Source organism: Staphylococcus sp. NRL 16/872 (assembly GCF_022815905.2).
GTDB lineage: Bacteria > Bacillota > Bacilli > Staphylococcales > Staphylococcaceae > Staphylococcus.
In genome coordinates this window covers 1,672,477-2,133,849 of sequence record NZ_CP119327.1, presented here as the reverse complement: position 1 = coordinate 2,133,849, position 461,373 = coordinate 1,672,477, and the positions used below count along the sequence as shown (strand labels likewise).

Below are 461,373 nucleotides of genomic sequence, written 5' to 3'. Positions count from 1 at the left end.
CAAGAGATGGTGGACTATCTGTATAGAAAGTTGACTGACCAAAAAGAAAAAGTAGTGGAACAACAACTTCATATACAAACAACGGAACAGTCGTTGACTGAATTTGTACATGATATTAAAACTCCAGTGACAGCAATGAAATTATTGATAGAACAAGAAGAAGACGTGGAACATAAAAAAGCATTATTGTATGAATGGGCGCGTATCAATGAATTATTAGATAAGCAACTTTATTTAACTCGTCTTGAATCAAAAAATAAAGATATGTATTTTGAATTCGTTTCTTTAAAAAGACTTATAATTGATGAAATCCAATTAACGCGTCATATTAGTCAAGCTAAAGGTATCGGATATGACTTGAATTTCGATATTACCCCGAAAGTTTATACAGATGTAAAATGGTGTCGTATGATGATGCGCCAAATTTTGTCCAATTCATTAAAATATTCTCAAAATCAAGACATTATGATTCGTGCGTTTATGCGTGATGATTATGTAGCCCTTGAAATTAAAGATTTCGGTAGAGGGATTAGTCATAAGGATCTGCCACGTATATTTGAACGAGGATTTACTTCTACAGCAAATCGCAATGAAACAACATCTTCTGGTATAGGATTGTATTTAGTTGATAGTGTGAAACAACAGCTAGGAATAGATGTTCAAGTAACATCCGTAGTGGGTGAAGGAACTACATTTGTGTTAACTTTTCCAAAACAAAATGAAATAACAGAACGTATGAGTCAAGTGACAACACTGTCATATTAAATAGAAGATTTGTTATTTTATATTCATTTCTATTAACATGGTAGAGGATATAATAAAACTGACTAAACAGGTACGAAATCTTCTGTGACGTTGGATTATAGAAGAGAACGAGGTGAATCATTCAATTGACAATATTAGAGGCGAAACAAGTAACAAAAACGTATGGTGTGAAACAAACGGCGCAAGCAGTATTAAAAGGAATTGATTTATCAATCGAAGCAGGTGAATTCGTCTCGATTATGGGACCGTCTGGATCTGGAAAGACTACGTTATTAAATGTATTAAGTTCGATTGATTATTTGACTCATGGCTCAGTTATTTTAGGAGATCAACATCTGGAAAAATTATCGAATAAAGCACTATCTGAAATTAGAAAAAAAGATATAGGTTTTATCTTTCAAGAATATAACTTATTACACACCTTAACAGTTAAAGAAAATATTATGTTACCTTTATCGGTTCAAAAACTGAGTAAACAAGAAATGAATGAACGTTATCAACGTATTACAAAAAATCTTAATATTTTTGATATTAGTGATAAGTATCCATCAGAAATATCAGGTGGGCAACGACAACGTACTTCAGCGGCACGTGCTTTTATTACCCATCCTAAGATTATATTTGCGGATGAGCCAACCGGCGCTTTAGACTCGAAAAATACAAGAGATTTATTGCAACGTTTTCAAACAATTAATGAATTATATAATGCAACGATAGTCATGGTAACGCATGATCCTTTAGCGGCAAGTTTCTCTAATCGTGTAGTTATGTTGAAAGATGGTCAAGTTTTTACGCAACTATATCAAGGTGAAGATGATAAGCAAACGTTCCATAAAGAAATTTTACGCGCACAAAGTATTTTAGGTGGCATGGTCTATGAGTTTTAGTCATATTATATGGAAGAATTTTAGACAAAATGTGACGCATTTCGCCATTTATCTCTTCTCACTCATTCTTAGTATTGTGCTATTTTTTAGTTTTATTACTATTAAATATGTTCATCATTTACATATTCATCAATCAATATCTATGGTTCGACAAGGCTCTCAAATTGGAAGTTATTTTCTATTCATTATTATTGTCGTCTTTATTATGTACACTAATATGTTGTTTATTAAGCGACGAAGTTATGAATTTGGGTTATTGCAAACGATTGGATTAGATAAAAAGCGGATTATTTACATGTTAATGTTAGAACAAATATTTATTTTTTTACTTACCGCTTTTCTAGGCATTGGCATTGGCATTTTAGGATCTAAAATCCTATTAATGATTGTGTTGAAAATTTTAGGTATACATACTTCAGTTTCAATTATTTTTAGTTGGCAAGCGATTGGACAAACACTATTAATTTTAGTCATGGCTTATGTTTTAATCATCATCCAAGCTTGGATATATTTGAGTAAATATCCTATCCAACGATTAATGAAAGTCCCTAGTAGTAAAGAAGAAAGCCGTGTAAATATTACTGTGGGTGAAATTATATTAGGCATATTAGGAATCGTGTTAATAGTTGTAGGTTATTATTTATCTACACGTTTTTTTGAATTGATAGACAATATACTATTACCTTTTATTATTTTATTTCTTACAGTTATTGGCGCTTATTTCTTTTTTAGAAGTACAGTGTCTCTTATATTAAAGATGATTAAACGTTTTAAAGGTGGAAATGTTACTGTGAATGATGTTATTTTTACATCGTCACTTATGTTTCACATCCGGAAGAATGCATTTTCGTTAACAGTTATGGCAGTCATTTCTGCTATTACCGTATCCGTTTTATGTTTTGCGGCTCTTAGTCGGAGTTCTTTAAATAATGAAGTACTTTTAGAATCACCCCATGAAGTGACATTAAAAAATGCAAAAGTAGCAAAGAACCTTGGAATTGAATTAGAACGCCATAATATTGCTTATAATTATGACTTTAAAGAAGTCGTTTATTCACAATTATATAAAGATCATTTGTTTGATGTGAGCCCTGGGAAACCCTATGCCGTAACTGTTACAAGTGACAAATATTTTTCTAATATTTCTTTAGGAAAAGGACAAGCCACTCTACTTATACCTAAAGGTGTAGTACATGGGTTGATGCAACATAGAGCGCATGGAACAGCAATTATAGGTACAAAGAAAAACCAAGTTAAAATTAAATTGAATAATGTAGTGAAAAAGATTTACTTTGAAGAAGATATAGATTTAGGCGGACCTACGTTAGTTCTTAACCATGAAGATTATGATTATCTAAAGGCACATACAAAAAGTAAGCATATTGTGTCGCAATATGGTTTCGATTTAAAACATAATAAAGATCTTCCTAAACTAGAACAAATAGTGAGTGATTTGAATAAAGATGTTCAAACACGAAGTCAAGTTGTGAGTGAAATCTCAAGCCTGACTGGTATTTTATTATTTGTCACATCTTTTTTAGGGATTACTTTCTTAATAGCAACAGGGTGCATTATTTACATTAAACAAATTGATGAAACTGAAGATGACTTAGAAAATTATTCAGTGTTACGTAAATTAGGTTTTACACAAAAAGATATGGCTAAAGGTTTAAAGTTAAAAGTAGCATTTAACTTTGGATTACCACTAATCATAGCTTTATTACATGCATACTTTGCTGCCTTAGTGTTTATGAAACTTATCGGTTTTGGTAATCAAAGACCTATTTTTGTAGTGATGATTATTTATACTGTAATTTATAGTATTTTTGCGATTATCGCATATAACCATTCCAAACGAACAATTAATCATTCTATTTAGAAAAATTGAGCTAATATTTTCTATTTGTAAAGAATTTGTAAATGTAATTGTAGATATGTAAATTTTGTGATATTTTCAAGTAGGGACAAATTCAGTATTAGGGTCTTACATTAATAAAAAGTAAAACATTATATTTACATAAATTTTACAAATAGTCAGAAATAGGCATTTGAAAGTTTTTATTGTAAATGTATCTGTATATTTAATTGTCTTACAAAGAATAAAAATTAACGATGTGGTTGGAAACAATCGCTAAATTGGAGGCTTTATAATGTTTACTAAGAAAAAGGATAAGTTCATGGTTCAATTAGAAGAAATGGTATTTAACTTGGATCGTGCAGCAGTTGAATTCGGAAAAATGGATTTCAATACGCATTTAGATTTAAAAGCTTATTCTGACAATATCAAAACATATGAGTCACATGGTGACGAACTTATGCATCAAGTGATTACAGATTTAAATCAAACATTTATTACACCAATCGAACGTGAAGATATCTTATCTTTATGTAACGCTATCGATGATGTACTTGATGCTATGGAAGTAACAGCTGGTATGTTTGAAATGTATTCAATTGAATATACTGATGAATACATGGCTGAATTTGTAGAAAATATCCAAAAAGCAGTAGCAGAAATGAAATTAGCTGTTGGATTATTAGTTGATAAAAAATTATCTCATATGCGTATTCATTCTATTAATATTAAAGAATTTGAAACAAACTGTGACGGTATCTTAAGACAATCAATTAAACACATTTTCAATAGTGAAACAGATCCAATCACATTAATTAAAATAAAAGATATTTATGAAAGCATGGAAAAAATAGCAGATAAATGTCAAGGCGTAGCAAATAATTTTGAAACGATTATTATGAAAAATAGCTAAGGGAGTTTTAATTTATGGATTATGTACTACTAATTGTCACTATAGCTATCGTTGCATTTTCATTAATCTTTGACTTTATCAACGGTTTCCATGATACAGCCAATGCGATTGCTACAGCAGTATCTACACGTGCACTAACACCAAGAACTGCGATTTTATTAGCAGCGATTATGAACTTCGTCGGTGCCTTAACTTTCACTGGCGTAGCTGGTACAATTACTAAAGATATTGTAGATCCGTTCAAATTGCATCATGGTTTAATTGTAGTATTAGCAGCAATTTTGGCAGCAATTGTATGGAACTTAGTGACTTGGCTCTATGGCATTCCTAGTTCTTCATCACATGCATTAATCGGTTCAATAGCAGGTGCTGCTATTGCCGCTGAAGGATTTGGAGCACTTCATTATCAAGGTTTTACTAAAATCATTATCGTATTAATTGTTTCACCAATTATTGCGTTCTGTGTTGGTTTCATTATGTACACTTTAGTAAAAATAATATTTAAGAATGCAAATTTAACACGAGCAAATCGCAATTTCCGTTTCTTCCAAGTATTTACTGCGGCATTACAATCATTTTCTCATGGTACAAATGATGCGCAAAAATCAATGGGTATTATTACATTAGCTTTAATCGTAGCAGGTATTCAAGATGGCTCAAATGTTGAACCTGAACTTTGGGTTAAAATAGCCTGTGCGACTGCGATGGGTCTTGGTACTGCCATTGGTGGTTGGAAGATTATCAAAACAGTGGGTGGAAACATCATGAAAATTCGCCCAGCTAATGGTGCAGCTGCTGACTTATCATCAGCATTAACGATCTTTGTAGCTTCATCATTACACTTCCCATTATCAACAACACACGTTGTATCTTCATCAATCCTTGGTGTAGGGGCTTCTAACCGTGCAAAAGGAGTAAAATGGAATACAGCACAACGAATGATTATCACTTGGATCATTACATTACCAATTTCTGCTTTATTAGCAGCAATTATTTTCTGGATAATGAGTATATTCTTATAAAAATCGATTCGAAATAGCTATAATGTAAAATTAAAAATCCTAGTATACTAAGCCATCTAAACAGATGAAAGTATACTAGGATTTTTTGTTTGTCTATAAATTTAAAAATTGTGTTATTTGAGAGGAAAAGCTTAGTATTAAAGTATTTAGATCAATAGTTCTAATGATTAAAACCAAAGAACGACGTTGCAAGATCTTGGCTTGATCCAGCCTCTTCTAGTAAATAAAAAAAGTTTTAAATATAAACGTGCCCCTCCATAACATTTAATTATGAAAGGGCTTTTTAATATAAAATTAGTGAATATAATTATAACTTGAAACTGCTGATGCAGGAATAATACGTGTATTTGTATTATAAGGTCCATTTAAATAGTTCATCTCAGAAACAAGAATGCTTCCATCTGCATTCACGCGTTCTACGTAAGCCACATGACCATAGTAACCAACAGTAGTTTGCATAATTGAACCAACTGTAGCCACATGGTTTACTGTATAACCTGCTTGTGCAGCGTTAGAAGCCCAATATTTTGCATCAGACCAATATGTACTAATAGGTAAACCAGCTTTTGCACGACGATCAAATACATACCATGTACATTGACCGGCTGTATATAAATTTTGATGACTATACTTAGGAGTAGTGTACTTTTTACTTCCATTGTTAGATGAAGAAGTTTTAGGAGCAATAGGAGTAGAAACTGTCTTATTGCCACTTGAAACTGTTTTACTACCACTAGGAATTTTTAACTGTTGATTTGGCTTAATTAAATATCCAGATAAATTATTTGCTTTCATTAAGGAATCTACTGAAACATTAAATTTATTAGCGATAAGATAAAGAGAATCACCTGATTTCACCGTATAAACTGATGATGAAGTAGGAGTAGTATTTGAACTTGGAGTAGAGGCATTTGAACCACCGATTGTAAGTACTTGTCCAGGAAAAATAATGTTATTAGAAATGTTATTATTTTTTTTAATACTATCTACTGAGATATTGTATTTTTGCGAGATGCTCCATAAAGATTCGCCAGATTGGACAGTATGTTGTGTCGATGCTTCAGCGTTATGATGAGAAAATAATGCGACGGCCCCAGATGTAACTGAAACTGCGAATGCTAACTTTTTCAAACTTGATATCCTCCTCGAGTCCTGTTATTTTTTTATAAATTAAATTTTGCTCTTAAATACTTATAAATTCATTCATATATCACGTACATATACTATCAAAAAATTTGACAAGTTTGGGCGTTGTTATTATCTTGTAATATTGTTAATATTTAACTGGTTTTTTGTAAAATCGTCTCACTCGTTGATACACATGAGCTCAAAGCTTATGAAATAATATATTAATTTTATAAAAGAAGAAAATTGTAACATTTCTTATGAATGAAACGCTTAATATTTACAAACAAAGAATATGTAAATGTGCAAGTTAGATTAATAGATAGATAATTTGACAGTTAATCTATAGATAACGAAAAAGATTAGAACTTTTAAATTCTAATTATTACAAGTTACAATTAACGGTGAGGTAGTAAATAAAATTTTAAAAGAGAGGTTAGAAATATGGCACAATCTTCAAATGCGTCTCAACAAGCTTCTTCGAAACATAAACAAAAACATCAAACTCATGATAATCAACGTTCGCATGCTTATTCTAAAGTTTGGATCTTTTTCGCATATTATTGGGTTATCTTTGGAATAGGTTGCTATTTTGGTCAATATTTACCAATGGAGTGGAGAAGACCATTATCTATTGCTTTATTTGTTATTGTGTTAGCAACTTTATTTATACAACGTGCACGTAAATATGGCTTAATCATTTCACATATTTATGCAATTATCGTCGGTTTATTATCTTATGCTACTTTTACAGCATATATGCAAAATTTAGGAACAGAAGTATTTTATAAGAATGTTTTACTAGCGATAGGAGCCTTTATCGTGTTTGGTATTTTAGGTTACTTTGTAATTAATGATGCTTCAAGTTTAGGGAAGTACTTATTTGTAGCTCTTATTGCACTCATTATTGGTGGTTTAATTGGGATGTTCATACATAATCCAATTTATCACACTGCTATCACAATTATTGGTTTAATTCTATTCTTGTTATATAACTTATACGACTTTAATAGATTGAAAAGAGGAAACTTTACGCCTCGAGAGATGGGCTTCAACCTCTTTATCAACTTATTAAATATTATTAAAGATGTGTTAAGCTTAGCAAATCGCTTTAAAAACTAAAATTTAGAAGATATAATATTTTATTATATGTTAGAGATGTTGACGGATTGTTTTCAATCATTTCAATTTTGTAGAGTAATCAATGAATACGACAAGTTACTTTATTTATTTGTAAGAATTGAAGGCAATTAACGTGACATCTTTTTTTGGCTTTTTGAATATCAATTTAATAAAAAATTAAACTTAATTTATAATTACATGCATTTTTGATTTAGTTTTAATGTTGTGGTAGATTTACATTCAAACAATAAATCAAGATAATTCGTAAAAATAAATCAATCAAAAGAGTAAAGCTATCATGAAAAGAAAGAGGTGAAGATATGTCCAGCGCCTATTTCCATTTATTAACAAAACGTGAATATAAGATGACGCGTTGCCAAGATGGAATTATTCTTCTTTTTCCAATAGAAGGTAAGTTAACAATAAAACATTTTACAAAGTTGATTACCATAGAAAATGAAATTTATATCATTAACAATTCAGATGTTTTTTCAATTAGAGAAAATGCTAAAACAATCATGATTTATATTTCAAGTGATTGGTTTAGAGAACAGGGATATAAGTTTTTCGATTATAAATATTCAACGAATTTAGTGAAATCGATGAACGCTATAAAACGTGCCATGTTACAAATTGCAGATAATTATATAAAAAATGCTCCAACATCAGAAGATACTCAGTCTATGGTAGATATCGTAAATGTGATGGGTAAGCAAGGGAGTATTGAAAAGAATATAGCGAATAATCAATATAACTTCTCTTATTATGGTGAATTGAGTGAAGTATTAGAGTATATCAATGAAAATATAACTGAAAAGCTAACTTTAAAAGGCATTTCTTCTCAATTGTTTACGTCGAAATCTAATCTATCTTCGCAGTTTAATCAAATGTTAAATATAGGCTTCAAAACATATGTCGACACTCTTAAAATAGCTAACTCTTTTGAATTATTATTAACCACTAATGACACCATTAGTTTAATTAGTGAAAAAGTTGGTTTTAGTAATGCTTCTAGCTACTCTAAAACATTTAAAAGTTATTTGGGTCTTACACCCAATGAATATCGTTCATGCAGTAAATATGAAAAATCAATTATGTTGGATTATGAAAATCAAATTGATGATAGTCTACATAATATTGAAAATATTATTAGATTAAAACAACAGTATTACAATCAAAAAATTGAACATAAAATATATGTTGATTCTAAAATTGATGTGAAAGTAAATCCTTATTATTTGGTGGTTCAAGTAAATAATATTGAAGAAATAAAACTACTATTTTTAGAAGATTTTGCAAAACCACTTTATCATAATGATTCTTCGTTAATGTTTTATCTGAGAGTAAATATGCGAGATGTTAAAGAAAAACTTACAGTTAGTGAGCGTCAACAACTTTTTGAATATATTATTAAAAATAATTTAAACGTCACTTTTAAGTTAGAAGATTTAGACTTAATTGATTTCTTAGAATCTAACTATGAAGATGTAATGAAGCATTTTATAACACATAATGTAGATATAAATAATAACCAACAGTTAGGATTAGTATTTGATTTAGAAGAGATTGATTTAAAGGCGATTTATCGTATTATTTTAAAAATTCAACACAAGACAAATCGATTTACATTTGGCCTAGAAATTAGCAAATTACTTAATGAACCTATACTTTTTAAAACATTAGAGTCGCAAATTAAAAGAATCAATTTTGAGTTTTTATACATTGATAATGCACAATTAAAAATGCCTTATTTACTTGAACAAAATAATCGATTACTAGTTAAAAATATTTTGCGCTTTCAGAATATAAGAGAAATTTTAAAACAAATTGATTTAGAAGAACAAAAAATTATATTTTTAAATTTTGAAAATCATAATTTTATCAATAATACTAATAATGATCTTAATAATAGTGCACCTCTTTTAGTAGAGACCATCCTTAAAACCGCTTGTTATTTTAACGGCATCGGTTTTAACTTTAAACAACATCCTCATTTATTTAATGCACTTCACTTATTTGATAAGGATGGATTCAAATCTATTCTTGGAACAATGATTAATCAAATTATCATGATGAGTAAACGTCCTAAATATATTAAAGATAATTATATTATCACTGAGGAAAAAGATTATTACACTGTTTTTGTATATGATTGGCGTGTTTCAGAAAGTGAATCACTCGATGTGAACTATGGTCGAACAGATATTTATATAGATTTTAATGAAGAGCAATTAAAACGAAAATATCTAGTTAAAATTCAAAAAATAGATGATTACCATGGAAATATTAATAATGTGATAGCACGTGATATTAGAGAAAAATATGATTGGTCAAATCCGTTTTTAAAAAGAATGGATCAATTGATGCATCCTGCATATAAAATTAGTGAACATAATTTTAAAAAAGAATCATTGAAAATAAAGTTAAATTACAATTCTTTATACATTATTAAAATTTTTAAAAACAAAAAGATAAAATAATAAAATATATCGCACAATAATATTTGAGTTTGTTGGTAAATTTAACAAAAATTTCAAAACAAATGAAAAGGACAGGCCTTCAAATTTAAAGGATAATATTAATTGAGTTGTCCGCTTATATTTGGAGGTGCAGAAAGCATTGAATAATGACAAATTGAATAAATTGCTAGAATTCTATAAACAATATAAAGCATTGTCAGAATATATAGATAAACAATATAAGTTGACATTAAATGATTTAGCTTTATTAAAATTAGCTCATGAATACACAAAGAAAGATCAAATCTTAATGCAATCATTCTTAAAAATTGCAATTGATGAGTTAGATTTAAGTAGAACTAAATTATTAGTTTCAATTCGCAGACTTATAGAAAAAGAAAGATTAAGTAAAGTACGTTCTACAGAAGATGAACGTAAGATTTTTATCTACATGGATAAAAAGAATATTGAAAAATTTAATGCTTTATTTGAAGATGTTGAAGAATTTTTAGATATTTAATTAAAGATATGAGAAATACTGACGGCCATGACGCTTTGTCAGTATTTTTTATTGTCAAAAAAGTAACGAAAAAGTTAATCGCGACATGATACGCCTACTTTAGACAACGTTAGAGTAATACTATATAATAAAGATTATTGAGTATGAAAGTGAGATGACATTATGGGACGTAAATGGAACAATATTAAAGAGAAAAAAGCCCAAAAAGATAAAAATACAAGTAGAATATATGCTAAATTCGGTAAAGAAATTTATGTAGCTGCAAAATCAGGTGAACCTGATCCAGAATCTAACCAAGCACTAAGATTAGTACTTGAAAGAGCTAAAACTTATTCTGTACCAAATCACATTATCGATAGAGCAATCGATAAAGCAAAAGGTGCTGGCGATGAGAACTACGATCACTTACGTTATGAAGGTTTCGGACCAAGTGGCTCAATGTTAATCGTTGACGCTTTAACAAATAACGTAAACCGTACTGCTTCAGATGTAAGAGCAGCATTCGGTAAAAACGGTGGAAACATGGGTGTATCAGGATCAGTAGCTTACATGTTCGACCATACTGCTACATTTGGTATTGAAGGCAAATCAGCAGACGATGTTCTTGAAGCGTTAATGGAACAAGACGTAGACGTAAGAGACGTTATAGAAGAAGGCGACTTAACGATTGTCTACGCTGAACCAGACCAATTTGCACAAGTACAAGACGCTTTACGTCAAACAGGCGTTGAAGATTTCAAGATTGCAGAATTTGAAATGTTACCACAAACAGATATTGAATTATCTGAAGATGATCAAGCAACATTTGAAAAATTAATCGACGCACTTGAAGATTTAGAAGACGTTCAAAACGTGTTCCATAACGTGGACTTAAAATAATGGATACCAATGCAGAATATTGGATAAACCATCTTAATCTTACACCACATCCAGAAGGTGGCTATTACAAAGAAACCATGCGAGAACGTATGAGTGATTCGGAAAGAGCGCCATATAGCAGTATTTATTTCCTACTGAACACAGGCGATATCTCACACTTCCATCGCATCGATGCTGATGAAGTATGGTATTATCACGCAGGCGCCCCTTTAACTATTCATATGATTACACCAGACGGCGATTATCAAACAGCACAATTAGGTCCGTTTTTGGAAAAGGGAAATGTGCTGCAACATCTCGTGCCAAAAGGTACCATCTTCGCCTCAAGTCTAACTGACACAGAAGGTTATAGCTTGGTAGGGTGTATGTGTCAGCCAGCATTTGAATTTAACCACTTCGAGTTATTCACTCAAGACGAGTTACATCATATGTACCCCGAACACAAAGAAATTATCCAGCGCTACGCTTTACCACACAAATAAGCTACACCGAGCACCCACCACTCATTTCATAAAATGAGTGGCAGGCGTCTCCGTGTAGCTTTCTTATGTTCAAAAGCTTATCTATATTTCCTTACACTCTATTTATAATTGTCCGACAACCCAAGAAAAATTTAGCAAACGGGAGTATTTTTATCAATTTCTCCTAAAATATAAATAGATGTAGTAAAATAAATATGAAAAATTTAATGATTATATGTGCGAATTACAAATACATACGACTTAAGATGACATCACTAGGTCAGTTTAATATAATAATGACAAGGAGTTGGTGGCTTTATGAAAATAAAATACATAGATAAACGTCACTGGCGTCGCCTTATAGAACGTGATTATATAGAGGTTAAGGTAAATAATAATAGATTTAAGGGTATTATTGGCTTGGTCACGATGCGAAAGGTTCGTGAACCTTTAGAGGTGACGGTAGTAGGCCAGAACATAGTTGTTGCTAAAGACAATTATCAATGGTTACAAATCTTGCCGGAGAAGAAACGTTATAGCATTACTGCAATGTTTGATGATAAAGGTCAACCGTTAGAATATTATTTTGATATTAATATTAAAAACATTACACAAAAAGGGAATGCCAGAACATTAGATTTATTTCTAGATGTTTTAGTTTTACCCTCTACAGGCGAATATGAACTCGTAGATGAAGATGATTTAATGTTGGCTTTAGAAAACGGACAAATTACTAAAAAACAATATCATGAAGCCTATATGATTGCGCATCAATTAATGATTGAAATCAGTGAGAACTTTTCAGAAGTTCATCAGCGTATTATGTATTGTTACAATAAGATGGTGAGTAAATTGAATAAACCAAACAAACCCAACCATCACAAGACGTATAAACATCATATTAAACAACATAAATCACATAAACCATATTCAAAATAGAATACATGGCGAGTATGTGGAGTTAATGTGAAGGTTTAAGAGTAATTCATATCTGTGGTTTAAATAATATAAAAGACTTCGCTATTAATTATCTTAACAGTCATAGCCATATTCGTGGATAAACAGAAGTAGGGGGAAGCTATGAAAATAGAAGATTACCGTTTATTAATTACATTGGATGAGACGAGAACGTTGCGCAAAGCTGCAGAAATTCTATATATTTCGCAACCAGCTGTGACACAGCGTTTAAAAGCCATTGAGCATTCATTTGGTGTAGATATATTTATTCGTACGAAAAAACAACTTATTACGACGACAGAGGGGGCAATGATTATCGAACATGCCCGGGACATGCTAAAACGCGAGAGATTGTTTTTTGATAAAATGCAAGCTCATATTGGCGAAGTTAACGGGACAATTTCGATTGGTTGTTCATCATTAATAGGACAAACTTTGTTGCCGGAAGTGCTTAGCTTATACAATTCACAATTTCCAAATGTAGAAATACAAGTCCAAGTCGGCTCAACTGAGCAGATTAAAGCGAATCATAGAGATTATCACGTCATGATTACACGTGGGAATAAAGTAATGAATTTGACAAATAGCCATCTCTTTGATGATGACCATTACTTTATTTATCCGAAAGAACGTCGTGATGATGTATCTAAACTACCATTTATAGAATTTCAAGCTGATCCAATTTATATTAGTCAGATTAAAGAGTGGTATAATGAAAACCTTGGTCAAGATTATCATGCTACTATTACAGTTGATCAAGTTGCGACATGCAAAGAAATGTTAGTAAGTGGTGTCGGTGTAACGATTTTACCTGAAATCATGATGAAAAATATCGATAAGAATTTATTTGAATTTGAAAAGGTTAACGTTGATTCACAACCACTTATTCGTTCAACTTATATGAGCTATGATAGTAGTATGTTACAGCTTCCACAAGTTGAATCATTTGTTACGCTCATGTTGAACTTTATTCGATAATAGTTTCGAAATATTGCAATTGATTCAAAGAACTGAGGTGTAGTTTATGTTTACAGCATTATTGCATATTAAAAACTATAAATTATTTGTTGTAAATATGATGTTATTAGGAATGGGAATTGCTATTACGGTTCCTTATTTTGTTCTATTTGCCACAAAAGAATTGGGAATGTCTACTAACCAATTCGGATTATTACTTGCTTTAGCAGCAGTCAGCCAATTTACGGTGAATTCTATCGTAGCGCGCTTTTCCGATACACATCAAGTAAACCGGAAAATATTGATTATAAGTGCGTTATTGATGGGAGCCATCAGTTTTTCGATTTATTTTTATATCCATAATGAATGGCTATTTATTATTGTATATGCCATTTTCCAAGGATTATTTGCACCTGCTATGCCTCAACTTTATGCATCTGCAAGAGAATCTATTAATGTTTCCTCGTCTAAAAATAACGCAAAATTTGCAAACACCGTGTTGCGTTCTATGTTCTCATTTGGATTTTTATTCGGTCCATTAATTGGCGCATATTTAATTCAATATTTGGGTTACGCTGGTCTGTTTGGTGGAACCGTCCTTATTCTTTTATTTACATTAGTACTTCAAGTTTTCTTCTATAAAGATTTGAACCTAAAGCCTCAAGAACAAGTGGGTGGTACGACAAATATTGAAAAAACGGCACCAAATATGTTGAAAGATAAAACGCTTTTTATTCCATTTATCGCTTTTATTTTATTACATATTGGCCAATGGATGTATACAATGAACATGCCTTTATTTGTGACGAATTATTTAAAAGAACAAGAAGGATATGTAGGAACATTAGCGAGTTTATGTGCTGGCTTAGAAGTACCGTTCATGGTTATTTTAGGTATTTTATCAGCGAAACTTGCAACACGTACATTATTGATTATCGGTGCGCTTAGTGGTGGTGCCTTTTACTTTAGTATCGGTGTATTTGAAAATATTTATATGATGATGGTTGGACAAATTTTCTTAGCGTTATTTTTAGCTATTCTTTTAGGTCTTGGTATTAGCTACTTCCAAGATATTTTACCTGATTTCCCAGGTTATGCGTCGACGCTATTTGCGAATGCAATGGTAATAGGCCAATTATTAGGAAATCTACTAGGTGGCGCCATGAGTCATTGGGTTGGCTTGGAAAATGTCTTTTTCGTTTCATCGACGTCTATTTTCTTAGGCATGATTTTAATATTATTTACTAAAGATCAAAAATATACAGAAGCGGATGTGAGAGTTAAATAATGGCATCAATACTATGGATTTTAATTATATTAGCGTTTATCATCGCTTTTATTGGATTAATTAAACCTATTATACCTTCTGTACTTGTATTATGGATTGGCTTTTTAATATATCAATTTGGATTTCATGATAGAGGATTATCGTGGATATTCTATGTAGCGATGATTATATTTACAATCTTTATTTTGTTATCAGATTTTTTAATGAACAAATATTTTGTAAAGCATTTTGGTGGTTCTAAGCTGGGTGAATATGTAGCGTTAATTGGCGTTATCGTAGGATGCTTTGTTTTCCCACCGTTTGGAATAATTATAGTGCCATTTGTAGCGGTGTTAATCGTTGAATTGCTACAAGACTTTAATTTTGGAAAAGCACTGAAAGCAAGTTTAGGATCAGTGATGGCTTTCTTAGCAAGTACAGTAGCACAAGCCATCATCATGGTTATTATGGTGATTTGGTTCTTTATTGATGTTTGGCTTGTAGGATAAGTTGAAATTGGTAATATAAAAGATATTCATAATAAAAGCCCATAAATGTGCATTAGCACTTATGGGCTTCTGTTATATCAATGCTCAATTTATAATACCGTATTTGAATCTTGGTTGACAAAATGATGTTCAATATAAAAAGCAATGGGTGTAATAATGATTGACATAATTATAAAAGCCCAATTGCTAATACGAATATAAGGTCCGAAATTTAAAAACGATTGTGGGATAAAGATAACGTAAAATAAAGCAATAATTAATAAAATAATGAGACAATAATTAAACAGCCATATCCAATGAGAATTATTAAAGCTCTGTAACTGGACTGTTTTAAATATTACGAGAATGAATAAAAATATAATAAATAGTCCAGCAATTACAGTGATAGGAAATGTATATAAATACACATCATTATTGTTCCCACCGATAAAGAAACCAATAAACCCTTTAAAGAAACAAAATATACCAATTAAGAACATAAAATTTCGAAAAATGTATTTAAAGATATTTTGAAATGTTTCATTAGGTAATGATTTAATTTCTTTCTTCGCATGGGCTTCTGGATTATGATTGAAATATTCTAAAGCCAATGTACCTTCTTGTTCAGCGACTAGTAGCTGTTTCAAAATACGATTAAGCATGAGCTCACTATCGTGCGGATTAACACGTAAATCAGCACGAACATACGTCATATAGTTTTCAAAAATTTCTCTATCTGTATTATTTAGGCGTAATGATTTAACATTATTTTCACGTGCTAACTTGGCAGTGGATTTCATTTTGCAATCTCCTTAACGTCTAAACTTTTTTAAATTTTAAAAATATAGATTAATATATGTTAAATATGGATAATCATATCATAGTTAAGTATAGATTATAATCTAAAAATAGAGGCTGAAGTTTATGCAAAAGTTAAAGATTGAAGATAAAAAGTGGATTGAAACGATTGCGCGACATCATGAGTATTATTTAGAACAACGTGAAGTAGATTATAATGCGACACGTATGTCTATTGCTTTACGACAAGAGATGATAGTTCGACGGCTTCAATATAGTGATGACGTCATATATGTAGAACATGATAGCAATGGATTACAATTAATCGCTTTTATTTGGGGACATTATGAGCGCAGCTTTGATACAGTAATAACAGAAATGTTATATACGAGTCCTCATTTTCGAGGAAAAGGCTATGCAACCCAATTAAAACGCACGTTAGAACGATGGGCTATTACTCAAGGTGCCTCATCGATAGAGGGCACGGTAGACGCTAAGAATGATGAAATGATTCATATTAATAAAGCGAGAGGGTACGAAGTTAGTCATCTTAAGATGCGAAAAGACTTGAGGTAATCCAATGAACAGATGTTTAATTCGTGTTAAAATAAAGTGTATTGATTTGTAGTTAAAGGAGACAAACATGAAGAAATGGTTAGTACTTTTGCTATCTGCAACACTCATGTTATCTGCATGTGGTAAGAGTGATGAAAGAACATCATTAGAAAATGATATTAAGCAGTTGAAAAAAGAAAATAATGATTTAAAGAATAAGAAAAAAAAGTTAGAAAAACAAAAAGAAAAGTTGAATAGTCAACGTCAAAAATTAGAAAAAGATGTGGACCATTCGGTCGCTACTGAATCAGCTAAAAAAGAAGATGATAGTAAAGAAAGCGATAGTTCGAATGATGCATCAAATGATTCAAATAAGAAATCTAACGACTCTTCAGAACCAGATTCATCTCAAGACGCTCAAAGTGGAGATTCATCTGAAACATCCACAAATGAGGATTCAAATTCGCAAAACGATAATAATGCGAATAGTTCAAATTACAACAGTAGCGATGAGATGAGCGATTCTACTCAAAATTCAACTACTGATAGTAACTCAACTGAATATAATAATGCTTCAAATGAACAAAATGCTTCAGATACTTCATCTCAAAATGATGAAACAATGTCAAACTAATGCGTTATTTTAATATAGCGTGAGAGATGTATCCAAGTTAAATAAAACGTTTGATTATAATAGAGGTAGGGTAAAAGTAATTCAAATGCCCACGCATTCAAAACGTACACAATATGTGCATATTGTATGAATTAATGATGAATATGTATTGATGAAATAATCATAATAAATAAATTTAAAATATTAATTTAGCAACAATTTTTAAATAAAATGATATTGGAGAGATGACTTATGCATGAACAAGATTTTCATATTTTAGAAGGTCGCGACATCACATTACCTGAATTAGGTCATGAGATTGAAAATATTACTGGCCGTACTATTGTAGATTCAACTGGTGAAATTAAACGCGTCGTGGCGCATTTACCAAACTTTGAATCAGATACTGATACGTTTGTCGCTACATTTAAATTAAATCATCGCAATGATTTTGTAGATGCTACATTTATCGCACCGAAAGATCAACGTGCACGATTAAAAGAAGTGCCGGTCCACGTTAAACTTATTAGTTATATTTCAAAAGCTTAATCAGAAGGTTTAATAAATGAAGTATACATAAAGTGTGTTATGGTCTTATCAACCATATCGCACTTTTTTAAAATTGTATTTTCTCTGTACGGGAGTGGTCGTAATGGTAGTTTATATTGAAACAGAAAGATTAAAATTACGCGATTGGGAGCAAGATGATTTATTACCTTTTCAGAAAATGAATGCTAATCCACAAGTAAGACGTTATTTCCCAAGCTTATTAAGTTATCGTCGGTCTGAATTAGACATTAAGAAAATGGAGGACATACTTAAGGAACAAGGCATCGGTTTATTCGCAGTTGAACTTAAAGAAACGGGAGAATGGCTAGGCTATATCGGTATAAATTATTTGCCTAAAGATAGCAAATATCCATTCGATGAATTACCACTTTATGAAATCGGATGGCGTCTTATTCCAGAAGTTTGGGGCAATGGCATTGCTACAGAAGGCGCTGAAGCAGTGCTTAAATTTGCAAAAGAAAAAGGAATTAAAGAGATATATAGCTTTACTGCTGAAGAGAATTTACCATCAAGAAAAGTAATGGAAAAAATTGGTATGACCTTTTATGATAACTTTGAATTACCAGAATTAAGTAAATACCATATGTTGAAACGACAAATTCGTTATTATAAAAAATTGACTTAATAAAATAGCCAAAAAAGCGACATTGAACAGGATATGTGGTATCTTTCCTCAATGTCGCTTAATTATTTATCTTATTGTTGCCTAATTAGTCGTATGTACGTACACCTAAAGGTTTATAGTTAAGTAAACCTTCAATTAATTCTTCTTTTGTATCATACAGAGGCGCCAAATCCTTATACTTTTTATCAATAAAGCCTTCACCAATCATATGAGCAATCAATTGTTGAAGTGGTTCAAAAAAGCCATTTAAATTGAAAATGCCGATAGGTTTTTGATGAATACCTATTTGCGCCCAACTATACATTTCGAAAAATTCTTCAAGCGAACCCGCACCCCCAGGCGCCATTACAAAAGCATCCGCTAATTCTGTCATTTTTTCTTTACGTTGATGCATAGAATCTACTAGAATCAATTCACTTACTTTTTGACTCGTAATTTCACGTTCATCTAACATTTTAGGCATAACACCAATCGCGTGCCCACCATGATCTAAGACACCATCTTGAATAGCGCCCATAATTCCTACTGAACCCGCACCAAACACCAACTCATAACCTTGTTCTGCCATATATTTTCCGAATTTATAAGCTTCTTCAACGTAAATAGGATCATTTCCCTTACTTGCACCACAATATACCGCAATACGTTTCATATTGTATCCTCCTTCAACTGTTGAATAACTTGATTAAATGCTAATCTAAATTGTTTCTTATCTTCTTTTGAAAATGGGGGAGGCCCTTTATGTCGACCACCCTGATTTCTAATAAGTGCGTTATTATAACGTTGTTGTAATAATATATCTATATTTTGGTTATTATATATATCTCCTTTATGATGCATCACCAATCGAACTTTAGATAATAGTAAACTAGCTAGCCCATAATCCTGCGTAATAACCACATCATTTGAGGTCGCTAGTTGAATGATTTTATAATCTACGGCATCAGGACCATCATCTATGTACAATGTCTTTACATGTTCAGGATAAACCTTATTTGAAAAGTGACTAAAACTTCGTAAAATCGTAACAAAAATGCCTGTCCCAGTAGTGAGTTCAATAACTGAGTCAACTACTGGACAAGCATCGCCATCAATAAATATTGTTGTCATAAAATTATGCATTAGTATAATCTTCTTGTTTATTTTGAGTTGTTACACTATCAGCTTCATAATCTTTAAGTTTTTTCATTTCTTTGACGCGTGCTTTTTCTTGTTGCTTTTGAAGTTTCTTCTCTTCTTTATGACGTTTATCAATACTTTTTTGAAGCTTTTTGTCTAATTTATTAACTTCTTTTTTATTTTCTTTTTCTAACTTTTCGCCTTTTTTCTCAGTTTCATCATCAAGTTTACCAGGTGTTAAGCCCACTTTTTCTTGATACTTTTGAGTTTTTTTCAAGTCTTTAACACGTTGCTTTTCATTTTTTTCACGTTCTTTGTCTTCTTCTTTACGACGTTGATCGATATTTTTTTGAAGCTTTTTATCCATTTTGTCAGCTTCTTTACGATTTTTCTTCGCTAATTTTTCGCCTTTTTTCTTAATGTAATTTGGATCATTTTCTTTCGCAATTTTTTTCAATTCACGTTTATTATCGAATTCTTGTTTTTTATCACCAAAATAATCTTTAACATCTGAAGCTTTATCAGCAATCGCATGAGAAGCATTTGACGTAGCGTGTGAAGCTTTTTGAACATCAGGATGAGACTTAATACGTTTACGTTCCACAACTAGTGGCACAAGGAAAATTGGTAATACATTAATCGTTGTTTTAATGATTGTTTTTTTGTCCATACTCGTTGCCTCCATTAATTTTACTATATCCCTTCAATACCCTATGATACATGAAAGTAAACGGGGGCACTAGTGGGAATACTTGCTGAAATACAAGCTTTTAATTTAAAAAAGAAGACAAGAAATTATTTTTAAAAAATAAATTTCTTGTCCTCGCATCTATTAAATATTAAATTTGTTTACCAATTCCGAACCCGAAATAAAGAATTGCGATAAAGATAACTAAGACAATTCGATAAATCGCAAACGGAATTAATTTAACTTTATTAATTAAGTGTAAGAATGTTTTGATTGCGATTAAACCAACAATGAATGCAGCTAAGAATCCGATTAAATAGAATGGAATATGTGCAAGTTCAATGTATTGAATGTTTTTAACTAATGATAATGCACTTGCTGCTAACATAATTGGTACAGCCATAATAAATGTGAAATCTGAAGCCGATTTATGGTCTAATTTCATAAGTACACCTGTTGAAATTGTAGAACCAGAACGACTGAAACCAGGCCACATTGCTACTGCTTGTGAAATACCAATGACGAATGCTTGAAGATAAGTAATTTGGTCCACAGTTTGTGGGTTCTTAACTTTAGTGCTAAATCTATCTGCTACAATCATGTAAATGGCACCAAGGAATAAACCAATCATAACAGTTGGAACACTGAATAGATGCTCTTCAATAAAGTCGTCGAATAAGACACCTAAAATACCTGCTGGAATCATCCCAACTAATACGTGTAATAAGTTCAAACGACGTGGTTTAGAACGGAATTCTTCATTAATAGAAGAATGTCTATATTTACCAATATGTAACATTTCGAAATAACGCTCACGGAAGACCCAAGCTGCCGCAAATACAGAACCTAATTGAATTACAACTTTGAAAGTGAAAGCTGAATGAGAACCTAGAAATTCAGTTGATTTTAACCACATATCATCGACAAGAATCATATGTCCCGTTGAAGATACTGGCGCAAACTCGGTTAAACCTTCAACGATACCTAGGATTAAAGCTTTGATAAACTCAATAATAATCATAAGTAACCTCTTTCTTTTATTGAAAAATTAAATTTTTGTAGTCTTAAAATATATTGTTGTCAAAATTCACTTTATTATAATATCATATTAAATTAAAGCTTTGCTAATGATATTAAAGTAGAACCCTATAATCACCATAAAAAATAGAAAGAGAAAGTAATTTATTAAAATGAAAGTGTGACGTTTAATTTGTCATTTTGCTACAAAATATTTTAAATACCCATTTAATAATTTATATTTAATGGCCTATTCACTACAACAGCCTAAAGTATGAAATGTGCATATATTTCATACTAAAAACCACATCATTTTATATTATTAATCATGTAGGTTGTCACTAATTTTTCGAATTTAATTAAATGATAAATAGGTAATAAGTTCTTATAATAGTAAATTAGGTGAAGTTAAAATGAAAAAACTAATGAATTTAGTCTTTATATATAAAACATTTCCATTTTTAATGGGAATAATCAGTTTGTTACTCGCTATTAGCGTAGTAATACAAAATATTAGTATTGCTGAATTTTTAAATCGCATGCTTTATCACCAGCATACCTCTATTTATTCATTATTATTACTGATTTTAGTCGTACTTATCTTAAGAGCCACTTTAAATACGATTAATTTACGTTTAGGAGATAGATTAGCAACTAAAGTAAAACATCAGCTTAGAGAACAAGTGTTATTCAAACAGTCATCATCTGTCGCTATTGGTACACAAATTAACATTCTGACAGAAACGATTGATGGCTTAGCACCATTTTTCAAAAGTTATTTACCCCAAGTCTTTAAATCAATGATGATACCATTCATTATTATCTTAGCCATGTGTTTTATTCATTTAAACACAGCGCTTATCATGATTGTGACAGCGCCGTTTATTCCACTATTTTATATTATTTTTGGACTGAAGACACGAGATGAATCCAAAGATCAAATGACACATCTTAACCAATTTAGCCAAAGATTTTTAAACGTAGCACAAGGCCTCATCACACTAAAGTTATTTAAACGAACGCAACACACAGAATCTCAAATTTATAAAGATAGCACACAATTTAGAGATTTAACGATGCGAATTCTACGTAGTGCTTTCCTCTCAGGCCTTATGCTCGAATTTATTAGCATGCTTGGCATCGGATTAGTAGCTCTAGAAGCGGCTTTGAGCCTCGTCGTCTTTCACCACATTAATTTTAAAATAGCCGCCATTGCGATTATCTTAGCGCCTGAATTTTACAATGCCATCAAAGATTTAGGCCAAGCGTTCCATACCGGCAAACAAAGTGAAGGTGCAAGCGATATCGTATTTGAATTTTTAGCTTCTGACAATGCAGAACCAAACAGCACCCCAGAAATCATACCTACACAAACGCCTCAAATAAAGATGACAGATGTACATTATCAATATCCTGACACCGGTACATTTGCTATCAAAGACGTTACATTAACGATTAATCAAGGCGAAAAAATCGCCATCGTAGGCCCAAGTGGGGCAGGTAAAACAACACTAGCGCGACTACTCACCCAATCGCTCAAACCGACGAATGGAAATGTGACATTTAACGATGATGTGTCGAATATAGGCATGCTAAGTCAACATCCATATCTTTTTTCAGCAACAATAAAAGAAAATGTTGCGATGTTTAAAGAAGTTGAAGATGAAGCGATTCTTGAAGTGTTAGAAAGGGTGGGACTTAAAGATAAAGTTCAAAGCTTAGCACAAGGCATTCATACGCCTATCGGGGAAGGTGGCGAAATGTTATCTGGAGGGCAAATGCGCCGTCTCGAATTATCGCGTGTGTTATTAACTAATCCAGATATCGTCGTCTTTGATGAGCCAACGACAGGTTTAGATTTAGACACTGAAAGAGTGATTCAACAAACCATTGCTCAATATTTCGAACATACAACAATGATTATAGTTGCGCATCGAACGTCTACGATTCGCCAAGCAACACGTCGTTTATTTATTGAAAATGGGCGACTTATAAAAGATGATCATGAGATTTCAGTTAGTTACTCAAAAGGTGGTGAGCAACGATGAAACCACGTATTCAATTTCGACCTGATAAAGATTTAATATTAGCGATATTAACAGGTATAGTAGGAAGTTTAGTAGCATTAGCCATGTTCTTTTTAAGTGGTTATATGGTCACTCACAGTGCACTAGGAGCACCATTATATGCATTGATGGTACTCGTTGTATCCGTAAAATTATTTGGTTTCTTACGTGCCATTGCCCGTTATGGAGAACGCTTATTATCACATCGCACAACATTTACAATGCTACGCGATGTGAGGGTACAATTATTACAGCACTTAATTCCACGTGTACCGAATATTTATCGTAAATATAAATCAAGTGACCTTATTTCTAAAATGATTAGTAAAGTAGAAGCACTTCAAAATATTTATTTACGCGTGTATTATCCGCCAATAGTGATCGGATTTACAGCAATCATTGCAGCTATAACGCTGATTTATTTTAGCGTTGCACATACGATTATTATTGTGATTAGTATGTTGTGTTCATTATGGATTGTGCCGTGGCTTAGTGCGAAACGTGCACGTACATTGAAACAACAAGTTGCACTTCAACAACAAGATACTTTAGCAAAGTTTTATGACTATAAAGAAGGTTATGAAGAATTAAATCGTTTTAATCAAACTGAAGCGTATCGTCAAAATGTGCTCGAATCATTGAATAAGTATGATAAGTTGCAAGCGAAGGAGGCGCGCTTCTTAACGTTGTATGATTATATATTAAATATACTTGCGATGTTAGCTCTATTTGTCAGTTTTGCATTTGGTGTAATACAAGTGGGGAACGGTCAGCTCAATGTTATCTATTTAACAAGTATCGTATTAATGGTATTGACGCTATTTGAACAAACCGTGCCTATGAGTAACTTTGCATATTATAAAGCTGATACCGATGAAGCCTTGGCTGATTTAAACGATGTCTTGTCATATCCAACTACTACATCATCATCTGATATTAACTCTAGAAATGGAAACGTATTTGAAGTTGAGGATTTAACTTTTAATTATCTCTATCAAGAGACGCCGGTATTAAATAATATTAATTTAACTGTCAATAAGGGAGAAAAAGTGGCTATTATCGGTCCGTCTGGTTCTGGTAAAAGTACTTTACTCCAAATTCTAAGTGGTTTATATGATATACCACGTGGTGACGTTAAACTTTATGGCCAGACAGTAACGGATATCACAGAAGAAACACGCTATAATGAACTTAATGTGTTATTGCAAACACAACAGCTATTTGATGGTACCATTCGTGAGAATTTATTCTCAGAGGAAAAAGATGAGACATTACTGCAAGCATTAGAACAAGTGAATCTTGGACATTTGAAATTAGATCAACATCTTACGCTTGATGGGCATACATTATCTGGAGGAGAAATTCAACGCTTAGCGCTTGCGCGCTTACTCTTAAAAAAAGTAGATGTGTGGATATTAGATGAACCAACAACAGCATTAGATGAAGAGAATACTGAAAATATGATGCGTTTGGTGAACCAATATTCGAAAACACTGGTAATTGCTACGCACGATATAGCGTTACTATCGCGTTTTGATAAAATTGTTGTGATGATTGATGGACAAGTGATTGAACAAGGCAGTTATGATGCACTAGTTGAAAGGGATAGTTATTTAAGTCGTTTGATCAAAGAAAATGATAAATAAAAAACGAGAAGTAGTTCTTTGATTTTAATCACTAGAACTACTTACTTAAGCGTATAGGTGCTTAGATTCATCAATAACCTTTATTTCTAGAGCATTAAACAACGTCATTTATTGTCTATATTTGGGATTTCTAACTTAAATATCAATTAAAACGAAAAAACTGAGATATCTATTATATTGAGATATCTCAGGTTTTTCGTTATTGATAAATATATATAATTGTTTCGAAATATATAACTTTAATTAGAGTTGTATTAGCATGTCATTTATTTGTTTTCAGTAAAGGCATCGATGACTTTGCCTAATAGACGATTAAGTTCTTTCACTTCATCAGTACTTAAAGAAGATGCGGTAGCAACTTTTTTAGATGCATCGCTTAATTCAGGTTTAATTTGTTCACTTTTTTCAGTAAGATGAATGAATACTTCACGTTGATCGACTTCAGAACGTTCACGTTTAATTAAATCAACGTGTTCCATTCTTTTTAATAAAGGTGATACTGTACCAGTATCTAAAGCGAGTTCTGTAACTACCTTTTTAACATTTACAGGAGATTCATCCCATAAAATACTTAACACTAAAAATTGTGGGTAAGTAAGGTTGTACTTTTTAAAGACTTTGTTTGAATAGTAGCGATTAACTTGTCTTTGTGCATTGTACAAACTAAAGCATAGTTGCTCTTTTAAATTATGTTGTTCAGACATTAAAGTTCTCCTCCAGACATTCCATCCGTCTCTCTATGTTTCGGATTAAATTTCGTCTATGTTGTGTAAAATATAACTTGCAACACACTTCGTTTCAATGCCATGCTAAAATTAAAGTATGCTTAAATTTTAGAAGATAATTCTATTTTAATCAAGTGTAATCTAAAGCATATACTTATATTATCAATTTCAAATATTTTTTAAATAGAAAAGAGTTTTAAAAATGATAAATAATAAAAATGAAAAAATATCTATTACAATTATTAGCGGCTTTTTAGGAAGTGGCAAAACTACATTCTTAAAGTATTATATAGACCAATTATTAAAAAAAGATGAGAAAGTTACTATTATAATGAATGAATTTGGGCAATTTGATGTCGATAGTTTATTAGTTGGAGAAGATGTGTCAGTTAAATCTTTAATTAATGGTTGCGTATGTTGTGATTTAAATAATGATTTAGTAAATCAATTGAATTTACTAGTTCGCCAAAAGGAAATGCAACACATAGTTATAGAAGCAACAGGTATTGCACACCCGTTAGAGATTTTTACTGCTTGCCAAGATCCAAGTATTATTAGAGATGTTCAAACGCCTCAAATTATTGGCCTAGTGGATGCGCAACGCTTTTCAAAAAAAGATAACTATACTGACTCGACTATAAGTTTAATGGAAGAACAAATTGCATATAGTGATGTGATTATACTTAATAAAACCGATTTAGTAGAAGAAGAAACACTGAAAAATAGTAAAGAAGAGTTAAGTCGTCTTAATTCCGAAGCGTTACTTATTAGTACAACGTATAGTCAGGTAAACGATGAGGAATTAAAAGGACATATGCAGCCCTCGTCAAAATCTCATCACCATACTCATCATTATCACATTCAATCGATGCAATATACCTTTACTTCTGCTATAGACCGTCAACTATTTTACCGATTTATTTTAAGATTACCTGACAATGTCTTGCGATTAAAAGGTTTTGTGAAATTTAGAGATTTACCTGAGGCGACGTACGAATTTCAATATTCCATGGGTTTACCAGATTATGGGGTGATTGATAAAAATGTACCATTAACAATTGTAATTATTGGAGAAGGATTAGACATCAATAGATTGCGAAATCAGTTAGAAATGATTCAGTTTACTTAAAGTAAGCCCCAGTGAATGTTAAGACTTTGTCACATGTAATATATATGAGGAATTTGGATTATGTCTTATAATGTAAAAAGGAGGGTTTATGCATGAATAATGAAGATAAACGTACAAAACAAATTCGTTTTGAATTTAAATGGATAACGATTCCATATGTCGTTTTTGCAATTATAATTTTATTACTGAACATATTTTATACTAATATAAAAGTAACAATGGCGTTATTTGGTCTTTTCTTTGCTTATAATCTAGGCATGTTATTTATCGCATTTATAAATAAGTTTAAACGAACACTGATTTTAACATTGATTTTAACGATTTTAAGTGCAGCAGTATTCTTTACATTATTATATGTTTTTGGATTAAATCGTGAAATTTTTGGATAATTAAATCGAGATAATGAAAACTTTGTGATGTACATCAAAGCATTGCAAAGTTTTTTATTTTCTTGAAAATGGGTAAAAACAATAGATACTAAATGAGGAGTGAAACGATGAATGTAGGAGTAATACTTAATAGGGTTTTTCGAACTCAAAATAATCCATTACTTGAATACATAAGTCAGCAACAGAATGATATAGATCAATGCTATTTAATTATTCCTCAGGAAATATTTGAGGAAAATGGCACTAAAATGAAACGTAATTTTTATTATGGTGTGTTGGAAAAATTTTTAACAGAATTAAAAAAGCGTGATATTGAACCATTCTTAATTGAATACAGCGAATTAGGGGATTTTTGCAAGGAGAAGCATATTGAAGAAGTGGTCATAGCAGGAGATATTATGAGTTATCATCAAGAAAGTTATGATATTCACCACTTAAAAAAAGTATTCAAAAAATATGATATTTCGGTGGTTACTTTACGAGCGAATCATTATTTTAAACCAAGTACGACAATGAACAAACAAGGCGCGCCTTATAAAGTGTTTACGAGCTTTTATAAAGCGCATCGTTCTAGTCTTCGTCAACACTCAGCTTACGACTACAATCTCAAAGATATTGCAAAGTTGTGTGCTAAGTTCCAACAAACACTAAAAAAAGTTCATTCAAATGATGGTTTATCTGAAGCACAAGCATTAAATCAATGGCATGGCTTTCTAGAAAATGATATTCAAAATTACGATTCAAATAGGGAGTATTTACCTGAAGTGTTAACAAGTCAATTAAGTATCGTATTAGCTTACGGACTAATTGATATTAAACAGATTATCACTGAGTTGCTTGAAAGTTATGAAGAAGATGAGAGCAATATTGAAAAGTTCATTCGAGAATTGATGTTCCGTGAATTTTATTATGTGTTAATGACACAATATCCCAACACGGCACATGAAGCTTTTAATGAAAAATATCGTGGGATCAAATGGTCATATAATAAAAATGATTTTAAGTGTTGGTATGAAGGGAAAACAGGTTTCCCAATTGTAGATGCAGCTATGGCTGAGTTAAATGAAACGGGCTATATGCATAATCGTATGCGTATGGTAGTATCACAATTCCTAACCAAAGATTTATTTATCGATTGGACATGGGGAGAAGATTATTTCAGAAAGAAACTTATTGATTTCGATTCAGCTTCAAATGTTCATGGTTGGCAGTGGTCTGCTTCTACAGGCACAGATGCTGCACCATACTTTAGAATGTTTAGCCCAACAAGACAAAGTGAGCGTTTCGATAAAGATGCATTGTACATTAAAAAATATATTCCGGAACTTGATGATATGTCAGCTAAATGGCTACATGAACCTCTTAAACATCAATCGCAACTTGAGAAAGAGGGGGTTAAATTAGGCGAGGACTATCCAGAACCTATCGTCGATCATAAAAGCGCCCGTGAATATGTAATGTCTACATTTAAAAATTTGTAAATAACTTAAATAAAATGCGAGTCCCATTGGAATTAAAATAGAACTCGCATTTTTCAACATATAAGTATTAATTTAAAACGAATATGCAGAGATAAACGGCTACATATTCTAAGAAAGTGATTAAATACATATATTTTAATCTAAGTTTTACGTGAAACGGTACTTCCCATCTAGGGTAGTGACGCTCATAATAAAAAACCTGTACTAAAAATAAACCGATACCTAATGGTAAAAGCATAAGTAATAAACTATTTTTCATACTGAAACCGATACGGTTAAAGAAATGCCCTATAACAAGTTGCAAAGCTACTATTATAATAAGGAGTAAAAAAATATTCATCATTTGGCTACACGCACTCCTTTTACAAATAAAATAATAACAGCTTGTAGTAATACCATTAATAGTACGAAAATAATTGTATGAATGTTTAACTCATTAAGCACTTGTTGAATAATAGTGAAAGGTCTAGTGATTAAATGCACGGTGTGAAATCGTAAAAAACGGCCCATATAAATGCCTAAACCATTCAAAAACATTAATACGATAATTAATGAACGATTAAACCATTTATTTGCAGTGAAATGAGATAAATTAATGAAAATTAACACCATACAATAAATTGCTAAAAAGACGCCTAAAAGTAAATAAGTGAAATAAATCCATTCCATTAAGTTTAAGCGTACATAAAAATCAAAAGTAAATTGGTTTAGATGTATTAAATCTGTCAGCATATAAAAGGTGTTAGGCACTAGCAATATAAAAATAAGTGCGAACACTATAAATAGAGGCCATTCAAATCTCTTTCTAGGTTTGAAGAGTCTTAAAAGTAAACACAATTCAAAAGGGATATAAGCTAAAAAAAGATTTAAACTCATAAAATTAAAAACTTGAGATTCAAATAATGACACAGTAAAAAGAATGATAAAGTATATCCTTGCAATATAACGCGCTAGCATATCATACACTACTTTCTTTGATATTAATAAAACGCTAAATTTGTTTAGTCAATTTTTAATAATAAACTTTCATAAAAATGTAATCAACTAATATACCTGTATATCGCATATTAATTTGAAATAATACTGAATTGAGAAAAGTAGTCATTTATCCATTTTAAGAAGCATTTTATATGCTGGGACATTACGGACGTAATAGATTTAACCCTGTTTCATTATCATGTGTACGATTAATATCCATAGTTGTCATTGTAATTACAATTTCAGCTGTAGCTGATACGATGGCTTTTGTTAAGTGTCCACTTAATGTTTGGAAATCGCGTGTGCCAAACGTTCCATGCAAATGGGCAAATGGCTGTTCATCGATATGCGAAATATTACCTAATAAACTTGTTAATTCTAATGCTTCATTTATTTCACGCGCTTCATATTCTTGCGTTTCTAAATTATAGAAATTTAAAGTTACATTATCGCAAGCACCGATGCCACTTACTGTTCCAAATTTCATTTCATGTTCTTCAGCAAATTGCGTTATTTTTTCTACAATATCTTCACCTTTATCTAATACTAAAAGAAATGTTTGCCCATCTTTTTGATATTTCATTGTTTTCACCTCAAATGAATAGTTGTTACTTTTATTATACCTGTTATAAGTTGAATTATTTAGAATTTACATTTTGCTATTGTAATATAGGAAGAGAATAGTATACAATGTTTCAATATTATGTAATTTTTAACTAAAAATATTAATGAAATTTTACGAAGATACATTCTTTGAAAAGAGGTGACAGCATGAAAAAACAATTATTTACATTATATTTCAACATTTTCTTAATCTTTGTAGGTATAGGACTCGTTATTCCAGTTTTACCGGTTTACTTGAAAGATTTAGGATTAAAAGGTAGTGATCTAGGGGTCTTAGTTGCAGTCTTTGCGCTATCACAAATGATTATCTCTCCATTTGGAGGAACTTTAGCAGATAAATTAGGTAAAAAGTTAATTATTTGTATTGGCCTTGTTTTATTTGCTATTTCAGAGTTTTTATTTGCAGCAGGTCATCATTTTTCAACATTAATTATTTCTAGAGTTTTAGGTGGTTTTAGCGCAGGTATGGTCATGCCAGGCGTGACCGGAATGATTGCTGATATTTCGCCAGCTAAAGACAAAGCTAAGAATTTTGGTTATATGTCTGCCATCATTAATTCAGGATTTATCCTTGGACCGGGAATAGGAGGCTTTCTAGCTGAATTTTCTCATCGCATGCCGTTTTATTTCGCAGGAACACTCGGCATTCTAGCATTTATCATGTCTTTAATATTAATTCATAATCCACGTAACGAATCGAATGATACGTTCCACAATTTTGAACCAGAAGTTCTGACTAAAATTAATTGGAAAGTGTTTATTACACCAATTATTTTGACACTTGTCTTAGCATTTGGCTTATCAGCGTTTGAAACCTTATTCTCATTATATACATCTGAAAAAGCAAACTATTCACCAGTGGATATTTCAATCGCTATTGTAGGTGGGGGTATTGCAGGTGCAGTATTCCAAGTATTCTTTTTCGATAAATTTATGAAATATATGACAGAATTAACATTTATTGTATGGTCACTATTATACTCAGCCATCGTCTTAGGACTGCTTATTCTGTCAAATAACTATTGGACAATTATGATCATTAGCTTTATTGTGTTTATCGGTTTCGATTTAATTCGTCCAGCACTTACAAATTATTACTCAAATATTGCAGGCAATCGACAAGGTTTCGCCGGTGGACTAAACTCCACCTTTACTAGTATGGGTAACTTTATAGGCCCTCTTGCAGCAGGCGCGCTATTCGATATAAATTTAGAATTTCCACTATATATGTCCATCATTGTAATGTTGCTCGGTATTCTTATTATTTTTATTGAAAAGGCATTGCAAACGAAACGCCGTGCTCGTAATACATCTAAATAAACCTACACAAAAGAGGTCTGGACAAAAAGCATGCTATGGGTACTGCTTAACGGCTTCCCAAAAGCAGGATTTTCGGCAAAGTCCGTCACAACTCGACAAAATTTGGAGAACAATTTTGCTCATCGTTCGGTTTTGCTCAAATCCTAAGCGCTTTTGTCCAGACCTCTTTATTGTTTTTTACATTTAAGTTGTTAATATGTAACAATATAAAGTCGTTAAGTAAAATAACTGTTACAAAGATTACAGTTATTTTAAATTGCAGTCTACATAATTATTTTTACCCATTTGTATGTTAAGATAAGAAAAAATTTAGAGAGAAATGTGGGTAAGGAGATGAACTTTAAAAACATACTATTAGGTATGGTAGCTATTATTTTATCAATTTGCTTAGCCTTTTTATTGTTTATCGCAACAAATCAAGATGCCTTAGCTAAAGTACATCACACGATTTCTTCATTTTCAAAAATGGGAAAAGTATCGGCAACGAAAGAGATATTAAATATTAATAGTAACCATACAGCAAAAGCATCGGAAAAAAATGCAGAAGAACAAAAAGCGGAGATTCGTTATAATCAACTACAACAGAACCAAACAAAGCCGAAACATATGTATTCAGCTGAAGAATGCAAAATTATGGCTGAGAATTATTCAATGCAACATTACGGGGAAACGATTCAATTGAATCAAACGGATGAAAACAATCAAGATGTTACGTTTACACTTCAATCAAACGATAGCAAACAACCAGACGAAATCGCCATTAACAAGATGGGTAAAATTGAACCAATAACAGCAACTAACAAGTGATAGCGCCTTTTCTATGAATAGAAAAGTGCGCTTTTTTTGTCAGACGGTAGACAAACCCTTTCACTCATCGTCGTCTTATGCATGCCTTAAAGCACCACTTCTTCTTTAGAAGTTAGTGGTAATTACACATGAGCTTTAGCTCAGGTGTTCCTTTAAAAAGTCCCGTCGTTATGCATTTCGCCTTGTCGATTGATAAGGGTTTTCTAGCAGTCGTTGTCTCCAAAAATATATTTTCAACGAGTTTTTTCATTTGTTTAATATATAGTAGAATAAGGATGAGTACTAACGAGGTGATAAAATGAAGCATAAGAAAACAAATGCTATGCGTATGCTGGATAGAGCAAAAGTTGACTATGAAGTAAGAACCTTTGAGGTTAGCGATGGTCATATGGATGGCAAGACAATTGCTCACATCGTGGGGGCTAATGTGGAAGATGTATATAAAACATTAGTATTGGAAAATGCAAACCATGATCATTTTGTCTTTGTTATTCCGGTAAATGAAACACTAGATTTAAAAGAAGCAGCACATGTAGTTAATGAGAAGAAACTCACTCTCATGCCGATGGAGAATTTAAAACAAGTGACGGGTTATATTCGTGGAGGTTGTTCGCCAATAGGCATGAAGCACTTATTTAAAACTACAATCGATCAATCGGCGCTAGAAAGAGACAAAATACATGTGAGTGGTGGTCAACGAGGCATTCAAATCGTTGTAAATATAAAAGATTTAATTGATATTACAAATGCTCAAACAGCTGATATACTTCAAAAATAATGAAATATAAACAGATATTGCTACAGAAAAATGAAGTACGCGATATCTGTTTTTTTATACTTTGTGAATGTTTTTGATTGTTTTTGATAAATTTTGATTGAAAAATGTAAGCGCACACATTATAATCTAAGTTGAAGAGGGGCGATGTAATGATTTCAGAAAAACGACATAACATAATACTACAAGAACTGAAGAAAAATGACTTTTTAACCCTTCAAGAATTGATTGATCGCACAGGTTGTAGTGCTTCAACAATAAGAAGAGATTTATCAAAATTGCAACAATTAGGTCGTCTTCAACGTGTTCATGGGGGAGCGATGCTTAATAGTCGGCGAAATAGTGAGCCAGTGCTTTCCGAAAAAATGTCTTTAAATCTAAAAGAAAAACGAGAGATTGGAAAAGTAGCTGCACAATTAATCCAAGATAACGATTGTATTTTTATTGATGCCGGTTCGTCCACAATTGAAATGATTCCTTTTATAAAAGCGAAAAACATTGTAGTGGTAACGAATGGTTTGCCACACGTAGAGAAACTTTTGAATCAAGGTATAAAAACGTTGATGATTGGTGGACAAGTTAAAGAAACTACACTTGCTACAGTAGGCGCTAGCGCTTTACATACTTTAGGTCGCTATTGTTTCGATAAGGCATTTTTAGGAATGAATGGGGTTGATCTAAACTATGGCTTTACTACTCCAGATGAAAAGGAAGCATTGATTAAAGAAAAGGCGATTGAACAAGCGACACAATCTTATATTTTACTTGATCAATCTAAATTAGATGAAGTTTATTTCGCGCATGTTCCAATAGGCAATCACAAAGTTGAATTAATCGTGTCTAAACTAGTAAAACTGCATAAGCACTACGCTAAATATAGAGATAAATATCAATTTTTAGGAGGAGAGTCATGATTTACACAGTAACGTTTAATCCATCCATCGACTACATTATGTTTACGAATGGTTTTGAACTTAAAGGTCTAAATAGAGCCAAAAAAACGTATAAGTTTGCTGGGGGCAAAGGCATAAATGTATCACGTGTGTTAAAGACACTTGGCGTTCAATCGACTGCTTTAGGCTTTGCTGGAGGCTTTCCAGGAGATTTTATCGCTAACACTTTAGAACAAAGTGATATTAACACAGATTTCATCAAAGTAGATGATGATACACGCATTAACGTTAAATTGAAATCTGGTGATGAAACAGAAATCAATGCGCCAGGTCCTAATGTGACGGATGAGCAATTCCAGGCATTGTTAACTCAGATTAAACAAACAACTTCAGAAGATACAGTGATCGTAGCTGGTAGCGTTCCGAAAAGTATTCCAAGTGATGCTTACGCACAAATTGCTAGCATTACGCAACAAACAGGCGCTAAATTAGTAGTCGATGCTGAAAAAGACTTAGTTAACACAGTATTAAAATATCAACCATTGTTTATTAAACCTAATAAAGATGAGTTGGAAGAAATGTTTAATATGACAGTCACTAGTGACGAAGATGTTGTGAAATATGGTAGAGAAATTTTAAAAGAAGGTGCGCAATCTGTCATCATTTCTTTAGGTGGCGATGGCGCTATCTACATTGATGATCAACGCAGTATTAAAGCACAAAATCCTAAAGGACAAGTCGTCAATACGGTGGGTTCTGGAGATAGTACAGTTGCTGGTATGGTCGCTGGACTTGAAACTGGCTTATCATTAGAAGATGCTTTTCAACAAGCAGTAGCTTCTGGGACAGCAACAGCATTTACAGAGGATTTAGCAACTATTGAGGATATAGAAAATATTAAATCACAAGTTACTGTTACAGTACTTGATGGGGAGTGAAATAGATGAGAATTACAGAATTACTAACTAAATCAACGATTACAATGGATTTATCAGCTACAGATAAAAATGGCGTTATCGATGAATTAGTTAATCAATTAGATAAAGCTGGCAAATTAAGTGATATTGCGCAATTTAAAGAAGCTATTCACAATCGTGAATCACAAAGTACAACTGGTATTGGTGAAGGTATTGCCATTCCACATGCTAAAGTGGCTGCCGTGAAATCTCCAGCAATTGCTTTTGGTAAATCTAAAACTGGTGTTGATTATCAAAGTTTAGATGGACAACCTGCACACTTATTCTTTATGATTGCTGCTCCAGAAGGTGGCGCACAAACACATTTAGATGCATTAGCTAAGTTATCTGGTATTTTAATGGATGATAAAGTGAGAGAAAACTTATTACACGCTAATTCTCCAGAAGAAGTACTTCAAATCATTGATAATGCAGATGATGAAGCGACTAAAGAAGAAGAAAAAGAGGCACAAGAACAAGAAGCGGCTACAGCTGGTGCGACAACTGCTGGCACTCCAACTCAAGATTCAAACGAACCATATGTACTTGCAGTAACAGCTTGTCCTACAGGTATCGCTCATACTTATATGGCTCGTGACGCTTTGAAAAAACAAGCTGATAAAATGGGAGTTAAAATTAAAGTTGAAACAAATGGTTCTGGTGGTATTAAAAACCATTTAACACAACAAGATATTGAAAGAGCAACAGGTGTAATTGTTGCAGCTGACGTACATGTTGAAACAGATCGTTTCGATGGTAAAAATGTTGTTGAAGTACCAGTTGCTGACGGTATTAAACGTCCAGAAGAATTAATTAATACTGCACTTGATACAAGTCGTAAACCTTTCGTAGCTCGTGGAGAAAGTTCAAAATCTAAAGCTGGTGAAAGTAACGAAAAGCAAAGTTTCGGTAAAGCATTTTACAAACACTTAATGAATGGTGTTTCAAATATGTTACCACTTGTTATCGCTGGTGGTATCTTAATGGCAATTGTGTTCATATTTGGAGCAACTTCATTTGATCCTAAGAAAGCCGATTATAATCCATTTGCTGAACAATTATGGAATATTGGTAAAAATAGTGCTTTCGCATTAATTATTCCTGTATTAGCTGGTTTCATCGCACGTAGTATTGCAGATAAACCAGGTTTCGCAGCTGGTTTAGTTGGCGGTATGTTAGCTAGTTCAGGTGGTTCAGGATTTATCGGTGGTATTATTGCAGGTTTCTTAGCAGGTTACTTAACTCAAGGTATTAAATATATTACTCGTGGTTTACCACAAGCTGTAGAAGGTTTAAAACCAACATTAATTTATCCATTATTAAGTGTAACAATCACTGGTTTATTAATGATTTATGTATTTAACCCTCCAGCAGCATGGTTAAATAACTTATTATTAAATGGCTTAAACAGCCTATCAAGTTCAAACATTATGTTACTTGGTTTAGTTATCGGTGCAATGATGGCTATCGATATGGGTGGTCCATTCAACAAAGCGGCATATGTATTCGCAACAGCTGCTTTAACTGAAGGTAACGCAGCACCAATTACAGCAGCTATGGTTGGTGGTATGATTCCACCATTAGCAATTGCGACAGCTATGGTCATTTTCAAACGTAAATTTACTAAAGAACAACGTGGTTCAATCATACCAAACTATGTAATGGGACTTTCATTCATCACAGAAGGTGCAATTCCATTCGCAGCAGCTGACCCATTACGTGTAATTCCATCAATGATGGTAGGTTCAGGTGTTGGTGGCGCTATCGCATTAGCATTAGGTTCAAGAATTAATGCGCCACACGGTGGTATCATCGTTATCGCAGCTACAGACTTTAGCCACATCGTACAAACATTAATTGCTTTAGTTGTAGGTACTTTAGTTTCAGCGTTTATGTATGGTATCTTAAAACCTAAATTAACACGCGATGAAATTAAAGCATCTGAATCTATGGATGAATAATATAGTTGATTAATCAGTCTCTTGCTCTTGAAAAATAGGGCAAGAGATTTTTATTTAAAATTAATGTTAAAACATGCAAAAATGGGTAGACATATGAGAGTATAGAATAGGAATATGCTAAATAGGTGGGAGTCTTTATACTTCCTTGACTATTATGCAATCTTAGTTTTAAATGATAAATTGTAATTTTTTAATTAAAAGGGTTACATTCAACTATTTGTAATTAATATATGATAAAATAAAAGTAATACATTTTTTCGGGGGGTGTCGCAATGGGAAGGTCTTAACATGTGCATATATTGTTATTAAGCAAGATACAATAAATCCGTGTTACTCATATGGGACACATATTATATGGAGGTGAATCCCTAGAAATAGGGAATTAATTGGAAACAGCGACCATAATTAACTTAGTAATATTTTTTCTATTAATTGCACTAACTACAGTATTTGTAGGTTCAGAATTTGCTTTAGTAAAAGTTCGTTCAACGCGAATTGAACAATTAGCTGAAGAAGGTAATGGTAGTGCAAAGATTGTTAAAAAAATGATTGCCAATTTAGACTATTATTTATCAGCATGTCAATTAGGTATTACAGTTACATCTTTAGGATTAGGTTGGTTAGGTGAACCAACATTTGAGAAATTGTTGCATCCGTTATTCGATTTACTTCATTTACCTGATGCATTAACAACAACAATTTCATTCGTTATCTCATTTATTGTTGTAACATACTTACATGTTGTTTTAGGTGAATTAGCGCCTAAATCTTTAGCTATTCAGCACACAGAGAAATTAGCATTAACTTATGCTAGACCTTTATATTATTTCGGAAATATCATGAAACCATTAATTTGGTTAATGAATGGTTCAGCTCGTGTCATTATTAGAATGTTGGGCGTAGATCCAGATGCTCAAACTGATGCGATGTCAGAAGAAGAAATAAAAATTATTATTAATAATAGTTATAATGGTGGGGAAATTAACCAGACAGAGCTTAACTATATGCAAAATATCTTTTCATTTGATGAAAGACATGCGAAAGATATCATGGTGCCACGTACACAATTAGTGACGTTAAATGAGCCATTTAACGTAGATGAATTATTAGAAACAATTAAAGAGCATCAATTTACACGTTATCCAATCACAGAAGATGGTGATAAAGACCATATTAAAGGGTTTATTAACGTGAAAGAATTCTTAACTGAATATGCATCAGGTAAGACAATTAAGATTGCGAATTATATTCATGAGTTACCAATGATTTCTGAAACAACACGTATAAGTGATGCTTTAGTGAGAATGCAACGTGAACATGTTCATATTAGTTTAATCATTGATGAATATGGTGGTACTGCTGGTATTTTAACGATGGAAGATATTCTTGAAGAAATTGTTGGTGAAATCAGAGATGAGTTTGACGATGATGAAGTGAATGATATCGTTAAACTTGAGGAAGATACGTACCAAATTAATGGCCGTGTGCTTTTAGATGATTTAAACGAACAGTTTGGTATTGAATTTGAAGATTCAGAAGATATCGATACAATTGGTGGTTGGTTACAAGCACATAATACTAATTTACAAGTAGAAGATCATATTGATACTGAATATGATCGTTGGATTATATCTGAAATGGATAATCATCAATTAGTTTGGGTTATTCTTAAATATCAATTTATTGAAACTAGACCAACGATTGATGATGAAGAAGATGAAGATAATCATGATCACAAACATAAACACAAAGAAGATTCAGAAGAATAAAACAAGTGACACTTGGGTACTGATACCTAAGTGTCTTTATTTTTTACATATTTCGAATAAAGTTATAATGATAAAAATGGTATTGAGGAGAAGGAAGAATGATTAACGATACACAAATTTTAGACAATGGATATCCAATGCCTAAAGTAGGCTTAGGCGTATATAAAGTGACAGATGAAGAAATGGAAACAGCGATTCAAACTGCGATAGAAGATGGTTATCGTGCTTTTGATACAGCTTATTTTTATGGAAATGAACAATCGCTTGGTAAAGCACTAAAAAATAGTGGTATTCCACGTGAAGATTTATTTATTACCTCTAAATTGTGGAATGATTATCAAGGTTATGAAAGTACGCTAGATCATTTTAATAAATCATTAGAGAATTTAGACGTGGAGTACCTAGATTTATATTTAATACATTGGCCATGTGAAAAAGATGATTTATATATTGAATCTTATAAGGCTTTAGAAAAACTATATGAAGAAGGTAAAGTAAAGGCGATTGGTGTTTGTAATTTTAAAGAACACCACCTAGAGAAATTGATGACAGCTACCGATATTGTGCCTCATGTAAATCAAATTGAATTACATCCTTATTTTAATCAACAAGATCTTCAAGACTTTTGTGATAAACATGATATTGTAGTTACGGCTTGGATGCCATTAATGCGTAATCGAGGGTTATTTGATGATCCAATTATTTCTAAATTAGCAGAACAATATGAAAAAACGCCTGCGCAAATTATATTAAGATGGCATTTAGCTCATAATCGTATTGTAATTCCGAAATCTAAGACACCTTCGCGCATACGTGAGAACCATGATATCTTTGATTTTAATTTGGAACTCACTGAGATTGCTGAAATAGACAATTTAAATAAAAATGCACGCCAAGGTAAAGACCCTGATGATGTTAATATTGGAGATTTGAAATAATACTATTTACTAAAACCTTTAATTTACAAATACATTTTTATTAATTTAATACAAATATTATCATTTCTTTGTTAATTACATAGTTTTAAGTAGAATATTTCTTAATTTTATTGATAAAATAATATTAAGAATGTAGAAAAGGATGTAATTGGATGAAAATCAGAGTCATTGTGCCTTGTTTTAATGAAGGTGAAGTCGTAGCGAAGACCTACGACAAATTGACTGAAATTTTGATGGAAGATAGTGTGGTTAAAGATTATAGCTATGACCTATTATTTATTGATGATGGAAGTAAAGATGATACCATTGATCACATCCAAAACTTAGCAACGATCGATAAACACGTAAAATATATTTCTTTCAGTCGGAATTTTGGCAAAGAATCAGCAATGATTGCTGGTTTTCAGCATAGTGTAGATTTTGATGCTGTAGTAATGATAGATGGGGACTTACAACATCCTCCAGAATTTATTCCTAAAATGATTGACGGTTATTTAGAAGGCTACGACCAAGTTATCGCTCAACGTGATCGAACGGGTGAAAATTTTGCTAGAAAATCAATGACGAAACTATACTATAAGTTGATTAATAGCTTTGTCGAGGATATCAAATTTATCGATGGCGTAGGTGACTTTAGGTTATTAAGTCAGCGTGCTGTTAGATCAATGGCTTCATTAAAAGAATATAATCGTTTTTCAAAAGGATTATTTGAGTGGATAGGTTATAATACTAAAATTTTTACCTATAAAAATGTGGAACGTGAAGCAGGACAATCAAAATGGACATTCACTAAATTATTGAATTATGGTATTGATGGATTAATCTCGTTCAATAACAAACCTCTAAGAGCTATGATTTATCTTGGATTGTTTGTATTTGGCATAAGTATTATATATATCCTTTATTTATTAATAGGCATTTTAGTAAATGGAATTAATAACCCTGGCTACTTTACAACAATTGCTGCAGTATTATTGTTAGGTGGTATTCAATTAATTTCAATAGGAATCGTGGGCGAATACATTGGCCGTATTTATTATGAAGTGAAACAACGACCTAAATATATTGTGCAAGCTTCTAATTTAAGACAAACGTTTGACAATAATGGCATTACTAAAACACCAGAGCGTGAAAAAGAAAACATTTATTAACATAAATACAAAAATGCTTGAAGAATTATCTGTATGTTCTTCAAGCATTTTTATATTTGTTTAGATGTTTTATGATTTGTTTGTAAGAATTTCAATTGCCATAAAATATACAAGCCAAATAACAAGTAAATAATGACAAACACATACCAAAATGGAGTTAATAGCGTGAGTAATACAATTGAAATAAGAATAATAACGTGACCAGTCATAATCGGATATTTAAATTTTCTTAGCAATTTAATATGTTCAAGTTCATTTGAATTAAATGTAGCTGAGAAGATAATAACAGCCCCGATAATAAAAATAGTGGGCGCGAGATAGGGTACTGACATGTATACTGAATGGTCACTTGTTCCGAATGTTATAAGTAAGGAGCAACTAATAATAATTGCAAATATAAGGGCAATAGATTTATATTCTTCAATGATGAAAGAATAGCCTTTGATTTTTAAATAATATTGGAGTCCTAACCAACATAAGAAAAACACAATTGAACATAACGCTATAAAATTAAACTTTTCAATGACAATAATATTAATAAAGCCGTTAATAATAATAGCAATTAAAACGGAACTGAAATTAAAATGTTTAAAACGATGTCTGTATAGGTCGAAACCCAAAATGCCAAGCACAATGGCAATATTAATTAATACATAAATAGTCATGTTGTACTCCTGTCACACTTACTTCATTTGAATATTATAGCAATTAAAACAAACTTAATCATTTCAAAACACTTAATAAATATTTACTTATAATTATACTATATTTAAACGCCTTTCTTATTACTCCATAGTAAAGTGTGCAATTGTGGTAAAACATAAACATGGTTCATATCATTACTTTGCATAACTGTTTCAACTAATGCTTCATAACGTTCTAATAATTTTTCGGTATGATTAGTGACATCATCATCTAAATAAGGGTTACCTACTTGCAAATAGAAAGGAATGGTAGGATAGCGATGATGAATCATTTTCGCAAAGTCATAATCTTTATCATCGAAAATGACAACTTTTAAATTTAACGACTCATGGACACATTGTTCAATCACGCTATCTAGAATATCTAGATTAGGCGTCATAGTAGAACTAGGTGGCTTTGGACTAATTGTTAAATCGTCAATTTGAGTCATCCACGGTTGGAACTTACTGCCTTGTGTTTCTAAAGCAGTATAAATATTTTTCTTTTCAAATAAATCAACTAAATCTTGAATACCTTTAATTAAAGCTGGGTTACCACCTGAAATAGTGACATGATCGAAATGGTCGCCCCCAACTTCACGTAATTGATCATAGATTTCTTCAGCAGTCATCAATTGAATGTCTTCTTTAGCACTCCCATCCCACGTAAAGGCTGAATCACACCAGCTACAACGATAATCACATCCTGCTGTGCGTACGAACATTGTTTTGCGTCCAATTACATGACCCTCACCTTGGATAGTAGGGCCGAATATCTCTAATACTGGAATTTTAGCTACCATTATTTAAACTCCTTAGGACGATAAACAACATAACTAGATGGCGTTTCACGTAAATACACTTGAACGCAACGAGGTTGATTATCGTAAGTTTGTAAATGTGATTCGACAATATCGTAAATTGTTTGTGCTACGATTTCAGTAGATGGGCTTTTATCTTTGAATTGTGGTAAATCATTTAATAAATAATGATCAAATTGATCGTGAATAAGTTTTTTTAAATCACTAAAATTAATTAAAAATCCGTTATAATCTAACGTATCGCCAGCAATTGTTAAATTAACAAAGTAAGTATGGCCATGGGTTCTCATACATTTGCCAGCATCTTCGCTTGGAATGAAATGCGCAGCTGAAAAATTAAAGTCTTTGTTTAATTCAAAACTGTAAGGATGATTTACTGTTGGATAAATTTGTTGAAACATGTTAATTAGCTCCTTTAGTTTCTAAATATTGTTCAAGACCACGTTGGCGTAATTTGCACGCTGGACATTCGCCACAGCCATCGCCAACAATGCCGTTGTAACAAGTTAATGTGTTATAGCGAACATAATCAAGTACACCTAATTCATCGCTAAGTTCCCATGTTTGTGCTTTATCTAACCACATTAATGGTGTATGAATAACAAAATCTTTATCCATTGAAAGACTTAATGTTACGTTCATAGATTTAATGAAACTATCACGACAGTCAGGATATCCAGAAAAGTCAGTTTCACATACGCCAGTGATAATATGTTTAGCATTAAGTTGATAGGCAAGCGCGCCAGCAAATGATAAAAATAATAAATTGCGTGCAGGCACGAAAGTATTTGGTATGCCACCTTCACCAGTTTCAATATCCATATCATGCTGTGTTAAAGCGTTTGGAGTTAATTGAGATAATAATGACATATCAAGAACGTGATGTTTTAACCCTTGTTCCTGTGCGATTTGTTTTGCGACTTCTATTTCCGTATCGTGACGTTGCCCGTAATTAAATGTGACTAATTCTACATCTTTGAAATGTTTTTTAGCGTAAAATAGACACGTTGTGCTATCTTGACCTCCGCTAAATACTACAATTGCTTTATCCTTATTTAAGGTTTGTTGCGTCATAATGATTCTCCTTTTGAAAAGATGATTTACAGTGGATTGCCGATAAATAACCTAGCATCTTTTTAAAGGCAAAGAAAAAAGCCTATCTCTATAAAAAAGATAGACTTGTGAAATATTAAAAATAAGTTGTTACAACTACTTATTATTTGTAAATTAAAAATATTTCTTTAAGTGTCTAGTTTTTTATAGAGGGTTTCAGCTAGGAACCTCTGTCGATTCTTTTTTTATACGCTAGTAAGATTAATATAATCAAACAGTAAAATCAAGTCATATTTCTAAATGAAAAAAAGGTAAGCCCTTACATTTTCGTGATTAAAGAATTTATAATAAAATTGAAGAATATATTTGTTGGAAAGTTGGAGTAATCTCAATGATAGTAATAATAGATAATAAAGATTCATTTACATATAATTTAATTGATTACATAAAAACTGAAACGGCATTGCCACTTCAAGTGTATGAAGTAGATGACGTGTCGTTAGAAAAGTTATCCCAATTACAAGTTGACGCATTAGTCATTTCACCGGGGCCCGGTAAGCCTAGTGATTATCCTATTTTAAAAGAAGTTATGCAACATTATGAAGGTGAAATTCCTATTTTAGGCGTATGTTTAGGTTTTCAATTTATATATGAGTATTACGGAGGTCATATTATTCATGGCACGAAACCAATACATGGTCACACGACTCGCTTGAATCATTCAGGTACTGGTATATTTAAAGATTTACCACAACGTTTTGAGGTCATGCGCTATCATTCTTTAATGGCTGATAAGAATACGTTACCTTCTGAGTTAAAGATAACTGCGCATAATGAAGAAGATATTTTAATGGCAATAGAACATATATCGTTACCTATTTATGCAGTCCAGTATCATCCAGAGTCTATTTTAAGTGAGTATGGACATGAACAATTACGTCACTTTTTATCGAAAGTAGGGTTGGTTAATGAATATCACGTTTAATTATCGTTATTATATCAATTCTGATGAGTATGAAACCCATCAATTAACCTTTAAAACATATGCAAACAAATCATTAGCCTATACATTAGATGAAGTCGGAGATGTTGTTCATTTTGCGGAAAAAGAACAAAAAAATGGACGTTATGTGGCTATCTATTTAACTTATGAAGCGGCAGCACACTTTAACATAAATATGGCGACACATCATCTTGAGCATGGAGATTTATATGCTGTAGCTTATAGTTTTGATGAAGAAGATGTTCAACCTCCTTCATTAGAAAATGTATATAACTATGTGCCGAAACATAATTTTACTTTTCAAGAAAGCGATGAACAAATGCGCTTTAAAATTCAACAAGTGCAAGCGGCGATTGTAGAAGGTGAGACGTATCAAGTAAACTATACGACACGCTTAACGAGTGATATCCATTATTCAATTTCTGAGTTATATACGTATTTAACTCAAACGAATAACGGAGGTTATACGGCTTTATTAGATACGGAAGACCTCCAAGTCGCTTCTATTTCTCCAGAGCTCTTTTTCCAAAAAGGAAAATTTAAAGGAGAAAACGATGTTATTGTGAGTAAACCGATGAAAGGGACGATGCCACGAAGTGCAGATGAAAAAGAGGATGAACTAAATTATAAAACACTACAGCAATCTCTTAAAGATCGTGCAGAAAATGTAATGATTGTAGATTTATTGCGCAATGATATTTCTAGAATTTCTGAAACAGGCACGATTAAAGTCTATAAGCCGTTTTTCATTGAAACGTATAAAACGGTGTATCAAATGACAAGTATGGTCACTGGACATTTAATTAACGAAATATCTCTGCACGACATCTTAAAAGCTCTCTTCCCTTGTGGTTCTATTACTGGTGCGCCGAAGCTCAATACTATGTCATACATCAAATCTTTAGAAATTGGACCACGCTCTATTTATTGCGGGTCAATTGGATTAATGATGCCAGAGGATAAAATGATATTTAACATTCCTATTCGAACATTAAAATATCGACAAGACAAAGTCATTTATGGTGTAGGTGCAGGGATTACGATAGATTCTGATCCAAAGAATGAAGTACAAGAATTTCGCGATAAAACGAAGATATTGGAGATGTTATAAATGAAATTATTTGAAACCATGCGTCTTGATAATGGTGAAATAAGACGATTTCAATATCATACTGTCCGTTTAGGACAAGCTTGTATTCGTTTAGAGTTTTCATTTTCACAGAGAAAATGGGAAGAATATGTTGAAACAATAAAATCAAAGTATCCTCAAGGTGTATTTCGTTTAAAAGTAGAAGTAGATAAAGCAGGGCAACTTTCACACGTTCTCAAACCCTTGACTGAAAAGAATAAATTTACAGCTAAATTGAAAGAAAGCGATGCAACGTGTTCAAAAGAATATGTAATCAATAAAACGACGGAACGCCAACATCTTGCCCACAATCATCATACTGATTTAATCTTGTTGTATAGTGAAACAGGTAAAATTTTAGAATTCGATATTGGTAACATCATGATTAAAGAAAATGGCCAATATTATACACCAAGTTATGAGGAAGACTTTCTATTAGGATGTATGCGCCAAAGTTTAATTGACGAACATAAGTTGTTCATTAAAGATTATAATAAAGATGAATTAATTAAAAAATTACAGTCCAATAAGGTTCAAATCTATCTTTTGAATAGTTTGCGAGAGGTTGCCGAGGTTTCTATTTATATATAGAATGTGAATGGAAGATGGTCTAAACAAAATTATAAAATTAAGTAACGGAGTAGGTTATGGTAGTAGTATGGCTTGTAATCATCATTGTGTTAAATATCTTGGGAAAATGGCTAGCAAATCGTTATATGCAACGACATGCTAGGGTTAAAGCACGTATTGTAGCAACAATTATTGTGATATTACAATGCCTATGTGTCTACTTTTTTATGAAATCACTTATTCCGTATGTCGTTGAATTTTTAAATATTTTTTATCATCATTAAATAGAATGGCAATAATAAAATATAGTAAGTATGAGGTGGAGTTATGAAAATTTATAGCCAAGGAGATCAAGCAATCGTTATAGCGATAGAAAAAGATGTATCACAAAATGTTACTAAAGATTTAATTGCTGTACGTCATCATTTATTAGAAAAAAATCTCCCATTTATTACTGAAATTGTTCCTACAGAGTCAGATATGATGATTTGTTATGATGCTAGAGATATGATCAAACATCATCATATTACTTCACCTTTTCAATATATGAAAGATCTAATTCAATCCATTCATGAAGAATTAACTATAACAGATATAAATGAAGATGAGAGTTTGTCTCATCATATTCCAATTATTTACGGCGAAGAATTTGGTCCGGATTTAGAGGGATTATTAAAATATTATAATATTACAAAAGAGGAATTCATCAAATTACATTCTGAACATCAATATTTTGTGTCGATGATGGGATATTTACCTGGATTTCCATATTTAACTGGAATGGATGAAACCTTATATGTCAATCATACTTGTGAAAAGAAAAAGTTAGTTAGGGCAGGATCGGTCATCAATGAAGGAAAAAAGTGTGGCATTGTTACAACAGATACATATAATGACTGGCTAGTTATAGGATATACGCCGACACATTTATTTAATCCTGAGAAAGAAAATTTCAATTTATTGAAATTAGGAGATAATGTGACTTTTCAACCAAAAGAACGTAAAGAAATAGAATTAGGAGATTTTAAATCATGTCAATCATAATAGAAAGAGCAGGATTATTTAGCAGCTTTCAAGATTTTGGACGTTATGGATATGAACATGCAGGTGTCATTCCTTGTGGAGCTCTAGATACGCTAGGTCACGAAATAGCGAATCGTCTTGTCGCAAATGATAAAAATGAAGCTACACTCGAAATGACACACGTTATGGCAAAAATTCGTTTTACTGAGCCTACTTTAATTGCACTAACAGGTAATAACTTTGAAGCGTATACTCAAAAAATGAAAATAAAGCCTTATAAATTATATTTGGTAGAAAAAGATGACGTCTTATCTTTCAAAGAAACGAATAAAACGTCTCGTGTCTATCTTGCCGTAGGAGGCGGCTTCAAATTAGATTCGTGGTTAGGTTCAACATCTACTGATTTGAAAGTAAATATTGGAGGATTCCGTGGTCGTACGCTTGAAAATGGCGATGAAATTGAAATGAAACGTCAATATACGGAGCGTCATCATAAACTATTTGAAAATTTAGCGGAAAAACATACGACAGATTGGGGCATCGATGGGTATGCTTTATCATTTAATTATATTTCAGATGTTTTCCATGTCGTTGCTAATAAGGGGACTGAAGATTTTGATGACGCAACAAAATCCAATTTCATTCACGGAGATTATAAAGTGACAAATAAATCCAATCGTGTTGGGATGTTACTTGATGGCAAAAAGATTAAAGCTTATTACGAAGATATGCCTGCACATCAACCTGTAAAAAAAGGCACTATACAAGTAAAACGTGATGGCACGCCGATTATTTTATTAAATGATCATTATACTATTGGAAGTTATCCTCAAATTGGGACTATCGCCAGTTATCATTTAACTAAGTTAGCACAAAAACCACAAGGAGCTCGATTGAAATTTCAATTTATAGACATTGAAACAGCTGAAAAAAATGTAGTGAAATTCAGCAATTGGATGAACCAATTATTCCATGGCATTGAGTTTCGTATGCAAATGGAAATGATAAAATAAAGTGAAGTTTATAGATTTGTTAAAAATACTAACTTTTGAAAGTGTATAAAGGTACTTTGTAGGTCCTTAGTCTGATTAATTTTGTATTGTAAGAAGTTATAATATAAAAATCAGTTTGAAAATTAAGTAGTTTAGGTTTTTATATGCGTATTGTGTTTTTTCTTGATAAATGAGTAAAAATACTATATATTTATATATTGAACTATGATGAATTATTACAGTAATATTACAAAGTTCATTATGCCTTAATAAATAATTAACAATTAATAGAATAGTGCCAAATATTGTTTGGGAATTAAGAAAGTTTAGTTACGCTTAATGGTTTAGCTGTTTAATCATTTTAGCTTAAAGAACAAATATTGCGCGTATTCTTCCAATAAAAAATTTAAAATGAATTCAAAAGCGAAACGAATTATGAGTACTTGCATTGCGAACATATTTGAGTGAGTGTTTAAGTCTTTAAATAGTCTTTAACATTTCTTCAAAGTTGAATAACTACAAACGGAGGAAACATTCATGAGTTTACACAAAAAGAAAATAAGTCTTTTTGCGTTTTTCTTACTAACTGTTTTTACAGTGACTTTAAAGACGTATTTTTCATACTATGTTGATTTTTCTTTGGGTGTTAAAGGACTAGTACAAAACTTAATACTACTGATGAATCCATATAGTCTAATTGCGCTTATTTTAAGTGTGTTCTTATTCTTTAAAGGCAAAAAGGCCTATTGGTTCATCTTTATCGGCGGCTTTTTATTAACATTTTTACTTTATGCAAACGTAGTTTATTTTAGATTCTTCTCAGACTTTTTAACATTTAGTACGCTCAATCAAGCAAGTAATGTTGAATCAATGGGAGGAGCAGTAGGGGCTTCGTTCAAATGGTATGACTTTGTCTATTTCTTAGACACTATTGCTTATCTCTTTATCCTTATCTTTAAAGGTAGTTGGTTAGATAAACGCGTATTTAGTAAAAAGTTTGTACCAGTTGTAATGGCTGCTTCTGTAGCATTATTTTTCTTAAACCTTGCATTTGCTGAAACAGACCGTCCTGAATTATTAACACGTACGTTTGACCACAAATATCTGGTTAAATATTTAGGGCCATACAACTTCACTGTGTACGATGGGGTTAAAACAATTCAGAATAACCAGCAAAAAGCGTTAGCTTCTGAAGATGATTTAACTAAAGTATTAAATTATACGAAACAAAAAAATACAGAGCCAAACCCAGAGTATTTCGGCGCGGCTAAAAAGAAAAATATTATTAAAATTCATTTAGAAAGTTTCCAAACTTTCTTAATCAATAAAAAAGTAAATGGTAAAGAAGTTACACCATTCTTAAATAAATTATCAACAGGTAATGAGGACTTTAGATACTATCCAAACTTCTTCCACCAAACTGGACAAGGTAAAACATCAGATGCTGAGTTTACAATGGATAATAGTCTGTACGGTTTACCACAGGGTTCTGCTTTTTCATTAAAAGGCGATAATACGTATGAATCTCTACCAGCGATATTAGATCAAAAACAAGGTTATACATCTAATGTAATGCATGGTGACTATAAAACATTCTGGAACCGTGACCAAATTTATAAACACTTTGGTATCGATAAATTCTATGATGCAACGTATTACGATATGTCAGATGAAAATATCGTTAACTTAGGTTTAAAAGATAAGCCATTCTTTAAAGCATCAGCTGATTACCAAGCTAAAATGAAAGAACCGTTTTATTCACACTTAATTACGTTAACTAACCATTATCCGTTTACGTTAGACCCTCAAGATGCAGATATTGATAAACCAAATACTGGTGATTCAACTGTTGACGGTTATATTCAAACTGCACATTATCTTGATCAAGCTTTAGAAGAATACGTTACAGATCTTAAGAAAAAAGGTCTATACGATGACTCAGTAATAATGATTTACGGGGACCACTATGGTATTTCTGAGAACCATAATAATGCAATGGAAAAATTATTAGGTGAGAAAATCACGCCAGCTAAATTTACTGACTTGAATCGTACTGGCTTCTGGTTGAAAATTCCTGGTAAATCTGGTGCTGTAGATAAAACATACGCTGGCCAAATGGATGTTATGCCAACTATCTTACATTTAGTAGGTATTGATAGTAAGAACTACTTAATGTTTGGTACAGATATGTTATCTAAAGATCATAATGAGGTTATTCCATTCCGTAATGGTGACTTTATTACTAAAGATTATAAATATGTTAATGGCAAGGTTTACTCTAATAAAGATAACGAACTGTTAACGACACCACCTAAAGATTTAGAGAAAAATAAGAAACAGGTTGAAAAAGATTTAGAAATGAGTGACAACGTATTAAACGGTGACTTATTCAGATTCTATAAAAATCCTGATTTCAAAAAAATAGAGCCATCTAAATATGAATATAAAACTGGACCGAAAGGGAACCAGAAATAATGCAAAAAAGCAGATTGAACGAGTCAACGTTCAATCTGCTTTTTTAATATATTCATTTATTAACAATTAACCTAATGCGACATCTAATATCATCATAATTGTAAATCCGACCATTAAACTTAACGTAGCTAAATCGGTATTATTACCAGATTGAGAGTCAGGTATAAGTTCTTCAACGACTACAAATATCATGGCACCTGCAGCAAACGCCAATGCATAAGGTAGTACGGGGGTGATAAATATAATGGTTGCTGCGCCTATTGTTGCGAAGATAGGTTCGACAATAGCGGAAGCTTGGCCATAATTAAAGGCTTTCAAACGAGAAGCGCCAGCTGCTCTAATAGGCATTGATAAAGCTGCACCTTCTGGTATATTTTGAATCCCTATACCAATTGCTAAACCTAAAGCACCGAAAAAGGTTGCTTCGCCATTACCTGTAGCTATACCTCCAAATGCAACCCCGATAGATAAACCTTCGGGAATATTATGTAATGTAATCGCTAAAACTAATAAAGCATTTTTGCTTAGAGAGGTTTTAACGCCTTCTCTATACTCACTATTGTCTCCAACCTTCTTATGAATATGAGGTATCACATAATCTAAACCACGTATAAATATCCCACCTAAAAGAAAACCAACAGCGGCTGGAAGCCAAGCAGGTAATGAAGCGTCTTTACCATAATCTATAGAAGGTTGTAAGAGAGACCAAAAACTTGCAGCAATCATAATACCAGCTGCAAATCCTTGCATAGAGGTTAAAATTTTATTGTTTACCGTTTTAAATATAAACACCGCAGCTGCCCCTAAAGCCGTTAATAACCAGGTAATAATACCAGCAATTAATGCTTGTAAATAAGGTGGCAAACTTTCAAAAAAGTCTATCATATCTCTTGTCTCCTTGTATCATTTACACTTAAAAAGGTGTATAATATATAGAACTGAATTAAGCTTATCAAAATTATTTTGAAATTTCGATATTTCGATACAAAAGGAAGTAGAAGCATGGAAGCGTATAAAATAGAGCATTTAAATAAGTCATATGCAGATAAAGTGATATTTGATGATTTAAATCTATCTATTTCTGAACATGAACGAATAGGATTAGTAGGGATTAATGGCACGGGAAAAAGCACATTACTCAAAGTCATCGGTGGCTTAGATGAAGATTATACTGCCGATATTACACATCCAAATCAATATCGTATTCGTTATTCTTCACAAAAGCACGATTTAGATGGAGATTTAACGGTTTTTCAAGCTGTATTAAGCTCAGATACAACCACATTACGTATTATTAAAGTGTATGAAGAAGCTGTAAATACATATACGCAACAACAAGATGATCGTCATTTTCAAAAAATGATGGAAGCTCAAGAAGCAATGGACCGTCATAACGCATGGGATTATAATGCTGAAATTAAGACAATTCTTTCTAAATTGGGAATTAATGATACTTCTAAAAAGGTAAGAGAACTTTCTGGTGGACAACAAAAACGCGTTGTTTTAGCTAAAACACTTATTGAACAACCCGATTTATTATTATTAGATGAACCGACAAACCATCTCGATTTTGAATCTATTAATTGGTTGATCAATTACGTGAAGCAATATCCACATACGGTTTTATTTGTAACGCATGATCGCTACTTTTTAAATGAAATTGCTTCAAGAATTGTTGAATTGGATAGAGGTAAGCTAAAATCATATCCTGGTAATTACGAAGATTACATCGCAATGAGAGCAGAAAATGAACTTATTGAACAAAAACAACAAGAAAAACAAAAATCATTGTACAAACAAGAGTTAGCATGGATGAGAGCAGGGGCTAAAGCAAGAACAACCAAACAACAAGCCCGTATCAATCGTTTCAATGATTTAGAGTCAGAAGTACAAGCGCATCATACGCAAGATAAAGGGCAATTAAATCTTGCTTATTCGAGATTAGGTAAACAAGTTTACGAATTTGAACATTTAACTAAGCGAATTAACGATAAAACGTTATTCGAAGATATTTCTGAAATCATTCAAAGTGGGCAACGAATTGGAATTGTAGGACCTAACGGAGCAGGTAAAACGACGTTGTTGAATATTTTAAGTGGAGATGACACTGACTATACAGGAACGTTGAAAATAGGTCAAACAGTTAAAGTCGCTTATTTTAAACAAACAGAAGAAACATTGGATAGAGATATACGCATGATTGATTACTTAAGAGAAGAAAGTGAAGTTGCTAAGGAAAAAGATGGCACTTCTATTTCTGTAACGCAATTGTTAGAACGATTTCTATTTCCTAGTTCAACACATGGTAAAAAGATTTATAAGTTATCAGGTGGAGAACAAAAGCGTTTATATTTACTAAGATTACTAGTACATCAACCTAACGTGTTATTACTTGATGAACCTACGAATGATTTAGATACTGAAACATTAACTATTCTCGAAGACTACATTAGTACGTTTGGTGGTTCAGTGATTACAGTAAGTCACGATCGATACTTCCTTAATAAAGTCGCTCAAGAATATTGGTATATTCATGACGGGAAAATGGAAAGAATTATTGGGAACTTTGAGGATTACGAAGCGTATAAAAAGGAACAAGATAAACTTCAAGCTCTTGAGAAACAAGAGCAACAGCCGAAGCCTAAAACGAATGTAAGAAAGAAAACAGGCTTATCATATAAAGAAAAACGTGAATATGAAATGCTGATGGAACGTATTGAAAAGACAGAAAATCGCTTAGAACAAATCGACGAAGAAATGATAGAAGCGAGCGCTGATTACGCTAAAATTAAAGAATTGAATGAAGAAAAAGAACAATTAGAAGTAATGTATGATACGGACATCATGAGATGGAGTGAACTTGAAGAAATAAAAGAGCAATAAGGGGAAAATTTGTATGGAAGCAACGTTATCGCATTATTTTGGATACGAAACCTTTAGACCAGGACAAAAAGAAATCATTACTAAAATAATGGATCACCGTAATGTATTAGGTGTCCTGCCTACAGGTGGGGGTAAATCTATTTGTTATCAAGTGCCTGGTCTAATGCTTGGGGGAACTACTATTGTTATCAGCCCATTAATTTCTTTGATGAAAGACCAAGTGGACCAATTAAAGGCGATGGGGATTAAAGCAGCTTATTTAAATAGTAGTTTAAGTAAAAAACAACAAAAAGAGATTGAAAATGAATTAATGACAGGTGACATTCAATTTTTATATGTTGCACCTGAACGTTTCGATAATGGTTATTTCTTAAACTTATTAAGTAAAATTAATATTCATTTAATTGCTTTTGACGAAGCACACTGTATTTCTAAGTGGGGACATGATTTTCGTCCTAGTTATCAAAGTGTAATCCAGAAAGTGTTTACCCTTCCTCAAAACTTCACAATCGTCGCTTTAACAGCGACAGCTACTGCAGAAGTACAACAGGATATTATGAAGAAACTTAATATTAGTAAATATGACGAAGTGAAGACAAGCACGAAACGTCGTAATCTCATTTTCAAAGTGAATCCAACCTATCAACGTCAGAAATTTGTGATTGATTATGTACAAAAACGCAAAGACCAAGCGGGTATTATTTATTGTTCAACGCGTAAGCAAGTAGAAGAATTGCAAGAAGCGCTAGATTCTGTAAAAGTAACTTCAGCGATTTATCATGCAGGTCTAACGAATAAAGAGCGAGAAGAAGCACAGAATGACTTTGTATATGATCGCGTGAAAGTGGTCATTGCTACTAATGCATTTGGTATGGGTATTGATAAATCTAATGTCAGATATGTCATTCATTATAATATGCCTGGCGACCTTGAATCTTATTATCAAGAAGCGGGACGTGCAGGGCGAGATGGTTTAGAAAGCGAATGCATTTTACTATTTAGTGAACGTGATAAAGGGCTACATGAATATTTTATTACCGTCTCTCAAGCCGATGATGATTATAAAGATAAAATGGGCGAAAAACTCACTAAAATGATTCAATATACTAAAACAAAAAAATGCTTAGAAGCTACCATTGTTCACTATTTTGAACCCAATGAGAAATTAGAAGAATGCGGACAATGTAGTAGTTGCATTCAACAAAATAAAACGTATGATATGACGCAAGAAGCTAAAATGATTATTAGCTGTGTCGCGCGTATGCGCCAACAAGAAAGTTATAGCGTCATTATCCAAGTATTGCGTGGAGAAATTACGGACTATATCAAATATAATGACTACGATAAATTAACAACACATGGTTTAATGAAAGATTATAAAACATCTGAATTAAGTCACTTAATTGATGAACTACGTTTTAAAGGATTCTTAAATGAATACGATGAGATTTTAACGTGTGATGAAAGTGTCAAACAATTGCTTAATAATGATGAAAAAGTTTATACAACGCCGTTTAAGCAAAAATCGAAAGAAAAAGTATATATCAATACGGTTGAAGGTGTAGACCGAGCGTTATACGGAGAATTAGTTGAAGTACGACGTCAATTAAGCGAAAAATTAGATATTGCACCTGTAAGTATCTTTTCAGATTATACGTTAGAAGAATTTGCGAAACGTAAGCCAGAATCAAAACAGGAAATGATTGCAATTGATGGCGTAGGTAGTTATAAACTCAAACATTATTGTCCTAAGTTCTTGGAAACGATTCAATCTTATAAAACAAGTATATAAATATGAATTAAGGTTTGAGCATTGTTAAGGTGCCAAACCTTTTTTATGTAGAGTTATTTTCAAAATTAAAAAAATCAATTATATATGAATTTAGTATTAAACATGTTTTAATAGGGAATAAGTAATGCAAAAAGTCTGTCTAGGCAGTATAAATGAAGGTGACGAAATGATTGAATTTAAAGACGTAACCAAGCGTTATGGGGGAAATGTTGCTGTAGATAATGTGAGTTTTAAAATAAATGAAGGTGAATTTTTTGTATTGATTGGGCCTTCAGGATGTGGTAAAACGACAACATTAAAAATGATTAATCGACTTATTCCATTAAGTGAAGGTTATATTTATTTTAAAGATAAACCTATTAGTGATTATCCTGTGTATGAAATGCGTTGGGATATAGGTTATGTGTTACAACAAATTGCCTTATTCCCACATATGACAATAAAAGAAAATATCGCTCAAGTACCACAAATGAAAAAATGGAAAGAAAATGATATTAATCAGCGTGTTGATGAATTATTAAACATGGTAGGATTAGAACCTGAAAAATATCGCGATCGCAAACCCGATGAACTTTCAGGTGGTCAGCGTCAAAGGGTGGGTGTAGTACGCGCTTTAGCAGCAGATCCACCTGTTATTTTAATGGATGAACCATTTAGTGCGTTAGATCCTATTAGTCGCGAGAAATTACAAGATGACTTAATTAAATTACAAACACAAATTAAGAAAACGATTGTCTTTGTCACACATGATATCGAAGAAGCGATGAAATTAGGCGATCGTATTTGCTTATTAAATAACGGACATGTTGAACAAATTGATACACCAGAAGGTTTTCAATCACATCCTAAAAACAAATTTGTTGAAGAATTTATGGGTCATCACTTACGTCAAGATAAAGGTGAATTGACACTAAAAGATTTAAACATAACTACACCTTTAACAGGAACAGGCGTGCAACATGACTTTCCAATGGTTAATAGTGACGTGAAATTACGTGATATTTATTCATCACTAGCCCAACATGAAGCAGTCATCGTTGAAGATGCTGATACCTCCACTCAGTCATTATTAAAACGTGAAGATATCTTTAAATATTTATCTGAAAATGATAAGGAGGCTAAAGCATGAATGAATTATTCGCGACGTTAAGTGACCGTAAAGGTGAATTACTTAGAACGATCATTGAACATATTCAAATTTCATTTATTGCGCTATTTATAGCTATCCTTATTGCTGTGCCACTTGGAATAGCTTTAACAAAGACGAAGCGCTTATCAGAAATTGTCATGAATATCGCTGCGGTGTTACAAACCATTCCCTCATTGGCGTTATTAGGATTAATGATACCTATCTTTGGTATTGGTAGAGTGCCCGCTATTATTGCATTAGTTGTTTATGCATTATTACCTATTTTAAGAAATACATATACTGGTATTCAAGAAGTAGACCCCTCACTTGTGGAAGCAGCTAAAGGGATTGGTATGAAGCCGGTGCGTCGCTTAACTAAAGTAGAATTACCAATCGCTATGCCAGTGATTATGGCCGGAATTCGTACAGCTATGGTATTAATCATTGGGACTGCGACACTTGCTGCGCTCATTGGTGCCGGTGGATTAGGGGATTTAATTTTATTAGGTATTGACCGCAATAACGCGTCACTTATTTTAATCGGTGCGATTCCTGCAGCCTTACTTGCGATTATTTTTGATTTAATTCTTCGTTTTATGGAGAAATTATCATATAAGAAATTGCTTATTACTATTGGCATTATCGTCTTAATACTCTTGCTAGTTATTGTTGTACCACTTTTCGGGAAAAAGGGCGATAACATTACGTTAGCGGGTAAATTAGGTTCTGAACCGTCTATTATTACAAATATGTACAAGATACTGATTGAAGATGAAACTGACGATACTGTCGATGTGAAAGATGGCATGGGTAAAACGTCATTCTTATTCAATGCGTTGAAATCAGATGATATTGATGGTTATTTAGAATTTACAGGAACTGTATTAGGTGAATTAACGAAAGAAGATCTTAAATCTAAAAAGGAAAATGCAGTGTATAATCAAGCGAAACAAAGTCTTGAGAAAAAATATGATATGACAATGTTGAAGCCAATGAAATATAACAACACGTATGCTTTAGCATTGAAGAAAGATTTCGCTGAGAAACATAATATTAAAACAATCGGTGATTTACAGAAAGTTGAAGGACAACTGAAACCAGGCTTTACGATGGAATTTAATGACCGTCCTGATGGCTATAAAGCCGTGGCAAAAGCATATGATTTAAACTTATCTAATATTAAAAAGATGGAGCCTAAACTGCGTTACACAGCCGTTGAAAAAGGCGATATTAACTTAATTGATGCGTACTCAACAGATGCTGAGTTAAAACAATATAATATGGTGGTGTTAAAAGATGATAAACACGTCTTCCCTCCATATCAAGGCGCACCATTATTTAAAGAAAAATTCTTGAAAGATCATCCAGAAATTAAAAAGCCGCTCAATAAATTAGCAGGTAAAATTTCAGATGAAGAAATGCAAGAAATGAATTATAAGGTAACTGTGAAAAATGAAGACCCTTATAAAGTAGCGAAGCAATACTTACAAAAAGAAGGATTAGTTAAGTAATAGTTAATTGAGGAATGAAACAAAAATCTGTTTTTAACGACTGATTTCACTGTTTCATTCCTTTTTTATAGTCATAAAATTATAAGTTAGATTGTAATCTTGCTCTATCTTCTTTACACTAGTGTTTAAATACAAACATATATAAATGTATTTACAAGGGGTGGGAAAATTGAATACAAAGAATTATTCAAGACAAGAAATTGTTGAAAGTGTGCCTCAAAAAGGATTTTTTGGGCATCCAAAAGGACTTAGTACGCTATTTTTTACAGAGTTTTGGGAGCGCTTTAGTTATTATGGCATGAAAGCCATTTTAGCTTTCTATTTGTACTATTCTGTTAGTAAAGGTGGCTTTGGCTTACCACAAGGTACAGCTTTACAAATTGTGTCTCTTTACGGCGCATTGATTTATATGTCAGGAACAATAGGGGGTTGGATAGCAGATAGAATTATCGGCACAAGACATGCGCTGTTCTACGGCGGCATCTTGATTATGTTCGGACATATTTTATTAACAATACCGGGTAATTTAACAGTCGTAATGATTGCTTTATTACTGCTAATTATCGGTACGGGATTATTAAAACCAAACATTTCTACAACAGTGGGAGAGTTGTATGATCATAATGATAAACGTCTAGACGCAGCTTTCACTATATTCTATATGGGAATTAACTTAGGTAGCTTTTTATCACCATTTGCGACAGGTTATTTACAAACACGATTTGGTTTCCACTTTGGCTTTGCAATAGCCGCAATTGGAATGTTTTTAGGCCTAGTTATCTATCTAATTACTAATAAAAAGAATTTAGGTCTTGCTGGGGTGAGTGTACCTAACCCATTGCGTAAAGAAGAAATTAAAAGATTATCTATTATTACTGCAATTTCAGTCGTAGCATTCGCTATAGTGTTACTTATCTTGCAATTAGTAGGACAGTTAAGTTTATCAAGTTTCAGTATTATCGTTACGTTAATCGGTGTTTTATTACCAATTGGTATTTTTATTTATATGTTGTCTAGTAATAAAACACGTAAGGAAGAACGTTCAAGAATATATAGTTACATACCATTATTTATTACATCTGTCGCTTTTTGGATGATTCAAGAGCAAGGGTCAACGATTTTAGCTAACTTTGCTGACCAAAAAACAGAATTAAGTTTAGGCAAGATAACACATGGTTTAATTGATTTCCATATACCTGCAGCTTGGTTCCAATCTATTAACCCAATTTTTATTATCTTTTTAGCACCCGTATTTGCGAATATATGGACTAAGCTAGGGAAACGTAATCCAAGTACAGTATATAAATTCGCAGCTGGCGCTATCTTTGCAGGTATCTCATATTTAGTAATGATTATTCCACTAAGCAGTGATGTGCATTTAATACATCCAATTTGGCTAGTGTTAAGTTTCTTCTTAATTTCTATTGGAGAGCTTTGTATTTCACCGGTAGGTTTATCTGTAACTTCGAAATTAGCACCTGCGAAATTTTCTGCTCAAATGATGGCGTTATGGATGTTAAGTAATGCGACTGCACAAAGTATTAACAGTCAAATCGTTGTGTTATTTAAGATGATTAGCGAGAAAGAATTTTTCTTATATTCAGGATTATTCACGTTAATGATTGGCGTTATTTTGATTGTAATTTCACCAATAGTTAAGAAAGCCATGGGTGACGTGAAATAATGTAGTTTTATCATTTTTTATTTTTGAAAAGGATGATTATGTGTTGGGCTTCCATTTTCAAAAAAGAAAAATGAGTTTTGTTATAAGATGAATTGAACCATATAGACGGTCAGAAAACCCTTGTCTACAGTCTGAATTAAATAGTGTATAATTTAAATAAATGTTTATATTTAAGACAAAGGAGTGGTTGTACATGAAACAACAATTGAATCAACTATCAGCATATCAACCGGGCTTGTCATCGCAAGCACTTAAAGAAAAACATGGTATTGAGGGTGAACTTTATAAGTTAGCCTCTAATGAGAACTTGTATGGGCCATCACCTAAAGTTAAAAAAGCAATCGAAAGTCATTTAGATGAATTATACTATTATCCTGAATCAGGATCTCCTACATTGCGTCAAGCGATTAGTAAGCATTTAAATGTAGATGCTTCAAGAATTCTATTTGGCGCAGGTTTAGATGAAGTAATATTAATGATTTCACGTGCAGTCCTAACACCAGGCGATAAAATTGTGACGAGTGAAGCAACCTTCGGTCAATATTATCACAATGCAATTGTCGAATCGGCTGAAGTAGTTCAAGTCCCGTTAAAGAATGGGGGCTTTGACTTAGAAGGTATTCTAAAAGAAATCAATGATGATACCGCGTTAGTATGGATATGTAATCCAAATAATCCAACAGGAACTTACTTTAATCATGATGAATTGGAACATTTCTTAGAACGTGTGCCTAGTCATGTACCTGTGCTTATTGATGAGGCTTATTTTGAATTTGTGACGGCGGAAGATTATCCTGACACATTAAAGTTACAAGAGCGTTTTGATAATGCGTTTTTATTAAGAACATTTTCAAAAGCTTATGGCTTAGCGGGATTACGTGTAGGATATGTAGTGGCGACTAATGAAGCTATTGAAAAGTGGAACATCATCCGTCCACCATTTAATGTGACGCGACTTTCAGAATATGCGGCTATTGCGGCATTAGAGGATCAAGCGTATTTGAAAGAAGTGACAGCTAAAAACGCGGTAGAACGCCAAAAATTCTATGAGATACCACAAAGTGAACATTTCTTACCAAGTCAAACTAACTTTATTTTTGTCGTTACGGATAAACCTCAAGCCTTGTATGAAGCATTGTTACAGGTTGGATGTATTACGCGCCCGTTCCCGACTGGGGTACGTATTACGATAGGTTTCCCTGAACAAAACGATAAAATGATTGAAGTATTGAAACATTTTGAGTATTAATAGCTTCCGATAATTTTTTGTAGTGAGAAGTGTGTATTGAGTGTCATTATTGTGAATTCTGTTCTGTCCTTAAGTTTTTTGCTATACTTTAACGGTATATAGGTAATGAATAAGGGAGAGATTACATGTCTAGGAAATCTATAGCAATTGATATGGATGAGGTATTGGCTGATACATTAGGCGCGATTATTGAAGCGGTTAATGTTAAAACAGAGTTAGGCATTACTGTGGAATCGTTAAATGGACAAAAATTAAAACATGTTATTCCTGAACATGATGGTTTAGTACGTGATATTCTACGTGCACCAAGTTTCTTTAGAAATTTACAAGTGATGCCACATGCGCAAGAAGTCGTTGAGAAATTGACGAAGAAGTACGATGTTTATATTGCAACTGCGGCAATGGATGTACCAACTTCATTTCATGATAAATATGAGTGGTTACTTGAATTCTTTCCATTCTTAGATCCACAACAGTTTGTATTCTGTGGCCGTAAGAATGTAGTGAAGACAGATTATTTAATAGATGATAACCCTCGACAACTACAAATATTCGAAGGTGAACCAATTATCTTTACTGCTTCTCATAATGTTAATGAAGACCGTTTTAAACGTGTAAATGGTTGGAAAGATGTTGAAGCATTTTTCCTAGGAGAAGAATAAAAAATAGCGATTAAGGTAAGTTGACAATGTAAATCATTGGCGTACCTTAATCGCTTTTTCATTTTTTAAATCATTTATTTATTTTCTTCTTCAGAGAAAGTAAGAATTTGAAGTGCTTGAGGCAATACTTCAATTTCAATAGGTGTTTTTAAGTTAATTTCTCCATCGATATCGACTTTCATCGCAGGCTCCGTTGATAAAGTGATACGAGAGCCAGGGAGATGGTCGATACCTTGCGTAATTTCATTCCAATTCATACTATCTCTTTTCTTAAAGACATCATTTAGGATACTAAAGCTTTGTTTATCGAAAATGAAGCTATTTACTTTCCCGTCTTGAGGAGAAAGGTCAGTAAGTGGAATACGTCCACCTCCAATATTAGGTCCATTGGCAATAACAAGCATAGAAGTATTGCCAGTATGTTCTTCTCCATCTACTGTTAACTTAAAGTCAAAGTGTTCAGGGTCCATTAATGTTTTAACCGTTGAACCAATATAGCTTAATTTACCAAAGATATCTTTACGACCTTCTTGAACATTTTCGGCATTTTGCACGATTAAGCCTAATCCGACAAAGTTCAATACATAAGTGCCATTCACTTTCATGACATCATATGTTTCAAGATGAGCATCAACTAATTGTTCACTCGCTTTTTCATGATCACCATCTAGATTTAACGTTTTAGTAAAATCATTAAATGTACCTCCAGGAATGACACCAATTGGAATATGAAGATTGTTAGACATCACGCCATTAACTAATTCATTAACAGTGCCATCACCACCTAATATAAAGGCTATATCAACATCACTACTATAAGATTGAGTTTTAATTTTCTCGCAATATTTAATTATATCGCCTTCATTTTCACTTAATTGAATGGATAAGTGTTTACATATTTTAGTTAGAGATTTAGTTACTTCTCCTAATCCTTCATAAATATCTTTTAGGCCACTATGTTCATGGTAGAATAGCACACCATGATTAAATTTTTGAGTCATATCAATGCCTACTTTCATATTTTAAGTTCAATTATACATTTATACCCCATTTTAGGTCTATTAATTATATTTTGAAAATATAATAGTTTGCATTTTGCTAAATTCGGGTTGATTATATAATAAGTTACATATAAATATCGTATTTTTAATAATAATTGTTATTTAATTAAAGGAGCATATATATGATTTATACAATCACCTCAATATTAAAATCAGATCACGGAGGTAGGACCAAATCTTTATTAAGTCGTATTAAATTTTTAGATGAAGAATTAAATATTACTAGTAAAATACTTACAACCAATTATAATGCCAATTATCAAGAAGTTTATCAAAAATTTTTAGAAGAAGGCAAAGTGACGGCGAATACCGAGTATGAAAATATTTATGATTGGCTCTCAGGTTATAAAGTGTTAAATACCGTAAAGTCAAAATTTTTAAAAAAAGAAAAAATTAATGAAACACCTTATGAAATTAAAGGACTAACTGCGAAAGTAGCAAAAGAAAGTAATATTATTAGATATTATGACGGCAAGACATATGTATTATATAGACGATTTTATCCAAATACGAAAATATTAGAATTTGAAGATTTTATGTCACCTATTAGTAAGCGTAAAATCGAGCGTTGGCAATATAACAAAAATGGTATTTTGCATAGGAAAATTTATTATTCACACACTAATTTCCATAGATTAGTTGAAGAATATTTTGATACGGAAGGAAATATCTATTGTAAAAAATTATTTGAAAATAATGACGAAAACAAATTAATTTATATTCAAACATATAAAAATAATAGACCGTTTATGACATTTTCAAGTGAGAAAAAATTGTTTGAGTATTATTTTGAACAAAGATTTAAAGAGAAAGATATAGTATTTTGTGATGCGAGATTACTTGATGCACCTTTACTAAAACAATCTAAGCCAACACATAATATTCTAGTCTTTCATAGTTCTCATTTAAATGGAAAAAATATTAAGGGATCTTATAAATATGCTTTAGAAAATTATGATGAAGTTTCAAAATATATCGTTCTTACACATCAACAAAAGGAAGATATTCAAAACGTTACTTCTATTGATTCTAAAAAGTTTGCGATTATTCCACATTTTATAAATAATGAACATTCTTTAAAGGAAAATATTCATAAAGAAGATCGATTTTTATTCATGGGAAGACTGAGCCCAGAAAAACAAATTGATCATATTATTAAAGCCTATAAGCAATTTCTAAATCAAGACTACAATACTGAATTACATATATTTGGACAGGACGAGCAAAACCAAAAAGAGATATTGGAGCAATTAATTAAGGAGTACAATTTAAGCGATAAGGTTAAAATTAAAGATCATACTAGCGAGCCTTTAATTGAATTTCAAAAGTCTAGAGCATCACTTTTAACAAGCAAATTCGAAGGATTTGGTTTATCAGTTATGGAAAGTATTGAGATGAATTGTCCAGTTATTTCTTATGATGTGAGATATGGACCAAGTGAAATTATTGAACATGGAAAAAATGGATATTTAGTAGAGGAAAACAATATAACAGAATTTGCGAATTATATGAAAAAAATTGTTGATGAACCATTAGAAAATGTCAAAACAAAACCAGAACTCACATACGGAGCTGCAATACAAAATTACAAACAATTATTCGAAGAAATAGAAAAATATAGATAAAGTTTTAATTAAATGAAAAAAGAAGCGTCTGAGACATAATTCCTAGAGAAATAGCCAGTAAATGAGTTTTAACAAATTCATTTACTGGCTTCTTTATTTACAATACTCCGTATTGTTGGCTCGCTTTCTTAGGGGACAGCTTCAGCCTGTAGTCTTCAGCTTGTCCTGTTCCCTCAAGAGTCTCGCCAAAATACTTTGTATTTATATGTAATTTTACACGGATACTAGAACGATGATTCCATTTTTAAATTCAATTCAAGAGACCTACGGTCATTTACCTGAATATATTGTAGCTGATGCAGGTTATGGTAGTGAATCAAATTATATGGCAATTATAGATGACTTTAATCGAACGCCACTCATAACATATGGAATGTTTATAAAAGATAAAACTAAAAAATATAAAAGTGACATCTTTAATACTCAAAATTGGGATTATGACGAAATTAATGACGAATTCATTTGTCCGAATAATAAACGACTAGGTTTTAAAAGATAGGCCTATCGTCATGATAAGTATGGTTTCAAGCGAGACTTCAAATTATATGAATGTGATGATTGTTCAGAATGTCCTCTGAAAAATCAATGTATGAACTTCAATTCAAAAACAAATAAAAAAATAATGAAGAATTATAACTGGGAATATTTTAAATCCCAAATTAACAAAAAGCTTTCAGAACCAGAAACAAAAAATATCTACAGTCAAAGAAAAATTGATGTGGAACCTGTTTTTGGATTTATGAAGGCTATTTTGGGTTTCACTCGGATGTCTGTCCGAGGACTCAATAAAGTCAAAAGAGATCTTGGTTTTGTGTTAATGGCACTTAATATAAGAAAAGTAGCAGCTCAACGAGCTGAAAATAATCAAAAAATTTATAAAAAAGACAATTTCTATATTATTTCAATAGAAATTGTCTTTTTTTCACTTATCCAAGAACTTTATATCCCGGTCTCTTCTTTTCTTTTGGTGTATTAGATTTTTAAAATAATTAATGAATACCTTTCATCGCTTTAGAAATCTTAGGGGTGAAGGCTAAAATAATAACTGTAATTACGATAGCTACCGTACCTAAAAAGATAAAATAATTCGTTTGGCCTAACGGTTTAATTAATTTAACTAATGTACCGTTAAGTGCTTGCGCTGAAGCATTTGTTAATAACCAAATACTCATCATTTGGGCGTTGAATGCTTTAGGTGCTAATTTTACAGCTGCACTATTACCAGTAGGTGATAAACATAATTCACCGACTACACATACGACATATGATAAAATGACCCAGTTTACTGAGAAGTGTGTATTGCCATAACTCATGCCAATAATTCCTATTAAAATGTATGAAAGCCCAGCTAATAATGTACCAATACCAAATTTAACTGGTAGGCTAGGTTGTTTTTTACCCATTTTCAACCAAATTGTTGAAATGACTGGGGCAAATAATAAGATGAAGAGTGGGTTAATTGATTGGAACCAAGCTTCGCCGAATTTAGTTGTCCAACCAAATAAATTCATTTGCATATCAGAACGTTCTAAACCATAAATGTTTAATACGTTAGAACCTTGTTCTTGGATTGCCCAGAATAACATACCTAAGATAAATAATGGAATGAACGCTTTAACACGAGAACGTTCTACATCTGTAACGTCTTTACTGCGAATCATTGTTGTGAAGTAGATGATAGGTAATGCGATACCAAGTACAAGTACTGTATTACTAATTAAATCGAATGTTAATGTTTGAGTAAAGTATGTAACTAATAATACGATGACGATGATTGCTACAACGCTACCAACGATTAAACCATATTTTCTTTTTTCTTCTGCTGAGAGTGGGTTAGTTGGTTTCATACCCACTGTGCCTAAATTTTTTCTATTGAAAAGCATGTACCATACTAAACCTAGTGCCATACCAATGGCTGCAATTAAGAATCCAGCATGGAAGTTTTTGATATCAATAAAATGTTGAAGTACGATAGGTGAAATTAACGCACCTAAGTTAACTGACATATAGAAGATTACAAAACCTGCATCCATACGTGTGTCATTTTCAGGATATAAACGACCAACGATATTTGAAATATTTGGTTTCATTAAACCTGAACCAATAATGATAAAGAACATTGAAGAGAATAAGCCAAACATTGCGAATGGTAAGCTTAAACAAATGTGTCCAATGATGATTAATACAGCACCAATCAATGTGGCACCACGTGTTCCTGTAAGTCTATCAGCGATCCATGCCCCAGGAATAGAAGACATATAAATAAGTGCGCCATAAACAGACATAATAGACATGGCAGTGGTTTGATCAATACCTAATCCACCATCTTTAAGCGCAAAATACATGTAGAAGATAAGCATAGCACGCATGCCATAGTAACTAAATCTCTCCCAAAATTCTACGAAGAAAAGTACGCCTAAACCTCGAGGGTGACCGAAAAATCCTTTCTGAGGTATTGTTTGAACAGCTTGTTCATGGGAAGTGTTTGTTGCCATAAATATCCCAATCCTTTCTTTCCCTTAATGACTGAAATCTCTCTAATAATACATAATAATAAAGATAGAATTTCTTAAAAGTTAAAATTTTTAGAATTTTCAGTCAATTAGTTGATCCTAAATAAAATATTAAGAATAAGTTTTCTCAACGTGAATAGTCTTACTCTTATGAAATTTTAAATGATATTAATAAAATACGCTTTAATTCTTTAATAGGCAATAGTAAATTTAAGAAAAATGTTTCAAAAATAAAAAAATCCACTAAATTTTCGAACAATTTAGTGGAAATGGTACAATGTTTTAACGATTATCTACTTTTTCAGGATACATATCGTGATTCATCAAACGATGCTCGGCCATTTTTTCATATTTTGAATTAGGACGACCATAATTCGTATATGGATCAATTGAAATACCACCACGTGGTGTGAATTTGCCCCATACTTCAATATAATGTGGATCCATTAATTCGATTAAATCATTCATAATAATGTTCATACAATCTTCATGAAAATCTCCGTGATTTCTAAAACTGAATAAATATAATTTTAATGATTTAGATTCAACCATTTTTACATTTGGAATATATGAGATGTAAATTGTAGCAAAATCGGGTTGCCCAGTGATAGGGCATAATGATGTAAATTCTGGACAATTGAATTTTACGAAATAATCTCGTCCTTGATGCTTGTTATCAAATGTTTCAAGCACCTCTGGTGTATAGTCAAATTCATATTTATTGTTTTGATTACCTAATAATGTAATGTCTTGTAATTCTTCTTTTTGACGTCCTTTAGTCAACTGACTCACTCCTTAGTATTAGTTTGTTGCTCTGGTAAAACATTTTGACGACGGGCTTTTTCAAACATATAGTAGCTAGCACCGATAATAATGACATAACCAATAACAGCGTAAAAGTCTGGTGTTTCTCCGAAAAGAATGAAACCGAATAATGCTGTAAAAATAATAGAAGCATAAGTGAAAATTGAAATATCTTTTGCAGGAGCGAAACTATATGCTAATGTTATTCCAATTTGACCAACTGCTGCTGAAAGGCCAGCACCTAAAAGGTAAAGCATTTGTATAGTCGTCATAGGTTCGAATGTTGCAATTGAAAATGGAATTAATACAACTACTGAAAACAGTGAAAAATAAAATACGATAGTATATGGAGCTTCTCTAGTGCTTAATGCACGAACACAAGTGTACGCAGATGCCGCGAATATACCTGAAAACAGTCCAGCTAATGACGTAATCATTGTAGATGAGAATTCTGGTTTTACAATAAATAACATACCAAAGATAGCTACAATCATTGCGATAATTTGATACTTACGAACCTTTTCATTTAGAAAAATCAAACTTAGTAATATCGTCCAAAAGGGGTTCAATTTCATTAAAGTATCAGCATCACTTAACACCATGTGATCAATAGCAAAGATATTTAATAAAACGCCAATCAGTCCTAAAGTAGAACGTAACATCAAGAGAGGTTGACTGCTTAACTTACCGAACATTGGCTGTTTATATTTAAAGATAAAAAATAACGGAATAAACATTGCTACGAAATTTCTAGCTAAAGATTTTTGAAAAACAGGTAAGTCTCCTGCCAGCCTAAAAAATACTGACATGAAACTAAAACCAACCGCAGAAATTAGAATAGCAATAATTCCTTTAACTTTTGGATTCAAGGTTTATCGCCTCATTTATTAAAAAATTAACGTATATATAGTAGCATAATTCATTTAGAATTGCATAAACACTTGCAAACAATAAAAGAGCATAATATAATTAAATACGAACATATGTTCTAAGTAATGGAAATTAGGTATTATTTTACTTCAAATTGTTATGTTTCATTCGTGTTTTTAACTTTAGCGATTGAGAAATTGTGTTGTATTGCGCAAAATTTGTTGTATATATAAAAGATTTGTTCTCAAGAACATTGATTATTCAATGTTTAATGTTATCGACAAAAAAGCAAGTGAAACCCCTCAAAAAGTGAAAATAAAATTTTTAATTGAATTTAAGTTCGGTGTGATGCACGTTTAACCGTTTTTCCGAACTTTTATTGCTAAATCATATCTTTTAATTAGGTACTCAATTCGGTATAATGAAACACAGAATATAGTATTGATTTTAAAAATTAGACACAACATGTTGTGTTTGGTGTGAATATAGGTGTTATACGAATTATTCATTTTAATAGAAATATCACTCTTATTTTTCGTTTTTTCTACCAAATCATTACTATTAATCCGTACGAGCGAAATAAAATCATTATAAATATGATGTAGTTTAAACACAACATATAGTGGTTAAATAGTGAAAGTCTGATAGACTATTAAATCATTAACTTAAAGTAAAAGTTGAACTCGTAAAATAAATTTTTTGTTGTTCAGATAAGTTTTTATACATTCAAGAAATTTTGAGCTTATCGACTTAGTGAGATAGAATGGAAAGACTGAAAGAAGTTATCTACAGTCTGAAGTTTTCTTATACATTTAAGAGAACTTCTTTTTAATTCATTATATAGATTGACGAAAGAGGGCGTTCCAATGAAAGTAGTTTATTTCTCCTTTTCTGGAAATGTACGACGATTTATCAAACGTAGTGAACTCACAGATGTAATGGAAATAACTAAAGAGAATTGTAAGGACAGTGTTGAAGAGCCTTATATTTTAGTTACTGGAACAATCGGATTTGGGGAAGTACCTCAAGAAGTACAGTCATTTTTAGAAGTAAATCATCACTATTTACGTGCCGTTGCAGCCAGTGGCAATCGTAATTGGGGACAGAACTTCGCCAAAGCAGGACACACGATTTCAGAATCGTATGATGTACCTCTGATAATGAAATTTGAAGTACAAGGCACGAATAAAGATGTTATTGAATTTAAAGATAAGGTGGGGCATTTCAATGAAAATTATGGACGAGAAAAAGTACAATCATATTGAGCTAAATAATGAAGTAACAAAACGTAAAGACAATGGTTTCTTTGATTTAGGAAAAGATCAAGAAGCATTAAAAGTATATTTAGAAGAAATTCACGATAAAACAATATACTTTGATAGTGAAATTGAGCGCTTGCATTATTTAGTAGACAATAATTTTTATTTTAATGTCTTCGAACAATATAGCGAAGAAGATTTAGTAGAAATTACTGAATTTGCTAAGTCAATTCATTTCGAGTTTGCTAGTTATATGTCAGCAAGCAAATTTTATAAAGACTATGCGCTTAAAACAAATGATAAATCTCAATTCTTAGAAGATTATAATCAACATGTTGCTATTGTTGCTTTATATTTAGCTGCAGGTAACAAACAACAAGCAAAACAATTCATTTTAGCGATGGTCGAACAGCGTTATCAACCTGCTACACCTACTTTCTTAAATGCAGGTCGTGCTCGTCGTGGTGAATTAGTTTCATGTTTCTTATTAGAAGTTGATGACAGTTTAAACTCAATTAACTTTATCGATTCAACTGCTAAACAATTAAGTAAAATTGGTGGTGGTGTAGCAATTAACTTATCTAAATTACGTGCGCGTGGTGAAGCAATTAAAGGTATTAAAGGTGTCGCTAAAGGCGTACTACCAGTCGCTAAAGCTTTAGAAGGTGGCTTTAGCTATGCTGACCAATTAGGTCAACGTCCGGGGGCAGGTGCAGTTTACTTAAACATCTTCCATTATGATGTTGAAGAATTCTTAGATACTAAAAAAGTAAATGCAGATGAAGATTTACGTTTATCTACAATTTCAACCGGATTAATCGTGCCATCAAAATTCTTTGATCTTGCTAAAGAAGGTAAAGACTTCTATATGTTTGCACCACATACTGTAAAACAAGAATATGGTGTAACGCTTGACGATATAGATTTAGAGAAATATTACGACGAAATGGTAGCTAACCCTAATATCGTTAAAAAGAAAAAAGACGCACGTGAAATGTTAAATATGATTGCTCAAACCCAATTACAATCAGGTTACCCATATTTAATGTTTAAAGACAATGCTAATAAAGTGCATGCTAATTCAAATATTGGCCAAATTAAGATGAGTAACTTATGTACGGAAATCTTCCAATTACAAGAAACTTCAGTGATCAATGATTATGGTATTGAAGATGAAATCAAACGCGATATTTCATGTAACTTAGGTTCATTAAATATTGTGAACGTAATGGAAACAGGTAAATTTAGAGATTCTGTACACACTGGTATGGATGCATTAACAGTAGTTAGCGATGAAGCAAATATCCAAAATGCGCCAGGCGTAAGAAAAGCTAATAGTGAATTACATTCAGTTGGCTTAGGTGTTATGAATTTACATGGTTATTTAGCTAAAAATAAAATTGGTTATGAATCTGAAGAAGCAAAAGATTTCGCCAACGTCTTCTTTATGATGATGAATTATTATTCTATAGAGCGTTCAATGGAAATAGCTAAAGAACGTGGAGAAGTATATCAAGATTTTGATAAATCAGATTATGCAAGTGGTAAATATTTCGATTTTTATACTAAAGAAGACATCACACCTAAATTTGATAAAGTAAAACGTTTATTTGAAGGGTTAGATATTCCTACTGTTTCAGATTGGAAAGCATTAAAAGAACAAGTGCAACAATATGGTTTATATCATGCATATCGACTTGCTATTGCACCAACACAAAGTATTTCATATGTTCAAAATGCTACAAGTTCTGTAATGCCAATCGTAGACCAAATTGAACGACGTACGTATGGTAATGCTGAAACGTTCTATCCAATGCCATTCTTATCACCAGAAACAATGTGGTATTATAAATCAGCATTTAATACAGACCAAATGAAATTAATCGATTTAATTGCGACGATTCAAACACACGTAGACCAAGGAATTTCAACAATCTTATATGTTAACTCTGAAATTTCAACACGTGAATTATCTAGATTATATGTTTACGCACATCATAAAGGTCTTAAATCTCTATACTACACTCGTAATAAATTATTAAGTGTAGAAGAATGTACAAGTTGTGCGATTTAATCAACAGATCAATCACTAGATACCGATAATATAGATAAAGAGGAGAAGGTATAAGTATCTCATTTTCTAAGAAAAATTATACCTTTTCCTCTTAAAAATGTAACTTAGCTATGTGATATAAAAGAGGAGGATTTATTAAATGAAGGCCGTCAATTGGAATACTCAAGAAGATATGACGAACATGTTTTGGCGTCAAAACATCTCACAAATGTGGGTGGAAACTGAATTTAAAGTATCAAAGGATATTGCAAGTTGGAAGACATTAACAGAAGATGAGAAAAATACATTCAAACGTGCGTTAGCAGGATTAACTGGCTTAGACACACATCAAGCAGATGATGGTATGCCATTAATTATGTTACACACAACAGACTTGCGTAAAAAAGCTGTATATTCATTTATGGCAATGATGGAACAAATTCACGCTAAAAGTTATTCGCATATCTTTACAACGTTACTTCCATCAAGTGAAACAAATTATTTATTAGATACTTGGGTAATTGAAGAGCCTCATTTAAAATATAAATCTGACAAAATTATCGACAATTATCATAAATTATGGGGTAAAGAAGCATCTATTTATGATCAATATATCGCAAGAGTTTCAAGTGTGTTCTTAGAAACGTTCTTATTCTACTCTGGTTTTTATTATCCTTTATATCTTGCTGGACAAGGTAAAATGACTACTTCTGGAGAAATTATTAGAAAAATCTTATTAGACGAATCTATTCATGGTGTTTTCACTGGGTTAGATGCTCAAAGTTTACGTAATGAACTTTCTGAGAATGAAAAACAAAGAGCCGATAAAGAAATGTATAAATTGTTAGAAGAGTTATATAATAATGAAGTATCTTACACTCACATGTTATATGATGATATCGGTTTAAGTGAAGATGTGCTTAACTATGTTCAATATAATGGGAATAAAGCTTTATCTAATCTTGGCTTTGATCCTTATTTTGAGGAAAAAGAATTCAACCCAATTATTGAAAATGCTTTAGATACATCAACTAAAAATCATGACTTCTTCTCAGTTAAAGGTGATGGCTACACATTAGCGTTAAATGTAGAAGCGTTGCAAGATGAAGATTTTATTTTTGATAATTAATAAGAATAATATGAAGCGATTTCGATTTTAATATATCGAAATCGTTTTTTTAGTGTGAAAAATTTTCTGTTAATGAACTAAAAAATAAGAAAAGCTATTGAAATTAAGTCAAATAATCTATAATATTGATAGTAATGATAATCATTATCATTGGAATAATGATTATAAATTTTATACATATCTAGCAAGGAGAATAGCTAATGAAATTTTTATTTAAGGGGTATGTTTTACTGATTTTATTAGTGATTTTAACTATTGTCTCCTTATTTGTAGGAGTGAGTCAGCTCTCTCTAACAGATATTTTCCATTTAAATGACGAACAAAGGAATATCTTGGTTTCAAGTCGAATTCCTCGAACAGTTAGTATCCTTCTTTCAGGAAGTTCACTTGCTTTAGCAGGATTAATTATGCAACAGATGATGCAAAATAAATTTGTAAGTCCTACGACTGCTGGAACGATGGAATGGGCAAAATTAGGTATTTTAATCTCACTTATCTTTTTTCCAAATGGCCACATTCTAATTAAATTATTATTCGCTGTTGCGTTAAGTTTAATCGGGACATTTTTATTTGTTCGATTAATTAACTTTATCCGTGTTAAAGAAGTCATTTTTGTTCCCCTATTAGGTATTATGATTGGCGGCATTGTTTCAAGTTTTACTACATTTATAGCTTTAAGAACAAATGCATTACAAAGTATTGGAAATTGGTTAACTGGTAACTTTGCGATTATTACGAGTGGCCGTTATGAGGTATTATATCTTACTGTGCCTTTACTTCTTCTAGCATTTATTTTTGCAAATCATTTTACAATCGCAGGTATGGGAAAAGACTTTAGTCATAATTTAGGTGTAAGTTATGAAAAAATCATTAATATCGCTTTATTTATTACTGCAACCTTAACAGCTTTAGTTGTTGTAACAGTAGGGACGTTACCATTTTTAGGATTAATTGTACCAAACATTATCTCTATTTATAGAGGTGATCATTTGAAAAACGCATTGCCACATACGCTTATGTTAGGTGCGATTTTTGTATTAATCTCCGATATTATTGGTAGGTTAATTGTTTATCCTTACGAAATTAACATCGGTTTAACTATTGGTGTATTTGGCACAATTATTTTCCTAATCTTACTAATGAAAGGTAGGAAAAATTATGCAAATTAGTTCTAACAAAAAAATAGTCATATTAACTGTTATAACGATTTGTATGGCAATTTTTTACTTATTAGTAGGTTTAGATTTTGATATCTTTGAATATCAGTTTCAAAGTCGTTTAAAAAAATTCATTTTAATCTTATTAGTCGGTGGAGCAATAGGAACATCCGTTGTTATATTCCAAGCTATTACGACCAATAGATTATTAACTCCTTCTATTATGGGGCTTGATTCAGTTTATTTATTTGTTAAAGTACTACCAGTATTTTTACTAAGTGAGCAAGCTACAATTGTTACCAATGTTTATTTGAATTTTTTAATTACTTTAATTGCTATGGTTTTATTTTCATTATTATTATTTCAAGGAATATTCAAACTTGGTAACTTTTCAGTTTATTTCATTTTATTAGTAGGGGTTATAATGGGAACTTTTTTCCGAAGTATTACAAGTTTCCTTCAACTCATAATGAACCCGGATTCTTTCCTAGCAGTTCAAAGTGCGATGTTTGCTAGTTTTGAAGCAGCTAATTCTAATTTGGTTGTTGTTTCAGGAATTTTATTAGTTATTTTAATTATTATAACTATTATACTTCGTCCGTATTTAGACGTTCTTTTATTAGGAAAAGCGCAAGCCATTAATTTAGGGGTTTCCTATGACAAGATGACACGTATCTTACTCATTATGGTGGCCTTACTCGTTTCTATATCTACTGCATTAATAGGTCCAGTAACTTTTCTTGGTTTATTAACAGTTAATTTAGCACATGAATTTATGAAAACGTATGAACATAAATACATTTTACCAACGACGATTTTGTTTAGTTGGATTAGTTTATTTATGGCGCAATGGGTAGTTGAAAATCTTTTCGAAGCTACGACAGAATTCAGTTTAATTGTGGACTTAGTCGGTGGTAGTTACTTCATTTACTTACTGGTTAAAAGGAGAAGTGCAAATTGATTCAAATTCAAAATTTAGATAAATCAATACAAAACAAACCTATTTTAAAAGACATTAACGTGGATATTAAAAAAGGAAGACTGACTTCTTTAATTGGACCTAATGGCGCTGGAAAAAGTACATTATTATCTGCAATTAGTCGCTTATTTGAGTATGAAAAAGGGACTATTACAGTTGAAGGTAAATCTGTCTTAGATTATAAGAATGACGATTTAGCTAAAAAGTTAAGTATTTTAAAACAAACGAATCATACTGAAATGAATATCACTGTTGAGCAATTAGTTAATTTCGGACGTTTTCCATACTCAAAAGGACGAATGAAAAAAGAAGATTATGAAAAAGTTGAGTATGCTTTAGATTTATTACAACTTAAAGAAATTAGAAATCGAAATATAAAAACATTATCCGGTGGCCAACGTCAACGTGCGTATATCGCTATGACAATTGCACAGGATACGGATTATATTTTACTTGATGAACCTTTAAATAATTTAGATATGAAGCATTCAGTGCAAATTATGCAGACGTTACGCGCATTATGTCGTGAATTAGATAAGACAATTATCATCGTATTACATGATATTAACTTTGCGTCTTGTTACTCAGACGATATCATCGCCCTTAAACAAGGAGAAATTGTTAAAGCAGATATTAAAGATAATGTGATACAATCAGCCATTTTAAAAGAATTATACGAAATGGATGTCCATATAGAAGAGATAAGAGGACAACGTATCTGTTTATATTATGACGAAGTGATATTCGACTAAATTTAATAGGTAAATTTAACCTCAAAATTTAAAGGGGTGATGCGATCGAAGACGTAAAATAGAGAGAAGTCTAGATGTAATTCAGTATTTAGGTTAAATTTTATTAAGGAGTCGTATATATAAATGAAAAAATCGGTCTTATTTTTATTATTATCAATCGTTTTAGTTTTATCAGCTTGTAGTAATGGCTCAAAAAGTAATGATTCAAATACTAAAAGTGAAAGTAATGACTCAAAAGAAACTGTAACAATTAAAAATAACTTTGAAGCAAGTGGTAAGGAACAAGATGGCAGTGATGCGAAAAAGGTATCTAACACTGTTAAAGTTCCTAAAAATCCTAAAAACGCAGTAGTACTAGATTATGGGGCATTAGATGTATTAAAAGAAATGGGTGTAGCAGATAAAGTAAAAGGCTTACCTAAAGGGGAAAATAATCAATCTTTACCTAAGTTTTTAGATGAGTTTAAAGACGATAAGTATTTAAATACTGGTAGTTTAAAAGAGGTTAATTTTGATAAAATTGCAGAGGCAAAACCTGAAGTTATCTTTATTTCCGGAAGAACTGCTAATCAAAAAAATCTAGATGAATTTAAAAAAGCTGCACCAAACGCTAAAATTGTTTACGTAGGTACAGAAGACAAAAATTTAGTTAATGATATGAAGAAAAATACAGAGAACTTAGGAAAAATCTATGATAAAGAAGATAAAGCTAAAAAAATTAATAAAGATTTAGATAAGAAAATCTCTGAAATGAAAGACAAAACTAAAGATTTTGATAAAAAAGTAATGTATTTATTAGTAAATGAAGGAGAATTATCTACATACGGTCCCAATGGACGTTTTGGTGATTTAGTATTTAATACATTAGGATTTAAACCTGCTGATAAAAACGTAAGCGATAGTCCTCATGGTCAAAACGTGAATAATGAATACATCACTAAACAAAATCCAGATGTAATTTTAGCAATGGACCGTGGTTCAGTTGTAGGTGGTAAATCAACAGCTAAACAAGTCTTAGGAAATAATGTTATTAAAGATGTTAAAGCTGTTAAAGATGATGAAGTATATGAATTAGATCCTAAATTATGGTACTTCGCTTCAGGTTCTTCAACAACAACAGTCAAACAAATTGAAGAATTAGAAAAAGTAGTCGATAAATAATACTCATTTATAGAGGTTCCGTCGTTAAAGACGGAGCCTCTTTTTATATATCATAAAATTAAAAATTATGTTTAAAAATAATATTGTCAAATGTTGAATAATAAAGTAATATAAATTTAATGATATTGATAATCATTATCATTAATATACATCGAAGGAGTTTGGCATCTATGAAGAAATCCATTTTATTTATATTATTGAGTATTGTCTTAGTGTTAACCGCATGTGGTAAAGGTTCTGACAACAAAAATAATGAAGCCAAAAAAGATACTGCGAGTGATACAGTAAAAATTGAAAATAATTATAGTTTACGTGGTGAGAAAAAAGATGGTGGTGACGCTAAAAAAATTAGCAATACTGTAGACGTACCTAAAAATCCTAAAAAAGCCATCGTTTTCGATTACGGAGCAGTGGATGTTTTAAAAGCATTTGGAGTTGAATCTCAAATTGTAGGCTTACCTAAAGGCGAGCAAAATAAAGCATTACCTAAATTCTTAGATGAATTTAAAGATGATAAATATGTGAATACTGGTAATTTAATGCAAATTAACTTTGATAAGGTAGCGACAGCTAAGCCGGATGTAATTTATATTTCTGGTAGAACAGCTACTCAAAAGAATTTAGACGAGCTTAAAAAAGCAGCACCTGATGCTAAAATCGTTTATGTAGGTTCAAGCGAGAAAAATTATCTTAAAGACATGAAACAGGTTACAACTAATTTAGGAAAAATTTATGATAAAGAAGACAAAGCGAAAGCCCTAAATGAAGAATTAGATAAAAAAATAGCTGATACAAAAGCGAAAACTGAAAAAGTAAATGAAAAAACAATGTATCTACTTGTTAATGAAGGTGAATTATCAACATTTGGTCCAGGTGGAAGATTTGGAGATTTAGTATTTGATACTTTAGGATTCAAACCTGCTGACAATCATGTTAAAGCAAGCCCACATGGTCAAAATATCAACAATGAATATATTACTTCTAAAAATCCAGGCATTATTTTAGCAATGGATAGAGGACAAGTAGTAAGCGGTAAATCAACTGCGAAACAAACACTTGCGAATGATGTGATTAAAGATGTAAAAGCAATTAAAGCTGGTAACGTTTTTGAATTAGATCCTAAATTATGGTACTTCAGTGCTGGATCAACATCTACAACTATAAAACAAATCGATGAATTAAATAAAGTATTAGACAAAGTAAAACAATAAAAGTATTAGGCTCAATAGTGCTAAGGAATTAGCGCTATTGAGCCTTATTGTCATAATTCAAAGTATAAATGATAATGGAATTTGCAACGTGTATTAAAATGGGCCTTACAATTTGGACAAACCTCAGTCATCATATAATCATGTATGGACAGTTCATGTTTACATACGCCACACATAATGGCCTTGGAATGAAATTCTTTTTCCGGCCATCGTTTAATGTCGTGAGATTCATGCTCATTATGACATTGGTAGCAAGGATAATATTTATCGCAACACTTAAATTTAATCGCTACGACATCTAGAAATGTATGAAAGTGCACACAACGTGTTTCTTCATCTACAAGTGAACCGTAAACATGAGGCATCATACATCGTCTCCTTACTTAAAAAATGAATTATTTAAATTATTCTTCTGGATGTTCGCCAATGATTCTTACTTCTCGGTGAAGTTCAACATCAAACTTTTCTTTTACAACTTTTTGAACATGATGAATTAAATCTTCGTAATCTGTAGCAGTACCATTATCTACGTTAACCATAAAGCCAGCATGTTTTTTGGATACTTCTACGCCACCAATACGATGGCCTTGTAAATTTGAATCTTGGATTAATTTTCCAGCAAAATGACCAGGTGGTCTTTGGAATACACTACCACATGAAGGATATTCAAGTGGCTGTTTAGATTCACGACGTTCAGTTAAATCATCCATGGTAGCTTGGATTTCATCTAATTTACCAGGAGCTAGGCTAAATGCGGCTTCAAGTACGACAAGATGTTGTTTTTGAACAATACTATTACGATAATCTAATTCTAATTCTTGAGTTGTAAGCTGTAATAAATCGCCATGTTCGTTTACACATAAAGCATAATCAATGCAATCTTTCACTTCGCCACCATAAGCGCCTGCGTTCATATAAACAGCACCACCGACTGAACCAGGAATACCACAAGCAAATTCTAAGCCAGTTAGCACGTGATCTCTTGCGGCGCGCGATACATCAATAATTGCAGCACCACTACCAGCGATAATCGCATTATCTGATACATTAATGTGGTTGAGTGATAATAAGCTAATTACTATTCCACGAATGCCACCTTCACGAATAATAATATTAGAACCATTACCTAGATAAGTTACAGGAATTTCTTTCTCTTGCGCATAACGCACAATTGTTTGAACTTGTTCATTTTTAGTAGGAGATAAATAAAAATCTGCATTACCTCCTGTTTCGGTATATGTATAACGTTTTAAAGGTTCATCAACTTTAATAATATCTTCAGGTATTATGGATTTTAAATCTTGTAAGATGTCGTCTTTGTTTAACATAAGTACATCCTTTCTTCTCTTCTGTACTATAATCTATTTCTTATTATAGCAATTTTAAACCTTATTTGCTAAAGGAGAGATGCTCCAGAGTGGCATATGGCGTTAGGATAATATTTTCAAGATTTTATAACTTTTTGTATAAATTTTCAAAGTATTTTTGTTTTTGATTTTCATAATTTCTTATATGATTAACATGTTGAATGATAGTTTTCTTCTTTTCTGAAAATTGAAGCGCCAAGTCCTCGTTTGAAGTGAGTGCCTCATCAACAGCTAAATATTGGTTGAATAAAGGTGTATTCATTTGGATGATATGAAGGCGTATTATTTGTTTTAAATCGATCATATTATTAAAGTGGGCCATCATTACCTTTTTCTTATATGGATGATGAAGACGATAAAACCCTACATAATTCAACCTTTTTTCATCTAAAGAGGTAATGTCATGTAAGTTATTCACGCCGACTAAAATATCTAATATCGGTTCCGTAGCATAATTAAAATGCTTTGTTCCACCAATATGTTGGGTAAACTGAACTGGAGAATCTAATAAATCAAAAAGTAATGTTTTAGTATTCTCATATAATGTTTCATAATATTGAGTAGTTTGATAGTCGACAAAAGGTTGAACAGTTGAATACATGTGAATCTCCTTCAAATGATTAATTATTTTACAAATTCTGGAATACTATAACACAAATAATTTTCAATATAAATAGCTTTAGGTATAATACGTGATGATAGGAGTGCAGATATGAAAAAAATAGCAATTCTTTCAATGATAGTAGTATGTAGTTTGATTCTATCGTCATGCGGCGTCCAACATAACTCGAATTTAAAGAGTTTTTCTCAGCATTTAGATAAAGTTGAAAATAAGAAAAAAGATGTTGAAACGGTGATGGATAAAATTCATTTAAAAAAATTGAACGAATTAAGCAAAACGGATACGACAGATAAAAATAAGAAAGAATTTAAAGCACTACAAAAAGATATTAATAACCATTTAATACCTACATTTAAAAACTATGAAAAAGCAGCTAAGCAACTACCTGCTAAAAATTCAGAAACTAAAGATTTAAAACAGAAGTATTTAAAAAATGTTAGCCAAGAAAGACAAAAGATGGATGATATAAAAGCGTTTGTTGATCTATGTAATCAATCGATAAGTGCAAATGAAAATATTTTAGATTACACGAAATTATTTGAAAAAAATCGTTCTCAAGTAGAAACAGCTATCCAAAAAGCAAATAATCAAGATGACGCCAATCAATTAACTAGTAAGATTGAAGATAATAACAAACAATTACAACAAACGGCACAAAAATATTTAGAAAATGGCAAGTTCGATTCGACAAAAGCGATTAAATCACATATGAAGCCTTTAATTGAAAAACAAATTACTGAACTTAATCGCACTAATATTACGGATACTAATGTGAATGATGCGCGTAAAAATGCTATTGAAATGTATTACAATCTTTTAAATTATTATGATACACGCGAAAAAACAATTAAAATTGAGAAAAAACTTTCTAAAATTAATGTCGAAAAGTTGCCAAAAACGGGTAAAGAATTAAATAAACAAAATAATGATTTTGCAAAAGATTTTAAGCGTGTAAAAGAGAAATAACATCGATGAATATGCGAATTTAGTGATTGTTAAGTTCAAAAATAGTTTAAATCTTATATTAAAATTTAAAAATTTTGGTTAACATTGAAGAATGAAATGTGTATAATTGTACCCATTGAGTAGTTTATAATGATTATAAATAGTTAGGAATATGGGCATAAATAATTTTAGAGGTGAATAGAATGGCTATAAAGCTGAGTTCGATTGACCAGTTTGAACAAGTACTAGAAGATAATAAATATGTATTTGTATTAAAACATAGTGATACTTGTCCAATCTCAGCAGATGCATTTGATCAATTTAATAAATTTTTATATGAAAGAGATATGGATGGCTATTATCTAGTTGTTCAAGAAGAAAGAAAGCTATCTGATTACATTGCTGACAAAACGAATGTAAAACACGAATCACCCCAAGCATTCTACTTTGTAGAAGGAAAAGCTAAATGGAATGCAAGCCATAGTGATATTAATGTGTCTTCGTTAGCTCAGGCTGAAGAATAATATAAATTAAAGTATAGGCTGGAACCATATGTTGTTCCAGCCTTAATTTATTGTTTTATTAGGAAAAATGAAGGCAACACATGTATAATGTGAAAGTGAAGTTAAAATAATAAAGTATATAATTTTTTTAAAAAAACAAGAGTGGTAAGAGGTGATTAAAGAATGAAAGTATTAGTAGCTATGGATGAGTTCAATGGTATTATTTCAAGTTACCAAGCGAATCGCTATGTAGAAGAAGCAGTAGCAAGCCAAATTGATAAAGCTGACGTGGTTCAAGTGCCATTATTTAATGGTCGCCATGAATTAATGGATTCTGTTTTCTTATGGCAATCCGGAACTAAGTATAGAGTAAATGTGCATGACGCTGATATGAATGAAGTAGAAGCGGTTTATGGGCAAACTGAAGATGGGTTAACGGTTATCGAGGGAAATTTATTCTTAAAAGGTAGTAAACCAGTTGAACAACGTTCAAGTTATGGTTTAGGAGAAGTCATTATGGATGCGTTAAAGAACGGCGCCGATAATATCGTTATCTCTCTTGGGGGCATTGATAGCTTTGATGGCGGTATCGGTATGTTACAAGCTTTAGGTGGTAAGTTTTATGATGATGAAAGTAATTTATTAGATGCACGTGAAGGTGCACGTATTATTAAATTTATTCGCCATATAGACTTATCAGGTATAACTACTGAATTCAGTAATGCTAAAATTCAAGTTATGTCAGATTTCTCAAGTAAGTTATATGGTAAGAATAGTGAGATTATGAAGACATTTGATACACAACATATCAGCTTTGAAGAAGCGAAAGATATAGATAACTTAATTTGGTATTTTAGTGAAATAGTTAAAAGTGAACTACGCGTAGCTTTAGGTCCTGTTGAACGTGGAGGTGCCGGTGGTGGTATTGCTGCTGTGTTAAGTGGGCTATATAATGCAAATATTTTAACTAGTCACGAATTAGTAGATCAAATTACGCATTTAGATGATTTGATTTCTCAGGCTGATTTGATTATTTTTGGTGAAGGCTTGAAAGAAGAAGATAATCTTTTAGAAACAACCACATTAAGAATCGCAGAGTTAACAGAAAAACATCAAAAACCTGCCATCGCAATTTGTGCAACGGATGACAAATTTGATGTGTTTGATAAACATCATGTGACAGCTATGTTTAATACGTTTGTAGAAATGCCTGAAAGTTATACTGATTTTAAAATGGGCATCCAAATTAGACATTATACAGTTCAAGCATTGCGACTATTAAAAATATCGTTAAATCAACTGTAGTTCTCTCAATATGTAATAAGGCAAACCTGAGTCGTCTGGGTTGAGATACCCATATCGAAAAGGTTTGCCTTTTAATTTGTTTACAAAATCTTATTTTTGATAGCTTTTTACTTCTTGAGCAATACCAATAATCACTTGTACTGCTTTTTCCATGACATCAATAGATGCATACTCGAAAGGACCATGGAAATTGCCACAACCAGTGAAGATATTAGGTGTTGGAAGTCCCATAAATGAAAGTTGTGAACCATCAGTACCACCACGAATCGGTTCAGTATTTGGTTCAATGTTTAAATCTGCGAACACTTTTTTAGGAATATTAATAATATAAGGGTGTGGTTGAATTTTTTCTGCCATATTATAATATTGATCTTCAATGTCCACTTTTACCGGGAAATCTTCATAGTGTGTGTTAATATCATCACGAATTTCTAGAAGTTTTTTCTTACGTAATTCAAACGCTTCTCTATCATGATCACGAATGATGTATTGCAATGTTGCTTTTTCGACATTACCTTCAAATTTCATTAAATGATAGAAACCTTCATAACCTTCAGTACGTTCAGGAACTTCACCAGCTGGTAATAAACTATGGAATTGATGACCTAATGAAAGGGCATTAACCATAATATTCTTAGCCGAACCAGGATGAACATTTACACCATGCGTCGTAATTTTAGCTTCTGCAGCGTTAAAACTTTCAAATTGAAGTTCGCCAAATTCACTACCATCCATTGTATAAGCGAAATCAGCATTAAAACGTTCTACATCAAATTTATGAGGACCACGACCAATTTCTTCATCTGGTGTAAATGCAATACGAATGCGTCCGTGTTTCACTTCTGGATGTTCTTGTAAATATTTTACGGCTTCCATAATTTCAACAACGCCAGCTTTATCATCAGCACCTAATAGCGACGTGCCATCTGTGATCATGAGAGTATGACCTTTAAGTTTTTTTAATTCAGGAAACGTTTCTTGGCTCAATACGCGATGAGTATCACCTAATTTAATAGGTTTACCATCATAAGATTCAACAATTTGTGGATTTACATTAGTTGCATTAAAATCAGGTGATGTATCCACATGAGCTAAGAAGCCTATTGTTGGTACGTCTTCTTCAATGTTACTTTCTAATGTGGCAAATAAATAACCATTGTCATCCATATCTGTAGATAATCCAAAACCTTCAAGTTCTTGTTTCAATAAACGTAATAAATCCCACTGTTTATCAGTTGAAGGTGTAGTATTTGAATCTGGATTTGATTGTGTATCGATTTTTACATATCGTGATAATCTGTCTATAATTTGTTCTTTCATAGCTAGACATCCCCTTAGACTCTATTATTCATATTGTAAATTTTCTTGTATGTTTTACCCTTGATTTTATCATAAAACTGTTTAATACGTGTATAAATGTAATAGAGGATTTCTGCTACTAAAATTCCAAAAGCAATTGAACCTGAAATAAGCGTTACTTCTAAAAAAGTATTAACAGCGTGTGTATAATCATTTGAAACTAAAAAACGTGTTGCTTCATATGCTGTTCCCCCAGGTACTAATGGAATAATCCCTGGAACGATAAATATAATCACAGGACGTTTGTATCGGCGACTCATGACGTGACTTAATAAACCTAATATTAAACTACCGAGGAAAGAGGCGCCCACTTTTCCTAAGTTCATATCTACAGTGTATTGATAAATTGTCCAAGCTACTGCGCCTACGAAACCACAGGCAAGCAGTAATCTTTTAGGCGCATTAAATATGATGGAGAAAAGACATGTAGAAATGAAACTAATTGTAAAATGAAACAAATAAAATAACATTTATTAACAGCCTTTCTTAAATAATTAATAGTACAATGGCCACTCCGGCGCCAATAGCAAATGACGTAAGGGCCGCTTCAACACCTCGAGACATGCCGGCAAGAAGTTCTCCTGCCATTAAATCACGAATAGCGTTACAAATTAAAATACCTGGAACTAGAGGCATAACGCTTGAGATGGTAATAATATTCTGATTAGTAGCTATTCCTAATTTAGTAAATGAAGCAGCGATGGTAATGACGACAACAGATGCTACAAACTCTGAAAAGAATTTAATTTGTATGAAACGTTGCATTAAACTGAAAGTTAAAAAAGCAGCGCCACCTGCGAGCGCAGCAATCCAGCAGTCAGATGCTACACCACCAAACATGAATAGGAAGAAACCACATGCTATTGCAGCCGCAAAAAAGTTTAATAAAAATGAATATTGCAATGAGGCATGTCTTAAATGAATAAGTTCAGACTTAGCTTCATCGATAGTTAATTCATTTCTTGAGATTTTCCGTGAGAGGCTATTTGTAAGCGCAATTTTCTCTAAATCTGTCGTACGTTCTCTAATTCGAATCAAACGCGTATTCGTTCGATCATTAAGTGAAAAAATAATAGCTGTAGAAGTTACGAAACTGTATGTATCATTTAAACCATAACTATGAGCGATACGATTCATAGTATCTTCTACACGATAGGTTTCAGCGCCAGCTTCTAGGAGAATTCTTCCAGCTATTAACACAACATCAATCACTTTATTTTCATCGATAATAGTGATTGAATCTGACATAAAGGGCACCTCCGTATAATTAGATAAATTCATATTATTTATTAGGACAATTTGAAGTGTACAACTTGAAGATGTAACTTGCAATAGTCCCGAGTTTAATCACATATTTTCTTAAAAGATTAATTACATTTGACATGAAAACGTCATTTTTCTAGAATACCCAAATAAAAACTGCCAATTACTATTTAGTTCAATCGACGGTAACACAGCGATATAGTAAATAGTATATTGACAGTCAATTTTGTTCTTATAATTTAATAATAGGATTGAACATTACTTGGTTACGACCTTCATTCTTAGCCACATGGACCATATCATCAGCATCTTTAAATACTTTACGTTGCGATTTATGATCTTCTTGAGATAAGTATCCCACACCAATCGATACCGAAAGTTTAATCACTTCTCTATTAGGTAAATGGAACGACGATTTTTCTACGCCTGTGCGAATGTTTTCAGCTAACTTAACGCTTTGATCTAGTGAATAATCACGAATGACTACTGAAAACTCTTCGCCACCATTACGGAATATTTTAAATTGTCTCGGCACATAATTTTTCAATAACTGTGACATTTGTTTTAAGACAGCATCTCCTGATTTATGTGAATAAGTGTCGTTCACATCTTTAAAGCCATCAATATCAATCAGAAGTAAGGCAAGACTTTCACTATTATCTTCAGCTAATTGCGAAGTTTTATTTAAATGTCTATCAAATTCTTTTACATTTCCTAAACCGGTAAGGTAATCGTATTTGTCTTCATTTTCATAACGTGTAACTAAAGAGAAGAAATGCCAAATATCAACAAATGTGATTGCAGAGGCTATTGTCAAGACAAATGAAATAGGAACTAATACAGCTACCTCTATTAAATCATATAGAGGACTAAAAATTGATAGAATAAATAAAATGATGATGCTAATTAAATTTAAAATGATTAAAGAAATAATATCGTTTTGTTTTAAAAATGGTCCTACTATACTTGAAATTAGTCCAATAACGATTAAAACGACACCGTATAATATAGAATTACCAAAGGTAAAGACATCTACTAAGGCAATAATGATTGCTGCAATAAGTGTGTAACCGATATTTGTATAGCGTCCAAGAAATAGTAATGGAACAAATGTTAAATGAATTAAATAACTGTGATGGAATGGGATAGGATAGGCGGCTAGTAATAAAGCTACTAGCGTCATTAAAACAGTGACATAGCCTTTTGAGAAGACCATGATCTTATTTTCGGAGTATTGTAACCGATGAAAAAGATAAATACCCGCAACCATGACCGCAATGTTATAAATGATTGCTTCAATCATATGGAAATCGACTCCTTTAATTTAACCATTAGTTATTGTAAGTGAAAACTTACCATTTGTCATCAAGAATTATCTTATATCGTTGGAAAATAATTGTATTAAATGGTCTTTCGTGTTCAAACAACAGATGAAGTGGTATGATAGAAAAAATAACTTATCTTTACAAAAAATTTACAATATTTATACCTAAAGTATAATATTTATGACTATTATTCTGGGAATATGGCTATTCTATAAATTATAGACTAAGTTTAAAAAATTAGGCTTGTCTAGAATCTAATATTTCCTACTATAGTCCAATATAAAAATAAAACATATACTGTTTAAAATAAGATGAATAAGAAAAATACAAATGCGAAAATTTAGAGGAAATTAATGAAGGTGAACTGATGTATACTTTACTACTCATTGCTGTAACGATGATCATCAGTCTGATACTAACACCTATCATAATTAAGGTCTCAACTAAATTGGGCTTAGTTGATCGACCTAATTATAGAAAAGTACATACAAAACCTGTCTCCGTCTTAGGTGGAACCGTAATTTTACTGTCTTTTCTTATCGGAATTTGGCTAGGCCATCCCATCGAACGAGAAGTAAAGCCTTTAGTTATAGGTGCCATTGTTATGTACTTAGTAGGTTTAATTGATGATATTTATGATTTAAAACCCATATTAAAGTTAATAGGACAAGTGATTGCTGCATCTATTGTTGTAGTTTACGGTATTACGATAGATTTTATTTCTTTCCCAATGGGACCAACGATTCACTTTGGTGTTTTAAGTATTCCAATTACAATCATTTGGATTGTGGCGATTACTAATGCAATTAATTTAATAGATGGTCTCGATGGCTTAGCTTCTGGCGTATCAGCTATAGGCTTAATTACAATCGCTTTTATTGCTATTCTACAAGCCAATATCTTTATTATTATGATATGTAGTGTGTTGATTGGTTCATTGTTAGGATTCTTATGCTTTAATTTTCATCCTGCCAAGATCTTCTTAGGAGATAGTGGCGCTTTAATGATTGGCTTTATAATAGGGTTCTTATCATTGCTTGGCTTTAAAAATATCACATTCATTTCACTCTTCTTCCCAATTGTTATATTAGCGGTGCCATTTATTGATACGTTATTTGCTATGATACGAAGAGTGCGAAACGGTCAACATATTATGCAAGCAGATAAATCTCATTTACATCATAAATTACTAGCACTTGGCTATTCTCATCGTCAAACAGTGTTACTCATTTATTCTATTGCGATTATGTTTAGTTTATCTAGTATTATTCTTTATTTATCTCAACCACTCGGCGTTATACTGATGTTTGTTCTAATTCTTATTACAATAGAATTGATTGTAGAATTTACAGGCTTGATTGATGATAATTACCGACCGATAATTAATTTTATTTCTAAGAAAAATGAAGAACATCATCACGCCCAAGATACAATTGAAAAAAAATAAAACCTTGTATAAGTCAAGTATGCTTTAGTAGTATCACTTAACATGTACAAGGTTTTTATACTTGAAACTAATTAATTGGTAGGGATATCAAATGGTAATTTTTTAGTTTCTTCTTCTTTGAGATTATAATTACCTGCTGTATTACGATTTAAAAATTCAATAAACGCTTCGTATTCAGTTTGAACCACATCGATATGATAGCTTACTTTATCAGTATAAGTAGTGTCTCTCAGCATATATGATGTTGAAGCGAGTTCGTATTCAAATTTACCAGTTAAATCGTAGCCAATCGTTACCACAGTAGGCACAGCATCTCGTAATTCTACGCGACCTATATCATAGATAACATCTCTTACTGCGCCACTATATGCACGGATGAGACCGCCACCGCCTAATTTAATGCCGCCAAAATAACGGGTCACTACTACGCATGCATTATGAACTTCAAGTTTCTTCAAAATTTCTAACATAGGCACACCAGCAGTTCCACTTGGTTCACCATCATCATTAGCTTTTTGAATATTCATTTGATCGCCAACTGTATAGGCGGAACAATTGTGTGTTGCTTCTTTATGAGTTTGTTTCACTTCATTAATAAACGCTTTCGCTTCATCCTCGGAAGACACGGGTTTAATATGCGCAATAAAGCGTGATTTATTGATTACATTTTCAATTGTATGTTCTTGTTTAATTGTTATAACATGGTCACTCAATCGTCACACCTCCATCTATTATTAATCATATGACTTTTATTATACACTCAAATTTTAGAATGGATAAATATCTGAATATGATTTTCTTTTTTAATTAAAATCACTTATAATAACGATGAGTATAATTGAGGAGGACTATTATGAAAATTGCAGTAATGGCAGATTCTACAGGGTATCTACCACAAGATATAATTAATCACTATCAGATACCTATTGCACCATTAAGTGTTGCATTTGATGATGGAGAGACTTTTACTGAAGGTGAACATGTTTCAATGCCCAAATTCTATGAAAAAATGGCCTCATCTAAAACTATCCCGACAACGAGCCAACCCGCAATTGGCGAATGGATTCAAAATTATGAACAATTAAGAGACAAAGGTTATACAGATATTATTGTTATCAACCTATCTAGTGGTATCAGTGGAAGTTATCAATCAGCTACACAAGCTGGAGAAATGGTCGAAGGCATCAATGTACATACGTTTGACACTAGACTAGCCGCAATGATTGAAGGTAGCTATGTGATATATGCGTTAGAATTAGTAGAAAAAGGTCATTCACCTGAAGAAATTATTGAAGCCTTAACAGAAGCACGTGAACATGCAGGTGCATTCTTATTTGTAGATGATTTAAAAAACTTACAAAAGAGTGGCCGTATTACTGGCGCACAAGCATGGGTAGGAACTTTATTAAAAATGAAACCAGTACTTCATTTTAAAGAAGACGGTAAAATTCATCCTTATGAAAAAGTTCGTACAAGAAAACGTGCCTTAAATGCATTAGAAGAAAATATCTTCAAGCAAATTGAAAATATGGAAGAAGTCACAGTATTTGTGATTAACGGCGATAAAACAGATGAAGGTCATACGTATTTACAACATCTGAAAGAAACATATCCTGACGTTAATATTCAATACTCTGAATTCGGTCCAGTAGTTGCCTCACATTTAGGATCTGGTGGTTTAGGTTTAGGTTACTTCCCTAAAAAAATTGAAATTAATTAAAAACTTACGTCTAAAGATAAGTTATGAGAGTATTCTCACACTTATCTTTAGACTTTTTTATTTTTTGAAAAAGGTGTGATGAATTATAAAATTTTATGGAAGATTAATATTCCCACATATAGCATTAAGCGATGAACGAGTGAAATTAACTACACCAGGGGTCCTCGAAACGAAAACGGGTCATCGTTGTATGCAATGTGGCAATGAAGATAAAACTTATTTCTGTCAGTACACTTCAGTCATTTTACAAAAAGAAATTATTTACTGTCGCCGTTGTATCCAATTAGGAAGAATGGACAATATAACAGATTACAGAATAACTGAAAGTGTGGGTCAAGTCTCAGAAGGCTATTATGATTTACCGTTCCAACTTTCCGAGCAACAAAGCTATGCTTCAACTCAAATTATTGAATCCATCAACCAGCGTGAGAATTTATTGTTATATGCGGTCACAGGCGCTGGTAAGACGGAAATGATGTTTGAAGGAATCAGTAGGGCGCGCAAATTAGGTTTGAATGTCGCGGTCATTTCGCCACGAGTCGATGTGGTGATTGAGATTAGTAAACGAATTAAAGAAGCATTTACTGACGAAGACATCGATGTGTTGCACCAATCTAGTCATCAACAATTTAATGCGCACTTTATCATTGCAACTGTGCATCAACTCTTTCGCTTTAAAAGTCATTTCGACGTCATCTTTATTGATGAAGTCGATGCATTCCCACTATCTATGGATCCTCAATTACAAGGTGCCATAGCACTTGCCTCTAAATCAAAACATAGCCACATATTTATGACGGCTACTCCTCCTAAATCTTTATTACACCAAATCCAAGCAGACCATGTTATAAAATTGCCTGTACGCTTTCACAGACATCCATTACCCGAACCAATATTTAGTTATTTCAAATTAAAGCCTACCCGTGCGCAATATAAACTAAAAAATTTATTATTAAAGCAGGTGAATGCGCAACGATTTACTTTAGTCTTCTTCAATAATATTGAACTGATGCTTAAAGCGTATGATTGTTATCATTATTTCTTCCCAGATTTAATATGTGTCTCAAGTGAAGACGCATTACGTTTTGACAAAGTCGAAGCATTGCGTCGAGGTGAACACACTATCGTATTTACTACCACCATTTTAGAAAGAGGATTTACGATGGCTCAATTAGATGTCATTGTGGTTAACGCTGATACTTTTGAAAAGGCAGCCCTAGTACAGATAGCAGGAAGAGCAGGGCGAAAACGAGAAGCACCTACTGGCACAGTATTATTTCTACATGAAGGGGTAAGTTTAGCAATGATCCAAGCCAAACGTGACATCAAACAAATGAATGAGTTAGGCAAAACGAGAGGGTGGATCAATGCATAGATGTATACAGTGTTTACAACCTATTCATGAAACATTGACTGTTTTCAATTTTTACCGACCGCGTGAACAGTTCTGTCAGTCCTGTCAAAAACAATGGGAGACAGTAACATTAGATTTAAACTCTCGTCGTTGTCCCAGATGTTTAAATAAGCAAACAACAGACAGTGACGTATGCCTAGATTGTCAATTTTTAGAAAAGACATTTACGTTAATGTCTCAATTATATTGCGACTATCAATATACAGGCGTTATGAAAGAAGTGATTCATAATTATAAATTTATGCGAGACTACTATTTAGCAAAAGTACTAGCGTCGAAACTTAAACCTCCTAAAACGTCTTATGATATGATTGTCCCCATCCCATCTCCATATGAACGCGATGCCGAACGTACTTTTAATCCAGTTACTACTGTATTAGACTACATGGGTGTGACCTATATCAACTTATTAAAAACAAAATTACGTCCTAAACAATCTCAATTAGGGAAAATAGCGCGTGCCCAAGCGTCTAATCCTTTTTACATTGAAAAGGAGATAGACATCACAAATAAAGAGATTTTACTCGTGGATGATATTTATACAACAGGTTTAACTGTGCATCATGCCGGAGAAATATTATGTGACAAAAATGTCAGAAAATTCAAAGTGTTTGCGTTTTCAAGATGAGGTAAACGTGGTATTATAATAGTAAGCATTACCAATACAAGAGGTTAAAGGAGAGATAGCTATGATTAGATTTGAAATTCATGGAGATAACCTCACTATTACAGATGCTATTCGCAACTATATTGAGGACAAAATTGGTAAACTTGAACGTTATTTTAACGATGTGCCTAATGCAGTAGCACATGTTAAAGTGAAAACGTATCAAAATTCAACAACTAAAATTGAAGTTACAATTCCATTGAAAAATGTAACATTAAGAGCAGAAGAACGACACGATGACTTATACGCTGGTATTGATTTAGTAACTGGCAAATTAGAACGTCAAGTTCGTAAATATAAAACACGTGTGAATCGCAAACAAAAAACTCGTGGTGAACAAGATGCTTTTGCGACTGAAGTGCCTGAAGCACCATCAGTTCAAGCTGCAGAAGTAGATGATAGTCAGGAGAACGATAATGAAATCGAAATTATCCGTTCTAAACAATTTAGCTTAAAACCAATGGATTCTGAAGAAGCGGTTTTACAAATGGATTTATTAGGTCATGATTTTTACATCTTTACAGATCGTGAAACAGAAGGTACTAGCATTGTTTACAAACGTAAAGATGGTAAATACGGATTGATTGAAACAACAGAATAATCACTATATAATGAGTGATACTTAAAGTTGAGAGCGTCCATATCCTATGGGCGCTCTTTAATATTTAATCATAGCGTTATTCGTGGACACTCTTAACATGCTATGCTAAGGTAAAGAGTAATGAGTTACTAATATTGAAAAAGATATAAGATATAAAAATTTAGTAGGGATAGTTAAAGTAATTTATAATAGTTGTACACAATTAAGCATAGTGCTTATATGAGTATATAAGTATAAATTTGAAAGTATAAATGATATGATAAATTGTTGTAGGCCTAACAGTTTTTAAGCTAAAGGAGCGGAAGTAATGGGATTTTTATCGAAAATTGTTGACGGCAATAAAAAAGAAACAAAACGTTTAGGGAAAATAGCTGATGAAGTACTCGCATTAGAGGAAGATATGGCTATTTTAACTGATGACGAAATTAAAGCTAAAACTAAACAATTTCAAGAAGAAGTACAAGAAATTGAAGATGTAAAAAAACAAAATGATTATTTAGATAAAATTTTACCACAAGCTTATGCACTCGTACGTGAAGGTGCAAAGCGTGTGTTTAAAATGACACCGTATAAAGTTCAAGTCATGGGTGGTATCGCTATTCATAAAGGTGATATTGCCGAAATGAGAACAGGGGAAGGTAAAACATTAACAGCTACAATGCCGACGTATTTAAATGCATTAGCTGGTCGTGGTGTTCACGTTATCACAGTTAATGAATATTTATCTAGTGTACAAAGTGAAGAAATGGCTGAACTATATGAGTTCTTAGGCTTAACAGTTGGTTTGAATTTAAATAGTAAATCAACCGTTGAAAAGCGTGAAGCCTATGCGCAAGATATTACCTATAGTACAAATAATGAATTAGGTTTCGACTATTTAAGAGATAACATGGTGAACTATGCCGAAGAGCGTGTTATGAGACCCCTTCATTTTGCTATCATTGATGAGGTTGACTCTATTTTAATTGATGAAGCAAGAACCCCATTAATCATCTCTGGTGAAGCTGAAAAATCAACATCTCTTTATACTCAAGCTAACGTTTTCGCTAAAATGTTAAAAGTTGAAGATGATTACAAGTATGATGAAAAAACGAAAGCAGTACACTTAACAGAACAAGGCGCTGATAAAGCAGAACGTATGTTTAAAATTGATAACTTATACGATGTGCAAAACGTTGAAATCATCAGTCATATCAATACAGCATTAAAAGCGCACGTGACTTTACAACGTGACGTGGACTACATGGTAGTCGATGGAGAAGTATTAATTGTAGACCAATTTACAGGTCGTACGATGCCTGGTCGTCGTTTCTCTGAAGGTTTACACCAAGCGATTGAAGCAAAAGAAGGCGTTAAAATTCAAAATGAATCAAAAACAATGGCGTCTATTACTTTCCAAAACTACTTCCGTATGTACAATAAATTAGCAGGTATGACAGGTACAGCGAAAACGGAAGAAGAAGAGTTCCGAAATATTTATAATATGACAGTAACGCAAATTCCTACCAATAAACCTGTTCAACGTGAAGATAAATCGGATTTAATCTACATTAGTCAAAAAGGTAAATTTGATGCCGTGGTGGAAGATGTAGTTGAAAAACATAAAAAAGGACAGCCTGTATTATTAGGTACAGTAGCGGTTGAAACAAGTGAATATATTTCAAACTTGCTAAAAAAACGTGGCGTTCGTCATGATGTCTTAAATGCTAAAAACCATGAACGTGAAGCTGAAATTGTAGCCAATGCAGGCCAAAAAGGTGCTGTAACGATTGCGACTAACATGGCTGGTCGTGGTACCGACATTAAACTAGGCGAAGGCGTAGAAGACATTGGTGGTCTTGCAGTTATTGGTACAGAACGTCATGAATCACGTCGTATTGATGATCAATTACGTGGTCGTTCTGGTCGTCAAGGTGATAAAGGGGACAGTCGTTTCTATTTATCACTACAAGATGAATTAATGGTACGTTTCGGTTCAGAAAGACTTCAAAAAATGATGAATCGTTTAGGGATGGATGATTCAACACCAATTGAATCTAAAATGGTGTCACGTGCTGTCGAATCAGCCCAAAAACGTGTCGAAGGTAATAACTTTGATGCGCGTAAACGTATCTTGGAATATGATGAAGTATTACGTAAACAACGTGAAATTATCTATAATGAACGTAATAATATTATTGATTCAGACAATAGTTCTGAATTAGTAATGGCAATGTTACGCTCAACGTTACAACGTGCTGTGAATTATCACATTAATGAAGAAGACGATAATCCGGATTACACACCATTTATTAACTATGTTAATGACGTATTCTTGCAAGAAGGCGACTTAACTGAAGAGGAAATCAAAGGTAAAGATTCAGAAGATATCTTTGATGTTGTATGGACTAAGATTGAAAAAGCTTATGAAAGTCAAAAAGAAAAAATTGGCGATCAAATGCCTGAGTTTGAACGTATGATTTTATTACGTTCAATTGATACGCATTGGACTGATCATATCGATACTATGGACCAATTGCGTCAAGGTATCCACTTACGTTCATATGCACAACAAAATCCGCTTCGTGATTATCAAAATGAAGGTCACGAATTATTCGATATGATGATGCAAAATATCGAAGAGGATACGTCTAAGTTTATTCTTAAATCAGTCATTCAAGTTGACGATGACATAGAACGTGAAAAAACGACTGACTTTGGTAATGCACAACATGTGTCAGCTGAAGACGGTAAAGAAAAAGCGAAAAAACAACCTGTTGTTAAAGGTGAAAAGATTGGTCGTAATGACCCTTGTCCATGTGGCAGTGGTAAGAAATACAAAAACTGTCACGGTAAAGACGAATAATAAAAGAATTGTTTTAGAAAATGGGATATGTGAAGGTATTCACGCTCCTGTTTTTTTATATAGTGGCAAGGTATAGTTATACTTCAACATAAGGCCTCATGACAGGGCTTCAATATCTTACCAGAGTAAATCGTATTGGCCTTTTCCAAAAAAATGACAAGTGCGAGAAATATCATGTATGATTAAGAAATGTATAGTAATGATTAATAGGAGAGATATGAATGGAATTATCTGAAATTAAACGTAATATTGATGAATATATGAATGATTTAGAACAAATTAGGGGGTCTCTTTGACTTAGAGAATAAAGAGACGAATATCCAAGAATATGAGGAAATGATGACGGAGCCCAATTTCTGGGATGATCAAAATAAGGCGCAAGAGATTATTGACAAAAATAATGCGTTGAAGGCTGTGGTGAATGGTTATCATGATTTGAATAATGAAGTTGAAGATATGACTGCGACTTGGGAATTGTTGCAAGAGGAATTTGATGAGGATATGAAAGATGACTTGGAACAAGAGGTCGTTGGTTTCAAGGAGAAAGTCGACCAATTTGAGTTGCAATTGTTATTAGATGGTCCTCATGATGCGAATAATGCGATTCTTGAATTGCACCCTGGCGCAGGTGGTACGGAGTCTCAAGACTGGGCGAGCATGTTACTACGTATGTATCAGCGTTATGGTGAGCAACAAGGTTTCAAAGTTGAAACAGTAGACTATTTACCGGGTGATGAAGCGGGTGTTAAGAGTGTCACGTTATTAATCAAAGGTCATAATGCATACGGTTATTTAAAAGCTGAAAAAGGCGTGCATCGATTAGTCAGAATTTCACCATTTGATTCATCAGGTCGACGTCATACGTCATTTGCTTCATGTGATGTCATTCCAGAATTTAATAATGATGAAATTGAGATTGAAATTAACCCGGATGATATTACGGTGGATACGTTTAGAGCCTCAGGTGCTGGTGGTCAGCACATTAACAAAACGGAATCTGCCATTCGAATTACGCACCATCCCACAGGTATTGTAGTAAATAACCAAAATGAACGTTCACAAATTAAAAACCGTGAAGCGGCGATGAAGATGTTGAAAGCCAAATTGTATCAATTAAAATTGGAAGAGCAAGAACGTGAAATGGCTGAAATTCGTGGTGAACAAAAAGAAATTGGCTGGGGAAGTCAAATTCGCTCATATGTCTTCCATCCATATTCAATGGTGAAAGATCATCGTACTAATGAAGAAACTGGTAAAGTAGATGCAGTGATGGACGGTGAAATCCAACCATTTATTGAAGCTTACCTAAGACAGTCAATGAATAGTAATGAAGAATAATGCAGTGAGTAGATTTTTATTGAATTAATTTGAAAATGAATGCTTTATGTGTAATTAGCAAATATATTTATTACTAAGATAGGCGTTTTTAATTAAATATGAAGTGTTATTTAACCTTTATATTACAACGGTTTAACATTACACTTTTCCAAAAAAATTTGTGCTACAGTATTGATGAACAAGAATACATTACTACAAAGGAATGACAACATGAGAAAAAAATCATTGACTGTAACACTAACATCTATCGCAGCGTTTGCTGGTATTAATGGCTTAGCTAGTGCACAACAAACACATGTAGTTGAGAAAACAACGTCAGTAGAAACATTAGCGCATCAATTTGCTACGACTGCTAGTGAAATCCAATCATTAAATCATATTCAATCAAGCGAAGTTCAACAAGGCACATCTTTAGTAGTTCCAGACAAAGATGTCGTTGAAGTAAAAGCTGGAGATACGTTAAATAAAATTGCTAAAGCACATCATATTTCTTTAGACGAGGTTTATGCACTTAATCCTGGTTTATCTACACTTATTCATCCAGGTGATTTAATTGCAGTAACTGAAAAAGGCGCTGCAAGTTTAGACAATAATGCACTTGACAATGCTAAACTTTATGCAATTGCTACAGCGTCTGAAGATCAAGCAATCAATACTACGCAACTTGCAAATTTATATGACCATGATTATCAAGGAAGTAACGCAGTAACATATAGCAAAGGTACTTATAACTATGGTGCGACTGCTAATGAAGTGCCATCAAGATATGCGACTAGCTACAACTATCATGTGAAAACAACAAGTGCACCTGTAATTTCAAATTATAACTATGGTACTGTAAGCAACCAAGGCAATCGTTATTACGTTGGTAATTGTACATATTATGCGTTTGACCGTCGTCAACAATTAGGTCGATCAGTTGGAAGTTTCTGGGGTAACGCAAGTAACTGGGCGAATTCAGCTAGAAATGCTGGATTAGCGGTTGATAACAGACCAGAAGTCGGTGCCATCTTCCAAACTAGCGCTGGTTACTACGGTCATGTAGGCGTAGTTGAACGCGTGAATAGCGATGGTTCAGTTTATGTATCTGAAATGAACTGGAATGGAAACTTTAATAATGTTACAAACCGAACTATTAAAAATACTTCAGGTTATAACTTTATCCATTAAGAGAAGTATCATATAAATTAATTAAAAGATGAGAAAGCACTGTACTGGCAAAGATTTAACTGCTAGTATAGTGCTTTTTATTTCATACAGTTTTATTAAATTCAAAATGCACATGTTTCCAATATTTAATATAGATTGATACTTTTCATCAAATTATTGATTGATATAATAAAAATAAGTATAATCTTTACTTAATAAAACATGGAGGTTTCGTAATATGGGTGTTCATCAATATTTTAAAAGACTTTCTGATTTAGAAAAATTAATCCGCTTACCAGGTAAATTTAAATATTTTGAGCATAATGTAGCAGCGCATTCCTTTAAAGTAACTAAAATTGCACAATACTTAGCAACTGTTGAAGAATATCATGGTAATACAATTGATTGGAAAAGTTTATACGAGAAAGCATTGAATCATGACTTTGCGGAAGTATTTACTGGAGATATTAAAACCCCTGTTAAATACGCTAGAACAGAGTTGAAAATGTTATTCTCTCAAGTTGAAGAAGAAATGGTGAACACATTTATTAACGAAGATATTCCAGAGGCGTATCAAGATATTTATCGCAAAAGACTTCAAGAAGGTAAAGATGATTCTTTGGAAGGACAAATTTTATCCGTTGCAGATAAAATTGATTTACTTTATGAGACGTTTGGAGAAATTCAAAAGCGTAACCCAGAGTCTTTATTCTTTGAAATTTATGAAAATAGTCTGGAAACGATTATTCAGTTTGATCACTTAAGTTCGGTGCAAGATTTTATAGACAATGTCATCCCGGAAATGTTAACTGAAAACTTTATACCAAAAGCTGAATTACGTGAAACAACAATGGCCATATTAAATCGTAGAAATGGGTGAATGAAATGATTTGGTATGCTTTAGCCGCTTTTTTTCCATGTGTATTAGTCGTATTATTTAGTGTGATTACGAGAAGTAAGTGGGTAGGCGTGATTGTAACACTTATTTTAATTGCAACGTCAATTTATAAAGGGTTCTTTCATAATGAATGGATTATCTTCATTGATGTGGTGTCTTTATTAGCAGGATACGTTATTATAGATAAGTTAGAATTTCATAAACATCAAGATTAATATTATATAAACAGATAAATTGAATTTAGAAATAAGTTGTTTTATATTAAATCTACATATAATAGAAGAAATTCATAAAAAAAGAGTGAATATCAAATCTTTAGATGAGGCCACGAGGTTAAAATTTTTTGACTTAAGTCTCATCTCTTTTTATATAACCGAATGATTAATAAAGGAAGATACAAACGTAAGCGAACAAACGTTTGTATTTTTATTTATATTTTTGCTAAAATAAATTTAAGTAAGAATACTTTTCAAAGAATAGGAAATAAGAGAAGTAAGCACAAATTGAGGAGGCGCTTGTAAGAATGGTGGAACATTATCCATTTAAATTAAATTCTGAGTTTGATCCACAAGGGGACCAACCTCAAGCAATTAAAAAGATTGTAGAAGGTGTTAATGAAGGTAAACGTCATCAAACTTTACTCGGTGCTACCGGTACTGGTAAAACGTTCACCATGAGTAATGTAATTAAAGAAGTGGGGAAACCGACTTTAATTATTGCCCATAATAAAACATTAGCTGGACAATTATATAGTGAATTTAAAGAGTTCTTCCCTGAGAACAGAGTGGAATATTTTGTAAGTTATTACGATTATTATCAACCTGAAGCTTATGTGCCTTCTACGGATACATTTATTGAGAAAGATGCGTCAATTAATGACGAAATTGACCAGTTACGTCACTCTGCTACAAGCGCATTATTTGAGCGTGATGATGTAATTATTATCGCCAGTGTAAGTTGCATCTATGGTTTAGGGAATCCAGAAGAATATAAAGATTTAGTAGTTAGTGTACGTGTAGGAATGGAAATGGATCGTAGTGAATTGCTTCGTAAATTAGTAGATGTACAATATTCTAGAAATGACATTGATTTCCAGCGTGGTACGTTTAGAGTACGTGGGGATGTCGTTGAAATTTTCCCAGCGTCTCGTGAAGAAATGTGTATACGCGTTGAATTCTTTGGCGATGAAATTGATCGTATTCGCGAAGTCAATTATTTAACAGGTGAAGTGATTCGCGAAAGAGAACACTTTGCTATTTTCCCGGCCTCTCACTTCGTTACCCGTGAAGAGAAAATGAAAATAGCTATCGAACGTATTGAAAAAGAATTAGAAGAACGCTTACAAGAATTAAGAGATGAGAATAAATTACTTGAGGCACAACGTTTAGAACAACGCACAAACTACGATTTAGAAATGATGCGTGAGATGGGCTTTTGTTCAGGTATTGAAAACTACTCTGTTCATTTAACATTAAGACCACCTGGTTCAACGCCATATACATTACTAGATTACTTTGGTGATGACTGGTTAGTAATGATAGATGAATCCCATGTTACCTTACCGCAAATTAGAGGGATGTTTAATGGTGACCAAGCGCGTAAAAAAGTGTTAGTAGATCATGGCTTTCGCTTACCTAGTGCAATGGATAACCGACCGCTTAAATTTGAAGAGTTTGAACAAAAAACGAAACAGTTAGTATATGTATCAGCTACACCAGGTCCATATGAACTTGAACACACTGATGAAATGGTGGAACAAATTATTCGTCCTACTGGCTTATTAGATCCTAAAATTGATGTACGCCCAACGAAAAATCAAATTGATGATTTATTAGGCGAAATTCAAGAAAGAATTGATAGAGATGAACGTGTATTAGTGACGACATTAACTAAAAAAATGAGTGAAGATTTAACAACATATATGAAAGAAGCGGGTATCAAAGTTAATTACTTACACTCAGAAATTAAAACACTAGAACGTATCGAAATCATTCGTGACTTACGTATGGGTACATATGATGTAGTTGTAGGTATTAACTTGCTAAGAGAAGGTATTGATATCCCTGAAGTATCATTAGTTGTTATTTTAGATGCTGATAAGGAAGGCTTCTTACGTTCTAACCGTTCATTAATTCAAACAATCGGTCGTGCTGCACGTAATGATAAAGGTGAAGTCATTATGTATGCCGACAAGATGACGGACTCAATGCAGTATGCCATCGACGAGACACAGCGTCGTCGTGAAATTCAAATGGCGCATAATGAAAAATATGGCATCACACCGAAAACAATTAATAAGAAAATTCATGATGTTATTAGTGCTACTGTGGATAATGATGAAACAAATGAAAAACAACAAACAGAAGTACCTAAGAAAATGACTAAGAAAGAACGTCAAAAAACGATTGAAAATATAGAGAAAGAAATGAAAAAAGCAGCGAAAGACTTAGACTTCGAAAGAGCAACAGAATTGAGAGATATGTTATTTGAATTAAAAGCAGAAGGGTGACAGATAAATGAAGGGACCAAGTATCGTAGTTAAAGGTGCAAGAGCACATAATTTAAAAAATATTGATATTGAACTTCCTAAAAATAAATTAATTGTTATGACAGGGTTATCTGGCTCAGGTAAATCATCACTTGCCTTTGACACGATTTACGCAGAAGGCCAACGTCGATATGTGGAATCTTTAAGTGCCTATGCACGCCAATTTTTAGGACAAATGGATAAACCAGACGTAGATACAATCGAAGGTTTATCTCCTGCTATTTCGATTGACCAAAAAACAACAAGTAAGAACCCACGTTCAACTGTGGCAACTGTAACTGAAATTTATGATTATATTCGTTTGCTTTATGCACGTGTAGGAAAAGCGTACTGTCCAAATCACGGTATTGAAATTGAATCACAAACTGTACAACAAATGGTAGATCGTATTTTAGAGCTTGAAGAACGTACTAAAATTCAAATTTTAGCGCCAGTGATTTCACATAGAAAAGGCAGTCACGAGAAATTAATTGAAGATATTGGTAAAAAAGGATATGTACGTTTACGTGTTGATGGTGAAATCGTGGATGTAAACGAAGTGCCAGAGTTAGATAAGAATAAAAATCATACAATTGAGGTTGTAGTGGACCGATTAGTTGTAAAAGATGGTATTGAAACGCGTTTAGCTGATTCAATTGAAACAGGTTTAGAATTAGCAGAAGGCAACATTACAGTAGACGTCATTGGTGGGGAAGACATTAAATTCTCTGAGAACCATGCATGCCCAATTTGTGGTTTCTCAATCGGTGAATTAGAGCCAAGAATGTTTAGTTTTAATAGTCCATTTGGGGCTTGCCCCACATGTGATGGGTTAGGTCAACGTTTAACAGTTGATGTTGACTTAGTTGTTCCAGACAAGAATAAAAGTTTAAATGAGGGTGCGATTGAACCTTGGGAACCAACAAGTTCTGATTTTTATCCAACATTATTAAAACGTGTTTGCGAAGTTTACAAAATTAATATGGATAAACCTTTTAAAAAATTAACAGATAGACAAAAAGATATATTAATGAATGGTTCTGGAGATAAACAAATAGAATTTTCATTCCATAGCCGAAATGGTGGCACACGTAATAGAACAATGAAATTCGAAGGCGTACTACCTAATATAAACCGTCGCTATCATGAATCCCCCTCAGAATATACACGAGAAGTAATGAGTAAATACATGACAGAATTGCCATGCGAAACGTGTCATGGTAAACGTTTGAGTAAAGAGGCTTTATCTGTTTATGTAGGTGGTTATAATATTGGAGAAGTTGTGGAATATTCCATTAATAATGCTTTACAATATTATGAAAATATTGAGTTATCAGAACAAGATAGAACAATAGCGAATCAAATTTTAAAAGAAATTATTTCTCGCTTATCGTTCTTAAATAACGTTGGTTTAGAATATTTAACCTTAAATCGTTCATCAGGTACTTTATCAGGTGGGGAAGCACAACGTATTCGTTTAGCTACTCAAATAGGTTCTCGTTTAACTGGTGTTCTTTATGTATTAGATGAACCTTCAATTGGTTTGCACCAACGTGATAATGACAGACTCATTGGTACGTTAAAAGAAATGCGCGATTTAGGTAATACGTTAATTGTTGTTGAACATGATGACGATACAATGAGAGCGGCAGATTATCTTGTAGACGTTGGTCCAGGAGCAGGTAATCATGGTGGTGAAATTGTTTCAAGTGGTACCCCAGCTAAAGTAATGAAAGATAAGAAGTCATTAACTGGTCAATATTTAAGTGGTAAGAAACGTATTGATGTACCTGAACATCGTCGTGAAATTACTGATAAAAAAATTAGTATCAAAGGCGCACGAAGTAATAACTTAAAAGGTGTGGATGTAGATATTCCATTGTCTGTTATGACGGTAGTTACAGGCGTATCTGGTTCAGGTAAAAGTTCACTCGTTAATGAAGTATTATATAAAGCTTTAGCGCAAAAGATTAATAAATCTAAAGTGAGACCAGGAGATTATGATGCAATTGAAGGCATCGATCAATTAGATAAAATTATCGATATCGATCAGTCTCCAATCGGTAGAACACCTCGATCTAATCCAGCAACCTATACAGGTGTATTTGACGATATTCGTGATGTCTTTGCGCAAACAAATGAAGCTAAAATTCGTGGATATCAAAAAGGACGTTTTAGTTTCAACGTAAAAGGTGGACGTTGTGAAGCTTGTAAAGGTGACGGTATTATTAAAATTGAAATGCACTTCTTACCAGATGTCTATGTACCTTGTGAAGTATGTGATGGTAAACGCTATAATCGTGAAACGTTAGAAGTCACATATAAAGGCAAGAATATTGCAGATGTATTAGAAATGACTGTAGAAGAAGCGACGTATTTCTTTGAAAATATTCCTAAAATACATCGTAAATTACAAACACTTGTAGATGTAGGTTTAGGCTACATCACCCTCGGTCAACAAGCGACTACACTTTCTGGTGGGGAAGCACAACGTGTTAAGTTAGCCTCAGAATTGCATAAACGTTCTACTGGTCGTTCAATATATATATTAGATGAACCAACAACTGGTTTGCATGTAGACGATATTAGTAGATTGTTGAAAGTGTTAAACCGACTTGTTGAAAATGGCGATACGGTTGTTATCATCGAACATAACTTAGACGTCATTAAAACCGCAGATCATATTATTGATTTAGGCCCTGAAGGTGGGGAAGGTGGCGGTACAATCGTTGCTACCGGTACCCCAGAAGAAATTGCGAAAGTAGAGTCATCTTATACTGGTAAATATTTGAAACCTGTACTGGAACGCGATTCAGTCGAATAAATTTGCAGATGAATTTACATCCTGAATAAAAACTAAATACACTAGTGGTCTTTCCTAAATAAAGTGGCAAAAGAGAAGAAATAATGAGAAAATATTGATTTCTTCGATGCTATTAATAGCACTTCTAAGCCTTTTAGTGGGAAAGACTTTTTTATTTTTAGAGATTGAAAAACAAATTCCCAGTTAAAGCTACATTTTTATATAAATAATGACATCATTTTTGATATGATAGTAGATGAATGAATTCAAGTGAAAAATTTGAGGTGAACTCATGTTAACGACAGAGAAATTAGTCAAATTATTAAATTTAGAACTTTTTACAGGGGAAAAAGGATTACATAAACATATTAAAAATACAGATATATCACGTCCTGGATTGGAAATGGCTGGGTATTTTTCACACTATGCGTCAGATAGAATCCAATTATTAGGAACGACTGAATTATCTTTTTATAATTTACTGCCAGATGAAGAACGACAAGGACGTATGCGTAAACTATGTCGCCCAGAAACACCGGCTATTATTGTGACAAGAGGATTAGAACCACCTCAAGAACTAATCGAAGCATCTCAAGAAATGGACACCCCGTTAATTGTTTCTAAAGATGCTACAACGAGTTTGATGAGTCGTTTAACTACGTTCTTAGAACATGAGCTAGCGCAAAGCACTTCATTGCACGGAGTATTAGTCGATGTATATGGAGTAGGTGTGTTAATAACTGGAGATTCAGGTATCGGTAAAAGTGAAACGGCATTAGAATTAGTGAAACGTGGACACCGTTTAGTAGCTGACGATAATGTTGAAATTCGCCAAATTACTAAAGGTGAACTTATTGGTACTCCCCCGAAATTAATAGAACATTTACTTGAAATTCGAGGTCTCGGTATTATCAATGTGATGACATTGTTTGGTGCAGGATCTATTTTGACGGAAAAACAAATTCGCTTAAATATAAATTTAGAAAATTGGAATAAAGATAAATTATATGATCGCGTTGGTTTAAACGAAGAAACATTACAAATTCTAGATACTGAGATCACTAAAAAAACAGTGCCCGTACGCCCGGGTAGAAACGTGGCCGTGATTATAGAAGTGGCAGCGATGAATTATCGTTTAAATATTATGGGTATTAACACGGCGGAAGAATTTAACCAACGCTTGAATGAAGAGATTTTAAGAAAAGGTAATCAAAGCAAGGAGAAATAAGATATGATGTTTAATTTGAATTATATTGATCCAACTGCTTTTCACTTAGGACCTTTATCTATTAAATGGTATGGGATCATTATCGCCGTAGGTATTCTTATTGGTTATTTTATCGCCCAAGAAAGTTTGAAACATGTTGGTTTACATAAAGATACATTAGTCGATGTCATTTTCTATAGTGCGATCTTTGGCTTTTTAGTTGCACGTATTTATTTTGTGATTTTCCAATGGCCTTACTATATGGAGAATCCGGGAGAAATACCTAAGATTTGGCATGGTGGTATCGCAATACACGGTGGTCTAATAGGTGGATTTATTACCGGGATAATTGTGTGTAAGATAAAGAATTTAAATCCATTTCAAATTGGGGATATCGTCGCACCGAGTATTATTTTAGCGCAAGGTATTGGTCGTTGGGGTAATTTTATGAACCATGAAGCACATGGTGGACCTGTGTCTAGAACATTCTTAGAACATTTACATATTCCAGAGTTTATTATTCGTAATATGTATATAGAAGGTGTTTATTATCATCCGACATTTTTATATGAATCAATATGGGATGTACTAGGATTTATTATTCTCATTACAATTAGAAGACATCTTCGCGTGGGAGAAACATTTGCCCTTTACTTAATATGGTATTCAATTGGACGTTTCTTTGTTGAAGGATTACGAACAGATAGTTTAATGTTAACGAGTCATATACGTGTCGCTCAATTAGTTTCTGCTATCTTAATTATTGCAGGTATTATTTTAATCGTTTATAGACGCATGAAATATAACCCTCCAATTTATAAAAAAGCAGGACCGTTAAATTGGTCTAATAATAAGGTGAATGTTAAATAATGCGACGCTTAACTAAGATTACAAGACAGGCGGTAAATCCATTATGGCGTATTTACCGCTTCGTAAGTTTCCCAAAGACATTTAGAAACACGTTAATTATTGAGGTGTGTCGTTACATACCCAATTTAAAGTTGAAACGATGGATATATATTCATTTTTTGAAAATGAATATCGGCAAACAGACCGCGATTGCATACAAAGTCATGCCAGATATTTTTCATCCTCAATTAATATCGATTGGCAATAATTGTGTAATTGGTTATAATACTACAATATTAACGCATGAAGTTTTAGTGGAAGAATATCGTTATGGCTCAGTAAATATTGGAGATCAAACTTTAATAGGGGCTAACACCACTATCTTGCCAGGTGTAAATATCGGTCATCATGTAATCGTGAAAGCCGGCACTATTGTTTCTAAAGATATCCCAGATAACACTGTGGCATATGGAAATCCGATGCACATACATTATAAATAAAAAGAGAGGTGACAAAGTATGGCACAAAACAACAATAACGTAATATCAATGGTATTTGATGAAGACTTCTATCGTAAAATGGCAGATCAAAAATTTAAACAACAAGATTTTAAAAAAGCAGCGGAGTACTATAAAAAAGTGCTTGATTTGTCACCAAATGATTTCGATATTAAATTAAACTATACGCAGTGTCTTACTAAAATGAATTTAGGTAGCCAAGCTGAGAAGCTTTTTTACGAGAATATTATTAAAAGAGACCATGTAGAAGAAAGCTATTACCAATTAAGTCAATTGAACATCGAACTTAATGAGCCAAACAAGGCCTTCTTGTTTGGTATTAATTATGTGATTTTGACTGAAGACAAAGCATTTAGATCGGAATTAGAACAAACATTTGAAGTTTCTTATATTAGTGAAGAAAAAATTGAATTAGAAGCGCAGTTATTTGCGACACAATTGTTATTCCAATATTTATTTTCACAAGGGCGCTTAGAAGAAGCGCGTGCATATATCTTGCAACAAGATGAAGAAATTCAAGAACATCGTGTCGTACGTAATTTATTAGCTATGTGTTATTTATATTTAAGTGAGTACGAAACGGCAAAAGAATTATTTGAAACCTTGTTAAGCGAAGATAATTCTGATGTACATGCATTATGCCATTATACCTTATTACTATATAACACTAATGAAACTGAAAAGTATCAAAAATATTTAAAGATTTTAAGTAAAGTCGTACCAATGAATGACGATGAAAGTTTCAAATTAGGTATTGTATTGAGCTATTTAAAACAATATGAAGCGTCTCAACAGCTTTTATTACCGTTATATAAAAAAGGTAAGTTTGCTTCTATACAAATGTTTAACGCTTTGAGTTTTAACTATTATTACCTTGGAAATAAAGAACAAAGTGAAGTATTCTGGGAAAAACTGCTACAAATTTCTAAAGTTGATGTGGGTTATGCGCCATGGGTGATTGAAGAAAGTAAACAAATATTCGATCAGAAAATTCAACCATTATTAATGGACGATGATAGTCACTATAGATTATATGGCGTGTTCTTATTGAACCAATTAAACGGTAAAGAAATTCTGATGACTGAAGAAATTTGGTCGGTCTTAGAAACAATGAATGATTATGAAAAACTGTATTTAACTTATCTAGTACAAGGCCTTCATTTAAATAAATTAGATTTTATTCATCGAGGTTTGCTTAAACTTTATAATATTAAGGATTTACGTCAAGATACAGAATTATTTATAAGCTGGATTGATAAAGGCGAAGGATTAATTGCGAATGAAGTCGATTTAAGTGAGGTCGATAGATACGTTGCAGCTCATGTTTATCTTTATCATCGTTACTATGAATCCCATAAAACTAAAAAAGAAATTATAGAATTATTTAATACCTCAAGATACAAATTAGATAACGCCATCAATCAATTATTGAGCATATAAATTTAAGAAACAACGATTATAATATATAATGCGCATGATAAGAAAAAGGTAGGAGGCATAAAAATGACTGAAGTAAACTATGATGTTGCAATTATCGGTGCTGGGCCCGCTGGCATGACAGCAGCAGTTTATGCATCACGTGCTAACTTAAGCACTGTTATGATTGAAAGAGGAATGCCGGGTGGACAAATGGCAAACACTGAAGAAGTGGAAAACTTCCCAGGCTTTGAAATGATTACTGGTCCGGATTTATCAACTAAAATGTTCGAACATGCGAAAAAATTTGGTGCTGAATATCAATATGGTGATATTAAATCAATTGAAGATAAAGGTGACTACAAAGTCATTAATTTAGGTAATAAAGAAGTCACAGCACACGCTGTAATTATTTCTACCGGTGCAGAATATAAAAAAATTGGTGTACCTGGTGAACAAGAACTAGGCGGCCGTGGCGTAAGTTACTGTGCAGTATGTGATGGCGCATTCTTTAAAAATAAAAACTTATTCGTAATTGGTGGCGGTGACTCTGCAGTTGAAGAAGGCGCGTTCTTAACTAAATTCGCAGATAAAGTTACAATTGTACACCGTAGAGACGAATTAAGAGCTCAAAAAATATTACAAGATCGTGCATTTAAAAATGATAAAATCGACTTTATTTGGAGCCATACACTTAAATCAATTAATGAAAAAGATGGTAAAGTAGGTTCTGTTACCCTAGTATCTACTAAAGATGCCTCAGAACAAACATTAGATGCTGACGGTGTATTTATCTATATTGGAATGAAACCTTTAACTGCGCCATTTAATAACTTAGGTATCACAAATGATACGGGTTATATCGTTACTAAAGATGATATGACAACATCAGTGCCAGGTATTTTTGCAGCTGGTGATGTAAGAGATAAAGGTCTTCGTCAAATTGTTACAGCTACAGGTGACGGTAGTATTGCTGCTCAAAGTGCAATCGATTATATTGAAGAATTAAAAGATAAAGCAGAAGCTTAAGTAAAGAATCAAGCTAGAATAATGCCTCTATGAACTTTTTTGATGGGCATTGTTCTAGCTTTTTTATTTTGAAAATAAAACCCAATAAACAAGTGGTGTCGTTAGTTACCTTCTCTAGAACATGTGATATTATGAAAGTGAATAAATATTTATGTGTACGTATAAGAAATAAATATAGACTAACTGGGCGGTGTTCATAATGATAAATCAAGTAGACAATGAAACAAGTGAAAAAATAAGTAAGAGTGAATTATTAGTAGTGACCGGATTATCAGGCGCTGGTAAATCTGTAGTCATTCAATGTCTAGAAGATATAGGCTTCTTCTGTGTAGACAATTTACCACCTATTTTATTACCAAAATTTGTAGAACTAATGGAACAGGGAAACCCATCATTACAAAAAGTAGCGATTGCTATTGATTTGCGAGGTAAAGAATTATTTGCTTCATTAGTAGAAGAAATTGATGCGATTAAAAGTCGTAATGATGTCATCGTCGACGTGATGTTTTTAGAAGCGGATACAGAGAAACTCATTTCAAGATATAAAGAATCTCGACGTGCTCATCCATTAAATGAAAACGGGCAAATGTCACTTATTGATGCTATTCTTGAAGAAAGACAATTACTATCTAGAATTCGTACTTTTGCAAATTATATAGTAGATACTACAGATTTAAAAACTAAAGAATTGAAAGAAAAAGTGAAAAAGAAATTTAAAGATGAAAGTTTCAAGTCATTTAGTATTAATGTGACAAGTTTTGGATTTAAACATGGTATTCAAATGGATGCTGATTTAGTATTTGATGTGCGTTTCTTGCCGAACCCATATTATGTAGAAGACTTAAGACCGATGACGGGGGAAGATGAGGCAGTTTATAATTATGTTATGAAATGGAAAGAAACAGAAATCTTTTTTGAAAAGTTAATGGACTTACTAAAATTCATGGTTCCAGGCTATAAAAAAGAAGGGAAAGCTCAGTTAGTTATTGCGATAGGTTGTACAGGTGGACAACATCGTTCAGTAGCGTTAGCTAAGCGTATTGGTCAAGAACTAGGAGACATTTTTGATTATAATGTTTATGTTCATCACAGAGATGCACATATTGAAAGTGGCGTGAAAAAATGAAACAGTTAAAAATCGTACTAATAGGTGGTGGGACTGGCCTATCAGTATTAGCTAGAGGGTTAAGAGAATATCCTATTGATATTACAGCCATCGTTACGGTAGCTGATGACGGGGGAAGCACTGGGAAGATTCGTAACGAAATGGATATTCCTGCGCCAGGAGATATTCGTAACGTGATTGCGGCACTTAGTGATGCCGAACCTATATTAGAAGAATTATTTCAATATCGCTTTGAAGAGCATCAAATTGAAGGACATTCACTTGGGAATCTTTTATTGGCTGCACTGACTAATATTAAAAATGACTTTGGTCATGCGGTTAAAGAATTAAGTAAAATCTTAAATATTAAAGGTAAAGTCATACCGTCTACAAATACTAATGTCATGTTAAATGCCATTTTAGAAGATGGAGAAGTCGTAAGAGGAGAATCTAAAATCCCTCAGAAGAATAAAAAAATTGAGCGTGTATATTTAGAACCGTCCAATGTTGAACCTATGGAAGAAGCGATTGATGCATTAGAAGAAGCGGATTTAATTGTACTAGGACCAGGTTCTCTATACACTAGCGTCATTTCCAATTTATGCGTCAAAGGAATGTCAGATGCTATTTTGAGTTCTAAAGCACCTAAACTTTATATTTCTAATATTATGACACAACCAGGAGAAACAAATCAGTATGATGTTTTAGATCATATTGAGGCTATTCACGATCATGCTGGCAAACAATTTATTGATTACGTGATTTGTAGCGATGAGAAATATGATGAACAAATTTTAAGGCATTATAAAAACCGCAATGCCCAACCAGTAGTGATGAACGAAGATGATTTAACAAAAAATAACATTAAAATTATTACATCTACAAACTTGGTAGAAGTGTATGATGACTATTTGGTGCGTCATAATACTAAAGTACTCGCTAAATTAATCTATGACTTAGCTCTTGAATTAACAAGTACAATTCAATTTAAACCTAAGAAATAATATATCGTTTTTACCCTTTAAAAATTATGATAAAATAGAGGACATGTGTGTATAATCGTTGAGTTACGATAACTTAATGAATTTTGGAATGTTAATTACATATATTTATGACAATGATTAGAAAGGAAGGTAAATGAGGCGATGAGTTTTGCATCAGACATGAAAAATGAATTAACCCGTATTGAAGTAGATGAAAGCAACGCAAAAGCGGAACTTAGCGCATTAATTCGTATGAATGGTGCCCTCAGTCTATCTAATCAACAATTTGTAATTAATGTTCAAACTGAAAATGCGACAACAGCACGTCGTATTTATTCATTAATTAAACGAATATTTAATGTTGAGATTGAAATATTAGTGCGTAAGAAGATGAAATTAAAGAAAAATAATATTTATATTTGTCGTACTAAAGTAAGAGCTAGAGAAATTCTTGACGAACTTGGAATTTTAAAAAATGGCATCTTTGTACATGATATTGATGCAAGTATGATTAAAGATGATGAAATGCGTAGAAGTTACTTACGAGGGGCATTTTTAGCGGGTGGTTCAGTAAATAATCCAGAAACATCTTCTTACCATCTAGAAATATTTTCACAGTATGAGAATCATTCTGAAGGTTTAACTAAGTTAATGAATAGCTATGGCCTAAATGCGAAACACTTAGAACGTAAAAAGGGCAGTATAGCTTATTTAAAAGAAGCAGAAAAAATCTCTGAATTCCTAAGTTTAATAGGTGGTTATCAAGCATTATTAAAATTCGAAGATGTGCGCATAGTAAGAGATATGAGAAACTCAGTAAATCGCTTAGTCAACTGTGAAACCGCTAATTTAAATAAAACAGTTAGCGCTGCGATGAAACAAGTACAAAGCATCCAACTTATCGATGAAGAAATCGGCATAGAGAATCTTCCGGATCGATTAAGAGAAATTGCTAAATTACGTGTTGAACATCAAGAAATTTCATTAAAAGAACTAGGGGAAATGGTCTCAACTGGTCCTATTTCTAAATCAGGTGTTAATCATCGCTTGAGAAAATTAAATGAACTAGCTGATAAAATTCGTAGTGGCGAGAATATAGAATTATAAATATGAAGCAAGGTGTTTTTGGAATAGTAATCAAAAATACCTTTTTTTATTGAAGAATGTTGTTGAATAAAAGCATAAAAGAAACTCAAGATTAAAAATCTGATTTCCTTTTATGCTTTTTATTTATTAATCTAAACTTGTTTTTAACTTATTAGTTTAAAGCCTTTAGTATTTCTTGCTTATTAGACCATTTAAGAATTGAAACGCCTTCATAATCAGCAGCCTGTTTTACCCGAGAAGAAACACTATTTTCAATATCATTTGCAATTATAAACATTTCAGATTCTAGGTTATTTCTATTAGGTCTGTTAGGCTTTACATCTCTATAAGCAAAAGCATCAGAAGTTATTTTATTAAAGTCTAAATTGTTTGCAAAATTCAAAAGTTTTTCAGGCTTATTTTTTTTAGCAGGTAATATAAAATCTATAGTATATTTTATACCTGACTCTCCAGCTACGGCAACATTCGCTGTTCCAGTTATATCTTCATTGAATAAAAAGTCGAAAACTTCTTCATAAAATAGACTTGAAACATTTGATTTGCTTGTTAAAGTTAAATCATAAATTTTTAAAATTCCTTGAATTAAATTATGTTTAGATTGGGCAAAAGTATCGTTTTGGACGTAGGATATTATTTCATCGTCATCCAATGTCAAATTAAATTGATTCATAATTGAACTAATTAATTTTTTTCTAGTTTTAGTATTTATATCAATACCAGACATTTTTAGCTCATTTAACGTTAAGCCATCATCAGAAAGTAGTAATTCATTATTATTTAATATATCTACATATATTCTAATGTAATCATTTAAATGATTTTTAAAAGGAGTGGTGATTTCAGTAGAGCCATCAAGCTTTTTATAACTATAACGTTGTTTAAGCCAACTAAAATATTCATCCATTTTTTGCTCAATAATTTCCACTTTAATCACTCCTTTCTATTATAGTAACTTTGGGATAATTATAGCATTTTTGTGATGGATATTTGTATAATCCATAAAGAATTCTAAAGAATCCATTAACTCATCTTCCAATTCTTTATTTGACAATTTTGATAAGGGGATAGCTATTCTACCGTTATCATATTCTTCTGAAAAAATATGAAGGTGTGGTGTTGGAATTCTAGTATCATTGGGGGGATTAGAATGATCAGAACCATTTACATCAAAACGTACCATTAAACTTTTTTCAGTGGCGCTGTGAAGTAATAATGTTAGATTATCTTTATTTCTGTGGCCTTTTCTATTTACTATCAAAGTAAATTTCTCATCTTTATCTATATAATGAATTAATTTATGATTAGACTGTTGACCCACTCCTGCCAATTTTATAATTTCTTGTTCAAAATCCTTAATCATCTTTAACAAACGATTATAGCTTTCGTTTTCCATAAATTTATCTCCTTTAAAAAATTGTATTAACAGCAAATGAAACAATTAAGTATTCTATTAATAAATGATGTTAAGAACTTAGCAATATTCTTTTGTATTTAAAGTATTATTTAATTCTTTAAAAGGATACCTATTATTTGTATAAGACTGCTATGATTTTCCAAAAAATATTATCATAAAAGCTCCTTGAGTTATAGTTGATAAATTTATTATATAAAAACTTTTTAATAAGTAAGGTGTTTTGTGATTAATTATTGCTTATTGAAATTTTTACTTGATAGCTTTAGCAATGTGAGAAAGGTTTTGAAAGGAAAGACGTAAGTACTCTAAAAAGAGTCTAAAATTTAGTGTGATTTAGTACTTATTTAAAAGGGAAAATAAAATAACGACTTCATAATAACGTTCTAGTTTAAAAATCATGTTATTAAAAACTATTAGTCCCCCCGAGAGGAATCGAACCTCTATTATAAGAACCGGAATCTTATGTGCTATCCATTACACTACGGGGAGAGAATATTAAAAGCCTAATTTCTGTACTATTTGTGATTTTAAAAGTACAATCTGTATGTATGTTTATAGTAAAAAAATTAAAAAAATGCGTCAATAGTTAATTTTTGACCATATTTGACTTTTGTTGTAAAATGAGTACAACAGTTAATTACAAGGAGGAAATATAAATGAATTTAATTCCTACAGTTATTGAAACAACAAATCGTGGCGAACGTGCTTACGATATTTATTCACGTTTATTAAAAGACCGTATCATCATGTTAGGTTCAGCAATTGATGATAACGTAGCAAACTCAATTGTATCACAATTATTATTCTTACAAGCTCAAGACTCTGAAAAAGATATTTATCTATATATTAACTCTCCAGGCGGTAGCGTGACTGCTGGATTTGCGATTTATGATACTATCCAACACATCAAACCAGATGTACAAACAATTTGTATTGGTATGGCTGCTTCAATGGGTTCATTCTTATTAGCTGCTGGTGCAAAAGGTAAACGTTTCGCATTACCTAACGCTGAAGTAATGATTCACCAACCATTAGGTGGTGCTCAAGGTCAAGCAACTGAAATCGAAATCGCTGCTAACCATATCTTAAAAACACGCGAAAAATTAAACAGAATTTTAGCTGAACGCACAGGTCAAAGTATTGAAAAAATTCAAAAAGATACTGACCGTGATAACTTCTTAACAGCTGATGAAGCTAAAGAATATGGTTTAATTGATGGTGTAATGCAACCCGAAGATCAAAATAAATAAGTTGAATAAATATTTAAGAGGGAGCGCTGTACCTGGCGCTCCCTCTTTTTAAATTCTATCTCGAATTTTTTGATGATTTTAACAATAATCGTACTGATACAAGGAATAAAAGTATGCCTATGATAAGGAAAAAAATAGACATTAAAGTAATAATTATATCATTTTCAAAAGCAAATATACCATTTAAGATAAGAAAAACACTTGCAATAATAAGTAAAATATAGGTTAACTTGTTGTCATTCATGATATCAAACTCCTATGATTACTTGCTAATTAAGTCTTCAAGCGCTACCTTCAGGTTAGGATATTTGAAATCAAAATCTAACGCATCAAGTTTATTAGGTAGAACTTTTTGCGTGTCTAATACAACTGTAGACATTTGTCCTAAAGCTGCTCTCATTATACAGCCTGGAACCCATGTTTCATGTGGTCGATGCATAACGCGACCAAGTGTATAGCCGAATAAGTTTTGTCGCTCAGGCATTGGTGCTGCCATATTAAAAGGTCCTTTAGCAGTTGGTTCATTGATCGTGAATAAAATAGCGCGAACTAAATCATCAATATGAATCCATGAATACCATTGACGACCAGAACCTAATTTACCCCCTACATAGAATTTATACGGCAATTTCATCATTGGTAGAGAGCCACCCTCGTCAGATAGAATCATACTAAATCTACCTAACACAACACGAGTGCCAAACTCTTCAAATTGTTTAGCAATACGTTCCCATTGATACACTACATCTGATAAGAAATCGAATGGAAGCGTGTGATATTGCTCAGTATATGTGTGATGTAAGCTTGGTGGATAATACCCCATAGCACTCGCATTAAATAGCACTTCAGGTTTTTTCGAGCGATTTTTAAATAAATCAACTAAAGCTTGTGTAGATTGGATACGACTTGTCATGATCGTTTGTTTGTAAGATTCAGTCCAGCGTTTATTTAACGATGCACCTGCAAGATTAATTACCACATCGATGGCCGGAACCTGTTCTTCCCAACCGTTTTTAGACCAATTTATATATGAAATTTTAGGTTCGTCACTTTCTTTATCACTACGCGTTAAAATAGTAATATGTGCATCTTGCTTTTTAATTTCTTCAACTAAGTGGCTACCTACCATTCCAGTGCCACCGGTAATAAGATATTGTTTCATGTTCACACCTCTTTTGAATAAGTAATTTTCCATACTTTTTAAATCAAATGATTCATTATTGTGTTCAAATAATGTCCAATGATTAGTCATTAATATGTCATTTCTTAAGCTGTAAACTGGATTTTTTCTTGAAAATAAAAGTTATAATAAAGAAGAACCTTCGCAAATAGTATTTTCAATTAATATTAGTATACCCATAATTAGCGAAGGGCAATATTGACTCCCTTTAGTAATGACCCATACGATTATCGTGTGGGTTTATTATAGTTCTATTATAGTATTAATAAAAAAATTTTAAGAATAATATGATTAAAGGAATAAAAATAATAGATAATAATAAAAAATCAAAAGACGATGTTTTAACTTCGTCATAGTGGTCATTGTTTAACATCATTGATTTTAGTTTAGACTTAGGCGTAGTTCTACTATCAAAGATTTCTTTTGAGAAGTTTTCATGCATTCTGATCACGCTTTCGACTTTAGAATTTGATTACTTGTTTAAATTTAGTGTTTGTAAGTACTTATGATGTTATCATATATAAGAGATTATATATGATATTTATACAACAGCCTAATCCTTTTAATATGAATTTTTGGATAATTGCTGTAAAATTATATGCTACATTCATAGAATTATAAAATAATGTCTAAATGTGGAAATTATATAACTAGGGAAATAAAATTAAGTTGATGGAGGCAGACAATTTAAAATGAGTGGTATTTCAAAAATTATCAGTACAATTGTCATTTTACTTTTACTCATAGGATTAGCATTTGCTATTTTTTCATTTGTAGATCATTCAAAACGTGGAAATGAACGTTTAAGTGATCAAACTACAGAAAAGAATAAAGATAGCGATAAAAAAGATGATAAGAAAGATGATAAGAAAGATGAAAAAGATAAAGATAGTGACAAAAAAGATAAATCTAAAGATAAGCCAGTTAGCGAAAACAAAACTCAGTCAAAAGAGAATAATTCAGCACAAAACACCAAACAATATAATGCAGATGTTGTTGATCAAGGCAATGTAGGAACTCAACAAGCACCTAAAACACAAGAAACACAACAAGCTACACCTTCTTCACAACAAAAGACACAACAAACGCCACGTACTAAGGAATCAACGGGTGACGCTAATACTAAACAACAAAAATCAACTCAGAACTCTACACAAAATAAACAAACAGCTACTCAAGAACAACCAACACAAGAACGAGAGGATAACGAAAATAACTCTTCTCAAACTAATAATGCACATTCTGGTTCAGCCTCAAATAATAATAGTAATAACAACAATAATAATGCAGCAAGTAATCAGTCATCTCCTAGAACAAATCAAATACCAAGTGCTAATAGAACACAACAAGCGAATACTCAAGAAGCTTCAACTCAACAAAGATCTACTCAACAATCATCAACTCAACAAAGATCAGCTCAACAGTCAGTACAACGTAGTACTACACAATCTCAAAATCAAAATCAAAGTCAACAGTCACAGTCATCAAATGGAAATGATAAAAATTAAGTGATTTAAAGAAACGCCCTTCAATGTAAAAAGTTGAAGGGCGTTATTGTATGAGAAGTTAATATTGATAAAAAATAGCATGTATATACATTTCTAACTAGAACATCCAATTAAGTAAAAAAGTTAATAAGATTGAAAGAATTACAGAAATAAAAATTGAAGAAAGGCAACCAAAAGGACAACCACAACCATATCGATAATGAATAGATGAAAAGTTTTCGTCCTCGTCTTTTTCATTTCTAAAATAGTTATCATCTTTATATCTACGATCAGATGGGTCAATAACCTCAACCTTATCTCGTTCTTCATGACTCATGTTTAGCCCCCCTCCTTATATATTTATCTTATTTTAAATTAAAAATATTGCAAAAATAAAATATTAACAATTCGAATAAAAAATTAAAACGAAGGGTAATATTTTAAAATAAGAAGATTTTAACACTTATATGTGAACAAATAATGTATCAATTATACTCTAAGAGGATAATTTTACAGATAATTTAAAATATTAGAGTTTTTCTCTTGCATTTTTATTACCACAATAGTACTATTGCAAGTGTAAAAGGTTAGATTTTGTCCCGGGTGGGACGTAAAAAGTCAAACCGGTTTTTTATGCTATTGTTTACCTTTGATAAATAAAGGAGGAAGGTAGTAGTGAAAGACTTGATTAAAATTCAACAAAAGCTGATACCTGATTTAATAGATAAAATGTATCGACGCTTTTCTATCTTAACTACTATCTCGAATAATCAGCCAGTAGGTAGACGAAGTTTAAGCGAGCATATGGATATTACAGAGCGTGTTTTAAGATCTGAAACAGATATGCTAAAAAAGCAAGATCTTATTCAAGTTAAATCAACAGGTATGGAGATTACAGCTGAAGGGACTGAAGTTCTAAATCAGCTAAATGATTACTTCAATGTGTATAGCGACGATAATCAATTAGCTACACAAATTAAAGAGAGATATAACATTAAAGAAGTTCATGTTATACCTGGTGATGCTGATAATCATGAGAATGTAAAAGCTGAAATGGGACGACAAGCTGGACAATTATTAGAAAGCATATTATATGAAGATGCGATTGTATCAGTAACAGGTGGGTCTACAATGGCTAATGTAAGTCAAGCGATGCACTTATTACCGTTTAACGTTTTCTTTGTCCCAGCTAGAGGTGGCCTTGGTGAAAATGTTGTTTATCAAGCAAATACAATTTCAGCGAGTATGGCTCAACAAACTGGTGGTTATTACACAACATTGTATGTACCCGATAATGTGAGCGAATCAACATATAATACATTATTGATGGAACCTTCTGTAGTACATACATTAGATAAAATTAAACAAGCAAATATTACAATTCACGGTATTGGTGATGCGCTGAAAATGGCGCATCGTAGACAATCGTCTGATGAGGTGATTGAAAGCCTTCAACATCACCAAGCCGTAGCTGAAGCTTTCGGTTACTATTTTGACGCTCAAGGAAAGGTTGTTCATAAAGTTAAAACAATCGGATTACAACTTGAGGATTTAGAAACGAAAGAATTTATATTTGCTGTTGCCGGAGGTCAATCTAAAGGTGAAGCCATTAAAGCTTACTTAAGTATTGCTCCTAAAAATACAGTATTAATTACTGATGAAGCAGCAGCAAAAGTAATATTAAATAAGTAATAAAAAGTTAATAACTTTTTAAATATCATTTTTAAAGGAGGCCATTATAATGGCAGTAAAAGTAGCAATCAATGGTTTTGGTAGAATTGGTCGTTTAGCATTCAGAAGAATTCAAGATGTTGAAGGAATTGAAGTAGTAGCAGTAAACGACTTAACTGATGACGAAATGTTAGCTCATTTATTAAAATATGACACTATGCAAGGTCGCTTCACTAGTGAAGTCGAAGTTATTGATGGTGGTTTCCGTGTAAATGGTAAAGAAGTCAAATCTTACGAAGAACCAGATGCAAGCAAATTACCTTGGGGCGATTTAGATATCGACGTAGTGTTAGAATGTACTGGTTTCTATACTGATAAAGAAAAAGCAGAAGCTCATATCAATGCAGGAGCTAAAAAAGTATTAATTTCTGCACCAGCAAAAGGTGATGTTAAAACAATCGTATTTAACACTAACCACAAAGACTTAGATGGTTCTGAAACAGTAGTTTCAGGTGCTTCATGTACTACTAACTCATTAGCACCGGTTGCTAAAGTATTAAGCGATGAATTTGGTATCGTTGAAGGTTTAATGACAACTATCCACGCTTACACTGGTGACCAAATGACTCAAGACGGTCCTCACAGAAAAGGTGACAAACGTCGTGCTCGTGCAGCAGCTCAAAACATCGTACCTAACTCAACAGGTGCAGCTAAAGCTATCGGTAAAGTAATCCCTGAAATCGATGGTAAATTAGACGGTGGTGCACAACGTGTACCTGTAGCAACTGGTTCATTAACTGAAGTAACAGTTGTATTAGAAAAAGACGTTACAGTTGAAGACGTTAACAATGCAATGAAAAACGCTTCAAACGAATCATTCGGTTACACTGAAGACGAAATTGTTTCTTCAGATGTAGTTGGTATGACTTACGGTTCATTATTCGATGCTACACAAACTCGTGTAATGTCAGTTGGTGATCGTCAATTAGTTAAAGTTGCAGCTTGGTATGACAATGAAATGTCTTACACTGCTCAATTAGTACGTACTTTAGAATATTTAGCAGAATTATCTTAATCATTTAGAAGCCTAGTTAAATGAAACTTGTGCTCAGTACAACTGTCTTTTTATTCAATACACTTGTACAAATTATAGAAATAAGTTAGCTTATGAGTAAGCGGGGAGCACTAACGCTTCTCCGCTTATTTTTATATCAATAATTCCTATTAGAGGAGGAAATTATAATGGCAAAAAAAATTGTTTCTGATTTAGATTTAAAAGGAAAAGTTGTTCTTGAACGTGCTGATTTCAATGTACCTTTAAAAGAGGGTAACATCACTAACGATAACCGTATTGTTCAAGCTTTACCAACAATTAAGTACATCATCGAACAAGGTGGTAAATTAGTATTATTTTCTCACTTAGGAAAAGTAAAACAAGAAAGTGACAAAGAAGGTTTAACTTTAAAACCTGTTGCTGATGCATTATCTGAAAAATTAGGTAAAGAGGTTACTTTCGTACCTGAAACTCGTGGTGAAAAATTAGAATCTGCTATCAAAAACTTAAATGAAGGCGATGTATTATTAGTTGAAAATACTCGTTTTGAAGATTTAGATGGTAAAAAAGAATCTAAAAATGACCCTGAACTAGGTAAATACTGGGCTTCACTAGGCGATGTATTTGTAAATGATGCATTCGGTACAGCTCATCGTGAACACGCATCAAATGTAGGCATTTCTACGCATTTAGAAACTGCTGCTGGATACTTAATGGAAAAAGAAATTAAATTTATTGGTGGCGTAGTTAATGATCCGCATAAACCAGTAATTGCTATTTTAGGTGGTGCTAAAGTCTCTGATAAAATTGGCGTAATTAAAAACTTAGTAAATATCGCTGATAAAATTCTTATCGGTGGTGGTATGGCGTATACTTTCTTAAAAGCACAAGGTAAAGAAATCGGTTTATCTTTATTAGAAGAAGATAAAATAGATTTTGCTAAAGAGTTATTAGAAAATAACGGCGAGCAAATCGTATTACCTGTAGACGCAAAAGTAGCTAAAGAATTTTCTAACGATGCTGAAATTACTGAAGTATCAACTGATGACATTCCTGCCGATCAAGAAGCACTAGATGTTGGACCTAAAACAGTTGAATTATTCGCTAAAGAATTAGAAGGTGCACATACAGTAGTATGGAATGGACCAATGGGTGTATTCGAATTCAGTAACTTTGCTCAAGGTACAATCGGCGTATGTAAAGCTATCGCTAACTTAAAAGATGCTACTACTATTATTGGTGGTGGGGATTCAGCAGCTGCTGCAATCTCATTAGGCTTTGAAGATGACTTCACTCACATCTCTACAGGTGGCGGTGCGTCATTAGAATACCTTGAAGGTAAAGAATTACCTGGTATTAAAGCGATTAATAATAAATAATTAACTTTTGAAAATGACTAACGTTTTTGTATTCATTTTCAAGGGAAAAGTATTAAAGCTAAAATGTTTAGTTTTAGTATTGTCGCTAAACTAATTTGAAGTATAAAGGCTGTCAGGAAACCCTTGTCAATCGAGGGAACGAAATGCGTAGTGATAGGTGTTTACTACGAGTAAATGAGCATCATTATACATGAGGTAACAAAGAATGAAAGGGTTTGTCTACAGTCTGGAAGCTAAGATGTTTAGCTTTATTAAATATTCAAAAAATACATTTTATATATAGGAGTGTAATCAATGAGAAAACCAATCATAGCTGGTAACTGGAAAATGAATAAAACAGTTCAAGAAGCTAAAGACTTTGTAAATAATCTACCTGCATTACCTGATGAAAAAGAAGTTGAATCAGTCATTTGCGCACCAACAATTCAATTAGATGCATTAATTTCTCTAGTGAACGATGGTAAAGCAAAAGGATTAAAAATTGGTGCTCAAAACACTTATTTTGAAGATAATGGTGCATACACAGGAGAAACTTCTCCAGTAGCATTAGCTGACTTAGGTGTTAAATATGTTGTCATTGGACACTCAGAACGTCGTGAGTTATTCCACGAAACTGATGAAGATGTTAACAAAAAAGCACACGCTGTTTTCAATCACGGTATGACACCAATTATTTGTGTTGGTGAAACTGATGAAGAACGTGAAAATGGTAAAGCGAATGACATCGTTAGCAACCAAGTTAAAAAAGCTGTAGAAAGTTTATCTGATGATCAACTTAAAGAAGTTGTTATCGCTTATGAACCAATCTGGGCTATCGGTACTGGTAAATCAGCTACATCTGAAGATGCTAACGAAATGTGTGCACAAGTACGTAAAACAGTTGCAGAAGTTGCTAGCCAAGACGTTGCAGATGCAACACGTATTCAATACGGTGGTAGTGTGAAACCTAACAACGTTAAAGAATACATGGCTCAATCTGACATTGATGGTGCATTAGTTGGTGGCGCATCATTAAAAGTTGAAGATTTTGTACAATTGTTAGAAGGTGCTAAATAATATGGCTAAACAACCAACAGCATTAATCATTTTAGATGGTTTTGCTAACCGAGAAAGCGAACATGGTAACGCTGTAAAACAAGCGCATAAACCTAACTTTGATCGCTATTACAGCAAATACCCAACAACTCAAATTGAAGCAAGTGGTTTAGACGTAGGTCTACCTGAAGGCCAAATGGGTAACTCTGAAGTTGGTCACATGAACATTGGTGCAGGACGTATTGTTTACCAAAGTTTAACTCGTATTAACAAATCAATTGAAGATGGCGAGTTTTATGAAAATGAAGTACTAAGCAAAGCTGCACAACATGTTAAAGACAATGATTCTGCATTACACGTATTTGGTTTATTATCAGACGGTGGTGTGCACAGTCACTACAAACATCTATTTGCATTATTAGAACTAGCTAAACAAAAAGGGTTAGATAAAGTTTATGTACATGCATTCTTAGATGGTCGTGACGTTGATCAAAAATCAGCGCTTAAATATATCGAAGAAACTGAAGCAAAATTTAAAGAATTAGGCTTAGGTCAATTCGCTTCAATCTCAGGTCGTTATTATGCAATGGACCGCGACAAACGTTGGGACCGTGAAGAAAAAGCATACAATGCTATTCGTAATTTCGAAGGACCATCTTATGCTTCAGCTAAAGAAGGTGTGGAAGCAAACTACACTAATGATTTAACAGATGAATTTGTGGAACCATTTATCGTTGAAGGTCAAAATAATGGCGTTAATGATGGAGATGCAGTTATCTTCTTTAACTTTCGTCCTGATAGAGCAGCACAATTATCAGAAGTATTTACTAATAAAGCATTTGATGGCTTTAAAGTAGAACAAGTGAAAGACTTATTCTATGCTACATTCACTAAATACAATGATAATGTGGATGCTGAAGTTGTCTTTGAAAAAGTGGACTTAACTAACACAATAGGTGAAGTTGCTCAAAATAATAACTTAACACAATTACGTATCGCAGAAACTGAAAAATATCCTCATGTTACTTATTTCATGAGTGGCGGACGTAATGAAGAATTCGAAGGTGAACGTCGTCGTTTAATAGATTCACCAAAAGTAGCAACGTATGACTTAAAACCAGAAATGAGTGCATATGAAGTTAAAGATGCATTACTTGAAGAGTTAGATAAAGGCGATTTAGATTTAATTATCTTAAACTTTGCTAACCCTGACATGGTTGGTCATAGTGGTATGTTAGAACCAACAATTAAAGCAATTGAAGCGGTAGACGAATGTTTAGGTGAAGTCGTTGACAAAATCTTAGACATGGATGGCTATGCAATTATCACAGCTGACCATGGTAACTCTGACCAAGTGTTAACTGATGATGATCAACCAATGACTACACATACTACTAATCCAGTACCAGTTATTGTTACGAAAGAAGGCGTTACATTACGTGAAACTGGACGTCTAGGCGATTTAGCACCAACATTACTTGACTTATTAAATGTTGAGCAACCATCAGACATGACTGGAGAGTCATTAATAAAACACTAATCTCACTAACAACAGTGAATGAGAAATTTTCAATATAGGTAGAGGTAGTTCAAGTCTTCTATATTGAGCTGTTTTTAAAATAGTACAAATATTTTATTAAATTTCAAAATAAAGCTATAATAATTATAGAATCTAAATTAAAAGGAGATTTTTAACATGCCAATTATTACAGATGTTTATGCTCGCGAAGTCTTAGACTCACGTGGTAACCCAACAGTTGAAGTTGAAGTTTTAACTGAAAGCGGTGCTTTTGGCCGTGCATTAGTACCATCAGGAGCTTCTACAGGTGAACACGAAGCAGTAGAATTACGTGATGGAGACAAATCTCGTTACAGTGGTAAAGGTGTAACTAAAGCCGTTGAAAATGTTAACGAAATTATTGCACCAGAAATCGTTGAAGGTGAATTCTCAGTATTAGATCAAGTATCTATCGATAAAATGATGATTCAATTAGACGGTACATCTAACAAAGGTAAATTAGGCGCAAACGCTATTTTAGGTGTGTCTATCGCAGTTGCACGTGCAGCAGCAGACTTATTAGGTCAACCTTTATACAAATACTTAGGTGGATTCAACGGTAAACAATTACCAGTTCCAATGATGAACATCGTTAATGGTGGTTCTCACTCAGACGCACCAATCGCATTCCAAGAATTCATGATCTTACCAACAGGTGCAGAATCATTCAAAGAAGCATTACGTTGGGGTGCTGAAATCTTCCATAACTTAAAATCAATCTTAAGCGAACGTGGTTTAGAAACTGCAGTAGGTGACGAAGGTGGTTTCGCTCCTAAATTCGAAGGTACTGAAGATGCTGTAGAAACAATTATCAAAGCCATCGAAAAAGCAGGTTACAAACCAGGCGAAGACGTATTCTTAGGATTTGACTGTGCATCATCAGAATTCTACGAAAACGGTGTATATGACTACACTAAATTCGAAGGTGAACATGGTGCGAAACGTAGCGCAGCTGAACAAGTTGACTACTTAGAAGAATTAATTGGTAAATACCCAATCATCACTATCGAGGACGGTATGGATGAAAACGACTGGGACGGTTGGAAACAATTAACTGACCGCATCGGTGACAAAGTTCAATTAGTAGGTGACGATTTATTCGTAACAAACACTGAAATCCTTTCTAAAGGTATTGAACAAGGTATCGGTAACTCAATCTTAATCAAAGTTAACCAAATCGGTACTTTAACTGAAACATTCGATGCAATCGAAATGGCTCAAAAAGCTGGTTACACTGCAGTAGTATCTCACCGTTCAGGTGAAACTGAAGATACAACAATCGCAGACATCGCCGTAGCTACAAACGCTGGCCAAATCAAAACAGGTTCATTATCAAGAACTGACCGTATCGCTAAATACAATCAATTATTACGTATCGAAGACGAATTATACGAAACTGCTAAATTTGATGGCATTAAATCTTTCTACAATTTAGATAAATAAGATAACGTTGATTAAACTTCAGTTTTCAAAAGAATAGAGTTCACGCAAATTAATATCGCCTGTCACAGAGTTGAGACTGTGGCAGGCTTTTTGGTTTTATTTTGGGAAATGGAGACCTTATATCCCACATCCCCTGATTTTCAGAAAGAGTAAACACCACACGATGAAGATACCGACACCTCATATTGAATAAGACATCCATGTGAACAAACTACCTCCACTACATCCCAATATTTAACTTACCTAAGCAAACTGATATAATAGGCATGTATTGAAAAGAAGGAGAATGAAACATGGAGAATCAATCCCCACAGTCTAGTAAACGAGAACGTAATGCGGGTAAATTAATCGCCTATAGTTCTTTAATATTTAGTATATTATTAATCATTCATAACTTTATTGCCTTAGATACACAAACGGCTAAGGAGTTGTTAACACAAGCAGGGCAAAAGACCAATGACAGCACTATCGCAAATATCTTAAACAGCTTTAGATATACAGGAATTATGTATATTTTAGCTTATTTAGCGGGCGTAATTGCTTTATGGAATCGTCATAAATATTTATGGTGGTTTATGTTTGCGGTATTTGTATCTAACGTATTATTTACGCTCGTAAACTTAGCAATGGTCATCAATGCGATTATTGCTGCGAAATCGGCTTTATTTATTGCGCCTATATTAATTGTCATTATAGGTTCAAGTATTTTAGCACTATACATGTTAGTGATTTCAATCATGCGTAAGAGTACGTTCGATCGTTAGACATTGATAAGCAAGTATTGAGTATGATATAATTCTGAACGTATATAATGAACGGAGGACAATTTTCATGCATACACTTTTTATAGTACTATTAATAATCGATTGTATTGCATTAATCACTGTTGTATTACTCCAAGAAGGTAAAAGTAATGGCCTTTCAGGTGCTATTAGTGGTGGCGCAGAACAGTTATTCGGTAAACAAAAACAACGTGGCGTCGATTTATTCTTGCATAGATTAACAATTATTTTAGCAGTCATTTTCTTCTTATTAATGATTTGCATAAGTTATTTAGGTTTATAAGGTCCGACGATATAAATGTCGGGCTTTTTTATTTATAATTAAGTCATGATAACGTCGTATAAACAAAGTAATGGTTAAAAAACCGTACAACATGTATAATTTCAGTGGAATACGGGAATATTATATACTGTTTATAAATATAATTGTCTTTAAAATAAGAAGACATAACTACAGGGAATATTTAATAAAATAACATAGATAATAAGATGGAGAGGGATTATTCAATGCAAATTAAATTACCACAACCTTTCTTTTTTGAAGAAGGTAAACGTGCTGTCTTACTATTACATGGGTTTACAGGTAACTCATCAGACGTAAGACAATTAGGACGTTTCTTACAGAAAAAAGGGTATACATCATACGCCCCACAATATGAAGGACATGCTGCACCGCCAGAAGAAATTTTAAAATCTAGTCCTCATGTATGGTTTAAAGATGTACTTGATGGTTATGACTACTTAGTTAATCAAGGATATGAAGAAATTGCAGTGGCAGGGTTATCATTAGGTGGTGTATTTGCATTAAAATTAAGCTTAAACCGACCTGTTAAAGGTATTATAACAATGTGTGCGCCCGCTGAAGTGAAAACAGAAGGCTCTATTTATGAAGGCTTCTTAGAGTATGCACGTAATTTCAAGAAATATGAAGGTAAGGATCAAGCGACGATTGATAAAGAAATGGCAGATTTCCATCCTACTGAAACCTTAAAAGAATTAAGTGAAACACTAGGTAATGTTAGAAATGAAATCGATGAAGTGTTAGATCCTATCTTAGTCGTTCAAGCTGAAAAAGACCAAATGATTGATCCTCAATCAGCTAATTATATATATAATAATGTTGATTCAGATGAGAAACACATTAAATGGTATGCAAATTCAGGTCATGTCATTACAATTGATAAAGAAAAAGAACAAGTATTCGAAGACGTCTATGATTTCTTAGAATCGTTAGATTGGTCTGAATAATAAAATAAATAATAAGAAATGAAAGAAGAAAGGAGGGGCATGATGAATTTAAAGCAATCCATTGAAGAAATTGTAAAACAGCCAGATTATGAACCGATGTCGGTGTCTGATTTTCAAGATGCTTTAGGTCTTAATAGTGCCGACTCATTTAGAGATTTAATAAAGGTGCTAGTAGAACTCGAACAGGCAGGTTTAGTAGAGAGAACTAAAACTGATAGATATCAACGTAAGCAATCTAAAAAAGCAACAAGTTCCAAATTAATTAAAGGGACATTAAGCCAAAATAAAAAAGGCTTCGCTTTCTTGCGTCCAGAGGATGAAGATATGGAAGATATTTTTATTCCCCCTACAAAAATCAACCGTGCTTTAGATGGTGATACAGTTATAGTTGAAATTCAAAGATCTAAAGGTGAACACAAAGGTAAAATTGAAGGGGAAGTTAAATCCATTGAGAAACACTCAGTGACACAAGTAGTAGGAACTTATAGTGAGGCTAAACACTTTGGCTTTGTTATTCCAGATGACAAGCGTATAATGCAAGATATTTTCATTCCTAAAGGGCAGAGTTTAGGTGCTGTAGATGGTCATAAGGTCCTTGTCCAAATTACTAAGTATGCAGATGGTACGGATAATCCAGAAGGCCACGTGTCTGCAATATTAGGTCATAAAAATGATCCAGGCGTAGATATATTATCTATTATTTACCAACATGGCATTGAAATTGAATTTCCTGATAATGTCTTGAAAGAAGCGGAAGGCGTACCCGAAGAAATCAAGCCTGAGGAAATTAAAGGACGTACTGATCTACGCGACGAATTAACGATTACGATTGATGGCGCAGATGCGAAAGACTTGGATGACGCTATCAGTGTGAAAAAATTATCGAACGGTCACACTGAGTTAACAGTAAGTATCGCTGATGTAAGTTATTATGTTAAAGAAGATTCAGCTTTAGACAAAGAAGCATATGATAGAGCGACAAGTGTTTATTTAGTAGACCGTGTTATTCCAATGATTCCACATCGTTTAAGTAATGGTATTTGTTCATTAAATCCAGAAGTAGACCGTTTAACATTAAGTTGTCGAATGGAAATTAATGAACGTGGTGAAGTAGTAAATCATGAAATCTTCGACAGTGTAATTCATTCTAATTATAGAATGACATACGATGCGGTTAATCAAATCATTACTGATAAAAATCCAGAGATTCGTAAGCAATATCAAGAAATTACGCCTATGCTTGATTTGGCTCAGGAGTTATCAAATCGTTTAATTCAAATGCGTAAACGTCGTGGTGAAATAGACTTCGATATTAGTGAAGCGAAAGTAATAGTCAATAATGAAGGCTTGCCAACTGATGTTGTATTACGGGAACGTGGTGAAGGTGAACGTCTAATCGAGTCATTCATGTTAGCTGCCAATGAAACAGTGGCAGAGCATTTTAATAGATTAGAGGTACCTTTCATTTATCGTGTGCACGAACAACCGAAATCAGATCGTTTACGCCAATTCTTCGACTTCATTACAAACTTTGGCATTATGGTTAAAGGTACTGGAGAAGATATCCATCCTTCAACATTACAATCTATTCAAGAAGAGGTTGAAGGCCGTTCAGAACAAATGGTTATCTCTACAATGATGCTACGTTCAATGCAACAAGCACATTATGATGATACTAACTTAGGTCACTTTGGTTTATCAGCAGAATATTATACGCACTTTACGTCTCCAATTCGACGTTATCCTGACTTAACTGTGCATCGCTTAATTCGAAAATATCTCATCGATAAATCAATGAATAATAAAGAGTTGCACAAATGGGAAGATAAATTGCCTGAATTAGCAGAGCATACGTCACAACGTGAACGTCGTGCTATCGAAGCAGAGCGTGATACAGATGAATTGAAAAAAGCTGAATATATGATTCAACATATCGGCGATGAATTTGAAGGTATCGTAAGTTCAGTAGCAAACTTCGGTATGTTTATTGAATTACCTAACACGATTGAAGGTATGGTTCATATTTCTAATATGACAGATGATTATTATAACTTTGATGAACGCCAAATGGCTTTAATTGGTGAACGCCAAGCTAAAGTATTCCGTATTGGTGATGAAGTTAAGGTTAAAGTAACGCATGTTGATGTCGATGAACGAATGATTGACTTCCAAATTGTCGGTATGCCTTTACCTAAAAATGATAGAAGCCAACGTCCAGCAAGAGGTAAAACTATTCAAGCTAAAACACGTGGCAAATCTTTAGATAAATCTAAAGATGATAGTAATAAAGGTAAAAAGAAAAAACGTAAACAACGTAAAGGTAAAAACCAACGTAACCGTGATAAACAAGGCAAGACCAATCACAAACCGTTTTATAAAGATAAAAGTGTGAAGAAGAAATCACGCCGTAAGAAAAAATAATCAGCAAAGAGGTGACAAAAGTTATGGCTAAGAAAAAAAAGAAATCACCAGGTACATTGGCTGAGAACCGTAAAGCAAGACATGATTACAATATTGAAGATACGATTGAAGCGGGTATCGAATTAAAAGGGACCGAAATCAAATCTATCCGTCGTGGTAGCGCAAACTTAAAAGATAGCTACGCCCAAGTTAAACGTGGCGAAATGTTTGTGAATAACATGCATATTGCGCCATATGAAGAGGGAAACCGTTTCAATCATGATCCTTTGCGTTCTAGAAAATTATTACTCCACAAACGTGAGATTATTAAACTAGGTGAACGCACTAGAGAAATTGGTTATTCAATCATTCCATTGAAGCTATATTTAAAGCATGGTCAATGTAAAGTGTTATTAGGTGTAGCACGTGGTAAAAAACTTCATGATAAACGCCAAGCTTTAAAAGACAAAGCGATGAAACGTGATGTTGATCGTGCAATTAAAGCCCGTTATTAAGCACAATTGTTGCTTAATCGGGCTCCCTTTGATATGATAGTAAATGTTGTTATTTAAAGTTGAAATCAGTTTAATTACCATGATTTAATAGTTTTTCTTAATAAAATTGAGGGGGCGTTCTTGGATTCGACAGGGGTCCCCCGAGCTCATTAAGCGTGTCGGAGGGTTGTCTCCGTCATCAACACATTCGGTTAAATATAACTGACAAATCAAACAATAATTTCGCAGTAGCTGCGTAATAGCACTCTGCATCGCCTAACAGCATTTCCTACGTGCTGTTAACGCGATTCAACCCTAGTAGGATATGCTAAACACTGCCGTTTGAAGTCTGTTTAGATGAAAACCAATCAAACTAGCATAATACTGGTTGTCTGTTGCTTACTATTATGCGAAATTTATCAATAGACTACACACGTAGAAAGATGTGTATCAGGACCTCTGGACGCGGGTTCGAATCCCGCCGCCTCCATACATAAAGCCTTATATATCAAGGTTTGAATTGAGTAAGTGTCAATTTCATGTCAAGGAAGTAATTCTCTGACACATTGGCCTTGCTCTTTTTTTGTGTTCTCTCAGCAATATATATTAAAATTTAAATTTTAAGGAGGTTATTATGCAGGTAACTAAAACTAAATTAGAAGAAAAAGATTATGCCGTAGCATTGGATATTTGGGAAAGATCTGTATTAGAAACGCATGAGTTTTTAAAAGAAAGTGATAGATTAGAATTGAAAAAAGAGATACCTACTTATTTTAAATATGTAGAGGCATATTTGTGGTATGACGATGACGAAGTCATTGGTTTTTCTGGAACTAATGAACAAAACTTAGAAATGTTATTTATAGATCCTAAATATATCAATCAAGGTTATGGCACAAATATAGTACAGTATCTAATTAAAGAAAATAAAGTACAGTTTGTTGATGTAAATAAAGATAACGACAACGCTATTAAATTTTATGAGAAAAATGGCTTTATAAAATATGATGAATCTCAAAAAGATGAACAAGGTAGAGATTATCCCATTTTGCATATGAAATTGGCATAGTAAAAATAATGAAGATCGTAAGTAGGGAATTGATAGGGAAAGTCATGAAAATTATTTTCTTTATTTTTTTCAAATGGTACTCGAAATAGTAAATATCTATTTTGAGTGCTTTTTAAATTTTAATAAAAAATACCACTACTCTTTAATAATGTACTGAACCTCAAAAGTTGTACTTTGGTTTAGTATACTATTTCAAAGGTTTGTTTCCTATATTGTGTAGGAGACAAGCCTTTTAATTTTGTTTTAATCCTACTATTATTATAAAAATTTATATATTCGTGTATTGCTTGTTCTAGTTGTTGGAAATTGTCAAATGTTTTTCCATAAAACATTTCTTGTTTTAATAATCCAAAGAAATTCTCAATTAAAGAATTATCTAGACAATTTGCCTTCCTAGACATACTTTGAAATATTTTATTCTCTTTAAGAATATTAATATACGACTTGTGCTAGTAATGCCAACCTTGGTCAGAGTGTATCGTCATACGATAGTTAAGTCTAGGTCGTTTAATTAAAATCTCATTTAAAGAGTTAATGACAATATCTAGTGTAGGACGTGTAGAAATACTATAGCTTAAGATTTCAGAATTATATAAATCCATAAAAGGCGATAAATATAATTTAGTGCCATCAGATAATTTAAATTCTGTGATATCAGTTACAATTTTTTGAAATGGACGATCTGTATTAAAACGACGTTTTAATAAATTGTTTGATACTTTGCCAATTGTCCCTTTATATGAACTATATTTGCGATTTTTATGATTGAATTTTTTACATGTTAATCCTAGTTCTTTCATTATTCTTCTTACTTTTTTATGATTTACAGTTGTTCCTCTATTTTTCAATGTTTGAGTAACTCGACGATATCCGTAAGTGTAATCACAAGCGTCACATATTTCTTTAATTGCTTCCACAATTTCATTGTTTTTATCTGGTTTTTTAAAACAATTAATCCAATAGTAATAAACTGATTTAGCTATTTCTGAGACTTTAAGTAATAGGCTTAACCCAAAGTTTAAGGTTTCATATAATTCTTTAATAATTTTTACTTTTTCGGATGTTTGGTTGCGTAACGTTGGGTCAAGCTTTGTAACTTTTTTTGATAAGCAATACCTGCTTTCAACATTTCATTTTCATTTCTAAGTCTTTCTAATTCTTCACGTTCACTTTCTTTTAATGGCGAGTCGTTTCGTTTAATTGATGATTGTTTTCTTTTCATTTTAGAAGGCCGTCCTCTCTGTTTGTTATCTAAACCAAGAATTCCTTCTTCATCAAAATTGCGTTGCCAAGCGGCCAACATAGCTGAATTAGAAATTTTAAAGTGGTTAGCTGTTTCTCGGTAAGATAACTTATTTTCTTGTCTAAATCTTAAAACAGATACCTTAAAATCTCTAGAATATACTTTTTTCTGTAGCTTTTTATCTAGCCCTTCGGGTCCAAATTCCAAATATTGATTAACCCATATTTTTATCAAGGATTCATTAGATAGATTATATTTTTCTGCCGATCTTTTATAACTTAATTCACCTTGTAAATATTCTTGGACTATTTTGTATTTGATTTCATATTTGTAGTGTTTACCCATAAAAAACGCACCCCATAAAATTAGATTTTAAGTCTAACTTTTGGGGTGCACATCAAAGTTGATTAAATAGTAATGGTTATCTTTGTTTCGATAGTTTAGTGTTTATCGATTTTTTTACCATCTGTACGATCTGAATTACCAGAGCTTTTATGTGCTTTTGGATTGTCTTTTTTATGTGTACTTTCTTTCACGTCTTTAGTTGAATTATCATGACTGCTACATGCACCTAATAATAAGAAACTTGAAAGTAATAAAAACGCTACTTTTTTCATGTTATCACCCTTTGTATTTAATGTTTTAAAATTTGAAATTTTGTGAAATTTAAATAATTATATTTTTAGTATGGCATATATTTATTATTATTCAATAGATATTATGAAAATTAGTGGAATTGCCACAAATTATGAAAAAACAGATAGGCATGGCCTATCTGCTTTTTTATTGATTACCCATATTTTCATTTTGAGCGCCTGTCTCAGCTGCTCCATTATCTTGCTTTTGTCCTTGTTCTGCCTCTCCTGATTGATCATTATTGGCTGAATAAGTTTCTACATTATCAGTTTGACCATTAGCGTTGTTATTAGTACCTTGTCCACCAGTGTTGTTACCATTATCAGTTGTATTGTTGTCATTAGTTGTACCATTTGTTTGGTTATCAGATTGAGCACCGTTAATATTGTCATTCATATTATTTTGATTATTCGTTGTATCGTTACGTTGCATGTTATCTTGATTATTGCCATTATTATAGGCTGGCTCTTGATTGTTAGTTTGAGGTTGATCAGTTGACGGTTGTTCTGCTGGTTGTTGAGGCTGCTCAGGAGCTTGCTCTTGTTGTTGATTTTCTTGCTCTTGTTGTTCATTAATTACATTATTATTGTCTTCATTATTTTGGTCTTCTTCAGTTGATTGATTGTCAGTATTATTATTATTGTTGTCCTCATCTTTTTTGCTGTCTTTGTCTTCTTTATCTTTTTTATCCTTGTTCTTATCCTTATCTTCATCTTTATCTTTTTTATTGTCTTTGTTTTTTGCTGACTTTTTATCATCTGTTTTATGTTCTTTTGTTTGTGTAGATTCAGTAGCTGATGGGTTATTACCTTCGATTACTTTATGAAGACCTAATGCAAGCATACTTAGTAAAATGATAGTAATAGCCATTGCAAAGTATTTTAAATAACTCTTGTTTTTAAATACCGCGATGATAGCAAATAATATTATTATAAAAGCTATAAATAATAATATCATGCCTATGTAAAATAGCGCTTTATCCATACTGTACCTCCATTAAATTTTAAGACATTAGTTATATTGTACTATACTTATCAAATAATAAATATTAATGTGTAATTAACATCTAATTATTTTTTAAAAGATTATGTAAATCATTTGTTAATAAACTAACGTTTTCTTAGTTTATATGAGTATGTTTAGGATTTATCAAAGATATTAAGTTCTTTATCCTCAATGTTAGCAGATACAAATAACTTATCGTCATATATTTTAGTATAATCTTTACTTAATTTAAGATTTATCTCTGCTAAAATACGAAAGGTTTCGTTTGTTGATGGCTCAACGATTGATATTTCTTGATCATTTTCTTGGATCATAAATTTTCTCTGTGAATGATTATTGATTTTCCAATTAGACATGTGCTCACCTTTTCAATCAAAATAAAACTACGTTAGTATTGCTCTAACGTAGCAAGTATTTAACTAAAGCTTCTTTCAATTTCAGTAAAAGTTTTATCAGTTACTTTAATATTATCAATTCTATCTGCCGATATGTCGCCCTCTAAATAACCATGGTCAATAAGGACTTTACAGTTCTCTAAGAAATCACTGTATTCTCTATCGCAAAAGTAATCATCTTGGGCAGTGATACTATCTTTAAAATCATTTGCTTCTGCTTCACTTTGCCCACTGTTAGACCGTTCCATATACAGTTTATAAAACTTAGCAACGGTATATTTTTGTTCTTTCGTAAAATCGTCTAACATTGCAATTCCTCCCTTAATAATAGTTATTTATACCCAATTTTCACCTAATAGAAAACCTAATTTCATTAAATGTTAATAGTGAATATTTTCACTATTGAGCGTCTTTAATTCCTTTATTAACAGCTTTTGCAAACTTATAAAATGTCTTTGTATAATTGTCAGAGTTACTTCTAGTTTCCTGGTTCAAATTATTATTTTTGAAAAATAAAGCTCTTTGTCCAGTGGTTAATTCAAGTTGTACACCTGATTCTTCATCGTCTCTGTTAATAATATTATCTGAAGAAGTGGCCTCCACACCTTTGGGACTCTTTTGAACAGTAAAACCTTTATCTTCGAGAGAGTGTGTTATAGACTTGGCTAGTTTTTTATCTTGCCCACCTACGTAAACCACAGGATCCTCGCCAGCATAGCCATGAATAGAAATAGTTTCATCGGTATGTTTTAACATTTTTTCAAGAATAGGTTCATTGAATACAGTTGAAGTAATATGCAACTTTTCATTGTGTTCAGGAAGACGCCCCTCGAAAGAATAGAAATCATATTTACCAATATTTGCAATACGTCTAGCTAATTCAGTAGTTCCAGGTTCAATGCCACCACCATGTATAGCAGTTACTAATATACGGTCGTCTTTACGATTTTTAGTAAGAATGCCCCAATCTTTACCTTTCGTAGTGTGTTTTGCTAAATCATTAAAACTTGAATAATAATCCAATGAAGAGGATGATTGCTCTTTATGTGTTTTATAAATAATGAAAGAAATAATAATTGTTATAATGATAACTGTAGTGAGAAATATATAATATAATTTAGAGTACCAATTATTTCTTTTTTTCATGATAGGTCTCCTTAGTGAATTTTTTAAAAGTGCCAAATAATTTTTGTTAATTTAAATAATTGTTTATTATATATTAACTATTTTGATAGCACAAATATTGTTTATTTTAAAAAAGAAAGTAAATAGTATGGTAGGAGGTAATTATATGAGTGATATACATATTGAAAAGGGACGTCCTCAACATCAAGAAGGTGGACAACTGACTTATGCAGCAATAGATGATATGGCTGAGGTCATCTTAGGAAAGACAAATGAAAAAGAAATTGAAGCGGATTTACAAAAATTATGGAAAAATCGAGCAAATCGATTTAGTCATGAGTTCTCATTTGTGGCGATGCAAGATGAGAAAGTTCTAGGTGCCATTACATGTGCACCTCTCGAACAAATTGAAAAAGCAATGACACCAACTGTACTTCAAATTATTTCAATGAATAAGTTAAAACCATTTATTTCAATTGCTAAACACCCCAAACGTTTCTATGCACTTGTCTCAATGGAAGAGGGACAAGAAGATGAATATCATATTAGTATGTTAGCTACTATGCCTGATGCTAGAGGTAAAGGCATAGGAGGGAAATTATTAGATTATGCTAAACAACAAGCGATTGAACATGGATTTAAGAAACTCTCTCTTACTGTAGTGAAAGATAATGATAAAGCAATAAGATTGTATAAAAAGCAGGGTTTTGAAATAGTTGGGAACATCGATCATCCTCCATATCATTTATATCAAATGAGAAAAGAATTGAAATAAAAATTAATTGTAATCATTTGAAAACAATCTTGTAATATAGGCGTTTATTGCAAGAATTAGAAAACTAACATTTATAAAATGATAAATATAATATAAACATAGAACTTTACTTTATTTATACATTTAAGTCACTGTTTATTTACATAAGTGTGATAAATATTAAGTGAATAGGATGTGATATAAGATGAATAAAAACTTACTAAAAAGATACTTTGAAAACGAGGATTTTAAAGCTATTGCCGTGGTTGTAGGTTCAAAGAAAATGGTATTGGAAAATGATATTCATTTAGATTATGAAAATGAAATTATTATCTATCCTCTTAAAAATTGTACGCGCATCATCCCGTTTAGTTCTATTTCTTATATTGATTTATTAGAGGAAAATGAACATTTTGTTAATTACTTTAAAGAAACAGTCTAATTATCACAAGCAGATTGACTAGCATTATTCGAAGAGATCGATCAAATAAAAAGGCGAGAAGAAACCATCTATGAGTTCTTCTCGCTTAATTTTATTATTTAATATGTTTTAACTAATTTAAGTTGATAAGCCTCTGTAAAATTATCTACTAGGGCATAAGGTGAGATGATGAGTAAACCTTGATCATTAACTGCATTCTTATTAACCCCATATTTATAAGCTTGATAGATAATTTTTGTGCAATAAGTAAAACGTTCACTTTTAGGATTGAGTGTGACTAAATAAGTCTTATCACTATCTTTGTAATGTTGAGATGCCCAATTAGCCGCTTTTTGACCAGCTCCAGCTTTAGAACATCGATATACTTTAATCCAGTCATTTTTACCTTCTCCGAAACGTTCTTTAAATGAGTCAAATGATTCAGTAATAGGTTTCTGCCCAGGCCCTTCAATTTGTAATACAGTGTCATGATTAAGCGCGATACTAGAATGACCAAAGAATCCAAATAACACAGGTCCCTTAGTTAAAATAATGTCTCCAGGCTGTAGTTTGAAGTTATCATCTTTAGTAGATGAGGTTGTTAAAGTATTAGCTTGAGCAAAAGGATGAGAGGCTAAAATTACTATTAATACAATAGAAAAAATTTTGAAAATAAAGTGTTGATTGATTGTCACTTCAACTCTCCTCAGTTATGTACGTTAAGTTGTAAGTCATCTAAATTAAGGAAGAAATAAGATACAGTTTTAGATTTCTTAATTAACTTTAACTATAAAATACCAAAGATTAATACATATATTAGTAAAGCAAAACCAAAGATATAGAATACTACTGTGAACCCTAGATATGATTCTTTACGTTCATCTTTTTTAGATTTAAGCAACAGACCTAATATAATTGAGGCTGCTATCACGAAGAAAATACCTAGCCATAGTAGAATGGTTAAATGCGTACTCATATTTCAAGCCTCCTGTAACTGGATTTTAAAAGAAATTGTATATTATTGGATATACGTAATATAGCAATAAAACTATATTAATTAGAAAAATAACTTCGCTTATAAGGTTTTTACAAATAGTCGCAGTACTTAAGCTAATAATGATAGTGACACTACTAACTATTAAACCAGGAATAAGCCAGAAAAAATCATCTAATTTAGGATAGTAGGTGACTATAATATTAAACCCTAAAAACGCTATTGTCATAACAATATTAAACCAAAATAGTTTGCTCGAATTCATGGGTGCCACCTCTATAATTTAATAAATTCATTATTCTAATCATATCATTAAATAAGTGGTGGGCAAACTGACTACTTATTTAAAATACATATCATTTCTATAATTTCTTACTTTTGTCAAAAATTGCTAATAAAGTGAAATAAAAAACTGTCAACTAAGACATTTAAGCTTGGTTAACAGTAATATGACACAACATCAAATAAATAAATTATGTTAAAAATACAATTTTAATTAAAAAGAATGTCTAAAATAAGGAAAAATTGACAAATCGCTACAAAAATTCACAAATTTGTCACATTTGTGAAAAAATAAGATAATCATTAAAATAATATAGTGATTATTTAAAAGTTACGTGGTTTAATATTTTTAAATGGACAATTAATTATTACACAATATATTAATCATGATAATCAATTACATAATATCAATAATTATATTACATCAATAGTTGGATATAAGTTAAACTGTAAAACTTGAGTTTTCTTATAGGATTACAATATTATTAAATATGAAAACTTTAAAACAATAAAAAAAGATTAAACTGAGGAGGGTAATTATGACATTTTATGATTTTGTTATTGGTTTTATTAATGACGATACACCTCTTGGATGTTTAGCAAAATATATAGTGAACGATCACGATTTTCCAAAACATGAATATAACAATAAAGCGATTAGAGCTTATGTTATGTCAAATTATGTCGACCATCAGCTAATTGAAAGCGCCAATCGTGCAATTAGTCTGTATAAATTAATTTGAATGTGCGTTATACCAATTTTGTGTATTTAGTGCTTTCCATACATCTTTTGTTTTAAAATTAATCTCATTACCTCTTATAGAAAATGGCTGAATAATATTCTTATCCATCCATGAATTGATAAGTTCACATGGAACTCCATCTCGTAACATATCAGATTTACTTATAATAAAACATTCCCACTCTAATGAGACTTTATTAGGATTAACATAACTATATTCATTATGATTGCTCATAATTAACACTCCTTTAGTGATTGTAAATCCATTATTAATTTATACCCACCATAATAGGAATTAAACTACATAATTAATTTTTTACCTTATATTATTTTTGAGAATTATGAAATTAATGTATAATATTATTTAATTATAAAGTTTTGAGATATAACCAAATTTAACATTAGTGGATTAAATGAGGCTGAGACGTAAAGAATTTATACGCTAGAAAATTCTAAATGCTTTAGTCCAGATCTCTTTTATTTTCAAAAATAAAAAATTGAGGTGTAGTAAATGTCTAAAACACTTTATTTAATGAGACATGGTCAAACAATGTTTAATTTAAGAGGGAAAGTTCAAGGAGCAAGTGACTCTCCATTAACTGAATTAGGGATTTCACAGGCTCAAACAGCAGGACAATACTTTAAAAAACATAACATTGAATTTGATAATTTGTATTCATCAAGTTCTGAGCGAGCTTGTGATACATTAGAAAATGTAGCGCCAAATATCCCATATCAACGTTCTAAGGGATTAAAAGAATGGAGTTTTGGTATATTAGAAGGTGAAAGTGTAGATTTATTAACAGCTATGTGGGATAACAGCGATTTATTTGGAAATCGTCTCGTTGCTTTTGAAGGTGATTCAAAAGAAGATGTGGAAACACGATTAAATCAAACTTTAAACAAGATGATGGAAGAGACAGTAGGTTCAACTGTTTTAGCCGTTAGCCACGGCACTGGTATTCAAGCTTTTTTAAGAACACTGATTGGTGACACTGCAGCATCAGAAGTTTTTATAGGAAATTGCCATATTTTGAAATTTGAGTATGATAATCAAAAATTTAAATATATTGAAAAAATAGATCCAATTGAAGAATTAAAATAATTAATATAAATAGAGTGAGCGTTAAAGTGAAGTTGTGTTTTAGGAATACATTTTCAATTTGACGCTCACTTTTTCAATTTAAAATCTAAAAAAGTATATGCCAAATTTTTGTAATAATGATGAATGATACTACTAAAATAAAAATACTAGAAAGTTTATTTAAAAGAAGTACAAGCTTACCAGATTTATCAATTTGACCCACTGAATGTCCAAGTATGGCTAAAAAAATAAACCATAACCATGAAACTGAAATAGTGGCTATGGTAAATGCTACCTTTTCAGAACCAAAATAAGCAGAAGCACTTGTACCAATGACTCCAATTGTGTCCATAATCGCATGTGGATTTAATAGGGACACTGACAACGCAAAGCTAATTTGTTTACGTGGTGAAAAACTTTGATGCGATATTTCAACATTCTGTGGGGAGGCGCGCCACAACGTCCAAGCCATATAAATCAAAAATATTAAACCAGTAAGATAAATAATCAATTGCAAAATAGGTAGTGTAAGTAGAATTAGAGATATACCTATAACAGCTAGTAGGATTAACATCGTATCACATAAACCTGCAGTAATAATCACAGGAATAACACGTCTGAACCTAGCGTGATTTGCGCCTTGATTGAAAATGAAAATATTTTGCGTGCCTAATGGCAAAATTAAACCTAATGCTAATAATAGTCCATGAATTGCTGCCTGAATCAAAGAATCACCCCATCTATATCAACACTGAATAATTAAAATTTTCCAAAAATTTAAAATGTAACGCTTTTTATAATATATTAATGAAAATAAGCTAGAGTGACTTTTGATGTGATTAATGCTTATTTATAGGCATTTTTTAATATTTAAGTTATCTCATATAGTAACCAATGCACATCAAAATATTCATCACCGACTTTTGCTGAATTTTCCTCTAAACCAAGCGTTTCAAACCCGAAAGATGTAAAGAATATTTTGCCACTAATATTATTAGATGTGACACAGGTCATTAACTTTTCAATTTCTTGCTCTTTGGCATAATTAATGACGTCACACACTAAGTCTTGAACAGTAATTTCGTCTTGTTTATCTTTTAAAAACAGATTTTCAACAATCCCCTTATGTTGTCTTCCGATTTGTCTGAGTTGGCGTAAAGTGACACAAGCTACGAGTTCATTATTTTTAAATGCGCCAAAAATATTCCAAAATTGATCATTTGAAGAGAGGATGTTGAGTAGATAATCGTCTGTAACATGTTGGTGATAAAATTGATCCCAAGAAAATGTATAGGAATTATTTGCTAATAATGCTTTATAAATTTCTAAATCTTCAGTCTTAAGTATCCGAATATTAGCCATTATATCCTCCTCATATACCATTTAAAACTTTTAATTATATAATTTGATAATAAAGTAATATTTAAAAACACGCAATCTAATTTTTAGTGACAAGTTTTTAAGATTGAAAATAGTAAAAAAATAATAAATAAATAATTTTGATATTTAATGCTTTCTACTTAGATTAATTAAATATTTTTTATAAAAAAATAGGATAGTGCATTCAGTATGCACTATCCTACTCAATTGAAATTATATAATCTATTTTAATTATTCTACAACTTGTACGTTTAAGTCTACATCTACGTTACCTTTTACTGCTTTTGAGTAAGGGCAGAATTCGTGAGCTTCTTGTAGATATTTTTCAGCGTCTTCTTGTGATAATACGTTTTTAACTTTTGCGTCGATAGCTACGCCTAATTTAGGACTTTCTGCATTAGGATCATCTTCTAAACGTACTGTTAATGTCACCTCTGGTTCAGCATCGCGAACTTTGTTTTGTTTTAAGATAAGATCGAATGCACCATTGAAGCATGAAGCATAACCAGCTGCGAATAATTGTTCAGGGTTAGTTGCGTTTCCGTCCGCTTGTTGTGGTGGTAATACATCTACATTAATTGCATTATCGTCAGTGTGAACATGTCCTTTACGTCCACCAACGTTTGTTGCTTTAGTTTCATATTGAACTGCCATTATTATTACCTCCTAATTTCTTGTTCAATCACTGTTTACCCATCTTTGAAATTTTAAATCATACATGTTTAAATTTTTTAGGAAAATGAAGCACCAATATTTCATACGGTTGGCGACATCATCACAATGGTTTAAAATAAACTCAAATGATATCGAGAAAGTAGGGAGTATTATGACAACAGTAGATGTAGCCGTAACAATAGCACCAACAGAATTAATAGATAATGCAACATTAAATGATTTAACACAATATCAAGATGAAATAGATATTGTGGAATTACGCATTGATCAATGGCCAGAAAATCATATACAATTACTTACTGAAAATCTCGAAATACTGCACAACCAACATGCAAATTTTAAAGTATTAGCCACATACCGTACGAGTTCACAAGGTGGTAAAGGCAGTTTACCTTATGAAGCGTATATGAAGCTTTTACAAGACATTGTGCATTTAGATTACTGTCATATGGTTGATATTGAATGGGATAGTAATTATGATGTCTTTGCTCATCGTGATTTCGTTCGTTTAGCACAAGAGAACTATAAACAAGTGATAGTGTCGTATCATAATTTTCAAGAGACACCTGATATAGATATCCTAAAATTTACTTATTATAAAATGCATCAATTGAATCCTGATTATGTCAAAATCGCAGTAATGCCACAATGTCGAGAAGACGTTGCAACGTTATTACAAGCGATGGCTGCCAGTGTAGATGCCGTTTATCCAAAGGTGATTGGTATTTCAATGTCGCAGTTGGGTGTAGTAAGTCGTGTGGCACAAGGTGCCTTTGGAGGAGCTGTTTCATTCGGATGTTTAGGAGAGCCTCAAGCGCCTGGTCAACTACATGTAAAAACGTTGAAAGCGCAATTATCATTCTATGAAAATATATAGCACACATTTGAATTTGCTTACATAAAAGCTTATAATTGATAATAGTTATCATTATGAAGGAGCGATAATTGTGGAATTACAAGAGGCAATTTCTTCAAGAAGAAGTATTAAAAAATTCAAACATGATATGACTATCGATGATGAGGCATTATTTGATGCGATAGAGAAGGCTACAGATGCTCCTAATCATGGGATGAGAGAGCCATGGAGAGTGATTCATGTAGCAAAAGATAGATTGGGCGATATGAGTAGAGATGTGACGCCATTTGCTTTTCCGAATAGTCCGGAAAAACAAGAAGATCACTATAATGCAGTCACAAATTTAGGTGGGATGTTAATACTAGTATTGAAAACGGACCCACGCCAACGTCAAAATCGTGAGAATTTCTTTGCAATGGGGGCATATGCTCAAAACTTGATGTTATTACTATACGAAAAAGGTATTGGCACATGTTGGAAAACACCACCTTATATTTTTGAACCTAAAGTGCGTAAAGTATTAGGTATTAAAGATGATGAAGCGATTGCTGGTTTGCTTTATTTAACAGATTTAGAAGTAGTGCCACCGAAAGCACAACGTAAAAATAAAAATTTAATTTCTGAGTATTAATATGAAAAACGACGGCTGAAACAAATAAATGTTTTAGCCGTCTTTATTTCTTTGGCAGTAATTGACTGAATTGAAAATACGCTTAAATTAAGCTTTTTCCAATCCTAGTCATCTTTGCCGGGGTAGAAGGACGAAATCTTTTTTATCAAATTAGATTTCTATTCTACTCCCTATTTGTTAAATGTTTCTTCTAAGAATGATTCAACTTGTTCTGGTGATTTAGCATTAGCTGAATGTAAGTGTGCTTGTTTATTACCATTTTCAAAAACTAATAAACTTGGAATGCCCATCACTTCATTATCGGCAGCAACATCTTCTAATTCATCACGGTTTACTGTATACCATTTATATTGATTATATTTTTCAACGATTGGATCAATCCACATGTCCATTGCTTTACAATCAGGGCACCAACCTGCCTCGAACTTCACAATAACGGGTTGTTCACTTTGAATTGTAGATTTAAATTCGTCTGTTGTTTTAATGCTTTTCATTTGTTTACGCTCCTTTTAGTTAAATGCTAACTACATTATAACGAAATATTTATTTTTATCGAAAAATAAAGCTTAAAAAATATAGAGCGTTTACATGAATTTTCTGATATATTTAGGTTAAATCAAAATAGGAGGTTACATCTGAATGATTAAATTTTATCAATATTCAAATTGTACGACTTGTAAAAAAGCAGCTAAATTTTTAGAGACACAAGGCGTAAGTTACGAGCCGATTGATATTGTGCAACATACACCAACAAAAAAAGAATTTGAAGATATTATCGATAAAACAGGTGTAGAAATTAATAAATTATTCAATACGCATGGAGCTAAATACAGAGAATTAGGGCTGAAAGATAAATTACAAGATTTATCTGATGACGAAAAATTAGAGCTATTGGCTTCAGATGGAATGTTAGTTAAACGTCCATTAGCGATTTCAGGTGACAAAATAACTTTAGGTTTTAAAGAAGATCAATATAAAGAAACTTGGCTATAAATCAGACTGTTAATCAAGGTGAACTCCCGTCGTTACGTATTTCGTTTTCTCGATTTGAAAGGGGTTTCTTTCAGTCTTTTATGAAAAGTTCATTTTTCTTTTTAGTTAAAATAGTTTAATTTTACAAATATTAATTCAATAAATTTTATCAACTTTTAATATTAATAGTTGAATGAAACTTAACGGTATGGCATCATTAAATTGTAATTAATTTTAGGAGGGGATTCTCGTGGCAGTACCGAGCGAATTAAAATATTCTAAAGAACATGAATGGGTTAAAGTTGAAGGCAACACAGTAACAATTGGTATTACTGAATACGCACAAGGCGAATTAGGTGATATCGTATTTGTTGAATTACCAGACGTTGACGATGAAATCAATGAAGGGGATACTTTTGGTAGTGTAGAATCAGTTAAAACTGTTTCTGAATTATACGCACCAGTATCTGGTAAAATTGTTGAAACTAACGAAGAATTAGAAGATAGCCCTGAGTTCGTAAACGAATCACCATACGAAAAAGCATGGATGGTTAAAGTTGAACTTAGCGATGAAAGTCAATTAGACGAATTATTAAGTGCTGATCAATATTCTGAAATGATTGGCGAATAATTAACAGGGAACTCCTTGATTTCATATCTTGGAGTTTTTTTATTTTTTAAAAACAATCTACTCGAATATTAGTACTACAACCAACTTTTGAAATACATAAATTGATGTTGATGTAAGTATATACACCTTAAAAATAAATAATGATAATTAGTGAGTTTTTCAAAATTGAATGATACTAAATGTTAAGTCTTAGTAAAATACGTTTAATTTTATATAATTCTGTGAAGAAGTTAGTGATTGTTTATTATCGACTTAGAAGGTGGATGAGCATGGCAATTTTAAATAAAGTTATTATTGTTGAAGGTAAATCTGATAAGAAGAGAGTACAACAAGTCATCGCTGAGCCTGTCAATATTATCTGTACACATGGTACAATGAGTATCGACAAAATAGATGATATGATTGAATCATTATATGATAAGCAAGTGTATGTACTTGCAGATTCAGATGACGAGGGTGAGAAGATTAGAAAGTGGTTTAAACGATATTTAAGCGAAAGTGAACATATCTATGTTGATAAAACATATTGTGAAGTCGCACGATGTCCTAAAAACTATCTAGCTAATGTTTTGAGCAGATACGGTTTTACTGTTCGAAAAGAAAAACGTCTCATACCTAATTTAACGACTGAAAGGTTAGTATTAATGAATGAGTAGTACAATAAAAGTAGAAGATATTAGTGAAAACTTCAAAGAGGATAAACATCTTATATTTGGGTATACACCCATGTGTGGCACATGTAAAGTTTCTGAGCGAATGTTAGACATCGCAAACGAAATCTTAAAGTTGCCAATTAAAAAAATTGATTTAAATTATCATCCAGAATTTAGCGAAGAAAATAAAATTATGTCTGTGCCTGTGTTAATGATTATGAATAAGGATAAGGAAATGGATAGAATTTATGCATTTCAATCCGTTCCTAATTTGTTAGAAAAGTTAAAATAATTATTGACGAATATATAGTACGATGGTAGGATATAAATTAATTAAATAGTGCGAAAACTCTTATCAAGAGAGGTGGAGGGATGTGCCCTATGAAGCCCGGCAACCGTCTAAATAATAGAAATGGTGCCAATTCACATAAAGTTTAACACTTTAGAAGATGAGAGAAAGATATATAAATGCTTTCTCAACTTTTATAAAGTGAGAAAGCATTTTTTAATTACATAAAGTTTTAAGGAGGCACTTAACGTGATTGAATTAAATCAAGTAGTAAAACGCTATCACACAAAGAATAAAGATGTTCTAGCAGTGGATCACGTTGACTTAAAAATAGAATCAGGCTCAATTTTTGGAGTTATCGGATTCTCTGGTGCTGGTAAAAGTACGTTAATTAGAATGTTTAATAATCTAGAAGCACCTACATCAGGTGACATAATTATAGATGGTGACAATATTAACAAACTTTCAAAAGCAGAGTTAAGAAGAAAACGTCAAAAAGTGAGTATGGTTTTCCAACATTTTAATCTATTGTGGTCACGAACTGTTTTAAAAAATATTATGTTTCCACTTGAAATTGCTGGTCATTCAAAAGTGAAAACTCGAGAAAAAGCATTAGCACTTATTGAGCTTGTGGGTTTAAAAGGTAGAGAAAATGCTTACCCTTCAGAATTATCAGGAGGTCAAAAGCAAAGGGTAGGTATCGCACGTGCCTTAGCCAATGATCCAGACGTGTTGTTATGTGATGAAGCCACAAGCGCGCTTGACCCACAAACTACCGACGAAATTTTAGATTTACTATTAAAAATCAAAAAAAGACAAAATCTTACAATTGTTATCATCACGCATGAAATGCAAGTAATCAGACGAATTTGTGATGAGGTAGCTGTTATGGAGAATGGCCGTGTCATTGAACAAGGTAGAGTTAGTGAAGTCTTTGAAAATCCTCAACACGAAGTGACAAAACGCTTCGTTAAAGATGATTTGGATGATGATTTTGAAGCATCAATTAAGCATCTAGAACCTTTAGATTCCGATGCTTACATTGTGAGACTTAACTTTAATGGTAACAATGCTACTGAACCTATCGTGTCTTACATAACTAAAAACATGGATATTGATATAAATATTCTTGAAGCAAATATTAAAAATACGCGTGATGGTTCGATTGGATTTTTAGTTATCCATATTCCACATATTTCACATTTGGCTTTTGAAGAATTTAAAAATGATTTGCATAAGCGACATGTCAATGTGGAGGTGATTAAGCATGAATAAATCATATGGTGATATTCTTCATGAAATGATTACAATGCCTAATGTCCAGTGGCCAGATGTATGGCAAGCGATTTATGAAACGTTATACATGACTATCGTTTCGACAATTTTCGCTTTTATTCTTGGCTTAATCTTAGGTGTATTACTCTTCCTATCAGCGAGAAGTCATTCTGCTGGGGCAAGAATTTTTTATAGTATAGTTTCATTTGTTGTTAACTTATTCCGAGCAATTCCATTTATCATTTTAATCTTGTTATTAATTCCATTTACAAGTGTCCTTTTAGGAACAATAAGTGGTCCGACGGGTGCGTTACCAGCTTTAATTATTGGTGCAGCACCGTTCTATGCAAGATTGGTAGAAATTGCGTTTAAGGAAATTGATAAAGGTGTCATTGAAGCGGCTCAATCAATGGGAGCAAGTACATGGACAATTATTTGGAAAGTATTACTTCCAGAAGCAATGCCAGCACTTGTATCAGGTATTACCGTTACAGCAATTGCTTTAGTTGGTTCAACTGCCATTGCCGGGGTTATCGGTGCAGGTGGTTTAGGTAACTTGGCTTACTTAACTGGTTTCACACGTAGTCAAAATGATGTCATCTTAGTTTCAACAGTATTCATTTTAATTATTGTATTTATAATTCAATTCATTGGGGATTGGATTGCAAATAAAATTGATAAACGATAAGGGAAAAGAGGTTTGATTTAATGAAAAAACTTTTAAGTTTACTTTTAGTACTTACACTCACTGTTGTATTAGCCGCTTGTGGTAACGGCGGAGGGGACAAAGACAAAAAAATCGTAGTTGGTGCTTCACCAGCTCCTCACGCTGAAATCTTGGAAAAAGCAAAACCTTTACTTAAAAAGAAAGGCTATGACTTAGAAATCAAAACAATTAATGATTACACTACACCAAACAAATTGTTAGATAAAGGCGAATTAGACGCTAACTACTTCCAACACGTACCTTACTTAAAAACTGAAAGCAAAGAAAAAGGCTACAAAATTGAAGATGCTGGTAAAGTTCACTTAGAACCAATGGCTGTATATTCTAAAAAATATAAAAGCTTAAAAGACCTTCCAAAAGGTGCTACAGTATACGTTTCTAACAACCCAGCAGAACAAGGTCGTTTCTTAAAATTCTTCGTTGATGAAGGTTTAATTAAAATCAAAAAAGGCGTTAAAATCGAAGACGCTAAATTCGAAGATATCACTGAAAATAAAAAAGACATTAAATTCAACAACAAACAATCAGCTGAATATTTACCAAAAATCTACCAAAATCAAGATGTAGATGCTGCTATCATCAACTCTAACTATGCGATTGATCAAAAATTAAATCCTCAAAAAGACTCAATCGTAGTTGAAAAAGCAAACGACAATCCTTATGCAAACTTAATTGCTGTTCAAAAAGGTCATAAAGATGATAAGAAAATTAAAGCTTTAATTGAAGTATTACAATCTAAAGATATTCGTGATTTCATTAATGATAAGTATAAAGGTGCCGTAGTACCTGCTAAATAATTTTTTGAAATAAGTGAAAGCCCTGTAACCGCTATGGTTCAGGGCTTTTGTTATATAAATATTAAATTAATTAAAACCATTAGGTTAGAAAGTAGAAACATTTCTATAAAGCATTCCTACACCAAAGGATCCTGAACCTAAACTATAATCAAATTTAAGAATTTCAATATTCGGATTTTCTTCTAAAAAGCGATTTACTTTTTTATTCAAACCGCTTTCTGTCATTGCACTAAAATGTATAAATTTCATTTCATTCATTCCTTTCTAAAAAGTAATGTTATTAACTATTATATACAACACATTATTATTATCGAATATTTTCGGAAAAATTGGGTGTGTTTATTGTAGATAAAATCGGGTAAACATTAATTAAATTAAAACATCTAATTATTTTCAAGGAGGAATTATAAATGGCTGAAGATAAATTTGAACAAGCAAAAGGTAATATTAAAGAAACAGTTGGTAATGCAACTGACAATAAAGATTTAGAAAAAGATGGCCAAGGCGACAAAGCATCTGGCAAAGCAAAAGAAGTTGTTGATAACGCTAAAGATAAAGCTAATGATTTAATCGACAAAGTTAAAGGCGACGACAATAAATAAGTTTTTTAATTATTATTAAACTAGGTGCATAGCACCTAGTTTTTTTATGTCTTTTTTATTTTAAATTAATATAAACAAAAAGCATATTTGAAAATTTAATCAAAAAAATATTACCATGCTTATTATTTTTAAATTATAATCAAATTATAAATAAAGGGTGGGTGATTTATAATGACAACAAATTATATTTTAGGATTAGATATAGGAATTACCTCTGTAGGTTATGGGATTATAAATTATGAAGATAAAACTATTATTGATGCCGGAGTTAGATTGTTTCCAGAAGCTAATGTAGAGAATAATGAAGGTAGAAGAAATAAAAGAGGGGCACGTAGGTTAAAAAGAAGACGAATTCATAGATTAGATCGTGTTAAGCAACTTTTGAATGAGTATAAGTTAGTTGAATTAAATGATCTGCCCAAATCTGCTAATCCATATGAAATCCGTGTAAAAGGATTAAGAGAAGAATTAACACGTGAAGAATTAGTTATTGCATTATTACATTTAGCTAAAAGAAGAGGAATACATAATATTGATGTAGTAGAGCAAGACGGTGAAGAAGGTAACCAACTTTCTACAAAAGAACAATTGTCTAAAAATAATAATTTATTAAAAGATAAATTTGTATGTGAGTTATTATTAGAAAGATTTAATGAAGGAAAAGTTCGTGGAGAAGAGAACAGGTTTAAAACTTCAGATATTATTAAAGAAGCAAAACGAATTTTAGAAGTACAAAAAGACATCCATAATTTAGATGATTATTTTATTAATAAATATATAGAAATAGTTGAAACAAGAAGAGAATATTTCGAAGGTCCTGGAGAAGGAAGCCCTTTTGGCTGGGATGGGGACTTGAAAAAATGGTATGAAATGTTAATGGGCCGTTGTACTTACTTCCCAGAAGAATTAAGAAGTGTAAAATACGCATATTCGGCTGACTTATTTAATGCGTTAAACGATTTAAATAATTTAGTGATACAAAGAGATGGATCAACTAAGCTTGAATATCACGAAAAATATCATATTATCGAAAATGTATTTAAACAAAAGAAAAAACCTACATTAAAACAAATAGCTAACGAAATTGAAGTCACTCCTGAAGATATTAAAGGATACCGAATTACTAAATCTGGCAAAGAAAATTTCACAGAATTTAAATTATATCATGATTTGAAAAAAGTTCTAAAAGATCAAAGTATTTTAGAAAATATATCTCTTTTAGATCAAATAGCAGAAATTTTAACAGTTTATCAAGACAAAGAAAGTATTAAAAAAGAATTAAGTAAGTTAGATGAAACTATAAATGATATAGATAAAGAAAGTATTTCTAATTTAACAGGATATAACGGTACACATAGATTGTCATTAAAATGCATAAATTTAGTATTAGAAGAATTATGGCATTCTTCAAGAAACCAAATGGAAATATTCTCTTATTTAAATATTAAGCCTAAAAAAATTGATTTGAAAAAATCTAATAAAATTCCTAAAGATATGATAGATGAATTTATATTATCACCAGTAGTTAAGAGAACATTTGGCCAAGCTATTAATGTGATTAATAAAGTTATTGAAAAATATGGTATACCTAACGATATTATTATTGAATTGGCAAGAGAAAATAACTCTAAAGATAAACAAAAATTTATCAATGAACTTCAAAAGAAAAATGAAAAAACAAGACAACGCATCAATGAAATTATCGGGGAATATGGAAATCAAAATGCTAAACGATTAGTTGAAAAAATTAGACTTCATGACGAGCAAGAAGGAAAATGTTTATATTCATTAGAAAGTATACCTTTAGAAGACTTACTTAATAACCCAAATTATTATGAAGTCGATCATATTATTCCGCGATCAGTATCATTTGATAATTCATATCAAAACAAGGTTTTAGTTAAACAAATAGAAAATAGTAAAAAAGGTAACCGAACTCCATATCAATATCTTAATTCAGGAGAAGCCCAAATCTCGTATAATCAATTTAAGCAACATATATTAAATTTAAGTAAATCAAAAGATAGAATTTCCAAGAAAAAGAAAGAATATTTATTAGAAGAACGTGATATCAATAAATTTGAGGTCAAAAAAGAATTTATTAATCGAAACTTAGTGGATACTCGTTATGCTACAAGAGAATTATCAAATTATTTAAAAGCTTATTTTAGCGCTAACGATATGAATGTAAAAATTAAAACTATCAACGGCAGCTTTACTGATTATTTAAGAAAAGTATGGAAATTTAAAAAAGAAAGAAATCATGGTTATAAACATCATGCAGAAGACGCTTTAATTATTGCCAACGCCGACTTTTTATTTAAAGAAAATAAAAAGTTAAAAGAAGCAAATAAAGTCCTAGAAAAACCTGCAGAAAATAATGAATCAAATAAAGTGGAAAATTCTACAGGAATAAAAAATGAAGATGAATATAAAGAATTATTTAATATTCCTCAACAAGTAGCTGATATAAAAGAATTTAGAGATTTTAAATTCTCTCATAGGGTGGATAAAAAGCCTAATAGACAACTAATAAATGATACTCTATATTCAACGAGACAATTAGGAGACGATTCTTATATAGTTCAAACAATTAAGAATATATATAGTAAAGATAATACTGATTTAAAGAAACATTTTAATAAAAATCCTGAAAAATTTTTAATGTATCAACATGACCCTAAAACATTTGAAAAGTTAGAAACAATTATGAAGCAATATTTCAATGAAAAAAATCCACTGGCCAAATATCACGAGGAGACGGGAGAATATTTAACTAAGTATAGTAAGAAAAATAATGGACCTATAGTTAAAACGATTAAGATGTTAGGCAATAAAGTAGGTAGTCATTTGGATGTCACTCATAAGTATAAAAATTCAAATAAACAATTAGTACGATTATCAATTAAATCTCTTCGTTTCGATGTTTACTTAACTGATAAAGGATATAAATTTATAACTATTTCTTACTTAGATATTCTTAAGAAAGATAGTTACTATTACGTTCCAATTGAAACATATGAAAAGTTAAAAACAAGCAAAGGAATTGAGAAAGGCTCCAAGTTTATAGGAAGCTTTTATTACAATGATTTAATAGACCTAGATGGTGAAGTTTATAAAGTTATCGGCGTAAATAATGATTCTTTAAACAGAATAGAGCTCGATATGCCGGATATTAGATATAAAGAATATTGTGAATTAAATAATGTTAAAGGTGAAGCAAGAATTAAAAAAACAATTGGCAAGAAAGTTCAATCTCTAAAAAAATTGAATACCGATGTATTAGGAAATATATATTATCAAAAAAATGTTCAAAAGCCCCAATTACTTTTTAAACGAGGTAATTAAAATGAGTTGGAGAATTGTTTATGTTACAGATGTCAATCATATGTCATTAAACTTAAATAGCTTAAAAATAAGAAAAGGGGATTTAGAAACTAAAATCCCCTTACCTGATATTTTTGCTTTAGTAATTGAAGATTTAACTGTTACTATGACTTCTAGACTCTTAGTCGAACTTTCGAATTATAATATTTTAGTTATTTTTTGTAATCAAAAACATCTACCAGAATGTACTTTACAACCTATTTCTGGACATTTTAATCAATATATCCAAATGAAAGAACAGTTGAAGTGGGACGAAGGGCGTAAAAGTGAATTATGGCGTATAATTGTCAAAAATAAAATTCAAAATCAAATTGAATGTATGAGATATATGAATGTTGAAAGCATTAGAATACAAAAAATGAAAGATTTAAAAAATTCAGTAGCTCTTTTTGATAAAAATAATATAGAAGGTCAAGCAGCTAAGTATTATTTCAACAGTTTTTTTAAGAATTTTACTAGAGATAATGAAGAGTTAATAGAAAATGCTGTATTAAATTATGGCTATACAATTCTAAATTCTGCAATTGCTAGAACAATTGTAGCTAAAGGGTTAATACCAGCTATTGGTATCCATCATATTGGAGGAAGAAACCATTTTAACTTAGCCTCCGATTTAATAGAACCATTTAGAGCATTAGTTGATCTATTTTTGTTAAAATACCCACCCGAAGATTATTTAACGAAAGAATATAGGTTAAAAATAATTAACTTATTACATGCTAGAGTTGAAATTGATGGTAAAATGCAAACGGTTATAAGAGCAATAGATATTATGGTGCAATCAATAATTGAGTACTTTAAAGATGGTGATATTCAATCATTAAAATTTCCTAATCTGAATAAATATCATTTCTATGAGCTATAGATTTATGAGAGTATTACTAATGTTTGATTTACCTGTAGAGACAAAAAAGCAAAGAAGGATTTATAGTAAATTTAGAAAAAGGTTAATTGAAGATGGTTTTTTAATGATGCAATACTCAATTTATATTAAAAGTGTTATTAATAAAGATGCTGCAAATCAAACTATTAAAAGAGTGAATACATTTTTACCAACCGAAGGCCATGTTAGAGCATTAATGATAACCGAAAAACAATATCAGCAAATGCAAATATTATTGGGTGAAGAAAACCAAAATATTGAAATGTTAGGCGATAATCGCACGATTATTTTTTAATTTGAAAAGGTGACCTATGGAACATATAATTTGGCAAGTGAAATCTGAATTAGTGCCTAAAATTAATTTAAATATTGGGAATTATACTGCTATTTATAATGAACATGAAACAATAGAAGAAGATTTACTTGATATTATCAATCAATATTTTAAAAAAAGAAATTCAAATAAAAATGAGGTCTCAATTATTGATTTTTTAAATCAGGAGTCAATGTCAAATTTAGAATATGAAAGTATCATAATTGATAATAATAAAATTGAGGAAGAACATGCTTTAAGTTCCTCCTCAATCTTAAATAAGAAAATTCAAAGAGATTACTCGAATAATATTGAAAGTTCGGGATATATGAATTCTATGAATATTCTGTTGACTGATTTATTAGAACTTATAAATCACAATAATTTACCATTGAAAACAAAATCTTTCGACATAAAACAGTTTATTAAATTATTAGATTTTGAATTTGAATTAAAAAAAGATTATTCAAAACTAATTACTCGAATTGAAAATATCTTACCATTAATAGTGGATGAATTGAACATCCAATTCAATAATAAACTATTATTAATTTATTTATATCCAGAAGCAAATTTGAGTCCCAATGAACAAATAAAGCTAAAATCTTTATTAGAGTCATTAAAAATTAAAATTATTGTTTTAACTGGATCTCTTCATTTTATGTCGGGCGAATGGAGTTTTAATAATTATATAAGAAATGCAGAACAAAAGTTAACTAGTGAATTTATCGATAAACTAGTTTGGCATGCTCCACTTAATTACCAAAAGAAAGAAATAGAGGAAAGTTTAAATCGTTTTATTTTAACTTATCATGATAAAATTGAAATTGTTCCAACAATATCTAATTATCAAATAGCGCAAATTATGTTATTTAATTCTATTGATTTATATGTAGGAATATCATACTTGCAACATTGTAATCACAAGTTTAAATTGAACCTTAAAGATGAACTATTGTCAAAAAGCATTAAAAAATATATTGATCAAGTATCGATATATTAATTACTTTGCTATATTTACAATTTTTTATTATTATTTAAGTAGAGGATTAGCTTAGCTAGCGACTCCTTAGGTGTACTAAATTCTCTCAGAGCTAGAGGTTTTAGTACTCTGTAATTTTAGGTATAAGTGAAACATTAATATTATATTTTTGTGCTTGATCTGTGTTTTAGTACTCTGTAATTTTAGGTATAAGTGAAACCGTCTACGCACCAAATATGAATAGTTGCAGGTTTTAGTACTCTGTAATTTTAGGTATAAGTGAAACGTTTTTCGTTTAACTTCTTTAACAAACTCAGTTTTAGTACTCTGTAATTTTAGGTATAAGTGAAACGATAAAGTTGCACAGTTACGCCAATCGATTGTTTTAGTACTCTGTAATTTTAGGTATAAGTGAAACAACGACCATTCGTATTCTTCGCCGTAAACAGTTTTAGTACTCTGTAATTTTAGGTATAAGTGAAACTAAACAAAATATTATCAAGTGTATTAGTTGGTTTTAGTACTCTGTAATTTTAGGTATAAGTGAAACGTACAAATTCATGTGTCTTAATTTGATAGTGTTTTAGTACTCTGTAATTTTAGGTATAAGTGAAACAAGTCATGCGCTGGTTTGATGCACGGTTGCGTTTTAGTACTCTGTAATTTTAGGTATAAGTGAAACTGTGCAATTAGGTGTATTCCTAATGAATTTGTTTTAGTACTCTGTAATTTTAGGTATAAGTGAAACGTGGCACGTCAGAATGGATACCAGAGCACAGTTTTAGTACTCTGTAATTTTAGGTATAAGTGAAACTATGTTCAATCAATTCGGCCCCTTATTTACGTTTTAGTACTCTGTAATTTTAGGTATAAGTGAAACTTAATGAAGTAATAAATTTTATACTGCTTTGTTTTAGTACTCTGTAATTTTAGGTATAAGTGAAACAGTTAGATGAATTGGCAGACATGTTGGCGTGTTTTAGTACTCTGTAATTTTAGGTATAAGTGAAACTCATTAGGCGTTAGGCTCATTAACTCGTCAGTTTTAGTACTCTGTAATTTTAGGTATAAGTGAAACGTCGTTAAAATTGAGAGGGATATTAACAGTGTTTTAGTACTCTGTAATTTTAGGTATAAGTGAAACAGCTTACGTTTTCGATTTTCTTTTCTCTCCGTCTTAGTACTCTGCAAATTTAGAAGAAAGTGAAATTACAAGTATAACAAGTTTTCGAACTTTATTATTTTAAATATAAATAGGTTGGAAAGGGAGTCAATAAAAATGGTAAAAATATGACTTTAGTTAATAAGGCATAATATCAGAAAAATTAATTTGGGCAAATTACTCATAAAATATAATTAATAGTTGACTTCATATATCTATAAGAAATATAATATACTTGTAGAACAAGTTTAGCTAACTTGTACTTATACCTAAAATTACAGAATCTACTAAAACAAGACAATATGTCGTGTTTATCCCATTAATTTATTAATGGGATTTTTTAATTTACAAATTTATTCACATGAATATATATAGTTTTATACACAAAAAAATCGGGCAGAAGAGTAATTAACTCAGCTGCTCGATTTCATTTTATTCATTTTCGGCTGTGATTTGACCTATCCAATAACTAGCAATAAAGCCTAAGATTAAAGTGATAATTGACATAATCCACTCTATACTATTACTAGGTAAGCCTGGGAACACTGCATAAATTGATCCGATAACTAAACCTGTAATTAAAGCGAAAGTCATCACAAAATGATGATGTAAAAAGTATCTAATAATGCGGCTTGAGAGTAAGAAGCCTACAATAACTCCAAGTCCTACTATTAATAGGATCGGTAATCCATCAAAATTCAATTTAACTAAATCGGCAATGGCTAACATGATTGTTCCGTAAGTACCAAATACTAACAACATAAACGATCCTGAAATGCCAGGTAACAACATTGCGCTAGAAGCACATACACCAGCTAAAAAATATTTAATAATAAGACTAAAAGATAAATGAAGTGATGTGTCTGCTCTTTGTTCTCCTGAATTCATTAAAGTAATTATAATTAGAATGATAATACCTATTGCCAACATGCCATAATGCTTGGCGTGGAATGTTTCTTTGAAGTTTGATGTTCTTAATAAATAAGGAATAATCCCAATGATTAGTCCAGTAAAGAAAAACATAGTAACCACTTGATGATGTTCGAGTAAATAATTAATCAAATTACTTAAAATTCCAATGGCTACCCCCATACCTATTAGTATAGGAAGTAAAAATTTAAAACTAGGCCAAAATCGCTTAGAGAATAAACCACTTATTGATGAAATAAAATCATCATATATACCTAATAATAATGCAATCGTACCTCCACTAATACCAGGAATTAAATCAGTGGTCCCCATTCCAAATCCTTTTGCAATATTAATCCACCTAAAACTTTGCATGAATGTCTCCTTTCAAAATAAAACTTAAACTGCATCATAACAGATTCTAATTGATTAAGGAAATGTTTTGTATATGAAATGTACGAACTTTTAAAAAATTAGTATTCTATGTTATTGAGAACAACAAGCCTATGATTATCAGTTTCATTGTGCAAAATTAAGCTAGATAAAAATAATTTTAGTTAAATAATAACTCTAATTTAGTGTTTTAATAAGTTTATATTAGGGGATATTTGCGTTATAATAAGGTGTATTAAAGTACACAAAGTCTTTTTGACTACAAATTAAAATTATTATAAACTAGTTAAGAAAACTTTATATTTACGGAGGGAATATAAATGTCATCAACATTAGAAATCAAAGACCTACATGTGTCTATTGAAGATAAAGAAATCTTAAAAGGTGTTAATTTAACGGTTAATACAGGTGAAGTACATGCAATCATGGGACCAAATGGTACGGGTAAATCTACTTTATCATCTGCAATCATGGGCCATCCATCATATGAAGTAACACAAGGTGAAGTGTTATTAGATGGCGTTAATATTTTAGAATTAGAAGTTGATGAAAGAGCTAAAGCAGGTCTTTTCTTAGCTATGCAATATCCATCAGAAATCACTGGTGTAACAAATGCTGACTTCATGCGTTCTGCAATCAATGCTAAACGTGAAGAAGGACAAGAAATTAACTTAATGCAATTCATTAAAAAATTAGACAAAGAAATGGACTTCTTAGATATCGATAAAGATATGGCACAACGTTACTTAAATGAAGGTTTCTCAGGCGGTGAGAAGAAACGTAACGAAATTTTACAATTAATGATGTTAGAACCTAAATTTGCAATTCTTGACGAAATTGACTCAGGTTTAGATATCGATGCGTTAAAAGTTGTATCTAAAGGTATCAATGAAATGCGTGGCGAAAACTTTGGCGCATTAATGATTACGCACTATCAACGTTTATTAAACTACATTACTCCAGACCAAGTACACGTTATGTACGGCGGTAAAGTAGTTAAATCAGGTGGCCCAGAATTAGCTAAACGTCTTGAAGAAGAAGGTTACGAATGGGTTAAAGAAGAATTTGGTGCTCAAGAATAGTCTATAAATGTTCATTTAAATGATGAAACATGACAGAGCTTAGTCAATGTCACTAGCTTAATCAAAGCTATTAAATATGTAAGACTGGGAAGACGTACCTTGCGAAAGTGAAAAATAGGGAAAGTCGTTCTACAGTCGTTAAAACTTTTCATCAAGTAGGAGGAAAAAGAGTTATGACAACTGAAACTTTGAACATTTCTGAAGAACAACTTGTTGATTATTCTAAAGCGCACAATGAACCTTCTTGGATGACTGAATTACGTCAAAAAGCGTTGAAATTAACAGAAACTTTAGAAATGCCTAAACCAGATAAAACTAAATTAAGAAAATGGGATTTCGACACGTTTAAAGAACATAATGTTGAAGGAAAAGCGTTCAACGATTTATCAGAACTTCCTGAAGTATTAAAAAACATTATCGACGTTGAAAACTCTAAAAACTTAATTATTCAACACAATAATGCGTTAGCTTATACACACGTATCTGAACAAGCGCAAAACAACGGTGTGATCATTGAAGGTTTATCTGAAGCATTAGTAAATCACAGTGATTTAGTTCAAAAATATTTAATGACTGAAGCAGTAAGCGTTGATGAACATCGCTTAACAGCATTACACACTGCGTTAATGAACGGTGGCGTATTTGTATACGTTCCTAAAAACGTGGTAGTTGAAGACCCTATTCAATACGTTGTATTACATGACGACGAGAATGCTAGCTTCTATAACCATGTAATTATTGCAACTGAAGAAAGTGCTGAAGTAACTTACGTTGAGAACTATCTTTCAACTGCAAGTGGCGAAGGTAACCAATTGAATATTATTTCTGAAGTTATCGCAGGTGCTAATTCAAACATTACTTATGGTTCAGTAGATTATCTTGATAATGGATTTACTGGCCACATCATTCGTCGTGGTACAACTGCAGCAGATGCTTCTATTAATTGGGCATTAGGCTTAATGAATGATGGTAGTCAAATTATTGATAATACTACAAACTTAGTAGGCGATCGTTCTACAAGTGAACTTAAATCAGTAGTAGTTGGTACAGGAGATCAAAAGATTAACCTTACATCTAAAATTGTTCAATACGGTAAAGAAACAAATGGTTACATCTTGAAACATGGCGTTATGCTTGAGAACGCATCATCTATCTTTAATGGTATTGGTTACATTAAACATGGCGGTACGAAATCTATCGCCAACCAAGAATCACGTGTTCTAATGCTTTCTGAAAATGCACGTGGCGATGCTAACCCAATCTTGTTAATTGATGAAGATGACGTAGAAGCTGGACACGCAGCATCAGTTGGACGTGTAGATCCAGAACAACTTTATTACTTAATGAGTCGTGGTATTTCTCAAAGAGAAGCTGAACGTTTAGTAATTCATGGTTTCTTAGATCCAGTCGTACGTGAATTACCAATCGAAGACGTTAAACGTCAATTAAGAGAAGTTATCGAATTAAAAGTAAACAAATAATCGAAGAAGAGATTTTTAATAACAGAAAGGTCGTGAATAAAGTGGCCGAAACTTCATTAAATATTGAGGAAATTATTAAAGACTTTCCTATTTTAAATCAAAAAGTTAATGGAAAAAGATTAGCCTACCTTGATTCAACAGCGACAAGTCAAAAACCAGTCCAAGTGTTAAATGTGTTAGATGATTACTACAAACGTTATAATTCTAACGTTCATCGAGGCGTACACACGCTTGGTTCACTTGCAACAGATGGTTACGAAAGTGCACGTGAAACGGTGCGACGTTTCATTAACGCGAAATATTTTGAAGAAGTCATCTTTACTAGAGGAACAACAGCTTCTATTAATATTGTGGCACGCAGCTATGGTGATGCAAATATTGAAGAAGGCGATGAAATTGTTGTTACTGAAATGGAACATCATGCGAACATCGTTCCTTGGCAACAATTAGCCAAACGTAAAAACGCATCATTAAAGTTCATTCCTATGACAGACGAGGGTGAATTAAGAATTGATGATGTGAAAGCAACAATTAATGATAAAACTAAAATTGTTGCTATCGCTCATGTATCAAATGTTCTTGGTACCATTAATGATGTTAAAGAAATCGCTAAAATTGCTCATGAACATGGCGCAATTATTAGTGTAGATGGTGCGCAGTCTGCACCTCATATGGATATCGATGTCCAAGACTTAGATGCTGATTTCTTTAGTTTCAGTGGTCATAAAATGTTAGGTCCAACAGGTGTCGGCGTATTATACGGTAAACGCGATTTACTTAAAAATATGGAGCCTGTTGAATTTGGCGGTGACATGATTGATTTCGTAAGTAAATATGATGCTACTTGGGCAGATTTACCTACGAAGTTTGAAGCAGGTACGCCATTAATCGCTCAAGCCATTGGTTTAGCTGAAGCTATTCGCTACATTGAAAATTTAGGCTTTGAAGCAATTCACAAACATGAAAAAGAACTTACAGAATATGCATACGATCAAATGTCAGCCATTGAAGATTTAGAAATTTATGGTCCACCAAAAGAACGACGTGCTGGTGTGATTACATTTAATTTAGCTGACATTCATCCACATGATGTCGCAACTGCTGTTGATACAGAAGGTGTTGCAGTAAGAGCAGGACATCACTGCGCGCAACCATTAATGAAATGGCTAAACGTTTCATCAACTGCTCGTGCTAGTTTCTACATTTATAATACAAAAGAAGATGTAGACCAATTAGTAGAAGCATTGAAACAAACGAAGGAGTTTTTCTCTTATGAATTTTAATAATTTAGATCAACTTTATAGATCTGTAATTATGGATCATTATAAAAACCCTAGAAACAAAGGCGTTTTAGACAATGGATCAATGACAGTAGATATGAACAATCCTACTTGTGGTGATCGCATCAGATTAACATTTGATATCGAAGACGGTATTATCAATGATGCTAAATTCGAAGGTGAAGGTTGTTCTATTTCAATGTCAAGTGCATCAATGATGACCGAAGCCGTAAAAGGTCATTCGTTAGGCGAAGCGATGCAAATGAGCCAAGAATTCACGAAAATGATGCTTGGTGAAGACTACGAAATTACTGAAGATATGGGAGATATTGAAGCATTATCAGGTGTTTCACAATTCCCTGCTCGAATTAAATGTGCTACTTTAGCTTGGAAAGCACTCGAAAAAGGTACAGTTGAAAAAGAAGGTAAAGCTGAAGGTACTACTGAAGAATAAACAGTTCTAACGAAATCTTTTAGTTGAATAATGGCCTTATTCAACTAAAAAGATAGTAGTATTTTAATCATAACTTCATTTAACTTTTTACACTTGTGACTTTTTATGTAAGTTGCATGTTGTTACAATAGCAATAGAAATAATGAATATTAAAAATCTCACGCACGACGTTTAAATATATTTAAGGAGTGATTGAAATGGCTAAAAAAGCACCTGATGTTGGGGATTATAAATATGGTTTCCATGATGAGGATGTTTCCATTTTCCGATCAGAACGTGGTTTAACAGAAAATATCGTTAGAGAAATTTCTAAAATGAAGGAAGAGCCAGAATGGATGCTTGACTTCAGACTTAAAGCTTTAAAATTATTCTATAAAATGCCTATGCCTCAATGGGGTGGCGATTTATCAGAATTAGACTTTGATGACATCACATATTACGTTAAACCTTCAGAGCATACTGAACGTTCTTGGGACGAAGTACCTGAAGAAATTAAACGTACATTTGATAAATTAGGTATTCCTGAAGCTGAACAAAAATATTTAGCAGGTGTTTCTGCGCAATATGAATCAGAAGTTGTTTATCACAACATGGAAAAAGAATTAGAAGAAAAAGGTATCATCTTCAAAGATACTGATAGTGCTTTACGTGAAAACGAAGAGTTATTCAAAGAGTACTTCGCTTCTGTCATTCCAGCTGCCGATAACAAATTCGCAGCACTTAACTCAGCTGTATGGTCAGGTGGTTCATTCATCTATGTACCTAAAAATGTTAAATTAGATACACCATTACAAGCATACTTCCGTATTAACTCAGAAAACATGGGTCAATTCGAACGTACATTAATCATTGCTGACGAAGGTGCTTCAGTAAACTACGTTGAAGGTTGTACTGCACCAGTTTACACAACTAGTTCATTACACTCAGCAGTTGTTGAAATCATCGTTCATAAAGATGCTCATGTACGTTATACAACTATTCAAAACTGGGCAAACAACGTTTATAACTTAGTTACGAAACGTACTTTTGTCCATGAAAATGGTAACATGGAATGGGTTGACGGTAACTTAGGTTCTAAGTTAACAATGAAATACCCTAACTGTGTACTTTTAGGTGAAGGCGCGAAAGGTAGTACGTTATCAATCGCATTCGCTGGTAAAGGACAAGTTCAAGATGCTGGTGCTAAAATGATTCATAAAGCGCCAAACACATCTTCAACTATCGTTTCTAAATCTATTTCTAAAAATGGTGGTAAAGTTATCTATCGTGGTATCGTTCACTTTGGACGTAAAGCGAAAGGCGCACGTTCTAACATCGAATGTGACACATTAATCTTAGATAACGAATCAACATCAGATACAATTCCTTACAATGAAGTATTCAATGACAATATTTCATTAGAACATGAAGCGAAAGTTTCTAAAGTATCTGAAGAACAATTATTCTACTTAATGAGCCGTGGTATTTCTGAAGAAGAAGCGACTGAAATGATTGTAATGGGCTTCATCGAACCATTCACTAAAGAATTACCAATGGAATATGCAGTAGAAATGAACCGTTTAATCAAATTCGAAATGGAAGGATCTATTGGTTAATCTTAGCCAGTCGACTAGCTATTTCTTAACTATAGTGAGCACCAAAGTGTTTGTCGTATATAAACACTTTGGTGCTTTTTTATATCTTTTAAAAGGTTGAATTACATATTTTCATATTAATAATTTATTTTTATTATGATATACTTTTATATAATATTGATAATATCAATAAATTTAACTAAACATATATTTGGAAAGGCTTCTAAAATGCTTGAATTTTATGCAAAATGGTTTTGGTTAATCGAAATGATAGAAAATTTTCTGTTATTTTTTGGTGCGCTTGGCTTAGTTTTTGTAGCGATGATAAGTTTAGAACAGATTCAGAAAAAAAAGAAATTCTGGTATGTAGGAATATATTTAATATATGCTGCATTATTTGGACTGTTAATATATTTTTCTGGTAAAGAAACTCAAAGTTATAATGTGGTTTTTATCATTTTATATTTACCATATTTATATATGTGTTATTTATCAAGTCATTATTTAGTGAAACGTCCTTTAAAAACAAAATTAGAGTTTGTCACTGGTAAGAGTCTTCGGTCACATAAAGTAACCAATCAAGAAATGAAGTCATTAAAGGAAGAACTACACTCTGCAAAGATAAATGCATTGGCAGGTTCAATTTGTGCTGCCTTCATTATTGTTGCTTTTTCAGCAAAATTAAAATTTATACATGAGGATAACTGGTTTGCGAAGCACGAATTACCTGAAACTATTGCCAATTTGGTTGGAGTTGGAGGCTTTGTCTTTTTAGTCTCAGCTATTTTAATACCCATTTATTTCATAATTGATATTGTGCTTTGGAATAAACGTGGTAAATTTCCAGGTCTTTTATTCCGACCAATAATTATGTGTCTGTGGCAATTTTTATTTTTGATTTCCCTTTGACTATTGCAAAAAGATTTTGAAGTATAAACTTAATTTTAAAGGAGAAAAACTATTATGGATTTTTTATATGGTTTATGGATTTATATTTTGTTTATTGTTCCATATGTTGTAATTTTCTTTGGTACTATTGGTTTGTTTTATGCCTCTGTCTTTACCATCGGGTCAACTATTGCTTCTAAACAAATAAGGTATTTGGGTATTATTATACTTTATGGAGGTATTTTTTGGGTAATCGTTTATTTTACTGGAGATGACTTTGAAAGTTATTCAAATGTATTTTTAGCTATCTATTTCCCATATTTATGGTTATGTTTTCAATCATGCCATTATTTATTTAAACGTCCATATGCAACGAAGATAAAGGAACTAAAAAAAGAAGAAGCAAATACAGGCAAATCAAATAAAGAAGAAATTAAAGAAGTAGAGAAAGACTTTTATTCGGCAGGCATGATGTCGTGGTCGTCATCTTTAGGCGCTATTGTTATTATTATTATCATGTCTTTAAAAACAAGGTTCATTCATAATCGAGAATTAATGTATCAATCAGATATAAATGAACTCATCGGAGATTTAGCAGCTGTAAGTGGAGGAGTTTTGATGTTTTCATTAGGTTTTGCATTACTGTATTTCATTATCGATCTCTTACTATGGAAGAAAAGAGGAGCATATCCTGGCTACATATTACGTCCACTAGTGATGGGCGCATGGCAAATTATATTTTTAATTTCACTTATACGTTTTTAAAAAAGGGGTTAGTTAAAGTTGGATAGAGATAGCTACGAATATTTTAAAAAGATTGGAACACCTGTAATAGGTATATTCATTTTATGCGTTTTATTATTTAGCTGTATTACATATAAAGTGGGTTTTACTTGGGAGGAGACCCCTCTCTATTTAAAAGTATCATCCATAGTGATGATTATTGCGCTTATACCTTCGATTTGCCAATTATTTATTAAACGAAACTTTGAAACACCAAAACAAATGATGAAATTCTCCAAGGTATTTTTACTGGATGCCTATATTTGTTGCTTTTTCTTACCATTTAGCGTGTTTCAACTTTATGCGTTTACAGCAGCATTAAATCATGTTGATATAACAGGTTTTTGGTACTTAAATTTAATAGTATTAATCGTATGGATGGCCATTAGAGTATGCATTAATTTTTTATTAATGCATACACCTAAGTTTTTAGGCGATAATAAATTTATTGCAATTTTAATTTTAGCATTTCTAGGCTATGGTATTTATTTAGAGAAAATAATTGAGTTCTTCATTGTACCAGATATTGAAGGAAATAAATTCCGTCTTTATTTTGGTCAATTTGTTTTTATTCTCGCTAGTCATGCATGCATGCTCGTATACATTAAACTATATGCTAGTGTAACTGGTAGTTACTATTATAATGACGAAGGAAAAGAACGTTCTGAAGAAGAAATAAAGCAACTCACATAATAATAAGTGAGGCTTAGAAAATTAATAGCATTACATTTTAATAAAGGTTGATTGGAAAGCAAACTCGCTTTTAATCTATAAATCACTCGATTTTGTAAGAGCAAGACATGAATTTATGTAAATTCAGTCTTGCTCTTATTTTTTCAAGAAAGTATCAAAGTTTATTGAAATTTGGAGTAGGGAATATTTCAATAAATATCCATATGAACTCTACATAATAATGGCTACTAAAATATAGAGAAGGTGATGTTAAAATGCGATATGACAATCAATTAACCCAAATTTTAAAGGTTCAATATCCAATTATTCAAGCAGGCATGGCAGGTAGTACAACGCCAGAGTTGGTTGCATCAGTAAGCAACAAAGGCGCTTTAGGGACGATTGGAGCAGGATATATGTCGCAAGAAAAACTTGAAGAGGAAATTCAGAGTGTTAAAGCGTTAACGACTAAACCATTCGGCGTGAACTTGTTTGTTCCTGGTCATAATGATTACTCACCACAGCAAGTTGAACATATGAATGCTTGGTTAAAACCGTACCGTAGAGCGTTTGATCTTGAAGAACCAACAGTTAATATCACAGAGGAACAACAATTTGTAAATGCGATTGATTGTGTCATTAAGTATCAAGTACCAGTATGTTGCTTTACTTTTGGAATTCCTGAACGAAATATTATTACTAAGCTTAAACAAGCGAATGTCATATTAGTAGGGACAGCCACAACTGTAGAAGAAGCGATTGAGAATGAGCGTGCAGGCATGGACGTAGTCGTTGCTCAAGGTAGCGAAGCGGGCGGACATAGAGGTTCATTTTTACCTAATCTTCAGCACCAACAGTCTCTTATAGGTACCATGTCACTCGTCCCTCAAATGGTAGATAGTATTTCTATACCAGTTGTTGCTGCAGGTGGAATTATGGATGGTCGTGGTATCGTCGCAAGTTTAGTTCTTGGTGCTCAAGGCGTACAGATGGGTACCGCCTTCTTAACAGCTGAAGAGAGTGGCGCTAATGATGTAGTAAAACAGACAATTTTAAACAGTAAAGAAACCGACACAGTAGTTACGAATGTTTTTAGTGGTAAATCAGCACGTGGAATAAATAATGAATTTGTTGAAGCTATGATGAAATATGAAGGCGATATCCCACCGTATCCTGTGCAAAATCAATTAACCAATACGATTAGAAAAACAGCTGCTTCTAATGGTAATAAGGAGTGGACGCATATATGGAGTGGCCAATCGCCACGTCTAGCTACTGCACAACATGTCGATCAACTAATGGATAATCTTGTTAAGCAGATTGAGGAATTAGTTAGGATTGTAGGATAGTTTTATATTTGTAAAAATGGCCCAAACTGTTAGGTTCTGCATTTTCCAAAATAATAAGAAAATGTAAAGTTAGGATTGAACAAGTGATAACTTAAAAATGAATATGGTATCATATAGCTGGTGATAAAAAATGATTAATATCGGTCTTACTGGATGGGGAGATCACTACTCATTGTATGAGGATATGGAACGACAAGCAGATAAGTTAAAAACATATGCGGGTCACTTTCCACTTGTTGAACTCGATGCCTCTTATTATGCCATCCAACCAGAACGCAATATACAGAAATGGATTAGGGAAACGCCCGATCGTTTCGAATTTGTCGTGAAAATTCATCAAGCACTCACACTCCATGCTGACTACCATGAGTTTGCTGATTCTCGACAAGAGTTATTTGAGCAATTTAAACTTATGCTTCAACCGCTAATCGAGCATCATAAATTAGCAATGGTGTTAGTGCAATTTCCACCATGGTTTGATTGTACATCGCAGAATATTAATTATATTTTGTATGTGCGTCAACAACTGAACGATATCCCCATGTGTGTAGAATTTCGACATCAATCTTGGTTTAATGATCAATTTAAAGAACAAACGTTAGCCTTTTTAACGGAACATCAAATCATTCATGCTGTCGTAGATGAACCTCAAGTGAAAGAAGGCTCTGTGCCACTTGTGAATCGTATTACTACAGATAAAGCATTTGTGCGTTATCATGGTAGAAACAAGCAAGGATGGACGAAAAAAGATATGACAGATCAAGAATGGCGAGATGTGCGTTATTTATATGATTATAATAAGGAAGAACTTACAGATTTAGCGAATAAAGTTAAAATATTAGAACAGAAAGCTAAAAAAGTTTATGTAGTATTTAATAATAATTCAGGTGGCCATGCAGCGCAAAATGCAAAAATGTATCAAGATATACTAAATATAGAATACACAGGCTTAGCCCCACAACAATTAAAATTATTCTAAGAGGCGAAATATAGTGTTATTAACAATCATTTTATTAGTTTTAATCGGTCTATTATCAGCTGTGTTAGGTTCCCTAGTAGGTATAGGTGGTGGCATTATTATTGTGCCCACTTTAGTGTATTTAGGTGTTAATCACCATTTGTTACACGGTATTACCACTCAAATCGCGATTGGGACATCATCGGTGATTTTAATCGTAACAGGGTTGTCTTCTTCTATAGGATATTTGAAAACGAAGCAAGTAGATATTAAAAACGGTTCTATTTTTTTATTTGGTTTACTACCAGGTTCATTAATTGGGTCTTTTATCAGTAGGTATTTAACCTTAGACTCTTTTAATTTATACTTTGGCATTTTCATGATTTGTGTATCTATTTTACTTATGGTGCGTCATAAAATTAAACCATTTAAAATTTTTGATAAAGAAAAATATCGTAAAACGTATGTGGACGCCGAAGGAAAGACATATCATTATAGTGTACCACCACACTTTGCGTTTTTTGCGACATTATTTATTGGCGTGCTAACTGGCTTATTTGGTATAGGTGGTGGCGCATTAATGACACCATTAATGCTGATTGTCTTTAGGTTCCCACCACATGTTGCAGTAGGTACAAGCATGATGATGATTTTCTTCTCAAGTGTAATGAGTTCGGTTGGACATATTATTCAAGGACACGTCGCATGGTCTTATTCTATTGTCTTAATTATTTCAAGTTACATAGGCGCCCAAATCGGTGTGCGAGTGAATCACTCTATAAAATCAGAAACAGTGGTAACATTATTACGTACAGTGATGTTGATTATAGGGTTATACTTAATTATTAAATCTTTTCTTTAAATAAATATAGGGGGAATTTAAGTGAAGTTAACTATTTATCATTCAAATGACATTCATAGTCATTTAAACGAATATGCGCGCATCACATCTTATTTGGCGGAACATAGACCTAAACTTCAACATCCCTCATTATATCTAGATATCGGTGATCACGTTGATTTATCAACGCCAGTCACAGAAGCCACTTTAGGTAAGAAAAATATAGAACTTCTCAATGCAGCGCATTGTGATATTGCTACAATTGGTAACAATGAAGGTATGACAATTTCTCATGAGGCGCTAAACAATTTATACAATGATGCCAAATTTGAAGTTATTTGTACAAATGTTATTGATGAACAAGGACATTTACCTCATAATATTGCGACATCATATATTAAAGAAATTGAAGGTGTACGTATCTTATTCGTAGCAGCAACAGCACCGTTCACACCATTTTATCGCGCGTTAGATTGGATCGTGACAGATCCTTTAGAAGCGATGAAAGATGAAATATCACAACGACAAGGTCAATATGATGTCCTCATTGTTATGAGCCATGTGGGCATATTCTTTGATGAAAAGCTATGCCAAGAAATACCAGAGATTGACGTGATACTAGGTAGTCATACACATCATCATTTTGATGAGGGTGAAATCAATAATGGCGTGTTAATGGCTGCCGCTGGGAAATATGGTTACTATTTAGGAGAAGTCAACTTAACAATAGAAGATAAGAAAGTGATTTCTAAAGAAGCGATTTTGCATCCCGTTCAAACATTACCTTTAGTTGAAACAGACTATGAAAATGAAGGGAAAGTACTTTTAAGTGAGCCCGTCATTGATCATCCAGTGAAACTACTTGGCAAAACAGATATTATTACGGAAACAACATATTTATTAGCTGAAAGCGTATTTGAATTTACAAATGCAGATTGCACTATCATTAATGCAGGTTTAATTGTCAATGGTATTGAAGGAGACAAAGTAACCGAATATGATATTCACAAAATGTTGCCTCATCCTATTAATGTAGTCAGAGTCAGACTTAAAGGATCTGACTTAAAAAAAGTAATCATCAAAAGTCAAAAACAAGAATATATGCATGAACATGTTCAAGGTCTTGGTTTTAGAGGGGATATTTTTGGTGGATATATTTTATATAATTGTGGATTTATTGAATCAGAAAATCGCTTCTTTATTAATGGAGAAGAAATCGAAGATAATGATAACTACGTTTTAGGTACGGTGGATATGTATACATTTGGTCGATACTTCCCTATATTGAAAGGGAAATCAATTGATTATTTAATGCCAGAGTTTTTACGAGATATTTTTAAAGAAAAATTGCTAGAACTGTAGGGCACTTTAGAAGGAAAAGTTTGTCTACAGTCTTTAATTTTAATTTTATAAGTTATTACATTTTAATTTAATGTAAATTTCGTTATAATAGGTAAAGATAGATTATACAGGAGGGTATGCGTTGTTATGGCTACTAAAAATGAAGAAATCTTACGTAAACCAGATTGGTTGAAAATAAAGCTTAACACGAATGAGAACTATATTGGCCTCAAGAAGATGATGCGAGAAAAAAATCTACATACAGTATGTGAAGAAGCTAAATGCCCAAACATACATGAATGTTGGGGAGCTAGACGTACTGCTACATTTATGATTTTAGGAGCAGTATGTACAAGAGCATGTCGTTTCTGTGCGGTAAAAACAGGGTTACCAAACGAATTAGACTTAAATGAGCCTGAACGTGTAGCAGAATCAGTAGAATTAATGAATTTAAAACACGTGGTTATTACAGCAGTTGCTCGTGATGACTTAAGAGATGCAGGTTCTAACGTTTATGCAGAAACAGTACGTAAAGTACGAGCACGTAATCCGTACACTACAATTGAAATTTTACCATCAGATATGGGTGGGGATTATGAAGCACTTGAAACATTAATGGCTTCAAAACCAGACATTTTAAACCACAATATCGAAACAGTTCGTCGTTTAACGCCAAGAGTTCGTGCGCGTGCGACTTACGATAGAACGTTAGAATTCTTACGTCGTTCTAAAGAATTACAACCAGATATCCCTACAAAATCAAGTTTAATGGTCGGTTTAGGTGAAACATTAGAAGAAATCTACGAAACAATGGATGACCTTCGTGCTAACGATGTTGATATCTTAACAATCGGTCAATATTTACAACCATCACGTAAGCATTTAAAAGTTGAAAAATATTATACACCATTAGAATTTGGTAAATTAAGAAAAGTAGCTATGGAAAAAGGTTTCAAACATTGTGAAGCTGGTCCAATGGTACGTAGTTCATACCATGCTGATGAACAAGTAAATGAAGCAGCTAAAGAAAAACATCGTTTAGGTGAAGAACAATTACAACAAAAGTAATTTAAATCTTTTTAATAAAACAATTTAAAAGCTTAGGTTGCACATTTCAAATGATTTGTGTAATCTAAGTTTTTATTATATGAAATAAAGGTGACAAGTGATGATTAAGGTGAATCAACAGTATTTTGAATTAATTGAAGATTACAGAGATTGCTTTGATGAAGAACGCTTTGCCTCAAGGTATTCAGACATATTGGATAAGTATGATTTCGTCGTAGGAGACTTTGGGTACGATCAGTTACGTTTAAAAGGTTTTTATAAAGATTCAAATAAAAAAGCGGAAATATCTAAACGTTTCTCAAGTATTCAAGACTACATCTTGGAATATTGTAATTTTGGATGTCCATATTTTGTGGTCAGACATTTATCAAACCAAGAGCTGACACATTTAGATACGGAACAAGAAGAAGTCATGGTTGATACTGAAGATAAATTACATGATGTAAAAATTAAGCCAACTATTCAAAATGTTGAAAAGAAACACAGTGATGAATAAACATATTAAAAAAGGAAGCGGTCCATAAATCTGTTTAGATGAAAAACGATTTAAGTCCGACTTCCTTTTTATTTTTTATTGGATAACTTGATTAAGATATTCAATGATTTCATCGCTTTCTTCTTGGGTCACACCTAGAATATGGGCAATATAACCTTCTTCTTCAATATCGTCAGTTCCGATAATACCAAATTTATTATTTTGCATATTTAAAACAAGCGTTTTACCATAATGACGATCCGTTTGAACTAGCATTAAATCATAACGACTATGTTCACCAACAAAACCTACAAATTGCACTTGACTTTGTTCTTCGTCATCATATAAAAACATATCTATCATAAGAGTAAAACTCCTTTTTTCTCATTTTTAAATTAAGTATAACGACAAATGAAGACCTATGCAAAACTGTGATATGATAGAGATATTAAGAGGTGACTGACATGTATTTTGTTGATAAAGATAAATTAAAATTAAAACTTGAATATTTAAATCAATTAACGAAAGACTATGAATCAAGTAAATCCAATCATTATGCTTTCGAGCGTATTGCTCAAATGTTAATTGAGTCTTCAGTTGATATAGGTAATATGATTATTGATGGTTTTATCTTAAGAGATCCAGGTAATTATAAAGATGTGATCGATATCTTGGAACTAGAGGGTGTCATTACTAAAGAAACACAACAACATATTAACGAAACCGTAGAGGTTAGAAAGCAGTTTGCTCATAACTATACTGATCTAGATAGTGATGCGCTTCAACCACTTTTTGATCAAGCATTACCATATTATGAACGATTTATTCAAGAAGTCATGCAATTTCTTGAAAAAGAAAATGTTCCCGTAACTGCTTTCGGAAAGGGAGGCAACCAGTAATGAAGAACTATAAAGGTTATTTAATTGATTTGGATGGCACAATGTATTTAGGAACTGATGAAATTGATGGAGCAGCTCAATTCATTGATTACTTAAATCAACATGACATTCCACATTTATTTGTAACGAATAACTCAACTAAAACACCCGAAGAAGTAACTCAGAAATTAAAAGAAATGAAGATAGATGCTAAACCTGAGGAAGTTGTAACATCTGCGTTAGCCACTGCTAATTTCATTGCTGATGAAAAAGGTGACGCTACTGTTTATATGCTCGGAGGCAGCGGATTAAGAACTGCTTTAACTGAGTCAGGATTAACTGTTAAAGACGACGAACATGTAGATTATGTAGCGATTGGTCTTGATGAAAAAGTAACGTATGAAAAATTAGCTGTCGCAACTTTAGCGGTACGCCAAGGTGCTAAGTTTATTTCTACAAACCCTGATGTTTCTATTCCTAAAGAAAGAGGTTTCTTACCTGGTAATGGTGCAATTACAAGCGTCGTAAGTGTATCAACTGGACAACAACCTCAATTTATTGGGAAACCTGAACCAGTCATTATGAATATCGCTTTAGATATTTTAAAATTAGATAAATCAGATGTTGCGATGGTCGGTGACCTATACGATACAGATATTATGTCAGGTATCAATGTAGGTGTAGATACCATCCATGTTCAAACGGGCGTGACATCATATGAAGAATTACAAGAGAAAGATCAACAACCAACGTACTCATTTAAAGATTTAAATGTTGCTATTGAAGAATTAGAAAAAGCAGCAGAAGAATAAAAGGAGTGACGGGGTTATGGATAAAATATTAGTCACACGTAAAATTCCAGATAAATTTGTTCAACAGTTACAACAACTTGGCGAAGTTCAAATGTGGAATGAAGAATTTGAGCCCATGCCAAGAGAACAATTTTTAAAAGAAATAGAAGAGTCGACTGCTTGTTTCATTACACTAAGTGAAAAGATAGATGAAGAATGTCTAAAGCATGCTGAACATCTTAAAATTATTGCAAACTTGGCAGTCGGTTATGACAATATTGACGTAGATAGTGCGACAAAACACGATATTGATGTTACGAATACGCCAAATGTATTAACCGAAACAACTGCAGAGTTAGGATTCACCTTAATGCTGACGGTTGCGCGTCGTATTATAGAAGCAGAACATTATGTTCAAGAAGGTAACTGGAAAAGTTGGGGGCCTTATTTACTTTCTGGCAAAGACGTCCATGGTTCAACAGTAGGTATTTATGGCATGGGCGAGATTGGTAAAAGTTTTGCCCGACGTCTTCAAGGTTTTAATACAGAAATTTTGTATCATAATCGTTCGAGACATGAAGATGCTGAGCAACAATTAAATGCGCAATATGTGTCATTTGATGACTTGCTAGAACGTAGTGACTTTGTAGTTTGTACAGCACCGTTGACGAGTGAAACAGCTGATAAATTTAACGCGACTGCATTTTCAAAAATGAAAAACGACGCCATCTTCATCAATATTGGTAGAGGGGCTATCGTCGATGAAGAGGCGTTAATTGAAGCCCTTGAGCACCATCAAATCGGTGGATGTGGGCTTGATGTCTTACGTGAAGAACCAATTAGATTCGATCATCCATTGCTAAAAATGAACAATGCCGTGATTTTACCACATATTGGTAGCGCTTCTGTGGTGACAAGAGATCGCATGATTCAGCTCTGTGTAGATAACATCAAAGCGATTTTGCAAGGAGAACAACCATTAACTCAAGTTCATAATTAAGAATAAAAAACTTCTTATTCTCTATATTATTTGTATAGGAGAGAATAGGAAGTTTTTATTTTTAAATCTAACAGTTTTGTTAGACATTATGTAATTGTAGTACAGACCATTTAGTACTATTATAATTATTATCATTAAAGTTCGAATTAAAGGAATAAATGGATGGTTATTTTATAAAAAATTTTTGGAAATAGCCCTCTATAATGCAATTTGAACAAATGCATATAAAAAATTATATAAAAAAAATAGATTGCTTTAAAAAATTATATTGCTTATAATGAAGTGTAAAAATAAAATACGAAAATTATATTTTGTGATTTCAACTTCTTTCTGTATTCAGCTTTTAATAATGATTTATAAGTAATTAATAGTGAGGTGCAATACGCCATTGAAAGAAAAGAAAACAAATACTAATCCTAGTAAAGCTATGCTTTATTTCGAAAAAGCTAAGCCTTATTTATTAACGATATTATATTTAGCGATTTTTATAGCACTGTACCTAATATATGGGTCAGGCGATACACAGAATAATTTCATTTATAATGAATTCTAATAAGGAGTTAAATTATGTCAGATATTATCAATTTAATTAATGACTTTGGTCAAAAAAATCCTGACCGTATAGCGATTAGACATAAAGAAGATGAATTAACGTATCAACAATTAATTGATGAATCAAGCAAGTTAGCACATTTACTTCAAGATACACAAAAACCATTGGTTATTTATGGTCATATGTCACCGTATATGTTAGTAGGGATGATCGGTGCAATTAAAGCTGGTTGCGGTTATGTACCAATTGACACATCTGTACCTCAAGAACGTGTACAAATGATTATTGAAAAAGTCCAACCACAATTTATTTTAAATACATCTGAAGAAACTTTAGAAAACCATTCAGAGCAAGAAATCACTATTAATGATATTCAACAATCAGAAAATCCAACTATTTTTGATAGTCAAATGTCTCCGAATGATGTGGTATACACTATTTTTACTTCTGGATCGACTGGTGAACCTAAAGGTGTACAAATTGAATACGCTAGCTTAGTAGAATTTGCTAAGTGGATGGTGTCATTAAATGAATCAAACGAACCACAAGAATGGCTTAATCAAGCACCTTTCTCATTTGATTTATCTGTAATGGCAATTTATCCATGTTTAACTTCAGGTGGAACTTTAAACTTAGTAGATAAAGAAATGATTAATAAACCTAAATTATTAAATGAAATGTTGGTTAATACACCGATTAATGCATGGGTCTCAACACCTTCATTTATGGAAATGTGTCTATTACTTCCAAACTTAAATGGAAATAATTATCCAAGTTTAAATCATTTCTTCTTCTGTGGAGAAATCTTACCGCATAGAACTGCTAAAGCGTTAGTGGATAGATACCCAAATGCTGTTATCTACAATACTTATGGTCCTACTGAAGCAACTGTTGCAGTAACTGGTGTCAAGATTACGACTGAAATTCTTGAACAATATAATCCATTACCTGTTGGTGTGGCTAGACCTAATACATCTTTATCAACCACAGATGAAGGTGAACTTGTAATTAAAGGTAATAGCGTAAGTTTAGGCTATTTGAAAAATAAAGAAAAAACAGAAGCGGTATTCAATTTCGAAGATGGCATACGCACATATCATACGGGTGATAAGGCGGTTGAAAAAGATGGCAATTGGTTTATCCAAGGTCGTATTGATTTCCAAATTAAATTGAACGGTTACCGTATGGAACTTGAAGAAATTGAAACGCAATTACGTCAATCACAATATGTGAGAGAAACAGTGGTTGTACCAATTTATAAAAACGACAAAGTGGTATATTTAGTTGGTGCAGTCGTACCAACTGACGCAGTGGAAAATGATTTAGAAATGACAAGAGCAATTAAATCCGAGCTAAAATCTCGCTTACCTGAATATATGATTCCGAGAAAATTTGTTTGGATGGAACAGCTTCCATTGACTTCAAATGGGAAACTAGATCGTAAACAAGTTGCAAAGGATATTGACGCATGATTCCTTATGGTACGTTTACCTTCTTCTTAATTGCGTTCATTGTACTTTTACCTGTGATTATTCTCGGGTTTTTAGGTAAGCGAAGTTATATCTATAACGGTATTAGTACAGCAATTATGATTGTTATCATTTTTGCTTCAGATAAACATAACCTATTTGGTAATAAATATCTAAGTATTCAATTGTTAAGTTTTGTCATTTATCTAATTTGGCAAGTGGCGATAATTATGGGTTATTACAAATCACGCCAAAAGAACAACACATTTAGTAAATTTGTCATAGTAATGATTTTATCTATTTTACCGCTTGCGATTGTTAAAGTTTTACAAAGTTCATGGTTAGGCGGACATCAAATTCATTTCCATGAGCATAAATTAATTGAATTCGTAGGATTCTTAGGGATTTCCTACGTTACTTTCAAAAGTATTCAACTCATTATGGAAATTAGAGACGGTTCAATTAAAGAGATTAAAGTAGGGAAACTGATTCAATTTATTTCATTCTTCCCAACGGTATCTTCTGGGCCAATTGACCGTTATAAACGATTCGTTAAAGATGATAAAAAAGTGCCAACTGGAGAACAGTATAGAGAAATGGTATTAAAAGCCATTCATATGATTATGCTTGGTTTCCTATATAAATATATTATTGCGTATTTAATTAACGTATACGCAATTCAACCATTAACAATGAACTTACACGGTTTCACACATAAATGGTTATACATGTACGCGTATAGTTTCTATCTATTCTTTGACTTTGCAGGTTATAGTTTATTTGCTGTAGCTGTGAGTTACTTGTACGGTATTAATACACCACCTAACTTTAAACAACCGTTTAAAGCACGTAACATTAAAGACTTCTGGAATAGATGGCATATGTCATTATCATTCTGGTTTAGAGACTGTGTATACATGCGTACATTATTCTATATGTCACGTAAGAAATTAATGAAGAACCAATTTGCGATGTCTAACTTTGCGTTCTTCTTGAACTTCTTTATCATGGGTGTGTGGCATGGTTTAGAAGTATTTTATATTGTTTATGGTATCTATCACGGCTTAATGTTTATCGGTTATGGATACTATGAACGTTGGAGAAAGAAACACCCACCACGTTGGCAAAATGGTTTTACTACTGCTTTAAGTATCATCATCACGTTCCATTTTGTAGCATTTGGATTTTTAATCTTTTCAGGAAAATTAATTTAAAAGGAGTAATTAATTATGGAATTTAGAGAACAAGTATTAGATTTATTAGCTGATGTTGCGGAAAACGATATTGTTAAAGAAAACCCAGACGTAGAAATCTTTGAAGAAGGTATTATTGATTCTTTCCAAACAGTTGGTTTATTACTTGAAATTCAAAATAGATTAGGTATTGAAGTATCTATTATGGACTTTGATCGTGATGAGTGGGCAACTCCTAATAAAATTGTTGAAGCTTTAGAAGAATTACGATGAAATTAAAACCATTTTTACCTATTATTATTAGCGGCTTGTTATTCTTAGCTTTTGTGCTTATGCCAGCAAGCTGGTTTACTGGTTTAGTCACACATAAAACGGTCGCTGATAATAGAATGTCTTTAACAGATCAAGTACTTAAAGGTACGCTCATTCAAAATAAGCTGTTTAGCAATGACAAGTATTATCCAATTTATGGTTCAAGTGAATTGAACAAACAAGACCCGTTTAACCCAGCGCTTGCTTTAAATCAAAGAAAAGGTACAAAACCTGTATTCTTAGTAGGTACAGGAGGAAACACAGATTTAATCAATGCGATAGAATTAGCTGGCCAATATGACCAGTTAAAAGGTAAAAAAATGACTTTCATCATTTCACCCCAATGGTTTAGTACACATGGCGTAAATGATAGAGATTTTGCAGCCCGTACAACAGCAAATCAAATTGAACAGATTTTTCAACAAAAAGAAATGCCTGCAGAATTAAAGCAACGTTATGCTAAGCGTTTATTACATTTTAAAAGTGCTTCAAATAAATCATACTTAAAAGAACAAGTTAAACATCCAGGAAACGTGAAAGGACAATATGTTTCCAAGTTTAAACAGAATCAACTTCTTAAAATTGAAGCGATTAAATCTTATTTCTCTTTAGATAAATCGCCATTAGAGCATATTCACCCTATTACAGAACCTAATGTATCTTGGGAGACTATGCGTGAAAAAGGTGAGAAATTAGGAGAGAAACGTTCCTCTTCTAATAAATATGGTATTCGTAATGAATACTGGAAACAGTTAACAACGAAGAAACCAATGAACCATCGTAAGTATGAGTTTAAGATGAACTCTCCTGAGTTTAAAGATTTATCATTACTTGTAGATACGATGCATCAAGCTGGTGCGGATGTTCAATACGTCATTCTACCAGTTAATGGTAAATGGTATGATCACTTAGGAATTCATCGTTCAACTCGTGAACCAGTGTATAACAAGATTCATAAAACTGTAGTTGATCATGGTGGTAAAGTTTACGATATGTCTGATAAAGACTATGAAAAATATGTATTAAGTGATGTAGTGCATGTAGGTTGGAAAGGTTGGGGTTATATGAACCAACATATTGCTCAACACATGCAAGACGATAAGTCTAAAGATGAACATCATCATCAACATCAAGAGAATTAATAACAATAAATATATTAGTAAAGACTGCTGACAAAGTTTCTGACTTTGTTGGCAGTCTTTTTTATCGAAATACTATATGTGTAAAGCAGTTCTTAGATGAATGTTACTCATTTTGTTGCGACGCTTTCTTGCGAGAAAGGCTCAAGCCTATAGTCTTGAGGCTCGTTCTTTTTCACCAGGAGTCTTCACAACTACACTTCGTAATCTACCTTAGAACTACTTACGCAAGTATTAGAACACTTACGTTCCTCCCCCAGCTTGCTTTGTTTGTAGACTTTCTATGCGAAAGTCTTTGTGCTGGGGCCCCGCACTCAACTACGTTTCGTTATCTATCTTAGAACGTCTTACACAAGTGCAGTTGCACTTGTGTTCAATATAAAAAACACCAAGAGTCGCGCAACGTCATTCGTTATTCATCTTAGAACTACTTACTTAAGTGTGTAAGCACTTAAGTTCATTAAATCATTCCTAATATAACCACATTTGCAGTTTATCTTTAGAATGTCTTTTCATTTTTTAGCATTTATAAAATAAAAAAAGTCATAGGAGAGGCAGATGCGCTTTCCTATGACTTTTAATTATATATGAGGCGTTTTAGAAGACTTGTTCTACTTCGATAACGCCTGGAACTTCTTCGTGTAATGCACGTTCAATACCAGCTTTTAATGTGATTGTTGAGCTTGGACAAGTCCCACAAGCCCCGTGTAATTGTAGTTTCACGATGCCGTCTTCAACATCTACTAATGTACAGTCTCCACCGTCACGTAATAAAAAAGGACGTAAACGTTCAATAACTTCAGCTACTTGATCAAACATTGTTGCATTCTCAGTTGGCATGAGATATGTCTCCTTTCAAGTAAATTACTTCATATTTTCATTATTAATTTATTATAATGGATAAAGAAAGAAAAATCTATAAAACAAAACGGGGGATTTGAGTATGACTAAAGTGAGTGTTGTTGTATATGGTGCAGATGTGGTCTGTGCAAGTTGTGTGAATGCACCAACTTCTAAAAATACTTACGAGTGGTTAAAACCATTACTAGAGCGTAAATATCCAGATATTAATTTTGAATATACGTATATTGATTTTCAAAATGAAACTGAAAATCTTAGCGATCATGATCAACAATATATCGAGCAAATTGAAGAAGATGAACTCTTCTATCCATTAATCACTATGAACGATGAATATGTAGCAGATGGATACATTCAAACGAAACAAATTACAAATTTTGTTGATAAACATTTCGCAAATAAAGACAATGAATAATTAGATAAAAAGCGCAATTCTCATTCAATAATGAATGAGAATTGCGCTATATTTTATACTTAACCATTATGATATTTATATAACCACAGTACGCCTGATTTAAGGATGTGAGCTAAACGACCTGTAACGGTGCGATCCATGATATATGCGAAACCTTTTTTCTCACCTAATGAGCCTAAGAAACCTTGCACTTTAAGTTCTGGCATTTTTTCAGGTAGTGCCTCATTATTCCACTGTTTTTTTAGTACTTCTGCAATTTGGTCGCCTTGAACTTCGGCTAATTGCGCACTCGGCGCATGTGGTAAGTCGGCACAATCTCCTACAACGTATACATTTTTATATGTAGGCACTTGATGATATTGGTTAATAATCACGCGACCACTTTGATTAATATCAATTGGTAAATTTCTTACAATTTCAACTGGTTGAATACCAGCTGTCCACACTACTAAGTCGACTTCTTCTGGTGTGCCACCGTTATAGATTTTACCAGGTTCAACTTTATCAATAAGTGAATTTGGAACTACTTTAACATTATTTTCGCGGAACCATTTTGCAATATAGTTACTTAATTTTTCAGGAAAATTTCTTAAAATACGTTCGCCACGGTCATATAAAATGACTTCTAAATCTTCGCGACTTTCACGTAATTCACTAGCCAATTCAATGCCGCTTAATCCAGCGCCTACGATGCCCACTCTGGCGCCTTTAGGTAATTCACTAATACTATGGAAAGTTTTGCGTGCTTTAGATAATGTTTGAATACTGTGTGTGTATTCTTCAGCACCTGGAACGTTATGATATTTGTCTTCACAACCTAAGCCAATCACTAATTCGTCATAATCGACTTTAGTGTTTCCAACTGACACAATTTGACTTTCTAAATCGATTTCATTAATTTCCCCGTAAATTGTATGAATTCGATCAGAATCTGGAAAGTTCATGCGCACATCATTATCAGATTTTGTGCCTGCCGCTAAAGCGTAAAATTCTGGTTTCAAACCGTGGAATGGCATGCGATCAATAAGTGTTAATGTGTAATCTTGTGGAAGACCATCTGGAAGAATACGTGACATAATACGCATATTTCCATAGCCGCCACCGAGCAATACTAAATTTTTCATATGCTATACCCCTTTATATATAATTTAATTTCCGTAAAATATTAAATTTCTATTTACCTCTGAATGTGTTGAATAAATGGCAAATGCGGTAGATTACGCAATCGTTAGTATTTATTGCCCCTTACAATAAAATACTCGATTTATGTATAATTTTATTATATATGTTTTTCAAAATGACTACAATCAAATGCATGATACAAACAATTGACCAGTATTCCTGATAATAACGAAGTTCCAATTTAAATATATAAGATTATTGAGCTAGGACAATGCAGTGAAACGATTGATTTGTTATAATAATATAATTAAAAATGAAGAAGAAGGTGAAGTATGTTTCCATTAGTCGAGTTCTGTATTTCGAATATGGCCAAAGGCGGAGACTACGTTTACGATAAATTAGAAAACGACCCAGATGTAGATGTATTAGAATATGGATGTTTAAACAACTGTGGCGTTTGTTCATGTGGGTTGTATGCATTAGTCGATGGTGATACTGTTGAAGGTGATACACCGGAAGATTTATTGAATAATATTTATAAACATATTGAAGAAAATGATTTTACAAACTTATTATAGGAGGAATTCATGATGCCAACTGTAACATTAACAGAATCTGCAGCATATGAAGTTAAAGATATGTTAAAAAGCAATGATATGGAAGACGGCTATTTAAAAATTAAAGTAAACGGTGGAGGATGCACTGGTTTAACTTATGGTATGTCTGCTGAAGAACAACCGGGAGATAATGATGAGGTGTTAGAATTTTACGGTTTAAAAGTTCTAGTAGATAAATATGATGCGCCAGTACTCAATGGTACGACAATTGATTTTAAACAATCGTTAATGGGTGGCGGTTTCCAAATTGATAATCCAAATGCTATTGCTTCATGTGGCTGTGGTAGTTCATTTAGAACTGCGAAGGTTGCTGGAAATCCTGAAAATTGCTAATTCAGATTACAAGTAAAATCCTTTCGTTACCCATTTCGTTTCCTTGATTAATAAGGTTTTTTCTTTCAGTCTTTATACTTTAAATATTAAAATAGTTGTAATTATTTATTTGAAAAATGTAGAGAAAATTTTTAAAAGAGTTCTAGAATTATAATTTTAAAATTTATATGCAATTATTTAAAGTATAGTCTTGTTGTCGCTTGAAAATGTAGTGTAAAAGCTATAGAATTAAATATGGATTGAACTTTGTCTTTTTTGTGAATGAAAGTTCATAAAAAACATAATTGAAGATAAAAGTGTTGATTAGGACTATAAATGGGGATGAACAGTTAGGTTAAGTGCAAAGTTTCATATGAGTAATCAGACTCGCATATAATTTTGAAAGTGTTATGAGAGATTTGAACTTTGTTATGTTCTGAAATTTGTAGCCTTTATCTACATTTAAGAAAATACTAATGAAAGCTTAGGTGAATGAAATGGCTCAAGATCGTAAAAAAGTACTTGTTTTAGGTGCTGGTTATGCTGGTTTACAAACAGTAACTAAATTACAAAAAGAACTTTCTGCTGATGAAGCGGAGATCACTTTAATCAACAAAAATAAATATCACTATGAAGCAACTTGGTTACATGAAGCTTCAGCTGGTACATTAAATTATGAAGATTTAATCTATCCAATCGAAAGTGTTATTAAAGAAGATAAAGTTAAATTTATCAACGCTGAAGTAACTAAAATCGACCGTAATGCTAAAAAAGTAGAAACTAATCACGGTATCTACGATTACGATATTTTAGTAGTAGCTTTAGGTTTCGAAAGCGAAACATTTGGTATCAATGGTATGAAAGACCATGCATTCCAAATCGAAAATATCGAAACTGCTCGTAAATTATCTCGTCACATTGAAGATAAATTTGCTAACTATGCAGCTTCAAAAGAAAAAGACGATAAAGATTTAGCTATCTTAGTTGGTGGTGCTGGATTCACAGGTATCGAATTCTTAGGTGAATTAACTGAAAGAATTCCAGAATTATGTAATAAATATGGTGTAGATCAAAACAAAGTAAGAATTACTTGTGTTGAAGCTGCTCCTAAAATGTTACCAATGTTCTCTGATGAATTAGTAAACTATGCTGTAAACTACTTAGAAGATCGTGGCGTTGAATTCAAAATCGCTACTCCAATCGTTGCTTGTAACGAAAAAGGTTTCGTAGTTAAAGTAAACGATCAAGAACAACAATTAGAAGCTGGTACTGCTGTATGGGCTGCTGGTGTTCGTGGTAGCAAATTAATGGAAGAATCATTCGAAGGCGTTAAACGTGGCCGTATCATCAATAAACAAGATTTAACAATCGAAGGTCATGATGATATCTTCGTAATTGGTGACTGTTCTGCATTCATCCCAGCTGGTGAAGAGCGCCCATTACCAACTACAGCTCAAATTGCTATGCAACAAGGTGAACACGTTGCTAAAAACATTAAAAATATCTTAAATGGTCAAGCTGCAACTGACTTTGAATATGTAGATCGTGGTACTGTATGTTCATTAGGTTCTCATGATGGTGTAGGTATTGTTTACGGTAGAGATATTACTGGTAAAAAAGCTGCATTCATGAAAAAAGTTATTGATACTCGTGCAGTATTCAAAATCGGTGGCGTAGGCTTAGCATTCAAAAAAGGTAAATTCTAAGCTGACATTTTAAATCTATAATAAGAAGCCTCTTGCGACTCAGCAAGAGGCTTTTTTTGAAATTTATAAGGATGTGAGTAATCAATGGTCAATTTTAATAACAACAACGATTTAAAACAGGCAGAAGTTCTAATCTTAGGTTTGCCAGATCACATTAATCAATTAGGTACGATTAATTATAATAATGAAGATTTAACGCAATGTATTGATACATATCGCCATCAGCATCTTATAGGAAGCACGTTAGGTAAAGTTTCCTCGACGCTTATAACACTTGAAAATGGCTCTAAACGTTTAATAACTGTTGGGTTAGGTAATTTGAAATCACTTAATTATGCAGAATTATTGAAAGCGTTCGGTCATTTGTTTCAATTTTTAAAAGAAGAGGGTGTAACGGACGCAGATGTACTCTTTGAGACGTTCATTTCAAAAGAGGTGACGCAAGAGAAAGTGGCGGAAGTCTTTGGATTACAAAGTGAACAAGCCATTTATGTATTTGATAATTATAAATCAAATAAATCTGCGCCTTATCAACTAGATTTAAATATCATTTCAGAGAATGAAAATTTAGTCTCAGAAATTGAAAAGGGTGTAATAGTAGGTCAATCTGTTAATCTAGCCCGTGATTTCAGTAATATGCCTCCTAATATTTTAACGCCAGCATATTTTGCAGAACAAATTGAAGATCACTTTGCAGAAAGTAAAGTTGAAATAGACATTAAAGATGGTGAAACGTTATTAGCAGAAGGCTTTGGCTTAATTCATGCAGTAGGAAAAGGCTCTGAGAACCAACCAAGAGTTATTACTTTAACGTATAATGGTGCTCAAAGCGATGCATCTCCTGTAGCATTAGTCGGCAAAGGTATTACTTACGATTCAGGTGGTTACAGTATTAAATCTAAAATGGGCATGCAAACGATGAAATTTGATATGTGTGGCGCAGCGAATGTCGTAGGAATGATTGAGGCAGCGTCACGATTAGAACTTCCTATTAATATCGTGGGTGTGATTGCATCTGCTGAAAATATGATTAATCATAATGCAATGAAACCTGATGATGTGTTCACAGCACTTAGTGGAGAAACAGTGGAAATGCTAAATAGTGATGCGGAAGGTCGTTTAGTTTTAGGAGATGCTGTTTTTTATGCAAATCAATTCAAACCAAGCATTATTTTAGATTTTGCTACACTAACAGGCGCTGCAGTGGCTGCATTAGGGGAAGATAAAGCAGCATTATTAAATTCAAATGCGAATAATGATATTCAAAATATATTAGCGAGTGCTAAAGCAGTAGATGAATTTGCTTTTGAATTGCCAATCACTAGCACTGAACAGCGCTTAATTCGTAATTCTGATGTGGCAGATTTAGTTAACCACACGAATGGCCAAGGAAAAGCATTATTTGCTGCAACATTTGTAACACACTTTAGTGGCGAAACACCACATATTCATTTTGATATTGCTGGACCAGCAACGACTAACATAAGTAGTTACAAAGGGCCTAAAGGTCCAACTGGCAGTATGATAACGACAGTAGTTAATTGGTTACGTCAATAAAGTATCGTTTGATTAAAGGCAAATTAAATATAAGATAAAGAACCAAAGCTAACTTTAATTAGCTTTGGCTTTTTATTTTTTATTGGAAAGCATCTCAAAAACATATATTGACAATGATAAGACAACTTGGTATGATAAATCACATAATATTTCGCTTTAGTTCGGTAGAGTATTAAAGGATGTGGGAGTTATGTTAAATGCAGTAGTGATTGCTGTCATTTTAATGATCATCTTATGCCTGTGTAGACTTAATGTTGTGATTAGTTTATTTATAAGTTCACTAGTGGGTGGACTGATTTCAGGTATGAGTTTAAATAAAGTGATTAGCATTTTTGGTAAGAATATTGTAGACGGATCAGAAGTAGCGCTAAGCTATGCTTTATTGGGTGGTTTCGCAGCACTTATCTCATATAGTGGGATAACAGATTACCTTGTTAACAAAATTATACGTGCGATTCACACTGAGAATAGTCGACTTTCAAGAGTTAAAGTCAAAGTTATTATTATTGTTGCACTTCTTGCAATGAGTATTATGAGTCAGAACTTAATTCCAGTACATATTGCTTTTATTCCTATTGTAATTCCGCCACTTATTAGTCTCTTTAATGATTTGAAAATTGATAGACGATTAATTGGCTTGGTAATAGGATTCGGATTATGTTGGCCTTATGTTTTACTACCTTATGGGTTTGGTCAAATTTTCCACCAAATTATTCAAAGTGGCTTCCAAAAAGCACATCACCCTATCGAATTTAATATGATTTGGAAAGCGATGCTAATTCCATCTATGGGTTATATCGTAGGTTTAATCTTAGGTATGATTGTTTATCGTAAACCTCGTGATTATAAGTCAGAAACTTATGTTGAAAATGAGGATACAGTAACTGAAGTGAGACCATATGTGTTAGTGGTAACAGTCGTAGCTATATTAGCTACCTTTTTAGTACAAACATTTACAGATTCAATGATATTTGGTGCATTAGCAGGGGTACTTGTCTTCTTTATTTCTGGCGTGTATAAATGGAATGAATTAGATAGTCAGTTTGTTGAAGGTATTAAGATTATGTCATTTATTGGTGTCGTCATTCTATCAGCAAATGGTTTCGCTGGTGTAATGAATGCTACTGGTGATATTCAAAAATTAGTGAGTAGTTTAACGGAAATTACGAGTGGACATAAATTAATTAGCATCATTGCTATGTATATTATTGGTTTAATTGTGACATTAGGTATCGGTTCATCATTCGCTACTATACCAATCATTGCGACGTTATTTATTCCATTGGGTGATTCACTTGGTTTAGATAGCATGGCATTAATTGCACTAGTAGGTACAGCTAGTGCATTAGGAGATTCTGGTTCACCAGCAAGTGATTCGACATTAGGACCAACTGCAGGGTTAGCAGTAGATGGTCAACATGATCACATAAGAGATACATGTATTCCGAACTTCATCTTCTACAATGTACCTTTAATGATTTTTGGTACTATTGCAGCTATGGTATTATAGGTGTAAATGAGGTGAAATAGGTGACCAATTTATTAGAAACCTTTGAAATGAAGATTGAAGAAACAACTAACGGTAAAGTTGTAATCTCTATGCCTGTCACAGATAAGGTGAAGCAACCATTTGGTTATTTGCATGGTGGGGCGACGATTGCACTAGGTGAAACAGCATGTTCCATCGGTGCAGCAAATTTAGTTGATACCAATCACTATATCCCATTAGGCTTGGAAATGAATGCGAATCATATTCGTTCTGTAAAAGAAGGACGAGTAATTGCAACGGCTACAATTATTCATCAAGGGAGTACAACCCAAGTTTGGAATATTGAAATTAAAAGTGATGATGACCAATTGATTAGTATAATGCGAGGAACTATTGGCATTAAACCTTTAAAAAATAAATAATACGATATTAAAAAGTGGCTGAGACAAAATAAAATGTCTCAGCCTTAATTAGTATTATGGCAGTAGCTGACTGATTTGAAAATGCGCTTAAAGCAAGCTTTTTTCAAACCTAGTCATCCTTGCCGGGGCAGAACGACGAAATTATTTTAATTTCTGTTCTGCTCCCTTTTCTTTTATGCAAATTTATTTTTAGAATAATTTAATTTTTGAAAAACGTTGTGGATTCGTTGAGATGCTTCTCTGCCACCCATGATATTTCGCGCAAATGGTCCTAATTCTAAATCGGCCAAACCTCCAGCTACAAATAGTTGAGGCAACCATTCTAAGTCAGAAGTAATAGCGGGTAAACCACATTGTGTAAGTGGTGCTTGTTCATGTTGAATTAATGATTGAATCATATTTTGTTTCATTAATGTAGCTTCGAAACCTGTCGCTAATAGAATGAAGTCATAAGGTGCTGCCAATGTTTCTGTAATAATTTGATGATTTTCAAGTTTTAAAATCTTATCGTGATGGATGATTAAACGTCCGTTTTGAACATGCTTTTTCAAACGTAAATACAATTCGTGAGGCATTGAACCTTTGTGACGCGCCTCAGAAATGATTTCCATTCGTTTTTTCGAGGAGGTTATTTCCAAGAATGGCCCCATATTTTTAGGTCCTAACCATGCTGGATCTGCATCAAAGTGTTGAATATCAATGTCTTTATTCAACCACAGATGAACGATTTTGTCGGGTGATTGGTTCAATAATTTAAGTGTTAAATGAGCTGCTGAAATACCACTTCCAACAACATGTGAACTTTGCTCATACATAGTTGGATTAAATTCTTTTTTAAAAATGTGGCAAACATTGCTTTCATTTTCAAAAATAGAAGGAATATAAGGTTTATGATTACAACCTTGAGCCAAAACTATACAATCTGTATGTAAAACTTGAGCATTAGATAAATAAATTCTCCATTGTGAACCAGTGCGCCTAATCTGATTCACGTAGCCTTGGAGGTGGCTATCATTTAAACGATAGCGATGCACTAGTTCATGAACATGATGCATAAACATATCTGTTTGAGGACGTTGATAGCGACCGTATGTGGCATTTGTGTATTGATGACACTTCGCAAATTGCTTTAAGTGAAATGGATTAGGATGAATATGATGTACGATAGGTGAGCGTAAAAAGGGCATACTAATTCTATGAGTGAAATCATTAAATTGTTCACACAAAGATGAATAAGGATCAATAATTGTTAAATTATCAATTGGGAGGCCTGCTTCACGTAATTTAATTGCAATAGTTGTCCCTTGAATGCCACCGCCGATAATAGTCCAATGCATAAGAACACTTCTTTCTTTTAAAACGTAATTATTACGATTTATAATAGCATACATAATTTTAGAAGACAATAACTAAAAAACTCTAGTCGAAAAATCATTCGACTAGAGCTTTAGTGCTATATTATATTTTCTTGTCTTTAAATTCATCTTTGAGATCGTCAATTTTAGTATCTTTAGTATAGGGCGTTTTATTATTATAAGCGGCTCTCATAATTAAATGACTTGAAAGAGGGCCGGTAACAAAAATAAAGATAATACCGAAGATTAATTGCATATTTATATATTTTTCAGTACCAATAAAGTATAAGAAAGTACCAAATAGTAAGAACATAGCACCTAATGTTGCCGATTTACCTGCAGCATGTCCACGTGAATATATATCTTTTAAACGTATCATGCCAATAGCAGTAACAACACTGATTAATGCGCCAGCAATAACAAATAGAATGGATAAGCTAATCATGATGGTTGCTATCATGCTCAATCACCTTACCTTTATCTATATATTTTGAAAATACTGCTGTCCCTAAAAATGCTAAGATCCCAATTAATAAAATGGTTACAAGTAAATATTGAGCGCCAATGAAAATACTGTATAATGCGACGCATGCCATTAATTGTAAACCTACGGCATCAAGCGCTAAAATTCTATCAGCTAAAGTAGGGCCTTTAATAATGCGAATAAACATAGCTAACATAGAAAGTACTACAATGATGAGTGCAATTAGCATAATGAGTTTTACCATTAGTCTTCGCCCACCTCTCTAACCACTTTTTCAAGGGATGATTTAATTCCTTCAACCTCTTCTTCTTTCGTACTAAAATCAATCGCATGGATGTAAATCTTAGTTCTATCGTCGCTGATTCCTAATACGACTGTTCCTGGCGTAAGTGTGATTAAATTAGATAATAGCACAATTTGCCAATCTGTCTTTAAATCAGTGTGATAAGTAAAAAAGCCAGGTTGATTTTGTAGTTTAGGTCGTAACACAATCTTTAATACATCAATATTAGCTTTAATTAATTCTATGAGAAAGACAACAATAAGCTTGATAATTTTATAAACTCTAATTAAATAAAATTTGCCAGGTAACGCTTTATTAAATAAGTAAACAATTCCTAAACCGAGTAAAAAGCCTAGTAATAGATTATTTAATGTGTAACTTCCACTTAGAAATAACCAAATGAATGCTAAAAGAAAATTTAATGTAATTTGAATGGCCATCATTATCTACCTCCTAATACACTATGAATATAAACGCTAGGATCATAGAATGATTTGGCTGCTTCTGATATTAATGGATATAAAAAGTCGGCAGATAAACCAAATAATACAGTGATAACCACGGCTATAATTGAAATAGTTGCCGGATAGTTAACATTTAATTTTTGATTTACATTATAACCTTTAGGTTCTCCGAAGAAACCTTGTAAAAATATACGAATTACTGAATAAAGTACGACTAAACTTGATAATAATACGATAATGCCGCTAACGTAGAATCCTTTTTCAAACGTAGCCTGCACAATATAATATTTCCCATAAAAACCACTTAACGGTGGGATACCTGCTAAGCTTAGAGCAGCAATAAAGAATGACCACCCAAGAACAGGATACGTTTTAATTAAACCACCAAACTCTTTTAAATTTGTCGATTTAGTGATTTGATACATCACACCGATTAGTAAAAATAAAGCAGTTTTTACCAACATATCATGTAAAGTGTAGTAAATTGCACCAATAATTCCAGCTTGGTTCATCATTGCTACACCAACTAAAATAACGCCAACTGCAATCATAATATTATAGATAATAATTTTTTTAGTATCATAATATGCGATAGCGCCAACTGATCCAAAGATAATTGTTAGAAGCGCTAAGAATAAAATGGTGTAGTGTGAAAAGCTGATAGTGTTTTGGAAAAATAAGCTGAGTGTTCTTGCAATGGCATAGACACCGACTTTAGTTAATAAAGCACCAAAGAAAGCGATAATCGCAAACGGTGGCGCATAGTATGAACCTGGTAACCAGATATACATTGGAAATGCACCAGCTTTTGTTGCAAATACAAATATAAATAAAATAAAGACAATACTTAAAAGACCACTATGTGTATGATTAAGTTGAGCAAGTTTATCACTGATGTCTGCCATATTTAATGTGCCTACAACGGAATACAAAAGACCTACTGCAATAACAAAAAATGTTGATGTCACGATATTAACGAGTAAATATTTCACCGTTTCACGTAACTGTATTCTTGTACCTCCTAATACAAGTAGAGCATAAGAAGACATAAGGAATACTTCAAAGAATACGAAGAGGTTAAATATATCTCCAGTCGTAAATGCTCCAATGATTCCAACAAGCATAAATGTTATCGAAAAATGAAAATAATAGCGTTCTCTATCAATGCCAGCTGTCGTTATTGAATAAGCTGTAATAAGAATTGTAATGATAATGCTCGTTACAATAAGCATGGCACTAAATGAATCTAATAAGAAGATAATGCCGTAAGGTGCTGGCCATGAACCTAATTCTACTTTAAGAGGGCCATATTTAATGACACTGATTAAATTAATGATTGCCACAGTTAAAGTTAAAGCTAATCCAATTAATGTGATATAACGTTTAGCTTGAATACGTTCACCTAGAAAGATGAGTATGATCGCAGTGATAATAGGTACAACTAATGTCAGGACTACTAAATTATTTACCATCATCTTCAGGTACTCCTTTCATTAGTTCTACGTTGTCTGTACCTAATACTTTGTACGTTCTAAAGGCTAAAACTAAAAAGAAAGCTGTAGTTGCAAAGGCAATAACAATTGCTGTAAGTATTAAGGCATGAGGGATAGGATCTACATATTGAGAAATACCTTGTTCATGAATAGGCATTTCACCATGTTTTAATCCACCCATTGTAATTAAAAATAAATTTGATGCATGTGTGATTAATGTGGTCCCCATAACAATTCGTATCAAACTTTTAGATAAAACGAGATAGACACTAATTGCTGTGAGAATGCCACATACAATAATCATGATAATTTCCACTATTCGTTCTCTCCAATCGTTATAATAATTGTCATGACTGTGCCGATTACTGCACACATTACCCCAAAGTCAAAAAACATTGGCGTATTCATATGCATAGGTTGAAGTAGGGGCAACGGGATGTTGAATTCTGTATGCGTGAAAAAGTTCTCTCCATAGAACCAACTTGCAATAGGTGTACCTACACAAAACAACAGGCCGATACCTATTAATATTTTAAAATCCCAAGGGAATACTTTGCGCATCGTTTTAATATCAAACGCAATTGCAATAATCGTTAAGGCACTTGAAAGTAATAACCCGCCGACGAAGCCACCACCTGGTGTATAGTGTCCTGCGAAGAATAAACTCATACCAAATAAAGCGATAAGAAAAGCGATAATGACAGCTGCGTATTGGAACATTAAATTATTTTTCTGTCTATTCATCGCGTTTCACCTCACTTGCTTTATGTTTACTGCGTAATTTGATCATGGTATAAACACCTAAACCAGCGATACCTAGTACAGATGATTCGAATAATGTATCCATACCACGGAAATCAACTAGGATGACGTTCACCATATTCTTACCATGTGCTAAATCATAAACATGTGCTTTGTAGTATTCACCGATAGAATTGAAATGGCGATTACCATATGCAATTAAACCTAATACAATCACGACTAAACCTACACCAATTGAAATAATAGCATTGGTCATTTTAAAAGACGGTTTTTCATTGTAACGATTTAAGTTTGGTAAATGATAGAAACATAATAAGAATAAACCAGTAGAAATAGATTCTACGACAAATTGTGTCAATGCTAAATCTGGTGCTTTGAAAAAGACAAATAGCACAGATACTGAATAACCAACTACACTTAGCATGATAATACTGAATAAACGAGATGATGCTAATATTATCATGAATGATGCCATTATTAAGATAAGAAGAATGACAATTTCATAAATATGAATGTTATTAATATCTTTAAAGTTAAAACTAAATGGTACGCTGAATAGCGTTACAATCGTCATTAAAATTAACATGCCAAATATAATCACTAAACTATCTCTCACGTATCCATTTACATAACTATTTGTCATTTTCGCTGACGTTGTTGGTAACCATTTTCCAGTAGAGTCGTACCAATGGTTAAATGTTAGTTTCGTTGGCTGAGCTTGTAATAATCGAATCCAATAACCAAATGTAAGTAATAGTAATATCCCTACAATCCAAATAGTTAATGTTGAAATGAAAGCAGGGGTAATACCGTGGAACATATGGAACTCAGCGTGTGTATTTGATAAGTTACTAATCGCTAATGTGGCTGGTTCAATAATAGTTTGCGTCAATAAACCAGGCGCAAATCCGAAAACAATAACCAAAATAGCTAAAATACTTGGAGAAATTAGCATTAATAGTGAAACTTCATGCGCTTTCTTAGGTAATGCATTCGGTTTGTGCTGACCGAAAAATATATGTAAGACGAATTTAATCGAATACACGAAAGTGAAAATACTACCTACAATAGCTAAAATCGGGAAGATTATACCTAATGTATTAAGGCTAAAAATTTGCGCATGAGAAACTTCAATCATTGCTTCTAAAAATTTCTCTTTAGATAAGAACCCGTTGAACGGTGGAACACCAGCCATACTTAAGGCTGTGATGACTGTAATCGTAAATGAAATAGGCATAATTGTAAGTAAACCGCCTAATTTCTTCACATCACGTGTGCCTGTCGCATGATCAACGGCACCAGTAACCATGAATAAAGCGCCCTTAAATGTAGCATGGTTAATTAAGTGAAATACAGCAGCAGTGAATGCAGCTACATAAAGTTGACTTTGACTACCTTCAAAATGATAGCTCACTGCTCCAATACCTAACATAGACATAATCATGCCGAGTTGAGAAACGGTAGAGAAAGCCAAGATACCTTTAAGGTCTTGTTGTTTCGTTGCATTTAATGAAGCCCAGAATAACGTGATAAGCCCAACTAACGTGATCGTCCATATCCAACCTTGTGAAATGGCAAATAGTGGGGTAACACGTGCTACTAAATATAATCCAGCTTTAACCATTGTTGCTGAGTGCAAGTAGGCACTGACTGGTGTTGGTGCTTCCATTGCATCGGGTAACCAAATATAAAATGGTACTTGCGCAGATTTAGTAAATGCACCTAGCATGATTAAAATCATTGCTAAAGTGAATATTGGACTATGCTGTATTTCGGACGCATGTTCAAGTAAATGATGGAGGCTTAAAGAATTTCCGGCTAAAGAAATAAGGATGAAGCCACCGAGTAGACTCAGTCCTCCAAATACGGTAATGATAAGTGATTTCTGAGCACCGTAGATAGAGGCTTGTTTCTCTCTCCAAAATGAGATGAGTAAGAAACTTGAAAATGATGTTAACTCCCAAAATAGATATAAAATGATTAAGTTATCTGAGAGTACAACTCCCAACATTGCACCCATGAATAGTAATAAATAACAGTAAAAATTTCCGAGTTGTTCGGATTTACTAAGGTAGCCGATAGAATATAGTACGACTAAACTACCGATACCGGTAATGAGTAAACTAAACAATATACTTAAGCCATCTAGATATAAATCAAAGTTCATACCGATATGTGGCATCCAATTTAACGTATTTATTACTGTATTACCTGACTGAGTAGTCGATATAAGAGATATAAAATAAATAAATAAGACAACAGGAATAGGTAATACAAACCAACCTAAATGAATCTTCTTAGAGAATCGATAAAGGATTGGAATAATGAGTGCAAATATTAACGGTAAAATGACCGCAATATGTAACAAACTCACTATGTTTTCCTCCTTTAAAAATATTTATGGCATACATTATACATGAATCATTCCATTCTGAAAAACGGTGAAAGCCCATGTACACAGTGATTTCCTAGAACTAGTTAAATAAGAAGAAACACGTCAAAATTGCTTAGAAAAATTTTTGTTTATATTGAATTGAGTAGTCATTTTTTAGGTTTTCAAGATTATTTAAAGCCATTTTTGAAAATTCTGTGTCTTGTTGTTTTAGATCATTCTCCATTTTTGTGATGGCTTGTTGAAGAGAATCTTCGTATTTCATTTCTTCAACATTAAAGTCACGAAGTTGTGAACTTGTTGCGTAGCGTTTTTCGTAATGACTTAAGGCACGACGTTCATGAAAGAAGACACCTTCTACTTGACCAGGGTTGTGTAAATCACCTTGTTTAGGATGTTTGATGACTTGTTCAACTTGTACGAGTACTTGATCTTCATTCTCCTCTTTAATCGTTACGCCATATGCGCCTGTCTTATGTGAGAAACGATATAACATGCTATATTACTCCCTTTCAAATATGTTAATATATATCTATATCATCATAACATGAATGGAGAATCTAAATGACTAACTACCCACAGTTAAATAAAGAGGTACAAGATAATGAAATTAAATTAGTTATGCATACAAATAAAGGCGATATGACGTTTAAGTTATTTCCAGATATCGCACCTAAAACCGTTGAAAACTTTGTGACACATTCGAAAAATGGTTACTATGATGGCGTTACTTTCCATCGTGTGATTAATGATTTCATGATTCAAGGTGGCGATCCCACTGCAACTGGTATGGGCGGTGAAAGTATATATGGTGGCGCTTTTGAGGACGAACTTTCAAAAGAAGCTTTCAATTTATATGGTGCACTTTCAATGGCTAATGCCGGTCCAAACACTAATGGGTCACAATTCTTCGTTGTGCAAATGAAAGAAGTACCAGAAACTATGTTAGATCAATTAGTTGATGGTGGTTGGCCAGAACCGATCGCGAAAGCTTATAGTGAAAAAGGTGGCACACCTTGGTTAGACTTAAAACATACTGTTTTCGGTCAACTCATCGAAGGTGAATCAACATTAGAGGATATTGCTAATACTAAAGTAGGTGCACAAGACAAACCGGTTCATGACGTAGTGATCGAATCAATTGATGTTGAAGATAAAAAAGCATAAAGTAAACGAGCATGTTAAATGCTGTCAACTTTGGAAAATATTTATTTAAATAGTATTGTAATTGGAGCGAGTCGATGAGTAATTTATCGATTCGCTTTTTTAATTCTTGAATATTTTTAGAAATTAAACTACCTTAACCTAAATTCTCGATAGGTCACAATAACCAATTCAAATTAATGCAGTTTAAATATAATAAAAAACTGAAAAATATAATTTTTCTCCCTTAATAGTTAGTCCAAATTTATGTTTTATGCTATTATAAATATGTTAAGAATATCGAATAAGGGGTTATCAAGTTGAATACTCACTATAAAGTAGGTCAGCATATTAAAGTGCGTGTGACTGGCATTCAACCGTATGGCGCTTTTGTTGAGGCCCCTGACCATACTGAAGGACTAATCCACATTTCAGAAATCATGGATGATTATGTCCACAACTTAAAAAAATTTCTATCAGAAGGACAAGTTGTTAAAGCGAAGATTTTATCAATTGATGATGAAGGAAAACTTAATTTGTCACTCAAAGATAATGATTACTTTAAGAATTATGAACGAAAAAAAGAAAAGCAGTCAGTATTAGATGAAATTAAAGAAACAGAAAAGTATGGGTTTCAAACACTTGAAGAACGCCTACCGGTCTGGATTAAGCAGTCTAAACGTGCGATTCGTAGTAATTGATTGACTGTAAACACGCTAAGCTAACGTTACTTACATACAGTAACGTTAGCTTTTTTAGTATTACGAGTAATTCGTAACGATAATTAAATATGAGAATTATATTATGCAAGGTTGATTTTGATTAACTTTAATAATTGTAGAAGGTAAATATAATAAGTATGCATGTACATGCAAGCAGAAAACTAGAGAACAATTTTCTATCCGTGCTATAGTTTGAGCATAAATAAGGAGGAAAGGAATCATTATGAATACTAAATATGAAAAGTTATTTGAAACAGTAACATTACCTAATGGCGTTGAATTAAGAAACCGTTTTGTGTTAGCGCCTCTAACACACATTTCATCAAATGATGATGGCACGATTTCAGACGTTGAAATTCCATATATTGAAAAACGTTCTAAAGATGTAGGTTTAGCACTTAATGCCGCTAGTAATGTGAATGATATTGGTAAAGCTTTCCCAGGACAACCATCAGTTGCACATGATTCAGATATAGAAGGTTTAAAACGCTTAGCACAAGCAATGAAGAAAAATGGCGCGAAAGCGTTAGTACAAATCCATCATGGTGGTGCGCAAGCTCTACCAAACTTAACACCTAATGGCGACGTCGTAGCGCCAAGTCCTATCTCACTTAAAAGTTTCGGTCAAGAACAAGAACACGATGCGAGAGAAATCACACCTGAAGAAATTGAACAAACAATTAAAGATTTCGGCGAAGCGACACGCCGTGTGATTGAAGCAGGTTTCGATGGTGTTGAAATTCATGGTGCCAATCATTACTTAATCCATCAATTCGTTTCTCCATATTATAATAGAAGAAATGATGAATGGGGCGACCACATGAAGTTCCCTACAGCTGTGATAGATGAAGTGCTTAAAGTGAAAGAACAACACGCTAATAAAGACTTTATCGTTGGTTACCGTTTATCTCCTGAAGAAGCAGAATCTCCAGGTATTTCAATGGAGTTAACTGAACAATTAATTAAGACAATTACTGAGAAAGCAATTGACTACGTGCATATTTCAATTGGAGATATCCACTCTGAAACACGTGAAGGTAAATATGCTGGTCAAGAACGCTTGAAATTAATCCGTAAATGGGTAGATGGTCGCATGCCAGTGATTGGTATCGGCTCAGTATTTACTGCAGACGATGCATTAGATGCGATTGAATCAACAGGCGTGGAATTAGTCGCACTTGGTCGTGAAATTCTATTAGATTATAATTTCATTGAGAAAATTAAAGAAGGAAAAGAAAACGAAATTATTTCTTACTTCGATCCTGAACGTGAAGATAATCATGAATTAACACCAAATTTATGGAAACAATTTAACGAAGGATTCTATCCATTACCTCGTAAAGATAAATAATAAATTAGGAAAGCTTGTACTGCGCATGTAGTGCAAGCTTTTATACATACTATAGTTATAAAAATTTTAGCATTAAAGTTATCCGAAAATTTTTATTATTTTACTTGTAAAAATACAATGTAATATGTCATTATATCTGTAAGGGCTTTCACAACATGTATACCTCTTTAAAAAAGTGGACTAATTCTATTTTCATTTTCAAAAAAGAGAAGTATACCTATGTATTAATCATGAAAGCCGCTCTTGTATGGCCATTAGTTTTAATATAATTTAAGCAAAGGGGAGATATTATGACTAAGTCAGAACAAATCATTGAATTAACAAACCACTATGGAGCACATAACTACGTGCCACTACCAATCGTCGTAGCAGAAGCAGAAGGCATTTGGGTAACTGATCCAGAAGGTAATAAATATATGGATATGTTATCAGCATATTCAGCTGTTAACCAAGGACATCGTCATCCTAAAATTATCCAAGCATTGAAAGATCAAGCGGATAGAGTAACTTTAGTATCTCGTGCGTTCCACAGTGATAATTTAGGTGCATGGTATGAAAAGATTTGTAAATTAGCTGGTAAAGATAAAGCATTACCAATGAATACAGGTGCAGAAGCGGTTGAAACTGCATTAAAAGCTGCACGTCGTTGGGCTTATGATGTGAAAGGAATTGAACCGAATAAAGCTGAAATTATTGCCTTTAATGGTAACTTCCATGGTCGTACTATGGCGCCAGTATCATTATCTTCTGAAGCGGAATATCAACGTGGATACGGTCCATTACTAGATGGTTTCCGCAAAGTTGATTTCGGGGATGTTAATCAACTAAAAGAAGCAATCAATGATAATACAGCAGCTATTTTAGTAGAGCCTATTCAAGGGGAAGCAGGGATTAATATTCCACCAGAAGGCTACCTTAAAGAAATTAGAGAATTATGTGATGAGCATAACATCTTGTTTATCGCTGATGAAATTCAAGCTGGTTTAGGCCGTTCAGGTAAATTATTTGCAACAGATTGGGATAATGTTAAACCGGATGTTTATATCTTAGGAAAAGCACTCGGTGGTGGCGTGTTACCAATTTCGGTGGTATTAGCTGACAAAGAAGTGTTAGATGTCTTCACTCCAGGGTCACATGGTTCAACATTTGGTGGTAACCCATTAGCATGTGCCGTATCAATTGCTGCATTAGATGTTATTTTAGATGAAGATTTACCAGGCCGTTCAAATGAATTAGGCGAATACTTCAAATCAGAATTACAAAAAATTAAACACCCAGCGATTAAAGAAGTGCGTGGACGCGGCCTCTTTATTGGTGTCGAGTTACATGAAAGTGCTAGACCTTACTGTGAAGCTCTAAAAGAAAAAGGACTATTATGTAAAGAAACACATGATACAGTAATCCGTTTTGCACCACCATTAGTAATTTCTAAAGAAGAATTAGACGATGCATTAGATAGAATTAGAAGCGTTTTTGAATAAGTTCAAAAAGTTGTAACATTCATTTTGAAAACCCTTTAAAAAGCAATCACATATGTTACAATATGTTTGAAAGCGAAATCATTTGTTAAAAAAGAGGCGAAAGTGAACATGACTGAGAATAATAGTTTAGTGAGTTCTACACAAAGTATCATTAAGGAAGCATTACACAAATTGGGATTTGACGATGGAATGTATGATTTAATCAAAGAACCATTACGATTCTTACAAGTTCGCATCCCAGTGCGTATGGATGATGGTACAGTTAAAACATTTACAGGTTATCGTGCGCAACATAACGATGCAGTAGGTCCTACAAAAGGTGGGGTACGTTTCCATCCAGATGTAGACGAAGACGATGTTAAAGCTTTATCAATGTGGATGACTTTAAAATGCGGTATCGTTAATTTACCATACGGTGGTGGTAAAGGTGGTATCGTTTGTGACCCACGTCAAATGAGTATCCATGAAGTTGAACGTTTATCACGTGGCTACGTGCGTGCAATTTCTCAATTCGTAGGTCCTACAAAAGATATTCCAGCTCCAGACGTATTTACTAACTCTCAAATTATGGCTTGGATGATGGATGAATATAGTGCATTAGATAAATTTAATTCACCTGGTTTCATCACAGGTAAACCAATCGTTTTAGGTGGTTCACAAGGTCGTGACCGTTCAACTGCATTAGGTGTTGTTATTGCAATTGAGCAAGCTGCTAAACGTAGAGGGATTGATGTAAAAGATGCACGTGTAGTTATCCAAGGTTTTGGTAACGCAGGTAGTTTCTTAGCTAAGTTCTTATATGATATGGGAGCAAAAGTTGTAGGTATTTCTGATGCATACGGTGCATTACATGATCCAGAAGGATTAGATATCGACTATTTATTAGATCGTCGTGATAGCTTTGGTACAGTAACAAACTTATTTGATGAAACAATTTCTAACAAAGAATTATTCGAATTAGATTGTGATATTTTAGTACCAGCAGCGATTTCTAATCAAATTACTGAAGATAATGCACACGACATTAAAGCAGATATCGTAGTTGAAGCAGCAAATGGTCCAACTACGCCTGAAGCAACACGTATTTTAACTGAACGTGACATCTTATTAGTACCAGACGTATTAGCAAGTGCTGGTGGTGTAACTGTATCTTACTTCGAATGGGTACAAAATAATCAAGGTTACTATTGGACAGAAGAAGAAGTTAATGAAAAATTACGTGAAAAATTAGTAACTGCTTTTGATACTATTTACGAATTAGCACAAAACAGAAAAATAGATATGAGATTAGCAGCTTACATTGTAGGTATTAAACGTACTGCTGAAGCAGCACGCTACCGTGGATGGGCATAAGCTTTTAATAAAATAAATTTAAAAGCGCTATAGCTTGTTATGAAATAGAAACAAGTTATAGCGCTATTCTATGTTATGGAGCTGATAACTTGCTTGATGCAAGAGCGATGGGTCTACATAAAAGGCTTAAATACAGAATAATAAATTGCAATGGTAAAAACTATTTAATAGATTTAACTAGCAATTGGTTAACCTATCTTTTGCCTATGCTTAACTGGTATATTCCCAAAAGGTGTATAGAGCTTACTGATGCAGAAATTGATGAACTAGGGTTATATAGAGGTAAAAATAATGGAGGCGTAATATGGAGTACCGTGGGAACTGGTGTGCTTCTTAGTTCTTTTGTAAGATCTATTGAACATTATTTTGATACCAATATTAGTGACTTTTTAAATATTATTATTTGTCTCGTTTATGCGATACTTTTAGTCATATTTCACATTTACATATATAATAAAAAGAAAATTAAACATATTAATTTTGCTAATAGTCCGGATAAAATAATAGTGATTCCTAAAATTAAATTCCAACTAGTTATGATATTGTGGTATTTAATGTGTGGATTCTTTACTTTTTTAGGTATTGTTTTGTTAATCGCATATCATGAAAGAAATATTATTTTGTATTTATGCTATTTTCTGATGTTCTTCATGTTTTCAATAACGAATATGCTAACTATTCCAGAGCAAAAAGTTTATGTGAAAATTCTAAAGCAGTAATGAGTTAAGATCATAATATTTTTCGAAATAAAACACTAGTTATGTTACTACAAGACAATTGTAGTGAAGATAACTAGTGTTTTTATTTTATAATCGTTGCATTGAATTATGAGCTGATACTGATTTATATTGATCTGCATAGTTAGTGAATACGCCATCTACACCGTATTGATTAAGTCGTTGCATGTCAGCTATTTCATTAACTGTGAAAGGATGAATGATGAATCCTAAATCTTTTAAATGACTCGTATTTTGCGCAGTTAAATCGCTATATTCAGGGCCCACACCAATCGCATATGAACGAATACGTTGTAAATCCGCTTCACTTTGTTGAGGCAATTCATTTTTATCTAATAATCGAATTAATGGAATGCTAGGAGCTAAGTTATGCATTTTTTGTAAGCTTGCTTCTGAAAATGACTGTACTAATACATGGCCATTATTTAAAGAATCCTTTGTTAACATATTATGGCGTTTTAAAGTGTCTAGTAATTGTTCTTCCATACCTGGATAAACATCTGGTGTCTTTGTCTCAATGTAATAATTCGCATTCGTTCCATAACGTGATAAAATTTCATCTAATGTAGGCACTTTAGCATTACTATATTCAGCATTTGCGTATTGAGGGTTTGCTTGATTAAACCAAGAACCAGCATCAAGTTGTTTTAATTGAGCTAAGGTATAGTCTTCAACTCGGCCAGTTCCATTTGTAGTGCGATCTACGGTTTCATCATGCATTGCTACTAAATGACCATCTTTAGTACGTTGTAAATCAATTTCAATGTAAGAAGCACCTAATTGGTTATGACTTTTATCATAAGAATAAAATGTATGTTCCGGTGCATAGCCACTCGCACCACGATGAGCTATAGTACTAAAACGTTCACCCGTTAAATTGGTCGTCCACTTAGGATTATCTTTACGATAATGCGTATTAACAGGGACTTGTTGAGCTTGATTAGATTGGCACACTTGAGAATTATTTGAAGATGTTGTTGAAGAGATTGGGCCTGTACCTGCACCACTTGCTTCAACTGGAGTATGTAAAATAGTGAGTCCTAAACTAGCGACAGTTAAACTTGAGATTATTGCTTTTTTTGTTGTTTTCAAAAAAATCCATCCTTTCAAATTTAAAGTACATCTCAAATTTAGCAAAGCACTTTTTTGAAAGGAAGAGACTTAGCAAAAGCTTATTGTAACTCTTAAATTTTTAAAAATTACTCAATATAATTAACGTAAAATATAGAAAAATACCCCTATACATATGAATTGGCCTATGGTAGGGGTATTTCCAGTTTGATTTATTTAGTATTTAATACTTTTTTCGCTACTTTTAATTGATGGTGTACAGCATCTTGGCCGGTAGACCCGTAGCTTTTTCTACGATTAATACAACGTTCAGGTTTTAAATAATCATATACATCAGGCTCAATAGCTTCATTTAATTCTTTATAACGCTCTAATGGCACATCGAGTAAATAAATGCCTTGTTGAATACATTCGTAGACAATTTTACCTACAATTTCATGTGCTTTTCTAAATGGTACTTGTTTCTCTACTAGATAGTCCGCAAGTTCTGTCGCATTTGAGAAATCTTGATGCACTGTTTCATTTAAACGGTCATTATTAACAGTTAGTGTATTAAGCATGCCTTCAAAAATACGTAATGATCCTTTAACTGTACGTACTGAATCAAATAGGCCTTCTTTATCTTCTTGTAGATCTTTGTTGTAGGCAAGAGGCAAGCCTTTTAATGTAACAAGCATACCCATTAAATGACCTGTCGTACGGCCGACTTTACCACGAATGAGCTCAGCCATATCGGGATTCTTTTTCTGAGGCATAATAGATGACCCAGTAGAAAAGGCATCGGCTAACGTAATAAATTTTGCTTCATCAGTAGACCAAAAAATAATTTCTTCAGCAAAACGCGATAAGTGTACCATTGTTAGTGAAATATTATGCAATGTTTCTACTATATAATCACGATCACTTACAGCATCTAAACTATTTTCATAAATGTATTCGAAACCAAGTAAGTTTTTAGTTTCATGTCTATCAATAGGGTGGGTAGTTCCACTTAAAGCCGCTGCCCCTAGTGGTGAAATATCAATACGTTTCATACTATCAGTGAAACGTGAATCATCACGTTCAAGCATCCAAAAATAAGTCATAATATGATGGGCGAACGAAATAGGTTGCGCACGTTGCAAGTGCGTATAACCTGGCATAATTGTATCTACGTGTGATTGAGCAAGTGTCAAAATTGATGATTGGAATGAACGAATAAGCGTTTGTATTTCTTGAACTTCCTTTTTGACATATAAGTGCAAGTCAGTCGCCACTTGGTCGTTTCTACTGCGACCCGTATGCAATCTTCCTCCCGCATCGCCAATTCTTTGAATTAGTTCATGTTCAATATTTAAGTGTATATCTTCAAGAGACTGCTTGAATTCTAATTTATGTTGATGGAAATCTTGCTGAATCTCTTTTAGCCCCTTGATGATCGTTTCTTTATCTGCATTAGAAATAATATGTTGATTTGCTAACATTGTTGCATGAGCAATACTACCTTGTATATCTTCATCTAATAATACTTGGTCAAATTCTATTGAAGCGTTAAATTCATCAACCCATTCTTCTGGTTGCTGTTGAAAACGCCCGCCCCATGCTTTATTACTCATTACTATAACCTCCATGTAAAAAGGCATTCACTTGAGTAGGTAAGCCATAGATGTCAATAAAGCCTACTGCCGCAGATTGATTAAAGGCATCTTCTTTTGTATAAGTTGCTAATTTTTCATCGTATAATGTGTACGGAGATTTTCTACCGTTAACAATCGCATTACCTTTGAATAATTTCACTCGTACGTCACCTTCAACATATCTTTGCGTACTATCGATAAATAATTTTAAGCTATCAGTTAATGGTGAGAACCATAGCCCATTGTATGTTTGTTCTGCAAATTGTTTTTCAATGACAGGTTTGAAGTGAGCGACATCTTTAGTTAATGTAAGTGTCTCAAGTGCTTTATGCGCTTTTAATATAACTTCAGCGCCAGGCGTTTCGTATACTTCACGGGATTTAATACCTACTAAACGATTCTCAACATGATCGATACGTCCAATTCCATGTTTACCTGCAATGTCGTTTAATTTAAGAATTAATTGGTCTAAATCATAATCTTTATGGTCAAGTTGTACTGGAATACCATTTTTAAATGAAAGAATAATTTCTTCAGGTGTGTCAGGTGTATCTTCTAATTCAGCCGTTAAATCATAAGCGTCTTTAGGAGGCGCTGCATAAGGATCTTCCAAAATTCCGCATTCATTGGCACGGCCCCATAAGTTTTGGTCGATTGAATAAGGAGAACCATGATTAATGCTAACTGGAATATCATGTTTAATCGCATAATCGATTTCCTCTTCACGGCTCCAACCCCATTCTCTCACTGGTGCGAATGATTTAAGATTTGGATTTAATGCTTTAATAGCCACTTCAAAACGTACTTGATCATTTCCTTTACCTGTACAACCATGTGCAATTCCGATTGACTGCGTTTGTTCAGCAATTTCCACCAATTTTTTAGCAATAAGTGGACGAGATAATGCTGAAACGAGTGGATAACTATTTTCATACATTAGATTTCCTTTAATTGCATAACTTACAAAGTCATCACTAAATTCTTTGGTTGCATCAATAATGTGACATTCAACAGCACCCATATCTAATGCTTTTGAATGAACTAAGTCTAAATCTTTGCCTTCACCAACATCTAAACAAACTGCTACTACATCATAGCCTTTATCTATAAGCCATTTAACTGCCACACTTGTATCCAAGCCACCTGAATACGCTAATACAATTTTATCTTTCATATGCTCACCTCATAATTTTTCTGAAAATTAATATAACTTCATACTAACAGAAGTGTAATGAAAATAAAACCATTATTTTACATAATTATGCATAAAAAGGGATTAAGTCTAGAATTTTAAAGTTGTTTAAAATCAATAAATAAAGAGTTTGTAAGTATTTTTAATTATAATAATAAAAAAGAAATATTCATTTTATTTTTCGCGAAAAGTGACTAAATATTGACCAATATGACAGATATTTGTGAATTGACAGACTTGTCAATTGAATAGGGGACTTAAAGTTAGTAGAATTAAATTAATAAGGAAATCAGGAGGCTTTTTAAATGACTCATATTCAATTAGACTATGGTAAAACTTTAGAATTTTTCGGACAACATGAATTAGATCAACAAAAAGATATCGTGAAAACGATTCATAAAACTATCCATGAAGGAACTGGCGCTGGTAATGATTTCTTAGGCTGGGTAAATTTACCTGAAGATTATGATAAAAAAGAATTTTCAAGAATCGTTGAAGCTGCTAAACGCATTAAATCAAATTCTGATGTATTAGTAGTGATCGGTATTGGTGGTTCATATTTAGGTGCGCGTGCGGCAATTGAAATGTTAACGCCAGCTTTCCGTAATAATTCGGAATTCCCAGAAATTGTCTTTGTAGGTAATCACTTATCTTCAAGCTATACTCAAGAATTAGTAGATTACTTAGCAGATAAAAATTTCTCAGTTAACGTTATTTCTAAATCTGGTACTACAACTGAACCTGCTGTAGCGTTTAGATTATTTAAAAAATTACTCGAAGATAAATATGGTAAAGAAGAAGCGAAACAACGTATCTTCGCTACAACTGATAAAGCGAAAGGTGCTTTAAAACAATTAGCAGACAATGAAGGATATGAAACATTTGTTGTACCTGATGACGTAGGTGGCCGTTATTCAGTATTAACTGCAGTAGGTTTATTACCAATCGCAGCGGCTGGTATCAATATCGAATCTATTATGATTGGTGCTAACAAAGCGCGTAAAGAATTATCATCTGATAATTTAGATGAAAACATTGCATATCAATATGCGACAATTCGTAACATTCTTTATAGCAAAGGCTATACTACTGAAATGTTAATTAACTATGAGCCTTCTATGCAATATTTTAATGAATGGTGGAAACAATTATACGGTGAATCTGAAGGTAAAGATTTCAAAGGTATCTATCCATCAAGTGCAAATTACACAACTGATTTACACTCTTTAGGTCAATATGTACAAGAAGGTCGTCGTTTCTTATTCGAAACAGTTGTGAAAGTGAACCACCCTAAACATGACATTACTATTGAAGAAGATAGTGAAGATTTAGATGGATTAAACTACTTAGCTGGTAAAACAATTGATGAAGTGAATACTAAAGCGTTTGAAGGTACTTTATTAGCACATACTGATGGAGGCGTTCCAAATGTAGTGGTTAATATTCCTCAATTAGACGAAGAAACATTTGGTTATGTGGTATACTTCTTCGAATTAGCATGTGCTATGAGTGGATACCAATTAGGCGTAAATCCATTTAACCAACCAGGTGTAGAAGCATATAAACAAAACATGTTTGCTTTACTTGGTAAACCTGGATATGAAGATAAGAAAAAAGAATTAGAAGATCGTTTATAATATTTACGTTGAATCGCAATTTAATAATACTGAAGTAATTAAAGTCGATATGGTTTCTGTTCCATATCGACTTTTTGGTTCTATACTATTATATTTAAAACTAAGGAATGAGCTGATGCTACTACCTGTGACTGATTTGTTATTATAAAGGTAGATTTCTAGCACAGTGTGTGTAAAATAATTTATGTATAATAGTATTTAAAAGTGCTATTAACTTTAAGGAAGGATTCGATGCGATAGTGTTCCATCAAATTGAGCAATGGTTTAACGTACTCCAAGAACTAGGTTATTTCGCAGGCTTTATCATACTCTATTTGAGAGCTATTGTACCTGTACTTCCGCTAACATTATACGTTATTATGAATGTTCATGCGTATGGTTTTCTAATAGGCACAGGAATAAGTTGGTTAGGTATTGTTTCGGGAACCTATACGGTATTTTATATTTGTAGAAAATTTGTTAACGCTCATTTTATGCAAAAGATTAGAAAAAGAAAATCAGTCGTGAAATTAACCCATTTTATTGATAGACAAGGCTTAGTGCCTATTTTTATTTTAATGTGTTTCCCTTTTACACCAAATACACTAGTCAATTTTGTAGCAAGTTTATCTCATATTAAAGCAAAATATTATTTCCTGATATTACTTGTTTCTAAGTTGATATCTATTACTTTTTTAGCTGTAATGGGAAAAGAGGTTACAACATTTTTAACTCATCCAATACGCGCAGTTGCGTTACTTATAGTCACCGTGGCACTATGGTTTATTGGGAAAAGGGTAGAAAAATATTTTATGGGTGCTGATGAGGAGTGACGAAGTGCGAAAAATAATGAAATGGATAGTGCCATTAGTTTGTGCAATTATATTTGTCATGTTCATCCAAACTTTTATTTTGAGAGGCGCGGTAGTAACGAACGATGACATGGCTCCTACGCTTAATAAAAATGATCGGGTCATCATTAATAAAATCAAAGTAACATTTAATTTATTAAATGATGGAGATATTATCATGTATCGTCATAACCATCAACTTCATTTTAGTCGTATTATCGGAAAAGCGGGTGAATCAATCGAAGTAAGAGACGGTAAATTATATCGTGATGATAGACAAGTAAATAAAAGTTATGCTAAAAATAGAGATATTAAAAATTTAGCGTTACGCGATTTGAATAATTCTGATGGAGATATTATTCCACCTAATTCGTATGTTGTTTTAAACGATAACGGGGATAAAAAAAGTGATTCAAGGACTTATGGCTTAATCAAGGACAAAGACATTGTTGGCGATGTAAGTTTGAAATATTATCCATTTAAAGAATTTACCTATCAGTTTAACAAGTAGATGAGGTGTTATATTTGAAAAAAGAAATAATCGAATGGATTGTCGCTATAGCGATAGGTGTATTACTTGTATGGGTAATGGTCAACTTTGTCGCTAAATCATATACAATTAAAGGCGACTCAATGGATCCAACATTAAAAGATGGTCAACACGTCATGGTAAATATTTTAGGATATAAAGTTGGAGACGTGAAAAAAGGAAATGTCATTGTCTTTCACGCAAATAAAACAGATGATTATGTAAAACGTGTCATCGGTGTACCTGGAGATAATGTTACATATAAAAATGACAAATTGTATATCAATGGTAAAAAAGTAGATGAACCTTATTTAGATTATAATGAAAAGCGTAAACAAGGCGAATATATCACAGGATCATTTGAAACCAAAGATTTAACAAATGCGAATCCAAATTCTAATGTTATTCCTAAAGACAAATATCTAGTACTTGGAGATAATCGAGAAGTTAGTAAAGATAGCCGTGCATTTGGTTTAATTGACAAGAACCAAATTGTCGGTAAAGTTTCATTTAGATTTTGGCCTTTAAATGACTTTAAGTTTAATTTCAATCCAGATAATAAGTAAATTGTGAGTGGGGTAGAATTCATTAATTTGAATTTCACTCCGCTTTTATTTTTATGAGAAGAGTTATAAATCACTTTAGGGAACGTATGTTCTATGTTAAAATAACATTAAAGGAGTGGGAATAATGGAATTGAATGCTTATCTTGGCAGAGCAGGTACTGGTAAATCACATCAAATGATTAACAATATTAAGAGACAAATGAAACAAGACCCATTAGGTGATCCAATTATTTTAATCGCACCTACACAAAATACGTTTCAATTAGAACAATCATTTGTTAAAGATAGGGAATTAAATGGCAGTTTAAGAACTGAAGTTTTACACTTTGAACGATTAAGTTATAGAATCTTTCAAGAAGTTGGGGGATTAACTGAAGAACGATTAACTCAAGCTGGTACAGAGATGATGATTTATGACCTTGTACAACAACATAAATCAGAACTTAAATTATATCAATCACAAGTGAACTATTATGGCTTTAGTGAGAAATTGAGCGAACAAATACAAGATTTTAAAAAATATTCTGTCACACCTGAACATTTGGATTTATTCTTGAAAGAGAACGAAATTCAAACGAGAACACGTCATAAATTAGAAGATATTGCACTCATATATCGTTATTTTGAGGAACGTTTAAATGGAGAATTTATAACTGCCGAAGATAGTTTGAATCAATTTATTCAAATCATACCGCAATCTAAATGGCTGAAACGTGCAGAAATATATATAGATGGCTTTCATAACTTTTCGACACTTGAGTATCAAATTATTAAAGCATTAGTACAACATGCTAAAAAGGTGACAGTTCTTCTTACAACGGATGGCAATGAAGATCCTTTCAGTTTATTCAGAAAGCCATCCGAAGTAGTAACACATTTAAAAGAGATAGCCAATGATTTACATATTGAATTAAATCAAGCCCATTTTAAGCAACAATATCGCTTTAATAATCCAGACTTACTGCAATTAGAACAACAATTTGATGCCTTACAGATCAATCCGGTTGCACATCAAGGACATATTCATATTCTAGAGTCTTCAAGTATGCGTGAAGAAGTTAATGAAATAGCGCGACAAATAATTAAAGATGCACGTGATCATCAATTTAGATACCAAGATATTGCTATTTTATATCGCGATGAATCCTATGCTTATTTATTCGATTCTGTTTTACCACAGTACGATATTCCATTTAGTATTGACACCAAGAAACCTATGACACATCATCCTGTTATGGAAATGGTACGTTCGCTACTTGAAGTCATTCAAACCAATTGGAATATAAGTCCGATGATGCGTTTATTTAAGACTAATATTTTATCTAATCATTTTAAAAATAGTGATTATCTAATTGATCTATTGGAAAATTTTGTTGTTGAACGTGGCATTTATGGTAAACGTTGGTTAGATGAAAAGTTGTTTAGTATTGATAATTTTACAAAAATGGGTCGTAAAGAACATAAGTTAACTGAAGAAGAACGAGCAACTTTTGAACAAGTAGTTCAACTGAAAAATGACATGATTGATAAAATATTGCGTTTTGAAAAAGCAATGAATAACGCAACACATGTTAAAGGGTTTGCAACTGCCTTCTACGAAACAATGGAATCATTTGATGTACCAAAATATTTGATGGCTCACCGAGATCAATTAGATGTCGATGGTTACCATGAAGCAGCTGAAGAAATCGATCAACTTTGGAACGGTTTAATTCAGATATTAGATGACTTAGTCATTGTCTTTGATGAAGAGGAAATGACATTGAATCGATTTTTAGAAGTTTTTGATATCGGTTTAGAACAGCTTGAATTTTTAATGATACCTCAAACATTAGACCAAGTGAGTATCGGTACGATGGATTTGGCTAAAGTAGATAATAAAAAACATATCTATATAGTAGGAATGAATGATGGCACGATGCCTCAACCGGTATCTTCATCTAGTTTAATTACGGATGAGGAAAAGAAAGTGTTTGAACAACAAACACGTGTAGAATTAAGTCCTACGTCTGACATTTTACAAATGGATGAAGCTTTTGTTTGTTACATTGCTATGACACGTGCCTGTGAACAGTTGACTTTCTCTTACAGTCTAATGGGTGTGCAAGGGGATGAAAAAGAAAAAAGTCCGTTCTTAAATCAAATTCAAGCATTATTTAATGGTTTGGAAGTAACTAATATCCACTATGAACATAACGCGCATCCATTAACCCTTATGGAACATCCTCACCAAACAAAAGTAGTGTTATTCGAAGCGCTCAAAGCTTGGTTAGAAGATGAAATGGTGGCAGATGTATGGTTAGATGCATATCAAGTTATGCGTGATAATGATGTTTTAAACAAAGGATTAAATTATTTATTAACGGCTTTAACATATGATAATAAAACGGTGCAATTAGAGGGAGATTTAGCGACGTCTTTATATGGTAAGACGATTAACGCCAGTGTATCTCGCTTTGAAGGCTATAATGATTGTCCATTTCAGCACTATGCCAATTATGGTTTGCGTTTAAATGAACGTACGAAATATAAATTAGAAACGTTCGATTTAGGCAACATTTTCCATTCCGCTTTGAAATACATTTCAGATAGAATTAATGGGGATTTTAAACATCTTGATAATCAAAAAATTCATTTGCTAACACTCGAAGCTTTAGAAAAGGTGTTACCAAATGTACAGTTTAATTTAATGGATTCTAATGCTTATTATCGTTATGTTTCAAAACGTATCGGCGTAATTGTGGAAAGTACATTAAAAGCCTTACGTTATCAAAATGAAAATACAAAATTTAGACCACAACGCTTTGAAACAGGCTTTAGAAAATCACCACGTGATGACGATGAATTAATCGCTCAACCTTTAATTACCAAACAAGGTATCCCTGTTAATATTCGTGGACAAATCGATCGTATTGATACGTATACAACAAAGGATAAAAGTTTTATCAATATTATTGATTATAAATCATCTGATCACAGTGCTAACCTAAACTTGAAAAAAGTATATTATGGTAAGCAAATGCAGATGATGACCTATATGGATATCGCTTTACAAAATGCTCAACGCTTAGGCTTGAGTGAAGAAGTTAAACCTGGTGGATTATTGTATTTCCATGTTCACGATGAACGTCTTAAGTTCAAACATTGGGGAGAAATGATGGAAGATGCTTTAAAAGAAGAGGCATTAGATAAAGCTTTCCTTCAAAAATATAAATTACGAGGCTTAGTCAATAGTGACGCAAACGTTGTGGATGCGATGGATATTCGTTTAGATACAGCACCTAAATCTGACATAGTACCGATTACATTGAAAAAAGACGGTGGATTTAGCAGCCGAGGCAGTAGTGTCGCAGATGAAACAACAATTCATAAATTCATTAAACATAATAAAGATAACTTCATTGAAACAGCATCAAATATTATGGATGGTCATACCGAGGTTGCACCATTAAAATTTGATAATAAATTACCATGTCAATATTGTAGTTTCCAATCAGTTTGTCACGTCGACAGTATTATCGATAGTAAACACTATCGTTACGTTGATGAATCGATTGACCCAATACAAGCGATTCAAGAAGTGGAGTTAGAAAGTGGGGATAACGATGAATAATATACCTGTTAAGCCACAAGACGCCCAGTGGACAGATGCACAATGGGAAAGTATTTATGCTAGCGGGAAAGATATTTTAGTAGCAGCAGCTGCCGGTTCAGGTAAAACAGCAGTATTAGTTGAACGTATTATTCAAAAAATTCTTAGAGATGGTATAGACGTGGATAAATTGCTCGTGGTTACCTTTACTAATTTAAGTGCGAGAGAGATGAAACATAGAGTAGAGCAACGTATTCAACAAGCATCTATAGAAGAACCTAATAACGAACATCTTAAGAATCAACGCATTAAGATTCATCAAGCCCAAATTTCAACACTACACAGTTTTTGTTTGAAAATTATTCAACAACATTATGACGTTATTGATTTAGATCCTAACTTTAGAACAATCAACGACGTTGAAAATGTTCTGTTATTAGAACAATCTATTGATGAAGTTTTAGAAAAACATTATGAAGAACCAGATATAGACTTTCTTACGTTAGTTGAACAATTGTCTAATGACCGGAATGATGATCAATTTAGAGATATATTAAAACGATTTTATAATTTCAGTATCGCAAATCCATCGCCTTTTGCGTGGTTAGATTCATTAACAGAGTTATATGACAATGAAGAATTGCAACAAGACTATATTGCAGAACTTAATAGATTATCTCTAATTTATATTAAAGCTGCTTATGATTCATTATTAGAAGCGGATAATAACTTTTCTAATAGTATTGGAACAGAAAAGCATCTTGATGTAATGAAATTAGAAAAAGTGAAATGTGCCAAAATGATGGAAGGTAGCGTAGTTAATCGTGAGATGATTATTAACTATACCTCGGAGAAGTTACCTCAAATTTCTCAAAAGCTTAAAAATGAAAATGAAGACGAAGGCATTGACCCTCAAACTTTAGTAGATGCTAAAGAATTTTATGATGAATATAAAAAAATACTCGGTAAAGTTAAAAATGAGTATTTGATGCGTTCTGTAGAAGAATTAAAAGCAGATATGAATAAGCTAGGACCTCGTATTCACTATTTAATTCAAATTGTTAAAGATATTATTAATGATTTTGCTGAGAAAAAGCGAAGTCGTAATGTCTTAGACTTTGCCGATTATGAACACTTTGCATTGCAAATATTGACTGATGAACAAGGTCACCCTTCAAATGTTGCTAAAGATTATCGCCAACAATTTGAAGAAATTTTAATTGATGAATATCAGGATACGAACCAAGTTCAAGAAGCAATTATTTCAACTATTAAACGTGGCGATGAATCGAACGGTAATTTATTTATGGTAGGAGATGTTAAACAATCTATTTATAAATTTAGACAGGCAGATCCTACGTTGTTTATGAATAAATATAATCGCTTTGACAAAGTTGGAGATCAAACTGGTTTACGTATCGATTTATCCAAGAATTTCCGGTCTCGTAAAGAAGTTTTATCAACAACGAACTATTTATTTGACCATATGATGGATGAAGAAGTCGGCGAAATTAATTATGACGCTGATGCACGCTTGTATTTTGGTGCGACAAAGTATTCAGATAAATCGATGCCACTCGAATTACATGCACTTATTAAGTCTAGTAGTGCAGACAATGATTTAGATAAAGCAGAACAAGAAGCGCAATACATTGTCAAACAAGTAGAAGATATTATTGAGAACAAACTTGTTTATGACATTAAAACGGAGTCATATCGTCAAGCTACATTCAAAGATATCGTTATTTTAGAGCGAGGCTTAAGCAATGCACGTAACTTGCAACAAGCTTTTAAAGATCATGGCATTCCATTTCATGTTAAAAGCAAGGAAGGTTACTTTGAGCAAACAGAAGTCCGTTTAGTATTATCTTTTCTAAGAACGATTGATAATCCATTACAAGATATTTATTTAGTTGGCTTAATGCGTTCAGTAATTTATCAATTTACAGAAGATGAGTTAGCGCACATTCGCGTGGTCAGTGCGCATGATGATTATTTCTATCAATCCATCATGCATTATCTACAAGATGACAATGCGCAACCGGCATTGAAAGAGAAATTACAACGCTTCTTAGATGATTTATCTCGATATCAAGACTATAGTCAAGAACATCCTGTATATCAACTCATCGATAAATTTTATAATGATCATTATGTCATCCAATACTTTAGTGGTTTAGTAGGTGGAAAAGGCAGACGCGCTAACTTATATGGTTTATTTAATAAAGCAATTGAATTTGAAAATTCAAGTTTTAGAGGGCTGTACCAATTCATTCGATTTATTGATGAACTTATTGAACGTAATAAAGATTTTGGTGAAGAAAATGTCATTGGTCCTAATGATAATGTCGTACGAATGATGACGGTTCATAGTAGTAAAGGGTTAGAATTTCCATTTGTTATTTATTCAGGTCTATCAAAAGAATTTAATAAAGGGGATATACGTCAGCCTCTTGTACTTAATCAGAAGTTTGGCTTAGGTATGGACTACTATGACTTAGAAGAAAATATCGCGTTTCCTTCTTTATCTTCAGTAGTGATTAAATCAATTATTGAAAAGGAATTAATTTCTGAAGAAATGCGTTTAATTTATGTAGCTTTAACCCGTGCAAAAGAGCAGCTTATATTAATAGGCTCCGTCGATAAAGAAGAAACTTTAGCTAAATTTGAACGTTTTCCAATTACCAATCAACGTATTGCACTACATAAACGTTTGTCTGTGGCAAAGCCGTTTGACTTAATTTATGGCATTTTAGCTAAACATCAATCTACATCATTAGTACCTGAGCTTCAATTTGAAACATCTATTGATAATTTAGATGACAGTTTATATCCCTCAGTGGACATTAAAACTGTTTATTTCGATGACCTTACTTTTAAAAATGAAGGTCAAAAAAATGAACATAGAACAGTAGAAGATATAGAAACAAGTGGCACTAACGACGATAGTTTAAAACAACAAATCAACGCTCAGTTAGCTTTTAAATATCCATATCTTAAAGATACGAAAAAACCGTCAAAACAATCCGTGTCTGAGTTGAAACGTCAACTTGAAACAGAGGAAAGTGGTACAAGCTATGAAAGAGTAAGACAATATCGCATTGGCGTAGCAACTTATGAACGTCCACATTTCTTAAGACAGAATAAAAAACGTAAAGCAAATGAAATAGGGACATTAATGCATACCGTCATGCAACATTTACCATTTAAAGAAGAACGTTTAACAGAAACGGAGTTAAATGACTATATTGATAGTTTAATAGAGAAACATATTATTGAAGCAGATGCGAAACAAGATATTCAATTTGAAGAAGTCATGAAATTTGTTAGAAGTAATTTGTATATAAAAATTGCTCAAGCTGATAAAGTGTTTAGAGAATTACCTTTTGTGGTTAATCAAGCAAAGGTAGACGAAATGCCAGATGAAGATGTGTCTATCATACAAGGAATGATTGACTTAATTTATTTAAAAGATGGTCAATATTATTTTGTGGATTATAAAACGGATGCCTTTAATAAACGAAGAGGGATGACAGAAGAAGAAATAGGTCAGCAACTTCGCGAGAAATATAAAATCCAAATGAAATATTATCAAAATACTTTAGAAACGATATTGGGAACAAAAGTTTCAGGTTCACTTTATTTCTTCCAATATGAAGAAATAAGCGTAGATGAAGACGAATAAAAAGCGAAAAGTATGGGCTGTGATATGTATTATCTAAATGGATAAATGAGTTCATATTACTTTAAAAAAAGAATTGAATATGCTAAATTTCTAAAATTTCAGACAGATATATTTGTGATTTAATTATGTTTAAAGTTATAATATGAACTAAGATATAGATGAGGAGTTGATAATGAATGAAGTTCTTATCATTCAAGTATAATGACGCTGAATCATATGGCGTTAAAGTTAAGCGTGAAGACGCAGTATGGGATTTAAAACAAGTTTTCGCTGAATTTGGTGAAGGTGATTTCCATCCGAAAACATTGTTAGAAGGTTTACAACAAAACCAAACGTTAGATTTCCAAGAAGAAGTACGTAAAGCTGTTGTTGCTGCTGAAGATAGTGGTAAAGCAGATAACTACAAGATTGCGTTTAACGATGTTGAATTCTTACCTCCCGTTACGCCTCCAAATAATGTTATTGCATTTGGCCGTAATTATAAAGATCATGCAAGTGAATTAAATCATGAAGTTGAGCGCTTATATGTATTTACGAAAGCCGCTTCATCATTAACTGGTGACGAAGCAACAATTCCAAATCATAAAGATATCACAGACCAATTAGACTACGAGGGCGAACTTGGTATTGTAATTGGTAAAGCCGGAGAGAAAATTCCGAAAGCTTTAGCGCTTGATTATATTTACGGTTATACAATCATTAATGATATTACTGATCGTACTGCGCAACAAGCACAAGACCAAGCATTCTTATCTAAAAGTTTAACTGGTGGTTGCCCAATGGGACCTTACATCGTAACTAAAGATGAACTTCCAACACCAGAAAATGTTAACATCGTGACTAAAGTTAACAATGAAATTCGTCAAGATGGCAATACAAGCCAAATGATTACTAAAATTGATGATTTAATTGAAGAAATTTCTAAATATGTTGCTTTACATCCAGGTGATATTATTGCTACTGGTACGCCAGCTGGTGTAGGTGCAGGATTACAACCACCTCAATTCTTACAACCTGGAGATGAAGTTAAAGTTACAATCGATAATATCGGTACGTTAACAACGTATATTGCTAAAGATAGCGAATAATATATTATTCTATAACCTCTGAAAGGTCGCCCTAATGGCGACCTTTTTTAATTACAAGAATGCTATCAATATATGTTATGATATTGAGGTAAAATTAATAATAAGTATGGGGGGATTTGTCTTGTTACATATGCATATTTTAAGTTGGGTATTAACAATTGTGTTATATGTTATTGCATTTTTACATATTTCTAAAAAACAAGGTCCGACACCAATGTTTAAACCAATACAAATGGCATTAAGAGTATTTATGTTACTCACATTGTTTTCAGGTTTCTGGCTCTTAATTCAAGAGTTTATGGCAGCGAGCCATGGCGAGGGTGGCAATCATATGTTGCTAACGTTAAAAATGCTTTGTGGTCTTGGCGTCGTAGCTTTAATGGAAGTTTCGATTGCTAAAAGAAAAAAAGGCGAAGCAAGTCATGGTTTATTCTGGTCAACAATTGTGTTAATCATTATAACAATGGTATTAGGTGTTATTTTACCATGGGGACCATTAACTAAGATGTTTGGTTTAGGGTAATTTTAAAAAATAAATAATATAAAAACTCGAAGTCACTAGATAGTCCTTAACAGGAGTGGTATCTCATGGCTTCGAGTTTTTATTTTTATTTAATATCGCGAGCTTTATAACCAATCATATTGATTAAATCTTTAGGATGACTATACGGTGGGGCATAAGCTACTTCAAATTCTGTAAGTTCATCTACAGTAACGCCCGTCATCATCGCCATAGATAAAATATCTATACGTTTATCTGCACCTTTTTTACCTATGGCAGCTGCACGTAATAATTGTCTATTCTCTTTATTAAAATAAACGCGTAAATGCAATACGCTATTCCCTGGGTAATAACCTGCATGAGCACCACTCTTTAACTCAACCATTCTATAGTTAAAGTTATCTAATTCTGAAGGCGTTACTCCAACACTAGCGAAAGTATAGCCAAAGAATTTCACAATATTTGCGCCAAGGTAACCTTTAAACGTAATGTCTTTATGACCAGCGAGTTGTTCTGCAATTATGCTTGCACCTCGATGCGCACCCCAGGCTAATGGTACTTGTGCTGATAAATCTACATGACGATAATGAGATGTGATTGCATCACCTAGAGCATAAATATTAGAAATATTCGTTTCAAATTTATCATTTACTGGAATAAATCCTTTGTCATCTAACTCGACATTTGATGAGTTCAAGAACTTGGTATTAGGGTGGGTACCCACGCCTTCGATAATTAAATCATAATCTTCTTTTTTACCAGATTTAAAAGTTACTGTTTTACCTTCAATTGTTTCAATTTCTTCATTTAAACGATAAGAAATGTTGTTAGCTTCAAGTTCATCAAAAATAGGTTGGTTCATATCTTGATCCATTAATTTATTTACCTTTTCAGAGCGATGAATCAATGTCACATTTAAACCACGATGATGCAAATTCTCTACAACTTCTAAAGAAATATAACCTGCACCTACAACTAAGGCTTTTTTTACTTTATATTGTTTAATATAGTCATCGATTGCATCAGTATCTTCCATGTTACGCAATGTGAAGATCATGTCACTGTCGAATCCTAATCGATTTGCGCTCGCACCAGGACTTAAAATTAATTTGTCATATGATTCTTCAAATGTTTCGCCAGTTTGATGATTTAATACACTTACTATTTGCGCTTTATCATCTATACTAATTACTTCATGATACGTTTTCACAGTAATGTTTTTCTTATCTTTAAACTTTTCAGGCGTAAGAGGTAAGACATCCCCGCGTTCAGTTATAACGTTACCGATGTAGTAAGGCAGGCCACAATTTGCGAAACTCATGTCGCGGTCCTTTTCAAAAATAATAATGTCACTGTCTTCATCTAGTCGACGAATCTGGCTAGCACACGTTGCACCACCCGCCACAGCGCCGACAACAATTATCTTAGTCATATATAATCCTCCATTATCTATGTCATAAAAATAGTGAGGTTGAGACATAAAGAATTTATGCTCTGGGAAACCGATTAACGGCGTCCCAAAAGCAGGATTTTCGGCAGAGGGGCCCTCAGCACAGAGATTTTCAAAAAGAAAATCTACAAGCAAAGAAAGCTGGGGTTGCCGTCACAACTCGACAAAATTTGAGAAACAATTTTGCTCATTGTTCGGTTCTGCTCAAATCCTAAACGCTTTTGTCCCGACCTCACTCTCTATCAACGTTTATCCTTTATAAGGAATATTTAGTTCAAAGAAATCGTTGAGATAACGTCCAATACCATCTTCATTATTAGAATGCGTAATATGGTTGGCGATATGTTTTAAGTCATCTAAACCGTTATCCATAGCGATTCCATATTTAGCATATTTAATCATTTCGATATCATTATCTTCATCACCGAAAGCGATAATATGAGATGGGTCGATATTTAAATAGTCTTTCACATGATCGATCCCACGTGCTTTACTAATACCACGTTTCACGATTTCAATAACAGGAAATGGTGCGCCCCAACGACGGTGTTCAATATTCTCAGCATAGAAGCGAGTCAGCATTTGTTTGATACGTGGAATATTGACTTCTTCCGCCTCGACCAGAATAGAAGTAGGGGCTTCATCTAATTCTTCTAATAAATTACCCGTTTGAATTTTAGGATTTCCCATTGAAAAGCCTTCAAACAAACGTGGGTCATGGTTATTGATAAATACATGGTCACGTACTTCAGCGATAATGTTTGTCACATTGGCTTTTTGAAGTGCTTCAATCATGTGGCGAGATAAATCTACATCTAGCACTTCATGCGTTGTTTCAAAATCATCTGCTTTAGGATGGTGGACATAGGCTCCGTTGAAATTAACAATGGGCGTATCCATATTAAGCTCATGATAGTAAATTTGACTCGCGCGGTAAGGACGCCCAGTCGCAATCATGATACGATGTCCTTGTTTCTTCAATGTTGTCAAAACTTGTTTTGTATATGAACTAATTTCTTTATTATCATTTAATAATGTTCCATCTAAGTCTAAACAAATTAAATACGGTTCCATAAATTTCTCCTTGAGTAACATATCATCAAATTTCTTGTGTAGTTGTATCATAGCATTTTATTGGCGTTTTGTCGGATATTTGATATATTAAGGGAAGATAATATTGAGAGGTGATACTAATGGAAGAAGCATTAAAAGATAGTATCCTTGGTGCACTTGAAATGGTAATTGACCCTGAATTAGGTATTGATATTGTTAATTTAGGTTTAGTATACAAAGTGAATGTTGATGACGACGGTTTATGTACAGTCGAAATGACATTAACATCAATGGGTTGTCCGCTTGGACCACAAATTATTGAACAAATTAAAACTGTATTAGCAGAAATTCCTGAAATTCAAGATACAGAAGTTAATATCGTTTGGAATCCACCATGGAATAAAGATATGATGTCTAGATACGCTAAGATTGCTTTAGGCGTAGGCTAAATTTCTCTATTAAGCAATAGTACACATTAATGCTGTACTATTGCTTTTTATTTTTCTTAAAAAGGCAGAACCATATAGCAAACAAGTGAATAAAATAAATATCAATTTCAAAAAAGAACAAAATTAAAGGGTGACATTATTGTAATATAAATTGAATTGATTTCTATTTTATACTACTATATATAAGACTTATACCATAAGAGATACATATTTAATATCAAACTTCATATTGTGAATGAAGGCTCAGTCAACTAAGTATAAGATATTCGACAGTCTTTCAAATTTTTGTAAAGTTTACAATTAATCAATTTAACTGTTGTTAAAGATCATCGGCTTACGTTTTATCCTAACTTGCAGTGCTTTTAAATTTAATGAATTTATACGAAATTTATTATTTTATAGGGAAAGAATGAGAACAATGAAAGTAAAGTTAAACAAAAGTAAGGATCGTAAGACTAAAATGCGCTACATGCCTGGGTTAGATGGCTTAAGAGCCATCGCTGTTATTGGCATCATTATTTATCATCTTAATAGACAATGGCTTAAAGGTGGATTTTTAGGTGTAGATACATTCTTTGTAATTTCTGGTTATTTGATTACGAGTTTACTACTAAAAGAATACGAAGAGAACGGCATCATTAATCTTAAACGGTTCTGGATACGACGCATTAAACGTTTACTTCCGGCTGTGTTAGCACTTTTAATCGTGATCGGGTTAGCTACATTAATATTTGAACCACAACAAATTGTGCGAGTGAAACATGATATGTTTGCTGCATTATTTTATGTTTCAAATTGGTGGTATATTGCGAAAGATGTAAACTACTTTGAACAATTTTCATTTATGCCACTTAAACATCTATGGTCTCTTGCTATTGAAGAACAATTTTATTTATTTTTCCCATTTGTGTTAGTCATTTTATTGTTAACGATCAAAAAGTATAAAAATGTTACATTGATATTTTGGATTATATCGTTAATTTCTTTATTAGCGATGGTGATAATTTCACAACCAAACGTGGGATATTCTCGCGTTTACTTTGGTACAGATACGCGTTTACAAACGTTGTTACTTGGTGTGATATTAGCGTTTATGTGGCCACCTTTTAAATTAAAAGCAAAACCACCAGCTGTTCTACAACGTACTATAGACGGTGTAGGTGTAGTTGGTTTGGTCATATTAATCATATTATTCTTTACAGTAAGTGATAACAGTGCATGGATATACAATGGAGGATTCTACCTCATTTCAGGAGTAACGTTATTTATTATTGCAAGCGTAGTCCATCCGAGTACGATACTAGCAAAGTTTCTTAGTCATCCAGTGCTCGTTTATATTGGTAAACGCTCTTATAGTCTGTATTTATGGCATTTCGCGGTTATCAGTTTCGTACATATTCACTTTACAGATGGACAGATTCCGGCTTATATCTATATTATTGATATTATTTTAACTGTTTTATTTGCTGAATTATCTTACCGTTATGTAGAAACACCATTTAGAAGAGAGGGACTTAAAGCTTTCTCATTCAGTCGTTTACGACGATCTAAATTTATTAGAACTATCGTTATAACCATTTTAACGATTCCGTTATTATTAATATTTGCTGGTGCATTTGATCGTTTTGGAAAAGATGAAATTACAAACAAAGCGAATTCATTTAATACGAATGAAACAGACAAATATTTAGTGAGAATGATGCCAGGAGAAAATATTAAACTTGATGGCTCATCAACAAATAGTAAGAAAAAAGATCAAGTTTATACAAATATTAGTCCGTTATTAATTGGTGACTCAGTAATGGTGGATATTGGAGAAGCATTCAAATCTCAAGTTCCAAAAGCTACAATTGATGGTAAAGTTGGACGTCATTTACAAGAAGCGTTGACAATTGCTAATAACTATAAAAATTATAATAAACCTTCAGATCAAGTTGTCTTAGAACTTGGTACGAATGGTGACTTTACTAAAGAAGAGTTAGATCAATTGATTAGTAAATTTGGTAAAGCGCAAATTTATTTAGTCAATACTCGTGTACCAAGAGATTGGCAAGATAATGTGAATAAACAATTAGCTGATGCAGCTAAAAATCATAAAAATGTTACATTAGTGGATTGGTATAAACGTTCAGAAGGTCATTCAAACTACTTTGCTCCTGACGGCGTGCACCTAGAATATAATGGTGTGGAAGCACTATCTGATGAAATACTGAAAGCAATTAAGAAAAATACAAAAAATAAATAATTATGACAGGCCAGTTTAGTGAAATGATTCATTGAGCTGGTCTGATTTTTGTTTTCATTTAATGTGGCTAAGTTTGACTTTAAAGCTGAAAAGGTAAAGAAATGAATGTTTATATATAAGCATAATGTGATAAAACATGATGTGAAAGATGATAATGAAAACGTGTGAAACTTGTAGTGGCGCGCATTTTCAAAAAATAAAAAAAGCTGAGTATAAATGTTGCTTAATAGTCTAAGAGGGTCTATAATGTAATTAAGGTCAAAGAAAGTCAAAGTCAAAAAAGAAGTATTTGATCTTGCTCTTATTAAATAAGTAGGGGTGAATAAATTTGGATATTAATCAAATGACATATGCAATTCAAGGCGCATTACAAAAAGCGGTTGAATTGAGTAAAGAAAATGAATTACAAAATATTGAAATTGAAGCTATATTAAAAGGAACTTTAGAAGAAACTGATAGCTTATTTAAAAGCATATTAGAACGCGCAAATATAGATACTAATGAATTAAATCAAGCGTATACAAATAAATTAAAAAATTATCCTTCAGTACAAGGAGATAACATTCAATACGGACAATATATTGGTTCAAAAGCAAATGAATTATTAAATAAAGCTGAATCATATATGAAAGAATATGAAGATGAATATATCTCAATGGAACATATCTTACGTGCTGCAATGGATATTGACGATATTACAAAGCAATTTGTAGGTAATAAAGAAGAAGTTGTAAAAGAAATTATTACTAAAGTAAGAGGGGGAAATCATGTGACTTCACAAAATCCAGAAGTAAATTACGAAGCTTTAGAAAAATATGGTCGTGACTTAGTAGAAGAAGTACGCCAAGGTAAAATGGACCCTGTTATTGGTAGAGATGAAGAAATTCGTAATACAATTCGAATCTTAAGTCGTAAAACAAAAAACAACCCTGTATTAATTGGTGAACCAGGAGTAGGTAAAACTGCCATTGTTGAAGGTTTAGCGCAACGTATTGTACGTAAAGATGTGCCTGAATCTTTATTAGATAAAACAATCTTTGAATTAGACTTAAGTGCCTTAGTTGCTGGTGCGAAATTCAGAGGTGAATTCGAAGAGCGTCTTAAAGCAGTGCTTAAAGAAGTGAAAGAATCTGATGGACGTATCATCTTATTCATCGACGAAATCCACATGTTAGTTGGCGCTGGTAAGACAGACGGCGCAATGGATGCTGGCAACATGTTGAAACCAATGTTAGCACGTGGTGAATTACATTGTATCGGTGCTACTACTTTAAATGAATACAGAGAATATATTGAAAAAGACTCTGCATTAGAACGTCGTTTCCAAAAAGTAGGCGTAAGTGAACCAGATGTTGAAGATACTATTTCAATATTACGTGGTTTGAAAGAACGTTATGAAGTGTATCATGGTGTACGAATCCAAGACCGTGCCTTAGTAGCAGCAGCTGAATTATCAGATCGTTACATTACTGATAGATTCTTACCAGATAAAGCCATCGACTTGGTCGACCAAGCTTGTGCAACAATTCGTACTGAAATGGGTTCTAACCCAACTGAATTAGACCAAGTTAACCGACGTGTTATGCAATTAGAAATCGAAGAAAGTGCATTGAAAAATGAATCTGATAATGCAAGTAAACTTCGTTTAGAAGAATTACAAGAAGAACTTTCTAATGAAAAAGAAAAACAAGCTGCTCTACAATCTCGTGTAGAACAAGAAAAAGAAAAAATCGCGAAAGTACAAGAAAAACGTGCTGAATTAGACCGTAGTCGTCAAGCTTTAGAGGATGCTCAAACTGAAAGCAACTATGAAAAAGCAGCTGAATTACAATACGGTACAATTCCTCAATTAGAAAAAGAATTAAAAGAATTTGAGGAAGCATACCAAGACGAACAAGGCGACAGTGAACGTATGATTCGTGAAGTTGTTTCTGATGAAGAAATTGGCGATATTGTCAGTCAATGGACTGGTATTCCAGTATCTAAATTAGTTGAAACTGAAAGAGAAAAATTATTAAGCTTAAGTGACATCCTACACGAACGTGTAGTAGGTCAAGATAAAGCTGTAGATTTAGTATCAGATGCAGTGGTAAGAGCACGTGCAGGTATTAAGGACCCTAATAGACCAATTGGTAGCTTCCTATTCTTAGGACCAACTGGTGTAGGTAAAACTGAATTAGCTAAATCACTTGCTGCTTCATTATTCGATTCTGAAAAACATATGATTAGAATTGATATGAGTGAGTATATGGAGAAACACTCTGTTTCTAGATTAATTGGTGCCCCTCCAGGTTATGTAGGTCATGATGAAGGTGGTCAATTAACTGAAGCGGTAAGACGTAATCCTTATTCAGTTATTCTCTTAGATGAAGTTGAAAAAGCTCATAGTGATGTATTCAACGTATTACTTCAAATCCTAGACGAAGGTCGTTTAACTGACTCTAAAGGACGTAGCGTGGACTTTAAAAATACTATCATTATTATGACTAGTAATATTGGTTCACAAGTGTTACTTGAAAACGTTAAAGATAGTGGTGAAATTACTGAAGACACTGAAAAAGCTGTAATGGATAGCTTACATGCCTTCTTTAAACCAGAAATCTTAAACCGTATGGATGATATTGTATTATTCAAACCATTGTCTATTAACGATATGAGTATGATTGTTGATAAAATTTTAACTCAATTAAATATTCGCTTAATGGATCAACGTCTTTCTATTGAAGTATCTGATGATGCAAAAAAATGGTTGGGCGAAGAAGCGTACGAACCACAATTTGGTGCAAGACCATTGAAACGTTTCGTACAACGTCAAATTGAAACACCATTAGCACGTATGATGATTAGAGAAAGTTTACCAGAAGGTACTGTGATAAATGTTGATTTAGATGACAATCATGAATTAACTTTCGATGTGCAAAAACCTGAAAATGAATAATGATTTATGAGGAAAAACCTAGGGAGTGTGATGAGCACTTTCTAGGTTTTTTATTTTTTATGGGAATTCAATGTATTTCTGCATATTGTTGGGTTCGCTTGCCCTAGGCATAGCTTAAGCCAGGTAAGATATTTATTCATATATTTAATACAAAAAATACGGTTGATGGAACGTTAAAAGTTTCATCAACCGTATTTTTGAACTATTTAATAAGTATTATTAAATATGTCTGTTACCTTTACGGGCATAATCGTTTGGTTTAATCATAGCGCCTAAGATAGCAATCATAATTGTAATGAATACTGCTATAACGACTGGTGTAATATAGTTTGCTGAGCCGCCACCATTTAAACTGTTTAATACAAAGTTAACCATTTGCATTAAGATTAATGCCCAGATAAATGTGATGAGGTGTTTCATACAAATGACCTCCAAAATTTATATACTTTCATTTTAATGTAAAGTGTATTGTTTGTATAGTGTTAGTAGGTAAGTGTTGGAAATTGTTCTAAAATTTAGGCGTATTGTGATTTTTATTAATTTTCCTAAAAAGAAAGGCTAAAAAAGTGTAACTACTTGAGTTGAGAAGAAAAAATGTGTTAAATTAATACCTGGTATTAAAAAATGAAGTAAGAAGGTGTACGTTCATGAACGTAGGTATAAAAGGTTTCGGTGCATATGCGCCTGATAAAGTGGTAGACAACGCCTATTTCGAGGGGTTTTTAGAAACGTCAGATGAATGGATTTCTAAAATGACAGGCATTAAAGAAAGACGTTGGGCGAACGAAGACCAAGATACATCAGACTTAGCTTATGAAGCAAGTAAAAAAGCGATTGCGGACGCAGGTATTGAACCTACTGATATAGATATGATTATTGTTGCTACTGCAACGGGCGATATGCCATTTCCATCAGTAGCAAATATGTTACAAGAAAAACTAGGTACAGGCAAAGTGCCAACGATGGACCAATTAGCTGCTTGTTCTGGCTTTATGTATTCAATGATTACTGCTAAACAATATATTCATTCAGGTGATTATAAAAATATATTGGTTGTAGGGGCAGATAAATTATCTAAAATTACAGATTTAACTGACCGTTCTACTGCAGTCTTATTTGGTGATGGTGCTGGTGCTGTAGTCATCGGAGAAGTATCTGAAGGTCGAGGCATTATTAGCTATGAGATGGGATCAGATGGTTCGGGTGGTAAATACTTATATTTAGACAAAGATACTGGTAAACTAGTAATGAATGGACGTGAAGTATTTAAATTTGCCGTTAGAATAATGGGTAATGCTTCTACACGTGTAGTAGAAAAAGCTGGTTTACAGTCTGAAGATATTGATATGTTTATTCCACATCAAGCGAACATTAGAATTATGGAATCAGCACGAGAAAGATTGGGTATAGAAAGAGAAAAGATGAGTGTTTCTGTCAACCGATTTGGTAACACTTCTGCAGCTTCAATACCTTTAAGTATTCAACAAGAATTAGAAAATGGAAGAATTAAAGATGACGATACTTTAGTATTAGTAGGTTTCGGTGGTGGCCTAACTTGGGGCGCTATGGTTATCAAATGGGGTAAATAGGAGGATATAATGTATGACTGAGAATAAAAGAATTGTAATTACAGGCATGGGTGCATTATCACCTATCGGAAACGATGCCCATTCAAGTTGGGAGAATGCTTTAAAAGGTGTTAACGGTATTGATACGATTACACGTGTTGACACTGAAGACTATAATGTTCATTTAGCAGGTGAACTTAAAGATTTTAATATTGAAGATCATTTGGAGAAAAAAGAAGCACGCCGTATGGATCGTTTCACACAATACGCTGTAGTTGCTGCACGTCAAGCAGTGGAAGATGCTAAATTAACAATTAAAGAAGACAATGCGGATCGTATTGGTGTTTGGATTGGCTCAGGTATCGGTGGTATGGAAACATTTGAAGTCGCTCATACTACATTACAAAAGAAAGGCCCAAGAAGAGTAAGTCCTTTCTTCGTTCCTATGCTTATTCCTGACATGGCGACTGGCCAAGTCTCAATTGATTTAGGTGCAAAAGGACCAAATGGTTCTACTGTTACTGCATGTGCAACAGGTACGAACTCAATTGGTGAAGCATTTAAAATCATCCAACGTGGCGATGCAGATGCAATGATTACAGGTGGTACTGAAGCGCCTATTACACACATGGCATTAGCTGGCTTTAGTGCGAGTCGTGCTTTATCCACTAACGATGATAAAGAAACAGCTTGTCGTCCCTTCCAAGAAGGCCGTGATGGTTTAGTAATGGGTGAAGGTGCGGGTATCTTAGTTATTGAATCCCTAGAATCAGCACAAGCTCGTGGTGCTCAAATTTACGCTGAAATCGTAGGGTATGGTTCAACCGGTGATGCGTATCATATCACTGCACCAGCGCCAGAAGGTGAAGGTGGTTCCCGCGCAATGCAAGCTGCTTTAGATGATGCTGGCATTGAAGCGAAAGAGGTTCAATACTTAAATGCGCACGGTACTAGTACACCAGTAGGTGACATGTATGAAATTAAAGCGATTAAGAATACTTTCGGTGACGCTGCTAAAGACTTGAAAGTAAGCTCAACTAAGTCTATGACTGGTCATTTATTAGGGGCTACAGGTGGACTTGAAGCCATCTTCTCAGCATTATCTATTCGTGATTCTAAAGTGGCACCAACAATCCATGCTAATACGCCAGATCCAGAATGTGACTTAGATATTGTTCCTAATGAAGCTCAAGATTTAGAAATTACTTATGCTATGAGTAATAGTCTTGGCTTTGGTGGACATAATGCCGTATTAGTTTTTAAGAAATTCGAAGCGTAATACACTTATTTTTGAAAATGCAAGACCATGAACAACTCGATGAGTGTTCATGGTCTTTTTTGTGTGAGAAAGACATTTATAAAGTTAAGGAAATAATAATTGTAAGAATAAAATAAGCAACATTACTCATTAAAGCAGGTCCTATCCATGTAGAAACAAAATAGGTATCTTTTTTAGCTTGTTGAGGATTGAAAAAATCATCATATTCCATCATTTTCTTCTTAGCGCGTGAAGAAAGTTGATAACGAATCTTTCTAAAACCATAACTTGTCGCATCAAAAATACCTTCTTGAACTAGCAAAATAATGAATATGAGTATAAAGATAATAAAAGATATGTAAAACAGTGTATTTATAAATGAAATGAAAGAATGGTTAGTAAAAATAAACCATAGTATGACTGATAAAGTAGGAGTGATGAGTAGCCATATTATCCAGTTATTAAAATTCCTCATAGTCATACCTCCAGTTAACGATTTAATTTATTTTAACTTACTCCTAAAAGAATATAAATATAGAATTTTGCAAATAATTTTAATAAAACCTATGTGTTTATTAAAGATTATAAAAAATCATACTTTTATTAATGAAATGTAAAATAATATTGCAATTGTATGAAAATAGTATATATAATATTAATAAATATTTCTGAAAATTTCGAAGGGAATGTTAATTTAGAAAATTCAAAAAGGGGGATGCTTGATGACTAGATATATTTTGAAACGTTTGGGCTACATGTTTTTATCACTTTTCATTATTATTACTATTACATTTTTCTTAATGAAATTAATGCCTGGATCACCATTCAACGATGCGAAATTAAGCGCTGAACAAAAGGCGATTCTTAATGAAAAGTATGGTTTAAATGATCCAATAGCAGTGCAATATCTTCATTATTTGAAAAATGTCGTAACAGGGGACTTTGGATATTCGTTTCAATATCATAATCAACCGGTATGGGGGCTTATTAGACCAAGATTAATTCCATCAATGGAAATGGGGATTACCGCTATGGTTATAGGGGTCATTCTAGGTTTAATTCTAGGTGTAGCAGCAGCGACGAAACAAAACACTTGGGTAGACTATACAACAACTGTTATTTCAGTAATCGCTGTATCAGTACCTTCATTCGTATTAGCAGTACTTTTACAATATGTGTTCGCGGTACGTTTACGCTGGTTCCCAGTAGCAGGTTGGGAAGGATTTTCAACAGCAGTATTGCCTTCATTAGCTTTATCTGCTGGGGTAATGGCCACAGTTGCAAGGTATATTCGAGCAGAAATGATTGAAGTGTTAAGTTCAGATTACATATTACTAGCAAGAGCAAAAGGGAACTCTTCTTTGAGAATACTGTTTGGACATGCATTGAGAAATGCTTTAATACCAATAATTACCATTCTTGTACCAATGTTAGCGGGGATATTAACAGGTACACTAACAATTGAGAATATCTTCGGAGTGCCGGGTTTAGGGGATCAATTCGTTAGATCGATTACGACAAACGACTTCTCTGTCATTATGGCTACTACAATATTATTCAGTACGTTATTTATAGTATCTATTTTTATAGTCGATATTTTATACGGCATTATCGACCCACGAATTCGTGTGCAAGGAGGTAAAAAATAATGGTGAATAAAAATATTGATAAACCATTTGATGATCATTCAAATGCAGCAATGACACATACCTCTGAAGGAGCAGTATCTACTGGTTTTGTATTAAGAGAGATAGATTTAAATAAAGAGCCAGAAATGCAACGAGAAAGTAGAAACTTCTGGCAAGATGCTTGGACACAACTTAAAAGCAATAAATTAGCGTTAATAGGGATGATTGGTCTAATACTCATTATACTAATGGCACTCGTGGGGCCCTTAATAAGTAAACATGATTATGCTGAACAAAATGTTCAATATCGTAATCTACCGGCAAAGATACCTGTATTAGATAAAGTCCAATTTTTACCTTTTGATGGTATTGGAAGTGATGGGAAAAATGCTTATAAAGAAGTAGGAGCTAAAGATAATTATTGGTTTGGTACAGATCAACTGGGGCGTGATTTATGGACGAGAACATGGAAAGGTGCACAAATTTCATTGATTATCGGTGTAGTCGCTGCATTATTAGATATCTTCATTGGTGTCGTTTACGGTTCTATCTCAGGTTTCTTTGGGGGAAGAGTAGATAATATCATGCAACGTATTTTAGAAATTATCGCCTCAATTCCCAACCTAATTGTAGTAATTTTATTTGTACTCATTTTTGAACCGTCAATTTGGACGATCATTTTAGCCATGTCCATTACAGGATGGTTAGGAATGAGTAGGGTCGTTCGTGGTGAATTTTTAAAATTAAAAAATCAAGAATTTGTTATGGCATCAAGAACATTAGGTGCATCAAAATTCAACTTAATTTTCAAACACATTCTACCTAATACATTAGGGGCTATTGTAGTAACATCTATGTTTACTGTCCCAAGTGCGATTTTCTTCGAAGCATTCTTAAGCTTCATTGGAATTGGTGTTCCTGCACCAAAAACATCACTAGGTTCATTGGTTAATGATGGACGTGCAATGTTATTAATCCATCCACATGAATTATTTATTCCAGCAACAATTTTAAGTTTATTAATCTTATTTTTCTATCTATTTAGTGATGGTTTACGCGATGCATTTGACCCTAAAATGCGTAAATAAAAAAGGAGGCACACGTTATGTCAGAAAGAGTATTAGAAGTCAACGACTTGCATGTTTCCTTTGACATTACTGCAGGGGAAGTGCAAGCGGTTAGAGGCGTAGATTTTTATTTAAACAAAGGGGAAACATTAGCCATTGTAGGTGAATCAGGTTCAGGTAAGTCTGTAACTACAAAAGCAATCACAAAGTTATTCCAAGGAGATGCGGGTCGCATTAAAAAAGGTTCAATTGATTTTCTTGGAGAAGATTTAGCAAGTAAATCTGAAAAAGAATTAATTAAATTACGTGGAAAAGATATCTCAATGATATTCCAAGATCCAATGACATCACTCAATCCAACGATGCAAATTGGGAAGCAAGTAATGGAACCTTTAATTAAGCATCGTAATTATAGTAAAGCAGAAGCAAAAAAACGTGCATTGGAAATTTTAAACTTAGTTGGATTACCAAATGCTGAAAAACGTTTCAAAGCATATCCGCATCAATTCTCAGGTGGTCAAAGACAAAGAATTGTTATCGCAACAGCTTTAGCATGTGAACCTAAAGTGTTAATTGCAGATGAACCAACAACAGCATTGGATGTAACAATGCAGGCTCAAATTTTAGATTTAATGAAAGATTTGCAGAAAAAGATTGATACTTCAATCATCTTTATTACACATGACTTAGGTGTAGTAGCGAATATTGCTGATAGAGTAGCAGTAATGTATGGAGGACAAATGATTGAAACAGGGGATGTAGACGAAATTTTCTATGACCCTAAACATCCATATACTTGGGGACTTTTATCATCTATGCCAGATTTAACAACAAGTAATGAAACTGAATTAATCGCAATTCCAGGTACACCACCTGATTTATTACACCCACCTAAAGGAGATGCTTTTGCCAGAAGAAGTCAGTATGCATTGGATATTGATTTCAAAGAAGAAGCACCTTGGTTCAAAGTATCACCGACTCACTTTGTAAAATCATGGTTATTAGATGAACGTGCACCTAAAGTAGAACCACCAGCAATGGTTAAACAGAAACAACGTCATATGCCTAATAATTATGACAAACCACGTCAAGTAGAAAGGGTGTCGTTCAATGAAGAATAATAAAGAGACTTTATTACAAATAAAAAATTTAAAACAATACTTTAACGAAGGTAAGCGCAACGAAGTTAGAGCTATTGAAGACATTTCTTTCAACATATACAAAGGGGAAACATTAGGATTAGTGGGAGAATCTGGATGTGGTAAATCAACAACAGGGAAAGCAATTATTAAGCTGAATGATATTACTAGTGGAGAAATTTTATACGATGGTCAAGATATTCAAAAAATTTCAAAAAGAAAAGACTTATTAAAATTTAATAAAAAGATTCAAATGATATTCCAAGATCCTTATGCTTCATTAAATCCTAGACTAAAAGTAATGGATATTGTCGCAGAAGGTATTGATATTCATAAATTGGCAAGTAGTAAAAAAGATCGTAAACGTCGTGTTTATGACTTACTTGAAACGGTAGGTTTAAGTAAGGAGCATGCGAATAGATATCCACATGAATTTTCTGGTGGGCAACGTCAACGTATTGGTATTGCGCGTGCGTTAGCAGTAGAACCTGAATTTATTATTGCGGATGAGCCCATTTCAGCTCTAGACGTATCTATTCAAGCTCAAGTCGTTAATTTAATGTTGAAACTTCAGCGAGAAAGAGGTATTACGTTCTTATTTATTGCCCATGATTTATCGATGGTTAAATATATTTCTGACCGCATTGCAGTCATGCATTTTGGAAAAATTGTCGAATTAGGTTCAGCTGACGAAATTTATTATCATCCATTACATGATTATACAAAATCATTATTATCAGCGATTCCTCAACCTGACCCAGATAGTGAAAGAACGCGTAAACGCGTAGCTTATCAAGAAGATGAATCTAAAAATTCAGAGCGAAGACTTCAAGAAATAAGATCAGAACATTATGTATTTGTGACTGATGAAGAAGCGGCTCAATTAAAACAAGAACAACAAGCGCAAAGCGTTTAAAAATTGGGAAGGGAGGATGAATTTACGATGAAAAAGGTTAACTTTAAAGTGATACTAGGATTAATCGTTATGATACTCATTTTAAGTGCATGTAGTAAAAGTGGAGGACTATACGATGATAAAGGACAAACTTATAGAATAGCTACATCTTCAGATATTAATACACTGGATACAACACTGGCTACGGATACGGTATCATTTACAATTTATAATCAAGTGTTTGAAGGTTTATACACGCTTAACGGTAAGGATGAAGCGATACCAGGTGTAGCTAAAGGGGAACCTAAAAAAACGAATGGTGGTAAAACTTGGACAATTAAATTACGTAAAGACGCAAAATGGTCTAATGGAGACCCTGTAACTGCTCACGACTTTGTATTTGCTTGGCGTAAAGCAGTTGATCCAGCAACAGCTTCTGAATATGCTTACATAATGTATGACATTAAAAATGCTGAGGATATAAACTTAAAAAAACATGGTAAAAAGCCTAAGGACTTAGGGGTGAAAGCGTTAGATGATTATACTTTACAAATTGACTTAACGAAGCCAATTCCTTACTTCCAACAAATGTTAGCTTTTGGCACATTTTTGCCACAAAATGAAAAGGTAGTGAAGAAATACGGTAAATCTTATGGTACAACTGCCGATAAAACAGTTTATAATGGGCCATTTAAAATTAAAAAGTGGGCAGTGGAAGATAAAATTATGCTAACTAAAAATAATGATTATTGGGATAAAAAATCCGTTAAATTAGATAGAGTCAATTATAAAATATTAAAAGATGCTCAAGCAGGTGCTTCTTTATATGATACGGGTTCAGTTGATGTTGCAGGTATTACTTCTGAACAAGTTGATAAATATAAAGATAGCCCTGCACTTACTAAACGTTTATTAGCTTCAACAGCCTTTTTAAAAATGAATGAAAAACAACAACCTGAATTTAAAAATAAGGATATGAGATATGCGATTGCACAAGCGGTAAATAAAAAGGATTATGTTAATGAAGTATTAGGAACAGGGGCTAAACCGTTTGATAAATTTACAGCTAAAAAGACAGCTAAAATGCCTGATGGAAAAGATTATGCTGATACTGTAAAATCACCATTAAAATATAATCCTAAAGAAGCGAAAGAACATTTAGAAAAAGCTAAAAAAGCTTTAGGTAAAGATAAATTTACTTTCACATTAAATACAGAAGATACACCAGATTCTAAAATTTCTGCAGAATTTATTAAATCACAAATTGAAAAAAACCTACCAGGTGTAACGGTTAAAGTTAAACAATTGCCATTTAAGCAACGACTTCAAGCCGAACTAACAATGAATTACTCTATGTCATTATCAGTTTGGGGCCCAGATTACCCAGATCCACTAACATTCTTAGATACTATGACAACAGGTAATGCTCAAAACAATACTGGATGGAGCAATAAAGGCTATGATAATTTATTGAAAAAAGCCAATGGCGAATTATTACAAAAACCTGAAAAGCGATTTGAAGCAATGCGTAAAGCAGAAGAAATATTCTTGAACGATGCAGTCGTAGCACCGATTTATCAAAAAGGTGGAGCTTCACTAAGAAACCCACAAGTGAAAGGTATCGAATATCACCAAATTGGTGGAGATTACTCACTAAAACATGTTTATATTGATAAATCAATTGATCGAGAAACTGGTAAGAAAAAAGATGAAAATTAAATAATTTTAAAATTTGCCTTGAATACGAAATGTATTCAAGGTTTTTCATATTTATATCATTAGTATTTGAGATTTTATAAATATATAATTTTCTGAAAATTCTATAAAATTAGTTGTCTTTTTTAAATTTAGTAGTAAAATGAAACAAACATCATAGAATCTACAGGAGGATTGATATTAGTGAAAGGCATTGGTAAGTATTTAGTTCTTTTATTAGTAGCAGTATTAGTTTTGAGTGGATGTGGAAAAGGAAAGCAAGATGATAATTCGAAAGATGTCTCTAAAACTGAAACATCTAATCACAAAGGTGGCGTATTAAACGTAGGTTTAAATGCGGCACCTTCGGGAACATTAGCATCAGTATTAAGTTCAGATGCTACAGATGCATCGGTTGAAAATTATTATAATGAAGCATTAATTAAACTTGATAAAAATATGAAACCTAAACCATTTATTGCTTCATGGAAAGATATAGATCCAGGTAAGAAAATTAAGTTCACCCTTAAAAAAGGTATCAAATGGCAAGATGGTAATGAGCTAAAAATTGATGATTGGATTTATACTTTAAATGTTTTAGCAGATAAAGATTATCAAGGTAGTTATTTCCCTATTGTTGAAAATATCGAAGGTGCTAAAGAAAAGCATGAAGGTCAAGCCGATACAATTAGTGGATTGAAAAAATTAGATGACTATTCTATGGAAGTTACTTTTAAAGATAAAAAAGTAAACTATCTTGAAGGCTTTTATGGTGGAGCAATTTTAAGCAAAAAATATTTAAGTGATGTACCAGTTAAAGATTTAGCGAAATCAGATAAAATCAGAAAACATCCAATTGGTATTGGACCTTATAAAATAACAAAAGTAGTTCAAGGTGAAGCAGTGCAATTAGAGAAATTTAATGATTACTGGCAAGGTAAACCTGGTTTAGACAAAATTAATTTGAAAGTTATTGATCAAACACAAATTGTAAAAGCTATGAAAAATGGCGAAATTGATATGACTGATTCTACTACAGGTAGTATTGCTAAAGAAGCTAAAAAATCTGGAGATGGCAAACTTAAAGTCTTATCAACACCTGGTACTGATTATTCAGTCATTGGTTTTGTTTCTCATGATTATGATAAAGAGAAAAATAAAACTGGCGCTGAGCGTCCTAAATATAAAGAAAAAGAACTTAGACAAGCAATGTTATATGCAATTGATAGAAAAAAATGGATTAAAGCATTTTACCAAGGATATGGTAAAGAGTTAAATAGCTTTATCCCATCTATCCATTGGATTGCTGCTGATCAAAAAGACTTAAACAACTATAGTTACGATCCTGAAAAAGCTAAAAAAATGTTAGATAAATTAGGATATAAAGATAGAAATGGTGATGGCTTCAGAGAAGACCCTAATGGTAAACCATTTGAAATTAATTTAAAACATTATTCTGGTTCAAACCCTACATTCGAACCTAGAACTGCAGCAATTAAAGATTTCTGGGAAAAAGTAGGATTAAAAACTAATGTAAAAATGGTTGAGTTTGGTAAATATAATGATGACTTAGCTAGTGCTTCTAAAGATATGGAAGTTTATTTCAGAACATGGACTGGTGGTTCTGACCCAGACCCTTCTGATTTATACCATACTGATAGACCACAAAACGAAATGCGTACTACTGATAAAACATCAGATAAGTTATTAGATGAGGCGTTAGATTTCAATAAAGTTGGAAATAACGATAAAAAACGTAAACAAATCTATTTAGAATGGCAAAAACATACTAATGACGTTCTTCCAGCATTACCAATTGTTCAATTAGATACTATTACAGTAGTCAATGATAAAGTGAGAAATGTTGATATCAAAATAGGCTCAGATATGGATTTATATAAAGTAACTAAAGAATAAAAGATGAACCTCGACTTTAGTCGAGGTTTGAGCTTGTCGAAAAAGTAACTTAAATAATAGAAGACTGTCAGAAAACCCTTGTCAATCGAGGAAATGAAATGCGAAACGACGGGAGTTTACTACGCGTAAATGACCTAGGCACGCATAAGATGACGATGAGTGAAAGGGTTTGTCTACAGTCGGGAACCTCGACTTTAGTCGAGGTTTATTGATTGGAGCAAATTATGGATAGCTATTTATTAGAAATAAAAGATCTAGAAACATCAATTAAGATTGAAAACGAGTGGTATCCTACAATTGACCAAATTTCTTTCAAAATAAAAAGTAATGAAATATTAGGGATTGTAGGAGAATCAGGATGCGGTAAATCAATTTTAAATAAATCAATAGTTAAACTCTTACCTGAAAAAATATCTAAAATAACACAGGGGAAAATTATATTTAATGGCAAAGAATTACAAGATGCTAGTGAAAGTGAATACCGAAAAATTCGCGGTAAAGATATAGGAATGGTCTTTCAAGAGCCTATGACTGCATTAAATCCTGTGTTTAAAATTAAAAATCAATTGATTGAGCCTATTATTTTACACTTAAATAAAAGTAAAAAAGAGGCATATGATTTAGCCAGAGAATTATTACAACATGTAGGTATTGCACGAGTAGATGAGGTCCTTAATAGTTACCCTCACCAATTATCTGGAGGAATGCGACAAAGAGTCATGATTGCGATAGCAATTTCTTGTAATCCGAAATTGTTGATTGCCGATGAACCAACTACAGCTTTAGATGTAACGATACAAGCTCAAATTCTTGATTTATTAAAAAAATTACAACAAGAAAATGATATGTCGATTATTTTAGTGACGCATGACTTAAGTGTTGTATCGGAATTTTGTGATAAAGTCATCGTGATGTATGCTGGTCAAATAGTTGAGTATGGAGAATTACATCAAATTTTAAATCATCCTAAGCATCCTTATACACAAAAATTATTACGAACTATACCAAGACTAAATGAAGATGTAGAATATCTTGAAGTCATTGATGGTATGGTACCTAGTATAACTCAATTTAATAAAAATCAATGTCGTTTTGCTAATAGATGTGAAGTGAGAAGGGATATATGTAATCAACAAGAACCAAAACTTTTGAGAAAAGATGGTAGTCAAGTGCGCTGTCATCTATTTGATGAATAGAAGGGAATAAAATATGGATAACATCTTAGAAATACAGAATTTAAAAACCTATTATCCTATTAAATCTGGAGTTTTCCAACCTACCCAATATGTAAAAGCAGTAGATGATATTTCTTTTGCAATAAAAAAAGGTCAAACATTTGGTTTAGTAGGAGAATCAGGATGTGGTAAATCGACACTTGGCAAGTCTATCGTGCGCTTAGAAGATATAACATCTGGCGAAATTAAAATTAATGGTATTGATATTACTCAATTAAAAGGTAAAAAATTAAGAGAAGCACGTAAAAATTTTCAAATGATTTTTCAAGACCCATATGCTTCCTTAAATCCAATGCAAATGGTTGGGGATATAGTAGGAGAACCATTACAAAATTTCCATATGGTTAACAAAAAGAAACTAAAAGATGAAGTAATGTACTTATTGAACTGTGTAGGTATGAGTGAAGATAATTATTATAAGTATGCACATCAATTTTCAGGTGGACAACGCCAAAGAATTGGAATTGCTAGAGCACTTGCAATAAGACCTAAACTTATTGTAGCCGATGAACCTGTAAGCGCCTTAGATGTGTCAGTTCAATCTCAAGTATTAAATTTAATGAAAGATCTTCAAAAAGAATTTGATTTAAGTTATTTATTTATCGCTCATGATTTAAGTGTAGTGAAACATATTAGTGATGTGATAGGAGTAATGTACTTAGGTCATATGGTGGAAATTGCTGAAAGTACTGAATTGTATGAGCATCCTCAACATCCTTACACAAAAGCATTAATCTCTTCCATTCCACAATTTAATAAGACAAAGATAGATAGGATTGTTTTGAAAGGGGAATTACCTTCTCCAAGTAACCCTCCTAAAGGGTGTCCTTTCCATACAAGATGTCCAATCGCACAAGCGAAATGTCGCGAGGAAAGACCGAAATTAAAAGAAATTAAGCCTAATCATCATGTTGCATGTTTCTTTACTGAAAGGGTGAATAGCAAATGATAAAACTTATTTTAAAAAGATTTCTGTTAATGATTCCATTACTATTTTTAATATCTATTGTGGTATTTAGTTTGGCAATCATTCAACCAGGGGATCCTTTCAGTGGACAATATAACCCTCATGTTAAGCAAGAAGCAATTGAAGCTCAAAAAGAAAAGTTAGGTCTAAATGATTCAATACCGACTCAGTATGTGAGATGGATAGGAAATGTAGCACATGGTAATTTAGGTGAATCTATTAAGTATAAACGTCCAGTCATTGATTTGATTAGCGAACGTTTACCTAACACAATATTACTTGGCGCAGTATCTTTAATTATTACTTATATATTATCTTTTGTATTAGGAATTATTTCAGGAAGATATGCTTACTCTATAGGTGATTACACAATTCAAGTTTTTAACTATATAATGCTTGCTATACCTTCATTTATCGCAGGTGTATTCGCTATTTACATATTTGCGTTTCAAATTCCAATTTTTCCTTTTCAAGGATCAGTAAATATCAATCTTCAAGAAGGTAGCTTTGCTTATTATATGAGTAAGCTCTATCATACTTTGTTACCTGCGTTAACATTAGGGCTATTATCAACAGCAGGTTATATTCAATATTTAAGAAATGACATTATTGATAATGCCAATAAAGACTATGTTTTAACTGCTAAAGCAAAAGGTCTGTCAATGAATAAAATTTATAATAAACACATTTTACGTAACTCATTAATTCCAATTATTACTTTTTTAGGAGCAGATATTGTAAGCATTTTAGGTGGGGCAGTCATTACGGAAACTATTTTTTCATTTAATGGCATAGGTAAATTATTTTTAGAGTCTGTGACTGGCCAAGATTATCCATTAATGATGGCATTAACTTTATTCTTTTCATTTTTGGGCTTATTCGGAAATCTTATATCTGATATAACATATAGTTTTGTCGATCCTAGAATTCGTAGTAATTAAAATGAGAAGAGGTAAAAGTATATGAAGAAAAAACGACACAATAACTTAGAAACAGTAAAAAAAGCGTCTTCTCCTACTCGAATCGCTTTACAAAAGTTTGTTAAAAATAAAATTGCCATGGCTTCATTAATCTTTTTAATCTTAGTAGCCATCATTTCTATTATTGCACCGTTGTTAGCACCGTTACCAATTAATCAACAAGATTTGTTAAATATTAAAGGTGATATGACTTCGCAAAATATCTTAGGAACTGACTCAGGTGGTAGAGATAATTTCAGTAGATTACTATATGCAGGAAGGGTCTCGCTCACTATTGGATTGGTTTCAACTATTGGTATGTTGCTGATAGGAATAACAATCGGTGTAGTATCAGGGTACTTTGGAGGATTACTTGATACATTATTAATGAGAATTACTGAATTTGTAATGCTTTTTCCATTTTTAATTTTTGCTATCGTTTTAAATGCAGCATTAGGTGACAAAATAAAAAATCCATATGGTTCAGCTATTATATTAGTGGTTGTTATTATTGTTTTAAGTTGGGGAGGCATTGCTAGATTAGTACGAGGAAAAGTCATGCAAGAAAAAGAAAATGAATATTTCTTAGCAGCGAAATCAATAGGTACGCCTACCTACAAAATTATTTTGAAACATTTATTGCCTAATATTTTAAGTGTGGTCATTGTACAAGCTACGTTAACTTTTGCTGGAATGATAGTAGTGGAATCTGGTTTGAGTTTCTTAGGTTTTGGGATAAGTAAATCAATTCCTTCATGGGGGAACATGTTAAGTGATGCGCAAGAAGGGGACATCATCAGTTCTAAACCATGGATATGGATGCCACCTGCATTAATGATTATGTTTACGATATTAAGCATTAACTTTGTTGGTGAAGGACTTAAAGATGCTTTTAATCCTAAGGGTAGAAAATAATTTAGTATTAAAAATAAGGCTGAGACAAAATAAATTGTCTCAGCCTTATTTTTGGGTACTTATTATCTTTTACGTCCTAGTCCCATAGCACGTTCCATTTTTTTCAATGTTTTGAATGAAGCTTTTTGCGCTTTATCACGACCATGGTCTAAGATGTCATCTAATTTGTCTGAGTTATAAAATTCATTATATTTTTCTTGGAAATCAATTAAGAATTCTTTCACTACTTCTGATAAATCAGTTTTAAATTTACCATAGCCCTCATTTTCGTATTTAGCTTCTAAATCTTTAATAGATTCATTCGTTAAGCTTGAATAAATAGTTAATAAATTTGAAATACCAGGTTTATTGTCACGGTCAAATTTAATAATACCATCTGAGTCAGTTACAGCACTTTTGATTTTTTTAGCTGCGACATTTGGTTCATCTAATAATGAGATGAAGTTTTTTTGGTTATCATCACTTTTACTCATTTTTTTAGTAGGGTCTTGTAAACTCATTACGCGTCCACCAACTTTAGGCATGCGAATTTCTGGTTTAACTAATACATCGTTATAACGACTGTTAAAACGTTCTACTAAATTACGTGTTAATTCCATATGTTGTTTTTGGTCTTCTCCCACTGGCACAATATTGGTATTATAAATCACTATATCTGCAGCCATTAATGGAGGATATGTTAATAGACCTGCTGGGATACCGTCTGTACGTTTTTGAGCTTTATCTTTATATTGAGTCATACGTTCAAGTTCACCAACGCTTGAAATCGTAGTGAACATCCAACCAGCTTGTACATGCGCAGGGACTTCAGATTGAATGAACAATGTTGATTTATCTGGATCAATTCCTGACGCTAAATAAATTGCTGCGAGTTGACGTATTTGTTTACGCAATTTGATTTTATCTTGTGGTACGGTGATCGCGTGCTGATCCACAATACAGAAGAAGCAATCGTAATCATCTTGGACATCTGCAAATTGTTTTAATGCTCCAATATAATTACCGATTGTAGGGATACCACTGGGTTGAATTCCTGAAAATAATGTCTCCATATTTGATGCCTACTTTCTTTTAATAATTCATATTATCTAAATTATAACAGTATTTCTTAAAAATGTAAGTTATGTTAAAATATAACTACACATTGATTTTTAAGAGGATTTAATAAGAATTTTTAGGAAATTTAAGATTTCTCTGAAAAATTAGGATTTTCTCATTTAATTTTAATGTTAGCTGGTTATAATAACTATGTAAGATTAAGAGAAATAAGAAAGTAACTAGTCTTAATCAATAAATTTTAAAATAAATAATGAATATTATTCATTCAATAGGAGAGTGAGATGTATGGTAACATTATTTACTTCACCAAGTTGCACATCTTGCCGTAAAGCGAAAGCATGGTTACAAGAACATGACATTCCGTATACGGAGCGTAACATTTTTTCTGAACATTTAACAATTGATGAAATTAAACAAATTTTAAAAATGACTGAAGATGGTACAGATGAAATTATTTCAACTCGTTCTAAAACATACCAAAAGTTAAACGTGGATATTGATTCTTTACCATTACAAGATTTATATTCTATTATTCAAGATAATCCTGGTCTTTTACGTCGACCAATTATTTTAGATGAAAAACGATTACAAGTTGGTTATAACGAAGATGAGATTAGACGTTTCTTACCAAGAAAAGTTCGTACATTCCAATTACAAGAAGCACAACGTTTAGTAGATTAAACTTTAAAATTAAATTTATTTAACTATATTTAACAGCACTTATTATAGTGCTGTTTTTTGTAACTTAAAAAGGGAATATGTTACTATAAACCTTGAATATATAATAGTAAAATTTAATCAAACAAATAGATTGTAATTTACCTTACGTTCTAATACAATATGGGTACTATTCATCGACTGTAAGGAGTGAGATGATATGAGAATAGAACGCGTTGATGATACAACAGTCAAATTGTTTATAACATATAGTGATATTGAAGCACGTGGATTTAGTCGTGAAGATTTATGGACTAATCGCAAACGTGGTGAAGAATTCTTTTGGTCAATGATGGATGAAATCAATGAAGAAGAAGATTTCGTTGTTGAAGGTCCATTATGGATTCAAGTACATGCCTTTGAAAAAGGTGTGGAAGTGACAATTTCTAAATCTAAAAATGAAGAAGCAATGCACATGTCTGACGAAGATGCGAATGAGCAGTTTGAAGAACAAGTAAATGAATTGCTAGCGAATACATTAGAACATGAAGAAAGTATTGAAGATTTATTTGAACAACGTGCCCAACAGAAACAATCTCAAAAAGGTGAGCGTAAACAACCTAAAACTCATGCTCGTTTAAGAACAATCATTGTTAAATTTGATAATTTAGAGCAAGTGATTAACTATGCTTACCATAATAATCAAGCTACAGATGAATTTGAAGATTTATTATATATGAATGAATCAAATTATTATTACGCTATTCACTTTGATGATTCTGTTGACCAAGAAACAATCAATGATAGTTATAGCCAACTATTAGAATTTGCTTCTCCAACTGATAGAACTGAAGTTTATTTAAATGATTACGCTAAGATTATTATGAGCCATAATGTAACGTCACAAGTTCGTCGCTATTTTACAGATGCAACTGAATAAATTGTAATCACGAATCGAAGTACTTATAGTGCTTCGATTTTTTGTATTTTGAAAAGTAAAACGCCCCCCCTCATACGTTTATATATATGAGGTGACCAAATGTTAGTAGCAATTAATCAATATGGTGAACGTGTGAATGCCACTGAAGCTTTAAAAGGCAGTAAATACTTTTGTCCTTACTGTAAGGCAGAACTCATTTTGAAACAGGGAATCAAAGTAACCACACATTATGCTCATAGAAGTAATGTTCATAGAAAATGTGCAAAAGCTGAAACTGAAAAACACTATTACACAAAGTTTTTTATCGCAAATTTATTGAAACATTATGGCTATAGTGTAGAAATAGAACCTTATTGTCCAACGATAATGCAGTATCCAGATATTCTTATTGATTCAAAGATTGTTATGGAGATTCAATTTTCGAGAATTAGTTTTCAAGAAATTAAAGAACGATCATTAGGCTTTATAAGTTTAGACGTAAAAGTGATTTGGATAATAGAAGATAGCAAGTATTATAAGGGCATTTTATATCTTAATACATTTCAAGCATATTTTATTAATCATCTCTCTAGAACGCTTATTACATGGAATAATAGCAAGCAAGTATTGTATAAGTATAGTCATATTCAACATTTAGAAGGTAGGAAGTTTTTAGCTAAAAAAGAAATATTACAAATGAACAATATCAAAAGCGATGACACAGTATTATATTGTCATACTTTTAAGCTATCTAACGATAAAATTAATAAATATATTCAGCAATGTCGTCGTAAAAATTCAGTATTAGAACCTACTTTAAGCGCAATGTATCAGCTTAGAATGACTGATATAGATGTCTGTAACTCCTCGGGCTTTATTTTTCCACAACAACTCTACATTGAAAATCATCCAGTTCAATGGCAACTTCAATTGAACCTCCTCAAATATCAAAACAAATTATCGAAAGATTCATTGATAAAATACTTGAGATTTAGACATTTCTATTTGAATAATTACGATCAAATTTCTATTACTTCTGCACTTATACATGCGTATGTTAATGAGTCTAATAGTAGTTAAGACGTGCAATATAAGCGATTTAATGAGAAAATTAAATCAATAGCAAGTATAGGAGGTTTACTTATGAGTCAACAATTAACAAGAGATGAACAGGAACGTAAATATCCTGAATATACGTGGGATCTAACAACTATTTTCGAAAGTGATGATGCATTTGAAAATGCATTAAAAGAGGTTGAAGGCTATCTCGGAAAAGAAGAACAGTTTAAAGGTCATTTAGGCGACAGTGCTGAAACTTTATACAATGCATTAGCCTTAGATGATGAAATTGAGACTAAACTTGAAAAAGTCTATGTTTATGCACATTTAAAACAAGACCAAGATACATCAAATGATAAATATACTGGTTTTGAATCTCGCGCGCATCAGTTAATCATTAAAATTAGTTCTGCTTGGAGCTTTTTAGTGCCTGAAATTCTTCAAATAGATGAGGATAAATTGAAATCATTCATTAATGAGAATGAAGATTTAAAACGTTATGAATTTGATTTGAAATTGATCAATGAAAAACGTCCACATATCTTAGATGCTGAAAAGGAAAAATTATTAACAGAAGTGCAAGATGCTTTATCTACACCTGAAAATGTTTACGGTATGTTTAGTAATGCTGATTTAGAATTTGAAGATGCAGTAGATAAAGATGGAAATAAACATCCACTAACGCAAGGTACTTTTATTAAATACTTAGAATCTGATGATCGTGAATTACGCCAATCTGCATATAATAATGTATATAAAGGTTATGGTTCATACAATAATACTTTAGGTTCAACTTTAGCTGGGGAAGTTAAAAAGAACGTTTTTAATGCTCGTACACATAACTACAAATCAGCTCGTGAACGTGCTTTAAGTAATAACCATATTCCAGAAGAAGTATATGATAACTTAGTTAAAACTGTGCACAAATACTTACCTTTATTGCATAGATATACGCAATTACGTAAAGAACTTTTAGGTATTGAAGATTTAAAAATGTATGACTTATATACACCATTAGTTAAAGACGTTAAATTTGAAATGCCATATAAAGAAGCAAAAGACTGGATGTTAAAAGCGTTAGAACCAATGGGTGAAGAATATTTAAACGTTGTTAAAGAAGGTCTTGATAATCGTTGGGTTGATGTTTACGAGAATAAAGGTAAACGTTCAGGTGGTTACTCATCAGGTGCTCACTTAACAAATCCATTTATTTTATTAAATTGGTCAGATACTGTGTCTGATTTATACACACTTGTACATGAATTTGGTCACTCAGCACATAGTTACTTTAGTCGCAAAAACCAACCATCTAATTCTAGTGATTATTCTATTTTCGTAGCAGAAGTTGCTTCTACATGCAATGAAGCATTATTAAGTGATTACATGGACAAACATTTAGACGACGAACATCGTCTATTATTATTAAACCAAGAATTAGAAAGATTTAGAGCAACATTATTCCGTCAAACAATGTTTGCAGAATTTGAACATAAAATTCATCAAATTGAAGAAGCGGGCGAACCATTAACATCTACACGTATGAATGAAGAATACGCTAAATTAAATAAACAATATTTTGGTGATGTAGTGAAAACTGATGACAACATCAGTAAAGAATGGTCTCGTATTCCTCATTTCTACATGAATTATTATGTATACCAATATGCAACTGGATATAGTGCAGCTCAAAGTTTAAGTCATCAAATTCTAGCAGAAGGCAAACCAGCTGTAGAAAGATACATAAATGAATTCTTGAAAAAAGGTAGTTCAAATTACCCAATTGAAATCCTTAAAAATGCTGGTGTAGACATGACTACTCCAGAGCCAATCGAACAAGCTTGCGAAGTATTTGAACAAAAATTAGACGCATTTGAAAAACTTATGAAAGCGTAATAAAACTGTATCCGTTTTCAATTTGTCAAGTTTGTGACAATTTTATTTTTCGGGGACATAGTTATTGAAACACCTATTTTAGCGTGTTATATTATGAACATGAAATTAATCACATAACAAACATACCCCTTTGTTTGAAGTGAAAAATTTCTCCCATCCCCTTTGTTTAGCGTCGTGTAATCAGACACGGCGTTTTTTTTATATCTTGTTTAAATTTCCTCATTAAATCATTTGAATATTTCACTTTTTGATTAAATCCTTTTTTGAAATAATTTTTTTAGAAATTAAAGCATATTTATTTTGTTAAACTTCAGCACTATATCTGAATTAGAAATTAATAGAATAATTAATATAATATTACTGATTTTTAATATGAAATTGTTAAAATTAGATATAGGGAATTTTAAAAAAAACTAACGAAAAGAGGCGTATGAATGAAAAAATTTATTTCATTATTAAGTGTAATTTGTTTAACTGTTGTACTAGCTGCATGTGGTGAATCTGGAGAACAGAAAGAGCCTTCTAAAGAGAGCAAAGACTCTGAAAAATATGAATATGTTTATTATGAGGTATTAAATGATGGGGATGAAGAAACTCCTAACGTGGAAATTAAGTATTTAGACAGTCATCACAAACCACACATCAAAAGAACAAATTTAGAAAAAGTATATGAACATATCTTAAGCGATGGTAATGAAAAACCATACATAATTAAAGACGGAAGCAAAATTCATGTTTATAGACCACCTTATATGACTTATGGGGATGACGATGTTGAAGGAGAAGCTGTGTCTAAAGATAAAGTAACTAAATAGAAAGGGGGACTTTGAATGAAGAAAGTTTTTAAAATATTGAGTTGTATAAGCATAGTTGGATTGTTATATACTATGGGTATTACAAATCAATTAGATGCAGCTACTTCAAGTGGGGGTTCCTCAAGTAGTTCTTCCTCAAGTGCAAGTAGTTCGTCATCAAGTAGTTCATCAGCTGCTAGAAGTTCTACTTCTTCTAGTTCGTCAATGAGTCGTTCAAGTGCAGCTAATGCGTCACGCTCGGCAAGACAATCTAGTCAACGCGCTGCTGAACAAGCAGCTAGAACAAGTAGTATAACTTCGACTGCTAGAATGAACTCAGCTAAACAAAGACACGGATCAAATCAATATAGTAGTCAAACACGTTCATTATTGAATCCGAAAAGAAGATATAGTTCTTCTTCGCCTATGGCAGCTCAGTATTTATCCACTGGATTTTATAATAACTGGCTTTTTTATTATCTCTTGGCTACTCATTTTCATGATCAAAATAAAAAAGATAAAAGTTATCAGCTCAACATGTTAAAACATCAAATGAAGAAGAATGAATCTTTATATACAGTTACCATTAAAACCAAACACGGAGATAGAGTTATTGTCTTGCCTAAAAAACAATATGACAAAATAAAAACAGGCGATAAGGTAAAAATTAAAAATGGAATTGTTCAACCTTAACGGGTTATAGAAATAGCCATTCAATGATATCAATCTCCTAAATCATTGAATGGCTAATTTTTCATTATTATAAAAGTTACATTTTAGGCATTTTTGATTGCCAAAACTCTCCTTCAGGGTAATCAAGTTTTTCAACTTTTTGCTGTAATGCAAGTTTTTTTAATTCTTTAGTAAGTAATTTTTCAGGCCACTCGTATATGGTTAGTAGCTCTTCCATTGTGACCAGTTGTTTCTTTTGAATATAGTGTTCTATTTTTGGTGGAAGGTTTTTTTCAATAGGCGTACCCATTAGTTCATTAATAATGTAAGTATAAATGTGGTAAGGATATAATCCTTCAACTTTTAATCCTTCTTCATGTACATCTTCATTGAAAAACACTAGTGAAGGTGAATGTTCAATTTCCATTTCACGGGCAATATGCAAATCTACTTTTAAACTTTCTGTTAGCTTGTTCTTTTGTAAGTCTTCTTTAAACACATCATAATCTAAACCAGCATTTTTAATACAATCACAAATCATTTTCTCAGTAATAATATCTCGTTTAGGGATAATTTCATTTTGCATTAAATGAATAAAGCGCTCCGCTCTAAGTCTTCCCTGAAGTTCTGCTGCTTTATAAGCTAAAGCAATATTATCAAAGTCAGAGGTACTTTGCGCTTGACACTTGGTAAGCACCTTTAAAGATGGGTTTAAAATGTGTCTAATACGGATATATTGTTTATATTCAATTCGTAATTTTGAAATAATCGCTGATAACTTGAAGCAATCTGTATTAAACGGATCAAAAAATGAATAAATTTCGATTTTATTTACAGGTGACAGATTTGCATTTTCACGACTTTTATTGTCTACAATTTTAAGTTCTTCAGCCATGTTTTACTCACCTTCAATTAAATTTAGGAATTTACCATGTGATTAGCAGTTAGACGTAATCGTTCATATAAATATTCTCCAACGCCAGCTGGAAAATGGGCATCAGTAATTGCAATGTGCATATTTTCTAGCCAAGCGTCACGTTCGAACGATGTTATTTTAAATTCCATGTGTCGCATCTTTAACATAGGATGACCATGTTCTTGTGTATACAACTTAGGTCCCCCTAGAAATTGGGTAAGAAACTGCTTTTGTTTTCTGCTCGTTTCTTTGAAATCTCCAGGAAATAAATGATTGATTCGTTCATCTTTTTCAACGAGTGAATAAAAATGGTCAATCATGTCATATAGTGCTGTTTCGCCTATAATTTCGTACGGTGTTTTAGACATACTATCACCAATTTCCATTAATATATATCTAATATAACATGAATTTTTACATTTAAAAGTAATTTGACTTTCGACTAAATTAGCTTAAGATTTGGATTTTTGGGCTTTATAGTCAAAAAAGCGCTGTACTTTATTTTTAGGAATTTGATGTTTTAAATCGAATTCACTTAGTAGAGAATTGAATTTATCTAATCCACTTTCGTAATCATGCACTTCGAATTCTAGTTCATAATCGACTTTATCGAAATATTCACTTTTATCTAATACGAGTAATTCATCTTGATATTTAGTTTCCATACGATGTGTAGTTAACGCACCAAGAATACTAAGGTCATGTTCATCAACACCATAATCATCTAGGATAGTTTTTATATCATTGGGCAACTCAGATTTAGTTAGTGTTAAATCGATAGTAGGGACAATATCTACCATATGATTATATTCGGTTAAACCAACTTGTGCTGGTACTTTTAGAGTCATTTCGTAGGTGCCATTTTTTACACGAATTCTTAACGCTGATTTATGATCGCGTAGTTTGAAGTCAGGCGTATCAATATAATAATTTGTTTGTGTAAATGGTTCTGCATTTTCAAAAAAAGTAACTTTAAATTTATCATATGTAGTAGCATCTAATAATTGTTTGAATTCTATTTCGTTATTTGTAGCCATGTTTTACACCTCTTACGCATGGTTAAATCATTATTGTCTTCATTATGAGGGAGAATTTTAAAAATTTAAAGCAATAACCTTATCTCTGAGTAATTGAATCGTATTTGCAAGGAATAAGGTGTAAAAGTGTCATTAATAACTGAAATATACTAAGGAATCATCTTCAGTTCAGGCGTGTGTTGTAAGGTTAAATTATGTTAAACTAGTAGGGAATAATAAGGAGGAACAAGCATGCGTATTTATGTAAATGAAATTAAAATTAAAGACGATGGCATTTATTGCTACTCAGAGGATCCAACAGATGGATTAGTTGAAGTAGGACAAATGCTTGTTGATAGCGATAATTATGGTTTTGCTTATCTATTGGATGACGGACAATCCTATTCGTATCTAATATTTGTACAAGAAACTTGGTCGATGTTACATGAGCATCGAGATAAGAAAGTTGTCGTGAATGATGAGTTAGTATTAGAGCATTTTCAAGAGGAATTAGATTATATCTTGGAGAATGTTGAAGGAAATAATAACTATGGTAAGGAGTTTGTTTCAGCTGTTGAAGAAACTTTCGAACTAAAGTGAAGCGGAGTGAAACATTATGAATCAATGGGATCAATTTTTAACACCATATAAACAAGCAGTTGATGAGTTAAAGGTGAAGCTTAAAGGTTTGCGTAAACAATATGAAGTTGGAGAACATGCCTCACCCATTGAATTTGTAACGGGCCGTGTTAAGCCAATTACAAGCATTATTGATAAGGCAAATAAAAGGGGAATCCCATTTGATCGATTGCGTGAAGAAATGTACGATATTGCGGGACTACGAATGATGTGTCAATTTGTTGATGACATAGATGTGGTTGTCAACATGTTGCGTCAACGTCAAGATTTCAAAGTCGTAGAAGAAAGAGACTATATTAATAATACTAAACAAAGTGGATATCGTTCTTATCACGTGATTATTGAATATCCAATTGAAACGTTAAATGGTCAAAAGTCGATTTTAGCTGAAATTCAAATTCGTACATTAGCGATGAATTTCTGGGCGACTATTGAACATACGTTACGTTATAAATATGATGGAGATTATCCTGCTGAAATTCAGCATCGTCTTGAACGCGCTGCAGAAGCGGCTTATCTATTAGATGAAGAGATGTCTGAGATTAAGGAAGAAATTCAAGAAGCACAGAAATATTATTCTCAAAAACGTGCTAAAAAACATGACTAATGGGGTGTAGACGATGCGTTATACGATTTTGTCTAAAGGTGATTCTAAGTCCAATGCATTAAAACATAAGATGATTAACCATATGAAAGATTTCCATATGGTTGAGGATGCTGAGAATCCTGAAATTGTAATATCAGTTGGGGGAGATGGCACCTTATTACAAGCATTTCATCAGTATAGTCATATGTTGTCACAAGTGGCTTTTGTTGGTGTACATACAGGTCATCTTGGATTTTATGCAGATTGGCTACCTCATGAAGTTGAAAAGCTCATTATTGAAATAACTAATTCGGAGTTTCAAGTTATTGAATATCCATTATTAGAAATCATTGTTAGATACAATGATAATGGGTATGAAACACGCTACTTAGCACTGAATGAAGCAACGATGAAAACTGAAAATGGTTCCACATTAGTCGTAGATGTAGGTATCAGAGGTAAACATTTTGAACGTTTTAGAGGAGATGGGTTATGTATTTCAACCCCATCTGGCTCTACTGCATATAACAAAGCATTAGGTGGGGCGCTTATTCATCCTTCGCTTGAAGCAATGCAAATTGCAGAAATAGCATCAATTAATAATAGAGTATTTAGAACGGTAGGTTCACCTTTAGTGTTACCTAAGCACCACACGTGTCTGATAACACCGGTTAACCATGATACGATTCGCACTACGATTGATCACGTTAGTCTCAAACATAAAAATGTGAATGGTATACAATTTAGAGTAGCAAATGAAAAAGTGCGATTTGCACGTTTTCGTCCTTTCCCATTTTGGAAAAGGGTGCATGATTCATTTATTGAAAGTGACGATGAACGATGAGGTTTATATATGATATTGAACATGAAGAAACGCTTAAATCATTCTTGCAACGTCACCATTACTCTAAAAAAACAATTAGCGCCATTAAACTTAATGGCGCTTTAATTATAAATAAATTACCTGTCACTGTGCGTAAATTGATGCAACAAAATGACCAATTAGTTGTTGAGTTACCTCAAGAATATCCTAGTGAATATCTTATTCCCTCTAGTACGCCGGTTGAAGTGATCTATGAAGATGATTATTTAATAATTGTAGCTAAACCTATACAGTTAAATAGTACACCTTCAAGAGAACATCCCCATGATAGTTTAATCGAGCGTGTATTGTATTATCTAAACCATTCTTCTCTTAAGCAAGAAGATGAAAAACCATCACAAAAGAATATTGTACCTCACATTGTGACGCGTTTAGATCGGAATACTAGTGGTATCGTTATTTTTGCTAAACACGGTCACATCCATCATTTGATGTCCACGATAGATGTAGACAAACGCTATATCTGTGTATGTTATGGCAAAACAAATGAGCGAGATATCATTGAAGCACCTATTGCGAGAAGTGATAACAGTATTATTACGAGAAAGGTTTCATCAACAGGTAAATATGCCAAAACTTCGTATATAACTTTGAAACATGACAATAAAGCAAGTTTATGTGAAGTGACATTGCATACAGGTCGTACGCATCAAATTAGAGTGCATTTTGATTTTATTGGTCACCCTTTGGTCGGGGATGACTTATATAATGGAAGTCATCCTACAATTAACACGCAATCTTTACAATGCTATAAAGTCAGATTTATACATCCTATATATAATAAAGAAATTGAAATAACCATTGATTATAAGCAATTAGAATACATATACAATACATTATAATTTTTAGATAGGAGGAAGTTCACGTGTCGTCAGAAATAGAAAAAAATGACAAAAATGAATTAGAAGAATATAATAAACGTCTACTAGACGACATTTTAGTACAAGATGATATTGATCGTTTTAGAGAAGAATTTTTAGCGATCCATGAATATGAACAGAGTGAGTACTTCGAAAATACAACTCTTGAAAATAGACAAAGAATTTTTGAATTTTTATCTCCTAAAGAGGTAGCTGAATTCTTTGATCAATTAGAAATTGATGAAGATGAATATGAAGATTTATTTGATACAATGGATGCCCATTATGCGAGTAAAGTATTAGAAAATATGTCTTCCGATAATGCCGTAGATATTTTAAATGAATTATCCAAACCCAAAGTGGCAAGTTTACTTACGTTAATGCAGCGAGAAGAAGCAAACGAAATTAAAGACTTGTTACATTATGAAGAAGATACTGCCGGTGGTATTATGACTACTGAATATATTTCTTTAGATTCAGAAACACCGGTAAAAGAAGCTTTGATGCTAGTTAAAGAACAAGCACCTGATGCTGAAACAATTTATGTTATTTTTGCGGTAAATGCAGCTGGTCAACTTGTCGGCGTTTTATCATTAAGGGATTTAATTGTTGCGGAAAATGATGCTTATATAGAAGATATTATGAATACGCGTGTAATTAGTGTTGACGTGGCAGAAGACCAAGAGGACGTTGCACAAAAAATGAGAGACTACGATTTTATCGCCATGCCTGTAATAGATTATCAAAGTCATCTATTAGGTATTATTACGATTGATGATATTTTAGACGTTATGGATGAAGAAGCTAGTGAAGACTACTCTCGATTAGCCGGGGTTTCAGATATTGATTCAACGAATGATTCAGTAGTCAAAACAGCAACCAAACGTTTACCATGGCTCATTGTATTAACATTTTTAGGAATGATTACTGCAACGATATTAGGTAGTTTCGAAGCTACTTTATCTCAAGTTGCTTTATTAGCAGCTTTTATCCCTATTATTAGTGGGATGTCAGGAAATTCAGGTACACAATCACTTGCGGTTTCTGTTAGAAATATTTCTACCGGTGAAATCGATGAACAAAGTAAATTTAAAGTGGCTTTAAGAGAAGCAGGAAGTGGATTTTTATCAGGGATTATTTGTGCTATTATACTTTTTACTATAATTGTAGTATTATATCGTCAACCGTTTTTAGCACTTATTGTGGGTGGCAGTCTAACCATTGCCATGACTGTCGGTACATTAGTCGGCTCAATGATTCCATTATTAATGAATAAATTAAATATTGACCCAGCAGTAGCAAGTGGTCCATTTATTACTACAATTAATGATATTGTTAGTATGTTAATTTATTTCGGTTTGGCAACAACATTCATGTCATATTTAACATAGGGGGACAAAATGGAGTTCTTTTCTCTAGTAATTGTAGTTGTAGCAGCATTTTTTACACCAATTATTGTAAATAGATTAAATATTACGTTTTTACCTGTAGTGGTGGCTGAAATTATTATGGGAATTATCATTGGCCATTCATTTTTAAATCTTGTTGAAAAAGATAGCATGCTTAGCATTCTTTCAACGCTTGGTTTTATCTTTTTAATGTTTTTAAGTGGTCTTGAAATTGACTTTAGTACATTTAAGAAAGATACACGTAATCGCCAGGGTACAAATGAAAATGACAAGCATGTGCCAAGTCATCTAAATTTAGCTTTAATAGTATTTGTATTTATTATGATTATTTCAATCGTCCTAGCTTATGCATTTAAGTGGTTAGGCCTTGTAGATGATGTATTATTAATGATTATTATTATTTCAACAATTTCGTTAGGAGTAGTCGTACCTACACTAAAAGAAATGAATATTATGCGCACCACTATTGGTCAATTTATTTTACTTGTGGCTGTTTTAGCTGATTTAGTAACAATGGTATTATTGACTATTTATGGTGGGATAAATGGACACAGTGATAGTTCGGTATGGTTATCAGCTATACTTCTTGTTTTTACAGCTATCTTTTATGTATTAGGTGTCGTCTTTAAGCGTATGAAATTTTTACATCGTTTAATTGGTGGAACGACACAAATAGGTATTAGAGCCATTTTCGCATTGATTATATTATTGGTTGCTTTAGCTGAAGGTGTTGGTGCCGAATACATATTAGGCGCTTTCTTAGCGGGTGTGGTTGTATCATTGTTGAAACCGGATGAGGAATTAGTTCATACACTCGATTCATTTGGATATGGTTTCTTTATTCCGATATTTTTTATTATGGTAGGCGTCGATTTAAATATTCCTTCCCTAATCAAAGAACCATCTTTATTAATCATAATACCTATATTAATTTTAGCTTTTATTATTTCAAAATTAATCCCAGTATTCTTTATTAGACGTTGGTTTGATAGTAAGACGACTATAGCTTCAGCGTTTCTATTAACATCAACACTATCATTAGTTATCGCTTCAGCAAAAATTGCGGAACAATTACATACTATTTCACCAGAAATGTCAGGTATTCTCATATTAAGTGCGATTATTACGTGTGTGTTTGTTCCAATCATTTTCAAAAAAGTCTTTCCAATTCCAGATGAAGCTAATCGTAAAATTAATATTGCCTTAATTGGTAAAAATCAATTAACTATTCCGATTGTTCGTAACCTATCTCCGCATTTATACAATGTGACATTGTATTATCGCAAAGATTTAGGTGATAAACGAAATTTGCCAGATAATGTGACAGTTGTTGAAATTTCGAATTACGAAGAACATTTATTAGAAAGATTAGGCTTGTTTGATCAAGATATCGTGGTATGTTCAGCTAATGATGATAATTTAAACCGCGAAATTGCTAAATTAGCTAAAGCACATGATGTAAATCGAGTCATCTGTAGACTTGAAAGTAGTAGTGAAGACGATGAAATGAAAATTGAAGGTATAGAAGTATTCAGTAACTTTATAAGTAATAGGGTCTTTCTTCAAGGCTTAATTGAGACACCGAATATGTTAAATATCTTAAGTAACGTTGAAACATCTTTATATGAAATTGAAATGCTTAATCATAAATATGAAAATATACAATTACGGAACTTCCCATTTGGTGGCGATATCATCTTTGTGCGTATTATTCGTAATAATGATTCTATTGTTCCCCATGGTGATACGCAACTTAGATATAAAGACCGTTTAATTGTTACAGGTTCTAAAGAATATGTAGATGAATTAAAATCAGAACTTGAATTTTATTATTAGAATTTTGAGAACGAAGGTACATCATGCGTGGGTATACCTTCTTTTTTCCTAAAACACTGATATTGCTTTATAAATCTTTAGCAAGAATGGTAAAATATATTCATTAGAGTATTCTTTATTGTTTTAAACAATATGTTTACAAATTAAATAATAAATGATTATAAGGAGTTATTCGCATGATTAATCTTGAAAATAAAACATTCGTTATTATGGGTATTGCTAATAAACGTAGTATCGGATTCGGCGTTGCGAAAGTATTAGACCAATTAGGTGCTAACTTAGTATTTACATATCGTAAAGATCGTAGCCGTAAAGAGTTAGAAAAACTATTAGATCAATTAAATCAACAAGATCCAAAATTATACCAAATTGACGTACAAAAAGATGAAGACGTCGTAAATGGTTTCGCTAAAATTGGTGAAGAAGTTGGAAATATTGATGGCGTTTATCACTCAATCGCTTTTGCAAATATTGAAGATTTACGTGGTCGTTTCTCAGAAACATCTCGCGAAGGTTTCTTATTAGCTCAAGATATTAGTTCTTATTCATTAACTATCGTTGCGCATGAAGCTAAAAAAATCATGCCAAATGGCGGTAGTATTGTAGCTACAACTTATTTAGGTGGAGAATTTGCTGTTCAAAACTACAACGTTATGGGTGTAGCGAAAGCTAGTTTAGAAGCCAACGTTAAATATTTAGCTTATGACTTAGGTCCAGATAATATTCGCGTTAACGCGATTTCTGCAGGTCCTATTCGTACATTAAGTGCTAAAGGTGTTGGTGGTTTCAACACAATTCTTAAAGAAATTGAAGAGCGTGCGCCATTAAGACGTAACGTTGACCAAGAAGAAGTTGGTAAAACAGCAGCTTACTTATTAAGTGATTTCTCAAGTGGCGTGACTGGTGAGAATATTCACGTTGATAGTGGTTTCCACGCTATTAAATAATAGAATGATATTTAGACTTAATGTACTCGATGCATTAAGTCTTTTTTGAAAATGAAGTTTCTTATATATTGCATAAAAACAGGCTGGGACAATAATAAAATGTCTCAGCCTTCGTTAACATATTGGCAGGTGCTGACTGATTTGAAAATGCGCTTAAATCAAGCTTTTTTCAAATCTAGTCAACCTTGCCAGGGAGCGGGGCCCCAACATAGAGACTTTCGAAAAAGAAAGTCTCTATGTTGAGGTTAGACGACGAAATCTTTTTAAGAAATTAAGATTTCTGTCTTTCTCCCTTTTCAATAATATTAATCTTTAACATCACTGTTTGCTTTATCAATAATACGTTGACGGTATTTAAATACATTACTAGCAATTGTTTTAATTACTGCATATAAAGGTACAGCAATTAAAATAAGCGTGAATCCACCTAAATCACCAGCAGCTAAGATAACTACAATGATAGTTAATGGATGAATACTTAAAGATTTACCCATCACATTTGGTGTGATAACGTTACCTTCAAGTTGCTGTGCAATTAAAGTAACGACACATACCCAAATGAAAGTCGTAGGGCTATCGATCATACCTAGTATAGCGGCAGGAGCGAATGATAACCATGGACCTAAGAAAGGTATTAAATTTGCGAAAGCAGCAAATAATACAAGTAATGGCGTATAAGGTAAACCAATGATTGTATAGCCAATATATAAAATAATACCTAAGATAATACTAACTGTTACTTGACCCTGAATATATGATTTTAAAGTGAAGTTTAAATCTTTTAACAAGTCAACTACAAATACTTTACGTTCACCTTTGAAGAATTTAGCAGTTGCAGGAATGAATTTTTCGTGATCCTTTAACATATAAATTAAGAAGAAAGGCACCATAACCAATAAGAATATAGTTGATATGAATGATGTTATGTAAGTAAATGAATTTGCTAAAATACCAGTCAGACTATCACCGATTGATTTTACTGCAGAATTAATACGATTAGTCACATCACTTGGTAATTTATCCATTTGGTTAAGTGAGAAATTAATAATTTTTTCAGCCTCACGTTGTAATGATGGTGTCGACTTAATCAAATTGTTAGCATTTGAAAAAATAATCGGCGCAACAAAAGCTACAATAATAGCAATAATAGCAATCAAACCTATAAATATTGTTAGAATACTAGCCCAACGTGGGAAACCCCATTTTTCAAGGATGTTTTGGAAAGGTAAGCAGATATAAAATAAAAATCCGCTAATTAAGAATGGAAGGAAGACAGAGCCAATAATTGTCGCAATAGGGGCAAAGACACTTTGTACTTCCATAAATAATTTAATTAGCACAAACAGGATAATCAATGCGATTCCCGTTCGAAACCAAACTTTGTTAAGCATAAGCTTACTTCCTCCTATAGTAATCTTTTCATTATTATAAGTATATATTAAATGCGGATCGTTAAAAAGGAAAATTTTAACAAACAAAAAATATTATAATATAATATTTTAAAATAAATAAATGTAACAGAATTAAAATTTAAAATGTTTATAATATTTTAAAGATAGTTTGGTAATCAAATAATATGAATTTATAAAAGTTTACATACATATCATCAATTGTTAATAAACAGTGATTTAAAACGCATATTTAAATTTGATACAATAAAGATAATATTTAGAGGGGGCAACAATAACAATGGCGAATTTTAAAGCTGGTAAAATCAATAAACACATTTTACATAGTCATATTTTAGAAAGAGATGTTACGCTATCTGTTTATCTACCAGAAAATTATTCAGAACTATTTAAATATCAAGTCATCATTTGTTTTGATGGACTCGATTTTTTACGTTTTGGGAGAATACAACGTGAATATGAACGCTTAAGAAGAGAAGAACAAATTCAACGCGCGATTATCGTTGGCTTCCATTATGAAGATGTAGATAAACGACGAGAAGAATTTCATCCTCAAGGTAGTCGTAGTAGTAAGACGGTTCAAGCTGTTGGTAAAGAATTATTACCGTTTATCGATAATACATTCCCAACTTACAAAGTAGGAAATGCTAGAATACTAATGGGCGATAGCTTAGCTGGAAGTATTGCTTTGCTTACAGCACTTACTTATCCAACCATATTTAGTCAAGTCGCTATGCTCAGTCCACATTCAGATAGCACAGTATTGGATAAATTAGATCACTGCATGCAATTCAAAGAATTAACAATTTGGCATGCCATTGGTAAAGAAGAAGCAGATTTTAAACTTCCAACTACTGGAGAGCGTGCCAATTTCTTAACGCCTAATAGAGCGCTTTCAAAAGCCATTCAGCAATGTGGCATTACTTATCAATATACAGAGTTTGACGGTGGGCACAATTGGAAATCTTGGAAACCTATGTTGGCTGATATTTTAAATTATTTCTTAAATGAAGAGATTCCATTACCATCAAATGAGGTATAAATTTGATATAATTTTTTGTAACAGGGTATTGATAGTTAACAAAGTCATTAAAATAAAGAGGAAAAAACCCTAGAATATTTCAATATTGTAAACCTTTTCAAAAAATTCTATTAACTAATAACGTAATATATAGAATTTTGCTATAATGGAAGTATGTTAAACAAAGGAGGAATTTCAATGAATATAGGATTAGCATTAATTCCGTCAGAATCATTCCAAGAAGAAGTAAACGGTTATCGTAAACGTTATGATACTGAATATGCACGTATCATGCCTCATATTACGATTAAATCGCATTTTGAAATTAATGATGAGGATTTAGATTCAGTAAAAAAAGAAATTTCAAAAAGATTAGACGGCTTAAAACCTGTTGAAGTGCATGCTACGAAAGCTTCAAGTTTTAAACCTACAAATAATGTTATTTATTTTAAAGTAGCTAAAACTGATGAATTAGAACAACTTTTCAAAAAATTCAACACTGGAAATTTCTACGGAGAAGCGGAACATCCTTTCGTGCCTCACTTTACAATCGCTCAAGGTTTATCAAGCCAAGAATTCGAAGATATTTATGGTCAAGTAGAATTAGCAGGGGTAGATCATAAAGAAATTATCGATGAACTTTCATTATTACGTTTTGACGAAGAAGAAGATAAATGGAAAGTGATTGATACTTTCAAATTAGCGTAATCTAATTATTGAATATATTGAAAAAGGGTCTAGAAATGAGTGGAATGTCACTCGTTTTTAGACCCTTTTTTATAGTAAATACTATTTAATTATCTTTATAGTTACGTTCACTTTTAACAAAATAAATACCATAAAATACGGCTAACACTAAGAAAATAAATGCGGAAAAGTAAAACGTATTGCTTAAACCATTTGAGAATTGCGCAATAAGGCCACCGAATAGTGGTCCAATCATCGAACCAAAGCCTTGAACACTATTAAAAACGCCCCACGTTTCTTCTTGTTCAGCAGGATCGATTTGACCTGCCATAAATGTATTCCAAGCTGGTAATAAAATACCATACATTAGTCCGATAAATATAGCTACAATCCATACAATAATGATGTTAGTCACTAATGATAATCCGAAGATAAAACCGGTGAATAAAATGAAACCTACAAAGATCACACCATACATAAAACCTCGACTATTTTTATCAATAATTTTAGATAAGAATAGCATTGAAATGGCACAGCCAATACCACCAATCGCAATAGCAACAGTATATTCGATTGTACTCACACCGACAACTTTAGTAGCGTATGTTGGTAAAATAGGAAGTAATGCTGAAATAGAAGCACCTTGTAATAAGATACCTGGGAATAGTACAAGATGGCGTTTCATTACCTCAACAATTTGTCCAAGTTGTTCACTTACAGGTTTAGTATTATAATTTGTTAATTTAACATCTACAAAATAATATAAAACCCATGCAATAACAACGATAAGAGACATCATAAAAGCAAAATGGGTTGGATGTAATTTAACCAATACATTCATAAATGCCCAACCAACTAATAAGCCTAATAACCATGCAAAATAGACGTAACCCATTTGTTTACCACGTTGATTCTCTTCAACACTAGATAACATAATTACCCAAATAGGACTTACAGCAATACCCAGCATAATAGCACTAAAAATAATTACTACAGGACTTGCTGGAAAAAATATTACTAAAAACAGACTGACGAAAGCGAGTAAAAAACCTAAAGTTAAGACGATTTTAGTACCGAACTTTTTCAATAAGAAACCGATGACAAAATTAGTTGCGGCATCGGAGATAAAATGAATTGATAAAGCTGCAGAGGTTACGCCTACTGCTATAGAAGTAACAGTAGGTAAGTAATTAATGTAACTTAAAATATACATTCCTCTAGCAAATTCCATTAAAAATAGAATAATAAGCATTATCTTAAAGTTTTTACTAATGTTTTTATTATTTAACGAAGAACTTGGCATAGAGTGGCACCTTTCCATAAATTTCCTGTTGTTGTGATGAACTATCTAGAATATTTAACAAGTCGGTACATAATCTATAAGTTGAGTAATCAACCTTTTCATTCATCATTTTATTACTCATTGCTCTGAGTTTTTCTTCATGATTAGTTAAATCGGAAACTACTTCAATTGCTTCCTCAGGTGTGTTAGCTATTTTGCCATATCCTTTTTCTTGGAAGTAATAGGCATTTTCTAATTCTTGTCCAGGAGGAGGATTTAAGAAAATCATAGGAAGACTTCGCGTTAAGCCCTCAGAAATAGTAATACCTCCTGGTTTAGTGATCATAAGTTGGCTAGAAGCCATCCACTCATTCATATGTTTTGTATAACCTAGAATAAGAACATTATTATAGGATTTAAATTGTAATTCTAAATTACGTTTCAGAGTTTTACTTCGGCCACAAATCATTACAATTTGAGAGTGTGGACTTTTTTCTAAAATGTTTTCAATCATATATTCAAAGCCCTTAGAAACTCCAAAGGCACCAGCCGACATTAAAATAGTAGGTTTATCTGGATTTAAGCGATGTTTTGTTAACCAGGCTTCTTTATCAATATCTGCTTCGAATTTCTCTGAAATAGGAATGCCGGTCACTTTAATGTCGGATGCAGGAACACCTACATTCATAAAGTCCTTTTTCGTATCTTCAGTGGCCACGTAATATCTGTGTGAATTTGGCGTTATCCAGTTTTTTTGCAAACGATAGTCCGTCATTACAGTTGCAATTGGTATACGCATGTTGAATTGTTCAGTTAATACCGACATAACTGGAGTAGGGAACGTTAATAAGATTAAGTCAGGCTTCTCTTTTAGAAGTAAATTTATTAATTTGTTCAAACCATAATATTTATAAAAACATTTATCCAATTCGTCAGGGCGACTATAATAAAAGTTTTTATACATATTTCTAAAATATTTAAAGCTATTAATATACCATTTTTTACAAATAGAAGTTAATATAGGATGCGCTTCCATAAATAAATCATGTTCAATCACCGTTAAGTGAGGTACATTCATTTTATTAAGTTGATTAACAACACTTTGTGTAACTTGTAAATGACCATTTCCAAATGAGCCGGTAATTATCAATAACTTTTTATTTTGAGTAACCATTAATAGTCACCCTCCATTAATTTAAATTTAGTACTTATAAAATAAGGAATATCTGAAGGCTATAATTAATATTTATAAAAGTAATTTATAACCAATGTTAAACCTATTAATTTCATTTATAGTGCATTATAGCACAATGAAGTAGTGAGTACTCGTTGTTTATACTTCTATCCTAGCATTAAAGCGTTCAAATGTATTGTTATAAAGCTAGATATAAATAAAATTTTAAAATAATTAACTTCAACTTAATAAATAGATTTTCTAAGCAAAATTGAAATGTTTTTCAGATTGTAAGTTAGTGTCAAATCACATGACTAAATTGGTTTATTCTGATAAGAATGAATTTATCAACAAGTTTAAAACGTGTATAATAGAATTATTGTAAAAAAAGGAGCGAGACATTTTGAATGCGAATGAGTTGTTCGAAAAAATAAGAGTCAAAGAAGTTATTGGGACTTTAGATATAAATGTAAATGATATTACTACAGATTCACGTACAGCAAAAGAAGGAAGTATATTTGTCGCATCAAAAGGATATACTGTTGACAGTCATAAGTTTTGCCAGAATGTAGTGGATCAAGGCGCTAAGATTATAGTGGTTAATCGCAAACAAGAAATTCATGGCGATGTAACACAAATCATCGTTCCAGATACATTAAGAGTAGCTAGTTTACTTGCTCATACATTATTTGAGTATCCAAGTCAAAAGTTAACAACTTTTGGAGTGACAGGTACGAATGGTAAAACATCAATTGCTACGATGATTCACCTCATTTTCAGAGGTTTAGGAAAAGGCAGTGCATATTTGGGCACAAATGGATTTCAAATTAATGAACACAAGACTAAAGGAGCGAACACAACCCCAGAAACAGTTTCATTAACTAAGAAAATTAAAGACGCTGTCGATAAAGATGCAGAAGCAATGACAATGGAAGTTTCAAGTCACGGCTTAGCATTAGGAAGATTAAGAGGCGTAGAATTTGATGTCGCTATCTTCTCTAATCTTACACAAGATCACTTAGACTTCCACGGGACTATGGAAGCATATGGTCATGCTAAATCACTGCTTTTCAGCCAATTAGGTGAAGATTTATCGAAAGAAAAATATGTTGTATTAAACAATGATGATGATTTTTCAGAATATCTGGCCTCAGTCACACCATTTGAGATATTGAGCTATGGTATAGATAATGAAGCGCAATTTATGGCAAAAAATATCCAAGAATCATTACAAGGTGTCCAATTCGACTTCGTCACACCAGTTGGTACATATCATGTTCAAACACCATATGTTGGTAAATTTAATATTTCAAATATCATGGCTGCAATGATTGCTGTTTGGAGTAAAGGTATTAAAATGGAAGATATTGTACGCGTCGTTAGATCATTAGAACCAGTAGAAGGACGTTTAGAAGTGTTAGATCCATCATTACCGATTGATTTAATTATAGACTATGCCCACACAGCTGATGGAATGAATAAGCTTATCGATGCAGTTAAACCGTTCGTAAAACAAAAGCTTATTTTCTTAGTAGGCATGGCTGGAGAACGAGATTTAACTAAAACGCCTGAAATGGGCGCAGTTGCATGTCGTGCAGACTATGTGATTTTCACACCAGATAACCCAGCGAATGATGACCCTAAAATGTTAACTGGTGAATTAGCTAAAGGAGCTACGCATGATAACTATGTTGAATTTGATGATAGAGCTGAAGGGATCAAACATGCGATTGACATCGCAGAACCAGGGGACACAGTCGTCTTAGCTTCTAAAGGAAGAGAACCATATCAAATTATGCCAGGACATGTTAAATTGCCTCATAGAGATGACTTAATTGGATTAGAAGCAGCTTATAAAAAATTTGGCGGTGGCCCAGTTGAGGATTAAACAATTTTCTGAACAAAATGAAGTTGTAAATGTGTATCTTTATAAAAATGAAGAGATAAAACAAATAATGATAGCTATACCAGATATGTTTTGGTCTGTAGAAATTGATTATATAAACATGGGTATAAGTGAAATTGAAGAAGAATTAGTGATGCAATTATTTACTTTTAAGGATGAAAATGAAGCGACACGTATTGCTTCTAAATTATCTGAATGGATTGCGCAAGATTTAAAGGAGAATATTAAATGAGCTTAAAAGAAGAAGTAGAGTCAAGAAAGACATTTGCCATTATCTCTCACCCGGATGCTGGTAAAACAACATTAACTGAAAAATTATTATATTTTAGTGGAGCGATTCGTGAAGCAGGTACTGTTAAAGGTAAAAAGACTGGAAAATTTGCTACGAGTGACTGGATGAAAGTAGAACAAGAACGTGGTATCTCTGTAACAAGTTCTGTAATGCAATTTGATTACGATGATTATAAAATTAATATCTTAGATACACCAGGGCACGAAGACTTTTCTGAAGATACGTATCGTACGTTAATGGCTGTAGACAGTGCGGTCATGGTTATTGACTGTGCGAAAGGGATTGAGCCTCAAACATTAAAATTATTCAAAGTATGTAAAATGAGAGGTATTCCAATTTTTACATTTATTAATAAGTTAGACCGTGTAGGTAAAGAGCCGTTTGAATTATTAGATGAAATTGAAGAAACTTTAAACATTGATACGTATCCAATGAATTGGCCAATCGGCATGGGTCAAAATTTCTTTGGTATCATTGATCGTCAATCTAAATCAATTGAACCTTTTAGAGATGAAGAAAATGTTTTACATTTAAATGATGATTATGAATTAGAAGAAGAGCATGCTATTTCTAATGATAGTGCTTTCGAACAAGCTATTGAAGAATTTATGCTAGTTGAAGAAGCGGGAGAAGAATTTGATAACGAAGCGTTATTAAACGGTGAATTAACACCTGTATTCTTCGGTTCAGCTTTAGCAAACTTTGGGGTTCAGAACTTTCTAAATGCTTACGTAGACCATGCACCTATGCCAAATGCACGACAAACTAATGAAGACGTAGAAGTAAGTCCATTTGACGAAGATTTCTCAGGATTTATTTTTAAAATTCAAGCAAACATGGACCCTAAACACCGTGATAGAATTGCATTTATGCGTGTAGTTAGTGGTGCATTTGAACGTGGTATGGATATTACATTACAACGTACTGAGAAAAAACAAAAGATTACACGTTCAACCTCATTTATGGCCGATGATAAAGAAACGGTTAATCATGCTGTAGCAGGAGACATCATTGGTTTATATGACACAGGTAACTATCAAATTGGAGATACACTAGTAGGCGGTAAACAGAAATTTAGTTTCCAAGATTTACCACAGTTCACGCCAGAGATATTTATGAAAGTATCTGCGAAAAACGTTATGAAGCAAAAACATTTCCATAAAGGTATTGAACAATTAGTACAAGAAGGTGCAATTCAATACTATAAAACGTTGCATACTAACCAAATTATTCTTGGTGCAGTGGGACAACTGCAATTTGAAGTGTTCGAACACCGTATGAAAAATGAATACAACGTAGATGTCGTGATGGAACCTGTTGGTAGAAAAATAGCACGTTGGATTGAAAATGAAGATGATATTCAAGATAAAATGAATACCTCTCGTTCAATCTTAGTGAAAGATAGATATGATAACTTTGTCTTCTTATTCGAAAATGAATTTGCTACGCGCTGGTTCGAAGAAAAATTCCCAGAAATTAAACTATATAGTTTACTGTAAACTTAAGTGATTACCTGAAAATTATCATCAAAACCTATCAATTTAGTAAATAATAATTGTATATTATTAAGAATATTGGTTATAATACACTTAACAAATGAATACCTATGACATTATGTCAGAGGGGAGTAACTTGAGAACCACGCGTTTAACAATGTGGTTTAGCGCTTTATCGTCATTACGAAGTAGACACTTCCGGTAAAGTGGGCAAATGAATTGCTAAGTGAGACCTTTGCTATTATTTAGCATAGGTCTCTTTATTTGTATTAATTGAAAAAGGAGTTGTCCCCTATGGATCCGAGTTTAATATTACCGTATTTATGGGTAATCTTAGTCCTTGTATTTTTAGAAGGATTATTAGCAGCAGATAATGCTGTCGTAATGGCTGTGATGGTAAAACATTTACCGCCTGAGCAGCGTAAAAAAGCACTATTTTATGGCCTTTTAGGCGCATTTGTATTTCGTTTTATTGCATTATTCTTAATTAGTATTATTGTTAACTTTTGGTTTATTCAAGCTCTTGGTGCAGCATATTTAATCTTTATGTCTATTCGAAATCTTTGGAATTTCTTCCATAAAAAAGAGGATGAACATGAAGCTGGAGACGACCTTCACTATGATGAATCTGGCGTTGAAAAGAAAGTAGGTCCTCTGCAATTTTGGGGTACTGTATTGAAAGTGGAATTTGCAGATATCGCATTTGCAATTGACTCTATGTTAGCCGCTATGGCAATTGCCGTTACACTTCCTAAAATGGGTATTCACTTTGGAGGAATGGATTTAGGTCAATTTGGTGTTATGTTTATAGGCGGAATGATTGGTGTTATTTTAATGCGTTTCGCTGCAACATGGTTTGTTGACTTATTAAATAAATACCCAGGCTTAGAAGGAGCTGCATTCGCTATCGTTGGATGGGTAGGTATTAAATTAGTCGTTATCGTACTTGCTCATAAAGATATCGGCATTTTACCAGAAGACTTCCCACATAGTGCGCTATGGCAAACAATCTTCTGGGTTGTCATGATTTTATTAGTTGTGATTGGTTGGTTAACATCAGTACGCAATAATAAAAAGAAAGCAAAATAATTAAAAATATACATTTACTGCCTTTCAAAGTTTAATTCTAAACAAGCTTTGAAAGGTCTTTTTCTTATAAAATTAAGAAAATAAACGGTCTATTCATTGCTTATTAGTACTTTTGATATTAAAATTTAATTAATGAATATATTACTTAAAATTAACAAATTTTAATAGGCATCTTGTATGTGCCTATAAAGTAATAAGAATTGAAAAAACTGTCAGAAAACCCTTTTCAACCGAGAAAACGAAATACGTAACGACGGGAGTTTACTATACGTAAATGAGTAAGTTACGGATAAGTTGACGAAGAGTGAAAGAGTTTGTCTACAGTCTAAAATGATACATATTTATAGGTAGTGATTATAAAGTTAGGAGTGGACAGCTTTGAATAATGATAAAAAGCACGTCATACCACGCGATAGTTATCGTCGTAAGCGTCATGAATATTTTCATAACGAAGAACGTGAAGAGAGAATTGCACGTGAGAAAGAAGAGCGTGAGCGTTTAGCCGAAAAAGAGCAACAATTAGTAAAGGTAAATGAAGAACGCGTTCGAGATAACTTAAGAAAAGCTAGAATTGAAAAATTAACTCAAGAAGAAATACAACAGCAACAACATGAAGCAAAATTAAGAGCTAACAGTAGTAACTCTTCTAGCAAAGAAGAAAATAAAGATCATAATTTAACGTTACCTGAAGAGAAACGTTTAAAAGAAGAAAACAACAAGTCTACAGACAGTAATCAATTGAAACATCACCCAGATAAAGAAAATTCAACTAAAGAAAAAGAATCTCAACCTATATATAGTAGAGTAAATAAAAACAAAGAAAAAGATGAGCAAGCTACTGAGAATAAAGATAAAACAAAGAAACAAAAGGTTGAAACAGTCTATGATAACCAAACGAGTCACATAGATAATAATCATGAACCACATAGTGTAGTAAATAACAAAACCACAACAAAGAAAAAGCGAAAAGATAATAAGAAAAACAATGAAGAAAATAAAAAAGGTGAAAAACATCATCACACAAATTCATCTACACAAAAAGTAAAACAAGATAAAGAATTAAAAGCTCAAGAAGGATCAAACAATGAGAGCAACACTAAGAAGAACATAGATTCTCAAAAGGAAACGACAAAATCTAATAACGGTAATGAAACTATGGATAAAGTGAAAGCCTTTCTACAACGTCATTGGATAAAAATTGTCATTGCAATCATTATTTTATTACTAATTCTAGTATTAAATTCGATTCTTTCTAATTCCAAACATAATCAAAATATAAATCAAAGCGATAATAATGATAAGAAGTATACCACAACTATGAAAATTGCTAATAGCGCTGTTAAATCAGTCGTAACAGTAGAAAGTAACACACCTAAGAATACTTCAGTTCAAAAAACAAATATAAATTCAAATAATGAACTTGGCTCAGGTGTCGTCTACAAAACTGTAGGCGACACTATTTTTATTTTGACTAATACGCATATTATTGATCAAAGTGATGACATAAAAATAACATATGATGATGATAAGTCGACTCAAGCTACCTTGGTGGGCAAAGACAAATGGTCTGATATTGCAGTGCTTAAAGTTAAATTGAAAAATAGTAACATGAAACCTATTCATATTGGAAACTCAAATCATATAGTAGTAGGGGAATCAATTTTAGTTATAGGAAATCCTTTAAGCAATGACTTTAAAAATACTGTGTCTAAAGGTATTGTTTCAGGAATTAATCGTTTAGTGCCAGTCGATTTTGATAAAGATAATAATAATGATGAGGTCATTAAAGCATTTCAAATTGATGCGCCTGTAAATCCTGGTAATTCAGGAGGAGCTGTCGTTGATAAAAATGGGGACTTAATTGGATTAGCCTCACTTAAAATAAATATGCCGAGTATTGAAGGTATGGGCTTTGCAATACCTATTAATGATGCACAAGCCATAGCAAATGAGTTAGAAAAACATGGGAAAATTGAATATCCTAATACTGGAATAGCGATTGAAAATGTAACGGAATTGAATAGTTATGACAGAAAAAATTTAAAACTACCTAATGAAATTAATCAAGGTGTTATAGTTAAAAAAATAAAAGATGGAGGTTTAGGTGAAAAATCAGGTTTAAAAACTGACGATGTCATTGTAGAATTAGATAGTAAAACTTTAAAAGATAATTTACAGTATAGACAGATTCTTTTTGAACACAGACAAGATTTAAAAACATTGTCCGCGAAAATTTTTAGAGATGGAAAATCTCAAAAGATAAAAATAAAATTAAAATAACGTTGAGGTGACAAGTTAATGTCTATTTTCAGTAAGTTACTTAAAAAATCAAGTCCTCAACAAGGGATTGTTTTATATTATCTAATAGCCATAATTGTCGCTTTTTTATTATTGAACCTTCCTTTTGTGCATAAGCCAGGAGTAAATGTTTCGCCAATAGATACTTTATTTGTGGCCGTTTCTGGTATAAGTGTAACAGGTTTAACTCCAGTAAATATTGTTGATACATATTCGGCGTTCGGTCAAATCATTATACTTATTATTCTAAATATCGGTGGAATTGGAGTTATGGCCATTGGTACAGTATTATGGGTGGTGCTCGGTAAGCATATTGGTATTCGCGAGCGTCAATTAATCATGCTAGACAATAACAAAGATACTATGAGTGGCACAGTAAAACTAATTTTAGAAATTATTAAAACGATTGTCACTATTGAATTTATAGGAGCATTATTATTGGCCTTTTACTTTTATAGAGATAATCCAGATTTGAAAAATGCATTGATGCAAGGATTATTTGTTTCTATATCTGCCACTACAAATGGTGGTTTAGATATAACAGGTCAATCATTAATTCCATATGCGCACGATTACTTTGTTCAAACGATTGTAATGTTTCTGATTATTTTAGGCTCTATAGGATTTCCAGTATTATTAGAAATACGTGCTTATATTAGAAATCGAGTAAGCCACTTTAGATTTTCATTATTTACTAAAATCACTACAACAACATATTTCTTTTTATTTACTTTTGGTGTATTAGTTATTTTAGCACTTGAACATAATAATGCATTTAAAGGATTAAGTTGGCATCAATCGTTGTTTTACGCTTTGTTTCAATCTGCTACTACACGAAGTGCTGGATTACAAACCATTGATGTCACTCAATTAAGTGATGCTACGAATGTAATTATGAGTATTTTAATGTTTATCGGTTCTTCACCAAGCTCAGTAGGTGGAGGTATTCGTACTACTACATTCGCTATATTGATTTTATTTGTAATTAATTTTAATAATAATTCTGATAAGACTTCTATTAAAGTATTTAATAGGGAAATCCATGTAGTCGACATCCAACGCTCATTTGCTGTATTTACTATGGCTTCAGTACTCACTTTTGTAAGTATGATTATCATTTTAGCTACTGAAGGAGGTAATCTTAGTTTCTTACAAGTATTCTTTGAAGTTATGTCGGCCTTTGGAACATGCGGTTTATCGTTAGGTGTAACAGATAATATTTCTAGCATAACTAAAGTTGTACTTATGATTTTAATGTTTATTGGTCGCGTTGGCTTAATCTCATTTATTATCATGATATCAGGACGTAAAGAACCAGATAAATTTAGTTATCCTAAAGAACGTATTCAAATTGGTTAATTCTCTTCAGACATTTTAGGTAAATTGATAACCCAATTTACTTGAAATGTCTTTTCTTTTTAGAAAATATATCGATAACACATAGATAAAAATAAATGTTAAAATAACCTTAAATAAGGGGTGTGTAAACGTGGATAGAAATGAAAGTTTTAATATTGATATTTTAGCAACATCTGATATGCATAGTCATTTTATGAACGGAGATTTTGGATCTAATATTTATCGTGCAGGAACTTATGTTAAAAATGTTAGAGAACAAAATAACAATGTTATTTTATTAGATAGCGGAGGAAGTTTAGCTGGTTCATTAGCTGCTCATTACTATGCATTAGTTGCACCCTATAAACGACATCCTATGATTAAATTGATGAATGCGATGCAATATGATGCTAGTGGGATTAGCCCAGATGATTTTAAATTTGGATTATCATTTTTGACTAAAGCGGTATCATTAGCACGTTTTCAGTGGTTATCAGCTAATATAGAATACGCGTTGACTAAGGAACCATATTTTTCAACACCATATGTGATTAAAAAATTAAATAATGTAAAAATTGCTATTGTAGGGTTAACAGCAGAAGGTTTAATGAAAAACGAATATGCAGAAATGGAGAAAGACCTCAGTATTGAAAAATCATTACTTTCCGCAAAACGATGGATTAGATACATACATGAAAAAGAGCATCCAGATTTTTTAATCGTAATTTATCATGGTGGGATAGATAAAATTAATACCACCAATCCACGACATGGAAAAAGTTCACATGAAGCGGAGAAATTAATGAAAGAAATAGGGGTTATAGATTTGATGATTACAGCTCATCAACATCAAACTTTTATTGGTAACGATTATGAAACAACATATATTCAAGCGGGTCAGAATGCTCAAGACTTAGTACATGTGAAAATAAAATTTAAAAAGCGCACGAATACATTTGAAAAAGAAGCGATTCAATCTGAAGTAATTGATTTGAGCGGATATGCAGAAGATAAAGAATTATTAGATATCACTTATTATGATCGGAAAGCCATAGAACATTGGTCTAAAGAAATTGTATTAGATAGTGGGTTAGATATGCATGTTAATGGATTAGAAGATTTATTAAGTAAAGGTCATCCATTTACACAACTCATGCATGATAGTATCAAATTAGCTTATGACAATGCCATCAGTTGTGTTAATGTGCCAAAAAATGGTGAGAAAGGTCTTATTGGTAGCATTACAAATAAAGATATTTATAATGCTTATCCTCATCCTGATAAAGCCATGGAATTAAGTTTAAAAGGAAGTCAAATTAAAGATATTATTGAATATACTTATTCGTATATTCAATTTGAACAAAATCACTTAAGTATGACTATTGTAGATGAAACACTATGTACATTATGGCAAGGTTTTCGTTATGAAGTAGATATGGCCCAATTACCATTTCATCGTGTTACTTTAAAAGATATAGATTTAGATAAAATGTATCGTGTGACAATGACTGATTATACTTACAGAAATTACAATCATCTGCTACCAAACGTTGAGATCCATCATAGTTCATTTGAACATTCTATGAGTACATTGATTACTGAAAAATTAAAAGATCCTGGATACAAGTTAAACGTGATAGATAACTTTCAAGTTAAAAGTTAAATTAAAGCCTTACACATATATAAACGAATCATATAACTAAATTACTTCAAAAAAAGAAACGTTTCTTAGCTTATTTAAACTAAGAAACGTTTCATTAACCATGAAATATTAATAATAATATAATCGCAACAATTTGGCCAAGTGATGTAGTTACAATTCGACGAGTATATTGGTAACTCATTGATAATACTATTTGTGCCACAAAAATGAAAGCTACTATCCACCATTTATCAAGATATATGAACAAGGAACTTGAACATAATGCCGGAATAATAATTACTGCCCAAGTAGGCAACTTAAAATTACTTAATTCTTTTTGTAATACAGTTCTCATATATAGTTCATGGCATGGAATAACGAAGATTAAAGTTATTAGCATTTGCCATTTAAAATACACACCTGTTCTACTCAGTTCTTTAATAAGCTCAGGATAAGATATTTGTGACGAAAATAATGTGAAAATTAATTGCACAGCAATTAAAACAATACTTGTCAAAATACCTACACCAATTGATGTTAATAATCGTTTCGAGTTAATATCCCTTTGATAAAATACGTAACTTATTCCTGCAATTAACATAATTCCTGTATATAAATACCAGTATTCTTGGTGTTCACCCCACATAATAAACAAGATAAGGTGAAAAACAATAAAACTTGCAATAAACCAAATTAATGCTTTTGATATTTTTTTCATTTACTATTAACCTTCTTGTTCAACGATTTTATATCGTTTGTGATTAATAACTGTTTTTTCTGGTAAGTCTAATTCATTGAAGTTATCCATTATAGTTAAGTCAACAATTACTGAATTATCATTAATTTTTTCAACACGGCCTCTTAAACCATCATAAAATTCTACGATATTTCCTACTTCTGCAACAGTCATTTCGAGTCCTCCTCAAATCATAGCTAGACTATATTGTACTAAAATTTAGTCTACAAATAAACAAATATATACTAAAAATAAAAAATATTAATTCAATTGAAAAACTAATGTCATATTTGAGTAAATAATTGGAAATCATTTCAAATTTAAGGCATAACTAAGATAAGGGCATATTTGAGGAATTTAAAGGAGAGATAAATATGAAATTCGTAAGTAATAATAATATTACCGATCCTACAATAAATCTTGCCATGGAAGAATATGTGTTAAAACATTTACCTGTAGATGATAGTTATTTTTTATTCTATGTAAATGAACCTTCAATTATCGTTGGTAAAAACCAAAATACTATTGAAGAAGTCAATAAACAATATGTAGACGAACATAACATTCATGTAGTGAGACGTATTTCTGGAGGTGGCGCAGTATATCATGATCAAGGTAATTTAAACTTTAGTTTTATTACGGATGATGATGGCAATAGTTTCCATAATTTCAAGAAATTTACCGAACCGATTGTACAGGCTTTACAATCTATGGGTGTAAGTGCAGAAATGACAGGAAGAAATGATATTCAAGTAGGTCAAGCGAAAATTTCAGGCAATGCAATGGTTAAAGTAAAAGAAAGAATGTTTAGCCACGGTACACTTATGTTAAATAGTGATTTAGGAGAAGTTCAAAATGCCTTGAAAGTTAATCCAAAGAAAATTCAATCAAAAGGCGTGAAATCTGTAAGAAAACGTGTTGCTAATATTGATGAATTTTTAGAAAAATCTATCTCCATCGACGAGTTTAAACAAATTATTTTAAAGACAATTTTTGGTGAACATGAAGTTGAAGAATATAAATTGACAGATGAAGATTGGAAAAATATCGAACAACTCAGCAATGAAAAATATCGTACTTGGGATTGGAATTTTGGTAGAAATCCTAAATATAATTTCGAACGAGACGAGAAATTTGAAAAAGGCTTTGTACAAATCAAATTCGATGTGAAACAAGGCATAATTGAACATGCTAGAATTTTTGGGGATTTCTTTGGGGAAGGTAATGTCACTGAACTAGAAGAAGCGTTAATCGGTGTTTTACACGATTACCAACATATCAAAGAAGCGATGGCTAACTTTGATTTCTATCACTATTTTGGAGATATTGAAAAAGATAAAATTTTAAAATTAATGTCTTATTAACTTATTAAATAGAACGAAGCAGTTAACAGGAAAAATTATCTGTTAGCTGCTTCTATTTTTATGGGGACAACAAAGTGGACAACGTTACAAAATTTCACACCGAAATTGTCCACTCCTTGACCAAAAATTCACAGAATTTAAAATATAGCGAGTAGGACAATTTTATGTTACAAATTTCAATCACCTTAAAACCCCGTTAATACAGGCTTTTACAATTGATAATAAAACAGAAAAAAACGGCTCTATAATAAATTGGACCCATCAGTCCGATTTGACGTAGAGCCACCTAAAAATACAACTTGGAATTGGAAAGGTCACATTCACTTTACAACTCGAATGAAAGTGAGAAAAACGCTTAGTCTGACTGGTACTGAATTAGATAGCAAACATTGGTTTAATGTTGGCGACTATACAGACTTTGACCAAATTAAAAAAGTCGATGGATATTGGTGGTGTCGCTTTAAATTTGATAATAAAGGTGATTATTTCTGGGTGGCTTTATGTCGTATTCATGATAAAGAACAACGCATCAAAGTAGAAACAAAAGAAGTTTACGGCAAGATTAGTTGGTATTAATCTGATATAATCTAATTACACGACATTATACGGGACGAGCTTAGGCTTCTCCCTCTTTTTTTATGGAAATTTTTAAAAAAGTTTTTAAAGCTATTTAATAGCACGATTAATCGTTCTAAAATAAAGTATACCAGTTGAGAGGAGGGAGGACATGTTAGGAAATTTAGAGAGAATAGCAAACATCGCCTTTACAGTGATTTCGACTTACGCATTAATCAAAACACTGAAAGACGATGAGAAAAAGAAATAAGGTAAAGCCCTAACGGGCTTGCCTACTCTTAAATTCTAACATGTAAAATATATGAGAACAATTGCGATACTATTAGTTTTATGTTTATGGATTAACTTATTTATTAATTTTGGAACAACTAACATTTTATTAAATGTAGCTACTACTTTTGTAATACTGAAATTACTAAACGATAGAAAGAAGTGAAATAAATAAAATCATCTACACTATTGAGGTTCTTTTAGCGAATAATACTCCTTATAGTATCTCGAAAAATTCTGAAGTGCCTCGTCAAACAGTTACAGATTTAAAAAAAGGCAATACAAATATCAAAGATGCAAGATTTAGAACGATCATTAAATTATACAATTATTAAAAGGAGATAGAAACAATGTCTAACAAAACTTATGTAGTAGATGTGAATAAACAGGGTTAAGTAGTTGGAATCATTACTAATGAATACGGTAGCTTTTACTTATATGAGATTAGCTCAGAATGCTTAAAAGACACTGAATACATTTTAGACTTAATCAAAAATGAAGATTTAAACAGTAAATTTACTGGAGAAGAAATCGAGGAGCCAACTCAATTTAAATATACGTGGCAGGAAGTAAAAGACTATCTAGAGCAATAAATGAAGAGACCCGTCATCGTGGGCTGACCCCAATTAATGGGAATTATATAAAAACGCTTTCGTTGAATTCATATTAAAATGTACTGAACCCCAAAAGTTGTACCTTGGTTTAGTATACTATTTCAAAGGTTTGTTTCCTATATTGTGTAGGAGACAAGCCTTTTAATTTTGTTTTAATCCTACTATTATTATAAAAATTTATATATTCGTGTATTGCTTGTTCTAGTTGTTGGAAATTGTCAAATGTTTTTCCATAAAACATTTCTTGTTTTAATAATCCAAAGAAATTCTCAATTAAAGAATTATCTAGACAATTTGCCTTCCTAGACATACTTTGAAATATTTTATTCTCTTTAAGAATATTAATATACGACTTGTGCTAGTAATGCCAACCTTGGTCAGAGTGTATCGTCATACGATAGTTAAGTCTAGGTCGTTTAATTAAAATCTCATTTAAAGAGTTAATGACAATATCTAGTGTAGGACGTGTAGAAATACTATAGCTTAAGATTTCAGAATTATATAAATCCATAAAAGGCGATAAATATAATTTAGTGCCATCAGATAATTTAAATTCTGTGATATCAGTTACAATTTTTTGAAATGGGCGATCTGTATTAAAACGACGTTTTAATAAATTGTTTGATACTTTGCCAATTGTCCCTTTATATGAACTATATTTGCGATTTTTATGATTGAATTTTGTACATGTTAATCCTAGTTCTTTCATTATTCTTCTTACTTTTTTATGATTTACAGTTGTTCCTCTATTTTTCAATGTTTGAGTAACTCGACGATATCCGTAAGTGTAATCACAAGCGTCATATATTTCTTTAATTGCTTCCACAATTTCATTGTTTTTATCTGGTTTTTTAAAATAATTAATCCAATAGTAATAAACTGATTTAGCTATTTCTGAGATTTTAAGTAATAGGCTTAACCCAAAGTTTAAGGTTTCATATAATTCTTTAATAATTTTTACTTTTTCGGATGTTTGGTTGCGTAACGTTGGGTCAAGCTTTGTGACTTTTTTTGATAAGCAATACCTGCTTTCAACATTTCATTTTCATTTCTAAGTCTTTCTAATTCTTCACGTTCACTTTCTTTTAATGGCGAGTCGTTTCGTTTAATTGATGATTGTTTTCTTTTCATTTTAGAAGGCCGTCCTCTCTGTTTGTTATCTAAACCAAGAATTCCTTCTTCATCAAATTTGCGTTGCCAAGCGGCCAACATAGCTGAATTAGAAATTTTAAAGTGGTTAGCTGTTTCTCGGTAAGATAACTTATTTTCTTGTCTAAATCTTAAAACAGATACCTTAAAATCTCTAGAATATACTTTTTTCTGTAGCTTTTTATCTAGCCCTTCGGGTCCAAATTCCAAATATTGATTAACCCATATTTTTATCAAGGATTCATTAGATAGATTATATTTTTCTGCCAATCTTTTATAACTTAATTCACCTTGTAAATATTCTAGGACTATTTTGTATTTGATTTCATATTTGTAGTGTTTACCCATAAAAAACGCACCCCATAAAATTAGATTTTAACTCTAACTTTTGGGGTGCACATCAAAATGAATCAAACGGAGGTGTTTTTTCTATGAAAAGAGTGTCTTATTCAGTAGAAACAAAGAATAAAGCAGTTGAAATGAAAGCAGATGGGGTTTCGACAAAAGAAATTATGAAAGAATTAAATATTAGAAATAAAACACAAGTGCAAACTTGGTGGCGATGGTATCGAAATGGGGAAAGTTATAGATTTTCACAACACGTTGGTAAACAATATACCTACGGTAAAGGGTTGGAAGAACTATCAGAAGTAGAACAATTAAAATTAGAAAATAAGAGAAAAGATATAGAATTGGATATTTTAAAAAAGTACAAGGTATTGGAAAGGAAGTGGTACCAACAGTGATCATTGATTTAGTGGATCAATTAGAAGTAAAATATTCAATCAAATTGATACTAGAAGTATTGAACATACCTAAATCAACATATTACCGATGGAAAAACAAATCCCATAAAAATGATACCGTAACACAAAAAGTCATTGAATTATGTGAAGCTAATCACTATACCTACGGTTATCGTAAGATTACAGCATTGATTAACCAATATTTTACATCACCAATTAATCATAAGAGAGTACAGAGAATTATGCAGAAGCATCATTTGAACTGCCGAGTTAGACCTAAAAAGACGACAAGAATAGGTAAACCGTATGATAAAACAGACAATTTATTACAAAGACAATTTAAAGCGAGTTGTCCCATGGAAGTATTAACAGCTGATATTACTTATTTACCATTTGGCAATTCTATGTTGTAGTTATCTTCGATAATGGATATTTATAATGGAGAAATTGTGGCATATAAAATAGATGATAAACAAGACCAATGTTTAGTTAATGATACATTAAATCAAATTAATATACCTGAGGGTTGTATATTACATGGTGATCAAGGCAGTATTTATACATCTTATGCTTATTATCAATTATGCGAAGAAAAAGGCATTATCAGAAGTATGTCCCGAAAGGGAACAACTGCTGATAACGCCCCGATAGAAAGTTTCCATTCCTCGCTAAAGTCTGAAACTTTCTACATCAATAATAAGCTTAATAGCTCTAATCACATTGTAATAGATATTGTCGAAAAGTACATTAAAAACTAAAATAATAATCGAATTCAACAAAAATTAGGCTACTTATCCCCTGTAAAATACAGAGAATTAGCAGCCTAGAACATAGTGTTTTTATTAAGTTTCCGTTTTAAGGGTTCAGTGCCATCACGACGGGTGTTTTTGTGTTTTTAGAACAAATTGCTAATGCCTACACCTTTAGAGCGACAAGGGATACAGAGGACAAGTGGACAACAAAGTGGACAACTTTTTGATTTTTATTGTCAATGTTGTCCACTTGTTGACAAAAAAATTAAAAACAGACTTTTTTAGATTTTTAAGAAAAACAAAAGAACGTTGATATATCAACGTTCTTAAGTGATTTGCATTAACAAAATTTTATCGATTTTTACTAATGAACGGAAACGGAGGGATTGTCTGTTACCTTTAAATAAGGGTTTTTAAGCACTTCGTTGTCGACTTGTTGTCGGTTTTAGAAAAAAGAGAGTTTTGAATCTAACATTTCATCTTCTTGTGATTTCATCTCATCAAGTAAGTGGCTATATACTCGCCATGTAATTTCTATGTTTGCATGACCCAATCTCTTACTAACATATTGTATACTAAAACCATGACCTAATAACATTGAAGCGTGCGTGTGTCTTAGAGAGTGAAGTCCATAATCGCTTTTCAATTCGTTTTTGGCCAATATGTTTCTCATAGCAGTAGTTACTGCTTTGTTAGTAATGAGTGAAATACCAGTGTTAAATATATAACCGTCTTTATGAAGTGGTTTAGAATTTATCACATCTATGATATGTTTCATATCTTTAGAAGTAATCGCTACATGACGGTCCGCTGATTTAGTTTTAGTCCCTCTCAAATGGATAGTATTTTGACTTCTATTAATATCTACTCTTTTGAGTTTCTGAACTTCACTAAATCTAGCACCAGTTGCTATCAATATATAAATTGCTAGATAAGATAAATGTGATTTAGTAGAAGCGGTTTGTTTTAATAATTGATAATCTTTTAAAGATAAATATTTTTGTTTTTCACTCATTGCTGCTTTTTTCTCATAAATTGGCGCATTCCAAGTAGGATCTTTATAGATGAGTCTTTCATTTAATGCGTCTTTAAAAGCTTGAGAGAAACAATTATTAAGTTTTTTTACACTTTCTTTTGTTCTACCTTCTTTACGACCACCTAAAAACATACCTTCAGCATATTCTTTAAGCATTTCTCTGTAACCTAATTGGCTGACATCTTTAATGAGAATAGAGCCGAACTTTTCTTCAAACACATTTAAAGCACTATAATATCTATTTAGTGTGGATTGAGATACTCTATCTACTTTATTTACTTTAATCCATCTTTCAAAGTATTCTATAAAGGTTATATCGTTTGCTAATTGACCACCTTTACTTAGATCAATGTATAACTCTCTTTCAGCTTGTATAGCATCTTTTTTAGTTCTAAACCCTCTTTTTCTGTATCGCTTTCCTTCATATTGGAAATCATAAGTCCAAGTGCCCTTAATCTTTTTAACAGACATAAAATCCATCCTTTCTATATTATTTCCGTTTCGGTTATGGGGTTTCACCTCCTTTGAAGAACGTATGTTCGATTTAATAATTAAAAAATAATAAGGGTAGGTGGATTACCCGAAAAACATGTTATAATAGCTAAAAAGTGAGTGATGATATGAAAATAGAACTAAGCGATAAAGATTTGAGTTTAATTAAGTATTCACTAAATCATCTTTCGACGTCAACAAACATATTAGACAATTACGATTTGTGGCATGAGGACGAAATGCCGAAAGATTCTTTTGCTAAAGATTACTATAATCTATTGAATAAGTTGAAAAAGGTTAGTCCAAAATAATATTTTTAGTTTTCTAAATATTCGTCAATGAAGAATTCAATCGTTTTTAATATCCATTCACAATCGTTTTGAATGACTTTGTTTTTATTTGTATGAGAAGTTGCGTTTCTTACTGAATAAGTAATCAACAATCTATTATTTGCTCTTTTAGAAATTATATCTTCACTTCTTAAGGTTTCACCGATTTTATTAAGCATTGTACTATCGTCATTTACTTTTAAATTATGCTTTTCGAGTATTAACATTAAAACAGTTTCTAAGCATACCGAAAAAGTACAACATGCAGCTAGATATAATTGATTCTCGTAACACGTTTTTGCTTCATTCATTTGGTAGCTAAAATCTTTGTCATCAACTTTTACTATTAAGGAATCAAAATCTAAAAATGAGAATGGGTTAATTATAGGTTTTTCGTTATTTTTAATAAGTGTATTTTTATTGTCCTTAATGTTTTGATATTGTTTTCGGACTTCTGTTTTACCATTGTGATTAAACGTATTCGGATCAATAAAGATTTTAGGATCATACGTTATATAATAATAAGGCTTCTTTGCTAGGTCTAAATTTGGATAAATTTCTTTAAGTATCTCAATTCCCATTTTGTCATTATGGTCGGTGTGTTCAGCTGCAATTCTCTTCAAACTTTTAGTAATGTCATTACTAATATCTAAATATTCATTTTCGATATTGTTAGTAATTAAAACAATAAATTGGGAAGATGTATTTAACTTTCCGGTATTTATAATTTTGATCCCTAAATAATTTAAGGATTTATAAAAGGGGAAATTCTTTAGTTCATTGTTGTCTAAAAAATCATAATTTGTTTGTAATTCTTCTAAATAACCATCTTTAAAAGATGATAGTATATCTTCGTACTCCATACCTCAACCTCCTTTATTTACATAAAACCGCCACTAGGACTGGGTTAATCATAGAGTTATACTCTTCTATTCTTTCTAATATCTTCCAATTATCATTATTAGCCAGTAAGCATAAGTGCCACTAAAAATACAATTATCAAACTTATAGTCACGATTATGGCTTCATATGTTTCTTTCATAAATAGCAACTCCTAATGTTACATTTTCTTAGTTGAAATTAATAATATAAGTTATGATTTTCTTCTTTTTTCATCAATTTCACGGGCGTATTTTTGTAATTTTCTGCGTGTTTTTAGAATACTTTCTTTTTTAGGACGTGACTTTCTAAAAACATTACCTTTGTTAGTTCTCACAGTATAAAAAATTTTTCTCAGTTTAACTTGATAATTAATTATTTTCACTATATTTCTCCTTTATAAATTTATATTAAAGCGTCGCTAGGTCGCTTATTAATCTACTCTATGCAACTTATACACTCTCAACGGCTCAAAAGTAATAGAGTAATTGGCGTAGTTAGTTCCAATACCATATTTATTTTTGTAATGTTCCAGTATCTCCACTATGTACCTTTCACTTAATTGAACATATTGTGATAGTTCATATAAGTTACTTACACCGTAGTTGTACGCCTCCACAATAATGCGTAGGGGAAGTGCTGCCTCGTACCCGTGACGCCTAACGTAGTTTTCAAATATGCGATTTATGTCTTTAGATTGATCTAAGATATTCCCATATGTAAGTTTGTGATGTGCGAGTTCTTCGTATAGCACTTCGGCTTTGCGTGTTTCTGATAGATTGCTATTGATGTAAATTTTCCCATTCATATAAAAACCGGGTTGAAATTTAGGTAAACGATTAGTTTCTTCTATTTCTATCCAGTCGTTTTTTATACATAATTCTTCAAATAACCCCAAAAAATCATCCTCTCTTTAGTACCTGGTATTAATTGTGGTATAATAAATAAAAAAGTAGGTGGATCTTTGAATACTCTAGACGTGCCGTTTTTAAGTGTACTTATTTCATCTGGAGGACTTGGTTTTCTCTCATTTCTTTTACTTAATAAAATGGGGAAAATTAAAGTATATGACAATCAAGATAAAGTATTTTATAACGTATTACTATCAATATTAAATTTTATTATTCTTTTTTCGCTAATACTAATACTCAGTAATTTCTTTAATCTTCAAATTTCAATTTTATTAAGTCTTATAATAGCTTTAATTTCATCTACAATTTATCCGTTTTTAATTCCACTAACAATTTTAGAAAAGATTAGAAAATCTATAAATGATTCTAGAAATGGGAGTGGATTAGCTTATCAGTATGCAGAACCTGTTAGAGAAATTGTATTTAATAATCCAAATGATACAGTTGCGTATATTTTCGATTTTGATAAAAATTTAATAAATTGTGGATATGTCACAAATTTGAATACTCATTATAATGAACCTAACGAATTGATTATTGAACCTTTCGACAATGAGCCTATGCTTAAAACATTTGAAGACATAGTCAAATGGTCACAACAATGTGATAATGAACCTAAAGTTCTAATAAACGTAACCGAAAAAATCCAAATATATTTTATAGAGATGTAAATTATTTGTTTCCTGGCGGTTTTCTAGTCCCTTTTGTTTTACTAGGTTTACCTAATGACCTAGTTGAACCGTTATTATATTTGCTCACTGTTTTTACTCCTTACAAGTCTGCTTATGTAGACTTGTTTTTTATTTATCTCTATTTTTAACCCATTCAATAAATCTGTTTACTTCTTCGATTTCTTCTTCTGTTAGGCCGTCTTTATCGAAATGAGCAGCCATTGTATCTTGTTGTAAACTTTTATCTTCTGTGATTCTAGATTTAGGTACATTAAAGTAATTGGCTAATTCTTGTATTTTTGAAATTCTAGGATATTTAATTTCTTTTAGCCAGTTAGAGATTGTGGACTGGCTTACGCCGATTGCTTCAGATAATTCTACTTGAGTGATGTTATTTTCTTTCATAAGTTGTTCTAAGTTCTCCGATAAAATTTTTCTAGCACTTTTATATTCCATGTTTTTTCTCCTTTAGTATTACTTAATGTAATACTAATTTACCATAAGTGATATTACTTTACAACACAAATTATCACTTTTTTTAATTAATTATCACTTTAAGTGTTGACATATTACTTTAAGTGATATTATAGTTGTAACTGTCAACAGGAGGTGATACAAAATGCCAGAGGATTTTAAAGAGTTTCCAGTAAAAGTGTGGCGTACTAATTCAAAAATGACACAACAAGATGTAGCTGATAAATTAGGTGTAACTAAGCAATCTGTAATAAGATGGGAAAAAGATGACGCTGAATTAAAAGGTTTACAACTTTATGCTTTAGCCAAATTATTCAACACCGAAGTTGATTATATAAAGGCTAAAAAAATTTAATAGCAATATCACTTTAAGTGATAATATAGGTGATAATAATTGGACGAATTACAACTAAGTAATGACTTAACCACAATCGAACTAACAACTTAAAGGAGGACAACAAATGCAGGAACAAAACAAAAAATCTCGATGTAGCGACGACCACATCAAGATTACTGGTTGGGAAATAGTTGATATTAATAGAAAACTAAACTTCTTTAATTACTTATTAATAATTTTAATAGTGCTAGAAGTGTTCCAAATACTCCTGTTATAGAAGGGTTTATACCAAATATAGAACAAACAACTTAAAGGAGGCGTAACATGAACATTCTATACAAAACAACCCTCCTCATCACAATGGCAGTTGTGACTTGGAAGGTTATAGAAATAGAAAAGAATACTAGAAAGCTTGATTATTCATTGTCAGTTTCGTCAAGTGATTTACCAAAACTATCAGCAAATTCAATAGCTTCAATGTATTCGTCAAAGAATAGCTGACGTCGCTTTTTCAGGTATTCCCAATAATCAGTACGATTATTAAAATCTTCGACAGTTTTAGCGTGTGGGAGTGTTTGAATATAAGCTTCAGCAAATTCTTTGGGACTATAATGTGTACCTTTAGCCATAGATAGTACACCTCCTTTCAATAAGGAATAAACCAATTATACAAAAAGGTGGCATAACCATGCTACAGAAACTAAAAATAGCACTCCTAATCGTCATCTTGGCGGAGGAGATTAGAAGTGCTAAGCGAAATAAAAAAGAATTTCATGGAATAAAAATAGAAACTAATAAAAATGGAAATTCGAAAATGACAATTTCTTAATTAAAGGGAGGGCATTATGAACATACAAGATGCGACGAAATTAGCTACTACACGCCTTTTAACTATGAAAAGAACAAAATGGGAAGGAAGTCATCAAACTCAAATATTGCCGACAAATGATAGTTTTTTACATTGCATTATAACAAGTAATGATGGAAAACACCTTATTAGATATTGGCAACCTTCAGCAGATGACTTAATGGCAGAAGATTGGGAAGTTATAAATCCAATTAAAGACCAGGAATTATTGAAGCGATTTTAGAAATACTATCAATTATACTTTTTAGATTATTTTTAAACTCATTTTCGAAGTAAACAATTGTTTTGTCAGAAATAGTTACATGATAAATAGTGTTATCTGCAAAAACGCCATTAATAAAACCAGATTTTTTAAGTTTCTTTAAGTCATTTTCTACATCTTCGAAGTGTAGTTTTTGAAAGTACTTAAAATGTATATTTTCTGCACTTTCAAAGTCATTGCAACTTAATTTAATAGCACCAGACTTTACACACTCTAAATAATTTTTATAAAGCACAGATAGTATGTATTGCTGATCTTTAGCAAGTATCTCAAACTCGTCTGAAATCAAAGACATAGTTATCACCTCCTAAGGTTGATAACCAAATTATACACGAAAGGAGTTTTAATAAATGGAACAAACAATAACAGTCACATTACCCGACACTCATGTTCTTATACCTAAAGTTGGATTTGAAAAGTTGGTAAGTAATTCATTACCTGCATTTTGGACTATGGAAGATTTAATCAAAGAGTCGAAGTTGAGTAAGTACTTAGTATTTAAAAGAATATTAGAAGTTCCTAGATTTAAAAAATGCCTCAAAGAAAACGACATTTGGTTTGAAGGTCAAGGCGGTAGTTCATCTCATTACTTCGACGCTGAATTAATGTGGAAATTCTTAAAAGATTATAAGAAAGAGATTTATAAGGGGATGAAGAAATGACAAAGGATGACAAATTATTTTTACTAACAGGCTTTATGTTTATTGCAGTGTTTTTTCTATTGTTAATTGCTTTAAATGTATTCATCACTAACGCAGCTGCATATGCATTGTTAGTATCTGCACTTACTTATTTGTTTTTTGACAACTGTTACTACGCAAAAAAAGACTAACACGTTTGGCAGAACGCATTAGTCAAGTTAAAGGGTTTCAAATTCATATGTACCCTAATATTACAATTTTTAGGAGGTATGCGCAATGGGCGTATTAGAAGAATTACTAAAAGAAATAAAATTACTTAATAAAAATTTAAGTGCAATTCGAGTTGAAATGTCAACAGTTGATACAAGCACTATACAAAACGTAGTTAAAGAAGCACCTTCAGAAAAGCCACAAACTGAAGAACTTAAAGAAGAACCTAAAGAAGAACCGCAACAAGAAAGCGATACTACATTCTCAAAAGATTACGTTTTAAATCTTGGAAAAGAGTTTCTTAAAAATGGCGATCAATCAGATAAAGCTGCATTTAAAGAAAAGCTATCAGAATTAGGCGCTAACAAGCTATCAACTGTTGCCGAAAAAGACTTCCCTGAGATTGTTGATTTCATGAAAGCGAGATTAAGCGCATGAAGTTAGACCACACAAATCGTGCTCATGCCAAATTGAGTGCAAGTGGTGCTAAACAATGGCTTAACTGCCCACCAAGTATAAAAGCAAGTGAAGGGATAGGCGATAAGACATCAGTCTTTGCAGAAGAAGGAACCTTTGCACATGAGTTAAGTGAGTTGTATTTCAAACATCAATATGAAGACTTAACAGACTTTGAGTTTAATAAAGCTTTCAATAACTATCAACACAATCAGTATTACTCAGAAGAATTAAGAGAATATGTTGAAGAATATGTAGATCAAGTCGAAGAGAAATACAACGAAGCTTTAGCGAGAGATAGTGATGTCATTACTATGTTTGAAACAAGACTAGATTTAGGTCGATACGTACCTGAGTCGTTTGGGACTGGTGACGTCATCATTTATTCCGGCGGCGTGCTTGAAATCATTGACTTGAAATATGGTAAAGGCGTGGAAGTATCAGCAATCGATAACCCACAACTTAGACTTTACGGCTTAGGTGCTTATGAACTTTTAAGCATGTTGTATGACATCCACACAGTAAAAATGACCATTATACAACCAAGACTTGATAACTACTCAACTGAAGAACTTCAAATCAACACACTTGTTGATTGGGGCTTAGAGTATGTAAGACCTAGAGCAGAACTTGCATATAACGGTGAAGGTGAATTTAAAGCAGGCGAGCATTGCAGGTTCTGCAAGATTAAACACTCATGTAGAGAGCGTGCTAGATATATGCAAGATGTACCTAATAAACCGGCTCACTTATTAAGTGACGACGAAATAGCCGAGCTACTTTATAAGCTACCTAATATTAAGAAATGGGCAGATGAAGTTGAAAGCTTTGCACTTGAACAAATGGCAGAGCATGACAAGTCTTACGACGGTTGGAAACTTGTTGAAGGACGTTCACAACGAAAGATGACAGATGAACAAGCAATCAAAGATTTATTAATTAAAGAGGGCTATAAGCCCGAAAACGTTACAGAAACTAAGTTACTTAGCCTTACGAAATTAGAAAAATTAGTCGGTAAAAAATCATTTAACACTTTAGCTAGTGACTACATCGTTAGACCACAAGGTAAGCTCACACTTGCCAAATCGTCTGATAGGCGACCAGCAATCAAGCAAAGTGCTGAAGATGATTTTGACCAAATATAAAACAAAAGGAGCTATTAAATTATGAAAGCAAAACAAAATGGAACAAAAGTGATTACAGGTAAAGTGAGAGCGTCATACGCACATATCTTTGAACCACATAGCATGCAGGAAGGACAAGACGCTAAATACTCAGTAAGTTTAATCATTCCTAAATCAGAAACAAGCACAATCAGTGCAATTGAAAAAGCAGTTGATGAAGCTATTGAAAATGGTAAAGCGTCTAAGTTTGGCGGTAAGGTGCCCGGTAACTTAAAAACGCCTTTAAGAGATGGAGATATTGAACGTGAAGATGACCCTAACTATCAAGATGCTTACTTCTTAAATGCATCAAGTAAAAGCGCACCAGGTATTGTCGACCAAAATAAAATCAGACTTACAGATCCTAGCACAGTTGTAAGTGGAGACTACATTAGAGCTTCAGTTAACTTATATCCATTCAACACCAATGGTAACAAAGGAATTGCGGTTGGACTTAACAATATTCAATTAGTTGAAAAAGGTGAACCATTAGGCGGTGCAAGTGCTGCAGAAGATGACTTCGACGAACTAGACACAGATGAAGACGATTTAATTTAGCACGCTAGCGGGGTTTTCCCCGCTTTATTTTTAAAACTTAAGAGGTGAACACACATGGAGTACATGAACATTGATATTGAGACGTATAGTAGTAACGACATCTCAAAGTGTGGTGCCTATAAATATACAGAAGCGGATGACTTTGAAATCTTAATCATTGCCTACTCAATTGATGGTGGATCTGTTAGTGCAATAGACATGCTTGAACTCGAAGAAGAACAGTATAATGCAGACTTTGAGACTTTCAAAATTGCTTTGTTCGACCCAAATGTAAAAAAATACGCCTTTAACGCAAATTTCGAAAGAACATGTTTAGCAAAACATTTTAATGAACCTATGCCACCTGAAGAGTGGATATGCACTATGGTTAATGCAACACGAATTGGTTTGCCTGCATCACTTGATAAGGTAGGAGCCGTTCTGCATTTACAGGAACAAAAAGATAAAGCCGGCAAGAATTTAATTCGTTACTTCTCAATTCCATGTAAACCAACAAAAGTCAATGGTGGTCGTACTCGTAATTTACCTGAACATGACCCGGATAAATGGCAACAATTTATTGATTACTGCATAAGAGACGTTGAAGTAGAGATGAATATTGCTAAAAAGATAAGTGATTTTGAAGTAACTGATACAGAACAAAAATACTGGTCATTAGATCAACATATTAATGACAGAGGCATTAAGTTATCTAAACCTTTAATGGAAGGTGCGAATGAGCTGGATAAGTTAAGTAAAGATGAATTACTTAAACAAGCAACGCAAATTACTGGATTAGACAACCCTAATAGTCCAAGTCAACTACTTGAATGGTTGAATACTGAACAAGGCTTAGATATTCCAAACTTACAAAAGAAAACCGTTCAAGAGTATTTAAAGAAAGCCACAGGCAAAGCAAAACAAATGCTAGAGATTAGGCTGCAAATGTCGAAAACAAGTGTTAAGAAATACAACAAAATGCAATTTATGATGTGTCGTGATGAAAGAGTTCGTGGTTTATTCCAATTTTACGGTGCAGGTACAGGGCGTTGGGCGTCGAGGGGCGTACAACTTCAAAACCTAACCAAGCACTACATCTCAGACACAGAACTTGATATAGCTAGAGAACTTATCAAGGAACAAAAGTTTGATGACTTAGAACTGTTATTAGATGTACACCCACAAGATCTACTAAGTCAATTAGTTAGAACAACGTTTACTGCAGAAGATGGGCATGAGTTAGCGGTTAGTGACTTCTCAGCCATTGAGGCACGAGTGATTGCTTGGTATGCCAAAGAACAATGGCGCTTAGACGTATTTAACACGCATGGCAAGATTTATGAAGCGTCTGCATCTCAAATGTTTGGTGTTCCTGTTGAGTCGATTAAAAAAGGCGACCCTCTCAGACAAAAAGGTAAAGTATCTGAACTTGCTTTAGGTTATCAAGGCGGACCTGGTGCATTAAAGGCGATGGGCGCACTTGATATGGGCATTGATGAGAGTGAGTTACAAGGCTTAGTCGACAGTTGGCGAAAAGCTAATCCTAACATTGTTAACTTTTGGAAAGCGTGCCAAGACGCTGCAATTAAAACGGTAGAAACCCGCCAACAACAAAAGACACAAGGCCTAACGTTTTACATGAAAAAAGGCTTTTTAATGATAGAGCTACCAAGTGGCAGAGCACTAGCTTATCCGAAAGCACGACTAGGTGAGAACGATTGGGGCGCACCTGTTGTTAACTTCATGGGCTTAGATTTGAACCGTAAATGGACGAAGCTATCAACTTATGGAGGAAAACTTGTGGAGAACATTGTACAAGCAACGGCAAGAGATTTGTTAGCTATCTCAATGTATCGCATAGAACATGCCGGATTTCAAATCGTAGGTCATGTACATGATGAAATTATCGTTGAAGTACCTAAAGGCTCTAACGGACTTGAGGAAATAGAAAAGATTATGAGCAAACCTGTGAAATGGGCATTAGGTTTAAACCTTAATAGTGATGGATTTACAAGCCCGTTCTATATGAAAGATTAGGAGTGATTAAAATGGCAACAACAGCAGTTGAATTAATTACAGATTTAGTTGAAGCAATGGAAGACTATGGCAATTTTGATATTAAAACTGAAGATGGGCTAGATGTTGAACTTAAACACTTATATAGATATCAACCTGAAGCAACAGCTGTTCTTTCAGTTAAAAAGAAAACGCCAAAAGTAAACTTGAATGGAAAAGCTTATCGGCTATGTGATGTATACAAACATTTCGACGTAGCCGATAGCACAGTGCGAAAAAGATATAAATAGGGGTTAAGAGGACCTGAATTAATATATGGCAAAGGGGGCAATGAGCTATGACAAGAATAGCAGATTTAAATAAGAATGATGTGATTGAATATATAGATTTTGCTAATGATCAACAACTCACACAATTAGCAATCGTTAACCAAGTAAAGGGAGAGCATGATGTAGTATCGGACAGTATTAAATGGGAAGCACAAGTTGAAAAAATGAATGGTGAGAAAGTAATTATTGATAATAGCTGGAATTTTGTTAAATCGAACAAACCTTTTAGCAGAAAGCTTAATACTTCAGGTGAGACAGAAATAAAGGTAATTCATCAAAAAACAGGAACCAAATTTTCAACAACTATGGAGAAATTGAATAAAGACTCTAAAGATGAAACCGAACCTGATACCACGCCAGAACATTATCAAGGTAAAGATGGTGTAGATGTAATTGATTTTGTAAAACAACAATTATCAGATGATCACTTTAAAGGTTTTATGCTAGGTAACATTATCAAATATTCAACACGTGCAGGTCGTAAAGATGATGAATTAGAAGATATTAAAAAAGCGAAAGTTTATTGTGAACGCTTGATAGATGTATTGGAGGAATAAACATGGCAAAACAACTACCAGTTTATATGTGGGAGCCGTTATTTAATCGGCTTACCCGCATCTCAACAGAATATGCACATAAAGTGCTTGGTGTTAGCCCCTCTATGCTAACAAGATATGTAAATAATCAAACCTATAATAGAAAGCTGCAATGCTACTTCGTCAGAAATGAATTAAGCGTTAAAGAAAAAAGACAACTCATTCAAAAGTTAGAATTGCCAAATGAAATTTGGAGAGAAACAAAATTAGAGGGCCTTTACGCGAGTGACTATGCAAGATTTAAAGCAAAAACGAAGACAGGATATCGTTACTATTTTGTTTTCAATCAAAAAGGCTATCCAAACATTAAATATAAAGGGAAGCATTATCGCGCTAACAGATTAGTTTATGAAGCCTTTTATGGTCACTTAAATAAAGATGAGGTTGTTTATAGCAAAAACGGATTTAAATATGATGTACGAGCTAGTAACTTAGCTAAAACAACAAGAGAAGAATTAGGGCGCATCACAGGACACAAAGGAAAACGTAAAGGTATTGTGTTTGTTAGCGAAAAGGGCGAATTACTAGATGAGTTTAAAAGCACTCGACAAGCAGAAGCTATCACTTTGTATAACAGACAAACAATAAATGACTGCTGCAACAATAGTCGTAATGCTTACCACACAATAGGCTATCGTGCTTTCATGTGGGCAGATGAATTTTACAACGGTGAGGTGAGTTAAATGGGTAGTGGCATTAGTTATGAATACGTGGTTTATAAAGGTGACGACGTTATTTGTGCAGGAACAGCTAAAGAATGTTGTGAGAAATTAGGCATATCAATTGGTGGCTTCTTTGCTATCTCTTCTAAGCACGCTTATGAAATAGAAAAACAAACGCGTGATAGATTAATTGCGATTAGAGTGCCAGTTAAAGAGATTGTAGGTGTAGGCGAATGATCAATGACATTCTAAATATTAGAGACAGTTATCAAGCACCTAGAAAAATTATGGAAATCTTACATGGCGATATAGAAGAACGTAACAAGATATTTATGGAGTTTCTTGAAGCCTTTGATAAAGATGTCAATTACGACTGGTTTCATGAATATTTCCAAGATGAACATGCCAATCGTAAAAAGCATAAGCAAGATTTCACACCACAATCTATTAGTAAGCTACTTGTGGAAATGGTAGGAGATAGCAAAGGTGATTACTATGAGCCAGCAGCAGGAACAGGTGGCATTGTGATTGAGAAATGGAACAAGGATAGAATGAAGCATTCACCATTTGACTATGAGCCTAGAATGTATTTCTACACAGCAGAGGAGTTAAGCGACCGTACAATTCCATTCTTATTATTCAACATGCTTATTCGTGGCATGAATGGCTTGGTTGTTCAATGTGATGTATTAACACGTGAAGCATATGGCGCCTGGTTTATTCAAAATGATGAGAATAACCATTTAGGCTTTAGCAGTTTAAACCGATTGCCCTATACAGAAGATGTCGAAAAAGAATTGAATGTGAAATTTGTAGAACATAAATATTCAGATATTAAACAGACAGAAGGTGTACCAGCGTGGCTAGTGGAATGATACTATCCGACACAATCAACCAACGCTATCGCTACAACACACAAGGCAAGACACCTACACAAATACAACAGGAACTACGCAAGTTAGGTGTCAACGGCTCTGTCGTAAAGGTCGCAGGAAGCAGAGTGACAATGTTAGTTGAGCAAGACGATATTAAACGAAATAGGGAGTGTGTTAGGAATGGTAAATAGCATAGAGCCGAATACTAAAGAATACTACGAATTACAATCTGAATACTGGTTTAACGAAAATGCAAAGCATATTAAAGAACGTGACGAATATAAAAGCCAACGCGACGAACTCATCAACGATATTGCAGACATTAAACGTAAGGCAGAGGCGTTTGATGATATTAAACAACGTTTTATCACATCTGGATATTGTGCAGATGAGGCAGTAGAAAGAATGATTGACTTTTCGATATGTAAAGTTGAGAAAGAGAATGCTAGAAGAAATATATCTAAAACAATGGAGCGTGGCAGTGATGAGTGAACTAGAAGTAGTATCAGATGATTTTTTCAACAATACATTTGAAGTAACAAAAGAAAGTGCTAATAACTTAATTTGGGAATTGCAGAACCATAAATTTACTGTTGAAAATCAACAACGTGAATTGAACAAACTAGGCTTAATCAAACGTGAACACGCTAAATGGTTGCACGGCAAAATCACAGTTGTTCAATTTGCTTACAACGTGGAAGAGATATTCAAAGTTAAGTACAAACTTAATCTGAACAGACTTAATACATTTACCGATTTAGTACCTGCAAAGAATAAAGAAGAAGCTAAACAAAAGATGTTAAAGCGATTTAGTAAAGCAAAAATAAGTGTGCGCATTATAGAAATACTACCAATGCAAATGGAATTTAAGGAGGACGAATAAATGACTAACACATTAGAGTTTATCAAACTATCAGAGAATGCAACTACACCAACACGTGAGCGTTTAGATGCCGGCTTTGACATCTATGCAGCAGAAACAGTGATGCTCGAGTCACAAGAAAAAGCAGTGATTAAAACAGATGTAGCTGTGAACATCCCAGAGGGCTATGTAGGACTTTTAACATCAAGAAGTGGCGTGAGTAGCAAGACGCATTTAGTAATCGAAACAGGCAAGATAGATGCAGGTTATCAGGGTAATTTAGGAATTAATATTAAGAATGACGCAGAATATATAGATATGTCAGACAATCTGTTAGTAGAAGGTTTCGGCGTTTTAAATATCAAAGGACAAGCAACTAATGATTTACATCAAATACCTAACTCTTACGGTATTAAAAAAGGCGACAAACTCGCACAATTGGTTATCGTACCAATTTGGACACCAGAATTAAAAGAAGTAAAGGAGTTTAGCAATGTGTCAGAGAGAGGGACAGACGGGTTCGGAAGTACAGGGTACTAAAGACATTTATCAACGTGTAAAGGAAGTGTTGGGGAGATGAAATGAGGGCCCTAGGGCCCTCTAGCAATTTAAAGGATTTTAGCTTTCCCTTTCTTAAGACCTGAATGGCTTGGAACATCGCTTTGAGTGATAGAAACGATGCTTTTAGTATCAATAGTGAAAGTCTTATTGTTACTCATTACCATACAAAATTCATCATTGATTGTACCGTAGTTATCAATTTTGTACTTTTCACCATCTACTGTAGCTATTTTAGTTGCATAACCATCTTGTAAGGATCTAATAATAGCATCTTTAACTGATTTTCCTGTCATTATATGGCACCTCACCTTCTATAAAAGTAATTTAAGTATACCAAAATATTTTCGAAAGGAACGATACTTTATGAATAAATACTTTGAAACATTCCTAACTGCTATTGCAGCAATCTTAATATACAAAATACTTATCAAAATATATGAGCATTTCATGTACAAACCTGATGAAGTTGATACGGCACCGGATGACTTTGCAAGTCCTGTTGATCAATTCGATTTAAACACTACATTCAGACGACAAATTGAGCGTGATATCGCTCAAGCATTTGAAGATGCATTCAATTATAAAGATGGGAGAGATGAATAATGTGGGGGACAACGACATTACTTTTAGCAATTCTTTGCTTTATTCAATTTATGGCTCAATGCGAACAAAAAGATGAAATTAGAACACTCAAATCACATAACAAAATGCTTAGTGAAATTATTGAGCATAATCGCAAAAGATAAGAAAGGAGCTACTTATGTTAGACAAAGTCACACAATTACAACCAATTAAATATGATCGTGATGTGTCTTATGCTTATGCAGCAAGTCGTTTGTCAAAGCATTGGACTAATCATAACATGGCTTGGTCTGACTTCATGCAAAAGCTTTCTCAAACCGTTAGAACAAAAGAAGACCTAGCCGACTACAACAAGATGTCAAAGACTGAACAAGCTGATGTTAAAGATGTTGGTGGTTTCGTTGGTGGTTACCTAAAGGAGGGTAAGCGTAAAGCCGGTCAAGTGATGAACCGTTCAATGTTAACGCTTGACTTGGACTTTGCAGCACAAGACATGACCGACATACTTTCTATGTTCTACGACTTTGCTTATTGTGTCTATTCAACGCATAAGCATAGAGAGATTAGTCCAAGATTACGATTAGTCATTCCACTTAAACGTAATGTCAATGCAGATGAGTATGAAGCGGTCGGACGTAAAGTTGCAGATATGGTTGGCATGGAATATTTTGATGATACAACTTATCAACCACACCGCTTAATGTATTGGCCATCAACAAGTAATGATGCAGAATTCTTTTTCACTTATGAAGATTTACCACTACTAGACCCTGATGAAATTCTAAGTGAATATGTTGATTGGACCGACACTTTAGAATGGCCAACATCAAGTCGTGAGCAAAGCAAAACAAAACATTTAGCAGACAAGCAAGGTAACCCAGAAGAGAAACCAGGTATCGTTGGTGCATTTTGTAGAGCCTATACTATTGAAGAAGCGATTGAAACCTTTATACCTGAACTTTACGACCAACATAGTACAGACCGATATACCTACCACGAAGGGTCAACTGCAGGCGGTTTAGTTTTATATGAGGACGGCAAATTCGCTTATTCTCATCACAACACAGACCCAATCAGTGGTCAACTTGTTAACAGTTTTGACTTAGTGCGTATTCACTTATATGGCGCTCAAGATGAAGACATGAAAGCTGATACGCCAATTAATCGTCTACCAAGTTATAAAGCCATGCAAACAAAAGCACAAAATGATGAGCGCGTGAAAAAGCAGCTTATCAATGACAAAATGTCTAATGTTATGGATGACTTCGACGCAATCGAAACGTCAAATGACGAATGGGATGAAACGTTAGAAATTACATCAAAAGGGAACTTCAAAGCTAGCATTCCTAACATTGAGATTATCTTACGTAATGATCCTAACTTAAAAGGTAAAATCGCATTTAATGAATTTACGAAACAGATTGAATGCTTAGGCAAAACACCGTGGAACAAAGAAAGTCGACATAGACAATGGCAAGACGGAGATGATAGTGCATTACGTAGTTACATTGAAAAAGTGTATGAAATACATCATTCAGGTAAGACAAAAGATGCAATCATCAGTGTTGCAATACAAAACGCTTATCATCCAGTTAGAAATTACCTTAATAGACTAACATGGGACGGTGAGCTTAGACTTGAACGTCTATTTATTAAGTATTTAGGCGTTGAAGACACAGAAGTTAATCGCACGACAACACGTAAGGCTTTAACTGCAGGTGTCGCAAGAGTCATGGAACCTGGATGCAAATTCGACTATATGCTTACGCTTTACGGACCACAAGGTGTTGGTAAATCGGCAATACTTAAAAAGCTTGGCGGTGCTTGGTTCTCAGACAGTTTAGTATCAGTTACTGGTAAAGAAGCTTATGAAGCACTTCAAGGCGTTTGGTTAATGGAAATGGCAGAACTTGCTGCAACACGTAAAGCCGAAGTTGAAGCAATTAAGCACTTCATCTCAAAACAAATTGACCGTTTCCGTGTTGCTTATGGTCATTATATAGAAGATTTTCCACGTCAATGCATCTTCATCGGTACAACAAATAAAGTTGATTTCCTAAGAGATGAAACAGGCGGTCGTCGATTTTGGCCTATGACTGTTAACCCTGAAAAAGTAGAAGTGAAATGGTCAAAACTAACTAAGGAAGAAATTGACCAAATTTGGGCAGAAGCTAAACATTATTACGATAAAGGCGAAGAACTTTATCTAGATCCTGAACTTGAAGAAGAGATGAATGCTATTCAAAGTAAGCATACCGAAGAATCACCTTATGTAGGTATTATTGAAGAATTTCTTAACACACCTATTCCTAAGAACTGGCAAGATATGTCAATTAGTGAACGTCGAGACTTTTATAAGTTTGGTGATGAGTCGATTAGTGAGCAAAGCAGCGAATTAGTTCAAAGAGATAAAGTGTGTGCTTTAGAAATATTCGTTGAGTGCTTTGGAAAAGATAAGGGTGACGGACGAGGCTCAATGGAGCTTAAAAAGATTACGAACGCTTTAAGACAGTTAGGCAATTGGCAAGTTTATGATGGTAATAAAGAAGGCAAGCTTAAATTCGGTAAAGAATATGGTAAACAAAAAGCTTATGTTAGAGATGTAGACATAGATGATTTAATATAATTTAAAATGTATAAATATTCAATAATAAGCGTCCCTTTATCTTGAATTTACCGTGCCTTTTAAAATTAGTAAAGGGACGGTAAATTGCCTGTTTTTCAAGTGAGCGTCCCTTGCGTCCCTTTTAACATTTTAATAAAGGCACGGTTAAAGGCACGGCTTAAATTCAGTTGTATCAAGGGTTAGAGTGCTATCGTCCCTTGCGTCCCTTTTAATTTCTATAATAGATTAATATTTAATGATAGGGAGTAAGTAATAGTAATGTACGTCCCTAATAGCATAATAGTATAGAAAACTAAAAAATAAAGGCACGTTAGGGACGCATATATAAATTATGTATTCATTATGCAGGTGAGAAAATGAGAGAATCGAAAATCGAAAGCTATTTAGTCAGAGAAGTTAAAAAGTTAAATGGCTTATGTCTTAAGTGGGTGTCGCCTGGAACAAGAGGTGTGCCTGATAGGATAGTCATTATGCCTAAAGGCAAAACGTATTACGTTGAAATGAAACAACCGAATGGACGAGTTGATCCATTGCAGCAATACATGCATAAGCAATTAAAAAAAAGAAACCATCAAGTTTTCACGCTATGGACTAAAGAACAAGTGAATGAATTTATTAAAAAGGTAGGTGACTAAATTGGCAATTACCTTTCAACCACATAGCTATCAAAAGCATGCAATCGATAAAGTGATTGAGAATGAAAAGTATGGTCTTTTCTTGGATATGGGCCTAGGTAAGACAGTATCAACCTTAACGGCATTTAGTGAATTACAATTACTTGATACTGAAAAGATGTTAGTCATAGCACCTTTGAATGTTGCTAAAGATACATGGGCAGATGAAATTGATAAGTGGGAACATTTAAAACATTTGCGTGTATCTAAAATACTTGGAACACCTAAGCAAAGAATAGCGGCACTTAGGCAAGATGCAGACATCTATATTACCAATAAAGAAAATACGAAATGGTTATGTGAGCAATATAAGAAAGAATGGCCATTCGATATGGTTGTGATAGATGAGCTATCAACATTTAAGAATCCATCAAGCCAAAGGTTTAAAGCCATAAAGAAGAAACTACCTTTAGTGAAAAGATTTGTTGGGTTAACTGGAACGCCAAGTCCAAACAGTCTACTAGATTTATGGGCGCAAGTTTATTTAATCGATAGAGGCGAACGACTAGAAACGGCATTTAGTCGATATCGTGAACGATACTTCAGAGCTACACATCAAGTAAGTGATCATGTGTATAACTGGGAACTAAGAGAGGGCTCAGAAGATTTAATCTATAAACAGATTGAAGATATAGCTTTAAGTATGAAAGCTAGTGATTACTTAGATATGCCTGAACGCATAGATACGAAACAAGTTGTTACTTTATCTAATAAAGAACGTAAGTTATATGACGAGCTTGAGAAGTATTACATCTTAGAAGATGAGACAGATGGAACGGTTGTAGCACAAAGTGGTGCGTCACTTAGTCAGAAGTTACTGCAGTTATCGAATGGAGCAGTTTATACAGATGATGAAGAAGTGAGACACATTCATGATAGAAAGCTAGATAAGTTAGAAGAGATAATCGAAGAATCACAAGGGCAACCAATCCTTTTATTCTATAGCTTTAGACATGATAAGGATAGAATACTGGAACGCTTTGATGATGTAATCACTTTAGATGATAGTGACTATAAAGATAAATGGAACAGTGGTAAAGCTAAGATACTGTTAGCACATCCAGCAAGTGCAGGACATGGACTTAACCTACAACAAGGTGGTCACATCATTGTATGGTTCGGCTTAACATGGTCATTAGAGCTATATCAACAAGCCAATGCTAGATTGTATAGACAAGGACAAGAACATACTACAATCATTCATCATATTATGACAGAGAACACAATAGACCAAAGAGTGTATCAAGCACTACAGAATAAAGAACTAACACAGGATGAATTAATGAAAGCTATTAAAGCAAGAATAGATAAGTATAAGTAATGGAGGTAATCATTTGTATACACGTAGTGAAGTTAAGAAGATGATCAATGATTATAAGTGGATGCGTAATATCATAGAGTCACAGGTATATGATGCAGATAGCACTTCAATAGCACAGTATGGAATTGAAGCAGTAATGCCTAAAGCCAAAAGCGGTACGGGTGATAAGGTATTAGTTAAGGTACTGAATAGGAATAGAGAGTATAGACGCAACCTTAAGCTACTTAATAAGATAGAGTTTATAGATAGGTATGAAGAGTACATTACAGATGAGAAGAACTTCCACATACTTCAAATGCTTAAGCTTAATATGCAGCATAAGACTATTAAAGATTTAATGGAGATTAATAGTGACTCTAAGTTCTATGCATGCATTAATGAGATAGTCAATGTATACATGGATGCACAGCAAGGACACTACGATAATGAGAAGACATCGAAGAGATAGAAGACATCGAAGGGAATGTGCAATCAATATACAATTAGTTTTATAATATAGATATACGATACGAATACACAGGCACATCACTCAGTGGTGTGTCTTTTATTATGCAATCAATGAGGTGTGATCAATGACAAGACATGACAACACACATAAACATGGTCGTAAGTCTTATGAGTATGATTGGTTCTATCATTCAAGAGCATGGAAGAAGCTTCGACAGATGGCACTAGATAGAGACAATAACCTATGCCAAATGTGTTTACTTAATGGGAATATCACAGATGCTACAATCGTCCATCATATCGTTTATGTTGATGATGATTTTGATAAAGCTTTGAATCTCGATAACTTACTTTCAGTTTGTCATAGTTGCCACAATAAAATTCATGCTAATGACCAAGACAGAAATAATATAAAAATTATTCGAGTTGCTAAAATTTAAATAAAAAAATACTTAATTATTTTTTATACCCCCTGCTCAAGTGGTCAAAAAATATTTTTGCCTGGAACCGACAGGGGATCTTCGTTTGCAACGCGGATAAAATTTTTATGAAAGGGGGGGTCATCATGAATCTGAAAAAAGAACAGTTGATGAGCTATATCGATAACTATCAAGAATCAGACGATATACTTATAAACTTATATATTGAAACTTACGAATTTTATTGCAGATTAAGAGATGAGTTAAAACATAGTGATTTGATGATGGAACACACAAATAAAGCTGGAGCAAGCAATATTGTTAAGAATCCACTAAGTATTGAGCTAACAAAGACGGTACAAACCTTAAATAACTTGCTTAAATCATTAGGTTTAACTGCCGCACAACGTAAAAATATTGTGCAGGAAGAAAGTGGTTTCGGTGACTATTAAGATACTCAACGAACCATCACCTAAGCTATTAACAACTTGGTATGCGCAACAAGTAGTCGAAGGTAAGATTATTGCTAGTAAATATGTAATAAAAGAGTGTGAGCGTCATTTACGTTACTTAGAAAACGGTGGTAAATGGGTTTTTGATGAAGAATTAGCACATAGACCTATTCGTTTTATAGAGAAGTTTTGTAAACCATCAAAAGGATCTAAACGACAATTAGTATTACAACCTTGGCAACATTTTGTCATCGGTAGTTTATTTGGTTGGGTGCATAAAGAAACGCGATTAAGACGTTTTAGAGAAGCGCTTATTTTCATGGGACGTAAGAATGGTAAAACGACCACTATTTCGGGTGTTGCAAACTATGGCGTTTCACAAGATGGTGAAAATGGCGCAGAAATACATCTATTAGCAAATGTAATGAAACAAGCAAGGATTCTTTTTGATGAATCAAAAGCCATGATTAAAGCTAGTCCTAAATTAAGTAAGAATTTCAGACCGTTAAGAGACGAAATTCATTACGATGCAACAATATCGAAAATCATGCCACAAGCCTCTGATAGTGATAAATTAGATGGTTTGAACACACACATGGGAATATTTGATGAAATACATGAATTTAAAGACTATAAATTGATATCAGTCATTAAAAACTCAAGAGCAGCGCGATTACAACCATTACTCATTTACATAACAACAGCTGGTTATCAATTAGATGGACCACTTGTTGATATGGTTGAAGCGGGCAGAGATACGCTTGATGGTGTTATAGCAGATGAACGTACATTTTACTTTTTGGCGTCTCTTGATGATGACGATGATATGAATGATTCATCTAATTGGATAAAAGCTAATCCTAATATGGGTGTTTCTATAGACATTGAAGAGATGAAAGAAGAATGGGAAAAGGCTAAACGTATACCCGCCGAACGTGGCGACTTCATCACAAAGCGTTTTAATATTTTTGCCAACAACGATGAAATGAGCTTTATTGACTATCAAACGTTGCAAAAGAACAACGAAGTTATTGCATTAGATCAATTAGAAGGGTTGCCATGTACGATTGGGTATGACTTATCAGAAACAGAGGACTTCACTTCTGCTTGTGCTACTTTCGCACTAGATAATGGTAAAGTTGCCGTTTTATCTCATTCATGGATTCCGAAACATAAGGTTGAATACTCGAACGAGAAGATACCTTATAGAGAATGGGAAGAAGAAGGTTTCTTAACCATTCAAGATACACCATACATTGAGTATCAAGATGTTTACGATTGGATTATTAAAATGAATGAGCATTATCCAGTTGAAAAGATAACCTATGACAGAGCAAATGCTTTCAAATTAAATCAAGAGTTGAAAAATTACGGGTTTGAAACAGAAGAAACACGACAAGGTGCTTTGACTTTAAGTCCTGCTTTAAAAGATTTAAAGGAAATGTTTTTAGATGGAAAAGTTATATTCAACAATAATCCACTTATGAAATGGTATATCAACAATGTTCAATTAAAACTGGATAGAAATGGAAATTGGCTACCTTCTAAACAAAGTAGATATCGTAAAATCGATGGTTTTGCAGCTTTCTTGAATACTTATACAGATATTATGAATAAAGTTGTTTCTGAAAGTGGTGAAGGTAATATCGAATTTATTAGCGTTAAAGACTTAATGCGCTAAGGAGGTGAGAGCAATCGCAAAAGAGGGTTTAGTAACACGTATCAAACAAAAATTGATAGACAACTGGGTAGATCAAACGGCACATAAAATGTATGACTTCAGTCCATGGCGTAACAAATCGTTCTGGGGCATCATAAATAACACATTAGAAACGAACGAGACCATATTTTCTGCAGTAACTAAGTTATCTAATTCAATAGCTAGTTTACCAATAAAAATGTATGAAGATTATAAAGTGATTAACACTGATGTATCAGATTTGTTAACAGTAACACCTAACAATTCATTAAGTAGTTTTGATTTCATCAATCAAATTGAAACTACCAGAAATGAAAAAGGTAACGCCTATGTTTTGATTGAACGAGATATTTACCATCAACCGGAAAAATTATTTCTTTTGAATCCGGATGTTGTTGAATTAGCTATAGAAAATAACTCACGTGAGCTTTATTACATGGTTAATGGTGCAACTGGTAAAAAATTAGTGGTACATAACATGGATATGTTGCATTTCAAACACATTGTAGGTTCTAACATGGTGCAAGGTATTAGCCCGATTGATGTATTAAAGAACACTACTGATTTTGATAATGCAGTACGTAACTTTAATTTATCTGAAATGGAAAAGCCTGATTCATTTGTATTGAAGTATGGATCAAACGTATCTCCCGAGAAAAGAAATGCAGTTATTAATAATTTTAAAGAGTTTTACAACGATAATGGCGGTATTCTTTTTCAAGAACCTGGTGTTGAAATTGAACCTTTGCCTAAAAAGTATGTATCAGAAGATATAGTCGCAAGTGAAAACTTAACTCGTGAACGTGTGGCTAACGTATTTCAAATACCATCCATGTTTTTAAATGCAAAGTCTAGCGCTAATTTTGCTAAGAATGAAGAATTGAATAGATATTACCTTCAACATACTCTATTACCTATCATTAAACAGTATGAAGAGGAATTTAATAGAAAACTTTTAACAAAATTAGACAGACAAAAGAATCGTTACTTTAAATTTAATGTGAAATCATATCTTAGAGCAGACAGTGCTACTCAAGCAGAAGTCTACTTTAAAGCAGTACGTAGTGGTTATTACACAATCAATGATATTCGTGAGTGGGAAGACCTTCCACCAGTTGAAGGTGGCGACAAACCATTAATTAGTGGTGACTTATATCCAATTGACACACCATTAGAACAAAGAAAATCATTGAAAGGTGGTGATAAAGATGCCAATGAAACCGAAGTACTTCCAAATGAAAAGGAAGTCACAGAGTAAAGGCGAGATTTACATTTATGGCGATATCGTCAGTGATAAATGGTTTGAAACAGACGTAACGGCTACAGATTTTAAAAACCAACTTGATGAATTGGGTGATGTTAACGAAATTGATGTGCATATCAACTCATCAGGTGGAAGTGTTTTTGAAGGTCACGCTATTTACAACATGTTAAAAATGCATAGCGCAAAAATAAATATTTACATTGATGCATTAGCAGCATCTATCGCAAGTGTTATCGCAATGAGCGGTGACACTATTTTTATGCACAAAAATAGCTTTCTTATGATTCATAATTCATGGGTTATGACCGTTGGTAACACCGAAGAATTGCGTAAAACAGCCGATTTACTCGATAAAACAGACAGTGTAAGTAATACAGCTTATTTAGATAAAGCGACTTCACTTACACAAGAAGAACTAAAGCAATTGTTAGATGTTGAAACTTGGTTAACAGCCGACGAAGCATTATCAATGGGCTTTGTTGATGAAGTGATAGGAGCTAATGAGATGGCTGCAAGTATTTCTGAAGAACAATTCAAACGATTTAATAATGTACCTGAAGTTGTTGAAAAAGATGTAGATAAAATTACAAAAATTGATGATATAGATACATCTGATTCGGTTGAAACACCTAAAAAAGCAATGTCACAAGAAGAAAAAGAAGCAAGAGAAAAAATTAGACGAGAATGTGAAAATTTAAAAATAACTATGAATTTTTAGGAGGAAACCTATAATGCCAACATTATATGAATTAAAGCAATCGTTAGGAATGATTGGACAACAATTAAAGAACAAAAACGAAGAATTAAGCCAAAAAGCGACTGATCCAAACGCTAGCATGGACGATATCAAACAATTAGAGACTGAAAAAGCAGGATTACAACAACGTTTTGAAATCGTTGAACGCCAAGTTTCAGATATCGAAGAAAAAGAGAAAGAAAAAGTTAAAGATAAAGGTGAAACTTACCAATCTTTAAATGATGATGAAAAATTAGTTAAAGCTAAAGCTGAATTCTATCGTCATGCTATCTTACCTACAGAATTTGAAAAACCATCTGTAGAAGCACAACGTTTATTACATGCTTTACCTACTGGTAATGAGTCTGGTGGAGACAAATTCTTACCAAAAACATTATCAAAAGAAATTGTTTCTGAGCCATTTGCTAAAAACCAATTACGTGAAAAAGCACGTTTAACAAACATTAAAGGCCTAGAAATTCCACGAGTTTCTTACACATTAGATGATGATGATTTCATCACAGATGTTGAAACTGCTAAAGAATTACAAATTAAAGGCGATACAGTTAAGTTTACAACTAACAAATTCAAAGTATTCGCAGCAATTTCTGACACAGTTATTCATGGTTCAGACGTTGAGTTAGTTAATTGGGTAGAAAACGCATTACAATCTGGTTTAGCTGCGAAAGAAAGAAAAGACGCTTTAGCAGAAAAACCTAAGAGTGGTTTAGAACACATGTCATTCTACAATGGTTCAGTTACACAAGTTGATGGTGCTGATATGTATCAAGCAATCATTGGTGCATTAGCTGATTTACACGAAGATTTCAGAGAAAATGCGTCAATCTATATGCGTTATGCAGATTACGTTAGTATTATTAAAACATTATCAAACGGTACTACTAACTTCTTCGACACACCAGCAGAAAAAGTATTTGGTAAACCAGTAGTATTTACAGACGCAGCAGTTAAACCTATCGTTGGAGACTTTAACTACTTCGGTATCAACTATGACAACACAACTTATGACACTGATAAAGATGTTAAAAAAGGTGAATACTTATTCGTATTAACTGCTTGGTACGATCAACAACGTACTTTAGATAGTGCGTTCCGTATTGCAAACGTAAAAGCTACTACAGCATCTACACCCAGCTAATCCCCAAAATGTTGATGTAGCAGTCAACACTAAGTCGGCTGTTATTACAGCAGAATAGGGGCGGTTAAATGGATTTAAAGACAATTAAAGCTTGGTTAAAAGTTGATTATAGCTATGAAGATGGTTTGATTTCAGAAATTATAGAATCGGCAAAATCCGAATTAACATTGAGTGGAGTTCCAGAGTATGACGATGGAGACACGGAATACCCACTTTATTGTACTGCTATTAAATATATTATCGCTCGAGATTATGAGAGTAGAGGTTACTCAAATGATCAATCGAAAGCCAAAACGTTTAATGAAAAAGGATTACAAAAAATGATATTGAAATTAAAGAAATGGTAGGTGTCTAAATGGAATTCAATGAATTTAAAGACCGTGCTAATTTCTTTCACTATGTTAATGAAGGACCTTATCCCGATGATCAAGAAGAAAGAAATTTATATGGATGCTTTTGTAAGCTTTATAGTCCATCTATGAAAGACAGAGAAGTCCTTAAAGCTACTGAAAATACGACTGGAGTTACTTTAATTATGAGAGACCCTCAAGATGATTATGTACCTGAAACGAAACATATTGTGAAAATCGATAAACGATTATACGCCGACAAGTTGTTCAATATTGAAGAAATTAGACAAGATACACCAGACAGAAGTTATATTACAATGGTGCTATCAGAAGTATGAGTGTAGAAGTAAAAGGCGTAAAAGAATTGACTGAACAATTAAATCGTAAATTTGGTATTAATCGTATGAGAGAAATTGAAGATGAAGCTTTGAAAGAGGGCGGAGATTATATTGCTGAACTTTTAGCGAAAAATTTTAAAGTGTTTGAAGATACAGGAGCTTCTATAAATGAAATAACACGTACAGACCCTTTTTATAGTAAAAGTTTAGGCGGCTCAGATCGTTCGGTTCTTATCAAATGGGTTGGACCTATGGAAAGATATAGAATCATTCATTTAAACGAACATGGCTACACAAGAGATGGTAAGAAATACACACCTAGAGGCTTTGGTGTTATTGCCAAGTCATTAGAATCTGGTAAAAATATTTATCGCAAAATAATTGTAGATAGTTTGAGGAGTAGAATATGAATATTTTAAATATTATTCGCTCAATCATTCTTGATGACACTATATTGAAAGCCGAATTAGGTAATCGTATTTATTATTATGAACTGACTGAAAATGCAGATGTATCAAAACCATTTGTGATTTTAACACCGGTTGATGATGATCCATCATCTTTTGTATCAGATAAATATTTAAGCGAAACATATTTAATTCAAGTGGATGTCGAATCTGCCAACCATCAAAAAACTATTGATATAACTAAACGCATTAGGTATTTACTTTTTGCAAACAATATGTCTCAATCATCTAGCCAATTGGACAGTTATTTCAAACAAACAAAAAGGTATGTTATGTCACGTAGATATAAAGGTATACCGAAAAATCAATATTTCAAGGGTAAGCATATCGAATAGATGTGCTTATTATATATATAAATTAGGAGGAATTTTATTATGGGTTCATACGTAGCAGGTTTTAAAAGATTACACGTAGGTGTATTTGATGACAAAGCAGAAAAAATTATTAGTAAATATACATGGGAAGATGAAAACGGTGGTACGGTAAACATGAACGTAACAGGTTTAGCGCCTGATATGGTTGATATGTTTGCATCTAACAAACGTGTTTGGATGAAAAAACAAGGTACCAATGAAGTTAAATCAGATATGGATATCTTCAACATTCCAAGTGATGAATTAAATGCAGTTATTGGACGTTCGAAAGATGCCAATGGTACTGCTTGGGTTGGAGAAGATACGAAAGCACCTTACGTCGCAGTTGTAGGTGAGTCTGCAGATGGTATTACTGGGGCGCCTATCTATTGTGCGTTAATGAAAGGGACTTTCAGTTTAGACTCAATCGAGTTCAAAACTAAAAATGAAAAAGAAGAATCACCAGAACCAACCAAATTAACAGGTGACTGGATGAATCGTAATATTGATGTAGATGGTAATACTAAAGGTATTGTTTACGGTTACCATGAAGGGTCAAAAGGTGCTGATGAATTCTTGAAAAAAGTATTTGTAGGCTATCAAGGATTAATTACAGGAGCTACTACGGCACCAACAAATGTAGAAGCTACTGGTAATACTAATAGTGCTACAGTGAATGCACAATAAAGGGTGGTATCAAATGACAACAATATTAAAGGTTTATGATAAAGAAGGAAATGTTGTAGGAGAAGCGGAACAAAATCAAGATGGTACAACGAAAGTAACTATCCATGATTTAGAAGCTGATACTACTTATCCAGAAGGTGAATTTAAAGTCGCACATGTAAATGGTAACGAAGTGTCAGAAATGGTAGATGTACCAGAGTTTAAAACTAAAGAAAGTAAAAGAAAAAGTAAGGCGCAGTCATAAAACTGCGTCTTTTTTATTTGAATAAAAGGAGACTATATAATGATTAAATTTGAAATTAAAGATAGAAAAACTGGTAAAACTGAAAGCTATAAAAAAGATTTTGTGACTATGGGAGAAGCTGAAAAGTTTTGGGATTTCATGGCAAAAGTGGAAAAAGAAAATGAAAAAGAAAAACCAGATTCTAAAAAAGCTAGACAATTAGAACGTCAATTATTAGTAGATTTCTTTGTAGATCAAGGTTTAACAGAAGAAACAGTTTTAGAAAATATGAGCACTAAAGCGTATAGCAAAGCTTTAGACCAAATTTTTCGTGAAGTGCAAGGAGAAGACGAAGAAGATTCAGAAGATGCAAAAGATGAAGTGGGAAAGACAGAAGAATAACTACAGCAAAAGACGTTTTATCGAGCATTAAACAAATTCAAAGGTTCTGCATGGAAAAATATGGTTGGACATTAACAGAAGTTAAACGTGAGCCTTATTTTCCGTTGCTTGAAATCTTAAACACGGAACAAGATAACGAAAATAATCAAGCTACATATAAAGATGCTGATGTTGGAACTGAAAATAAAGTCTACACAGGTTCTGATCTTAAATTCTTATTCGGTGGCTAGAAAGGAGGCTAAAAATGAATGAGAAGTTACAGGGTTTAACTTTAGAAATGAAGTTAGACGCTATTGGTGTTGAAGAAGGTATGAAAGGCTTAAAAAGACAACTTGGCGTTGTAAATAGTGAAATGAGAGCGAACCTTTCTGCTTTTGATAAGTCAGATAAATCAATGGAAAAATACGAGGCTCAAATTAAAGGCTTGAATAATCGTTTGAAAGTCCAAAAGCAAATGTTTAATCAAGCTGAAGGAGAGTTAAAAAAGCTTAATTCAGATTATGTAACGGCTAAATCTCGTATTAAAGAAGTTGAAAGAGCCTATCTTGGTCTAGCTGAATCCAATAAAAAGAATAAACAAACACTTGATAAGTCTACTCAAGCTTTAAAAGAATCAAACTCAGAGCTTAAAAAGGCTGAAGCACAATACAAACGTACAGCTAATGCTAAGCAAAAAGAGTGGGAAAAACTTAAAGAGTTAAGAAAAGCTAATAAAGACTATGAGAATTCAGTTAAGCAATCAAGTGTTGCTTTACGTGAGGCATCAAGAAGAACTGAGAATCAAGCTAAAGAAGTTGAGCGATTAAAGAATGAAGAAAAAGCGCTTAAAAATACTGAAAATGTAAAAACAAGTGAGCTCAAAAAAGCGAATCGGGCAACAACTGAAGCTTCTGAAAAACTCAAAAAACTGCAAGAAGAAGAACGTAAATATCGTAATGAAAATAAAGCTGCTACTAATCAACTTAAAAAGTCTAACACTGCAATTGAGACATCTAGTGCTAAGCATAAACAACTTGTACAACGATACAAAGAAGAAGGCGGACAGGTTGATAAGTTAAAAGCTAAAAATAAAGGTTTAGCAACTTCGAATGAAAAAGTTAAAAGTACTTATGATAAAACGAACAGTGAGCTTAAACAATCTGAACAAGAGTACAATAAACTTAATCGTATTATTAAAAATCATAGTGTGGATGTTGCTAAAGCAGAAAAGGCAGTTAACACTGAACGTACTGCACTTAATAAGCTAGAGCGTACATTAAACCAAACAACTAAAGAGATGGAAAGTTTTAACAAAGAACAACTCATTTCAAATAGTCATTTTACTAAAACCGCTAATAAAGCAGATCAAATGTCTAAAAAGTTTGGTAGCATGGGCGATAAGATGAGCTCAATGGGGCGCAGTATGACAATGGGCGTTACAACACCTATCACTTTAGGTTTAGGTGCTGCAATTAAGACTAGTGCAGATTTTGAATCTCAAATGTCTAAAGTCGGTGCCGTGTCACAATCAAGTAGTAAAGATTTAAAAGCTATGTCAGACCAAGCAGTTGATCTCGGTGCTAAAACTAGTAAAAGTGCTTCAGAAGTAGCAGAAGGTATGAACGAATTAGCATCACTTGGATTTAATGCTCAACAAATTATGAAAGCTATGCCTGGTGTTATCAGTGCAGCGGAAGCAAGTGGTGCTGATATGGCTACAACTGCAACAGTCATGGCATCTTCGATTAATTCATTCAACCTAAAAGCAAGCGATTCAAGCCATGTAGCAGACTTATTATCTATGGCTGCAAATGACAGTGCAGCTGATATTAATTATATGGGTGATGCACTTAAATATGCAGGTACACCTGCCCATTCTTTAGGTGTTACTTTAGAAGATACTTCTGCAGCAATCGAAGTTATGAGTAACAGTGGGCTTGAAGGTTCTCAAGCGGGTACTGCACTTCGAGCATCTTTCATCAGATTAGCCAATCCTACTAAAAAATCCCAAAAGCAATTAGATGCTTTAGGCGTATCTTTAACAAATTCAAAAGGCAAATTCGTTGGTATGCCTAAATTAATTGGCCAATTTAAAGATGGATTACAAGGTATGACGAAAGAACAAAAACTTGCAGCAGTTGCACAAGTTGTAGGAACAGAAGCTGCAAGTGGTTTCTTAGCATTAATTGATGCAGGGCCTAAAAAAGTAGGCCAGTTCAGTAAATCCTTAAAAGAATCTGATGGTGCAAGTAAAAAGGCGTCTGACCAAATGAAGAACAACCTTAAGGGTTCATTAGAGCAATTAGGTGGTGCATTTGAGTCTTTAGGTATTCAAGTAGGTAAAGATTTAACACCTGCGATTCGAACAGGCGCACATTTTGTTCAAAGTTTTGTAGATGGATTTAATGGCATGCCTGGTTGGGTCAGAAAGTCTGCAGTAGCTTTAACACTTTTTGTTGGTGCTATCGGACCAACCATTTTAGCAGGTGGATTGTTGCTTAGAGCAATTTCAAGTGCTGCAAAAGGTTACGCATCACTTAATAAAGAAATGGCAGTCAATTCTGCAGAAGCGGCTGTTAATGCAGGTGCAAACAAAGCGGCTGCAGGCTCATTAGCTACAACAGGTAAATCTACTAAAGGTGCTAAAGGGCTGCTTGGTGAGTTTGGTAATGTTATTCGAATGACTACAACTCGATTCGGTGGCTTAAGTAGAGTATTAACAGTCGGTTCTAAATTGTTTGTAAAAGTGGGCGTACCTTTAACAATTTTAACTACTATTTTTGGCGTGGCTTATGAAAAAATGGGCTGGTTTAGACGTGGCTTTTCAGACATGGGCAAACTAGTTAATCAAGTAGGTTCTAGCATTGATTTTTCATGGATTCCAAACATGGGTAAAGCCTGGGATGATTTTAAAAATGACATGGCTAAAGGCTTACAAGATGGCTTATTATTTAAAGGTATTCATAAACTTTTTAATGGTATTCATTCTGCTGCAAGTAAAGCTTCAGATAAAGTCAATGTGTTAGGAAAAGGTGTGTCTAATGAAACTAAAAGTGCTTTAGGTACATACCTTAAATACTCAGACCAATCTGATAAAATCTTCGAAGATATCTGTTTTAATCATGGTCAAATTACTAAGAAACAAGCGGATGAATTAATTGCTATCAATAAAAAAATGAGTGGCGAATTAATTAAGCAACTTGAAGCTCGTAAGAATAAAGAAATTAAATTAGATCATGATGTGTTGGATAGTTCTAAAGTTATTTCAGAAAAGCGTAAGCAAGCTATTCTTCAAAAAGCTACTGAAGAAGGAAACTTAAGAATTCAGAAAGCTAAAGAATTAAATAAACGTATTGAAGACTTAGAATCTAAAGCTGCAAAAAATGGTAAATTATCTAAAGATGAAGCAAAAGAGCTTCAAAAATTGTATGAACAAAGAAATAATTTAGCAGTAAAATCTTTATCTAAAGGCGAAAAAGAACAACAGCGAATACTATCAAGAATGTCTGCCAATCGACGAGCTATGTCTATAAAAGAAGCGTCAGATACGATTAAAGAATCGATTAAAGCGAAAAATCAAGCAATTAAAGATGCTAAAAAGAAATATGACGCTAAAGTTGATGAAATCAATCAGATGGTTGGACTATCTAAGAGTGAAAAGAATAAACTTCTAAATGAAGCGCAAGACCAATACGATAAAGAAGTTAAAAAAGCAAAATCTCACCATAAAACAACATTAAAAAATGTTAAAGCCTCAAATAAGAATGTTGAAAAAGAGATAGACTTATCCAATGGTAAAGTGTTAACTGGTATGCAAAAGTGGTTCCATGGACTTGGTCAAGATAGCAAAAATGCTTGGAACAAGATGGGTAAAAACGCACAACACTTCGGTAAGATAATGTCCGGTTCTGGTAAGTGGTTTAAAGGTTTAAAAACTTCTGCTTCTAATGCTTTTTCAGGTGCAGGTAAAGCTATTGCAAAACATTCTAAATCTGCTTATAGCAGTGCTACAACGTGGTTTGGTAAAACGACATCTAAGTCAGTAACAAAGTTCAAAGATTTAAAAGCCGGTTCAGACAAATGGTTTGGTAAGATTGGAAGTAAAATTAAATCTGTTTCTAAATCGGCATATAGCAATGCAACGAATTGGTTTAACAAAACAACATCTAAGTCAGTATCTAAATTTAAAGACTTAAAAGCAGGTTCTGATAAATGGTGGGGTAAAGTAGGAAGTAAAATCAAAACTACATCTAAATCAGCATACAGTACTGCCACTAATTGGTTCAGTAAAACCACTTCTAAATCAATAGCCAAATTTAAAGATTTGAAAGCAGGCTCAGACAAATGGTGGGGTAAAGTTGGAAGTAAAATTAAATCTATTTCTAAAGCTGCTTATAGTAACGCCACTAATTGGTTTAACAAGACTAAAAATAAATCAGTAGGTTATTTTAAAGACTTAAAATCAGGTACAGATAAATGGTGGGGTAAAGTAGGTAGTAAGATTAGAACAGCTTCTAAAAATGCCTATAACGATGCTAGAAATTGGTTTAGTAAAACTAAATCAAAATCTTTAGACTTATTTAAAGATATTAAAAATGCTACGGATAAACGTTGGAATAGTATCAGTAGCAAAATCAAAGATAAATCTAAAGAGGCTTATAATAGCTCTAAAAAATGGTTTACTAACGCAAAGAACACAGCGTTAGATAGATTCAAAGATATGTATAATGGAGCTAAGAAAAACTTTGGTAATATTGTTGATCAAAGTGAAGATAAAGGTAAAAAGACATTTGGTAAATGGAAATCTTGGTTAGGTAAAACACTTGATTGGATTAAAAATATTAAAGGCGAATTTGGAGATGCAGCATCAAGCTTAGGTAAATCTGTTGCTAACAAGGCTATTGATGGATTGAACGGCATGATTGGCGGTATCAATAAAATTGCCAAAGCAATTACTGATAAGTCCCTGATTAAGGAGATACCTAAACTATCAACTGGGACTGTGTCAGGCTCAAGTCTAGCTACTGACTCTAATGGAGGTCTTACTGCACCGACTTTAGCCGTTGTTAATGATAGAGGTTTAGGCAATGCGCCAGGCGGTGGTGTTCAAGAAGTTATTCATAGAGCAGATGGAAGCCTAGAAGCTCCTCAAGGTAGAAATACAATTGTTCATTTGAATAAAGGTGACGGTGTAATTAATGCTAGAGATACATTCAAACTTCAACGAATGGGTGCAATTCCTAGATTTGCAAGTGGAAGTAAAAAGAAAAATTGGCTAGAAAATATTGAAGATGCCACAAGCAATGTAGCGAAAAAAATGCTGAATGGTGCAACTAAAGGTGCTAAACATGCTAAAGAAGTTGCAAAAGACAAAACCAAAAATGTAATTGATAAAGCTAAAGAGGTTGGTACTGACGCCCTCGAAAATGCAGAAGATGCTGCTATGGGTATCTGGAGTGGTATCAAAGGCGTTACAAGCGATGTAGGCGAATTCTTAGAGCATCCTGGTAAACTTGTTGATAAAGTCATGGACTTTATGAAAATCAACTTTGGTGGAGGAGCCAATGCTACAGTCCAAATGGCTAAGGGTGCTTATGGAATTTTAAAGAAAAAGTTAGTCGATAAAGTTAGACAATGGTTTGAAGAAAGTGGCGGAGACGGCGATGGTGGATATATTAAATATCTTAATAATATTACAACACCATATAGCCCCAACGGACCACCTCCCGGTTATGCATTTAATTGGGCTCATCCTGGTATCGACTTACCTTATATATATGAAAAAGTTCAATCTACAATATCTGGTATCGCACGAACAAGAGACACAGGTAATGTAGGTTTCGGACATCATATTGTAGTTGAAGGAAGACCTTACGATGTTACTTATGGCCATCTAAGTAAATGGCTTGTTAAAGATGGTGAACATGTACATCCAGGTACAGTATTAGGTATATCAGGTGATACAGGATCAAGTACAGGTCCTCATTTGCACTATGAAATGAATGAACACGGTTATGGTTCAATGACCGGTCATTCAATAGATCCAATTAAATGGTTAAGAACACATAATGGTAGTGGTAGAGGAGGCCACCTTAGAAGAGGTAGCTCTGGTTTCAGTAATGGTGCAATAAATCATGACTTAGGCGTTACTTCTAAAAATATTTCAGCTGCAGGCATAAACAGATGGCTAGGCGGAACTGGTATGGCCGGTTTAGGTTCAGTATTTATGAGAGCCGGTAAAGCTTCAGGTTTAGACCCTCGTTACTTAGTAGCTCACGCAGCCGTTGAGACTGGATGGGGCGCATCTGCAATGTCAGGTCGAGGAGACGTAAATCACGGAAACTGGTTCGGCGTTGGAGCATTCGATAACAATCCGAATAATGGCTTCAATTACGGCTTAGGAATTGTCGGAGGAGCTAAATGGATTAGAGATAACTTCTATAATAGAGGTCAAAGAACAGTTTATAGAATGAGACATAATGGCGGTGTACATCAGTACGCGACAGCTGGCAACTGGGATACTATGATTGCAGGCATCATGGAAAATTCAGCGAACTATTTTGCTACAGGAGGATTAATTAAAAATTCAGGCTGGTATAACATAGCAGAAGCTGGTTTTCCCGAATGGGTTATTCCAACAGATCCTGCACGACGTACAGATGCGCTTAAACTTTTAGAGCATGCAACTTATTCAATCCAACCACAAAACACTAGTGACAACAGACGACCTAATCAACTTACTAATTTAAATGGGAATAAAGGCCCTAATAAATTAGAACAAAAACTTGATACCCTTATTAGTTTAATTGCTAATATTGTTAAAAGTAATGACACTATTGCTAATAAAGATTGGAATATAGAGTTGGATGGTCGAGAGTTAAATAGAAATAATAATAGAAGACAAGCTTTGCAATTGGCTACACAGTTGATGAGAGGATGATGTAAATGGGGTTTACTATATATAGCCCTAACTTTGAAGCCATAAAATTTCCAGTGGGCGTTCTGCCACTGGATTTTTTTATAAGTTCTACTGAAAAAGAAAGAATTGAAGTTGACGTTACTGGTATTCCAGGTGGAGTTGATTATGGTTTCAATTACAAAACAAGAGAAGGTACTTTAACTTTTTGGTTAGAACATTATTATGGTGAGTTTGATTATATGTTGCTAGAAAGTGAGATTATGAATTTTTTAGATAGCACTCCATACTTTTATGTTTCGAGAAATGAAGTGCCATCTAGAGTAATTAAAATTTCAATAGATACATCTTATAAAATAGAGAGAATTGAGAATTCTAAATGGGCTCAATTAGAAGTTCCAGTTAAAGTATTAGGGCTGCCGTTTTGGAGAACTGTATACACAACACAAGACATACAGAAACTTGGTTATGATGCTATAAATGAAAAGTTCGGGCTTGCAGATGGTATAAACTTAGATTTTCTATCATATACTCCGACTACAAATAGTTTTTCAATTTGGAATGGTGGGCATTTAAAGATTGATCCAAGACACTTCGATTTATCTATAAGGCTTTTAAATGCTACATCAAAAGGAAATGTAACCATCGAAAATTTAACAACCGGAGAGAAGTTTATTTTTTACAGACAATTTGAAAATACACATTTAAACATATTCGGTTCCCAAGTTTTATTAGGAAATACTAATTGGTTAAGAGAAAGTAACCGTAAATTCATATCTCTTGTGCCTGGAGAAAACAAAATAAAAGTTAGTAATGTAGAACATCAAGGCGTTAGTTTTGATTTTCCATATTACTTCAAGTAAGGAGGACTTAGATTGGTTGAGTTAAAAGTAATTGAAAGTCAATGGAATAGAGATAATCTATATTATACGAATGCTAATTTTAAAAATATTGAAAAAATATTAAATGAGTTACTTTCATCTATAATTGACGTAAGTAAAAACGCAACGCCTACTGATGGTTCAATAAATTCAGATAAGATTAAAGATAAAGCAATCACTAACATTAAGCTAGCAGACCAATTCTCAAGTGTTAGGTCCCTAATTGATGGTGAAGATGTTACTCAGATTAACAAAGAAGGTATTTACTTTAAAACAACCACATCTCGACTTAAGGGTTTGCCTACTCAGTTAAACGATAATGGGTATGGATACAGTGGATTTTTAGTTGTAAAACCTTTCTCACAATACCATTACATTCAAGAACTATATGATTTAAACAATACGGGTATAGTTTATAATAGAACAGTCAAAAATAATGCTGATACGGATTGGAAGTCTAATTCAGATGATGTGAAAGTTTCGCAAATTGCTAATGATCAAGTCAATAATAAATTACAATATAACTTAAATGTGTTTGAAAAGTATAACTCTGATTCTATGCCAGAAACTAACGTTAAATATGCTAACGCTATCCAAAACATACGTATTGAAGGGGTAGACCCTAAAACACCGGTTAAAATTTGGACGTTATCACGAGCATTTAGTACTTGGAACTATCGTATAATCATAGGTCAAAAAGTAAATGGGAAGTGGACAACATTACTTGATACAGGATCTAATTTTACAGTGGTTGAAAATACAAATGGCGCTACTGATGTCCTTTATGAAAAAGGTGGAGTAAAGTTAAGTGCAAGGATAGATTACAGAGTTATACCTAAAAATGATAGATATATTGATCAACGAACTATTGATGATGAACCTTATTTAATCATTAGACCTGAAAAAGTTGGCAGCGTATCTAATACAAATTTCAGTGGTGGAGAAGCTTATGATCAAAAACTCAACACTACTAATGACGTTGAATTCAATACAGTTAATGCTAAAAGTGTTAATACAAAAGCTTTATATATTGATAGTACGTTCCCTAATGGTACCTTAACAGCACCACCTACAAATATTAAAAGTGGAGATTTATGGTTAGATGTAACCGATAGTACTAAACATCCTATATTAAGGGTGATGAAATAATGATAAAAACGAATAGCAATAATATTAAACAATTGGCACCGGCTTTTCATAAGTACGGTGCTGATTTTACTTGGTCACAATGCACAGATACATTTAAACCTGATTTACATGCAGTTGATGTAGAAATGCAAGCCTTTAAAAATAATTTACAAGTAACGGCTTTGGTAGCGCCTTTAACTGACAGTGAATTTGAAACTGCTATGAAAGGAGCTTATCAGACAGGTCGTTTAGATTTTGGGATGTATTTTTTAACGTGGGCTTGGGAAAACCCTAATACAAAAAAGTTAGAAGCTCTACCTAGTTGGGTAGGGACATCGTTTACTCAACAAGAAGTGGATTTAGGTATTATAAGTACTGATAAAGTGGGCCAAACAAGACAAGCTAATTATTACACAATTAATAACCCTTTATTTGAATTATCAAATGGGAAATATGGATATGATGATGATAATCATAGGATGGGTCAAGTAGATGTTGTGAGCGGTTCAGTTAAACAACAATTCGATTGGTTTAAAAGTGTTTTTGGTAAGTATCCTAGTTATTCTAGTTATTCATATGGTCGACATATATTGGATGATTTATTATTACCAAGACTAATGGGCACTAGAGGTAATACAATTCAAAATGACACATCTAGTTATAGTTTTAATCGTGAGCAAGGTGTAGATAGAATGGTCTCATCAGTTTTTAATTATAATGTGCGAGATAAAGGTATGAATGTTGCTTTAGAGAACAGTAAAAATAATCTTAGTAAAGCGATTACTAATAATGGTTGGTTTAATGATTTTAGCCATTGGCACTGGGCAAGTAGTTATGGCGATAAAAATCAATGGTCACAATTTTTTGAACAACAACGTAATCTAATTGGTTCTAATAAGGTAGTAAGCCTAGGAATAGATAAGGCCTTTGAATATCAATATTTAAGAAATATGGTCCAATCAATATATCTTGTCGAAAACAATGGAACTTATTATGTGCAAGTTGAAACAAAGGATGAGTATAAACCTAGTTTGCCAAAGCAGTCTATAAAAACTAAATTAAGTGTTCATCTAGATTTGGAAAACACACCATTAGAAGGTAAAGATATTACAAGTACTACTGAAATAAAAAAAGTAGATATCAACCGATTTATAGTTGAAGTTCCATATGTAAAAGGCAATGGTTTTAGTATCGTTGAGATAAAAAGTACTACAAATCCGACATACATGAATTTTGAATTACCCAAAATATCTTTTGTTGAGTTATCAGGATTAACATTAAAAATCAACACAGATCAACCAACAAACGTAGTGGTATTTACTTGTGATAAAGATGCAGAAACATACAACTCTAAGATTGCTGTAAGGGATAATACAATGAGTACAGCACATACTCTAACTTTAACTGATATTTCTAACAAAGATATCTATGTTGGAGTGATTACTAAAACTAAACAATCTATTTTACAGAAGGTGTAGTAAATGGCAGAAACTTATATTAGAAGTCTTTATGAGAATATTTATGTTGAAGATGAAAGTGTTGGTAAAGGGTATTATTCTACCACTGGAGCATGGACATCAGATTCAAATTTTTTCACAACTAAAACTAAAAGAACAGATTATTTAGTAGGTGGTTATTTGCTTGTGCAAAACGCAAGTAATACCACATTTTTTATGACTTTTTGGGATAGACTAGGTCAGTTTATTGAAACTAAAAAGCTTAACATTTCAAATGGTAAATACTTTTTCACTAGTATTCCTAGTAATGCAAATGACGTGTCTTTTTCATTTCATACTTCTCAAATAGGTATTGAAATAAATAAGATTGGTAAAACATACACTTTAGACGCAGAGATAAAGCATTCGCAAGAGCTTAACGGTGATGAAACTATTGAATTTGACATCCATTACACTAGAAATAACGCTGTATTTTTACAAGACCAACCTGACTTGAATATGTGGTTAGTAGAATTCGAAAATAAAGAATATGTAATTATTAATCACACCAAACAAGGACAAGGTGATTATTATTATGCAACATGTACAGCTATTTTATATGCATTATTTAAACTAAATACAGATCGTATATATGACAGAATTGATGCTAGTTTAACCACTATTGAAGGATTTAACGTTGTTTTTGACAAAACACCTTTCAATTACGTAATAGTAGATCCTGCAAAAGCAGAACAATTTGAAGGTCTTGGTGAAGGGATGTCTCGGTTAGAAGTTCTTAAAACACTAATCGAGCGTTGGGGTTACGAACTAAAAATTGTAGGTAATGTGTTTTATTTTTATGCACAAATTGGTAATGATACTAACTTTGAATATAGATATAAAATAAATGCTAGTGATATCGAACAATCTAGTGACGCTAGTGAATTATACACCTATGCTCGCGGATATGGAGATTATGACAATAAAGAAGATGAAGATAAAACTACAACTAAATCAAAAAAAGTGAAAGTTGTTGAAGATAATGATAATGAAAAACCTGTAAACCAAAAGGCTAAATTAAAGCGTGAGTATTTATCGCCACTAGCTAAAATTTTGGGTAAATTACATGCTCCTCCGATCATGGATGGAACTATAACTTTAAAAGAAACTATGGATAAAAAGTTAAGAGACTTAGTTGAAAAAAGTTTAATTTTATCATTTACAGCCAAGATTGTAGATATGAAGGAAAGAGGATATGATTATCAAAATTCCGAACTAGGAGATAGAGTGTTTTTAGTTGATGAACGAATTAATATTGATAGAGAAATACGTATTATAAAAATTGATAGAGATTTAGATGCTAACGGTAAACTGATTGGGATGGAAATAACATTTGGAACAGCTAACCTAACCGATAAATATGAAGCTAAATTTAATACAGCTGTTAAAGATTTTACAGATGTCGTACAAGGTAAAAAAGCGTTACCTTTTAATGCCTTAGCACCTATTGCTCAATCAATGGCCAATAAAATTAACGCTACTTCAAGTGAGATTATATATGATGCGAATGGTCAACATTTTGTAGAAAAAGGTAACAAAAATCATTTAATGACTTTAAATAGTAGTGGTCTATTACTTTCTACTGATGGTGGGCAAACAGCTAAAACTGCAATTACTGCAGAAGGTATTGTCGCAGATACGATAACTACGGGTTCTATTCTAACATCTTTAGTAAATATTGTAGGTCGTAACGCTTTAATGTATATGGATGGTGATCAATTTATCGCTAAAAGTAATGATGATAAGCGTAAAACAGTAATATCCCCAAGTGGCATATCAATCACACGACCAGACGGCGCTACATGGGTTGAGAATGGTATGTTTAAATCAGCTATGGATATTCAAATGGCAATGCCCCAACCTTTATCTAGTGGCGTAGAAATAAAAGGTAGTTACTACGTTACTGCAAACACAACTAAATCTTATGTAGAAGAGTACTTTTTCCAACATAAAGCACGATATTTACATGTATTAGGTCGTGCAAAAATGAACCATTTAACTAGCACCAAATATGGCGGAAAAGTCTATATTGAAAACCCTAGTGAAAGCGATGGTACGGTTATTGGTAATCAAGGAGTTTCATCTAAAGAAATCATTAAAGATGATAACGCAGGTGAGTTAATAGACATCATGGTTGATTTAGGGGTTCCTGATTATGGTTATAAACACTTTTATATATTGATAAAAAGTGAGAATAAAAATTCTGAAATTTATTTTAGACGTTCATTGATTGAATTAAAAGATTAGGAGTGATTGATATGTGGGTTTTATTTTTAAAATTGATTGATGATGAATATCAAATAATGCAAGCAGGTTACAATTTAGTGCCTACACAAGCCTACGATAAGGTTATTCCAACAACCGAAAAAGTAGTAAGAAATGTAGATAAAGTATATTTTGATGGTGATAAATTGAGAGTAAGAACTGGTGAGCATTTAGAAGATATCGAAGATTTAAAGTTACCAAATTTTGAAAACGAAGAAAATATTGAAACTGAACCTGTTGTTTTTGATGTGGAGGTGTAGCACATGAAAGATAATGAAACAACGTATAAAATGTTTTCTATCTTAATGCTCGGGGTAGGCTTAATGATGTTTGAGCGTGGCTTTTTTTGGACGAAAGAACAAAATGATGTGCTAGATGATAGCGATTTTTACATGGCTCTTCATCAGATTATGCCAATTTGGATGTGGGGCGTAATGGGTATGCTTTTTAGTATACTCATTATCATTGCGCCATTCTTTTTACCTAAGCAACATCTCAATAATAAATTTAATTACTTATGCTTAATAGGAGGTACCGGGAATGGTATCTTCTATTTTTTAATGACTTCAGCATCTATATATAATGCGATTAATTGGTTAACGCCTTTGCAATTTGCAACGTTTACCACAATCAATATTTTAATAGGTTTTTACGGGGGTGCTGCAGTTGCCAGAAAACGATAGCCGTTTTGTAACACGTACAGAATGGCTCGATAATAATATAAAGGTTGATGAAAAGATAGATAAAGTTGATAGAAAACATACAGATGCTTTAAACAACTTATCTATAAAAGTAGAACGCCAAAGTGTTTTACAAGAACAATCTCTTGAAAGTCAAAAGAAATCAGAAAAGCACCTAGAAAAATTGTCAGAAACTATGGGTGGTTTTGGAACTAAATTCACAGATATGGAGTATCAAGTGAAAGATCATAGTAGGCAACTCGAAACTGTTAGCGAAGTGATTAAAAAGAAAAAAGATTATAGCGCAACAGTTGTAGGTGCAGTGATAACTGGTATTTTTGGCGTAATAGTAGCGTCAATCGGTTTTGCTGCAGCATTCTTTTAAGTCGGTACTTAGGTGTCGGCTTTTTAATTTATTAAGGAGTGAAATGAATGGAACCTAAAGTAATAGCAAGATACGTAGTATTATTTTTAGCATTAGTAAACCAATTTTTAGCAAATAAAGGTATATCGCCTATCCCGGTTGATGAAGAAACAATATCATCAATTATCTTAACGGGTGTGGCTTTATATACAACATACAAAGATAACCCAACTACTAAAGAAGGTAAGTGGGCAAATCAAAAATTAAAGAAATACAAAGCAGAAAAGAAATATCGCAAAGCAACAGGACAAGCGCCAGTTAAGAATGAAGATATACAACCTACAAATTTAGATGAGTTGGGTTAGGTGATAGAATGTTAATGACAAAAAAACAAGCAGAAAAATGGCTTGATAACTCGGAAGGTAAGCAATACAACCCAGATTTAAGTTATGGTTTCCAATGCTACGATTATACAAATGCCTTTTTTATGGCTGTCACAGGCGAAAGGTTATATGGTTTGTTCGCTAAAGACATCCCATTTGATAATGCAAACACAATTAAAAAGTACGGTAAATCAATCAAAAACTACGATAGTTTCTTACCACAAAAATTAGACATAGCAGTATTCCCTGGAAAATATGGTGGTGGCGCTGGTCACGTTGCAATGGTAACAAGAGCAACACTTACACAGTTTGAAGTACTCGAACAGAATTGGTTGGGGCAAGGTTGGACTAATGGCGTAGTAAGTCCTGGTTGGGGACCAGAAAAGGTTACAAGACGTTGGCATTACTATGACGACCCTATGTATTTCATTCGTTTAGATTTTCCTACAAAAATTAGTGCAGGAACTAAAGCGAAACAAATTATTAAAAATAGACAAGCTAGCAAAAAAACAAAGTCCAAAAAAATTATGATTGTGGCCGGTCACGGCTATAGCGACCCTGGTGCAGTAGGTAATGGAACAAATGAACGTGATTTCATTCGTAAAAACATCACACCACAAGTTGCTAAATACCTACGCCAAGCAGGTCATGAAGTAGCATTATATGGTGGTAGTAAACAGTCACAGGATATGTATCAAGATACGGCTTATGGTGTACGTGTAGGCAATAAAAAAGATTACGGTATGTATTGGGTTAACAAACAAAAATACGATTTAATTGCAGAGTTCCATTTAGATGCAGCAGGTGCTAGTGCAAGTGGTGGTCATGTAATCATATCTAGTGCTTTTAATGCAGATAGTATAGATAAAGGGATACAAGATGTGATTAAAAACAACTTAGGTCAAATTAGGGGTATTACTAAACGTAATGATCTACTCAATGCAAATGTTTCGGCAGAGATTAACATGAATTATAGATTAACGGAATTAGGCTTTATCACTAACGCGTCTGATATGAATTGGATTAAAAAGAACAGTGATAAATATTCAAAACTGATTGCAGGTGCTATTCATGGTAAGCCAATTGGTGGTGTGGTTGCTAGTAAGCAAAAAGCTACTCACAAAAAAGATGATGTTGTAGCAGTGCCTAAAGGATATAAACTAAATGATAAAGGCGTTCCATATAAAAAAGAAAAAGGACGCTACACCGTATCAACTGTTAAAGGGAATAATGTAAGAACTGCCCACAATACAAAAGCTAAAATCACAGGTGTATTAAAAAATGGCGAAAGCATTATTTATGACGGTGCTTTTGCAGTTAATGGTTATCGTTGGATAACTTACTTAAATAGAGATTTAAAACGTCGATATATTGCAACAGGCGAAATTGATAAAAATGGTAATAGAACAAGTAGTTATGGGAAGTTTTCGAAAATTTAAAGGAACAACATTGCAAAAATTGATGGTCTGTAATACAATTAATTCACAGCCTAAGTCATTCTAAAATATACTTCTAAATGGAACAAGCTATAGGCTTGTTCCTGTTTTTTATGTTATAATAAAATAGAAATTGCGGTGCATATCTGCGGAATGCACTTAGGGTAACTGTTGATGACGGTTGCCCTATTTTTTTATGTTAGAAAATATTGCATCTTTTTAAATAATTGTGTTCATTTTTAGTTTTACAATCATAAATTTGTTGTTATTTTTGCGTTTACATATTACTATGTAAATATATTAGGAGGAGATCTTTATGCAAAAAATTTTCAAAACAATAGCCACAGCATACATGATTTCTGGTGATATGAATGGATATTATGGTAAAAAAAGAAATGAATTACGTAAAAATAGCTTACAATCGAGAAGTGATATAAACCAATTAGAAAATGATTGGTACGCTACAGGTGCAGATATGCAAAAAGCTTTAAACGCATATCCAAAAGAGAAAGAATTAAATCATGGATACTGATACAAAACAGTCTAACGATGCAGAAGTGTTAGAAAGAAAACTAGAGAATGCTAATAATAGTGATGAAAGACGTGAAATTATAGCACGTGAAATTTCTTTAACTAAAAGTGGACCTCTTCCAGACCCTGAGGATTTTAAAAAATACGAAGAAGTTTTACCGGGTTCAGCTAACAGGATTATGGAAATGGCCGAAAAGAACCAACAGCATAGAATGAATTTAGAAATTGCGGAGCAAGAAAAATACTACAAAAGTAATGATGCAATTACGACAAAAGGAATTAATTCAAGTACGATTATTTCTATCGCGGGGATTACAGGATCAGTAGTATTAGGTATATTTGGAAAAGAATGGGCAGCAGGTATTATTGGTACTTTATCTTTAGGGAACATAGTGGTAAGCATGATTAACGCTACAGTAAACAATATAAGAAGAAAAGAGGACTAGTAACCGTATCTTAATAGGTACGGTTATTTTTAATAAAGAAGAACCCTTAGAAATAAAGGGTTCGGACAAATAAAAACTGATATTATTTTTTTGGTAATAAAAAAGCAAATATTGATGAAGTAATACTGATGATAGAAATTAATATAATTTGAATGCTAAAATTTTGGGTTTTTTGTAAAATTAAATTTAAAATCGGAGCAATTGCCGTTCCTAAAAATAAGATGAATGTATTAACTGATAAAAAGAAACTGTGATTACTACTAACTACAAGCCCAACTTTGGATATTGTTGATGGAATGGCGAAAGCGACACCTCCAACTATAACAACACTTAAAATAATTAAGATTGTAATATTTGTAGTGAGTGTCATTAATAATAAAGAAATTGACACTATAATTAATGAGCATAATATAAGATTTTTAACACCAATTTTACCACTAATACGACCTGCTACTAACGAAAGTAACATCCCTATAATTCCAAATAATTTAGCATTAATTGCAGTGACCTCTGATGCACCCACGGCATCGGAAGTAATATATCTACTGAAAACATCATACATACATATAAATATGATCAATAAAGTTAAAGAAATTGCATAGCATAATAATACAGGCATATTAGATTTAAAACTTTTAAAATTACTAAAGAAATTTAACAATTTAATATTACTATCAATAATCGGGCTTTCAGGAACATATTTGTAAATAATCAAGGCTATAACTAGATAAAAGATTGTTAAAACAAAATAAACAATGTGCCAACTAAAATAATTTACAATAATTTCACTTAAATTTTGACCGATTATACCAGATAACATAAAGCTGGTACTTATAAAAGTAATTGCTGTAACACGTTTAGCAGTTGTATATGTTTCGGTTACATAAGTAATAGAGACAGGAGAAAAAGATGCAGCAAAAACACCTTGTAGAGCGCGCAAGAATAAAAATAACTCAAAAGAATGAACAAACCCAATTAATAAACAAATAACTGTAAGACCGATTAATCCAAAAATAATTGTTTTAATTCGTCCAAACTTTTCAGAAATAGTACCGTAAAATAAACAACTTACAGAATACATTACGGAAAAGATAACGCCATTTAGAGCAGACGTCGCTTTTGATACCTCGAAATCCTTAGAAAATACAGAAGTTAAAGGTAAAGCTGTGTATAAACTGCACATAACTAATATGCCGGAAAAGAAAAGTATAGTTGTAATTACATTATAGTTTGTCTGTTTTTTCACAATAATTCTCCTTTATTTTAGTTACAAAGAATAGAGATAGTTTGATAAAAAGTGAAACCTTTTCATCCTTAGAGCGACAAGGGATTGGACGGACAACCCGACAACTAACCCGACAACTTTAGAGAAAAATACATAGGTTGTCGACTTCGTTGTCGGCCTAGATTTAAAACTATTTTAAACTATATAAAGAAAACCCCGTAATAACGGGGTTTTTGATGACTATTTGATACTATTTAAAGGTAACAAACGGAAACGGAGGGATTCGAACCCTCGCGCCGCTCTCGCGACCTACACCCTTAGCAGGGGCGCCTCTTCAGCCAACTTGAGTACGTTTCCATATGGCTCCGCAGGTAGGATTCGAACCTACGACCGATCGGTTAACAGCCGATAGCTCTACCACTGAGCTACTGCGGATTAATTTGATTTTTAACTCGTCTCTCTAATGAGCACAAATATTATTATATCAATAAACTTAAAATATGCAAGGGATAATCTTAAAAAAATATACGGAACATTTACACTATATTAATATAAACATCCCGTATAATTTAAAATTAAACGTAAAACTATTTATCTTGTAATAATGAATAATGAGAAAGAGCTTCAAAAATGTTAAGTGTAGTTTTTTCGTAGTCAATTGGCATGTCTGGATTGTTTGATTTCATACGTGAATGTTTATCAACCATGTAGTAGTAAAAAATTGAGTTAGTATATTGGTGCCATAAACTGTGGAAAGAGACATTTAAAGTGAGGGTTTCTTGATTGGCGAAGATAATTTTACTGCGACGATTTTTAAGAGGTTTAATATCTGCGATGTAGTGCATATTAATCCATATATTTTCTTCTAAACGATCTGAATGTGTCGGGAAAAAATAGGTTGGAAATAGTGGCGTTAATAAAATAGGGGGTTTACTTGTGATACCTGCAATACGTTGTGTTTCTGCTTTCTTACTTAGATAATTGTTACCATAAAATTTACAAGAGCGTTCAATTATCTTTTGTGTTTTAAAAGGGCTAATTTCTTTGGTAGTATCAAACTTCATTATTTCAGTACCTTGAGGTTGTTCAAATTCATTGAAAATAGGTTTGACTACCATATCACCTTTTCGGATGACGTAAACAGTATTATTGAGTTCTTCATTTTTGGACATAGAAAAACTCCTTTGCTATTATATTTATTATTAAAAGATACAATTAAGTCGCTATTAATAATATAAAATTATTATATAAAATTCCTATTCATTGTCAAGTTTTTCTTTTAAAATAATATTACACTTATTTTTACAGAAATGTCTGAATATTCGATTGATTTGAAAAATAAAAACTTGTATACTATGCATATATATAAAAGAAAGGCAGTGATTGTAATGTATTACAACACGAACGTCAAACATACGACACTAGAAGATTTTGTAACTACAGTTAATGATCTTGGAGTTGAGCTAATAATTGATGAGGCCCTACGACAAGCGCGTAAAAAGCAACTTGTTAAATTAATTGATGAAGCATTGATTAATAAAAATGAAACAGATTTTATGAATTATACTAACGAATATAAAACTTTGGAGGCAGTTTTAAATGAGTAAAATTGGATCCTGGCACTCATTATAAAAGGTCTATTTCTACTTTAAATTAAAATAGTAAATAGACCTTTTTTTATTATTATTTTCTACCTTTTGACTTACCTTCAATCATATTACGAATCCACTTTACTAAATATCCCGTAATAATAATACGAAATACGCGTTTAATTATATTCATATTTATTAACCCCTTTTTCTAATTATCTTATCGTTAATTTTACCCGTTTCACCTAAAAATAAAGCAAAGTTTTCAAATATTTGTTTAAATATTAAGGTCTTTTTTAGATAAAATTATATATCCATATCTATCAGCTTTTGTTGTGAATATAGTGATAATACCATGAATAATTGAAATAATGGTAGGTATAAATGTCCAAAAGAACACTAAGTGAAAGACACCTTGCCATACTTTATCTGCATAGAATTTGTGAATTCCAACGCCTCCTAAAAAGATTGCTAGTAATACATATATTGTTTTGTTTACTCTCATATTAATCTTAGCCCCCACAATCTTGCGTTTAACTATATTTAAATAAGAATTACATACTTACTGTATAAGATTACCGATAATAATAAAAACAAACATTCCCATTTTTTTACAATTAATTTATTAAAATTTGAAATTTTTATATAATGGTAGATAGTAAAACTATATGGGAAGGAGAGAATGAAATGATACGCAAAGCACATCCAAGTGATAATAAACAAATTGCAGAATTGTGCTATATGATTTGGCAAGATATGGAGCTTGAAATTGTTAAAGAAATAACTAAAGAACGCATTTTAAATGCGTTAGAAGAGAGTATTGTTAATATTCGTTATCGCACTTTTTATGACAATGTATGGGTCTTTGAAAAAGATAATCAGGTAGTAGGGTGTATTATTGCTTATAATGGGTCAGAAGAAATGTCAATGGAAGCCACGTGGAATGATTTACCTCTCGAAGAGGATATGAAAGCGTTTGGTACACCTTTACCTGTTAAAGAAGCAAAAGATGATGAATGGTATATCGAAACGGTAGCTACTTTTCCGGAATATAGAGGGCAAGGAATTGCAACGCAACTATTTAACTATTTAATTAACAATTATCCTGATAAAAAGTGGAGTTTGAACTGTGATTATGATAATCCAAAAGCACGTAAATTATATGAACGTTTAGGATTTAAATGGGTAGAGGATATCGACTTATATGGACATGATTATTTGCATATGATTCATCAAGCATAAAAAATCCAACATTTAACTGCTATAAAGACAGTAATGTTGGATAACAATCATTTATTAAATGCCACCAGATAATGCACTAATGTATATGCCTAACGCGTAAAGTATACCAAAAACGGTATTCGTTTTACCTGTTGCGGCCATAGCAGGCATCATGCTAGCAGGCGTATCATTTTTCTTAAAGCGACGTATCGCTTTAACTGGCATTGGGAAAGAGAGTAAAACAATTAGGTAAAATAATGAGCCACCTGGATTAAATAAAGCAATAAACACAACGATAGCATAAGCTAAAATGTACATTGCTGCCATAAATATAATTGAAGCTCTTTTACCTAATAAGATTGGTAAAGTTTTACGTCCACTTGCTTTATCTTTAACACGGTCACGGATATTATTTGCCATATTAATTAAACCGATAGTAATCACAATCGGAATACTAATCCATACAACAAAACTATTGATATTACCTGTTTGAATGAAAAACGCAAGTAAAATAATAATCATACCCATAAATAAACCAGAGAATAATTCTCCAAATGGGGTCCATGAAATTGGGAAGGGCCCTCCAGTATAAAGATAACCAATCGCCATACAAATGATGCCTACTGGAATGATCCAAAATGAGCTTTTAACAGCTAGGAAGATACCAAGTAACGCGGCTATAATATAAAATGCAATTGCTAGATTCATGACAAGTTTAGGGCTCATACCATTTCTTACAATAGCGCCACCTATGCCCACTGAAGTGTGGTCATCTAAACCTTTTTTGAAGTCATAGTACTCATTGAACATATTCGTTGCAGCTTGGATTAAAAGACAAGCAATTAACATAGCTAAAAACAAACTGAATTTGATATGGTCTTGACTACCTAATAAAAAAAGTTTAGCTGTGGCAGTACCTACTAAAACAGGTACAATTGCAGCCGTTAATGTATGAGGTCGCATAAGTTGCCAATATTTTCTAACAGTAGAATATTGTTGATATTGATCTGCCATAATATAATCTACCTCTTATGATATAAAGTTTTAACATATGTATTTTAAAGGAATAGGTTATAAAGGTCAATCTACGTGAAATATTTCCCAATTCGATTAAGCAATTACGACACTATAAATAATGAAAAATGATACAATATTATAATGAATAAAAATAGAAAATGAAAGAAGTGAAATGAATGGCTGCGAATTTAAAAGAAGACGACATTATTGAATCAATATATGAAAGCAGTAAAAGCTGGATTTCTGTAGAAGTAATTCTAGATAGAACATTAACACCAACTGCTTTATTTCAATTAACTGAAGCTCAAGCAGGGGACCGCTTTTATTTACGTTTAAATGATAATCAGTCTTCGTTTTTCGGCTATCATGCAATTCAAAAATTTAAAAATAATTTTGAAAATAAACAATCCATTTTTCGAGAATGGGAGAAGTTTAAAAAAGATGTGGAATTAATACATCTTGAAACTTCTAAACACCATTTAAAAGTAGTGGGAGGTTTCCAATTTTCAAGTCATAAATCCGATGATGAGTGGCGTGAATTTGGTATTAACCATTTTATTGTTCCGAAAGTTTTAATTTCTAATGTTGACAATCAAACATTACTAACATATACCGTTGAAAGAGAAAACTTTGATATGACGCAATTTAAGGAGATTGTGAACTACTTCGAGAATGCTAAAGTCTCTGAACCAGATGCGAATGATACAATGGGGAATATCACGCGAATGGAAGATATCTATAAAGATGAATGGAAAGAGTTAGTAAATGAAGCAATTACTCAATTAGATGAGAATAAAAAGATTGTCTTAGCGCGTCGTCGGATGATTAAATTCGATAAAACGATTAGTATTCCTTATGTCTTAAAACGTGCTCTTGCAAATGAAAAAAATAGTTATATTTTCATTTTAGAATCAAATCAATCGGTCTTCTTTTCACAAACGCCTGAACAATTATTAAAAGTAGATGAAGGTGTATTATCAACTAAGGCCGTAGCGGGTACGATTAAACGTACGCATAATGAAGATGTCGATAAACAAAATGTGAAAGCGTTTCTAGAAGATAAAAAGAACTTAGGTGAACATCAGTTTGTCGTAAGAAGTATTTTACAAGATATTCAACCATTTATAGACGATGTAGAGTACAATCAAACACCTAACATATTGAAAAATGATCATATGTATCATCTTTATACTGAAATTAAAGGTAAATTAAAAAGTAATTCATATATTGGGTTAATTGATGAACTTCATCCAACGCCTGCATTAGGTGGTTACCCGAAAGATGAAGCGGTTAAATTTATTGAAGAGAATGAATTTGGTACGCGTGGACTCTATGGTGCCCCGGTAGGTTATATCGATATGGATGATGATTGCGAATTTATCGTGGCAATTCGTTCAATGTTAATTAAAGAGAAACAAACGACGTTATTTGCCGGTTGTGGCATAGTTAAAGACTCAAATCCTGATAGTGAGGTAGCTGAAACAGCGGTTAAATTCTCACCAATGATGAATGCTTTAGGAGTAGTGGATAAGAATGAATCATAATGAAGCATTAACGAAACAAGTATATACGTTTGCGTCAGAGCTTTACGCTTATGGTGTGCGAGAAGTAGTGATTAGTCCTGGATCTCGCTCAACGCCATTAGCCATTGCATTTGAAGCGCATCCAAATATTAAGACTTGGATTCATCCTGATGAACGCAGTGCTGCCTTTTTTGCTTTAGGTTTAATAAAAGGAAGTGAAAGACCGGTAGCAATATTGTGTACTTCAGGTACTGCAGCGGCAAATTACACGCCAGCTATAGCAGAAAGCCAAATTAGTCGTATTCCATTAATTGTATTAACGAGTGATCGTCCGCATGAATTAAGAAGTGTAGGGGCGCCTCAAGCAATTAATCAAGTGAACATGTTTGAGAACTATGTGAACTTCCAATTTGATATGCCGGTAGCAGATGGAAGTGATCAAATGTTAGATGCAATTTATTATCAAATGCAAATTGCAAGTCAATATTTATATGGCCCGCATCGTGGACCTATTCATTTTAACTTACCGTTTAGAGAACCGTTAACTCCTGATCTTCAAAAGGCTGAATGGCTTACTTCGTATCATAAAACATTGCCACATTATCAAAAAAATATTAATGTGCAAGACATTCGAGACATTTTAAAACAGCCTAAAGGACTTATTATAGTAGGGGATATGCAACATCAAGCGGTAGATCAAATTCTTACATATGCAACGATACACGAGTTACCGATATTGGCTGATCCATTGAGTCAGTTACGTAAATATAATCATCCTAACGTGGTTACAACGTATGATTTATTGTATCGTGCAGGATTAGATTTAGATGTTGATTTTATTATTCGTGTGGGTAAGCCTGTTATTTCTAAAAAGTTAAATCAATGGCTGAAACGCACCAACGCATTTCAAATTCTTGTACAAAATAATGATAAAATTGATGTTTTTCCAACTCCACCAAGTATTTCTTATGAGATTTCAGTGAATGACTTTTTCAGAAATTTAGTAGAAGAATCAACGGTTAATCGCAAAACATGGATAGAAATGTGGCAAACACTTGAAACACAATCTCGCGCAATGATTACTAAACATGCCGAACAAGCTACAGATGAAGCGGCTTATGTAAATGAACTAATTAACAAATTGACTAAAGATGATGCACTATTTGTTAGTAATAGTATGCCTGTGCGTGATGTTGATAATTTATTGTTTAATAGTGAAGTTGAAGTGTATGCAAACCGTGGGGCTAACGGCATTGATGGTGTAGTATCAACAGCTATTGGTATGGCTGTACACAAAAATATCACGTTATTAATTGGTGATTTAGCATTTTATCATGATATGAATGGTTTATTAATGGCGAAATTAAATAACATTCATTTAAATATTGTGTTATTAAATAATGATGGTGGGGGAATTTTCTCTTATTTACCACAAAAATCGTCTGCAGATGCTTACTTTGAACGTTTATTTGGAACACCAACAGGTTTGAATTTTGAATACACAGCATTGCTCTATGATTTCACGTTCAAGCGTTTTAATACGATTTCAGATTTTTCTCAGGAAAAGTTATCTCATATGAGTTCACACATTTATGAAATTATGACAGACCGTCAAGATAACCTTGAACAACATCAAATCTTATATAAGAAATTGAGTGATATTCTAAATGTTACATTATAATTTTCATAAAGCAGAGAAAGAAACGTCTCAATTACTAATATTATTGCATGGATTTATTAGTGATAGTCGTACGTATAGCCAACATCTCCCAGCGTTATTACAAGAAGTGAACGTATTAACGATTGATTTACCAGGCCATGGCCAAGATGAATCGTCAATGGAAGACACGTGGGACTTCCCGTATCTTGCTAAACAATTAGATGAGGTTTTAGACCAATTTAATGCGTACACATTACATTTATTAGGCTATTCTATGGGCGGACGTGTGGCGTTATATTATGCGTTGCACGGTAACCATACTTTGAAAAATTTAATATTAGAGAGTACATCGCCAGGTATCGACAATGAAGACGACCGTCTTGAACGTCAACAAATTGATGTTGCACGAGGTAAGGTACTTGATATAGCTGGTTTGGAAATCTTTGTGAATGATTGGGAAAAATTACCACTATTTTATACACAATATGATTTAGATAAAGAGAAGCGTAAAGCGATTCGTGACATGCGTATGTCCCAAGACCCTCATAAATTAGCGAAAGCGTTACGAGATTACGGCACAGGACATATGCCAAATTTATGGAATAAAGTAAAAGATATTCAAATACCGTGCTTCATTTTAGCAGGAGAATTAGATAAAAAATTCGTGAAAACTGCGCATGCTATGGATGATAAAATGAATCATAGCCGAGTTCATATCTTCAACGAAGTGGGTCATACAATTCATGTGGAAGATGAGACGGAATTTGATACAATAGTATTAGGTTTTTTAAAGGAGGAGCAAAATGACTAGACAGTGGGAAACTCTAAGAGAATATGATGAAATTAAATATGAATTTTTCGAAGGAATTGCAAAAGTAACAATTAATCGCCCAGAGGTGCGTAATGCATTCACACCTAAAACAGTTGCTGAAATGATTGATGCATTTACACGTGCACGCGATGACCAAAATGTATCTGTTATCATCTTAACTGGTGAAGGCGACAAAGCATTTTGTTCAGGTGGGGACCAAAAGAAACGTGGACATGGTGGTTATGTAGGTGAAGACCAAATTCCTCGTTTAAACGTATTAGACTTACAACGTTTAATCCGTGTTATTCCTAAACCAGTTATCGCTATGGTTAGAGGTTATGCAATTGGTGGCGGTAACGTCTTAAATGTTGTATGTGACTTAACAATTGCTGCTGACAATGCTATTTTCGGACAAACAGGTCCTAAAGTAGGTTCATTCGATGCAGGTTACGGTTCAGGTTATTTAGCAAGAATCGTTGGCCATAAAAAAGCACGTGAAATTTGGTACTTATGCCGTCAATATAATGCACAAGAAGCATTAGATATGGGCTTAGTAAATACAGTTGTACCTTTAGACGAGGTAGAAGACGAAACAGTTAAATGGTGTAAAGATATGATGAAACATTCACCAACTGCTTTACGTTTCTTAAAAGCAGCTATGAATGCTGACACTGATGGTTTAGCTGGTTTACAACAAATGGCTGGAGATGCTACATTATTGTACTACACAACTGATGAAGCAAAAGAAGGTCGTGACGCGTTTAAAGAAAAACGTGATCCAGACTTCGATCAATTCCCTAAATTCCCATAATAGATTTAAATAAAACAGGACACATAGTGAGATGTAGATAAATCTCTTTATGTGTCCTTTTTAGTTATAAATCATAATTTTGTTTTAAAAATGCTTCTAAACGACGCATGCCTTCTTTTAATACGCCCATTTCATAGGCGTAAGAGATACGCACATAACCTTTACCAATATTAGTGAAAGAGGATCCTGGCACGATAGCTACATGAGCTTCTTCTAATACTTTGACACAAAAATCAAAGTCTTCTTCTGTATATTTCTTAATGCTAGGAAAAATATAAAATGCACCTTCTGGTTGAGCTTCAAGTTCAAAACCTAATTCTACTAGCTTGCTTTTTAAATAATCTCGACGTTCAACATACGCTTCATTCATATATTGTGGCGCATCTAACCCTTCATTTAACGCAGTAATACATGCAATTTGTGCAGGTACGTTAGCACAGATACAATTATACGCATGCATAAAAGTTAACTTTTCAATAAGATATTCAGGACCTAATAAAAAGCCAATACGAATACCTGTAGCTGAATGTGATTTGCTCAAACCACCAATTAATAATAATTGATCACGAATTACTTCATATTCTGCAAAAGATGTATGCTGCCCTTTAAAAGTGTTTTCAGCATATATCTCATCACTAATAATGAAGATTTCTTTCGTTTTTAAATATTCTACTAAAGCTTCTACTTCATGACGTTCTAAAATAACACCGGTTGGGTTAGTAGGGTAGTTGAGTAAAATTGCTTTCGTTTTATCGGTTATATGTTGAGCGATTAATTCAGGTGTTACTTTAAAATCAGAGTGTGTGGTATCAATATATACAGGCTGTCCACCAAGCGTTTCTACAAGGGGAATATAACCTGCGTAAATTGGACCAGGGATGAGGATTTCATCGCCAGGTTCAATGATACTGCGTAAAGAGGTATCTAACGCTTCACTCGCACCATTGGTCACGATGATTTCTTCTTCACTATAATAAAAGCCATATTTATTTTTGAAGTATTGGCTGATCGCTTGGCGTGTTTCAGTCAATCCTTTGTTATGAGAATAACTTGTTTTATCTTCTTTGATCGCATTAATATATGCTTCTTTAACAACCTCTGGCATTGGGAAATCAGGTTGACCAATCGTTAAATTGACACAATCATCAATATGTTTCATACGATTAGAGAATTGTCGGATACTTGGTGCTCTTAAAAATTTAGAATTTGAATTTAATGATAATTTCATGTTATACACCTCAAAAAAATACCAAACTATAGCCATCTTGTATATTACTATAGAATTTTTAGAATAATCTAATAATAACATACTTTTAATTACTATAATTTGGTATAGACATGTTGTTTTTCATTTTCAATAAATTAATTATTTAAATTGCGATGGTTTCTTTAGGTTAATGACAGGATTGAACCACTTACAGACAAAATTACTTGAGAGAACATAGACAATTAGAATCGAAGTCCCAATTAAATAAATGTAACTCCATAAAGTAATAGAATCTTTAAAAGGATAAAGCTCGAACCCTCGGACGATGCCAATAACCAAGCCATGCAATAGATAGACATACATCGTACGAGGTCCAATATAAGTGTAGAAACGTTTGTGATTACTCATCAAGTTCAAGAATGCAAACATTGTTACAAAAATAATGACATAATGCATTAAACGTTTAATCGGACTATAGACATTTTCTTTATGTTGCTCAAGAGATGTATAAGGACTACTGCCTAGTAACCATTCTCCATTAATAGGATGAATGTAATAACCGATAAAGAAGCCGATGAGTATACATATTGATACAATGCTTAATTTTTTATTTCGGAAAATTTGAGTATGTGATCTTGTCATCAAATAACCTATATAAAAAACAGGAAAGAAAACGATTGTGCGTGAAACGCTTAGATAGCCTCCTACGTTATCTGAAAAGCCTGCTAAAATTGAAACAATGATAGCGATAGGCAAGACATATATTGGGTTATAACGACGAATGATCACTAAAATAACATGGAAAAAGAATAGTGTCAGTAAGAACCATAAAGCAAATACAGGATTGAATGGGTCCATTTGAATGGCATCACTTTTTCCAGTTATAAAATAATATATTGAGAAAAAAGCATAAAAAATAGCGTAAGGTGCAAGCAATTTTTTAGCGACATTCTCTAAATAATTGGGTTTATCTAAATGCTTTGCGAAGTATCCTGAGATAAATAAAAAGGTTGGCATATGAAAACTATAAATCACAAGATACAAAGCTAACATATATTTACTCTCAGAAGTATAAGGCTGAATCATATGACCTAATACGACTAAAAAAATGAGTATTGCACGTGCGTTGTCGAAAAAGTAGTCTCTTTCTTTATTTATAGTCATACGATGGCTCCTTTATTAAATGTTAACTGTATATAACTTAGTATATATTAATATAATAATGCAACAAATTTAGTCAATTTGTTGAATAGTATTGTATAATGATAGAATAAATTTTATAATAATAACAATTACAAAAGTGGAGTAGAACAGCTATGTACAATCAACTAGAAAAACTTATCACATTAACGAATAATGATCTTAATTTAGTAAATAGACGCTTTGGACAACGGACAGATATTACTAACGACCAATTAGAATTATTACGAATTTTATATAATTATGACCGTTTATCTCAATATGATTTGACAATGAAGATTAGTAGAGAACAATCTATTGTATCACGATGGATTAAGAAACTAGTTTATAAAGGATACATTACAAGTCAACAATCACACGAAGATTTACGTTGTAAAGAATTATGTTTAACAGAAGAAGCACGTGATTTAATTAAGCAGATTAACACTGCAAGATGTGAGTTAATTGAGGCACGATGCCAATGTTTATCAAAAAAAGAAATCGAAAATTTAAACTCATTATTGAATAAATTAAATAGTCGTCATGTATATTTTTAAAATAAAACCCTACGTACCTACACTTTTCTTAAGTGCGAATACGTAGGGTGTTTTTTATGAAGTAAGGAATATAAGAGATAAGCATTTTTATTTTGCTATCTCTTATATTTTTAATTTTAGTTGTTATTTAATAAAGCTTGGAATCTCGAAATATTTTCCTACTACTTTGATTTTATCGTAAAACGCTTTTAAGTTCTGAGCATTAAGATTGGCCCAATTAATATCAGTTGCGTATTGGTGTGTACCTGGAAGATCAGGGTTCCAACGCATTTTATAAAGTGTATTTTGACCAGCTTTAATATAATCTTGGCCAATGAACTTAGCACCGCCAATGATGGCTTTAGATACTGAATTCCATCCTGCATTTTTAGCATAGTTTATACCATTAGAAATTGGAGCACTATCATATGCCGCAATACCAAATACATTGTAATATTTGTTTGGGCTTTTAGTAGTCACGTAATTATTCACTACATCTGCACCTTTGGCTAATTGTGATTGACCATTACCTGTTTCAATTAATGCATGTGCAATTAAATAAATTTCATTAATACCTGCTGATTTAGCTGCATCACTAAATGCTTGACCTTGATTTTCGAGAACGCCTTTGCCTTTAAGTAGCGTATTCATGCTAGCTACTGATAAGTTTTGTGGTCGATCTAAACGTAAAAATTGGTATTTGAGTGTATTATCTTTAGATAATGTGTCTGGATTCATAGCATTTTTAATTTCACTAGCTGATGCATTTGACCATCCATAGCCATTGCGTTGCACTTGTGGTTTCGCGCCATATGCATTTTGTTGAGTCGCTACAGCTTGGTTTAATGTTTGATATGATTTTGTATTTTTAACAAGTTGTTTTTTTAAATCTGTATCTTTAATCCATACATTTTTGCCGTTACTTAATTTACCGTAGTACCATGTTTTACCATTAACTACCTTACGTTTAGTCACTTGGAAAATTTGTTCATTATACGGTTTCAATGCATAAGCTTTTGCTGAAGAAGGTGTATCATAGTAAAAACTATTTACACTATCAATAATTAATTCATCATTATAGTTTTCAGTATCGTCAACTACTGTTTTAGCTGATAAATCTTTTTGCGCAATCCAGCCAGTTTTGCCATTTACTGTACCATAGTAGTAAGTTGCATTACCAATAGTAGCAGCTTTTGAAACTTTGAACGTTTGGTTTGCTAAATCTTTGTTGTCTAAACGTTGTTGTGTTGTACCCCAAGCTACTGAATAAAGTCCATTATTAGATTTGTTTACAGTATAAGTACCAGAAAGTTTTTGTTCATTACTTAAATTTTGAATGTTTAAATCTTTCACATTGAACCAACCTAACGGTGTGTTTTGGACTGGATTTTGTAATAGAACATACGTATTATCATTAAGTGTTCTTTCTTTAGTTACTTTATAAGTTTTATTAGCGTATTTAGCTGCATTTTTACCATTTTCATCATAAACTGACGTACGAATACCACCATTATTAGCATTCACTTGTGCCATACCAGAGACAGTTTGCGTTGTAGCAGGTTTAACAAATTTAGCGTTAACACTTGGTTTTGCTACATCCTTAGCATTAACCCAGCCCCATACATTATTAACTACACCATGTAGATACGTATCATTTCCAACTTTGATTTCATCGATTGATCTTAATTCTTGATTGCTAATTGGTAGCGTTGTTTTAATTTGTTGATTGCCACCCCAAGGTGTAGTATAAACATTCGTATTACTGTTTAATTTATATGAAGTCACTGCTGTTGATTTTGGTGTAGCAGTCTTAATAGAAATATCTGATGCTGGGATCCATCCACGTAATTGACCACTATTATAATCAGAAATTAAGTAATAGTCTTGGTTATTTAAATTGGCTTTTTTAGTGATGCGATACGTACTACCGTTAAGTGTAGGGTTTGCTTTAGCTGTTTTATCATAAATTGTTGTATATGCACCTTTACTATTAACCGAAACCTGACCTAGGGTGTTTTTTAATTCTGAAACTTTAGATGTATTATTATTAGTCGCTAGGGGACTTAAATAAGATTGACTTACCCAGCCATTTTGTCCATTAACTGAACCGTATAAATAAGTAGCTGTTCCTACTTGTTGAGATTTAATTGCTTTGAATGGTGCAGTATTTGATTTAGAAATAGTGCCTGCTTGTTGATTGTAATTACCCCAAGGTACTGTATATAAAGTAGTCCCAGATTTAATAGTATATGCTTGGTTAACTGATACTGGAGATTTGACCGTATTGTAAGTTGTTTCATTTTGTTTAACCCAGCCATATGTTTTGCCACTATTATAATCAGATACTAAGTAATATTTATCTGAACCTAATTGTGCTGATTTTGTAACGGCTAAAGTGTTATGAACTTGGTCTGTTGTTTTCCCTGTTTTATCATAAACCGTACCGTAAACACCACTATTATTTGTATTAATTTGAGCTAAACCAGTTGTTGCTTTAACAGTTAATTTGTCATTTGTACTAGTGTTGGTACTGTTATTTCCTTTATTACTATTATTGTTATTAGAGCTTGAATTGTTATTTGAAGTATTACTTGATGTTGTGCCCCAAGGTGCAACTTTTCCAACTTTAATTAAATATTTCTCATTAATTAAATCATACAATTCATCATAGCTATAGTTATGCGCTTGGAAATATGCATGTGGATCTGAATGGTCCGTACCACCTAAGTAACGGCTAATAGCGTAATGTGTCCACACAGTACCTTGACCATCATACTCAGCACTATTTGGTTGTAAATCATAATATTGTAATTGCGTAGCTGCGTAATCCGCATAGTTATTCATTGAACGTGCGAATGAATCATAGTCATGCGTATGCACGATTTCAACGTTGATGAAACGGTTGTTACCTTGTGGACCTGCCCCCCAAGATAAATAATCAGTTGGAGCAGTTTCAATAATGCGATTGCCATCAACAAAAGCATGTACAAAGGCATTATAATAGTTATTCTTCATATAATTGATTTCGCCATCGATAGTAGAGTTATCATTGGCAGTATCGTGCACAACAATTCCTTCGGGTTTACCTACACCATTACGATAGCCGTATTGAGGGAAATAAGATGTATAATTTTCTTCAATTTTTGGCGCTTGTAAATTGTTAGAACGAATATAATTATTAACTGATGAACTCACTTGTGGAGTATATTTTGGTAGTGTTGAATTAGCCGCATAACGTTGAACAGCACGAACATTGGTAGCAGGGCCACCTTTACCACCAACAGATGTAGATGTAGGGTTCTCAGTTGATGATTGAGCTGTTTGTTGAGCATAAGTCGTCACATTTTTATTAGTATTGTTTTGCGCATTAGTTGTAGGATTTACTTGTTGTGATGTCGTATTAATAGTAGTTGTTGCTTTATTTGTATTATTAGTATTATTTTGAGTTTTAGGTTGTGTATTTTTTTGATCTAAAGATTTACTTTGAGCATTTACTGTTGAATTGTTTTTTGCATTTTGAACATTAGTTGTCTGTGTGCTATTTTGATTGTTGCTACTATTATTATTTAAATTTGATGCACTTAATGTTTGTGCTTTAGGTTGTGCTTGAATAGTAGTGTTAGATTTGTCATTAGCTTGTTTTTGATTTGCTTGTTCTGTGTTAGAAATAGATGACTGTTGAACATTATTATTATGAGTTGTAGTTTGTTGGTTTGCTTGAGTCTTTTGTTGTTTTAATACTGCTTGATTCTTCGATTGTTGGGTATTTTGTTTGTTACTACTTACATTTGTGTTTGCTTGTTGGATATTCTTTGTTTCAGCAGTATTTGCAACTCGAGCGTTAGTCGTTTTATTAACTTGAGCGTTAGTTGTTTTATTAGTTGAAACGTTGTTAGTTGTTGCTTCTTTATTCGTATTTATGTTGTTTGTAGGGCCAGCTTTATTACTATTTTGACTAGTTGATTGGTTGTTTGAACTGTTTAATCTATCTAAGTTAGCATCATATGAATTAACATTAGAAGACGCATTTGCTTTAACTTTAGATGGGTTGTGATACGTTTGAACACCAGAAATATTTTGAGTTGAACTTGTTACTTGTTGTTTAGCTTGTTCAGCACTATTTAATTGATGTTGGTTATCAATGACATTTTTAGCGTCTGACTTCGATTGATTGTTTTCAGCTGCATGAGCTTGATGTGATGTGAATGCAGCTCCAACTAGGGTGATTGCAATCATTGAAGGTAATTTAAGGTTGAATTTTTTTTTCATATTTTTACTCCTCATTATTGTTATTTCATTCCTATTATAATAATAAATTGAATGTGAATAATTAATTTTACTATTTTGTAAACTAACTTTAATCTATTGTTATTTATATTAAAAAAGAATAATTATACTAACGGTGACTAAAAAACTAAGAATGAAATAATAAATAGTTTAAATATCATTTAATTTTGAAAATAAATTTATTTTACATTAATATTTAATGTAAATAGCGACAGAGGGACGAATTTTGTGTCTTCACTTGTAATAAGAAAAAATAATATATAAAAATTAGATATTTTTATACATTTTAACATGTTCGATATTTTCTTCTAAAAATACCTCACCTATAGGTGTGTAATCTAATTTTTCATAAAATCCCTGAGCCTGGGTTTGAGCATTTAAAACTAGTCGATGATATCCTTGTGCTTTAGCAAAGCGTTCTATAGCAGTCATTAGAGAATGACCATAGCCATATTTACGATACTCTTTTAAGATTGCCACGCGTTCTATTTTTGCAGCTTCTTCATACGGGCGAAACCTAGCACAAGCAAATGGATGATGACTTTGATCAAATCCCAGAACGTGAGTGGATTCTTCTTCAAATGAATCAAGTTCATTTTCGAGAGGTACTCCTTGTTCCTTAACAAATACTTCTTTTCTAATTGCAAAACAAGCTGAAAGCATTTCTTTATTTTTTACAATTTCAAACATTATTAAATTCTCCTTTTAAAGAATTAATTGCTAGGTAAAATAAATGTAAGTATAGAGTTATTCTATATTAAAAGATGATATAAAAATAGGGCGAACCAGAAATCAATATTAAATAAATAGATTTCATCGGCCCGCCCTAATCTTACAAGATTATAATTAAAGAGCTTCTTGACGCACGATGGCACAATATTGCCAAAAAATTCTAAGTTGAGCGATATTCCAGTTGTTCATTCCCATAGTAAAGCCAGAAGGTTTAAATAAGTTGACGTCAGTAACCTCTAATGCTGCAGCAATTAAATATTGAAGTGGTATGCTTATATTTTGCATCGTTTCTGTAATACCATTCTCATTGTATACCCAAGAAAATGGTAACTCTGATTCAAATACGTCTACTTTATTAAAAATTTCTGGGAGCGCTACAATATAACAAGCGCCATTTACAACAGGATTCTCTGAAGTATTATCATAATACACCAATAAAGCTTCATAATTTTCACGGTGCTCATGATTAACGTAGAAGAATTCACTTCTGAATAACGCCATATCTTTATTATGAATGATTTGTTGTTCTAAAACATTGAACATCCCATTAATATTGGCAACTTTTTCATACGTTTTACGTGACATTGTACGTGCTCCTTTCACTTAATATAACTGATTATTTTGATTATTGTTATCTAATTCATTTGATTGATTTGGGGTAAACGTTGTTTCTGAGTTATTATCATTTGGAGAGGTTGGATTTTCCTCATTATTATTACTCTGAGCATCACCATTAGGATTTGTATCCCCAGAATGATTATTTGATTGATTATCAGTTGATTCCTTATTTGACGTAGTGTCTTTTTGATTACTTTTCAATAAAGATTGATCAAGTGGTGTTAATGGTATTAATGAACCATAATGTTTAATAACGCGTTCATCTAAAAATTCTTTCTTATCTGTTATTTTAGATAGTCCTAAATCCGAACGCAATAAATTTGAATATTTAGCGATACTATCAACACTTGGATTATAGTAATAGATACCGTCTAAATAATCGTCTTTACCTTTTAATTGAGATTTTTTAAAATCTATGTCATCTGATAAATACATAGAAGCAAGCTTTTTAATTTCTTGAGACGTTAAATTATGTTTCGCATTTTTACCCACAATTTGAACTAATTCATCTAATTTATTATATGAATTTAAATCCTTTGCTTTTAGGAAAAGAAGTTTAATTAAATCCATTTGGCGCTCGCCACGTTTAAGATCAGAATCATGATGACGAGTTCTTGCTACAGCTAAAGCTTCATCACCATTAAGTTTTTGATAGCCTTTTTTTATTTTAATTCTGCCTGTATCATCTGTGTTAGGCTCATTTAAATCATAAGGAACATCATAATAAATGCCACCAAGCTCATTAACCGCTTGAACAAATGCATCCATATTAATTCGAACATAATAGTCAACTGGCACATTTAATGTAGCTTCGACAGAATCCATTGCAGCTACAGGTCCACCATAAGCGTGAGCATGGGTAATTTTATCATAATAGCCGACCTTAGGAATATAACTAATTGTATCACGGGGGATACTTAGTAATCTAATTTGGTGCTTTTGAGGACTAAAAGTTGAAAGAATCATTGAATCGGTTCTTGAGTGTTCTGTAGTTTGACCATTTTTTCTACGGCCTTCATTATCATCAATTCCTAGAAATAAAATTGAAACAGCATCCTTTGAAGGATCAACTTTACTCTTTCTTAAGTTTGATTCGCGTTTTGCATCATCTTTACTATAAGAAACTTTCATAGCATCTTCAGAACTATGATATAAATTAATAATAAAAATTACAGGAATCACTATAAGAACTAAAGTCAATAACATCATAAAATATTTTAAAAAACGGTTCATAACTTTCGCTCCTATACTAATTTTGAATAGTTAACACTTAAATTAATAAATATAAAATATATTTTATTTATAATGTTTGTAGTTTCTATTTAAAATAATATATTTTTACAAGAATGATTGAAGTGCTTAATTATTAATATTCTTTAACTCTCATAACCATAAATTGTATTACTCTTTGGGAGAAATTACAACTTAAATTTTTGTGAAAATATGAGTCGATAATTTAGTTGAATTTATTGAAAAGAATAAAATAATTCCCTTTATCAGACTAAAGGATGATGTTCTTTTTGGTGAATAGAGTATGATAAGTTAATGATGAATTATTTTATATCATAATATATAATATAAAATATTAAATGAATATTAGTGGTAAGGCTAACTTAAATTTAATTATAATGCTATCCATTTAATTATAAAGAGGCAATAGATGAAGACGAATAAGATTAAAATAATATTTTTTACAGTAGTATTATGTATACTAGTTTTATTAATTATCACTTTCTCAATGAAGCTAATGAGCGCTAGACATAAGGAAAGCGAATATAATAAAGAAAATGATAATAAAATGTATCTCCTAAATAGAGATAAAGATATAAAAAAAATTGAGCATTTAAAAACAGTGGAAGCTCACGATATCAATATGAAAAATATTGATACATATTTAAAAGACACTAAATTTAATGGTTCAATTACTATCCTAGATCGTGGCAAATTAGTATTAAATAAGGGTTATGGCTATCGTAATATTAAAAATGGTATTAAAAACACGCCAGATACAATGTATTTAATTGGCTCAGCACAAAAATTTACTACAGGGTTAATGTTAAAGCGATTAGAATTTCAAAATAAAATTAATATTAATGAGCCTGTCACTAAATATCTTCCATGGTTTAAAACTTCTAAGACAATTACCTTAAAAGATTTAATGTTACATAGAAGCGGTTTATATAAATTTGAAGCCTCTCCAAAGTCTAAAAGTTTGGACAGTGCTGTACATATGATCCAACGTAAAGGAATAGATAATAAGTTCTATCATAAGCACTTATATAATGATGCAAACTATTTAGTTTTAGCACAAGTTATCGAAAAGGTCACTCACAAGTCATATGTTGAAAATTATTATGAAGGACTAGCTAAGCCAAATGGGTTAGATAATAGTGCGTTCTTCAATGAAAAGCCGTATCAAAAATATATGGCTACAGGATATAAAATAATTAACAATCAATTAAAAACAATGCATCCAGATATTTTAGACCAGTACTATGGCGCAGGTAATTTGTTCATGACTACGTATGATATGGCACATTTAGTCCATAACTTGCAACAAAACAAAATACTTGATGAATCGATTACTACGCCTTTATTGCAACAAACGGGAAGTACTATCTATCCTGAATCGTATAGATATGGCTTCTATGTGGGGCAACAACGAGATCGTATAAACGGAGTGTTTTTCGGACAAATTTTTACAGTATATTTCAATCAACGTTATATAGTGGTATTAGGAACTAACATTGCAAATGCGAATAAAGTTTCAAATGAAAATAAAATTTCACATATTTATGATAGATTATTAAATCAAACATCATACTATAGCTATTAACACTAATAAACGCTGTATTGATTTAGAATGAATATAAATTATTCACTCTAACAATACAGCGTTATTTTTATGTACAAATAGTTATTTACATTTTTCAAGCATCTTTAAAAAGATTTGCTCATAATTTTTATTAAAGGTAGATGTAACTACACTACAATTAGGATAATCAGATTTAAAATTTACCACTGTAGCTCCACGTGTTAAGTTACCTTGTAACTCAATTTGTACATCAGCTTCTTTAACTTCATAATTCTCACTATCCATTAAATATAAAATTGTAAATACATCATATAATTTTAAGCCCGTTTCAAAATCATCTTCTCTGTAATGCTGAAATATATTATATAGCATTGAACTCGTTTGATTCATTTTTTTAAAAGAAGTAATAAAGTCATGAGTAAATAGAGCTTGACGAGCTAAATCTAAGCCAATCATTGTTAAAGGTAAACCACTGTTAAATACTACATGCGCAGCTTCGGGGTCACAATAAATATTAAATTCTGCAACGGGAGTCACATTGCCACGGCCGGTACTTCCACCCATTAAAATAATTTCTTTAATATAGGACTTACTCTCAGGATAAGTATTGAAAAGTAGGGCGATATTAGTCAGTGGACCTAAAGCAATAAGAGTGATAGGTTCTTTAGTATTAACTAAAATATCGTGCATCGCTTCTACTGAATGCGATGAAGAAAGCGTTTCTAAAGAAATATCTGGAAATTCAAAACCATCCATGCCACTTTCTCCATGAACATGACTTGCACTATTTATTTTATTTATTAAAGGTTTTGCCGCTCCTTTGTGAACAGGAACATTACTTCCAAAAAAAGCTTTGAGTTTCAGTGCATTTGCAGTTGTTTTGTCAATATTAACATTACCATTAACAGTAGAAATCATCTTCACATCAAAGTTAGGATGACACAGTGCTAAACTAATCGCAGCAGCATCATCTATCCCTGGGTCCGTATCTATTATAATTGGTAAAACCATTTCATTTACCTCCTAAGTGTTAGTTATCGTAATTTAAATTTTACTACTTATAAAGAGAATAGCCATTCATAAACATAAAAGAAAAGGGGAGCTGTAGATAAAATGCTTAAAAAATATGTATAAAAAAACCTGCATGAAACGAAAATGTTTCAATGCAGGTTTTTGAAGTAGGGTGCTTATTAAATTATAAGTGGTGAGAATGTCCACCTTGCATAACCCAATAAGTACCGATAACAGTTATTAAAGTAATAATAATCGCAAAGATGACTTTGAACGATTGTAAACGACCATCTTTACCTTCAGTTAAGTGCATGAACATTAATAATTGAACTGCAGCTTGAATGAAAGCAAAACCAAAGATGATAGTTGTTTTAGCTTGAAATGTCATATTTGTGTATAGTGTTACGAAAACTGCTAATAACGTTAAAACGATTGAGGCAATAAAGCCGACTGTGTGTTTTACAATTGTATTCATCCGCTATACACCATCCCTATCATATATACGGCAGTGAAGATGAAGATCCAAACAACATCTAAGAAGTGCCAATATAAACTTACGATAAATAATTTTGGAGCATTAAATTTATTTAATCCACGTGTAGCAACTTGGATTAATAAACAAATAATCCAACCAATACCTAATGATACGTGGGCACCATGAGTACCTAACAAGATGAAGAAACTTGACCAGTAAGAACTTAATTTAGGTGTTACACCTTCAGAGGCATAGTGGCTGAACTCGTAAATTTCGAATCCAACGAATACTAAACCTAAAAGTACTGTAAGAATCATCCAAAACATCATTAAGTTTTGTTTCTCTTTACGCATGTAGTAGATTGAGATACCACATGTATAAGAACTAATTAATAAGGCAAATGTCATGATTAAAACGAGTGGTAACTCGAATAATTCAGTTGTCATTTTGCCACCGTAATCGCCACCATGTTGCAACGTTAATAACGTTGCAAATAAGGTACCGAATAACGCGAATTCGGCTGTAAGGAAAATCCAGAAGCCAAGTTTATTCAATTGACCTTCATGCGTACGTGAATCAACAGTATTTGTATCATGACTCATGACTTACAGCCTCCCTTTCTTTAATACGAGCTTCTCTTAAGCGAGCTTCATTCTCAGCGACTTCAGAAGCAGGGATATGATATCCATGGTCTTGCACGAAACTTTGGTAAACCAATGTTCCTAAAATACCCACTAAGCAAATAATTGCAGGAACGACAGTATCAAAGATTAAGAAGAAACCACCGATTAACATGAATATACCCATGAAGACACCTGTATGAGTATTATTTGGCATGTGAATATCTTTGTAATTATGGTTATCTAAGAAATGACGACCATGTTCTTTCATATCAACAAATGTATCATAGTCATTCCAATCTGGAGTAACGGCGAAGTTATATTTAGGTGGAATTGCTGAAGCAGTTGACCACTCTAAAGTACGTCCTAAACCATCCCAGTTATCACCAGTTGCTTCGCGAGGTGATTTAATATGACTGTAAACGATACTTGCTACTAAGAATAGGAAGCCAACAGCCATCATTAATGCTCCGATAGTTGAAATAACATTTAGTAACCACCAACCATCTGATGGCATGTAAGTGTATAAACGACGTGGCATACCATCTAATCCAAGGATGAATTGTGGTAAGAAACATACGTTAAATCCAATCATAAATAACCAGAAGCACCAGATGTTAAGTTTTTCATTTAATTTGTAACCCATCATCTTAGGATACCAGAAGATTAAACCAGCTAGGCAGGCAAATACTACACCAGTAACCAATGTGTAATGGAAGTGGGCTACTAAGAAATAAGTGTTGTGATATTGATAGTCAGCAGATGCCATCGCTAACATTACACCTGTAACACCACCTAATAAGAAGTTAGGGATGAAGGCTAATGAGAATAGCATAGGTGACTCGAAAGTAATACGCCCTTTATACAATGTTAATAGCCAGTTGAATAACTTAACTCCGGTAGGAACACCGATTAACATTGTAGAAATTGAGAAGAATGAGTTAATTAAAGCACCATTACCCATTGTGAAGAAATGGTGAACCCAAACTAAGAAACTTAAGAATGCGATACCAGCAGTTGCCCAAACCATGCTTTGGTGTCCAAATAAACGTTTACGAGCAAATGTTGGAATGATTTCTGAATAAATACCAAATGCAGGCAAGATAACGATATAAACCTCAGGGTGCCCCCATACCCAGAAGAAGTTTGCCCATAACATTGGCATACCGCCTTCTGCTACTGTAAAGAAATGAGTTCCGAATATACGGTCAGCTGTCATTAATGCAAGAACAACTGTGAATACTGGGAACGCTAAAATTACGATTAAAGTCGTAATGAAAGTTGTTACAGTAAACATTGGCATTTGCATGAATTTCATAGTTGGAGTTTTACATCTTAATATTGTTACAAAGAAGTTGATACCAGTCATAAGAGTACCGATACCCGAGATCTGAATCGCAATTAAATAGTAGTTAACTCCAGGTCCTGGACTGAATTCGCCAGCTAAAGGCGCGTAGTTTGTCCAACCAGCTGCTGGTGATCCACCTATGATGAATGAAAGGTTGAATAAGATCATACCAACAAAGAATAACCAGAAACTGATGTTATTCATAACTGGGAATGCCACATCTCGTGCCCCAATTTGTAAAGGAACTACAACGTTCCATAAACCAAAAACGAAAGGCATAGCCATAAAGATAATCATGATTACACCGTGTGTACTGAAAATTTCGTTATAGTGGTTAGATTCTAAGAATTTGTTATCTGGAATAGTTAATTGAGTACGTAATAATAACGCGTCAATACCACCACGGACGAACATAAGTACAGCACAGATTAAGTACATTAAACCGATTTTTTTATGGTCTACGGATGTGAACCATTCATTATAAAGATATTTCCATAATTTGAAATAAGTAATTACTGCGATAAGTCCGATAACTAAGAATGGCGCACCAATTTGGGCCATTGTAATCATCCAGTTACCTTTAACGAGCAATTGATCCCATGGAAAATTCATTAATGTTCACCTCCATGATCATTGTCTTTGTGCTGAAGCTTAGACGCATTTTCGTCTTTAGCTCCTTTATTGATTTTTTCCATTTCCTCAGAGTTATGAGATTCTTCTTTTTTGAATTCATTATCATAAGGATCATTGTTGCCTAAAATCATTGGCTTCATACCATGACGCTTATAGTTAGCGTTTGTAATTTGAACCTTACGAGCTGGTTTCTGAGGTTTATCTGTAACATCTTCATATAATTTGTCTTCTGCAACGAAGTTTGGATCTTTTTGAACGTAATTATAACGTTTATAAGCATAGAAGATGTACTCTGGATCAGCTGCAGGGTCAACGAATGCCATATGCGTACCATTGAATGTTAATTCTTTATTTGGTGTGCTTGGAAGAATTTGTTTATCAAACTCATCTTGGCTAATTGTTTTCTTACCTTTAGCATCTTTTACCCAAGCATCGAAATCTTTTTGGTCTACAGAGTGAACTTTAAATGTTTGGCGAGCAAAACCTTCACCATTGAAGTTTGAGTTACGTCCTCTGAAAGTACCTGTTTGATCGGCTGTTAAAGTCCAATCCATTGTCATGCCAGTCATGGCATATTTTTGACCACCTAATTGTGGAATCCAGAAACTAGTCATCGTATCCATAGATTGAAGTTTAAATACTACTGGACGATTTTTTGGAATAGTTAATGTATTAACTGTTTCAATTTTTTGTTCTGGATAAGCAAAGAACCATTTATATCCAGCACTTACTGCATAAACCACCACTGGATCTTCTTTACTTTCAGGTGGTTTTTCATAATCGTATAACGTTTTAACTGTTGGAATAGCTAAAGCGATAACGATAATGATCGGTACCACAAACCAAATTGTTTCAATTAAAGAATTGTGGTGCATCTTACCAGATTCGTTATTTTTATTGTAGCTATATTTGAAAATAAAAACAGCGAACATAGTAAGAACAACAGCAACAATAACAAGCATGAAGATGATTGAATAGATAATCAAGAACTTCTGACTACTTGCTACTGGCCCTTTTGCATTAAATACTTCTATGTTCGAACACCCGCTAAGTAAAACAAGCGTCCCAAACATTAGAAGCAAAGACTTAAATTTTGACACTTTTTTGACCTCCTAATACTACAAATGTAGGGCTTATCATTAATATTAGTTTATTACGCAATATTTACAAGTACTTATAGAAAAAAAATTATATTTATAAATAGTAAAAAACTAATGAGAATAGAAATGACGGGGAATATAAGATTTGTTAAATTTATGTGTCTATTCTGTGAAAAATGACAAAATTAAGTCTAAAGTTGTTGTAGTTGAGAAACGTTATCATTTTCAACGTTTTCAAGGGATTTGAGCATAAAAAAAGATGAGAATTATATCTCATCTGAATTTTATAAATATGACATTTATTTGACTTCTATGTATCTAGTAGATGTCTCTTTAGCTCCATCTGAATCGATGACATGATACTGTACTTTATACTTTCCGACTTTTGATGTATCCACATGACCATCAACTGTAATTTTATGAGTTAAATCACCATCTTCTTTGTCGAAAGCACTAATTCCATTTAACAAATTATAATTTTGACCTTTTGCAATCACGATATCATTGACACCTTTAAGTTCAGGGGCATGATTAGACGTTGCTTCGGCACTTAAATTTGGGGTAACAAGAGTTGCGGAGACTCCGAGCGCTGAAAGTGACTGTATTAGTTTATTCATTACGTTAACCTCCGAAATAATAAATCGTTGTTTTGTTTATTTAAACTATACTTTATTTTCTGACATTATACATCATACTATAGTCTTAATATAGCGTATAACTTCTAAAATTAAAATAATATAAAGAAAAATATATATTAAGTTTATGTAAATTGAACATTTTGTGAAAATACTAACTTTTATTAGCTTTAACTTTTTAAAATGTATTACAATAAATTTGTAATTAGTACAATTTAAATATTACGGGAGTGATTTTAGTGTTAAATGAACAGGAAAAAGCAATTATCAAAGAAACAGTGCCTGTCTTACAAGAAAAAGGTACTGAAATAACATCGTATTTTTATAAAAGAATGTTTAATCAACATCCTGAATTAAAAAATATGTTTAACCAAACTAACCAGCAGAAGGGTTTCCAATCAACTGCGTTAGCTCAAAGTGTGTTGGCAGCGGCAGTTAATATTGAAAATCTAGCTAATATTTTGCCGGTTGTTAAAGAAATCGCTTATAAACATTGTGCTTTACAAGTTCCACCTGCAGGCTACGATATCGTAGGAGAGAACTTAATCGAAGCAATCAAAGCAGTCGTAGGCCTTGATGATGAGGATCCGATTATTCAAACTTGGAAAAAAGCATATCAAGAAATCGCTGATGTATTTATTCAAGTTGAAAAAGATATTTACAGTAAAATGTTATGGGATGGATTTAAACCATTCAAAATTGAAAAAATAGAACAACTATCATCAAATATTAAAGCATTTACAGTAACTTCAGATGAATATGATTTAAGTCGATTTATCCCTGGTAACTACATTACAGTAGATGTAAGTAGTAGCAAAATGCCTTATCGTGCAAAACGTCATTATTCTATCGTTGGTGGAGACAAAACACATTTAACATTTGCAGTTAAGAGAGATGTTACTACAGATCATGAAGGTGAAGTATCAACAATATTACATGATGAATTAAAAGAGGGCGATGACATTAATTTATCAGCGCCAGTTGGACCTTTCATGGTAGAAAATACTGAACATCCACAATTATTTATTGGAGCTGGAATTGGTGTTACACCATTAGTTTCAATGTTTAGAGAAGTCGCTGATAAAGGTAGCCAGGCTCAATTCATTCAAGTGACTGGAGATGTAAATGATACACCGTTTACTTCACTATTAAAAGATATTAGTGAAAAAGCAGAAACAGTTAATTATGAATTATATGACAGAGCGTCAAATGGATATTTAACTAAAGAATATTTAGATAAATTTATTAGTAGCGAAACAGAAGTATACGTATGTGGTGGCACTCAATTTCTTCAATCAGTTATTGAATTATTGAAAGAAATGAATATTGACCAAAGCCGTATCCACTTCGAAACATTTGTACCTAAATTAAGTGTGGCTGTTTAATAACTAAACCAAATATTAAAGGGATCATAAGCGATACAAATTCGCTTATGATCCCTTTTTTTAATAATCAATTACATTTACAATCGATAGAATTATTCAATGCCACGACGCATTTTTTCAGCTAATAAAGTATTGTTTAGTACCATAGTGATTGTTAAAGGACCAACGCCACCTGGAACAGGAGTAATTGCGCCAGCTACTTCTTTAACTTCGTCAAATTCAACGTCACCTTTTAATTTACCGTTTTCATCTGGTGTATTACCTACATCGACAATAATAGCGCCTTCTTTGACGTCATCTTTAGTTACAAGACCAGGTTTACCAACTGCACTTACGATAACATCAGCATCTTTTAAATGACTTTGCATATCTTTAGTACGTGAATGTAAAATAGTTACAGTCGCATTAGCTTGTAATAATAATTTAGAAACTGGTTGACCAACAATGTGGCTACGACCAATAACAACGGCATTTTTACCTTCTAAATCGATATCAGCATGTTTTAAGATTTCCATAATACCTAGAGGTGTACAAGGTACAAATGTTTGCTCGTCAATGTATAGTTTACCGATATTTGAAGGATGGAAGCCATCAACGTCTTTATCAGGATTAATTGATTCTAAGATTTTTTGTTCACTTACTTGTTTAGGAAGTGGAACTTGAACTAAGATACCACTTACTGAATCATCATTGTTTAAACGATCTAATTCTTTTAATACATCTTCCTCTGAAGTATCTTCGTCTAAATGAACAATTTCAGAAATCATGCCAATTTTTTCAGCAGCTTTCTTTTTAGAATTAACGTAACTTTGACTAGCGCCATCGTTTCCCACTAAGATAACAGATAATTTAGGAGTATAGCCTTTTTCTTTTAAAGCTTCTACTTGATCTTGTAATCCCTGTCTGTAGTCCTTAGAAATTTGTTTCCCATCTAAAATTTTTGCAACCACAAAAAATTCCTCCTTGTTTGTTTAACTCATAATTATAGCTTAACTTTCAAGCTCTAGTTACGTCAAATTTTTGGCAAAAGACGTAAATTAAATTAAAAATTATCGATAAAGTTCGATTTTTAATTGAAAAAGCATGTAATGATTGTTATGCTATATCTGTAATATACAACTAATCGTATCTAAATTTCAAACTTTTGAAAGGGTGTACAAAGTGAAAGTAGCAGTCATTATGGGTAGTTCCTCAGACTGGAAGATTATGCAAGAAAGTTGCGCAATGTTAGAGAAATTTGAAATTCCGTACGATAAAAAAGTAGTATCTGCACATCGTACGCCAAAGTTAATGTTCGATTTTGCAAGTCAAGCGAGAACAGATGGTTATGACATTATCATCGCTGGTGCAGGCGGAGCAGCACATTTACCTGGGATGGTAGCATCGATGACGACATTACCGGTTATTGGAGTTCCTATCGAGTCTAAAAGTTTAAAAGGTTTAGATTCATTATTATCAATAGTACAAATGCCTGGTGGTATTCCTGTTGCAACTACAGCCATTGGTACAGCTGGTGCAAAGAATGCCGGAATTTTAGCGGCGAGAATTTTAAGTATTGGTAATGAAAGTGTTCGTAAAAATTTAGAAAATTATGAACAATCACTTGTAGATAAAGTAGGTGAGATGCAAAATGAACTTCAATAAATTAAAGTTTGGTGACACGATTGGTATTATCGGCGGAGGACAGCTGGGCAAAATGATGGCACAATCTGCTCAAAAGATGGGATTTAAAGTCGTATGTTTAGATCCTAATGCCGATAGTCCATGTAGACCAGTGGCGCATGAATTTATTAATGCCGCTTATGATGATGAACAAGCATTACAAGAGTTAGGTCGAAAAACTGACGTGATTACTTATGAATTTGAAAATATTTCGGCCGACCAACTTCAACACCTAACTAAACAATTTAATATTCCTCAAGGTTATCAAGCCATTCAATTATTACAAGACAGATTAACTGAAAAACAAACATTAGAGCAAGCTGGTTCTAAAATTGTTCCATTCTTGTCTGTTCAAAGTAATGATGACCTCCAAACGGCTATAAATGAATTAGGCTATCCTTTCATTCTGAAAACACGCTTTGGTGGTTATGATGGTAAAGGACAAATACTAGTTAAAGATGAAACAAATATTGAAGAAGCTAAAGCACTTATTTCTAATCAAGAATGTGTAGCGGAACAATATTTAGATTTAGCACTTGAAGTTTCTTTAACAGTAACCATTGGTAATCAAAAGCAAATCACTTATTTCCCATTACAAGAAAACGAACACCGCAATCAAATACTATTTAAAACTATCGTGCCAGCGAGAAGCGATAAAGAACAAGAAGCAAGAGATGAAGTAAATAAAATTATTGAAGCAATACATTTCGTTGGAACATTTACGGTTGAATTCTTTATAGATAAAGATAATCACTTATTTGTAAATGAAATTGCACCACGTCCTCATAATTCCGGACATTATTCAATCGAAGCTTGTGATTATTCACAATTTGATACACATATCTTAGCAGTTACAGGACAAACACTTCCAAACTCAGTTGAAATATTGAAACCTGCCGTCATGATGAATTTGCTAGGTCGCGATTTAGACTTGCTAGAGGATAAATTTAGTGACCATCCTGAATGGCATATTCATATTTATGGCAAATCTGAACGTAAACCTGACCGTAAAATGGGCCATATGACTATTTTGACTGATGATATTGATGATACAGAAGCTAAAATGCTCAAGGAATTTGAAGGGAGAGAATAATTCATGTCTCTATTATATGAAGGTAAAGCAAAAAGAATTTTTTCTACTGACACACCGCATCAATTAAGAGTGGAATATAAAGACGAAGTTACAGCTGGAAATGGCGCGAAAAAAGACACTATGGAAGGTAAAGGGCGTTTAAATAATAAAATTACTTCAATTATCTTTGATTATTTAAATCAAAAAGGAATTAAGAGTCATTTTATTAAACAACTATCCGAGACAGAACAATTAGTCAAAGAAGTCAAAATTATTCCACTAGAAGTAGTGGTTCGTAATATCGCAACTGGTTCTATTACAAAACGTTTAGGTTTTGAAAAGGGGCATCAATTTGAAGCACCATTGGTAGAATTTTTTTACAAAAATGATGATTTAAATGATCCACTTATTACAGATGATCACGTTAAACTTCTTAATATTGCTAATGATGAAGAAATAGAAACATTAAAAACGATGGCAAAAGATATCAATCGTGTGCTAATTCAACTGATGGATGAAATGAATTTACGTTTGGTAGATTTTAAAGTTGAATTTGGCAGAACACAAGATGGCAAGATTTTATTAGCTGATGAAATTTCTCCTGATACTTGCCGTATTTGGGATAAAGATTCAGATACTAACTTTGATAAAGACGTTTACAGAAATGACACTGGTTCACTTATTGACACATACCAAACATTTTTAAATAAATTGGAGGAACTTAAATAATGAAAACGATTGAACTTCACATCACACTACAACCACAGGTATTAGATACGCAAGGACAAGCCTTAAATCGAGCAGTACATGATTTAGGGTATAAACAAGTAAATGACATTCGTGTAGGTAAAGTATTATATATGACTGTTGATGAAGCTACAGATGAAGCGGTGGATAATATTATCACAACGTTAAGTGAAAAATTATTTGCGAATACAGTTATTGAAGAATATAGCTACAAAATTGTAGATGAAAAGGAGAATGCATAAGATGAAGTTTGCAGTTCTCGTATTTCCAGGTTCAAATTGTGATAGAGACATGTACAATGCAGCAATTAAGTCAGGCGCTGAAGCAGAATATGTTGACTATCGAGAAACATCATTAGAAGGTTTTGATGGGGTACTCATTCCAGGTGGTTTCTCTTTCGGTGACTATCTTCGTTCAGGTGCAATGGCAAGCGTAGCGCCGATTATTGATGAAGTGAAACGTTTCGCTGAAGAAGGTAAACCTGTATTAGGTGTTTGCAATGGATTCCAAATTTTAACGGAAATAGGTCTATTACCTGGCGCATTACTACATAATGATTCTCATTTATTTATTAGCAGAAATGAAAAACTGAAAATTGCTAATAATCAAACTTCATTCACTAATCTTTATGGTGAAAATGAAATTGTAGTTTATCCAGTAGCACATGGTGAAGGTCATTATTATTGTACAGATGAAATGTATGAAGAATTAGTTGAAAATAATCAAATTATCTTAACTTATGAAGATAATCCAAACGGCTCTCATGAGCATATTGCGGGTATTGTTAATAAGCGAGGTAATGTATGTGGAATGATGCCACATCCAGAACGAGCACTTGAAACAATTCTTGGCACTGATAGCGGTGTGAAATTATTCGAAGCAATGGTTAATAGTTGGAGGGAACAAAATGTCTAAGTTTATCGAACCAAGTATTGAAGAAATTAAACTTGAAAAAGTCTATCAAGACATGGGTTTAAGTGATGCAGAATATGATAAAGTGTGTGAAATTTTGGGCAGAGAACCTAACTTTACTGAAGTCGGTATCTTCTCTGTAATGTGGAGTGAACATTGTTCTTACAAACACTCTAAGCCATTCTTAAAGCAATTCCCAACAACTGGTGAACATGTATTAATGGGACCAGGTGAAGGCGCTGGGGTAGTTGATATTGGTGATAATCAAGCTGTTGTATTTAAAGTAGAATCTCATAACCATCCTTCTGCAATTGAACCGTATCAAGGCGCAGCAACTGGTGTAGGCGGTATTATTAGAGACATCGTTTCTATCGGCGCTAGACCAATTAATTTATTAAATAGCTTACGTTTTGGTGAACTATCAGTAAAACAAAATCAACGCTTACTTAAAGGTGTGGTTCGTGGTATCGGTGGTTATGGTAATTGTATTGGTATTCCAACAACTGCTGGTGAAATTGAGTTTGACGATCGTTACGATGGTAACCCATTAGTTAACGCTATGTGTGTAGGTGTCATTGACCACGACATGGTTCAAAAAGGGACTGCTAAAGGTGAAGGTAACTCAGTCATTTATGTAGGTTTGAAAACAGGACGTGACGGTATTCACGGGGCTACTTTTGCATCAGAAGAGTTAACTGAAGAAAGTGAAAGTAAACGTCCATCAGTCCAAATTGGTGATCCATTTGTTGGTAAAAAGTTAATGGAAGCGACATTAGAAGCTATTACATTTGACGAATTAGTCGGTATTCAAGATATGGGTGCTGCTGGTTTAACGTCTTCTTCATCTGAAATGGCAGCGAAAGGCGGAAGCGGTTTGGAATTACACTTGGATAAAGTGCCAACTCGCGAACCTGGTATTTCACCGTATGAAATGATGCTTTCAGAAACGCAAGAGAGAATGTTATTAGTAGTTGAAAAAGGCACAGAACAAAAATTCCTAGACTTATTCGATAAACATGAACTTGATAGCGCAATCATTGGTGAAGTAACAAACACTGACCGCTTCGTTCTTAAATACGAAGATGAGGTCTATGCAGATATTCCGGTTCAATCGTTAGCTGATGAAGCGCCTGTTTACATTTTAGAAGGTGAAGAAAAAGAATATAATACATCTAAAAATGATTATAGTGCTATCGATGCTCAAGATGTATTTGAAAAACTATTAACGCACCCAACAATCGCTTCAAAACATTATCTATACGAACAATATGATCAACAAGTTGGTGCGAATACAATTATTAAACCAGGCTTACAATCTTCAGTTGTACGTGTAGAAGGCACAAATAAAGCTGTTGCTTCTACAATTGATGGTGAAGCAAGATATGTCTTTAACCAACCTTATGAAGGTGGAAAAATGGTTGTAGCAGAAGCATATCGTAACTTAATCGCTGTTGGGGCAACACCATTAGCTATAACAGATTGCTTAAACTATGGTTCACCTGAAAAGAAAGAAATCTACCAACAATTAATTGATTCTACTAAAGGGATGGCAGAAGCATGTGAAGTGCTAAAAACACCTGTCGTTTCTGGTAACGTTTCATTATATAACGAAACACGTGGTACATCTATTTTCCCAACGCCTGTAGTAGGTATGGTAGGTCTAATTGAAGATATTGATTATTTAAACGACTTCCATCCTAAAGCTGGACACAAATTATATCTTGTTGGAGAAACTAAAGACGATTTCGGCGGCAGTCAAATTGAAAAGTTATTATACGGCAAAGTTAATCACGAATTTGAAGCTATCGATTTAAGTGATGAAGTGGCAAAAGGAGAAGCGGTTAAAACAGCAATTAGAAATGGTGTCGCTTCTCATGTACAAACAGTTGGTAAAGGCGGTTTATTAATTACGTTAGCACGTATTAGTGCTTATCATAGTCTTGGTTTATCGGCTCATGTAGATCTTACAGATGCGCAGTTATTTAGTGAAACACAAGGTCGCTACGTGATTGCAGTAAAAGAAGGTCAAACACTGGATATCGACAATGCTGTTGAAATCGGTGAATTAACAGATGTAGATGAATTTAATGTTTCAAATGCTCAAACTACTATTGTAGAAAAAGTCTCAGATATCAAAGAAAATTGGGAAGGAGCCATCGAAAAATGTTTAACTACAGTGGATTAAACGAAGAGTGTGGAGTATTCGGAATATGGAATCATTCTGAAGCAGCCCAATTAACTTATATGGGACTTCATAGTTTACAACATCGTGGTCAAGAAGGTGCAGGTATTGTTGTTTCAGATGGTGAAACATTAAAAGGCGAACGTGGTTTAGGTTTATTAACTGAAGCGATTAAAGCGCCTCAAATGAAGAATCTTAAAGAAGGACATAACGCTATTGGTCATGTGCGCTATGCTACTTCTGGTAATAAAGGTATTGAAAATATTCAGCCATTCCTTTACCACTTCTACGATATGAGCGTAGCGATTTGTCACAATGGTAACTTAATTAACGCGCAAGCGCTTCGTCAGTATTTAGAAAAACATGGGGCTATTTTCCATTCATCATCTGATACTGAAGTGATCATGCATTTAATTCGTCGTAGTAAAGCACCAACTTTTGAAGAAGCTTTAAAAGAAAGTTTACGTCAAATTAAAGGTGGTTTCACTTTTGCGATTTTAACTAAAGACGCACTATATGGGGCAGTTGATCCTAATGCCATCCGTCCGCTTGTAGTCGGTAAAATGCAAGATGGAACATATATTTTAGCAAGTGAAACATGTGCGATTGATGTATTAGGTGCTGAATTTGTTCAAGATATTCACGCCGGTGAATACGTCGTAATTAACAAAGATGGTATTGAAGTAAAATCTTATACAAGTCATACGAATACTGCAATTTCAGCGATGGAATACATCTACTTTGCACGTCCGGATTCTACGATTGCTGGGAAAAATGTTCACGCTGTACGTAAAGCGTCTGGTAAAAAATTAGCTCAAGAAAGTCCAGCTAATGCTGATATGGTCATTGGTGTACCTAATTCATCACTATCAGCCGCAAGTGGGTATGCTGAAGAAAGCAACTTGCCATATGAAATGGGCTTAGTAAAAAACCAATATGTGGCACGTACATTTATTCAACCCACTCAAGAATTAAGAGAGCAAGGTGTTCGCGTAAAATTATCTGCTGTTAAAGATATTGTTGAAGGAAAAAGTATTGTCTTGGTTGATGATTCTATTGTGCGAGGAACGACAAGTAAACGCATTGTGAGAATGTTGAAAGATTCAGGTGCAAAAGAAGTTCACGTACGTATAGCCTCTCCAGAATTTATGTTCCCAAGTTTCTATGGTATTGATGTCTCAACAACGGCTGAATTGATTTCAGCTAGTAAATCACCAGAAGAAATTTGTGAATATATTGGCGCAGATTCATTAGCATATTTAAGCGTTGAGGGGTTAATTGAATCGATTGGTTTAGATTACGATGCGCCATATCACGGCTTATGTGTAGAAAGCTTCACGGGCGACTATCCGGCAGGTCTTTTCGATTACGAAGAGAATTATTATAAAAACTTGAGTCAACGTCAAAAGGATTATATTAACAATCATAAACACTACTTTGATAGAGAGGGTAATATCCATGTCTAAAGCTTATGAACAATCAGGTGTTGATATTCACGCAGGTTATGAAGCAGTTGAAAGAATGTCGAGTCACGTCCAACGTACGATGCGTAAAGAAGTGTTTGGCGGTCTAGGAGGATTTGGTGCAACATTCGACTTATCACAATTAAATATGAAAGCACCCGTTCTCGTCTCTGGCACGGATGGTGTAGGCACTAAATTAAAGCTAGCAATTGATAATGACAAACACGATACCATTGGCATCGATGCCGTAGCAATGTGCGTGAATGACATTTTAACTACAGGTGCTGAACCACTTTATTTCTTAGATTATATTGCTACAAATAAAGTGGTGCCAGAAGTGATTGAACAAATCGTTAAAGGCGTAAGTGACGGTTGTGAAGAAACTAATACCGCTTTAATCGGTGGTGAAACTGCAGAAATGGGCGAAATGTACCATGAGGGTGAATATGATCTTGCAGGTTTTGCGGTAGGTGCAGTTGAGAAAGAAGACTACATTGATGGCTCAGCGATTCAAGAAGGTCAAGCTATCATTGGTCTTGCCTCAAACGGTATTCATTCAAACGGTTATAGTTTAGTCCGTAAATTAATTAAAGAATCAGGTATTAATTTAAATGATGAATTCGATGGACGTACGTATCTAGATACGTTCTTAGCGCCCACACAGTTATATGTTAAGCCTATTCTTGCTCTGAAAAAGGCTGTCCAAATAAAAGGCATGAATCATATCACAGGTGGCGGTTTTTACGAAAACATCCCACGTGGCTTACCTAAAGGCTTAGCAGCGAAGATTGATACTCAATCATTCCCAACGCCTAAAGTATTTGAATGGTTACAACAACAGGCTCAAATTGAAACTCAAGAAATGTATAACGTATTTAATATGGGAATAGGTTATACGGTTATTGTGGATAAAGAAGAAGCTAAAAAAGCGATTGAAATATTAAATAATGAAGGCATTTCAGCATATGAAATTGGTGAAATTATTACAGATAAAGATACGCCTATCTATTTAGAGGGGGTAGAGGCGTGACTAAAGTAGCTATCTTTGCTTCTGGTTCAGGCAGTAACTTTGAAAATATCGTATTAAAAGTAGACAAAGGTGAACTTAACAACATTGAGATTACGTCATTATTTACAGACCATCACGATGCATATTGTATTGATCGTGCAAATAAGCTAAAAGTAGCGACACATATCAATGAACCTAAAAATTTTGAATCTAAATCTGCATATGAGCAACATTTGATTCAACTATTAAAACATGAAGAAGTAGAATGGATTATTCTTGCAGGTTATATGAGATTGATAGGTCCTGATTTATTAGACGCTTACGAAGGTAAAATATTAAATATCCATCCATCATTATTGCCAAAATATAAGGGGAAAGATGCTATTGGACAAGCGTTCGATAGTGGTGATAATGTGACTGGCTCAACTGTCCATTATGTTGACAGTGGCATGGATACGGGAGAAATTATTGAACAAAGACAATGTGATATTAAACCGGACGATACTAAAGAAGCATTAGAAGAACGTGTTAAACATTTAGAGTATGAACTTTATCCTAGCGTTATTGCTAAGGTCATCAAGTAAGGAGTTAAGTAAATCATGAAAAAAGCAATTTTAAGTGTTTCAAATAAAAGTGGAATTGTAGAATTTGCTAAAGCATTAAGCGACTTAGATTACGAATTATATTCAACTGGTGGTACGAAACGTGCGCTTGAAGAAGCTTCTGTGCCAGTAAAATCTGTGTCTGATTTAACTCAATTTCCTGAAATTATGGACGGACGCGTTAAAACGTTACATCCAGCGGTACATGGGGGAATTTTAGCCGACCGTGACAAACCTGAACATCTTGAGCAACTATCAGAACAACATATTGATTTAATCGATATGGTAGTCGTAAACTTATATCCTTTTCAAAAAACAGTGTCAAACCCAGATGTAACTGAAGCGGATGCCATTGAAAATATAGATATTGGCGGTCCAACAATGTTACGTGCGGCAGCGAAAAACTTTAAACACGTGACTACAATCGTGCATCCTGCAGATTATAATGAAGTGATTGAACGAGTTAAGTCTGATCGCCTAGATGAAGCGTTTCGTAAAGAATTAATGATTAAAGTATTTGCGCATACAAACGAGTATGACCATGCAATTGTAAGTTTCTTCAAGGGAGATAGCGAACAATTACGTTATGGAGAGAATCCACAACAATCAGCACGCTTTGTTCGCACATCTACAAGCAAACATACCATTGCAGGTGCTAAGCAATTACACGGTAAAGCATTAAGCTACAACAATATTAAAGATGCTGATTCAGCATTATCTTTAGTGAAGAAATTTAATGAACCAGCAGCTGTAGCAGTGAAACATATGAATCCTTGTGGCGTGGGTATAGGCAACTCAATTGAAGAGGCATTCAAAAATGCGTATGATGCGGATAATCAATCTATCTTTGGTGGCATCGTTGCTATAAACAGAACGGTAACGGCTGAACTCGCTGAAACGTTGCATGCTATCTTTTTAGAAGTAGTTATCGCACCAAGATTTACTGATGAAGCGTTAGACATTTTAACTAAAAAGAAAAATATCCGTTTATTAGAAATTGATATGACAATTGATAATAGAGAAGAGGAATTTGTATCAGTGTCAGGCGGTTACTTAGTTCAAGATAAAGATAACTATGAAGTTTCTAAAGAAGATATGAAAGTAATGACTGAAACGAAACCAACAGATGCTCAATGGGAAGCAATGTTACTTGGTTGGAAAGTGATTCCATCTGTAAAAAGTAATGCGGTTATCTTAAGTAATGCGAAACAAACGGTAGGTATCGGCGCTGGACAAATGAATCGTGTAGGCTCTGCGAAAATAGCCTTAGAACGTGCAATTGAAATCAATGATAACGTTGCGTTGATTTCTGACGGATTCTTCCCAATGGATGATACTGTGGAGCTCGCAGCTAAACATGGTATAAAAGCGATTATTCAACCTGGTGGTTCAATTAAAGACCAAGATTCAATCGATATGGCTAATAAATATGGCATTACTATGGTAATGACAGGTATGCGTCACTTTAAACACTAATAAAATATTGAAAGGGATGGAGGGACTAGTTAGATGAATGTTTTAGTTATAGGTGCAGGTGGACGTGAACACGCTTTAGTTTCTAAATTACATCAATCGCCATTGATTCAACAGTTATTTGCTATTCCAGGCAATGATGCTATGGAGCATATGGCAGAAACACATACTGAAATTGCTGAAAATGATCATAAAGCTATTTTAAAGTTTGTAAAGGAAAATAATGTTGAATGGGTAGTTATCGGTCCTGAACAACCGCTAATTGATGGTTTATCTGATCGATTGTGTCAAGCGAATGTTAAAGTGTTTGGCCCGAATAAAGAAGCAGCACAAATAGAAGGTTCAAAATTATTTGCTAAGCAATTAATGGAAAAATACAATATTCCAACTGCGGATTATAAAGAAGTGAATTCTAAAACTGAGGCGCTTGATTATGTAAATCAATGCGAGTTGCCAATTGTAGCTAAAAAAGATGGTTTGGCAGCTGGTAAAGGCGTCATTATCGCTGAAACACGTGAAGATGCGATTGAAGCGGTCAAAACCCTATATCCAGAAGAACAAGGCAAAGTTGTATTTGAGCAATTTTTAGAAGGCGAAGAATTCTCATTAATGACCTTTATCAACGGCGACTATGCAGTACCATTTGACTGTATCGCCCAAGATCATAAACGTGCTTATGATAACGATGAAGGACCAAATACTGGTGGCATGGGCGCGTATTGTCCAGTCCCTCATATTTCTGAAGATGTTCTAAAACGTACGGATAAAGAAATTGCTCAACCTATTGCGAAAGCGATGAAAGCAGAAGGGTATGAGTACTTTGGATTGCTTTATATTGGAGCAATTTTAACATCTGAAGGCCCTAAAGTCATAGAATTTAATGCGCGTTTTGGCGATCCTGAAGCCCAAGTATTATTAAGTCGTTTAGAAAGTGATTTAATGGCTCAAATCGTCGCTTTAGACCGTAAAGAACCTATCCGTTTCCAATGGCAAGATGACTATGTCGTAGGTGTGATGTTAGCATCTAAAGGCTATCCAAGTAGCTATGAGAAAGGTGCCAAAGTAACAGGATTCGAATTAAATGAAAATTATTTCGTAAGTGGTTTACGTAAAGAAGATGATGCCTTCGTTACTTCAGGAGGCAGAGTTTTATTAGCTGTTGGAAAAGGGGCAACAATTGAAGAAGCGCAAAAAGCAGCTTATAGTAACGTGGAAAAAGTAGAAAGCGATAATCTATTCTATCGTCACGACATAGGAAATAAAGCATTGAAATAATAATATTAAACAATGAGGGCGTATCACATTGTGACTGATACGCCCTCATTGTTTGCTTTAAGCTGTATATTCTGATACACGAGCATCAGTAATCCCAGTGATAGGTAAGTATTGTGAAAGGTAAAATGCAATTATTAAAATGGCTACAAAGCAAAATAAAAATAAAATATCTTTATAAGAAAAAGGTGCTTTATAATAATACGTTCTTGGACCATCTTTAAAGCCCTTAGACTCCATCGCAACAGAAAGCTGATGTGCACGACGGATATTTTGACTTAATATAGGAATTAATAAATGTTTTAGACGTTTGATTCCTCTATAATTTGAAGCATCGATCATTTGATAACGCATTTTTAACGAACGTCTCAATTGAATAAATGATGTGAAAATGAGAGGAACCATTCTGATCGCAGCCATAAATGCATAAGCAATTTTAGGTTTAACTTTTAAATGTTGCATCAAACTATAAAAAATCATAACAATTTGTGAAGTTAAGGCGATTAAAACCCCAAACATAGAAACTGTTATTGTACGTAAAGATAGGTGGATCCCTCTGACGATACTTTCAGTACTAATTTGAATAATGCCCCATTTAAAAATCATATGTGTACCATCACCGTATAAAATCATAAATAAAGAAGATAATAGTGCAAATAAAGAAGACACCAATATAAATGAACCAGTAATTTTAAATGCGGTACCATTAAATGCAAGTAAAAAAATGAACATTAATATTGTTATATAGATCATATAATCAAAATTATGTACAAAAATAACAAAGCAGAATAAAGCTACTCCAAGTAATAATTTAGTGATGATATTAACATCATCAACGAATGTATAATGTTTTTTCCAGCGTTCAAACATGACATTCACCTACCATCTCTTTAAGTCGTCCATTTTCAACATTTAATTGGCGAGTTGGATAACGATGAATGATTTCAGGATCATGTGTCACCATGATAATTGTTTGACCATTAGACACACGTTCTTGGAATAACTCTATTAATTGAAATGTATTATGACTATCTAAACCAAACGTGGGTTCATCAAGTAAAATGATGTCAGCTTTTGAACTTAAAGCAGTTGCTACACTTAAACGACGCTTTTGGCCCATTGATAATTCAAAAGGATGTTGATCTTTAACATTGTCTAAATGTAAAAGTTTTAATAACTGTTGCGTTTCGTTCTCTGCAGCTTTACGGTCTAGATGATTATAATGAATATTAATTTCGTCATACACTGAATTAGTGATAAATTGAAGTTCAGGGTTTTGATAAACTAAATACATGTGTTTAGCAGCATCTTTTATTTTTTTCAATTGTTTATCTTGATAGAACATGTGTCCTTTGTATTTAATTAATTGCAGAATAGATTCTAATAAAGAAGTCTTACCGGCTCCATTTTTACCAGTAATAGTAATCCATTCTCCTGGATAAACACTTAAGTCATCTACAGTAAACAATTCTTTTTTACCACGAATAATTTCCCCATTTTTATAATCTAATAATATTTCATTTTTATCTGGGTATAGTGCTTTTGAATTGGGGGCGTGTTCCCAGGCATGAGGGTGCCATACTCCATATTCTGAAAGCAAAGGTTCACAATTTTGAAGAATATAATGTGGGGTATTATCAGCGATAATTTCACCTTCGTAATTCATTAAAATAACACGGTCAACATATTCCCAAATATGTTCCACTTTGTGTTCTACAATAAGCACTGTTTGATCTGCCCACAAATGGATTAATTTTTTCCATAAATCTGCTGTAGCATCTACATCTAACATGGCAGTAGGTTCATCTAAAAAAAGGGTATTAGCTTCTTGTAAAATGGTTTCTACAATTGCTAATTTCTGTTTCATACCGCCACTCAAGTTATTAACGAAAGTATCTTCAGTAACCTTTAAATCTACTGAAGCAAGAGCCTCTTCAATTTGGTGATCCATTTCATGACGAGGCACTTGTTTATTTTCAAGTACAAATGCTAATTCTTCATATACCTTAGGCATACAAAATTGTGTATCTGGATCTTGAAAGATTACTCCAGAATGGGAATCAATTTCTAACTCATCATACTTCATTGGAAGTTCAATGAGATTAGGAACGATACCACTTAAAACATTAAGCAATGTGCTTTTACCAGATCCTGAGGGACCTAGTAAAAGCACTTTTTGTTTATCTTTAATTTCAATATTTAAGTTATCGAATATTTTTCGATTACCATTTGGGTATTTTAGGCGTAAATTTTTAACTCTTAACACAATAATTTCCCCTTATAGGTTGTCGTAATCTTTTTGAGAAGCAGGGCGGAATAATTTAGTAACGCCTGTTTGATCAAGCGCTTTAACAATTAACCATGATAGTATTCCTGCAAGTACAATGCCACTGATTGCACGGAAAACAATAAATAATACTAAGTTCCATGCAGCTACATCTTTTAAATAACCATAAAAATAATCAACTGGGAATGAGATTAATGCAGTTGCTAAACCAGCCAAAGCAGCTACCATTAATGAACGTGATTTATATTTGAAAATAGCAAATACAATTTCACATGCTAAACCTTGTAAAACTGCGTAGATGATAGTTGGAATATCGAATTTACCCATTACAATCGTTTCACCAGCACCTGCAGCAAACTCAGCTATTAAAGCGATACCTGGTTTAGGAATGATTAAATATGCTACTACAGCAGCCATAAACCAAACCCCATAAGTTAATTGCTCTAAGTGAATCCCTGCTACTTGAGCAAAGTTGTATGGTAACCACCATAAGTTATAAATTATTGCAAATACAACTGCTATCAGTACTGTTACTAAGATTTCTGATAGCTTTAAACCTTTTGACATAATTATTTCCTCCTAAAAAAACGCACAACCCTCCGTAGAAAGTTGTGCGTAAATTTAAATAACATGCTTTATGTATATACAACAATTATTTATATTAGCGACACTTTCCTACGCTAGCTTTTAACTAGATCAGGTTCAAAGGGTTCGAGGATACTCCTCATCTCAGTATACACACCCCTAGTGCGTTGGATATTTAATTTAACATAAATGTATGACTTTTAAGAAGTATTGTCAAGGCGCATTTAAATATAAGGAACTTATTAAATATGTTTATTTAATAATTAATTAGATGAAAATAAAAACTACCAGCCAATTAAAATTGACTGATAGTAAAAATGTAATAACGCTAAATTAATCTAAAGTATCTTGAACATCTTGTTTTGTTTGTTCAAGGTCATCAGTTTTTTCTTCATTTTGTTCTTTTAATTTTTCTTCAGTTTCTTTTGCTTTTTCAGCTGCTGATTTTTTAGCATCTTCATTTGTCATCATACAACACTCCTTGTTGAATAATTATTACAATTATAGTTTACCCATAAAAAAGTAGGTTAAACTTATATAGGTCTAGAGTAGTATTTTATTTTTTTATTAAAGACAAGATTTAAATCTTCATATATAATAAATTTTGAGGTGAACAGTATGTCTTTTCTTAAGAAACACACCGAGATTATTTACAGTTATTTAATCGGTATCGTTTCACTCTTCACGGGTCTCATTATCCTGATTAATTTACCTTTAATTAAACAATTAAAAGATAAAAATAAAGCTGAATTAAGGATACATAATTTATGGGATTTTCTTAATGCATTCTTTAGTGAAATAATTAGAGTGATGAGTAGATTCATAGGCAACTTTCCTATTATAAGTGCAGTCATAATTATACTATTTGGTATTCTTTTAATGTTGATTGGTTATACATTATTTAGAACTACGAAATACGATTACGACATCTCAATTTTCTTTTTAGTTATTGGAATTCTATATTTCCTCATTACAATTACATTAATGACGCAAGTATATGGAATTTGGGCAATAATTTTCGTTATTCCATTTGTTATTCATACAGGGTACATTGTTTATAAAGATGAACTTTATAGTGAAAATAGAAAAAATCATTATCTTTGGATTATAGTTTCATATGGAATTGCTTATTTAATTACTCAAATTTCTTTATACGGCAAAATTGATGCAAATGAAATTGCACCAATTGATATTTTAAGTGTAGATACTTTCTTCTTAGTGATGTGGCTATTAGCTCAAGCATCTATATGGAACTTCTTATTCTTAAGAAGATCACTTCCATTAACAAAAGAAGAACTTGGGGAAGAAGAACCAGAATTATCAAGAACTACTAAAGGAAATGTATCGACTCAATCTAAAGTTCATTTTAAACAACTTCAAGATAAAACATCAGAATATGCACATAAGACGAGAAGAAGTGTAGACTTAGAAAAAATTAGAACTAAGCGCGATAAATTTAAAAATAAATTTAAAAAAGTTTTTGATATTCAGGAAGATGATATTCCTAATTGGATGCGTCGTCCTAAATGGATTAAACCCGCGTATGTAGAAATCTTCTGTGGTTTTGTTTTATTCTTATTTACGCTTATTGAATTTAACAATAGAAATTCATTATTCGTATCTGGTGAATGGCAATTATCACAAACACAATATGTTGTTGAATGGGTAACATTATTATTATTAATGTTTATTATCATTATTTATATTGCTACTACATTCACACATTATTTAAGAGGTAAATTTTATTATTTACAACTCTTTATGATAAGTATTTTATTCTTTAAATTACTGACAGAATTTATTAACATTATGCTTCACGGTCTACTTTTATCAATATTTATTACACCGACATTAATCATTATGTTAATAGCAGTAATTATTGCATTCACTCTACAGTTAAGAGATCGACCTTAACATTCAAGAGAATTGATGTAATATTGCAAATAAGACTAACTCCCTTCAAACTATTCATTGAAAAATGAGTATTTTGAGGGGAGTTATTTTATTTCGTATAGTATAAAGTGAAATTTAATTTTGTTAAAATAGGTAAGAACGTAAAGTAGAATAATTTTCAAAAAATATGATTTAAATAGGAGCGTTAGAAAATGAAAATAGCAACTTTAAATAAAGGAAAAGAAACAAAATATTTAAATCAGTATCCGTTAATAGATGAAGAAGATATTTACCAACACGACCATTTAAAGGAAGGCGACTTATTTTATTTAATGACAGAAAGTGATCAATACATTGCAACTGCATATGTTGGGCGTCAACATAAAGGTTTAGGATGGGTATTGAGTTATGACCAAAATGAAGTCATTAATACACAGTTTTTCGATAGTTTGTTTAAACAAGCGTTAGAAGAAAGAGAGTATTACTATCATATCGAAGGAACAAATGCGTTCAGATTATTTAATGCTGAGGGTGATGGCGTAGGTGGTCTTACGATTGATAACTATAATGGCCATTTACTTATTCAGTGGTATTCAAGAGGGATTTATAAGTTCCGTTACAACGTGGTTGAAGCTATACAAAACGTATTTGAATTTAAGTCAATTTATGAAAAAATGCGTTTTAAAGATACAGAATATACTGGTGGTCATGTGTTAGGTGAAACGCCAGAATTTCCAATTGTAATCGAAGAAAACTTTACATTTTATAATGTAGATTTAGATGACGGTTTAATGACAGGTATTTTCTTAGACCAAAAAGAAGTGCGTAAAAAATTACGTGATCACTTTTCAGAAGATAGAACAATACTGAACTTATTTAGTTATACAGGTGCTTTTTCAGTCATAGCGGCTCAAAATGCGGAAATGACTACTAGTGTCGATTTAGCAAATCGTTCGCGGGCTCTAACTGAAGAGAACTTTGGACTTAACGGTATTGATCCTAAAAGTCAGTATATATATGTAATGGATACATTCGATTTTTATAATTATGCAGCCCGCCACGGTAAACAATACGATACTATTGTCATTGATCCTCCAAGTTTTGCACGTAATAAGAAGAAAACTTTTTCAGTTCAAAAAAATTACGATGATTTGATTAACGGGGCGTTAGATATTTTAGAACCTAATGGATCAATGTTATTATGTACAAACTCAAGCGTCTTTCCATTAAAATCATTTAAGAATGTGATTAAAAAGACATTAGAATCAGCTGACGTTGAATATGAAATAGAAGAAGTCATGGGCTTACCAAAAGATTTTAAAACACATCCTCATTATAAACCTTCTAAATACTTGAAAGCAGTATTCTTAAATATTAAGCATTAACACAAATAAAAGTGGGTATAATGGTTTAATGAATGAAAAAGAATCAATACGAAAGGGTGTCGTAGTATGGGAATTATGAATAGATTTACAAATAATATGACAAATAAAGTAGGTAACAAAGTATTAAATATGGAAGAAATTAAAGAAAAAAGCGCTTTACCTACTACAAAAGAAGAAATTGAAGAGCGTAGAGTGAGAGCGGAAGCTCTTGTTAAAAAGAAATCTCTTTTATCTTCTGGAATGAGTGTCGTTCCTATTCCAGGACTAGACTTTGGTGTAGATATCAAATTAATGAGAGATATCATCGAAGATGTTAATAAAATTTACGGTCTAGATCACAAACAAGTGAATAATCTAGGTGATGATGTCAGAGAACGCGTATTAGCTGCAGCGGCAATACAAGGAAGTTCATTTGTAGGTAAAAAAGTATCAAGTGCTGTATTGAAAGTTGTAGTAAGAGATATGGCAAAACGTGCTGCTGCCAAACAAACTAAATGGTTCCCAGTGGTAGGACAAGCTGTGTCAGCTTCGATTAGCTATTATTTTATGAATAAACTAGGGCGCGACCACATAGAAAAATGTGAAAAAGTTTTATATGACATTATTTAAATTGAAAATGTTGTAGTATAATTATTATAAAGTGTTAATAGGATAACGGATATAATATTGATTAAATTTATTAACCAATTAATAATGAGCAATAGATTAATTGCACTTGAGTAGTAACATCAATTTTGAACAAGGAAAGTATAAATAATGGTTTAAGAGTGTTTATTAACAATCTAAATTGCTTGTTTAGTCATATCATTTGCCATTATAATAGTATTTCAATCATATAAGAATTGAATTTGCTATTATATTTTGGTAGTGTTATCTTATAAATTTATGTTAGATTATGATTAATTTGAATATTCTAACTTTGCGAAGGAGAAATAGATTATGGAACAAAAATCTTATGTAATTATCGATGAAACTGGTATTCATGCACGTCCTGCAACTATGTTAGTTCAAACTGCATCAAAATTTGATTCAGATATTCAATTAGAATACAACGGTAAAAAAGTCAACTTAAAATCTATCATGGGTGTTATGAGTTTAGGCGTAGGTAAAGATGCTGAAATCACTATCTATGCTGACGGAAGCGATGAACAAGACGCAATTCAAGCTATCAGTGATGTCTTATCTAAAGAAGGTTTAACTGAGTAATTATGTCTAACTTAATTAAAGGTATTGCTGCGTCTGATGGCGTCGCAATTGCTAAAGCATATTTATTAGTAGAGCCAGATTTATCATTTACTAATGAAAAAGTCACTGATACTGATGCTGAAATTAAAAAATTTAGAAATGCGTTAGAAGCTTCTAAAATTGAGTTAACTAAAATCAGAAATAACGCTGAAAAACAATTAGGTCCTGATAAAGCTGCTATCTTTGATGCACATTTATTAGTACTTGATGATCCTGAGTTAATTCAACCAATCGAAGATAAAATTGCGAATGAAAAAGCAAGTGCTCCAGAAGCATTACATGAAGTCACTACGCAATTTATTACAATCTTTGAATCAATGGATAATGAATACATGAGAGAGCGTGCTGCAGATATTAGAGACGTTTCTAAACGTGTGTTAGCACATCTTTTAGGTGTTGATTTACCTAACCCAAGTATGATTGATGAAAGTGTAGTTATCGTCGGAAATGATTTAACACCTTCTGACACTGCACAATTAAACAAAGAATTTGTTCAAGGCTTCGTTACTAATATTGGTGGACGTACTAGTCACTCAGCAATTATGAGTCGTTCATTAGAAATTGCTGCGGTAGTAGGAACTAAATCAATTACGAAAGAAGTTAAACAAGGTGACATGATTATTGTTGACGGTACAACTGGTGACGTAATCGTTGATCCTACTGAAGATGAATTAATTGCTTATCAAAACAAACGTGAACGTTTCTTTGAAGATAAGAAAGAATTACAAAAATTACGTGATGCAGAAACTGTCACTATTGACGGTGAACATGCTGAATTAGCTGCAAATATCGGTACGCCTGACGATTTATATGGCGTAATGGAAAATGGCGCTGAAGGTATTGGTTTATATAGAACGGAATTCCTTTATATGGGTAGAGATCAAATGCCAACTGAAGATGAGCAATTTGAAGCCTATAAAAAAGTGCTTGAAACGATGAAAGATAAACGCGTAGTTGTACGTACTTTAGATATCGGTGGGGATAAAGAATTACCTTACTTGAATTTACCTAAAGAAATGAATCCATTCTTAGGATATCGTGCAATACGTTTATGTTTAGATCAACAAGATATTTTCAGAACGCAATTACGTGCATTATTACGTGCATCTGCATACGGTAAATTAAATATTATGTTCCCAATGGTAGCAACTATTAATGAATTCCGCGATGCAAAAGCGATTCTTTTAGAAGAAAAAGAAAACCTTAAAAACGATGGTCACGAAGTGTCAGATGAAATTGAATTAGGTATCATGGTTGAAATTCCATCAACTGCTGCTTTAGCAGACGTATTCGCTAAAGAAGTTGATTTCTTCAGCATTGGTACGAATGATTTAATTCAATATACTATGGCAGCTGACCGTATGTCAGAACGTGTTTCTTACTTATACCAACCATATAATCCAGCGATATTACGCTTGGTTAAACAAGTTATTGAAGCTTCTCATAAAGAAGGTAAATGGACTGGTATGTGTGGTGAAATGGCTGGAGACGAAACAGCTATTCCATTATTATTAGGTTTAGGATTAGATGAATTCTCTATGAGTGCAACATCTATTTTAAAAGCTAGAAGACAAATTAATGGTCTAAGTAAAAATGAAATGGCAGAATTAGCGCATCGCGCAATTAATTGTGCGACACAAGATGAAGTCAAAGATTTAGTAAATAATATCTCTAAATAATTATAAATATGGCACCTTTGTTTAATTTGACATTAGACAAAGGTGCTTTTTTGTTATAAACGTCGTACATCAAGACTTAACTTTATAGAGGTGATGTTAGACGTTTTTTAAATTATTTTTATCTAATTAATTCTCAATATTAAAAGCTTTGTTAATTTTTTCCATATCAACACTGTACATAGGTTCATTATTTAAAAGTATAAATGGCGTGGCAAATGCATCATAGTTCATCATTTCTTGTCGGTATTTATCTTTAGCAATATTTTTTTCTTCGTAATTCACATGATGTTCACTTAAATAATTTTTAACAAATGTGCAGGGCGGACAATCATTTTGAGTATAAATAGTAATTGAAGACATTAATAAACACTCCTTTTGTCAATTATTTTAACTGAAATTACTATATAAAATATTATTCATAATTGCAAACTGTGAAAATTATGTGAAATACATTGTTAAAAATTTATGAAGATTAAGCAAAACAATTTAGTTAGAAAAAAGAAAGTAATATAATTTAAATCGATTGTTTTTAAAAATATAATTCTAAATATAAAGAAAAGGTGATCAATATATGGATTCTGTTGAAATTAGTCGGTTTCTAACGGGTATGACATTAGCGGTACATATCATCTTTGCTACCATTGGTGTAGGTATGCCGCTGATGTTTGCCATCGCAGAATTTTTAGGGATTAAGAATAAAGATCCTAAATATATAGCATTAGCACAACGTTGGTCGAAAGGTTATACGATAACCGTAGCAGTAGGGGTTGTTACAGGTACAATTATCGGTTTGCAACTTTCATTGATTTGGCCAACTTTTATGAAAATGGGTGGACATATTATAGCTTTACCACTTTTCATGGAAACATTTGCGTTCTTCTTTGAAGCAATTTTCTTAAGTATTTATCTATACACGTGGAATCGTTTCAAAAATCAATGGATACATTTTCTTATAAGTATTCCGGTTATAATAGGTGGCTCATTCTCCGCTTTCTTTATCACGTCAGTTAACTCATTTATGAATACACCAGCTGGTTTCGAAATGAAACATGGCAAAATGGTTAATGTACAACCATTTGAAGCAATGTTTAACGCATCATTTTTAGTTAGAGCATTTCATGTTGTAGCCACTGCTGGTATGACAATGGCATTTCTTTTAGCCGCGATTGCAGCTTTCAAATTATTGAAAAACAAGTTTAGTAAAGATACAGAATATCATAAAAAAGCATTAAAAATGACGATGGTCGCTGGTTTTATAAATACTTTACTTGCAATGCTTGCTGGAGATATGTCAGCGAAATTTCTTCATAAAGTTCAACCTGAGAAATTAGCAGCTTATGAATGGCATTTTGACACACAATCAAAAGCTGATTTAGTATTTTTTGGAGTTTTAAATGATAAAACACAAGAAGTCGAAGGCGCTATTAAAATCCCCGGTATGTTAAGCTTTTTAGCCGATAACAATGTTAATACTAAGGTAAAAGGGTTAAATGATTTTCCTAAAAATGATTTACCTCCACTCATCGTCCATTACTTCTTTGATTTAATGGTTGCAATGGGTATATTCTGCTTTATCGTTTCAGGTCTATTTATACTTACATTAATCATTAAAAAATTACGTAAATTTACAATGAGTAAAGGCTTATTATATGCAGTATTACTGACAGGGCCAGCTTCATTATTAGCTATTGAATTTGGTTGGTTTTTAACGGAAATGGGTAGACAACCATGGATAGTTCGAGGTTATATGCGTGTAAGTCAAGCAGCAACACAAGCTGGTGGGATTACATTAGTGACTATTATGTTTGGTTTATTATATTTAGTTCTGTTATTTACTTCTGCTTATGTATTATTGCGTATGTTTAAAAATAAGCCAGCCCAAGATGATGTAGATAAAGTAATTGAAAAAGGAGGTCAAGCATAATGGATTATACTAGTATTGGTATTGTTGTATTATGGACATTCTTATTTTTCTATATTATTGTCGCTTCAATTGACTTTGGCGCCGGCTTTTTCACATTGCATACAAAATTAACTGGAGAAGAAAAAAAGATTAACCATCTTGTTGAACGTTATCTTAATCCAGTTTGGGAAGTTACAAATGTATTCTTTGTCTTCTTCTTTGTTGGATTTGTAGGGTTCTTTCCAGAATCAGCGTTATATTTAGGTACAGTACTTTTAGTGCCTGGCTCAATTGCCTTAGTCCTTCTTTCAATTAGAGGTAGCTTTTATGCCTTTGAACACTATGGACAAGATACTAAATTACCATGGATCTTTTTATATGGGATTAGTGGGCTTTTAATTCCAGCTTCATTAGCAACCGTACTAACTATATCTGAAGGTGGTTATATTAACCAAAGAGGGTCACATCTTGATTTGGATTGGATTCAGTTGTTATTAAGTCCATTCGCATGGTCAGTGGTATTTTTAGCAATTATCAGTGTATTATATATTTCATCTGGTTTCTTAACGTATTACGCAGCTAAAGCAAAAGATGAAGTAGCATACTCGTTTATGCGTCAATGGTTTATGTTTTGGGGACCTCCGATGATTATTATTTCATTATTTGTATTCCTATCATTAAGAATTCAAAACTCCAATCATTTTTATAACGCAGTGACGAATTATTGGTGGATGTTTGCCATTAGTTTTGTCTTTTTCCTAATCGCTGGTGTATTAAATTTAATGAAAAAACATCATGGTTTAGCGTTTATTATGGTTATTTTACAAATGGCTTTTGCTTTTTATGGATACGGAATGAGTAAGTTACCTTATATTTTATATCCATATATTAAAATTACGGATTCTGGCGTCAATTCATCAATGGGCTTAGCGCTTGTGATCGTGTTTATTTTAGGTTTACTTTTATTAGTTCCATCGTTAATATTATTATTGAGATTATTTGTATTCGATAAATCATATGTCGAAGGCAAGAAATAATTACATTAAAGAAGGGGCTGAGATAAGTTTAATTTATGTTTTGAAATGCGCGTATTTATTTTTCAAGACATAGAGTAGGCTTTCTCAGCTCCTATTTTTTATAGAAGATAGGAGTATCTACGCTATGGAGAAAGAATATGTTGTTATAGGTCTAGGGCGTTTCGGTGGTAGTATCGTAAGAGAACTTAATGCGCTTGATATGGATGTTATGGCAATTGATAGAGATGAAGCAAGAGTAAATGAGTATAGTGATATTGCTACACATGCTGTAGTGGCTGACACTACAGATGAAGCGGTAATGAAAAGTTTAGGTATACGTAACTTTGATCATGTTATAGTGGCAATAGGAGAAAATATTCAATCGAGTACGTTGACTACCTTAATTTTAAAAGAGTTAGGGGTTAAAAAAGTTACGGCTAAAGCTCAAAATGATTATCATGCTAAAATATTAAATAAAATTGGGGCAGATACAGTAGTGCACCCAGAAAGAGATATGGGACGCCGTATCGCGCATAATGTAGCAAGTGCAAGTGTATTAGATTATCTTGAGTTAGCGGATGAACATTCATTAGTTGAATTGAAAGCGAGTGAGAAGATGACGGGACAATCTATTATTGATCTAGATATTCGTCGTCAATTTGGCATTAATATTATCGCGATTAAACGAGGAAAAGAAATTATTGTATCACCAGATCCAGGTATGAACATAGAATTCGGCGATATATTAATTATGATAGGGCATGATAATGATTTAAATCGCTTTGAAAAGAAAATTGTACGCTAACATAGAGGATATTAAAAACGTTAATAACGAAAAAAGCACGGTATAGATCATGTTTTAATATCATGTCTATATCGTGCTTTTTGATTTATTTATGATGATTAATCTTCATTAACTTTCATAATCACAGGTAAAATCATTGGTCGACGTGCTGTTTTTTCATAGAGATATGGTTGTAATGTCTCTATGATTGAAGACTTAATTTGATGCCATTGAATATCTTTATTTGAATTTAATTTAGATATAACATCTGTTTTAATCTTACGTTGTGCATCGTAAATGAGTTGACCTGATTCACGCATGTAAACAAAACCACGTGAAATGATATCAGGACCAGAAAGTAATTTATTAGTATTGAAGTCGATACTTACTACGACAATAACTAAACCTTCTTCGGAAAGTAATTTACGGTCACGGATAACGACATTACCGATGTCACCAATACCACTTCCATCAACAAGTACATTACCTGAAGGAATACGACCAGCTTTACGAGCTGAATCATGGGTAAGGGCTAAAACATCTCCAATATCAAAGATAAAGACGTTTTCTTCTTTAACGCCACAATCAACACCAGTTTGACCATGTGCTTTCAGCATACGGTATTCACCGTGGATTGGTAAGAAGTATTTAGGTTGAATTAATCGTAACATCAATTGTTGATCGCCTTGAGATCCATGACCAGATGTATGAATGTTAGAAATTTTACTATGAATAACATCTGCGCCTGCTTTATATAAAGCATTGATTGTACGATTGATACTTTTTGTATTACCTGGAATAGGCGAAGAACTAAATACTACTGTATCATCTGGAATAATTTTAATTTGTTTATGTGTACCATTAGCAATACGAGATAACGCCGCCATTGGTTCACCTTGAGAACCTGTACATAATATTAGTAACTCATGCTTAGGGATATTGTTAATTTTATTTGGTTCCACAAACGTTTCTGGTGGTGCTTTAATATAACCTAATTCCATACCAATTTTGATGTTATTTTCCATTGAACGACCGAAAGTAACAATTTTACGATTGTACTTAATAGCCGCTTCTACTGCTTGTTGCACACGGTAAATATTAGATGCGAATGTTGCGAAAATAATACGGCCTTTACAGTTACGGAAAATTTTATCAACGTTTTGACCAACTTCTCTTTCACTTAGTGTGAAATCAGGAACTAACGCATTTGTTGAGTCAGAAAGTAGACATAATACGCCTTCTTTACCTAACTCAGCCATTTTAGCAATATTAGCAGGTTCGCCTACAGGTGTGAAATCAAATTTAAAGTCACCTGTGTGGACAATTTTACCTTCAGGTGTATCGACAATGACACCATATGCTTCTGGAATACTATGCGTAGTTAAATAGAATGAAATTTCAAAGTGTTTAGATTTAATAACGCTATCTTCATTGATTTCATTTAATGTAGCATTGCGTAATAAATTATGTTCTTCTAATTTGTTACGAATTAAACCTAAAGCTAATGGACCACCATAAATAGGTACATTAATTTGCTTTAATAGGTAGGGCACACCACCTATATGGTCTTCGTGTCCATGAGTGATAAACAGACCGACAATTTTATCTTGGTTCTGTTCTAGATAAGTGTAATCAGGAATCACATAATCAATGCCTAATAAATTATCATCTGGGAATTTAATACCAGCATCGATAATGATGATTTCATTTTTATACTCTACAGCGTAAGTGTTTTTCCCGACTTCACCTAAACCACCTAGAGCATATACACCTACTTCATTAGAATGTAGTTGTTTCATTATTGAGCATTCTCCACATTAAAGTGATCAGAGTGTTCTTTTTCATATTCTAAATGTGCGCCCTCTAATTTAGTAATAAATTCGATATTATAATTGCGGTCTTTTAAATAACGTCTAACTTGTTCTTCAGTTTCACCTTCAACGTAAATTGTGTTTGTATTTTCACGAACGATTACTTCGTCTTTATTGTGTTGAAAAAATACTTTAAATACTGCCATTATGGATAATTCCTCCTAGAATATATTAATTTATGACTCTAGCTGAACAACTTAGTACAGCAAAGGATATCGATTATTTTTATTTCAATTAATTAATACATTTAATAAAAAGTGATAAGTAAAATTATTGTTTTAATAATATATATTCGATAATTATAAGTAATAAATGATTATTTTATTTTGCGACTAATAATGTTCAAAGAGTAGTTATTAATTTCGTTCATTATTTGAAAAATAGTATTGAACTATCTTGTCAGTTATTAATCATTTTACCTTATGTATCTAAATAAATAAAGCAGTTTATATTTTGTTTAACATTCTAAGGAAGCTATATATTTCACATTAAACTTCCATAAAAAAGCCTAATATATTTTCAAGAAATATATTAGGCTTTGAAATTAAATTAGGCATAGGAATGTATTAATTATACTTCTACTGAATCTGGTAATGGTGTTAATGGATGATCTTTATCAATATAATCATAGAACATAATGCCATTTAAATGATCAATTTCATGTTGGAATACGATGGCTGGATAACCTTTTAACCTTAATTTAACTTCATTACCATCGATATCATAAGCTTTAATTGTAACTCTAAAATGACGGTGAACTAGCCCTGGAATATTCTCATCAACACTTAAACAACCTTCCCCAGTAGGGAGATAAGCGTGTTGAACACTATGGCTCATCACTTTAGGATTTACTATCATATAATCATAAGATTTGCCTTCCCCATCATCTGGTAAATAAACTGCAATCATTCGTTTTGAAACATTAATTTGAGGCGCAGCAAGCCCAACACCAGAACGTAGTCCATATCTTTTAGCAATTTCGTCATCTTGACTATTAATTAAGAATTCACGCATAGCACGTAAAGTATTTTTATCTTCATCAGAGAGTGGTAATGTTACGTCTTCAGCTTTCTCACGTAATGTAGGATGACCATCTCTTATAATATCTTTCATAGTTAACATGTCATACACCTTCCTTATACTAAAATATAACAGATTAATGGTTATTTAGTACATCATCTGGTTTCATTTGATTTATAATCTATCTTTATATAATATTACAATCGAATGACTACGAGGAGGATAACAATTAATGAAAATACGTAAAACACTTGCTGTTGCAGTCGCTTCAAGTATTTTATTAGCGGGATGTACTACTGACAAAAAAGAAGTGCGCGCTTATGATGATAATATTCAAAAAGCGTTTGAAAAAGAACAAGCGATTACAAGTACAAGTAAAAAGCTAAATAATCTTGAAGTGAAGAAACAAAAGTTATATAAAAAAGCAAACAGCAATAATAATGATACTCGTAAAAAAGCAGCTGATGACATTCTCGATAATATTAAACAACGAAAGAACACATTTGATAATGAGATTTCTTCTATTAAAGATTCTGAAAAGCAATTCAAAAAAGGAGAAACTCATATTAAAGAAATAAAAAGTGATAACAAACGAAAAGAAGTTAAACAATTAGATGATGCAGTTAAAGATAAATATAAAGCACATGATGCCTATGCTAAAGCATACAAAAATGTTTTGAGTAAAGAAAAAGATTTATTCAAGCTAGTGAAACAAGATGGTATTACTCAATCTCAAGTTGATGAAAAAAATGATGCGTTAGATAAAGCACAGGAAAATTTTAAGAAGAAATTCAATAGTTATTCTAAAGCTATGAATAAAGTGAATAAAGAAAAGCAAGATGTGGATAAACTCACTTAATTTCCTAACTAATACAGTCTTGCAATAGACACTAATACAGTTTGAAAATCTGTATCTTTTTTAGTAGTACAGAACTTTATCAAAATATTTAACAGTATAAAAAAATTATGGTACACTATGAGAGGATAAAATGAATTTCTATTATATGGGAAAGGTATGGTGAATTGAATGGCTCCTAAGTTACAAGCCCAATTCGATGCAGTAAAAGTATTAAATGATACTCAGTCGAAATTTGAAATGGTTCAAATTTTGGACGAAGATGGTAATGTCGTAAATGAAGACTTAGTACCTGATTTAACTGATGAACAACTAGTAGAATTAATGGAAAGAATGGTATGGACGCGTATCCTTGACCAACGTTCTATTTCATTAAACAGACAAGGACGTCTTGGTTTCTACGCTCCAACAGCAGGACAAGAAGCTTCACAATTAGCTTCTCAATATGCTTTAGAAAAAGAGGACTTCATCTTACCTGGTTATCGTGACGTGCCTCAAATTATTTGGCATGGCTTACCATTAACTGAAGCTTTCTTATTCTCAAGAGGACATTTCAAAGGTAACCAATTCCCTGAAGGCGTTAATGCATTCAGTCCACAAATCATTATCGGTGCTCAATATGTGCAAACTGCTGGTGTAGCATTCGGTATTAAAAAACGTGGTAAAAAAGCTGTAGCTATCACTTACACTGGTGACGGTGGTTCTTCACAAGGTGACTTCTACGAAGGTATTAACTTCGCATCAGCTTATAAAGCACCAGCAATTTTTGTTATTCAAAATAACAACTATGCTATTTCAACTCCACGTAGTAAACAAACAGCTGCTACTTCATTAGCTCAAAAAGCAATTGCAGTAGGTATCCCTGGTATCCAAGTAGATGGTATGGATGCTTTAGCTGTATACCAAGCTACAAAAGAAGCTCGTGATCGTGCAATCAACGGTGAAGGACCTACATTAATTGAAACTATGACTTATCGTTATGGTCCACATACAATGGCTGGGGACGACCCAACTCGTTACAGAACTTCAGATGAAGACGCTGATTGGAAGAAAAAAGACCCATTAGTACGTTTCAGAAAATTCCTTGAAAATAAAGGATTATGGAATGAAGATAAAGAAAATGAAGTTATCGAACGTGCTAAAGACGACATCAAGAAAGCTATTAAAGAGGCTGACAATACTCCAAAACAAACAGTTACTAACTTAATGGATATCATGTATGAAGATATGCCTCAAAACCTAGCAGAACAATATGAAATCTACAAAGAGAAGGAGTCGAAATAAGCCATGGCACAAATGACAATGGTTCAAGCGATTAATAATGCGCTTAAAACTGAATTGCAAAATGACGAAAATGTATTAGTTTTCGGTGAAGACGTTGGTGTTAACGGCGGTGTATTCCGTGTAACTGAAGGTTTACAAAAAGAATTCGGTGAAGACCGCGTATTCGATACTCCATTAGCTGAATCAGGTATTGGTGGTTTAGCTCTTGGTTTAACAGCTGAAGGTTTCCGTCCAGTAATGGAAATCCAATTCCTTGGTTTCGTATTTGAAGTATTTGACTCAGTTGCTGGTCAAATCGCTCGTACACGTTTCCGTTCAGGTGGTTCTAAAGTAGCACCTGTAACAATCCGTGCACCATTCGGTGGTGGGGTACACACTCCTGAATTACACGCAGATAATTTAGAAGGTATCTTAGCTCAATCACCTGGTATCAAAGTAGTAATTCCTTCTGGTCCATATGACGCTAAAGGTTTATTACTTTCAGCTATTCGCTCAAATGACCCAGTTGTATATTTAGAACATATGAAATTATATCGTTCATTCCGTGAAGAAGTTCCAGAAGAAGAATATACAATTGATTTAGGTAAAGCGAATGTTAAAAAAGAAGGTAACGACATTACTTTAATCGCTTACGGTGCAATGGTTCAAGAATCTGAAAAAGCTGCTGAAGAATTAGAAAAAGAAGGTTATTCAGTAGAAGTAATTGACTTACGTACTGTACAACCTATTGATATCGATACTTTAGTTGCTTCAGTTGAAAAAACTGGACGTGCTGTAGTAGTACAAGAAGCTCAACGTCAAGCTGGTGTTGGTGCTACTGTAGCTGCTGAATTAGCTGAACGTGCTATCCTTTCATTAGAAGCTCCAATCGCACGTGTAGCTGCTGCTGACACAGTTTATCCATTCACTCAAGCAGAAAATGTTTGGTTACCAAACAAAAATGATATTATTGAACAAGCTAAAGCTACTTTAGAATTCTAATAATATCAATAATCTTCAATTTTAAAATTGAAAGTTAGCATATAGAAAGTTAGTAAGTAATATGTTTACTTTTTACTTTGTATGTCAATAGTTAAGTGTATACTAGAGATATAGGACATAATAATTGAATGATGTTAACCATTATTAATTATTCTGTCCTTGCTCTATGTTATAAATTTATTTTAATGTATGAATATGAAATCATAGGAGGACAAGAACGTGGCATTTGAATTTAGATTACCCGACATTGGTGAAGGTATCCACGAAGGTGAAATTGTAAAATGGTTTGTTAAAGCCGGAGATACAATTGAAGAAGATGATGTATTAGCAGAGGTTCAAAACGATAAATCTGTAGTTGAAATTCCATCTCCTGTTAGCGGTACAGTAGAAGAAGTTGTAGTTGACGAAGGTACTGTAGCAGTAGTAGGTGATGTAATCGTTAAAATTGATGCACCTGATGCAGAAGATATGCAATTTAAAGGTGGTCACGATGACGATGCTTCATCTAAAGAAGAAGAACCTGCAAAAGAAGAAGCTAAAGAAGAAGCTCCAGCAGCATCAGCTTCACAAGATGAAGAAGTAGATGAAAATAGACAAATCAAAGCTATGCCATCTGTTCGTAAATACGCTCGTGAAAAAGGCATTAATATTAAAGCTGTAGCAGGTTCAGGTAAAAATGGTCGCATCACTAAAGAAGACATTGACAATCACGTTAATGGTGGCGGTGCACAAGCAGCATCAGCTTCAAACGAAAGTGCAGCAGCTTCAACTGACGATGCTTCAGCAACTCAAGCTCAATCAGTTCCTGAAGGTGACTTCCCTGAAACTACTGAAAAAATTCCTGCTATGCGTAGAGCAATTGCTAAAGCAATGGTTAACTCTAAACACACAGCTCCACACGTAACATTAATGGATGAAATTGATGTTCAAGACCTATGGGATCACCGTAAAAAATTCAAAGAAGTTGCAGCTGAGCAAGGTATTAAATTAACATTCTTACCATATGTTGTTAAAGCACTTGTTTCTGCACTTAAAAAATATCCAGCACTTAATACTTCATTCAACGAAGAAGCTGGCGAAATTGTACACAAACATTACTGGAATATTGGTATCGCAGCTGATACTGAAAGAGGTTTATTAGTACCTGTAGTTAAAAACGCAGATCGTAAATCTATCTTCCAAATTTCAGACGAAATTAATGAATTAGCTGTTAAAGCACGTGACGGCAAATTAACATCTGAAGAAATGAAAGGTGCTTCATGCACAATCAGTAATATCGGTTCAGCTGGTGGACAATGGTTCACTCCAGTTATCAACCACCCAGAAGTAGCTATCTTAGGTATTGGCCGTATTGCTCAAAAACCTATCGTTAAAGACGGTGAAATTGTAGCAGCTCCAGTATTAGCATTATCATTAAGCTTTGACCACAGACAAATTGATGGTGCTACTGGTCAAAACGCTATGAATCACATCAAACGCTTATTAAATAATCCAGAATTATTATTAATGGAGGGGTAAAACATGGTAGTTGGAGATTTCCCAATTGAAACAGATACTATTGTAATCGGAGCAGGTCCTGGTGGATACGTTGCAGCAATTCGTGCAGCTCAATTAGGACAAAAAGTTACTATCGTTGAGAAAGGTAACTTAGGTGGCGTATGCTTAAACGTTGGTTGTATTCCTTCTAAAGCATTATTACACGCTTCACACCGCTTTGTAGAAGCTCAACACTCTGAAAATTTAGGTGTAATTGCTGAAAGCGTATCACTTAAATTTGACAAAGTTCAAGAATTCAAACAATCAGTTGTAAGTAAATTAACTGGTGGTGTTGAAGGCTTATTAAAAGGTAATAAAGTTGAAATCGTTAAAGGTGAAGCTTATTTCGTAGATAATAACAGCTTACGTGTTATGGACGAAAAAAGTGCTCAAACTTATAATTTCAAAAACGCTATTATCGCAACTGGTTCTAGACCAATTGAAATTCCTAACTTCGAATTTGGTAAACGTGTTATCGATTCAACTGGCGCGTTAAACTTACAAGAAGTTCCAGGTAAATTAGTCGTTGTAGGTGGCGGTTATATTGGTTCAGAACTTGGAACTGCATTTGCTAACTTTGGTTCAGACGTTACAATTTTAGAAGGCGCTAAAGAAATTCTTGGCGGATTCGAAAAACAAATGGTTCAACCAGTTAAAAAAGGCATGAAAGAAAAAGGCGTTGAAATCATCACTGAAGCAATGGCTAAAAATGCTGAAGAAACTGAAAATGGCGTTAAAGTTACTTACGAAGCTAAAGGTGAAGAAAAAACTATCGATGCTGATTACGTATTAGTAACAGTTGGTCGTCGTCCAAACACTGACGAATTAGGCTTAGAAGAATTAGGTCTTAAATTCGCAGATCGTGGATTATTAGAAGTAGACAAACAAAGCCGTACTTCTATCGACAACATTTATGCAATTGGTGATATCGTTCCTGGTTTACCACTTGCTCACAAAGCAAGCTATGAAGCTAAAGTAGCTGCTGAAGCTATCTCAGGTGAAGCTTCAGAAGTTGATTACATTGGTATGCCAGCTGTATGCTTCACTGAACCAGAATTAGCTCAAGTTGGTTACACTGAAGCTCAAGCTAAAGAAGAAGGTTTAGATTATAAAGCATCTAAATTCCCATATGCTGGTAACGGCCGTGCGTTATCATTAGACGATACTACTGGTTTCGTTAAACTTATCACATTAAAAGAAGATGGAACTGTTATCGGTGCACAAATTGCTGGTAATGGCGCTTCAGATATCATTTCTGAATTAGGCTTAGCTATTGAAGCTGGCATGAATGCTGAAGATATCGCATTAACTGTACATGCTCACCCAACTTTAGGTGAAATGTCTATGGAAGCTGCTGAAAAAGCAATCGGAATGCCAATCCACACTATGTAATATCTAGTCAATTCGACTATTTATTCAATAACATCAAATCTTTGTAGGGTGGGACGATGAATTCAATTTAGAATTCATTGTTCCACCTTTTTTGTTTGAATATGAATAGACTAAAAGTGGTATTAATAAATGAGAATTGTATAAAAGGAGGAAATTTAATGGAATATCAATATCCACTAGATTTAGATTGGACAAATGAAGAAATGGTCGACGTTATCGCATTCTTTAATAAAATAGAGAACTATTATGAACAATCAGTTAACGGAGCTGAATTAATGACCCACTATAAACGTTTTAAAGAAATCGTGCCTGGCAAGGCGGAAGAAAAAACGTTATTCAAAGAATTTGAAGAAAAAAGCGGTTATAACAGTTATAAAGCCGTACAAGATGTTAAAAATCACCCTGATCAACTAACATTTAGTGGACAAAATCGATAATCCATTTAAATACCACAATTTTTCAATTAAATAGCTATTTAAAAGATTTATTTTCAATAATTTTTATAAAACTATTGAAGTTGAAGCTGTATTTTGTTATTTTTATTAAGCATTAAACAAAATGTTTAATATTACTAAACTAGATACAGCTTTTTTAGGTGGTTAAATATGCAAATTGGTACTAAATTACGTAATTTACGACGTCAAAAAAATTTAACGCAAGAAGAATTAGCAGAGCGTACGGATTTATCAAAAGGGTATATTTCACAGATTGAAAGCCAGCATGCTTCACCAAGCATGGAAACTTTTTTAAATATATTAGAAGTACTAGGCACATCGCCAGGTGATTTTTTTAAAGAGAAATCTAAGGAAAAAGTACTTTATACGAAAAATGAAAGAACAATTTATGATGAATATGATAGAGGATACATATTAAATTGGTTAGTCACAAATTCTAATGAATTTGAAATGGAACCCCTTATCTTATCTATTAAACCGGGAGCTTCTTATAAACACTTTGAACCTTCTGAATCAGATACTTTTATTTATTGTCTCGAAGGTTGCGTCACACTCACTTTAGGAAAAGAACGATATCAAGCTAAAGAAGAAGATGTATTATATTTTAGGGCTAATGAAATTCATCAATTGCATAATGAAACGGAAAATGAAGTTAAAATTTTAATTGTTGCTACAGCATCATATTTGTAAAGGGGGAATATTGAAATGGAGCCATTGTTATCATTTAAAAATGTAACAAAAGGTTACGATGATATGACTATTCTAAATCAGATGGATTTAGAAATTGAATCAGGATACTTTTATACTTTACTAGGTCCATCAGGATGTGGTAAAACAACTATTTTAAAATTAATTGCAGGCTTTGAACAACCTGATGATGGCGATATTATTTATTTGAATAAATCAATTGGAAATTTGCCAGCGAATAAACGCAAAGTGAATACAGTGTTCCAAGATTATGCATTATTTCCTCATTTAAATGTGTTCGATAATATTGCTTTTGGATTAAAACTTAAAAATCAATCTAAAAAAGAAATTAACCAAAAAGTTAAAGATGCGTTAAATCTTGTGAAATTATCAGGATATGAACATCGGAATATTAATGAAATGAGTGGGGGGCAAAAGCAACGAGTAGCGATTGCAAGAGCAATTGTAAATGAACCCGAGATACTTTTACTAGATGAATCATTGTCAGCATTAGATTTAAAGTTACGTACAGAAATGCAATATGAATTGCGTGAATTACAGAAACGTTTAGGTATCACTTTTATTTTTGTCACGCATGATCAAGAAGAGGCACTAGCGTTAAGTGATTATATTTTTGTTATGAAAGATGGTAAAATTCAACAATTTGGTACACCTACTGATATATACGATGAGCCTGTTAACCGTTTTGTTGCCGATTTTATAGGTGAGTCTAATATAGTAGAAGGCACAATGGTAAAAGATTTTGTAGTAAATATTTACGGTCAAGATTTTGAATGTGTAGATGCCGGTATTCCTTCTAACAAAAATGTAGAAGTCGTAATTCGACCTGAAGACATTTCGTTAATTGAAGCAGACAAAGGTCTCTTTAAAGCGAAAGTAGATCCAATGTTATTTAGAGGTGTGCATTATGAAATTTGTTGTATAGATAGAAAGGGATATGAATGGGTGATTCAATCGACGAAAAAAGCTGAAGTGGGTAGCGAGGTTGGCTTGTTCTTTGATCCTGAAGCTATACATATTATGGTGCCAGGGGAAACGGAAGAAGAATTTGATAAACGAATCGAAAGTTATGAGGAAATAGATCATGCGCAATCTTAATAAAGTATTGCTAATTCCTTATTTTTTATGGATGGTGTTATTTATCATTATCCCAGTGATACTGCTTATTTATTTCTCTTTTACAGATGTAAAAGGTCACTTCAGCTTTACGAATTATGAGCAAGTTTTTTCATTAAAATATTTAAAAATGATGTGGGATTCTATCTTCTATGCAGCACTTATCACTATAATCACATTGATTATTAGTTACCCAGCAGCTTATTTCATACGAGCTTCTAAAAATTCAAATCTTTGGTTGCTTATCTTAATCATACCGACTTGGATTAACCTATTGCTTAAGACGTATGCCTTTATTGGAATTCTAAGTCATCAAGGAATGATTAATAAATTTTTAAACTTTTTACATATTCCATCTGCGAATATGTTATTTACGCCAGGTGCGTTTCTATTAGTAGCAAGTTACATCTATATTCCATTTATGATTTTACCAATTTTTAATAGTATGAAAGCTATACCCAATAATTTATTGCAAGCGTCTAGTGATTTAGGTGCCAGTCCATTTACGACTTTTAGAAAAATAATTATTCCACAAACAAAAGAAGGTGTAATGACAGGTATTCAAGTCACATTTATTCCAGCATTATCATTATTCATGATTACAAGATTAATTGCTGGAAATAAAGTCATTAATATTGGTACATCTATTGAAGAGCAATTCTTAGTTATTCAAAACTATGGGATGGGTTCTACAATTGCTATCGTACTTATAGTATTTATGGCATTTATATTAATTATTACTAAATCTAAATCTACAGACGAGAGAGGGTGAGTTAAATGAAGTGGTATGGAAAAATTTATATTGGACTTCTATTAATCTTCTTATACGTTCCGATATTCTTTCTAATGTTTTATTCATTTAATTCAGCTGGAAATATGAGTCATTTTGAGCATTTTACTTGGGAACATTATCAAACGCTATTCCAAGATGATCGTCTGATGTCAATCATTTTTAATACGATTGCCGTTGCATTGTTAGCTGCAGCAATTTCCACAATTATAGGTACATTCGGAGCGATTGCATTATTTTATCTAAGAAATAAAAAATTCAAGGTAACATTACTGACTTTAAATAATGTATTGATGGTATCTTCTGATGTAGTCATTGGGGCTTCATTCTTAATTATGTTTACCGCGCTTGGTCATTTAACTGGTTTAGGATTAGGTTTTGGGACGGTACTCGCTTCACATATTGCATTTTGTATTCCAATTGTAGTGATTGTAGTTTTACCACAATTATATGAAATGAATCATAATATTTTAAATGCAGCACGTGATTTAGGGGCAACTGAATCTCAAATCTTAGGAAGAGTACTTATTCCTAATTTAATGCCAGCAATTATTGGTGGTTTCTTTATGGCTTTAACGTATTCGTTAGATGATTTTACAGTCAGCTTTTTTGTTACTGGTAATGGCTTTAGCGTGTTATCAGTAGAAGTATATGCCATGGCGCGTAAAGGTATTAGTATGGAAATTAATGCGATATCTACTATTTTATTTGGTGCAATTATTCTAGGTATCGTTGGGTATTACGCAATTCAACGAACTGTAAAACGTCGCCAAGCCTTTAAGCGAGGTGTACAACAGTGAAACAATTTTTACAGTTAATCATAGGTGCATTAGTAGTCGGGATAATTTGTCTCGGTATCAGCCATTGGTTTAAATCTCAAGATAATACAAATACTGGTGAAAAGATTTATGTTTATAACTGGGGAGAATATATCGATCCTGATTTAATTAAAAAGTTTGAAAAAGAAACAGGTATCCAAGTAGTATACGAAACGTTTGATTCTAATGAAGCAATGGAAGCTAAAATTAAAAATGGTGGTACTCACTATGATGTTGCTTTTCCAAGCGAATATACAGTACAAAAGTTAAAACGTGAAAATTTATTACTACCTTTAGATCATAAGAAGATACCTAATATAAAAAATCTTGATCCTGATTATATGAACATGACATATGATCCAGATAATCAATATTCATTACCTTATTTCTTTGGTACGGTAGGTATTTTATATAATAAAAAAGAGTACCCAAAAGAAAATTTTGATAGTTGGAATGATTTGTATCAACCGAAATTTAAAAATGATGTATTGTTAGTGGATGGTGCGCGTGAAATTATGGGATTAGCTTTAAATAAATTAGGATATAGTTTGAACGATAAAAATCCTGCGCATATTAAAGAGGCTGAAAAGGATTTAAAAAACCTCATACCACAAGTAAGAGGTGTTGTAGGTGATGAAGTTACAATGATGCTTCAACAAAATGAAGGAAACATTGCAGTTGTGTGGAGTGGTGTGGCAGCGCCACTTGTTGAAGACGGAGATAAATACAACTACGTTATTCCTAAAGAGGGTTCAAACTTATGGTTTGATAACATGGTTATTCCTAAGACGGCACAAAATAAAGAAGGCGCATATAAATTTATGAATTTCTTATTAGACGCTAAAAATAATAAACAAAATACAGAATGGGTAGGGTACGCAACTCCTAATAAAGCAGCACGTCAGTTATTACCTAAAGAAGTAAGAGATGATCACCGTTTCTATCCATCTCAAAAAGAACAAAAGCGTTTGGAAGTTTATAAAGATTTAGGCCAAAATACACTAGATGAATATAACGAAAGTTTCTTAAACTTTAAAATGTCGTTAAAATAGACTATAAATAGTAGTTATTTTATAATTAATTAGATATAATAATTTGACAAGTTAATTAAGGAGTTGTAATAAATGTCAGGAGAACGATACACGCAAATTAAACGGCCTGTGAGTCGTCTAACTGAAAAACTTTTAGGTTGGTTTAGTTGGATTTTCTTATTGATATTGACGGTTATTACAATGTTTATTGCACTCGTATCATTTAGTAATGATACATCTATTCAAAATCTTGAAAACTCAATGAATAATAATGAGCTAATTCAACAAATTCTAGCCAATAATAGTTTAAATACGACGCAATTTGTGATATGGCTCCAAAATGGCGTTTGGGCAATTATTGTATATTTCATAGTTTGTCTATTAATTTCATTTTTAGCATTAATCTCTATGAATATTAGAATCCTTTCCGGATTTCTATTTTTAATTGCTTCAATTATTACTTTGCCATTAGTATTGTTATTCGTAACGTTAATTATCCCAATTTTCTTCTTTATTATTGCAATTATGATGTTTGCTAGGAAAAGTAAAATCGAAACCGTTCCATCCTATGGTCCTGGCCCTCAGTATCAACCACGATATAATCCAAGAGATGATTATGAGGAAGATAGACGCTATTATGAAGATGAACGTAATGACTATGAAACACCAAGATATGAGGAAGAATATGTGGAACCTCCTCGTAAAACTAAAAAATCTGAGCGTCGTACACGTCGTAAACATTCATATTATGATGATAATAGAGAACATGATTATAGAGATGATGACTATGAGGAAGAATCACCTTATTCATATAGAGATGAACAAGATGTAATGAACGATACTGAGGAAGATAAATATAATCAATATCCAAAACGTGCAGTTTCTGAAGAGTATCATTCACCAGTAGAAGAAGAAAGTGCATCTGGCGTACTCTCTAGACAAGCTAGAAATAGACAAAAGTCTAGAAAACCATCGCAGTATAATCCAAATAATGATACGCATCTTCATAATGATCCAACAGAAACGTTTGAAGCAGAGCCTAAAGTAAATAAAAAAGAAGAAAAAGCACAACGTAAGAAAGAAAAGGCTGAAATTAAAGCTAAGAAAAAAGAAAAACGTAAAGCTTATAACAAACGTATGAAAGAAAGACGCAAAAATCAACCTAGTGCCGTTAATCAACGCCGTATGAATTATGAAGAACGTAAACAAATTTTAAACAATGATGAGCAACATTCTGAAGATACTACACCAATTGATAACCAGCATAAAAATGATAAATAATTTTAAAGGATTGAGATACTTTATTAGTGTCTCAATCTTTTTATTTGACGTTTCATTTTGAAAATAACAATAGTCGTAAGTATTAAAAATTTTTAGTAAAATTAAAGTAAATCTATTTATGAGGGGGAAATGTAATGAATCGTAAAGTAGAATTAATTCTTGCTTGGATAGCGAGTGGTTTAAGTGCTATTTATTTACTTATTAATTTAATATCTTTTTTTATTATTGAAAATAAAGCTAAAAACACTGAACAATATACTCAAATAATGAAACAATTTGGAAATCAAAATGGTAAAGTTACACCAGAGATGGTTAACTTTACGATGACTATGTCTATAGCTACTATATTATTTTCAACTATTTTAGGTATTGTAGGCACTATAGTTATTAAAAATAGACCTATATTAGCAGGATGTTTATTAGTTGCTGCATCATTAATAGGTGTTATTAATATGAGCATAATCTCAAGTATCTTATGGTTTATTGTTGCAATTATGCTGTTTGTGAAAAGAAATAACAACCAAAATGAAAGAGGGTATAGAAATAATTACTCTAGAGATGAATGGCACCCAGAGGATGACTATCAATCTCGCAAAAAAGATGATCCTTACATTTATTAAAATGTTTGTTATAAACAAAGCTACCTTTAGAAGTTAGATTAATTCATCTATCTTTTAAAGGTAGCTTTAAAATTATTTGTTTAAAATTAAGCAAATAATTCTTTAAACGTTTCGATAATCAAATAAACATTTAATACACTTAAAATTACAATTAAGCTCCACGAACAGATATTTATCCAAGTTTTATTGTAAAAAGGACCCATTAATTGCTTATTACTTGTTGCTAGTTGTAGTGGAATTAATGAAAATGGTAATGCAATACTTAAAAATACTTGTGAGAAAACAAGCAATTGCTCCATTTTCCCCTCATTACCGTGAAAAATAATTAAACATACGATAACTGGTATAACAGCTAAACCTCGAGTGATAAGACGGCGTACCCAATTAGGAATAGAAAGTTTTAAAAATCCTTCCATTACAATTTGTCCCGATAATGTACCAGTAATAGTTGAATTTTGACCTGAAGCAAGTAAAGCAACAGCAAATAATGTACTCATTATACTTCCTAATACTGGTCCTAAAATAGGTTGAGTTTGAAGGGCATGATATAAATCATAGAAACCACCTAATTCATCTGCATTCACACCATAAAATAGTGCCGCACCTAGCACTAATAATAAACAATTAACAATAAAAGCAATACTTAGTTGAATATTTGAATCGATAGTGGCATATTTAATCGCTTGTGCTTTATCTACATTACTTTCGCGATTATATTTACGGGATTGAACGATAGATGAATGTAGATATAGATTATGAGGCATGATAGTAGCCCCTATAATACCTAATGCTATATATAAAATACTATGATTCGTTATAATTTGTTGATGTGGAATGAATCCGTTTAGAATGTAAATCACTTTAGGAGAAGATATAAAAACTTCGAATATGAATATAACAAGCACAGTAAATATTAGCGTTCCTACGATGGCTTCAATCTTTCGGAAACCAAATTTCATAATGAACAGTAATAAGAAGACATCTAGTACCGTAATCAATGCCCCAACAATTAACGGAATATTGAATAGTAAATCTAAGGCAATTGCACTCCCTATAACTTCAGCTATATCAGTAGCGATAATTGCTAGTTCAGCAATAATCCAAAAGGTGATAGCAATAGGTTTATTTAGATAATGGCGAGTCATTTGTGCTAAATCTTTCCCAGTAGCGATACCTAAACGAACGGTCATACTTTGTAATAGCATAGCGGATAAACTTGAAATAAGTATAACAAAGAGTAAGGTATAACCAAATTGAGCGCCACCTTGCATAGAAGTAATCCAATTTCCAGGATCCATATAGCCAACTGCAACTAATAAACCTGGGCCTAAAAAGGCTAAAAATTTCTGACTGGCACTTTTGTCACCACTAAAATCAACAGTGTTGTTAATTTCATCTAGACTAAGTTGTGATTGTTCTTTATGTGTGGACATTAATAACACTCCTTGATTTCTTTTTAATTATAGTAACCTAATCTAAAATTTAGGTCAACCTAAATTTTTTAATTGCAATAAAAAGGGAGCGAAAGAGAAATTAAAATAATTTCACCTTCCCCCCCAGCTTGCGTTGACTAGACTTGAAAAAAGCTTGATCAAAGCGCATTTTTAAACCAGTCAGCGACTGCCAAAATATAAACAAAAGCTGAGACATCTTATATTTGTCTCAGCTTCTCTCTATTAAATATAGTGATTTAATAAAATTTCAAGAATTCATCAAAAGTTTCTTTAATAAATGATAAGAAGTCTTTATCAGTTTTAAGGTGTTGATCTGTGGGCTCAAGTACACGTGCCACAAAAAATTCGCCTTTTTTTACATTCTTAACACGATCAATTGCTTGGTGTAACTCGTCGTCACTAAAATCTTTAATAAATGGTTTCTCAGCTTTCATATGGTCTAAATTTACGCGATAATCCTTTGGTAAATTTCTTAATTCATCAAAATGTTTATCAAAGACTTTAACACGTTCTGCTTTATCTTTACCTTCATGCATCACACCGTACATTAAGAATAATTGGTCTCTGAATAAACCAATTTGGAAATGAGGTAGCATTTTATAACCACGTTTATTTGGGGCAAAAGCAACCCAAGTATCAATAGGCGGATTCACACTTCTACGTGCATGTTTGGCCACATGAGCATAAAACGTTTCTCCAGTTTGTGAGGTAAGATATTCAGCAAAATAGTCTCCTAATTGATGGAGTTGTGGTCTTACATGTTTATCTAGTGCTTCCATGCGTGCATCTAAACCATCTACGTCGAATACTTCGAAGTCTTTAGGACTAAAGGTATATTGCGTCATATTTAGTACTCCTTTTCAGAAAAATTTTACTTAAATTTATTGTAGCATATATTGAACATATTACATTATAAGCCGACTTAGGAAGCGAAAGCGTTTAAAGTGAATAGAATAAGGTATACAATGTTGTAAAGCTTAAAATTAAGTAATAAGTCAACGTAACGATAGGAATATACCTAAAGAGACATTACTTAGTTCAATTGAATGAAATTCTGTATAATATAAAGCAACAGGAGATGATGAAATGTCATTATACGATTTTGCTAAAGGCTTAGTATTAGAATCTGGAAATAAAATTAGAACAATGATGAAAGAAGAGTTAAATATTGAAACGAAATCAAATCCCAATGATTTAGTGACAAATGTAGATAAAGCAACTGAAAATTATATCTATGACGCAATATCTAACAATTACCCAGAACATCATGTAATCGGTGAAGAGGGTCATGGACATGATTTAGAGAATATCGATGGTGTTGTATGGGTAGTGGATCCAATTGATGGCACATTAAACTTTGTGCATCAACAAGAGAACTTTGCGATTTCAATCGGGATTTACCACAATGGAGAACCTTATGCTGGTTTCGTTTATGATGTGATGAAAGACGTGCTTTATCATGCAAAGGTGGGTGAAGGCGCTTTTGAAAATAAACATCCACTACCTTCAATAGAAGATACACGATTAAAACAAAGTTTAATCGGTATTAATCCTAACTGGGTGACAAAACCTAAAATGGGACCCATATTCTCAGAAATTGTTAATGAATGTAGAAGTTGTAGAGCCTATGGCAGTGCAGCATTAGAAATTGTGAGCGTATCAAAAGGTCAATTAGCTGCGTATATCACGCCAAGATTACAACCTTGGGATTTTGCAGGTGGGTTGATTATATTAAATGAAGTAGGAGGCATAGGTAGCAACTTATTAGGCGAATCCTTATCTATTGCAGGCCCGAATTCAATTGTTATCGGAAATAAATCAGTGCATAAAGAAATTCTCGAGGGTTTTCTTAATCCTCATAAAGAAGTATTAACTGAATTACACCAACGCTTTAGAAATTAACAAAAGTCTCAACTATTCATCTAAAAGTTGTAACTTTATGAGTGAATAGTTGAGACTATATATATTATAACCAATTATTTTCACGATATTTTTTCTTAAGCGCGAAACCAGCACCAAATGTTGCAATGAAAAGTATAAATGTTAAAATCATCATTGGAACGCTAGCTGCACCGGCGCTAAAACTAAATAGTACTAAGAACAGTACTGCTAGAATAGATAGTACCCAAAATATACCTTTAGACTTTGGCTTTTCCATCCCATACCCCACCTTTTACTTATCTTTTCTTAATTATATGATATAATAAAACAGTTGTAATTAAAAGTGGGAGTTTACTCAAGAAAGGATATTATAAAATGACTAATAGAAGAGAAGATGTACGTAATATTGCAATTATTGCTCACGTCGACCATGGTAAAACAACATTAGTTGATGAATTATTAAAACAATCTGGTATTTTCAGAGAGAATGAACATGTCGATGAAAGAGCAATGGACTCTAATGATTTAGAAAGAGAACGTGGTATTACAATTCTTGCGAAAAATACTGCAGTTAATTATAAAGGAACAAGAATTAACATCTTAGATACACCAGGACACGCTGACTTTGGTGGCGAAGTAGAGCGTATTATGAAAATGGTAGATGGTGTAGTACTTGTAGTAGATGCATACGAAGGTACAATGCCTCAAACACGTTTCGTACTTAAAAAAGCACTTGAACAAAACTTAAAACCAGTAGTAGTTGTAAATAAAATCGATAAACCAGCTGCTAGACCTGAAGCGGTAGTAGATGAAGTATTAGACTTATTCATCGAATTAGAAGCAAATGATGAACAACTAGACTTCCCAGTTGTTTATGCTTCAGCTGTCAATGGTACTGCAAGTCTTGATGCTGAGAAACAAGATGAAAATATGCAATCATTATATGAAACAATTCTTGAATATGTACCAGCACCAATCGATAATCATGAGGAACCATTACAATTCCAAGTAGCATTATTAGATTATAATGACTATGTTGGTCGTATTGGTATTGGTCGTGTGTTCAGAGGTAAAATGCGTGTAGGAGATAACGTATCATTAATTAAATTAGATGGCACTATTAAAAACTTCCGTGTGACTAAAATCTTTGGTTTCTTTGGTTTAAAACGTGAAGAAATTGAAGAAGCACAAGCAGGGGACTTAATCGCTGTATCAGGAATGGAAGATATTAACGTAGGTGAAACGGTTACACCACCTACACATCAAGAAGCTTTACCTGTGTTACGTATTGATGAACCAACACTTGAAATGACATTCAAAGTAAATAACTCACCATTTGCTGGTCGTGAAGGTGACTATGTAACTGCACGTCAAATTCAAGAACGTTTAGATCAACAACTTGAAACAGACGTATCATTAAAAGTAACACCAACTGACTCTCCAGATACGTGGATTGTGGCAGGTCGTGGTGAATTACACTTATCAATTCTTATTGAGAATATGAGACGTGAAGGTTTTGAACTTCAAGTATCTAAACCACAAGTTATTTTACGTGAAATTGATGGTGTCTTAAGTGAACCATTTGAACGTGTACAATGTGAAGTGCCATCTGAAAATGCTGGCGCAGTTATCGAATCATTAGGTGCACGTAAAGGTGAAATGTTAGACATGATAACAACTGACAATGGTTTAACACGCTTAATCTTCTTAGTACCAGCTCGTGGTATGATTGGTTACACTACTGAATTTATGTCTATGACACGTGGTTATGGTATTATCAACCATACATTTGAAGAATTTAGACCACGCGTTAAAGCACAAATCGGTGGACGTCGTAATGGTGCATTAATTTCAATGGATCAAGGTCAAGCAACAGCATACGCTATCATTAATTTAGAAGACCGTGGCGTAAACTTCATGGAACCAGGTACTGAAGTTTATGAAGGTATGATTGTGGGTGAGCACAACCGTGAAAATGACTTAACAGTTAATATCACTAAAGCGAAACACCAAACTAACGTACGTTCAGCTACAAAAGACCAAACACAAACAATGAACCGTCCAAGAATCTTAACGCTTGAAGAAGCATTAGAATATATTAACGACGATGAATTAGTGGAAGTAACACCACAAAACATCCGTTTAAGAAAGAAAATCTTAAACAAATCAGCACGTGAAAAAGAAGCAAAACGTGTTAAACAAATGATGCAAGACGAATAATCGACTTGATTAAATAAAATGAGGGCATGAAATCTTAGTAGCTTAAAGATTTCATGCCCTCGTTATTTATTATTATAAGTAATCTAATATCTATCTTCATGTGACAATTCTAAATACTCAGCGCTATTTGGTCGCTGTTTGGGTCTATCTAAGCGACTTTTACAATCGTCACACATGAATGTTCGAATTGGATTATTGCGTAAGCGTTTAGCTTCAACGGTATTCTCGTCAATTAATACCTTTGTATCGCATATGATACATTGAACTTCACGCAAATTAAATCACCTCGATATGGGTAACATACTTAAACTCATATGAGTAGCCTTTATCATCAGGATTGTATACAAAGCTATCCACTGAGTTGTCGTCATATAATCTTTTGCCATCTTTAGCAAATTGGAAGAATAGATAAGGTAATAATTCCATAGGTACTTCGATTGAATCTTTGTCATTATATAATTTAATCTTCGTAGCACTATCAGATGGTTCTGCATTTTTGAAAAATGGTGTCATATTGATCGCAAAAGAATCTTCTAATACTGAGCGTTTACGGTATTTAATTTCTGAATTTAAAGTTGGTGGATTTGTTTGACCTTCTAAAATTGCTCTATTCCATTCGCGATTGTCTTCAAATTTAACAGGCTTAGTTCCATCAAATACGCCGTTTTCTATGTCTTCTATTTTTACTTTTCTATCATCAAAAATCCAAGTTGTGCTATCTAAAGTGATAGGGAACTTGACTGCACCTTTGATTTGAATCATATTTTGCCCACTCCCTAATTTCGTTCTATAATCACTATTTTATCACATATAAATTTTTCTATTCACTGAATTAACTTGCTTTTTAATATCGAGTGAGATAAACTTTTTACATGAAGATAATTAATGATAGGGGGAGTATGTGATGCCGAAGCAATCGAATATGAAGAACGTGGCATATGAACAATTAAATCAAGATGCAGATAGAATCCTACATTTAATTAAAGTTCAAATGGATAATTTAACAATGCCATCTTGCCCGTTATATGAAGAAGTTCTCGACACACAAATGTTTGGTCTACAAAAAGAAGTGGATTTTGCTGTTAAACTTGGCTTAGTTGATAAAGAAGACGGTAAAAACTTAATGCTTCGTTTAGAAAAAGAATTATCTAAATTACATGAAGCGTTTACAAACGTGTAAGTTGGCTTTTAATTGAATATAGTAGCACATAGATGCTATTTAAATGGATATAATTGCAAGCTTATGTATGTAATTACATATGATATAGCTTATGTTAGTGGCTGAAATATTATGACAATAATATTTTCAGTCATTTTGCATTTTAAATAGTTATATACTTTGCTTCAGTTAATGTTTGTGAAACTGTAAGTGTAAAGTATATAATAGTTGAGACAGATTTTGTTGGAAAATTAATTTCAATGAACATGGATATTTTAAAATTTTAGAATTGGATGATCATTTTTATGAGTAACTTAAAAAGTTTTTTTCGATACATAGGTAGAATGTCTAAGTTTATCGATTATCCATTATTAATTACATATGTTATTTTATGTTTGATTGGTCTTGTAATGGTGTACAGCGCAAGTATGGTAGCTGCAACAAAAGGTACTTTAACAGGTGGCATAGAAGTATCTGGAACCTATTTTTATAATAGACAACTTATATATGTAATTATGAGTTTTATAGTCGTTTTCTTTATAGCATTTATGCTAAATATCAAAGTATTCCAACAAATTAAAGTACAAATGTGGATGATGACTATCATGTTTGTGCTCTTATGCCTAACTTTGGTTATTGGTAAAAATATTAATGGATCAAAAAGTTGGATTAACTTAGGCTTCATGAATCTTCAAGCCTCTGAAATATTAAAAATTGCATTAATTCTCTACGTGTCATACGTAATTAGCAGAAAATTACCTCAAGTAAGAGAAAAAATAAAAATTATAAAACAACCACTTTTCTTAATTTTAGTGTGTGTCGGTTTAGTTTTATTCCAACGAGATATTGGACAAACTTTACTAATTTTAATCATTTTAATTTCAATGTTTATGTTTGCTGGTATAGGTGTTCAAAAGTTGGTGAAAGTACGGATTTTGTTAATTATCATTAGTTTTATTGTTGTAGCTGGGGTAGTTATGATTACTGGCTTTATGCCTCACTATTTGAAAGCACGTTTTAGTGTGTTAACGAATCCGTTTGGTTCGGAATCAGGCACTGGTTATCATCTTTCAAACTCATTAATGGCTATCGGTAATGGTGGATTATTTGGTCGTGGCTTAGGAAATGGCATTATGAAACTTGGATATTTACCAGAAGCACATACAGACTTTATATTTGCTGTAATCTGTGAAGAACTTGGTTTAGTTGGTGGGTTATTTGTAATTGGCTTATTATTCTTTATTGTTTATCGTGCCTTTACATTGGCTGCAAAAACTCCTTCATACTTCTATAAACTTATTTGTATAGGAGTAGCAAGTTACATTGGCAGTCAAACTTTTGTTAATTTAGGTGGTATTTCTGCTACCATCCCTCTAACAGGTGTTCCATTACCATTTATAAGTTTTGGTGGTTCATCCATGCTAAGTTTAAGTATAGCAATGGGGTTATTATTACTTGTAGCTAAACAAATAAAAATGGATGAAAAACGTGCTATGACAGCAAAAAAACAGAAAGTCGATATTCCTCGACAATATAATTAAATTAAATAGTTTTTAGCCTTTATAAGATTGTTTATATCATTCAATCTTATAAGGGTTTTTTTACATTTATGTGAATATTTACAAAAGCGCACTCCTTCGAGTAGAAGAAAAATTTGGTAAATGATAATATAAAGTTATTATTTACAATAGTTTTTAGTTATTGTATTTCAGATTAAGATAAGTCATTCATACTAGTTTAAAAAACTTGATTTGAAAAAATAAATAGCTTTCTAAATAATTTTAGTATAAAATTTTATTATCTAATTAGTTAGAATTTTCAAACTATAAAGGGGTGTTCATTCTTTGAAACATATAAAAAAGTTATTAGTAGCCAATCGTGGTGAAATTGCAATTAGAATTTTTAGGGCAGCAACAGAATTAGATATCCAAACAGTAGCAATTTACTCTAATGAAGATAAGAATTCCTTACATAGATACAAAGCAGATGAATCATACTTAGTGGGTAAAGATTTAGGACCAGCAGAAAGTTATTTAAATATTGAACGAATAATTGAAGTAGCTAAATATGCCGGTGTAGATGCTATTCACCCAGGCTATGGTTTTCTTAGTGAGAATGAGCACTTTGCACATCGTTGTAAAGAGGAAGGAATAATATTTATTGGGCCACATCTTGAGCATTTAGACATGTTCGGAGATAAAGTTAAAGCAAGAGCAACTGCTATTAAAGCAAATTTACCAGTTATTCCGGGAACGGATGGTCCAATTGAAAACTTCGAAGCTGCGAAAGACTTTGCTCATGATGCAGGTTTTCCTTTAATGATTAAAGCAACGAGTGGCGGTGGTGGTAAAGGGATGCGTATTGTTCACGAAGAAAGTGAATTAGAAGATGCATTTCATCGCGCTAAATCTGAAGCGGCCAAATCATTCGGAAATAGCGAAGTATATATTGAAAGATACATTGATAATCCAAAACACATTGAAGTTCAAATTATTGGAGATGAATACGGCAATATTGTGCACTTATATGAACGAGACTGTTCAGTGCAACGTCGTCATCAAAAAGTTGTGGAAGTAGCTCCGTCAGTGGGGCTTTCTAAAGAGTTAAGAGAGCGTATTTGTGAAGCGGCATTAAAATTAATGAATAATATTAAATACGTCAATGCAGGAACTGTAGAATTTCTAGTTTCTGGAGATGAATTCTTCTTTATTGAAGTGAATCCTCGTGTACAAGTAGAACATACTATCACTGAAATGATTACAGGCATTGATATTGTGAAGACTCAAATTTTAGTAGCTGATGGTGCGAATTTATTTGATGAACGCATCGCAATGCCTAAACAAGAAGAAATACAGACATTAGGTTATGCTATTCAATGTCGAATTACGACTGAAGATCCAACGAATGATTTCATGCCTGATTCTGGCACAATTATTGCTTACCGTTCAAGTGGTGGGTTTGGTGTGCGGTTAGATGCGGGTGATGGTTTCCAAGGTGCTGAAATTTCACCCTATTACGATTCGTTATTAGTAAAATTATCTACGCATGCTGTAACTTTTAAACAAGCAGAAGAAAAAATGGAACGCTCTTTAAGAGAAATGCGTATTCGTGGAGTTAAAACAAATATTCCATTCTTAGTTAACGTAATGCGAAATGAAAAATTCCGTAGTGGAGATTACACAACTAAATTTATTGAAGAAACACCAGAATTATTTAAAATCGCTCCAACGTTAGACCGAGGTACGAAAACTTTAGAATATATTGGCAATGTTACGATTAACGGTTTCCCTAATGTAGAAAAACGTGAGAAACCAGATTATGAAGCGACTTCTAATCCTAGAATTTCTCAATATAAAATTGCGCAGTTAAAAGGAACAAAACAATTACTAGATGAACAAGGACCAAGAGCAGTAGCAGATTGGGTACGAGCGCAAAAAGACGTATTAATCACAGATACGACTTTCCGTGATGCCCATCAATCTTTATTAGCTACTCGAGTTCGTACTAAAGATATGATGAATATTGCTTCTAAGACAGCTGAAGTCTTTAAAGATAGTTTTTCATTAGAAATGTGGGGCGGTGCAACATTTGATGTTGCTTATAATTTCTTAAAAGAAAACCCATGGGAGCGCTTAGAACGATTACGCGTTGCTATTCCTAATGTGCTATTCCAAATGTTATTACGCGCATCAAATGCGGTAGGTTATAAAAACTATGCGGATAATGTCATTGAAAAATTTGTCACTGAAAGTGCAAAAGCAGGTGTAGATGTCTTTAGAATATTTGACTCTTTAAACTGGATTGATCAGATGAAAGTAGCAAATGAAGCGGTACAAAAAGCTGGTAAAATTTCAGAAGGTGCGATTTGTTACACTGGAGACATTTTAAATCCAGAACGCTCAAATGTATTTACTTTAGATTATTACGTGAATTTAGCTAAAGAACTTGAACGCGAAGGGTTCCATATTTTGGCAATAAAAGATATGGCAGGACTATTAAAACCTAAAGCAGCATATGAATTAATTGGAGAATTAAAAGCAGCAGTGGATTTACCAATTCATTTGCACACACATGATACAAGTGGTAATGGTTTGTTAATTTATAAAGAAGCGATTGATGCTGGTGTGGATATTATAGATACAGCCGTTGCTTCAATGAGTGGTTTAACTAGTCAACCAAGTGCGAACTCTTTATATTATGCATTAAACGGTTTTAGTCGAAATATGCGTACGGATATTAAGGGGCTTGAAGAACTTAGCCATTATTGGGGTAATGTACGTCCATATTATAGTGATTTTGAGAGTGATATTAAATCTCCTAATACAGAAATTTATCAACATGAAATGCCAGGTGGTCAATACTCTAACTTAGGTCAACAAGCGAAAAGTTTAGGCTTAGGAAACCGTTTCAATGAAGTTAAAGATATGTATCGTCGCGTTAATTTCTTATTTGGAGACATAGTTAAAGTAACGCCATCTTCAAAAGTAGTAGGCGATATGGCACTTTACATGGTACAAAATGATTTAGATGAACAATCAGTTATTGAACAAGGGAATAAGTTAGATTTCCCAGAATCAGTAGTTTCATATTTTAAAGGAGATATCGGACAACCGGTTAATGGATTTAATAAAAAGTTACAAGACGTTATTTTAAAAGGGCAACAGCCATTAACTGAACGTCCAGGTGAATATTTAGAGCCAGTAGACTTTGAGGCAATTAGACAAGAGCTTTGTGAAAAAGAATACGGTGAAGTTACTGAACAAGATGTCATTAGTTATGTATTATATCCGAAAGTATTTGATCAGTTTATTCAAACGAAACAACAATATGGTAATTTATCACTTTTAGATACGCCAACTTTCTTCTTTGGTATGCGCAACGGCGAGACAGTGGAAATTGAAATTGATACAGGTAAACGTCTCATTATTAAATTAGAAACGATAAGTGAACCAGATGAAAACGGTAATCGCACACTGTATTATGTGATGAATGGACAAGCACGTCGAATTAATATCAAAGATGAAAATATTAAAACAAATGCGAATGTGAAACCGAAAGCAGATAAAACAAATCCTAATCACATTGGTGCTCAAATGCCCGGATCTGTAACAGAAGTGAAAGTAGCGGTTGGCGATGAAGTTAAAGTGAACCAACCATTACTTATTACTGAAGCAATGAAGATGGAAACAACGGTTCAAGCACCGTTTAATGGTATCATCAAGAAGGTCACAGTAGTGAGTGGCGATGCAATTGCTACAGGTGATTTATTAATAGAAATTGAAAAAACAGAGGGAGAGGGATAGAAATTTAAATAATTTCGTCATCCAACGCCAGTTTGCTTTGTTTGTGGAATTTCTTAATGAAATTCTCTGTGCTAGGGCCCCGAACCCCAACTTGCGTTGGCTGTAGACATTCTTTACGAAAGTCTCTATGTTGGGGCCCGCTCCCCGGCAAGGATAACTAGAATAAAAAAACCTTGTCACAGGTGTATTTTTAATTCAGTTAGCTACTGCCTAAATGTGAAAGAAGCCTTGGACATTTAATAATAATGTCCAAGGCTTTTTAATTACTTAATTCTACGGTCACTTCTAATTGAACGTAGCATAAGTAAAATAAAATATGCGATTAAACCAAATAAAATAGTAATACATAATGCATGGATTAACGCGATAATTAGATTAACATGCGTTATAACTGAAAGCGCACCAGTTATAACTTGGATAATGATTAAAATAAATGCAGCTGTATAGCCATATCTAATCGTACGATTCTCTGAATAATTTTTTACTGCATGAATAAAAGTAATCATAATCCAGAAAAACGTGATAAATGCCATACCACGATGAGCAAATTGTACCCAGTCTTGTTCTGTATGTGGAATAATGTCATTAAAAGGTAATGGCCATGCACCATATGCTAAACTTGCTTTTGCATGTCTAACCAATGCTCCTGTATAAATAGTTAAGTAAACTATTACTGTCATTATCCATGTAAGTGTTCTTAATGGCTTTTTGATGAATAGCTCATCAGCTTCATATTTTTTATCTACTTCAAAAATAATAAGCATTAAAACGAATACAGAAGAGAAACTTATGAGTGAGATGCCGAAATGAAGCGCTAAAACATAAGAGTTTTGTTGCCAGATTACTGCCGCTGCGCCAATTAAAGCTTGTACTAATAAGAAAGCGACACTTATAACTGCCAATGGCTTAACTTCTTTGATATACCCGATTCTTTTCCAAGCCGTAATGGCAAGCCATAGAACTATAATTAATGATATGCCAGATACAGCACGATGGCTTAATTCTATAATAGTAGCGATTGGCAAGTTCTGAGGTAATAATGCACCATGACATAGTGGCCACGAAGCTCCACAACCATCTTCAGAGCCTGTCTTAGTTACCAATGCCCCACCAAGTTGAACAAAAGCCATAATAATTGTTGCTAATACTGATAACCATTTAAGGTTTCGTTTATTAAACAATGTTAAACACCCCATCATTAATTCAGGAATTTCAATGCTATTCACTATAAGATAACATAGCCTGAGTTAATGTCTAAATTTTTGGATTTATAATATTAAATCAATTATACAACATTAAATAGTAACAAAAAATTGCTCACATATAATGTCGTTAAAGTGTCACAATTTAATTTTATATAAACTAGTCATTTATTGATAATTACTATATCATAGTACTATATGGAAAAATTAAGGAGGGGGACCATGAGTAAAGAACAAACTTTATCACAACACTCGGACCGTGTGAGTTTTAAAGAATTACAGCAGATTATTAAAATGGGTTTAGTTCAAGGTAATTTAATTCCCGCATTTGCTGGTGCTTGGTTGGCGGTTGTGATGACAAATCATTCCTTCCTATCGTCAATACCTCAAATTCTCTTAATGTTGATTGGTTCAACATTAATTATGGGCGGCGCTTGTGCATTGAATAATTACTATGATCAAGATATTGATAGTATTATGCCAAGTAAGCAAAATAGACCGACAGTAAATGATAGAATTTCAGATAAACACTTATTATTATTAAGTTTCGGTATGATGTTAATAGGTGAGGCTTGCTTATTCTTGTTAAATGTACCATCAGGTGTATTAGGCCTTATCGGCATTGTAGGTTATGTGTCTTATTATTCTATATGGTCTAAGAGACATACAACTTGGAATACAGTAGTCGGAAGTTTTCCTGGAGCAGTACCTCCATTAATTGGATGGGTTGCTATTGATGGACATGTTAGTTTAGCCGCTTTTGCACTATTTTTAGTTATTTTTTGTTGGCAACCAATTCATTTCTACGCCTTAGCAATTAAACGTAGTGATGAATATTCATTAGCTAACATTCCAATGTTACCATCAGTGAAAGGTTTTAAACGTACGAGAGTAAGCATGTTTATTTGGCTAGTTTTATTACTTCCATTACCATTTTTATTATCAAGTTTAGGCACTACTTTTGTAGTATTAGCAACATTATTAAATCTAGGTTGGATTTACGTTGGCCTAACAACATTTAAGAAAAATACTGATCAAACTAAATGGGCAACAAAAATGTTTATATATTCACTAAATTATTTAGTAGTCTTTTTTGTTTTAGTTGTGGTCGTTTCGTTAATTAAAATGATTTAAAATATTTTAAAGTAAATAAGGATGAAACTTATGAATTTACCTATTCTACCAACGATTAGTACAAGTTGTATTGTTATAAGTGCTATTCTAGTGGCAATCGGCTGGTGGCAAATCTGGCATCGCCACATTGATAAGCATAAAAAAACAATGTTATGGGCAGCAGGCTTTGCATTAACGTTCTTTATTATTTACGCATCACGAACAATATTTATAGGTAATACTGATTTCGGTGGACCTGATTCTGTAAGAACGTATTATAAAATTTTCTTAATATTCCACATTAACCTTGCTACAATTGGTGGGGTATTAGGATTAATTCAAATTATTACTGCATTTAAGGATAAATTTAATTGGCATAGAAAAGCTGGACCTGTTGCATCAGTGATTTGGTTCTTTACTGCCATTACTGGTGTGGTCGTGTACTTACTACTTTATGTCTTTTATCCTGGTGGGGAAACAACTTCATTAATTAAAGCAACCCTTGGATTGTAAAATAATGAACGAAAGTAATTAATCTGAATGAGTGAAAAATGATTTAAAAATAGATCCTTCAAAGTTGTTATTGAAAAATGACAACTTTGAAGGACTTTTTTATGAAATTAAGAATATATACAAATATATTAAACTGATAGAGTTTAATATATTTGCAAACTAGGTATAACCTACTTTGGCTCATTTCAGATTTAAGTGTGACATAGATGCCTTGATTGTTAAAATAGTTATTTTGTACAATAGATATAATTCAAAGTAGGTGGGTGAAAGATGGCAAAGTTAATTATTAAAGTTTTAGGCGTTATATTTTTAGTTGTTTTCCTAATATATTTATTTTACTCACCGAGATTAAAATTCGATGTATTAGAAAATCCAAATAAATCTACAACAACGAATCGTACGGAAAAGACGCCTCATTCACAAACGGAAACTGAAAATCCAGCACCTAAAGAAGGAGCAGGAACATGGATTGGCCAAGATATTAGTTATCTTACAAATAAGTTTGGACAAGCCAATCGTATTTATCCTTTTAAAGGGGATTATTCGAACTATATATTTAAAAGAGACCAACAATATTACATAGTCTCTACAAAACACAATAAAATTAAATCAGTTTATGCTACTGGCCAAAAGGCTAAAATTGACCCTTTAAAAATCAATGAAAGTGCCTCTCACATTTTTGAAAATACAAGTATAAATCCCGACCCTTCATTCAAAGTTAAGGACAAGGAATATAACTTCGAATTATCAGATGAAGATATCAAAACACAAGCATTAATTAAATATGGTAAGATTTATGCACAAATTTATGTTGATCAACAAACAAATCGTATTATGGGGATTCGTTATTTGGATAAAGAATCATTAGCTTTCTTAAAGCCTTATCAATTAGCAAGTGAAGAAGATAGTTCTGACACAAGTGATGATAGTGGAGAGTTGAATGATAAGAACGTAGATAAGTTACCGCATGAACAAAATCCTAATCAACTGATGACGTTATATGAAATTACAAATGAAATGCGTAAACTAAAAGGAATTAAACCGTTAGCAATTAATTCAGATATTGCGCACATTGCTGCTATGAATTTATATGAGGCGACAAGCAAAGAGGATGTCGAATTCACTGAAGATGCGCTGAAAAGTCAACTCGAAAATGAGAATATTGATTTTAAATCGACAAGCCAAAATGTAGGTTATGATTTCGATGATGTTCCTACGCTTATTCATAGTTGGATGAATTCAGATATGCATCGTTCAAGGATATTGAATACGAAGTATGACGAAATGGGTGGAGAAGTAATGAAGAATTATTATTCGCTTATCTTTGTTGAAAAGTAAGATTATAATGACTATTTCTGGAAAGGAGGCTTATTAGAATATGTACACTGAAGAAACAATGTCTATTTTAGATGATATTGATGAATTATCTGACATGATTGTACAATCTCAACTTTATTATGAGTATAAAGAGGCACATGAAAATTTAAACCGTAATGATGAAGCTCATCTAATGTATCAAGCTTTCTTAAAATCTAAGATGAAATACGATGAAGTAATGCGCTTCGGAAAATATCATCCAGATTATCAAAATGTGATGATGGACACGCGCCGTCGTAAACGTGCTTATGAAATGTTACCTGTTGTAATGGAATATAAATCTAAAGAAGTGGCATTGCAAAATTTAATTGATGAAGTAGTAAGTAAGATTGCTTTTTCTGTTTCTGAGAATGTTAAGATTGAAGCTGGAAATCCTTTCTTTAAAACAGATCATAGTGGATGTGCCACAGGGGGTTCATGCAATTGTAGCTTGTAATATAGAAAAGTGAGATATTGAAGATGTATCATAAAATCTTCAATATCTCACTTTTTTAATTCTAAATTATTTAGTTGTAGTCATTAAAGAGGTTTTAAATTGTCTACCTAGATCTGGACGATCTGTAACGAGGGTATGTGCCCCTTTTGAATATAAATCGGTCATTAAATCAATGCTATTTACGCCGTAATAACCTGGAACAATATTTAATAAATGAAGCCATTGAATGAAACGTTGGGAAGTTAAAGGGATTCCTTTAAATTTGGTTGGCATTTGGAAAGTATCAGCGACAGGCTGATAAGTATGACCAAAACCGGTGTTGAATTTAACAAATCCTTCAGCTACTTCTTGTTGACTCGCGCCAATAGCTACATCATTATTACTAATTAATCTAAAACGTTCGTTTTGTGCTTTGTGGAAGCTCGTTACAAGTACACGATGTTGTGCATTATTTTTAACAATAATTTCATACATTTTATTTGGAGCAACAGAGCCTTCGTAACTCTCAGGTGTATCTTTCAAATCTACATTGATATACATCTCAGGATACATAGTTAACAATTCATCAAAAGTTAAAATTTTTGCATGTTCATGACCACGATATGGATGAGTGCCATTAATATCGGTAAAGTGATAACCTGCATCTAAACGTTTTAATTCGGTTAACGTATGTTCGCTGACTTTTCCAGAACCATTTGTAGTACGATCAACTGAGGCATCGTGAAAGACGATTAATTCTTCATCTTTAGTGAGTCTGACGTCTGTTTCAAAACCATCTAAACCGTGATTCACCGCGTTATCAAAGGCTAACTGCGTTTGTTCTGGACGCACAGCCATACCACCTCTATGTGCAAAGATATATGGCGCTTGACCATCAAAGAACTTTGGAATGTGCTTAGTCGTTGGTACGCCTTTATTTTTATTAATAAAAAATAGACTACCTAATAATCCAGCGCTTGCTAAACTTAAATTTAATGCCCATCTCTTCTTGTTTGTCATAAGTCGTTCCTCCTATAGGTTATTGCACTTAGCGTATCAAAAATTATTTCCATGCAAAAGTAAAGCGATGTTCTAAAGCCATGTTGATAAATACATTGGAATGAACTGTTTTTAAATATTTTATAAAATATTTAGTCGTGGTATAGTTAATATGCATAAAAAAACGGAGTGAGTATGATATGGAATTAGTTTCGAGAGTGAGTTTAATTGTTTATCTCAAACACATTAAACATGAACGACAACTTCGCAAATATGGACATATTGTCTATACAAATAAGCAACGTAAATATGTTGTGTTATATATCAATGAACAGGATGCGGATGCAATTGTTCATAAATTAATGAAATTAAAATATGTGCTCCACATCGATGGGTCACCTTATAAATATTTGAAAAAAACGTATGAAAAAGAGAAACATGAAATGTTGTAACGCACCGGGTTTGAAGTTAAGTTACACGTTATAATCTTTGGTATCACTTCATATTACTTTTTTATTTTGCATACTTATTGCAAAGGTGGTATCCAATTTTGTAATCTTAGTACGCTAATTAAATATTTAAAGTATAAGTCGTGGGAGTGAAAGGCTTCTGGTGGTTGTACATCTATACCTAAGACAGGTACATCGTATTTTTCAGCATGTGCATTGATAAGTTGAAATTTTTTATTATGATCTGGGTAAGGATATTTTAAAGCATTGAGCATGATGTACATCGCTTGGAAATGTTGACCAGTAGTCGGTTGCATAATAATAGCCACAGATGATAATTGCTTAGATGTTTGAGGTGAGTGGAAATATACAATTTTGTCTATCCGGGTATAATTGTATTCAATTAATGTTAAAAACTCGAATAAATCGGTAAGTCCTTCGCCTAAGACGATAAATGATTGTTTCATAGCGTGATCATTCTCCTTTTTCAAAACAAATTATATTAAATAACTTAAGGAAATGGAAGTGTAAGTCAGAATGAGAGTTATTGCGGGTAAGCATAAAAGTAAACCTTTAGAAAGTTTAGAAGGGCGTAACACACGTCCAACAATGGATAAAGTCAAAGAGGGTATCTTCAACAGTTTACATGATGTGCATGGATTAGGATTGGACTTGTTTGCTGGAAGTGGTGCCCTAGGTATCGAAGGGCTGTCTCGTGGCATGGATAAAGTCATCTTTGTAGATCAAAACTTTAAAGCGGTTAAAGTGATTCAAGCGAATTTAAAACAACTTAATTTAACTGAGCAATCTGAGGTTTATAAAAATAACGCGGACCGGGCGTTAAAGGCATTAAATAAACGTGAGATTCAATTTGATTACATCTTCTTAGATCCACCTTATAAAAAAAGGTTAATTGATAAAGCGTTAGAACAGATTGCAGAGTTTAATTTATTAAAAGAAAATGGTATCATCGTGTGTGAGTTTAGCAACCAAGAAGATATCAACACCAAAGACTTCCAAGTGATTAAGCAATATCACTATGGTTTAACAGATACTTTGTTACTAGAAAAAGGAGAACAAAATGGCTAAAACAAAAGCGGTCATCCCGGGTAGTTTCGATCCAATTACAAATGGTCACTTAGATATCATAGAAAGAAGTGCAGAACGATTTGATGAATTACATGTATGCGTATTAAGGAATAGTAATAAAGCGGGTACATTTAGCGTTGAAGAACGCATGGCATTAATTCGTGAATCTGTAAAACATTTATCTAATGTAGAGGTTCATAACTTCAATGGATTATTAGTAGATTTCTGTGACCAAATTGGAGCGCAAACGATTATTCGTGGTTTAAGAGCTGTTAGCGACTTTGAATATGAGTTGCGTTTAACGTCAATGAATAAAAAGTTAAATAATAAAGTAGAAACAATGTACATGATGACGAGTACAAACTATTCATTTATTAGCTCAAGTGTTGTGAAAGAAGTAGCACAATATAAAGCTGATATTTCAGACTTTGTGCCTCCTAATGTGGAAAAAGCATTGAAAGAAAAATTTAATAAATAAAATACAAGTATTTAATTTATAAAAGAGCGAAACGACGAAGTTCTATTAAGTAACAGTAATTTCGAGGTCTCGCTCTTATTTTTGTCTGATGACAGGTGTGTTGAAATCGTGAGCAGTTTGTCCAGAAAGTAAATTATATATTTGTGTTGCCTTGATTTCATTTTTAAAAAAATGAGCTGATTTTTTATTTACATTAGTAATATATTGTCTTTCCGGAAATTGAGATTTTAAATATTTTAAATATTGTTGGCCAACTTGATTCATGCCTAATATTCGTACGCTATTAGTTTCGCTTTCATAGTCATTTTTAGTGATGTTAAGTAAAATTTGCATGAGCACACGTTGTAAATGAGTGTATGTAAACCGCTTAGTTTTAATCAAAGACATAAATGTTTCAAAGCTATGCGCTTCTTGTATGTGTGCTTGTAAGCGATGTTCTAATCCTTCTGACATGGTATAAATTGCAGATAATTCTTCTGCAGAACGACTCAATAAATTATATTTAATCATCTGAAATGTATCTTCTTTTAATAGATGAGGTTTCCCATACAAATTTTTAATTTCTGAAGGTACGACAGTTTTCCAATTATTTTCATCATTTAATATAGATTGTCGAATAGATGAGCCACTCGCAAACGTGTCATGATTAATGGTTTTATCGTGATGTGCTGAAGATAAGCGTTGAATGGCTAGCCCTTTAATAGTAGGAGCATATTGAGAGATGGCTTTTAAATATGCGACACCTAAAATATTGTTTGGATATTGCAAGATATCTTGATCATCAATTAACTCGTGAATAATTTTAGCGTAACTTTTGCCTTCTTTTATTAATTCTTGAAAATGTGAGGAATCTTCTAATTCAATAATGTTTTTTGCTACATTTTCAAGTCGGGTAACATCAGCTAACTCACTGCCAAAAGCGATAGCATCTATGTCTAAATAATCAGCAACTTTAATGCCTAATTGAGCAAAATAATCACTTGAAGAAAGGGTAGCAATAGTAGGTAACTCTACTATCAGATCAACACCTGAAAGTGCCATTTGAGTGCGGACAAATTTATTATAAAATGCAGGTTCGCCTCGCATAACAAAATTGCCACTCATAATAGCAATGCTTACATCTGCATTGGACTGAAGCTTTGCTTGTTGCGCATGATATAAATGGCCATTGTGAAATGGATTATACTCAGTAATAAGTCCAACACTTTTCATTTGCATTTCGTCCTTTCAGTATTCATTATTAGTATTGTAACAGATGATAGGTTGTTAAGAAAAAATCTTGACAACTTATACTAGTAAAGTTAAAATAAATTTTGTGTTTGTTAGAGGTGAAGCCATATGAAATGGTCAATAACGCAATTAAGAAAATATCAAGGTCAGCCATTTGAGTTTAACCAAACGGCTAATCTTGAACATTTAATAGAACCCTTAGGTTTGATTGATTTATCAGAAATCAATGTTGAAGGCGAATTAACTGTAAAATCAAATGAAGTTATTGCAGATTTGCATGTAACAGGAACATATACTATGCCTTGTGCACGTACGTTAGTACCGGTTGAAGTTCCTTTAGATGTGCGTACATCTGAAATATTTGATTTAGAAGGTTATGATAATTATACCGATGAAGAAGTAGAAGAAGATGAACATTATCATCTTGCTACTGACGGTATGATTAACGTTCGAAACATTGTTGAAGAATTGGTTATCGTTGAGAAACCAATGCGCGCATTTTCTGAGAATAGTGATCAAATGCTTACAGAAGGTAACGGTTGGGAAGTTATTGACGAAGATCAAATGATCGAACTTGAAAAAGAGAAAGACAATGACGAATCCCAGACTAGACAAGTTGATCCTAGGCTTCAAAAATTACAACAATTATATGATAAAGAGTAATAGCGGGTTGTTTCAAATTATTGTATAATAATTTAATGACCTAAACACTTAAGATTTCGTGTTTCAATATTAAGGAGGATATATCATGGCAGTACCAAAAAGAAGAACGTCTAAAACTAGAAAAAACAAACGTCGTACGCACTTCAAAATTTCAGTACCTGGTATGACTGAATGCCCAAGTTGTGGCGAATACAAATTATCTCACCGCGTATGTAAAAACTGTGGTTCTTACAACGGTGAAGAAGTCGTTTCTAAATAATCGACTAATATTATGATTGAATGAGTCTGTGACATTTTCAAATGTGACAGGCTCATTTTTATTTAAATAAAAGAAATGATAACTTACAATATAGATAAAGCTTAATAAATAACTCTTAAAAATGGAGATTACAATATGGAACAAATTACGTCTGCGCAAAATAATAAAATTAAAAATGCAAATAAGCTTAAAAAGAAACGTGAGCGTGATAAAACAGGCCAAGCGTTAATTGAAGGTATCCATCTGATTGAAGAGGCTTGCCAAAGTGGTATCACGATTAAACAATTATTTGTTATCGAGCCAGATAGAACGGATAGCGCGCTGTTAGATTATGCGGAAGAAACGTACGAAATTAATATGAAAGTGGCTGAATCTTTATCTGGAACAATTACGCCTCAAGGCTTTTTTGCGATTATTGAGAAACCAGAATATGATATTACTCAGGCTAAACAAGTGCTGCTTATCGACCGCATTCAAGACCCAGGCAACTTAGGCACATTGATTCGTACGGCTGACGCTGCGGGCATTGATTTAATTGTGATGGAGAAAGGTACAGCGGATCCGTACCAAGATAAAGTATTACGTTCTAGCCAAGGCAGTGTCTTCCATATTCCAGTCATAAGTGAAGATTTAAAAGCATTTATTGACCAATTTGATGGTCCAGTTTACGGTACAGCTCTTGAAAATGCAGTCCCATTTAAAGAAGTGTCATCACAAGAAAGTTTTGCCTTGCTATTAGGCAATGAAGGAGAAGGCGTCAACCAAGAACTATTAGCCCAAACATCTCAAAATCTTATTATCCCAATATATGGTAAAGCAGAAAGCTTAAATGTGGCGATTGCAGGCAGTATTTTACTTTACCATTTGAAAGGTTGACCATACGATTTGAAATCGGCTATACTTAGATGTAAACAATTTTTCAGATAAATAATTTAATATATAAAATTGAATGATTGACCGATAAAAAGACTTTAATTAACAAAGAGAATTGCCCAGGGAGAGTAAGCGTGACTGCAACTTACTCCAATTTTCGTTAATTGCTTTCATCTTTTTGGTTACTTAAAGAGATTTAAGTCGGAGTTCGTCTTCGTTAACAACGTAAAGCAAGTGTATGTCACATAAAGTGTAGAGAATAGTGATGCTTTATAAAGACATAAATTTGGGTGGTACCACGGAAAGACTTTCGTCCCAGCATCTAGGGAGGAAAGTCTTTTTTTGTATTAAATTTTAAAAAATAGAAAGCGTGAGGTGTCTGTAATATGACTCAAAACGATTCAATGGCAGAATTAAAACAACAAGCCCTTGTTGATATTAATGAAGCTCAAAATGAACGTGAATTACAAGATGTTAAAGTTAAATATTTAGGTAAAAAAGGTTCAGTAAGTGGCTTAATGAAAAACATGAAAGATTTACCTAATGAAGAAAAACCTGCTTACGGACAAAAAGTAAATGAATTACGTCAAACAATTCAAAGTGAATTAGATGAAAAACAACAACTTTTAAAAACTGAAAAATTAAATCAACAATTAGCAGAAGAAACAATCGATGTGACGTTACCAAGCCGTCAAATCAGCATTGGTTCTAAACATCCTTTAACAAGAACAGTTGAAGAAATTGAAGATTTATTCTTAGGTCTAGGTTATGAAATCGTTGATGGATATGAAGTAGAGCAAGATTACTATAACTTTGAAGCATTAAACTTACCTAAGTCTCATCCAGCACGTGATATGCAAGATAGTTTCTATATCACAGATGAAATCTTAATGCGTACACATACATCTCCAGTACAAGCGCGTACAATGGAAAAACGTAACGGCCAAGGTCCAGTAAAAATTATCTGTCCTGGTAAAGTGTATCGTCGTGATTCAGATGATGCGACACACAGTCACCAATTTACACAAATTGAAGGTTTAGTTGTTGATAAAAATATTAAAATGAGCGACTTAAAAGGTACGTTAGAATTAGTGGCGAAAAAATTATTCGGTGCAGACCGTGAAATTCGTTTACGTCCAAGTTATTTCCCATTCACTGAACCATCAGTAGAAGTTGACGTATCTTGTTTCAAATGCAAAGGTAAAGGCTGTAACGTATGTAAACACACAGGTTGGATTGAAATCTTAGGTGCTGGTATGGTACATCCAAACGTACTTGAAATGGCCGGTTTTGATTCAAATGAATATTCAGGTTTCGCATTTGGTATGGGTCCTGACCGTATTGCAATGTTGAAATATGGCATTGAAGATATTCGTCATTTCTATACTAATGACGTTCGATTCCTTGATCAATTTAAAGCTGTTGAAGATAGAGGTGAAGCATAATGTTGATTTCAAATGAATGGTTAAAAGATTACGTAGACGCTGGCGTTTCAGTAGAAGACTTAGCAGAACGTATTACACGTACAGGTATTGAAGTAGATGATATTATCGATTACACGAAAGATATTAAAAATTTAGTAGTAGGTTATGTTCAATCTAAAGAGAAACATCCTGACGCTGATAAATTAAATATTTGCCAAGTAGACATTGGTGAAGAAGAAGCAGTTCAAATCGTTTGTGGTGCACCTAATGTAGATGCTGGCCAACATGTAATTGTTGCCAAAGTAGGCGGTCGTTTACCAGGCGGTATCAAGATTAAACGCGCCAAATTACGCGGTGAACGTTCAGAAGGTATGATTTGTTCATTACAAGAAATTGGTATTTCAAGTAATGTCGTACCTAAAGCTTACGAGAACGGTATCTTTGTCTTCCCGACTGAAGTTGAGCCAGGCACAGATGCGCTAACAGCCCTTTATTTAAACGATCAAGTAATGGAATTTGATTTAACACCAAACCGCGCGGACGCATTAAGTATGGTAGGTACTGCTTATGAAGTAGCAGCTTTATATCAAACTGAAATGACGAAACCAGCAACTCAAAGTAACGAAACTTCAGAATCTGCATCAAATGAATTATCAGTGACTATTGATAATCCTGAAAAGGTTCCATACTACAGCGCACGAGTTGTTAAAAACGTTACAATTGCGCCATCTCCAATTTGGATGCAAGCCCGTTTAATTAAAGCAGGTATTCGCCCAATTAATAATGTCGTTGATATTTCAAACTATGTATTATTAGAATACGGTCAACCATTACACATGTTCGACCAAGACCATATTGGTTCTAAAGAAATTGTTGTACGTCAAGCTAAAGATAAAGAAACAATGGCGACATTAGATAATACTGAGCGTACGTTAGTGGATACTGATATCGTGATTTCAAATGGTCAAGAACCTATCGCATTAGCTGGCGTAATGGGTGGAGACTTTTCAGAAGTAACTGAACAAACTACTAACGTGGTTGTAGAAGGTGCCATTTTTGACCCAGTATCAATCCGTCATACATCACGTCGATTAAATTTACGTAGTGAATCTTCTAGCCGTTTTGAAAAGGGTATCGCGACAGAATTCGTCGATGAAGCGGTAGACAGAGCATGTTACTTATTACAAACATATGCATCTGGTGAAGTGCTACAAGATAGAGTAGCTTCAGGAGATTTAGGTTCATTTGTTACACCAATTGATATTACTGCTGAAAAAGTAAACAAAACAATTGGTTTTGATTTATCAAGTGATGAAATTAAAGCTATCTTTGAACAATTAGGCTTTGAAACAGAACAAAATGGCGAAACATTAACAGTTAATGTACCATCACGCCGTAAAGATATTACGATTAAAGAAGACTTAATTGAAGAAGTCGCACGTATTTATGGTTACGATGAAATTCCTTCATCATTACCAGTGTTCGGCGAAGTGACAAGTGGGGAATTAACTGATCGCCAACATAAAACACGTACAGTTAAAGAAACACTTGAAGGTGCTGGATTGAACCAAGCAATTACGTATTCATTAGTCTCTAAAGACCATGCGAAAGATTTCTCATTACAAGAACGTCCAACGATTAGTTTATTAATGCCAATGAGTGAAGCACATTCTACATTACGTCAAAGCTTATTACCGCATTTAATTGAAGCGGTGGCTTACAATGTTGCACGTAAAAACAAAGACGTTAGATTATATGAAGTAGGTCGTGTCTTCTTTGGCAATGGCGAAGGCGAACTTCCTGATGAGGTAGAATACTTAAGTGGTATTTTAACTGGCGAATATGTAGTGAATACTTGGCAAGGTAAAAAAGAAGAAATTGACTTCTTTATTGCAAAAGGTGTAGTGGATCGTGTAGCTGAAAAACTGAACTTAGAATTTAGTTATAAAGCTGGCGAAATTAATGGTTTACACCCAGGGCGTACGGCGATAATTTCATTAGAAGGAAAAGAAATCGGCTTTATTGGTGAATTACATCCTCAAGTTGCAGCAGATAATGATTTAAAACGTACGTATGTGTTTGAATTAAATTATGATGCGATTATGCAAGTGGCGGTAGGTTACATCAATTATGAACCTATTCCTAGATTCCCTGGCGTAACACGTGATATTGCACTGGAAGTAAATAGTGATGTGCCTTCATCAGAATTGAAACAAATTATTCATGACAATGGTGAAGATATTCTTCAAAGTACATTAGTATTTGATGTTTACGAAGGTGAACATTTAGAAGAAGGTAAAAAATCAGTTGCTATTCGATTGAATTATTTAGATACTGAAGATACATTAACAGACGAACGTGTATCAAAAGTTCACGATAAGATTTTAGAAGCATTACAAGCACAAGGTGCTACAATTAGATAATCAATTTAAAGATTATAATATAAAGACTGTCGACAAAGTTTCCAATTTTGTCGACAGTTTTTTTACATACTTTTTCAATGAGTTCTAAGATAGATATTCACTCACTTAAGTTGCTAAGCTTTCCAGGGGTGCCGTCTCAGCCTGTAGTCTTCGACTGGCACTGCTCCCCTAGGAGTCTACGCAACTACGTTTCGTTATCTATCTTAGAACGCCTTACACAAGTGCACTTGCACTTGTGTTCAATATAAAAAAACGCCAAGAGTCGCGCAACAACACTCGTAGTTCATCTTTAGAATTTCTTACATAAGTGTTGAAGCACTTGTATTTATTTATAATCAGCAAAGAAGTCATCACAATAACACTTTTTAATCTATTTTAAAACGGCTTATGCAAGTATGTAAGCAATCAAAAATTTTCTTAATTTGTTATGTATGAAAAATATTTTATAAGATATCCTGTGTTATGTTCTCGTATCTAAATGTCTATTTTATTTAACGTTAAAATTTCTTTTATAATGTTATAGTTCTTAATTTCATTATGAATTAGTATAAGAATTTGCATTATGGATAATGTAAAAGTTTTTATATTCAAATTTAAAATATTTAACTTAGCTATTTAAAAATCATAGTAAATTACTATATCACTTCAATTAATAAATTAAGATGAACATAAGCACTTACACACTTAAGTAAGTAGTTCTAAGATAGATTACGAAGTGTAGTTGTGGAGACTCCTGGTGGAAAAGAAAGAGCCTCAAGACTACAGGCTTGATCCTTTCCCACCGGAAAGCGCAACAACTTAAACGAGTGAATATCTATCTAAGAACTACTTTTAGTAACATAGTGAAAGCCACTTCGTAATTGCATGAAGTGGCTTTAGTAATTTAATTATATTTTTTAGTAACTAGATTTTGTGCTTTTTCTCGGTTTTTGAAATGTTTTTTAGAAATACTATCTAATTTAGCAATGCCGTGTTGTTCAATAATACGAGCGGCTACTAAATCTACTTTATTGCTAGCGCCTTTTGGAATGTCGCAGCGCATTGTTTTAGCGATATGATCCATATGCTTCACAAATGCGTATCTTGAGATAATGCTTGCTGCAGCGATAGCTAATGACTTTGATTCGCCTTTAGTTTCGAATTGCGTTTTTTCTGGAAAAGGTAGGGCACTTAAGGCATAACGTTGATATACACCACGTTCTGCAAACTGATCAATCACAATATATTCTAATGCATCTGTAGAAATTTTTTGTGTCACATTTTTAATCGCTTCATTATGTAACACAGCTTTTATCTTAACTTGAGACCAACCTAAAGCTTGTCTTTCATTATATTTAATATTATCTAGCGTTAATAAAGAATGGGGTAAGAAAGTAATGAGTTGTTCTGCTAATTCTACAATTTTAGGATCGGTTAATTTTTTCGAGTCATCGACACCTAATGTTTTTAAAATTTGTACATGCTCTTTTGAAACGTAAGCAGCACATACAGTAAGTGGTCCAAAGTAATCACCACTCCCTGCTTCATCACTCCCGATGCAGTTATACTGATTGTAAGATATAGTCATCGTTGAAGTTTGCTTAGCCTTAGACGTAGTTGCATTTGCACTAGCGCTATGACTAGGTAATAGTTGTTGTGCTACTGTTTCTGCCTGTTTACCTTGAAACATGACTTTTCCAGAGTTATATATATTAATCGTTGTTTGCTTATATTTAGTACGAGCTTTCATACCGTTTGGTAATTGAGAGGTTTCAAATGATACTTGTTGCATCAATTGTTGAATCTCTTGTTCTGTTAGTTTATGGACGACATTAGCCATTATGGTGCTTGACCTCACTTTTTCAAAAATACTGTTAAAACCTACATAATGATAACATATTTACAAGTTATGATAAGAGATAGCGTTAAAAGACGTAGAAAAAAGTATAGCACTTCGCCACTTACAAATAAGGCTATGCTCATGTATAATATATTGTGATTATTTATTAATTAAGGATAACTTGCAATTTCTTTTAGAGTAATACTACATAACTATTTAGGATAAGGTTTAGAATAATTTAAAGATGTCAGGAGTTGAGGTTATGGGAGAGTTTAAGAACCGTATCAATGTTTCAATTAATGATCAGAATTATACTATTATCGGTGAAGATAGCCCGGAACATATTCGTTACGTGGCTCACTTAGTTGATGAAAAGTTAAAAGAGATGGGTCGTAAATCATCTGGATTAGATACTACAAGAAAGTCTATTTTAACAGCAGTGAATATTATGCATGAAAAAGTTCAACTAGAAGAGGAAAATCGTAAGCTCCGTCAAGAAATTCAACAATTAAAACATCGAGAAGATTAAATGCTTATAGATGTTATTGTTGTACTTATCATCATTTACTATATTGTAATGGGGTTTAGAAGAGGTATTTGGCTTAGTAGTTTACACTTATTAGCGTCGATTGTTTCATTAATTATTGCGCATCAATTTTATCGTTCTATTGCTAAACAGTTAATTGTTTTTTTACCTTTCCCAAAAACAATCGCTTACGATACTTCATTTGCATTTCATTTTAATGACTTACAACAGCGCTTTGATACCATTTTCGCTTTTATTTTAATTATGTTTACTAGCAAGTTGCTTTTATATCTTATTATTGTAACTTTTGATAATATAGTGACGTATCAAAATATTGCGCTAATAAGTAGAGTGTTAGGGTGTATGCTTAGCCCTGTATTAGCTATTATTTTACTACAAATAGCACTTTACATAGTCGCATTATATCCAGTGGACTGGTTACAACAAAGTTTATCGCATTCAATATTAGGAAGTGGCATTTTATTTCATACGCCTTGGTTATCATCCTATATTTTAAACTTATAATAAAACAAAACTGATATGAGGTCAGGACAATAAGACTATGTTTAATGTCCTGGTCTTCTTTTTATGGAGTGAGAGTAGTGACTAAAAAAGATGTAATCCAATTATTAGAAAAAATAGCTATATATATGGAATTGAATGGAGAAAATACGTTTAAAGTTTCTGCGTATAGAAAAGCAGCTCAAAGTTTAGAAATTGATGAGCGTACGTTAGATGAGATTGAAGATGTAACAAAATTAAAAAATATTGGTAAAGGTGTAGGTGACGTTATCAATGAATTCCGTACTACGGGAGAATCATCTACCTTACAAGAACTTCAACAAGTTGTACCTGAAGGATTAATTCCATTAATGAAAATCCAAGGTTTAGGTAGTAAAAAAATAGCGAAATTGTACAAAGAACTGAATATTACAGATAAAGAGAGTCTACAAACAGCATGTGAAAATGGCAAAGTAAGTGAATTGAGCGGTTTTGCTAAAAAGACGGAGCAAAATATTTTAGAAGCTGTGAAAGCGTTAGGTGCTAAAAAAGATCGTTATCCAATTGGGTTAATGCGCAAATTAAATCAAACGATTAGTGAATATTTAGAGACTTTAGAAGACGTTGATAAATATTCTGTAGCTGGAAGCTTCCGTCGTTATAAAGAAATGAGTAAAGATTTAGATTATATTATCAGCACGGATCACCCTGATAAAGTACAACAACAATTATTAGAGATTCCGAATAAAGTTAAAGAAGTGGCTGTAGGGCAAACTAAAGTTTCTCTGGAATTAACATATGATGACGAAACAGTTGGGGTAGACTTTAGATTAATCGAACCTGCTGCTTACTACCATACATTACAACACTTCACTGGCTCTAAGGACCATAATATTCGCATTAGACAACTTGCTAAAGCGCAAAATGAAAAAGTCAGCGAATATGGCATTGAACAACAAGATGGCACGCTTCTACAATTCCAAAATGAAGCGGAGATTTACCAACACTTTGGTAGTGAATGGATAGATCCAGCAATGCGCGAAGATGGCAGTGAATTCGATAAAGATTTAAGCAATATCATTACATTAGACGATATTAATGGCGATATTCATATGCATACGACATATAGTGATGGTGCTTTTTCAATTCGAGAAATGATCGAAGCCAATATTGAAAAGGGATACCAGTTTATGGCGATTACGGACCATTCTAAAAGTTTGAGAGTGGCGAATGGTTTACAAGTAGAAAGATTAATACGTCAAAATGAAGAAATTAAAAAACTGAATGAAGAATATAAAGAAATCGATGTCTATTCAGGAACAGAAATGGACATTCTACCAGATGGTTCATTAGATTATGATAATGACGTTTTAGCGCAATTAGATTACGTGATTGCAACAATTCATCAAAGTTTTAATCAGTCTGAAGAAGAAATTATGAAGCGATTAGAAAATGCATGTCGTAATCCTTATGTCAGACATATTGCTCATCCTACAGGTCGAATTATAGGGAGACGTAAAGGTTATGAGCCAAATATAGAACAGTTGATGAAGTTGGCGGAAGAAACTAATACTATTATGGAAATTAATGCTAACCCCGCTCGTTTAGATTTAAATGCGGAGATAGTTAGAAAATATCCAAACGTTAAATTAACAATTAATACGGATGCGCATCATACTGATCACTTAGACTTTATGAAATATGGTGTAGCAACTGCCCAGAAAGGTTTCGTCCATAAAGATAGAGTCATTAATACAATGTCTAGGGAAGCATTTAAAGATTTAGTAGAAAATAATATAAAATTGAAGAAATAGAGGGATTGTATGAGACAAAAAACATTAGACGTCTTAGAATTTGATAAAATTAAATCATTTGTTGCTTCTGAAACAGTGAGTGATTTAGGACGTGAAAAAGTGTCTAAGATGTCTCCAGCAACAGATTTTGAAACAGTAGAGTTTCAAATGAATGAAACAGATGAAATCTCACAAATTTATAATAAACATCGCATGCCTAGTTTAAGTGGGTTAGCCAAAGTATCGCCACTTATTCACCGTGCTACGATTGGTGGGGTACTGAATGTTTCTGAATTGAAATTGATTAAACGTTTAATTCAAGTTCAGAATCAATTTAAGACATTTTATAATCAATTACTTGAAGAAGATGAAGAAGTTGTTAAATATCCTATCTTGAATGATAAGATGAACCAGTTGCCAGTACTATCAGACCTTTTCCAAGAAATTAATGAGAAATGTGATACGTACGATTTATATGATAATGCAAGTTATGAATTACAAGGTATTCGAAGCAAGATTTCGAGCACAAACCAACGTATTCGACAGAATTTGGACCGTATTGTGAAGAGTCAGGCGAATCAGAAAAAGTTATCTGATGCGATTATTACTGTGCGTAATGACCGAAATGTTATTCCAGTTAAAGCAGAATATCGTCAAGATTTTAAAGGGATTGTGCATGATCAATCTGCTTCTGGTCAAACGTTATATATTGAGCCATCTTCAATAGTAGAAATGAATAATCAAATTAGTCGTTTGCGCAACGATGAAGCAGTAGAACGTGAGCGTATTTTAACAGAATTAACAGGATTAGTAGCTTCTGATGCGGATGGCTGTTTAGTAGCAGAATCTGTGATGGGACATATCGATTTCTTAACAGCAAAAGCACGTTACGCGCGTTCAATTAAAGGTACGAAACCTACATTTTATAAAGAAAGAACGGTTTATTTACCAAATGCTTATCATCCTTTATTAAATAGAGAAACTGTGGTAGCGAATACCATTGAATTTATTGATGATATTGAAACGGTGATTATTACAGGTCCTAACACAGGTGGTAAAACAGTCACACTTAAAACATTAGGTCTCATCATTGTCATGGCACAATCTGGTTTGCTGATTCCTACGTTGGATGGTAGCCAATTGAGTGTCTTTGAGAACGTTTATTGTGATATCGGGGACGAGCAATCTATCGAACAATCATTATCTACTTTTTCTTCTCACATGAAAAATATTGTTGAAATTTTGAAAGAGACAGATAAGAATAGCTTAGTTTTATTTGATGAATTAGGTGCAGGTACGGATCCTAGTGAAGGGGCAGCGCTTGCTATGAGTATTCTAGATCATGTCCGTGAGATTGGTTCTTTAGTAATGGCGACAACGCATTATCCAGAGCTTAAAGCTTATAGCTATAATCGTGAAGGTGTAATGAATGCTAGCGTTGAATTTGACGTAAATACATTGAGTCCTACCTATAAATTATTGATGGGCGTTCCTGGGCGTTCGAATGCTTTTGATATCTCTAGAAAATTAGGCCTCAAACTGAATATCATTAATAAAGCTAAAACAATGATTGGTACAGATGAACAAGAAATTAATTCAATGATAGAATCGCTTGAAAAGAATTCAAAGCGTGTAGACGAACAACGAATTGAATTAGACCGATTATTGAGAGAAGCTAAAACAACGCATGATGACCTTGAACAGCAGTATCAACAATATAAAAATTATGAACAAAAATTAATGGATGAGGCTAAAGAAAGGGCCAATCAACGTGTGAAATCAGCAACAAAAGAAGCAGACAACATCTTAAAAGAACTACGTGATTTGCGTGATAAAAAAGGCGCCGACGTTAAAGAACATGAATTAATTGATAAGAAAAAGCAATTAGATGATCAATATGAAGCCAAATCCATTAAACAAAATGTGCAAAAACAAAAATATGATGAAATTCATGCTGGAGATGAAGTGAAAGTTTTATCTTATGGTCAAAAAGGTGAGGTATTAGAACTTGTAGGTGATGATGAAGCCGTGGTCCAAATGGGTATTATTAAAATGAAATTACCTATTAAAGATTTAGAAAAAACGAAGAAGAAAAAAGAAAAGCCAGTTAAAATGGTCACACGTCAAAATCGTCAAACGATTAAAACAGAACTAGACTTAAGAGGATATCGTTATGAAGAAGCGGTTGGCGAGTTAGACCAATACATTGATCAAGCAGTGTTAAGCAACTATGAGCAAGTATATATTATTCATGGTAAAGGTACGGGTGCCTTACAAAAAGCCGTACAAAATCACTTGAAGAAACATAAAAGTGTTAAATCATTCCGAGGTGGTATGCCTAGCGAAGGTGGCTTTGGTGTCACAGTAGCTGAGCTCAAATAATTTATATAGTTTTTTAAGCATGGAAGTTGATTTTTTATTTATTTGACGTAAAATAAAGCGAGTGAAATAATAACTCAATGATTTATAAGTAGTCTTTTTAGAAGAAATAGTTTAATTGAGCAAGAGCAATGCAGATGCGATTAAAGTCTGTTATAATTTGCTCATCATTCAATATTTAAGGAGGATTGGCAATTATGGCAATCGTAAAAGTAACGGATTCAAACTTTGATGAAAACATTCAATCAGGCGTTAAATTAGTAGACTTCTGGGCTACTTGGTGTGGACCTTGTAAAATGATTGCACCTGTATTAGAAGAATTAGCAGGTGACTATGATGGTAAAGCTGACATCTTAAAATTAGATGTAGATGAAAATCCTTCAACAGCTGCTAAATTTGAAGTAATGAGTATCCCAACTTTAATCGTATTTAAAGATGGTGAACCAGTCGATAAAGTAGTTGGTTTCCAACCTAAAGAAAACTTAGCTGAAGTATTAGATAAACATCTATAAGAATAGCAATAAACTTGTAAAGACTGGGGCATTACATTAAATGTAATCGCTCCGTCTTTTTTATATGCCGTTAAAATAGAGGGAAGGAGGACTTTAATGACAGACTACAAAGAAAAGATTAGAGATAAATTGAGTGTAGTTCCATTTGAACCGGGTTGTTATTTAATGAAAGATCGTAACGACCAAGTGATTTATGTAGGTAAAGCAAAGCGCCTTAGAAATCGATTACGCTCATATTTTACTGGTGCACATGATGCTAAGACGACACGCTTAGTCGCTGAAATAAGAAATTTTGAATTTATAGTTACATCGAGTGAAACAGAATCGCTTTTATTAGAATTGAACTTAATTAAACAATATCAACCCCGATATAATATTTTATTAAAAGATGATAAAAGTTACCCATTCATTAAAATTACTAAAGAAAAACATCCAAGACTCATTGTGACAAGAACTGTAAAAAAAGGATCAGGTAAGTATTTCGGGCCTTATCCAAATGCTTATTCTGCTCAAGAAACGAAAAAGTTATTAGATCGAATTTATCCATTTAGAAAATGTGACAACATGCCTGATAAATTGTGTTTATATTATCATATTGGCCAATGTATGGGCCCATGTGTTTATGATGTGGATCAACAAAAATACGCTCAAATGACACGTGAAATTAGTGATTTTCTAAATGGAGAAGATAAAACAATTTTAAAAAATTTAGAAACACGTATGATGGATGCGAGTGAGAATTTGGATTTTGAACGTGCAAAAGAATATAGAGATTTAATTCAACACATCCATAATCTAACTAAAAAACAAAAAATTATGTCTTCGGATAATACAATTCGAGACGTCTTTGGCTATAGCGTATCTAAAGGTTGGATGTGTATACAAGTGTTCTTCATTCGCCAAGGAAATATGATTCAACGCGATGCAACGATGATTCCAATACAACAAACAGAAGAAGAAGAATTTTATACGTTTATAGGCCAATTTTATAGTTTAAATCAACATATTTTACCTAAAGAAGTTCATGTTCCTAAAAATCTTGATAAAGATATTATCCATTCCGTTGTAGATACTAAAATTGTCCAACCGGCAAGGGGAACAAAAAAAGAAATGGTTGATTTAGCAAGCCATAATGCAGAAGTAGCTCTTGATAATAAATTTGAATTAATTGCTAAAGATGAGTCACGCACAGTGAAAGCTATTGAAGAATTAGGTGAACGTATGGGTATTCAAACGCCGATTCGTATTGAAGCTTTCGATAATTCAAATATTCAAGGGGTAGATCCAGTTTCAGCGATGGTTACCTTTGTGGATGGCAAACCTGATAAAAAAGGTTACCGTAAATATAAAATTAAGACTGTACAAGGCCCAGATGATTATAAATCAATGCGCGAAGTTGTGCGCCGTCGTTATACACGTGTATTGAACGAAGGCCTTCCTTTGCCAGACCTTATTATCGTCGATGGTGGTAAAGGACATATGAATGGCGTTATTGATGTTTTGGAAAATGAATTAGGCTTAGACATTCCAGTCGCTGGTTTAAGTAAAAATGACAAACACCAAACATCTGAATTACTTTATGGAACCAATGCCGAAATTGTGCCAATGAAGAAAAACAGTCAGGCGTTTTACTTATTACATCGTATTCAAGATGAAGTTCATCGATTTGCGATTACTTTCCATCGTCAAACTCGACAAAAAACTGGTTTGCAATCTGTACTTGACACAGTAGACGGTATTGGAAGTAAACGTAAAACTAAATTGTTGCGTACATTCGGTTCAATTAAGAAAATGAAAGAAGCGAGTGTAAGTGATCTACAAGCAGCAGGACTTCCAGAAAAGGTGGCTAAAAATTTACAACAAGCGTTAAAAAATAACTAATATTAAAAAAAGGGGTATGAGAATTATTCTCATACCCCAAACGCATATAAAAAATGTTACAATAAAGTTAACAAAAAGCTTATTTTTTTAAGAAAGTATGGAAGCGTTTTCTAATTGAGAAGTATTATCATTACAGGGTTTTGAGAATAGTTATGATTTTACTTGCATATCTCATAAATCCAAAATGATTAAAAAGTATTTACTTTTTTAAGTCATACTTGTCTATATAGATGAAAAGTCGAAACGCATTTATAAATGTATAATTTTCAGATTTATTCAAATTTTAAATTTGAAATTGCTAATTATGACAAGTACTAAATAAAATAGTAAATACTTTATTTGAATAATTCTCAACGAAAGAGATGGGCTTTCTTAAGGATGGGCAATTTAAATTAATTGGTTTACAGGGGGGACTCCTTTTGGCAAAGTCTAAAAACGAATTTTACCTAAGACGAATTCACTCGTTACTAGGTATCATTCCAATCGGTGCATTCTTAATTGTTCACTTAATGGTGAACCATCAAGCAACACAAGGTGCTGAAGCCTTTAATAAAGCTGCTAACTTTATGGAATCTTTACCATTCTTATTAGCAATTGAATTTTTATTTATTTACTTACCAATCTTATACCATGGTCTTTATGGTATTCATATTGCATTTACTGCAAAAGAAAATATCGGTCATTATTCTTTATTTAGAAACTGGATGTTTGCTTTACAAAGACTTTCAGGTATTGTGACATTCGTCTTTGTATTTATGCATTTATGGCAAACAACTTTACAAAAGTATTTCTTCGGTAAGGAAATTAATTTTGATTTAATGCACCGTGTGTTGGAAAATCCATTTGTATTAATTATTTATATCATTTGTATCATTTGTGTTATTTTCCATTTTTCAAATGGATTATGGTCATTCTTAGTAACATGGGGCTTTTTACAATCTAAAAAATCTCAACGTGTTTTCACTTGGGTTTCTTTAATTGTATTCTTAATTCTTTCTTACATCGGTGTAACAGCACTTTTAGCATTCGTATAAAATTTAAATTTAAATGAAATTAAACCTTTAGTAATAAATGATAACGAATAATTTACTTATCAAGTAAGGTTATACATGACGTTAATTTGTAGATATATTTTAGGGGAGTGACAATTCTATGGCAGAGAAAAAAATTATTGTTGTCGGTGGGGGCCTTGCTGGTCTGATGTCAACAATTAAAGCTGCAGAACAAGGTGCGCATGTTGATTTATTCTCAATCGTACCTGTTAAACGTTCGCACTCTGTATGTGCCCAAGGCGGTATTAATGGTGCGGTAAATACTAAAGGTGAAGGCGACTCACCTTGGATTCACTTTGATGATACAGTTTATGGTGGTGACTTCTTAGCTAACCAACCACCTGTTAAAGCTATGGCTGAAGCTGCACCATCTATTATTCACTTATTAGACCGTATGGGCGTAATGTTTAGTAGAACTAAAGAAGGTCTTTTAGACTTCCGTCGTTTCGGTGGAACATTATATCACCGTACAGCATTTGCTGGTGCAACAACTGGACAACAATTACTTTACGCCCTTGATGAACAAGTTCGTTCATTTGAAGTGGATGGTTTAGTTACTAAATATGAAGGTTGGGAATTCTTAGGTATTGTTAAAGATGATGAGAACGCAGCTAAAGGTATTGTTGCTCAAAACATGACAACTTCTGAAATTAAATCATTTGGTTCAGATGCTGTTATCATGGCAACAGGTGGTCCTGGTATTATCTTCGGTAAAACAACAAACTCCATGATTAATACAGGATCTGCTGCCTCAATCGTTTACCAACAAGGCGCTAAATATGCAAATGGTGAGTTCATTCAAATTCACCCAACAGCTATTCCAGGTGATGACAAACTTCGATTAATGAGTGAGTCAGCACGTGGTGAAGGTGGACGTATTTGGACTTATAAAGATGGTAAGCCATGGTATTTCTTAGAAGAGAAATATCCTGATTACGGTAACTTAGTACCACGTGACATTGCAACACGTGAAATCTTTGATGTATGTATTAACCAAAAATTAGGTATTAATGGTGAAAACATGGTTTACCTTGACTTATCTCATAAAGATCCACATGAGTTAGATGTAAAACTTGGTGGTATCATTGAAATTTATGAGAAATTCACAGGTGATGACCCACGTAAAGTACCAATGAAGATTTTCCCAGCGGTTCACTACTCAATGGGTGGTTTATACGTTGATTATGATCAAATGACAAACATTAAAGGTTTATTCGCAGCAGGAGAATGTGATTTCTCTCAACACGGTGGTAACCGTTTAGGCGCTAACTCATTATTATCAGCGATTTATGGTGGTACAGTTGCTGGGCCTAATGCAATTAAATACGTTGAAAATGTAGAAACTTCATACACAGACTTAGATGAAAGTATTTATCAAAAACGTGTAGATGAAGAACAAGAACGCTTTGATAACTTATTAAATATGCGTGGTACTGAAAATGCTTATAAACTTCATCGTGAACTTGGTGAAATTATGACAGCAAACGTAACAGTAGTGCGTGAAAACGACAAATTACTTGAAACAGACAAAAAAATTGTTGAACTTATGAAACGTTACCAAGACATTGATATGGAAGATACACAAACTTGGAGTAACCAAGCCGTATTCTTTACTCGTCAATTATGGAATATGTTAGTTTTAGCACGAGTAATTACTATAGGCGCTTACAATCGTAATGAATCACGTGGTGCCCACTACAAACCAGAATTCCCAGATCGTAATGATGATGAATGGTTAAAAACAACATTAGCTGAGTATCAAGGTAAAACAGAAGCACCTAAATTCACTTATGAACCAGTTGATGTAAGCTTAATTCCACCACGTAAACGTGATTACACTAGTAAGTCTAAAGGAGGTAAAAAATAATGGCTGACACTCAACCAGTAAAAGAAACTCCAGAAGAACGTCGTAATGAAGAAACACTAAATCGTGAAGAAGGTCAACAAAAAGAAACAAATCAAAAAACAGTTAAATTAATTATTAAACGTCAAGATAATCAAGACTCTAAACCTTATGAAGAAGAGTTTGAAATTCCTTATAAAGAAAATTTAAATGTTATCGCATGTTTAATGGAAATTAGACGTAATCCTGTAAATAGTAAAGGTGAAAAAACGACACCTGTTACTTGGGATATGAACTGTTTAGAAGAAGTTTGTGGTGCTTGTTCAATGGTTATTAATGGTCGTGCAAGACAATCATGTTCAGCAATCGTTGACCAATTAGAACAACCAATTCGCTTAGAACCAATGAGCACATTCCCAGTTATTCGTGATTTACAAGTTGACCGTACAAGAATGTTCGACAACTTAAAACGTATGAAAGCATGGATTCCTATCGATGGTACGTATGATTTAGGTCCTGGTCCACGTATGCCAGAGAAGAAACGTCAAACAGCATACGAATTGTCTAAATGCATGACTTGTGGTGTATGTTTAGAAGTTTGTCCAAACGTTACACGCAATAACAAATTCGTAGGTGCACAAGCAATTTCTCAAGTACGTTTATTCGACTTACACCCAACAGGTGCAATGACCAAAGATGAACGTTTAGATGCGTTAATGGGTGCAGGTGGTTTACAAGAATGTGGTAATTCTCAAAACTGTGTGAATGCTTGTCCAAAAGGTATTCCTTTGACAACTTCAATTGCAGCGTTAAACAGAGAAACAACATTCCACATGTTTAAATCATTCTTTGGTTCAGACCACAAAGTAGATTAATCAAAAAAGGTCTGGACAAAAGCGCTTAGGATTTGAGCAGAACCGAACGATGAGCAAAATTGTTTCTCAAATTTTGTCGAGTCGTGATGGACTCTGCCGAAAATCCTGCTTTTGGAAAGCCGTAAATTATTTCTTATAATATAATTTATAAAATGTTTTAATCTAACATTCAGCACTCACAATAAGGTGGGTAGCGATTTTGCAATAAATCGCTACCTACTTTTTTCTTTTTCAAAATGAATAAAACGAATTAGTCAACCTCAATGAATGACTGTGGTAAAATGAGAGTATTATGTATTATAAGGATGAATATAAATGAATAAACCAATTGGTGTTATAGACTCTGGCGTAGGGGGCTTAACAGTAGCGAAGGAAATCATGCGCCAACTTCCTAATGAGACCATTTATTATTTAGGAGATATAGCAAGATGCCCTTATGGTCCACGCCCTGGCGATGAAGTCAAAGAATTTACAACACAACTTGCAAATAAATTGATGGAATTTAATATTAAAATGTTAGTAATTGCTTGTAATACGGCAACAGCAGTAGCACTTGAGCATTTACAACAAATATTACCTATCCCTGTGATTGGCGTCATCGAACCTGGCGCGCGTACTGCTATTATGACTACAAAAAATCAAAATGTTTTGATCCTAGGTACAGAAGGGACTATCAAATCAGAAGCTTATCGTCATCATATTAAACGCATTAACCCCAATGTGAATGTGTATGGTGTTGCATGTCCTGGATTTGTACCTTTAGTTGAGCAAATGCGTTATGATGATCCAACAATCACAAGTATCGTCATTCATCAAACGTTAAAGCAGTGGCGCAATACAGATGCTGATACTGTCATTCTTGGTTGTACTCACTATCCTTTATTATATAAACCAATTAATGATTACTTTGGCGGAGAGAAAAAAGTAATATCTTCTGGTCTTGAAACAGCTCGTGAAGTCAGTGCGTTACTTACATTTAGCAATGAGCATGCGAGTTATTCACCAAATCCACAACACCGTTTCTTTGCTACAGGAGATACTGTACATATTAAAAATATTATTGCACAATGGTTAAAACTAGACGTTGAAGTTGAACATATTCAAGTTATTTAAAAGAATGGAGTGACATAACTTTGGCAGATATAGTAATTGCGTCCAATAATCAAGGTAAAATAAATGATTTTAAAGCAATTTTTCCTAATGATAATGTCGTTGGGATTTCTGAAGTCATCAAAGATTTCGATGTAGAAGAAACAGGTACTACTTTTGAAGAAAATGCGCGTTTGAAATCAGAGACAGCAGCTAAAGCTTTGAATAAACGCGTGATCGCAGACGATAGTGGGCTAGAAGTATTTGTGTTAAATGGAGAACCTGGCGTCTATTCTGCCCGATATGCAGGTTTAGATAAAAGCGATGAAGCCAATATTGATAAACTGTTGCATAATTTAGAAGGTAAAAAAGACAGAGAAGCACAATTTGTATGTATCATCAGTATGAGTGCCCCTGGAGAACCTACACGTACATTTAAAGGTACTGTAGCTGGAGAAATCACCACTGAGAGACAAGGAGATAATGGATTTGGTTACGATCCTATCTTTTTTGTTCCGGAAAAGGGCAAAACAATGGCTCAACTTACAACTGAAGAAAAAAGCGAGATTAGCCATCGAGGTAACGCGATTAAGAAATTAAATGATTATTTGGAGCGTGAATAGTCATGACTAAGTGGTTAATTGCGAGTGATAATCATAACGAAGCAGGTATTTTATATCAATTGTATGAACAACATAATGATGCAAATGTCTTCATACATCTTGGTGACTCTGAATTTGAATATAATGACACAGAACTAAGTCTTTTTCGACGTGTCAAAGGAAATTGTGATTTCTATCCAGAGTTTCCTAACGAAGAAATTGTTGAAGTAAATGGTATTAAAGCCTTCTATACTCATGGGCATCTTTATTCTGTCAATCAAACACGTATGAGATTAGCTGAAAAAGCTCAGACGCTAGGAGGCAAATTAGCATTTTATGGACACACACATGTAGCTAAATATGAGAAATTGGGTGACGTTCATGTCATTAATCCGGGAAGTATCTCACAATCTCGTAGTAATATAGAAGAAACATTTGCAGAATTACTAATAGACGATAATAATCAGTATGCAAAATTGAATTTCAGAAATAGAAATAACGAAATTATTGATACAGTAGAATTTGATATTTAGTTTTTACAGTTAGTCATGCTTCAGTGTTTCACATTGAAGCATGCCTAACTGTTAATTTTTAAAGATTTATTGCTAATTCACTGTAAGTTGGAGTGCTTTAAATAGAATTTAAAGTTGCTAGTAACAAATGAACTTAATTAGTGAAAAATATAAACTTTTTTTATATCAAAGCTATTGCGAAATGAGGTTTCTTTATATATAATAGTTCTTGTGTTAAAAAATCATGTCCTGGTAGCTCAGCTGGATAGAGCAATGGCCTTCTAAGCCATCGGTCGGGGGTTCGAATCCCTCCCAGGACGTCAGTAAAACTCCGTATCTAACTCGATACGGAGTTTTTTTGTGCTTTTTGAATAAATTAACTTCGCTAATATAATACTTCTATTACTTTCTACCTAATACAATTTTTTTATCTAATAAAGATTTTTTCTATATTAAAGAAAGCAAAATTAGAGAAACTATATATATTTATGTAAGCGTTTACAAACTTGTATGTTTTAAGTATACATATTTGCATCCCTAACTGTCTAAATCAAAACATAAAAGGCACAGTTTTGACGTTTAAGTTTCAAGTTAAGAAAAAATACGCAATAAGTAGCATATACCCTTTATAGTATAAGTATCAAAACGATAGCTAAACAAAAACAACAACCTAGTAATCGTTTTATAAATTTACCAACTACATTCTAAGGAGTGCATAAAATGGAAGGTTTATTCAACTCAATTAAAGATTCAATAACAGCAGGAGTTAATGGTGACTGGAGTAAATTAGGTACAAGTATTGTAGGTATTGTAGAAAACGGTGTAGGTTTACTAAGCAAATATTTAGGTTTTTAATAAATAAATTACTATATAGAACATAAAGGAGATCAAGAATATGGAAAAATTATTCGAAGCGATCAAAAATACAGTAGACGCAGGAATCAATCATGATTGGACTAAATTAGGTACAAACATCGTAGGCATCGTAGAAAACGGTGTAAGCGTATTAGGTAAATACTTAGGCTTCTAAAATAGCCTTATCATTCATATATCACATAGTATTTCAAAACAAATAAAAAAAGAAATGGAGCGATTTAAATGTCAAAATTAGTAGAAGCAATTTCAAACGCAGTAAAAGCAGGACAAGATCACGATTGGGCTAAATTAGGAACAAGCATCGTAGGTATCGTAGAAAACGGTGTAAGTGCATTAGGAAAAATCTTTGGTTTCTAATAAAACCTTAAACATCATAAATTCATAGTTTATTAAAATAAATAAAAAGAAATGGAGCGATTTAAATGTCAAAATTAGTAGAAGCAATCTCAAACGCAGTAAAAGCAGGACAAGATCACGATTGGGCTAAATTAGGAACAAGCATCGTAGGTATCGTAGAAAACGGTGTAAGTGCATTAGGAAAAATCTTCGGTTTCTAATAAACCTTAAACATCATAAATTCATAGTTTATTAAAATAAATAAAAGGAAATGGAGCGATTTAAATGTCAAAATTAGTAGAAGCAATCTCAAACGCAGTAAAAGCAGGACAAGATCACGATTGGGCTAAATTAGGTACAAGCATTGTAGGCATCGTAGAAAACGGTGTAAGTGCATTAGGAAAAATCTTCGGTTTCTAATAAAACCTTACTAATCATAAAATACAGAGCTTTTCAAAATAAATAAAAAAGAAATGGAGAGATTATAATGCAAAAATTAGCAGAAGCAATCGCAAACGCAGTACAAGCAGGACAAAACCACGACTGGGGTAAATTAGGTTCAAACATCGCAGGCATCGTAGAAAACGGTGTAAGTGTATTAGGAAAAATCTTCGGTTTCTAATAAAACCTTAACTACCTTATACTTATAGTTTTTCAAAATAAAAAAAGAAATGGAGCGATTTAAATGTCAAAATTAGTAGAAGCAATCTCAAACGCAGTAAAAGCAGGACAAGATCACGATTGGGCTAAATTAGGTACAAGCATCGTAGGTATCGTAGAAAACGGTGTAAGTGCTTTAGGCAAAATTTTCGGTTTCTAATAGACTTTAACTTTTATAAATACTTAGTTTTTCAAACAAATAAAAATAAAGAAATGGAGAGATTATAATGCAAAAAATAGCAGAAGCAATCGCAAATGCAGTACAAGCAGGACAAAACCATGATTGGGCTAAATTAGGTACAAACATCGTAGGTATCGTAGAAAACGGTGTAAGCGTATTAGGCAAAATTTTCGGTTTCTAATAATCGACTTATAATAATTGACCAGGGCAAGCGCTCTGGTCTTTTTTTATGCGAAATATTTGTTTGTTTCAAAAATTTGTTAAAATATATCTTATAAAGAAGAATTTTATTCATACAAAATTGATTAAGGATGTTAAATATGAGATATAACACAATTTTATTAGATTTTGATGATACGCTTGTTGATTTTTATGATGCAGAGGACAAAGCGTTTCATAATATGGCAAAATTTTATCATCATTATCCCACAGAAAAAGATTTTCAACTTTTTAAAAAAGTAAATCAAGCACACTGGGAGGCATTTCAAAAAAATAAATTAACTAAAGACGAAGTGCTTTCACATCGCTTTATTGAATATTTTAGCTATTATGGGATAGAGGTAGATGGAAAGGAAGCAGATATTAAATTTAGAGATGAGTTAGCGAAAGCGCCAGTAAAATATTTCGATTTAGCGTTAGAAACGATTGATCGTTTAGCGCAAATATGTGATTTATACATCGTAACCAATGGCGTAACAGATACTCAGAAACGACGCATTGCACAATTAGATTTTAAAGACGTATTTGCAGGTGTATTTATTTCAGAAGAAACAGGTTATCAAAAACCTATGACTGAATTCTTTGATTATGTATTTGAACGAATTGGAAAAGATAAAAAAGAGCATTCATTAATTGTAGGAGATTCCTTAACATCAGATGTATTAGGTGGAAAAAATGCTGGCATAGCAACATGTTGGTTTAATTATAGAAATAAAGATAATGATTCGGACATTGCACCAGATTATGAAATTAAAAATTTAGGGGAATTAGTCGAAATTATAGAACAAGATAGAAAGTAAAAAAGAAAAAGGCAAATCAGAAATTAATTTTCATTAAATAAAATTTCTGATTTGCCTAAATTTACTTTATTAATAGAAGTTTTAAATTTAATTTTTAAATAACTTATTTTACTATTTAACTTCAGGTGACCAAACTAGCACATCATGACCTTCTGGATTTTTAGCATTTACATCTTCGAAGCCGAAATTAATAAAAAATTGTTTAGAATCTTGACGAGCAATAGCTTTTATTGGTGTTTTGAATGATTTCGCAAATTCAATTAATTCATTTGCATAACCTCGATTCTGATATTTTTCTAATACTTCTAGCTTCCATAATAATAAATAATCGTCGTATTCTGGGAAATAGCTTTCTTCAACATCGCCTTTATTTAATAAAGCCATGCGAGCAGCTAAGTTTTCACCATTAAAAATACCGTAGAATGGTGACTCAGAACTTGCATCGATCATTTGACCTTTTAACTCTTCGACCATGTATAAGTCTTTGTTACCAAATTCTCTGAATGCTTCAAATAGTTCATCTGTTTTATAGTTGATTTCAAGGTGTTTAACTTCGCTCATTATTAATCTCCCCTTTGTCCTTTTCATTTATTATAACGTATATATATTGTAGATTTCATTTATTTAAATAGTCATTATTAATATAGTAAGATAGTTTTCAAAAGAAAAATTAAATATTTAAGCCGTTAAATTGTCAGATAAGGATATAATCTTTATACTATATGAGTAATAGCTATGTTGAAGGAGTATGGATATGGACTGTCAAGTAACATATTTTAAAGAAAAAGATTCGTTTATTACAAAATTGAAAAATAGCGATGAACAATTATTAAAATTTTATCAATATGATCCCTCTGAGAAGGCGAGTTTTGACAAGAAAATGAAACAGCCTAGCAATGGTAGGGAACAACAGTTAGGCGAAATTATCGCCTCATTTATGGGGGATCTTAAACTTACTGATTCTCAACAACATCACCTCGAAGCATTGTCTAATGGTGCTAAAGTCGTGATTGGCGGTCAACAAGCGGGATTATTTGGTGGCCCGTTGTATACTTTCCACAAAATTCTTTCGATAGTCACTTTAAGTCATCAATTGAGTCAAACGTATGAACAACCTGTTGTACCAGTATTCTGGATAGCTGGAGAAGATCATGATTTTGATGAAGTGAATCATACATACGTTTTCAATAATAGAGAAGCTCAATTGCACAAAGTGAAATATCACACGATGGCTCCTCCTGAATCGAATGTATCACGTTATCTACCTGATAAAGAGGCACTTCTTGAAGCTTTGAAAAATTTTTTCAAAGAATTAAAAGAAACAGAACATACAAAGGCGCTTTATTCACTTTGTTCAGATATTATTTATCAATATGATTCTTGGACAGATATGTTTAAAACTTTACTCCATGAAGTATTTAAAGATTATGGCGTATTATTTATCGATGCACAATTTAAAGAGTTAAGAGAACTTGAGAAACCAATTTTAAAAGAAATGATTCAACAACATGAGGCGATTGATTATGCATTTAGAAATACGCAAGCCCAAACGACTCAATCTGGTTTAAATCAAATGATACAAACAGATACAAATGTTCATCTTTTCTTTCACGCAGATAATATGAGACAGTTATTATCTAAAGAAGGTAATCATTTCAAATTAAGTAAATCTGAAATCAAGTATACTAAAGATGAAATATTGGAATTGATTGAGACAGAGCCCCAGCGCTTTTCAAATAATGTAGTGACGAGACCTATTATGGAAGAATGGTTATTCAACACGGCAGCTTTTATTGGTGGGCCAAGTGAAATAAAATATTGGGCTGAACTTAATGAAGTCTTTAAATTATTAGAAATTGAAATGCCAATCGTTATGCCACGTCTTAAAATCACATATTTGACGCAAAGAGCTGGCAAACTATTAAATCAATACCAATTAGATGTGCAAAATGTGATTGAAAGTGGTATTGAAAATGATAGAACAAAATTTATTCGTGAAAGAGCTTCAGAGTCATTTATAAAACAAGTTGAACAACTTAAAGAGGAACATGCTAGGATATATCAACATTTATTAGATGAAGTAAAAGGCAATCAAGATAATATTAATTTAGTGAATAAGAATAATGAAATTCATAATACCCAGTACGAATATTTGCTTCAACGATACCTACTTAATATTGAACGTGAAAATGATATTAGCATGAAACACTTTAGAGAGTTGGAATATGTAATACATCCAATGGGTGGGTTGCAAGAAAGAATATGGAATCCATTACAAATAATGAATGAATTTGGGATAGATGTGTTTAGCCCCTCCACTTACCCACCACTTGAATATACATTTAATCAAATCATTATAAAACCTTGATTAGAAAGGAAAACACCTATTTTATCATTGAGATAAAATAGGTGTTTTTTTGTCGAAAAAAGGAAATTTAAGATATTTTACATAAATAGTGGAGGATAGTGGTGAGATGTGGTAAATTATAAATAAGGTGAGGTGATAATAATGTTCATGGGAGAATACGAGCATCAACTTGATGCTAAAGGGCGTATGATAATTCCTGCAAAGTTTAGATATGACTTAAATGAACGTTTTATTATCACGCGAGGCCTTGATAAATGTTTATTTGGTTATACACTTGAAGAATGGCAACAGATTGAAGAGAAAATGAAAGCCTTACCTATGATAAAAAAAGACGCACGTAAGTTTATGCGTATGTTCTTCTCTGGAGCAATCGAAGTGGAATTAGATAAACAAGGGCGTATCAATATTCCTCAGAATTTAAGGAAGTACGCTAATTTAACTAAAGAATGTACAGTAATAGGTGTCTCAAATCGTATTGAGATTTGGGATAGAGAAACTTGGAATGATTTTTATGATGAATCTGAAGAAAGTTTCGAGGATATTGCTGAAGATTTGATAGATTTTGATTTTTAATGGAGGAATTTGCCGTGTTTCATCATGTAAGCGTTATGCTAAAAGAAACAATTGATTATTTAAACATCAAAGAAGATGGCATATATGTAGACTGTACGCTTGGTGGTGCCGGTCATGCACTCTATTTATTAAATCAATTGAACGATGACGGTAGACTGATTGCTATCGATCAAGATACAAATGCCTTAGAGAATGCTAAAGAAGTATTAAAAGATCATCTACACAAAGTCACGTTTGTACATAGTAACTTTAGAGAATTGACTGACATTTTAAAAAACTTAGACATTGAAAAAGTGGATGGCATCTATTATGATTTGGGCGTTTCAAGTCCACAATTAGATGTCCCTGAAAGAGGATTTAGTTATCACCACGATGCTAAACTCGATATGCGTATGGATCAAACACAAGCATTAAGTGCTTATGAGGTCGTGAATGAATGGTCTTATGAGGCGCTTGTTAAGATTTTTTATCGTTATGGTGAAGAAAAATTTTCGAAACAAATAGCGAGACGTATTGAAGCACATCGTGAACAACAACCGATTGAAACAACATTAGAGCTTGTAGATATTATTAAAGAAGGTATTCCAGCCAAAGCTCGTAGAAAAGGTGGTCATCCTGCAAAGCGTGTCTTTCAAGCGATTCGTATTGCAGTGAATGATGAATTATCCGCATTTGAAGATTCGATTGAACAAGCAATTGAATTAGTTAATGTGGGAGGTAGAATTTCAGTGATTACTTTCCATTCTTTAGAAGATAGACTTTGTAAGCAAATGTTTCAAGAATATGAGAAAGGTCCTGATGTACCTAGAGGGTTACCAATTATTCCTGAAGAATATACACCTAAACTAAAAAGAGTTAATCGCAAGCCCATCACTGCAACAGAAGCAGACTTAGATGAGAATAATAGAGCGCGTAGTGCAAAGTTACGTGTCGCAGAAATTTTAAAATAAGGAGTAATTGAAGATGGCTGTAGAAAAAATATATGAACCATATGAAGAAGTCCAGCATACAAGCATACCGAAACAACAACCACAATCTGAACCTCAAACTCGTACGGTTACAAAAAAGGTAGTCGTTCAACTTACAAGATTTGAGAAATTTCTATACATAACACTCGTTACTGCTGTTGCTGTCATCGCAATCTATCTGCTATCGTTAAAAATGGATGCGTATGATACAAATGGAAAAATTGCAGATTTAGATCAAAGAATTGAACAACAAAGCAGTGAAAATAGTGCAATACAATCAGAAATCAAAAAGAATTCTTCTTACGAACGCATTTACAATAAAGCTAAACAACAAGGCATGAGCTTAAAGAACGATAATGTAAAGGTAGTGCGTACTAATGGCGAAGCGAAAAATTAAAATTAGAAAAAATAAATTAGGAGCAGTCCTCCTTGTTGGTATATTCGGACTGCTCTTTTTTATATTGGTTTTAAGATATTCTTATATCATGTTAACTGGGCATTCGGATGGACAAGATTTAATTATGCGAGCGAATGAAACATATCTTGTTAAAAATAAGGAACAGCCTGAACGAGGCAAGATTTATGATAGAAACGGCAAAATATTAGCTGAAGATGTTGAAAGATTTAAAGTTGTGGCAGTCGTTGATAAAAGTGCTGGTGAAAATGGAGATAAACCTCGTTACGTTAAAGATAAAAAGAAAACTGCGGAACAATTAGCTAAAGTGATTGACATGAAACCTTCGGAAATTGAAAAACGGTTAAATCAAAAACGTGCTTTCCAAGTAGAATTTGGACAAAAAGGAACAAATCTAACATATCAAGATAAGCAAAAATTAGAAAAAATGAATTTGCCAGGTATTTTATTATATCCTGAAACAGAAAGATTTTATCCAAATGGTAATTTTGCTTCTCATTTAATTGGAATGGCACAAAAAAATCCGGATTCTGGAGATTTGAATGGCGCTTTAGGTGTCGAAAAAATATTTAATAGTTATCTAAATGGACAAAAAGGTTCATTATCATATATTCAAGATATTTGGGGTTATATTGCACCTCATTCCAAACATGAGAAAGCACCTAAACGTGGTGATGACGTACATTTAACGCTTGATTCAAATATTCAAGTGTTTGTAGAAGAAGCATTAGATGACATGGTTAAAAAGTATGAACCTAAAGATTTATTTGCTGTAGTAATGGATGCTAAAACTGGTGAAATTTTAGCGTATAGTCAGCGACCTACGTTTAATCCTGAAACAGGAAAAGACTTTGGTGAAAAATGGGCCAATGATTTATATCAAAACACATATGAACCTGGCTCAACATTTAAAACCTACGGGTTAGCTGCAGCAATTCAAGAAGGAAAATTTAAACCAACTAAAAAATATGAGTCAGGTCATCGTGATATTATGGGTTCACGAATTTCTGACTGGAATAAAACAGGTTGGGGCAAAATTCCTATGTCACTAGGATTTACCTACTCTTCAAATACATTAATGATGGAGCTACAAGATTTAGTAGGTGCCGATAAGATGAAATCTTGGTATGAAAAATTTGGTTTTGGTAAATCAACAGAAGGTATGTTTGATGGAGAAGCGACAGGAAATATCGCATGGTCAAATGTATTACAACAAAAAACATCTGCTTTTGGACAATCGACAACTGTTACACCTGTTCAAATGTTACAAGCACAATCTGCTTTCTTTAATAAAGGGAATATGTTAAAACCTTGGTTTGTTCAAAGTATTGACAATCCAATATCTAAAAAAACATTTTATAAAGGTGAAAAGAAAATAGCTGGTAAACCTATTACAGCTGAGACAGCAAGCAAAGTTGAGACAGAGTTAGATAAAGTAGTAAACAGTAAGAAGAGCCATGCTACGAACTATCGTGTTGATGGTTATGACATTGAAGGTAAGACAGGTACTGCTCAAGTTGCCGACCAAAATGGTGGAGGTTATGTCAAAGGTGCCAATCCTTACTTTGTAAGCTTTATCGGCGATGCACCTAAGAAAAATCCACGCGTCATTGTTTATGCAGGTATGAGTTTAGCACAAAAAAATGATGAAGAAGCATATCAATTAGGTGTAAGTAAAGCATTTAAACCAATTATGGAAAATACTTTAAAATACCTTAATGTTGGTTCTCATAAAGATGAAACAAAATCTGCTCAATATAGTAAAGTGCCAAATGTTTCAGGGCAAAGTGCTCAAAAAGCTGAAGATAGTATTAAATCACAAAACTTACAACCTGTAATTATCGGTAATGGTGATAATATTAAATCTCAATCAGTAAAAGCCAATACGAAATTATTACCAAATAGTAAAATCATGTTATTGACTGATGGAGATATTACTATGCCAGATATGAAAGGCTGGACAAAAGATGATGTACTTACTTTCCAAGAACTGACAGGCATCAATGTTACGACTAAAGGAAATGGCTTTGTCACAAAACAGTCCGTTTCAAATGATGCAACCTTGAAGAACAATAGCAAAATTGAAGTGGAATTGTCACCTGAAGATCCAGATGAAACCTCTAGCTCCTCAAGTGATAATACTTCAAGTTCCAATAATAATGATTCTAAAAATGCAGATTCCAATAATAAAAAAGACAACAGTTCATCTTCGGATAATAATCAAAAATCATCTGAAAGCGATTCAAACTAAGATTTAGTGAAATAGTGTTAACATAAGTTAGGAAAATGAAAGAAGAAGTTTAAGCAAAAGATTGCGATTGGAAAAATTGCATACATCTTTATTAAGAATAGAGCTGATATGGCTAAGTAAAAAATACACTTCCTATTCCATCGCAATGTTGCTTCTTCTTTTTCTGTACTTATTTTCGTTCTTAAATTTGTGTGAAGTTGTCTCAAAAATTGATAAACTTAAGAGGATTAAAGACTAAAATAGAAATTTATAAATAATTTTGTAAAAATTTAATATACATAAAGGAGGATATCATGCTTTTTATACTTGCGATTATCGCACTATTTATCACCGTGATTTTGGTGCCGGTATTAATTCCAACACTTAAACGAATGAAATTTGGCCAAAGTATACGTGAGGAAGGGCCACAAAGTCATATGAAAAAAACAGGTACACCTACAATGGGTGGGCTTACATTCCTCATTAGTATTATCATAACTTCTATTATAGCTATATTTTTTGTTGACAATTCAAACCCAATTATTTTGTTGTTATTCGTAACAATTGGATTTGGTTTGATTGGTTTTATTGATGATTACATCATAGTAGTTAAGAAAAATAATCAAGGCTTAACGAGTAAACAAAAATTCTTAGCTCAAATCGCTATTGCTATTATTTTCTTCGTTCTTAGTGATGTCTTTCATTTAATTGAATTCTCAACTAATCTCAATATTCCATTTACTAATATAAGTATTCCTCTATCATTCGCATATGTTATTTTTATTGTCTTTTGGCAAGTAGGATTTTCAAATGCAGTTAACTTAACAGATGGTTTAGATGGTTTAGCAACTGGTTTATCAATTATAGGTTTTACAATGTACGCAATTATGAGTTTTATTATAGATTCACCAGCTATTGGTACATTTTGTATTATTATGATTTTCGCTTTATTAGGCTTCTTACCTTATAACTTAAATCCAGCTAAAGTGTTCATGGGGGATACAGGAAGTTTAGCATTAGGTGGTATATTTGCTACAGTTTCAATTATGTTAAATCAAGAAATATCATTACTTCTTATTGGATTAGTGTTTGTTATCGAAACATTATCTGTAATGTTACAAGTTGCTTCATACAAATTGACTAAAAAACGTATTTTCAAAATGAGTCCAATTCACCATCACTTCGAATTAAGTGGTTGGGGTGAATGGAAAGTTGTTACAGTGTTTTGGACTGTAGGTTTAATTTCAGGTTTAATCGGATTATGGATAGGAGTGCATTAGAATGCTGAATTTTACAGGATTAGAAAACAAAGAAGTTCTTGTAGTAGGATTAGCAAAAAGTGGTTATGAAGCAGCGAAATTACTAGTCAAATTAGGGGCTAAAGTCACTGTGAATGATGGCAAAGATTTATCTCAAGATCCCCATGCAAAAGATTTAGAAACTTTAGGTGTAAAAATTGTTGACGGTGGTCATCCAGTTTCATTATTGGATAACGATCCTATTATTGTAAAAAACCCAGGTATTCCATATACTGTATCAATCATTAAAGCAGCAGAAGAACGTGGGTTGCAAATTTTAACTGAAGTAGAATTAAGCTATTTAATATCTGAGGCGCCGATTATTGCAGTTACTGGAACAAATGGTAAAACTACTACAACTTCTTTAATTGGAGACATGTTTAGCAAAAGTAGACTTACTGGACGATTATCTGGAAATATTGGTTATGTCGCTTCTAAAGTAGCCCAAGAAGCCAAACCGGAGGAATATTTAATCACTGAATTATCTTCATTCCAATTACTAGGTATTGAAACATACCGACCACATATTGCCATTATTACTAATATTTATTCGGCGCATTTAGATTATCATGAAACACTTGAAAACTATCAAAATGCTAAAAAACAAATATATAAAAATCAAACAGAAGATGATTATTTAATATGCAATTATCATCAACGTCATCTTATTGAATCGGAAAATTTAAAAGCTAAGACCTTATACTTCTCAACACAACAAGAAGTTGAAGGCATTTATATTAAAAATAATTTCATTATCTACAAAGGAATTAGAATTATTAATATTGAGGATTTAGTTTTACCAGGACAACATAATTTAGAAAATATTTTGGCTGCTGTATTAGCTGCTATTTTAGCTGGTGTACCAATTAAAGCTATTATTGATAGTTTAACTACATTTTCAGGTATCGATCATAGATTACAATACATTGGTACTAATCGAACAAATAAATATTATAATGATTCGAAAGCAACTAATACTTTAGCTACTCAATTTGCGTTAAATTCGTTTAAACAACCTATCATTTGGTTATGTGGTGGTTTAGATAGAGGAAATGAATTTGATGAACTTATTCCATATATGAAAAATGTAAGAGCAATGGTTGTTTTTGGTGAAACGCAAGAAAAATTTGCTAAATTAGGTAATAGTCAAGGGAAACTTGTTATTAAAGCTACCGATGTCGAAGATGCTGTAAAAAAAGTGCAAGATGTCATTGAACCTAATGATGTTGTTTTATTATCTCCAGCTTGTGCAAGTTGGGATCAATATAATACATTTGAAGAACGTGGAGAACGATTTATTGAAAGCTTCCGTGCACACTTACCGTCTTATTAAAGGGTGTGAAATTTCGTGGATGAACGTAAAAATAATAGAAATACTAAAGTGAGGTCTATTAGGGATTCAATTGAACGTAAAAACAGTGAATTAAAAGATAATGAGATGGAAGACACAGAAGACAGTAATTTCACTGAATCTTCAATTTCTGAAAAGGAAGATAGACCTAGCGCAACGCAAGATAGTAATGAAGAACAAATTCATAAAGAAGAGTCACAAGAAGAACGTAAAGAAGAACTAAATGAGAAACGAAAACAAAAAGAAAGCAATCGTCATAATAGCTCAAGAAAAGAAAATCAATTTCAAACTTTTAAAACAAAAGTGTCTGAGCTATTTTCTAACCAAAAGAAAAAACGTGAGAATAGAAAAAGCAACACTGCTAACCATAAGCAAAAAGAAGATAAATATGCGCATATGACGTTACAAGAAAAACGTGAGCAACAAAGAATTGATCGTCGTAAACGACAAAAGAGAATTCAATATATCATTTTAACGTCATTAATATTATTAATTCTTTTATTTTTAATATACATGTTTACGCCATTAAGTAGGATTTCTCATATAAACATTAGTGGGAATAAAAACTTGAGTAATCAACAAGTTGAAAAAGCACTAGATGTTAAACCAGGTTCTCGCATGTATACTTATAGTAAAAGAAAAGGGATTAATAATTTAAAACAAAATCCTTTAGTCAAGAATGTAGAGATAAAAAAACATTTACCTAATACGTTAAATGTTCAAATAACTGAAAACAATGTAGTGGGTGTAGTAAAAGATAAGAATAAATATGTTCCTATTATTGAAGGCAATAAAGAATTGAAAGACTATAATGAAAATATTGCGGGTAGTGGCCCAATCTTAGATAGTTTCAAGGGTGAAGATAAAGATAATATGGTTAAAGCACTTTCAAATATGTCTTTAAACGTTAGAGATATGATTTCAGAAATTAGTTATGCACCAGAAGCAAATAAGCAAAGTAGAATTTTATTGTATATGAAAGATGGCATGCAGGTTGTAGGTGATTACAAAACCATCGCAAATAAACTGAAATATTACCCACAAATGTCACAATCACTTGAAAAAGATGATTCTGGTAATCTACAAAACCAAGGTTATATTGATTTATCCGTAGGCGCATCATTTATTCCTTATAATGGAAGTAGTTCTAACAGTTCTAAATCTGATCAAGATTTACAACAAAAGTCTCAAGAAGAAATTGATGCTAAAAACGAATTGCAAAGTGCATTGAATAAAATTAACGAACAATCAAACTCAAATAATTAAAAAATTTCGATATTAATATACGTTTATAGTTCACAAGCCAATCGACGTATTGTAAACTAAATATAGTGTATTTTAATAGTAATTTGTCAGGAGGTGCCTATCTATGGAGGAACATTACTATGTAAGCATAGATATTGGTTCATCAAGTGTTAAAACGATAGTAGGCGAAAAATTTCACAATGGAATAAATGTGATAGGTACAGGACAAACCTACACTAGTGGTATTAAGAACGGATTGATTGATGATTTTGATATTGCTAAACAAGCAATTAAAGATACAATTAAAAAAGCTTCTATCGCCTCAGGTGTAGATATAAAAGAAGTTTTCTTAAAGTTACCTATCATTGGAACTGAAGTGTACGATGAAGCAAATGAAATTGATTTTTATGAAGATACTGAAATAAATGGCACACATATTGAAGATGTGTTAGAAGGTATCAGACAAAAAAATGAAGTTCCGGATACAGATGTTATTGATGTTTTCCCAATTCGATTTATTGTAGATGGGGATAATCAAGTTTCTGATCCTAAAGAATTAATCGCTAGACATTCTTTAAGAGTAGAAGCAGGCGTTATTGCAATTCATAAATCTATTTTAATTAATATGATTAAATGTGTTGAATCTTGTGGCGTCGATGTGTTGGATGTTTATTCTGATGCATATAATTATGGTTCTATTCTTACAGCTACCGAAAAAGAACTAGGCGCATGTGTAATTGATATCGGTGAAGATTTAACTCAAATCGCTTTCTATGAGCGTGGTGAGTTAGTTGACGCTGATTCTATTGAACTTGCTGGCCGTGACATCACAGATGATATTGCGGAAGAGTTAAATACTACATATGAAACAGCTGAAAAAGTTAAACATCAATATGGACATGCATTTACTAATTCAGCGTCTGATCAAGATATATTTACTGTAGATCAAGTAGATAGCGATGAATTAGTAGAATATACTCAGAAAGATTTAAGTGCTGTCATTGAAAGAACAGTGCAAGATATCTTTGATGAAGTATTCGATGTTTTGGTTGATTTAGGTTTAACAAAAGTCAACGGTGGTTTCATTGTTACAGGTGGATCATCAAATTTACTAGGTATTAAAGAATTACTTAATACAATGGTAAATGAAAAAATAAGAATCCATACTCCATCTCAAATGGGTATCAGAAAACCTGAATTCACTTCAGCTATTTCTACAATATCTAGTAGTATCGCTTTTGATGAATTATTAGATTATGTTACAATGAATTATCAAGACAATGATGAATTTGAAGAAGAAGTTATCGAAAATGACGACAGAGATAACGCTTCTAAATCTGGCGGTTTTGACTGGTTTAAACGTAAGTCAAACAAAAATGAAGATACTTATGAAGAAGACTACAACGAACCACAAGAACAAGAAAGAGTGGAAAAAGTTGAACATCGTGATAAGTATGATAGCCATGATGAACATCAAGATATAGAGCATCACCGTGATGATCACGAAAGACCTGAAAAAGAAGAAAGTAAATTTAAAAAACTTATGAAATCTCTATTTGAATGATTGGCCATTAAGACTAGGAGGAAATATAAATGTTAGAATTTGAACAAGGATTTAATCATATGGCGACTTTAAAAGTCATCGGTGTAGGTGGCGGTGGTAATAACGCTGTTAACCGCATGATTGACCATGGAATGAATAATGTTGAATTTATTGCAATTAATACAGATGGACAAGCTTTAAATTTATCGAAAGCTGAATCTAAAATCCAAATTGGTGAAAAATTAACACGTGGACTTGGTGCAGGAGCTAACCCAGAAATCGGAAAAAAAGCTGCTGAAGAATCTCGTGAACAAATTGAAGATGCGATTCAAGGTGCAGATATGGTATTCGTAACTGCTGGTATGGGTGGCGGTACTGGTACAGGTGCTGCGCCAGTTGTTGCAAAAATCGCTAAAGAAATGGGCGCTTTAACTGTTGGTGTGGTAACTCGTCCATTTGGTTTCGAAGGTCGTAAGCGTTCTACTCAAGCTGCTGCAGGTGTAGAAGCGATGAAAGCTGCTGTTGATACATTAATCGTTATCCCTAATGATCGCTTATTAGATATCGTAGATAAATCTACACCAATGATGGAAGCGTTTAAAGAAGCAGATAACGTATTACGTCAAGGTGTACAAGGTATCTCTGATTTAATCGCTGTATCAGGTGAAGTAAACTTAGACTTTGCTGACGTTAAAACAATCATGTCTAACCAAGGTTCAGCATTAATGGGTATTGGTGTATCTTCAGGTGAAAACAGAGCTGTTGAAGCTGCTAAAAAAGCTATCTCATCTCCTTTACTTGAAACATCAATCGTTGGTGCACAAGGCGTATTAATGAATATTACTGGTGGAGAATCATTATCACTTTTCGAAGCTCAAGAAGCTGCAGATATCGTTCAAGATGCTGCTGATGAAGATGTAAACATGATCTTCGGTACTGTAATCAATCCTGAATTACAAGATGAGATTGTTGTAACAGTTATTGCTACTGGTTTCGAAGATAAACCAACATCTCAAGGACGTAAAGCTTCAAGTACAGGTTTTGGTTCAAGCGTAAGTGCTACAGGTACTTCAACACAAAGTGCACCTAAAGAAGACTCATTCTCACATAGTGCTTCAAGTTCACGTGCATCTGAAAGTGTAAATGAAAGAAGTCATTCAACTAAAGATGACGATATTCCTAGCTTTATCAGAAATAGAGAAGAAAGACGTTCTAGAAGAACTAGACGTTAATTTTAAATGAGTAGTTTAGAATATTATAAAATGAAGCATAGCTTACATTTTATAAGTTCATTTTTTAAACTATATTGCTAAATTATTTGGAGTAGAACAGAATTCTATAAAGAATTCTATTCTACTCCTTTTCATATACTTTAAAAGAGAGTGAATATTGTTATATAATAAATTTATATTCATATTTAGAGTAAAGATAATATGGCAACTGTTTATAAATAGAAAAATAACTTTTCATAAGGTGGTTTTTTACGTGTCAGAGCAATTTATTAAATATCCTCATTACTTAAATTATGAAGCAGAAGAATTACATAATATTACTTTAGGCTTTACAACGCGTGATGGGGGTTACAGTTTATATCCAGAGCATTCATTTAATATGGCACGTTACATAGATGATAAGCAAGATAATGTTACACGACATCAAGAAATTTTAGCTGAAGCTATTGGATACCCAAGAGATGAATGGGTTTTTCCTATTCAAACTCATGAAGACAAAATTGCACATGTCACTCAACAACATCAAGGTACAAATATTGAGGAACTTAGTGATCAACTCTATGGAATTGATGGTCTTTATTCATATGACTCTCATGTGTTGCTAACGATGTGTTATGCAGATTGTGTGCCCGTTTACTTTTATAGTGAGAAACATCACTTCATAGGATTAGCACATGCTGGATGGAGAGGAACATATAGTCAAATCGCTGTAAAAATGCTAAATCATGTTAATTTTGATTATAAAGATTTAAAGGTGGTTATTGGCCCTTCAACTTCAATGAGTTATGAAATTAATGACGACATTCAATCTAAATTTAAAACTTTACCTATCGATAGCGCTCAATATATTGAAACACGTGATAAAGATCGTCATGGTATTGATTTGAAACGTGCTAATGCCCTTTTACTAGAAGAGAAAGGCGTACCTAAAGATAATATCTATATTACTGATTATGCAACTTCAGAAGATTTATCGATGTTCTTCTCTTATCGAATTGAAAAGGGCCAAACAGGAAGAATGATGGGGTTTATTGGACAAAAATACTAATTGAGTGTGTGATTTAAGACACGTATAAACTTGTCGATAAAACAATGTGATACATGGATTGTTAATACTCTTTTGCCAAAGATAAATGTAAAAGATTATATACAGTCTGATATACTTAGTCTATAACTCGAGGTTGATATTGAAATGGAAGTAAAACAAAATTTAGAAACAATTAAAAAAGAAATTAATGAGCATATTGCCAAAAGTGAAACATCTACTATACCTGACGTGATTGCGGTTACAAAATATGTTACAATAGACCGAGCTAAAGAAGCATATGAAGCAGGTTTACGTCACTTTGGAGAGAACCGTTTAAAAGGATTTCTTGAGAAGAAAGAAGCGTTGCCTGATGATGTTACAATGCATTTCATTGGCTCTTTACAATCAAGAAAAGTTAAAGAAGTTATTAATGATATAGATTATCTTCATGCGTTAGATCGCCTAAGTCTTGCCAAGGAAATTAATAAAAGAGCAGATCATGTTATTTCATGCTTTGTGCAAGTTAATGTTTCAGGTGAGGAAAGTAAACATGGCATTGCTTTAGATGAAGTTAATGACTTTATTCAACAACTCCAACAATATAGTAATATCAAAATTGTTGGTTTAATGACAATGGCACCTTATACAGAAGATAATGACTATATTCGTCAATTATTTAAACAATTAAGATTAAAACGTAATGAAATCAAAAACCTTAAATTAGATTATGCACCGTGTGAGTTTTTATCTATGGGAATGAGTAATGATTATCAAATTGCTGTAGAAGAAGGTGCTTCGTTTATCAGAATAGGGACTAAACTTGTTGGAGAATAGGAGTGAGCCCCATGGCTATTAAAGATTTATTTAATAATTTTTTTCTTATGGAAGATGAAGAAGAAGTAGAAAGTCCTGAAGAACGTCAACAACGCGTCGTTCAAAAGGAAGAAAAACAAAATAACGTACAACAAAATCAAACATCAGAACGTCCACAAACGCAGCAAAATAATCTAAAGACGGTACCTCAAAAGAAAACATCACGAAATTATAACACAGAGGAAAGGAAGAAACGTATGAACAATACGTCTACTAAGTCGAATTCAAAAAATGTTGTGACTATGAACCAATCTGCACAGGAATATTCTGTATATGAAAGTTCGAAAATGTGTTTATTCGAACCTCGTGTTTTCTCAGATACACAAGATATAGCAGATGAGTTGAAAAATCGTCGCGCTACTTTAGTTAATTTACAACGCATTGATAAAGTTTCAGCTAAGCGTATTATTGACTTTTTGAGTGGCACGGTGTATGCAATCGGTGGAGATATTCAACGTGTTGGTACAGATATTTTCCTTTGTACTCCTGATAATGTAGAAGTTGCTGGAAGTATTACTGATCATATCGAACAAATGGAAGCGCATCATTACGAGTAAGGAGAATAGCCTATGGACATTAGCCTAATAGCTAATATATTTAACTTTATACTTGTGCTAGTTCAAATATACTATTTTGGTATGATTATTTATTTCTTTACATCATGGGTGCCAAGTATAAGGGAATCTAAATTTGGCGAAATTTTATCTAAAATTTATGAGCCGTTTTTAGAACCGTTTAGAAAAATTATTCCTCCAATTGGAATGATTGATATTTCATCACTTGTAGCATTATTTGTACTTGTGTTATTCCAATGGGGATTAAAAAGTATTTTTGCTATGATTATAAATTATTTAATAATGAAATAAATTTTTGATGAGGCTAGGACATTTAGTTGTCTTAGCCTCATATCATGTTTAGTCTTAACCTCACAGTTTATATAATAGTAAATTCATTTTCCGAAAAATAAAAAAGGAGGTAACTATAATAGATATTTATCAACACTTTAGAAATGAAGAGCATCCTTTAATCGATCAATTAATAGATAAGTGTGATCAAGTGAATCAACAATATGCGCCTGTGTTAACAAACTTTTTAGATCCAAGAGGACAATATATTCTTAAGGTAGTGGTAGGAAGCTTCGATGATATGCATGTACAATTTTTTGGTGGACCTCATTCCGAGAGAAAAAGAGCCATTATTGCGCCAAGTTACTATGAAGCTACTGAAGAGGATTATGAAATTACATTAATTCAAATTGACTATCCTGAAAAATTTGTCACACTTCAACATCAACATGTATTAGGAACATTAATGTCGCTAGGTATTGAAAGGGAGCAAGTAGGCGATATTTTAGTAGGAGAAACGATACAATTCGTTTTGACAAAACAATTAGAATCATATATTATGACAGAATTGACAAAGATTAAAGGCGCATCAGTTAAACTTAATTCTATTCTATTTAAAGATATGATACAATCAGTAGAGAATTGGAAGAGTCATGGTAGCACAGTTAGCGCGTTAAGATTAGATGTTGTTTTAAAAGAAATGATTCATAAATCGAGAGCAATTGCTAAACAACTTATTGAGAAAAAACGCGTGAAAGTGAATCATACCATTATCGATTCTCCAGATTTCCAAGTACAAATCAATGATTTATTATCCATTCAAGGTTTTGGGCGAGCTCAAATTACCGATGTGGGTGGTCGCACGAAAAAAGATAAAATTCATATTACTTACCAAACATTATTTAAATAACGGTATAAGATTTGGAATAAATGTTTATAAAAAGTCCGATTTGAGGAGGATATAAGATGCCTTTTACACCGAATGAAATTAAAAATAAAGAATTTACAAAAGTAAAAAATGGTTTAGAACCTGCAGAAGTAAGTGATTATTTAACTCAATTAAGCAATGAAATTGAACGTTTAAAAGAAGAAAAAAAACAACTTGAAAAAGTAGTTGAAGAGAGAGATACTAATATTAAATCTTATCAACAAGTTCATCAATCTGTAAGTGATGCTTTAGTTCAAGCACAACAAGCAGGTGAGCAAGTTAAAGTAGCAGCGAATAAAGAAGCTGAAGCTACAATTTCTAAAGCTCAAGCTCAAGCAGATATGATTGTAAATGATGCGATTGAAAAAGCACGTCATTTATCATTCCAAACTGAGGATATGAAACGTCAGTCTAAAGTTTTCCGCTCTCGTTTCCGCATGCTTGTTGAAGCTCAATTAGATTTATTAAAAAATGATGATTGGGATTATTTATTAAATTATGATATAGATGCTGAACAAGTCACTCAAGAAAATTTCCAGCATTTAAATAAACAAGATATTACACCTGAAGAACAACTTAATGCACAAAATCAACAAGCTGAGAATTCAAACACTGATTCATCAGCTTCATCAACAAACACTAGTGAATCTGCTACTTCTACATCAAATGTAAGTAACAGTGAGTCTACATCTACTAAATAATATGATGTGAATTAAGTCAGACACGTAAGAAATAGTTATCTTTTCACAGCGAGCTAGGATATGGTGAGAGCCTAGTAAAAGCATATTTCTTATATCACTGACTTGCGATATTAAAATAAGTAACATGAGAGAACTCTAAGTTGAGTTAATAAGGGTGGTACCGCGGAATTTCCGTCCCTGTTAATTGAACTTAGAGTTCTTTTTTATATTTAAGGAGTGAAACAAATATGAACTATAAAGATACTTTATTAATGCCTAAGACAGATTTTCCAATGCGTGGGGGACTTCCTACTAAAGAACCTCAGATTCAAGAAAAATGGGAAGCTGAAGATCACTATCAAAAAGCGTTAGATAAAAACAAAGGAAACCAAACGTATATTCTTCATGATGGTCCACCATATGCGAATGGTAATCTTCATATGGGACATGCGCTAAATAAAATTATCAAAGATATCATTGTCCGTTACAAAACAATGCAAGGTTTCTATGCACCATATGTTCCAGGTTGGGATACTCATGGTTTACCAATTGAACAAGCGTTAACTAAAAAAGGTGTAGACCGTAAAAAAATGTCAATCGCAGAATTCAGAGAAAAATGTAAAGAATTTGCGTTAGAACAAGTTGAATTACAAAAGCAAGACTTTAAACGTTTGGGTGTTCGTGGAGATTTTAATAATCCTTATATCACGTTAAGACCTGAATATGAAGCAGCTCAAATTCGTTTGTTCGGTGAAATGGCTGATAAAGGACTTATTTATAAAGGTAAAAAGCCTGTATACTGGTCACCATCAAGTGAATCTTCATTAGCAGAAGCTGAAATTGAATACCATGATAAACGTTCAGCATCAATCTATGTAGCATTTGATGTCAAAGATTCAAAAGGTGTAGTGGATGAAGATGCTCAATTTATCATTTGGACAACTACTCCATGGACTATTCCATCAAATGTAGCTATTACAGTTCATCCAGAACTTAAATATGGTCAATACAATGTGAATGGTAAAAAATATATCATTGCTCAAGCTTTAGCTGAGTCAGTTTCAGAAGCTTTAGGATGGGATAAGAATGCTATTCAATTAGAAAAAGAATTCACTGGTAAAGAATTAGAATATGTTGAAGCACAACATCCGTTCTTAGACCGCGTATCACTAGTAATTAACGGCGAGCACGTTACAACTGATGCAGGTACTGGTTGTGTTCATACGGCTCCTGGACACGGGGAAGATGACTATGTTGTAGGTCAAAAATATGACTTACCAGTAATCAGTCCTTTAAATGATAAAGGTGTCTTCACTGAAGAAGGTGGCCAATTTGAAGGTATGTTCTATGATAAAGCGAATAAAGCAGTTACAGATTTATTAACTGAAAAAGAAGCTTTATTAAAATTAGACTTCATTACACATAGTTACCCACATGACTGGCGTACTAAAAAACCTGTTATTTTCCGCGCTACACCACAATGGTTCGCATCAATTAGTAAAGTAAGACAAGATATTTTAGATGCGATTGAAGATACAGAGTTTAAAGTAGACTGGGGTAAAACACGTATCTATAACATGATTCGTGACCGTGGCGAATGGGTTATCTCTCGTCAACGTGTATGGGGTGTACCATTACCAGTATTTTATGCTGAGAATGGCGACATCATTATGACTAAAGAAACAGTTAATCATGTAGCAGATCTTTTCGCTGAACATGGTTCAAATGTTTGGTTCGAAAGAGAAGCTAAAGATTTATTACCAGAAGGATTTACTCACCCAGGAAGTCCAAATGGTGAATTTACTAAAGAAACAGACATTATGGACGTATGGTTTGACTCTGGTTCTTCTCACAGAGGCGTATTAGAAAATCGTCCAGAATTAAGTTTCCCAGCTGATTTATACTTTGAAGGTAGTGACCAGTATCGCGGTTGGTTTAACTCATCAATCACAACTGCAGTTGCTACAAGAGGTCAAGCACCATATAAATTCTTATTATCTCACGGTTTCGTAATGGACGGAGAAGGTAAGAAAATGAGTAAATCACTTGGTAACGTTATTGTGCCAGACCAAGTAGTAAAACAAAAAGGTGCCGACATTGCACGTCTATGGGTAAGCAGTACTGACTATTTAGCTGACGTACGTATCTCAGACGAAATTTTAAAACAAACTTCTGATGTATATCGTAAAATCAGAAACACATTGAGATTTATGTTAGGTAACATTAATGATTTCAATCCTGATACAGATGCTGTACCTGAAGCGGAATTATTAGAAATAGATCGTTACTTATTAAATCGTTTACGTGAATTTACAGCTAGCACTATTAATCATTACGATAACTTCGATTACTTAAATATTTATCAAGAAGTTCAAAACTTCATTAACGTTGAATTAAGTAATTTCTATTTAGATTATGGTAAAGATATTCTTTACATTGAAGAGAAAAATGCGCATAAACGTCGTAGCATGCAAACAGTACTATATCAAATCTTAGTTGATATGACTAAATTATTAGCACCAATCTTAGTTCATACTGCTGAAGAAGTATGGTCTCATACACCACATGTTAAAGAAGAAAGCGTACATTTAGCTAATATGCCTGAAGTAGTCGATGTTGACCAAGCATTATTAGATAAATGGAACCAATTTATGGCATTACGTGATGACGTGAACCGTGCGCTAGAAGTGGCTCGTAATAATAAAGTCATCGGTAAATCATTAGAAGCTAAAGTATTCATCGGTAATAACGATAACTTTAAAGCAGCTGATTTCTTACAACAATTTGCTGATTTACAACAATTATTTATCGTTTCACAAGTTGAAGTTGCTGATTCAATTGAAAATGCAGACTCATATCAACACGGTGATGTACGCATTGAACATGCTGAAGGTGAAAAATGTGATAGATGTTGGAATTATAGTGAAGAATTAGGTTCAGTAGGTGAACTTGAACACTTATGTCCACGCTGCCAAGAAGTCGTTAAAACATTAGTTTAATATTTCAGACTGTCGACAAGGTCTCTGACTTTGTCGACAGTTTTTTTAACGCATACTTATTCAAGATACAGTTTCATTAAATTAAGTTTTTGTGCAATGTTTGATTTTAGTTTGAAAGACTAATATTTCTTATAAATAGTCTTAAACACTTTCGTATAAATATTTTTGAGTAAAAATGTCAAGGAGTGGCATCATGGGTAAAGTATTGTTAACAGGGGATTTGGGGTATATTGGGGGTCACTTAAAAGGACAATTAAAAGAAAAACATGAAATTATAGCAATTTCGCGACATGGAGATATTAAAGAAGATGAACAGAACGTAACTTGG

466 protein-coding genes, 4 tRNA genes, 1 other RNA gene, 4 pseudogenes, 1 CRISPR repeat array and 3 riboswitches (2 of these 479 cut by a window edge) are annotated in these 461,373 nt (G+C 32.8%); of the genes and pseudogenes, 346 read left to right on the top strand and 129 right to left on the bottom strand.

Annotated elements, in window-relative coordinates; genetic code table 11:
• From MT340_RS10645 to MT340_RS10625, 5 genes are all read left to right on the top strand, one after another.
• On the top strand, positions 1-765 hold the 3' portion of the coding sequence (locus MT340_RS10645; RefSeq protein WP_243589933.1) for a sensor histidine kinase. 276 nt of this gene lie to the left of the window's left edge; only the last 765 of its 1,041 coding nucleotides appear in the window; the start codon falls outside the window, past its left edge; its stop codon occupies positions 763-765.
• 125 nt (positions 766-890) lie between these two features.
• Positions 891-1,652, top strand: a complete 762-nt coding sequence (locus tag MT340_RS10640; RefSeq protein ID WP_243589932.1) for an ABC transporter ATP-binding protein — start codon at positions 891-893, stop codon at positions 1,650-1,652.
• Entirely contained in the window at positions 1,642-3,531 is a 1,890-nt protein-coding gene (locus MT340_RS10635; protein WP_243589931.1) for an ABC transporter permease, read from the top strand. The genes MT340_RS10640 and MT340_RS10635 overlap by 11 nt, the downstream gene beginning before the upstream one ends.
• A 271-nt stretch (positions 3,532-3,802) precedes the next feature.
• Positions 3,803-4,420 carry a DUF47 domain-containing protein gene (locus MT340_RS10630; protein WP_243589930.1) on the top strand — a complete coding sequence of 206 codons (618 nt, stop codon included), beginning with the start codon at positions 3,803-3,805 and terminating at the stop codon, positions 4,418-4,420.
• 14 nt (positions 4,421-4,434) lie between these two features.
• Positions 4,435-5,442 carry an inorganic phosphate transporter gene (locus MT340_RS10625; RefSeq protein ID WP_243589929.1) on the top strand — a complete coding sequence of 336 codons (1,008 nt, stop codon included), beginning with the start codon at positions 4,435-4,437 and terminating at the stop codon, positions 5,440-5,442.
• Positions 5,443-5,736: 294 nt separating this feature from the next.
• On the opposite strand, the gene MT340_RS10620 is transcribed toward MT340_RS10625, so the two are convergent.
• The gene (locus MT340_RS10620) at positions 5,737-6,573 is read right to left on the bottom strand and encodes a LysM peptidoglycan-binding domain-containing protein (RefSeq protein WP_243589928.1); all 837 of its coding nucleotides are present in this window, start codon (positions 6,571-6,573) and stop codon (positions 5,737-5,739) included.
• A 438-nt stretch (positions 6,574-7,011) separates the two neighbouring features.
• Here MT340_RS10620 and MT340_RS10615 point away from each other — a divergent pair, with 438 nt between their 5' ends.
• The 9 genes from MT340_RS10615 to MT340_RS10575 all read left to right on the top strand — a co-directional run bounded on the left by MT340_RS10615 (position 7,012) and on the right by MT340_RS10575 (position 15,698).
• A complete protein-coding gene (locus tag MT340_RS10615) occupies positions 7,012-7,689 on the top strand; it encodes a Bax inhibitor-1/YccA family protein (protein ID WP_243589927.1) in 678 nt (225 codons plus the stop codon).
• A 320-nt stretch (positions 7,690-8,009) separates the two neighbouring features.
• On the top strand, positions 8,010-10,169 hold the full coding sequence (locus MT340_RS10610; protein WP_243589926.1) for a helix-turn-helix transcriptional regulator: 2,160 nt from the start codon (positions 8,010-8,012) through the stop codon (positions 10,167-10,169).
• Positions 10,170-10,308: 139 nt separating this feature from the next.
• On the top strand, positions 10,309-10,668 hold the full coding sequence (locus MT340_RS10605) for a transcriptional regulator, SarA/Rot family (protein WP_243589925.1): 360 nt from the start codon (positions 10,309-10,311) through the stop codon (positions 10,666-10,668).
• Positions 10,669-10,830: 162 nt separating this feature from the next.
• Positions 10,831-11,547, top strand: coding sequence for a YebC/PmpR family DNA-binding transcriptional regulator (locus MT340_RS10600; protein ID WP_243589924.1), 717 nt, complete (start codon positions 10,831-10,833; stop codon positions 11,545-11,547).
• The gene (locus MT340_RS10595) at positions 11,547-12,029 is read left to right on the top strand and encodes a cupin domain-containing protein (protein ID WP_243589923.1); all 483 of its coding nucleotides are present in this window, start codon (positions 11,547-11,549) and stop codon (positions 12,027-12,029) included. Before MT340_RS10600 ends, MT340_RS10595 begins: the two co-directional genes overlap by 1 nt.
• Positions 12,030-12,326: 297 nt before the next feature.
• Positions 12,327-12,947 carry a ribonuclease FAU-1 family protein gene (locus MT340_RS10590; protein WP_243589922.1) on the top strand — a complete coding sequence of 207 codons (621 nt, stop codon included), beginning with the start codon at positions 12,327-12,329 and terminating at the stop codon, positions 12,945-12,947.
• 141 nt (positions 12,948-13,088) lie between these two features.
• Complete coding sequence (locus MT340_RS10585; RefSeq protein WP_243589921.1) at positions 13,089-13,943, top strand: LysR family transcriptional regulator; 855 nt, start codon at positions 13,089-13,091, stop codon at positions 13,941-13,943.
• A gap of 46 nt (positions 13,944-13,989) precedes the next feature.
• Positions 13,990-15,210, top strand: a complete 1,221-nt coding sequence (locus MT340_RS10580) for a sugar efflux transporter (protein WP_243589920.1) — start codon at positions 13,990-13,992, stop codon at positions 15,208-15,210.
• Positions 15,210-15,698 (top strand): DUF456 domain-containing protein, encoded by a 489-nt coding sequence (locus MT340_RS10575; protein ID WP_243589919.1) that lies wholly within the window; start codon positions 15,210-15,212, stop codon positions 15,696-15,698. The genes MT340_RS10580 and MT340_RS10575 overlap by 1 nt, the downstream gene beginning before the upstream one ends.
• A gap of 89 nt (positions 15,699-15,787) precedes the next feature.
• Here MT340_RS10575 and MT340_RS10570 read toward each other — a convergent pair whose 3' ends face one another.
• Positions 15,788-16,477, bottom strand: a complete 690-nt coding sequence (locus MT340_RS10570; protein WP_243589918.1) for a DUF1129 family protein — start codon at positions 16,475-16,477, stop codon at positions 15,788-15,790.
• Positions 16,478-16,601: 124 nt separating this feature from the next.
• On the opposite strand from MT340_RS10570, the gene MT340_RS10565 reads away from it, so the two are divergent.
• The 4 genes from MT340_RS10565 to MT340_RS10550 all read left to right on the top strand — a co-directional run bounded on the left by MT340_RS10565 (position 16,602) and on the right by MT340_RS10550 (position 18,838).
• A complete protein-coding gene (locus MT340_RS10565; protein WP_243589917.1) occupies positions 16,602-17,051 on the top strand; it encodes a GNAT family N-acetyltransferase in 450 nt (149 codons plus the stop codon).
• A gap of 67 nt (positions 17,052-17,118) precedes the next feature.
• Positions 17,119-17,664: an SA0632 family lipoprotein gene (locus MT340_RS10560; protein WP_243603856.1), complete on the top strand. Its 546-nt coding sequence runs from the start codon at positions 17,119-17,121 to the stop codon at positions 17,662-17,664.
• A gap of 231 nt (positions 17,665-17,895) precedes the next feature.
• The gene (locus tag MT340_RS10555) at positions 17,896-18,192 is read left to right on the top strand and encodes a hypothetical protein (protein ID WP_243603855.1); all 297 of its coding nucleotides are present in this window, start codon (positions 17,896-17,898) and stop codon (positions 18,190-18,192) included.
• A 103-nt stretch (positions 18,193-18,295) separates the two neighbouring features.
• Positions 18,296-18,838, top strand: a complete 543-nt coding sequence (locus MT340_RS10550; RefSeq protein ID WP_243589913.1) for a GNAT family N-acetyltransferase — start codon at positions 18,296-18,298, stop codon at positions 18,836-18,838.
• An 85-nt stretch (positions 18,839-18,923) separates the two neighbouring features.
• Here MT340_RS10550 and MT340_RS10545 read toward each other — a convergent pair whose 3' ends face one another.
• The 4 genes from MT340_RS10545 to MT340_RS10530 form a co-directional block, all read right to left on the bottom strand.
• On the bottom strand, positions 18,924-19,490 hold the full coding sequence (locus MT340_RS10545) for an LOG family protein (protein WP_243589912.1): 567 nt from the start codon (positions 19,488-19,490) through the stop codon (positions 18,924-18,926).
• Positions 19,487-19,948, bottom strand: a complete 462-nt coding sequence (locus MT340_RS10540; RefSeq protein WP_243589911.1) for a YaiI/YqxD family protein — start codon at positions 19,946-19,948, stop codon at positions 19,487-19,489. The genes MT340_RS10545 and MT340_RS10540 overlap by 4 nt, the downstream gene beginning before the upstream one ends.
• 4 nt (positions 19,949-19,952) lie before the next feature.
• On the bottom strand, positions 19,953-20,627 hold the full coding sequence (locus tag MT340_RS10535) for a hypothetical protein (RefSeq protein WP_243603854.1): 675 nt from the start codon (positions 20,625-20,627) through the stop codon (positions 19,953-19,955).
• 169 nt (positions 20,628-20,796) lie between these two features.
• Positions 20,797-21,666, bottom strand: a complete 870-nt coding sequence (locus tag MT340_RS10530) for an undecaprenyl-diphosphate phosphatase (RefSeq protein WP_243589909.1) — start codon at positions 21,664-21,666, stop codon at positions 20,797-20,799.
• Positions 21,667-22,075: 409 nt separating this feature from the next.
• On the opposite strand from MT340_RS10530, the gene MT340_RS10525 reads away from it, so the two are divergent.
• Together MT340_RS10525 and cydC are read left to right on the top strand one after the other, a co-directional pair.
• Complete coding sequence (locus tag MT340_RS10525) at positions 22,076-23,710, top strand: ABC transporter ATP-binding protein/permease (protein WP_243589908.1); 1,635 nt, start codon at positions 22,076-22,078, stop codon at positions 23,708-23,710.
• Entirely contained in the window at positions 23,707-25,374 is a 1,668-nt protein-coding gene (gene cydC / locus MT340_RS10520) for a thiol reductant ABC exporter subunit CydC (RefSeq protein WP_243589907.1), read from the top strand. Before MT340_RS10525 ends, cydC begins: the two co-directional genes overlap by 4 nt.
• Before the next feature lie 266 nt (positions 25,375-25,640).
• Here the strand turns inward: cydC and mgrA are convergent, their stop codons facing one another.
• Positions 25,641-26,078 carry a global transcriptional regulator MgrA gene (gene mgrA, locus MT340_RS10515; RefSeq protein ID WP_243589906.1) on the bottom strand — a complete coding sequence of 146 codons (438 nt, stop codon included), beginning with the start codon at positions 26,076-26,078 and terminating at the stop codon, positions 25,641-25,643.
• A 223-nt stretch (positions 26,079-26,301) separates the two neighbouring features.
• On the opposite strand from mgrA, the gene MT340_RS10510 reads away from it, so the two are divergent.
• From MT340_RS10510 to MT340_RS10500, 3 genes are all read left to right on the top strand, one after another.
• Complete coding sequence (locus MT340_RS10510; protein ID WP_243603853.1) at positions 26,302-27,228, top strand: CobW family GTP-binding protein; 927 nt, start codon at positions 26,302-26,304, stop codon at positions 27,226-27,228.
• A 92-nt stretch (positions 27,229-27,320) separates the two neighbouring features.
• On the top strand, positions 27,321-27,617 hold the full coding sequence (locus MT340_RS10505; RefSeq protein WP_243589904.1) for a hypothetical protein: 297 nt from the start codon (positions 27,321-27,323) through the stop codon (positions 27,615-27,617).
• Positions 27,618-27,724: 107 nt separating this feature from the next.
• The gene (locus MT340_RS10500; protein WP_243589903.1) at positions 27,725-29,098 is read left to right on the top strand and encodes a cryptochrome/photolyase family protein; all 1,374 of its coding nucleotides are present in this window, start codon (positions 27,725-27,727) and stop codon (positions 29,096-29,098) included.
• A 67-nt stretch (positions 29,099-29,165) separates the two neighbouring features.
• On the opposite strand, the gene MT340_RS10495 is transcribed toward MT340_RS10500, so the two are convergent.
• The 3 genes from MT340_RS10495 to MT340_RS10485 form a co-directional block, all read right to left on the bottom strand.
• Positions 29,166-29,441 carry a hypothetical protein gene (locus tag MT340_RS10495; RefSeq protein WP_243589902.1) on the bottom strand — a complete coding sequence of 92 codons (276 nt, stop codon included), beginning with the start codon at positions 29,439-29,441 and terminating at the stop codon, positions 29,166-29,168.
• Positions 29,438-30,055, bottom strand: a complete 618-nt coding sequence (locus tag MT340_RS10490) for a DUF1361 domain-containing protein (protein WP_243589901.1) — start codon at positions 30,053-30,055, stop codon at positions 29,438-29,440. The genes MT340_RS10495 and MT340_RS10490 overlap by 4 nt, the downstream gene beginning before the upstream one ends.
• 184 nt (positions 30,056-30,239) lie before the next feature.
• Positions 30,240-30,659, bottom strand: coding sequence for a PPC domain-containing DNA-binding protein (locus tag MT340_RS10485; RefSeq protein WP_243603852.1), 420 nt, complete (start codon positions 30,657-30,659; stop codon positions 30,240-30,242).
• A gap of 188 nt (positions 30,660-30,847) precedes the next feature.
• Between MT340_RS10485 and norA the strand changes: the two genes are divergently transcribed.
• From norA to MT340_RS10440, 9 genes are all read left to right on the top strand, one after another.
• Positions 30,848-32,020: a multidrug efflux MFS transporter NorA gene (norA, locus tag MT340_RS10480; RefSeq protein ID WP_243589899.1), complete on the top strand. Its 1,173-nt coding sequence runs from the start codon at positions 30,848-30,850 to the stop codon at positions 32,018-32,020.
• 333 nt (positions 32,021-32,353) lie between these two features.
• Positions 32,354-32,827: a hypothetical protein gene (locus MT340_RS10475; RefSeq protein WP_243589898.1), complete on the top strand. Its 474-nt coding sequence runs from the start codon at positions 32,354-32,356 to the stop codon at positions 32,825-32,827.
• A gap of 298 nt (positions 32,828-33,125) precedes the next feature.
• Complete coding sequence (ybaK, locus tag MT340_RS10470) at positions 33,126-33,605, top strand: Cys-tRNA(Pro) deacylase (protein WP_243589897.1); 480 nt, start codon at positions 33,126-33,128, stop codon at positions 33,603-33,605.
• A 149-nt stretch (positions 33,606-33,754) separates the two neighbouring features.
• On the top strand, positions 33,755-34,516 hold the full coding sequence (locus MT340_RS10465; protein WP_243603851.1) for a DeoR/GlpR family DNA-binding transcription regulator: 762 nt from the start codon (positions 33,755-33,757) through the stop codon (positions 34,514-34,516).
• Entirely contained in the window at positions 34,513-35,433 is a 921-nt protein-coding gene (pfkB, locus tag MT340_RS10460; RefSeq protein WP_243603850.1) for a 1-phosphofructokinase, read from the top strand. Before MT340_RS10465 ends, pfkB begins: the two co-directional genes overlap by 4 nt.
• Before the next feature lie 5 nt (positions 35,434-35,438).
• Entirely contained in the window at positions 35,439-37,412 is a 1,974-nt protein-coding gene (locus MT340_RS10455; RefSeq protein ID WP_243603849.1) for a PTS fructose transporter subunit IIABC, read from the top strand.
• 386 nt (positions 37,413-37,798) lie between these two features.
• Entirely contained in the window at positions 37,799-39,181 is a 1,383-nt protein-coding gene (locus tag MT340_RS10450; RefSeq protein WP_243589895.1) for a hemolysin family protein, read from the top strand.
• Positions 39,182-39,279: 98 nt separating this feature from the next.
• The gene (locus tag MT340_RS10445) at positions 39,280-40,119 is read left to right on the top strand and encodes an aldo/keto reductase (protein WP_243603848.1); all 840 of its coding nucleotides are present in this window, start codon (positions 39,280-39,282) and stop codon (positions 40,117-40,119) included.
• Positions 40,120-40,271: 152 nt separating this feature from the next.
• A complete protein-coding gene (locus tag MT340_RS10440; protein WP_243589893.1) occupies positions 40,272-41,270 on the top strand; it encodes a glycosyltransferase family 2 protein in 999 nt (332 codons plus the stop codon).
• Positions 41,271-41,320: 50 nt separating this feature from the next.
• Here MT340_RS10440 and MT340_RS10435 read toward each other — a convergent pair whose 3' ends face one another.
• From MT340_RS10435 to queC, 4 genes are all read right to left on the bottom strand, one after another.
• Positions 41,321-41,935, bottom strand: coding sequence for a hypothetical protein (locus tag MT340_RS10435; protein ID WP_243589892.1), 615 nt, complete (start codon positions 41,933-41,935; stop codon positions 41,321-41,323).
• A 104-nt stretch (positions 41,936-42,039) separates the two neighbouring features.
• Entirely contained in the window at positions 42,040-42,756 is a 717-nt protein-coding gene (queE, locus tag MT340_RS10430) for a 7-carboxy-7-deazaguanine synthase QueE (protein WP_243589891.1), read from the bottom strand.
• Entirely contained in the window at positions 42,756-43,175 is a 420-nt protein-coding gene (gene queD, locus MT340_RS10425) for a 6-carboxytetrahydropterin synthase QueD (protein ID WP_243589890.1), read from the bottom strand. Before queD ends, queE begins: the two co-directional genes overlap by 1 nt.
• 1 nt (position 43,176) lies before the next feature.
• Positions 43,177-43,848, bottom strand: coding sequence for a 7-cyano-7-deazaguanine synthase QueC (gene queC, locus MT340_RS10420; protein WP_243589889.1), 672 nt, complete (start codon positions 43,846-43,848; stop codon positions 43,177-43,179).
• Positions 43,849-44,218: 370 nt separating this feature from the next.
• On the opposite strand from queC, the gene MT340_RS10415 reads away from it, so the two are divergent.
• The 7 genes from MT340_RS10415 to ltaS all read left to right on the top strand — a co-directional run bounded on the left by MT340_RS10415 (position 44,219) and on the right by ltaS (position 51,019).
• Positions 44,219-44,812 (top strand): anthranilate synthase component II, encoded by a 594-nt coding sequence (locus MT340_RS10415; RefSeq protein ID WP_243589888.1) that lies wholly within the window; start codon positions 44,219-44,221, stop codon positions 44,810-44,812.
• Entirely contained in the window at positions 44,796-45,941 is a 1,146-nt protein-coding gene (locus MT340_RS10410; RefSeq protein WP_243589887.1) for a chorismate-binding protein, read from the top strand. The genes MT340_RS10415 and MT340_RS10410 overlap by 17 nt, the downstream gene beginning before the upstream one ends.
• Positions 45,942-46,550: an aminotransferase class IV gene (locus MT340_RS10405; protein ID WP_243589886.1), complete on the top strand. Its 609-nt coding sequence runs from the start codon at positions 45,942-45,944 to the stop codon at positions 46,548-46,550.
• A 56-nt stretch (positions 46,551-46,606) separates the two neighbouring features.
• Positions 46,607-46,813: a hypothetical protein gene (locus MT340_RS10400; RefSeq protein ID WP_243603847.1), complete on the top strand. Its 207-nt coding sequence runs from the start codon at positions 46,607-46,609 to the stop codon at positions 46,811-46,813.
• A 43-nt stretch (positions 46,814-46,856) separates the two neighbouring features.
• On the top strand, positions 46,857-47,573 hold the full coding sequence (locus MT340_RS10395) for a 5-oxoprolinase subunit B family protein (protein WP_243603846.1): 717 nt from the start codon (positions 46,857-46,859) through the stop codon (positions 47,571-47,573).
• Positions 47,561-48,565, top strand: a complete 1,005-nt coding sequence (locus MT340_RS10390; protein ID WP_243589883.1) for a 5-oxoprolinase subunit C family protein — start codon at positions 47,561-47,563, stop codon at positions 48,563-48,565. The genes MT340_RS10395 and MT340_RS10390 overlap by 13 nt, the downstream gene beginning before the upstream one ends.
• Positions 48,566-49,081: 516 nt before the next feature.
• Entirely contained in the window at positions 49,082-51,019 is a 1,938-nt protein-coding gene (gene ltaS, locus MT340_RS10385) for a polyglycerol-phosphate lipoteichoic acid synthase LtaS (RefSeq protein ID WP_243589882.1), read from the top strand.
• Between the two features lie 66 nt (positions 51,020-51,085).
• Here ltaS and MT340_RS10380 read toward each other — a convergent pair whose 3' ends face one another.
• Positions 51,086-51,904 carry a ZIP family metal transporter gene (locus MT340_RS10380; RefSeq protein ID WP_243603845.1) on the bottom strand — a complete coding sequence of 273 codons (819 nt, stop codon included), beginning with the start codon at positions 51,902-51,904 and terminating at the stop codon, positions 51,086-51,088.
• Positions 51,905-52,021: 117 nt separating this feature from the next.
• Here MT340_RS10380 and MT340_RS10375 point away from each other — a divergent pair, with 117 nt between their 5' ends.
• The 7 genes from MT340_RS10375 (at position 52,022) to MT340_RS10345 (ending at position 61,929) form a co-directional block, all read left to right on the top strand.
• Positions 52,022-53,902 carry an ABC-F family ATP-binding cassette domain-containing protein gene (locus tag MT340_RS10375; RefSeq protein ID WP_243589881.1) on the top strand — a complete coding sequence of 627 codons (1,881 nt, stop codon included), beginning with the start codon at positions 52,022-52,024 and terminating at the stop codon, positions 53,900-53,902.
• 13 nt (positions 53,903-53,915) lie between these two features.
• Positions 53,916-55,694: a DNA helicase RecQ gene (recQ, locus tag MT340_RS10370; RefSeq protein ID WP_243603844.1), complete on the top strand. Its 1,779-nt coding sequence runs from the start codon at positions 53,916-53,918 to the stop codon at positions 55,692-55,694.
• 166 nt (positions 55,695-55,860) lie between these two features.
• A complete protein-coding gene (locus MT340_RS10365; RefSeq protein ID WP_243603943.1) occupies positions 55,861-56,823 on the top strand; it encodes an ABC transporter ATP-binding protein in 963 nt (320 codons plus the stop codon).
• Positions 56,820-58,334 (top strand): ABC transporter permease/substrate-binding protein, encoded by a 1,515-nt coding sequence (locus MT340_RS10360; protein ID WP_243589879.1) that lies wholly within the window; start codon positions 56,820-56,822, stop codon positions 58,332-58,334. The genes MT340_RS10365 and MT340_RS10360 overlap by 4 nt, the downstream gene beginning before the upstream one ends.
• Positions 58,335-58,503: 169 nt before the next feature.
• Positions 58,504-60,018 (top strand): peptide MFS transporter, encoded by a 1,515-nt coding sequence (locus MT340_RS10355; RefSeq protein WP_243589878.1) that lies wholly within the window; start codon positions 58,504-58,506, stop codon positions 60,016-60,018.
• A gap of 193 nt (positions 60,019-60,211) precedes the next feature.
• Complete coding sequence (gene hisC / locus MT340_RS10350; RefSeq protein ID WP_243603843.1) at positions 60,212-61,267, top strand: histidinol-phosphate transaminase; 1,056 nt, start codon at positions 60,212-60,214, stop codon at positions 61,265-61,267.
• Between the two features lie 125 nt (positions 61,268-61,392).
• Positions 61,393-61,929, top strand: coding sequence for a 5' nucleotidase, NT5C type (locus MT340_RS10345; RefSeq protein ID WP_243589877.1), 537 nt, complete (start codon positions 61,393-61,395; stop codon positions 61,927-61,929).
• A gap of 74 nt (positions 61,930-62,003) precedes the next feature.
• On the opposite strand, the gene MT340_RS10340 is transcribed toward MT340_RS10345, so the two are convergent.
• Positions 62,004-62,930: a diacylglycerol/lipid kinase family protein gene (locus MT340_RS10340; RefSeq protein WP_243589876.1), complete on the bottom strand. Its 927-nt coding sequence runs from the start codon at positions 62,928-62,930 to the stop codon at positions 62,004-62,006.
• Positions 62,931-63,112: 182 nt separating this feature from the next.
• On the opposite strand from MT340_RS10340, the gene MT340_RS10335 reads away from it, so the two are divergent.
• On the top strand, positions 63,113-64,615 hold the full coding sequence (locus MT340_RS10335) for a glycosyltransferase (RefSeq protein ID WP_243603842.1): 1,503 nt from the start codon (positions 63,113-63,115) through the stop codon (positions 64,613-64,615).
• Between the two features lie 217 nt (positions 64,616-64,832).
• Positions 64,833-65,604 (top strand): annotated as a pseudogene (locus tag MT340_RS10330) (transposase); the annotation flags it as partial.
• On the opposite strand, the gene MT340_RS10325 reads toward MT340_RS10330, so the two are convergent.
• From MT340_RS10325 to MT340_RS10315, 3 genes are all read right to left on the bottom strand, one after another.
• Positions 65,605-67,110, bottom strand: a complete 1,506-nt coding sequence (locus tag MT340_RS10325) for an S-Cys-Gly-3M3SH uptake peptide MFS transporter (RefSeq protein WP_243589875.1) — start codon at positions 67,108-67,110, stop codon at positions 65,605-65,607.
• 300 nt (positions 67,111-67,410) lie between these two features.
• Positions 67,411-67,911, bottom strand: a complete 501-nt coding sequence (queF, locus tag MT340_RS10320) for a preQ(1) synthase (RefSeq protein WP_243589874.1) — start codon at positions 67,909-67,911, stop codon at positions 67,411-67,413.
• 5 nt (positions 67,912-67,916) lie between these two features.
• A complete protein-coding gene (locus MT340_RS10315) occupies positions 67,917-68,801 on the bottom strand; it encodes a DMT family transporter (protein ID WP_243589873.1) in 885 nt (294 codons plus the stop codon).
• Between the two features lie 867 nt (positions 68,802-69,668).
• Here MT340_RS10315 and nrdI point away from each other — a divergent pair.
• The 8 genes from nrdI to MT340_RS10275 all read left to right on the top strand — a co-directional run bounded on the left by nrdI (position 69,669) and on the right by MT340_RS10275 (position 78,503).
• On the top strand, positions 69,669-70,067 hold the full coding sequence (gene nrdI, locus MT340_RS10310; RefSeq protein WP_243589872.1) for a class Ib ribonucleoside-diphosphate reductase assembly flavoprotein NrdI: 399 nt from the start codon (positions 69,669-69,671) through the stop codon (positions 70,065-70,067).
• Positions 70,030-72,135: a class 1b ribonucleoside-diphosphate reductase subunit alpha gene (nrdE, locus tag MT340_RS10305; RefSeq protein ID WP_243589871.1), complete on the top strand. Its 2,106-nt coding sequence runs from the start codon at positions 70,030-70,032 to the stop codon at positions 72,133-72,135. The genes nrdI and nrdE overlap by 38 nt, the downstream gene beginning before the upstream one ends.
• A 139-nt stretch (positions 72,136-72,274) precedes the next feature.
• Complete coding sequence (gene nrdF, locus MT340_RS10300) at positions 72,275-73,243, top strand: class 1b ribonucleoside-diphosphate reductase subunit beta (RefSeq protein ID WP_243589870.1); 969 nt, start codon at positions 72,275-72,277, stop codon at positions 73,241-73,243.
• A 200-nt stretch (positions 73,244-73,443) separates the two neighbouring features.
• On the top strand, positions 73,444-74,412 hold the full coding sequence (locus MT340_RS10295) for an ABC transporter permease (protein ID WP_243589869.1): 969 nt from the start codon (positions 73,444-73,446) through the stop codon (positions 74,410-74,412).
• The gene (locus tag MT340_RS10290; protein ID WP_243589868.1) at positions 74,402-75,361 is read left to right on the top strand and encodes an iron chelate uptake ABC transporter family permease subunit; all 960 of its coding nucleotides are present in this window, start codon (positions 74,402-74,404) and stop codon (positions 75,359-75,361) included. The genes MT340_RS10295 and MT340_RS10290 overlap by 11 nt, the downstream gene beginning before the upstream one ends.
• A complete protein-coding gene (locus MT340_RS10285) occupies positions 75,358-76,131 on the top strand; it encodes an iron ABC transporter ATP-binding protein (RefSeq protein ID WP_243589867.1) in 774 nt (257 codons plus the stop codon). The genes MT340_RS10290 and MT340_RS10285 overlap by 4 nt, the downstream gene beginning before the upstream one ends.
• A gap of 123 nt (positions 76,132-76,254) precedes the next feature.
• Positions 76,255-77,292, top strand: a complete 1,038-nt coding sequence (locus tag MT340_RS10280; protein WP_243589866.1) for a ferrated catecholamine ABC transporter substrate-binding lipoprotein SstD — start codon at positions 76,255-76,257, stop codon at positions 77,290-77,292.
• A gap of 170 nt (positions 77,293-77,462) precedes the next feature.
• Positions 77,463-78,503 (top strand): ferrated catecholamine ABC transporter substrate-binding lipoprotein SstD, encoded by a 1,041-nt coding sequence (locus tag MT340_RS10275; protein WP_243589865.1) that lies wholly within the window; start codon positions 77,463-77,465, stop codon positions 78,501-78,503.
• A gap of 50 nt (positions 78,504-78,553) precedes the next feature.
• Here the strand turns inward: MT340_RS10275 and MT340_RS10270 are convergent, their stop codons facing one another.
• The 3 genes from MT340_RS10270 to MT340_RS10260 form a co-directional block, all read right to left on the bottom strand.
• Positions 78,554-78,868, bottom strand: coding sequence for a CHY zinc finger protein (locus MT340_RS10270; protein ID WP_243590268.1), 315 nt, complete (start codon positions 78,866-78,868; stop codon positions 78,554-78,556).
• A 39-nt stretch (positions 78,869-78,907) separates the two neighbouring features.
• Positions 78,908-79,831, bottom strand: a complete 924-nt coding sequence (gene murB / locus MT340_RS10265) for a UDP-N-acetylmuramate dehydrogenase (protein WP_243603841.1) — start codon at positions 79,829-79,831, stop codon at positions 78,908-78,910.
• Positions 79,832-79,955: 124 nt separating this feature from the next.
• Complete coding sequence (locus MT340_RS10260) at positions 79,956-80,471, bottom strand: GrpB family protein (protein WP_243589863.1); 516 nt, start codon at positions 80,469-80,471, stop codon at positions 79,956-79,958.
• A 111-nt stretch (positions 80,472-80,582) separates the two neighbouring features.
• Here MT340_RS10260 and MT340_RS10255 point away from each other — a divergent pair, with 111 nt between their 5' ends.
• The 3 genes from MT340_RS10255 (at position 80,583) to MT340_RS10245 (ending at position 83,245) form a co-directional block, all read left to right on the top strand.
• Positions 80,583-81,458: an EMYY motif lipoprotein gene (locus tag MT340_RS10255; protein WP_243589862.1), complete on the top strand. Its 876-nt coding sequence runs from the start codon at positions 80,583-80,585 to the stop codon at positions 81,456-81,458.
• A 182-nt stretch (positions 81,459-81,640) separates the two neighbouring features.
• A complete protein-coding gene (gene ytxJ / locus MT340_RS10250) occupies positions 81,641-81,961 on the top strand; it encodes a bacillithiol system redox-active protein YtxJ (RefSeq protein ID WP_243589861.1) in 321 nt (106 codons plus the stop codon).
• Between the two features lie 162 nt (positions 81,962-82,123).
• Positions 82,124-83,245: a glycerate kinase gene (locus MT340_RS10245; protein ID WP_243589860.1), complete on the top strand. Its 1,122-nt coding sequence runs from the start codon at positions 82,124-82,126 to the stop codon at positions 83,243-83,245.
• 90 nt (positions 83,246-83,335) lie between these two features.
• Here MT340_RS10245 and pepT read toward each other — a convergent pair whose 3' ends face one another.
• The 4 genes from pepT to gdpS form a co-directional block, all read right to left on the bottom strand.
• Complete coding sequence (pepT, locus tag MT340_RS10240; protein WP_243589859.1) at positions 83,336-84,565, bottom strand: peptidase T; 1,230 nt, start codon at positions 84,563-84,565, stop codon at positions 83,336-83,338.
• Positions 84,566-84,579: 14 nt separating this feature from the next.
• Entirely contained in the window at positions 84,580-85,074 is a 495-nt protein-coding gene (locus tag MT340_RS10235; protein ID WP_243589858.1) for a threonine/serine exporter family protein, read from the bottom strand.
• Positions 85,075-85,090: 16 nt separating this feature from the next.
• Positions 85,091-85,852: a threonine/serine exporter family protein gene (locus tag MT340_RS10230; RefSeq protein ID WP_243589857.1), complete on the bottom strand. Its 762-nt coding sequence runs from the start codon at positions 85,850-85,852 to the stop codon at positions 85,091-85,093.
• Between the two features lie 247 nt (positions 85,853-86,099).
• The gene (gene gdpS / locus MT340_RS10225) at positions 86,100-87,170 is read right to left on the bottom strand and encodes a GGDEF domain-containing protein GdpS (RefSeq protein WP_243589856.1); all 1,071 of its coding nucleotides are present in this window, start codon (positions 87,168-87,170) and stop codon (positions 86,100-86,102) included.
• A gap of 389 nt (positions 87,171-87,559) precedes the next feature.
• On the opposite strand from gdpS, the gene MT340_RS10220 reads away from it, so the two are divergent.
• A complete protein-coding gene (locus tag MT340_RS10220) occupies positions 87,560-88,639 on the top strand; it encodes a glycosyltransferase family 4 protein (protein ID WP_243589855.1) in 1,080 nt (359 codons plus the stop codon).
• Positions 88,640-88,710: 71 nt separating this feature from the next.
• Here MT340_RS10220 and MT340_RS10215 read toward each other — a convergent pair whose 3' ends face one another.
• Entirely contained in the window at positions 88,711-89,352 is a 642-nt protein-coding gene (locus MT340_RS10215; RefSeq protein ID WP_243589854.1) for a YigZ family protein, read from the bottom strand.
• A 140-nt stretch (positions 89,353-89,492) separates the two neighbouring features.
• Here MT340_RS10215 and fakB1 point away from each other — a divergent pair, with 140 nt between their 5' ends.
• From fakB1 to whiA, 19 genes are all read left to right on the top strand, one after another.
• Entirely contained in the window at positions 89,493-90,359 is an 867-nt protein-coding gene (gene fakB1 / locus MT340_RS10210) for a fatty acid kinase binding subunit FakB1 (RefSeq protein WP_243589853.1), read from the top strand.
• Between the two features lie 139 nt (positions 90,360-90,498).
• The gene (locus MT340_RS10205) at positions 90,499-91,734 is read left to right on the top strand and encodes a DEAD/DEAH box helicase family protein (RefSeq protein ID WP_243589852.1); all 1,236 of its coding nucleotides are present in this window, start codon (positions 90,499-90,501) and stop codon (positions 91,732-91,734) included.
• Entirely contained in the window at positions 91,727-92,401 is a 675-nt protein-coding gene (locus MT340_RS10200) for a ComF family protein (protein ID WP_243589851.1), read from the top strand. The genes MT340_RS10205 and MT340_RS10200 overlap by 8 nt, the downstream gene beginning before the upstream one ends.
• A 61-nt stretch (positions 92,402-92,462) precedes the next feature.
• Positions 92,463-93,041, top strand: coding sequence for a ribosome hibernation-promoting factor, HPF/YfiA family (hpf, locus tag MT340_RS10195; protein ID WP_243589850.1), 579 nt, complete (start codon positions 92,463-92,465; stop codon positions 93,039-93,041).
• A gap of 307 nt (positions 93,042-93,348) precedes the next feature.
• A complete protein-coding gene (gene secA / locus MT340_RS10190; protein WP_243589849.1) occupies positions 93,349-95,886 on the top strand; it encodes a preprotein translocase subunit SecA in 2,538 nt (845 codons plus the stop codon).
• A 221-nt stretch (positions 95,887-96,107) separates the two neighbouring features.
• A protein-coding gene (gene prfB / locus MT340_RS10185; protein WP_243589848.1) for a peptide chain release factor 2 occupies positions 96,108-97,224 on the top strand; the annotation gives its coding sequence in 2 pieces (ribosomal slippage) (positions 96,108-96,179 and positions 96,181-97,224; 1,116 coding nt in all).
• Between the two features lie 210 nt (positions 97,225-97,434).
• On the top strand, positions 97,435-98,394 hold the full coding sequence (locus MT340_RS10180; RefSeq protein WP_243589847.1) for a COG3942 and LysM peptidoglycan-binding domain-containing protein: 960 nt from the start codon (positions 97,435-97,437) through the stop codon (positions 98,392-98,394).
• A gap of 217 nt (positions 98,395-98,611) precedes the next feature.
• The gene (locus MT340_RS10175) at positions 98,612-99,253 is read left to right on the top strand and encodes a YfbR-like 5'-deoxynucleotidase (protein WP_243589846.1); all 642 of its coding nucleotides are present in this window, start codon (positions 98,612-98,614) and stop codon (positions 99,251-99,253) included.
• Positions 99,254-99,258: 5 nt separating this feature from the next.
• On the top strand, positions 99,259-99,486 hold the full coding sequence (locus tag MT340_RS10170; RefSeq protein ID WP_243589845.1) for a CsbA family protein: 228 nt from the start codon (positions 99,259-99,261) through the stop codon (positions 99,484-99,486).
• A gap of 308 nt (positions 99,487-99,794) precedes the next feature.
• Positions 99,795-101,780, top strand: a complete 1,986-nt coding sequence (gene uvrB, locus MT340_RS10165; RefSeq protein WP_243603840.1) for an excinuclease ABC subunit UvrB — start codon at positions 99,795-99,797, stop codon at positions 101,778-101,780.
• A 7-nt stretch (positions 101,781-101,787) separates the two neighbouring features.
• Positions 101,788-104,622: an excinuclease ABC subunit UvrA gene (gene uvrA, locus MT340_RS10160; RefSeq protein ID WP_243603839.1), complete on the top strand. Its 2,835-nt coding sequence runs from the start codon at positions 101,788-101,790 to the stop codon at positions 104,620-104,622.
• 271 nt (positions 104,623-104,893) lie between these two features.
• Positions 104,894-105,829 (top strand): HPr(Ser) kinase/phosphatase, encoded by a 936-nt coding sequence (hprK, locus tag MT340_RS10155; protein ID WP_243589843.1) that lies wholly within the window; start codon positions 104,894-104,896, stop codon positions 105,827-105,829.
• A 3-nt stretch (positions 105,830-105,832) separates the two neighbouring features.
• Positions 105,833-106,678, top strand: a complete 846-nt coding sequence (gene lgt, locus MT340_RS10150) for a prolipoprotein diacylglyceryl transferase (RefSeq protein WP_243589842.1) — start codon at positions 105,833-105,835, stop codon at positions 106,676-106,678.
• Positions 106,678-107,157 carry an acyltransferase gene (locus MT340_RS10145; protein ID WP_243589841.1) on the top strand — a complete coding sequence of 160 codons (480 nt, stop codon included), beginning with the start codon at positions 106,678-106,680 and terminating at the stop codon, positions 107,155-107,157. Before lgt ends, MT340_RS10145 begins: the two co-directional genes overlap by 1 nt.
• 18 nt (positions 107,158-107,175) lie before the next feature.
• A complete protein-coding gene (locus MT340_RS10140; RefSeq protein WP_243589840.1) occupies positions 107,176-108,615 on the top strand; it encodes a tetratricopeptide repeat protein in 1,440 nt (479 codons plus the stop codon).
• A 63-nt stretch (positions 108,616-108,678) separates the two neighbouring features.
• On the top strand, positions 108,679-109,620 hold the full coding sequence (gene trxB / locus MT340_RS10135; RefSeq protein WP_243589839.1) for a thioredoxin-disulfide reductase: 942 nt from the start codon (positions 108,679-108,681) through the stop codon (positions 109,618-109,620).
• Between the two features lie 199 nt (positions 109,621-109,819).
• Positions 109,820-110,746 (top strand): RNase adapter RapZ, encoded by a 927-nt coding sequence (gene rapZ / locus MT340_RS10130; protein WP_243603838.1) that lies wholly within the window; start codon positions 109,820-109,822, stop codon positions 110,744-110,746.
• The gene (locus tag MT340_RS10125; protein ID WP_243603837.1) at positions 110,743-111,729 is read left to right on the top strand and encodes a gluconeogenesis factor YvcK family protein; all 987 of its coding nucleotides are present in this window, start codon (positions 110,743-110,745) and stop codon (positions 111,727-111,729) included. Before rapZ ends, MT340_RS10125 begins: the two co-directional genes overlap by 4 nt.
• Positions 111,730-111,870: 141 nt before the next feature.
• On the top strand, positions 111,871-112,815 hold the full coding sequence (gene whiA / locus MT340_RS10120) for a DNA-binding protein WhiA (RefSeq protein WP_243589837.1): 945 nt from the start codon (positions 111,871-111,873) through the stop codon (positions 112,813-112,815).
• 151 nt (positions 112,816-112,966) lie between these two features.
• Here whiA and MT340_RS10115 read toward each other — a convergent pair whose 3' ends face one another.
• The 3 genes from MT340_RS10115 to MT340_RS10105 all read right to left on the bottom strand — a co-directional run bounded on the left by MT340_RS10115 (position 112,967) and on the right by MT340_RS10105 (position 114,718).
• On the bottom strand, positions 112,967-113,740 hold the full coding sequence (locus MT340_RS10115; protein ID WP_243589836.1) for a DUF1828 domain-containing protein: 774 nt from the start codon (positions 113,738-113,740) through the stop codon (positions 112,967-112,969).
• Between the two features lie 18 nt (positions 113,741-113,758).
• Positions 113,759-114,208, bottom strand: a complete 450-nt coding sequence (locus MT340_RS12910) for a DUF6978 family protein (protein ID WP_243589835.1) — start codon at positions 114,206-114,208, stop codon at positions 113,759-113,761.
• 438 nt (positions 114,209-114,646) lie between these two features.
• Positions 114,647-114,718, bottom strand: a tRNA-Arg gene (locus MT340_RS10105).
• Positions 114,719-114,885: 167 nt separating this feature from the next.
• Here MT340_RS10105 and clpP point away from each other — a divergent pair.
• Positions 114,886-115,479 (top strand): ATP-dependent Clp endopeptidase proteolytic subunit ClpP, encoded by a 594-nt coding sequence (gene clpP, locus MT340_RS10100; protein ID WP_103299170.1) that lies wholly within the window; start codon positions 114,886-114,888, stop codon positions 115,477-115,479.
• A gap of 55 nt (positions 115,480-115,534) precedes the next feature.
• Here clpP and MT340_RS10095 read toward each other — a convergent pair whose 3' ends face one another.
• The gene (locus MT340_RS10095; RefSeq protein ID WP_243589834.1) at positions 115,535-115,723 is read right to left on the bottom strand and encodes a hypothetical protein; all 189 of its coding nucleotides are present in this window, start codon (positions 115,721-115,723) and stop codon (positions 115,535-115,537) included.
• A gap of 18 nt (positions 115,724-115,741) precedes the next feature.
• Positions 115,742-116,641 (bottom strand): TIGR01777 family oxidoreductase, encoded by a 900-nt coding sequence (locus tag MT340_RS10090; RefSeq protein WP_243589833.1) that lies wholly within the window; start codon positions 116,639-116,641, stop codon positions 115,742-115,744.
• A gap of 710 nt (positions 116,642-117,351) precedes the next feature.
• Between MT340_RS10090 and MT340_RS10085 the strand changes: the two genes are divergently transcribed.
• On the top strand, positions 117,352-118,167 hold the full coding sequence (locus tag MT340_RS10085; protein ID WP_243589831.1) for a DUF4887 domain-containing protein: 816 nt from the start codon (positions 117,352-117,354) through the stop codon (positions 118,165-118,167).
• 97 nt (positions 118,168-118,264) lie between these two features.
• On the opposite strand, the gene MT340_RS10080 is transcribed toward MT340_RS10085, so the two are convergent.
• Positions 118,265-118,483: a hypothetical protein gene (locus MT340_RS10080; RefSeq protein WP_243603836.1), complete on the bottom strand. Its 219-nt coding sequence runs from the start codon at positions 118,481-118,483 to the stop codon at positions 118,265-118,267.
• A 338-nt stretch (positions 118,484-118,821) separates the two neighbouring features.
• Between MT340_RS10080 and MT340_RS10075 the strand changes: the two genes are divergently transcribed.
• From MT340_RS10075 to MT340_RS10015, 13 genes are all read left to right on the top strand, one after another.
• Entirely contained in the window at positions 118,822-119,838 is a 1,017-nt protein-coding gene (locus MT340_RS10075; protein WP_243589829.1) for a sugar-binding transcriptional regulator, read from the top strand.
• Positions 119,839-119,887: 49 nt separating this feature from the next.
• Positions 119,888-120,892, top strand: coding sequence for a type I glyceraldehyde-3-phosphate dehydrogenase (gene gap / locus MT340_RS10070; RefSeq protein ID WP_243589828.1), 1,005 nt, complete (start codon positions 119,888-119,890; stop codon positions 120,890-120,892).
• Between the two features lie 167 nt (positions 120,893-121,059).
• Positions 121,060-122,250: a phosphoglycerate kinase gene (locus MT340_RS10065; protein WP_243589827.1), complete on the top strand. Its 1,191-nt coding sequence runs from the start codon at positions 121,060-121,062 to the stop codon at positions 122,248-122,250.
• A gap of 294 nt (positions 122,251-122,544) precedes the next feature.
• A complete protein-coding gene (gene tpiA / locus MT340_RS10060; protein ID WP_243603835.1) occupies positions 122,545-123,306 on the top strand; it encodes a triose-phosphate isomerase in 762 nt (253 codons plus the stop codon).
• 1 nt (position 123,307) lies between these two features.
• Entirely contained in the window at positions 123,308-124,825 is a 1,518-nt protein-coding gene (gpmI, locus tag MT340_RS10055; RefSeq protein WP_243589825.1) for a 2,3-bisphosphoglycerate-independent phosphoglycerate mutase, read from the top strand.
• A gap of 156 nt (positions 124,826-124,981) precedes the next feature.
• Complete coding sequence (gene eno, locus MT340_RS10050) at positions 124,982-126,286, top strand: surface-displayed alpha-enolase (RefSeq protein ID WP_243589824.1); 1,305 nt, start codon at positions 124,982-124,984, stop codon at positions 126,284-126,286.
• A gap of 293 nt (positions 126,287-126,579) precedes the next feature.
• Positions 126,580-127,050, top strand: a complete 471-nt coding sequence (locus MT340_RS10045; protein ID WP_243589823.1) for a hypothetical protein — start codon at positions 126,580-126,582, stop codon at positions 127,048-127,050.
• 67 nt (positions 127,051-127,117) lie between these two features.
• Positions 127,118-127,351 (top strand): preprotein translocase subunit SecG, encoded by a 234-nt coding sequence (secG, locus tag MT340_RS10040; RefSeq protein ID WP_243589822.1) that lies wholly within the window; start codon positions 127,118-127,120, stop codon positions 127,349-127,351.
• A gap of 224 nt (positions 127,352-127,575) precedes the next feature.
• Positions 127,576-128,316 carry an alpha/beta hydrolase gene (locus tag MT340_RS10035; protein ID WP_243589821.1) on the top strand — a complete coding sequence of 247 codons (741 nt, stop codon included), beginning with the start codon at positions 127,576-127,578 and terminating at the stop codon, positions 128,314-128,316.
• Positions 128,317-128,358: 42 nt separating this feature from the next.
• Complete coding sequence (gene rnr, locus MT340_RS10030; protein WP_243589820.1) at positions 128,359-130,737, top strand: ribonuclease R; 2,379 nt, start codon at positions 128,359-128,361, stop codon at positions 130,735-130,737.
• Between the two features lie 23 nt (positions 130,738-130,760).
• A complete protein-coding gene (gene smpB, locus MT340_RS10025) occupies positions 130,761-131,231 on the top strand; it encodes an SsrA-binding protein SmpB (RefSeq protein ID WP_103328124.1) in 471 nt (156 codons plus the stop codon).
• A gap of 110 nt (positions 131,232-131,341) precedes the next feature.
• Positions 131,342-131,703, top strand: a transfer-messenger RNA (tmRNA) gene (gene ssrA, locus MT340_RS10020).
• Between the two features lie 141 nt (positions 131,704-131,844).
• Positions 131,845-132,279 (top strand): GNAT family N-acetyltransferase, encoded by a 435-nt coding sequence (locus tag MT340_RS10015; RefSeq protein ID WP_243589818.1) that lies wholly within the window; start codon positions 131,845-131,847, stop codon positions 132,277-132,279.
• A gap of 179 nt (positions 132,280-132,458) precedes the next feature.
• Here the strand turns inward: MT340_RS10015 and MT340_RS12905 are convergent, their stop codons facing one another.
• The 8 genes from MT340_RS12905 to MT340_RS09980 form a co-directional block, all read right to left on the bottom strand.
• Complete coding sequence (locus MT340_RS12905) at positions 132,459-132,680, bottom strand: transposase (protein WP_481906648.1); 222 nt, start codon at positions 132,678-132,680, stop codon at positions 132,459-132,461.
• Between the two features lie 48 nt (positions 132,681-132,728).
• Positions 132,729-133,322 (bottom strand): IS3 family transposase, encoded by a 594-nt coding sequence (locus MT340_RS10010; RefSeq protein ID WP_243590266.1) that lies wholly within the window; start codon positions 133,320-133,322, stop codon positions 132,729-132,731.
• Between the two features lie 5 nt (positions 133,323-133,327).
• Positions 133,328-133,867 carry a helix-turn-helix domain-containing protein gene (locus MT340_RS10005; protein WP_243589817.1) on the bottom strand — a complete coding sequence of 180 codons (540 nt, stop codon included), beginning with the start codon at positions 133,865-133,867 and terminating at the stop codon, positions 133,328-133,330.
• A 95-nt stretch (positions 133,868-133,962) separates the two neighbouring features.
• Positions 133,963-134,139 carry a hypothetical protein gene (locus MT340_RS10000; RefSeq protein WP_243589816.1) on the bottom strand — a complete coding sequence of 59 codons (177 nt, stop codon included), beginning with the start codon at positions 134,137-134,139 and terminating at the stop codon, positions 133,963-133,965.
• 166 nt (positions 134,140-134,305) lie between these two features.
• Positions 134,306-135,142: a hypothetical protein gene (locus tag MT340_RS09995; RefSeq protein ID WP_243589815.1), complete on the bottom strand. Its 837-nt coding sequence runs from the start codon at positions 135,140-135,142 to the stop codon at positions 134,306-134,308.
• 155 nt (positions 135,143-135,297) lie between these two features.
• Complete coding sequence (locus MT340_RS09990; protein ID WP_243589814.1) at positions 135,298-135,519, bottom strand: hypothetical protein; 222 nt, start codon at positions 135,517-135,519, stop codon at positions 135,298-135,300.
• Between the two features lie 59 nt (positions 135,520-135,578).
• Complete coding sequence (locus tag MT340_RS09985; RefSeq protein WP_243589813.1) at positions 135,579-135,866, bottom strand: hypothetical protein; 288 nt, start codon at positions 135,864-135,866, stop codon at positions 135,579-135,581.
• A 91-nt stretch (positions 135,867-135,957) separates the two neighbouring features.
• Positions 135,958-136,704: a poly-gamma-glutamate hydrolase family protein gene (locus MT340_RS09980; RefSeq protein ID WP_243589812.1), complete on the bottom strand. Its 747-nt coding sequence runs from the start codon at positions 136,702-136,704 to the stop codon at positions 135,958-135,960.
• Positions 136,705-136,849: 145 nt separating this feature from the next.
• Here MT340_RS09980 and MT340_RS09975 point away from each other — a divergent pair, with 145 nt between their 5' ends.
• Together MT340_RS09975 and MT340_RS09970 are read left to right on the top strand one after the other, a co-directional pair.
• Positions 136,850-137,458: a GNAT family N-acetyltransferase gene (locus MT340_RS09975; protein WP_243589811.1), complete on the top strand. Its 609-nt coding sequence runs from the start codon at positions 136,850-136,852 to the stop codon at positions 137,456-137,458.
• 184 nt (positions 137,459-137,642) lie between these two features.
• The gene (locus tag MT340_RS09970) at positions 137,643-137,879 is read left to right on the top strand and encodes a hypothetical protein (protein WP_243589810.1); all 237 of its coding nucleotides are present in this window, start codon (positions 137,643-137,645) and stop codon (positions 137,877-137,879) included.
• Between the two features lie 98 nt (positions 137,880-137,977).
• Here the strand turns inward: MT340_RS09970 and lnsA are convergent, their stop codons facing one another.
• From lnsA to tsaA, 3 genes are all read right to left on the bottom strand, one after another.
• A complete protein-coding gene (gene lnsA, locus MT340_RS09965; RefSeq protein WP_279390526.1) occupies positions 137,978-138,568 on the bottom strand; it encodes a lipoprotein N-acylation protein LnsA in 591 nt (196 codons plus the stop codon).
• Between the two features lie 77 nt (positions 138,569-138,645).
• Positions 138,646-138,834, bottom strand: coding sequence for a type II toxin-antitoxin system toxin TsaT (gene tsaT / locus MT340_RS09960; RefSeq protein ID WP_243589808.1), 189 nt, complete (start codon positions 138,832-138,834; stop codon positions 138,646-138,648).
• Between the two features lie 25 nt (positions 138,835-138,859).
• The gene (tsaA, locus tag MT340_RS09955; protein WP_243589807.1) at positions 138,860-139,117 is read right to left on the bottom strand and encodes a type II toxin-antitoxin system antitoxin TsaA; all 258 of its coding nucleotides are present in this window, start codon (positions 139,115-139,117) and stop codon (positions 138,860-138,862) included.
• A 556-nt stretch (positions 139,118-139,673) separates the two neighbouring features.
• Here tsaA and MT340_RS09950 point away from each other — a divergent pair.
• The gene (locus tag MT340_RS09950; RefSeq protein ID WP_243589806.1) at positions 139,674-139,877 is read left to right on the top strand and encodes a sterile alpha motif-like domain-containing protein; all 204 of its coding nucleotides are present in this window, start codon (positions 139,674-139,676) and stop codon (positions 139,875-139,877) included.
• Here MT340_RS09950 and MT340_RS09945 read toward each other — a convergent pair.
• Positions 139,869-140,111, bottom strand: coding sequence for a hypothetical protein (locus MT340_RS09945; protein WP_243589805.1), 243 nt, complete (start codon positions 140,109-140,111; stop codon positions 139,869-139,871). The genes MT340_RS09950 and MT340_RS09945 overlap by 9 nt on opposite strands.
• Positions 140,112-140,387: 276 nt before the next feature.
• On the opposite strand from MT340_RS09945, the gene MT340_RS09940 reads away from it, so the two are divergent.
• Positions 140,388-140,981 (top strand): histidine phosphatase family protein, encoded by a 594-nt coding sequence (locus MT340_RS09940; RefSeq protein WP_243589804.1) that lies wholly within the window; start codon positions 140,388-140,390, stop codon positions 140,979-140,981.
• 85 nt (positions 140,982-141,066) lie between these two features.
• On the opposite strand, the gene MT340_RS09935 is transcribed toward MT340_RS09940, so the two are convergent.
• The 3 genes from MT340_RS09935 to MT340_RS09925 all read right to left on the bottom strand — a co-directional run bounded on the left by MT340_RS09935 (position 141,067) and on the right by MT340_RS09925 (position 142,994).
• A complete protein-coding gene (locus MT340_RS09935) occupies positions 141,067-141,687 on the bottom strand; it encodes a LysE/ArgO family amino acid transporter (RefSeq protein ID WP_243589803.1) in 621 nt (206 codons plus the stop codon).
• Positions 141,688-141,830: 143 nt separating this feature from the next.
• On the bottom strand, positions 141,831-142,322 hold the full coding sequence (locus MT340_RS09930; RefSeq protein ID WP_243589802.1) for a GNAT family N-acetyltransferase: 492 nt from the start codon (positions 142,320-142,322) through the stop codon (positions 141,831-141,833).
• Between the two features lie 249 nt (positions 142,323-142,571).
• Positions 142,572-142,994 carry an organic hydroperoxide resistance protein gene (locus MT340_RS09925; protein ID WP_243589801.1) on the bottom strand — a complete coding sequence of 141 codons (423 nt, stop codon included), beginning with the start codon at positions 142,992-142,994 and terminating at the stop codon, positions 142,572-142,574.
• A 172-nt stretch (positions 142,995-143,166) separates the two neighbouring features.
• On the opposite strand from MT340_RS09925, the gene aroD reads away from it, so the two are divergent.
• Positions 143,167-143,892: a type I 3-dehydroquinate dehydratase gene (gene aroD, locus MT340_RS09920; RefSeq protein WP_243589800.1), complete on the top strand. Its 726-nt coding sequence runs from the start codon at positions 143,167-143,169 to the stop codon at positions 143,890-143,892.
• 70 nt (positions 143,893-143,962) lie between these two features.
• Positions 143,963-144,502, top strand: a complete 540-nt coding sequence (locus tag MT340_RS09915) for a nitroreductase family protein (protein ID WP_243589799.1) — start codon at positions 143,963-143,965, stop codon at positions 144,500-144,502.
• Positions 144,503-144,672: 170 nt separating this feature from the next.
• Here MT340_RS09915 and MT340_RS09910 read toward each other — a convergent pair whose 3' ends face one another.
• Complete coding sequence (locus tag MT340_RS09910; RefSeq protein ID WP_243589798.1) at positions 144,673-144,996, bottom strand: thioredoxin family protein; 324 nt, start codon at positions 144,994-144,996, stop codon at positions 144,673-144,675.
• A 145-nt stretch (positions 144,997-145,141) separates the two neighbouring features.
• Between MT340_RS09910 and MT340_RS09905 the strand changes: the two genes are divergently transcribed.
• From MT340_RS09905 to MT340_RS09875, 7 genes are all read left to right on the top strand, one after another.
• A complete protein-coding gene (locus MT340_RS09905) occupies positions 145,142-145,495 on the top strand; it encodes an arsenate reductase family protein (protein WP_243589797.1) in 354 nt (117 codons plus the stop codon).
• 229 nt (positions 145,496-145,724) lie between these two features.
• Positions 145,725-146,105, top strand: a complete 381-nt coding sequence (gcvH, locus tag MT340_RS09900; RefSeq protein ID WP_103298694.1) for a glycine cleavage system protein GcvH — start codon at positions 145,725-145,727, stop codon at positions 146,103-146,105.
• Positions 146,106-146,374: 269 nt separating this feature from the next.
• Positions 146,375-146,761 (top strand): toprim domain-containing protein, encoded by a 387-nt coding sequence (locus MT340_RS09895; RefSeq protein ID WP_126565170.1) that lies wholly within the window; start codon positions 146,375-146,377, stop codon positions 146,759-146,761.
• On the top strand, positions 146,754-147,050 hold the full coding sequence (locus tag MT340_RS09890; protein WP_243589796.1) for a thioredoxin family protein: 297 nt from the start codon (positions 146,754-146,756) through the stop codon (positions 147,048-147,050). The genes MT340_RS09895 and MT340_RS09890 overlap by 8 nt, the downstream gene beginning before the upstream one ends.
• A 57-nt stretch (positions 147,051-147,107) precedes the next feature.
• A riboswitch (SAM riboswitch) is annotated at positions 147,108-147,214 on the top strand.
• Between the two features lie 82 nt (positions 147,215-147,296).
• Positions 147,297-148,322 carry a methionine ABC transporter ATP-binding protein gene (locus tag MT340_RS09885; protein ID WP_243603834.1) on the top strand — a complete coding sequence of 342 codons (1,026 nt, stop codon included), beginning with the start codon at positions 147,297-147,299 and terminating at the stop codon, positions 148,320-148,322.
• Positions 148,315-149,010, top strand: a complete 696-nt coding sequence (locus MT340_RS09880; protein WP_243589795.1) for a methionine ABC transporter permease — start codon at positions 148,315-148,317, stop codon at positions 149,008-149,010. Before MT340_RS09885 ends, MT340_RS09880 begins: the two co-directional genes overlap by 8 nt.
• A gap of 20 nt (positions 149,011-149,030) precedes the next feature.
• Positions 149,031-149,846 (top strand): MetQ/NlpA family ABC transporter substrate-binding protein, encoded by an 816-nt coding sequence (locus MT340_RS09875; RefSeq protein WP_243589794.1) that lies wholly within the window; start codon positions 149,031-149,033, stop codon positions 149,844-149,846.
• A gap of 84 nt (positions 149,847-149,930) precedes the next feature.
• Here the strand turns inward: MT340_RS09875 and MT340_RS09870 are convergent, their stop codons facing one another.
• The gene (locus MT340_RS09870; RefSeq protein WP_243589793.1) at positions 149,931-150,095 is read right to left on the bottom strand and encodes a hypothetical protein; all 165 of its coding nucleotides are present in this window, start codon (positions 150,093-150,095) and stop codon (positions 149,931-149,933) included.
• Between the two features lie 161 nt (positions 150,096-150,256).
• Between MT340_RS09870 and MT340_RS09865 the strand changes: the two genes are divergently transcribed.
• The 5 genes from MT340_RS09865 to MT340_RS09845 all read left to right on the top strand — a co-directional run bounded on the left by MT340_RS09865 (position 150,257) and on the right by MT340_RS09845 (position 156,034).
• Positions 150,257-150,448, top strand: coding sequence for a CsbD family protein (locus MT340_RS09865; protein ID WP_243589792.1), 192 nt, complete (start codon positions 150,257-150,259; stop codon positions 150,446-150,448).
• Between the two features lie 171 nt (positions 150,449-150,619).
• A complete protein-coding gene (gene cas9, locus MT340_RS09860; protein ID WP_243603833.1) occupies positions 150,620-153,796 on the top strand; it encodes a type II CRISPR RNA-guided endonuclease Cas9 in 3,177 nt (1,058 codons plus the stop codon).
• 1 nt (position 153,797) lies between these two features.
• Positions 153,798-154,700: a type II CRISPR-associated endonuclease Cas1 gene (gene cas1, locus MT340_RS09855; RefSeq protein ID WP_243603832.1), complete on the top strand. Its 903-nt coding sequence runs from the start codon at positions 153,798-153,800 to the stop codon at positions 154,698-154,700.
• On the top strand, positions 154,690-155,013 hold the full coding sequence (cas2, locus tag MT340_RS09850; protein ID WP_284120754.1) for a CRISPR-associated endonuclease Cas2: 324 nt from the start codon (positions 154,690-154,692) through the stop codon (positions 155,011-155,013). The genes cas1 and cas2 overlap by 11 nt, the downstream gene beginning before the upstream one ends.
• Before the next feature lie 16 nt (positions 155,014-155,029).
• Positions 155,030-156,034 carry a hypothetical protein gene (locus MT340_RS09845; RefSeq protein ID WP_243589786.1) on the top strand — a complete coding sequence of 335 codons (1,005 nt, stop codon included), beginning with the start codon at positions 155,030-155,032 and terminating at the stop codon, positions 156,032-156,034.
• A gap of 97 nt (positions 156,035-156,131) precedes the next feature.
• A CRISPR array of direct repeats spans positions 156,132-157,157; the repeat unit is 36 nt; unit sequence GTTTTAGTACTCTGTAATTTTAGGTATAAGTGAAAC.
• 450 nt (positions 157,158-157,607) lie between these two features.
• Here MT340_RS09845 and popT read toward each other — a convergent pair.
• The gene (gene popT / locus MT340_RS09840; RefSeq protein ID WP_243589785.1) at positions 157,608-158,459 is read right to left on the bottom strand and encodes a polyprenyl-phosphate transporter PopT; all 852 of its coding nucleotides are present in this window, start codon (positions 158,457-158,459) and stop codon (positions 157,608-157,610) included.
• Between the two features lie 338 nt (positions 158,460-158,797).
• Between popT and sufC the strand changes: the two genes are divergently transcribed.
• The 14 genes from sufC to MT340_RS09770 all read left to right on the top strand — a co-directional run bounded on the left by sufC (position 158,798) and on the right by MT340_RS09770 (position 172,744).
• Complete coding sequence (gene sufC / locus MT340_RS09835; protein WP_243603830.1) at positions 158,798-159,559, top strand: Fe-S cluster assembly ATPase SufC; 762 nt, start codon at positions 158,798-158,800, stop codon at positions 159,557-159,559.
• Between the two features lie 173 nt (positions 159,560-159,732).
• The gene (gene sufD / locus MT340_RS09830; protein WP_243589784.1) at positions 159,733-161,040 is read left to right on the top strand and encodes a Fe-S cluster assembly protein SufD; all 1,308 of its coding nucleotides are present in this window, start codon (positions 159,733-159,735) and stop codon (positions 161,038-161,040) included.
• A 32-nt stretch (positions 161,041-161,072) separates the two neighbouring features.
• Positions 161,073-162,323 (top strand): cysteine desulfurase, encoded by a 1,251-nt coding sequence (locus MT340_RS09825; RefSeq protein WP_243603829.1) that lies wholly within the window; start codon positions 161,073-161,075, stop codon positions 162,321-162,323.
• A complete protein-coding gene (gene sufU, locus MT340_RS09820) occupies positions 162,313-162,774 on the top strand; it encodes a Fe-S cluster assembly sulfur transfer protein SufU (protein WP_103329421.1) in 462 nt (153 codons plus the stop codon). The genes MT340_RS09825 and sufU overlap by 11 nt, the downstream gene beginning before the upstream one ends.
• A gap of 197 nt (positions 162,775-162,971) precedes the next feature.
• Complete coding sequence (gene sufB / locus MT340_RS09815) at positions 162,972-164,369, top strand: Fe-S cluster assembly protein SufB (RefSeq protein WP_103297661.1); 1,398 nt, start codon at positions 162,972-162,974, stop codon at positions 164,367-164,369.
• A gap of 207 nt (positions 164,370-164,576) precedes the next feature.
• On the top strand, positions 164,577-165,257 hold the full coding sequence (locus tag MT340_RS09810; RefSeq protein ID WP_243603828.1) for a DUF5080 family protein: 681 nt from the start codon (positions 164,577-164,579) through the stop codon (positions 165,255-165,257).
• A 54-nt stretch (positions 165,258-165,311) separates the two neighbouring features.
• A complete protein-coding gene (locus MT340_RS09805) occupies positions 165,312-166,001 on the top strand; it encodes a DUF5080 family protein (protein WP_243589781.1) in 690 nt (229 codons plus the stop codon).
• Between the two features lie 18 nt (positions 166,002-166,019).
• Positions 166,020-166,712, top strand: coding sequence for a DUF5079 family protein (locus MT340_RS09800; protein WP_243589780.1), 693 nt, complete (start codon positions 166,020-166,022; stop codon positions 166,710-166,712).
• A 254-nt stretch (positions 166,713-166,966) separates the two neighbouring features.
• Complete coding sequence (locus tag MT340_RS09795; protein WP_243589779.1) at positions 166,967-168,040, top strand: NAD(P)H-dependent flavin oxidoreductase; 1,074 nt, start codon at positions 166,967-166,969, stop codon at positions 168,038-168,040.
• Between the two features lie 130 nt (positions 168,041-168,170).
• A complete protein-coding gene (locus MT340_RS09790; protein WP_243589778.1) occupies positions 168,171-169,019 on the top strand; it encodes a DUF72 domain-containing protein in 849 nt (282 codons plus the stop codon).
• Between the two features lie 13 nt (positions 169,020-169,032).
• Complete coding sequence (locus MT340_RS09785) at positions 169,033-169,860, top strand: sulfite exporter TauE/SafE family protein (RefSeq protein ID WP_243589777.1); 828 nt, start codon at positions 169,033-169,035, stop codon at positions 169,858-169,860.
• Positions 169,861-169,881: 21 nt separating this feature from the next.
• Complete coding sequence (locus tag MT340_RS09780; RefSeq protein ID WP_243603827.1) at positions 169,882-171,201, top strand: bifunctional metallophosphatase/5'-nucleotidase; 1,320 nt, start codon at positions 169,882-169,884, stop codon at positions 171,199-171,201.
• Between the two features lie 126 nt (positions 171,202-171,327).
• Positions 171,328-172,248: a lipoyl synthase gene (gene lipA / locus MT340_RS09775; RefSeq protein ID WP_126565190.1), complete on the top strand. Its 921-nt coding sequence runs from the start codon at positions 171,328-171,330 to the stop codon at positions 172,246-172,248.
• Between the two features lie 100 nt (positions 172,249-172,348).
• On the top strand, positions 172,349-172,744 hold the full coding sequence (locus MT340_RS09770) for a YutD family protein (RefSeq protein ID WP_243589776.1): 396 nt from the start codon (positions 172,349-172,351) through the stop codon (positions 172,742-172,744).
• A gap of 75 nt (positions 172,745-172,819) precedes the next feature.
• Here MT340_RS09770 and MT340_RS09765 read toward each other — a convergent pair whose 3' ends face one another.
• Complete coding sequence (locus MT340_RS09765; RefSeq protein ID WP_243589775.1) at positions 172,820-173,086, bottom strand: DUF3055 domain-containing protein; 267 nt, start codon at positions 173,084-173,086, stop codon at positions 172,820-172,822.
• A 101-nt stretch (positions 173,087-173,187) separates the two neighbouring features.
• On the opposite strand from MT340_RS09765, the gene MT340_RS09760 reads away from it, so the two are divergent.
• The 8 genes from MT340_RS09760 (at position 173,188) to dltD (ending at position 180,061) form a co-directional block, all read left to right on the top strand.
• Entirely contained in the window at positions 173,188-173,622 is a 435-nt protein-coding gene (locus MT340_RS09760) for a DUF86 domain-containing protein (protein ID WP_243589774.1), read from the top strand.
• Positions 173,622-174,413 carry a TIGR01457 family HAD-type hydrolase gene (locus MT340_RS09755; RefSeq protein WP_243589773.1) on the top strand — a complete coding sequence of 264 codons (792 nt, stop codon included), beginning with the start codon at positions 173,622-173,624 and terminating at the stop codon, positions 174,411-174,413. The genes MT340_RS09760 and MT340_RS09755 overlap by 1 nt, the downstream gene beginning before the upstream one ends.
• Positions 174,414-174,429: 16 nt before the next feature.
• Complete coding sequence (locus tag MT340_RS09750) at positions 174,430-175,392, top strand: 2-hydroxyacid dehydrogenase (RefSeq protein WP_243589772.1); 963 nt, start codon at positions 174,430-174,432, stop codon at positions 175,390-175,392.
• A 427-nt stretch (positions 175,393-175,819) separates the two neighbouring features.
• Positions 175,820-175,945, top strand: coding sequence for a teichoic acid D-Ala incorporation-associated protein DltX (locus tag MT340_RS09745; protein WP_103297667.1), 126 nt, complete (start codon positions 175,820-175,822; stop codon positions 175,943-175,945).
• 14 nt (positions 175,946-175,959) lie between these two features.
• A complete protein-coding gene (gene dltA, locus MT340_RS09740) occupies positions 175,960-177,417 on the top strand; it encodes a D-alanine--poly(phosphoribitol) ligase subunit DltA (protein ID WP_243603826.1) in 1,458 nt (485 codons plus the stop codon).
• Positions 177,414-178,628: a D-alanyl-lipoteichoic acid biosynthesis protein DltB gene (gene dltB / locus MT340_RS09735; protein WP_243603825.1), complete on the top strand. Its 1,215-nt coding sequence runs from the start codon at positions 177,414-177,416 to the stop codon at positions 178,626-178,628. The genes dltA and dltB overlap by 4 nt, the downstream gene beginning before the upstream one ends.
• Positions 178,629-178,643: 15 nt before the next feature.
• The gene (gene dltC, locus MT340_RS09730; RefSeq protein ID WP_103297646.1) at positions 178,644-178,880 is read left to right on the top strand and encodes a D-alanine--poly(phosphoribitol) ligase subunit 2; all 237 of its coding nucleotides are present in this window, start codon (positions 178,644-178,646) and stop codon (positions 178,878-178,880) included.
• On the top strand, positions 178,877-180,061 hold the full coding sequence (gene dltD / locus MT340_RS09725) for a D-alanyl-lipoteichoic acid biosynthesis protein DltD (protein WP_243589770.1): 1,185 nt from the start codon (positions 178,877-178,879) through the stop codon (positions 180,059-180,061). The genes dltC and dltD overlap by 4 nt, the downstream gene beginning before the upstream one ends.
• A gap of 594 nt (positions 180,062-180,655) precedes the next feature.
• Here dltD and MT340_RS09720 read toward each other — a convergent pair.
• On the bottom strand, positions 180,656-180,898 hold the full coding sequence (locus MT340_RS09720; protein WP_002433501.1) for a NifU family protein: 243 nt from the start codon (positions 180,896-180,898) through the stop codon (positions 180,656-180,658).
• A gap of 103 nt (positions 180,899-181,001) precedes the next feature.
• Here MT340_RS09720 and MT340_RS09715 point away from each other — a divergent pair, with 103 nt between their 5' ends.
• Positions 181,002-181,334: a YuzD family protein gene (locus tag MT340_RS09715; protein ID WP_103297644.1), complete on the top strand. Its 333-nt coding sequence runs from the start codon at positions 181,002-181,004 to the stop codon at positions 181,332-181,334.
• A 59-nt stretch (positions 181,335-181,393) separates the two neighbouring features.
• Here the strand turns inward: MT340_RS09715 and MT340_RS09710 are convergent, their stop codons facing one another.
• Complete coding sequence (locus MT340_RS09710; protein ID WP_243589769.1) at positions 181,394-182,458, bottom strand: NAD(P)/FAD-dependent oxidoreductase; 1,065 nt, start codon at positions 182,456-182,458, stop codon at positions 181,394-181,396.
• Positions 182,459-182,788: 330 nt separating this feature from the next.
• Here MT340_RS09710 and MT340_RS09705 point away from each other — a divergent pair, with 330 nt between their 5' ends.
• From MT340_RS09705 to MT340_RS09680, 6 genes are all read left to right on the top strand, one after another.
• Entirely contained in the window at positions 182,789-183,034 is a 246-nt protein-coding gene (locus tag MT340_RS09705; RefSeq protein WP_103297642.1) for a YuzB family protein, read from the top strand.
• A gap of 12 nt (positions 183,035-183,046) precedes the next feature.
• Positions 183,047-183,406 (top strand): HesB/IscA family protein, encoded by a 360-nt coding sequence (locus MT340_RS09700; protein ID WP_243589768.1) that lies wholly within the window; start codon positions 183,047-183,049, stop codon positions 183,404-183,406.
• A 476-nt stretch (positions 183,407-183,882) separates the two neighbouring features.
• On the top strand, positions 183,883-185,091 hold the full coding sequence (locus tag MT340_RS09695) for an NAD(P)/FAD-dependent oxidoreductase (RefSeq protein WP_243589767.1): 1,209 nt from the start codon (positions 183,883-183,885) through the stop codon (positions 185,089-185,091).
• Positions 185,092-185,175: 84 nt separating this feature from the next.
• Positions 185,176-186,648 carry a M17 family metallopeptidase gene (locus MT340_RS09690; protein WP_243589766.1) on the top strand — a complete coding sequence of 491 codons (1,473 nt, stop codon included), beginning with the start codon at positions 185,176-185,178 and terminating at the stop codon, positions 186,646-186,648.
• Positions 186,649-186,838: 190 nt separating this feature from the next.
• Positions 186,839-188,158 carry a Na+/H+ antiporter family protein gene (locus MT340_RS09685; protein WP_243589765.1) on the top strand — a complete coding sequence of 440 codons (1,320 nt, stop codon included), beginning with the start codon at positions 186,839-186,841 and terminating at the stop codon, positions 188,156-188,158.
• 20 nt (positions 188,159-188,178) lie between these two features.
• On the top strand, positions 188,179-188,559 hold the full coding sequence (locus MT340_RS09680) for a PaaI family thioesterase (RefSeq protein ID WP_243589764.1): 381 nt from the start codon (positions 188,179-188,181) through the stop codon (positions 188,557-188,559).
• Between the two features lie 173 nt (positions 188,560-188,732).
• Here the strand turns inward: MT340_RS09680 and MT340_RS09675 are convergent, their stop codons facing one another.
• The 9 genes from MT340_RS09675 to MT340_RS09635 form a co-directional block, all read right to left on the bottom strand.
• Positions 188,733-189,896: an NAD(P)-binding domain-containing protein gene (locus tag MT340_RS09675; RefSeq protein WP_243589763.1), complete on the bottom strand. Its 1,164-nt coding sequence runs from the start codon at positions 189,894-189,896 to the stop codon at positions 188,733-188,735.
• A 121-nt stretch (positions 189,897-190,017) separates the two neighbouring features.
• Positions 190,018-190,374 (bottom strand): Na+/H+ antiporter subunit G1, encoded by a 357-nt coding sequence (locus MT340_RS09670; RefSeq protein WP_243589762.1) that lies wholly within the window; start codon positions 190,372-190,374, stop codon positions 190,018-190,020.
• Positions 190,352-190,642 carry a Na(+)/H(+) antiporter subunit F1 gene (locus tag MT340_RS09665; protein WP_243589761.1) on the bottom strand — a complete coding sequence of 97 codons (291 nt, stop codon included), beginning with the start codon at positions 190,640-190,642 and terminating at the stop codon, positions 190,352-190,354. Before MT340_RS09665 ends, MT340_RS09670 begins: the two co-directional genes overlap by 23 nt.
• Positions 190,642-191,121 (bottom strand): Na+/H+ antiporter subunit E, encoded by a 480-nt coding sequence (locus MT340_RS09660; protein ID WP_243590264.1) that lies wholly within the window; start codon positions 191,119-191,121, stop codon positions 190,642-190,644. Before MT340_RS09660 ends, MT340_RS09665 begins: the two co-directional genes overlap by 1 nt.
• Positions 191,122-191,123: 2 nt before the next feature.
• Complete coding sequence (locus tag MT340_RS09655) at positions 191,124-192,620, bottom strand: Na+/H+ antiporter subunit D (protein WP_243589760.1); 1,497 nt, start codon at positions 192,618-192,620, stop codon at positions 191,124-191,126.
• Entirely contained in the window at positions 192,607-192,954 is a 348-nt protein-coding gene (gene mnhC1, locus MT340_RS09650) for a Na+/H+ antiporter Mnh1 subunit C (RefSeq protein WP_243589759.1), read from the bottom strand. The genes MT340_RS09655 and mnhC1 overlap by 14 nt, the downstream gene beginning before the upstream one ends.
• Positions 192,954-193,382: a Na(+)/H(+) antiporter subunit B gene (locus MT340_RS09645; RefSeq protein ID WP_243589758.1), complete on the bottom strand. Its 429-nt coding sequence runs from the start codon at positions 193,380-193,382 to the stop codon at positions 192,954-192,956. The genes mnhC1 and MT340_RS09645 overlap by 1 nt, the downstream gene beginning before the upstream one ends.
• Positions 193,375-195,774, bottom strand: coding sequence for a Na+/H+ antiporter subunit A (locus MT340_RS09640; RefSeq protein ID WP_243589757.1), 2,400 nt, complete (start codon positions 195,772-195,774; stop codon positions 193,375-193,377). Before MT340_RS09640 ends, MT340_RS09645 begins: the two co-directional genes overlap by 8 nt.
• A 133-nt stretch (positions 195,775-195,907) precedes the next feature.
• Positions 195,908-196,288: a kinase-associated lipoprotein B gene (locus tag MT340_RS09635; protein ID WP_243589756.1), complete on the bottom strand. Its 381-nt coding sequence runs from the start codon at positions 196,286-196,288 to the stop codon at positions 195,908-195,910.
• A gap of 68 nt (positions 196,289-196,356) precedes the next feature.
• Between MT340_RS09635 and MT340_RS09630 the strand changes: the two genes are divergently transcribed.
• The 6 genes from MT340_RS09630 to MT340_RS09605 all read left to right on the top strand — a co-directional run bounded on the left by MT340_RS09630 (position 196,357) and on the right by MT340_RS09605 (position 202,561).
• A complete protein-coding gene (locus tag MT340_RS09630) occupies positions 196,357-196,959 on the top strand; it encodes a peptidylprolyl isomerase (protein WP_243589755.1) in 603 nt (200 codons plus the stop codon).
• Between the two features lie 296 nt (positions 196,960-197,255).
• Positions 197,256-197,636: a S1 domain-containing post-transcriptional regulator Ygs gene (gene ygs / locus MT340_RS09625; RefSeq protein ID WP_243589754.1), complete on the top strand. Its 381-nt coding sequence runs from the start codon at positions 197,256-197,258 to the stop codon at positions 197,634-197,636.
• A 244-nt stretch (positions 197,637-197,880) separates the two neighbouring features.
• Positions 197,881-199,008 (top strand): NADH-dependent flavin oxidoreductase, encoded by a 1,128-nt coding sequence (locus MT340_RS09620; RefSeq protein ID WP_243589753.1) that lies wholly within the window; start codon positions 197,881-197,883, stop codon positions 199,006-199,008.
• Between the two features lie 290 nt (positions 199,009-199,298).
• Positions 199,299-200,489 (top strand): ornithine--oxo-acid transaminase, encoded by a 1,191-nt coding sequence (locus MT340_RS09615; protein WP_243589752.1) that lies wholly within the window; start codon positions 199,299-199,301, stop codon positions 200,487-200,489.
• A gap of 108 nt (positions 200,490-200,597) precedes the next feature.
• Positions 200,598-201,842 carry a Glu/Leu/Phe/Val family dehydrogenase gene (locus MT340_RS09610; protein ID WP_243590263.1) on the top strand — a complete coding sequence of 415 codons (1,245 nt, stop codon included), beginning with the start codon at positions 200,598-200,600 and terminating at the stop codon, positions 201,840-201,842.
• A gap of 89 nt (positions 201,843-201,931) precedes the next feature.
• A complete protein-coding gene (locus MT340_RS09605; protein WP_243589751.1) occupies positions 201,932-202,561 on the top strand; it encodes a DUF443 family protein in 630 nt (209 codons plus the stop codon).
• Positions 202,562-202,648: 87 nt separating this feature from the next.
• On the opposite strand, the gene MT340_RS09600 is transcribed toward MT340_RS09605, so the two are convergent.
• The 3 genes from MT340_RS09600 to MT340_RS09590 form a co-directional block, all read right to left on the bottom strand.
• Positions 202,649-203,671, bottom strand: a complete 1,023-nt coding sequence (locus MT340_RS09600) for a glycerophosphodiester phosphodiesterase (RefSeq protein ID WP_243589750.1) — start codon at positions 203,669-203,671, stop codon at positions 202,649-202,651.
• Positions 203,672-203,862: 191 nt separating this feature from the next.
• Complete coding sequence (argH, locus tag MT340_RS09595) at positions 203,863-205,245, bottom strand: argininosuccinate lyase (RefSeq protein WP_243589749.1); 1,383 nt, start codon at positions 205,243-205,245, stop codon at positions 203,863-203,865.
• Positions 205,238-206,440 carry an argininosuccinate synthase gene (locus MT340_RS09590; protein WP_243589748.1) on the bottom strand — a complete coding sequence of 401 codons (1,203 nt, stop codon included), beginning with the start codon at positions 206,438-206,440 and terminating at the stop codon, positions 205,238-205,240. Before MT340_RS09590 ends, argH begins: the two co-directional genes overlap by 8 nt.
• A gap of 323 nt (positions 206,441-206,763) precedes the next feature.
• On the opposite strand from MT340_RS09590, the gene MT340_RS09585 reads away from it, so the two are divergent.
• From MT340_RS09585 to MT340_RS09550, 8 genes are all read left to right on the top strand, one after another.
• On the top strand, positions 206,764-208,095 hold the full coding sequence (locus tag MT340_RS09585; protein WP_243589747.1) for a glucose-6-phosphate isomerase: 1,332 nt from the start codon (positions 206,764-206,766) through the stop codon (positions 208,093-208,095).
• Between the two features lie 236 nt (positions 208,096-208,331).
• Positions 208,332-208,907, top strand: a complete 576-nt coding sequence (locus MT340_RS09580; RefSeq protein ID WP_243590262.1) for a TVP38/TMEM64 family protein — start codon at positions 208,332-208,334, stop codon at positions 208,905-208,907.
• 16 nt (positions 208,908-208,923) lie between these two features.
• Positions 208,924-209,436: a signal peptidase I gene (gene lepB / locus MT340_RS09575; protein WP_481906665.1), complete on the top strand. Its 513-nt coding sequence runs from the start codon at positions 208,924-208,926 to the stop codon at positions 209,434-209,436.
• A gap of 14 nt (positions 209,437-209,450) precedes the next feature.
• Positions 209,451-210,020 (top strand): signal peptidase I, encoded by a 570-nt coding sequence (lepB, locus tag MT340_RS09570; RefSeq protein WP_243589745.1) that lies wholly within the window; start codon positions 209,451-209,453, stop codon positions 210,018-210,020.
• 124 nt (positions 210,021-210,144) lie between these two features.
• On the top strand, positions 210,145-213,633 hold the full coding sequence (gene addB / locus MT340_RS09565; RefSeq protein WP_243589744.1) for a helicase-exonuclease AddAB subunit AddB: 3,489 nt from the start codon (positions 210,145-210,147) through the stop codon (positions 213,631-213,633).
• Complete coding sequence (gene addA, locus MT340_RS09560; protein WP_243603824.1) at positions 213,626-217,297, top strand: helicase-exonuclease AddAB subunit AddA; 3,672 nt, start codon at positions 213,626-213,628, stop codon at positions 217,295-217,297. Before addB ends, addA begins: the two co-directional genes overlap by 8 nt.
• Positions 217,298-217,473: 176 nt before the next feature.
• Complete coding sequence (locus tag MT340_RS09555) at positions 217,474-218,385, top strand: fumarylacetoacetate hydrolase family protein (protein ID WP_243589743.1); 912 nt, start codon at positions 217,474-217,476, stop codon at positions 218,383-218,385.
• A 121-nt stretch (positions 218,386-218,506) separates the two neighbouring features.
• On the top strand, positions 218,507-218,908 hold the full coding sequence (locus MT340_RS09550) for a YisL family protein (protein ID WP_243589742.1): 402 nt from the start codon (positions 218,507-218,509) through the stop codon (positions 218,906-218,908).
• Between the two features lie 85 nt (positions 218,909-218,993).
• Here the strand turns inward: MT340_RS09550 and MT340_RS09545 are convergent, their stop codons facing one another.
• Positions 218,994-220,319, bottom strand: coding sequence for a CoA-disulfide reductase (locus MT340_RS09545; RefSeq protein ID WP_243589741.1), 1,326 nt, complete (start codon positions 220,317-220,319; stop codon positions 218,994-218,996).
• 267 nt (positions 220,320-220,586) lie between these two features.
• Positions 220,587-221,411 carry a Cof-type HAD-IIB family hydrolase gene (locus tag MT340_RS09540; protein WP_243589740.1) on the bottom strand — a complete coding sequence of 275 codons (825 nt, stop codon included), beginning with the start codon at positions 221,409-221,411 and terminating at the stop codon, positions 220,587-220,589.
• Positions 221,412-221,530: 119 nt separating this feature from the next.
• Between MT340_RS09540 and MT340_RS09535 the strand changes: the two genes are divergently transcribed.
• From MT340_RS09535 to clpB, 3 genes are all read left to right on the top strand, one after another.
• Positions 221,531-221,839: a metal-sulfur cluster assembly factor gene (locus tag MT340_RS09535; protein ID WP_011276244.1), complete on the top strand. Its 309-nt coding sequence runs from the start codon at positions 221,531-221,533 to the stop codon at positions 221,837-221,839.
• Positions 221,840-222,257: 418 nt separating this feature from the next.
• Positions 222,258-224,084 (top strand): acyltransferase family protein, encoded by a 1,827-nt coding sequence (locus MT340_RS09530; protein WP_243603823.1) that lies wholly within the window; start codon positions 222,258-222,260, stop codon positions 224,082-224,084.
• Between the two features lie 328 nt (positions 224,085-224,412).
• The gene (clpB, locus tag MT340_RS09525) at positions 224,413-227,022 is read left to right on the top strand and encodes an ATP-dependent chaperone ClpB (protein ID WP_243603822.1); all 2,610 of its coding nucleotides are present in this window, start codon (positions 224,413-224,415) and stop codon (positions 227,020-227,022) included.
• Between the two features lie 219 nt (positions 227,023-227,241).
• Here clpB and MT340_RS09520 read toward each other — a convergent pair whose 3' ends face one another.
• Complete coding sequence (locus MT340_RS09520) at positions 227,242-227,442, bottom strand: YjzD family protein (protein ID WP_243589737.1); 201 nt, start codon at positions 227,440-227,442, stop codon at positions 227,242-227,244.
• Between the two features lie 227 nt (positions 227,443-227,669).
• Here MT340_RS09520 and MT340_RS09515 point away from each other — a divergent pair, with 227 nt between their 5' ends.
• Both MT340_RS09515 and fabF read left to right on the top strand, forming a co-directional pair.
• On the top strand, positions 227,670-228,611 hold the full coding sequence (locus MT340_RS09515) for a beta-ketoacyl-ACP synthase III (RefSeq protein WP_243589736.1): 942 nt from the start codon (positions 227,670-227,672) through the stop codon (positions 228,609-228,611).
• Positions 228,612-228,624: 13 nt separating this feature from the next.
• Complete coding sequence (gene fabF / locus MT340_RS09510) at positions 228,625-229,869, top strand: beta-ketoacyl-ACP synthase II (protein WP_243603821.1); 1,245 nt, start codon at positions 228,625-228,627, stop codon at positions 229,867-229,869.
• 76 nt (positions 229,870-229,945) lie between these two features.
• Here fabF and MT340_RS09505 read toward each other — a convergent pair whose 3' ends face one another.
• Positions 229,946-230,323 (bottom strand): DUF3899 domain-containing protein, encoded by a 378-nt coding sequence (locus tag MT340_RS09505; RefSeq protein ID WP_243603820.1) that lies wholly within the window; start codon positions 230,321-230,323, stop codon positions 229,946-229,948.
• 247 nt (positions 230,324-230,570) lie between these two features.
• Here MT340_RS09505 and opp3b point away from each other — a divergent pair, with 247 nt between their 5' ends.
• The 10 genes from opp3b (at position 230,571) to opp4C (ending at position 242,265) form a co-directional block, all read left to right on the top strand.
• Positions 230,571-231,497 (top strand): oligopeptide ABC transporter permease, encoded by a 927-nt coding sequence (gene opp3b / locus MT340_RS09500; RefSeq protein WP_243589734.1) that lies wholly within the window; start codon positions 230,571-230,573, stop codon positions 231,495-231,497.
• The gene (gene opp3C / locus MT340_RS09495) at positions 231,494-232,564 is read left to right on the top strand and encodes an oligopeptide ABC transporter permease (protein WP_481906664.1); all 1,071 of its coding nucleotides are present in this window, start codon (positions 231,494-231,496) and stop codon (positions 232,562-232,564) included. The genes opp3b and opp3C overlap by 4 nt, the downstream gene beginning before the upstream one ends.
• A gap of 17 nt (positions 232,565-232,581) precedes the next feature.
• On the top strand, positions 232,582-233,664 hold the full coding sequence (locus MT340_RS09490) for an ABC transporter ATP-binding protein (protein WP_242238977.1): 1,083 nt from the start codon (positions 232,582-232,584) through the stop codon (positions 233,662-233,664).
• The gene (locus MT340_RS09485) at positions 233,654-234,598 is read left to right on the top strand and encodes an ABC transporter ATP-binding protein (protein ID WP_243603819.1); all 945 of its coding nucleotides are present in this window, start codon (positions 233,654-233,656) and stop codon (positions 234,596-234,598) included. The genes MT340_RS09490 and MT340_RS09485 overlap by 11 nt, the downstream gene beginning before the upstream one ends.
• 27 nt (positions 234,599-234,625) lie before the next feature.
• The gene (locus MT340_RS09480) at positions 234,626-236,296 is read left to right on the top strand and encodes a peptide ABC transporter substrate-binding protein (protein ID WP_243589731.1); all 1,671 of its coding nucleotides are present in this window, start codon (positions 234,626-234,628) and stop codon (positions 236,294-236,296) included.
• Positions 236,297-236,476: 180 nt separating this feature from the next.
• A complete protein-coding gene (gene opp4A, locus MT340_RS09475) occupies positions 236,477-238,189 on the top strand; it encodes an oligopeptide ABC transporter substrate-binding protein (RefSeq protein WP_243589730.1) in 1,713 nt (570 codons plus the stop codon).
• A gap of 224 nt (positions 238,190-238,413) precedes the next feature.
• Positions 238,414-239,385 carry an ABC transporter ATP-binding protein gene (locus MT340_RS09470; protein WP_243603818.1) on the top strand — a complete coding sequence of 324 codons (972 nt, stop codon included), beginning with the start codon at positions 238,414-238,416 and terminating at the stop codon, positions 239,383-239,385.
• Positions 239,386-239,398: 13 nt separating this feature from the next.
• On the top strand, positions 239,399-240,373 hold the full coding sequence (locus MT340_RS09465) for an ABC transporter ATP-binding protein (RefSeq protein WP_243603817.1): 975 nt from the start codon (positions 239,399-239,401) through the stop codon (positions 240,371-240,373).
• On the top strand, positions 240,370-241,332 hold the full coding sequence (gene opp4B / locus MT340_RS09460; RefSeq protein WP_243589729.1) for an oligopeptide ABC transporter permease: 963 nt from the start codon (positions 240,370-240,372) through the stop codon (positions 241,330-241,332). The genes MT340_RS09465 and opp4B overlap by 4 nt, the downstream gene beginning before the upstream one ends.
• Before the next feature lie 21 nt (positions 241,333-241,353).
• The gene (gene opp4C, locus MT340_RS09455) at positions 241,354-242,265 is read left to right on the top strand and encodes an oligopeptide ABC transporter permease (protein ID WP_243603816.1); all 912 of its coding nucleotides are present in this window, start codon (positions 241,354-241,356) and stop codon (positions 242,263-242,265) included.
• Positions 242,266-242,327: 62 nt separating this feature from the next.
• Here the strand turns inward: opp4C and trpS are convergent, their stop codons facing one another.
• The gene (gene trpS, locus MT340_RS09450) at positions 242,328-243,317 is read right to left on the bottom strand and encodes a tryptophan--tRNA ligase (protein WP_243589728.1); all 990 of its coding nucleotides are present in this window, start codon (positions 243,315-243,317) and stop codon (positions 242,328-242,330) included.
• A gap of 292 nt (positions 243,318-243,609) precedes the next feature.
• Between trpS and spxA the strand changes: the two genes are divergently transcribed.
• The 6 genes from spxA (at position 243,610) to MT340_RS09420 (ending at position 249,339) form a co-directional block, all read left to right on the top strand.
• Complete coding sequence (gene spxA, locus MT340_RS09445) at positions 243,610-244,005, top strand: transcriptional regulator SpxA (RefSeq protein ID WP_103166349.1); 396 nt, start codon at positions 243,610-243,612, stop codon at positions 244,003-244,005.
• A 196-nt stretch (positions 244,006-244,201) separates the two neighbouring features.
• On the top strand, positions 244,202-244,921 hold the full coding sequence (gene mecA, locus MT340_RS09440; protein ID WP_243589727.1) for an adaptor protein MecA: 720 nt from the start codon (positions 244,202-244,204) through the stop codon (positions 244,919-244,921).
• Positions 244,922-245,020: 99 nt separating this feature from the next.
• Complete coding sequence (locus MT340_RS09435; RefSeq protein ID WP_243589726.1) at positions 245,021-245,980, top strand: competence protein CoiA; 960 nt, start codon at positions 245,021-245,023, stop codon at positions 245,978-245,980.
• A gap of 63 nt (positions 245,981-246,043) precedes the next feature.
• On the top strand, positions 246,044-247,852 hold the full coding sequence (gene pepF, locus MT340_RS09430; protein WP_243589725.1) for an oligoendopeptidase F: 1,809 nt from the start codon (positions 246,044-246,046) through the stop codon (positions 247,850-247,852).
• 434 nt (positions 247,853-248,286) lie between these two features.
• Positions 248,287-248,667 carry an LptM family lipoprotein gene (locus MT340_RS09425; protein WP_243589724.1) on the top strand — a complete coding sequence of 127 codons (381 nt, stop codon included), beginning with the start codon at positions 248,287-248,289 and terminating at the stop codon, positions 248,665-248,667.
• Between the two features lie 15 nt (positions 248,668-248,682).
• Positions 248,683-249,339, top strand: coding sequence for a hypothetical protein (locus tag MT340_RS09420; protein ID WP_334310910.1), 657 nt, complete (start codon positions 248,683-248,685; stop codon positions 249,337-249,339).
• A gap of 76 nt (positions 249,340-249,415) precedes the next feature.
• Here MT340_RS09420 and yjbH read toward each other — a convergent pair whose 3' ends face one another.
• The 3 genes from yjbH to MT340_RS09405 form a co-directional block, all read right to left on the bottom strand.
• On the bottom strand, positions 249,416-250,213 hold the full coding sequence (yjbH, locus tag MT340_RS09415) for a protease adaptor protein YjbH (RefSeq protein WP_243589722.1): 798 nt from the start codon (positions 250,211-250,213) through the stop codon (positions 249,416-249,418).
• Positions 250,214-250,236: 23 nt separating this feature from the next.
• Positions 250,237-250,602: a globin domain-containing protein gene (locus MT340_RS09410; RefSeq protein WP_243589721.1), complete on the bottom strand. Its 366-nt coding sequence runs from the start codon at positions 250,600-250,602 to the stop codon at positions 250,237-250,239.
• An 84-nt stretch (positions 250,603-250,686) separates the two neighbouring features.
• On the bottom strand, positions 250,687-251,271 hold the full coding sequence (locus tag MT340_RS09405) for a CYTH domain-containing protein (RefSeq protein WP_243589720.1): 585 nt from the start codon (positions 251,269-251,271) through the stop codon (positions 250,687-250,689).
• 231 nt (positions 251,272-251,502) lie between these two features.
• Here MT340_RS09405 and MT340_RS09400 point away from each other — a divergent pair, with 231 nt between their 5' ends.
• From MT340_RS09400 to fabI, 7 genes are all read left to right on the top strand, one after another.
• Positions 251,503-251,850: a UPF0738 family protein gene (locus MT340_RS09400; RefSeq protein ID WP_126565256.1), complete on the top strand. Its 348-nt coding sequence runs from the start codon at positions 251,503-251,505 to the stop codon at positions 251,848-251,850.
• Positions 251,851-251,866: 16 nt separating this feature from the next.
• Entirely contained in the window at positions 251,867-252,496 is a 630-nt protein-coding gene (gene yjbM, locus MT340_RS09395; RefSeq protein WP_103329377.1) for a GTP diphosphokinase, read from the top strand.
• Positions 252,497-252,509: 13 nt separating this feature from the next.
• Positions 252,510-253,319: an NAD kinase gene (locus MT340_RS09390; protein WP_243589719.1), complete on the top strand. Its 810-nt coding sequence runs from the start codon at positions 252,510-252,512 to the stop codon at positions 253,317-253,319.
• A complete protein-coding gene (locus MT340_RS09385) occupies positions 253,316-254,200 on the top strand; it encodes an RluA family pseudouridine synthase (RefSeq protein ID WP_243589718.1) in 885 nt (294 codons plus the stop codon). Before MT340_RS09390 ends, MT340_RS09385 begins: the two co-directional genes overlap by 4 nt.
• Before the next feature lie 23 nt (positions 254,201-254,223).
• Positions 254,224-255,609: a magnesium transporter gene (gene mgtE, locus MT340_RS09380; protein WP_243589717.1), complete on the top strand. Its 1,386-nt coding sequence runs from the start codon at positions 254,224-254,226 to the stop codon at positions 255,607-255,609.
• 9 nt (positions 255,610-255,618) lie between these two features.
• Positions 255,619-257,463, top strand: a complete 1,845-nt coding sequence (locus MT340_RS09375; RefSeq protein ID WP_243589716.1) for a monovalent cation:proton antiporter family protein — start codon at positions 255,619-255,621, stop codon at positions 257,461-257,463.
• A gap of 176 nt (positions 257,464-257,639) precedes the next feature.
• Entirely contained in the window at positions 257,640-258,410 is a 771-nt protein-coding gene (gene fabI, locus MT340_RS09370; protein WP_243589715.1) for an enoyl-ACP reductase FabI, read from the top strand.
• A 305-nt stretch (positions 258,411-258,715) separates the two neighbouring features.
• Here the strand turns inward: fabI and cozEa are convergent, their stop codons facing one another.
• On the bottom strand, positions 258,716-259,801 hold the full coding sequence (gene cozEa / locus MT340_RS09365) for a lipoteichoic acid biosynthesis protein CozEa (protein WP_243589714.1): 1,086 nt from the start codon (positions 259,799-259,801) through the stop codon (positions 258,716-258,718).
• Positions 259,802-260,099: 298 nt separating this feature from the next.
• On the opposite strand from cozEa, the gene MT340_RS09360 reads away from it, so the two are divergent.
• Together MT340_RS09360 and MT340_RS09355 are read left to right on the top strand one after the other, a co-directional pair.
• A complete protein-coding gene (locus tag MT340_RS09360; RefSeq protein WP_243589713.1) occupies positions 260,100-260,861 on the top strand; it encodes an esterase family protein in 762 nt (253 codons plus the stop codon).
• Between the two features lie 177 nt (positions 260,862-261,038).
• Positions 261,039-261,548 carry a YjcG family protein gene (locus MT340_RS09355; protein WP_243589712.1) on the top strand — a complete coding sequence of 170 codons (510 nt, stop codon included), beginning with the start codon at positions 261,039-261,041 and terminating at the stop codon, positions 261,546-261,548.
• An 85-nt stretch (positions 261,549-261,633) separates the two neighbouring features.
• Here MT340_RS09355 and ltaA read toward each other — a convergent pair whose 3' ends face one another.
• Both ltaA and MT340_RS09345 read right to left on the bottom strand, forming a co-directional pair.
• Positions 261,634-262,830 (bottom strand): lipoteichoic acid biosynthesis MFS flippase LtaA, encoded by a 1,197-nt coding sequence (gene ltaA / locus MT340_RS09350; RefSeq protein ID WP_243589711.1) that lies wholly within the window; start codon positions 262,828-262,830, stop codon positions 261,634-261,636.
• On the bottom strand, positions 262,808-263,983 hold the full coding sequence (locus tag MT340_RS09345) for a diglucosyl diacylglycerol synthase (RefSeq protein ID WP_243589710.1): 1,176 nt from the start codon (positions 263,981-263,983) through the stop codon (positions 262,808-262,810). The genes ltaA and MT340_RS09345 overlap by 23 nt, the downstream gene beginning before the upstream one ends.
• A gap of 403 nt (positions 263,984-264,386) precedes the next feature.
• On the opposite strand from MT340_RS09345, the gene MT340_RS09340 reads away from it, so the two are divergent.
• From MT340_RS09340 to MT340_RS09310, 7 genes are all read left to right on the top strand, one after another.
• Complete coding sequence (locus tag MT340_RS09340) at positions 264,387-265,871, top strand: UDP-N-acetylmuramoyl-L-alanyl-D-glutamate--L-lysine ligase (protein WP_243589709.1); 1,485 nt, start codon at positions 264,387-264,389, stop codon at positions 265,869-265,871.
• Positions 265,861-266,121: a YueH family protein gene (locus tag MT340_RS09335; protein ID WP_243589708.1), complete on the top strand. Its 261-nt coding sequence runs from the start codon at positions 265,861-265,863 to the stop codon at positions 266,119-266,121. The genes MT340_RS09340 and MT340_RS09335 overlap by 11 nt, the downstream gene beginning before the upstream one ends.
• On the top strand, positions 266,118-267,680 hold the full coding sequence (locus MT340_RS09330) for a peptide chain release factor 3 (protein ID WP_243589707.1): 1,563 nt from the start codon (positions 266,118-266,120) through the stop codon (positions 267,678-267,680). The genes MT340_RS09335 and MT340_RS09330 overlap by 4 nt, the downstream gene beginning before the upstream one ends.
• A 111-nt stretch (positions 267,681-267,791) precedes the next feature.
• A riboswitch (yybP-ykoY riboswitch) is annotated at positions 267,792-267,901 on the top strand.
• Positions 267,902-267,971: 70 nt separating this feature from the next.
• Positions 267,972-268,766, top strand: coding sequence for a TerC family protein (locus MT340_RS09325; RefSeq protein ID WP_243589706.1), 795 nt, complete (start codon positions 267,972-267,974; stop codon positions 268,764-268,766).
• A 378-nt stretch (positions 268,767-269,144) separates the two neighbouring features.
• The gene (locus tag MT340_RS09320; RefSeq protein ID WP_243589705.1) at positions 269,145-271,046 is read left to right on the top strand and encodes a S1C family serine protease; all 1,902 of its coding nucleotides are present in this window, start codon (positions 269,145-269,147) and stop codon (positions 271,044-271,046) included.
• Between the two features lie 18 nt (positions 271,047-271,064).
• Positions 271,065-272,423 (top strand): TrkH family potassium uptake protein, encoded by a 1,359-nt coding sequence (locus MT340_RS09315; RefSeq protein WP_243589704.1) that lies wholly within the window; start codon positions 271,065-271,067, stop codon positions 272,421-272,423.
• Between the two features lie 130 nt (positions 272,424-272,553).
• The gene (locus MT340_RS09310) at positions 272,554-274,065 is read left to right on the top strand and encodes a bifunctional metallophosphatase/5'-nucleotidase (RefSeq protein ID WP_243589703.1); all 1,512 of its coding nucleotides are present in this window, start codon (positions 272,554-272,556) and stop codon (positions 274,063-274,065) included.
• A gap of 94 nt (positions 274,066-274,159) precedes the next feature.
• Here MT340_RS09310 and MT340_RS09305 read toward each other — a convergent pair whose 3' ends face one another.
• Complete coding sequence (locus MT340_RS09305; protein ID WP_243589702.1) at positions 274,160-274,762, bottom strand: CPBP family glutamic-type intramembrane protease; 603 nt, start codon at positions 274,760-274,762, stop codon at positions 274,160-274,162.
• A 6-nt stretch (positions 274,763-274,768) separates the two neighbouring features.
• Positions 274,769-274,954: a YkvS family protein gene (locus MT340_RS09300; RefSeq protein WP_243603814.1), complete on the bottom strand. Its 186-nt coding sequence runs from the start codon at positions 274,952-274,954 to the stop codon at positions 274,769-274,771.
• A gap of 200 nt (positions 274,955-275,154) precedes the next feature.
• On the opposite strand from MT340_RS09300, the gene lplA reads away from it, so the two are divergent.
• The 3 genes from lplA (at position 275,155) to MT340_RS09285 (ending at position 277,325) form a co-directional block, all read left to right on the top strand.
• Positions 275,155-276,144, top strand: coding sequence for a lipoate--protein ligase (gene lplA / locus MT340_RS09295; protein WP_243589701.1), 990 nt, complete (start codon positions 275,155-275,157; stop codon positions 276,142-276,144).
• Positions 276,145-276,396: 252 nt separating this feature from the next.
• Positions 276,397-276,720 carry a hypothetical protein gene (locus tag MT340_RS09290; protein WP_243589700.1) on the top strand — a complete coding sequence of 108 codons (324 nt, stop codon included), beginning with the start codon at positions 276,397-276,399 and terminating at the stop codon, positions 276,718-276,720.
• 422 nt (positions 276,721-277,142) lie between these two features.
• Complete coding sequence (locus MT340_RS09285; protein ID WP_243590261.1) at positions 277,143-277,325, top strand: hypothetical protein; 183 nt, start codon at positions 277,143-277,145, stop codon at positions 277,323-277,325.
• A 367-nt stretch (positions 277,326-277,692) separates the two neighbouring features.
• On the opposite strand, the gene MT340_RS12900 is transcribed toward MT340_RS09285, so the two are convergent.
• The 3 genes from MT340_RS12900 to MT340_RS09275 are packed head-to-tail and all read right to left on the bottom strand — an operon-like array spanning position 277,693 to position 279,101.
• A complete protein-coding gene (locus MT340_RS12900) occupies positions 277,693-277,914 on the bottom strand; it encodes a transposase (protein ID WP_481906648.1) in 222 nt (73 codons plus the stop codon).
• A 48-nt stretch (positions 277,915-277,962) separates the two neighbouring features.
• Complete coding sequence (locus MT340_RS09280; protein WP_243603942.1) at positions 277,963-278,556, bottom strand: IS3 family transposase; 594 nt, start codon at positions 278,554-278,556, stop codon at positions 277,963-277,965.
• Positions 278,557-278,561: 5 nt separating this feature from the next.
• On the bottom strand, positions 278,562-279,101 hold the full coding sequence (locus MT340_RS09275; RefSeq protein WP_243603813.1) for a helix-turn-helix domain-containing protein: 540 nt from the start codon (positions 279,099-279,101) through the stop codon (positions 278,562-278,564).
• Positions 279,102-279,184: 83 nt separating this feature from the next.
• Between MT340_RS09275 and MT340_RS09270 the strand changes: the two are divergent.
• Positions 279,185-280,326, top strand: a pseudogene (locus tag MT340_RS09270) (IS3 family transposase).
• 370 nt (positions 280,327-280,696) lie between these two features.
• Here the strand turns inward: MT340_RS09270 and MT340_RS09265 are convergent.
• Complete coding sequence (locus MT340_RS09265; protein WP_243603812.1) at positions 280,697-281,758, bottom strand: site-specific integrase; 1,062 nt, start codon at positions 281,756-281,758, stop codon at positions 280,697-280,699.
• Between the two features lie 149 nt (positions 281,759-281,907).
• On the opposite strand from MT340_RS09265, the gene MT340_RS09260 reads away from it, so the two are divergent.
• Positions 281,908-282,090: a hypothetical protein gene (locus MT340_RS09260; RefSeq protein ID WP_243616847.1), complete on the top strand. Its 183-nt coding sequence runs from the start codon at positions 281,908-281,910 to the stop codon at positions 282,088-282,090.
• A 5-nt stretch (positions 282,091-282,095) separates the two neighbouring features.
• Here the strand turns inward: MT340_RS09260 and MT340_RS09255 are convergent, their stop codons facing one another.
• The 3 genes from MT340_RS09255 to MT340_RS09245 all read right to left on the bottom strand — a co-directional run bounded on the left by MT340_RS09255 (position 282,096) and on the right by MT340_RS09245 (position 283,885).
• Entirely contained in the window at positions 282,096-282,971 is an 876-nt protein-coding gene (locus MT340_RS09255) for a hypothetical protein (protein WP_243603811.1), read from the bottom strand.
• Positions 282,972-283,201: 230 nt separating this feature from the next.
• The gene (locus MT340_RS09250) at positions 283,202-283,372 is read right to left on the bottom strand and encodes a hypothetical protein (RefSeq protein ID WP_243603810.1); all 171 of its coding nucleotides are present in this window, start codon (positions 283,370-283,372) and stop codon (positions 283,202-283,204) included.
• Positions 283,373-283,420: 48 nt separating this feature from the next.
• Positions 283,421-283,885, bottom strand: a complete 465-nt coding sequence (locus tag MT340_RS09245) for an ImmA/IrrE family metallo-endopeptidase (protein WP_243603809.1) — start codon at positions 283,883-283,885, stop codon at positions 283,421-283,423.
• Positions 283,886-283,966: 81 nt separating this feature from the next.
• On the opposite strand from MT340_RS09245, the gene MT340_RS09240 reads away from it, so the two are divergent.
• Positions 283,967-284,569, top strand: a complete 603-nt coding sequence (locus MT340_RS09240) for a hypothetical protein (RefSeq protein WP_284120752.1) — start codon at positions 283,967-283,969, stop codon at positions 284,567-284,569.
• A 129-nt stretch (positions 284,570-284,698) separates the two neighbouring features.
• On the opposite strand, the gene MT340_RS09235 is transcribed toward MT340_RS09240, so the two are convergent.
• Positions 284,699-285,025 (bottom strand): helix-turn-helix domain-containing protein, encoded by a 327-nt coding sequence (locus tag MT340_RS09235; protein ID WP_243603807.1) that lies wholly within the window; start codon positions 285,023-285,025, stop codon positions 284,699-284,701.
• 163 nt (positions 285,026-285,188) lie between these two features.
• Here MT340_RS09235 and MT340_RS09230 point away from each other — a divergent pair, with 163 nt between their 5' ends.
• Positions 285,189-285,398 carry a helix-turn-helix transcriptional regulator gene (locus tag MT340_RS09230; protein ID WP_119527341.1) on the top strand — a complete coding sequence of 70 codons (210 nt, stop codon included), beginning with the start codon at positions 285,189-285,191 and terminating at the stop codon, positions 285,396-285,398.
• A 306-nt stretch (positions 285,399-285,704) separates the two neighbouring features.
• Positions 285,705-285,791: pseudogene (locus MT340_RS09225) on the top strand (hypothetical protein); the annotation flags it as partial.
• Positions 285,792-285,796: 5 nt separating this feature from the next.
• On the opposite strand, the gene MT340_RS09220 reads toward MT340_RS09225, so the two are convergent.
• Complete coding sequence (locus MT340_RS09220; protein WP_243589692.1) at positions 285,797-286,009, bottom strand: hypothetical protein; 213 nt, start codon at positions 286,007-286,009, stop codon at positions 285,797-285,799.
• 216 nt (positions 286,010-286,225) lie between these two features.
• Here MT340_RS09220 and MT340_RS09215 point away from each other — a divergent pair, with 216 nt between their 5' ends.
• Positions 286,226-286,471 carry a Thoeris anti-defense Tad2 family protein gene (locus MT340_RS09215; protein ID WP_243589691.1) on the top strand — a complete coding sequence of 82 codons (246 nt, stop codon included), beginning with the start codon at positions 286,226-286,228 and terminating at the stop codon, positions 286,469-286,471.
• On the opposite strand, the gene MT340_RS09210 is transcribed toward MT340_RS09215, so the two are convergent.
• A complete protein-coding gene (locus tag MT340_RS09210) occupies positions 286,440-286,805 on the bottom strand; it encodes a hypothetical protein (protein ID WP_243603806.1) in 366 nt (121 codons plus the stop codon). The two genes, MT340_RS09215 and MT340_RS09210, sit on opposite strands and share 32 nt — an antisense overlap.
• A 55-nt stretch (positions 286,806-286,860) precedes the next feature.
• Here MT340_RS09210 and MT340_RS09205 point away from each other — a divergent pair, with 55 nt between their 5' ends.
• From MT340_RS09205 to MT340_RS09135, 15 genes are all read left to right on the top strand, one after another.
• On the top strand, positions 286,861-287,172 hold the full coding sequence (locus tag MT340_RS09205; protein ID WP_243603805.1) for a DUF771 domain-containing protein: 312 nt from the start codon (positions 286,861-286,863) through the stop codon (positions 287,170-287,172).
• Positions 287,169-287,342: a hypothetical protein gene (locus MT340_RS09200; RefSeq protein ID WP_243603804.1), complete on the top strand. Its 174-nt coding sequence runs from the start codon at positions 287,169-287,171 to the stop codon at positions 287,340-287,342. Before MT340_RS09205 ends, MT340_RS09200 begins: the two co-directional genes overlap by 4 nt.
• An 85-nt stretch (positions 287,343-287,427) precedes the next feature.
• Entirely contained in the window at positions 287,428-287,799 is a 372-nt protein-coding gene (locus MT340_RS09195; RefSeq protein WP_243589687.1) for a hypothetical protein, read from the top strand.
• Positions 287,796-288,962: a DUF2800 domain-containing protein gene (locus tag MT340_RS09190; RefSeq protein WP_243589686.1), complete on the top strand. Its 1,167-nt coding sequence runs from the start codon at positions 287,796-287,798 to the stop codon at positions 288,960-288,962. The genes MT340_RS09195 and MT340_RS09190 overlap by 4 nt, the downstream gene beginning before the upstream one ends.
• Before the next feature lie 21 nt (positions 288,963-288,983).
• Positions 288,984-289,538 (top strand): DUF2815 family protein, encoded by a 555-nt coding sequence (locus MT340_RS09185; protein ID WP_243589685.1) that lies wholly within the window; start codon positions 288,984-288,986, stop codon positions 289,536-289,538.
• A gap of 63 nt (positions 289,539-289,601) precedes the next feature.
• Complete coding sequence (locus tag MT340_RS09180; RefSeq protein WP_243603941.1) at positions 289,602-291,554, top strand: DNA polymerase; 1,953 nt, start codon at positions 289,602-289,604, stop codon at positions 291,552-291,554.
• Between the two features lie 11 nt (positions 291,555-291,565).
• Positions 291,566-291,823, top strand: a complete 258-nt coding sequence (locus tag MT340_RS09175) for a hypothetical protein (RefSeq protein ID WP_243603803.1) — start codon at positions 291,566-291,568, stop codon at positions 291,821-291,823.
• A 47-nt stretch (positions 291,824-291,870) separates the two neighbouring features.
• Entirely contained in the window at positions 291,871-292,419 is a 549-nt protein-coding gene (locus MT340_RS09170; protein ID WP_243603802.1) for a DUF3310 domain-containing protein, read from the top strand.
• A 2-nt stretch (positions 292,420-292,421) separates the two neighbouring features.
• On the top strand, positions 292,422-293,141 hold the full coding sequence (locus MT340_RS09165; protein WP_243589682.1) for an HNH endonuclease: 720 nt from the start codon (positions 292,422-292,424) through the stop codon (positions 293,139-293,141).
• On the top strand, positions 293,142-293,357 hold the full coding sequence (locus MT340_RS09160; RefSeq protein WP_243589681.1) for a hypothetical protein: 216 nt from the start codon (positions 293,142-293,144) through the stop codon (positions 293,355-293,357).
• Complete coding sequence (locus MT340_RS09155) at positions 293,354-293,995, top strand: N-6 DNA methylase (protein ID WP_243603801.1); 642 nt, start codon at positions 293,354-293,356, stop codon at positions 293,993-293,995. The genes MT340_RS09160 and MT340_RS09155 overlap by 4 nt, the downstream gene beginning before the upstream one ends.
• Entirely contained in the window at positions 293,992-294,186 is a 195-nt protein-coding gene (locus MT340_RS09150) for a hypothetical protein (protein ID WP_243603800.1), read from the top strand. The genes MT340_RS09155 and MT340_RS09150 overlap by 4 nt, the downstream gene beginning before the upstream one ends.
• A 1-nt stretch (position 294,187) precedes the next feature.
• On the top strand, positions 294,188-294,487 hold the full coding sequence (locus MT340_RS09145; RefSeq protein ID WP_243603940.1) for a hypothetical protein: 300 nt from the start codon (positions 294,188-294,190) through the stop codon (positions 294,485-294,487).
• On the top strand, positions 294,480-294,878 hold the full coding sequence (locus tag MT340_RS09140) for a hypothetical protein (RefSeq protein WP_243603799.1): 399 nt from the start codon (positions 294,480-294,482) through the stop codon (positions 294,876-294,878). The genes MT340_RS09145 and MT340_RS09140 overlap by 8 nt, the downstream gene beginning before the upstream one ends.
• A complete protein-coding gene (locus MT340_RS09135) occupies positions 294,879-295,397 on the top strand; it encodes a dUTP diphosphatase (RefSeq protein ID WP_243603798.1) in 519 nt (172 codons plus the stop codon).
• 68 nt (positions 295,398-295,465) lie between these two features.
• On the opposite strand, the gene MT340_RS09130 is transcribed toward MT340_RS09135, so the two are convergent.
• The gene (locus tag MT340_RS09130; protein WP_243603797.1) at positions 295,466-295,711 is read right to left on the bottom strand and encodes a hypothetical protein; all 246 of its coding nucleotides are present in this window, start codon (positions 295,709-295,711) and stop codon (positions 295,466-295,468) included.
• 70 nt (positions 295,712-295,781) lie between these two features.
• On the opposite strand from MT340_RS09130, the gene MT340_RS09125 reads away from it, so the two are divergent.
• The 32 genes and pseudogenes from MT340_RS09125 (at position 295,782) to MT340_RS08970 (ending at position 326,122) form a co-directional block, all read left to right on the top strand.
• On the top strand, positions 295,782-296,021 hold the full coding sequence (locus MT340_RS09125; protein ID WP_243603796.1) for a hypothetical protein: 240 nt from the start codon (positions 295,782-295,784) through the stop codon (positions 296,019-296,021).
• Positions 296,021-296,164 (top strand): hypothetical protein, encoded by a 144-nt coding sequence (locus tag MT340_RS09120; RefSeq protein ID WP_243589676.1) that lies wholly within the window; start codon positions 296,021-296,023, stop codon positions 296,162-296,164. The genes MT340_RS09125 and MT340_RS09120 overlap by 1 nt, the downstream gene beginning before the upstream one ends.
• Before the next feature lie 14 nt (positions 296,165-296,178).
• Positions 296,179-298,626 (top strand): virulence-associated E family protein, encoded by a 2,448-nt coding sequence (locus MT340_RS09115; protein WP_243603795.1) that lies wholly within the window; start codon positions 296,179-296,181, stop codon positions 298,624-298,626.
• A 356-nt stretch (positions 298,627-298,982) separates the two neighbouring features.
• Entirely contained in the window at positions 298,983-299,261 is a 279-nt protein-coding gene (locus MT340_RS09110; protein WP_243603794.1) for a VRR-NUC domain-containing protein, read from the top strand.
• Entirely contained in the window at positions 299,254-300,621 is a 1,368-nt protein-coding gene (locus MT340_RS09105) for an SNF2-related protein (protein ID WP_243603793.1), read from the top strand. Before MT340_RS09110 ends, MT340_RS09105 begins: the two co-directional genes overlap by 8 nt.
• 13 nt (positions 300,622-300,634) lie before the next feature.
• Complete coding sequence (locus MT340_RS09100; protein ID WP_243603792.1) at positions 300,635-301,069, top strand: hypothetical protein; 435 nt, start codon at positions 300,635-300,637, stop codon at positions 301,067-301,069.
• Between the two features lie 124 nt (positions 301,070-301,193).
• Positions 301,194-301,508: an HNH endonuclease gene (locus tag MT340_RS09095; protein ID WP_243603791.1), complete on the top strand. Its 315-nt coding sequence runs from the start codon at positions 301,194-301,196 to the stop codon at positions 301,506-301,508.
• Between the two features lie 125 nt (positions 301,509-301,633).
• Positions 301,634-301,939: a P27 family phage terminase small subunit gene (locus MT340_RS09090; RefSeq protein ID WP_058660235.1), complete on the top strand. Its 306-nt coding sequence runs from the start codon at positions 301,634-301,636 to the stop codon at positions 301,937-301,939.
• Positions 301,929-303,620 (top strand): terminase large subunit, encoded by a 1,692-nt coding sequence (locus tag MT340_RS09085; RefSeq protein WP_243603790.1) that lies wholly within the window; start codon positions 301,929-301,931, stop codon positions 303,618-303,620. Before MT340_RS09090 ends, MT340_RS09085 begins: the two co-directional genes overlap by 11 nt.
• Before the next feature lie 4 nt (positions 303,621-303,624).
• Complete coding sequence (locus MT340_RS09080; RefSeq protein ID WP_243603789.1) at positions 303,625-304,896, top strand: phage portal protein; 1,272 nt, start codon at positions 303,625-303,627, stop codon at positions 304,894-304,896.
• The gene (locus tag MT340_RS09075; RefSeq protein WP_243603788.1) at positions 304,847-305,620 is read left to right on the top strand and encodes a head maturation protease, ClpP-related; all 774 of its coding nucleotides are present in this window, start codon (positions 304,847-304,849) and stop codon (positions 305,618-305,620) included. Before MT340_RS09080 ends, MT340_RS09075 begins: the two co-directional genes overlap by 50 nt.
• A 13-nt stretch (positions 305,621-305,633) precedes the next feature.
• A complete protein-coding gene (locus MT340_RS09070) occupies positions 305,634-306,797 on the top strand; it encodes a phage major capsid protein (protein WP_243603787.1) in 1,164 nt (387 codons plus the stop codon).
• Between the two features lie 68 nt (positions 306,798-306,865).
• On the top strand, positions 306,866-307,144 hold the full coding sequence (locus MT340_RS09065) for a head-tail connector protein (RefSeq protein ID WP_243603786.1): 279 nt from the start codon (positions 306,866-306,868) through the stop codon (positions 307,142-307,144).
• Positions 307,145-307,152: 8 nt separating this feature from the next.
• Positions 307,153-307,485 carry a hypothetical protein gene (locus MT340_RS09060; RefSeq protein WP_243603785.1) on the top strand — a complete coding sequence of 111 codons (333 nt, stop codon included), beginning with the start codon at positions 307,153-307,155 and terminating at the stop codon, positions 307,483-307,485.
• The gene (locus MT340_RS09055; RefSeq protein WP_243603784.1) at positions 307,482-307,895 is read left to right on the top strand and encodes a hypothetical protein; all 414 of its coding nucleotides are present in this window, start codon (positions 307,482-307,484) and stop codon (positions 307,893-307,895) included. Before MT340_RS09060 ends, MT340_RS09055 begins: the two co-directional genes overlap by 4 nt.
• Entirely contained in the window at positions 307,892-308,287 is a 396-nt protein-coding gene (locus MT340_RS09050; protein ID WP_243603783.1) for a hypothetical protein, read from the top strand. The genes MT340_RS09055 and MT340_RS09050 overlap by 4 nt, the downstream gene beginning before the upstream one ends.
• Positions 308,288-308,326: 39 nt before the next feature.
• A complete protein-coding gene (locus MT340_RS09045) occupies positions 308,327-308,992 on the top strand; it encodes a major tail protein (RefSeq protein ID WP_243603782.1) in 666 nt (221 codons plus the stop codon).
• A gap of 13 nt (positions 308,993-309,005) precedes the next feature.
• A complete protein-coding gene (locus MT340_RS09040; RefSeq protein ID WP_243603781.1) occupies positions 309,006-309,236 on the top strand; it encodes a fibronectin type III domain-containing protein in 231 nt (76 codons plus the stop codon).
• Between the two features lie 39 nt (positions 309,237-309,275).
• Positions 309,276-309,617: a phage tail assembly chaperone G gene (gpG, locus tag MT340_RS09035; protein ID WP_243603780.1), complete on the top strand. Its 342-nt coding sequence runs from the start codon at positions 309,276-309,278 to the stop codon at positions 309,615-309,617.
• Between the two features lie 50 nt (positions 309,618-309,667).
• The gene (locus MT340_RS09030) at positions 309,668-309,847 is read left to right on the top strand and encodes a hypothetical protein (RefSeq protein ID WP_243603779.1); all 180 of its coding nucleotides are present in this window, start codon (positions 309,668-309,670) and stop codon (positions 309,845-309,847) included.
• A gap of 14 nt (positions 309,848-309,861) precedes the next feature.
• Positions 309,862-315,675 (top strand): annotated as a pseudogene (locus tag MT340_RS09025) (phage tail tape measure protein); the annotation flags it as partial.
• Positions 315,676-316,541: 866 nt separating this feature from the next.
• On the top strand, positions 316,542-317,375 hold the full coding sequence (locus MT340_RS09020) for a phage tail family protein (RefSeq protein WP_243603778.1): 834 nt from the start codon (positions 316,542-316,544) through the stop codon (positions 317,373-317,375).
• A 12-nt stretch (positions 317,376-317,387) separates the two neighbouring features.
• Positions 317,388-318,542 (top strand): hypothetical protein, encoded by a 1,155-nt coding sequence (locus MT340_RS09015; RefSeq protein ID WP_243603777.1) that lies wholly within the window; start codon positions 317,388-317,390, stop codon positions 318,540-318,542.
• A complete protein-coding gene (locus MT340_RS09010) occupies positions 318,542-319,999 on the top strand; it encodes a hypothetical protein (RefSeq protein ID WP_243603776.1) in 1,458 nt (485 codons plus the stop codon). Before MT340_RS09015 ends, MT340_RS09010 begins: the two co-directional genes overlap by 1 nt.
• 3 nt (positions 320,000-320,002) lie before the next feature.
• Positions 320,003-322,264: a phage tail protein gene (locus tag MT340_RS09005; protein WP_243603775.1), complete on the top strand. Its 2,262-nt coding sequence runs from the start codon at positions 320,003-320,005 to the stop codon at positions 322,262-322,264.
• A gap of 11 nt (positions 322,265-322,275) precedes the next feature.
• Entirely contained in the window at positions 322,276-322,542 is a 267-nt protein-coding gene (locus MT340_RS09000) for a hypothetical protein (protein ID WP_243589652.1), read from the top strand.
• Positions 322,543-322,545: 3 nt separating this feature from the next.
• Positions 322,546-322,965 (top strand): hypothetical protein, encoded by a 420-nt coding sequence (locus tag MT340_RS08995; protein WP_243589651.1) that lies wholly within the window; start codon positions 322,546-322,548, stop codon positions 322,963-322,965.
• Positions 322,949-323,347 (top strand): hypothetical protein, encoded by a 399-nt coding sequence (locus MT340_RS08990; RefSeq protein ID WP_243589650.1) that lies wholly within the window; start codon positions 322,949-322,951, stop codon positions 323,345-323,347. The genes MT340_RS08995 and MT340_RS08990 overlap by 17 nt, the downstream gene beginning before the upstream one ends.
• 47 nt (positions 323,348-323,394) lie before the next feature.
• Positions 323,395-323,691 (top strand): phage holin, encoded by a 297-nt coding sequence (locus MT340_RS08985; protein WP_053016446.1) that lies wholly within the window; start codon positions 323,395-323,397, stop codon positions 323,689-323,691.
• Between the two features lie 8 nt (positions 323,692-323,699).
• Positions 323,700-325,148, top strand: coding sequence for an N-acetylmuramoyl-L-alanine amidase (locus MT340_RS08980; RefSeq protein ID WP_243603774.1), 1,449 nt, complete (start codon positions 323,700-323,702; stop codon positions 325,146-325,148).
• 313 nt (positions 325,149-325,461) lie between these two features.
• Positions 325,462-325,677, top strand: a complete 216-nt coding sequence (locus tag MT340_RS08975; RefSeq protein ID WP_243589647.1) for a hypothetical protein — start codon at positions 325,462-325,464, stop codon at positions 325,675-325,677.
• Positions 325,667-326,122, top strand: a complete 456-nt coding sequence (locus MT340_RS08970; RefSeq protein WP_243589646.1) for a DUF2335 domain-containing protein — start codon at positions 325,667-325,669, stop codon at positions 326,120-326,122. The genes MT340_RS08975 and MT340_RS08970 overlap by 11 nt, the downstream gene beginning before the upstream one ends.
• Before the next feature lie 82 nt (positions 326,123-326,204).
• Here MT340_RS08970 and MT340_RS08965 read toward each other — a convergent pair whose 3' ends face one another.
• The 4 genes from MT340_RS08965 to MT340_RS08950 all read right to left on the bottom strand — a co-directional run bounded on the left by MT340_RS08965 (position 326,205) and on the right by MT340_RS08950 (position 328,519).
• Complete coding sequence (locus tag MT340_RS08965) at positions 326,205-327,368, bottom strand: MFS transporter (RefSeq protein WP_243589645.1); 1,164 nt, start codon at positions 327,366-327,368, stop codon at positions 326,205-326,207.
• Between the two features lie 247 nt (positions 327,369-327,615).
• Positions 327,616-327,704, bottom strand: a tRNA-Ser gene (locus MT340_RS08960).
• A gap of 3 nt (positions 327,705-327,707) precedes the next feature.
• Positions 327,708-327,782, bottom strand: a tRNA-Asn gene (locus tag MT340_RS08955).
• A 152-nt stretch (positions 327,783-327,934) separates the two neighbouring features.
• Positions 327,935-328,519, bottom strand: coding sequence for a competence protein ComK (locus MT340_RS08950; RefSeq protein WP_243589644.1), 585 nt, complete (start codon positions 328,517-328,519; stop codon positions 327,935-327,937).
• Positions 328,520-328,735: 216 nt separating this feature from the next.
• On the opposite strand from MT340_RS08950, the gene MT340_RS08945 reads away from it, so the two are divergent.
• Positions 328,736-328,954: an IDEAL domain-containing protein gene (locus MT340_RS08945; RefSeq protein WP_243590259.1), complete on the top strand. Its 219-nt coding sequence runs from the start codon at positions 328,736-328,738 to the stop codon at positions 328,952-328,954.
• A gap of 76 nt (positions 328,955-329,030) precedes the next feature.
• On the opposite strand, the gene MT340_RS12895 is transcribed toward MT340_RS08945, so the two are convergent.
• Positions 329,031-329,129 carry an SAR1012 family small protein gene (locus MT340_RS12895; protein ID WP_481906647.1) on the bottom strand — a complete coding sequence of 33 codons (99 nt, stop codon included), beginning with the start codon at positions 329,127-329,129 and terminating at the stop codon, positions 329,031-329,033.
• Between the two features lie 84 nt (positions 329,130-329,213).
• Entirely contained in the window at positions 329,214-329,441 is a 228-nt protein-coding gene (locus MT340_RS08940; protein ID WP_243589643.1) for a TM2 domain-containing protein, read from the bottom strand.
• A gap of 182 nt (positions 329,442-329,623) precedes the next feature.
• Between MT340_RS08940 and MT340_RS08935 the strand changes: the two genes are divergently transcribed.
• A complete protein-coding gene (locus MT340_RS08935; RefSeq protein WP_243589642.1) occupies positions 329,624-330,178 on the top strand; it encodes a GNAT family N-acetyltransferase in 555 nt (184 codons plus the stop codon).
• 54 nt (positions 330,179-330,232) lie between these two features.
• Here MT340_RS08935 and MT340_RS08930 read toward each other — a convergent pair whose 3' ends face one another.
• The gene (locus MT340_RS08930) at positions 330,233-331,171 is read right to left on the bottom strand and encodes a 1,4-dihydroxy-2-naphthoate polyprenyltransferase (protein ID WP_243589641.1); all 939 of its coding nucleotides are present in this window, start codon (positions 331,169-331,171) and stop codon (positions 330,233-330,235) included.
• A 179-nt stretch (positions 331,172-331,350) separates the two neighbouring features.
• Between MT340_RS08930 and MT340_RS08925 the strand changes: the two genes are divergently transcribed.
• The 4 genes from MT340_RS08925 to menB are packed head-to-tail and all read left to right on the top strand — an operon-like array spanning position 331,351 to position 335,979.
• Positions 331,351-332,718 carry an isochorismate synthase gene (locus MT340_RS08925; protein ID WP_243603773.1) on the top strand — a complete coding sequence of 456 codons (1,368 nt, stop codon included), beginning with the start codon at positions 331,351-331,353 and terminating at the stop codon, positions 332,716-332,718.
• Positions 332,708-334,378: a 2-succinyl-5-enolpyruvyl-6-hydroxy-3-cyclohexene-1-carboxylic-acid synthase gene (gene menD, locus MT340_RS08920; RefSeq protein WP_243589639.1), complete on the top strand. Its 1,671-nt coding sequence runs from the start codon at positions 332,708-332,710 to the stop codon at positions 334,376-334,378. Before MT340_RS08925 ends, menD begins: the two co-directional genes overlap by 11 nt.
• On the top strand, positions 334,365-335,168 hold the full coding sequence (gene menH, locus MT340_RS08915; RefSeq protein WP_243589638.1) for a 2-succinyl-6-hydroxy-2,4-cyclohexadiene-1-carboxylate synthase: 804 nt from the start codon (positions 334,365-334,367) through the stop codon (positions 335,166-335,168). Before menD ends, menH begins: the two co-directional genes overlap by 14 nt.
• The gene (gene menB / locus MT340_RS08910; RefSeq protein ID WP_243589637.1) at positions 335,161-335,979 is read left to right on the top strand and encodes a 1,4-dihydroxy-2-naphthoyl-CoA synthase; all 819 of its coding nucleotides are present in this window, start codon (positions 335,161-335,163) and stop codon (positions 335,977-335,979) included. The genes menH and menB overlap by 8 nt, the downstream gene beginning before the upstream one ends.
• A 64-nt stretch (positions 335,980-336,043) precedes the next feature.
• Here the strand turns inward: menB and MT340_RS08905 are convergent, their stop codons facing one another.
• Both MT340_RS08905 and MT340_RS08900 read right to left on the bottom strand, forming a co-directional pair.
• Positions 336,044-337,207 carry an aminotransferase class I/II-fold pyridoxal phosphate-dependent enzyme gene (locus tag MT340_RS08905; protein ID WP_243589636.1) on the bottom strand — a complete coding sequence of 388 codons (1,164 nt, stop codon included), beginning with the start codon at positions 337,205-337,207 and terminating at the stop codon, positions 336,044-336,046.
• Positions 337,208-337,345: 138 nt separating this feature from the next.
• Positions 337,346-338,350, bottom strand: a complete 1,005-nt coding sequence (locus MT340_RS08900; protein ID WP_243603772.1) for an acyltransferase family protein — start codon at positions 338,348-338,350, stop codon at positions 337,346-337,348.
• A 152-nt stretch (positions 338,351-338,502) separates the two neighbouring features.
• Here MT340_RS08900 and MT340_RS08895 point away from each other — a divergent pair, with 152 nt between their 5' ends.
• The gene (locus MT340_RS08895) at positions 338,503-338,922 is read left to right on the top strand and encodes a MarR family transcriptional regulator (RefSeq protein ID WP_243589634.1); all 420 of its coding nucleotides are present in this window, start codon (positions 338,503-338,505) and stop codon (positions 338,920-338,922) included.
• A gap of 123 nt (positions 338,923-339,045) precedes the next feature.
• Here the strand turns inward: MT340_RS08895 and MT340_RS08890 are convergent, their stop codons facing one another.
• From MT340_RS08890 to MT340_RS08875, 4 genes are all read right to left on the bottom strand, one after another.
• Positions 339,046-343,170 carry a GW dipeptide domain-containing protein gene (locus tag MT340_RS08890; protein ID WP_243603771.1) on the bottom strand — a complete coding sequence of 1,375 codons (4,125 nt, stop codon included), beginning with the start codon at positions 343,168-343,170 and terminating at the stop codon, positions 339,046-339,048.
• A gap of 285 nt (positions 343,171-343,455) precedes the next feature.
• Entirely contained in the window at positions 343,456-343,878 is a 423-nt protein-coding gene (locus MT340_RS08885) for a GNAT family N-acetyltransferase (protein WP_243589632.1), read from the bottom strand.
• Between the two features lie 156 nt (positions 343,879-344,034).
• Positions 344,035-344,505, bottom strand: coding sequence for a DUF2538 family protein (locus MT340_RS08880; RefSeq protein WP_243589631.1), 471 nt, complete (start codon positions 344,503-344,505; stop codon positions 344,035-344,037).
• A gap of 18 nt (positions 344,506-344,523) precedes the next feature.
• Positions 344,524-345,771 carry an LCP family protein gene (locus tag MT340_RS08875; RefSeq protein ID WP_243589630.1) on the bottom strand — a complete coding sequence of 416 codons (1,248 nt, stop codon included), beginning with the start codon at positions 345,769-345,771 and terminating at the stop codon, positions 344,524-344,526.
• A 427-nt stretch (positions 345,772-346,198) separates the two neighbouring features.
• On the opposite strand from MT340_RS08875, the gene MT340_RS08870 reads away from it, so the two are divergent.
• Complete coding sequence (locus tag MT340_RS08870; protein ID WP_243589629.1) at positions 346,199-347,374, top strand: serine hydrolase domain-containing protein; 1,176 nt, start codon at positions 346,199-346,201, stop codon at positions 347,372-347,374.
• 81 nt (positions 347,375-347,455) lie between these two features.
• On the opposite strand, the gene rihC is transcribed toward MT340_RS08870, so the two are convergent.
• The 6 genes from rihC to MT340_RS08840 form a co-directional block, all read right to left on the bottom strand.
• Positions 347,456-348,364 carry a ribonucleoside hydrolase RihC gene (rihC, locus tag MT340_RS08865; protein ID WP_243589628.1) on the bottom strand — a complete coding sequence of 303 codons (909 nt, stop codon included), beginning with the start codon at positions 348,362-348,364 and terminating at the stop codon, positions 347,456-347,458.
• A gap of 184 nt (positions 348,365-348,548) precedes the next feature.
• Positions 348,549-348,839 carry a cytochrome aa3 quinol oxidase subunit IV gene (gene qoxD, locus MT340_RS08860; RefSeq protein WP_103166768.1) on the bottom strand — a complete coding sequence of 97 codons (291 nt, stop codon included), beginning with the start codon at positions 348,837-348,839 and terminating at the stop codon, positions 348,549-348,551.
• On the bottom strand, positions 348,836-349,441 hold the full coding sequence (gene qoxC / locus MT340_RS08855; protein ID WP_243589627.1) for a cytochrome aa3 quinol oxidase subunit III: 606 nt from the start codon (positions 349,439-349,441) through the stop codon (positions 348,836-348,838). The genes qoxD and qoxC overlap by 4 nt, the downstream gene beginning before the upstream one ends.
• Positions 349,431-351,419: a cytochrome aa3 quinol oxidase subunit I gene (gene qoxB / locus MT340_RS08850; protein WP_243589626.1), complete on the bottom strand. Its 1,989-nt coding sequence runs from the start codon at positions 351,417-351,419 to the stop codon at positions 349,431-349,433. The genes qoxC and qoxB overlap by 11 nt, the downstream gene beginning before the upstream one ends.
• Positions 351,419-352,540 carry a cytochrome aa3 quinol oxidase subunit II gene (gene qoxA, locus MT340_RS08845; RefSeq protein WP_243589625.1) on the bottom strand — a complete coding sequence of 374 codons (1,122 nt, stop codon included), beginning with the start codon at positions 352,538-352,540 and terminating at the stop codon, positions 351,419-351,421. The genes qoxB and qoxA overlap by 1 nt, the downstream gene beginning before the upstream one ends.
• Before the next feature lie 299 nt (positions 352,541-352,839).
• Complete coding sequence (locus tag MT340_RS08840) at positions 352,840-353,157, bottom strand: DUF5011 domain-containing protein (RefSeq protein ID WP_243589624.1); 318 nt, start codon at positions 353,155-353,157, stop codon at positions 352,840-352,842.
• 257 nt (positions 353,158-353,414) lie between these two features.
• On the opposite strand from MT340_RS08840, the gene MT340_RS08835 reads away from it, so the two are divergent.
• Positions 353,415-354,560 (top strand): globin domain-containing protein, encoded by a 1,146-nt coding sequence (locus tag MT340_RS08835; protein WP_243603770.1) that lies wholly within the window; start codon positions 353,415-353,417, stop codon positions 354,558-354,560.
• A 92-nt stretch (positions 354,561-354,652) separates the two neighbouring features.
• On the opposite strand, the gene folD is transcribed toward MT340_RS08835, so the two are convergent.
• Positions 354,653-355,510 carry a bifunctional methylenetetrahydrofolate dehydrogenase/methenyltetrahydrofolate cyclohydrolase FolD gene (gene folD, locus MT340_RS08830; protein WP_243589623.1) on the bottom strand — a complete coding sequence of 286 codons (858 nt, stop codon included), beginning with the start codon at positions 355,508-355,510 and terminating at the stop codon, positions 354,653-354,655.
• Between the two features lie 211 nt (positions 355,511-355,721).
• On the opposite strand from folD, the gene purE reads away from it, so the two are divergent.
• The 11 genes from purE to purD are packed head-to-tail and all read left to right on the top strand — an operon-like array spanning position 355,722 to position 366,957.
• Positions 355,722-356,204 carry a 5-(carboxyamino)imidazole ribonucleotide mutase gene (gene purE / locus MT340_RS08825; RefSeq protein WP_243589622.1) on the top strand — a complete coding sequence of 161 codons (483 nt, stop codon included), beginning with the start codon at positions 355,722-355,724 and terminating at the stop codon, positions 356,202-356,204.
• Positions 356,191-357,315 carry a 5-(carboxyamino)imidazole ribonucleotide synthase gene (gene purK, locus MT340_RS08820; protein WP_243589621.1) on the top strand — a complete coding sequence of 375 codons (1,125 nt, stop codon included), beginning with the start codon at positions 356,191-356,193 and terminating at the stop codon, positions 357,313-357,315. The genes purE and purK overlap by 14 nt, the downstream gene beginning before the upstream one ends.
• A gap of 3 nt (positions 357,316-357,318) precedes the next feature.
• On the top strand, positions 357,319-358,023 hold the full coding sequence (purC, locus tag MT340_RS08815; protein ID WP_243589620.1) for a phosphoribosylaminoimidazolesuccinocarboxamide synthase: 705 nt from the start codon (positions 357,319-357,321) through the stop codon (positions 358,021-358,023).
• Positions 358,023-358,283 (top strand): phosphoribosylformylglycinamidine synthase subunit PurS, encoded by a 261-nt coding sequence (gene purS, locus MT340_RS08810; protein ID WP_103297081.1) that lies wholly within the window; start codon positions 358,023-358,025, stop codon positions 358,281-358,283. The genes purC and purS overlap by 1 nt, the downstream gene beginning before the upstream one ends.
• A gap of 1 nt (position 358,284) precedes the next feature.
• Positions 358,285-358,956, top strand: a complete 672-nt coding sequence (purQ, locus tag MT340_RS08805) for a phosphoribosylformylglycinamidine synthase subunit PurQ (protein WP_243589619.1) — start codon at positions 358,285-358,287, stop codon at positions 358,954-358,956.
• Positions 358,949-361,138 (top strand): phosphoribosylformylglycinamidine synthase subunit PurL, encoded by a 2,190-nt coding sequence (gene purL, locus MT340_RS08800; RefSeq protein ID WP_243603769.1) that lies wholly within the window; start codon positions 358,949-358,951, stop codon positions 361,136-361,138. The genes purQ and purL overlap by 8 nt, the downstream gene beginning before the upstream one ends.
• A complete protein-coding gene (gene purF / locus MT340_RS08795; protein ID WP_243603768.1) occupies positions 361,117-362,601 on the top strand; it encodes an amidophosphoribosyltransferase in 1,485 nt (494 codons plus the stop codon). Before purL ends, purF begins: the two co-directional genes overlap by 22 nt.
• Positions 362,594-363,628, top strand: coding sequence for a phosphoribosylformylglycinamidine cyclo-ligase (gene purM, locus MT340_RS08790; protein ID WP_243589617.1), 1,035 nt, complete (start codon positions 362,594-362,596; stop codon positions 363,626-363,628). The genes purF and purM overlap by 8 nt, the downstream gene beginning before the upstream one ends.
• Positions 363,625-364,191, top strand: a complete 567-nt coding sequence (gene purN / locus MT340_RS08785; RefSeq protein ID WP_243589616.1) for a phosphoribosylglycinamide formyltransferase — start codon at positions 363,625-363,627, stop codon at positions 364,189-364,191. The genes purM and purN overlap by 4 nt, the downstream gene beginning before the upstream one ends.
• 15 nt (positions 364,192-364,206) lie before the next feature.
• Positions 364,207-365,685: a bifunctional phosphoribosylaminoimidazolecarboxamide formyltransferase/IMP cyclohydrolase gene (gene purH / locus MT340_RS08780; RefSeq protein WP_243589615.1), complete on the top strand. Its 1,479-nt coding sequence runs from the start codon at positions 364,207-364,209 to the stop codon at positions 365,683-365,685.
• Positions 365,686-365,718: 33 nt separating this feature from the next.
• Positions 365,719-366,957, top strand: coding sequence for a phosphoribosylamine--glycine ligase (gene purD / locus MT340_RS08775; RefSeq protein WP_243589614.1), 1,239 nt, complete (start codon positions 365,719-365,721; stop codon positions 366,955-366,957).
• Between the two features lie 57 nt (positions 366,958-367,014).
• On the opposite strand, the gene MT340_RS08770 is transcribed toward purD, so the two are convergent.
• The 4 genes from MT340_RS08770 to graF all read right to left on the bottom strand — a co-directional run bounded on the left by MT340_RS08770 (position 367,015) and on the right by graF (position 370,294).
• Positions 367,015-367,824 (bottom strand): energy-coupling factor transporter transmembrane component T family protein, encoded by an 810-nt coding sequence (locus tag MT340_RS08770; protein WP_243589613.1) that lies wholly within the window; start codon positions 367,822-367,824, stop codon positions 367,015-367,017.
• A complete protein-coding gene (locus MT340_RS08765) occupies positions 367,817-369,220 on the bottom strand; it encodes an ABC transporter ATP-binding protein (protein ID WP_243589612.1) in 1,404 nt (467 codons plus the stop codon). Before MT340_RS08765 ends, MT340_RS08770 begins: the two co-directional genes overlap by 8 nt.
• 12 nt (positions 369,221-369,232) lie before the next feature.
• The gene (locus tag MT340_RS08760; protein ID WP_243589611.1) at positions 369,233-369,808 is read right to left on the bottom strand and encodes an ECF transporter S component; all 576 of its coding nucleotides are present in this window, start codon (positions 369,806-369,808) and stop codon (positions 369,233-369,235) included.
• A gap of 88 nt (positions 369,809-369,896) precedes the next feature.
• A riboswitch (TPP riboswitch) is annotated at positions 369,897-369,997 on the bottom strand.
• Between the two features lie 162 nt (positions 369,998-370,159).
• Complete coding sequence (gene graF, locus MT340_RS08755; protein ID WP_243589610.1) at positions 370,160-370,294, bottom strand: glycopeptide resistance-associated protein GraF; 135 nt, start codon at positions 370,292-370,294, stop codon at positions 370,160-370,162.
• Between the two features lie 150 nt (positions 370,295-370,444).
• Here graF and auxA point away from each other — a divergent pair, with 150 nt between their 5' ends.
• From auxA to ptsP, 5 genes are all read left to right on the top strand, one after another.
• Positions 370,445-371,740, top strand: a complete 1,296-nt coding sequence (gene auxA, locus MT340_RS08750) for a lipoteichoic acid stability factor AuxA (RefSeq protein WP_243589609.1) — start codon at positions 370,445-370,447, stop codon at positions 371,738-371,740.
• A 191-nt stretch (positions 371,741-371,931) separates the two neighbouring features.
• Entirely contained in the window at positions 371,932-373,104 is a 1,173-nt protein-coding gene (locus tag MT340_RS08745) for a class I SAM-dependent rRNA methyltransferase (protein ID WP_243589608.1), read from the top strand.
• 66 nt (positions 373,105-373,170) lie between these two features.
• Complete coding sequence (locus tag MT340_RS08740) at positions 373,171-373,713, top strand: DUF697 domain-containing protein (RefSeq protein WP_243589607.1); 543 nt, start codon at positions 373,171-373,173, stop codon at positions 373,711-373,713.
• A 330-nt stretch (positions 373,714-374,043) separates the two neighbouring features.
• The gene (locus MT340_RS08735; RefSeq protein WP_103297095.1) at positions 374,044-374,310 is read left to right on the top strand and encodes a phosphocarrier protein HPr; all 267 of its coding nucleotides are present in this window, start codon (positions 374,044-374,046) and stop codon (positions 374,308-374,310) included.
• A gap of 2 nt (positions 374,311-374,312) precedes the next feature.
• The gene (gene ptsP, locus MT340_RS08730; RefSeq protein ID WP_243589606.1) at positions 374,313-376,028 is read left to right on the top strand and encodes a phosphoenolpyruvate--protein phosphotransferase; all 1,716 of its coding nucleotides are present in this window, start codon (positions 374,313-374,315) and stop codon (positions 376,026-376,028) included.
• Between the two features lie 126 nt (positions 376,029-376,154).
• On the opposite strand, the gene MT340_RS08725 is transcribed toward ptsP, so the two are convergent.
• Positions 376,155-376,388, bottom strand: coding sequence for a glutaredoxin family protein (locus tag MT340_RS08725; RefSeq protein WP_243589605.1), 234 nt, complete (start codon positions 376,386-376,388; stop codon positions 376,155-376,157).
• 211 nt (positions 376,389-376,599) lie between these two features.
• Between MT340_RS08725 and MT340_RS08720 the strand changes: the two genes are divergently transcribed.
• The 3 genes from MT340_RS08720 to MT340_RS08710 all read left to right on the top strand — a co-directional run bounded on the left by MT340_RS08720 (position 376,600) and on the right by MT340_RS08710 (position 379,752).
• Positions 376,600-377,952 carry a cytochrome ubiquinol oxidase subunit I gene (locus MT340_RS08720; RefSeq protein ID WP_243603767.1) on the top strand — a complete coding sequence of 451 codons (1,353 nt, stop codon included), beginning with the start codon at positions 376,600-376,602 and terminating at the stop codon, positions 377,950-377,952.
• Positions 377,952-378,968 (top strand): cytochrome d ubiquinol oxidase subunit II, encoded by a 1,017-nt coding sequence (locus MT340_RS08715; protein ID WP_243589603.1) that lies wholly within the window; start codon positions 377,952-377,954, stop codon positions 378,966-378,968. Before MT340_RS08720 ends, MT340_RS08715 begins: the two co-directional genes overlap by 1 nt.
• Positions 378,969-379,092: 124 nt before the next feature.
• Positions 379,093-379,752, top strand: a complete 660-nt coding sequence (locus MT340_RS08710; RefSeq protein ID WP_243589602.1) for a potassium channel family protein — start codon at positions 379,093-379,095, stop codon at positions 379,750-379,752.
• A 98-nt stretch (positions 379,753-379,850) separates the two neighbouring features.
• Here MT340_RS08710 and rnjA read toward each other — a convergent pair whose 3' ends face one another.
• The 3 genes from rnjA to def form a co-directional block, all read right to left on the bottom strand.
• Positions 379,851-381,530 carry a ribonuclease J1 gene (rnjA, locus tag MT340_RS08705; protein WP_243589601.1) on the bottom strand — a complete coding sequence of 560 codons (1,680 nt, stop codon included), beginning with the start codon at positions 381,528-381,530 and terminating at the stop codon, positions 379,851-379,853.
• On the bottom strand, positions 381,530-381,748 hold the full coding sequence (locus MT340_RS08700) for a DNA-dependent RNA polymerase subunit epsilon (protein ID WP_002448185.1): 219 nt from the start codon (positions 381,746-381,748) through the stop codon (positions 381,530-381,532). The genes rnjA and MT340_RS08700 overlap by 1 nt, the downstream gene beginning before the upstream one ends.
• Before the next feature lie 424 nt (positions 381,749-382,172).
• On the bottom strand, positions 382,173-382,724 hold the full coding sequence (def, locus tag MT340_RS08695; protein WP_243589600.1) for a peptide deformylase: 552 nt from the start codon (positions 382,722-382,724) through the stop codon (positions 382,173-382,175).
• Positions 382,725-382,854: 130 nt separating this feature from the next.
• Here def and MT340_RS08690 point away from each other — a divergent pair, with 130 nt between their 5' ends.
• The 13 genes from MT340_RS08690 (at position 382,855) to MT340_RS08630 (ending at position 395,490) form a co-directional block, all read left to right on the top strand.
• Positions 382,855-383,481, top strand: a complete 627-nt coding sequence (locus MT340_RS08690; protein WP_243589599.1) for a YkyA family protein — start codon at positions 382,855-382,857, stop codon at positions 383,479-383,481.
• A 168-nt stretch (positions 383,482-383,649) separates the two neighbouring features.
• Complete coding sequence (gene pdhA / locus MT340_RS08685; RefSeq protein ID WP_243589598.1) at positions 383,650-384,762, top strand: pyruvate dehydrogenase (acetyl-transferring) E1 component subunit alpha; 1,113 nt, start codon at positions 383,650-383,652, stop codon at positions 384,760-384,762.
• Between the two features lie 3 nt (positions 384,763-384,765).
• Entirely contained in the window at positions 384,766-385,743 is a 978-nt protein-coding gene (locus tag MT340_RS08680) for an alpha-ketoacid dehydrogenase subunit beta (RefSeq protein WP_243603766.1), read from the top strand.
• A gap of 219 nt (positions 385,744-385,962) precedes the next feature.
• A complete protein-coding gene (locus MT340_RS08675; protein WP_243589597.1) occupies positions 385,963-387,261 on the top strand; it encodes a dihydrolipoamide acetyltransferase family protein in 1,299 nt (432 codons plus the stop codon).
• Between the two features lie 3 nt (positions 387,262-387,264).
• A complete protein-coding gene (gene lpdA / locus MT340_RS08670; protein WP_243589596.1) occupies positions 387,265-388,671 on the top strand; it encodes a dihydrolipoyl dehydrogenase in 1,407 nt (468 codons plus the stop codon).
• Between the two features lie 158 nt (positions 388,672-388,829).
• Positions 388,830-389,108, top strand: coding sequence for a UPF0223 family protein (locus tag MT340_RS08665; RefSeq protein WP_243589595.1), 279 nt, complete (start codon positions 388,830-388,832; stop codon positions 389,106-389,108).
• A 168-nt stretch (positions 389,109-389,276) separates the two neighbouring features.
• On the top strand, positions 389,277-389,816 hold the full coding sequence (locus tag MT340_RS08660; protein ID WP_243589594.1) for a helix-turn-helix domain-containing protein: 540 nt from the start codon (positions 389,277-389,279) through the stop codon (positions 389,814-389,816).
• 15 nt (positions 389,817-389,831) lie between these two features.
• Complete coding sequence (locus MT340_RS08655) at positions 389,832-390,932, top strand: ABC transporter ATP-binding protein (RefSeq protein WP_243603765.1); 1,101 nt, start codon at positions 389,832-389,834, stop codon at positions 390,930-390,932.
• Entirely contained in the window at positions 390,919-391,722 is an 804-nt protein-coding gene (locus MT340_RS08650) for an ABC transporter permease (protein WP_243603764.1), read from the top strand. The genes MT340_RS08655 and MT340_RS08650 overlap by 14 nt, the downstream gene beginning before the upstream one ends.
• Positions 391,723-391,727: 5 nt before the next feature.
• Positions 391,728-392,540 (top strand): ABC transporter permease, encoded by an 813-nt coding sequence (locus tag MT340_RS08645; RefSeq protein WP_243589591.1) that lies wholly within the window; start codon positions 391,728-391,730, stop codon positions 392,538-392,540.
• Entirely contained in the window at positions 392,537-393,610 is a 1,074-nt protein-coding gene (locus tag MT340_RS08640; protein ID WP_243603763.1) for an ABC transporter substrate-binding protein, read from the top strand. Before MT340_RS08645 ends, MT340_RS08640 begins: the two co-directional genes overlap by 4 nt.
• 72 nt (positions 393,611-393,682) lie before the next feature.
• Complete coding sequence (gene auxB, locus MT340_RS08635) at positions 393,683-394,870, top strand: lipoteichoic acid stability factor AuxB (protein ID WP_243589589.1); 1,188 nt, start codon at positions 393,683-393,685, stop codon at positions 394,868-394,870.
• 134 nt (positions 394,871-395,004) lie between these two features.
• The gene (locus MT340_RS08630; RefSeq protein ID WP_243589588.1) at positions 395,005-395,490 is read left to right on the top strand and encodes a DUF4064 domain-containing protein; all 486 of its coding nucleotides are present in this window, start codon (positions 395,005-395,007) and stop codon (positions 395,488-395,490) included.
• Positions 395,491-395,576: 86 nt separating this feature from the next.
• On the opposite strand, the gene MT340_RS08625 is transcribed toward MT340_RS08630, so the two are convergent.
• Together MT340_RS08625 and MT340_RS08620 are read right to left on the bottom strand one after the other, a co-directional pair.
• Positions 395,577-396,923 carry an Nramp family divalent metal transporter gene (locus tag MT340_RS08625; protein ID WP_243589587.1) on the bottom strand — a complete coding sequence of 449 codons (1,347 nt, stop codon included), beginning with the start codon at positions 396,921-396,923 and terminating at the stop codon, positions 395,577-395,579.
• Between the two features lie 257 nt (positions 396,924-397,180).
• Positions 397,181-397,789, bottom strand: coding sequence for a YktB family protein (locus MT340_RS08620; protein WP_243589586.1), 609 nt, complete (start codon positions 397,787-397,789; stop codon positions 397,181-397,183).
• A 241-nt stretch (positions 397,790-398,030) separates the two neighbouring features.
• On the opposite strand from MT340_RS08620, the gene MT340_RS08615 reads away from it, so the two are divergent.
• Positions 398,031-398,846: an inositol monophosphatase family protein gene (locus MT340_RS08615; protein ID WP_243603762.1), complete on the top strand. Its 816-nt coding sequence runs from the start codon at positions 398,031-398,033 to the stop codon at positions 398,844-398,846.
• A gap of 64 nt (positions 398,847-398,910) precedes the next feature.
• Here MT340_RS08615 and MT340_RS08610 read toward each other — a convergent pair whose 3' ends face one another.
• Entirely contained in the window at positions 398,911-399,102 is a 192-nt protein-coding gene (locus tag MT340_RS08610; protein WP_126565381.1) for a DUF5325 family protein, read from the bottom strand.
• 98 nt (positions 399,103-399,200) lie between these two features.
• Between MT340_RS08610 and typA the strand changes: the two genes are divergently transcribed.
• The gene (gene typA / locus MT340_RS08605; protein ID WP_243589585.1) at positions 399,201-401,045 is read left to right on the top strand and encodes a translational GTPase TypA; all 1,845 of its coding nucleotides are present in this window, start codon (positions 399,201-399,203) and stop codon (positions 401,043-401,045) included.
• An 83-nt stretch (positions 401,046-401,128) separates the two neighbouring features.
• Here the strand turns inward: typA and MT340_RS08600 are convergent, their stop codons facing one another.
• Positions 401,129-401,320: a DUF2197 domain-containing protein gene (locus MT340_RS08600; protein ID WP_243603761.1), complete on the bottom strand. Its 192-nt coding sequence runs from the start codon at positions 401,318-401,320 to the stop codon at positions 401,129-401,131.
• Position 401,321: 1 nt separating this feature from the next.
• Entirely contained in the window at positions 401,322-401,807 is a 486-nt protein-coding gene (locus MT340_RS08595; RefSeq protein WP_243589584.1) for a hypothetical protein, read from the bottom strand.
• Between the two features lie 142 nt (positions 401,808-401,949).
• On the opposite strand from MT340_RS08595, the gene MT340_RS08590 reads away from it, so the two are divergent.
• The 3 genes from MT340_RS08590 to MT340_RS08580 all read left to right on the top strand — a co-directional run bounded on the left by MT340_RS08590 (position 401,950) and on the right by MT340_RS08580 (position 407,507).
• Positions 401,950-402,225, top strand: a complete 276-nt coding sequence (locus MT340_RS08590; RefSeq protein ID WP_103297124.1) for an Fpa/YlaN family protein — start codon at positions 401,950-401,952, stop codon at positions 402,223-402,225.
• A gap of 284 nt (positions 402,226-402,509) precedes the next feature.
• Positions 402,510-403,745, top strand: a complete 1,236-nt coding sequence (gene ftsW / locus MT340_RS08585) for a cell division peptidoglycan polymerase FtsW (protein WP_243589583.1) — start codon at positions 402,510-402,512, stop codon at positions 403,743-403,745.
• 303 nt (positions 403,746-404,048) lie between these two features.
• Positions 404,049-407,507 (top strand): pyruvate carboxylase, encoded by a 3,459-nt coding sequence (locus MT340_RS08580; RefSeq protein ID WP_243589582.1) that lies wholly within the window; start codon positions 404,049-404,051, stop codon positions 407,505-407,507.
• A gap of 263 nt (positions 407,508-407,770) precedes the next feature.
• Here MT340_RS08580 and MT340_RS08575 read toward each other — a convergent pair whose 3' ends face one another.
• Positions 407,771-408,688, bottom strand: coding sequence for a COX15/CtaA family protein (locus tag MT340_RS08575; protein WP_243589581.1), 918 nt, complete (start codon positions 408,686-408,688; stop codon positions 407,771-407,773).
• 243 nt (positions 408,689-408,931) lie between these two features.
• On the opposite strand from MT340_RS08575, the gene cyoE reads away from it, so the two are divergent.
• The 4 genes from cyoE (at position 408,932) to MT340_RS08555 (ending at position 412,148) form a co-directional block, all read left to right on the top strand.
• Positions 408,932-409,843: a heme o synthase gene (gene cyoE, locus MT340_RS08570; protein WP_243589580.1), complete on the top strand. Its 912-nt coding sequence runs from the start codon at positions 408,932-408,934 to the stop codon at positions 409,841-409,843.
• A gap of 30 nt (positions 409,844-409,873) precedes the next feature.
• Positions 409,874-410,335: a DUF420 domain-containing protein gene (locus MT340_RS08565; protein WP_243589579.1), complete on the top strand. Its 462-nt coding sequence runs from the start codon at positions 409,874-409,876 to the stop codon at positions 410,333-410,335.
• 270 nt (positions 410,336-410,605) lie between these two features.
• Complete coding sequence (locus tag MT340_RS08560; RefSeq protein WP_243603760.1) at positions 410,606-411,673, top strand: CAP-associated domain-containing protein; 1,068 nt, start codon at positions 410,606-410,608, stop codon at positions 411,671-411,673.
• A gap of 40 nt (positions 411,674-411,713) precedes the next feature.
• Entirely contained in the window at positions 411,714-412,148 is a 435-nt protein-coding gene (locus tag MT340_RS08555; RefSeq protein WP_243589578.1) for a YlbF/YmcA family competence regulator, read from the top strand.
• Positions 412,149-412,214: 66 nt separating this feature from the next.
• On the opposite strand, the gene MT340_RS08550 is transcribed toward MT340_RS08555, so the two are convergent.
• A complete protein-coding gene (locus MT340_RS08550; RefSeq protein ID WP_243589577.1) occupies positions 412,215-413,147 on the bottom strand; it encodes a lysophosphatidylglycerol phospholipase D in 933 nt (310 codons plus the stop codon).
• A 179-nt stretch (positions 413,148-413,326) separates the two neighbouring features.
• Between MT340_RS08550 and MT340_RS08545 the strand changes: the two genes are divergently transcribed.
• On the top strand, positions 413,327-413,578 hold the full coding sequence (locus MT340_RS08545) for a DUF2129 domain-containing protein (protein ID WP_243589576.1): 252 nt from the start codon (positions 413,327-413,329) through the stop codon (positions 413,576-413,578).
• Between the two features lie 74 nt (positions 413,579-413,652).
• Here MT340_RS08545 and MT340_RS08540 read toward each other — a convergent pair whose 3' ends face one another.
• A complete protein-coding gene (locus tag MT340_RS08540; protein WP_243589575.1) occupies positions 413,653-414,042 on the bottom strand; it encodes a DUF7147 family protein in 390 nt (129 codons plus the stop codon).
• Between the two features lie 70 nt (positions 414,043-414,112).
• On the opposite strand from MT340_RS08540, the gene rsmD reads away from it, so the two are divergent.
• Positions 414,113-414,664 carry a 16S rRNA (guanine(966)-N(2))-methyltransferase RsmD gene (rsmD, locus tag MT340_RS08535; RefSeq protein ID WP_243589574.1) on the top strand — a complete coding sequence of 184 codons (552 nt, stop codon included), beginning with the start codon at positions 414,113-414,115 and terminating at the stop codon, positions 414,662-414,664.
• Entirely contained in the window at positions 414,657-415,142 is a 486-nt protein-coding gene (gene coaD, locus MT340_RS08530; protein ID WP_243589573.1) for a pantetheine-phosphate adenylyltransferase, read from the top strand. The genes rsmD and coaD overlap by 8 nt, the downstream gene beginning before the upstream one ends.
• 75 nt (positions 415,143-415,217) lie before the next feature.
• Here coaD and MT340_RS08525 read toward each other — a convergent pair whose 3' ends face one another.
• On the bottom strand, positions 415,218-416,354 hold the full coding sequence (locus MT340_RS08525) for a nucleotidyltransferase (RefSeq protein WP_243589572.1): 1,137 nt from the start codon (positions 416,352-416,354) through the stop codon (positions 415,218-415,220).
• Positions 416,355-416,480: 126 nt separating this feature from the next.
• Between MT340_RS08525 and MT340_RS08520 the strand changes: the two genes are divergently transcribed.
• From MT340_RS08520 to pheT, 5 genes are all read left to right on the top strand, one after another.
• A complete protein-coding gene (locus MT340_RS08520) occupies positions 416,481-417,035 on the top strand; it encodes a YceD family protein (protein WP_243589571.1) in 555 nt (184 codons plus the stop codon).
• Positions 417,036-417,120: 85 nt separating this feature from the next.
• Positions 417,121-417,294, top strand: a complete 174-nt coding sequence (gene rpmF / locus MT340_RS08515; RefSeq protein WP_002435373.1) for a 50S ribosomal protein L32 — start codon at positions 417,121-417,123, stop codon at positions 417,292-417,294.
• Positions 417,295-417,429: 135 nt separating this feature from the next.
• Complete coding sequence (locus MT340_RS08510) at positions 417,430-418,170, top strand: TrmH family RNA methyltransferase (protein WP_243589570.1); 741 nt, start codon at positions 417,430-417,432, stop codon at positions 418,168-418,170.
• A 383-nt stretch (positions 418,171-418,553) separates the two neighbouring features.
• Positions 418,554-419,612, top strand: coding sequence for a phenylalanine--tRNA ligase subunit alpha (gene pheS, locus MT340_RS08505; protein ID WP_103297414.1), 1,059 nt, complete (start codon positions 418,554-418,556; stop codon positions 419,610-419,612).
• A complete protein-coding gene (gene pheT / locus MT340_RS08500) occupies positions 419,612-422,014 on the top strand; it encodes a phenylalanine--tRNA ligase subunit beta (protein WP_243589569.1) in 2,403 nt (800 codons plus the stop codon). Before pheS ends, pheT begins: the two co-directional genes overlap by 1 nt.
• Before the next feature lie 883 nt (positions 422,015-422,897).
• Here the strand turns inward: pheT and rnhC are convergent.
• Positions 422,898-423,833: a ribonuclease HIII gene (gene rnhC, locus MT340_RS08495; RefSeq protein ID WP_243589568.1), complete on the bottom strand. Its 936-nt coding sequence runs from the start codon at positions 423,831-423,833 to the stop codon at positions 422,898-422,900.
• A gap of 262 nt (positions 423,834-424,095) precedes the next feature.
• On the opposite strand from rnhC, the gene zapA reads away from it, so the two are divergent.
• From zapA to MT340_RS08385, 22 genes are all read left to right on the top strand, one after another.
• Complete coding sequence (gene zapA / locus MT340_RS08490) at positions 424,096-424,362, top strand: cell division protein ZapA (protein WP_126565402.1); 267 nt, start codon at positions 424,096-424,098, stop codon at positions 424,360-424,362.
• The gene (locus MT340_RS08485; protein WP_243589567.1) at positions 424,363-424,884 is read left to right on the top strand and encodes a CvpA family protein; all 522 of its coding nucleotides are present in this window, start codon (positions 424,363-424,365) and stop codon (positions 424,882-424,884) included.
• Positions 424,885-424,961: 77 nt separating this feature from the next.
• Positions 424,962-426,674 (top strand): DNA polymerase/3'-5' exonuclease PolX, encoded by a 1,713-nt coding sequence (gene polX / locus MT340_RS08480; RefSeq protein WP_243589566.1) that lies wholly within the window; start codon positions 424,962-424,964, stop codon positions 426,672-426,674.
• 9 nt (positions 426,675-426,683) lie between these two features.
• Complete coding sequence (locus tag MT340_RS08475; RefSeq protein WP_243589565.1) at positions 426,684-429,035, top strand: endonuclease MutS2; 2,352 nt, start codon at positions 426,684-426,686, stop codon at positions 429,033-429,035.
• A 194-nt stretch (positions 429,036-429,229) separates the two neighbouring features.
• The gene (trxA, locus tag MT340_RS08470) at positions 429,230-429,544 is read left to right on the top strand and encodes a thioredoxin (protein WP_011276093.1); all 315 of its coding nucleotides are present in this window, start codon (positions 429,230-429,232) and stop codon (positions 429,542-429,544) included.
• A gap of 96 nt (positions 429,545-429,640) precedes the next feature.
• A complete protein-coding gene (uvrC, locus tag MT340_RS08465) occupies positions 429,641-431,425 on the top strand; it encodes an excinuclease ABC subunit UvrC (protein ID WP_243603759.1) in 1,785 nt (594 codons plus the stop codon).
• 419 nt (positions 431,426-431,844) lie between these two features.
• Positions 431,845-432,459 (top strand): succinate dehydrogenase cytochrome b558 subunit, encoded by a 615-nt coding sequence (locus MT340_RS08460; RefSeq protein ID WP_243589563.1) that lies wholly within the window; start codon positions 431,845-431,847, stop codon positions 432,457-432,459.
• A 118-nt stretch (positions 432,460-432,577) separates the two neighbouring features.
• The gene (sdhA, locus tag MT340_RS08455) at positions 432,578-434,344 is read left to right on the top strand and encodes a succinate dehydrogenase flavoprotein subunit (protein ID WP_243603758.1); all 1,767 of its coding nucleotides are present in this window, start codon (positions 432,578-432,580) and stop codon (positions 434,342-434,344) included.
• Positions 434,344-435,195, top strand: a complete 852-nt coding sequence (gene sdhB, locus MT340_RS08450) for a succinate dehydrogenase iron-sulfur subunit (RefSeq protein WP_243589562.1) — start codon at positions 434,344-434,346, stop codon at positions 435,193-435,195. Before sdhA ends, sdhB begins: the two co-directional genes overlap by 1 nt.
• 315 nt (positions 435,196-435,510) lie before the next feature.
• Complete coding sequence (gene racE / locus MT340_RS08445; protein ID WP_243589561.1) at positions 435,511-436,308, top strand: glutamate racemase; 798 nt, start codon at positions 435,511-435,513, stop codon at positions 436,306-436,308.
• 20 nt (positions 436,309-436,328) lie between these two features.
• Positions 436,329-436,907, top strand: coding sequence for an XTP/dITP diphosphatase (locus tag MT340_RS08440; protein ID WP_243603757.1), 579 nt, complete (start codon positions 436,329-436,331; stop codon positions 436,905-436,907).
• Positions 436,908-436,909: 2 nt separating this feature from the next.
• On the top strand, positions 436,910-437,419 hold the full coding sequence (locus MT340_RS08435; RefSeq protein ID WP_243589559.1) for a YfcE family phosphodiesterase: 510 nt from the start codon (positions 436,910-436,912) through the stop codon (positions 437,417-437,419).
• A 225-nt stretch (positions 437,420-437,644) separates the two neighbouring features.
• Positions 437,645-437,718, top strand: a tRNA-Arg gene (locus tag MT340_RS08430).
• A gap of 400 nt (positions 437,719-438,118) precedes the next feature.
• Positions 438,119-438,253, top strand: coding sequence for a beta-class phenol-soluble modulin (locus MT340_RS08425; RefSeq protein ID WP_243589558.1), 135 nt, complete (start codon positions 438,119-438,121; stop codon positions 438,251-438,253).
• Between the two features lie 40 nt (positions 438,254-438,293).
• Positions 438,294-438,428 carry a beta-class phenol-soluble modulin gene (locus MT340_RS08420; RefSeq protein ID WP_243589557.1) on the top strand — a complete coding sequence of 45 codons (135 nt, stop codon included), beginning with the start codon at positions 438,294-438,296 and terminating at the stop codon, positions 438,426-438,428.
• Positions 438,429-438,496: 68 nt separating this feature from the next.
• A complete protein-coding gene (locus tag MT340_RS08415; RefSeq protein WP_243589555.1) occupies positions 438,497-438,631 on the top strand; it encodes a beta-class phenol-soluble modulin in 135 nt (44 codons plus the stop codon).
• A 65-nt stretch (positions 438,632-438,696) separates the two neighbouring features.
• Entirely contained in the window at positions 438,697-438,831 is a 135-nt protein-coding gene (locus tag MT340_RS08410) for a beta-class phenol-soluble modulin (protein ID WP_243589555.1), read from the top strand.
• Positions 438,832-438,895: 64 nt separating this feature from the next.
• Entirely contained in the window at positions 438,896-439,030 is a 135-nt protein-coding gene (locus MT340_RS08405) for a beta-class phenol-soluble modulin (protein ID WP_243589555.1), read from the top strand.
• A 67-nt stretch (positions 439,031-439,097) separates the two neighbouring features.
• Positions 439,098-439,232 carry a beta-class phenol-soluble modulin gene (locus MT340_RS08400; protein WP_243589556.1) on the top strand — a complete coding sequence of 45 codons (135 nt, stop codon included), beginning with the start codon at positions 439,098-439,100 and terminating at the stop codon, positions 439,230-439,232.
• A 63-nt stretch (positions 439,233-439,295) separates the two neighbouring features.
• A complete protein-coding gene (locus MT340_RS08395) occupies positions 439,296-439,430 on the top strand; it encodes a beta-class phenol-soluble modulin (protein WP_243589555.1) in 135 nt (44 codons plus the stop codon).
• Positions 439,431-439,497: 67 nt separating this feature from the next.
• Positions 439,498-439,632: a beta-class phenol-soluble modulin gene (locus MT340_RS08390; protein ID WP_243589554.1), complete on the top strand. Its 135-nt coding sequence runs from the start codon at positions 439,498-439,500 to the stop codon at positions 439,630-439,632.
• Between the two features lie 139 nt (positions 439,633-439,771).
• Entirely contained in the window at positions 439,772-440,470 is a 699-nt protein-coding gene (locus tag MT340_RS08385) for a YjjG family noncanonical pyrimidine nucleotidase (RefSeq protein ID WP_243589553.1), read from the top strand.
• A gap of 111 nt (positions 440,471-440,581) precedes the next feature.
• Here MT340_RS08385 and MT340_RS08380 read toward each other — a convergent pair whose 3' ends face one another.
• On the bottom strand, positions 440,582-441,031 hold the full coding sequence (locus tag MT340_RS08380) for an N-acetyltransferase (protein ID WP_243589552.1): 450 nt from the start codon (positions 441,029-441,031) through the stop codon (positions 440,582-440,584).
• 193 nt (positions 441,032-441,224) lie between these two features.
• On the opposite strand from MT340_RS08380, the gene bshC reads away from it, so the two are divergent.
• The 18 genes from bshC to MT340_RS08290 form a co-directional block, all read left to right on the top strand.
• Positions 441,225-442,838 (top strand): bacillithiol biosynthesis cysteine-adding enzyme BshC, encoded by a 1,614-nt coding sequence (gene bshC, locus MT340_RS08375; protein WP_243589551.1) that lies wholly within the window; start codon positions 441,225-441,227, stop codon positions 442,836-442,838.
• Between the two features lie 141 nt (positions 442,839-442,979).
• Positions 442,980-443,411, top strand: coding sequence for a division/cell wall cluster transcriptional repressor MraZ (mraZ, locus tag MT340_RS08370; protein ID WP_243589550.1), 432 nt, complete (start codon positions 442,980-442,982; stop codon positions 443,409-443,411).
• A 14-nt stretch (positions 443,412-443,425) separates the two neighbouring features.
• Positions 443,426-444,361, top strand: a complete 936-nt coding sequence (gene rsmH / locus MT340_RS08365) for a 16S rRNA (cytosine(1402)-N(4))-methyltransferase RsmH (protein ID WP_272106628.1) — start codon at positions 443,426-443,428, stop codon at positions 444,359-444,361.
• Between the two features lie 13 nt (positions 444,362-444,374).
• Positions 444,375-444,776: a cell division protein FtsL gene (gene ftsL, locus MT340_RS08360; protein ID WP_243589549.1), complete on the top strand. Its 402-nt coding sequence runs from the start codon at positions 444,375-444,377 to the stop codon at positions 444,774-444,776.
• Positions 444,757-447,045: a penicillin-binding protein gene (locus MT340_RS08355; protein WP_243589548.1), complete on the top strand. Its 2,289-nt coding sequence runs from the start codon at positions 444,757-444,759 to the stop codon at positions 447,043-447,045. The genes ftsL and MT340_RS08355 overlap by 20 nt, the downstream gene beginning before the upstream one ends.
• Before the next feature lie 293 nt (positions 447,046-447,338).
• Positions 447,339-448,304: a phospho-N-acetylmuramoyl-pentapeptide-transferase gene (gene mraY / locus MT340_RS08350; protein ID WP_243589547.1), complete on the top strand. Its 966-nt coding sequence runs from the start codon at positions 447,339-447,341 to the stop codon at positions 448,302-448,304.
• A gap of 1 nt (position 448,305) precedes the next feature.
• Positions 448,306-449,655, top strand: a complete 1,350-nt coding sequence (murD, locus tag MT340_RS08345; RefSeq protein WP_243589546.1) for a UDP-N-acetylmuramoyl-L-alanine--D-glutamate ligase — start codon at positions 448,306-448,308, stop codon at positions 449,653-449,655.
• Between the two features lie 15 nt (positions 449,656-449,670).
• Positions 449,671-450,939, top strand: a complete 1,269-nt coding sequence (locus MT340_RS08340; protein WP_243603756.1) for a cell division protein FtsQ/DivIB — start codon at positions 449,671-449,673, stop codon at positions 450,937-450,939.
• Positions 450,940-451,042: 103 nt separating this feature from the next.
• A complete protein-coding gene (ftsA, locus tag MT340_RS08335; protein ID WP_243603755.1) occupies positions 451,043-452,482 on the top strand; it encodes a cell division protein FtsA in 1,440 nt (479 codons plus the stop codon).
• A 29-nt stretch (positions 452,483-452,511) separates the two neighbouring features.
• Positions 452,512-453,693 (top strand): cell division protein FtsZ, encoded by a 1,182-nt coding sequence (gene ftsZ, locus MT340_RS08330; RefSeq protein ID WP_243603754.1) that lies wholly within the window; start codon positions 452,512-452,514, stop codon positions 453,691-453,693.
• Between the two features lie 253 nt (positions 453,694-453,946).
• The gene (gene pgeF, locus MT340_RS08325) at positions 453,947-454,741 is read left to right on the top strand and encodes a peptidoglycan editing factor PgeF (protein WP_243589544.1); all 795 of its coding nucleotides are present in this window, start codon (positions 453,947-453,949) and stop codon (positions 454,739-454,741) included.
• Positions 454,742-454,885: 144 nt separating this feature from the next.
• Positions 454,886-455,554, top strand: a complete 669-nt coding sequence (locus MT340_RS08320; RefSeq protein WP_243589543.1) for a YggS family pyridoxal phosphate-dependent enzyme — start codon at positions 454,886-454,888, stop codon at positions 455,552-455,554.
• 11 nt (positions 455,555-455,565) lie between these two features.
• Positions 455,566-456,150, top strand: a complete 585-nt coding sequence (locus MT340_RS08315; RefSeq protein WP_243589542.1) for a cell division protein SepF — start codon at positions 455,566-455,568, stop codon at positions 456,148-456,150.
• 12 nt (positions 456,151-456,162) lie between these two features.
• Positions 456,163-456,459 (top strand): YggT family protein, encoded by a 297-nt coding sequence (locus tag MT340_RS08310; RefSeq protein ID WP_243589541.1) that lies wholly within the window; start codon positions 456,163-456,165, stop codon positions 456,457-456,459.
• Between the two features lie 97 nt (positions 456,460-456,556).
• Positions 456,557-457,348, top strand: coding sequence for a YlmH family RNA-binding protein (locus tag MT340_RS08305; RefSeq protein ID WP_243590256.1), 792 nt, complete (start codon positions 456,557-456,559; stop codon positions 457,346-457,348).
• Between the two features lie 56 nt (positions 457,349-457,404).
• Complete coding sequence (locus tag MT340_RS08300; protein WP_243589540.1) at positions 457,405-458,067, top strand: DivIVA domain-containing protein; 663 nt, start codon at positions 457,405-457,407, stop codon at positions 458,065-458,067.
• Between the two features lie 227 nt (positions 458,068-458,294).
• A complete protein-coding gene (gene ileS / locus MT340_RS08295) occupies positions 458,295-461,045 on the top strand; it encodes an isoleucine--tRNA ligase (protein ID WP_243589539.1) in 2,751 nt (916 codons plus the stop codon).
• Between the two features lie 193 nt (positions 461,046-461,238).
• Positions 461,239-461,373, top strand: partial view of an NAD(P)H-binding protein gene (locus MT340_RS08290; RefSeq protein WP_243589538.1) — the start only. The gene runs 1,389 nt beyond the window's last position; only the first 135 of its 1,524 coding nucleotides appear in the window; its start codon is at positions 461,239-461,241; its stop codon lies beyond the right edge, outside the window.

Coding starts and splice junctions, on each gene's coding strand:
- MT340_RS10635 (WP_243589931.1), top strand. CDS start 1,642: ATGAGTTTTAGTCATATTATATGGAAGAATTTTAGACAAAATGTGACG.
- MT340_RS08885 (WP_243589632.1), bottom strand. CDS start 343,878: ATGTTTGAAATTGTAAAAAATAAAGAAATGCTTTCAGCTTGTTTTGCA.
- MT340_RS08905 (WP_243589636.1), bottom strand. CDS start 337,207: ATGAAATTATCATTAAATTCAAATTCTAAATTTTTAAGAGCACCAAGT.
- fakB1 (WP_243589853.1), top strand. CDS start 89,493: ATGAAAATTGCAGTAATGGCAGATTCTACAGGGTATCTACCACAAGAT.
- mgrA (WP_243589906.1), bottom strand. CDS start 26,078: ATGTCTGAACAACATAATTTAAAAGAGCAACTATGCTTTAGTTTGTAC.
- MT340_RS09095 (WP_243603791.1), top strand. CDS start 301,194: ATGACAAGACATGACAACACACATAAACATGGTCGTAAGTCTTATGAG.
- racE (WP_243589561.1), top strand. CDS start 435,511: ATGAATAAACCAATTGGTGTTATAGACTCTGGCGTAGGGGGCTTAACA.
- MT340_RS09980 (WP_243589812.1), bottom strand. CDS start 136,704: ATGAAAAAAAGAAATAATTGGTACTCTAAATTATATTATATATTTCTC.
- MT340_RS09970 (WP_243589810.1), top strand. CDS start 137,643: ATGAATAAAAACTTACTAAAAAGATACTTTGAAAACGAGGATTTTAAA.
- MT340_RS08410 (WP_243589555.1), top strand. CDS start 438,697: ATGTCAAAATTAGTAGAAGCAATCTCAAACGCAGTAAAAGCAGGACAA.
- MT340_RS08710 (WP_243589602.1), top strand. CDS start 379,093: ATGGAGAAAGAATATGTTGTTATAGGTCTAGGGCGTTTCGGTGGTAGT.
- nrdE (WP_243589871.1), top strand. CDS start 70,030: ATGAAAATTATGGACGAGAAAAAGTACAATCATATTGAGCTAAATAAT.
- MT340_RS10255 (WP_243589862.1), top strand. CDS start 80,583: ATGAAAAAAATAGCAATTCTTTCAATGATAGTAGTATGTAGTTTGATT.
- MT340_RS08875 (WP_243589630.1), bottom strand. CDS start 345,771: ATGAACCGTTTTTTAAAATATTTTATGATGTTATTGACTTTAGTTCTT.
- hpf (WP_243589850.1), top strand. CDS start 92,463: ATGATTAGATTTGAAATTCATGGAGATAACCTCACTATTACAGATGCT.
- MT340_RS09690 (WP_243589766.1), top strand. CDS start 185,176: ATGGTCAATTTTAATAACAACAACGATTTAAAACAGGCAGAAGTTCTA.
- MT340_RS09410 (WP_243589721.1), bottom strand. CDS start 250,602: ATGTCTAAAACACCGTACGAAATTATAGGCGAAACAGCACTATATGAC.
- MT340_RS09700 (WP_243589768.1), top strand. CDS start 183,047: ATGCCAACTGTAACATTAACAGAATCTGCAGCATATGAAGTTAAAGAT.
- cas2 (WP_284120754.1), top strand. CDS start 154,690: ATGAGCTATAGATTTATGAGAGTATTACTAATGTTTGATTTACCTGTA.
- MT340_RS10290 (WP_243589868.1), top strand. CDS start 74,402: ATGCAAATTAGTTCTAACAAAAAAATAGTCATATTAACTGTTATAACG.
- sufB (WP_103297661.1), top strand. CDS start 162,972: ATGGCTAAAAAAGCACCTGATGTTGGGGATTATAAATATGGTTTCCAT.
- trpS (WP_243589728.1), bottom strand. CDS start 243,317: ATGGAGACATTATTTTCAGGAATTCAACCCAGTGGTATCCCTACAATC.
- dltA (WP_243603826.1), top strand. CDS start 175,960: ATGTCAGATATTATCAATTTAATTAATGACTTTGGTCAAAAAAATCCT.
- MT340_RS10455 (WP_243603849.1), top strand. CDS start 35,439: ATGAGAATTACAGAATTACTAACTAAATCAACGATTACAATGGATTTA.
- MT340_RS09435 (WP_243589726.1), top strand. CDS start 245,021: ATGTTAGTAGCAATTAATCAATATGGTGAACGTGTGAATGCCACTGAA.
- opp4B (WP_243589729.1), top strand. CDS start 240,370: ATGATAAAACTTATTTTAAAAAGATTTCTGTTAATGATTCCATTACTA.
- MT340_RS09685 (WP_243589765.1), top strand. CDS start 186,839: ATGTTAAATGCAGTAGTGATTGCTGTCATTTTAATGATCATCTTATGC.
- MT340_RS08645 (WP_243589591.1), top strand. CDS start 391,728: ATGAAGTGGTATGGAAAAATTTATATTGGACTTCTATTAATCTTCTTA.
- argH (WP_243589749.1), bottom strand. CDS start 205,245: ATGAGTAATAAAGCATGGGGCGGGCGTTTTCAACAGCAACCAGAAGAA.
- MT340_RS08395 (WP_243589555.1), top strand. CDS start 439,296: ATGTCAAAATTAGTAGAAGCAATCTCAAACGCAGTAAAAGCAGGACAA.
- MT340_RS09630 (WP_243589755.1), top strand. CDS start 196,357: ATGACTAACTACCCACAGTTAAATAAAGAGGTACAAGATAATGAAATT.
- MT340_RS09375 (WP_243589716.1), top strand. CDS start 255,619: ATGGAGTTCTTTTCTCTAGTAATTGTAGTTGTAGCAGCATTTTTTACA.
- MT340_RS09075 (WP_243603788.1), top strand. CDS start 304,847: ATGCCAATGAAACCGAAGTACTTCCAAATGAAAAGGAAGTCACAGAGT.
- MT340_RS09260 (WP_243616847.1), top strand. CDS start 281,908: ATGAAAATAGAACTAAGCGATAAAGATTTGAGTTTAATTAAGTATTCA.
- ileS (WP_243589539.1), top strand. CDS start 458,295: ATGAACTATAAAGATACTTTATTAATGCCTAAGACAGATTTTCCAATG.
- MT340_RS09930 (WP_243589802.1), bottom strand. CDS start 142,322: ATGGCTAATATTCGGATACTTAAGACTGAAGATTTAGAAATTTATAAA.
- MT340_RS08995 (WP_243589651.1), top strand. CDS start 322,546: ATGAAAGATAATGAAACAACGTATAAAATGTTTTCTATCTTAATGCTC.
- MT340_RS09660 (WP_243590264.1), bottom strand. CDS start 191,121: ATGGCCATTCAAATTACATTAAATTTTCTTTTAGCATTCATTTGGTTA.
- lgt (WP_243589842.1), top strand. CDS start 105,833: ATGATGTTTAATTTGAATTATATTGATCCAACTGCTTTTCACTTAGGA.
- MT340_RS10610 (WP_243589926.1), top strand. CDS start 8,010: ATGTCCAGCGCCTATTTCCATTTATTAACAAAACGTGAATATAAGATG.
- MT340_RS08590 (WP_103297124.1), top strand. CDS start 401,950: ATGCCGAAGCAATCGAATATGAAGAACGTGGCATATGAACAATTAAAT.
- MT340_RS08735 (WP_103297095.1), top strand. CDS start 374,044: ATGGAACAAAAATCTTATGTAATTATCGATGAAACTGGTATTCATGCA.
- MT340_RS08630 (WP_243589588.1), top strand. CDS start 395,005: ATGAATCGTAAAGTAGAATTAATTCTTGCTTGGATAGCGAGTGGTTTA.
- MT340_RS09185 (WP_243589685.1), top strand. CDS start 288,984: ATGAAAGCAAAACAAAATGGAACAAAAGTGATTACAGGTAAAGTGAGA.
- MT340_RS08550 (WP_243589577.1), bottom strand. CDS start 413,147: ATGACAAACAAGAAGAGATGGGCATTAAATTTAAGTTTAGCAAGCGCT.
- MT340_RS10280 (WP_243589866.1), top strand. CDS start 76,255: ATGAAAAAATCGGTCTTATTTTTATTATTATCAATCGTTTTAGTTTTA.
- ytxJ (WP_243589861.1), top strand. CDS start 81,641: ATGGCTATAAAGCTGAGTTCGATTGACCAGTTTGAACAAGTACTAGAA.
- MT340_RS09865 (WP_243589792.1), top strand. CDS start 150,257: ATGGCTGAAGATAAATTTGAACAAGCAAAAGGTAATATTAAAGAAACA.
- MT340_RS09535 (WP_011276244.1), top strand. CDS start 221,531: ATGGAAGAAGCATTAAAAGATAGTATCCTTGGTGCACTTGAAATGGTA.
- cozEa (WP_243589714.1), bottom strand. CDS start 259,801: ATGCTTAACAAAGTTTGGTTTCGAACGGGAATCGCATTGATTATCCTG.
- MT340_RS10325 (WP_243589875.1), bottom strand. CDS start 67,110: ATGGCAACAAACACTTCCCATGAACAAGCTGTTCAAACAATACCTCAG.
- MT340_RS08700 (WP_002448185.1), bottom strand. CDS start 381,748: ATGGCAGTATTTAAAGTATTTTTTCAACACAATAAAGACGAAGTAATC.
- MT340_RS09405 (WP_243589720.1), bottom strand. CDS start 251,271: ATGGCTACAAATAACGAAATAGAATTCAAACAATTATTAGATGCTACT.
- trxB (WP_243589839.1), top strand. CDS start 108,679: ATGACTGAAGTAAACTATGATGTTGCAATTATCGGTGCTGGGCCCGCT.
- MT340_RS09805 (WP_243589781.1), top strand. CDS start 165,312: ATGGATTTTTTATATGGTTTATGGATTTATATTTTGTTTATTGTTCCA.
- rihC (WP_243589628.1), bottom strand. CDS start 348,364: ATGGTTTTACCAATTATAATAGATACGGACCCAGGGATAGATGATGCT.
- MT340_RS09050 (WP_243603783.1), top strand. CDS start 307,892: ATGAATATTTTAAATATTATTCGCTCAATCATTCTTGATGACACTATA.
- secA (WP_243589849.1), top strand. CDS start 93,349: ATGGGATTTTTATCGAAAATTGTTGACGGCAATAAAAAAGAAACAAAA.
- MT340_RS09275 (WP_243603813.1), bottom strand. CDS start 279,101: ATGGGTAAACACTACAAATATGAAATCAAATACAAAATAGTCCTAGAA.
- MT340_RS10005 (WP_243589817.1), bottom strand. CDS start 133,867: ATGGGTAAACACTACAAATATGAAATCAAATACAAAATAGTCCAAGAA.
- MT340_RS08660 (WP_243589594.1), top strand. CDS start 389,277: ATGCAAATTGGTACTAAATTACGTAATTTACGACGTCAAAAAAATTTA.
- purS (WP_103297081.1), top strand. CDS start 358,023: ATGAAAACGATTGAACTTCACATCACACTACAACCACAGGTATTAGAT.
- MT340_RS10550 (WP_243589913.1), top strand. CDS start 18,296: ATGGTAGTTTATATTGAAACAGAAAGATTAAAATTACGCGATTGGGAG.
- MT340_RS08545 (WP_243589576.1), top strand. CDS start 413,327: ATGGAATTAGTTTCGAGAGTGAGTTTAATTGTTTATCTCAAACACATT.
- MT340_RS09265 (WP_243603812.1), bottom strand. CDS start 281,758: ATGTCTGTTAAAAAGATTAAGGGCACTTGGACTTATGATTTCCAATAT.
- hisC (WP_243603843.1), top strand. CDS start 60,212: ATGAAACAACAATTGAATCAACTATCAGCATATCAACCGGGCTTGTCA.
- purF (WP_243603768.1), top strand. CDS start 361,117: ATGTTTAACTACAGTGGATTAAACGAAGAGTGTGGAGTATTCGGAATA.
- MT340_RS09515 (WP_243589736.1), top strand. CDS start 227,670: ATGAACGTAGGTATAAAAGGTTTCGGTGCATATGCGCCTGATAAAGTG.
- pepT (WP_243589859.1), bottom strand. CDS start 84,565: ATGAAAGAACAAATTATAGACAGATTATCACGATATGTAAAAATCGAT.
- sdhB (WP_243589562.1), top strand. CDS start 434,344: ATGGCTGACACTCAACCAGTAAAAGAAACTCCAGAAGAACGTCGTAAT.
- MT340_RS08400 (WP_243589556.1), top strand. CDS start 439,098: ATGCAAAAATTAGCAGAAGCAATCGCAAACGCAGTACAAGCAGGACAA.
- MT340_RS09530 (WP_243603823.1), top strand. CDS start 222,258: ATGAAAGTAAAGTTAAACAAAAGTAAGGATCGTAAGACTAAAATGCGC.
- MT340_RS08610 (WP_126565381.1), bottom strand. CDS start 399,102: ATGGAAAAGCCAAAGTCTAAAGGTATATTTTGGGTACTATCTATTCTA.
- MT340_RS09945 (WP_243589805.1), bottom strand. CDS start 140,111: ATGAGCAATCATAATGAATATAGTTATGTTAATCCTAATAAAGTCTCA.
- MT340_RS10485 (WP_243603852.1), bottom strand. CDS start 30,659: ATGAAATATCAAAAAGATGGGCAAACATTTCTTTTAGTATTAGATAAA.
- MT340_RS08355 (WP_243589548.1), top strand. CDS start 444,757: ATGGCGAAGCGAAAAATTAAAATTAGAAAAAATAAATTAGGAGCAGTC.
- MT340_RS08510 (WP_243589570.1), top strand. CDS start 417,430: ATGGAACAAATTACGTCTGCGCAAAATAATAAAATTAAAAATGCAAAT.
- MT340_RS08560 (WP_243603760.1), top strand. CDS start 410,606: ATGGCAAAGTTAATTATTAAAGTTTTAGGCGTTATATTTTTAGTTGTT.
- MT340_RS09140 (WP_243603799.1), top strand. CDS start 294,480: ATGAGTGAACTAGAAGTAGTATCAGATGATTTTTTCAACAATACATTT.
- MT340_RS10585 (WP_243589921.1), top strand. CDS start 13,089: ATGAAAATAGAAGATTACCGTTTATTAATTACATTGGATGAGACGAGA.
- MT340_RS09120 (WP_243589676.1), top strand. CDS start 296,021: ATGTGGGGGACAACGACATTACTTTTAGCAATTCTTTGCTTTATTCAA.
- MT340_RS12910 (WP_243589835.1), bottom strand. CDS start 114,208: ATGGAAAACGAAAGCTATAATCGTTTGTTAAAGATGATTAAGGATTTT.
- MT340_RS10395 (WP_243603846.1), top strand. CDS start 46,857: ATGAAAATTTATAGCCAAGGAGATCAAGCAATCGTTATAGCGATAGAA.
- MT340_RS08420 (WP_243589557.1), top strand. CDS start 438,294: ATGGAAAAATTATTCGAAGCGATCAAAAATACAGTAGACGCAGGAATC.
- MT340_RS09895 (WP_126565170.1), top strand. CDS start 146,375: ATGGCAATTTTAAATAAAGTTATTATTGTTGAAGGTAAATCTGATAAG.
- MT340_RS09720 (WP_002433501.1), bottom strand. CDS start 180,898: ATGCCAACTGAGAATGCAACAATGTTTGATCAAGTAGCTGAAGTTATT.
- MT340_RS10400 (WP_243603847.1), top strand. CDS start 46,607: ATGGTAGTAGTATGGCTTGTAATCATCATTGTGTTAAATATCTTGGGA.
- ftsL (WP_243589549.1), top strand. CDS start 444,375: ATGGCTGTAGAAAAAATATATGAACCATATGAAGAAGTCCAGCATACA.
- purD (WP_243589614.1), top strand. CDS start 365,719: ATGAATGTTTTAGTTATAGGTGCAGGTGGACGTGAACACGCTTTAGTT.
- graF (WP_243589610.1), bottom strand. CDS start 370,294: ATGACAAATGAAGATGCTAAAAAATCAGCAGCTGAAAAAGCAAAAGAA.
- gdpS (WP_243589856.1), bottom strand. CDS start 87,170: ATGATTGAAGCAATCATTTATAACATTGCGGTCATGGTTGCGGGTATT.
- MT340_RS09555 (WP_243589743.1), top strand. CDS start 217,474: ATGAAGTTCTTATCATTCAAGTATAATGACGCTGAATCATATGGCGTT.
- MT340_RS08300 (WP_243589540.1), top strand. CDS start 457,405: ATGCCTTTTACACCGAATGAAATTAAAAATAAAGAATTTACAAAAGTA.
- MT340_RS10220 (WP_243589855.1), top strand. CDS start 87,560: ATGTATACTTTACTACTCATTGCTGTAACGATGATCATCAGTCTGATA.
- opp3b (WP_243589734.1), top strand. CDS start 230,571: ATGACTAGATATATTTTGAAACGTTTGGGCTACATGTTTTTATCACTT.
- MT340_RS09880 (WP_243589795.1), top strand. CDS start 148,315: ATGAATAAATCATATGGTGATATTCTTCATGAAATGATTACAATGCCT.
- MT340_RS08870 (WP_243589629.1), top strand. CDS start 346,199: ATGAAGACGAATAAGATTAAAATAATATTTTTTACAGTAGTATTATGT.
- purH (WP_243589615.1), top strand. CDS start 364,207: ATGAAAAAAGCAATTTTAAGTGTTTCAAATAAAAGTGGAATTGTAGAA.
- MT340_RS10525 (WP_243589908.1), top strand. CDS start 22,076: ATGAAAAAACTAATGAATTTAGTCTTTATATATAAAACATTTCCATTT.
- MT340_RS09465 (WP_243603817.1), top strand. CDS start 239,399: ATGGATAACATCTTAGAAATACAGAATTTAAAAACCTATTATCCTATT.
- MT340_RS10505 (WP_243589904.1), top strand. CDS start 27,321: ATGAATAATGAAGATAAACGTACAAAACAAATTCGTTTTGAATTTAAA.
- MT340_RS08310 (WP_243589541.1), top strand. CDS start 456,163: ATGGACATTAGCCTAATAGCTAATATATTTAACTTTATACTTGTGCTA.
- MT340_RS09040 (WP_243603781.1), top strand. CDS start 309,006: ATGACAACAATATTAAAGGTTTATGATAAAGAAGGAAATGTTGTAGGA.
- MT340_RS09745 (WP_103297667.1), top strand. CDS start 175,820: ATGCTTTATTTCGAAAAAGCTAAGCCTTATTTATTAACGATATTATAT.
- MT340_RS09675 (WP_243589763.1), bottom strand. CDS start 189,896: ATGCATTGGACTATTATCGGCGGTGGCATTCAAGGGACAACTATTGCA.
- MT340_RS08930 (WP_243589641.1), bottom strand. CDS start 331,171: ATGGCAGATCAATATCAACAATATTCTACTGTTAGAAAATATTGGCAA.
- MT340_RS09110 (WP_243603794.1), top strand. CDS start 298,983: ATGAGAGAATCGAAAATCGAAAGCTATTTAGTCAGAGAAGTTAAAAAG.
- nrdF (WP_243589870.1), top strand. CDS start 72,275: ATGAAGGCCGTCAATTGGAATACTCAAGAAGATATGACGAACATGTTT.
- recQ (WP_243603844.1), top strand. CDS start 53,916: ATGGAAGCAACGTTATCGCATTATTTTGGATACGAAACCTTTAGACCA.
- MT340_RS09665 (WP_243589761.1), bottom strand. CDS start 190,642: ATGGTAAAACTCATTATGCTAATTGCACTCATCATTGTAGTACTTTCT.
- aroD (WP_243589800.1), top strand. CDS start 143,167: ATGACAACAGTAGATGTAGCCGTAACAATAGCACCAACAGAATTAATA.
- MT340_RS09210 (WP_243603806.1), bottom strand. CDS start 286,805: ATGTCTTTGATTTCAGACGAGTTTGAGATACTTGCTAAAGATCAGCAA.
- MT340_RS09755 (WP_243589773.1), top strand. CDS start 173,622: ATGAAGAACTATAAAGGTTATTTAATTGATTTGGATGGCACAATGTAT.
- MT340_RS09585 (WP_243589747.1), top strand. CDS start 206,764: ATGACTCATATTCAATTAGACTATGGTAAAACTTTAGAATTTTTCGGA.
- ltaA (WP_243589711.1), bottom strand. CDS start 262,830: ATGCCAAGTTCTTCGTTAAATAATAAAAACATTAGTAAAAACTTTAAG.
- MT340_RS09985 (WP_243589813.1), bottom strand. CDS start 135,866: ATGTTAGACGATTTTACGAAAGAACAAAAATATACCGTTGCTAAGTTT.
- MT340_RS08880 (WP_243589631.1), bottom strand. CDS start 344,505: ATGTCACGTAAAACGTATGAAAAAGTTGCCAATATTAATGGGATGTTC.
- MT340_RS09655 (WP_243589760.1), bottom strand. CDS start 192,620: ATGATGGTAAATAATTTAGTAGTCCTGACATTAGTTGTACCTATTATC.
- dltD (WP_243589770.1), top strand. CDS start 178,877: ATGAAATTAAAACCATTTTTACCTATTATTATTAGCGGCTTGTTATTC.
- ptsP (WP_243589606.1), top strand. CDS start 374,313: ATGTCTAACTTAATTAAAGGTATTGCTGCGTCTGATGGCGTCGCAATT.
- MT340_RS10270 (WP_243590268.1), bottom strand. CDS start 78,868: ATGCCTCATGTTTACGGTTCACTTGTAGATGAAGAAACACGTTGTGTG.
- MT340_RS08690 (WP_243589599.1), top strand. CDS start 382,855: ATGAAAATACGTAAAACACTTGCTGTTGCAGTCGCTTCAAGTATTTTA.
- MT340_RS08950 (WP_243589644.1), bottom strand. CDS start 328,519: ATGTCCAAAAATGAAGAACTCAATAATACTGTTTACGTCATCCGAAAA.
- MT340_RS08770 (WP_243589613.1), bottom strand. CDS start 367,824: ATGTTTGAACGCTGGAAAAAACATTATACATTCGTTGATGATGTTAAT.
- def (WP_243589600.1), bottom strand. CDS start 382,724: ATGTTAACTATGAAAGATATTATAAGAGATGGTCATCCTACATTACGT.
- rsmD (WP_243589574.1), top strand. CDS start 414,113: ATGAGAGTTATTGCGGGTAAGCATAAAAGTAAACCTTTAGAAAGTTTA.
- cas9 (WP_243603833.1), top strand. CDS start 150,620: ATGACAACAAATTATATTTTAGGATTAGATATAGGAATTACCTCTGTA.
- MT340_RS10390 (WP_243589883.1), top strand. CDS start 47,561: ATGTCAATCATAATAGAAAGAGCAGGATTATTTAGCAGCTTTCAAGAT.
- MT340_RS09215 (WP_243589691.1), top strand. CDS start 286,226: ATGAACATACAAGATGCGACGAAATTAGCTACTACACGCCTTTTAACT.
- MT340_RS08525 (WP_243589572.1), bottom strand. CDS start 416,354: ATGAAAAGTGTTGGACTTATTACTGAGTATAATCCATTTCACAATGGC.
- MT340_RS08980 (WP_243603774.1), top strand. CDS start 323,700: ATGTTAATGACAAAAAAACAAGCAGAAAAATGGCTTGATAACTCGGAA.
- MT340_RS08415 (WP_243589555.1), top strand. CDS start 438,497: ATGTCAAAATTAGTAGAAGCAATTTCAAACGCAGTAAAAGCAGGACAA.
- MT340_RS09635 (WP_243589756.1), bottom strand. CDS start 196,288: ATGTTATATCGTTTCTCACATAAGACAGGCGCATATGGCGTAACGATT.
- dltC (WP_103297646.1), top strand. CDS start 178,644: ATGGAATTTAGAGAACAAGTATTAGATTTATTAGCTGATGTTGCGGAA.
- tsaA (WP_243589807.1), bottom strand. CDS start 139,117: ATGAATTCGAGCAAACTATTTTGGTTTAATATTGTTATGACAATAGCG.
- MT340_RS09115 (WP_243603795.1), top strand. CDS start 296,179: ATGTTAGACAAAGTCACACAATTACAACCAATTAAATATGATCGTGAT.
- cydC (WP_243589907.1), top strand. CDS start 23,707: ATGAAACCACGTATTCAATTTCGACCTGATAAAGATTTAATATTAGCG.
- MT340_RS09810 (WP_243603828.1), top strand. CDS start 164,577: ATGCTTGAATTTTATGCAAAATGGTTTTGGTTAATCGAAATGATAGAA.
- MT340_RS09130 (WP_243603797.1), bottom strand. CDS start 295,711: ATGACAGGAAAATCAGTTAAAGATGCTATTATTAGATCCTTACAAGAT.
- MT340_RS08435 (WP_243589559.1), top strand. CDS start 436,910: ATGACTAAGTGGTTAATTGCGAGTGATAATCATAACGAAGCAGGTATT.
- MT340_RS09705 (WP_103297642.1), top strand. CDS start 182,789: ATGTTTCCATTAGTCGAGTTCTGTATTTCGAATATGGCCAAAGGCGGA.
- MT340_RS09065 (WP_243603786.1), top strand. CDS start 306,866: ATGGATTTAAAGACAATTAAAGCTTGGTTAAAAGTTGATTATAGCTAT.
- MT340_RS09180 (WP_243603941.1), top strand. CDS start 289,602: ATGAACATTGATATTGAGACGTATAGTAGTAACGACATCTCAAAGTGT.
- MT340_RS09890 (WP_243589796.1), top strand. CDS start 146,754: ATGAGTAGTACAATAAAAGTAGAAGATATTAGTGAAAACTTCAAAGAG.
- MT340_RS09230 (WP_119527341.1), top strand. CDS start 285,189: ATGCCAGAGGATTTTAAAGAGTTTCCAGTAAAAGTGTGGCGTACTAAT.
- MT340_RS09315 (WP_243589704.1), top strand. CDS start 271,065: ATGTCTATTTTCAGTAAGTTACTTAAAAAATCAAGTCCTCAACAAGGG.
- rapZ (WP_243603838.1), top strand. CDS start 109,820: ATGATAAATCAAGTAGACAATGAAACAAGTGAAAAAATAAGTAAGAGT.
- MT340_RS08840 (WP_243589624.1), bottom strand. CDS start 353,157: ATGAATAAACTAATACAGTCACTTTCAGCGCTCGGAGTCTCCGCAACT.
- clpP (WP_103299170.1), top strand. CDS start 114,886: ATGAATTTAATTCCTACAGTTATTGAAACAACAAATCGTGGCGAACGT.
- MT340_RS09005 (WP_243603775.1), top strand. CDS start 320,003: ATGGCAGAAACTTATATTAGAAGTCTTTATGAGAATATTTATGTTGAA.
- sufC (WP_243603830.1), top strand. CDS start 158,798: ATGTCATCAACATTAGAAATCAAAGACCTACATGTGTCTATTGAAGAT.
- MT340_RS10230 (WP_243589857.1), bottom strand. CDS start 85,852: ATGTCAGATTCAATCACTATTATCGATGAAAATAAAGTGATTGATGTT.
- MT340_RS09200 (WP_243603804.1), top strand. CDS start 287,169: ATGACAAAGGATGACAAATTATTTTTACTAACAGGCTTTATGTTTATT.
- MT340_RS09425 (WP_243589724.1), top strand. CDS start 248,287: ATGAAAAAATTTATTTCATTATTAAGTGTAATTTGTTTAACTGTTGTA.
- MT340_RS09070 (WP_243603787.1), top strand. CDS start 305,634: ATGCCAACATTATATGAATTAAAGCAATCGTTAGGAATGATTGGACAA.
- MT340_RS08540 (WP_243589575.1), bottom strand. CDS start 414,042: ATGAAACAATCATTTATCGTCTTAGGCGAAGGACTTACCGATTTATTC.
- rpmF (WP_002435373.1), top strand. CDS start 417,121: ATGGCAGTACCAAAAAGAAGAACGTCTAAAACTAGAAAAAACAAACGT.
- MT340_RS08945 (WP_243590259.1), top strand. CDS start 328,736: ATGTATTACAACACGAACGTCAAACATACGACACTAGAAGATTTTGTA.
- MT340_RS09045 (WP_243603782.1), top strand. CDS start 308,327: ATGGGTTCATACGTAGCAGGTTTTAAAAGATTACACGTAGGTGTATTT.
- dltB (WP_243603825.1), top strand. CDS start 177,414: ATGATTCCTTATGGTACGTTTACCTTCTTCTTAATTGCGTTCATTGTA.
- MT340_RS08475 (WP_243589565.1), top strand. CDS start 426,684: ATGAGACAAAAAACATTAGACGTCTTAGAATTTGATAAAATTAAATCA.
- bshC (WP_243589551.1), top strand. CDS start 441,225: ATGGACTGTCAAGTAACATATTTTAAAGAAAAAGATTCGTTTATTACA.
- MT340_RS08720 (WP_243603767.1), top strand. CDS start 376,600: ATGGATTCTGTTGAAATTAGTCGGTTTCTAACGGGTATGACATTAGCG.
- pheS (WP_103297414.1), top strand. CDS start 418,554: ATGACTCAAAACGATTCAATGGCAGAATTAAAACAACAAGCCCTTGTT.
- MT340_RS09060 (WP_243603785.1), top strand. CDS start 307,153: ATGGAATTCAATGAATTTAAAGACCGTGCTAATTTCTTTCACTATGTT.
- MT340_RS10535 (WP_243603854.1), bottom strand. CDS start 20,627: ATGGACAAAAAAACAATCATTAAAACAACGATTAATGTATTACCAATT.
- MT340_RS09870 (WP_243589793.1), bottom strand. CDS start 150,095: ATGAAATTTATACATTTTAGTGCAATGACAGAAAGCGGTTTGAATAAA.
- MT340_RS08405 (WP_243589555.1), top strand. CDS start 438,896: ATGTCAAAATTAGTAGAAGCAATCTCAAACGCAGTAAAAGCAGGACAA.
- MT340_RS10510 (WP_243603853.1), top strand. CDS start 26,302: ATGATAAATAATAAAAATGAAAAAATATCTATTACAATTATTAGCGGC.
- MT340_RS09990 (WP_243589814.1), bottom strand. CDS start 135,519: ATGTCTAATTGGAAAATCAATAATCATTCACAGAGAAAATTTATGATC.
- MT340_RS09910 (WP_243589798.1), bottom strand. CDS start 144,996: ATGAAAAGCATTAAAACAACAGACGAATTTAAATCTACAATTCAAAGT.
- MT340_RS09540 (WP_243589740.1), bottom strand. CDS start 221,411: ATGGAACCGTATTTAATTTGTTTAGACTTAGATGGAACATTATTAAAT.
- MT340_RS10365 (WP_243603943.1), top strand. CDS start 55,861: ATGATTGAATTTAAAGACGTAACCAAGCGTTATGGGGGAAATGTTGCT.
- MT340_RS10590 (WP_243589922.1), top strand. CDS start 12,327: ATGAAAATAAAATACATAGATAAACGTCACTGGCGTCGCCTTATAGAA.
- purK (WP_243589621.1), top strand. CDS start 356,191: ATGAACTTCAATAAATTAAAGTTTGGTGACACGATTGGTATTATCGGC.
- MT340_RS10275 (WP_243589865.1), top strand. CDS start 77,463: ATGAAGAAATCCATTTTATTTATATTATTGAGTATTGTCTTAGTGTTA.
- MT340_RS09400 (WP_126565256.1), top strand. CDS start 251,503: ATGCGTATTTATGTAAATGAAATTAAAATTAAAGACGATGGCATTTAT.
- MT340_RS09620 (WP_243589753.1), top strand. CDS start 197,881: ATGAATACTAAATATGAAAAGTTATTTGAAACAGTAACATTACCTAAT.
- MT340_RS10540 (WP_243589911.1), bottom strand. CDS start 19,948: ATGACAACAATATTTATTGATGGCGATGCTTGTCCAGTAGTTGACTCA.
- MT340_RS10545 (WP_243589912.1), bottom strand. CDS start 19,490: ATGAAACGTATTGCGGTATATTGTGGTGCAAGTAAGGGAAATGATCCT.
- MT340_RS09480 (WP_243589731.1), top strand. CDS start 234,626: ATGAAAAAGGTTAACTTTAAAGTGATACTAGGATTAATCGTTATGATA.
- gpmI (WP_243589825.1), top strand. CDS start 123,308: ATGGCTAAACAACCAACAGCATTAATCATTTTAGATGGTTTTGCTAAC.
- MT340_RS10180 (WP_243589847.1), top strand. CDS start 97,435: ATGAGAAAAAAATCATTGACTGTAACACTAACATCTATCGCAGCGTTT.
- spxA (WP_103166349.1), top strand. CDS start 243,610: ATGGTAACATTATTTACTTCACCAAGTTGCACATCTTGCCGTAAAGCG.
- MT340_RS10245 (WP_243589860.1), top strand. CDS start 82,124: ATGAAAGTATTAGTAGCTATGGATGAGTTCAATGGTATTATTTCAAGT.
- yjbM (WP_103329377.1), top strand. CDS start 251,867: ATGAATCAATGGGATCAATTTTTAACACCATATAAACAAGCAGTTGAT.
- MT340_RS12900 (WP_481906648.1), bottom strand. CDS start 277,914: ATGTCTAGGAAGGCAAATTGTCTAGATAATTCTTTAATTGAGAATTTC.
- MT340_RS10630 (WP_243589930.1), top strand. CDS start 3,803: ATGTTTACTAAGAAAAAGGATAAGTTCATGGTTCAATTAGAAGAAATG.
- MT340_RS09170 (WP_243603802.1), top strand. CDS start 291,871: ATGACAAGAATAGCAGATTTAAATAAGAATGATGTGATTGAATATATA.
- norA (WP_243589899.1), top strand. CDS start 30,848: ATGAAAAAACAATTATTTACATTATATTTCAACATTTTCTTAATCTTT.
- secG (WP_243589822.1), top strand. CDS start 127,118: ATGCATACACTTTTTATAGTACTATTAATAATCGATTGTATTGCATTA.
- cyoE (WP_243589580.1), top strand. CDS start 408,932: ATGAGTAAAGAACAAACTTTATCACAACACTCGGACCGTGTGAGTTTT.
- MT340_RS08740 (WP_243589607.1), top strand. CDS start 373,171: ATGGGAATTATGAATAGATTTACAAATAATATGACAAATAAAGTAGGT.
- MT340_RS10380 (WP_243603845.1), bottom strand. CDS start 51,904: ATGATAGACTTTTTTGAAAGTTTGCCACCTTATTTACAAGCATTAATT.
- addB (WP_243589744.1), top strand. CDS start 210,145: ATGGAATTGAATGCTTATCTTGGCAGAGCAGGTACTGGTAAATCACAT.
- lplA (WP_243589701.1), top strand. CDS start 275,155: ATGAAATTCGTAAGTAATAATAATATTACCGATCCTACAATAAATCTT.
- mecA (WP_243589727.1), top strand. CDS start 244,202: ATGAGAATAGAACGCGTTGATGATACAACAGTCAAATTGTTTATAACA.
- MT340_RS09055 (WP_243603784.1), top strand. CDS start 307,482: ATGAGTGTAGAAGTAAAAGGCGTAAAAGAATTGACTGAACAATTAAAT.
- MT340_RS09020 (WP_243603778.1), top strand. CDS start 316,542: ATGGGGTTTACTATATATAGCCCTAACTTTGAAGCCATAAAATTTCCA.
- MT340_RS10085 (WP_243589831.1), top strand. CDS start 117,352: ATGAGTGGTATTTCAAAAATTATCAGTACAATTGTCATTTTACTTTTA.
- MT340_RS09995 (WP_243589815.1), bottom strand. CDS start 135,142: ATGGATAAAGCGCTATTTTACATAGGCATGATATTATTATTTATAGCT.
- MT340_RS10560 (WP_243603856.1), top strand. CDS start 17,119: ATGAAGAAATGGTTAGTACTTTTGCTATCTGCAACACTCATGTTATCT.
- auxA (WP_243589609.1), top strand. CDS start 370,445: ATGTCTTTTCTTAAGAAACACACCGAGATTATTTACAGTTATTTAATC.
- fabF (WP_243603821.1), top strand. CDS start 228,625: ATGACTGAGAATAAAAGAATTGTAATTACAGGCATGGGTGCATTATCA.
- MT340_RS08985 (WP_053016446.1), top strand. CDS start 323,395: ATGGAACCTAAAGTAATAGCAAGATACGTAGTATTATTTTTAGCATTA.
- MT340_RS09165 (WP_243589682.1), top strand. CDS start 292,422: ATGGCAAAACAACTACCAGTTTATATGTGGGAGCCGTTATTTAATCGG.
- mraY (WP_243589547.1), top strand. CDS start 447,339: ATGCTTTTTATACTTGCGATTATCGCACTATTTATCACCGTGATTTTG.
- MT340_RS08615 (WP_243603762.1), top strand. CDS start 398,031: ATGTCATTATACGATTTTGCTAAAGGCTTAGTATTAGAATCTGGAAAT.
- MT340_RS09195 (WP_243589687.1), top strand. CDS start 287,428: ATGGGCGTATTAGAAGAATTACTAAAAGAAATAAAATTACTTAATAAA.
- MT340_RS09950 (WP_243589806.1), top strand. CDS start 139,674: ATGACATTTTATGATTTTGTTATTGGTTTTATTAATGACGATACACCT.
- whiA (WP_243589837.1), top strand. CDS start 111,871: ATGAGTTTTGCATCAGACATGAAAAATGAATTAACCCGTATTGAAGTA.
- MT340_RS09135 (WP_243603798.1), top strand. CDS start 294,879: ATGACTAACACATTAGAGTTTATCAAACTATCAGAGAATGCAACTACA.
- MT340_RS10570 (WP_243589918.1), bottom strand. CDS start 16,477: ATGAAATCCACTGCCAAGTTAGCACGTGAAAATAATGTTAAATCATTA.
- opp4C (WP_243603816.1), top strand. CDS start 241,354: ATGAAGAAAAAACGACACAATAACTTAGAAACAGTAAAAAAAGCGTCT.
- MT340_RS12905 (WP_481906648.1), bottom strand. CDS start 132,680: ATGTCTAGGAAGGCAAATTGTCTAGATAATTCTTTAATTGAGAATTTC.
- typA (WP_243589585.1), top strand. CDS start 399,201: ATGACTAATAGAAGAGAAGATGTACGTAATATTGCAATTATTGCTCAC.
- pepF (WP_243589725.1), top strand. CDS start 246,044: ATGAGTCAACAATTAACAAGAGATGAACAGGAACGTAAATATCCTGAA.
- MT340_RS09490 (WP_242238977.1), top strand. CDS start 232,582: ATGTCAGAAAGAGTATTAGAAGTCAACGACTTGCATGTTTCCTTTGAC.
- sdhA (WP_243603758.1), top strand. CDS start 432,578: ATGGCAGAGAAAAAAATTATTGTTGTCGGTGGGGGCCTTGCTGGTCTG.
- MT340_RS10500 (WP_243589903.1), top strand. CDS start 27,725: ATGAATGTAGGAGTAATACTTAATAGGGTTTTTCGAACTCAAAATAAT.
- MT340_RS09695 (WP_243589767.1), top strand. CDS start 183,883: ATGGCTCAAGATCGTAAAAAAGTACTTGTTTTAGGTGCTGGTTATGCT.
- MT340_RS08935 (WP_243589642.1), top strand. CDS start 329,624: ATGATACGCAAAGCACATCCAAGTGATAATAAACAAATTGCAGAATTG.
- uvrC (WP_243603759.1), top strand. CDS start 429,641: ATGACAGACTACAAAGAAAAGATTAGAGATAAATTGAGTGTAGTTCCA.
- ybaK (WP_243589897.1), top strand. CDS start 33,126: ATGAAGCATAAGAAAACAAATGCTATGCGTATGCTGGATAGAGCAAAA.
- MT340_RS08595 (WP_243589584.1), bottom strand. CDS start 401,807: ATGATTCAAATCAAAGGTGCAGTCAAGTTCCCTATCACTTTAGATAGC.
- MT340_RS09220 (WP_243589692.1), bottom strand. CDS start 286,009: ATGGCTAAAGGTACACATTATAGTCCCAAAGAATTTGCTGAAGCTTAT.
- MT340_RS09305 (WP_243589702.1), bottom strand. CDS start 274,762: ATGAAAAAAATATCAAAAGCATTAATTTGGTTTATTGCAAGTTTTATT.
- lpdA (WP_243589596.1), top strand. CDS start 387,265: ATGGTAGTTGGAGATTTCCCAATTGAAACAGATACTATTGTAATCGGA.
- MT340_RS08320 (WP_243589543.1), top strand. CDS start 454,886: ATGGAAGTAAAACAAAATTTAGAAACAATTAAAAAAGAAATTAATGAG.
- MT340_RS09795 (WP_243589779.1), top strand. CDS start 166,967: ATGCGATATGACAATCAATTAACCCAAATTTTAAAGGTTCAATATCCA.
- MT340_RS08520 (WP_243589571.1), top strand. CDS start 416,481: ATGAAATGGTCAATAACGCAATTAAGAAAATATCAAGGTCAGCCATTT.
- MT340_RS08975 (WP_243589647.1), top strand. CDS start 325,462: ATGCAAAAAATTTTCAAAACAATAGCCACAGCATACATGATTTCTGGT.
- MT340_RS08940 (WP_243589643.1), bottom strand. CDS start 329,441: ATGAGAGTAAACAAAACAATATATGTATTACTAGCAATCTTTTTAGGA.
- MT340_RS08970 (WP_243589646.1), top strand. CDS start 325,667: ATGGATACTGATACAAAACAGTCTAACGATGCAGAAGTGTTAGAAAGA.
- queC (WP_243589889.1), bottom strand. CDS start 43,848: ATGACGCAACAAACCTTAAATAAGGATAAAGCAATTGTAGTATTTAGC.
- MT340_RS10360 (WP_243589879.1), top strand. CDS start 56,820: ATGAATGAATTATTCGCGACGTTAAGTGACCGTAAAGGTGAATTACTT.
- MT340_RS10000 (WP_243589816.1), bottom strand. CDS start 134,139: ATGAAAAAAGTAGCGTTTTTATTACTTTCAAGTTTCTTATTATTAGGT.
- MT340_RS08390 (WP_243589554.1), top strand. CDS start 439,498: ATGCAAAAAATAGCAGAAGCAATCGCAAATGCAGTACAAGCAGGACAA.
- MT340_RS08565 (WP_243589579.1), top strand. CDS start 409,874: ATGAATTTACCTATTCTACCAACGATTAGTACAAGTTGTATTGTTATA.
- uvrB (WP_243603840.1), top strand. CDS start 99,795: ATGGTGGAACATTATCCATTTAAATTAAATTCTGAGTTTGATCCACAA.
- MT340_RS09645 (WP_243589758.1), bottom strand. CDS start 193,382: ATGAATAGACAGAAAAATAATTTAATGTTCCAATACGCAGCTGTCATT.
- MT340_RS08555 (WP_243589578.1), top strand. CDS start 411,714: ATGTACACTGAAGAAACAATGTCTATTTTAGATGATATTGATGAATTA.
- hprK (WP_243589843.1), top strand. CDS start 104,894: ATGTTAACGACAGAGAAATTAGTCAAATTATTAAATTTAGAACTTTTT.
- MT340_RS08715 (WP_243589603.1), top strand. CDS start 377,952: ATGGATTATACTAGTATTGGTATTGTTGTATTATGGACATTCTTATTT.
- popT (WP_243589785.1), bottom strand. CDS start 158,459: ATGCAAAGTTTTAGGTGGATTAATATTGCAAAAGGATTTGGAATGGGG.
- MT340_RS09905 (WP_243589797.1), top strand. CDS start 145,142: ATGATTAAATTTTATCAATATTCAAATTGTACGACTTGTAAAAAAGCA.
- MT340_RS10530 (WP_243589909.1), bottom strand. CDS start 21,666: ATGATTATTATTGAGTTTATCAAAGCTTTAATCCTAGGTATCGTTGAA.
- MT340_RS09505 (WP_243603820.1), bottom strand. CDS start 230,323: ATGAGGAATTTTAATAACTGGATAATATGGCTACTCATCACTCCTACT.
- ftsA (WP_243603755.1), top strand. CDS start 451,043: ATGGAGGAACATTACTATGTAAGCATAGATATTGGTTCATCAAGTGTT.
- purC (WP_243589620.1), top strand. CDS start 357,319: ATGTCTCTATTATATGAAGGTAAAGCAAAAAGAATTTTTTCTACTGAC.
- MT340_RS09190 (WP_243589686.1), top strand. CDS start 287,796: ATGAAGTTAGACCACACAAATCGTGCTCATGCCAAATTGAGTGCAAGT.
- purM (WP_243589617.1), top strand. CDS start 362,594: ATGTCTAAAGCTTATGAACAATCAGGTGTTGATATTCACGCAGGTTAT.
- MT340_RS08620 (WP_243589586.1), bottom strand. CDS start 397,789: ATGACGCAATATACCTTTAGTCCTAAAGACTTCGAAGTATTCGACGTA.
- purQ (WP_243589619.1), top strand. CDS start 358,285: ATGAAGTTTGCAGTTCTCGTATTTCCAGGTTCAAATTGTGATAGAGAC.
- mraZ (WP_243589550.1), top strand. CDS start 442,980: ATGTTCATGGGAGAATACGAGCATCAACTTGATGCTAAAGGGCGTATG.
- MT340_RS09160 (WP_243589681.1), top strand. CDS start 293,142: ATGGGTAGTGGCATTAGTTATGAATACGTGGTTTATAAAGGTGACGAC.
- MT340_RS09485 (WP_243603819.1), top strand. CDS start 233,654: ATGAAGAATAATAAAGAGACTTTATTACAAATAAAAAATTTAAAACAA.
- MT340_RS08745 (WP_243589608.1), top strand. CDS start 371,932: ATGAAAATAGCAACTTTAAATAAAGGAAAAGAAACAAAATATTTAAAT.
- MT340_RS10295 (WP_243589869.1), top strand. CDS start 73,444: ATGAAATTTTTATTTAAGGGGTATGTTTTACTGATTTTATTAGTGATT.
- MT340_RS09420 (WP_334310910.1), top strand. CDS start 248,683: ATGAAGAAAGTTTTTAAAATATTGAGTTGTATAAGCATAGTTGGATTG.
- MT340_RS10440 (WP_243589893.1), top strand. CDS start 40,272: ATGAAAATCAGAGTCATTGTGCCTTGTTTTAATGAAGGTGAAGTCGTA.
- MT340_RS10410 (WP_243589887.1), top strand. CDS start 44,796: ATGAATATCACGTTTAATTATCGTTATTATATCAATTCTGATGAGTAT.
- MT340_RS09205 (WP_243603805.1), top strand. CDS start 286,861: ATGGAACAAACAATAACAGTCACATTACCCGACACTCATGTTCTTATA.
- MT340_RS09940 (WP_243589804.1), top strand. CDS start 140,388: ATGTCTAAAACACTTTATTTAATGAGACATGGTCAAACAATGTTTAAT.
- trxA (WP_011276093.1), top strand. CDS start 429,230: ATGGCAATCGTAAAAGTAACGGATTCAAACTTTGATGAAAACATTCAA.
- addA (WP_243603824.1), top strand. CDS start 213,626: ATGAATAATATACCTGTTAAGCCACAAGACGCCCAGTGGACAGATGCA.
- MT340_RS10125 (WP_243603837.1), top strand. CDS start 110,743: ATGAAACAGTTAAAAATCGTACTAATAGGTGGTGGGACTGGCCTATCA.
- MT340_RS08900 (WP_243603772.1), bottom strand. CDS start 338,350: ATGACTATAAATAAAGAAAGAGACTACTTTTTCGACAACGCACGTGCA.
- cas1 (WP_243603832.1), top strand. CDS start 153,798: ATGAGTTGGAGAATTGTTTATGTTACAGATGTCAATCATATGTCATTA.
- MT340_RS08380 (WP_243589552.1), bottom strand. CDS start 441,031: ATGAGCGAAGTTAAACACCTTGAAATCAACTATAAAACAGATGAACTA.
- MT340_RS09235 (WP_243603807.1), bottom strand. CDS start 285,025: ATGGAATATAAAAGTGCTAGAAAAATTTTATCGGAGAACTTAGAACAA.
- MT340_RS10035 (WP_243589821.1), top strand. CDS start 127,576: ATGCAAATTAAATTACCACAACCTTTCTTTTTTGAAGAAGGTAAACGT.
- MT340_RS08385 (WP_243589553.1), top strand. CDS start 439,772: ATGAGATATAACACAATTTTATTAGATTTTGATGATACGCTTGTTGAT.
- MT340_RS10045 (WP_243589823.1), top strand. CDS start 126,580: ATGGAGAATCAATCCCCACAGTCTAGTAAACGAGAACGTAATGCGGGT.
- MT340_RS09155 (WP_243603801.1), top strand. CDS start 293,354: ATGATCAATGACATTCTAAATATTAGAGACAGTTATCAAGCACCTAGA.
- MT340_RS08665 (WP_243589595.1), top strand. CDS start 388,830: ATGGAATATCAATATCCACTAGATTTAGATTGGACAAATGAAGAAATG.
- MT340_RS09125 (WP_243603796.1), top strand. CDS start 295,782: ATGAATAAATACTTTGAAACATTCCTAACTGCTATTGCAGCAATCTTA.
- MT340_RS09300 (WP_243603814.1), bottom strand. CDS start 274,954: ATGACTGTTGCAGAAGTAGGAAATATCGTAGAATTTTATGATGGTTTA.
- eno (WP_243589824.1), top strand. CDS start 124,982: ATGCCAATTATTACAGATGTTTATGCTCGCGAAGTCTTAGACTCACGT.
- rnr (WP_243589820.1), top strand. CDS start 128,359: ATGAATTTAAAGCAATCCATTGAAGAAATTGTAAAACAGCCAGATTAT.
- MT340_RS09010 (WP_243603776.1), top strand. CDS start 318,542: ATGATAAAAACGAATAGCAATAATATTAAACAATTGGCACCGGCTTTT.
- MT340_RS10495 (WP_243589902.1), bottom strand. CDS start 29,441: ATGATGAATATTTTTTTACTCCTTATTATAATAGTAGCTTTGCAACTT.
- pheT (WP_243589569.1), top strand. CDS start 419,612: ATGTTGATTTCAAATGAATGGTTAAAAGATTACGTAGACGCTGGCGTT.
- MT340_RS09150 (WP_243603800.1), top strand. CDS start 293,992: ATGATACTATCCGACACAATCAACCAACGCTATCGCTACAACACACAA.
- MT340_RS08650 (WP_243603764.1), top strand. CDS start 390,919: ATGCGCAATCTTAATAAAGTATTGCTAATTCCTTATTTTTTATGGATG.
- MT340_RS10575 (WP_243589919.1), top strand. CDS start 15,210: ATGGCATCAATACTATGGATTTTAATTATATTAGCGTTTATCATCGCT.
- yjbH (WP_243589722.1), bottom strand. CDS start 250,213: ATGGCTGAAGAACTTAAAATTGTAGACAATAAAAGTCGTGAAAATGCA.
- MT340_RS10335 (WP_243603842.1), top strand. CDS start 63,113: ATGATTTATACAATCACCTCAATATTAAAATCAGATCACGGAGGTAGG.
- MT340_RS10015 (WP_243589818.1), top strand. CDS start 131,845: ATGCAGGTAACTAAAACTAAATTAGAAGAAAAAGATTATGCCGTAGCA.
- MT340_RS09845 (WP_243589786.1), top strand. CDS start 155,030: ATGGAACATATAATTTGGCAAGTGAAATCTGAATTAGTGCCTAAAATT.
- sufD (WP_243589784.1), top strand. CDS start 159,733: ATGACAACTGAAACTTTGAACATTTCTGAAGAACAACTTGTTGATTAT.
- MT340_RS08655 (WP_243603765.1), top strand. CDS start 389,832: ATGGAGCCATTGTTATCATTTAAAAATGTAACAAAAGGTTACGATGAT.
- MT340_RS10065 (WP_243589827.1), top strand. CDS start 121,060: ATGGCAAAAAAAATTGTTTCTGATTTAGATTTAAAAGGAAAAGTTGTT.
- MT340_RS08890 (WP_243603771.1), bottom strand. CDS start 343,170: ATGAAAAAAAAATTCAACCTTAAATTACCTTCAATGATTGCAATCACC.
- MT340_RS10175 (WP_243589846.1), top strand. CDS start 98,612: ATGGGTGTTCATCAATATTTTAAAAGACTTTCTGATTTAGAAAAATTA.
- MT340_RS09090 (WP_058660235.1), top strand. CDS start 301,634: ATGAATCTGAAAAAAGAACAGTTGATGAGCTATATCGATAACTATCAA.
- lepB (WP_481906665.1), top strand. CDS start 208,924: ATGAAATGGATAGTGCCATTAGTTTGTGCAATTATATTTGTCATGTTC.
- MT340_RS09325 (WP_243589706.1), top strand. CDS start 267,972: ATGGATCCGAGTTTAATATTACCGTATTTATGGGTAATCTTAGTCCTT.
- MT340_RS09385 (WP_243589718.1), top strand. CDS start 253,316: ATGAGGTTTATATATGATATTGAACATGAAGAAACGCTTAAATCATTC.
- MT340_RS09330 (WP_243589707.1), top strand. CDS start 266,118: ATGAGCTTAAAAGAAGAAGTAGAGTCAAGAAAGACATTTGCCATTATC.
- MT340_RS10475 (WP_243589898.1), top strand. CDS start 32,354: ATGAACTTTAAAAACATACTATTAGGTATGGTAGCTATTATTTTATCA.
- MT340_RS09765 (WP_243589775.1), bottom strand. CDS start 173,086: ATGATAGATATGTTTTTATATGATGACGAAGAACAAAGTCAAGTGCAA.
- qoxB (WP_243589626.1), bottom strand. CDS start 351,419: ATGAATTTTCCATGGGATCAATTGCTCGTTAAAGGTAACTGGATGATT.
- MT340_RS09000 (WP_243589652.1), top strand. CDS start 322,276: ATGTGGGTTTTATTTTTAAAATTGATTGATGATGAATATCAAATAATG.
- MT340_RS10580 (WP_243589920.1), top strand. CDS start 13,990: ATGTTTACAGCATTATTGCATATTAAAAACTATAAATTATTTGTTGTA.
- gap (WP_243589828.1), top strand. CDS start 119,888: ATGGCAGTAAAAGTAGCAATCAATGGTTTTGGTAGAATTGGTCGTTTA.
- pfkB (WP_243603850.1), top strand. CDS start 34,513: ATGATTTACACAGTAACGTTTAATCCATCCATCGACTACATTATGTTT.
- MT340_RS09545 (WP_243589741.1), bottom strand. CDS start 220,319: ATGACTAAGATAATTGTTGTCGGCGCTGTGGCGGGTGGTGCAACGTGT.
- MT340_RS10435 (WP_243589892.1), bottom strand. CDS start 41,935: ATGACTATTTATGTATTAATTAATATTGCCATTGTGCTTGGCATTTTG.
- MT340_RS09360 (WP_243589713.1), top strand. CDS start 260,100: ATGGCGAATTTTAAAGCTGGTAAAATCAATAAACACATTTTACATAGT.
- MT340_RS10615 (WP_243589927.1), top strand. CDS start 7,012: ATGGCACAATCTTCAAATGCGTCTCAACAAGCTTCTTCGAAACATAAA.
- MT340_RS10260 (WP_243589863.1), bottom strand. CDS start 80,471: ATGTATTCAACTGTTCAACCTTTTGTCGACTATCAAACTACTCAATAT.
- rnhC (WP_243589568.1), bottom strand. CDS start 423,833: ATGGCTAATGTCGTCCATAAACTAACAGAACAAGAGATTCAACAATTG.
- rnjA (WP_243589601.1), bottom strand. CDS start 381,530: ATGAAACAACTACATTCTAATGAAGTAGGTGTATATGCTCTAGGTGGT.
- MT340_RS08315 (WP_243589542.1), top strand. CDS start 455,566: ATGGCTATTAAAGATTTATTTAATAATTTTTTTCTTATGGAAGATGAA.
- menD (WP_243589639.1), top strand. CDS start 332,708: ATGAATCATAATGAAGCATTAACGAAACAAGTATATACGTTTGCGTCA.
- MT340_RS08760 (WP_243589611.1), bottom strand. CDS start 369,808: ATGTCAAAAGGTTTAAAGCTATCAGAAATCTTAGTAACAGTACTGATA.
- MT340_RS09875 (WP_243589794.1), top strand. CDS start 149,031: ATGAAAAAACTTTTAAGTTTACTTTTAGTACTTACACTCACTGTTGTA.
- MT340_RS09760 (WP_243589774.1), top strand. CDS start 173,188: ATGTATTTTGTTGATAAAGATAAATTAAAATTAAAACTTGAATATTTA.
- purL (WP_243603769.1), top strand. CDS start 358,949: ATGTCTAAGTTTATCGAACCAAGTATTGAAGAAATTAAACTTGAAAAA.
- MT340_RS10340 (WP_243589876.1), bottom strand. CDS start 62,930: ATGACTCAAAAATTTAATCATGGTGTGCTATTCTACCATGAACATAGT.
- MT340_RS08485 (WP_243589567.1), top strand. CDS start 424,363: ATGCTTATAGATGTTATTGTTGTACTTATCATCATTTACTATATTGTA.
- MT340_RS09710 (WP_243589769.1), bottom strand. CDS start 182,458: ATGAAAAATTTAGTATTGCTCGGTGGCGGCTATGGAAATATGCGTATT.
- queD (WP_243589890.1), bottom strand. CDS start 43,175: ATGTTTCAACAAATTTATCCAACAGTAAATCATCCTTACAGTTTTGAA.
- MT340_RS08725 (WP_243589605.1), bottom strand. CDS start 376,388: ATGTCTTCAATTACTATTTATACTCAAAATGATTGTCCGCCCTGCACA.
- MT340_RS09925 (WP_243589801.1), bottom strand. CDS start 142,994: ATGGCAGTTCAATATGAAACTAAAGCAACAAACGTTGGTGGACGTAAA.
- MT340_RS09770 (WP_243589776.1), top strand. CDS start 172,349: ATGATTAAGGTGAATCAACAGTATTTTGAATTAATTGAAGATTACAGA.
- MT340_RS10565 (WP_243589917.1), top strand. CDS start 16,602: ATGCAAAAGTTAAAGATTGAAGATAAAAAGTGGATTGAAACGATTGCG.
- qoxD (WP_103166768.1), bottom strand. CDS start 348,839: ATGAATACAATTGTAAAACACACAGTCGGCTTTATTGCCTCAATCGTT.
- MT340_RS10415 (WP_243589888.1), top strand. CDS start 44,219: ATGATAGTAATAATAGATAATAAAGATTCATTTACATATAATTTAATT.
- MT340_RS09030 (WP_243603779.1), top strand. CDS start 309,668: ATGGAAAAATATGGTTGGACATTAACAGAAGTTAAACGTGAGCCTTAT.
- MT340_RS10375 (WP_243589881.1), top strand. CDS start 52,022: ATGGAAGCGTATAAAATAGAGCATTTAAATAAGTCATATGCAGATAAA.
- nrdI (WP_243589872.1), top strand. CDS start 69,669: ATGAAAGTAGTTTATTTCTCCTTTTCTGGAAATGTACGACGATTTATC.
- MT340_RS10490 (WP_243589901.1), bottom strand. CDS start 30,055: ATGCTAGCGCGTTATATTGCAAGGATATACTTTATCATTCTTTTTACT.
- MT340_RS10595 (WP_243589923.1), top strand. CDS start 11,547: ATGGATACCAATGCAGAATATTGGATAAACCATCTTAATCTTACACCA.
- lipA (WP_126565190.1), top strand. CDS start 171,328: ATGGCTACTAAAAATGAAGAAATCTTACGTAAACCAGATTGGTTGAAA.
- MT340_RS08895 (WP_243589634.1), top strand. CDS start 338,503: ATGTACAATCAACTAGAAAAACTTATCACATTAACGAATAATGATCTT.
- MT340_RS08625 (WP_243589587.1), bottom strand. CDS start 396,923: ATGTCCACACATAAAGAACAATCACAACTTAGTCTAGATGAAATTAAC.
- MT340_RS10170 (WP_243589845.1), top strand. CDS start 99,259: ATGATTTGGTATGCTTTAGCCGCTTTTTTTCCATGTGTATTAGTCGTA.
- qoxC (WP_243589627.1), bottom strand. CDS start 349,441: ATGAGTCATGATACAAATACTGTTGATTCACGTACGCATGAAGGTCAA.
- MT340_RS10200 (WP_243589851.1), top strand. CDS start 91,727: ATGCATAGATGTATACAGTGTTTACAACCTATTCATGAAACATTGACT.
- gpG (WP_243603780.1), top strand. CDS start 309,276: ATGATTAAATTTGAAATTAAAGATAGAAAAACTGGTAAAACTGAAAGC.
- MT340_RS12895 (WP_481906647.1), bottom strand. CDS start 329,129: ATGAATATAATTAAACGCGTATTTCGTATTATTATTACGGGATATTTA.
- MT340_RS09345 (WP_243589710.1), bottom strand. CDS start 263,983: ATGGTTACTCAAAATAAAAAGTTATTGATAATTACCGGCTCATTTGGA.
- tsaT (WP_243589808.1), bottom strand. CDS start 138,834: ATGAGTACGCATTTAACCATTCTACTATGGCTAGGTATTTTCTTCGTG.
- tpiA (WP_243603835.1), top strand. CDS start 122,545: ATGAGAAAACCAATCATAGCTGGTAACTGGAAAATGAATAAAACAGTT.
- MT340_RS09790 (WP_243589778.1), top strand. CDS start 168,171: ATGATTAATATCGGTCTTACTGGATGGGGAGATCACTACTCATTGTAT.
- MT340_RS10445 (WP_243603848.1), top strand. CDS start 39,280: ATGATTAACGATACACAAATTTTAGACAATGGATATCCAATGCCTAAA.
- queE (WP_243589891.1), bottom strand. CDS start 42,756: ATGGTAGCTAAAATTCCAGTATTAGAGATATTCGGCCCTACTATCCAA.
- MT340_RS10625 (WP_243589929.1), top strand. CDS start 4,435: ATGGATTATGTACTACTAATTGTCACTATAGCTATCGTTGCATTTTCA.
- coaD (WP_243589573.1), top strand. CDS start 414,657: ATGGCTAAAACAAAAGCGGTCATCCCGGGTAGTTTCGATCCAATTACA.
- MT340_RS10235 (WP_243589858.1), bottom strand. CDS start 85,074: ATGTTATTTTATTTGTTTCATTTTACAATTAGTTTCATTTCTACATGT.
- MT340_RS09590 (WP_243589748.1), bottom strand. CDS start 206,440: ATGAAAGATAAAATTGTATTAGCGTATTCAGGTGGCTTGGATACAAGT.
- menB (WP_243589637.1), top strand. CDS start 335,161: ATGACTAGACAGTGGGAAACTCTAAGAGAATATGATGAAATTAAATAT.
- MT340_RS09610 (WP_243590263.1), top strand. CDS start 200,598: ATGACTGAGAATAATAGTTTAGTGAGTTCTACACAAAGTATCATTAAG.
- MT340_RS09390 (WP_243589719.1), top strand. CDS start 252,510: ATGCGTTATACGATTTTGTCTAAAGGTGATTCTAAGTCCAATGCATTA.
- MT340_RS10465 (WP_243603851.1), top strand. CDS start 33,755: ATGATTTCAGAAAAACGACATAACATAATACTACAAGAACTGAAGAAA.
- MT340_RS10095 (WP_243589834.1), bottom strand. CDS start 115,723: ATGAATGACAACAAGTTAACCTATATTTTACTTATTATTGCAAGTGTT.
- MT340_RS10140 (WP_243589840.1), top strand. CDS start 107,176: ATGGCACAAAACAACAATAACGTAATATCAATGGTATTTGATGAAGAC.
- MT340_RS09670 (WP_243589762.1), bottom strand. CDS start 190,374: ATGATAGCAACCATCATGATTAGCTTATCCATTCTATTTGTTATTGCT.
- ftsW (WP_243589583.1), top strand. CDS start 402,510: ATGAGTAACTTAAAAAGTTTTTTTCGATACATAGGTAGAATGTCTAAG.
- MT340_RS09715 (WP_103297644.1), top strand. CDS start 181,002: ATGACTAAAGTGAGTGTTGTTGTATATGGTGCAGATGTGGTCTGTGCA.
- murD (WP_243589546.1), top strand. CDS start 448,306: ATGCTGAATTTTACAGGATTAGAAAACAAAGAAGTTCTTGTAGTAGGA.
- MT340_RS09470 (WP_243603818.1), top strand. CDS start 238,414: ATGGATAGCTATTTATTAGAAATAAAAGATCTAGAAACATCAATTAAG.
- ftsZ (WP_243603754.1), top strand. CDS start 452,512: ATGTTAGAATTTGAACAAGGATTTAATCATATGGCGACTTTAAAAGTC.
- ltaS (WP_243589882.1), top strand. CDS start 49,082: ATGAGTTTACACAAAAAGAAAATAAGTCTTTTTGCGTTTTTCTTACTA.
- MT340_RS08680 (WP_243603766.1), top strand. CDS start 384,766: ATGGCACAAATGACAATGGTTCAAGCGATTAATAATGCGCTTAAAACT.
- murB (WP_243603841.1), bottom strand. CDS start 79,831: ATGTTAAACAAAGACGACATCTTACAAGATTTAAAATCCATAATACCT.
- sufU (WP_103329421.1), top strand. CDS start 162,313: ATGAATTTTAATAATTTAGATCAACTTTATAGATCTGTAATTATGGAT.
- zapA (WP_126565402.1), top strand. CDS start 424,096: ATGGGAGAGTTTAAGAACCGTATCAATGTTTCAATTAATGATCAGAAT.
- MT340_RS09255 (WP_243603811.1), bottom strand. CDS start 282,971: ATGGAGTACGAAGATATACTATCATCTTTTAAAGATGGTTATTTAGAA.
- MT340_RS09750 (WP_243589772.1), top strand. CDS start 174,430: ATGGATAAAATATTAGTCACACGTAAAATTCCAGATAAATTTGTTCAA.
- MT340_RS10080 (WP_243603836.1), bottom strand. CDS start 118,483: ATGAGTCATGAAGAACGAGATAAGGTTGAGGTTATTGACCCATCTGAT.
- MT340_RS09975 (WP_243589811.1), top strand. CDS start 136,850: ATGAGTGATATACATATTGAAAAGGGACGTCCTCAACATCAAGAAGGT.
- auxB (WP_243589589.1), top strand. CDS start 393,683: ATGTCAGGAGAACGATACACGCAAATTAAACGGCCTGTGAGTCGTCTA.
- MT340_RS10345 (WP_243589877.1), top strand. CDS start 61,393: ATGTCTAGGAAATCTATAGCAATTGATATGGATGAGGTATTGGCTGAT.
- MT340_RS10090 (WP_243589833.1), bottom strand. CDS start 116,641: ATGAAACAATATCTTATTACCGGTGGCACTGGAATGGTAGGTAGCCAC.
- MT340_RS08425 (WP_243589558.1), top strand. CDS start 438,119: ATGGAAGGTTTATTCAACTCAATTAAAGATTCAATAACAGCAGGAGTT.
- MT340_RS10405 (WP_243589886.1), top strand. CDS start 45,942: ATGAAATTATTTGAAACCATGCGTCTTGATAATGGTGAAATAAGACGA.
- menH (WP_243589638.1), top strand. CDS start 334,365: ATGTTACATTATAATTTTCATAAAGCAGAGAAAGAAACGTCTCAATTA.
- MT340_RS09520 (WP_243589737.1), bottom strand. CDS start 227,442: ATGAAACACCTCATCACATTTATCTGGGCATTAATCTTAATGCAAATG.
- MT340_RS09355 (WP_243589712.1), top strand. CDS start 261,039: ATGAATATAGGATTAGCATTAATTCCGTCAGAATCATTCCAAGAAGAA.
- MT340_RS08925 (WP_243603773.1), top strand. CDS start 331,351: ATGGCTGCGAATTTAAAAGAAGACGACATTATTGAATCAATATATGAA.
- MT340_RS09175 (WP_243603803.1), top strand. CDS start 291,566: ATGGCAACAACAGCAGTTGAATTAATTACAGATTTAGTTGAAGCAATG.
- MT340_RS10600 (WP_243589924.1), top strand. CDS start 10,831: ATGGGACGTAAATGGAACAATATTAAAGAGAAAAAAGCCCAAAAAGAT.
- MT340_RS09615 (WP_243589752.1), top strand. CDS start 199,299: ATGACTAAGTCAGAACAAATCATTGAATTAACAAACCACTATGGAGCA.
- MT340_RS10555 (WP_243603855.1), top strand. CDS start 17,896: ATGCATGAACAAGATTTTCATATTTTAGAAGGTCGCGACATCACATTA.
- uvrA (WP_243603839.1), top strand. CDS start 101,788: ATGAAGGGACCAAGTATCGTAGTTAAAGGTGCAAGAGCACATAATTTA.
- smpB (WP_103328124.1), top strand. CDS start 130,761: ATGGCTAAGAAAAAAAAGAAATCACCAGGTACATTGGCTGAGAACCGT.
- pdhA (WP_243589598.1), top strand. CDS start 383,650: ATGGCTCCTAAGTTACAAGCCCAATTCGATGCAGTAAAAGTATTAAAT.
- MT340_RS10145 (WP_243589841.1), top strand. CDS start 106,678: ATGCGACGCTTAACTAAGATTACAAGACAGGCGGTAAATCCATTATGG.
- fabI (WP_243589715.1), top strand. CDS start 257,640: ATGATTAATCTTGAAAATAAAACATTCGTTATTATGGGTATTGCTAAT.